At 68.4% G+C, this 457768-nt stretch carries 424 protein-coding genes, 2 tRNA genes, 9 pseudogenes and 2 riboswitches (2 of these 437 only partly in view); of the genes and pseudogenes, 210 read left to right on the forward strand and 225 right to left on the reverse strand.

The window, feature by feature from the left end; translation table 11 throughout:
* On the forward strand, positions 1–733 hold the 3' portion of the coding sequence (locus IU449_RS02810) for an NAD-dependent epimerase/dehydratase family protein (RefSeq protein ID WP_195000385.1). 296 nt of this gene lie to the left of the window's left edge; the window shows 733 of its 1029 coding nt (coding positions 297–1029); the start codon falls outside the window, past its left edge; the stop codon is at positions 731–733.
* Here IU449_RS02810 and rfbC read toward each other — a convergent pair.
* Positions 717–1283: a dTDP-4-dehydrorhamnose 3,5-epimerase gene (gene rfbC / locus IU449_RS02815; RefSeq protein WP_195000386.1), complete on the reverse strand. Its 567-nt coding sequence runs from the start codon at positions 1281–1283 to the stop codon at positions 717–719. The two genes, IU449_RS02810 and rfbC, sit on opposite strands and share 17 nt — an antisense overlap.
* Before the next feature lie 14 nt (positions 1284–1297).
* Between rfbC and IU449_RS02820 the strand changes: the two genes are divergently transcribed.
* The 12 genes from IU449_RS02820 to IU449_RS02875 all read left to right on the forward strand — a co-directional run bounded on the left by IU449_RS02820 (position 1298) and on the right by IU449_RS02875 (position 15807).
* Positions 1298–2404: a class I SAM-dependent methyltransferase gene (locus tag IU449_RS02820; RefSeq protein ID WP_195000387.1), complete on the forward strand. Its 1107-nt coding sequence runs from the start codon at positions 1298–1300 to the stop codon at positions 2402–2404.
* Complete coding sequence (locus IU449_RS02825; RefSeq protein WP_195000388.1) at positions 2401–3240, forward strand: glycosyltransferase family 2 protein; 840 nt, start codon at positions 2401–2403, stop codon at positions 3238–3240. The genes IU449_RS02820 and IU449_RS02825 overlap by 4 nt, the downstream gene beginning before the upstream one ends.
* Positions 3241–3266: 26 nt before the next feature.
* Positions 3267–4316 (forward strand): glycosyltransferase family 4 protein, encoded by a 1050-nt coding sequence (locus IU449_RS02830; RefSeq protein ID WP_195002271.1) that lies wholly within the window; start codon positions 3267–3269, stop codon positions 4314–4316.
* The gene (locus IU449_RS02835) at positions 4313–5671 is read left to right on the forward strand and encodes a glycosyltransferase family 4 protein (protein ID WP_324188061.1); all 1359 of its coding nucleotides are present in this window, start codon (positions 4313–4315) and stop codon (positions 5669–5671) included. The genes IU449_RS02830 and IU449_RS02835 overlap by 4 nt, the downstream gene beginning before the upstream one ends.
* Before the next feature lie 215 nt (positions 5672–5886).
* The gene (locus tag IU449_RS02840; RefSeq protein WP_228804071.1) at positions 5887–7188 is read left to right on the forward strand and encodes a lipopolysaccharide biosynthesis protein; all 1302 of its coding nucleotides are present in this window, start codon (positions 5887–5889) and stop codon (positions 7186–7188) included.
* Positions 7185–8189: a CgeB family protein gene (locus IU449_RS02845; RefSeq protein WP_195000389.1), complete on the forward strand. Its 1005-nt coding sequence runs from the start codon at positions 7185–7187 to the stop codon at positions 8187–8189. The genes IU449_RS02840 and IU449_RS02845 overlap by 4 nt, the downstream gene beginning before the upstream one ends.
* Entirely contained in the window at positions 8176–9579 is a 1404-nt protein-coding gene (locus tag IU449_RS02850; RefSeq protein ID WP_195000390.1) for a hypothetical protein, read from the forward strand. Before IU449_RS02845 ends, IU449_RS02850 begins: the two co-directional genes overlap by 14 nt.
* Positions 9576–11120, forward strand: a complete 1545-nt coding sequence (locus IU449_RS02855) for a protein tyrosine kinase (protein WP_195000391.1) — start codon at positions 9576–9578, stop codon at positions 11118–11120. The genes IU449_RS02850 and IU449_RS02855 overlap by 4 nt, the downstream gene beginning before the upstream one ends.
* The gene (locus IU449_RS02860) at positions 11117–12448 is read left to right on the forward strand and encodes a right-handed parallel beta-helix repeat-containing protein (RefSeq protein ID WP_195000392.1); all 1332 of its coding nucleotides are present in this window, start codon (positions 11117–11119) and stop codon (positions 12446–12448) included. The genes IU449_RS02855 and IU449_RS02860 overlap by 4 nt, the downstream gene beginning before the upstream one ends.
* Positions 12449–12452: 4 nt before the next feature.
* Positions 12453–13046, forward strand: coding sequence for a YdcF family protein (locus IU449_RS02865; RefSeq protein WP_195000393.1), 594 nt, complete (start codon positions 12453–12455; stop codon positions 13044–13046).
* Positions 13047–13070: 24 nt separating this feature from the next.
* On the forward strand, positions 13071–14414 hold the full coding sequence (locus IU449_RS02870; RefSeq protein WP_195002274.1) for a glutamate-1-semialdehyde 2,1-aminomutase: 1344 nt from the start codon (positions 13071–13073) through the stop codon (positions 14412–14414).
* 265 nt (positions 14415–14679) lie between these two features.
* Entirely contained in the window at positions 14680–15807 is a 1128-nt protein-coding gene (locus IU449_RS02875) for a glycosyltransferase (RefSeq protein WP_195000394.1), read from the forward strand.
* A 24-nt stretch (positions 15808–15831) separates the two neighbouring features.
* Here IU449_RS02875 and IU449_RS02880 read toward each other — a convergent pair whose 3' ends face one another.
* Positions 15832–16587 carry an alpha/beta hydrolase gene (locus IU449_RS02880; protein ID WP_195000395.1) on the reverse strand — a complete coding sequence of 252 codons (756 nt, stop codon included), beginning with the start codon at positions 16585–16587 and terminating at the stop codon, positions 15832–15834.
* Positions 16588–16840: 253 nt separating this feature from the next.
* Here IU449_RS02880 and IU449_RS02885 point away from each other — a divergent pair, with 253 nt between their 5' ends.
* From IU449_RS02885 to IU449_RS02905, 5 genes are all read left to right on the forward strand, one after another.
* The gene (locus IU449_RS02885) at positions 16841–17596 is read left to right on the forward strand and encodes a prolipoprotein diacylglyceryl transferase (RefSeq protein WP_195000396.1); all 756 of its coding nucleotides are present in this window, start codon (positions 16841–16843) and stop codon (positions 17594–17596) included.
* Positions 17593–18120: a hypothetical protein gene (locus IU449_RS02890; protein ID WP_195000397.1), complete on the forward strand. Its 528-nt coding sequence runs from the start codon at positions 17593–17595 to the stop codon at positions 18118–18120. The genes IU449_RS02885 and IU449_RS02890 overlap by 4 nt, the downstream gene beginning before the upstream one ends.
* Positions 18117–19682, forward strand: coding sequence for a radical SAM protein (locus IU449_RS02895; RefSeq protein ID WP_195000398.1), 1566 nt, complete (start codon positions 18117–18119; stop codon positions 19680–19682). The genes IU449_RS02890 and IU449_RS02895 overlap by 4 nt, the downstream gene beginning before the upstream one ends.
* Positions 19679–19957 (forward strand): hypothetical protein, encoded by a 279-nt coding sequence (locus IU449_RS02900; protein ID WP_195000399.1) that lies wholly within the window; start codon positions 19679–19681, stop codon positions 19955–19957. The genes IU449_RS02895 and IU449_RS02900 overlap by 4 nt, the downstream gene beginning before the upstream one ends.
* Positions 19958–20519: 562 nt before the next feature.
* Complete coding sequence (locus IU449_RS02905; protein ID WP_324188062.1) at positions 20520–21974, forward strand: three-helix bundle dimerization domain-containing protein; 1455 nt, start codon at positions 20520–20522, stop codon at positions 21972–21974.
* 217 nt (positions 21975–22191) lie between these two features.
* On the opposite strand, the gene IU449_RS02910 is transcribed toward IU449_RS02905, so the two are convergent.
* A complete protein-coding gene (locus IU449_RS02910; protein WP_195000400.1) occupies positions 22192–23145 on the reverse strand; it encodes an endonuclease/exonuclease/phosphatase family protein in 954 nt (317 codons plus the stop codon).
* A 91-nt stretch (positions 23146–23236) separates the two neighbouring features.
* Positions 23237–24148 (reverse strand): 4-hydroxy-tetrahydrodipicolinate synthase, encoded by a 912-nt coding sequence (gene dapA, locus IU449_RS02915; protein ID WP_195000401.1) that lies wholly within the window; start codon positions 24146–24148, stop codon positions 23237–23239.
* Positions 24149–24221: 73 nt separating this feature from the next.
* Between dapA and IU449_RS02920 the strand changes: the two genes are divergently transcribed.
* Positions 24222–25109, forward strand: coding sequence for a LysR family transcriptional regulator (locus tag IU449_RS02920; RefSeq protein WP_195000402.1), 888 nt, complete (start codon positions 24222–24224; stop codon positions 25107–25109).
* A 189-nt stretch (positions 25110–25298) separates the two neighbouring features.
* Here the strand turns inward: IU449_RS02920 and nuoN are convergent, their stop codons facing one another.
* The 13 genes from nuoN to IU449_RS02985 all read right to left on the reverse strand — a co-directional run bounded on the left by nuoN (position 25299) and on the right by IU449_RS02985 (position 41227).
* Complete coding sequence (nuoN, locus tag IU449_RS02925; RefSeq protein WP_195000403.1) at positions 25299–26918, reverse strand: NADH-quinone oxidoreductase subunit NuoN; 1620 nt, start codon at positions 26916–26918, stop codon at positions 25299–25301.
* A complete protein-coding gene (locus IU449_RS02930; protein WP_195000404.1) occupies positions 26915–28555 on the reverse strand; it encodes an NADH-quinone oxidoreductase subunit M in 1641 nt (546 codons plus the stop codon). Before IU449_RS02930 ends, nuoN begins: the two co-directional genes overlap by 4 nt.
* 11 nt (positions 28556–28566) lie before the next feature.
* Positions 28567–30450, reverse strand: a complete 1884-nt coding sequence (gene nuoL / locus IU449_RS02935) for an NADH-quinone oxidoreductase subunit L (RefSeq protein ID WP_195000405.1) — start codon at positions 30448–30450, stop codon at positions 28567–28569.
* A gap of 16 nt (positions 30451–30466) precedes the next feature.
* Positions 30467–30766 carry an NADH-quinone oxidoreductase subunit NuoK gene (nuoK, locus tag IU449_RS02940; RefSeq protein WP_195000406.1) on the reverse strand — a complete coding sequence of 100 codons (300 nt, stop codon included), beginning with the start codon at positions 30764–30766 and terminating at the stop codon, positions 30467–30469.
* Positions 30763–31662: an NADH-quinone oxidoreductase subunit J gene (locus IU449_RS02945; protein WP_195000407.1), complete on the reverse strand. Its 900-nt coding sequence runs from the start codon at positions 31660–31662 to the stop codon at positions 30763–30765. The genes nuoK and IU449_RS02945 overlap by 4 nt, the downstream gene beginning before the upstream one ends.
* Positions 31659–33494: an NADH-quinone oxidoreductase subunit NuoH gene (gene nuoH, locus IU449_RS29770; protein ID WP_195000408.1), complete on the reverse strand. Its 1836-nt coding sequence runs from the start codon at positions 33492–33494 to the stop codon at positions 31659–31661. The genes IU449_RS02945 and nuoH overlap by 4 nt, the downstream gene beginning before the upstream one ends.
* Positions 33487–36015: an NADH-quinone oxidoreductase subunit G gene (locus IU449_RS02955; protein WP_195000409.1), complete on the reverse strand. Its 2529-nt coding sequence runs from the start codon at positions 36013–36015 to the stop codon at positions 33487–33489. The genes nuoH and IU449_RS02955 overlap by 8 nt, the downstream gene beginning before the upstream one ends.
* The gene (gene nuoF / locus IU449_RS02960; protein ID WP_195000410.1) at positions 36012–37337 is read right to left on the reverse strand and encodes an NADH-quinone oxidoreductase subunit NuoF; all 1326 of its coding nucleotides are present in this window, start codon (positions 37335–37337) and stop codon (positions 36012–36014) included. The genes IU449_RS02955 and nuoF overlap by 4 nt, the downstream gene beginning before the upstream one ends.
* Positions 37334–38074: an NADH-quinone oxidoreductase subunit NuoE gene (gene nuoE / locus IU449_RS02965; RefSeq protein WP_195000411.1), complete on the reverse strand. Its 741-nt coding sequence runs from the start codon at positions 38072–38074 to the stop codon at positions 37334–37336. The genes nuoF and nuoE overlap by 4 nt, the downstream gene beginning before the upstream one ends.
* Positions 38071–39345, reverse strand: a complete 1275-nt coding sequence (gene nuoD / locus IU449_RS02970; RefSeq protein WP_195002276.1) for an NADH dehydrogenase (quinone) subunit D — start codon at positions 39343–39345, stop codon at positions 38071–38073. Before nuoD ends, nuoE begins: the two co-directional genes overlap by 4 nt.
* Before the next feature lie 89 nt (positions 39346–39434).
* Positions 39435–40247: an NADH-quinone oxidoreductase subunit C gene (locus IU449_RS02975; protein ID WP_195000412.1), complete on the reverse strand. Its 813-nt coding sequence runs from the start codon at positions 40245–40247 to the stop codon at positions 39435–39437.
* Positions 40244–40798, reverse strand: coding sequence for a NuoB/complex I 20 kDa subunit family protein (locus IU449_RS02980; protein WP_195000413.1), 555 nt, complete (start codon positions 40796–40798; stop codon positions 40244–40246). The genes IU449_RS02975 and IU449_RS02980 overlap by 4 nt, the downstream gene beginning before the upstream one ends.
* Positions 40799–40846: 48 nt before the next feature.
* Positions 40847–41227 carry an NADH-quinone oxidoreductase subunit A gene (locus IU449_RS02985; protein WP_195000414.1) on the reverse strand — a complete coding sequence of 127 codons (381 nt, stop codon included), beginning with the start codon at positions 41225–41227 and terminating at the stop codon, positions 40847–40849.
* Positions 41228–41441: 214 nt separating this feature from the next.
* Here IU449_RS02985 and IU449_RS29420 point away from each other — a divergent pair, with 214 nt between their 5' ends.
* Entirely contained in the window at positions 41442–41576 is a 135-nt protein-coding gene (locus tag IU449_RS29420; RefSeq protein WP_267468258.1) for a hypothetical protein, read from the forward strand.
* On the opposite strand, the gene IU449_RS02990 is transcribed toward IU449_RS29420, so the two are convergent.
* The 3 genes from IU449_RS02990 to IU449_RS03000 form a co-directional block, all read right to left on the reverse strand.
* Positions 41564–41974, reverse strand: a complete 411-nt coding sequence (locus IU449_RS02990; protein WP_195000415.1) for a response regulator transcription factor — start codon at positions 41972–41974, stop codon at positions 41564–41566. The two genes, IU449_RS29420 and IU449_RS02990, sit on opposite strands and share 13 nt — an antisense overlap.
* Positions 41975–42144: 170 nt before the next feature.
* Entirely contained in the window at positions 42145–43401 is a 1257-nt protein-coding gene (gene dinB, locus IU449_RS02995; protein ID WP_195000416.1) for a DNA polymerase IV, read from the reverse strand.
* Positions 43402–43431: 30 nt separating this feature from the next.
* A complete protein-coding gene (locus IU449_RS03000; RefSeq protein ID WP_195000417.1) occupies positions 43432–44073 on the reverse strand; it encodes a TetR/AcrR family transcriptional regulator in 642 nt (213 codons plus the stop codon).
* A gap of 149 nt (positions 44074–44222) precedes the next feature.
* Between IU449_RS03000 and IU449_RS03005 the strand changes: the two genes are divergently transcribed.
* Positions 44223–45335: a winged helix DNA-binding domain-containing protein gene (locus IU449_RS03005; protein WP_324188063.1), complete on the forward strand. Its 1113-nt coding sequence runs from the start codon at positions 44223–44225 to the stop codon at positions 45333–45335.
* Between the two features lie 9 nt (positions 45336–45344).
* The gene (locus IU449_RS03010) at positions 45345–45764 is read left to right on the forward strand and encodes an NUDIX hydrolase (protein WP_195000419.1); all 420 of its coding nucleotides are present in this window, start codon (positions 45345–45347) and stop codon (positions 45762–45764) included.
* Positions 45765–45943: 179 nt separating this feature from the next.
* Here IU449_RS03010 and IU449_RS03015 read toward each other — a convergent pair whose 3' ends face one another.
* From IU449_RS03015 to IU449_RS03030, 4 genes are read right to left on the reverse strand one after another with little or no spacing between them, the layout of a single operon-like run.
* Positions 45944–46552 (reverse strand): GTP-binding protein, encoded by a 609-nt coding sequence (locus tag IU449_RS03015; protein ID WP_195000420.1) that lies wholly within the window; start codon positions 46550–46552, stop codon positions 45944–45946.
* Positions 46533–46907 carry a DUF742 domain-containing protein gene (locus IU449_RS03020; RefSeq protein ID WP_195000421.1) on the reverse strand — a complete coding sequence of 125 codons (375 nt, stop codon included), beginning with the start codon at positions 46905–46907 and terminating at the stop codon, positions 46533–46535. Before IU449_RS03020 ends, IU449_RS03015 begins: the two co-directional genes overlap by 20 nt.
* Positions 46904–47299 (reverse strand): roadblock/LC7 domain-containing protein, encoded by a 396-nt coding sequence (locus IU449_RS03025; RefSeq protein ID WP_195000422.1) that lies wholly within the window; start codon positions 47297–47299, stop codon positions 46904–46906. The genes IU449_RS03020 and IU449_RS03025 overlap by 4 nt, the downstream gene beginning before the upstream one ends.
* Positions 47296–49551, reverse strand: coding sequence for a nitrate- and nitrite sensing domain-containing protein (locus IU449_RS03030; protein ID WP_195000423.1), 2256 nt, complete (start codon positions 49549–49551; stop codon positions 47296–47298). Before IU449_RS03030 ends, IU449_RS03025 begins: the two co-directional genes overlap by 4 nt.
* 202 nt (positions 49552–49753) lie before the next feature.
* Here IU449_RS03030 and IU449_RS03035 point away from each other — a divergent pair, with 202 nt between their 5' ends.
* Positions 49754–51307, forward strand: coding sequence for a succinic semialdehyde dehydrogenase (locus tag IU449_RS03035; protein WP_195000424.1), 1554 nt, complete (start codon positions 49754–49756; stop codon positions 51305–51307).
* 1 nt (position 51308) lies between these two features.
* Here IU449_RS03035 and IU449_RS03040 read toward each other — a convergent pair whose 3' ends face one another.
* Together IU449_RS03040 and IU449_RS03045 are read right to left on the reverse strand one after the other, a co-directional pair.
* Positions 51309–51623, reverse strand: a complete 315-nt coding sequence (locus tag IU449_RS03040) for a hypothetical protein (protein WP_195000425.1) — start codon at positions 51621–51623, stop codon at positions 51309–51311.
* Between the two features lie 110 nt (positions 51624–51733).
* Entirely contained in the window at positions 51734–52897 is a 1164-nt protein-coding gene (locus tag IU449_RS03045) for an alkaline phosphatase family protein (RefSeq protein ID WP_195000426.1), read from the reverse strand.
* 74 nt (positions 52898–52971) lie between these two features.
* Here IU449_RS03045 and IU449_RS03050 point away from each other — a divergent pair, with 74 nt between their 5' ends.
* Positions 52972–53856 (forward strand): LLM class F420-dependent oxidoreductase, encoded by an 885-nt coding sequence (locus IU449_RS03050; protein WP_195000427.1) that lies wholly within the window; start codon positions 52972–52974, stop codon positions 53854–53856.
* 114 nt (positions 53857–53970) lie between these two features.
* The gene (locus tag IU449_RS03055; protein WP_195000428.1) at positions 53971–54627 is read left to right on the forward strand and encodes a hypothetical protein; all 657 of its coding nucleotides are present in this window, start codon (positions 53971–53973) and stop codon (positions 54625–54627) included.
* Here IU449_RS03055 and IU449_RS03060 read toward each other — a convergent pair.
* Positions 54584–55192, reverse strand: a complete 609-nt coding sequence (locus IU449_RS03060) for an HAD family hydrolase (RefSeq protein WP_195000429.1) — start codon at positions 55190–55192, stop codon at positions 54584–54586. The genes IU449_RS03055 and IU449_RS03060 overlap by 44 nt on opposite strands.
* 79 nt (positions 55193–55271) lie before the next feature.
* On the opposite strand from IU449_RS03060, the gene IU449_RS03065 reads away from it, so the two are divergent.
* The 3 genes from IU449_RS03065 (at position 55272) to IU449_RS03075 (ending at position 60687) form a co-directional block, all read left to right on the forward strand.
* Complete coding sequence (locus IU449_RS03065) at positions 55272–58457, forward strand: acetyl-CoA carboxylase family protein (protein ID WP_195000430.1); 3186 nt, start codon at positions 55272–55274, stop codon at positions 58455–58457.
* Between the two features lie 58 nt (positions 58458–58515).
* Positions 58516–59388: an SDR family oxidoreductase gene (locus IU449_RS03070; protein ID WP_195000431.1), complete on the forward strand. Its 873-nt coding sequence runs from the start codon at positions 58516–58518 to the stop codon at positions 59386–59388.
* 207 nt (positions 59389–59595) lie between these two features.
* Positions 59596–60687, forward strand: coding sequence for a PP2C family serine/threonine-protein phosphatase (locus IU449_RS03075; RefSeq protein ID WP_195000432.1), 1092 nt, complete (start codon positions 59596–59598; stop codon positions 60685–60687).
* Positions 60688–60744: 57 nt separating this feature from the next.
* On the opposite strand, the gene IU449_RS03080 is transcribed toward IU449_RS03075, so the two are convergent.
* Positions 60745–61071 carry a hypothetical protein gene (locus tag IU449_RS03080; RefSeq protein WP_195000433.1) on the reverse strand — a complete coding sequence of 109 codons (327 nt, stop codon included), beginning with the start codon at positions 61069–61071 and terminating at the stop codon, positions 60745–60747.
* A 187-nt stretch (positions 61072–61258) separates the two neighbouring features.
* On the opposite strand from IU449_RS03080, the gene IU449_RS03085 reads away from it, so the two are divergent.
* The 7 genes from IU449_RS03085 (at position 61259) to thpD (ending at position 66524) form a co-directional block, all read left to right on the forward strand.
* Positions 61259–61660 (forward strand): STAS domain-containing protein, encoded by a 402-nt coding sequence (locus IU449_RS03085; protein WP_195000434.1) that lies wholly within the window; start codon positions 61259–61261, stop codon positions 61658–61660.
* Between the two features lie 156 nt (positions 61661–61816).
* Positions 61817–62263 (forward strand): ATP-binding protein, encoded by a 447-nt coding sequence (locus IU449_RS03090; protein WP_228803656.1) that lies wholly within the window; start codon positions 61817–61819, stop codon positions 62261–62263.
* A gap of 140 nt (positions 62264–62403) precedes the next feature.
* The gene (locus IU449_RS03095; RefSeq protein ID WP_195000435.1) at positions 62404–63114 is read left to right on the forward strand and encodes a response regulator transcription factor; all 711 of its coding nucleotides are present in this window, start codon (positions 62404–62406) and stop codon (positions 63112–63114) included.
* 299 nt (positions 63115–63413) lie between these two features.
* A complete protein-coding gene (ectA, locus tag IU449_RS03100; protein ID WP_324188064.1) occupies positions 63414–63920 on the forward strand; it encodes a diaminobutyrate acetyltransferase in 507 nt (168 codons plus the stop codon).
* Positions 63917–65215, forward strand: coding sequence for a diaminobutyrate--2-oxoglutarate transaminase (ectB, locus tag IU449_RS03105; RefSeq protein ID WP_195000437.1), 1299 nt, complete (start codon positions 63917–63919; stop codon positions 65213–65215). Before ectA ends, ectB begins: the two co-directional genes overlap by 4 nt.
* Positions 65212–65607 (forward strand): ectoine synthase, encoded by a 396-nt coding sequence (locus tag IU449_RS03110; protein WP_195000438.1) that lies wholly within the window; start codon positions 65212–65214, stop codon positions 65605–65607. Before ectB ends, IU449_RS03110 begins: the two co-directional genes overlap by 4 nt.
* A gap of 50 nt (positions 65608–65657) precedes the next feature.
* Entirely contained in the window at positions 65658–66524 is an 867-nt protein-coding gene (thpD, locus tag IU449_RS03115; protein ID WP_195000439.1) for an ectoine hydroxylase, read from the forward strand.
* Positions 66525–66638: 114 nt separating this feature from the next.
* Here the strand turns inward: thpD and erm are convergent, their stop codons facing one another.
* The 4 genes from erm to IU449_RS03135 all read right to left on the reverse strand — a co-directional run bounded on the left by erm (position 66639) and on the right by IU449_RS03135 (position 70739).
* Positions 66639–67439, reverse strand: a complete 801-nt coding sequence (gene erm, locus IU449_RS03120) for a 23S ribosomal RNA methyltransferase Erm (RefSeq protein WP_195000440.1) — start codon at positions 67437–67439, stop codon at positions 66639–66641.
* A gap of 356 nt (positions 67440–67795) precedes the next feature.
* On the reverse strand, positions 67796–69421 hold the full coding sequence (locus IU449_RS03125) for a hypothetical protein (protein ID WP_195000441.1): 1626 nt from the start codon (positions 69419–69421) through the stop codon (positions 67796–67798).
* Between the two features lie 157 nt (positions 69422–69578).
* Positions 69579–70280, reverse strand: coding sequence for a hypothetical protein (locus IU449_RS03130; protein WP_195000442.1), 702 nt, complete (start codon positions 70278–70280; stop codon positions 69579–69581).
* Positions 70281–70421: 141 nt separating this feature from the next.
* Complete coding sequence (locus IU449_RS03135) at positions 70422–70739, reverse strand: hypothetical protein (RefSeq protein WP_195000443.1); 318 nt, start codon at positions 70737–70739, stop codon at positions 70422–70424.
* 150 nt (positions 70740–70889) lie between these two features.
* Here IU449_RS03135 and IU449_RS03140 point away from each other — a divergent pair, with 150 nt between their 5' ends.
* Positions 70890–72263: an FAD-dependent oxidoreductase gene (locus IU449_RS03140; protein ID WP_195000444.1), complete on the forward strand. Its 1374-nt coding sequence runs from the start codon at positions 70890–70892 to the stop codon at positions 72261–72263.
* A 25-nt stretch (positions 72264–72288) separates the two neighbouring features.
* On the opposite strand, the gene IU449_RS03145 is transcribed toward IU449_RS03140, so the two are convergent.
* Positions 72289–72732 carry a nuclear transport factor 2 family protein gene (locus IU449_RS03145; RefSeq protein WP_195000445.1) on the reverse strand — a complete coding sequence of 148 codons (444 nt, stop codon included), beginning with the start codon at positions 72730–72732 and terminating at the stop codon, positions 72289–72291.
* A gap of 66 nt (positions 72733–72798) precedes the next feature.
* Between IU449_RS03145 and IU449_RS03150 the strand changes: the two genes are divergently transcribed.
* The 4 genes from IU449_RS03150 to IU449_RS03165 all read left to right on the forward strand — a co-directional run bounded on the left by IU449_RS03150 (position 72799) and on the right by IU449_RS03165 (position 78272).
* Complete coding sequence (locus IU449_RS03150) at positions 72799–74055, forward strand: alpha/beta hydrolase family protein (RefSeq protein ID WP_195000446.1); 1257 nt, start codon at positions 72799–72801, stop codon at positions 74053–74055.
* Positions 74056–74363: 308 nt separating this feature from the next.
* Positions 74364–74693: an ArsR/SmtB family transcription factor gene (locus tag IU449_RS03155; protein WP_195000447.1), complete on the forward strand. Its 330-nt coding sequence runs from the start codon at positions 74364–74366 to the stop codon at positions 74691–74693.
* A 94-nt stretch (positions 74694–74787) separates the two neighbouring features.
* A complete protein-coding gene (locus IU449_RS03160) occupies positions 74788–76608 on the forward strand; it encodes a phosphoenolpyruvate carboxykinase (GTP) (RefSeq protein ID WP_195000448.1) in 1821 nt (606 codons plus the stop codon).
* A complete protein-coding gene (locus IU449_RS03165; RefSeq protein WP_195000449.1) occupies positions 76605–78272 on the forward strand; it encodes a SulP family inorganic anion transporter in 1668 nt (555 codons plus the stop codon). The genes IU449_RS03160 and IU449_RS03165 overlap by 4 nt, the downstream gene beginning before the upstream one ends.
* A 75-nt stretch (positions 78273–78347) precedes the next feature.
* Here IU449_RS03165 and IU449_RS03170 read toward each other — a convergent pair whose 3' ends face one another.
* Together IU449_RS03170 and IU449_RS03175 are read right to left on the reverse strand one after the other, a co-directional pair.
* The gene (locus IU449_RS03170) at positions 78348–79319 is read right to left on the reverse strand and encodes an alpha/beta hydrolase (RefSeq protein ID WP_195000450.1); all 972 of its coding nucleotides are present in this window, start codon (positions 79317–79319) and stop codon (positions 78348–78350) included.
* Between the two features lie 35 nt (positions 79320–79354).
* Positions 79355–79750, reverse strand: coding sequence for a hypothetical protein (locus tag IU449_RS03175; RefSeq protein ID WP_195000451.1), 396 nt, complete (start codon positions 79748–79750; stop codon positions 79355–79357).
* Positions 79751–80057: 307 nt separating this feature from the next.
* Here IU449_RS03175 and IU449_RS29425 point away from each other — a divergent pair, with 307 nt between their 5' ends.
* From IU449_RS29425 to IU449_RS03185, 3 genes are all read left to right on the forward strand, one after another.
* A complete protein-coding gene (locus IU449_RS29425; protein ID WP_267468259.1) occupies positions 80058–80192 on the forward strand; it encodes a hypothetical protein in 135 nt (44 codons plus the stop codon).
* Positions 80193–80444: 252 nt separating this feature from the next.
* Entirely contained in the window at positions 80445–80648 is a 204-nt protein-coding gene (locus IU449_RS03180; RefSeq protein WP_040796375.1) for a cold-shock protein, read from the forward strand.
* Between the two features lie 195 nt (positions 80649–80843).
* Entirely contained in the window at positions 80844–81620 is a 777-nt protein-coding gene (locus IU449_RS03185) for a GTP pyrophosphokinase family protein (RefSeq protein ID WP_324188065.1), read from the forward strand.
* A gap of 168 nt (positions 81621–81788) precedes the next feature.
* On the opposite strand, the gene IU449_RS03190 is transcribed toward IU449_RS03185, so the two are convergent.
* Positions 81789–82202 (reverse strand): hypothetical protein, encoded by a 414-nt coding sequence (locus IU449_RS03190; protein ID WP_195000452.1) that lies wholly within the window; start codon positions 82200–82202, stop codon positions 81789–81791.
* Between the two features lie 460 nt (positions 82203–82662).
* Between IU449_RS03190 and IU449_RS03195 the strand changes: the two genes are divergently transcribed.
* From IU449_RS03195 to IU449_RS03205, 3 genes and pseudogenes are all read left to right on the forward strand, one after another.
* Entirely contained in the window at positions 82663–82971 is a 309-nt protein-coding gene (locus IU449_RS03195; RefSeq protein ID WP_195000453.1) for a hypothetical protein, read from the forward strand.
* Between the two features lie 46 nt (positions 82972–83017).
* Positions 83018–83668: pseudogene (locus IU449_RS03200) on the forward strand (formylglycine-generating enzyme family protein).
* A 112-nt stretch (positions 83669–83780) separates the two neighbouring features.
* Positions 83781–85619 (forward strand): AMP-dependent synthetase/ligase, encoded by a 1839-nt coding sequence (locus tag IU449_RS03205; protein WP_195000454.1) that lies wholly within the window; start codon positions 83781–83783, stop codon positions 85617–85619.
* 789 nt (positions 85620–86408) lie between these two features.
* Here the strand turns inward: IU449_RS03205 and IU449_RS03210 are convergent.
* Genes IU449_RS03210 through IU449_RS03220 form a run of 3 tightly spaced genes read right to left on the reverse strand, consistent with a single transcriptional unit; the run spans position 86409 to position 89176 of the window.
* Positions 86409–87425, reverse strand: coding sequence for an ABC transporter substrate-binding protein (locus IU449_RS03210; RefSeq protein WP_195000455.1), 1017 nt, complete (start codon positions 87423–87425; stop codon positions 86409–86411).
* The gene (locus tag IU449_RS03215) at positions 87426–88196 is read right to left on the reverse strand and encodes an ABC transporter ATP-binding protein (protein ID WP_195000456.1); all 771 of its coding nucleotides are present in this window, start codon (positions 88194–88196) and stop codon (positions 87426–87428) included.
* A complete protein-coding gene (locus tag IU449_RS03220) occupies positions 88196–89176 on the reverse strand; it encodes a FecCD family ABC transporter permease (protein ID WP_195002279.1) in 981 nt (326 codons plus the stop codon). The genes IU449_RS03215 and IU449_RS03220 overlap by 1 nt, the downstream gene beginning before the upstream one ends.
* Before the next feature lie 178 nt (positions 89177–89354).
* Positions 89355–89573, reverse strand: a riboswitch (cobalamin riboswitch).
* A gap of 310 nt (positions 89574–89883) precedes the next feature.
* Positions 89884–90113: riboswitch (cobalamin riboswitch) on the forward strand.
* A 132-nt stretch (positions 90114–90245) separates the two neighbouring features.
* Here IU449_RS03220 and metE point away from each other — a divergent pair.
* The 5 genes from metE (at position 90246) to IU449_RS03245 (ending at position 97860) form a co-directional block, all read left to right on the forward strand.
* Positions 90246–92513 (forward strand): 5-methyltetrahydropteroyltriglutamate--homocysteine S-methyltransferase, encoded by a 2268-nt coding sequence (gene metE, locus IU449_RS03225; RefSeq protein ID WP_195000457.1) that lies wholly within the window; start codon positions 90246–90248, stop codon positions 92511–92513.
* Between the two features lie 135 nt (positions 92514–92648).
* Complete coding sequence (locus IU449_RS03230) at positions 92649–94097, forward strand: short-chain fatty acyl-CoA regulator family protein (RefSeq protein ID WP_195000458.1); 1449 nt, start codon at positions 92649–92651, stop codon at positions 94095–94097.
* A gap of 222 nt (positions 94098–94319) precedes the next feature.
* Entirely contained in the window at positions 94320–95825 is a 1506-nt protein-coding gene (gene prpD / locus IU449_RS03235) for a 2-methylcitrate dehydratase PrpD (RefSeq protein ID WP_195000459.1), read from the forward strand.
* Positions 95822–96736: a methylisocitrate lyase gene (gene prpB, locus IU449_RS03240; protein ID WP_195000460.1), complete on the forward strand. Its 915-nt coding sequence runs from the start codon at positions 95822–95824 to the stop codon at positions 96734–96736. Before prpD ends, prpB begins: the two co-directional genes overlap by 4 nt.
* A complete protein-coding gene (locus IU449_RS03245; protein WP_195000461.1) occupies positions 96736–97860 on the forward strand; it encodes a bifunctional 2-methylcitrate synthase/citrate synthase in 1125 nt (374 codons plus the stop codon). Before prpB ends, IU449_RS03245 begins: the two co-directional genes overlap by 1 nt.
* A 342-nt stretch (positions 97861–98202) precedes the next feature.
* Here IU449_RS03245 and IU449_RS03250 read toward each other — a convergent pair.
* The 5 genes from IU449_RS03250 to IU449_RS03270 all read right to left on the reverse strand — a co-directional run bounded on the left by IU449_RS03250 (position 98203) and on the right by IU449_RS03270 (position 102229).
* Positions 98203–98289: transfer RNA gene (locus tag IU449_RS03250), tRNA-Leu, on the reverse strand.
* A gap of 99 nt (positions 98290–98388) precedes the next feature.
* A complete protein-coding gene (locus IU449_RS03255) occupies positions 98389–99384 on the reverse strand; it encodes an Acg family FMN-binding oxidoreductase (protein ID WP_195000462.1) in 996 nt (331 codons plus the stop codon).
* A 119-nt stretch (positions 99385–99503) separates the two neighbouring features.
* Positions 99504–100424, reverse strand: a complete 921-nt coding sequence (locus tag IU449_RS03260) for a universal stress protein (RefSeq protein WP_195000463.1) — start codon at positions 100422–100424, stop codon at positions 99504–99506.
* Positions 100425–100580: 156 nt separating this feature from the next.
* Positions 100581–100952: an ArsR/SmtB family transcription factor gene (locus IU449_RS03265; protein ID WP_228803658.1), complete on the reverse strand. Its 372-nt coding sequence runs from the start codon at positions 100950–100952 to the stop codon at positions 100581–100583.
* 14 nt (positions 100953–100966) lie between these two features.
* Entirely contained in the window at positions 100967–102229 is a 1263-nt protein-coding gene (locus IU449_RS03270; RefSeq protein ID WP_324188066.1) for an MFS transporter, read from the reverse strand.
* Positions 102230–102374: 145 nt separating this feature from the next.
* Between IU449_RS03270 and IU449_RS03275 the strand changes: the two genes are divergently transcribed.
* Positions 102375–103145 (forward strand): SDR family NAD(P)-dependent oxidoreductase, encoded by a 771-nt coding sequence (locus IU449_RS03275; RefSeq protein ID WP_195000466.1) that lies wholly within the window; start codon positions 102375–102377, stop codon positions 103143–103145.
* Positions 103146–103172: 27 nt separating this feature from the next.
* Here IU449_RS03275 and IU449_RS03280 read toward each other — a convergent pair whose 3' ends face one another.
* Complete coding sequence (locus IU449_RS03280) at positions 103173–103799, reverse strand: class I SAM-dependent methyltransferase (protein WP_195000467.1); 627 nt, start codon at positions 103797–103799, stop codon at positions 103173–103175.
* A 139-nt stretch (positions 103800–103938) separates the two neighbouring features.
* Between IU449_RS03280 and IU449_RS03285 the strand changes: the two genes are divergently transcribed.
* A complete protein-coding gene (locus IU449_RS03285; protein ID WP_195000468.1) occupies positions 103939–104526 on the forward strand; it encodes a hypothetical protein in 588 nt (195 codons plus the stop codon).
* Positions 104527–104542: 16 nt separating this feature from the next.
* Here the strand turns inward: IU449_RS03285 and IU449_RS03290 are convergent, their stop codons facing one another.
* Entirely contained in the window at positions 104543–105631 is a 1089-nt protein-coding gene (locus IU449_RS03290) for an epoxide hydrolase family protein (RefSeq protein ID WP_195000469.1), read from the reverse strand.
* 28 nt (positions 105632–105659) lie between these two features.
* Positions 105660–106070 (reverse strand): nuclear transport factor 2 family protein, encoded by a 411-nt coding sequence (locus IU449_RS03295; protein WP_195000470.1) that lies wholly within the window; start codon positions 106068–106070, stop codon positions 105660–105662.
* Positions 106071–106159: 89 nt separating this feature from the next.
* Here IU449_RS03295 and IU449_RS03300 point away from each other — a divergent pair, with 89 nt between their 5' ends.
* Both IU449_RS03300 and IU449_RS03305 read left to right on the forward strand, forming a co-directional pair.
* Positions 106160–106594, forward strand: a complete 435-nt coding sequence (locus tag IU449_RS03300) for a MarR family winged helix-turn-helix transcriptional regulator (RefSeq protein WP_195000471.1) — start codon at positions 106160–106162, stop codon at positions 106592–106594.
* 109 nt (positions 106595–106703) lie between these two features.
* Positions 106704–107207 carry a DUF1772 domain-containing protein gene (locus IU449_RS03305; protein WP_195000472.1) on the forward strand — a complete coding sequence of 168 codons (504 nt, stop codon included), beginning with the start codon at positions 106704–106706 and terminating at the stop codon, positions 107205–107207.
* A gap of 60 nt (positions 107208–107267) precedes the next feature.
* Here IU449_RS03305 and IU449_RS03310 read toward each other — a convergent pair whose 3' ends face one another.
* The gene (locus tag IU449_RS03310; protein ID WP_228803660.1) at positions 107268–108476 is read right to left on the reverse strand and encodes an enoyl-CoA hydratase/isomerase family protein; all 1209 of its coding nucleotides are present in this window, start codon (positions 108474–108476) and stop codon (positions 107268–107270) included.
* A gap of 42 nt (positions 108477–108518) precedes the next feature.
* Between IU449_RS03310 and IU449_RS03315 the strand changes: the two genes are divergently transcribed.
* Positions 108519–109946 (forward strand): CoA transferase, encoded by a 1428-nt coding sequence (locus IU449_RS03315; RefSeq protein WP_195000473.1) that lies wholly within the window; start codon positions 108519–108521, stop codon positions 109944–109946.
* 58 nt (positions 109947–110004) lie between these two features.
* Positions 110005–111486 (forward strand): amidohydrolase family protein, encoded by a 1482-nt coding sequence (locus IU449_RS03320; protein WP_324188067.1) that lies wholly within the window; start codon positions 110005–110007, stop codon positions 111484–111486.
* A 1-nt stretch (position 111487) separates the two neighbouring features.
* Here IU449_RS03320 and IU449_RS03325 read toward each other — a convergent pair whose 3' ends face one another.
* From IU449_RS03325 to IU449_RS03350, 6 genes are all read right to left on the reverse strand, one after another.
* Positions 111488–112885 (reverse strand): glutamate decarboxylase, encoded by a 1398-nt coding sequence (locus IU449_RS03325; RefSeq protein ID WP_195000474.1) that lies wholly within the window; start codon positions 112883–112885, stop codon positions 111488–111490.
* Positions 112886–113097: 212 nt separating this feature from the next.
* On the reverse strand, positions 113098–114810 hold the full coding sequence (locus IU449_RS03330; RefSeq protein WP_195000475.1) for an ABC transporter ATP-binding protein: 1713 nt from the start codon (positions 114808–114810) through the stop codon (positions 113098–113100).
* Positions 114807–116594, reverse strand: a complete 1788-nt coding sequence (locus tag IU449_RS03335) for an ABC transporter ATP-binding protein (RefSeq protein WP_195000476.1) — start codon at positions 116592–116594, stop codon at positions 114807–114809. The genes IU449_RS03330 and IU449_RS03335 overlap by 4 nt, the downstream gene beginning before the upstream one ends.
* Positions 116594–117580 (reverse strand): alpha/beta hydrolase, encoded by a 987-nt coding sequence (locus IU449_RS03340; protein ID WP_228803662.1) that lies wholly within the window; start codon positions 117578–117580, stop codon positions 116594–116596. The genes IU449_RS03335 and IU449_RS03340 overlap by 1 nt, the downstream gene beginning before the upstream one ends.
* 180 nt (positions 117581–117760) lie before the next feature.
* Positions 117761–118423 carry a response regulator gene (locus tag IU449_RS03345; protein WP_195000477.1) on the reverse strand — a complete coding sequence of 221 codons (663 nt, stop codon included), beginning with the start codon at positions 118421–118423 and terminating at the stop codon, positions 117761–117763.
* A 22-nt stretch (positions 118424–118445) separates the two neighbouring features.
* On the reverse strand, positions 118446–119663 hold the full coding sequence (locus IU449_RS03350) for a sensor histidine kinase (RefSeq protein ID WP_195000478.1): 1218 nt from the start codon (positions 119661–119663) through the stop codon (positions 118446–118448).
* Between the two features lie 234 nt (positions 119664–119897).
* Between IU449_RS03350 and fabG the strand changes: the two genes are divergently transcribed.
* The 3 genes from fabG (at position 119898) to IU449_RS03365 (ending at position 121671) form a co-directional block, all read left to right on the forward strand.
* Positions 119898–120659, forward strand: coding sequence for a 3-oxoacyl-ACP reductase FabG (gene fabG / locus IU449_RS03355; RefSeq protein ID WP_195000479.1), 762 nt, complete (start codon positions 119898–119900; stop codon positions 120657–120659).
* A 134-nt stretch (positions 120660–120793) separates the two neighbouring features.
* On the forward strand, positions 120794–121291 hold the full coding sequence (mscL, locus tag IU449_RS03360) for a large conductance mechanosensitive channel protein MscL (RefSeq protein ID WP_267468285.1): 498 nt from the start codon (positions 120794–120796) through the stop codon (positions 121289–121291).
* 146 nt (positions 121292–121437) lie between these two features.
* Positions 121438–121671 (forward strand): hypothetical protein, encoded by a 234-nt coding sequence (locus IU449_RS03365; protein WP_195000481.1) that lies wholly within the window; start codon positions 121438–121440, stop codon positions 121669–121671.
* 441 nt (positions 121672–122112) lie between these two features.
* Here IU449_RS03365 and IU449_RS03370 read toward each other — a convergent pair whose 3' ends face one another.
* Positions 122113–122430 carry a hypothetical protein gene (locus tag IU449_RS03370; RefSeq protein ID WP_195000482.1) on the reverse strand — a complete coding sequence of 106 codons (318 nt, stop codon included), beginning with the start codon at positions 122428–122430 and terminating at the stop codon, positions 122113–122115.
* A 120-nt stretch (positions 122431–122550) separates the two neighbouring features.
* Between IU449_RS03370 and IU449_RS03375 the strand changes: the two genes are divergently transcribed.
* Entirely contained in the window at positions 122551–123204 is a 654-nt protein-coding gene (locus IU449_RS03375; RefSeq protein WP_228803666.1) for a GNAT family N-acetyltransferase, read from the forward strand.
* Positions 123205–123459: 255 nt separating this feature from the next.
* Here the strand turns inward: IU449_RS03375 and IU449_RS03380 are convergent, their stop codons facing one another.
* From IU449_RS03380 to IU449_RS03390, 3 genes are all read right to left on the reverse strand, one after another.
* The gene (locus IU449_RS03380) at positions 123460–124260 is read right to left on the reverse strand and encodes a class I SAM-dependent methyltransferase (protein WP_324188068.1); all 801 of its coding nucleotides are present in this window, start codon (positions 124258–124260) and stop codon (positions 123460–123462) included.
* 188 nt (positions 124261–124448) lie between these two features.
* Positions 124449–124655 (reverse strand): heavy-metal-associated domain-containing protein, encoded by a 207-nt coding sequence (locus tag IU449_RS03385; protein WP_195000484.1) that lies wholly within the window; start codon positions 124653–124655, stop codon positions 124449–124451.
* Positions 124656–124697: 42 nt separating this feature from the next.
* Positions 124698–126104 (reverse strand): MFS transporter, encoded by a 1407-nt coding sequence (locus IU449_RS03390; protein WP_195000485.1) that lies wholly within the window; start codon positions 126102–126104, stop codon positions 124698–124700.
* A gap of 70 nt (positions 126105–126174) precedes the next feature.
* On the opposite strand from IU449_RS03390, the gene IU449_RS03395 reads away from it, so the two are divergent.
* The gene (locus IU449_RS03395; protein ID WP_324188069.1) at positions 126175–126654 is read left to right on the forward strand and encodes a TIGR03086 family metal-binding protein; all 480 of its coding nucleotides are present in this window, start codon (positions 126175–126177) and stop codon (positions 126652–126654) included.
* A gap of 465 nt (positions 126655–127119) precedes the next feature.
* On the opposite strand, the gene IU449_RS03400 is transcribed toward IU449_RS03395, so the two are convergent.
* Together IU449_RS03400 and IU449_RS03405 are read right to left on the reverse strand one after the other, a co-directional pair.
* Positions 127120–127803, reverse strand: coding sequence for an ABC transporter ATP-binding protein (locus IU449_RS03400; protein ID WP_195000486.1), 684 nt, complete (start codon positions 127801–127803; stop codon positions 127120–127122).
* On the reverse strand, positions 127800–128888 hold the full coding sequence (locus tag IU449_RS03405) for an ABC transporter permease (protein WP_195000487.1): 1089 nt from the start codon (positions 128886–128888) through the stop codon (positions 127800–127802). The genes IU449_RS03400 and IU449_RS03405 overlap by 4 nt, the downstream gene beginning before the upstream one ends.
* A 172-nt stretch (positions 128889–129060) precedes the next feature.
* Here IU449_RS03405 and IU449_RS03410 point away from each other — a divergent pair, with 172 nt between their 5' ends.
* The 3 genes from IU449_RS03410 (at position 129061) to IU449_RS03420 (ending at position 131549) form a co-directional block, all read left to right on the forward strand.
* On the forward strand, positions 129061–130272 hold the full coding sequence (locus tag IU449_RS03410) for a sensor histidine kinase (RefSeq protein WP_195000488.1): 1212 nt from the start codon (positions 129061–129063) through the stop codon (positions 130270–130272).
* On the forward strand, positions 130269–130904 hold the full coding sequence (locus IU449_RS03415) for a response regulator (RefSeq protein WP_195000489.1): 636 nt from the start codon (positions 130269–130271) through the stop codon (positions 130902–130904). The genes IU449_RS03410 and IU449_RS03415 overlap by 4 nt, the downstream gene beginning before the upstream one ends.
* Before the next feature lie 156 nt (positions 130905–131060).
* Positions 131061–131549 (forward strand): DUF420 domain-containing protein, encoded by a 489-nt coding sequence (locus tag IU449_RS03420; protein WP_195000490.1) that lies wholly within the window; start codon positions 131061–131063, stop codon positions 131547–131549.
* Positions 131550–131578: 29 nt separating this feature from the next.
* Here IU449_RS03420 and IU449_RS03425 read toward each other — a convergent pair whose 3' ends face one another.
* From IU449_RS03425 to IU449_RS03450, 6 genes are all read right to left on the reverse strand, one after another.
* Entirely contained in the window at positions 131579–132190 is a 612-nt protein-coding gene (locus tag IU449_RS03425; RefSeq protein WP_195000491.1) for a TetR/AcrR family transcriptional regulator, read from the reverse strand.
* A 107-nt stretch (positions 132191–132297) separates the two neighbouring features.
* Positions 132298–133251, reverse strand: a complete 954-nt coding sequence (locus IU449_RS03430; RefSeq protein WP_195000492.1) for a patatin-like phospholipase family protein — start codon at positions 133249–133251, stop codon at positions 132298–132300.
* The gene (locus tag IU449_RS03435) at positions 133248–134795 is read right to left on the reverse strand and encodes a flavin-containing monooxygenase (protein WP_195000493.1); all 1548 of its coding nucleotides are present in this window, start codon (positions 134793–134795) and stop codon (positions 133248–133250) included. Before IU449_RS03435 ends, IU449_RS03430 begins: the two co-directional genes overlap by 4 nt.
* Positions 134796–134820: 25 nt before the next feature.
* A complete protein-coding gene (locus IU449_RS03440; protein WP_195000494.1) occupies positions 134821–136473 on the reverse strand; it encodes an AMP-binding protein in 1653 nt (550 codons plus the stop codon).
* Positions 136463–137455: an SDR family NAD(P)-dependent oxidoreductase gene (locus tag IU449_RS03445; protein WP_195000495.1), complete on the reverse strand. Its 993-nt coding sequence runs from the start codon at positions 137453–137455 to the stop codon at positions 136463–136465. The genes IU449_RS03440 and IU449_RS03445 overlap by 11 nt, the downstream gene beginning before the upstream one ends.
* 6 nt (positions 137456–137461) lie before the next feature.
* Positions 137462–138133, reverse strand: a complete 672-nt coding sequence (locus IU449_RS03450) for a TetR/AcrR family transcriptional regulator (protein ID WP_195000496.1) — start codon at positions 138131–138133, stop codon at positions 137462–137464.
* Positions 138134–138552: 419 nt separating this feature from the next.
* Here IU449_RS03450 and IU449_RS03455 point away from each other — a divergent pair, with 419 nt between their 5' ends.
* Complete coding sequence (locus IU449_RS03455; protein WP_195000497.1) at positions 138553–138807, forward strand: hypothetical protein; 255 nt, start codon at positions 138553–138555, stop codon at positions 138805–138807.
* A 22-nt stretch (positions 138808–138829) separates the two neighbouring features.
* On the opposite strand, the gene IU449_RS03460 is transcribed toward IU449_RS03455, so the two are convergent.
* Positions 138830–139189, reverse strand: coding sequence for a hypothetical protein (locus tag IU449_RS03460; protein WP_195000498.1), 360 nt, complete (start codon positions 139187–139189; stop codon positions 138830–138832).
* Positions 139186–141681: an ATP-binding protein gene (locus tag IU449_RS03465; RefSeq protein ID WP_195000499.1), complete on the reverse strand. Its 2496-nt coding sequence runs from the start codon at positions 141679–141681 to the stop codon at positions 139186–139188. Before IU449_RS03465 ends, IU449_RS03460 begins: the two co-directional genes overlap by 4 nt.
* 200 nt (positions 141682–141881) lie before the next feature.
* Here IU449_RS03465 and IU449_RS03470 point away from each other — a divergent pair, with 200 nt between their 5' ends.
* From IU449_RS03470 to IU449_RS29775, 6 genes are read left to right on the forward strand one after another with little or no spacing between them, the layout of a single operon-like run.
* Positions 141882–143885: an N-6 DNA methylase gene (locus IU449_RS03470; protein WP_195000500.1), complete on the forward strand. Its 2004-nt coding sequence runs from the start codon at positions 141882–141884 to the stop codon at positions 143883–143885.
* Positions 143882–145879: a type I restriction-modification system subunit M gene (locus IU449_RS03475; protein ID WP_195000501.1), complete on the forward strand. Its 1998-nt coding sequence runs from the start codon at positions 143882–143884 to the stop codon at positions 145877–145879. Before IU449_RS03470 ends, IU449_RS03475 begins: the two co-directional genes overlap by 4 nt.
* Entirely contained in the window at positions 145876–147159 is a 1284-nt protein-coding gene (locus IU449_RS03480; protein WP_324188070.1) for a restriction endonuclease subunit S, read from the forward strand. The genes IU449_RS03475 and IU449_RS03480 overlap by 4 nt, the downstream gene beginning before the upstream one ends.
* Positions 147160–147165: 6 nt before the next feature.
* Positions 147166–150330 carry a type I restriction endonuclease subunit R gene (locus tag IU449_RS03485; RefSeq protein ID WP_195000502.1) on the forward strand — a complete coding sequence of 1055 codons (3165 nt, stop codon included), beginning with the start codon at positions 147166–147168 and terminating at the stop codon, positions 150328–150330.
* A 42-nt stretch (positions 150331–150372) separates the two neighbouring features.
* Positions 150373–151956, forward strand: coding sequence for a serine/threonine-protein kinase (locus IU449_RS03490; RefSeq protein ID WP_195000503.1), 1584 nt, complete (start codon positions 150373–150375; stop codon positions 151954–151956).
* Positions 151957–151983: 27 nt separating this feature from the next.
* On the forward strand, positions 151984–152178 hold the full coding sequence (locus IU449_RS29775; RefSeq protein ID WP_195000504.1) for a GIY-YIG nuclease family protein: 195 nt from the start codon (positions 151984–151986) through the stop codon (positions 152176–152178).
* Here IU449_RS29775 and IU449_RS03500 read toward each other — a convergent pair.
* Positions 152151–153035 (reverse strand): IS3 family transposase, encoded by an 885-nt coding sequence (locus tag IU449_RS03500; protein ID WP_195000505.1) that lies wholly within the window; start codon positions 153033–153035, stop codon positions 152151–152153. The genes IU449_RS29775 and IU449_RS03500 overlap by 28 nt on opposite strands.
* A 2-nt stretch (positions 153036–153037) precedes the next feature.
* Complete coding sequence (locus IU449_RS03505; protein WP_195000506.1) at positions 153038–153337, reverse strand: transposase; 300 nt, start codon at positions 153335–153337, stop codon at positions 153038–153040.
* A gap of 456 nt (positions 153338–153793) precedes the next feature.
* Between IU449_RS03505 and IU449_RS03510 the strand changes: the two genes are divergently transcribed.
* Positions 153794–154276: a hypothetical protein gene (locus tag IU449_RS03510; protein ID WP_195000507.1), complete on the forward strand. Its 483-nt coding sequence runs from the start codon at positions 153794–153796 to the stop codon at positions 154274–154276.
* A gap of 98 nt (positions 154277–154374) precedes the next feature.
* On the opposite strand, the gene IU449_RS03515 is transcribed toward IU449_RS03510, so the two are convergent.
* The 3 genes from IU449_RS03515 to IU449_RS03525 all read right to left on the reverse strand — a co-directional run bounded on the left by IU449_RS03515 (position 154375) and on the right by IU449_RS03525 (position 158223).
* A complete protein-coding gene (locus IU449_RS03515; RefSeq protein ID WP_195000508.1) occupies positions 154375–155265 on the reverse strand; it encodes an aminoglycoside phosphotransferase family protein in 891 nt (296 codons plus the stop codon).
* A gap of 9 nt (positions 155266–155274) precedes the next feature.
* Positions 155275–156327, reverse strand: coding sequence for a hypothetical protein (locus IU449_RS03520; protein ID WP_195000509.1), 1053 nt, complete (start codon positions 156325–156327; stop codon positions 155275–155277).
* A 678-nt stretch (positions 156328–157005) separates the two neighbouring features.
* Positions 157006–158223, reverse strand: a complete 1218-nt coding sequence (locus tag IU449_RS03525) for a helix-turn-helix domain-containing protein (protein ID WP_195000510.1) — start codon at positions 158221–158223, stop codon at positions 157006–157008.
* 310 nt (positions 158224–158533) lie between these two features.
* Here IU449_RS03525 and IU449_RS03530 point away from each other — a divergent pair, with 310 nt between their 5' ends.
* The 4 genes from IU449_RS03530 to IU449_RS03545 all read left to right on the forward strand — a co-directional run bounded on the left by IU449_RS03530 (position 158534) and on the right by IU449_RS03545 (position 161771).
* Positions 158534–159676, forward strand: coding sequence for a cytochrome P450 (locus IU449_RS03530; RefSeq protein WP_324188071.1), 1143 nt, complete (start codon positions 158534–158536; stop codon positions 159674–159676).
* Positions 159677–159695: 19 nt separating this feature from the next.
* Entirely contained in the window at positions 159696–160958 is a 1263-nt protein-coding gene (locus IU449_RS03535) for a cytochrome P450 family protein (RefSeq protein ID WP_195000511.1), read from the forward strand.
* 66 nt (positions 160959–161024) lie between these two features.
* Positions 161025–161270 (forward strand): hypothetical protein, encoded by a 246-nt coding sequence (locus tag IU449_RS03540; protein ID WP_195000512.1) that lies wholly within the window; start codon positions 161025–161027, stop codon positions 161268–161270.
* Between the two features lie 45 nt (positions 161271–161315).
* Positions 161316–161771, forward strand: a complete 456-nt coding sequence (locus tag IU449_RS03545) for a hypothetical protein (RefSeq protein WP_195000513.1) — start codon at positions 161316–161318, stop codon at positions 161769–161771.
* A gap of 207 nt (positions 161772–161978) precedes the next feature.
* On the opposite strand, the gene IU449_RS03550 is transcribed toward IU449_RS03545, so the two are convergent.
* Positions 161979–162923: a hypothetical protein gene (locus IU449_RS03550; protein ID WP_195000514.1), complete on the reverse strand. Its 945-nt coding sequence runs from the start codon at positions 162921–162923 to the stop codon at positions 161979–161981.
* Between the two features lie 37 nt (positions 162924–162960).
* On the opposite strand from IU449_RS03550, the gene IU449_RS03555 reads away from it, so the two are divergent.
* Together IU449_RS03555 and IU449_RS03560 are read left to right on the forward strand one after the other, a co-directional pair.
* On the forward strand, positions 162961–163224 hold the full coding sequence (locus IU449_RS03555; RefSeq protein WP_195000515.1) for a hypothetical protein: 264 nt from the start codon (positions 162961–162963) through the stop codon (positions 163222–163224).
* Between the two features lie 302 nt (positions 163225–163526).
* Entirely contained in the window at positions 163527–164297 is a 771-nt protein-coding gene (locus IU449_RS03560; RefSeq protein ID WP_195000516.1) for an ankyrin repeat domain-containing protein, read from the forward strand.
* 26 nt (positions 164298–164323) lie between these two features.
* On the opposite strand, the pseudogene IU449_RS03565 reads toward IU449_RS03560, so the two are convergent.
* A pseudogene (locus IU449_RS03565) lies at positions 164324–164959 on the reverse strand (maleylpyruvate isomerase family mycothiol-dependent enzyme).
* Between the two features lie 231 nt (positions 164960–165190).
* Between IU449_RS03565 and IU449_RS03570 the strand changes: the two are divergent.
* The 5 genes from IU449_RS03570 to IU449_RS03590 all read left to right on the forward strand — a co-directional run bounded on the left by IU449_RS03570 (position 165191) and on the right by IU449_RS03590 (position 168240).
* Entirely contained in the window at positions 165191–165505 is a 315-nt protein-coding gene (locus tag IU449_RS03570; RefSeq protein ID WP_195000517.1) for a WXG100 family type VII secretion target, read from the forward strand.
* 19 nt (positions 165506–165524) lie between these two features.
* Positions 165525–165833: a WXG100 family type VII secretion target gene (locus IU449_RS03575; RefSeq protein WP_195000518.1), complete on the forward strand. Its 309-nt coding sequence runs from the start codon at positions 165525–165527 to the stop codon at positions 165831–165833.
* 118 nt (positions 165834–165951) lie between these two features.
* Positions 165952–167163, forward strand: a complete 1212-nt coding sequence (locus IU449_RS03580) for a polymorphic toxin type 24 domain-containing protein (RefSeq protein ID WP_195000519.1) — start codon at positions 165952–165954, stop codon at positions 167161–167163.
* Entirely contained in the window at positions 167163–167588 is a 426-nt protein-coding gene (locus tag IU449_RS03585; RefSeq protein ID WP_195000520.1) for a HEAT repeat domain-containing protein, read from the forward strand. The genes IU449_RS03580 and IU449_RS03585 overlap by 1 nt, the downstream gene beginning before the upstream one ends.
* 100 nt (positions 167589–167688) lie before the next feature.
* Entirely contained in the window at positions 167689–168240 is a 552-nt protein-coding gene (locus IU449_RS03590; RefSeq protein ID WP_195000521.1) for a hypothetical protein, read from the forward strand.
* Between the two features lie 192 nt (positions 168241–168432).
* Here the strand turns inward: IU449_RS03590 and IU449_RS03595 are convergent, their stop codons facing one another.
* Positions 168433–168963 (reverse strand): DinB family protein, encoded by a 531-nt coding sequence (locus IU449_RS03595; protein ID WP_195000522.1) that lies wholly within the window; start codon positions 168961–168963, stop codon positions 168433–168435.
* A gap of 304 nt (positions 168964–169267) precedes the next feature.
* A complete protein-coding gene (locus IU449_RS03600) occupies positions 169268–169732 on the reverse strand; it encodes a hypothetical protein (protein WP_195000523.1) in 465 nt (154 codons plus the stop codon).
* 1024 nt (positions 169733–170756) lie between these two features.
* Here IU449_RS03600 and IU449_RS03605 point away from each other — a divergent pair.
* From IU449_RS03605 to IU449_RS03615, 3 genes are all read left to right on the forward strand, one after another.
* Positions 170757–171122: a MerR family transcriptional regulator gene (locus tag IU449_RS03605; protein ID WP_195000524.1), complete on the forward strand. Its 366-nt coding sequence runs from the start codon at positions 170757–170759 to the stop codon at positions 171120–171122.
* A 49-nt stretch (positions 171123–171171) separates the two neighbouring features.
* Positions 171172–172209 carry an NADPH:quinone oxidoreductase family protein gene (locus IU449_RS03610; protein WP_195000525.1) on the forward strand — a complete coding sequence of 346 codons (1038 nt, stop codon included), beginning with the start codon at positions 171172–171174 and terminating at the stop codon, positions 172207–172209.
* 261 nt (positions 172210–172470) lie between these two features.
* Entirely contained in the window at positions 172471–173115 is a 645-nt protein-coding gene (locus tag IU449_RS03615; RefSeq protein ID WP_195000526.1) for a YczE/YyaS/YitT family protein, read from the forward strand.
* Positions 173116–173212: 97 nt separating this feature from the next.
* Here the strand turns inward: IU449_RS03615 and IU449_RS03620 are convergent, their stop codons facing one another.
* From IU449_RS03620 to IU449_RS03630, 3 genes are all read right to left on the reverse strand, one after another.
* Positions 173213–173629 carry a Rieske (2Fe-2S) protein gene (locus tag IU449_RS03620; protein ID WP_195000527.1) on the reverse strand — a complete coding sequence of 139 codons (417 nt, stop codon included), beginning with the start codon at positions 173627–173629 and terminating at the stop codon, positions 173213–173215.
* A gap of 219 nt (positions 173630–173848) precedes the next feature.
* Positions 173849–175069 (reverse strand): cytochrome P450, encoded by a 1221-nt coding sequence (locus IU449_RS03625; RefSeq protein WP_195000528.1) that lies wholly within the window; start codon positions 175067–175069, stop codon positions 173849–173851.
* 229 nt (positions 175070–175298) lie between these two features.
* Complete coding sequence (locus IU449_RS03630; RefSeq protein ID WP_228803671.1) at positions 175299–176813, reverse strand: sulfatase-like hydrolase/transferase; 1515 nt, start codon at positions 176811–176813, stop codon at positions 175299–175301.
* Positions 176814–177329: 516 nt separating this feature from the next.
* Between IU449_RS03630 and IU449_RS03640 the strand changes: the two genes are divergently transcribed.
* A complete protein-coding gene (locus IU449_RS03640; protein WP_416382149.1) occupies positions 177330–178211 on the forward strand; it encodes a hypothetical protein in 882 nt (293 codons plus the stop codon).
* A gap of 192 nt (positions 178212–178403) precedes the next feature.
* Here IU449_RS03640 and IU449_RS03645 read toward each other — a convergent pair whose 3' ends face one another.
* Entirely contained in the window at positions 178404–179081 is a 678-nt protein-coding gene (locus IU449_RS03645; RefSeq protein ID WP_195000530.1) for a nuclease-related domain-containing protein, read from the reverse strand.
* Between the two features lie 457 nt (positions 179082–179538).
* Here IU449_RS03645 and IU449_RS03650 point away from each other — a divergent pair, with 457 nt between their 5' ends.
* The 4 genes from IU449_RS03650 to IU449_RS03665 all read left to right on the forward strand — a co-directional run bounded on the left by IU449_RS03650 (position 179539) and on the right by IU449_RS03665 (position 183409).
* Entirely contained in the window at positions 179539–179775 is a 237-nt protein-coding gene (locus IU449_RS03650) for a hypothetical protein (protein WP_195000531.1), read from the forward strand.
* A gap of 79 nt (positions 179776–179854) precedes the next feature.
* Positions 179855–182206 carry a hypothetical protein gene (locus IU449_RS03655; RefSeq protein WP_228803673.1) on the forward strand — a complete coding sequence of 784 codons (2352 nt, stop codon included), beginning with the start codon at positions 179855–179857 and terminating at the stop codon, positions 182204–182206.
* A 16-nt stretch (positions 182207–182222) separates the two neighbouring features.
* Positions 182223–182774, forward strand: coding sequence for a DUF3558 family protein (locus IU449_RS03660; protein WP_195000533.1), 552 nt, complete (start codon positions 182223–182225; stop codon positions 182772–182774).
* An 80-nt stretch (positions 182775–182854) separates the two neighbouring features.
* Complete coding sequence (locus IU449_RS03665; RefSeq protein ID WP_195000534.1) at positions 182855–183409, forward strand: DUF3558 domain-containing protein; 555 nt, start codon at positions 182855–182857, stop codon at positions 183407–183409.
* A 36-nt stretch (positions 183410–183445) separates the two neighbouring features.
* Here the strand turns inward: IU449_RS03665 and IU449_RS03670 are convergent, their stop codons facing one another.
* Entirely contained in the window at positions 183446–183868 is a 423-nt protein-coding gene (locus IU449_RS03670) for a hypothetical protein (RefSeq protein WP_195000535.1), read from the reverse strand.
* A gap of 190 nt (positions 183869–184058) precedes the next feature.
* Here IU449_RS03670 and IU449_RS03675 point away from each other — a divergent pair, with 190 nt between their 5' ends.
* Entirely contained in the window at positions 184059–184490 is a 432-nt protein-coding gene (locus tag IU449_RS03675; RefSeq protein ID WP_195000536.1) for a DUF6069 family protein, read from the forward strand.
* Between the two features lie 18 nt (positions 184491–184508).
* Here the strand turns inward: IU449_RS03675 and IU449_RS03680 are convergent, their stop codons facing one another.
* A complete protein-coding gene (locus tag IU449_RS03680; protein WP_195000537.1) occupies positions 184509–184814 on the reverse strand; it encodes a hypothetical protein in 306 nt (101 codons plus the stop codon).
* Positions 184815–185297: 483 nt separating this feature from the next.
* On the opposite strand from IU449_RS03680, the gene IU449_RS03685 reads away from it, so the two are divergent.
* Complete coding sequence (locus IU449_RS03685; protein ID WP_324188072.1) at positions 185298–186140, forward strand: SDR family NAD(P)-dependent oxidoreductase; 843 nt, start codon at positions 185298–185300, stop codon at positions 186138–186140.
* A 41-nt stretch (positions 186141–186181) separates the two neighbouring features.
* On the opposite strand, the gene IU449_RS03690 is transcribed toward IU449_RS03685, so the two are convergent.
* Together IU449_RS03690 and IU449_RS03695 are read right to left on the reverse strand one after the other, a co-directional pair.
* Positions 186182–187456: an MFS transporter gene (locus IU449_RS03690; RefSeq protein WP_195000538.1), complete on the reverse strand. Its 1275-nt coding sequence runs from the start codon at positions 187454–187456 to the stop codon at positions 186182–186184.
* 340 nt (positions 187457–187796) lie between these two features.
* Entirely contained in the window at positions 187797–189107 is a 1311-nt protein-coding gene (locus tag IU449_RS03695) for an FAD-dependent oxidoreductase (RefSeq protein WP_195000539.1), read from the reverse strand.
* A 103-nt stretch (positions 189108–189210) separates the two neighbouring features.
* Here IU449_RS03695 and IU449_RS03700 point away from each other — a divergent pair, with 103 nt between their 5' ends.
* Complete coding sequence (locus IU449_RS03700) at positions 189211–190398, forward strand: helix-turn-helix transcriptional regulator (protein ID WP_195000540.1); 1188 nt, start codon at positions 189211–189213, stop codon at positions 190396–190398.
* Here the strand turns inward: IU449_RS03700 and IU449_RS03705 are convergent.
* The 8 genes and pseudogenes from IU449_RS03705 to IU449_RS03740 form a co-directional block, all read right to left on the reverse strand.
* On the reverse strand, positions 190368–191129 hold the full coding sequence (locus tag IU449_RS03705) for a potassium channel family protein (RefSeq protein WP_195000541.1): 762 nt from the start codon (positions 191127–191129) through the stop codon (positions 190368–190370). The two genes, IU449_RS03700 and IU449_RS03705, sit on opposite strands and share 31 nt — an antisense overlap.
* 144 nt (positions 191130–191273) lie before the next feature.
* On the reverse strand, positions 191274–191537 hold the full coding sequence (locus IU449_RS03710; RefSeq protein WP_416382150.1) for a zinc ribbon domain-containing protein: 264 nt from the start codon (positions 191535–191537) through the stop codon (positions 191274–191276).
* A gap of 190 nt (positions 191538–191727) precedes the next feature.
* A pseudogene (locus IU449_RS03715) lies at positions 191728–191862 on the reverse strand (DUF664 domain-containing protein); the annotation flags it as partial.
* Between the two features lie 32 nt (positions 191863–191894).
* The gene (locus IU449_RS03720; RefSeq protein WP_195000542.1) at positions 191895–192143 is read right to left on the reverse strand and encodes a hypothetical protein; all 249 of its coding nucleotides are present in this window, start codon (positions 192141–192143) and stop codon (positions 191895–191897) included.
* A 1-nt stretch (position 192144) separates the two neighbouring features.
* Positions 192145–192852: a TNT domain-containing protein gene (locus IU449_RS03725; protein ID WP_195000543.1), complete on the reverse strand. Its 708-nt coding sequence runs from the start codon at positions 192850–192852 to the stop codon at positions 192145–192147.
* 72 nt (positions 192853–192924) lie between these two features.
* Positions 192925–194382, reverse strand: a complete 1458-nt coding sequence (locus IU449_RS03730) for an MFS transporter (protein ID WP_195000544.1) — start codon at positions 194380–194382, stop codon at positions 192925–192927.
* 92 nt (positions 194383–194474) lie between these two features.
* On the reverse strand, positions 194475–195305 hold the full coding sequence (locus IU449_RS03735) for a helix-turn-helix transcriptional regulator (RefSeq protein WP_195000545.1): 831 nt from the start codon (positions 195303–195305) through the stop codon (positions 194475–194477).
* Between the two features lie 27 nt (positions 195306–195332).
* Positions 195333–196658, reverse strand: coding sequence for an MFS transporter (locus IU449_RS03740; protein ID WP_324188073.1), 1326 nt, complete (start codon positions 196656–196658; stop codon positions 195333–195335).
* A gap of 54 nt (positions 196659–196712) precedes the next feature.
* Between IU449_RS03740 and IU449_RS03745 the strand changes: the two genes are divergently transcribed.
* Entirely contained in the window at positions 196713–197711 is a 999-nt protein-coding gene (locus IU449_RS03745) for a GlxA family transcriptional regulator (RefSeq protein ID WP_195000547.1), read from the forward strand.
* Between the two features lie 113 nt (positions 197712–197824).
* The gene (locus tag IU449_RS03750) at positions 197825–198223 is read left to right on the forward strand and encodes a hypothetical protein (RefSeq protein WP_195000548.1); all 399 of its coding nucleotides are present in this window, start codon (positions 197825–197827) and stop codon (positions 198221–198223) included.
* A 159-nt stretch (positions 198224–198382) separates the two neighbouring features.
* Here IU449_RS03750 and IU449_RS03755 read toward each other — a convergent pair whose 3' ends face one another.
* On the reverse strand, positions 198383–198757 hold the full coding sequence (locus tag IU449_RS03755; RefSeq protein WP_195000549.1) for a group I truncated hemoglobin: 375 nt from the start codon (positions 198755–198757) through the stop codon (positions 198383–198385).
* A gap of 169 nt (positions 198758–198926) precedes the next feature.
* Positions 198927–199475, reverse strand: coding sequence for a DUF2231 domain-containing protein (locus tag IU449_RS03760; RefSeq protein WP_195000550.1), 549 nt, complete (start codon positions 199473–199475; stop codon positions 198927–198929).
* A gap of 225 nt (positions 199476–199700) precedes the next feature.
* Here IU449_RS03760 and IU449_RS03765 point away from each other — a divergent pair, with 225 nt between their 5' ends.
* Complete coding sequence (locus IU449_RS03765) at positions 199701–200210, forward strand: DUF1360 domain-containing protein (RefSeq protein WP_324188074.1); 510 nt, start codon at positions 199701–199703, stop codon at positions 200208–200210.
* A gap of 149 nt (positions 200211–200359) precedes the next feature.
* On the opposite strand, the gene IU449_RS03770 is transcribed toward IU449_RS03765, so the two are convergent.
* The 11 genes and pseudogenes from IU449_RS03770 to IU449_RS03815 all read right to left on the reverse strand — a co-directional run bounded on the left by IU449_RS03770 (position 200360) and on the right by IU449_RS03815 (position 211273).
* Positions 200360–200974 carry a class I SAM-dependent DNA methyltransferase gene (locus IU449_RS03770; protein ID WP_195000551.1) on the reverse strand — a complete coding sequence of 205 codons (615 nt, stop codon included), beginning with the start codon at positions 200972–200974 and terminating at the stop codon, positions 200360–200362.
* A gap of 245 nt (positions 200975–201219) precedes the next feature.
* Positions 201220–201402 (reverse strand): annotated as a pseudogene (locus tag IU449_RS28815) (amidohydrolase); the annotation flags it as partial.
* A 62-nt stretch (positions 201403–201464) separates the two neighbouring features.
* Positions 201465–202298 carry an enoyl-CoA hydratase-related protein gene (locus IU449_RS03780; protein WP_195000553.1) on the reverse strand — a complete coding sequence of 278 codons (834 nt, stop codon included), beginning with the start codon at positions 202296–202298 and terminating at the stop codon, positions 201465–201467.
* A gap of 131 nt (positions 202299–202429) precedes the next feature.
* Positions 202430–202753: a putative quinol monooxygenase gene (locus IU449_RS03785; protein ID WP_195000554.1), complete on the reverse strand. Its 324-nt coding sequence runs from the start codon at positions 202751–202753 to the stop codon at positions 202430–202432.
* 147 nt (positions 202754–202900) lie between these two features.
* Entirely contained in the window at positions 202901–205003 is a 2103-nt protein-coding gene (locus IU449_RS03790; protein ID WP_324188075.1) for an MMPL family transporter, read from the reverse strand.
* Complete coding sequence (locus IU449_RS03795) at positions 205000–206187, reverse strand: peptide synthetase (RefSeq protein WP_195000555.1); 1188 nt, start codon at positions 206185–206187, stop codon at positions 205000–205002. Before IU449_RS03795 ends, IU449_RS03790 begins: the two co-directional genes overlap by 4 nt.
* Before the next feature lie 20 nt (positions 206188–206207).
* Positions 206208–207254, reverse strand: coding sequence for an NAD-dependent epimerase/dehydratase family protein (locus tag IU449_RS03800; RefSeq protein WP_324188076.1), 1047 nt, complete (start codon positions 207252–207254; stop codon positions 206208–206210).
* Positions 207251–207586, reverse strand: coding sequence for a hypothetical protein (locus IU449_RS28820; RefSeq protein WP_228803677.1), 336 nt, complete (start codon positions 207584–207586; stop codon positions 207251–207253). Before IU449_RS28820 ends, IU449_RS03800 begins: the two co-directional genes overlap by 4 nt.
* Complete coding sequence (locus tag IU449_RS03805) at positions 207583–209304, reverse strand: fatty acid CoA ligase family protein (protein ID WP_195000557.1); 1722 nt, start codon at positions 209302–209304, stop codon at positions 207583–207585. The genes IU449_RS28820 and IU449_RS03805 overlap by 4 nt, the downstream gene beginning before the upstream one ends.
* On the reverse strand, positions 209301–210215 hold the full coding sequence (locus IU449_RS03810) for a hypothetical protein (RefSeq protein ID WP_195000558.1): 915 nt from the start codon (positions 210213–210215) through the stop codon (positions 209301–209303). Before IU449_RS03810 ends, IU449_RS03805 begins: the two co-directional genes overlap by 4 nt.
* An 8-nt stretch (positions 210216–210223) precedes the next feature.
* The gene (locus IU449_RS03815; protein ID WP_195002291.1) at positions 210224–211273 is read right to left on the reverse strand and encodes a 3-oxoacyl-ACP synthase III family protein; all 1050 of its coding nucleotides are present in this window, start codon (positions 211271–211273) and stop codon (positions 210224–210226) included.
* Between the two features lie 403 nt (positions 211274–211676).
* Here IU449_RS03815 and IU449_RS03820 point away from each other — a divergent pair, with 403 nt between their 5' ends.
* Both IU449_RS03820 and IU449_RS03825 read left to right on the forward strand, forming a co-directional pair.
* Complete coding sequence (locus tag IU449_RS03820) at positions 211677–212492, forward strand: alpha/beta fold hydrolase (protein WP_228803679.1); 816 nt, start codon at positions 211677–211679, stop codon at positions 212490–212492.
* 4 nt (positions 212493–212496) lie between these two features.
* Complete coding sequence (locus tag IU449_RS03825; RefSeq protein WP_195000559.1) at positions 212497–213282, forward strand: MerR family transcriptional regulator; 786 nt, start codon at positions 212497–212499, stop codon at positions 213280–213282.
* 33 nt (positions 213283–213315) lie between these two features.
* On the opposite strand, the gene IU449_RS03830 is transcribed toward IU449_RS03825, so the two are convergent.
* Positions 213316–214833 carry a sulfatase gene (locus tag IU449_RS03830; RefSeq protein ID WP_195000560.1) on the reverse strand — a complete coding sequence of 506 codons (1518 nt, stop codon included), beginning with the start codon at positions 214831–214833 and terminating at the stop codon, positions 213316–213318.
* A 134-nt stretch (positions 214834–214967) separates the two neighbouring features.
* Positions 214968–215423: a tautomerase family protein gene (locus IU449_RS03835; protein WP_195000561.1), complete on the reverse strand. Its 456-nt coding sequence runs from the start codon at positions 215421–215423 to the stop codon at positions 214968–214970.
* Between the two features lie 73 nt (positions 215424–215496).
* On the opposite strand from IU449_RS03835, the gene IU449_RS03840 reads away from it, so the two are divergent.
* On the forward strand, positions 215497–216468 hold the full coding sequence (locus IU449_RS03840; protein WP_195000562.1) for a GlxA family transcriptional regulator: 972 nt from the start codon (positions 215497–215499) through the stop codon (positions 216466–216468).
* Positions 216469–216480: 12 nt separating this feature from the next.
* On the opposite strand, the gene IU449_RS03845 is transcribed toward IU449_RS03840, so the two are convergent.
* Entirely contained in the window at positions 216481–216648 is a 168-nt protein-coding gene (locus IU449_RS03845) for a DUF4236 domain-containing protein (RefSeq protein ID WP_195000563.1), read from the reverse strand.
* Positions 216649–216918: 270 nt separating this feature from the next.
* Here IU449_RS03845 and IU449_RS03850 point away from each other — a divergent pair, with 270 nt between their 5' ends.
* The 4 genes from IU449_RS03850 to IU449_RS03865 all read left to right on the forward strand — a co-directional run bounded on the left by IU449_RS03850 (position 216919) and on the right by IU449_RS03865 (position 220192).
* Positions 216919–217989 carry a YihY/virulence factor BrkB family protein gene (locus IU449_RS03850; protein ID WP_324188077.1) on the forward strand — a complete coding sequence of 357 codons (1071 nt, stop codon included), beginning with the start codon at positions 216919–216921 and terminating at the stop codon, positions 217987–217989.
* 117 nt (positions 217990–218106) lie between these two features.
* Positions 218107–218610 carry a thioesterase family protein gene (locus tag IU449_RS03855; RefSeq protein WP_195000565.1) on the forward strand — a complete coding sequence of 168 codons (504 nt, stop codon included), beginning with the start codon at positions 218107–218109 and terminating at the stop codon, positions 218608–218610.
* Positions 218611–218625: 15 nt separating this feature from the next.
* On the forward strand, positions 218626–219276 hold the full coding sequence (locus IU449_RS03860) for a nitroreductase family protein (RefSeq protein WP_195002293.1): 651 nt from the start codon (positions 218626–218628) through the stop codon (positions 219274–219276).
* A gap of 151 nt (positions 219277–219427) precedes the next feature.
* Positions 219428–220192: a group II truncated hemoglobin gene (locus IU449_RS03865; protein WP_195000566.1), complete on the forward strand. Its 765-nt coding sequence runs from the start codon at positions 219428–219430 to the stop codon at positions 220190–220192.
* Between the two features lie 170 nt (positions 220193–220362).
* Here the strand turns inward: IU449_RS03865 and IU449_RS28825 are convergent, their stop codons facing one another.
* The 7 genes from IU449_RS28825 to IU449_RS03900 all read right to left on the reverse strand — a co-directional run bounded on the left by IU449_RS28825 (position 220363) and on the right by IU449_RS03900 (position 228600).
* Positions 220363–220521: a hypothetical protein gene (locus tag IU449_RS28825; RefSeq protein ID WP_228803683.1), complete on the reverse strand. Its 159-nt coding sequence runs from the start codon at positions 220519–220521 to the stop codon at positions 220363–220365.
* A 42-nt stretch (positions 220522–220563) separates the two neighbouring features.
* Positions 220564–222063 (reverse strand): AAA family ATPase, encoded by a 1500-nt coding sequence (locus tag IU449_RS03875; RefSeq protein ID WP_195000567.1) that lies wholly within the window; start codon positions 222061–222063, stop codon positions 220564–220566.
* A 334-nt stretch (positions 222064–222397) separates the two neighbouring features.
* Positions 222398–223339 carry a sigma-70 family RNA polymerase sigma factor gene (locus IU449_RS03880; protein ID WP_195000568.1) on the reverse strand — a complete coding sequence of 314 codons (942 nt, stop codon included), beginning with the start codon at positions 223337–223339 and terminating at the stop codon, positions 222398–222400.
* 10 nt (positions 223340–223349) lie between these two features.
* Entirely contained in the window at positions 223350–224540 is a 1191-nt protein-coding gene (locus tag IU449_RS03885) for an NAD(P)/FAD-dependent oxidoreductase (protein ID WP_195000569.1), read from the reverse strand.
* A gap of 134 nt (positions 224541–224674) precedes the next feature.
* Entirely contained in the window at positions 224675–225571 is an 897-nt protein-coding gene (locus IU449_RS03890; protein WP_195000570.1) for an NAD(P)-dependent oxidoreductase, read from the reverse strand.
* Positions 225572–225620: 49 nt separating this feature from the next.
* Positions 225621–226982, reverse strand: coding sequence for a cryptochrome/photolyase family protein (locus tag IU449_RS03895; protein WP_195000571.1), 1362 nt, complete (start codon positions 226980–226982; stop codon positions 225621–225623).
* 97 nt (positions 226983–227079) lie between these two features.
* Positions 227080–228600: an SDR family oxidoreductase gene (locus IU449_RS03900; RefSeq protein ID WP_195000572.1), complete on the reverse strand. Its 1521-nt coding sequence runs from the start codon at positions 228598–228600 to the stop codon at positions 227080–227082.
* A gap of 260 nt (positions 228601–228860) precedes the next feature.
* Between IU449_RS03900 and IU449_RS03905 the strand changes: the two genes are divergently transcribed.
* Positions 228861–229496 carry a lipocalin family protein gene (locus IU449_RS03905; RefSeq protein ID WP_416382096.1) on the forward strand — a complete coding sequence of 212 codons (636 nt, stop codon included), beginning with the start codon at positions 228861–228863 and terminating at the stop codon, positions 229494–229496.
* Between the two features lie 14 nt (positions 229497–229510).
* On the opposite strand, the gene IU449_RS03910 is transcribed toward IU449_RS03905, so the two are convergent.
* Complete coding sequence (locus tag IU449_RS03910; protein ID WP_195000574.1) at positions 229511–229900, reverse strand: MerR family transcriptional regulator; 390 nt, start codon at positions 229898–229900, stop codon at positions 229511–229513.
* A 770-nt stretch (positions 229901–230670) separates the two neighbouring features.
* On the opposite strand from IU449_RS03910, the gene IU449_RS03915 reads away from it, so the two are divergent.
* The 4 genes from IU449_RS03915 (at position 230671) to IU449_RS03930 (ending at position 236270) form a co-directional block, all read left to right on the forward strand.
* Positions 230671–231051: a cold shock domain-containing protein gene (locus tag IU449_RS03915; RefSeq protein WP_195000575.1), complete on the forward strand. Its 381-nt coding sequence runs from the start codon at positions 230671–230673 to the stop codon at positions 231049–231051.
* A 221-nt stretch (positions 231052–231272) separates the two neighbouring features.
* Positions 231273–232883 (forward strand): alpha/beta hydrolase, encoded by a 1611-nt coding sequence (locus tag IU449_RS03920; protein ID WP_195002294.1) that lies wholly within the window; start codon positions 231273–231275, stop codon positions 232881–232883.
* 132 nt (positions 232884–233015) lie between these two features.
* Positions 233016–234857 (forward strand): glycoside hydrolase family 15 protein, encoded by a 1842-nt coding sequence (locus IU449_RS29610; RefSeq protein ID WP_195000576.1) that lies wholly within the window; start codon positions 233016–233018, stop codon positions 234855–234857.
* A gap of 9 nt (positions 234858–234866) precedes the next feature.
* Positions 234867–236270, forward strand: a complete 1404-nt coding sequence (locus IU449_RS03930) for an MFS transporter (protein ID WP_195000577.1) — start codon at positions 234867–234869, stop codon at positions 236268–236270.
* Positions 236271–236280: 10 nt separating this feature from the next.
* Here the strand turns inward: IU449_RS03930 and IU449_RS03935 are convergent, their stop codons facing one another.
* From IU449_RS03935 to IU449_RS03945, 3 genes are all read right to left on the reverse strand, one after another.
* The gene (locus IU449_RS03935; protein ID WP_195000578.1) at positions 236281–236685 is read right to left on the reverse strand and encodes a DUF7144 family membrane protein; all 405 of its coding nucleotides are present in this window, start codon (positions 236683–236685) and stop codon (positions 236281–236283) included.
* Positions 236686–236805: 120 nt separating this feature from the next.
* Entirely contained in the window at positions 236806–237231 is a 426-nt protein-coding gene (locus tag IU449_RS03940; RefSeq protein ID WP_228803685.1) for a DUF7144 family membrane protein, read from the reverse strand.
* A gap of 86 nt (positions 237232–237317) precedes the next feature.
* Positions 237318–237743 carry a DUF7144 family membrane protein gene (locus IU449_RS03945; RefSeq protein WP_195000579.1) on the reverse strand — a complete coding sequence of 142 codons (426 nt, stop codon included), beginning with the start codon at positions 237741–237743 and terminating at the stop codon, positions 237318–237320.
* 389 nt (positions 237744–238132) lie between these two features.
* On the opposite strand from IU449_RS03945, the gene IU449_RS03950 reads away from it, so the two are divergent.
* Positions 238133–239437 carry a diacylglycerol/lipid kinase family protein gene (locus IU449_RS03950; RefSeq protein ID WP_195002296.1) on the forward strand — a complete coding sequence of 435 codons (1305 nt, stop codon included), beginning with the start codon at positions 238133–238135 and terminating at the stop codon, positions 239435–239437.
* An 11-nt stretch (positions 239438–239448) separates the two neighbouring features.
* Here the strand turns inward: IU449_RS03950 and IU449_RS29780 are convergent, their stop codons facing one another.
* Together IU449_RS29780 and IU449_RS29785 are read right to left on the reverse strand one after the other, a co-directional pair.
* Positions 239449–239574, reverse strand: a complete 126-nt coding sequence (locus IU449_RS29780) for an SHOCT domain-containing protein (protein WP_195000580.1) — start codon at positions 239572–239574, stop codon at positions 239449–239451.
* Positions 239546–239702: pseudogene (locus IU449_RS29785) on the reverse strand (DUF1269 domain-containing protein); the annotation flags it as partial. The gene IU449_RS29780 and the pseudogene IU449_RS29785, both read right to left, overlap by 29 nt.
* A 232-nt stretch (positions 239703–239934) precedes the next feature.
* On the opposite strand from IU449_RS29785, the gene IU449_RS03960 reads away from it, so the two are divergent.
* Together IU449_RS03960 and IU449_RS03965 are read left to right on the forward strand one after the other, a co-directional pair.
* Complete coding sequence (locus IU449_RS03960) at positions 239935–241329, forward strand: hypothetical protein (protein WP_195000581.1); 1395 nt, start codon at positions 239935–239937, stop codon at positions 241327–241329.
* Positions 241326–242132, forward strand: a complete 807-nt coding sequence (locus IU449_RS03965) for a methyltransferase domain-containing protein (protein WP_195000582.1) — start codon at positions 241326–241328, stop codon at positions 242130–242132. The genes IU449_RS03960 and IU449_RS03965 overlap by 4 nt, the downstream gene beginning before the upstream one ends.
* 13 nt (positions 242133–242145) lie before the next feature.
* Here the strand turns inward: IU449_RS03965 and IU449_RS03970 are convergent, their stop codons facing one another.
* Positions 242146–242946 carry a Mut7-C ubiquitin/RNAse domain-containing protein gene (locus IU449_RS03970; protein WP_228804110.1) on the reverse strand — a complete coding sequence of 267 codons (801 nt, stop codon included), beginning with the start codon at positions 242944–242946 and terminating at the stop codon, positions 242146–242148.
* Between the two features lie 391 nt (positions 242947–243337).
* On the opposite strand from IU449_RS03970, the gene IU449_RS03975 reads away from it, so the two are divergent.
* The 4 genes from IU449_RS03975 to IU449_RS03990 all read left to right on the forward strand — a co-directional run bounded on the left by IU449_RS03975 (position 243338) and on the right by IU449_RS03990 (position 247099).
* Positions 243338–244285 (forward strand): helix-turn-helix transcriptional regulator, encoded by a 948-nt coding sequence (locus IU449_RS03975; RefSeq protein ID WP_195000583.1) that lies wholly within the window; start codon positions 243338–243340, stop codon positions 244283–244285.
* 209 nt (positions 244286–244494) lie between these two features.
* A complete protein-coding gene (locus tag IU449_RS03980; protein ID WP_195000584.1) occupies positions 244495–245289 on the forward strand; it encodes a sigma-70 family RNA polymerase sigma factor in 795 nt (264 codons plus the stop codon).
* 399 nt (positions 245290–245688) lie between these two features.
* Positions 245689–246576, forward strand: a complete 888-nt coding sequence (locus IU449_RS03985; protein WP_195002298.1) for a DUF5995 family protein — start codon at positions 245689–245691, stop codon at positions 246574–246576.
* A gap of 211 nt (positions 246577–246787) precedes the next feature.
* A complete protein-coding gene (locus IU449_RS03990) occupies positions 246788–247099 on the forward strand; it encodes a DUF3303 domain-containing protein (RefSeq protein ID WP_195000585.1) in 312 nt (103 codons plus the stop codon).
* A gap of 117 nt (positions 247100–247216) precedes the next feature.
* Here IU449_RS03990 and IU449_RS03995 read toward each other — a convergent pair whose 3' ends face one another.
* Entirely contained in the window at positions 247217–248101 is an 885-nt protein-coding gene (locus IU449_RS03995; RefSeq protein ID WP_195000586.1) for an alpha/beta fold hydrolase, read from the reverse strand.
* Between the two features lie 122 nt (positions 248102–248223).
* Between IU449_RS03995 and IU449_RS04000 the strand changes: the two genes are divergently transcribed.
* From IU449_RS04000 to IU449_RS04010, 3 genes are all read left to right on the forward strand, one after another.
* The gene (locus IU449_RS04000) at positions 248224–248814 is read left to right on the forward strand and encodes a TetR/AcrR family transcriptional regulator (RefSeq protein WP_324188079.1); all 591 of its coding nucleotides are present in this window, start codon (positions 248224–248226) and stop codon (positions 248812–248814) included.
* 81 nt (positions 248815–248895) lie between these two features.
* Entirely contained in the window at positions 248896–249993 is a 1098-nt protein-coding gene (locus IU449_RS04005) for a WD40/YVTN/BNR-like repeat-containing protein (protein WP_195000588.1), read from the forward strand.
* A gap of 4 nt (positions 249994–249997) precedes the next feature.
* Positions 249998–250270, forward strand: a complete 273-nt coding sequence (locus IU449_RS04010) for a ubiquitin-like small modifier protein 1 (RefSeq protein WP_195000589.1) — start codon at positions 249998–250000, stop codon at positions 250268–250270.
* A gap of 40 nt (positions 250271–250310) precedes the next feature.
* Here IU449_RS04010 and IU449_RS04015 read toward each other — a convergent pair whose 3' ends face one another.
* A complete protein-coding gene (locus IU449_RS04015) occupies positions 250311–251030 on the reverse strand; it encodes a TetR/AcrR family transcriptional regulator (protein WP_195000590.1) in 720 nt (239 codons plus the stop codon).
* 117 nt (positions 251031–251147) lie between these two features.
* Here IU449_RS04015 and IU449_RS04020 point away from each other — a divergent pair, with 117 nt between their 5' ends.
* From IU449_RS04020 to IU449_RS04030, 3 genes are all read left to right on the forward strand, one after another.
* The gene (locus IU449_RS04020) at positions 251148–251996 is read left to right on the forward strand and encodes an SDR family oxidoreductase (RefSeq protein ID WP_195000591.1); all 849 of its coding nucleotides are present in this window, start codon (positions 251148–251150) and stop codon (positions 251994–251996) included.
* On the forward strand, positions 251993–253090 hold the full coding sequence (locus IU449_RS04025; protein WP_195000592.1) for a hypothetical protein: 1098 nt from the start codon (positions 251993–251995) through the stop codon (positions 253088–253090). The genes IU449_RS04020 and IU449_RS04025 overlap by 4 nt, the downstream gene beginning before the upstream one ends.
* 330 nt (positions 253091–253420) lie before the next feature.
* Complete coding sequence (locus IU449_RS04030) at positions 253421–254155, forward strand: alpha/beta hydrolase (protein WP_324188080.1); 735 nt, start codon at positions 253421–253423, stop codon at positions 254153–254155.
* A 37-nt stretch (positions 254156–254192) separates the two neighbouring features.
* Here IU449_RS04030 and IU449_RS04035 read toward each other — a convergent pair whose 3' ends face one another.
* Entirely contained in the window at positions 254193–254837 is a 645-nt protein-coding gene (locus tag IU449_RS04035) for a TetR/AcrR family transcriptional regulator (RefSeq protein WP_195000594.1), read from the reverse strand.
* A gap of 218 nt (positions 254838–255055) precedes the next feature.
* On the opposite strand from IU449_RS04035, the gene IU449_RS04040 reads away from it, so the two are divergent.
* The gene (locus IU449_RS04040) at positions 255056–256186 is read left to right on the forward strand and encodes an ABC transporter permease (RefSeq protein ID WP_195000595.1); all 1131 of its coding nucleotides are present in this window, start codon (positions 255056–255058) and stop codon (positions 256184–256186) included.
* Entirely contained in the window at positions 256183–256866 is a 684-nt protein-coding gene (locus tag IU449_RS04045; RefSeq protein ID WP_195000596.1) for an ABC transporter ATP-binding protein, read from the forward strand. Before IU449_RS04040 ends, IU449_RS04045 begins: the two co-directional genes overlap by 4 nt.
* A gap of 40 nt (positions 256867–256906) precedes the next feature.
* On the opposite strand, the gene IU449_RS04050 is transcribed toward IU449_RS04045, so the two are convergent.
* Positions 256907–257893: a 1-phosphofructokinase family hexose kinase gene (locus tag IU449_RS04050; protein WP_195000597.1), complete on the reverse strand. Its 987-nt coding sequence runs from the start codon at positions 257891–257893 to the stop codon at positions 256907–256909.
* Positions 257894–258113: 220 nt separating this feature from the next.
* Between IU449_RS04050 and IU449_RS04055 the strand changes: the two genes are divergently transcribed.
* Positions 258114–259094: an Acg family FMN-binding oxidoreductase gene (locus IU449_RS04055; protein ID WP_195000598.1), complete on the forward strand. Its 981-nt coding sequence runs from the start codon at positions 258114–258116 to the stop codon at positions 259092–259094.
* 62 nt (positions 259095–259156) lie between these two features.
* Here the strand turns inward: IU449_RS04055 and IU449_RS04060 are convergent, their stop codons facing one another.
* The 7 genes from IU449_RS04060 to IU449_RS04090 all read right to left on the reverse strand — a co-directional run bounded on the left by IU449_RS04060 (position 259157) and on the right by IU449_RS04090 (position 269689).
* A complete protein-coding gene (locus IU449_RS04060; RefSeq protein WP_324188081.1) occupies positions 259157–260818 on the reverse strand; it encodes a GAF domain-containing protein in 1662 nt (553 codons plus the stop codon).
* Between the two features lie 42 nt (positions 260819–260860).
* Positions 260861–261523 carry a response regulator transcription factor gene (locus IU449_RS04065; protein WP_324188082.1) on the reverse strand — a complete coding sequence of 221 codons (663 nt, stop codon included), beginning with the start codon at positions 261521–261523 and terminating at the stop codon, positions 260861–260863.
* 172 nt (positions 261524–261695) lie between these two features.
* A complete protein-coding gene (ppsA, locus tag IU449_RS04070) occupies positions 261696–264005 on the reverse strand; it encodes a phosphoenolpyruvate synthase (RefSeq protein ID WP_195000599.1) in 2310 nt (769 codons plus the stop codon).
* 9 nt (positions 264006–264014) lie between these two features.
* A complete protein-coding gene (locus tag IU449_RS04075) occupies positions 264015–264581 on the reverse strand; it encodes a flavodoxin domain-containing protein (RefSeq protein ID WP_195000600.1) in 567 nt (188 codons plus the stop codon).
* A 94-nt stretch (positions 264582–264675) separates the two neighbouring features.
* The gene (locus tag IU449_RS04080) at positions 264676–265122 is read right to left on the reverse strand and encodes a CBS domain-containing protein (RefSeq protein WP_195000601.1); all 447 of its coding nucleotides are present in this window, start codon (positions 265120–265122) and stop codon (positions 264676–264678) included.
* A 101-nt stretch (positions 265123–265223) separates the two neighbouring features.
* Entirely contained in the window at positions 265224–268475 is a 3252-nt protein-coding gene (locus IU449_RS04085; protein ID WP_324188229.1) for a beta-phosphoglucomutase family hydrolase, read from the reverse strand.
* 182 nt (positions 268476–268657) lie between these two features.
* Positions 268658–269689 (reverse strand): medium chain dehydrogenase/reductase family protein, encoded by a 1032-nt coding sequence (locus tag IU449_RS04090; protein ID WP_195000602.1) that lies wholly within the window; start codon positions 269687–269689, stop codon positions 268658–268660.
* A 109-nt stretch (positions 269690–269798) separates the two neighbouring features.
* On the opposite strand from IU449_RS04090, the gene IU449_RS04095 reads away from it, so the two are divergent.
* A complete protein-coding gene (locus tag IU449_RS04095) occupies positions 269799–270746 on the forward strand; it encodes a hypothetical protein (RefSeq protein WP_228803691.1) in 948 nt (315 codons plus the stop codon).
* Positions 270747–270780: 34 nt separating this feature from the next.
* Here IU449_RS04095 and IU449_RS04100 read toward each other — a convergent pair whose 3' ends face one another.
* Both IU449_RS04100 and IU449_RS04105 read right to left on the reverse strand, forming a co-directional pair.
* Positions 270781–272142, reverse strand: coding sequence for a wax ester/triacylglycerol synthase family O-acyltransferase (locus IU449_RS04100; RefSeq protein ID WP_195000603.1), 1362 nt, complete (start codon positions 272140–272142; stop codon positions 270781–270783).
* On the reverse strand, positions 272139–272858 hold the full coding sequence (locus IU449_RS04105) for a hypothetical protein (protein WP_195000604.1): 720 nt from the start codon (positions 272856–272858) through the stop codon (positions 272139–272141). The genes IU449_RS04100 and IU449_RS04105 overlap by 4 nt, the downstream gene beginning before the upstream one ends.
* A gap of 90 nt (positions 272859–272948) precedes the next feature.
* Here IU449_RS04105 and IU449_RS04110 point away from each other — a divergent pair, with 90 nt between their 5' ends.
* Positions 272949–273494 carry a flavodoxin family protein gene (locus IU449_RS04110; protein ID WP_195000605.1) on the forward strand — a complete coding sequence of 182 codons (546 nt, stop codon included), beginning with the start codon at positions 272949–272951 and terminating at the stop codon, positions 273492–273494.
* A gap of 5 nt (positions 273495–273499) precedes the next feature.
* Here the strand turns inward: IU449_RS04110 and IU449_RS04115 are convergent, their stop codons facing one another.
* Positions 273500–275188 (reverse strand): SulP family inorganic anion transporter, encoded by a 1689-nt coding sequence (locus tag IU449_RS04115; protein ID WP_324188230.1) that lies wholly within the window; start codon positions 275186–275188, stop codon positions 273500–273502.
* A 70-nt stretch (positions 275189–275258) separates the two neighbouring features.
* Positions 275259–275918 (reverse strand): annotated as a pseudogene (locus tag IU449_RS04120) (DUF4389 domain-containing protein); the annotation flags it as partial.
* A gap of 143 nt (positions 275919–276061) precedes the next feature.
* On the opposite strand from IU449_RS04120, the gene IU449_RS04125 reads away from it, so the two are divergent.
* The gene (locus IU449_RS04125) at positions 276062–276469 is read left to right on the forward strand and encodes a hypothetical protein (protein ID WP_195000607.1); all 408 of its coding nucleotides are present in this window, start codon (positions 276062–276064) and stop codon (positions 276467–276469) included.
* On the opposite strand, the gene IU449_RS04130 is transcribed toward IU449_RS04125, so the two are convergent.
* Complete coding sequence (locus IU449_RS04130; RefSeq protein WP_324188083.1) at positions 276441–277415, reverse strand: magnesium transporter; 975 nt, start codon at positions 277413–277415, stop codon at positions 276441–276443. The genes IU449_RS04125 and IU449_RS04130 overlap by 29 nt on opposite strands.
* A gap of 146 nt (positions 277416–277561) precedes the next feature.
* Between IU449_RS04130 and IU449_RS04135 the strand changes: the two genes are divergently transcribed.
* The 5 genes from IU449_RS04135 (at position 277562) to IU449_RS04155 (ending at position 281650) form a co-directional block, all read left to right on the forward strand.
* Complete coding sequence (locus IU449_RS04135; protein WP_195002305.1) at positions 277562–278551, forward strand: zinc-binding alcohol dehydrogenase family protein; 990 nt, start codon at positions 277562–277564, stop codon at positions 278549–278551.
* Positions 278552–278609: 58 nt separating this feature from the next.
* A complete protein-coding gene (locus tag IU449_RS04140; protein ID WP_195000608.1) occupies positions 278610–279011 on the forward strand; it encodes a nuclear transport factor 2 family protein in 402 nt (133 codons plus the stop codon).
* A gap of 61 nt (positions 279012–279072) precedes the next feature.
* Positions 279073–280713, forward strand: coding sequence for a cation:proton antiporter (locus IU449_RS04145; RefSeq protein WP_195000609.1), 1641 nt, complete (start codon positions 279073–279075; stop codon positions 280711–280713).
* A 62-nt stretch (positions 280714–280775) separates the two neighbouring features.
* Positions 280776–281231: a MarR family winged helix-turn-helix transcriptional regulator gene (locus tag IU449_RS04150; RefSeq protein ID WP_195000610.1), complete on the forward strand. Its 456-nt coding sequence runs from the start codon at positions 280776–280778 to the stop codon at positions 281229–281231.
* Positions 281228–281650, forward strand: coding sequence for an organic hydroperoxide resistance protein (locus IU449_RS04155; RefSeq protein ID WP_195000611.1), 423 nt, complete (start codon positions 281228–281230; stop codon positions 281648–281650). The genes IU449_RS04150 and IU449_RS04155 overlap by 4 nt, the downstream gene beginning before the upstream one ends.
* A gap of 26 nt (positions 281651–281676) precedes the next feature.
* On the opposite strand, the gene IU449_RS04160 is transcribed toward IU449_RS04155, so the two are convergent.
* The gene (locus tag IU449_RS04160) at positions 281677–282117 is read right to left on the reverse strand and encodes a MarR family winged helix-turn-helix transcriptional regulator (protein WP_195000612.1); all 441 of its coding nucleotides are present in this window, start codon (positions 282115–282117) and stop codon (positions 281677–281679) included.
* Between the two features lie 199 nt (positions 282118–282316).
* On the opposite strand from IU449_RS04160, the gene IU449_RS04165 reads away from it, so the two are divergent.
* The 14 genes from IU449_RS04165 to IU449_RS04230 all read left to right on the forward strand — a co-directional run bounded on the left by IU449_RS04165 (position 282317) and on the right by IU449_RS04230 (position 295995).
* Positions 282317–282697, forward strand: a complete 381-nt coding sequence (locus IU449_RS04165) for a DUF5313 family protein (RefSeq protein ID WP_195000613.1) — start codon at positions 282317–282319, stop codon at positions 282695–282697.
* A 153-nt stretch (positions 282698–282850) separates the two neighbouring features.
* The gene (locus IU449_RS04170; protein ID WP_195000614.1) at positions 282851–283777 is read left to right on the forward strand and encodes an ATP-binding cassette domain-containing protein; all 927 of its coding nucleotides are present in this window, start codon (positions 282851–282853) and stop codon (positions 283775–283777) included.
* Positions 283774–284583 carry an ABC transporter permease gene (locus tag IU449_RS04175; RefSeq protein WP_195000615.1) on the forward strand — a complete coding sequence of 270 codons (810 nt, stop codon included), beginning with the start codon at positions 283774–283776 and terminating at the stop codon, positions 284581–284583. The genes IU449_RS04170 and IU449_RS04175 overlap by 4 nt, the downstream gene beginning before the upstream one ends.
* A gap of 419 nt (positions 284584–285002) precedes the next feature.
* Entirely contained in the window at positions 285003–285647 is a 645-nt protein-coding gene (locus IU449_RS04180) for a sigma-70 family RNA polymerase sigma factor (RefSeq protein ID WP_195000616.1), read from the forward strand.
* Positions 285648–286267: 620 nt separating this feature from the next.
* Positions 286268–287140, forward strand: a complete 873-nt coding sequence (locus IU449_RS04185) for an ABC transporter permease (protein WP_228804116.1) — start codon at positions 286268–286270, stop codon at positions 287138–287140.
* On the forward strand, positions 287140–288021 hold the full coding sequence (locus tag IU449_RS04190; RefSeq protein ID WP_195000617.1) for an ABC transporter permease: 882 nt from the start codon (positions 287140–287142) through the stop codon (positions 288019–288021). The genes IU449_RS04185 and IU449_RS04190 overlap by 1 nt, the downstream gene beginning before the upstream one ends.
* Positions 288022–288028: 7 nt before the next feature.
* A complete protein-coding gene (locus IU449_RS04195) occupies positions 288029–289054 on the forward strand; it encodes an Mce family protein (RefSeq protein ID WP_195000618.1) in 1026 nt (341 codons plus the stop codon).
* Positions 289051–290070, forward strand: coding sequence for an MlaD family protein (locus IU449_RS04200; protein ID WP_195000619.1), 1020 nt, complete (start codon positions 289051–289053; stop codon positions 290068–290070). Before IU449_RS04195 ends, IU449_RS04200 begins: the two co-directional genes overlap by 4 nt.
* On the forward strand, positions 290067–291095 hold the full coding sequence (locus IU449_RS04205) for an MlaD family protein (protein WP_195000620.1): 1029 nt from the start codon (positions 290067–290069) through the stop codon (positions 291093–291095). Before IU449_RS04200 ends, IU449_RS04205 begins: the two co-directional genes overlap by 4 nt.
* A gap of 4 nt (positions 291096–291099) precedes the next feature.
* Complete coding sequence (locus IU449_RS04210) at positions 291100–292197, forward strand: MlaD family protein (RefSeq protein WP_195000621.1); 1098 nt, start codon at positions 291100–291102, stop codon at positions 292195–292197.
* A complete protein-coding gene (locus IU449_RS04215) occupies positions 292194–293225 on the forward strand; it encodes an MlaD family protein (RefSeq protein WP_195000622.1) in 1032 nt (343 codons plus the stop codon). The genes IU449_RS04210 and IU449_RS04215 overlap by 4 nt, the downstream gene beginning before the upstream one ends.
* The gene (locus tag IU449_RS04220) at positions 293222–294190 is read left to right on the forward strand and encodes an MlaD family protein (protein ID WP_195000623.1); all 969 of its coding nucleotides are present in this window, start codon (positions 293222–293224) and stop codon (positions 294188–294190) included. Before IU449_RS04215 ends, IU449_RS04220 begins: the two co-directional genes overlap by 4 nt.
* Positions 294187–294975: a hypothetical protein gene (locus IU449_RS04225; RefSeq protein ID WP_195000624.1), complete on the forward strand. Its 789-nt coding sequence runs from the start codon at positions 294187–294189 to the stop codon at positions 294973–294975. The genes IU449_RS04220 and IU449_RS04225 overlap by 4 nt, the downstream gene beginning before the upstream one ends.
* Before the next feature lie 21 nt (positions 294976–294996).
* Entirely contained in the window at positions 294997–295995 is a 999-nt protein-coding gene (locus tag IU449_RS04230; RefSeq protein ID WP_195000625.1) for an oxygenase MpaB family protein, read from the forward strand.
* 3 nt (positions 295996–295998) lie between these two features.
* Here the strand turns inward: IU449_RS04230 and IU449_RS04235 are convergent, their stop codons facing one another.
* Positions 295999–296433 (reverse strand): Hsp20/alpha crystallin family protein, encoded by a 435-nt coding sequence (locus IU449_RS04235; RefSeq protein WP_324188085.1) that lies wholly within the window; start codon positions 296431–296433, stop codon positions 295999–296001.
* Between the two features lie 295 nt (positions 296434–296728).
* Here IU449_RS04235 and IU449_RS04240 point away from each other — a divergent pair.
* Positions 296729–297376, forward strand: a pseudogene (locus IU449_RS04240) (dienelactone hydrolase family protein); the annotation flags it as partial.
* A 31-nt stretch (positions 297377–297407) separates the two neighbouring features.
* Here the strand turns inward: IU449_RS04240 and IU449_RS04245 are convergent.
* Positions 297408–298166, reverse strand: a complete 759-nt coding sequence (locus IU449_RS04245) for a TetR/AcrR family transcriptional regulator (protein WP_195000627.1) — start codon at positions 298164–298166, stop codon at positions 297408–297410.
* 161 nt (positions 298167–298327) lie between these two features.
* Between IU449_RS04245 and IU449_RS04250 the strand changes: the two genes are divergently transcribed.
* Positions 298328–299335 carry an oxygenase MpaB family protein gene (locus IU449_RS04250; protein ID WP_195000628.1) on the forward strand — a complete coding sequence of 336 codons (1008 nt, stop codon included), beginning with the start codon at positions 298328–298330 and terminating at the stop codon, positions 299333–299335.
* Positions 299336–299484: 149 nt separating this feature from the next.
* On the opposite strand, the gene IU449_RS04255 is transcribed toward IU449_RS04250, so the two are convergent.
* The 12 genes from IU449_RS04255 to IU449_RS04310 form a co-directional block, all read right to left on the reverse strand.
* Positions 299485–300036 carry a GNAT family N-acetyltransferase gene (locus IU449_RS04255; protein ID WP_195000629.1) on the reverse strand — a complete coding sequence of 184 codons (552 nt, stop codon included), beginning with the start codon at positions 300034–300036 and terminating at the stop codon, positions 299485–299487.
* Complete coding sequence (locus IU449_RS04260; RefSeq protein ID WP_195000630.1) at positions 300033–301025, reverse strand: ABC transporter substrate-binding protein; 993 nt, start codon at positions 301023–301025, stop codon at positions 300033–300035. Before IU449_RS04260 ends, IU449_RS04255 begins: the two co-directional genes overlap by 4 nt.
* A gap of 29 nt (positions 301026–301054) precedes the next feature.
* The gene (locus IU449_RS04265; RefSeq protein ID WP_195000631.1) at positions 301055–302137 is read right to left on the reverse strand and encodes a FecCD family ABC transporter permease; all 1083 of its coding nucleotides are present in this window, start codon (positions 302135–302137) and stop codon (positions 301055–301057) included.
* Positions 302134–302976, reverse strand: a complete 843-nt coding sequence (locus IU449_RS04270) for an ABC transporter ATP-binding protein (RefSeq protein ID WP_195000632.1) — start codon at positions 302974–302976, stop codon at positions 302134–302136. Before IU449_RS04270 ends, IU449_RS04265 begins: the two co-directional genes overlap by 4 nt.
* Entirely contained in the window at positions 302973–303902 is a 930-nt protein-coding gene (locus IU449_RS04275; protein ID WP_195000633.1) for a kinase, read from the reverse strand. The genes IU449_RS04270 and IU449_RS04275 overlap by 4 nt, the downstream gene beginning before the upstream one ends.
* Positions 303899–304762: a class I SAM-dependent methyltransferase gene (locus tag IU449_RS04280; RefSeq protein WP_195000634.1), complete on the reverse strand. Its 864-nt coding sequence runs from the start codon at positions 304760–304762 to the stop codon at positions 303899–303901. The genes IU449_RS04275 and IU449_RS04280 overlap by 4 nt, the downstream gene beginning before the upstream one ends.
* On the reverse strand, positions 304743–306062 hold the full coding sequence (locus IU449_RS04285) for an MFS transporter (RefSeq protein WP_195000635.1): 1320 nt from the start codon (positions 306060–306062) through the stop codon (positions 304743–304745). Before IU449_RS04285 ends, IU449_RS04280 begins: the two co-directional genes overlap by 20 nt.
* Positions 306059–307102, reverse strand: coding sequence for a dipeptide epimerase (locus IU449_RS04290; RefSeq protein ID WP_324188086.1), 1044 nt, complete (start codon positions 307100–307102; stop codon positions 306059–306061). The genes IU449_RS04285 and IU449_RS04290 overlap by 4 nt, the downstream gene beginning before the upstream one ends.
* The gene (locus IU449_RS04295) at positions 307099–308166 is read right to left on the reverse strand and encodes a PLP-dependent cysteine synthase family protein (RefSeq protein ID WP_195000636.1); all 1068 of its coding nucleotides are present in this window, start codon (positions 308164–308166) and stop codon (positions 307099–307101) included. The genes IU449_RS04290 and IU449_RS04295 overlap by 4 nt, the downstream gene beginning before the upstream one ends.
* Complete coding sequence (locus IU449_RS04300) at positions 308163–309023, reverse strand: Rossmann-like domain-containing protein (RefSeq protein WP_228803693.1); 861 nt, start codon at positions 309021–309023, stop codon at positions 308163–308165. The genes IU449_RS04295 and IU449_RS04300 overlap by 4 nt, the downstream gene beginning before the upstream one ends.
* On the reverse strand, positions 309020–310285 hold the full coding sequence (locus IU449_RS04305) for an ATP-grasp domain-containing protein (protein ID WP_195000637.1): 1266 nt from the start codon (positions 310283–310285) through the stop codon (positions 309020–309022). Before IU449_RS04305 ends, IU449_RS04300 begins: the two co-directional genes overlap by 4 nt.
* Positions 310286–310409: 124 nt before the next feature.
* Complete coding sequence (locus tag IU449_RS04310) at positions 310410–311117, reverse strand: hypothetical protein (RefSeq protein WP_195000638.1); 708 nt, start codon at positions 311115–311117, stop codon at positions 310410–310412.
* A gap of 185 nt (positions 311118–311302) precedes the next feature.
* Between IU449_RS04310 and IU449_RS04315 the strand changes: the two genes are divergently transcribed.
* The 3 genes from IU449_RS04315 (at position 311303) to IU449_RS04325 (ending at position 318791) form a co-directional block, all read left to right on the forward strand.
* A complete protein-coding gene (locus tag IU449_RS04315; RefSeq protein WP_195000639.1) occupies positions 311303–312103 on the forward strand; it encodes a class I SAM-dependent methyltransferase in 801 nt (266 codons plus the stop codon).
* A 296-nt stretch (positions 312104–312399) separates the two neighbouring features.
* Complete coding sequence (locus tag IU449_RS04320) at positions 312400–316386, forward strand: HAMP domain-containing protein (protein ID WP_195000640.1); 3987 nt, start codon at positions 312400–312402, stop codon at positions 316384–316386.
* Positions 316383–318791 (forward strand): SpoIIE family protein phosphatase, encoded by a 2409-nt coding sequence (locus tag IU449_RS04325; protein WP_195000641.1) that lies wholly within the window; start codon positions 316383–316385, stop codon positions 318789–318791. Before IU449_RS04320 ends, IU449_RS04325 begins: the two co-directional genes overlap by 4 nt.
* A gap of 22 nt (positions 318792–318813) precedes the next feature.
* Here IU449_RS04325 and IU449_RS04330 read toward each other — a convergent pair whose 3' ends face one another.
* Complete coding sequence (locus IU449_RS04330) at positions 318814–319407, reverse strand: CBS domain-containing protein (RefSeq protein WP_195000642.1); 594 nt, start codon at positions 319405–319407, stop codon at positions 318814–318816.
* A gap of 250 nt (positions 319408–319657) precedes the next feature.
* Here IU449_RS04330 and IU449_RS04335 point away from each other — a divergent pair, with 250 nt between their 5' ends.
* Both IU449_RS04335 and IU449_RS04340 read left to right on the forward strand, forming a co-directional pair.
* Positions 319658–320686: a TerC family protein gene (locus IU449_RS04335; RefSeq protein WP_324188087.1), complete on the forward strand. Its 1029-nt coding sequence runs from the start codon at positions 319658–319660 to the stop codon at positions 320684–320686.
* Positions 320687–320795: 109 nt separating this feature from the next.
* Complete coding sequence (locus IU449_RS04340) at positions 320796–321149, forward strand: helix-turn-helix transcriptional regulator (protein WP_195002310.1); 354 nt, start codon at positions 320796–320798, stop codon at positions 321147–321149.
* A gap of 95 nt (positions 321150–321244) precedes the next feature.
* On the opposite strand, the gene IU449_RS04345 is transcribed toward IU449_RS04340, so the two are convergent.
* The 7 genes from IU449_RS04345 to IU449_RS28835 all read right to left on the reverse strand — a co-directional run bounded on the left by IU449_RS04345 (position 321245) and on the right by IU449_RS28835 (position 327483).
* Complete coding sequence (locus tag IU449_RS04345; protein ID WP_195000643.1) at positions 321245–321913, reverse strand: response regulator transcription factor; 669 nt, start codon at positions 321911–321913, stop codon at positions 321245–321247.
* Positions 321910–323115, reverse strand: coding sequence for a sensor histidine kinase (locus IU449_RS04350; protein WP_195000644.1), 1206 nt, complete (start codon positions 323113–323115; stop codon positions 321910–321912). The genes IU449_RS04345 and IU449_RS04350 overlap by 4 nt, the downstream gene beginning before the upstream one ends.
* On the reverse strand, positions 323112–323984 hold the full coding sequence (locus IU449_RS04355) for a CPBP family intramembrane glutamic endopeptidase (RefSeq protein WP_195000645.1): 873 nt from the start codon (positions 323982–323984) through the stop codon (positions 323112–323114). Before IU449_RS04355 ends, IU449_RS04350 begins: the two co-directional genes overlap by 4 nt.
* Before the next feature lie 135 nt (positions 323985–324119).
* Entirely contained in the window at positions 324120–324935 is an 816-nt protein-coding gene (locus IU449_RS04360; protein ID WP_195000646.1) for a DUF1206 domain-containing protein, read from the reverse strand.
* A 191-nt stretch (positions 324936–325126) separates the two neighbouring features.
* Entirely contained in the window at positions 325127–326449 is a 1323-nt protein-coding gene (locus tag IU449_RS04365; protein ID WP_195000647.1) for a cytochrome P450, read from the reverse strand.
* A 232-nt stretch (positions 326450–326681) separates the two neighbouring features.
* Entirely contained in the window at positions 326682–327092 is a 411-nt protein-coding gene (locus IU449_RS04370; protein WP_195000648.1) for a DUF202 domain-containing protein, read from the reverse strand.
* A gap of 10 nt (positions 327093–327102) precedes the next feature.
* Positions 327103–327483: a YidH family protein gene (locus tag IU449_RS28835; protein ID WP_195000649.1), complete on the reverse strand. Its 381-nt coding sequence runs from the start codon at positions 327481–327483 to the stop codon at positions 327103–327105.
* A gap of 352 nt (positions 327484–327835) precedes the next feature.
* Between IU449_RS28835 and IU449_RS04380 the strand changes: the two genes are divergently transcribed.
* Both IU449_RS04380 and IU449_RS04385 read left to right on the forward strand, forming a co-directional pair.
* Positions 327836–329158: a TrkH family potassium uptake protein gene (locus IU449_RS04380; RefSeq protein WP_267468292.1), complete on the forward strand. Its 1323-nt coding sequence runs from the start codon at positions 327836–327838 to the stop codon at positions 329156–329158.
* On the forward strand, positions 329148–329822 hold the full coding sequence (locus IU449_RS04385; protein ID WP_228803695.1) for a potassium channel family protein: 675 nt from the start codon (positions 329148–329150) through the stop codon (positions 329820–329822). Before IU449_RS04380 ends, IU449_RS04385 begins: the two co-directional genes overlap by 11 nt.
* Before the next feature lie 63 nt (positions 329823–329885).
* Here IU449_RS04385 and IU449_RS04390 read toward each other — a convergent pair whose 3' ends face one another.
* The gene (locus IU449_RS04390; protein ID WP_195000651.1) at positions 329886–330677 is read right to left on the reverse strand and encodes an ABC transporter permease subunit; all 792 of its coding nucleotides are present in this window, start codon (positions 330675–330677) and stop codon (positions 329886–329888) included.
* Positions 330667–331566 carry an ABC transporter ATP-binding protein gene (locus tag IU449_RS04395; protein WP_195000652.1) on the reverse strand — a complete coding sequence of 300 codons (900 nt, stop codon included), beginning with the start codon at positions 331564–331566 and terminating at the stop codon, positions 330667–330669. The genes IU449_RS04390 and IU449_RS04395 overlap by 11 nt, the downstream gene beginning before the upstream one ends.
* 143 nt (positions 331567–331709) lie before the next feature.
* Here IU449_RS04395 and IU449_RS04400 point away from each other — a divergent pair, with 143 nt between their 5' ends.
* Positions 331710–332114 (forward strand): MarR family transcriptional regulator, encoded by a 405-nt coding sequence (locus IU449_RS04400; RefSeq protein WP_228804125.1) that lies wholly within the window; start codon positions 331710–331712, stop codon positions 332112–332114.
* A gap of 49 nt (positions 332115–332163) precedes the next feature.
* On the opposite strand, the gene IU449_RS04405 is transcribed toward IU449_RS04400, so the two are convergent.
* From IU449_RS04405 to IU449_RS04415, 3 genes are all read right to left on the reverse strand, one after another.
* Positions 332164–333786, reverse strand: a complete 1623-nt coding sequence (locus IU449_RS04405; protein ID WP_195000653.1) for a polyketide antibiotic transporter — start codon at positions 333784–333786, stop codon at positions 332164–332166.
* On the reverse strand, positions 333783–334709 hold the full coding sequence (locus tag IU449_RS04410; protein WP_195000654.1) for an ABC transporter ATP-binding protein: 927 nt from the start codon (positions 334707–334709) through the stop codon (positions 333783–333785). Before IU449_RS04410 ends, IU449_RS04405 begins: the two co-directional genes overlap by 4 nt.
* A 128-nt stretch (positions 334710–334837) precedes the next feature.
* Complete coding sequence (locus IU449_RS04415) at positions 334838–335935, reverse strand: MBL fold metallo-hydrolase (RefSeq protein WP_324188088.1); 1098 nt, start codon at positions 335933–335935, stop codon at positions 334838–334840.
* Between the two features lie 154 nt (positions 335936–336089).
* Between IU449_RS04415 and IU449_RS04420 the strand changes: the two genes are divergently transcribed.
* A complete protein-coding gene (locus IU449_RS04420) occupies positions 336090–338135 on the forward strand; it encodes a CocE/NonD family hydrolase (protein ID WP_228803697.1) in 2046 nt (681 codons plus the stop codon).
* A gap of 83 nt (positions 338136–338218) precedes the next feature.
* Positions 338219–338842 carry a TetR/AcrR family transcriptional regulator gene (locus IU449_RS04425; protein WP_195000656.1) on the forward strand — a complete coding sequence of 208 codons (624 nt, stop codon included), beginning with the start codon at positions 338219–338221 and terminating at the stop codon, positions 338840–338842.
* 66 nt (positions 338843–338908) lie between these two features.
* On the opposite strand, the gene IU449_RS04430 is transcribed toward IU449_RS04425, so the two are convergent.
* The 9 genes from IU449_RS04430 to IU449_RS04470 form a co-directional block, all read right to left on the reverse strand.
* Positions 338909–339379 carry a hydrogenase maturation protease gene (locus IU449_RS04430; protein ID WP_195000657.1) on the reverse strand — a complete coding sequence of 157 codons (471 nt, stop codon included), beginning with the start codon at positions 339377–339379 and terminating at the stop codon, positions 338909–338911.
* Positions 339376–340668, reverse strand: coding sequence for a Ni/Fe hydrogenase subunit alpha (locus tag IU449_RS04435; RefSeq protein ID WP_195000658.1), 1293 nt, complete (start codon positions 340666–340668; stop codon positions 339376–339378). Before IU449_RS04435 ends, IU449_RS04430 begins: the two co-directional genes overlap by 4 nt.
* Complete coding sequence (locus IU449_RS04440; protein WP_195000659.1) at positions 340652–341425, reverse strand: oxidoreductase; 774 nt, start codon at positions 341423–341425, stop codon at positions 340652–340654. The genes IU449_RS04435 and IU449_RS04440 overlap by 17 nt, the downstream gene beginning before the upstream one ends.
* Positions 341425–342234 carry an FAD/NAD(P)-binding protein gene (locus IU449_RS04445; protein WP_195002314.1) on the reverse strand — a complete coding sequence of 270 codons (810 nt, stop codon included), beginning with the start codon at positions 342232–342234 and terminating at the stop codon, positions 341425–341427. Before IU449_RS04445 ends, IU449_RS04440 begins: the two co-directional genes overlap by 1 nt.
* A gap of 11 nt (positions 342235–342245) precedes the next feature.
* Positions 342246–342761, reverse strand: a complete 516-nt coding sequence (locus tag IU449_RS04450; protein WP_195000660.1) for a Crp/Fnr family transcriptional regulator — start codon at positions 342759–342761, stop codon at positions 342246–342248.
* Entirely contained in the window at positions 342748–343893 is a 1146-nt protein-coding gene (locus IU449_RS04455; RefSeq protein WP_195000661.1) for a 4Fe-4S dicluster domain-containing protein, read from the reverse strand. Before IU449_RS04455 ends, IU449_RS04450 begins: the two co-directional genes overlap by 14 nt.
* Before the next feature lie 447 nt (positions 343894–344340).
* Positions 344341–345453, reverse strand: coding sequence for a glutamate--cysteine ligase (locus IU449_RS04460; RefSeq protein WP_195000662.1), 1113 nt, complete (start codon positions 345451–345453; stop codon positions 344341–344343).
* Positions 345454–345503: 50 nt separating this feature from the next.
* Positions 345504–345896 (reverse strand): hypothetical protein, encoded by a 393-nt coding sequence (locus IU449_RS04465; protein ID WP_195000663.1) that lies wholly within the window; start codon positions 345894–345896, stop codon positions 345504–345506.
* A gap of 22 nt (positions 345897–345918) precedes the next feature.
* Entirely contained in the window at positions 345919–346134 is a 216-nt protein-coding gene (locus IU449_RS04470) for a heavy-metal-associated domain-containing protein (protein WP_195000664.1), read from the reverse strand.
* Between the two features lie 165 nt (positions 346135–346299).
* Between IU449_RS04470 and IU449_RS04475 the strand changes: the two genes are divergently transcribed.
* Both IU449_RS04475 and IU449_RS04480 read left to right on the forward strand, forming a co-directional pair.
* The gene (locus IU449_RS04475) at positions 346300–346488 is read left to right on the forward strand and encodes a hypothetical protein (RefSeq protein ID WP_228803699.1); all 189 of its coding nucleotides are present in this window, start codon (positions 346300–346302) and stop codon (positions 346486–346488) included.
* A 203-nt stretch (positions 346489–346691) separates the two neighbouring features.
* Positions 346692–347642: a DUF808 domain-containing protein gene (locus tag IU449_RS04480; RefSeq protein WP_195000666.1), complete on the forward strand. Its 951-nt coding sequence runs from the start codon at positions 346692–346694 to the stop codon at positions 347640–347642.
* A gap of 34 nt (positions 347643–347676) precedes the next feature.
* Here IU449_RS04480 and IU449_RS29620 read toward each other — a convergent pair whose 3' ends face one another.
* On the reverse strand, positions 347677–347844 hold the full coding sequence (locus tag IU449_RS29620; RefSeq protein ID WP_195000667.1) for a hypothetical protein: 168 nt from the start codon (positions 347842–347844) through the stop codon (positions 347677–347679).
* 245 nt (positions 347845–348089) lie between these two features.
* Between IU449_RS29620 and IU449_RS04490 the strand changes: the two genes are divergently transcribed.
* From IU449_RS04490 to IU449_RS04500, 3 genes are all read left to right on the forward strand, one after another.
* On the forward strand, positions 348090–348263 hold the full coding sequence (locus IU449_RS04490; protein WP_195000668.1) for a hypothetical protein: 174 nt from the start codon (positions 348090–348092) through the stop codon (positions 348261–348263).
* A 21-nt stretch (positions 348264–348284) separates the two neighbouring features.
* On the forward strand, positions 348285–349262 hold the full coding sequence (locus IU449_RS04495) for a hypothetical protein (RefSeq protein ID WP_195000669.1): 978 nt from the start codon (positions 348285–348287) through the stop codon (positions 349260–349262).
* An 859-nt stretch (positions 349263–350121) separates the two neighbouring features.
* Positions 350122–351705, forward strand: coding sequence for an HD domain-containing phosphohydrolase (locus tag IU449_RS04500; protein ID WP_195000670.1), 1584 nt, complete (start codon positions 350122–350124; stop codon positions 351703–351705).
* Between the two features lie 58 nt (positions 351706–351763).
* Here IU449_RS04500 and IU449_RS04505 read toward each other — a convergent pair whose 3' ends face one another.
* Entirely contained in the window at positions 351764–353542 is a 1779-nt protein-coding gene (locus IU449_RS04505; protein WP_416382097.1) for an ATP-binding cassette domain-containing protein, read from the reverse strand.
* Positions 353543–353685: 143 nt separating this feature from the next.
* On the opposite strand from IU449_RS04505, the gene IU449_RS04510 reads away from it, so the two are divergent.
* Complete coding sequence (locus IU449_RS04510) at positions 353686–353904, forward strand: DUF2945 domain-containing protein (protein WP_195000672.1); 219 nt, start codon at positions 353686–353688, stop codon at positions 353902–353904.
* A gap of 115 nt (positions 353905–354019) precedes the next feature.
* Here IU449_RS04510 and IU449_RS04515 read toward each other — a convergent pair whose 3' ends face one another.
* Positions 354020–354859 (reverse strand): oxygenase MpaB family protein, encoded by an 840-nt coding sequence (locus IU449_RS04515; protein ID WP_324188089.1) that lies wholly within the window; start codon positions 354857–354859, stop codon positions 354020–354022.
* A gap of 235 nt (positions 354860–355094) precedes the next feature.
* Here IU449_RS04515 and IU449_RS04520 point away from each other — a divergent pair, with 235 nt between their 5' ends.
* Both IU449_RS04520 and IU449_RS04525 read left to right on the forward strand, forming a co-directional pair.
* Positions 355095–356306 (forward strand): acyl-CoA dehydrogenase family protein, encoded by a 1212-nt coding sequence (locus tag IU449_RS04520; RefSeq protein WP_195000674.1) that lies wholly within the window; start codon positions 355095–355097, stop codon positions 356304–356306.
* A gap of 58 nt (positions 356307–356364) precedes the next feature.
* Positions 356365–356541: pseudogene (locus IU449_RS04525) on the forward strand (phosphotransferase); the annotation flags it as partial.
* Between the two features lie 122 nt (positions 356542–356663).
* Here IU449_RS04525 and IU449_RS04530 read toward each other — a convergent pair.
* Positions 356664–357458, reverse strand: coding sequence for a carbonic anhydrase (locus IU449_RS04530; protein WP_324188090.1), 795 nt, complete (start codon positions 357456–357458; stop codon positions 356664–356666).
* Positions 357459–358024: 566 nt separating this feature from the next.
* On the opposite strand from IU449_RS04530, the gene IU449_RS04535 reads away from it, so the two are divergent.
* Both IU449_RS04535 and IU449_RS04540 read left to right on the forward strand, forming a co-directional pair.
* Positions 358025–359227, forward strand: a complete 1203-nt coding sequence (locus IU449_RS04535; protein ID WP_195000675.1) for a lipase family protein — start codon at positions 358025–358027, stop codon at positions 359225–359227.
* A gap of 137 nt (positions 359228–359364) precedes the next feature.
* Positions 359365–359916: a dihydrofolate reductase family protein gene (locus IU449_RS04540; RefSeq protein WP_195000676.1), complete on the forward strand. Its 552-nt coding sequence runs from the start codon at positions 359365–359367 to the stop codon at positions 359914–359916.
* A 90-nt stretch (positions 359917–360006) separates the two neighbouring features.
* On the opposite strand, the gene IU449_RS04545 is transcribed toward IU449_RS04540, so the two are convergent.
* Positions 360007–361389: a PAS domain S-box protein gene (locus IU449_RS04545; protein WP_324188091.1), complete on the reverse strand. Its 1383-nt coding sequence runs from the start codon at positions 361387–361389 to the stop codon at positions 360007–360009.
* 308 nt (positions 361390–361697) lie between these two features.
* On the opposite strand from IU449_RS04545, the gene IU449_RS04550 reads away from it, so the two are divergent.
* The 3 genes from IU449_RS04550 to IU449_RS04560 all read left to right on the forward strand — a co-directional run bounded on the left by IU449_RS04550 (position 361698) and on the right by IU449_RS04560 (position 363096).
* On the forward strand, positions 361698–362051 hold the full coding sequence (locus IU449_RS04550; protein ID WP_195000677.1) for a VOC family protein: 354 nt from the start codon (positions 361698–361700) through the stop codon (positions 362049–362051).
* A 245-nt stretch (positions 362052–362296) separates the two neighbouring features.
* A complete protein-coding gene (locus IU449_RS04555) occupies positions 362297–362824 on the forward strand; it encodes a hypothetical protein (protein ID WP_195000678.1) in 528 nt (175 codons plus the stop codon).
* A gap of 23 nt (positions 362825–362847) precedes the next feature.
* Complete coding sequence (locus IU449_RS04560) at positions 362848–363096, forward strand: hypothetical protein (RefSeq protein WP_195000679.1); 249 nt, start codon at positions 362848–362850, stop codon at positions 363094–363096.
* Positions 363097–363151: 55 nt separating this feature from the next.
* Here the strand turns inward: IU449_RS04560 and IU449_RS04565 are convergent, their stop codons facing one another.
* Together IU449_RS04565 and IU449_RS04570 are read right to left on the reverse strand one after the other, a co-directional pair.
* Positions 363152–364486: an alpha/beta hydrolase-fold protein gene (locus tag IU449_RS04565; RefSeq protein WP_195000680.1), complete on the reverse strand. Its 1335-nt coding sequence runs from the start codon at positions 364484–364486 to the stop codon at positions 363152–363154.
* 421 nt (positions 364487–364907) lie between these two features.
* Positions 364908–365918: an NAD(P)-dependent alcohol dehydrogenase gene (locus tag IU449_RS04570; RefSeq protein ID WP_228803701.1), complete on the reverse strand. Its 1011-nt coding sequence runs from the start codon at positions 365916–365918 to the stop codon at positions 364908–364910.
* 78 nt (positions 365919–365996) lie between these two features.
* Between IU449_RS04570 and IU449_RS04575 the strand changes: the two genes are divergently transcribed.
* Positions 365997–366647, forward strand: coding sequence for a TetR/AcrR family transcriptional regulator (locus IU449_RS04575; RefSeq protein ID WP_195000681.1), 651 nt, complete (start codon positions 365997–365999; stop codon positions 366645–366647).
* A 72-nt stretch (positions 366648–366719) separates the two neighbouring features.
* On the forward strand, positions 366720–366953 hold the full coding sequence (locus tag IU449_RS04580) for an alpha/beta fold hydrolase (RefSeq protein WP_195000682.1): 234 nt from the start codon (positions 366720–366722) through the stop codon (positions 366951–366953).
* Positions 366954–366983: 30 nt separating this feature from the next.
* Here IU449_RS04580 and IU449_RS04585 read toward each other — a convergent pair whose 3' ends face one another.
* The 3 genes from IU449_RS04585 to IU449_RS04595 all read right to left on the reverse strand — a co-directional run bounded on the left by IU449_RS04585 (position 366984) and on the right by IU449_RS04595 (position 368612).
* Entirely contained in the window at positions 366984–367121 is a 138-nt protein-coding gene (locus tag IU449_RS04585) for a hypothetical protein (protein WP_195002577.1), read from the reverse strand.
* Between the two features lie 106 nt (positions 367122–367227).
* Positions 367228–367833, reverse strand: coding sequence for a hypothetical protein (locus tag IU449_RS04590; protein WP_195000683.1), 606 nt, complete (start codon positions 367831–367833; stop codon positions 367228–367230).
* Positions 367834–367955: 122 nt separating this feature from the next.
* The gene (locus IU449_RS04595; RefSeq protein ID WP_195000684.1) at positions 367956–368612 is read right to left on the reverse strand and encodes a TetR/AcrR family transcriptional regulator; all 657 of its coding nucleotides are present in this window, start codon (positions 368610–368612) and stop codon (positions 367956–367958) included.
* Between the two features lie 81 nt (positions 368613–368693).
* Between IU449_RS04595 and IU449_RS04600 the strand changes: the two genes are divergently transcribed.
* The 3 genes and pseudogenes from IU449_RS04600 to IU449_RS04610 all read left to right on the forward strand — a co-directional run.
* Complete coding sequence (locus IU449_RS04600) at positions 368694–369437, forward strand: nuclear transport factor 2 family protein (RefSeq protein ID WP_195000685.1); 744 nt, start codon at positions 368694–368696, stop codon at positions 369435–369437.
* Between the two features lie 452 nt (positions 369438–369889).
* Positions 369890–370453, forward strand: coding sequence for a GNAT family N-acetyltransferase (locus IU449_RS04605; protein WP_195000686.1), 564 nt, complete (start codon positions 369890–369892; stop codon positions 370451–370453).
* A gap of 136 nt (positions 370454–370589) precedes the next feature.
* A pseudogene (locus IU449_RS04610) lies at positions 370590–371713 on the forward strand (IS3 family transposase); the annotation flags it as partial.
* Positions 371714–372157: 444 nt separating this feature from the next.
* Here IU449_RS04610 and IU449_RS04615 read toward each other — a convergent pair.
* Positions 372158–372484, reverse strand: coding sequence for an AbrB/MazE/SpoVT family DNA-binding domain-containing protein (locus IU449_RS04615; protein ID WP_195000687.1), 327 nt, complete (start codon positions 372482–372484; stop codon positions 372158–372160).
* A 241-nt stretch (positions 372485–372725) separates the two neighbouring features.
* A tRNA-Leu gene (locus tag IU449_RS04620) sits at positions 372726–372810 on the reverse strand.
* Positions 372811–373231: 421 nt separating this feature from the next.
* Between IU449_RS04620 and IU449_RS04625 the strand changes: the two genes are divergently transcribed.
* The 3 genes from IU449_RS04625 to IU449_RS04635 all read left to right on the forward strand — a co-directional run bounded on the left by IU449_RS04625 (position 373232) and on the right by IU449_RS04635 (position 381300).
* Positions 373232–378679, forward strand: coding sequence for a carboxyl transferase domain-containing protein (locus IU449_RS04625; RefSeq protein ID WP_195000688.1), 5448 nt, complete (start codon positions 373232–373234; stop codon positions 378677–378679).
* 218 nt (positions 378680–378897) lie between these two features.
* Positions 378898–380709, forward strand: coding sequence for a multicopper oxidase family protein (locus IU449_RS04630; protein ID WP_195000689.1), 1812 nt, complete (start codon positions 378898–378900; stop codon positions 380707–380709).
* 189 nt (positions 380710–380898) lie between these two features.
* Positions 380899–381300, forward strand: a complete 402-nt coding sequence (locus IU449_RS04635; RefSeq protein WP_228804132.1) for a pyridoxamine 5'-phosphate oxidase family protein — start codon at positions 380899–380901, stop codon at positions 381298–381300.
* A gap of 20 nt (positions 381301–381320) precedes the next feature.
* Here IU449_RS04635 and IU449_RS04640 read toward each other — a convergent pair whose 3' ends face one another.
* Positions 381321–383057, reverse strand: coding sequence for a GAF domain-containing protein (locus tag IU449_RS04640; RefSeq protein WP_416382098.1), 1737 nt, complete (start codon positions 383055–383057; stop codon positions 381321–381323).
* 66 nt (positions 383058–383123) lie between these two features.
* The gene (locus tag IU449_RS04645) at positions 383124–383771 is read right to left on the reverse strand and encodes a response regulator (protein ID WP_195000691.1); all 648 of its coding nucleotides are present in this window, start codon (positions 383769–383771) and stop codon (positions 383124–383126) included.
* Between the two features lie 180 nt (positions 383772–383951).
* Here IU449_RS04645 and IU449_RS04650 point away from each other — a divergent pair, with 180 nt between their 5' ends.
* Positions 383952–384938, forward strand: coding sequence for an Acg family FMN-binding oxidoreductase (locus IU449_RS04650; RefSeq protein WP_195000692.1), 987 nt, complete (start codon positions 383952–383954; stop codon positions 384936–384938).
* 173 nt (positions 384939–385111) lie between these two features.
* Here the strand turns inward: IU449_RS04650 and IU449_RS04655 are convergent, their stop codons facing one another.
* From IU449_RS04655 to IU449_RS04685, 7 genes are all read right to left on the reverse strand, one after another.
* Positions 385112–386041: a universal stress protein gene (locus IU449_RS04655; protein WP_195000693.1), complete on the reverse strand. Its 930-nt coding sequence runs from the start codon at positions 386039–386041 to the stop codon at positions 385112–385114.
* A 131-nt stretch (positions 386042–386172) separates the two neighbouring features.
* Positions 386173–386601, reverse strand: a complete 429-nt coding sequence (locus IU449_RS04660; RefSeq protein ID WP_195000694.1) for a nitroreductase/quinone reductase family protein — start codon at positions 386599–386601, stop codon at positions 386173–386175.
* A gap of 130 nt (positions 386602–386731) precedes the next feature.
* Positions 386732–387502, reverse strand: a complete 771-nt coding sequence (locus tag IU449_RS04665; protein ID WP_324188093.1) for a hypothetical protein — start codon at positions 387500–387502, stop codon at positions 386732–386734.
* A gap of 17 nt (positions 387503–387519) precedes the next feature.
* Positions 387520–389274 (reverse strand): asparagine synthetase B family protein, encoded by a 1755-nt coding sequence (locus IU449_RS04670; RefSeq protein ID WP_195000695.1) that lies wholly within the window; start codon positions 389272–389274, stop codon positions 387520–387522.
* A 6-nt stretch (positions 389275–389280) separates the two neighbouring features.
* Positions 389281–389802 carry a hypothetical protein gene (locus IU449_RS04675; RefSeq protein ID WP_195000696.1) on the reverse strand — a complete coding sequence of 174 codons (522 nt, stop codon included), beginning with the start codon at positions 389800–389802 and terminating at the stop codon, positions 389281–389283.
* 48 nt (positions 389803–389850) lie between these two features.
* Positions 389851–390810: a hypothetical protein gene (locus tag IU449_RS04680; protein ID WP_195000697.1), complete on the reverse strand. Its 960-nt coding sequence runs from the start codon at positions 390808–390810 to the stop codon at positions 389851–389853.
* Entirely contained in the window at positions 390795–391814 is a 1020-nt protein-coding gene (locus IU449_RS04685; protein WP_195000698.1) for a hypothetical protein, read from the reverse strand. Before IU449_RS04685 ends, IU449_RS04680 begins: the two co-directional genes overlap by 16 nt.
* 202 nt (positions 391815–392016) lie before the next feature.
* Between IU449_RS04685 and IU449_RS04690 the strand changes: the two genes are divergently transcribed.
* A complete protein-coding gene (locus tag IU449_RS04690; RefSeq protein ID WP_195000699.1) occupies positions 392017–392340 on the forward strand; it encodes a hypothetical protein in 324 nt (107 codons plus the stop codon).
* Between the two features lie 32 nt (positions 392341–392372).
* Here the strand turns inward: IU449_RS04690 and rox are convergent, their stop codons facing one another.
* From rox to IU449_RS04715, 4 genes are all read right to left on the reverse strand, one after another.
* Positions 392373–393800 carry a rifampin monooxygenase gene (gene rox, locus IU449_RS04695; RefSeq protein ID WP_195000700.1) on the reverse strand — a complete coding sequence of 476 codons (1428 nt, stop codon included), beginning with the start codon at positions 393798–393800 and terminating at the stop codon, positions 392373–392375.
* A gap of 273 nt (positions 393801–394073) precedes the next feature.
* Positions 394074–395519, reverse strand: coding sequence for an aminotransferase class I/II-fold pyridoxal phosphate-dependent enzyme (locus IU449_RS04700; RefSeq protein WP_195000701.1), 1446 nt, complete (start codon positions 395517–395519; stop codon positions 394074–394076).
* The gene (locus tag IU449_RS28845) at positions 395516–402391 is read right to left on the reverse strand and encodes an SDR family NAD(P)-dependent oxidoreductase (RefSeq protein WP_324188094.1); all 6876 of its coding nucleotides are present in this window, start codon (positions 402389–402391) and stop codon (positions 395516–395518) included. Before IU449_RS28845 ends, IU449_RS04700 begins: the two co-directional genes overlap by 4 nt.
* 17 nt (positions 402392–402408) lie before the next feature.
* Positions 402409–403047 (reverse strand): GNAT family N-acetyltransferase, encoded by a 639-nt coding sequence (locus tag IU449_RS04715; RefSeq protein ID WP_195000702.1) that lies wholly within the window; start codon positions 403045–403047, stop codon positions 402409–402411.
* Between the two features lie 244 nt (positions 403048–403291).
* On the opposite strand from IU449_RS04715, the gene IU449_RS04720 reads away from it, so the two are divergent.
* From IU449_RS04720 to IU449_RS04730, 3 genes are all read left to right on the forward strand, one after another.
* On the forward strand, positions 403292–404821 hold the full coding sequence (locus IU449_RS04720; RefSeq protein ID WP_195000703.1) for a cytochrome P450: 1530 nt from the start codon (positions 403292–403294) through the stop codon (positions 404819–404821).
* Positions 404822–404885: 64 nt separating this feature from the next.
* Entirely contained in the window at positions 404886–406244 is a 1359-nt protein-coding gene (locus IU449_RS04725) for a M20/M25/M40 family metallo-hydrolase (RefSeq protein WP_195000704.1), read from the forward strand.
* A gap of 50 nt (positions 406245–406294) precedes the next feature.
* The gene (locus IU449_RS04730; protein WP_195000705.1) at positions 406295–406816 is read left to right on the forward strand and encodes a YbhB/YbcL family Raf kinase inhibitor-like protein; all 522 of its coding nucleotides are present in this window, start codon (positions 406295–406297) and stop codon (positions 406814–406816) included.
* Positions 406817–406879: 63 nt separating this feature from the next.
* Here IU449_RS04730 and IU449_RS04735 read toward each other — a convergent pair whose 3' ends face one another.
* Entirely contained in the window at positions 406880–408709 is a 1830-nt protein-coding gene (locus tag IU449_RS04735) for an AMP-dependent synthetase/ligase (RefSeq protein ID WP_195000706.1), read from the reverse strand.
* 269 nt (positions 408710–408978) lie between these two features.
* Entirely contained in the window at positions 408979–410511 is a 1533-nt protein-coding gene (locus IU449_RS04740) for a carbohydrate kinase family protein (protein WP_195000707.1), read from the reverse strand.
* 208 nt (positions 410512–410719) lie between these two features.
* Here IU449_RS04740 and IU449_RS04745 point away from each other — a divergent pair, with 208 nt between their 5' ends.
* Positions 410720–411142 (forward strand): hypothetical protein, encoded by a 423-nt coding sequence (locus IU449_RS04745; protein WP_195000708.1) that lies wholly within the window; start codon positions 410720–410722, stop codon positions 411140–411142.
* Between the two features lie 100 nt (positions 411143–411242).
* Here IU449_RS04745 and IU449_RS04750 read toward each other — a convergent pair whose 3' ends face one another.
* Genes IU449_RS04750 through IU449_RS04760 form a run of 3 tightly spaced genes read right to left on the reverse strand, consistent with a single transcriptional unit; the run spans position 411243 to position 413646 of the window.
* Positions 411243–412358 (reverse strand): quinone-dependent dihydroorotate dehydrogenase, encoded by a 1116-nt coding sequence (locus tag IU449_RS04750; RefSeq protein WP_195002321.1) that lies wholly within the window; start codon positions 412356–412358, stop codon positions 411243–411245.
* An 8-nt stretch (positions 412359–412366) separates the two neighbouring features.
* Positions 412367–412618: a DUF5703 family protein gene (locus tag IU449_RS04755; protein ID WP_195000709.1), complete on the reverse strand. Its 252-nt coding sequence runs from the start codon at positions 412616–412618 to the stop codon at positions 412367–412369.
* Positions 412618–413646 (reverse strand): hypothetical protein, encoded by a 1029-nt coding sequence (locus tag IU449_RS04760; protein ID WP_195000710.1) that lies wholly within the window; start codon positions 413644–413646, stop codon positions 412618–412620. Before IU449_RS04760 ends, IU449_RS04755 begins: the two co-directional genes overlap by 1 nt.
* Positions 413647–413792: 146 nt before the next feature.
* Between IU449_RS04760 and IU449_RS04765 the strand changes: the two genes are divergently transcribed.
* The 4 genes from IU449_RS04765 to IU449_RS04780 all read left to right on the forward strand — a co-directional run bounded on the left by IU449_RS04765 (position 413793) and on the right by IU449_RS04780 (position 417415).
* Positions 413793–414152 carry a hypothetical protein gene (locus IU449_RS04765; RefSeq protein ID WP_195000711.1) on the forward strand — a complete coding sequence of 120 codons (360 nt, stop codon included), beginning with the start codon at positions 413793–413795 and terminating at the stop codon, positions 414150–414152.
* 6 nt (positions 414153–414158) lie between these two features.
* Positions 414159–414725 carry a hypothetical protein gene (locus IU449_RS04770; protein WP_195000712.1) on the forward strand — a complete coding sequence of 189 codons (567 nt, stop codon included), beginning with the start codon at positions 414159–414161 and terminating at the stop codon, positions 414723–414725.
* Between the two features lie 72 nt (positions 414726–414797).
* Entirely contained in the window at positions 414798–416837 is a 2040-nt protein-coding gene (locus IU449_RS04775; RefSeq protein WP_324188095.1) for an MMPL family transporter, read from the forward strand.
* Between the two features lie 113 nt (positions 416838–416950).
* The gene (locus IU449_RS04780) at positions 416951–417415 is read left to right on the forward strand and encodes an NUDIX domain-containing protein (protein WP_195000714.1); all 465 of its coding nucleotides are present in this window, start codon (positions 416951–416953) and stop codon (positions 417413–417415) included.
* A 164-nt stretch (positions 417416–417579) separates the two neighbouring features.
* On the opposite strand, the gene IU449_RS04785 is transcribed toward IU449_RS04780, so the two are convergent.
* From IU449_RS04785 to IU449_RS04800, 4 genes are read right to left on the reverse strand one after another with little or no spacing between them, the layout of a single operon-like run.
* Positions 417580–418452, reverse strand: a complete 873-nt coding sequence (locus IU449_RS04785) for a heme ABC transporter ATP-binding protein (protein WP_195000715.1) — start codon at positions 418450–418452, stop codon at positions 417580–417582.
* Positions 418449–419567 carry a FecCD family ABC transporter permease gene (locus tag IU449_RS04790; RefSeq protein WP_195000716.1) on the reverse strand — a complete coding sequence of 373 codons (1119 nt, stop codon included), beginning with the start codon at positions 419565–419567 and terminating at the stop codon, positions 418449–418451. The genes IU449_RS04785 and IU449_RS04790 overlap by 4 nt, the downstream gene beginning before the upstream one ends.
* On the reverse strand, positions 419564–420598 hold the full coding sequence (locus tag IU449_RS04795; protein ID WP_195000717.1) for a heme/hemin ABC transporter substrate-binding protein: 1035 nt from the start codon (positions 420596–420598) through the stop codon (positions 419564–419566). Before IU449_RS04795 ends, IU449_RS04790 begins: the two co-directional genes overlap by 4 nt.
* 47 nt (positions 420599–420645) lie before the next feature.
* The gene (locus IU449_RS04800; protein ID WP_195000718.1) at positions 420646–421608 is read right to left on the reverse strand and encodes an aldo/keto reductase; all 963 of its coding nucleotides are present in this window, start codon (positions 421606–421608) and stop codon (positions 420646–420648) included.
* A 220-nt stretch (positions 421609–421828) separates the two neighbouring features.
* On the opposite strand from IU449_RS04800, the gene IU449_RS04805 reads away from it, so the two are divergent.
* The 6 genes from IU449_RS04805 to IU449_RS04830 all read left to right on the forward strand — a co-directional run bounded on the left by IU449_RS04805 (position 421829) and on the right by IU449_RS04830 (position 427736).
* A complete protein-coding gene (locus tag IU449_RS04805; protein ID WP_195000719.1) occupies positions 421829–422758 on the forward strand; it encodes an undecaprenyl-diphosphate phosphatase in 930 nt (309 codons plus the stop codon).
* A gap of 53 nt (positions 422759–422811) precedes the next feature.
* Positions 422812–423546, forward strand: coding sequence for a histidine phosphatase family protein (locus tag IU449_RS04810; protein WP_195000720.1), 735 nt, complete (start codon positions 422812–422814; stop codon positions 423544–423546).
* A 53-nt stretch (positions 423547–423599) separates the two neighbouring features.
* The gene (locus IU449_RS04815) at positions 423600–424190 is read left to right on the forward strand and encodes a DUF3090 domain-containing protein (protein ID WP_067856709.1); all 591 of its coding nucleotides are present in this window, start codon (positions 423600–423602) and stop codon (positions 424188–424190) included.
* Positions 424191–424193: 3 nt separating this feature from the next.
* A complete protein-coding gene (locus IU449_RS04820) occupies positions 424194–425018 on the forward strand; it encodes an SCO1664 family protein (protein ID WP_195000721.1) in 825 nt (274 codons plus the stop codon).
* Positions 425019–425273: 255 nt separating this feature from the next.
* Complete coding sequence (mshC, locus tag IU449_RS04825) at positions 425274–426512, forward strand: cysteine--1-D-myo-inosityl 2-amino-2-deoxy-alpha-D-glucopyranoside ligase (protein ID WP_195000722.1); 1239 nt, start codon at positions 425274–425276, stop codon at positions 426510–426512.
* A gap of 138 nt (positions 426513–426650) precedes the next feature.
* Positions 426651–427736: an MBL fold metallo-hydrolase gene (locus IU449_RS04830; RefSeq protein ID WP_195000723.1), complete on the forward strand. Its 1086-nt coding sequence runs from the start codon at positions 426651–426653 to the stop codon at positions 427734–427736.
* A 124-nt stretch (positions 427737–427860) separates the two neighbouring features.
* Here the strand turns inward: IU449_RS04830 and IU449_RS04835 are convergent, their stop codons facing one another.
* Positions 427861–428334 (reverse strand): nitroreductase family deazaflavin-dependent oxidoreductase, encoded by a 474-nt coding sequence (locus tag IU449_RS04835; protein ID WP_195000724.1) that lies wholly within the window; start codon positions 428332–428334, stop codon positions 427861–427863.
* Between the two features lie 335 nt (positions 428335–428669).
* Between IU449_RS04835 and IU449_RS04840 the strand changes: the two genes are divergently transcribed.
* From IU449_RS04840 to IU449_RS04885, 10 genes are all read left to right on the forward strand, one after another.
* On the forward strand, positions 428670–429077 hold the full coding sequence (locus IU449_RS04840; RefSeq protein ID WP_195000725.1) for a TOBE domain-containing protein: 408 nt from the start codon (positions 428670–428672) through the stop codon (positions 429075–429077).
* Positions 429078–429103: 26 nt separating this feature from the next.
* Positions 429104–429889 (forward strand): molybdate ABC transporter substrate-binding protein, encoded by a 786-nt coding sequence (modA, locus tag IU449_RS04845; protein WP_195000726.1) that lies wholly within the window; start codon positions 429104–429106, stop codon positions 429887–429889.
* The gene (gene modB / locus IU449_RS04850) at positions 429886–430698 is read left to right on the forward strand and encodes a molybdate ABC transporter permease subunit (RefSeq protein WP_416382099.1); all 813 of its coding nucleotides are present in this window, start codon (positions 429886–429888) and stop codon (positions 430696–430698) included. Before modA ends, modB begins: the two co-directional genes overlap by 4 nt.
* A gap of 28 nt (positions 430699–430726) precedes the next feature.
* Complete coding sequence (locus tag IU449_RS04855; RefSeq protein ID WP_195000727.1) at positions 430727–431776, forward strand: sulfate/molybdate ABC transporter ATP-binding protein; 1050 nt, start codon at positions 430727–430729, stop codon at positions 431774–431776.
* 160 nt (positions 431777–431936) lie between these two features.
* A complete protein-coding gene (locus IU449_RS04860) occupies positions 431937–432659 on the forward strand; it encodes a dienelactone hydrolase family protein (protein ID WP_195000728.1) in 723 nt (240 codons plus the stop codon).
* A 631-nt stretch (positions 432660–433290) separates the two neighbouring features.
* Positions 433291–435471, forward strand: a complete 2181-nt coding sequence (locus tag IU449_RS04865) for an MMPL family transporter (protein ID WP_195000729.1) — start codon at positions 433291–433293, stop codon at positions 435469–435471.
* A gap of 89 nt (positions 435472–435560) precedes the next feature.
* Positions 435561–435830 carry a metal-sensitive transcriptional regulator gene (locus IU449_RS04870; RefSeq protein ID WP_067856685.1) on the forward strand — a complete coding sequence of 90 codons (270 nt, stop codon included), beginning with the start codon at positions 435561–435563 and terminating at the stop codon, positions 435828–435830.
* Between the two features lie 29 nt (positions 435831–435859).
* Positions 435860–436105, forward strand: coding sequence for a DUF2892 domain-containing protein (locus IU449_RS04875; protein ID WP_195000730.1), 246 nt, complete (start codon positions 435860–435862; stop codon positions 436103–436105).
* 40 nt (positions 436106–436145) lie between these two features.
* Positions 436146–436550 (forward strand): DUF302 domain-containing protein, encoded by a 405-nt coding sequence (locus IU449_RS04880; protein ID WP_195000731.1) that lies wholly within the window; start codon positions 436146–436148, stop codon positions 436548–436550.
* An 89-nt stretch (positions 436551–436639) separates the two neighbouring features.
* Positions 436640–437413, forward strand: coding sequence for a sulfite exporter TauE/SafE family protein (locus tag IU449_RS04885; RefSeq protein ID WP_195000732.1), 774 nt, complete (start codon positions 436640–436642; stop codon positions 437411–437413).
* On the opposite strand, the gene IU449_RS04890 is transcribed toward IU449_RS04885, so the two are convergent.
* The 7 genes from IU449_RS04890 to IU449_RS04920 form a co-directional block, all read right to left on the reverse strand.
* The gene (locus IU449_RS04890; RefSeq protein ID WP_195000733.1) at positions 437410–438102 is read right to left on the reverse strand and encodes a universal stress protein; all 693 of its coding nucleotides are present in this window, start codon (positions 438100–438102) and stop codon (positions 437410–437412) included. The two genes, IU449_RS04885 and IU449_RS04890, sit on opposite strands and share 4 nt — an antisense overlap.
* Before the next feature lie 72 nt (positions 438103–438174).
* Positions 438175–439482 (reverse strand): Na+/H+ antiporter NhaA, encoded by a 1308-nt coding sequence (gene nhaA / locus IU449_RS04895; protein ID WP_195000734.1) that lies wholly within the window; start codon positions 439480–439482, stop codon positions 438175–438177.
* Positions 439483–439842: 360 nt separating this feature from the next.
* On the reverse strand, positions 439843–442203 hold the full coding sequence (locus tag IU449_RS04900) for a heavy metal translocating P-type ATPase (protein ID WP_195000735.1): 2361 nt from the start codon (positions 442201–442203) through the stop codon (positions 439843–439845).
* A gap of 332 nt (positions 442204–442535) precedes the next feature.
* Positions 442536–443507, reverse strand: a complete 972-nt coding sequence (ligD, locus tag IU449_RS04905; protein WP_228803705.1) for a non-homologous end-joining DNA ligase — start codon at positions 443505–443507, stop codon at positions 442536–442538.
* Between the two features lie 260 nt (positions 443508–443767).
* Complete coding sequence (locus tag IU449_RS04910; RefSeq protein ID WP_195000736.1) at positions 443768–444550, reverse strand: crotonase/enoyl-CoA hydratase family protein; 783 nt, start codon at positions 444548–444550, stop codon at positions 443768–443770.
* Positions 444551–444657: 107 nt separating this feature from the next.
* Positions 444658–445311 carry an enoyl-CoA hydratase-related protein gene (locus IU449_RS04915; protein WP_195000737.1) on the reverse strand — a complete coding sequence of 218 codons (654 nt, stop codon included), beginning with the start codon at positions 445309–445311 and terminating at the stop codon, positions 444658–444660.
* The gene (locus IU449_RS04920) at positions 445308–445946 is read right to left on the reverse strand and encodes a TetR/AcrR family transcriptional regulator (protein ID WP_195000738.1); all 639 of its coding nucleotides are present in this window, start codon (positions 445944–445946) and stop codon (positions 445308–445310) included. Before IU449_RS04920 ends, IU449_RS04915 begins: the two co-directional genes overlap by 4 nt.
* Before the next feature lie 158 nt (positions 445947–446104).
* Between IU449_RS04920 and IU449_RS04925 the strand changes: the two genes are divergently transcribed.
* Entirely contained in the window at positions 446105–446656 is a 552-nt protein-coding gene (locus tag IU449_RS04925; protein WP_195000739.1) for a TetR/AcrR family transcriptional regulator, read from the forward strand.
* 68 nt (positions 446657–446724) lie between these two features.
* Here IU449_RS04925 and IU449_RS04930 read toward each other — a convergent pair whose 3' ends face one another.
* The 3 genes from IU449_RS04930 to IU449_RS04940 all read right to left on the reverse strand — a co-directional run bounded on the left by IU449_RS04930 (position 446725) and on the right by IU449_RS04940 (position 451154).
* Positions 446725–448941: a molybdopterin-dependent oxidoreductase gene (locus IU449_RS04930; protein WP_195000740.1), complete on the reverse strand. Its 2217-nt coding sequence runs from the start codon at positions 448939–448941 to the stop codon at positions 446725–446727.
* Between the two features lie 92 nt (positions 448942–449033).
* Positions 449034–449735, reverse strand: coding sequence for an SDR family oxidoreductase (locus IU449_RS04935; RefSeq protein WP_195000741.1), 702 nt, complete (start codon positions 449733–449735; stop codon positions 449034–449036).
* 513 nt (positions 449736–450248) lie between these two features.
* Complete coding sequence (locus tag IU449_RS04940; protein WP_195000742.1) at positions 450249–451154, reverse strand: acyl-CoA thioesterase; 906 nt, start codon at positions 451152–451154, stop codon at positions 450249–450251.
* 209 nt (positions 451155–451363) lie between these two features.
* Here IU449_RS04940 and IU449_RS04945 point away from each other — a divergent pair, with 209 nt between their 5' ends.
* Positions 451364–452227: a PaaX family transcriptional regulator C-terminal domain-containing protein gene (locus tag IU449_RS04945; RefSeq protein ID WP_195000743.1), complete on the forward strand. Its 864-nt coding sequence runs from the start codon at positions 451364–451366 to the stop codon at positions 452225–452227.
* A gap of 18 nt (positions 452228–452245) precedes the next feature.
* On the opposite strand, the gene IU449_RS04950 is transcribed toward IU449_RS04945, so the two are convergent.
* The 4 genes from IU449_RS04950 to IU449_RS04965 are packed head-to-tail and all read right to left on the reverse strand — an operon-like array spanning position 452246 to position 457309.
* Positions 452246–453493, reverse strand: a complete 1248-nt coding sequence (locus IU449_RS04950) for a dienelactone hydrolase family protein (RefSeq protein WP_195000744.1) — start codon at positions 453491–453493, stop codon at positions 452246–452248.
* 38 nt (positions 453494–453531) lie between these two features.
* Positions 453532–455250, reverse strand: coding sequence for a flavin reductase (locus tag IU449_RS04955; RefSeq protein ID WP_195000745.1), 1719 nt, complete (start codon positions 455248–455250; stop codon positions 453532–453534).
* The gene (locus tag IU449_RS04960; RefSeq protein ID WP_195000746.1) at positions 455247–456476 is read right to left on the reverse strand and encodes a styrene monooxygenase/indole monooxygenase family protein; all 1230 of its coding nucleotides are present in this window, start codon (positions 456474–456476) and stop codon (positions 455247–455249) included. Before IU449_RS04960 ends, IU449_RS04955 begins: the two co-directional genes overlap by 4 nt.
* Before the next feature lie 26 nt (positions 456477–456502).
* Positions 456503–457309 (reverse strand): SDR family oxidoreductase, encoded by an 807-nt coding sequence (locus tag IU449_RS04965; RefSeq protein WP_195000747.1) that lies wholly within the window; start codon positions 457307–457309, stop codon positions 456503–456505.
* Between the two features lie 320 nt (positions 457310–457629).
* On the opposite strand from IU449_RS04965, the gene IU449_RS04970 reads away from it, so the two are divergent.
* Positions 457630–457768, forward strand: the 5' end (the start) of a protein-coding gene (locus IU449_RS04970) for an AraC family transcriptional regulator (protein WP_228803707.1). Its footprint extends 872 nt past the window's final position; 139 of the gene's 1011 nt are visible here — the first part of the coding sequence; the start codon lies at positions 457630–457632; its stop codon lies off the right edge, out of view.

Raw genomic sequence — 457768 nt, forward strand, 5'->3', positions numbered from 1 at the left:
GCGGCTGGCCAAGGACGCCGGGGTGCGCCGGTTTCTGTATGCCTCGACGTGTTCGGTGTACGGCGCCGCCGGTGACGGGCTGGTCGACGAGTCCGCGCCGTTGCGTCCGCTGACCCCGTACGCGCAGAGCAAGGTGCGTGTCGAGGACGATCTGCTGGCGATGGCCGACGCCGATTTCGCGCCGGTGTTCCTGCGCAACGCGACCGCGTTCGGGTTCTCGCCGCGGCTGCGCGCCGACATCGTGCTCAACAACCTGGTCGGGCACGCGGTGCTCGACGGGGTGGTGAAGGTGCTCTCCGATGGCACGCCGTGGCGTCCGCTGGTGCATGCCGCCGATATCGCCGAGGCGTTCGCGGTGTGTCTGGAAGCGCCGGTGGACAAGATCGCCGGGCGCGCCTACAACATCGGCACCGAGGTCAACAACCGGACTGTCGCCGAGATCGCCGAGGCGGTGGCCGCGGTGGTGCCGGGCTCGAAGGTGGTCATCACCGGTGAGTCCGGCGCCGATCCGCGTTCGTATCGGGTGGATTTCGGGGCGGCTCGGCGGGAGCTGGGGTTCCAGGCGCGCTGGAGCATCGCCGACGGTGCGCGGGAGCTGTTTCGGGAGTACACCGCGCGCGGGTTGACCGCGCAGGATTTCGCGGGCCGGTTCGTGCGGTTGGCGCGGTTGCGGGCGCTGGGGGAATCCGGTGCGGTCGACGCCGAGCTGCGCCGGGTCAGGGCCGGTGCGTGAGGTGTGCGGAGTCGATCAGCTGCTGCCAGCTGCCCGCGGCGCGGTCGCGGGCGGAGATCACGGTGACCGGCAGCGGCCATGTGAGGGCGAGGTCGGGGTCGTCGTGGGCGACGGCGAGGTCCTCGGCGGGGTCGTGTGGGCGGTCGATGCGGTAGCAGACATCGGCGGTGTCGGTCAGCGCCTGGAAGCCGTGCAGGAAGCCCGGGGGGACGTAGAGGTGATGGAAGTCGGTGTCGTCGAGGCGGAACGCCTGGTGGTGGCCGAAGGTGGGGGAGCCGGGGCGGATGTCGACGAGCACGTCGTGCACGGCGCCGTGGGCGCAGCGCACCAGTTTGGCTTCGCCGTGTCCGCGGCGTCCGTGCAGTCCGCGCACCACGCCGCGCCGCGATCGGGATTGGGAGTCCTGCACGAAGCGTGCCGCCGCGCCGGCGCCGTGGGCGGCGTCGAAGATGTCGGCGTCGAAGGTGCGGGTGAACAGTCCGCGCTCGTCGTGGAACGGTTCGGGGATCAGCAGCTCGACATCGGCGAGTTCGGTGGTCTGGATACGCACCCGGTGATGGTGCCATGAGCGGGATCTGCCTGGTGTGCGGCGGCGCGGCGTTGGAGACGGTGCTGGATCTGGGGGCGATGCCCGCCGCGGACTGGTTCCCGCCGGTGGAGCAGCCCTACGACCCGGCCGAGGCGGCGCATCCGCTGGCGATGCTGTTGTGCCGTGGCTGCGGTCTGGCGCAATTGGAGCGTGACGACACGGTCACCGAGGAGCCGCGTGGGGTGGAGCCGCGGGCGTTGCGTGAGCAGGCCGCCGACGCGGTCGCCCGGGTCGCGGCGGCGGGGCTGCTGCGGGGGCGCACGGTGCGTGAGTTCGGCAGCCCGCACGGCGGCAGCTGGCTGGATCTGCTCGCGGCGCGCGGATTCACCGCGGTCGGCGCGGACGGGGTGGCCGATGTGGTGCTGGACTGTTTCGGGTTCATGCACGAACGCGACCAGCGGGCGGCGTTCGCGCAGCGGGCGGCGGCCACCGCGGCCGGTGGGGTGCTGCTGGTGCAGTACCATCCGTTGCACACGATTGTCGGCGGGGATCAATGGAATGCGTTGCGGCACGGGCATTTCGCCTACTACGAGCTGCGGGTTCTGCAACACGTGCTGGCGGAGGCGGGACTGTCGGTGGTGCGTGCGTGGGACTTCGATCTCTACGGCGGCACGGTGCTGATCGCGGCCGTGCCGGGGCAGGCGCGAGCCGGGGCGTCGGTGCGGCGGGTGCTCGAGCGTGAGGCGCCGGTGCGCGACCCGGAGGTGGTGCGCGGACTGCAGCGCGCGGCCGACCGGCAGAGTGCGGCGCTGCGCGCGGCGCTGGAAGCCGAAGCCGCGCGCGGTGCGCGGGTGTTCGCCTACGGGGCGGCCTCGCGCGCGGTGGCGTTGCTGTGCCGGGCCGGGATCGATCGTCGGTTGCTTGCCGGTGTCGCCGACGCCTCGCCTGCCAAACAGCGGCGGCGGATGCCCGGCACCGACATTCCGATCATCTCGCCGGAACAGCTGGTCGCCGCACGCCCGGACCGGGTGCTGTTGACCGTGCCGGATCTGCTCGCCGAAGTCGCCGAGCGCTACCCGCAACTCGACGGCCGCTGGTTCTGCGCCGAAGACGCGCGACCGGTGGCGGGGAGGGCGTTGTGAACACGCTCGTCTCGGTCTGTGTCCCCGCCTACAACGCGGAACGGACCCTGCAGCAGACTTTGCGTTCCATCCTGGATCAGGATCTGGATTTCGAACTGGTGGTCCTCGACAACGCCAGCGACGACGCCACCGGCGAGATCGCGGCCTCGTTCGGCGACCCGCGGCTGCGGGTCGAACGCAACGACACCACCCTGCCGATCGGTGACAACTGGAACCGCGCGATCAGCCATTCCACCGGTGAACTGGTGAAAGTGGTGTGCGCCGACGACATTCTGCTGCCCGGTTCGCTGGCCGCGCAGGTGGAGGTGATGCGCGACGAGGCGTTCGCCATCAGTTCCACACGGTTCCAGGTGATCGACGAACAGGGTGAGCTGGTCGAAACTGATCTCGGGTTGCCCGGCTTGGCCGGGGTGCACAGCCCGCGGGCACTGGCGCGCACCATCGTGCGCCGTGGTCCCGCCGATTTCGGGCCCACCGCCGCGGCGATGTTCCGGCGTGAGCATTTCGACCGGGTCGGCGGGTTGCGGGGTGATCTGGTGTTCCCGATGGATGTCGACCTGTTCGCCCGCGTCGGCCAGTTCGGCCTGTTCTTCGGGTTGCCGCAGGTCGCCGCCGCCTGGCGGGACTCGACGTTCAACTTGTGCAGCCGCACCTCCACGGTCAGCAAGCTGACCGAACTGCTGCGTTTCCACCATCGTCTGGCCCGTGACTGCCCGCGGCTGCTCTCACCGGCGGATGTCGCCGTCGGTGACGTGCGGATCGCGGGCATGGCGCTGGAACGGCTGCGGGTGCGTGCCGGTGCGGTACTGCGCGCAGGGCGTGGGTCGAGCCGATGACCGGGGCCGCCACGACCCGTGTGCACCTGTGCGGGTCGGAGTGGTTCGGCGCCGCCGAGGGCGGGTTGAACCGCTACTTCACCGACCTGCACGCCGCGCTGTACCGGCGCGCCGATCTGTCGGTCACCGCCGCCGCTTTCGGTGACCCGCCCGAGGGGGGATCGTCGTGGGGCCCGGTCGGTGGCTCGACCCGGCAGCGGACCTGGGCCGCGCGCCGGGATGTCCTCGCGCGCATCGGGGAACCACTGATCCTGGATCGGCACTTCGCCCTCTACGGTCCGCCGCGCGGCAGGCATCGGCTGGTCGTGCACTTCCACGGCCCGTGGGCGGCGGAAAGCGCTGCGGCGGGACAGAATTCGACCGCTGTGCGGATGAAGTACCTGATCGAACGGGTGCGGGCGATGCGTGCGGACCGGTTCGTGGTGCTCTCCGAGCACATGCGGGCTGTGCTGGCCGGGGACTACGGGGTGGACCCGCGGATGGTGGAGGTGATCGCGCCCGGGGTGGATCTGGACCGGTTCCGTCCCGCGGCCCCCGCGCGCGAGGACCGGCCGATCGTGTTGTGTGTGCGGCGGCTGGAGCACCGCATGGGTATCGACGTGCTGCTGCGCGCGTGGCCTGCGGTGCGGGCCGCGCATCCGCGGGCCGCGCTCGTCGTGGTCGGCACCGGCACCGCCGAATCCGCCCTGCGCGCCCAGGCCGATCCGCTGGGGGAGGGGGTGCGGTTCACCGGCCGCGTCGGTGACGACGAACTCGCCGAGCTGTATTCGCGTGCCGCGCTGACCGTGGTGCCCTCGGTCGCGTTGGAGGGGTTCGGGCTGATCGCGTTGGAGTCGCTGGCCGTCGGTCGCGCCCCGGTGGTCACCGATTGTGGTGGGCTGCCCGACTCGGTGCGTGGTCTCGATCCGAGCCTGATCGTGGCGGGCGGGGACGTCGACGCGTTGGCCGAGCGCCTGGTGCAGGCCCTGGACGGGAAACTGCCCGACGCCGCTGCCTGCCGCGCGCACGCGGAAACGTTCTCCTGGGCCGTGGCCGCCGAACGTCACGCCGCGTTGTATCGGGAGCTGGCCCGGTGATTCGAGCTGTGTTCCTCACCCACACCGCCGCCCCGTCCGGCGCCGAACTCGCGACGCTGCGGTTGCTCAGCGCTCTCGAGGGGCGGGCGCGGCACATCGGCGCGCGCAGGGTCGCGGCGTCTGGTGGTGCGTTCGACAGCGGTGTCGTCGAGGACCGGGTGCCCGGCGGTGACGCCGTAGTCCACGGCGAAGGTGTCGACAGCGCAGGCCCCGGGGGCGCGGCGCGCGGCGGCGGCGCATCCGAGGACAACGCACCCGGTGGAGAACTCGACGGCGGGGCAGCACACGACGCCGCGGCGGTGCGCGTGTCGATGCTGCTGACCGAGCACGGTCCGCTGGTGGAGTTGCTGCGTGCCCGCGGCATCCCGGTCACGGTGTGCGGCAACGACTTCGACAGTCGCAGCCTCACCATCGCCGGGGCGGGGCCGCTGCGGCTGATCGGCGGGGCGTTCGAACTGATCCGGTTGGGCAGGCGGCTAGGGGAGTATGTGCGTGCCGAGGACGCCGACGTGCTGGTCGCCGGAAGCAGCAAAGCGTTGCTGATGGGTGCGGTGGCGGCCCGGCGCGCGCGGGTGCCGCTGGTGTGGCAGGTGCACGACCGGATCGCCGGCGAGTACTTCGGGACCGTGCTCGCGGTGCTGTTGCGGCTGCTGGGGTGGGTCCTCGCGCGTGGTGTCGTCGCCAACAGTCACGCCACCCTCGCCACGCTCTACACCCGAGGGCGCGTCGCCGCGGTCGCCTATCCCGGTGTGGAGGACACCGCCACGGGTGAACGGGCACCGCAACGCGCGCCCGGCGATGTCCGGATCGTGCTGGTGGGGCGGCTCACCCCGTGGAAGGGCCACGCCGTCCTGCTGCGCGCCCTGCCGCTGCTGCGGCGCCCGCCCGCCGCGGTGACGCTGGTGGGCGGGACGTTCTTCGGGGAGCAGGACCACCGCCGCGAACTCGAGCGCGCCGCCGCGGGACTGGCGGTGCCGGTCGAGTTCACCGGTCACGTCGAGGATCCCGGGGCCTATCTGCGGGCGGGCGATATCGCGGTGCACTGCTCTGTGACGGCCGAGCCGTTCGGGCAGGTCGTGGTGGAGGCCATGCGCGCCGGTTGCGCGGTCGTCGCCGCCGACGCGGGCGGGCCCACCGAGATCGTGCGCCACGACGTCGACGGGCTGCTCGTGACACCCGGTGATCCGGCCGCGCTCGCCGCCGCGCTGGACCGGCTGATCGCCGACCCCGCGCTGCGCACGCGTCTGGCCGAGGCGGGCATGCGGCGGAGCGGAGATTTCTCGATCGAGGAGACCGCCCGCGTGGTCACCGCGCTGCTGCGCACCGTCACCGGGAAGCAGGGGGGTGCGCGGTGAGCTTGGCCGATCAGAACACCATCCCGATCCGCATCGTCGCCCGGCACTACCCGGTGTCGCTGGACGGTCTGCGCACCCCCGACTACGACCTGCCCACCGAGGTCATCCCCGCCTTCGCCGACTGGCCGACCGAGAAACTGCCGGTCCTGACGACCCGCGCTCTGCAGGCAGCCGCCGAGGAAGCCGCGGGCGCGCCGCAGTCGCGGGCACGGGAACTGGCCGGGCTGGTGCGTGACATCGCCTACGTCAGTTTCGGCAAATACGGCCAATACCTGGTGACGGTGGCGACGCTGCCGCTGATCGCGCGGGTGCTCGGCGCCGCCGGGCTCGGGCTGCTCGCCATCGGCATGTCCGCCTACTTCCTCGGCTCACTGCTCATCGACCTGGGCATCACCTCGTACATGGCCGCGCGCGTGCAGGAATCGGGCATGCAGGAATCCGGGGTGGACAAAGGGGTGGTGAACCGCATCCGCGGCACCTACCTGGCGATCCGCGCGGGCATCCTCGCCGTGGTCGCGGTGGCGTTGGCGATCGCGGTGCTCGCGGGTGCGCCCGAGCAGTTCACCATGATCGTGCTCGGTCTGTTCGTCGGTGGCTTCTGGTCGATGTCGGAGGACTGGGTGCTCATCGGGCAGGGCCGCTTCGGCGCCTCCACCCTGTATCAGTCCGTCGCCCGTGTCGGCTATCTCGGGCTGCTGCTGGCATTGCTGCCGAGATTCCCCAGCGCGGTCATGGCCCTGCTGTGCCTGCTGGGGTCGGCGGTGGTCAGCGTCGGTTTGACCTGGTGGGATACCTGGCGCACCTTCGGTGCGCCGACCGCGCCGCGCGGGGTGTGGAAACTGGTGCGTTCGTCGGTGCCGGTGGTCAGCGGACGCCTGCTCACCACCAGCTACGGTCAGGGCGCGGCGACGGTGTACGGCACCGTGCTCGACGCGGTGTCTCTGGGCCTGTTCTCCGCGTCGGACCGGTTGGTGCGCGCGGTGCAGTCCATGCTCGACCCCATCGGTTTCGCGTTGTTGCCGCGGCTGGCCAAGCGTGGCAGCGAGGAACGGTTCTGGCCTGATGCGGTGCGGTCGCTGGCGGTGTGTGTGGCGGTGGCGTGTGTGGCCTCGGCGGCGTTGTGGGTCGGCGCGCCGCTGCTGATCCCGGTGGTGTTCGGCGCGGAATTCGCCGACGCGGTCGCGGTGCTGCGCCTGGAGGCGTTGATCCTGCCCGCGACCACGGTGACCTCGTTCGTCACCACCGCCGTGCTGCCGGTGCGTCAGGACACCACCGGTGTGCTGATCGGCGCGATCGTGGGCACCTGTGTGGCCGGTGTGGCGCTGTTCATGGCGGTGCGCACCCATTCGATGTGGACACTGGCGGGCGGCATCGTCGCCGCCGAATGCGCGGTGGCCCTCTGGTATCTCGCGCGCATGCGCGGACTGTTCGTGCGTGAACGCGCCGCGAGTGCCCTCGGGAGCAGTGGCCTCGGGAGCAGTGGCCTCGCGGACGCGGAAAGAAGAAGGACGCGATGAAGATCCTGTTCCTCGGCGACGACTGGCTCGGCAGCAATGCCCGCTCGCTCGCCGAAGGTTTCCGAGCCCTCGGCCACGAAGTGATCGTGATCGACTCCACCCCGGCGACCCTGCCGCCGCGGCTGTCGCCGTCGTGGCTGTATGCCAAAACCCATGAGCAGCGCGCCCCGTGGACCGTCGAGCGCATCCACACCCGTCTGGAGCGCGCCGCCGCGGAACTGCGCCCGGACATGGTGTTCGGGTTCAAGTCCGTGCACCTGGACCAGCGTCGCCTGCTCGACATCCCGGCCTCGCTGCACGTGCACTACAGTCCCGACGACGTCGCCAACCCGGCCAACACGACCGCGGACTATCTGGCACACGAGTCGGAATGGGATCTGGTGGTCACCACCAAACGTCACAATGTGCCCGAACTGCTGGCACGCGGAGCCGAGGAGGCGTTGTTCGTGCGCAGCGCCTACGACCCGGCCTGGCATCACCCGGCCGCCCGGCGCAGCACCCGCCAGTTCCTCGTCGGCTTCATCGGCGCCTGCCGGCCCGACCGCCGTGACGGCATGGTGTCCCTCGCCCGCACCTACGGTGCGCAGCTGCTGGTGTGCGGGCCGGGCTGGCGGCGGGTGCGGCGGCTGCGCACCACCCGCGCCGCCGTCACCGCCGGGGTGTACGGGGAGGACTTCTCGATGACCGTGGCCTCGGTGACCGCGAACCTGGTGCTGCTCAACTCCGCCAACCGCGACACCCACACCTGCCGCACGTTCGAAGTGCCCGCCGCGGGCGGACTGTTCGTCGGCGAACGCACCGACGAACACGCCGAGCTGCTCGAAGACGGCGCCGAAGCGTTCCTGTTCTCCAGCCGCGACGAACTCGACGAGATCCTCGAACGCTGCGCGCAGTACCCCGACCAGGTGACCAAGATCGCCGAAGCCGGGCACCGGCGCATCGTCGAGGGCGAGCACACCTACACCGACCGGGCGAGGGAGATCCTGCGTGCCCTTCAGTAGTGTGCCGGGCCTCGGTGATGTACTCGGCAACGGCCCGTTGCTGGTCGTGGTCGCCGCGCTCGTGACGATGGTCGTCGCCGGACTGCTGGTCTCCGGTGTGCTGCGGGTGCTGCTGATCGCCCAGGCGGTGTACTGGTCGATGTCGTATGTGGCGCGCCCGGTGCTGCTGCTGGTGGTGCGGCCCGAACCGCACTTCGGCGACAACATCGCCGATCCGCGGCTGTCGGAGATCGGCTACGACATCGGCATCGAAGGCGCGCTCGAGCCGGTCGCGTTCGGACTGTCGGTGTACGCCGCGCTCGTGCTGGCCTACGCGATATGGGCGCGGCCGCGCGAACGCACCCGCCGGGCGGCCCTGGCAGGCGACCCCGACTTCATCGCCACCCTGTGGGCGCTGTACGCGCTGGGCACCCTCGCACGGCTGGCCAGTGTCGCGGGCGGCACCGCCGGGCAGGCCGGTGAAGTGGAAAGCGCCTCACCGCTGTTGAGCCTGCTCACCATGCCCGCCACCCTCGGCGCGGTGGGACTGCTGGTGTTCGCGCGTCCGGCCACCCACCACGCCAACCTGGCTGTCCTCGGATTCCTGGTGCTGGGTGAACTGTGGTGGACCACCGCTATCTCCTCCAAGACCCCGATCCTGGGTGCGGCATTGGCGATCGCGGTGCGTTTCGCCCTCACCGGCTGGACGCGCGCGAAGGTCGGTGGTATCGCGGCGGTGTCAGTGCTGGGCATCGTCGGATTCGACTGGTTGCAGTCGCTCAAGACAACCCCGTATCTGAAAGCCGAAGCCGCCAACATCGATTCCGCCTACCCGGAGACGGTGCGTCCGTTCCTGAGCCTGCTGCGCCGCTTCGACCTGCTCGAAGCCGCCACCGACGCCTACTATCTGGGGCCGAGCTCGTGGCTGAGCGCCGGTGAGGTGATCGGACACCTGGGCAGAGCGATGGTGCCCAGCCAACTGCTCACCACGGAGAAACTGCACGCGGGCACCGCGTGGGCGGCGCAGGTGCGCGGCGCGTCGGTGGACATGAGTCAGGTGTCGGTGTCGCTGGCCGAAGGCAATGTCGCCGAGGGCTACGTCCTGGGCGGGCACACCGGCGTCGTCATCGGCATGGTGTTCACCGCCGTCGTCCTGATCGGCTGGGGGCGGTCGCTGTATGCCGGGCACCTGGTGCCGGTGTTGTTCGGGGTGGCGCTCATCGAGGTGCCGGTGGTGTTCGAGCGCGGGATGCTCGGCAGCGCCGAAACCCTCGGCAAGTATCTGCAAGTCGTCGTGCTGGCCTGGCTGACCCGTCTCGCGGTGGGTTACTGGCGCCGGCATCGGGAACGGATCACCGTGCCGCCGACGCGGCCGGAACCGGCGATCGTTGGGAGTGAAGAAAACCGATGATGGAACTGCCCGACTATCTGCGTATCGCGCGCCGCCGCTGGCCGATACTGCTCGCCGGACCGGCGCTGGGTATCGGCCTGGCCGCCTACCAGGTGCAGGCGACCCCCCAGACCTACACCGCCTCCAGCAGCATGTATGTCTCCATGGCCACCGGCACCTCGGTCGCCGACTCCTACCAGGGTGGGCTGGCCGCCCAGCAGCGCGTGCGGTCCTATCTCGAGTTGGTCACCAGCGACACCGTCGTCGACCGGGTCATCGGCCAGCTGTCCCTCGACACCAGTCGCGGGGAACTGGCCGCGCAGATCGGCGCGGACTCCCCGCCGGCGACGACCCTGCTGCAGGTCTATGTCTCCGACGAGAATCCTGAACGCGCCCGCGTCATCGCCGACGAAGTCGTCTCCCAGATGCGCGCCCTGATCGACGATCTGGAAACCATCGAACGCAGCGCCGCCCCGGCGGCCCGCGTCGCCGTCGTCGACCGCGCCGAACTGCCCACCGAACCTGACGGTGGTGGCGGCACCAGCCTGCTGGCCGCCGGCGCGGTCGGCGGGCTGATGCTCGGCGCGATCGCGGCCTACCTGCTCGAACGGTTCTCCCGCAGGCCACGCGACCTCGACGACCTCGAACCGTTCGGTGTGCCGCTGCTGGGAACCGTCGACCTCGGCGGCGCCGCCGAAACCGCGGGCCTGCGGGCCGTGCGTGCCCGCCTGCCCGAAACCGCAACCCCCCTGCTGGTCACCGGAGCGGGCGCGGGCAGCGCACCGGGGTTCGCCGCCGCGCTGGCCGCGGCGCTGGCCGCCACCGGCCGCCGGGTGTTGCTCATCGACGCCGACACCACCGGCGCGGGCACCACCACACTGCTGCCCGTCACCGCCGGGGATTGGCCGATCCGGGAATCGGCGACCCTGCACCGAACCACCGTCGCCGCCGGACACGACTACCTCGAGAACGCCACCCTGCGCACCACCAAGATCGACCTGCGCACCATCCCCGCCGCCGTGCCCGCCGACGAACCCACCAGCGGCCCCCGCATCCCCGGCGGACTGGACCTGGTGCTGCGCGGAGAAGCCCGCCTCGACGACACCACGACCAGTTGGGCCGCGCGCGGCATCACCGTGCTCACCCTCGGCGCCGCCGACGCCCGCACCCCCGACTTGATCGCCTCGGCGCGCTTCACCGCCCTGCTCGCCGACGCCGCGCAACGCTACGACCACGTGATCGTCGAAACCGCCGCCCCCGGTGCCGCCGCCGAAGCCGCCGCGGTGGCCGCGCGCAGCGCCGGTGTCCTCGCGGTCACCGTGCTCGGCGCCGCCACCACCCCACGGCTCGAACAGGACCTGGCCGTGCTGAAGGCAGCGGGCGCCCAGATCACCGGCCTGGTCGCCGTGCCGTCCCGGCGCACCCTGTGGCAGCGGCTGTCCCGCCGCGACACCGCCACCCCCGTGCCACCCGTCGCCACACCGCAGGCCGTCCCCGCCCCGGCCGTCGCGACAGGCGCACCGGCCATGGTCGAGGCCGCAGGTCCCGGGCAGGTCCGATGACCGGACTCCGACGCCGCCACCTGCTCGCCGCCGGACTCGGCATCGCCGCGGTGCCGATCGCCTCCTGCAACGCCCAGGAGCCCACCGGCCCCATGCCACCGGGAGGAACCGCCGTGCGCAACATCCGTGACTTCGGCGCCGTCGGCGACGGCAAGGCCGATGACACCGCCGCCCTGGCCGAGGCCGCCCGCACCGACGGGCCGCCGCCGGTGATCTACCTGCCCGCCGGCGACTACAAAGTGACCGCCTTCCCCGAACTGCCCGATTACGCCGTCGTCTACGGAGACGGCGCCGACGTGACCACCGTGTTCTGCGAAACCGACACCACCCTGGTCACCCTGCGCAACAAGCAGCGGGTCCGGTTCGCGCGCATGGGTTTCTACCTCACCGGCCCCGAAGCGACCGCCATCCAGCTCAGCGAATGCTTCCGCTGCAGCTTCGACACCGTGCTCGTGCGCGGCAACCACCTCGGCGACAACATGCCCCGCTACCTCCGCCAACGCGGCATCGTGCTGGAAGCCAACACCGGCGGCACCTCCTTCGTCGACTGCGACATCAACAACTTCGGGATCGGGCTGAGCACCTCCTGCATCCAGAATTACGTCACCTCTTCGAAGTTCACCAGCAACCGCATCGGTGTCCTCGGCGTCGGCACCGACGACCACGCCGCCGGCCTGTCGATCACCAACTCCGAGTTCGTCTCCGACACCGACCCGGGCACCACCGACAGGCACCTGCTCATCGACGGCGCCGCCGCCAACTGGTGGCTGACCAACGTGTGGTTCGAAGGCGCCGAAGTCGCCGTGCAGGTGGGGGCGGCCGGACGCGGCGGGCCCGCCCAATTCGGCATGATCAACTGCAAAGTCGCAGGCCGCACCGCCTGCGTCGAGCTGAACCACTGCCGCCAGCCGTATCTGGCCAATATCGCCTTCGACCCCGACCCCGGCCACAGCCCCGCCGAACTGCGCATCGATCCCGCGGGCTGCCCCGAAGGCACCGCCGTCAACCTCATCTCCAGCGCGGGGGAGGATCTCGATTCGCGAGTGTTCCCCGACCACTGGCAGGTCATCGGACGCGGTCGCGTGCACCGGCCCACCTTTACCGGCACCGTCACCGCCCAAGGCGCGGGCGACGCCGAGATCCTGCGCGCCCGCTCCCAGGACGGCACCGCCGTCGCGTCCGTGCTCGCCTCCGGTGCCTACGTCTCCGACCGCGCCGACGCCGGAGTGGTGCTGCGCGACGGCGAAGGCGGCTACTGGCGGCTCGTCGTAGCCCCCAACGGTGCGCTGACCACCGCGCCCCTGGGCAAGGACCGGCCGGCCCGCTGACGCGATGAGCACCACGCCGGGCACCACCCCACCCCGCCGCGGCAGGCTCAGCCTGCCCGGCCCGCTGGGCGTACTGCGCCTTCCGCTGGCCGTCGTGGCCGCGGTCCTCGCCGTCGCCGTCGCCGGGCTACCGGTGTTCGTACACCCCCAGATCGATCCGCTGCGCCCCGCCGACGCCATCGTGGTGCTCGGCGGAACCCCGTACGAACGCTTCGACATCGGCGTCGACCTCGCACGGGCGGGACTGGCTCCGGAACTGCTGATCGCCGCCTCCACCGGTCTGGACGACCCGCTGATGGACCGCTACTGCCGTGGCGGATACCCGTTCCGGGTGCAGTGTTTCGAACCGCGCCCGTGGACCACCCAGGGCGAGGCCCAGGAGATCCGCCGCCGCGCCGAATCAGGCGGGTGGCGTCACATCATCGTCGTCACCTTCACCCCGCACGTCTCCCGCGCCCGCTACATCATCGGCAAATGCTTCGACGGCGAACTCACCATGGTCGCCAGCCCCGCCCCGACCGGCCTGGCCTACCAGGCGTGGATGTATCTGCGCCAGAGCGCCGGCTATCTGCGGGCCTTCACCGAGACCGGCTGCTGAGGCGAAAGAGGAAACCCCGCTGTGATCACCGACTTCACCCGCAGCAACGCCGCCCAAGCCCGCCTGCACGACCTCGTGCCCGGCGGCGCCCACACCTACGCCCGCGGCGCCGACCAATACCCCGAACACATGGCGCCGATCCTCGTGCGCGGCCACGGCTGCCGCGTCACCGACTGCGACGGCAACGAATTCGTCGAATACGGCATGGGATTGCGTTCGGTCACCCTCGGCCACGGCTACCGCCCCGTCGTCGACGCCGTCGCCGCCGCCGTCGCCGACGGCGTCAACTTCTCCCGCCCCACCCTGCTCGAACTCACCGCCGCCGAAACGTTCCTGAACCTCGTCCCCCGCGCGGACATGGTGAAATTCGCCAAGAACGGCTCCGACACCACCACCGCCGCCGTCCGCCTCGCCCGCGCCGTCACCGGCCGCACCACCATCGCCGTCTGCGACCAGCCGTTCTTCTCCGTCGACGACTGGTTCATCGGCACCACCCCCATGTCCGCGGGCATCCCCACCCCACCCACCGTGCGCTTCCCCTACGGCGACCTCACCGCCCTCGATACCCTACTGACCGGCCACGACATCGCCTGCGTCGTCATGGAAGCCGCCACCGCACTGCACGAACCACCGCCGGGCTACCTGGCCGGCGTCCGCGCGCTGTGCGACCGCCACGGCGCGCTGCTGATCTTCGACGAGATGATCACCGGCTACCGCTGGTCGGCGGGCGGCGCCCAACAGGTCTACGACATCACCCCCGACCTGTCGTGCTGGGGCAAAGCCATGGGCAACGGATTCCCGCTCTCCGCCCTCGCGGGCCGCCGCGAATACCTGGAACTCGGTGGCCTGCGCACCGACGCCGACCGCGTCTTCCTGCTGTCGACCACCCACGGCCCCGAAACCGGCTCCCTGGCCGCGTTCCTCGCCGTCGCCCACGCCTACGCCACCACCGATCCCGTCGCCGCCATGGAAGCCGCGGGCAGGCGCCTGCGCGTCGGATTCGAACAGATCACCGGCGAACTCGGCATCGGCGACCATCTTCGCGTCGCGGGCCGCCCCTCCTGCCTGATCTTCCAGACCCTCGACCCGCACGGTCAGCCCTCCCAGCCCTACCGCACCCTGTTCCTGCAGGAACTGTTGCGCCGTGGCGTGCTCGGGCAGTCGTTCGTCACCTCCGCGGCGCACACCGACACCGACATCGACCACACCCTCGACGCCTGCCGTGCCGCCGCCGCCATCTACGCCCGCGCCCTCGAGCGAGGCAATGTCGACGGACTGCTGCACGGTCGCCCTGTCGCGCCCGCCCTTCGCACCCTCGCCGCACCCCGCCGCGTCGAAGACCACACGCCGACAACGGGACACGCATGAGCCTGCGTTCCACCGCCACCGCCACCGCCACCGCCACCGGAACCGGAACCGGAACCGGAACCGGATACGCCGCTGCCGCCGCACCGCCCGGGCTGCCGCACCGCAGCCGACGACAGTCGCCTCCGCTACACCGGCGGTCGCACGCCGACGCGCCGGCCACCGCAGTGTGCGCTGCGCGTCCTCGACACCTGTTGCCCGAGGCATCGCCCGCACCGCACCTCACCCCCGGCACACGACGAGCCCGCAGCGCACAGGAGAACCCGCAATGACCGAGCCGCGCATCGCGATCGTGCACGAACGCTTCACCGAATACGGTGGATCCGAAGCCGTGGTCGGCGAATTCGCGCGCACTTGGCCCCAAGCGCCGGTGTTCGCGCCGCTGGTCGACGCCGACCGCGCGCCCGCCGTCGCGCACCCGTCGTGGGACACCATCACCGGCACCTGGCTCGATCACGTCCACGCCGCCACCGGCCGCCGCTCCCACGCGCCGCTGCTGCCGCTGATGCCCGCGGCGCTGCGCGGGCTGCCGCTGCGCCGCGGCTACGACGCCGTCGTGATCAGCCACCACTCCTTCGCGGTGCAGGCGGCACTGGCCACCGACGCACCCGTGATCGCCTACGTGCACAGCCCCGCCCGCTGGGCGTGGGACCCCGCCTTCCGCGCCCGCGAAGCAGGCGGACTCGCCGGCCGCACCGCGCTGGCGGCCCTGGGGGTCCTCGCCCGGCGCGCCGAACTCGCCGCCGTTCCGCACCTCACCGCCGTCGTCGCCAACTCCCAGGCCGTCGCCGCCCGCGTCCGCGACTGGTGGGGGCTGCCCGCCGATGTGGTCAATCCGCCTGTGCGGCTGGACCGGTTCGCACCCGACCCGACCGTCACCCGCGAGGACTTCCTGCTCTTCGCCGGCCGCCTCGTCCCCTACAAGCGACCCGACCTGGCCGTGCGCGCCGCCCAGCGCAGCGGCCGCCGCCTCGTCGTCGTCGGCGACGGCCGCTACCGTCGCCAACTCGAAACCCTCGCGGGCCCCGAAACCACCTTCCTCGGCGCCGCCCCCGACGACGTCCTGCTCGACATGTACCGCCGCTGCCACGCCCTGCTCATGCCCGGCGTCGAAGACTTCGGCATCGTCCCCGTCGAAGCCATGGCCTGCGGCACACCGGTGATCGCGGTCGGGGAGGGCGGCGCGCTGGACACCGTGCTGCCCGGCCTCAGCGGAGCGCACATCCCGCACGGCACCGACGATGAAGTCGTGGACGGTTTCGCCGCCGTGCTCGCCGACCCCACCAGCACCGACCTCGACCCCGGCAAGATCCGCGCGCACGCCGAATCGTTCGGCCCCGAAGCGTTCCGTTCCAGGATGGCGCGGGTGGTCGACGGCGTGCTGGCCGGGCGCTGACCGCGAGACAGGACAGCTGTCACATCAGTTCACCGCGTCGCTGTCGGACCGCCGGAGATGCCGGGCGAAGAACCGGTTCGCGTCATCGCCCTCGAACTGCGGGACACCGGTGTGCCCGCCCATATTGGCGTGCAGCGTCTTCTCCGCGGAACCGAAGGCGTCGAACAGGTCCAGGGCCATCTGCCGGTCGTTGCCTTCGTCGTCCCACTGCACCAGCACCTGCAGCGGAATGCTGACCTGCCTGGCCTCCTCGAACATGACGCGGGGCACATAACTCCCGGCGAACAGCAGGGCGGCCGCGATGCGCGGCTCCACCACCGCCAACCGGACACCGATGGCGATCACCCCGCCCGAGTACCCGACCGGCCCGCCGATCTCGGGCAGCGAGACAAGAGCGTCGAGGGTGAGCTGCCATTCCGGGATCGCCTTCTCGACCAGCGGGAGGACGAGCCGGGCGACGATCTCGTCGTCCACCGGCCCGCCGGCCTGCACCGCCCGGCGCAGGTCGGTGCGCGCCTGCTCGGCGGCGGCTGAACGGGGCCGGTCGCCGCTGCCGGGGAGCTCGATGGTCGCCGCGGTGAAGCCCGCCGCCACGGCATGCCGGGCCCGGGCCGCCACCCGGGGGTACATCATGTCCAGCCCGCCGGGGTGGCCGACCAAGATCAGCGGCGCCGGCGCGGATTCGGATTCCGGTGTCCACAGGATCCCGGAGATCTCGCCGAGAGCGAATCGGCGTTCGAGGACGCCGTCACCGAGGCGTTGTTCGGAAATGAATTGCACGGTCGTGCCTTTCGGGAGTGCTCTCGCGCGGCGCTCCTGGACGACCTATCGCCCGACCGTGACCCCGCAGGGGAGCACCCATGTCGATACAGCGTTCACGGGTACCACCTCCTCGTTCTCTCGCACGGTCTCTGGGAAAGGTAGCAGCGGCCCTCATCATCCGCCAACAGGTTTCCCGCAGCCCTCTCCGCGCTCGCGCCGCCGGGTAGTTCCACTCATCCCCGCCCGGACACGAGCCCGATAGTCTCCCCCCATGGTGCCGCAGCTGATCTTCGGGCTCCCCACCCACGGCTTCTTCGTGGCGCTCGGGGTGGCGGTCGCTGCCGTCGTCTTCGTCGCCGAATGCCGGCGCCGCGGTGCGCTGGGGGAGGAATCGCTGGTCGCGGTGACCGGCGCGCTGGTCGGTGGGGCGGTCGGGATGCGCCTGTCGAGCCTGGCCGAAACTCTCGACCCCTACGAGAGCTGGCTGTTCGGGGCGCGCAGCGTGCTCGGCGGACTGCTCGGCGCCTACCTCGGTGTGCTTGTGGCCAAACGGCTGATCGGCTACCGCGAACGCACCGGCGACCTGTTCGCCCCCGCCGTCGCTCTCGGCATGACCGTCGGCCGCATCGGCTGCCACCTCACCGAGGCGCCGGGACGCCCGACCGGACTGCCCTGGGGCGTGCACGCACCGGGCTCGGTGCCCGAATGCCCCGGTTGCGCGAGCGGATCGGCGATGCACCCCAGCTTCCTCTACGAAATCGCCTTCCACCTGGCGGCGTTCTGCTGGCTGCGGTGGGCGCGCGAGAAGATCACCGCCCCCGGTGAACTGTTCACCCTCTACGTCGGCGCCTACGCGGTCTTCCGGTTCCTCGTCGAGTTCACCCGCGCCAACGACACCGTGTGGCTGGATCTGACCCGCCCGCAATGGTTCTTGATCCCCGGGCTGATGCTGGTCGCGGTGCGCTGGACCATCGGCTACCGGCGCGGCACCTACGACCGGATACTCGGACGAAAGGTCCCGGCATGACCACCCCACCCGACCCGCCCTTCCAGGGACCGCCACCACCGCAGGGACCGCCGCCCGAAGAACCGCGACACCGAGGTCAGCACTATCGACCCTACGAGGGACCGATGCCGTACCCGGGCACGCCGGACCCCACACCGAAGCAAGGCGGCATCGTCGCCGCTTTCGCGGTCGCCGGAGCCGCCCTGTTCATCGTTGTCAACGCGGTGTTCGGCTTCGTCGTCTTCGTCGCCGTCGCCAACACCGCCAACACCGCCAACAGCGGCAATTCCTATCCGGTGATCCTCGGCGTCGCCGCCGCGGTCAGCGCACTGGCCGCGTTCGGTGGTGGTGCGGCGCTCATCATGCTGCGCAAACCCGTCACCAAAGGACTCGGCCTGGGGTTGATGATCGGCTGGGCGCTGGTCAGCATCTCCACCGCGGGGTTCTGCACCGGCCTCAACCCCCACCTCTACAGCGCACCCCCACCGCACGACGCGGCCACCGGCCACTCCACGGCGGTCACCGAGAACGGAGCACACCCATGAGCACCGGGATGCCGCTGCGCGGGGACCGAATCCAGCGCTACGTCACCGCCTTCTGCCCCACCTGCCACCACGAGAACCCCGACCGGCCGCTGCCCGAGGTCGCACGCCTGTCCGGCTGGCTCGCCGAACGCGACGGCCGGGTATACCTCGAACGTGGCTGCCCCCGCCACGGCATGATCCGCACCCTCTACGACGAGAACCCCGAAATCCTCACCTACCTCGAACGCTGGACCGCCCCCACCAAAGCCCACCTGCCCGACACACCGGGCAACTTCGACCCGGTGCCCTCGGCCTATCTGCGCGGGCTGCCGGAAATGCAGACCCAGCACACCTGCATCCTGCTCGAGGACATCGTCGACACCTGCAACCTGCGCTGCCCCACCTGCTTCGCCGACTCCGCCCCCGACCTCGGCGGTGTCGTCGACATCGGGGATGTTCTCGCCAATGTCGACCAGCGCCTGGCCCGCGAACACGGCACGCTCGACGTCCTCATGCTCTCCGGCGGCGAACCCACCCTGCACCCGCGGCTGCCCGAACTGCTCGCCGAACTCACCGCCCGCCCCATCACCCGAATCCTGATCAACACCAACGGCATCCGCATCGCCCGCGACGACACCCTGCTCGCACTGCTCACCGAACACCGCGAACGCGTCGAGATCTACCTGCAGTTCGACGGCATCAGCGCCACGGCGTCGCGCCACCACCGCGGCGGCGACCTGCGCCCGCTCAAACAACAAGCACTGCGACGACTCTCCGCGCACGCCGTCTTCACCACCCTGGTGATGACCGCCGCCCTCGGCGTCAACGACGACGAGATCGGCGCCGTCGTCCAGACCGCGCTGGACACCCCGTTCGTCGGCGGCGTGTCCATCCAACCCCAGTTCGGCTCCGGCCGATCCGGGGCGATCGACCCCACCGACCGGCTCACCCACACCGGCGTGCTGGCCCGCCTCGGCCCCCAAACCGGCGGCCGGGTAACCTGGCGCGACCTCACCGCCCTGCCCTGCTCCCACCCGCACTGCTGCTCGGTCGGCTACCTGCTGCGCGACGACGCCGGAACCTGGCGCTCCCTGGTCGGGCTCATCGGCCACGACACGCTCGCGCAGCGACTCGGCCTGGTCGCCAACCGCATCGCCGACAGCGACATCCCCGCCGAACTGCGCCTGGCCGTGCGCGAATCACTGCACGGACTGCTCTCCGAGCAATCCTCCCTGTCCCACCCCGACATCGGCACGCTGTGGCAGACCATCTGCCAGACCTGCGATTTGGGCATGTCCACCCTGCTCACCCTGGCCTCCTCGGCGCTGCCCGGCCGCCGAGCCCGGCTGCGGCGACTGCTCGGCGAACGCGTCGTGCGCATCACCGTCAAACCGTTCATGGACATCTCCACCATGATCGAAGAACGCCTCACCCAATGCTGCGTCCACGTCGGCACCCGCGCGGACGCCGCCGACCAATGCGCCCCCTTCTGCGCCGTGCAGGCCTGGCCCGCCCTGTCCCGTCAACGCCTGTCCGCCGCCGCGCCCGCCGGACCCGCACTGCTACCGGTACAGCCGCGATGAGCGACACCGGCGTCTACTACGAGGAAGCGAACGCCCGCCGAGCACCGCACGACCCGCTGAACCTGTGCGTCTACGCCACCGTCGCCCTGCTCACCTGGCTGATCGGTCCGCTCGCGCTGACCGGTTTCGCCGCACTCGGATTCCTCGCCTACCTGCGGGCCAGGCGAGAGGGGTTGCTGCGCAGCAAGTGCTGGTTGCGCGACACCCGACTGGTGCTGGCCTATCTCGCGGCCCTGGTCGTCGTCGGAGTGCTGGCCTCGACACCGTTGCTGTAGGCCCGCGCGGTCGACACGCCTCGGCTCACCGGCCGCCGACGAGGGCGGGAAGCGACCGGACCGACACCGGGTGACAGACACCGGACGAGCAACCGAGCCCCTCGGGGTGTGGCGCCGCCCGCAGGTGGCCGCCGAGAACACCGACCGGCTCGCGCATCCGAGCAACCCGCCCCGGGCGTGGCCCGAGTACCGCGCTGCCCCCGACGGAGATCTCCGGGGGAATATCGGCGGCGAACAGCCGGTGTCGGGCGGCGAATACTCCGATGAACTCTGCCCCGCCCGCTCACACCCGGCGCCGACGGCCCCGCAGCTCCACAGCCGAGCGCGGAATACGCTGCGAGCTGGGCATTCGCCGTCGGCGCGACCCTCCCGGCGACGCACGAAAGGTGTTCTCCGGCAACGCCAGAAACGTCGAAGACCGCACGCCGATGTCTCCTTCCGGGGGTAACGTGGCCCGGCGCGAAGAGGAAGACAGCCCCGGGGCGAAGAGGGAAGTAGCCCGGCGCGAAGAGGGTGGCGGCGTCGTGGACGCCGGTCGAGTACGAAGTCCGAGGAGTTGCTGGTGCCTGTCGAAACAACCCGCGAAGAACAGGCGTTGCGCCGCTTGACCGACAGCCTCATCGAGAGCTACGCCGGACAGCACCCACCGGAGCGAGTACGCGCGGCCATCGACGACGCCCGCGACAAGTTCGACGGCACACCGGTACGCGAGTTCGTGCCCGTACTCATCGAACGCATCGCCCGTCGCCGACTCGACGATCACACCGCACCCGAGCCTGCCACCGAACACCCGGCGACACCGGTCGCGATCCCGCACCACGGTGCGGTGGAAGTGGCTGCGGTGGAGCATGTTTCCCTCGAGGTCGGCAGCCGGGCCGGAAAGCCGGGCACGCGTCGCTTTCTGTCGATCGCCGCGGCGTCGGGGCCGCGTCGCCTGCTGTCGACGGCCGCGGCGCTGGCCATGGTCGCCGTCGTGGTGGTCGCCGTGGTCGCTGTCGCCGACCGTGAGCCCTCCGATGCCGCGGCGGCAGGCGGCAGCGCCGACCTGACCGTTGTGCGTGGCGCGGTCGGCTCGGAAAAAGCGTCCTTCTTCGACGACCCCCGTGTCGCCGAAGAACTGGCCCGCCACGGACTGCGCGTGGAGATCGAATCGGCCGGCTCCCGCCAGATCGCCGACATGGATCTCACCGGCTACAGTTTCGCCTTCCCCTCCAGCGTCCCCGCCGCCGAACGAATCCTGCGCGCCCGCGACATCAACACCCGCTACACCCCGTTCGCCTCCCCGATGGCCATCGCCACCTTCACCCCGATCGCCGACGTGCTCACCGCCGCGGGCGTCATCCGCCCCGGACCAACGCCGACCTTCGACATGGCACGCTATCTGCAACTGGCGCAACGCAATACCGAATGGACCCACCTGGCGGGCAACACCGCCTACCCGGTCCGCAAGAACATCCTCGTCTCCACCACCGACCCCCGCACCTCCAACTCCGCGGCCATGTTCCTCGCCATCGCCGCCTTCGTCGCCAACGACAACGCCGTCGTCCAGGGAGCCGAAGCCCAGCAGCGGGTCCTGCCCCTGCTGTCACGGCTGTTCACCGGTCAGGGCTACGCCGAGAACTCCAGTGCGGGCACCTTCGGCGAGTACCTGACCGCGGGCATGGGACCGGCCCCGCTGGTCCTCATCTACGAAGCCCAATTCGTCGAAGCGAAAACGCAAGGCCGTATCACGCCCGACATGGTGCTGACCTACCCCACGCCCACGGTCCTGTCCACCCACACCGTCGTCCCCCTCGACGACGCGGGCGACCGGCTCGGACGCCTGCTCACCGACGACCCCCAACTGCAGCGGCTGGCCGCCGAACACGGCTTCCGCACCCGCGACACCGCCGCCTTCGCCACGGTCGCCGCCGAACACCGGGTTCCGGTGCCCGCCGAGGTCATCGACGTCGTCGACACACCCACCTACGACACCCTCGAAGCGCTCCTCCAGGCAGTGATCACGGCATACAACTGAGCTCGCGGCGACCGACTCGGGTCGGCTCGGTCACCGCGTGCGTCCTACGCTGTGCGGCTCCTGGCTCCGATGACGGCCTGCCGCGCCGCGAGATCATCGGCGAGCCGGAAACGCCAGATCGTCGGTCTCGGCGAGGCGTTCGGCTCATGGTCGCCGAATGCGCTCTGATGTGCCGTCGGGAACGTGACGACGCGGCGTGCGGCTGTGACACGCGTTCCTATGATCCGAAGCGGATCCGCGCCACCACCGCGCGATGGTCCGCTCCCGGCAGCTCCACCGTCTCCACCGAGAGCGCCCGGCCACCGGCGACGAGAATGTGATCGATGCCGACCAGCGGCGGCCACCGCTTGTCGGTCGGATACGTGACCAGATGCCCCGCACCCGCCTGCTCGGCCGCGTCGCCGAAACGCCCCGAGGCCATCACCCGGAACTGGGCGTGATCATGGGTCGCGTTGAAATCGCCACCGGTGATCACCGGCCGGTCCGACGGTGCCCGGCCCAGAATGTCACGCAGACGCGACAATTCGTCGGCCCACACCTGAGTGCTGTACACCGGCGGCACCGGATGCAACGCGTACACACCGACAGGTCCGACCTCGGGAATCGTCGCCGTCGCCGACAACTGGTTCAACACGAACCCGTCGTATTCCACCGTCTCCGACAGCGGATAGGCACTCCAGATTCCCGTGCCCGCGGCGGTCCGGCCGGGGGAGAGGTACCGGTGCGGCAACAACTCGTCCAGCCCCGCCGCACCCAGCGCCTCGATCGCCGCGCGAGTGAGCTCGTTGACGGTGAGCACATCGACGCGCCGCTCCCGCACCTGTTCGACCAGCGTTCCAGGATCGGCTCCGTCGAACAACAGATTGGCCTGCATCACCGTCACCATCGGACCGTTCTCGGCCCCGGCGCGAGCGAGGTACAGCGGAGCCTGCGTCCACGCCGCGGCGGCCACGACGACGACCGCCACCCCCGCACCGGCCCAGCGCCGCGAGGCGAGGAAAGCCACCACCCCGACGAGCGCGGACCCCATCAGATACGGCGCGCCCGACGCGGCCAACACCACCGGTTGCCACGACAGCCGACTGAAATGCAATGCGACACCGGCCGCCCCCGCGAGCGTCGCCGCATACGCGAGCACGCCTGCACCGACTCGCACCAGCTTCGAATTCATACCCGACAGACAAACACACCGCTGCGCACTGCGCGCCGACCGCCGAACCGACTCAGCCACAGCCACTCTGTCGGCCCTGCCCCGTCGAGCATCACGCCGACGCGGCGAGAACGGTCATCGCCTCCCGCAGCCGCGCACGCTCCTGCATCGAAGCCTCGAGCAGTGGAAGACGCACCGTCGCGTGCTCGAGGACTCCCCGTTCGACCAGCGCGGCCTTGGCCATCACCGCGCCGCCCTGCGAGCTGCCCATCACCGCGTCGATCAGCGGGATCAGGGCGGTGTGGATCGCTCGCGCCGTGACCAGGTCCCCGTCGCCGACCGCGCGCAGCAGTTCGGCGATGCGATCCGCGGCGACATTGCCGACCACACTGACCACGCCGGTCGCCCCGCACGCGAGATAGGCCGGATTGAGTTCGTCGATGCCGCAGTAGTAGGCCAGCGATGTGCGGGCCATGACCGACATCGCCTCGAACAGGTCGCCTTTGGCGTCCTTGACTGCCCGGATCCGAGGATGAGCGGCCAGCTCGATCAACGTCGCGGCCTGCATCGCGATGCCGGTGCGCGCGGGCACGTCGTAGAGCATGACCGGCAGCGCGGTGGCGTCGGCGACCGCGAGACAGTGTGCCACCACCCCGGCCTGCGAGGGTTTGGAATAGTACGGGCACACCAGGAGCAGCGCGTCCGCGCCGGCCGCCTCGGCCTCCCGCGCCCGCCGCACGCTCGCCGCGGTGTCATAGGAGCCGACCCCGGCGATCACCTTCGCCCGGCCCGCCGCCGCGGACATCACGGAGCGGACCAGACCGGCGGCTTCGGCATCGCTCACCGTGGGTGACTCGCCGGTGGTGCCCGCCACGACCAGTCCGTCGCATCCCGTGGCGAGCAGATGCTCGACCACCCGGTCGAGGCCGGGCTCGCTGATCGTCGCGTCCGGCCGCATCGGGGTCACCATCGCCACCAGGTTCGTCCCGAAGAGCTCGGCCGCACGGTGCTGTGTCTCGGTCATGACCTCGATCCTGTCCCGCACAACTCCTGTGGTCCAGCGATGCTTTCTGGACGATATTCATTAGCATGCCTTCATGATCGATGTCGGCGCGCTGCGCGCACTCCGGTCGGTGGCCGCGCTCGGAACCCTGGCCCGCGCGGCCGAGGAACTCGGCTTCACCGCCTCGGCGATCTCCCAGCAGATCAAACGACTCGAACAACAGATCGGGGTGCCCGTCCTGGCCCCGGCCGGTCGCGGCGTCGTGCTCACCGCCGCGGGTACGGCTCTCGTCGACTCCGCGCCGGAGGTGTTCCAGGCGCTCGAACGCTGCACCGAAGCCGCTCGCTCGGTCGCCGACGGCGCACCACGCGGCACCCTGCGCGTCGCCGCGTTCTCCACCGCCGCCCGCGGTCTGCTCGCCCCCATGCTCACCCGCCTGACAGCCGGTTGCCCCGAACTGCGCCTGCACATCACCGAACAGGACCCGGGCCAAGCGCTGCACAGCGTCGCCGCGGGCACCGCCGACCTCGCCCTCGTCCACGACGCCGACGGTCTGCCCGCCCCCCTGCCGCCCACGCTGACCAGTCGCCGCGTCCACACCGACATCGGCGACGTCGTCATGGCCCGCACCCACCCGCTCGCCACGCACGACCGGCCCCTCACCGGCGGCGACCTCGCCGGACACGCCTGGGTCACCAGCCCGCCGGGCACGGTCTGCCACCAATGGTTTCGGCGACTGTTCGCCGACCTCCCCGCCGACCCCGACGTCCGGCATCTCATCGACGATTTCGCCACCCAACTCGCCCTCGTCGCCGCCGACGGAGTGCTCGCCCTCATCCCACGCCTGGCGCGCCCGCCGCTCGGCGACGACCTCGTCGCCCGCCCACTGGCGCGCACCCCCACCCGTGATGTACATGCGGCCTGGCGCCGCAGCGCCGACGCCAGCCCCGCGATCCGCGCCACCCTCGCCGCGCTGCGCTGACCGCGAGCGACACGCATCCGCCTGTGGCCAACCGGTCACCGGTGGCGAGAAGTGGCGAGCGCGGCGCCGGACACGAATCGCGGTGCCCCACCCTCTACGGTGGTGTCACCCTGCCCTGCGGCCCTCGGCTCATCCCCTCGGCGGACGCGGTGAGTGTGTGTCATCGATCGCGACGGTCGCGCACCGGGGTCAACTCACGAAGGCCGCCGCCCACTCGGCCAGATCCAGCAACGGCTGCGGGAACACACCGAACACCAGCGTGACGATCCCCGTCACCAAAATCAGCGTCCAGGTCAGCGCGGGGGAGCGGACGTCAGGAGCATCAGCGGGCGGATCGGCGAAGAACATCATCACGATCACCCGGACATAGAAGAACGCCGCCACCGCGCTGGTCAGCACACCCACCACGACCACCGACGCGCCGTAACCCGACGCGGCCGCATTGAACACCGCGAACTTCGCGATGAAACCGCTGGTCAGCGGCAGACCGGCGAAGGAGAGCAGCAGCAGCGCGAAAACCGTTGCGGTCCAGGGGGAACGGCGGCCCAGACCAGCCCAACGGGCCAGGCCGGTGGCTTCCTCGTCGGTCGCCTCGCGGACCAAGGTGACCACCGCGAACGCGCCCACGGTGCTCACGCCGTACACCGCGAGATAGAACAAGGTCGCGGCGAGCCCGGCCGCGTCGGCCGAGAGCAGACCCGTCAACAGGAAACCGGCATGGGTGACCGAGGAATAGGCCAGCATCCGCTTCACATCCGTCTGCGTCACCGCAAGTACCGCGCCGACCACCATCGTCGCGATCGCGATCGCCGCCACCACCGGCCGCCAATCGTCCACCATGCCCGGCGCCCCGACATAGAGCACCCGCGCCAGCGCGCCCACCGCCGCGATCTTGGTCGCCGCCGCCATGAACGCCGTCACCGGCGTCGGCGCGCCCTGATACACATCGGGCACCCACGCCTGGAACGGCACCGCCCCGATCTTGAACAACAATCCCACCGACAGCATCGCCAACCCGAGCAGGCCCAACAGCGGATCACCCGACTGGGCGGCGATCGCCTCGGCGATGCCGCTCAACCGCACCGTGCCCGTCTGCCCGTACAGCAACGCCACACCGTAGAGGAAGAACGCCGAGGAGAACGCCCCCAACAGGAAGTACTTGAGCGCCGCCTCCTGGGACAGCAGCCGCTTGCGTCTTGCCAGCCCGCACAGCACGTACAACGGCAGCGACAGCACCTCGAGCGCGACGAACATCGTCAGCAGATCATTCGCCGCGGGGAACAACAGCATCCCGCCGACCGCCAGCATGGACAGCGGGAACACCTCCGTCGCCAGCGCGCCCGCCCGCGCCGCGGCCCGCTCGTCGGAGCTGCCGGGCACCGCCGCGGCCTGCGGGGTGAACGCGTCCAGACCGCGCTCCATCGTCGCCGCCGCACGACTCCATGTGCCGGGCCCCGACCGCGCCTGCACAGCCACGGTGCGCCGCTCGGCCATCAACAGCATCGCGATCAACGAGACCACCAGCAGCGTGCCCTGCAGGAACACACTCACCCCGTCGACGGCGACGGCGCCGGCCACCGCCGTCTGCTCGGTGCCCGCCAGCGCGACCACCGCGCCGAAAGCCGCCACCAGCCCCGCGACCGCGAGGACCAGCTGCGTGCGGTAACGCCACGGCCGGGGCGCGAAAGCCTCGACCACGACTCCGGCCACGCCGACGCCGAAGACGATCAACATCGGTGACAGCGCACCGTATTCGATGCTCGGGGCGGGCAGCGCCGCGGCCAGCGTGTGCGTCGCGGAAACGGTCACCGGTGTCCACCTTCTTCCTCGAGCTCCGGCGCACCCGCGACGGGCGCGGGCACCGACGGCGCGGGATCATCGCGCCCGATGGTCGTCAAGGTCTGATCGACCGCGGGGTCCACATAATCGAGCACCGCCCTCGGGTACAGCCCCAGCAACAGCAGCGCGGCGATCAACGGGGCGATCACCAGCAGCTCGCGCGGCACCAGATCGGGCAGCTTCTCGTTGCCCTCCTTCACCGGACCGGTCATCATCCGCTGATACATCCACAGCACATAGATCGCCGCCAGCACCAGCGCGCCGGTCGCGAACACCGCCGCCACCTGGTAGCGGCTGAACGTGCCGACCAGAACGAGGAACTCGCTGACGAAGGGCGCCAGGCCGGGCAGCGACAAGGTCGCCAGGCCCGCGATGAGGAACGAGCCCGCCAGCACCGGCGCCACCTTCTGCACCCCGCCGTAATCGGCGATCATCCGGCTGCCGCGCCGCGACACCAGGAAACCCGCGACCAGGAACAGCGCCGCGGTGGAGATGCCGTGGTTGACCATGTACAGCGTCGCCCCGGACTGGGATTGGCTGGTCATGGCGAAGATACCGAGGATGATGAACCCGAAATGCGAGATCGAGGTGTAGGCGATCAAGCGCATCACGTCGGTCTGCCCGATCGCCAGCAGCGCGCCGTAGAGGATGCCGATCACCGCGAGCGTGATCACCAGCGGCGCATAGGTTCCCGACGCCTCGGGGAACAGCGTGAGACAGAAACGCAGCATGCCGAACGTGCCGACCTTGTCGACCACCGCCATCATCAGCACCGCGCTCGACGGTGTCGCCGCCACCGCCGCGTCCGGCAGCCAGGTGTGCAGCGGCCACAGCGGCGCCTTCACCGCGAAGGCGAACATGAAACCGAGGAACAGCGCGTTGAGCACGGCCGGATCCGCCCCCAGGCCACCGGAATTCGCCGCCTCGACCACCACACGCAGATCGAAGGTCCCGCCGCCGCCGGCGCCGAGCCCGTCGCGGACGGTGAGCACGTACAGTCCGATCACCGCGGCCAGCATGACCAGCCCACCCAGCAGGTTGTAGAGCAGGAACTTCACCGCGGCTCGTGATCGGGCCGCGCGGACGGCGGCATCGGTGGTGCGCGGGCCGAAGCCGCCGATGAGGAAATACATCGGGATCAGCATGGCCTCGAAGAACACGTAGAACAGCAGGATGTCCAAGGCCAGGAAGGACATCAGCACCATCGCCTCGACCAGCAGGGTCAAGGCCACGTAGACGTGCGCGGCGCGGCGCCCGCCGCCTGCCTCCCGGTCGTCGTTCCAACCGGCCAGGATCAGCAGGGGCACCAGCGCGGTGGTCAGCAGGACCAACACCAGCGCGATGCCGTCCAGACCGAGGGTGTAGCCGGCGCCGAACGCCGGAATCCACTCGTGGGATTCGACGAACTGGTACTGCGCCCCACCGGGTTCGAAGGCCACCGCCAGCCCGAGCGCGACCGCCAGCACACCGACCGACACCGCGAGCGCCACCGCGCGGGCCAGTGTCCGCCGCGCCGCCGGGAGCACCAGCACCACCACCGCACCGGCCACCGGCAGCAGCCACAGCACGCTCAACCAGGGGAAACCGCTCGTGACCGCTTCGTTCATGACCGCCTCGCTCACAGGATGCGCACCGCCACCAGGGCGGCGGCCACCAGGGCCGCGCCGGTGAACATGGACAGGGCATAGGACCGCACGAACCCGGTCTGCACGCGCCGCGCCCGCGCCGACAATCCGCCGATGACTGCGGCGATGCCGTTGACCAGCCCGTCGATACCGCGATTGTCGACGAACACCAGCGACCGGGTCAGATGCAGACCCGGCCGCATCAGAAACGCCTCGTTCGCCGCGTCACCGTAGAGGTCCTTGCGCGCGGCCACGGTCGCGAAGCCCGCTTCCGGTGCGGAACGCGGGATCTCGGCGCGACCGTAGCGCCGATAGGCCACACCCGCACCGATCACCACGACGGCCAGCGCCAGCCCGGTCACCACGATCGGCGGCACCGCGTGCTCGGCGTGGGAGGCCCCGACCACCGGTTCGAGCCAGTTCTGCAGCGAATCGCCCAGCACCAGCAGCCCACCCGCGGCCACCGAGCCCAGCGCCAGCAGGATCATCGGGCCGGTCATCGACAGCGGCGCCTCATGCGGGTGGGTGTCCGGCGCCCAGCGTCGCTCACCGAAGAAGGTCATCAGCATGACACGGGTCATGTAGAAGGCGGTCAGGCCCGCACCGAGCAGCGCCACCGCGCCCAAGGCGTATCCGCCCGCGCCGCCGGAGCCGAACGCCACCTCGATGATCTTGTCCTTGGAGAAGAACCCGGCGAACGGCGGCACACCGATGATGGCGAGATAGCCGAGACCGAAGGTGACGTAGGTGACCGGCAGCAGCGTGCGCAGCCCGCCGTAGCGGCGCATGTCGGTCTCGTCGTTCATCGCGTGCATGACCGAGCCCGCGCCGAGGAAGAGTCCGGCCTTGAAGAAGCCGTGGGTGAGCAGGTGCATGATCGCGAAGGCGTAGCCGGCTGGGCCGAGGCCCGCCGCGAGCACCATGTAGCCGATCTGGCTCATGGTCGAGGCGGCCAGCGCCTTCTTGATGTCGTCCTTGGCGCAACCGATGATCGCGCCGAACATCAAGGTCACCGCGCCGACGAGGACCACAGCCAGCTGCGCGCCCGGCGCCAGGTCGAAGATCGTGTTCGAGCGGGCGATCAGGTAGACGCCCGCGGTGACCATGGTCGCGGCGTGGATGAGCGCCGACACCGGGGTCGGGCCCTCCATCGCGTCCCCGAGCCAGGACTGCAACGGCACCTGTGCGGACTTGCCGCACGCGGCCAGCAGCAGCAACAACCCGATCGCGGTCAGCGTCGCCTCGCTCGCCGCGGGTGCGGCGGCGAAGACCCCGTCGAAGTCGATCGAGCCGAAGGTGGCGAACATGACCATCATCGCCAGCGCCAAGCCCATGTCACCAACACGGTTGACCACGAACGCCTTTTTCGCCGCCGTGGCCGCCGAGGGCTTGTGGAACCAGAACCCGATCAGCAGGTAGGAGGCCAGGCCGACGCCCTCCCAGCCGAGATACAGGACCAGATAGTTGTTCGCCAACACCAGGATCAGCATCGCGGCCAGGAACAGGTTGAGGTAGGCGAAGAAGCGCCTGCGGCCGGGGTCGGCGCTCATGTAGCCGATCGAGTACACGTGGATGAGTGTGCCGACGCCGGTGATGAGCAGCGCGAAGCATATAGACAGCTGGTCCAGGCGCAGCGCGAAGTCCACCTGCAGGCTCGCCACCGGAACCCAGGTGAACAGTTCAGCCTGGATCGCGCGGGCGCCTTCGGCACGGCCGAGCATGTCGACGAAGGCGTATCCGGCCACGGCGAACGAGGCCAGCGCGGCGACGGTGCCGAGCAGATGTCCCCAGCGGTCGGCGCGGCGGCCGAGCAGCAGCGCGACGACCGCGCCGGCCAGCGGCAGCGCGGGCAGGAGATACAGAGACGCGGTGGTCATGTCGGAGCTGTCCATGTCAGAACCGCAGCAGACTGGCGTCGTCGACCGAGGTCGAGCGGCGGGCACGGAAGATGGTCATGATGATGGCCAGGCCGATGACCACCTCGGAGGCGGCGACCACCATGGTGAAGAACGCGATCACCTGACCGTCGAGGTTCGTGTGCAACCGGGCGAAGGTGACGAACGCCAGGTTCACCGCGTTGAGCATCAGCTCCACGCACATGAAGACCACGATCGCGTTGCGTCGCAACAGGACTCCCGCCGCGCCGATGGTGAACAACAGCGCGGACAGGAACAGGTAGTTCTCTGGATTCACCGGGTGCCTTCCTCGTCGGCGGAATCGGGACGCCGCGGCGCCGCGCTCGTGGCCTCACCGCTCGCGGCCCCATCACGCGGGGACTCGGTGCGCGCGGAGCCTTCACCCGAGAACACTTCGCCCGAGCCGACCGACAGGACGGCGGCCTCGGTGAGGGCCCTGGTGCGGCGATGACGCAGGATCGTGCTGACCGAGAGTTCCTCGAAGGAGCCGTCGGGCAGGCGGGCCGGGACGTCGACGGCGTTGTGCCGGGCGTAGACGCCCGGCGTCGGCAGTGGGGTGGCGCGGGAGACGCCGTCGCGGAACCGGTCGCGGGCCATCTCCCGCTGGGTGCGGCGGGTACCGAAGTTCTCGCGGTGGGCCAGCAGCATCGCGCCGATAGTCGCGGTGATCAGCAGTGCGCCGGTCAGCTCGAACGCCCACACGTAACGCAGGAAGATCAGTTCGGCCAGCTCGGCGATCACATCGCGGCCGGGGAATCCGCCGCCGGGGAACACCACCCCCGATTCGCGGATGCCGATCCCGATTCCGGCGATCAGCAGCAAGCCGAACCCGACGCCGACGACGGCCGCGGCCAGGCGCTGTCCCCGGATCGTCTCGCGCAGCGACTCCGCGGAGTCCACGCCGACGAGCATCATGACGAACAGGAACAGCATCATCACCGCGCCGGTGTAGACCACGATCTGCACCACGCCGAGGAACAGCGCGTCCTGGGCGATGTACATGATCGCCAGCGCGATCATGGTGGCGGCCAGGCAGATCGCCGAATGCACGGCCTTGGCGGCGAACACCATGCCCAGCGCGCCGAGCACGGTCAGCGGCGCCAGAATCCAGAATTGGACGGCCTCACCGGTGGAGGTCCTGGTGAGGGTTTCGGCGGCCATGAGCGTGGTCATCGCGCGCCTCCTTCCGCGGCCACGACGGCGGGTTGCCCGGTGGTGGCGTTCGTCGAACCGTTCGCGGCGTGACCGTTGTTCGTGGCGCCGGGCACCAGCCCGAGGTAGTAGTCGGCCTCGGTGGTCCCCGGCGCCATGGCGTGCGGCGGGGCCTGCATCTGCGGGGTGAGCGGAGCCAGCAGGCGGTCCTTGTCGTAGATGAGCCCGGCACGGTTGTCGTCGGTCATCTCGTAGTCGTTGGTCATCGTCAGCGCGCGGGTCGGGCACGCCTCGATGCACAGACCGCAGCCGATGCACCGCAGATAGTTGATCTGATACACCCGCCCATAGCGTTCCCCGGGCGAGAAGCGCTCGTCTTCGGTGTTGTCCCCGCCCTCGACGTAGATCGCGTCCGCCGGGCACGCCCACGCGCACAGCTCGCAGCCGATGCATTTCTCCAAACCGTCCGGATGCCGGTTCAGTTGATGCCTGCCGTGATAGCGCGGCGCGGTCGGGACCTTCTGCTCCGGATAGAACTCGGTGTTGGGCTTTTTGAACATGGTCGCCGCCGTGACCGCGAACCCGGCCAGCGGCTCGAGCAGCCCGCCCTTCGGGTCGATCACGTGCGCGTCGGCCGGCATCGGCGGTGTCGGGAAACCGAGGAACACGGCCCCGGACTCCGGCCCCTGTTCCCGCTCGTCCCCGGGCAACGGCGCGGCGCCGGAACGCTTTCCGGCCCACAGGAACCGGCCGATCATCGCCAGTGTGATCACCACACCTCCGACGACCTGCGCGGTGATCGCCCACTCGTAGCCCTCCGCGCGCAGCAGCCGCGCGCCCGCCACGACCATCACCCACAGCAGCGACACCGGGATGAGCAGCTGCCAGCCCAGTCGCATGAACTGGTCGTAGCGCAGCCGGGGCAGGGTGCCGCGCAACCAGACGAACACGAACATGAAGGTCCACAGCTTGACGGTGAACCACAGCAGCCCCCACCAGCCCGCGTCCGCGCCGTCGATCATGTTGAACGGCCACGGCGCGCTCCACCCGCCCAGGAACAGGGTGGTCGCCAGCGCCGACACCGTGCCCATGTTCACGTACTCCGCGAGCATGAACATCGCGAACTTCAGCGAGGAGTACTCGGTGTGGAAGCCGCCGACGAGCTCGCCCTCTGCTTCGGGCAGGTCGAACGGCGCGCGGTTGGTCTCACCGACCATCGACACGCAGTAGATGAGGAACGAGGGCAGCAGCAGGAACACATACCAGGTCGGATGCTGCGCGCCGACGATCCCGGAGGTGGCCATGGTGCCCGCATGCAGGAACACCGCGGCGAAGCACAGCGCCATGGCGATCTCGTAGGAGATCACCTGCGCGGTGGAGCGCAGACCGCCCAGCAGCGGGTAGGTCGAGCCCGACGCCCACCCCGCCAGCACGATGCCGTAGACGCCGATGGAGGTGATGGCCAGGATGTACAGGACGCCGACCGGCATGTCGGTCAGCTGCAGCGCGGTGGTGTTACCCGCGATGGACACCTGCCCGCCGAGCGGGATGACCGCGAACGCCATGAACGCGGTGATCACCGAGATGATCGGTGCCAGAAGATAGATCGGCTTGTCCACGATGGCCGGGACGAGATCTTCCTTGAACGCCATTTTCACGCCGTCGGCGATCGACTGCAGCGCGCCGAACGGACCCACCCGGTTCGGGCCGATCCGCATCTGCATGCGCGCCACGACCTTGCGTTCGGCGAGCACCGCGACCAGCGGGATCAGGATGACGAACACGAACACGAAGACCGATTTGGCCAGTACGAGCCAGAACGGGTCGTGGCCGAACAGTGAGAGCTCAGACATGATCGTCCTCCCGCGCGGTCGTCGCGCCCGGTGCGCGCTCCACCCGGCGTAGCCGGACCACGCTGCCCACCGTGACGGCGAGCTGTTCGTTCAGCGCCGAACCGGGGGAGTTCATCGGCACCCACACCACCCGATCCGGCATGGCGGTGATCTGCAGGGGCAGGATGATCCGGCCGCGCTCGCTCGTCGCCTCCACGAGATCTCCGATGGCCGCGCCGATCTCGTCGGCGGTGGCGGCGGACAGGCGGAGCACCGGGGTGCGTGCCAGGCCCGCGAGGTTCTCCTCGCCGTCCTGCATCCGGCCGTTGTCCAGCAGCATGCGCCAGCTCGCCAGCACCGCCGTGCCCGGGCCGGGGCGGGTGGGCGGGTGCGCGCGATGCGCCGGTGGCGCGAAGGGTTTCCCGTCCCAGACACCGAGGGTGGTCAGTTCGGCCCGCGCGGCAGCCGTATCGGGCAGGCCGAGCGGCGAACCCATGGCGGCGGCCAGCGCGTGCAGTACCCGCAGATCCGACAGTGGTGCGGAGGTGCGGCGGACCGTCGAATCCGCGAGCACGGTGTCGAACGAGCGCGCCCGGCCCTCCCAGTTGCGGAAGGTGCCCGCCTTCTCGGTCGCCGAGGCCACCGGGAACACCACATCGGCGCGATCGGTGACCTCGCCGCGGCGCAGTTCCAGACTCACCACGAACGGCGCCTGTTCGATCGCGGCCAGCGCCGCCGCCGGATCCGGCAGGTCGGCGGGTTCGACACCGCCGACGACGAGTGCGCCGAGCCGCGGCGCCGACGCGAGGATGCCCGCGGTGTCGCGTCCGGGCGCGGCGGGCAGTTCGCCGCAGCGCCAGACCGCGCCGACCTGTTCGCGCGCCCGCGCGTCACAAACCGGACGACCGCCCGGCAGCAGGCCGGGCAAGGCGCCCGCGTCGATCGCGCCGCGTTCACCGGCTCGTCGCGGCACCCACGCCAGGGCGGCTCCGGTCTCCTCGGACAGGCGCACCGCCGCCGACAGTGCGCCGGGTACGGTCGCCAGCCGCTCGCCGACCATGATCACCGCACCGGGCTCGCGCAGCAGCCGTGCGGCGCGGCGCAGCGTCTCGGCGTCGACGCCCTCGACGAGCATGTCGGCCGTGACACCGGTGTCGAGCAGGGCGCCGGTGTCGAGCAGTGCGTCGAGCAGGTGTGGTTCCGTGCCGGGAGCGGTCGCCAGCAACGTGCCCGACATCCGACCCAGGCCGCGCGAGGCGTACGGCGCCAGCGAGAACACCGCGAGCCCGCGGCGGCGCGCGGCTTTGCGCAACCGCAGGTACACGATGGGGGATTCCTCTTCGGGCTCGAAGCCGGCCAGCAGCACGATCGGTGCGCGTTCGAGGCTGTCGTAGTCGACCGTGACGGGCTGCCCGGCGACGCGGGCGGCCAGGAAGTCGGCCTCTTCCGCGGAATGCGGCCTGGCGCGGAAGTCGATGTCGTTGGTGGCCAGGACGGTGCGGGCGAATTTGGTGTAGGCGTAGGCGTCTTCCTCGGTCACCCGCCCGCCCACCAGCACACCCGCGTTGCCGCGTGCGCCGCTCAGGCCGCGCGCGGCGGCGGCGAGCGCTTCCGACCACGACACCGGGTGCAGCTCACCGTCCTCGCCGCGCAGCAGCGGAGCGGTGACGCGGTCGCGCATGGTCGCGTAGGTGAACGCCCAGCGGCCCTTGTCGCAGTTCCATTCCTCGTTGACGGCGGGATCGTCACCGGCCAACCGGCGCAGCACTTTTCCGCGCCGGTGATCGGTGCGCTGCGCACACCCGGAGGCGCAATGCTCGCACACGCTCGGGGAGGAGACCAGGTCGAACGGGCGGGCCCGGAACCGGTAGCTGGTCCCGGTGAGCGCGCCGACCGGGCAGATCTGCACGGTGTTGCCGGAGAAATACGACTCGAACGGCTGCGCCCGGGCGGTGCCGACCTGCTCGAGTGCGCCGCGGTCCATCAACTCGATGAACGGATCACCGGCCACCTGCTGGGAGAACCTGGTGCAGCGGGCGCACAGCACGCAGCGCTCCCGGTCCAGCAGCACCGCGCTCGACAGCGGAATGGGTTTGGGATAGGTGCGTTTCGCGCCTTCGAAGCGCGATTCCGGGCGGCCGGTGGACATCGCCTGGTTCTGCAGCGGGCACTCGCCGCCCTTGTCGCACACCGGACAGTCGAGCGGGTGATTGATCAGCAGCAGCTCCATCACACCCTGCTGCGCGCGTTCGGCGGCCGGGGAACTCAGCTGGGTGTGCACGATCATGCCGTCGGCTACGGTCTGCGTGCAGGAGGCGACCGGCTTGCGCTGGCCCTCCACTTCGACCAGGCATTGGCGGCAGGCGCCGACCGGTTCGAGCAGCGGATGATCACAGAATCGGGGGATCTGGATGCCGATCAGCTCGGCCGCGCGGATCACCAGGGTGCCCGCGGGCACGCCGACCTCGACCCCGTCGATGACGACGGTCACCAGGTCGGCCGGTACCAGTCCGCTGGCATTGCTGCTGACGGTGGCGGTCATCGCACCCCTCCTGTCTCGGCCCACGCCGTGGCGCGCGCGGGATCGAACGGACATCCCGCACCGTGGAGATGCGCGGCGTATTCCTCGCGGAAGTACTTCAGCGAGGACATGATCGGGCTGGCCGCGCCGTCGCCGAGTGCGCAGAACGATTTGCCCAGGACGCTGTCGCTGACGTCGAGCAGCTTGTCCAGGTCGGCCGGAGTTCCCTCGCCGTTCTCGACCCGGCGCATCAGCTGGACCAACCAGTAGGTGCCTTCCCGGCACGGCGTGCATTTGCCGCAGGACTCGTGGGCGTAGAACTCGGTCCAGCGCAGCACCGCGCGCACCACGCAGGTCGTTTCGTCGAAGATCTGCAGCGCTTTGGTGCCCAGCATGGAACCGGCCGCGGCCACCCCCTCGTAGTCCAGCGGCACGTCCAGGTGTTCGTCGGTGAACAGCGGGGTCGACGATCCGCCCGGTGTCCAGAACTTCAGCCGGTGTCCGGCGCGTACGCCGCCCGCGTAGTCGAGCAGCTCACGCAAGGTGATGCCCAGCGGGGCCTCGTACTGGCCGGGGCGGGTGACGTGGCCGGACAGTGAGTAGAGGGTGAAGCCGGGGGACTTCTCGCTGCCCATCGACCGGAACCAGTCGGTGCCGTTGGCGAGGACGGCCGGGACGCTGGCGATGGACTCGACATTGTTGACCACGGTCGGGCAGGCGTAGAGACCGGCCACCGCGGGGAACGGCGGGCGCAGCCGAGGCTGGCCTCGCCTGCCCTCGAGTGAATCCAGCAGCGCGGTTTCCTCGCCGCAGATGTAGGCGCCCGCGCCCGCGTGCACGATGAGTTCCAGATCGAAGCCGGAGCCGAGGATGTCGCGGCCGAGCAGGCCCGCGGCGTAGGCCTGGTCGACCGCGGCGCGCAGGCGGCGCAACACCGGGACGACCTCACCGCGCAGATAGATGAAGGCGGTGTTAGCGCGGATGGCGTAGGCGGCGATGATCACGCCTTCCACCAAGGTGTGCGGGGTGGCGAGCATGAGCGGAATGTCTTTGCAGGTGCCGGGTTCGGACTCGTCGGCGTTGACCACCAGGTAATGCGGTGCGGTGGTGCCATCCGGGCCGGGGCCCTGCGGGATGAATCCCCATTTCAGGCCGGTGGGGAAGCCCGCGCCGCCGCGTCCGCGCAGCCCCGCGTCCTTGATGGTCTGGATGACCTCGTCGGGATCCATCCGCAGGGCTTTGCGGACCGCGCGGTAGCCGTCCCGGCTCAGATAGTTCTCCAAGGTCCACGCGTTCGGGTCGTCCCAGTGCGCGCTCAGCACGGGGGTCAGCGGGGTGCTCATCGCGCTCCTCCCGATTCCGGTCGCGGAGCATCCGGTCGGGGGGCGCTCATCCCACGCTCGCGCGCCACCTCCAGCCCGGCCAGCGTCGCCGTCCCCGCCTCGCCGTCGAGGGCGCCGGGGCGCTCGTCGCGGAAACCGGCCAGGATGCGGGCGGTCTCGCGGAAGGTGCACAGCGGTGCGCCGCGACTGGGCCGGACCTGATCGCCCGAACGCAGCGCGTCGACCAGCGCGCGCGCCGACTCCGGGGTCTGGTTGTCGAAGAACTCCCAGTTGACCATCACCACCGGCGCGTAATCGCAGGCCGCGTTGCATTCGATGTGTTCGACGGTGACGGCGCCGTCGGCGGTGGTCTCTCCGGGCGCGATCTGCAGGTGTTCGGTCAGGGCCGCCAGGATGGCGTCGCCGCCCAGCACCGCGCACAGTGTGTTGGTGCACACGCCGACGTGGTAGTCGCCGGTCGGGGTGCGCCGGAACATCGAGTAGAAGGTGGCCACGGCGGTCACCTCCGCACCGGTCAGATCCAGTTGCCCGGCGCAGAATTCGATGCCGGTGCCGGTGACGTAGCCGTCCTGCGACTGCACCAGGTGCAGCAGCGGCAGCAGCGCGGAGCGCGGATGCGGGTAGCGGGCGATGATCTCCTTGGCGTCGAGTTCGAGGCGTTCGCGTACGTCGGCAGGGTACGGCTCGGGTGGTGTGGTCAGTTGCAGCAGAATCGGTTCGGACTGTCGGTCGCTCATCGGTCGACACCACCCATCACCGGGTCGATGCTCGCGACCGCGGCGATCACGTCGGCGACCATGCCGCCCTCGCACATCGCCGCCACCGCTTGCAGATTCGTGAACGAAGGGTCGCGATAGTGCACCCGGTAGGGCCGGGTGCCGCCGTCGCTGACCATGTGCACCCCGAGCTCGCCGCGCGGGGACTCCACTGCCACGTACACCTGGCCCGGTGGCACCCTGATGCCTTCGGTGACCAGTTTGAAGTGGTGGATCAGGCCCTCCATCGACGTGCCCATGATGCGGCCGATGTGGGCGGGGGAGTTGCCCAGACCGTCGGTGCCGAGGGTGAGGTCGGCCGGCCAGGCGATCTTCTTGTCGTCGACCATCACCGGGCCCGGACGCAGCCGGTCCAGGCACTGCTCGACGATCTTCAGCGATTCCTTCATCTCCTCGACGCGGATCAGGTAGCGGCCGTAGCAGTCGCAGCCGGTGGTGACGGGAATGTCGAATTCGTAGTTCTCGTACCCGCAATACGGCTGGGATCTGCGCAGATCGTGCGGCAGGCCGGTGGAACGCAGCACCGGTCCGGTGATGCCGAGCGCCATGCAGCCGGTGAGGTCGAGGTAGCCGATGTCCTGGGTGCGGGCCTTGAAGATCGGGTTCTCGGTGAGCAGATGTTCCATGTCGCGCAACCGCCCCGGCATGATGTCGAGCAGTTCGCGCACCTTGGTGACGCCGTCGTCGGGCAGATCCTGGGCCAGCCCGCCGGGACGGATGTAGGCGTGGTTCATCCGCAGGCCGGTGATGATCTCGAACACGTCGAGGATCAGCTCGCGTTCGCGGAAACCGAACAGCATCGGCGTCAACGCGCCCAACTCCATGCCGCCAGTGGCCAGGGCCACCATGTGCGAGGAGATGCGGTTGAGTTCCATCAGCAGTACGCGGATGACGCTGGCGCGTTCGGGGATCTGTTCGGTGATGCCGAGCAGGCGTTCCACGCCGAGGCAATAGGCGGTCTCGTTGTAGAACGGCGACAGGTAGTCCATGCGGGTCACGAAGGTGACGCCCTGGGTCCAGTTGCGGAATTCGAGGTTCTTCTCGATGCCGGTGTGCAGGTAGCCGATGCCGCAGCGGGCCTCCACCACCGTTTCGCCCTCGATCTCGAGGATCAGCCGCAGCACCCCGTGCGTGGAGGGATGCTGCGGGCCCATGTTGACGACGATGCGTTCTTCGCGGGCGTCGCCGAGTGTTTCGGCGACGGTGTCCCAGTCCCGACCGGAGACGGTGATGACGGTTTCGCCGCGTTCGGTGTCGGGATCGGTCGGCTGCGCCTGCTCCGATGCGCGGTGGCGCCCGGGCCGGATGTCGGTGTCCTTCACTAGCTGTACGCCCTCCGCTCGTCGGGCGGCGGGATGCGCGCGCCCTTGTATTCGACCGGGATCCCGCCGAGCGGGTAGTCCTTGCGCTGGGGGTGACCACGCCAGTCGTCGGGCATGGCGATACGGGTCAGCGACGGATGACCGTCGAAGACGATGCCGAAGAAGTCGTAGGTCTCGCGCTCGTGCCAATCGGTCGTCGGGTACACCCCGAACAGCGAGGGGATGTGCGGGTCGGCGTCCGGTGCGCAGGTTTCCACGCGCAGGGTGCGGTTGTGGGTGATCGAGCGCAGTTGGTAGACCGCGTGCAGTTCGCGGCCGGTGTCCTCGGGATAGTGCACGCCGTTCACGCCGAGGCACAGTTCGAACCGCAACGCCGGATCGTCGCGCAGGGCGCGGGCGACGGGCTCGAGGTGTTCGCGCCGCACGTGCAGGGTCAGTTCGCCCCGGAAGACCACGATCTTCTCCACCGCCTCGGCGAAGCCGGCTCCGCTCCCGCCGAGCGCGACGGTCAGCGCGTCGACGATCTCGTCGAAGTAGCCGCCGTAGGGCGGCGGGGTGCTGCCCGGCAGCAGAACCGGCCGGACCAGACGCCCGTATCCGGAGGTGTCCCCGCTGTCGCGGATGCCGAACATACCGCGGCGGACGCCGATCACCTCCGCGCCCCGCGCCTCCGATTCCGTTGGCGGGACGGTCGATTCGGGGCCCACTGCGGGATCGGGGATGTTCGTGCCGGTGCCGGTGCCGGAGCCGGTGCCGGTGCCGGAGCTCGCGGTATCGCCGGGGCCGGTGTTGTCGGAAACATCGAAGGTCATCGCAGCAACCCCTCCATGCGGATGGTCGGCGTGGCGGCGAGGGCGGCCTGCTCGGCGGCGCGTACCGCCTCCTCCCGGTTCACCCCGAGCGGGGTGTGCGCGATCTTCTCGTGCAGCGCCAGGATCGCGTTGAGCAGCATCTCCGGGCGCGGCGGGCAACCCGGCAGATAGATGTCGACCGGGACCACGTGATCGACGCCCTGGACCACCGCGTAGTTGTTGAACATGCCGCCGGAGGACGCGCACACGCCCATGGCGAGCACCCATTTCGGCTCGGCCATCTGGTCGTAGACCTGCCGCAGCACCGGCGCCATCTTCTGGCTCACCCGCCCGGCCACGATCATCAGGTCGGCCTGGCGGGGCGAGGCTCGGAACGCCTCCATACCGAACCGCGCGAGGTCGTAACGGCCCGCGCCGGTGGCCATCATCTCGATGGCGCAGCAGGCCAGGCCGAAGGTCGCGGGCCACAGCGAGCCCTTGCGTAGATATCCGGCGAAATCCTCTACCGTGCTCAGCAGGAATCCGCTGGGCAGTTTGTCCTCGAGACCCATATCCGACTGACACTCACTTCCACTGTGCGGGCGAAACTCCGGCGGCGATCAGTCCCAGCTGAGCCCGCCGCGCCGCCATTCGTAGGCGTAGGCGACCGAGACGTTGACGATGAACAAGGCCATGGCGGCGAGACCGAACAGACCCAGTGCGTCGAAATGCACGGCCCACGGGTAGAGGAACACGATCTCGATGTCGAAGATGATGAACAGCATCGCTGTCAGGTAGTACTTCACCGGAAATCGTTGTCCGGCAGCGTTTCCCGGCCCGCCGGCCACCGCGTGCGGGGTCGGCTCGATACCGCATTCGTAGGCTTCCAGCTTGGCCCGGTTGTAGCGCTTGGGACCGAGCAGCGCCGAGAGCACGATCGAGAAGATCGCGAAAGCCGCGGCCAGCGCGCCGAGGACGAGGGTGGGCGTTTCCAGGTTCACGAGCGCTTCCCCTCCTTGTGAGCCGAGGCTCCTCGTCGTCGTCGGGCGACCGGCCGGCGGGCAGTGGCCGACCGGGCGGGTGGGCAGCAGTCATCGCGACGGGGCGATTATTCGGCTACCCGATATTTGTGAGCTATGGCACAGATTACAGCCGTCGTGGGGGCGCTACGACCGAATGCGAGGGACGGTTTGATCGAATTCGCAACTGCGATTCATGACCGAAACGGTGGTAATCGAAGCTGGTGAGGCGCCCCGGCGCGTGGTGCGGGAAGCGGCGCGAGACGCGATCGAGCAGGCCGGCACCGGCGCGGCCCAGTCATCTGCGATTGATATGAATCAGGCGGCGTGACGGTTGCGCAGCAACTCCACCACCGACTCGGTGAGACGCAGCGGATCGATGGGGTGGGCAACCGCGGCCTCGGCGCGCGACCACTTGGCCAGCCAGGCGTCGTCCGGGCGACCGGTGAGCACCAGGATCGGTGGACAGTCGCCCAACTCGTCCTTGAGCTGCTTGGCGATACCGAGCCCGCCCGCGGGAGCCGCCTCGCCGTCGAGAACGGCCAGATCGATGCCCCCGGCATCCAGCTGTTCGATCACCGACGGTGCGGTCGCGACCTCGAGGAATTCGAGTTCGGGTAGGTCGGGATGCGGGCGCGTACCGACGGCGAGCATCACCTGCTGCCGGGTGTCGGCGTCGTTGCTGTAGACCAGAACCCGCAGTGCGGTACCTCGCGTCTCGTCGGTCACGGGGGAATGGTACGTCCGGAAACGGTTCACCCGCCGGAACTTCCATGGGATCTGTTGTGCCGCTGCGATTCGCGACGGCGACGGATCGTGTTCCGAGGGCTTCGGCACGGCGGATCACCAGCAGCTGTCGAGCCACTGCCTGCCGTGCTCACGCGGACGGCACCGGCAGTTCACTCAGGCAGCAGCGGGACCGACAGGCCCTCGCCTCGGTTGATGAGAGCGGCGCGGGTGACGGCCGACGAGCCGAAACGTCGGCGCAGGTCATCGAGGGTCCGGTCGAGGGTGTTGTCGGGACGGGCTTCGAGCGGCAGGGTCAGTTGGCGGGGGTCGGCGTCGGCGAGGTTGGTCAACGCCAGGCCGACGAGGGTGAGACCGCGCTCCTCGATCAGCGGCATGGCTTCGCAGAGCAACCGCCGCGCGGCAGCCAGCAGGACGGCGGTGTCGTCGGTGGGAGCGGGCAGCGTGTGCGAGCGGGTGGCGCGGGAGAAATCGTCGAAACGCAACCGCAGCACCACGGTCCGCGCCACCCGGTCGGCGGCGCGCAATCGCCTGCCCAGCCGGTCGAGGAGGCCGTGCAGAGAGGAGTCGATCTCCTCGGGTGCGCGGTGACGGCGGCCGAGCGCCCGCTGCGCGCCGATCGAGCGCCTGCGTTGTCCGGTCTCGACGCGGCGTGGATCGCGGGCCGTGGCCAGCGCGGAAAGGTGGCGCGCGGCGGCCGGGGCCACTATGCCGCGCAGGCCGTCTTCGCCGAGTTCGGCGAGCTGCCCGATCCTGGTGACGCCGTGTGCGCGCAGGGTCCGCGCGGTCACCTCGCCCACGCCCCAGAGCCGTTCCACCGGCAGCGGATGCAGGAATTCGAGCTCCTGTCCGGGCTCGACCAGGCGCAACCCGTCCGGTTTGGCGACCGCGCTCGCCACCTTGGCGAGAAATTTGGTGCGCGCGATGCCGACGGAGATGGGCAGCCCGACGTCGTGGCGGATTCGGGCACGTAATCGGCGCGCGATGTCGATGGGTTCCCCCGCGATGCGGCGCAGTCCTGCCACATCCAGGAACGCCTCGTCGATGGAGATGCCCTCGACCATCGGGGTGGTGTCGCGGAAGACCTCGAACACCGCCTTGCTCGCGGCCGAGTAGGCGCTCATCCGCGGCGGCACCACGACGGCATGCGGACACAAGCGCAGTGCCCGCGCGCCGTTCATCGGGGTGCGCACACCGAAGGCCTTCGCCTCGTAAGAGGCGGCGAGCACGACCCCGCCACCGACGATCACCGGCAGCCCGCGCAGGCTCGGATCGTCGCGCTGTTCGACGGAGGCGTAGAAGGAGTCCAGGTCGGCGTGCAGGATCGAGGCGTCGCGGCGAACCTCGCGCTCCGAATTCGCCGACCTCGTCGGCGGCTGGAGGCGATTCTCGCGTTCGGACACGAACATATGTTCGCATGCTGGTCCGACGGACGGGGATCATTCCTCGCGTGGCGATGTCGGGCCCGCCGGGCCGAGGATTCGATCGATGGCGTGGTCGAGCAGTTCGGCGGCTCGTTCGGGGGTGTGGAAGTCGCTCAGCACCGTTTGCGAGAGTCCCGGGATCAACACGCTGAGCAGCTCGGCATCGAGTCCGATCGCGGCCTGCGTGTCCGGGGAATCGTCACCGGCGGGGTACCCCCGCGCGCGGCCGATGTGTTCGGCCAAGGTCTCCACCAGCAACCGGGCAGGTGCGAGCGTCTCGCTGGGAAGCGGTTCGGATCCGGTCAGCCGGGCGGCCTGATAGGCGGCGAGGACCTGGGCCTCGTCGCGACGGAGGTCGTCGAGGGGCAGGAGCGCGCGTCCGATCGTCTGCAACGCGAACCGGGGATCGGGGTCGTCGCCGAGGCTCTCGAACTGTTCGATGAAGCGGGACGCCATCGCGTCGATGACGGACTTCAGGGTTCCGAGCAGGAACTCCTTCTTCGTCCCGAAGTAGTACTGCACCAGGCGTACCGAGATGCCTGCCTCGGCGGCGACGGCCTGGAAGGTCGCCGCCTCCAGGCCGCCGCGCACGATGACCCGGCGTGCGGCATCGGTGATCTGGCGTCGCCGTGCGTCGTGGTCGGCCAAGCGTGGCACTGGCGGCCCCTTTCGTCTCCGGGTGAACGGGAGTCATGGTACGTCGATACCAGTTGAACGGATCGCCACGGTGTGCCCATGTTCGCGCACGGATCTGTCGGCAGGCGCGGGTAGCGTGTGGGCGCGGAACGCCGGGGACAGGAGGAGCGGTGCGCGTCACGTGGGATCAGGTTTTCGCATGGCGGCTGCGCAGGCAGTTCGTCGCCAAGCCTGTCGAGGGCGGGGGAGCCGCCGTAGCGGTGGCCGATCGGTTGGCGGGTGTGCAGGCGCAGGTGGCGTCGGCGGCGGAGACGGCGGTAGCGGTGCGCAGCGCCACCGCGGTGGCAGGCGCGGTCGAATCCGCGCTCGCCACCGGCGCTCTGATCAAGACCTGGGCGATGCGCGGCACCCTGCACGCGATGACGCCCGCTGTCGCCGCGGCGGTCCTTCCATTGATCGCCTCGGCCCGGACGTGGGAGAAACCGTCCTGGCAGAAGGCGTTCGGCGCCACACCGGCGACGGTGGCCGCGCTGGGGGAGGCGGTCGGGCATATCCTGGCCGACACCGCGCTCACCCGAGCCGAACTCGTCGACGCCCTGCTCGCCGACTCGGCTTTCCACGAGCTCGGGACGGAACTGCGGTCCGGTTGGGGCGCGTTGCTCAAACCGCTGGCCTGGCAGGGCGTGCTCTGCCACGGACCCGCCGACGGCAACCGGGTGACGTTCACCAGCCCGCACGCACTGATACCCGGCTGGTCCGTCCCGGTCGATCCGGACAGCGCCGCACCCGTCGCGATCCGCGGCTACCTCGGCGCGTACGGTCCCGCCGGGCCGGAGACTTTCGACGCCTGGCTCACCCGTAACAGCCTGCGCAAGAGCGTGGTCCGCTCGTGGTTCGCCGCGCTCGGCGATGCGCTCACCCCGGTCGAGGTCGAAGGACGCGCGGCCTACGTGCTCAGCGAACACGCCGACGACCTCGCCACCACCGAGCCGTCACGCGAGGCCCATCTCCTCGGGCCGTTCGATCAGTACGTCCTCGGCCCAGGCACCGCCGACACCGAACTGCTGCCGAAGTCCCATCGCCGCGAGGTCAGTCGCACCGCGGGCTGGATCGCCCCCCTCGTCGTCGACGCGGGCCGCATCACCGGCACCTGGGAGATCGACGGCGACGACGTGGTGATCTCGATGTTCGACGACGCACCGCTGCCCGAGGGGCTCGACGCCGCGCTCGACCGGCTGGCGAGCGCCACAGGCCGCCCCGACCTGCGGGTCGGCACGCGATAGGCTGCGGCCATGGCGGACAGTCCGGTGGCGGCGACAGTGATCGACACGGTCGCGTGGGTGCATATCGAGCACGGCAAGATTCTGTGCGGCCGTCCGCGAGGCAAGGACGTCTTCTTCATTCCCGGCGGCAAACGCGAAGGGAGCGAATCGGATCTGCAGACACTGCTGCGCGAGATTCGTGAAGAACTGACGATCGCATTGCTGCCCGAAACCGTGGCACCGGCCGGCTGCTACGAAGCGAACGCCCACGGCCCGCACGACGGACCGCTGGTGCGCATGGCCTGCTATACCGCCGAGTATCGCGGCGTCCTCGCCCCCAGCAGCGAGATCGAAGAATTGGCGTGGTTCGGTTACCACGACCGGGAACTCGTGCCGCCGGTCGATCAACTGCTCTTCGACGACCTGCATGCGGCCGGACGACTGCGCTGAGTTCTCGGCCCCGCGTCCGGACCGGTGATGCCTCCGGCGGCTCGGGAACCTGGCGGAGGAAATGATCGATCGCGTTCGTCTCCGATCGCTTCCGGTCGGAGTCGTCGGTGCAGGCCTGGAGGAACGAGAAACGCCGACCGGCATCCGCTCGAGCGAGAAGGCGGATGCCGGGTCGGCGATCAGGTGGTGACCGGAGCGCGTCCCGCCAATTCGATGAGGTGCTGGACGAGGGTCAGCAGCACGCTCTTGGCCGAATCACGGCTGCGGGCGTCGCACAACAGCACCGGGGTGTGCGGGTCGAGATCGAGTGCGTCGCGCACCTCGTCCACGGTGTAGCGGGGCGCGCCGTCGAAGCAGTTCACGCCGATGATGAACGGCAGTCCGCGGCGCTCGAAGAAGTCGACCGCGGCGAAGGAATTGCTGAGCCTGCGGGTATCGGCGAGGACCACAGCGCCGAGCGCCCCACGGGACAACTCATCCCACAGGAACCAGAATCGGTCCTGGCCGGGCGTGCCGAAGAGGTAGAGCACGAGATCGCGGTCGATGGTGATACGACCGAAATCCAGCGCCACCGTGGTGGTTTCCTTGGACTCGACACCGGAGAGGTCGTCGACACCGTTACTGACCTCGGTGATGAGTTCCTCGGTGCGTAGCGGCGTGATCTCGCTGATCGCCGAAACCATTGTGGTCTTGCCGACCCCGAATCCGCCAGCGATGAGGATCTTGACCGAAGCGGCCAAGCGCTGTGATCCGGAATCGACCCGTGGGTCAAAGTTTTCTGATGCCATCCAAAACCGCTCGCAATACGTTGAGATCGTCGGGGCCACTGTCCGATTGCATCGGAGCCCGGAAGATCAGTTGTCCCTCGCCGATCAAGTCGCCGACGAGAATCTTTGTCACCGCAAGAGGAAGTTGCAAGTGTGCAGCTACCTCGGCCACGGACTGGGGCTGCGCGCAGAGCCGGACGATGATGCCGTATTCGGGCTCCGGCCTGCGCAGTGTCGGCGCCTTGGTGGTGGTGACGACCACCGTCAGCATGTCCAGGTCATGAGCGGCGCCCATGGTGCGGCCGCGGATCAACGCATAGGGCCGGACCACCGGTCCGGCCGCGTCGTCGAAGAACGCCCCGCCCTCGCGTGTCATGACAATCTGGCAGGGGTGGACAGAAAGTTGCCGACCCGTTGGACTGTCACGTTCATCTCGTAGGCCACCATGCCGAGATTGGCGTTCTCCGCGGCCTGTAGCGCCAGGCAGGCGTTGTCACCCGCCGCCGTGACGAACAGGACCGCGCGGTCGAGTTCGATCACCGCCTGGCGCACGCCGCCGCCGCCGAACCGGCTGCCCGCACTGCGGGAGAGTCCGTACAGCGTCGAGGACATCGCCGCGAAATGCTCGGCGTCCTCGCGGCTCATCTTGGTCGACCTGCCCAGCAGCAGTCCGTCGGTGGACAACACCACCGCGTAACGCACGCCGGCCAGTCGATCGACCAAGTCGTCGAGCAGCCAGTCGAGGTCGCCGGATTTGGCAGTGCTCACTGTTGGCCTTCCTGTCCTTCGTTGAGCCGCTCACGGCGGCCCTGCCGGGTTCCATTCTCTATGGCCGACATCAGATCACGGGCTTGTTCGGGAGAACGTTCGCGTTCGGCGGACGGCTCCGGGGTGGGCGTGTGGGTCAGTTCGGGTGCCAGGTTCTCCTGCCGCCTGCGTCTGGGCAGCTCCGGCTTGCCGCCGAGAGGGGTGTAGGCCGACGGTACCGGTCGCTCGGGTGCGATACGCGGCGGGATGCTCTCCGGCGGCGCGAGAGTGGCTACCGACGATTCGGGGAACTCGGGGGCCGGACGGTCGGGGACGGGTTCGTAGCGCGGCGGAGATACCGGCAGCGCCCGTTCCTCGATGATCTCCGCGGAGGGCTCCGGCGCCAGCAACGCGGAGGGGATGAGCACGACCGCGCGGACGCCGCCGTAGTTGGATTCCGACAGCCGCACCGACACGCCGTGGCGTACCGCCAGTTGTGCGACCACGAACAGGCCGAGGCGCGAATCCGCCGACAGCCGCGCGACACCGAAGTCCGGTGGGTTGCGCAGCATCTCGTTGACCCGTGCCAGCTCGCCCTCCGGCATGCCCATGCCCTGGTCGGAGATCTCGACGACGACGCCGCGTCCGACGAGATTGCCCGAGACCTCTACCTTCGACTGCGGCGGGGAGTAGGAGATGGCGTTGTCGACCAGTTCGGCGATCAGGTGCCCGAGGTCGGCCACGGCCGAGCCGAGCACGTTCGCATCCGGAATCCGCTGCACCTGCACGCGCGCGTAGTCGAGGGTTTCGCCGACCGCGGCGCGCACCAGGTCGACCAGCGGAATCGGATTACGCCACTGCCTGCCCGGCATACCACCGCCGAGCACGATCAGGTTCTCGGCGTTGCGCCGCTCGCGGGTGGCGAGGTGATCGAGCCGAAACAGTGTCTCCAGCATCGCCGGGTCTTCCTGCTTGGATTCGGCCTCGTCGAGGATCTCGAGCTGGCGGTGCACGACGATCTGGCTGCGGTGGGCGATGTTGAGGAACACCGCCTTCACGCCTTCGCGGGTGCGCGCTTCGTCGACGGCGGCGGTGACGGCGGCGGCGTGCGCGTGCTCGAAGGCTTGTGCCACCTCGCCGATCTCGTCGTCGCCGTAGTCCAGGCGCGGAGTTTCTCCGGCGGCGTCGACGATCTCGCCTTCGCGCAGCTTGCGCATGGTTTCGGGCAGACTGACGTCGGCGAGCGCGAGGGTTTCCCCACGCAACTTCTTGAGCCTGCGGATGATGCGGTTGGCCAACGCCAAGGCGATGAGGAACGCCGAGACGCTGATCGCGAGCACGCCGCCGCCGGTGAGCAGCGAATTGCGCGCGGCCGCACCATAGGTGTCCTCGGCCATGTCCTCGGTCTGCAGGCTGTGGCTGATCCACAGATCCAGTAGCGACCGGTTGAGCTGATTGGCGGCTTCCTGCCAGTCGACCAGGTTTCCGGGGAGATCGTCACCGCGCAGCAAGGCGCTCTCCACCGCGGTGACCTGCTGCCAGGCCGGCGAGGAGAGCAGAGCGGCCGCCTGCTCCTGCTGATCGCTGCGAGTGTCGGCAGCCAACAGGTTGATCTCGGTGTGGTAGTAGCCGATCTGGTAGACCAGCTCGTCCATCGGGATGTCGTCGAGTTCGGACTCGGTGGCCGCCAGAGCCAGCGCCAACGCGTTCGACCGGGACATGCCTTCGGCGGCGTAGAGCAGTCGCACACCCCGGCTGAGCTGGACGCCGATCTCGGTGTCGGGCGCCTGCTCCTGCGCCGTCCGTGTACCCGCGGCGACCCTGTCGAGGATCTGGCTGAAGAAGCCGTAGGCGTCGAGGACGGGAATCTGCCGTACATCGACGCCCTGACGCAGTTGGACGAGGTGATCGATGACCGCGTGGAACGCCTTGGCATCTTCCTCGTTGCCGTTGCCCACTTTCAGTTCGGAAGTCGTCTCCAGAATGTTGCGGACCGCGCCGTCCAAGCGAACCCGGGCGGCGGTGAGCGCGGGGGTGGCCGCCGCGTCGCCGGTCAGGGTCGCGACGGTGTAGTGCCGTTCCTGCTGCAACGCCTCGACGAACTCGCGGGTGGCCGGGGTGGCTATCTGAATCTCCTCGGCCCAATCGCGGGCCGCGCTTCCTTGATCGACCAGATATCCCGCGGTTCCGACGCCGATCACCAGCAGTGTCAGACTCGGGACCAACGCGATTGCAAGGATCCGGCCTCGCACACCGAGTCTCGCCTTGAACATCCGCACAACCTAATGGAGCGGACTACACGGCTGTCATTCCGGTCCCGGTGAGCGAGACTACTATTGACATGTCATGGTCGCTGTGCTGCGTCATCGTCGTGCTGCGTCATCGTCGTGCTGCGTCATCGTCGTGCTGCGTCATCGTCGCGTTGCGTCGTCCCATGCTTGTGTCATCGCCGCTGTGTCACTACGAGGAGGCACCATGCCCGCACCTACCGCCGCGGAGTTCGCCCGACTGGGCGCGCTCGCCGCCGTACACGACTCCGAACAGCACGAACACGCCACGATCACCGAAACCTTCACCGGCGCGGCATTGGGCGAGGTTGCGATCGGGACCGCGGCCGACGTCGAGACAGCCTTCCGCAGGGCCCGCGTCGCCGCGTCGCGGTGGGCCGCCCGCCCGGTCCGCGAACGTGCCGCGGTGATCGAACGCTTCCGCGCGCTGATCGTCGAGCACCGCTGCGCACTGATGGATGTCATCCAGGCCGAATCCGGCAAAGCGCGGTGGGCGGCGCAGGAGGAGATCATGGGTCTGATCTTCGCGGCGCGCTATTTCCGCGGCGTCGCGCCGAAACTCCTCGCACCTCGTTCGGTACCCGGCGCGTTCCCGATTCTCAACCGCACGGCGGTGTACCACCAACCCAAAGGCGTGGTCGGGGTGATCGCGCCGTGGAATTACCCGATGCTGCTGTCCGTCGGCGACGCGCTGCCCGCGCTGCTGGCGGGCAACGCCGTCGTCGTCAAACCCGACAGCACCACCCCGTACTCCGCGCTCGCCGCCGCCGATCTGCTCTACCGCGCGGGCCTGCCGCGCGATCTGCTCGCGGTCGTGCCGGGCCGGGGCACCGTGGTGGGCACCGCCATCGTCGAGTCCTGCGACTACCTGATGTTCACCGGCTCCACCGCCACCGGACGCACGCTGGCCCAGCAGTGCGGGCGCAGGCTCATCGGCTTCTCCGCCGAACTCGGCGGCAAGAACCCGATGATCGTCACCGCGGGCGCGAACCTCGACCGGGTGGCCAAGGCGGCGGTGCGCGCCTGCTTCTCCAACGCGGGCCAGCTGTGTATCTCGATCGAACGGATCTATGTCGAGCAGGCGGTGGCCTCGGAATTCACCGAGAAGTTCGTCCTCGCGGTGGAAGCCGCCCGGTTGGGGGCAGCCTACGACTTCTCCGCCGACATCGGCAGTCTCATCTCACCGGCACAGCTCGAGGCGGTCACCACGCACCTGGCCGACGCCACCGCCAAGGGCGCGCGGGTCCTCACCGGCGGAGGAGCCCGGCCCGATCTGGGACCGCTGTTCTTCGAGCCGACCGTGCTCGCCGGGGTCTCCGACGACATGATCTGCGCGCGCGAGGAGACCTTCGGGCCGCTGGTGGCGATCTACCCGGTCGTCGATGTCGAGGAGGCGATCCGGCGCGCCAACGACACCGAGTACGGGCTCAATGCGAGCGTGTGGGCCGCGAGCCCGGCCGAGGGCGAGGCGATCGCGCGCAGACTGCGGACGGGCACGGTCTGCGTGGACGAAGGCTACGCCCCGGCCTGGGCGAGCACCGCCGCGCCGATGGGCGGCATGGGGCAGTCCGGCGTCGGGCGCAGGCACGGGCCCGATGGCCTGCTGAAGTACACCGAGCCGCAGAATGTCGCGGTCACCCGGTGGATGAATCTCGACCCGCCGCCGCTGGTTCCGCAGGACCTGTGGCAGCAGATGCTCATGACGATCGCGCGCTCGCTGCGGTTCCTGCCCGGCCGCTGATTCACTTGTTCACGATCATGCCCGCCACATCGGCGTTCTTGATCGGTGTATCGGTGTTGCGCTGGCCCGAGCACAACACGTCCACGGCCATCATCGTCAGGTCGACCGCCGTTCCGGACGGTTCGGTGGACAGGTTGTCGCGTTCCTTGACGAATTTGGTGATGGTGATGCGCTTGGTGTCCGCGTCCTGGGTGACGTACTCCCCGCACGGGGTGTCGCCGCCGCGGTTGAGTGCTCTCTCGACGTCGGAGCATCCGCTCATCAAGGTGACGGCGGCGAACGCCGCCAGACCGGTCCTGCCAACGGTGCCGATCATCGGCTCCTCCTGTTCTCCGGTCGAGCGGGACGGCCGCGCGATCCTGTGGCCCCCCACCGTGAGCCTAGAGCCCGCCGTACCGGAACTCACGTCGAGGCGGGGCGTGTGCGTCAGCCGGTGGCGATGCGCAGCGGGATCTCCACTTCCGCGGTGGTCAACGATCCGTGGTGACCGACCATCGCGGCCTCCAGCGGTTCGGCCGCACTGCGGATCACTCCGCCCCGGCCGCGGGCCGCGACCACCAGATCGCCGATGCGCGCCGCGGCGGCCGGGGTGACCAGCGGTCCGAACCAGCCGCGGGCGATGACCTCGTCGCGCCCGAGTACCGCGAAATCATCGCCGAGCGTGGTCCGCCAGGCGGCCGCGACGTCAGCGGTCGCGCCCTGCTCGGTGTAGACGTGGCGGGCGCGCGCCTCGCCACCCAATGTGCGCACCCCCGCGCGCAGTTCGGGGCGGGTGTCGAAGTCGACGGGGGCGGTGATGTCGACCATGCCGTGATCGGCGGTGACCAGCAAGGCCGCGCCCGCGGGAAGGCGCTCGGCGATGGCGGCCGCGAGCCGGTCGACGTGGGACAGTTCGAGCAGCCAAGCATCCGAGGCGGTGCCGCGCACGTGCCCGGTGGTGTCGAGTTCGCCGTGATAGGCATAGACAAGAGAACGTTCGCCCGCGCGTAGTGCGGTGATCACCCCGTCGACCAGATCGCCGAAGGAAAAGCTGGGGCGGAACTCGTTGCCGCGCAAGGCGGCACGGGTGAGGCCGGACGCGGCCTGGTACATCGGCGCGACCTGCCCGACCCGCACCCCGGCGGCGGCCGCGCGCTCGAACGTGGTCGGCCGGGGCTGGAACTGCTCGGGAACCAAGTCCGTCAGCAGGTCGTGGACCCGGTCGCGCTCCGCGCTGTGACCGCCCTGGCCCTGCAATTGCCAGCGCAGGGCGTTCACCAAGCGGTCGTAGCCGGGCACGTTCATCAGGTAACCGACGATGCCGTGCTCGCCGGGCGGTGCGCCGATGCCGAGCGAACTCAGCGAGGTCGCCGTGGTGCTCGGAAAGCCGGTGGTCAGCGGTTTCGCGACCAGGCTCGACAGGAACGGCGCCACCTCGGCGTGCCCGGCCAGCAGTTCGGCGCCGAGTCCGTCGACAAGCAGTACGCACACCCGGGTCGCGGTCAGGTCGAGACCGAGACGGTCCTGTTCGCCGGGTACGCCCAGGCAGGCCAGTACCGAGGGCAGCACATCGGACAGGGAACCCGTTCCGTAACGGGGCGCGTCGAACATGCCGCCAGGATGCCCCGGCGGGCCTGGCGCGGCAAGGGTGGCGGCCGGGACGGCGTGCCGGTAGACAGGACCGGGTGACCACGCCACGCGCATTCCGGTTCGGTGTCAACATGTTCGTCGCGCAATCGCGCACCGAGTGGATCGGCAAGTGCCGCAGAGCCGAAGAACTCGGATTCGACGTCCTCGGCGTCGCCGACCACCTCGGCATGCCCGCGCCGTTCCCCGCCATGACCATCGCCGCCGAGGCCACCGAGCGGCCACGGCTGACCACCTTCGTGCTCAACGCCGCCTTCTACAACCCGGTCCTGCTCGCCCGCGAAGCCGCGGCTGTCGACCGGTTGACCGACGGACGGGTCGAGCTCGGCTTGGGGGCGGGCTATGTGAAGGAGGAATTCGAGGAGGCGGGTATCGCTTTCGAGTCCGGCGGCAAGCGGGTCGACCACGTCGAACACACCGCCCGCACCCTGCGGCGGCTGTTCGCCGACCCCGGGTACCGGCCGCGGCCTGCCCAGCCCTCGGGCCCGCCGCTGCTGATCGCGGGCTGGGGCGACCGCCTGCTGTCCGTGGCCGCCCGGCACGCCGACATCGTCGGCTTCACCGGCGCCGGCGCGGCCACCGACGGCGGACCCATGCTGCTCGCCGGAGCGAAGAAGATGGCCGAGCGTATCGGCTATGTCCGTGACGCACTGGGCGAGCGGGCCGACCAGGTGGAGTTCAACCTGCTGCTGCAGAAAGTGGTCGGTCCGCAGGAGTCCGCGGCTGTGCTGGAGAGTTACCGTCCCGCCTTCACCGAAGAAGCCGCAGGCGACCCCGACGACGTCCCGACCCTGCTGATCGGTTCCCCCGAGGCCGCTGCCGACCGCCTGCGCGAACTACGAGAACGCTTCGGCATCAGCTACTTCACCGTCCTCGAGGACAGCATGGAGGCGTTCGCCCCGACCCTCGCGCTGCTGCGGTGACCTGCTTCACCACGGGTACCCGCAATAGCGTTGCGCACCAGTCGATCTGGGTCTCGACCGAACTCGCGCGCACAAAACCTTGTCTGGGCGTCGAGCGCCGCTAGGATCGCTCGAATGGATTCGGAGAAGGGGAGTTCACGGCGTCCGGACACGGTGTACCGGTCGACCGGCGCGACCCCCGAGGCGCTGGTGTGTTGTGGTGTCGTCGCGATGGTGAGCCTGATCGCGGCGGTGAGTGGAGTCGCGGTGCTCGCGGGTGCGGTGGGCACGGTGTTGTTCGCGCCGATCGCGTGCGAGATGGCGTGGGCGGTATGGCGGCGCAGACCGGAACTGGTGATCGGTGACGAGGCGATCGAGCATCTGTCGTTCGGCCGGATCGCCTGGAGCAGTGTCGATCATGTCCGGGTGAGCAGGGACGGTCGCGAACGGGTGCTCGAGATCGTGCTGCGCGGCGGGTCCGTGCGAGCCTGTCCGCGGGTGCCGGTGCGGGCGTTGCCGGTGCGGGTGCAGGCGGTCGTCGGCGCGATCGGCCATCATCGGCCGGAGGTGCTGGTCGGTGCCGAACGTGTGGAGCGACAGGCGAATGCGCTGGGGCGCACGCTGTCGCGCGGGTCGGTCGTCGCGGCCGAGCCGTCGCAGTCGATGAGTCCGAGCGCCACCTCGGCGCGAGCGATCACCGCGACAGTGCGGGAGGGGCACCGCCGCCGCACCGGGCTGCGCGCGGCGATCAGGCGACGGCCTGCGCGGCCAGCCAGGCCGGGAAATCGGTGAGATCGGCGAGTATCACGTCGGCGCCGGCGGCACGTAGTTCGTCGGCGCCGCACGGGCCGGTGGTGACACCCACGGCCAGCGCGTCGGCGCCCTTCGCGCCACGCATGTCCCCGGCATGATCGCCGACGAACACATCCGCCGCGTGCTCACGCAGCGCCGTGGACTTCGCCCCGGCCCACAGATCGCCGACGACCGCGTCGACCCGCCAGCCGAGATGATCCAGGTGCAGGTGCGCGAACGGCGTGTGCTTGCCCGTCACCACCAGTACCCGACCGCCGCGTTCGGCGACGGCGGCCAGCGCGGCCTCCGCGCCGGGCAGTGCGGGCATCTCGGCCACCACCGACGGATAGAACTCGCGATAGCGGGTGATGAAGGCGGGCACGAGTGCGGCATCCAGGCCTGCCTCGGCGAGCAGCATCGGCATCGGCGGGCCGAGCTTGTCCACCACATCGGCCCCGCGAACAGGCAGGGAGAATTCTCCGGCGACGACATCGACCGCCCTGGCCACCCCGGGCCGGGAGTCGATGAGTGTCATATCGAGGTCGAAACCGACGGTCCAGCTCACGCCTCGACCCTATCCGGCGGGTCAGACCTTCGCCCGACCCCGCCGGGCCGGGCTGCGAGACATCCGCGACACTGACCGCATGCGTGTGGTCGTGGTGAACAGAGGCGAGATCGCGGTCCGGATCGTGCGGACCGCCCGGGCGCGGGGGTATCGCACGCTCGTCGTGCACACCGGGGCCGAACGCGACGCACCGCAGGTCCGCCTCGCCGACGAGGCCGTGGAGTTGCCCGGCGAAGGCGTGCCGGCCTACCTCGACATCCCCGCCGTCGTGGCAGCCGCCGCGACGGCGGGACCGGGTGCGCTGGTGCACCCGGGGTACGGATTCCTCAGCGAGAACGCCGATTTCGCGCGCGCCTGCGCCGCGGCCGGGCTCGTCTTCGTCGGACCCGATCCCGACGTCCTGGCCATGTTCGGCGACAAGGTGGCCGCTCGCGCGGCCGCCGAACGCGCGGGCCTGCCGGTGCTGCCCGGGACGCCGGTCGGCGCGGATCTCGACTCCGTGTCCGCATTGCTGGCGGCCAATCCACACGGCGTGATGATCAAGGCCGCGGCGGGCGGCGGCGGGCGGGGGATGCGTGAGGTGCGCGAAGCGGGCGAACTCGCCGACGCCTTCGCCCACTGCCGTGACGAAGCCCGTGCCGCCTTCGGCGACGATCGCGTCTTCGCCGAAGCCTTGGTCACCGGTGCCCGCCACATCGAAATCCAGGTGATCGGCGACGGGCGGCACGCGCGCGCGGTGGGCGATCGCGACTGCAGCGTGCAACGGCGCAGACAGAAACTGGTGGAGATCGCGCCTGCCCCCGCGCTCGGTGACCAATTGCGCGCCCGGCTGCACCGCGCGGCCACCGACATCGTCGAGGCGGTGCGGTGCCGGGGCGTGGTCACCGTGGAATTCGTGGTGCGCGGCGAGCAGGCGTGGTTCCTGGAGGTGAACCCCCGTCTGCAGGTCGAGCACACCGTGACCGAGGAGACCACCGGGCTGGACCTGGTGGGCGTCCAATTCGACGTGGCCGCCGGCGGTAGCCTGGCTCGACTCGAACTGCCCGACACCACCCCGCGCGGGTACGCGGTGCAGGCGCGGGTGAACGCCGAGGTCGTGGAGGCGGGGGGACAGGTGCTGCCCAGTTCGGGGGTGCTGACCCGTTTCGACACACCGACCGGTGCGGGCGTGCGGGTCGACACCGCCGTCTTCCCCGGGATGCGGCACACCGTGCATTTCGACTCGCTGCTCGCCAAGATCGTCGTGCGCGCGGATCGCCTGGACGGGGCGTTGCGGCGGTGCGCCGACGCGCTCGCCGAGACCGTCGTCGCCGGTGTGGGCACTAACACGCAGGTGCTGCGGGCCGCGGTGGCCGCGCTCGCCGGGGCCGAACCGGTCGACACCGGCTGGTTCGAACGCCATATCGACGAATTCGCGCGCGCTGCCGAGAAATTCGTCTCGGAGGCGACACCGGCGGCCGCGGTGGCCGCGGCCGCCGGGCCGGCCGACCTGCGGCTCGGTCCGGACGAGGTCGCCTTCACCACGCCGATGGGTGCCACGGTGGTGGGTGTGGCCGAACCGGGCGCTCTCGTACCCGCGGGCGCGCAGGTGGCCGTGCTCGAGGCCATGAAGATGCAGCACGTCCTGCGCGCCGAACAGCCGCTGCGGGTGCTGCGCACGCTCGTCGAGCCCGGCAACGTCGTGGATCCGCAGGCCGCGCTGCTGGTGTGGACGCCCGCCGACCACGACATCGCCGCGACCGATGTCGCCGCGGTGGATCTCGACGTCGTCCGGGCCGATCTGCGTGAGGTTGTCGACCGGCAGCGCGGCGTGTCGGACGAGGCCCGCCCCGAGGCCGTCGCGAAACGGCGCCGGTCGGGCAGGCGCACCGCCCGGGAGAACATCGACGACCTGGTCGACGCGGACAGTTTCGTCGAATACGGGGGTCTGGCCGTCGCCGCGCAGCGCCTGCGCCGCAGTCCCGAGGATCTCATCGCCAACACCCCCGCCGACGGCCTGATCACCGGCGTCGCCACCATCAACGCCGACCGGTTCGGTGAGCGCGCCGCCCGCGCGGTGGTGCTGTCCTATGACTACACCGTGCTGGCGGGCACGCAGGGCATCCGCAATCACGCCAAGTCCGACCGCATGCTCGAGATCGCCCATGAGCAGCGGTTGCCGGTGGTGTTCTTCACCGAAGGCGGCGGCGGCCGTCCGGGCGACACCGACTACTCGGGCATCTCGGGTCTGGACGTGACCACCTTCCGGGCGATGGGCGCGCTGTCGGGGCATGTGCCGCTGATCGGCATCGTCTCCGGCCGCTGCTTCGCGGGCAATGCCGCGCTGCTGGGCATGTGCGACGTGGTGATCGCGACCCCGGAGGCCAACATCGGTATGGGTGGCCCGGCCATGATCGAAGGCGGCGGGCTCGGGGTGTTCCGGCCCGAGGACATCGGGCCCGTCGAGGTGCAGCGGCGCAACGGCGTGGTCCATGTGGTCGCCGAGGACGAAGCCGACGCGGTCGCGATCGCCCGCCGCTACCTAGCCTACTTCCAGGGTGACATCGAGCGGTGGGAGGCTCCGGACCCGCGGACGGCGAGGCATGTGGTGCCGGAGAACAGGTTGCACGCCTTCGACATCCGCGCCGCCATCGAATCCGTCGTCGACGTCGGTTCGGTGCTGGAACTGCGCCGCGACTGGGGAGTCGGCATCGTCACCGCGCTCGTGCGGGTGGAGGGCAGGCCGTTCGGGTTGATCGCCAACGATTGCCACCATCTCGGCGGCGCCGTCGACGCCCCCGCCGCCGACAAACTCAGCGCCTTCCTCGCGCTGTGCGACGCGCACGGGCTGCCGATCGTATCGCTGTGCGACACACCGGGATTCATGGTCGGTCCAGAGGCCGAGAAGCATGCGACGGTGACCAAGTTCAGCAGGTTGTTCATCGACGCCGCCAATATGCGGGTTCCGTGGGGGACCGTCGTGCTGCGCAAGGGCTACGGGCTCGGGGCGCAGGCGATGGCCGCCGGCTCGTTCCGCTCACCGCGGTTCATCGTCTCCTGGCCGACCGGCGAGATCGGCGGCATGGGCTTGGAGGGAGCGGTGCGACTGGGATTTGCCAAGGAACTGGCGGCGATCGCCGACCCCGCCGAGCGAGCGAAGGCCTTCGACAGTCTGGTGGCCGCGGCCTACGCCAATGGCAGAGCGCTCACCGCGGCGACGGTGTTCGAGATCGACGACGTGATCGATCCCGCCGACACCCGTCGTTGGATCCGCTTGCTGCGCTGATCGAGCAGAGCGCAGGGGATTTATAGACAATAATGTTCGTGAATACTATGGTCGACGCATGACCAAGTTCGACGGCAAGATCTGCCTGATCACGGGGGCCGCCGGCGGGCTCGGCCGCAGCACCGCCGAGGCGGCCGCGGCCAAGGGCGCGTCGCTGGTTCTCACCGACATCGACGGCGCCGGTCTCGAGCGTACCGCCGAGGAACTGCGCGCGAGCGGAGCCACGGTGCACGTGGCCGAGGCGGTCGATCTCACCGACCACGACGCCGTCGTCGCGTTCGCCGAGCGGGTGCACACCCAACTCGGCAGGGGTGGGGTCGGCAGTGTGGACATCGTGATGAACGTGGCGGGCATCGCCACCTGGGGCACGGTCGAGCGCCTTTCCCACGAGCAGTGGCGGCGCACCATCGACATCGATCTGATGGGGCCCATCCACGTCATCGAGGCGTTCGTGCCGCCCATGATCGCGGCCGGGCGCGGCGGTCATCTGGTCAATGTGTCCTCCGCGGCCGGGCTGTTCGGCCTGCCGTGGCACGCGCCCTACAGTGCGGGCAAATTCGGCCTGCGAGGCGTGTCGGAGGTCCTGCGCTTCGATCTGCGCAGGCATCGCATCGGTGTCAGCCTGGTGTGTCCGGGCGCGATGAGCACGCCGATGGTCGATCGGCTCGAGATCGCCGGTGTGGACCGGGAATCCGCGGCGATGCGACGGGGCATGAAGCTGTTCCTGCGTCATGCCGTCAGCCCGGAGGCGGCCGCGAAATCGGTGGTGCGCGGGGTGGAGCGCGACAGGTATCTCGTCTACACCTCCAGCGACATCCGCATCGGGCACTGGGTGCAGCGGTACTTCCCGCCCGCCTACAACCTCGCCATGCAGGGCCTGAACCAGGCCATGCAGCGCTACGTCGACAAGCCGGGCGTACTGCGCGACTGACGGATGCGGGTGCACTCGGTCGGTTGTCGTACGATCGCGGGAACGACTGCGCCGGTTGGAGACGAAGGGGGACGGGGTGCGGGAGACGCCGGGAGACACGAACTTCGGTATGACGGGCAAACGGGGCGCACCTCGCCCGCGTCTGGAACGCTGTAGGCCCGACCTGCCGGTCGTCCGTGCCGCCGCTACCCGCCCGAGGAACACGCTGTGAACCGCGATCTGCCCCGAGATCCCGCCGAAGCTCCCACCATGCCCATCGAAAGCCCGGCACCACCGGAGCGGTCCTCCACCGCCGAATCGCCGACGGTGGAGATCACCCGCGAGGCGGCCGCGCCCACCGTCGAAATCCGTACCGAGCGCACGGTGCGCGGCACCGGCCCGCGCTGTCCGGACTGCGGCGCCGAGAACCACACCGGCACGGCGATCTGCCCGTCCTGTGGCGCGGATCTGACCGGCAAGCGAGTCGCGCTGCCGCTGGCCGACGCGCCCGCCGACCGGTTCGAGGCCGACCTGGGCGCGGTCTGCCTGGTCACCGATCGGGGTATCTCGCACGCGCGCAACGAGGACGCCGTCGCCGCGGCCGTCATGGAAGGCGAACACGGCCCGCACACCACGGTCATGGTGGTCTGCGACGGGGTGTCCACCTCCTCGGATCCGCAGGCCGCCTCCGGATCCGCGGTGCGCGCAGGTGTCCAGGCATGCTTGCGCGCGCTCGAGCAGGGGCAGCCCGCCACCGAAGCCGCACTCGCCGGGCTGGTCGCGGCTTCCGACGCGGTCCGCGCGATTCCCAACGAGGAGCGCAACGCGCCCTCGTGCACCTACGTCTCGGCGATCGTGCGCGGCGCGGGCGGCGGGGCGGTCGATGTCACGGTGGCCAATGTCGGCGACAGCCGCGCCTACTGGCTGGCCGCCGAACCGATCGGCGAGGACCCGACCTACCTCCCGTCGCAGCGGCTGACCGTCGACGATTCCTGGGCGCAGGCACTCGTCGACGCGGGCGCGATGGACGAACAGGCCGCCATGAACGATCCTCGCGCGCACACCCTGTTGCGCTGGCTCGGCGCGGACACCGACGAACGACCGTGGTCCGACCGTGCGGTGCGCACCTTCCGTGCCCGGACATCGGGCCGTCTGCTGCTGTGCAGCGACGGCCTGTGGAACTACCGGCCCGACGCGGACCAGCTGGCGGCGTTGGCCGCGGCCGACGACCCGATGACCGCGGCACGCGACCTGGCCGACTTCGCCGTACGAAGCGGCGGCAACGACAACATCACCGTCGCCCTCGCGCCGATCTCCTGACGCGGAGGCGGGTGGGGACGACCGGAAGCCCGGAGACCGGCCGGGTACCGGGACCGGTCAGTGACCGCGGTCGTCGAAGCCGGTCTGCTCGGCGGAGATCCTGCGCATCCGGCGGTGCTCGAGAACGATCAGTCCGATCCCGAGGATCATGAGGACAGCGACGGAGATCCCGCCGACCAACGCCCAGCCCTCGAATCCGTAGCCGGCCGCGGTCATGGTGAGCCCGACGGTGACGATCCCGAGGCCGACCAGGAACAGGCCCGGCCAGTTCCTGGTGTCCTCGAAAGCTTCGCCGGCATGCGACCGCATGGTGCGGAAGTGGTCGGGAAAGTTTCCGTGGTCGGGATAGGGCGGCCCTTGTGGCCAGGGAACGTGGGCAGTCATGACGAGCTCCTCTCGGTGCGCCCGTGAACTCGTGCGAGGGGGATTACCCCGGTCTACGCCGGTCGATTGCCGGGGTCAACCCCTCCCGGTGACAGGGTTGCCCCGGCGTGCCAGACTGTAGACAGTTCGCGCGACCCCAGTCAGACCCAGCCGCACCGATCTGGAGCAGATCCAGGGAGGTTCTTCCATGGCAGTCGATGTCACGCTCACCATCCACCCCCGCGACACCGAGGCGAACATGCCCGGTGTTCTGTGTCCCTGCGCCCAGTTCGTCGACCGTGGTCACCGTTGTGTGGTGGTGCGGATCGAAGGTGAGCTGGACGCGCTCGCCCAGCATCGTTTCCGTCAGGCACTCGACAACGCCGTCCACTCCGACTGCAACGCCGTCGTGGTGGACCTGCGTGCCACGTTGTTCCTGAGTTTGCGCGCCGCCGCCGCGCTGGGCGAGGTCCAGGCCCCGGCCGCCCGGCGAGGTGTCGACGTCCGGGTCGTCACCGGACGCCCGGAAGTCGAGCGTTCCCTGGAGCTCACGGGCGTGCGCTGCCGATTCCACCGCTACCCGTCGATGCACGACGCACTCGCCCTCTGACTCTCCAGCCCCTCAGGTAGCCGCCGTGGCACTGTTTGGCGGCCGTGGGCGCCGGGTACGCGCCCTCCGAGCGTGGACCGGTCACCGGTGGTCGAGACATCGTCCGACCCCGCAGGCCGTAGACGGACGGATGGCAGCGATGCGAACGAGGTGGCGATGGATATGGGGGATCGGGCGTGGCGACAGCCGACGACGGCGGCGACAACCATAGGGGTTCGGGTCCCCGCACGCCCTGAGCAGCTCACCATGTTGCGGGCGCTGGCGGAGACGGTAGGACATATCGCCGACTTCGCGATAGACGAGGTCGCCGATATCAGATTGGCCCTCGACGAGGTGGCCACCGCGCTCGTCCTGGACGCTGTGCCGGGATCCGAGCTGGACTGCGAACTCGATTACGGCCAGGATCGGATGACGGTCCGGGTGCGAGGGCTGACGGCGTCGAAGGACCCCGTGGCCCGGAACGGGTTCGGCTGGCACATTGTCCGCACCCTCACCGAGTCCGTCGAGACCGCTCAGGAGCCGTACGACTTCCAGGCCGGCGGCTACCGCACGTCCATCGATTTCGACTGGTCGCGGAGCTACTCGCCGCCGCGCCTGGTGTGATCGAGTAACAGCGACGCGCACCACATCCCAGCAAACAGAGTTTACCGATCGGTCGCTCAGGGTAACCGATAGATCGGCATGTTTGCCGGAAGCGGACGTTTCCGACTCCCGCTTCCGACTGATTGCGAGGGATGAGGGTTTTGAGCGCGAACTTGATGATCGTGGACGACGACGACCGCATCCGCCGAGAACTGCGGACGGCGCTGGAGGACGAAGGCTACGACGTCTCGGAGGCGCACGAAGCGGAAGACGCGCTGACCCGCCTGCGCAACAACGGCGCACCCGACGTGATGATCGTCGAATTGATGCTCGGCGACATGGACGGCTTCGAATGCATCCGTGAGATCCGCCGCGACCACGATGTGCCGATCATCGTCATCAGTTCCCGCGACGACACCCACGATGTCGTCGCCGCACTCGAAGCGGGGGCCGACGATTTCGTCACCAAGCCCTTCGAGATCAAGGAGATCTCCGCCCGGATGCGGGCGCTGCGCAGACGGGCACGGCTCGCGGCCGAACGCGACGCGCCCCGCGAGATCGCCCTCGACACCGATGCGGAAGCGCCTCTGCTGCTCGACCGCGAGGGGGGCCTTGTCCGGCGTGGCGACGAGGAGATCAAGCTGACACTCACCGAGTTCCGCCTGCTGTGCGAGCTCGCCGATGTACCCGGGCGCGTGCTCAGCCGCGCGCAATTGCTGGAAAAGGTCTGGGACGAGAACTTCTTCGGCGACGAACGCATCGTCGACGTCCATATGCGTCGGCTGCGCACCAAGATCGAAATCGATCCCTCGGACCCGCGAATCGTCGTCACGGTGCGCGGTCTCGGCTATCGACTCGATCTGCCGAGATAAACATCATTTTGGGTCCCGAGTGTTGTGTGTGATGTCACGTTTGGCTACGCGGGCCCGGGGCTACGAAACCTATTCGTAATGAAATCGCAAAGAGATCGACCAATTCACCGCAAAATTGGTTGGTGAAGCTGGACAGGTAGACAGACCACTTTGGGAGTTGTATGTCACCGCAAACCTTGTCCACATACGCCACGATTTCGGACACCACCCTTCCGGACGACACGGAGTCCGCACATGCCGCACCGTCCCGCGGTGTCGTCACCGCCGCCCGGCCGCGGCCGGTGACACCACCGTGGGAAGTGTCCGACCGTGTCGGCACCGCACTGCTGCGGACCCCCAGGATCGGGGACGCACCGGATATCTGGCGGATCGCCAAGGAATCCCGGGTACTGGACACCAATTCGAGTTACGCCTACCTGCTGTGGTGTCGCGATTTTCCCGGCACCACCGTGGTCGCCGAGGTCGACGGCAAGATCGTCGGTTTCGTCACCGGTTACCTGCGCCCCGAACGCCCCGACACGGTATTCGTCTGGCAGGTGGCGGTTTCGGCGAGTCAGCGCGGACGCGGCACCGGCACGGCGATGATCGAGAACTTACTCGACCGCGTCGCCCCGCACGGCGTCACCGCGCTGGAAACCACCATTTCGCCCGATAATCCTGCCTCGATCGCGATGTTCGCCGCCGTCGCCAGGCGCCGAGGCGCGGAATTCACCAAGCGCCCCTTGTTCGAAGCCGACGCGTTCCCCGACGAGCACGCAGCCGAAGAACTCTACGAAATTTCGCCTATCACCAAGGAGATTCGATGATCAGCGCGGATACGACCATTTTCGAGTCGCTGGAGTCCAATGTGCGCGGCTACTGCCGCTCCTGGCCGACGGTGTTCACCACCGCCCAGGGCGCGTGGCTGCGCGACGAGGAGGGCAAGGACTTCCTGGACTTCTTCGCTGGTGCGGGCGCGCTGAACTACGGGCACAACAACCCCGTGCTCAAGCAACCGCTGCTGGACTACATCGCAAGCGACGGCATCACCCACGGCCTGGACATGTCCACCGCGGCCAAGCGCACGTTGCTCGAGACGCTGCGCGACACCCTGTTCGCCCCGCGCGGACTGGACTACAAGGTGCAGTTCCCCGGCCCGACCGGCGCCAACGCGGTCGAGGCAGCGCTCAAACTGGCCCGCAAGGTGACCGGCCGGGAGACCATCCTCAGCTTCACCAACGCCTTCCACGGCATGACGCTGGGCGCACTGTCGGTCACCGGAAACGCCGCCAAACGCGCGGGCGCGGGAGTTCCGCTGGTGCACGCCGCGCACATGCCCTACGACGGCTACTTCGACAACACCACCGCCGACTTCCAGTGGATGGAGCGCGTCCTCGACGACACCTCCTCGGGCTTCGACCGCCCGGCCGCGGTGATCGTGGAGACCGTACAGGGCGAGGGCGGTGTCAATGTGGCGCGCGCCGAGTGGCTGCGGCACCTGGCCGAGCTCTGCCAGGAGCGTGAGATCCTGCTGATCGTCGACGACGTGCAGATGGGTTGCGGGCGGACCGGCCCGTTCTTCTCTTTCGAGATCGCGGGCATCACCCCCGACATCGTGACACTGTCGAAGTCGATCGGCGGCTACGGCCTGCCGATGGCGCTGGTGCTGTTCAAGTCCGAGCTCGACCAGTGGTCGCCGGGCGAGCACAACGGCACCTTCCGCGGCAACAATCCGTCGTTCGTCACCGCGCAAGTCGCACTCGAGCACTTCTGGTCCGACGGCGCGCTGGAGGCCTCGACCAAGGCGAAGGGCGAGCGCATCGCCGCTGAACTCGCCGATGTCGCCGGTCACTTCCCAGGCCTGTCCAGTCGCGGCCGCGGTCTGGTGCACGGCGTCGCCTTCGAGGACCCCTCGCAAGCGGGCAAGGTGTGCCAGGTCGCGTTCGAGCGCGGTCTGCTGGTGGAGACCTCCGGGTCCAGCGACGAGGTGGTGAAACTGCTTCCGCCGCTGACCATCACCGACGAGGAGCTGGACGAGGGCCTGACGATCCTCACCGGCGCGATCGACTCGGTGTGCACCGGGTGGGATCGCCCGGCCACCACGACGGGAGTGCGGGGATGATCGTTCGCACCACCGCCGAGATCACCGGCACCGACCGCGATGTCGCCGGCGAGGGCTGGCGGAGCAAACGCATTGTCCTCGGCGGCGACGGCGTCGGGTTCTCCTTCCACGAGACCACCATCGCCGAAGGCACCACCCACGTGTTCCATTACCAGAACCACATCGAGGCGGTGTGGCTGATCGAGGGCGAGGGCACGCTGACCGATCTGGACAACGACCAGGTGTACGCCCTAGGGCCCGGCAGCATGTACCTGCTCGACGGTCACGAGAAGCATCGGCTGGAGGCGCACACGCGGATGCGGATGATGTGCGTGTTCAACCCGCCGGTGACCGGGCAGGAAGTTCACGACGAGAACGGGGTCTATCCGCTGGTCGCGGTGCAGGCCGGCTGAGAGGAGCGACTGGAGTGTTGCAGCAGACCATCGATCGAGATTCTGATTCGATGGAACGCATGGATCGGTATCCCACCCGCACGGCCGAGACCGCGCCGCACATCCCGCGGCGTGACCCGACCGTGTGGGGCGAGGTCCGCGGTGCCGGGCTGGCGACCTATGAACGCGACGGTTTCGCGGTCATGGACGCCCTGCTGAACCCGGGCGAGGTGGCCGAGTTCCGCGCCGAGATCGAGCGGCTCATGGTCGACCCGGCGCTGGCCGATGACGACCGGGTGATCCGGGAGAAGGCATCGAACCGGGTGCGTTCGGTCTTCGAGGTGCACGAGCTCAGCGCCGCGGTGGCCGATCTCGTCCGCGAGACCCGCATCGCCGGGTTGGCGCGGCAGGTTCTCGGTTCCGAGGTCTACCTGCACCAGACCCGGATCAACTACATGCCGGGTTTCCGCGGCAGCGGCTTCTACTGGCACTCGGACTTCGAGACCTGGCACGCCGAGGACGGCATGCCGGCCCCGCGCGCGGTGAGCCTGTCGATCGCCATGACCGACAACTACCCGTTCAACGGCAGCCTCATGGTGATGCCCGGCTCGCACCGCACCTTCGTGCCGTGTATCGGAGCCACTCCCGAGGGGCATTACCGGCAGTCGTTGCGCGAGCAGGAGATCGGAGTGCCGACCACCGAGGACATCACCGTGCTGGCCGAGCGCCACGGCATCCGGCAGTTCACCGGCGCGGCCGGCTCGGCGCTGCTGTTCGACTCGAACATCATGCACGGATCCGCCTCGAACATCACTCCCTTCCCGCGCTCGAACATCTTCCTGGTGTTCAACAGCGTCGAGAACACCCTGGTGCAGCCGTACGCGGCGGCGGCTCCGCGGCCGACCTACATCGGAAGCCGCGACTTCACGCCTGTGTGAGTCGCGACCAGCACCTGGCGGGCCGGGCAGCTCGAAAGGGCTGCCCGGCCCGCCGCGCGTTTCACGCCCGCGCCGCCCGCACGCGCGGAGCTCACCTCGAGCGTGGGGCCCGGCTCACGACAGTGCTCGGTACAGCGCGATCCAGCTGTCCGCTGATACCGAGCCGACCGGCGCGTCCACCGCGACGGCGGCCCGCGCGCACGCCGCGCGCACCCGCCGTGCGGGCAGTTGCGTGGCCAGCGAGGCCGCCAGCGATCCGCCGATGCCGAGGAAACCGATGTCGACGAGCTGCCGATACCGTGCGATATCCCGGCTCGGCAGCAGCGGCCGCGCGCGCCTGTGCAGATGCAGGACCGCGGCATCGACGCGGGGTACCGGCCGGAACCGGTTCCGATCGATACGTGGGCCGATGCTCATCCGCACTGTCGGCCAGTGGGTGACAGTCAGTTTCGTCCACCGCCGGTAGTCGCCGGAGTATTTGCGGGCGAACTCCTGTTGGGTGAGCAGCGTCGCCGAGGTCAGCGCGCGAGCGGCGAGACACCAACGCAGGATGTCGGTGCTCGCCGCGAACGGGATGTTGGCGACCACCGCGAACGGCTCGGCGGGAGCCCGGATATCGCGGAAATCCGCGTGGTGACAACGGATTCGGTCATCACCTGCATAGCGTGCCCGTAAGGCGGCGGCATAGCGGGGATCGATCTCGTAGGCGAGCACGCGGCGCGCCACACCGAGCAGTTGCCCGGTGAGCATGCCGTCTCCCGGCCCGATCTCGAGCACCAGGTCACCGGCGGCGATACCGGATGCGCGCACGATCGTGCGCGCGGCGGCCGCGTCGGCGAGGAAGTTCTGGGAGAAGCGTTTGCGCGCCTCGCCCCTGGAGTGGGCAGCACGCGACGAATGACGGTGGCGGGACATGGGTGTCCTTGTCAGGAGTTGCCGAATCAGGAAGGTGATTCGCCCGGACCCATGCCGGAGCACGACGAGACGCCGCGCGTAGCGGTCGGCTCGATGATGGTCAGCGCCGTGGGGCGCCCGGTCGGTGACCGGTCAGCTGATGATTCCCGTGGCGGTGCGGTGCGCCGGCGCAGGCCGGGCAGTCGCGCGCAACCGGATGAAGAAGGCGCGCACCGCACACGCCGGAGTCGACAAAGTGCCCATGCGCCACACCGTATCGCCGGTCACGCCGCCCGATCCACCGAATTTTCGGCCGACGGGTCAGGAGTGCGATCCCCTGATCGGCTGCCGTTCTCGTCGGGGGAGCGGTCGGCGCCTCAGGAATGGAGGGCCCGGTCCGTTTCGGCCGCCCTGACCCGCCACCGCGCGGCTTCGGTGGAGTCGCCGCGACGGTCGAGGAGTTCGGCCAGCAGGGCCATCGAACGGGATTCGCCGTGCTGGGCCGCGACCCGCCACCACCCCTCGGCGGCGGTGTGCTCACCACGCCGGAACAACAGCACCGCCAGGTCGTGAGCGGCTCCCGCGTGTCCCGCCTCGGCCGCCTGGGCCCACAGACCGCACGCCTGCTCTTCCTCCCCCCGGTCGTACATGCCCGTACCCAGATCGTAGAGCGCATTGCGGTAGGCGGCCCCGGGGTCGTCGGCCTGCGCCGTTCCGTGCGCCGGGGCGGGTTCGGCTGCGGTGTCGGTCGTACTTGACCACGCCTGCTCCGACTCCGGTGCGATCTCGGCAACGGAAGCCGAGGTGCTCGCCCACGCCACCTCATGCGTCCGGACAGGGTCGGCCGCCGGGGCCGGCGCACTTTCCCACGCCGGTTCCGGGGCGGTTTCGGTCGCATCGGTCGTGGAGGAACCCGCGGATTCCCACAGCTCGTCGAACGAGGGAATCGACAGCGAGGAAGTCGGCAGCGAAGGAATCGGCTCGGGCAGCCCGGCAGGCTCCGGGGAGGCGGCCGCATGCCCTCCATGGGCAGGTTCGGGCGGCGCCTCCCATACCGGTTCGGGCCGCGGGTCCGTGAGCCGGGCCGGGGCGGGTTCGGACGCGGGACGTGGCTCGGGCCGGGCGGGCGCCGCACCCCACGGCGGCGGGGTGTACTTCATCGTCATGGTCGCGTTCTCGTCGACGAACGGCGGAGTCGGCTCGGTCGGCGGCGTGGTTTCGCCACGGCGGACCTGCCGCTCCTTGGGCACCCTGCTGTCGGTGAGCCGGTCGTCGGTGTAGGCGCTGTCGGCATACGGGGTGTCCGCGTACGCCGGTTCGGCGGGCGCGGGTTCGGCGTAGGCCTCGGGTGATATCCATTCCGAAGCGTCCGGGCTCTCGCCGGTCGTCTGGTCGGGCCGCTCGCCGGACTCTGCGGGGGAGTCGAGGGATGCGGTGGCCGCGGGCGTCTCGCCCGGATCGGTGGCGGTCCGGCCGGACTCCCGCGTGCCCGGCCGGACCGGAGCGATGCCGACGCCGACGACCAGGTTGGCGAAGTTCGGCGGGCCCTCGCCCAGACTGCACCACAGCGCGACGATGTCGTTGGGAATGTCCTCCACGAGCATCCCGTAATTGCCGGTCCAGCTCCGGTGCGCGCCGGTCTGGTCCACCCAGACCGGGGTCAGCGAGAACACCGCGTTCGCTCCGGTCGGTACGAGTTCCACGGTCACGCCGCGAGCGAGCGCATCGCTCCAGATGTCGACCCCGGTGAGTTTGTGGCCCTCGAGCTCGATGTAGCCGTGCAGTACCGACAGTCCGAGACCGTGCCCGCGCAGTCCCGCGGGCGGAGCCTGCGACAGCAGCGTCATGTACAGCAGGATCGGCTCGGTTCCGATGCGATCGGTGTACATCGGGTAGACCATGCTGCCGTTCCACAGGATCGGCTCCGAACCGGTGTAGCGGGCCGCCAAAGGCTGTTCGCCTGCCGGATTCCGCTGATGCCAGGGGGAATACGGCTCGTTCATGTGCAGGCCTTCCGCTTCGCGCCCGAATCTGCGCACCGCCTCCCGCAAGGGCGCGGCGGCATGAGCGTACTCGGCGCCCGCCGGGGTGGCGCGACGATCCCACGGCGTGCGAATCGGGCAGGCGCGGTGCGTGCCGGGCGCACGACGACGGTCCTGCTCATTTCGGGGTGTGCCGCCAATCCACGCGTTGCAGGGTCGACCAGTCGTCGCCCGCCCACTCCCAGATCAGCCGCGCGACGATCGCCGGATCCGAGACCGTGGTCGCGAAATAGTGGTCGCGCCGGCGGCTGTCGTGGATCTCGAGGGTGTAGTCGACCGCGGAATTGCGGTAGGTCTGGATGAAGGTCTGCTCGTCGTGCGGCTTGCCGACGATGAGGAACGGCGTCGCCGCCAGGGTGTCCAGGTTCGGCACCCAGGTGTGGATCTCCCGCTCGGTCATCGACGAGTAGGTGTGCTCGCCACCGATGTCGACATCCACTTCGCGATGTTCCACGCTCTGTTCGGGCGCCGGGCCGCTGCTGTAGGGGCGCGCGTCATAGAGCTCGTAGTCGAATCCGGTGATCAGATCCTGCAGCAGCTGCCGCACCGGCGCGGCGGCGTTGTCCAGTGCGCCCGGCACCCGGGGCCGGTCGCCCCGGTCCGCGGAGGTCACCCGCACCGCGTACCCGGCCGCCTCGATTCTGACCCCGGCGTGCGGGCGCGAAGCCTGCACCGCCGAGTTCCAGGCCTGCAATCCGGCGACGACGACCAGACGGAGATCGTCGTCGAGGGGTCTACCGGCCTGCGCCCGTAGATAGTCCGGGATTTCCCCGGGCGTGCGGATCGCGCCGACCGGCACGACCACATACTCGAAACTCACATCCACAACGTAACTTCCGGCGGGCCCTCGCGGGAGGGTCCGGACGAGGCAACCTGACTTCCGGGGTATCGAATTCGCGCGCCGCGCCGCCGACGGGCCGCGAATCGTGACCGGAACGGTGCGAAGCCCGCCGACGGGATCTCATGGCGGCGGGACAGCGGGGGTCACGGTGGCCCCCGCGGTGGCGCCGCCCGGTCGCGGATTCGGGGTCGAGGACGCGGGCACGGTGGTCGCCGCGGGCAGCGTCTCCGGGGAACCCGCGGAGCGAACCGGCACCAGCCCGGCGACCGCGACGATCAACCCCGCCGCGGTGAGCCCGAGTCCGGTGTCGATCATCAGCCTGCCTGCCGTGCCGCGCGCCTGCGGCGGCCGTGTCGTATGCCAGGTGCCCGCGAACACGAAGGCGAGTACCGCCGCCACGAGCAGGCACACTCCCGTTCCGGCCAGCACATCACGCACTGCGCTCCCACCCCGCTCTCCTGACCCGAACCGGCCCTGCGCCCGCCACGCGTGGGCGCAGGGGCGGACCGATCCCCGCGAACCGGAGAATCAACGCACCGGACGGGTCGTCGCACAACCTGTACACGACGACACCGTAGCGTGACGGACATGAGCGAACACCTGGTCGTCATCGGGGCGGACGCGACCGGAATGGCCGCCGCGTCCCAGGCCCGCCGCCACCTCGACGCGCGAGCACTGCGCATCACGGTCTTCGAATCCGGCGGCTTCACCTCCTACTCCGCGTGCGGCATCCCGTATTGGGTCGGTGGGCTCGTCGACAGCCGCGACGACCTGATCGCGCGCACGCCGCAGGAGCATCGCGCGCGCGACATCGACCTGCGCCTGCACACCGAGGTGATCGAACTCGATGTGCCGGGCAAGCGGGTGCGCGTCCACGCGCGCGACACCGGCGAGGAATTCTGGACCGGCTACGACAAACTCGTCATCGCCACCGGCGCGCGACCGATCCGGCCCGATCTTCCCGGCATCGACGCCGAGGGCGTGCACGGCGTACAGACCCTCGACGACGGTCAGGCGCTCATCGACACTCTCGGGCGCACCGAGGGCGGTCGCGCGGTCGTCATCGGCGCGGGCTACATCGGTGTGGAGATGGCCGAGGCGCTGATCCAGCGCGGCTACCAGGTGCGGGTGCTCGACCGCGGTTCCGCGCCCATGTCCACCCTCGACCCGGAGATGGGCGCGAAGGTGGCCGAGGCCATGCGCGGCATCGGCATCGAGGTGATCTGCGACGCCGAAGCCGTCGCCGTGCGTACCGACGCCGACGGCCGGGTCCGCGCGGTCGCCACCACCGACGCCGAGTATCCCGCCGATGTCGTCGTGCTCGGCCTCGGCGTGCGCCCGAACACCGAGCTGGCCCGCGCCGCGGGCCTACCGCTGGGTGAGTACGGCGGCCTGCTCACCGATCTGTCGATGCGGGTGCGTGGCCACAGCGACATCTGGGCCGGCGGTGACTGCGTCGAAGTGCGCGACCTGGTCTCCGGGCGCGACCGTCACATTCCCCTGGGCACCCACGCCAACAAGCACGGTCAGGTGATCGGCGCCTGCCTGGCTGGCGGGTACGCGAGCTTCCCCGGGGTCGTGGGCACCGCGGTCAGCAAGATCTGCGCACTCGAGGTGGCACGCACCGGCCTGCGGGAGCGCGACGCCCGTGACGCCGGTCTGCAATTCGTGACGGCGACCATCGAGTCCACCAGCCGAGCGGGGTACTACCCCGGCGCCGCGCCGATGACGGTGAAGATGCTCGCCGAACGCCACAGCGGGCGGCTGCTCGGTGTGCAGATCGTCGGCAGGGAGGGCGCGGCCAAACGCGTGGACATCGCCGCGGTCGCGCTGACCGCGGGCATGACCGTCGAGCAGATGACCGCCCTCGACCTCGGCTACGCGCCGCCGTTCTCCCCGGTCTGGGATCCGGTGCTGGTGGCCGCCCGCAAGGCGGCCAGGGCGGTCCGGGAACACGGCTGATCGACTCGCGGCCGAGGATCACCGACTACTGCCGAGGGACCTGGGCGGCGAGAAACATGTAGCTCTTCTCCTCGGTGCGGGTGCGGATCCGCCACGCGCCCTCGACCCTGGCGAAGGTGTCCAGATACCACAGCCCGCACAGCATCAACTGCTGCGCGCCGTCCGGACCGCCGATCAGCATCGGATTCTGACACATGGTGCGCCCGGTGGCGGTGTCGCCGTCGATGGTGAGTGAGGAGTTCGAGACGAGGTGCTGGAAGGCGGGGAAGTGCGGCAGCGTGGCCGACAGGAACGCCTTGGTCGCCGCGAGGTCGCCGGCGGGACCGCCCATCGCGGTGTAGTCGATATGGGCGTCGGCGGTGAACAAGTCGTCCAGCAGATCCCATCGGCGGGTGTCGATAGCGTGGGCGTAGCGGACCATCAGATCTTCGATCTCCAGGCGGTCGGAGATCTCCTGCAATGACAGCATCGGCGTGATTCTGCACTATCGGCGATGGTGCGGCAGGCAATTCGGCGACGCGGTTATGGTGGGTTGATGAGCACCGACCGTCGCCTCACCGCGCGCCACGGTTGCCGGTCTGCCACCCTCGCGGGCCCGAGCGGGCGCGTGCTGACGAGTGTGTTCGTGGCTGTGCTGCTCGTGCTGTCGGCGGCGTGCGGCTCCGACGGCGGTGAGGGGCGGGCGGCGTCGCGGGGCGAGGTGGTCTCGGTGACTCCGATATCGACCATGACCGCGGCCGAGACCACGGAATTCCTCGCCGATCGCACCATCGAAGCCCCGGTTCGCAACGGCGTCGAAGCCTCCCGCGTCGAGTACCGCACCATCGACGCCGCCGGGCAGCCGACGACGGCAACCGGTCTGCTCGTCCTGCCCGACACCGATACGGGTGAACGCAGCATCGTCAGCTACGCACACGGCACCATCCTGCGCAAGGACGAGGCACCCTCGGTCGGTGGTGCGAACGACCGGGCCCGCACGATCGCGTTCGCCGCGGGCGGCGCCATCGGCGTCGCCCCCGACTATCTCGGTCTCGGCGAAGGCCCCGGTCGCCACCCCTACGTCCATGCCCCGACCGCGGCCAGCGCCTCCCTGGACCTGCTGCGCGCCGCGCGCGCCCTGGCCGAGGATCGCGGCCACACCGTCGCCCCCGAGGTCTACATCGTCGGCTTCTCCCAGGGCGGCCACGCCGCCACCGCACTCGCCCGCGAACTGCACGACCATCCGGACACCGGGTTCGCCGTCGGCGCCCTCTCGGCCATCAGTGGCCCCTACGACATCCGTGAAGCCCAGACGCCCGCCGCGCTCGACGGCGGGGTCAGCCCGCGCGCCGCCGTGGTCTACCTCTCCTACTGGATCACCGCGATGAACCCGATCTACCGCGTGTACGACGATCCTTCCGAGGCGTTCCTACCGCCCTACGACGACCACGTCGAAGAACTCTTCGACGGATACCACGGCGTCTTCGACATCGCGGGCCGTCTACCGGAGACACCCGGGGAACTGCTCACCCCGCGCTTCCTGGAGTGGGCGATGGCACCGACCGGTCCCGCGTTGCAGGCGATGGACGACAGCGACGGCACCTGTGATTGGACCACCGACGCGCCGGTCCGCCTGTACGTGTCCACCGCCGACCGCAGCGTCGCCGCCACCAACACCGAGGAATGCCTCGAGACCCTGCGTGGTGAGCGCGTCGAGCGCGTCGACCTGACCCCGATGGACCACGGCGCGACCGCCCGTGCTGCGATCGCGGAGACCGTGCTCTGGTTCGACCAGCTGGCCGCCGCCGCTTGAGCGTCACCTTTCGCCGCAAATGGAAGGTGCCGCCGGATGGGGGGAGATCCGGCGGCACCTGATTCGGGTCGCGACTCGCAGGGGGACGAATCGCATGCCAGCTCGGGGGGGTAGCTGGCTGATTGCCAGCTTACTCGCGGCTCGCTTTCCCCGCGACGGACTTGATCCGATCGCAATCATCGGGCGAGGTCTGGGATCCATTATGTGTCCAGCGGCACACCGGCAACTGATTGGCTGTTTGCTAAACTATGCAACAAGCGTCCGCGATCCGTGCGGTATCGCCCGTCTATCGAAGGAAGTGGCCGAACATGCCCGGAATGAGCAGGCCGCTCTATCAGATGAAAGCCGACTTCTTCAAGACCCTCGGTCACCCCGTCCGTATCCGCGTTCTGGAGCTGCTCAGCCAGCGCGAGCACGCGGTATCGGAGATGCTGGCGGAGATCGGCGTGGAGGCGGCGAATCTGTCGCAGCAGTTGTCCATCCTGCGCCGCGCCGGCCTGGTGACCGCTCGCCGCGAAGGACTCTCGGTCACTTACGAACTCGCCACCCCCGAGGTCGCTCAACTCCTGGCCGCCGCGCGCGCCATCCTCACCGGGGTGGTCGCGGGGCAGGCCGAAGCGCTCGAGCAGTTGGCCTAGCCTTCCCGCTCGAACCGCGCCGGGGCACCCACGCCCTATGATTGCAGCTTTTCTAAACTAGTTACATTGCATCTTCGTGAAGGAGCGATTCGCCATGACCGATTCCATCGCCACCGTGTCTGCGCCGACCACACACGAGGCGGTGCAGGCATGGGTGGCGGAGATCGCCGACCTCACCGCCCCGGCCGAGATCGTCTACTGCGACGGCTCGCGCGCGGAATGGGACCGGCTCACCGGCCTGCTGGTCGAGAAGGGCACTTTCGTGCCGCTCGACGCCAAGCCGAACTCCTTCTGGTGCGTCTCCGACCCCGAAGACGTGGCCAGGGTGGAGGACCGCACGTTCATCTGCTCGGAAGACGCCTCCGACGCGGGCCCGACCAACAATTGGGTCGACCCGGTCGACATGCGCACGGTGATGACCGAGCACTACCGCGGGGCGATGTCCGGTCGCACCATGTACGTGATCGCGTACTGCATGGGCCCGATCGACGCCGAGGATCCGAAGATCGGCGTGCAGATCACCGACTCGGAATACGTCGCGGTCTCCATGCAGATCATGACCCGCTCCGGCGCGCCGGTGTGGGACCTGCTCGCCGACGGCAGGGACTTCGTCAAGTGCCTGCATTCGGTCGGCGTCCCGCTGGCACAAGGCCAGGCCGATGTGCCGTGGCCATGTGACACCACCAAGTACATCTCGCACTTCCCCGAGCGCAGGGAGATCTGGAGCTACGGCTCCGGCTACGGCGGCAACGCGCTGCTGGGCAAGAAGTGTTTCGCGCTGCGCATCGCCTCGGTCATCGGCCGCGACGAGGGCTGGCTGGCCGAGCACATGCTGATCCTGAAACTGACCTCTCCGCAGGGCAAGACGCACTACATCGCCGCGGCGTTCCCGTCGTCCTGCGGCAAGACCAACCTGGCCATGCTGGAGCCCGCGCTGCCCGGCTGGAAGGCCGAGACGGTCGGCGACGACATCGCCTGGATGCGTTTCGGCGCCGACGGCAGGCTCTACGCGGTCAACCCCGAGGCAGGCTTCTTCGGCGTCGCGCCGGGAACCGGAGCCAAGACCAACCCCAACGCGATCGCCACCATCGAGCGCGGCAACTCGATCTTCACCAATACCGCCCGCACCGACGACGGCGACGTGTGGTGGGAGGGCCTGACCGGCGACAAGCCCGCGCACCTCGTCGACTGGCGGGGCCGGGACTGGACGCCGCAGTCCGCTACGCCCGCCGCGCACCCGAACTCGCGCTACTGCACCCCGATCGAGCAGTGCCCCTCGGTCGCCCCGGAATGGAACGACCCGGCAGGCGTGCCGATCTCGGCGATCTTCTTCGGTGGCCGTCGCGCCACCACCATCCCGCTGATCGCCGAATCCTTCGACTGGAACCACGGCGTGTTCACCGCCTCGGTGCTGTCCTCGGAGACCACCGCCGCGGCCGCCGGCGCGGTCGGCGTGGTGCGGCGTGACCCGATGGCGATGCTGCCGTTCCTGGGGTACCACGTCGGCGACTACTTCGCGCACTGGCTGTCGATGGCGCAGCGCGAGGGCGCGCAGCTGCCGAAGATCTTCCAGGTCAACTGGTTCCGCCGCGGCCCGGAGGGCGAATTCCTGTGGCCCGGCTTCGGTGACAACGTGCGCGTGCTCGAATGGGCGCTGAACCGTCTGGACGGCACGGCCGAGGCCGAGTGGACGCCGATCGGCCATGTGCCCACAGTCGAGTCGCTGGACCTGTCCGGCCTGGACGAGACAGATCGGGACCTGGCCGCCCAGGCGCTGGCCGTCGACATCGAGGAATGGGTGAACGAGACCCGGTCCATCGACGAGTGGTACGCCACCATCGGCGGCAACCGGTTGCCCGAGGAACTGCGCGAACAGCTTGCCGCGCTGAAATTGCGTCTGGCGGCGAGGAGATGAGCCTGCGCGCACTGTTGCCCTCCTGGTCGGAGTGGCGACCCGCGGTCCGCGCGCCCGGCGCGGACCTGATGGCCGGCCTCATGGTGGCGCTGGTCGCCCTGCCGCTGGCGCTCGGTTTCGGCATCAGCTCCGGTCTGGGCGCGGCCGCGGGCCTGGCCACCGCGGTCATCGCCGGTGCGATCGCCGCGGTCTTCGGCGGCTCGCGGTTCCAGGTGAGCGGCCCGACCGGTGCGATGACCGTCGTGCTGGTGCCGATCTTCCATCAGCACGGCGCGAGCGGGGTGCTGACCGTCGGGTTGATGGCAGGCTTCGTGCTGGTGGTGCTGGCCCTCGCCCGCGTCGGCCGGGCGGTGCGCTACATGCCCGCTCCGGTCATCGAGGGCTTCACCGCGGGCATCGCCGTGGTCATCGCACTGCAGCAGTTCCCCGCGGCGCTGGGCATCGAGCACATCGAGGGCGAGAAGGTGTGGCAGGTCGCCTTCGACGCGGTGCGTGAGTTCCTCACCCACCCGCATCTCACCTCCCTGCTGACCGCGCTGGCGGTCGCGGCCGCGGTGCTCATCGGCGGCCGCTATCTGCGGCGGCTGCCCATGGCCCTGCTCGCGGTGGCCGCGGCCACCCTGGCGGCCCAGGTCTTCGACCTGGATTTGCTGGCGATCGGCACCATCCCCGCCGGATTGCCCGCGCCCAGCCTCGGATTCGTCTCCTTCGACCAACTGGGCACGCTGATCGGTCCCGCGCTGGCCGTCGCGGCGCTGGCCGCGCTCGAGTCGCTGCTGTCGGCGACGGCGGCGGACTCGATGGCAGTCGGCACCCGTCACGACCCCGATCGGGAACTGCTCGGACAGGGCCTGGCCAATATCGCCGCACCGCTGTTCGGTGGTGTCCCCGCCACCGGCGCGATCGCCCGGACCGCCGTCAATGTCCGCGCGGGCGCGCGCACCCGGCTGGCCGCGCTCTTCCACGCCGTGGTGCTGGCCGCCATCATCTACCTGGCCGCGCCGTTGGTCGCCCACATCCCGCTCGCCGCACTCGCGGGCGTGCTGCTGGCCACCACCGTGCGGATGGTCGAGACCGCGTCGCTGGCCGCGATCGCCCGCGCCTCCCGTGGTGACGCGGTCATCATGGTGATCACTTTCGGTGTCACCGTCGCCACCGACCTGGTCACCGCCGTCGCGGTCGGCGTCGCGATCGCCATCGCGCTCGCGCTGCGCTCGGTCGCCAAAGAGGCACGGCTGCAGCAGGTGCCCCTCGACCTGCCCGCCGCCGACACCGAGCACCTCGCCGAGGAGCACCGGCTCCTGCACGACCACATCGTGGCCTACCGCATCGACGGACCGTTGTTCTTCGCCGCCGCCCACCGCTTCCTGCTGGAACTGACCGAGGTGGCCGACGTCAAGGTCGTCATCCTGCGGATGTCGCAGATCACCGCTCTCGACACCACCGGCGCTCTCGTCCTCGCCGACGCCATCGGCAAGCTCGAACACCGCCACATCACGGTGCTCATGTCCGGCCTGCGCGAGGATCATCGCCGTCGCCTGGCCGCCATCGGCGCTCTCCCCGCGGGCGGCGACGACCAGATCTTCGACCACACCCCCGACGCGATCGCCTACGCGCGCGATCGCCTGACCCGGACCGGCTCCGTCGGGGAGCCCGTCGGCTGATTGTCCGGATGCCAGGTGCTTCGTCGGTGGACCGTCGCATGAGGCACCGGCTGCCCTGGGTGCTCACGGCGGTGGTCAGAACGGGCGGAGGACCTCCGCGCCCGGCGCTGCGGCCACCTGCCCGGAGGCATCGGGATAGAGCGTGACGGTGCTGGCGCCCGACAGGTAGTCATCGGCCCAGCCGACCGCGAGGGCGTCGAGCGCGGACACGTGGGCCGTCTGCGGTGACCCGCAAACCAAGCTCCCCAGTGTGTCCGAACTGGTGCCCTCGGCGTCGACGTGCGAACCGCCGGGAACTCGCACGCCGAGGAACGGCCGGTGCAGATATGTCTGCACGGCCGTCGTTCCGGTGCCGAGGCTGTTGCACCACGACGGCGCGGCCGAAATGGTCTGGATCGGCAGACCGGTGCCATCGAGGGCGGTCAGCGAAGCGTCGGTGTTGTTGTCCACGAACGACTTGACCGGGTCGAGCAGGATCAGGCCGCGCAGGTCCGCCCATGCGGCGGAGTGCGCGGCGTGGAGCCGGTTCGCGACGTAGGCGACGGCCTCCGCGCCCGCGGAATGGCCGAGGAAGATCATTTGTTCCGGCATCGGCATCGGCGCGCGTCCCGAGCGCTCGAGCGCATCGGACAGGCTGACGCCCAGCGTGCTCGCTGGGTCGGTCGCGGTGGCGAACAGCGCGGCCACGCTGTTCAGGAATTCCCGGTTGCCGGTGAGGTTCTGCAGCGTGCAGCCGCCCAGGTCCATGAACGGCAGCGTGGGGGTGAAGACGAGGTAGCCCGCCTCGGCGAAGTGGGTGGCTAGGCCAGAGACATGGGCGCCGGTCCGGGCGAAACCGTGTTGCAGCCAGATCAAGCCCTTGGGCGCGCCCGCGGGGATGAACCAGTCCGACCGCAGGCGCAGAACAGTGGTGCGACAGGGAATTTCGATCGCCTGGTCGGCGCGGAGGACCGATTCCGCGTGTGCCGCGGCCGGGACGGTGAACACCGCGCCCGCGACCGAGGCGGCGGTGACGGCGGCGATCAGGGACGGTAGTCGAGAACTCATCGGTGCTCCTGCGAAATACTGTGCACTGTTTCGCCTCAGCGAAATGGCGTTTCTGTGCCAGTTAGCGGCCACCGCGTAGCCGCTGTCAATGGGAACCGGGCGACTCGTGAATACGACTCCGGGCCCACCTGCCTCCGCACCTGGATCCACCCGGGATCGAACAGGTTTGCCCGGTGGGCGCGGTCATGGCCCACCAGCGTCAGCCAGTGCTCGAGATAGGTGTCGACGGTGCCGTCGAGCGCCCTGAAGGCTTCCGGATCGGCCTGGCGGACCAGCATCCAGGGCGAAGTGAGAGCCCTGTGACGTGGGACGATTGCCGCAGGCGCAATCCCGTTGATGGTCCATGCCGATTCGAGCAATGGTGTCGGCGAGACGAAGACCTGTCGCATCACGTGGCTGTCCACCACGATCTGCGGCACCACCAGCGACACCGGGAGGTGATCTTGTCGATCGGGCCGCCATATGGCGCTGTCAAGCCGCCCGACCGGTTCCGGAGCGAATTCAGCCGCTCGGCGCGCCGGCGTTGAGCCGTCGTCATGTCTTCGTGTCGTTCACCGATCAGTGGACCAGCCCCTCGTGGTAGACAGGAGAGACCGTCATCTCGATAGACGAGATCCGGGGCACCTCATCCCGGGCGTGCGGGCGGGCTGGTGACGCGGCGGTCGGCCACGAACCGCTCGGCATCGCGTAGGCTCGGTCACACCGGGACCGTTCAGGTCCTCGAAGCGAAGGACGTCCATGTCCGACAAATCCCCCCGCAGCAGTGCCGCGAAGAAGTCCGGAAAATCTCTGAAGGAAAAACGAGCGGACAAGAAGGCCAAGGCGGTCAGGAAATCCGAGGTCGAGTCCGCCGTCGAGCTGAAGCGACGCTGACAGCCGCCGCGCCGCACACCTTCGATCCGGAAGCGACTGTCAGGCAAGCTGATTCGCCGTTCGGCAGCCTGCCGACGGCCGCGCTCCACGAGCCGCGAGTGTCGCGAGCTTTTCGTCGCCCCCCTCCTCGGCGCTTCCGCTCGGTCCGCCGCTCGGTCCCGGTGTGCGAAACCCTCGCGGGTGTGGCATAGTGGTCGCTGAGACCGAGCTAAATCGAGCGCGGCTCATCTACAGAAATGAAATTTTTTTAACATGGCTCAAGGCAGCGTGAAATGGTTCAACGGCGAGAAGGGCTTCGGCTTCATCGCCCAAGACGGAGGCGGCCCTGACGTCTTCGTGCACTACTCCGCCATCGGCGGCTCGGGTTTCAAGTCCCTCGATGAGGGACAGCGCGTGGAGTTCGAGATCGGGCAGGGCCAGAAGGGCCCGCAGGCTCAGGACGTCCGCGTCATCTAGTCAGCGCGAGTTGTAAGGCTCCGCACCCTCGAGGTGCGGAGCCTTTTCTCGTTTCCCGGCCTCGGCGTGGCGTGGTTGTCCCGGCCTGCCGCGCCGGCGGGCCGCCGTCGGCCGAGGGCGTACCGTTGTCGACGTCCGGAAAACACCGGTCGGCGCGCGTAGAGTCCGCGCGACCGGTCGTCCGCAGGTGAGTCGATGGGAGAGGCCGAGGCCGTGGCGGAGGAAATTGCGGGTGGTCACGACCGGCAAGCGGCAGGCGACGACGTGATGATCGGCTACATGACCCGGATGCGGGACGAGATGACCCGCTTCGTGATGGAGTACGAGTTCGCCGTACAGGAGCTGCTCACGAAGGTGACGATCTTGCGGCAGGAGTTCTTGAATCTGCATCACTACAACCCCATCGAGCACGTCACCTCACGGGTGAAGTCGCCTCCGAGCATCGTGCGGAAAGCCCTCAGGAAGGGTGTCCCTCCCGAACTCGCCGCCATTCGCGAACACATCACCGACATCGGGGGCGTACGGGTCACCTGCAGTTTCATCTCCGACACCTATCGGGTGCTGGAGGCGCTCACCTCACAGGACGATGTGCGCGTGATCGCGGTCAAGGACTACATAGCCCATCCGAAGCCCAACGGTTACAAGAGCTTGCACGCCTTGCTCGAGATCCCGGTGTTCCTGTCCAGCGGGCGGGTGGACGTGACCGTCGAACTCCAGGTTCGCACCGTCGCGATGGACTTCTGGGCGACGACCGAACACAAGATCTTCTACAAGTTCGACGGCCATGTCCCGCAGCGGCTGATCGACGATCTGACCACTGCCGCCCGGACAGCGGCAGAACTCGACCGCCGGATGGAACAGTTGCACACCGAGGTGCACGGGGTGGACGCCCGCAACCCGAGCGCCCAGGCCGACATCGACGACGATGTGCTGCGATACTTCTGGGAGCACGCCCGCAGTTCCCGGGACTGACCCTACCGGCGTGGTTCGCGGGGCTGTTCGCCACGACCGGTAGGGATCTCGATCGAACCGATTCGGGAACTTTTCGTTGCTGAGGAATTCGCCGCAATGGCAAATTCGCCGCAATGGCGCACACCCGCGGACTCGGGGCGTGCGGCACAGCGGTTGTATACGGCAGGATCAGGCGGCGGGTTCGGGCTGGGTCAGCTCCTGGACACCGATGATCGATTCGATGATGTTGAGGAGGGCGGAGGTGCCGCCGTCGAAGGCGGAGCTGCCGGTATCGAGCAGCGCGGAGCCGGAGGCCAGGCCGCCGCCCTCGGCGGAACCCGCGGCCAGACCCGCGGAACCCGTGGCCAGCCCGGCGGAGCCCGAGGCCAGACCACCTTCGGCGACACCTGCGGCCAGGCCTGCCGACCCCGTGGCCAGGCCGGTTTCCGCGGACCCCGCGGCCAGGCCGGCGGACCCCGTCGCCAGGGCGGCGGAACCGGTGACGGCAGTGGCGCTTTCGGCGGAGGCGACAGCGGCCGGTCCGAAGAACAGGGCGGCGGCGGTGACGGCGCCGGCGGCGACGAGAGTCTTGCGAGAGATCATGGCGGAGCTTCCTTCCACTGGTGGATATCACGACACCATCACGGCGCGCACCAGCAACGTTAAGGAATCGAAATCAGCAAATCCACTCCGCTTTCTGTGTGATGAATCACCGTTAATACTTGGCAAACTGCATATTGTGTCGAGGTAACACCGCTCGATCTTGAATTCCCGAGTTCACGATCTTGAATACCTCGACAATTCGATCTTGAATACCTCGAAATTTCGATCTCGCGGCCCGGATCGAGTGATCGCTGTGCCGTGCCGGTGAGGTCCGACGTCTCGAACCGGCAACTCTCGCACCAGGATCCCTTCCGGTCGGTGTCCTTGATGACCTCGGAAGATGTTGACCAAGCGGGTATCCGGACAGCCGGTCCGCGGCAGGGCGCGGCCACCGCGCGTCGCGTTTCGACCACACATCGACTCTCGGTGGTTCAGCCGGAGCCAGACCCAGTTCTCTTCGATGCTCGGGACTCGCGGCATCTGGCATCGCGGCTGGTTCGCCGACGCCGTTCACGCGGCATGCCCGTCCGGCTGGGGACGGTTCGACACCGACCGCTGGGGACGGTTCGACACCGACCGCCCCACCGTGTTCTCCGGTGTGGGGGAGGGAGTCTGCGTAGGTCGGGACAGCGGTCAGCCCGTGACCGCGCGTTACCGGTCCCCGTTCCCGTTCACCGGAGGAACCATGCATCAGGTCATCGAGGATGTGAGCGGAAAACCATACCTGGACCTGGAAATGGCAGCGGCAGCGGCGTTCTCGCGCGATTGAGGCGGCATTCGTGACCACCGTGAACAACGCCGAGGTCCACCGCGGCATGGTCCGGATATCCGGTGCCGATTTCGCCATGGGATCGGACGACTTCTTCCCCGAGGAGCGCCCGGTGCATCGAGTACGGGTCGATGCGTTCTGGATCGATGCGCACCCGGTGACCAACGCCGCGTTCCGGCGCTTCGTGAAGCGGACAGGATACCGCACCGTCGCCGAACGAACGCCCCTGGCCGAGGACTATCCGGACGCGGAGCCGGAGAAATCTGATCCCCGGCGCGCTGGTGTTCCGGCCCACCACCCGCCCGGTACCGCTGGACGATTGGCGGCGGTGGTGGCGGTGGTGGCGGTATGTTCCCGGACAGAAACACACGCCGGGCACTACGGCGGTCGGTACGTACGCGCCCAATGGCCACGGCTTGTTCGACATGACCGGCAACGTGTGGGAGTGGACCGCCGACCATTTCCGCTCCAGCCACCCGTCGCCGACCTGTTGCGCCCCGCGCAACCCGATCGTCGACGCACCCGAGCGAACAATGGCGCAGCGGTTTCCGCGCCGTGCCGTCAAGGGCGGCTCATATCTGTGCGCGGCCGATTACTGCCTGCGCTACCGTCCCGCGGCCAGGCAAGGGCAGACCGAGGACACGGCCACCTGTCACCCCTGGGCTTTCGCTGCGTCGTACGCGACTCGGGTTCGTGACGACCACAGCAGAGCCGTCATCGCGCAGTCGATCCCCGGCCGGTCGATATCTTTCCGGTCGATCTTTTCGAGCGCCGCATCGATCGGCCCGAAATTCCCTTAGAATCGAGTAATGACGTTCCTCCGGAATTCCGAGGAGCTTTCCGATCTCAGCAAGATCGAGCACCGGGCACCTTCGGTCGCCCAGATGCTGGTCGACCGCGTCACCGCCACACCGGACGCGGAGGCATTCCGATTCCCTGACGGCGAGGGCTGGGTCGGCGTCTCATGGAAGCAGTTCGGTGCGCGCGTCGACATTCTGGCCGCCGGGTTGATCGCGCTCGGAATCCAGGCCGAGGACCGGGTCGCGCTCGTGTCGTCCACGCGGTACGAATGGGTGCTCGCCGACTTCGCCGTGATGTGCGCCGGCGCGGCCACCACCACGGTGTACCCCACCATGAACGCCCCGGGCGTCGCGTTCATCGTCGCCGACTCGGGCAGCCGTGTCGTCGTCGCCGAGGATCAGGCCCAGGTCGACAAACTGATCGAGCGCCGCGCCGAGTTGCCCGACGTGCAACAGGTGGTGGTCTTCGACGGCGAGGGTGACGGAGACTGGGTGATCGCACTCGATGATCTCGAAGAACGCGGGCGCGGACTGCTCGCCGAATCTCCCGACGCGGTGGCCGATCGTATCCGCGGCATCCGGCCCGAGCACTTGGGCAGCATCATGTACACCTCGGGGACGACCGGCACCCCGAAAGGCGTCAGGTTGCCGCATTCGGCGTGGACGTACAGCGCGGCAGCGATCGACGTCCTGCGTGTTCTCGGCCCCGACGACCTGAACTTCCTGTGGCTTCCGCTGTCGCACGCGTTCGGCAAGGTGATGTTGGCGCTGTCACCGCTGGTCGGCTTTCCCACAGCCATCGACGGTCGGGTGGACAAGATCGTCGACAACCTCGTGATCTTGCGTCCCACCATCGTGGCGGCCGCCCCGCGCATCTTCGAGAAGGCGCATGCCCGTATCGAGGGCATAGTGGCCGACGAAGGCGGGATCAAGAAGAAGCTTTTCGACTGGGCGGTCGGGGTCGGTCTGAAGGTCTCGCACGCGCGACAGGCCGGCCAGGATCCGTCGTTGCCGGTCGCCTTACAGCACAAGGTCGCCGACAAGCTGGTGCTCTCCAGAATCCGTGAACGCTTCGGTGGCCGGCTGCGGTACTTCGTCTCGGCAGCGGCCCCGCTGGACCGCGATGTCGCGCAGTGGTTCGACGCGATCGGTGTCATCGTGCTCGAAGGCTACGGCCTGACCGAGACCGCCGCCGCGTCGTTCATCAACCGCCCGGACGCCTACCGGTTCGGAACCGTCGGCAAGCCGTTCCCCGGCACCGAGGTGAAGATCGCCGAGGACGGCGAGATCCTGATTCGCAGTCCGGGTGTGATGAGTGGCTACCACAACCGCCCCGAGGCCACCGCCGAGGCGATGGACGCGGACGGCTGGTTCCGTACCGGCGACATCGGCGAGATCGACGCGGACGGCTTCCTGCGCATCACCGATCGCAAGAAGGACTTGTTCAAGACCTCGCAGGGCAAATACGTCGCGCCCTCCGCGATCGCCGCCAGGTTCAAGGGGATGTGCCCCTACGCGGCGGAATTGATCGTCTACGGAGAGTCGCGGCCCTATTGCGTCGCCCTGGTCGGTCTCGATGCCGAGAGCATCGCCGAATGGGCAGGAAAGCATGGTCTGGCCGACAAACCGCTCACCGATATCGCGCGGGACGAGAAGATCCACGAGGTGATCGCCGCCTACGTCGACAACCTGAATGCCCAACTCGATCGCTGGGAACAGATCAAGAAATTCGACATCATCGACCACGAACTGTCCGTAGAGGCCGGTGATCTCACACCGAGTATGAAACTGCGCCGCAAGATAGTCGTCGACAAACTCGCCGACAGCATCGACGCGCTCTATCGGTGACGCCGACCGAGGATCGGCGCTTCGCCCTGCGCGGTGCGTCCCCCTCCTCGGTGTCCCGGTGCCGGTCTATTCGCCGGATCGTTTCCGCCGCCGTAACGCGTCGAGATCGACGACATTCCCATCGGACTCGGCACGGCCCGGGGCTCCCTTGGGGGCGGGGTGCCGCCCCGAGCCGGGGTCGATCGGCCACCATCCCGTCTCCCGTTGCAGGTCCGATCGCAGGACGGGCTTGGTCGGCGGTAGGTCGAAGACGGAGCCGCCGTCCGAACGCCATGTTTTGTGGGGACGCCCGCCGGCCTCTTCCGTCACGCGCCGCGGGCGACGCGGTAGCCGGGTGACTTTCGACGTGCCGTCTCCCGCTCCGGGGGTCTCCATAACCTGCATTCTAGCGGCCCGTGTCCAATGAATGAGACCACCCGGTATCGGAGTTCTGTCGGCCCTGGTGAGGTACTGGAGGAAACGAACTCGCTGCCGCACAGCTCGCGTGCGTGGTCGGTGGGGTGGGAGAAGACGTTCCACAACGATCCGTGTATCTGTGCCCGAAGGGGGGGACACATCCGCTGAACACGCGGATCGACCTGCGGAAATGACGAAGAACGGTGATTGAGTCAGGCGTAGTTCTATGGCGAATCGCCTCGGTGAGTTCGGAGAGACTGAAACTACTGGACCCTGGACCCCCGGAGACTTCGGTGAACACGTGTGCTGAATCCGATAGCAGCGCCGGCGCGGTGTCGGTGATGCGGCGGAGATCCCCGTAGGGCGGCGCACACGGCGCCGCCCGAGGATCGGTCAGAAGCCCTTCGAGCGCAGGAACTCCGCGACGGTGACGACCGCCTGGGGATTGCGTGGTCCCTCCACCAGCGCGGCGTAGGGCAGCGCGATGATGTTGTCCTCGCGAACGGCGGCGGTGCCCGCCATCAGCGGGTGCTGTCGCAGCTGCTCGATCTTCGCCGACACCGAGTTCTCCGGCCCGGCGCCGTAATCGACGATCACGATCGCCTGCGGATCGCGTTGTGCCGCGGCCTCCCACGACGTGCTGGTCCACGAGTTGTCGATGTCGTCGAAGATGTTCGCGCCACCGGCTTCGCGGATGATCTGCGAAGGCGCCGCCCTGCGGCCGGAGGTGAACGGCTCCGGTGTCGCGCTGTCGAACAGGAACACCCGCGCGGGCTCCTGGCCTTCGGGCGCGCTCGCGGCGGCTTCGGCGACCTGGGCGCGGTAGCCGGCGACGAGTTCGTCGGCGCGGTCGCGGACGCCGAAGATGTTGCCGAGGTTGGTCAGGTCCGCATACAGCGCATCGAGTGGTTCCATCACTCCGCGCCGGTCGCTGCCGGGCTGCCTGCAGGCCTCGGTCAGCTGGTAGGGGACCGCGCCGATGGAGCGTACCCAATCCGGTGTCAGGCCGGTGGACTCCTTGAACCCGTAGTTCCAGCCGGCGAAGACGAAGTCGGGGGCAGCGGCCTGGACGATTTCGCGGGTGAACGCCAGGCCGAGTTCCGGGGTGGACTCGAATTCGGCGCGCCAGGGCGAGGATTCGACGTCGCGTTCCTTGCCGGGATAGCTGGTGTAACCCACGAGGCGATCGGCAAGGCCGAGGGCGAACATGATCTCGGTGATGCCGGTGTCGTTGGCAACCACCCGCTGGGGCACGCCCTCCACGGTCAGCGGCGTACCACAGTTGACTACCGTGACCGCGGCGGCGTCGCCTGCCGCGGCGGGCTGTTCCACCTCGGCACCGCAGGCGGTCACCGTGGCGAGCAGTGCCACGGCGGCCGCGAATGCCGAACCCGTGCGCGTCAACCGCATCTATTGCTCCTGTTCGTCGAAGATGATCTGGGGCACGCCCAGCCTCGGATGGGTGACGATGTGGCCGCCGATGGCGAACCAGCGGCGCACGATTCCGGGGGTGAGCACGTCTGCGGGCGTGCCCGAGCACACCAGGCGGCCGCGGTTGAGCACGAAGAGCCGGTCGCAGTACTGGGCGGCGAGGTTGAGGTCGTGCAGGGCCGCCACCACGGTGATTCCCAGGGCGCGGGCGGCCGACAGCAGGCTGTACTGATGGTGCACGTCCAGGTGATTGGTCGGCTCGTCGAGCACCAGCACCCTGGGCTGCTGCGCCAGCGCGCGGGCGATCAGGACGCGCTGGCGTTCACCACCGGACAGAGACAGGAAACCGCGGTGCGCCAGATGCCCGGCGTCGGCGGTCGCCATCGCCTCGGCGCAGATCCGCTCGTCCTCCCGCAGCGTCGACCGCAGCGCAGCAGCATGCGGCAACCGCCCGGTCTCGACGACCTCGCGGGCGGTGAAGTCGAACTGCATGTCGGTGTCCTGCGTCAGCGCGGCCACCTGTCGGGCATTGTTCTTCATGCTGATCGCGGCGATGTCGTCGCCGTCGACGAGGACCCGGCCCGACGCCGGGGACAACGCCCGGTACAGGCAGCGCAGCAGGGTCGACTTGCCACTGCCGTTCGGGCCGACGATGCCGACGAAACTGCCTGCCTCGATACCGAGCGTCACCGATTCGACGATGCGCGCGCCGTCGATCTCGACGGACACGTCCTGGTAGTCGACCCGCATCACCGGCCACCCACCATCGCGCCGCGCCTGCGCATCAACAGCAGGAACACCGGCACACCGACCGCCGCGGTGATCGCACCGAGCGGCAACTCCTGCGGTGGGACCAGCGTGCGGGCGAGCAGATCGGCGGTCACCAGGAACACCGCCCCCAGCAGTGGCGCGATGACGATCAGCCTGCGGTGATCGGCGCCGACCAGCAACCTGGCCACGTGCGGCACCACCAGGCCCACGAAACCGATGGCCCCGCACACCGCCACGAAACAGCCGGTCATCGCGGCCGCGACCACGAACAGCAGCAGCCTCAGCCGGGCGGCGTCCATACCCAGCGCGGCGCTGACCTCGTCGCCCATCGACAGCGCGTTCAGTCGTCGCGCACACACCACGATCACCACCGAACCCGCCGCGCAGACCACGGCCACCGAGGGAACCGCGCTCCATGTGACGCCAGCCAGGCTGCCGAGCAGCCAGAACATCACCGACCGGGCCGCGTCCCCACGCGGCGCCAGGAACACCAGCACCGTTGTCGCAGCGGAGAATCCGTATCCGAGAGCCGCGCCGGTCAGCACCAGACGCAACGGCACCAGCCCCGCGGCCGTGCGCGCCATCAGGTACACGAGCACGGTCGCGGCCAGCGCGCCCGCGAACGCCGCCGTCGACAGTGCGTAGACCCCGAGCGCGCCGAAGGCGCCGAACAGCACGACCGCGGCCGCGCCCACCGACGCTCCTGAGGAGATGCCGAGCACGTACGGATCGGCCAGCGCGTTGCGCACCATCGCCTGCACGATAAGCCCGACCCCGCTCAACCCGGCGCCCACCAGCGCCGCGGTGAGCACACGCGGCAGCCGGGAATCCACCACGATCCGGTAGTTGGCGATATCGGCGGCCGCCACGGGGCCACCGGAGAGCTCGGCCCACAGGAACCCGAGGGCATCGCGCCAGGGGATGGGCGCGGTACCGAACATCAACGCGAGAATCGACATCGCGAGCAACGCCACAAGGGTGGCGGCGGCCAAGGTGGCCACGGACAATCGACGCACTACCAGAACCTTCACGGATCGAACCCGGCCGGTCGATCCGAGACAGCACACGAGGACGTGCACGCAGAGCGAGCCCGTGACCTCGCCGACCGCTCCCTCGGGGTCGACAAGCGACCACACCGAACGGCGCGGCCACGCCGGCAGGTCTTCGGACTCGTGGACCCGGGACCGGACGAACCGATCCCACCTACTAGCGGTCGCTTCCCGGGTGGACACCCAGTGCTGTGTGACCGCGGTCGTTCCCACTCACCGCTGCGGGGCAGTTCCGGACTTCCACCGGATTCCCTCTTGCGAACCGCCCGGCCGAAGCCGAGCGGTAGCCGACGCGCCGCCACGGTAACACTCGCGCCGATGGTGCAGCGCCACGGTCACGCGTTCGATATGGCCCACGGAGTTCAGCTGAGGTGGTGATGGCATGCGTGCGGACCTGGTGGCGGCGCGTACTCCGTTGAGCCGGTCGCCCAGCTGACGATCCCGGCAGTTCCGGTGGTCCGCTGCATCGAATGGCATCCCGCCCGCCGTGCGTCGTCGAGGTGCTCGACCGGAGCGTCGGCTCGGTTTCGGTGAGGACCCCGGTAGGCGGGGGAGTGGTGCTGGCCTATCCTGGTTCCGCAGCTGGTTCGTCCCGTGCCGCTGTGGTGTGCGCGGGACGTCGAAGCTCCTCGCTCGGTGACGAGCGGAGGGCGAGAGGGAACCCGGTGAGAATCCGGGACTGTCCCGCAGCGGTGAGCGGGAACGACCGCCGTCACACAGCACTGGGCCACACGGCCTGGGAAGCGACGGCGTGGTAGTACCAGCCCGGGAAGTGCTCGATCCCGGGTCGACCCGTCGTGGTCGATGCCCGCGAGTCCGAAGACCTGCCGGTTGTGCTGGACACGCCGTGTCCAGCGGCCGTCGCCTCGCGGATTGGGCGCTACGCCGACATCTCACGCATTCGGTTTGTCCGGGTGCGTTGTCGTCGTGCGCGTCCGGACAGGTGGCGGCTGACCCTGCCATCGACGGAGCACATGACATGTCGAAACCTCTGAGTCCGTTCAGCGCGACGGTGCTGGGACTGCCGCGAATCGGACCGAACCGGGAACTCAAGCGGGCCGTCGAGGCCTACTGGGCGGGACGCACCGACGCGCCGACGCTGCACCGGAGCGCGAAAAAGCTGCGCGTCGACCAATTACGGGTCGCGCAGGCCGCCGGTCTGGATTCGGTCCCGGTGGGCACCTTCTCCTACTACGACCATGTGCTCGACACCGCGGTGCTGCTCGGTGTCCTGCCCGAACGGGTGTCGGGTATCGAGGACGACCTGGACCGCTACTTCGCGGCCGCGCGCGGCACCGACACCATCGCCCCGCTGGAGATGACCAAGTGGTTCGACACCAACTACCACTATCTCGTTCCCGAGCTCGCCGCCGACACCGCATTCACGCTGGATCCGGGCAAGCTGCTCGGTGAACTGGCCGAGGCGCAGGAGCTGGGCGTGCCCGCCCGGCCGGTGGTCGTCGGCCCGGTGACCTTCCTGAAGCTGGCCAAGACCGTCGACGGCAGTGCAGCGCTGGACCGGATCGCCGATCTCGTGCCGCTCTACCGCAGGTTGCTGTCCCTACTGGCCGAGGCGGGCGCGGTGTGGGTGCAGATCGACGAGCCGATCCTGGTGACCGATCTCGACGAGGCCGAACTCGAACTCGTCACCTCGGTCTACCGGGAGCTGGCCGGGGCCACCGACCGACCCGCGCTGCTGGTGGCGACCTACTTCGGCAAGCCCGGTCCCGCTCTCGCGGCGCTGGCGGCCACCCCGGTGGAGGCCATCGGGGTCGACTTCGTCTCCGGCGCCACGGTCGAGGAGGTCGCGTCGCTTCCGGCGTTGGCGAGCAAGCTGCTGGTCGCCGGCCTGGTCGACGGCTACAACGTCTGGCGCACAGATCCGGACCGGGCGCTCGGGGTGCTGGCGACGCTGCTGGGCAGCGCTGCGGCCGTCGCGGTGTCCTCGTCGTGCTCGCTGCTGCACGTGCCCTACTCGCTGGAACAGGAGCCCGAGGTGGAGCCGCGGCTGCGCTCGTGGCTGGCCTTCGGCGGGGAGAAGGTCGCCGAGATCCGCATGCTGGCCACCGCGCTGCGCCAAGGCGCCGACGCCGTCGCCACCGAACTCGCCGAGGCACGGGCCGCGATCGCCGACCGACGGCAGGACCCCCGCCTGCACAACGGCGCGGTCCGGGCGCGGCTCGAGTCCCTCGGGCCCGATGCCGCGCGGCGCGCGCCCGCCGAGCAGCGTGGGCAGGCCCAGCAGCAACGGCTGAACCTGCCCCCGTTGCCGACCACCACGATCGGTTCGTTCCCACAGACTGGGCAGATCCGTGTCGCCAGGGCCGAACTGCGTGCCGGGAAGATCGATGCCGCCGAGTACGAGCGCCGGATGCGCGCCGAGATCGCCGCGGTCCTCACCTTGCAAGAGGAGATCGGCCTGGACGTGCTCGTGCACGGTGAACCCGAACGCAACGACATGGTCCAGTACTTCGCCGAGCAGCTCGACGGCTTCTTCGCCACCGCCAACGGCTGGGTCCAGTCCTACGGCACCCGCTGCGTGCGCCCGCCGATCCTCTACGGCGATGTCACCCGTCCGCGGCCGATGACCGTCGCGTGGAGCACCTACGCGCAGTCGCTGACCGACAAGTCGGTCAAGGGGATACTCACCGGACCGGTCACCATCCTGGCCTGGTCGTATGTGCGCGACGACCAGCCCCTGGCCGACACCGCACGTCAGATCGCGCTGGCTATCAGGGACGAGACGGTGGACCTGCAGGCCGCGGGCATCAGGATCATCCAGGTCGACGAACCCGCGCTGCGCGAACTGCTGCCGTTGCGCGAGGCCGACAAGCCCGCCTATCTCGACTGGGCAGTGCACGCCTTCCGGCTGGCCACCAGCGGTGTCTCCGACGCCACCCAGGTCCACACCCACCTGTGCTACTCGGAATTCGGCGAGATCATCGGCGCCATCGCCGGACTGGACGCCGACGTGACCTCGATCGAGGCGGCGCGCTCGCATATGGAGGTGCTCGACGATCTGAACGCCGCCGGCTTCGATCTGGGAGTCGGTCCCGGCGTCTACGACATCCATTCGCCTCGCGTGCCGAGCGTCCAGGAGATCATCGAGTCGCTGCAGCGAGCCCTGAAAGCCGTCCCGCCGCAACGGTTGTGGGTCAACCCCGACTGCGGGCTCAAGACCCGCCGCACCGAGGAGGTGGTCGCCTCGCTGCGCAACCTCGTGGCCGCGGCCGCCGCGCTGCGCTGAGAATGCCCGTGACCGGGTGACGCGCTCGTGACCGGGCGGCCGACGGCGGTATTCGCACCGTGTCGGCCGCCCGGTCGTCGAGGAACTCGGTCGTGGTGTGTCGGGCCGGAGATGTTCGTCGGAAAGGTGGTCGCGATGGAGAAGATGTATGCGGGGGGCAGGCTGCGCGCCCTGCGGGAGCAGCGCAAGCTGTCGCAGTCCGGGTTGGCAAAAATGCTCGGGTTGTCGGTGAGCTATGTCAACCAGCTCGAGAACGACCAGCGGCCGCTGACCGTCCCGGTGCTGATGCGGTTGACCACGACCTTCGACCTCGAAGTCGGCTTCTTCGCCCCGGAGACCGACGCGCGCCTGCTCGCGGACCTGCAGGAGGTCTTCGCCGAGAATCCCGAGGCGGGCCCGCTGACCAGCGGTGAACTCGACGACCTGCTGTCCCGGGCGCCCGCCGCCGCGCGGCTGCTGATCCATCAGCATCGTCGGCTGCGCGCCGCCGACGACCAACTCGACCAACTGACCGCGGGTATCGACGGACCGGCGGCGGCTCCTCGGGCGGCGATGCCCTACGAAGACGTCCGCGACTACTTCTACGACCGCCGCAACCACATCCCCGCACTCGACCTCGCCGCCGAGCAGCTCTTCGACCGCAACGGATTCACCCTCGGCGGCCTGGACCTGCAACTGGCACGGCTGTTGCGCGACCAGCACGACGTGGCGGTGCGGATCCGCTCGGAGAATCCGGCCAAGCCGGGCCCGAAACGGATCTACGACCTCGCGACCCGCACTCTCACTCTCGCCCGCCGCCTCACCGCGGGACAGCGGGCATTCCAGCTCGCGACCCAACTGGCCTTCATCACCCAGACCGACGTGATCGAGGAATTGCTCGCCGAGACCGCGAGCCTGCCCGCGGAGTCGCGCCGCCTCTTGCGTATCGGACTCGCCAACTACTTCGCCGGCGCGCTCATTCTCCCCTATGGGAGATTTCTCGAAGCCGCCGAAAAAGCGCGCTACGACATCGATCTGCTCTCCGCTCAATTCGAGGTCGGATTCGAAACGGTATGTCACCGCCTGTCAACTCTGCAGCGGCGGGGCAGGCGCGGCGTGCCGTTCTTCTTCGTTCGCACCGACCGCGCGGGAAATATCTCGAAACGCCAGTCCGCCACCGCCTTCCACTTCTCCCGCGTCGGAGGAAGCTGCCCGCTGTGGGTGGTCCACGACGCCTTCGCGACCCCGGGCCGGATCAGGACACAGATCGCGCAGATGCCCGACGGCCGCACCTACCTGTGGCTGGCACGCACGACCGGAGAACGCAGCCCGGGCTATCGCGCGCCCTCCCGCGACTTCGCCGTCGGTCTCGGCTGTGACCTGACCTTCGCCGACAAACTCGTCTACTCACGGGGCCTGCCGATCCACGACCCCGCCGAAGCGGTGCCGATCGGTGCGGGCTGCCGGGTGTGCGAGCGCGGCGACTGCGCTCAGCGCGCGTTCCCGCAGATCGGCAGGCCGCTGGCCGCCGACGAGAACCGGCCGGCTGCTACCCCTTATGCCCCTGCCTCGCCAGTGGCCGGCTACCGGGCCGATCAGTGGTGATTCACCGGTAGCGGATCCGCGGACCTGCTCGGCACCGGTGCGCGGTGGCGCGAAATCGGCGATTCCCGGCCCGGAACATCCCTGTGAATTCCTTTCGCAGGTTACACAGAAATATCGCGAGGCTTCCACAGAATTCGCTCTCTGCAACGGCTTTTCCGCAGGTAGTCGCCCTCGGTAGCGTTCGGGCCAAGCGAATACGACGACGCCATGGAGGCCTGATCCGTGAAGAATCATCTCGTCCGCACCCACCGCTCGGCAGAGCACTTCCCGCGAGAGGAGCACCTGGCCTGGCGCATCGCCGAGGTCGCGGCCGACCCGGTCGAGGTCACCGCGCAGGTCGAGGAGATGATCGTCAACCGGATCATCGACAACGCGGCTGTCGCGGCGGCGTCGCTGATCCGCCGCCCGGTGTCCAACGCGCGGGCACAGGCGCTGGCGCATCCGTATCAGCCCGGCGCGACCGTGTTCGGCGTCGACGGCCGTTTCTCCCCGGAATGGGCTGCCTGGGCCAACGGCGTCGCGGTGCGGGAACTGGATTTCCACGACACCTTCCTGGCCGCCGAGTACTCCCATCCCGGTGACAACATCCCGCCGATCCTGGCGGTGGCCCAGCACACCGGCCGCACCGGCCACGACCTGATCCGCGGCCTGGCCACCAGCTACGAGATCCAAATCGACCTGGTCCGTTCGATCTGCCTGCACGAGCACAAGATCGACCACGTCGCCCACCTGGGCCCCTCGGCGGCCGCGGGCATCGGCACCCTGCTCGGCCTGGATCCTGAGACCATCTATCAGGCCATCGGCCAGGCGCTGCACACGACCACCGCCACCCGTCAGTCCCGCAAGGGCGAGATCTCCAGCTGGAAGGCCTACGCGCCCGCTTTCGCGGGCAAGATGGCCGTCGAGGCCGTCGACCGGGCGCTGCGCGGCGAGGGCGCGCCGTCACCGATCTGGGAGGGCGAGGACGGTGTGATCGCCTGGCTGCTCGACGGCCCGGACACGGAGTACTCGGTGCCGCTGCCGGGGCCGGGCGAGCCCAAGCTCGGCATCCTCGACACCTACACCAAAGAACACTCCGCCGAATACCAGTCGCAGGCCCCGATCGACCTGGCCCGCCGCATGCGGGACCGGATCGGCGATCTGGATCAGATCGCCTCGATCGTGCTGCACACCAGCCACCACACTCACGTGGTCATCGGCACCGGCTCGGGCGATCCGCAGAAGTTCGACCCGACCGCCTCGCGCGAAACCCTCGACCACTCGGTCATGTACATCTTCGCCGTCGCGCTGCAGGACGGCACCTGGCATCACGAGCGCTCCTACGCGCCCGAGCGCGCGCGGCGTCCGGACACCGTGGAGCTGTGGCGCAAGATCTCCACCGCCGAGGACCCGGAATGGACGCGCCGCTACCACTCCACCGACCCGAACGAGAAGGCCTTCGGCGCCCGCGCGGAGATCACCCTGAAGAGCGGCGAGGTCATCGTCGACGAGTTGGCGGTCGCCGACGCCCACCCGCTGGGCGCTCGTCCGTTCGCCCGCGAGCAGTACATCACCAAGTTCCGCACCCTCGCCGAGGGTGTCATCGATCCGGTCGAGCAGGACCGCTTCCTCGAGGTGGTCCAGCGTGCGGGTGGGCTGTCCGCGAGTGAGTTGTCGGAGCTCACGTTCACCGTCTCCGCGGACGTGCTCGCCCGTGCGCCCCGGTCGCCGAAGGGACTGTTCCGATGACCGGCCTGCTCGCCTCGACCACCTCGGCCGCCGACAAACGTGTCGCCTTCCGCTCGGGCCTGACCTCGGGGAGCATCCAGCGCATCCCGGGCGCGTTCAACCCGCTGGTCGCCGAGCTCATCCAGGAGATCGGCTTCGAGGGCGTCTACGTCTCCGGCGCGGTGCTCTCGGCCGACCTCGGCCTGCCCGACATCGGGCTGACCACCCTGACCGAAGTCGCAGGCCGCGGCCACCAGATCGCGCGGGTCACCGATCTGCCGGTGCTCATCGACGCCGACACCGGATTCGGTGAGCCGATGAGCGCGGCACGGACGGTCAGCGTCCTCGAGGACGCCGGGATCGCGGGCTGCCATCTCGAGGACCAGGTCAACCCGAAGCGCTGCGGCCACCTCGACGGCAAAGCCGTGGTCCCCACCGACGAGATGGTGCGCAGGCTGGCCGCTGCCGTATCCGCGCGCCGCGACCCGAACTTCGTGATCTGCGCCCGCACCGACGCCGCGGGCATCGAGGGCATCGACGCCGCCGTCGACCGCGCGAAAGCCTACGCCGAGGCAGGCGCGGACCTGATCTTCACCGAAGCGCTGCACACCCCGGCGGACTTCGAGAAGTTCCGTGCCGCGGTCGACACGCCGTTGCTGGCCAACATGACCGAGTTCGGCAAGTCGGAACTGTTGTCGGCCTCGACCCTGGAGAAAATCGGCTACAACGCCGTCATCTACCCGGTCACCACCCTGCGCCTGGCCATGTACGCCGCGGAGGCCGGCCTGCGCGAGATCTTCGCCGAGGGCACCCAGTCCGGTCTGCTCGACCGCATGCAGCACCGGAGCCGTCTCTACGAGCTGCTGCAGTACGAGCGCTACAACGAATTCGATTCCGAGGTCTTCAATTTCACGCTGGGAAGGAATCAGTGATGACGGATACCGCGATACCGACCATCTACAAGGGGCTGGCCGGAGTCGTCGTCGACACCACCGCCGTCTCCAAGGTGGTCCCGGAAACGAACTCGCTGACCTACCGCGGCTATCCGGTCCAGGATCTGGCGGCGCACTGCTCCTTCGAACAGGTCGCCTACCTGCTCTGGTACGGCGAACTGCCCACCGATGCCGAACTGGAACGCTTCCAACAGCAGGAACGCGCGTCCCGCCGAGCCGACCGGTCGTTGCTGTCGCTGGTCGCCAAGCTGCCCGACAACTGCCACCCGATGGATGTGGTGCGCACCGCCATCAGCTACCTGGGCGCCGAAGACCCGCTCGAGGACGACAACTCCGCGAAGGCCAACCGCGCCAAGGCATTGCGCATGCTGGCCGTGCTGCCGACCATCGTCGCCGCCGACCACCGGCGCCGCCGCGGCCTCGACCCGATCGCCCCGCATTCCCACCTCGGTTACGCGCAGAACTTCCTGAACATGTGCTTCGGGGAGATCCCCGCACCCGAACTGGTCAAGGCATTCGAAGTCTCGCTGATCCTCTACGCCGAGCACAGCTTCAACGCCTCCACCTTCGCCGCCCGCGTGGTCACCTCGACACTGTCGGACATCTACAGCGCGGTCACCGCCGCCATCGGCGCCCTCAAAGGCCCCCTGCACGGCGGTGCCAACGAAGCGGTCATGCACGACATGCTCGCCATCGGCGACCCGTCCCAGGCCGAAGCGTGGATGCGCGAGAAGCTGGCGAAGAAGGAAAAGGTCATGGGCTTCGGCCACCGGGTCTACAAGAACGGTGACTCCCGGGTGCCCACCATGAAGAAGGCCTTCCTCGACATCGCCGCCGCCACCGACGGCGGCAAGTGGGTGCAGATGTACGAGATCCTCGCGCGCACCATGAACGAGGCCACCGGCCTCGAGCCCAATCTCGACTTCCCGACCGGCCCGGCCTACTACCTGCTCGGTTTCGACATCGAGGTGTTCACCCCGATCTTCGTGATGAGCCGGATCACCGGCTGGACCGCCCACATCATCGAGCAGGGTGAATCCAACGCCCTGATCCGGCCGCTCAGCGAGTACGTCGGCGTCCCGCAACGGCCCGTCGTCGCCTGAGCCCGTCCTTTACATCCAGTCGTCGATGGCCGGCACAACCATTTCGCCACGGACCGCGCTGTTCGATCAGCTCGGTCTTCATGCCCGCGGTTTCGGTGCCCGCCGGATCGCAGAAGTTCCTGCTCCGAAGACACGACGGATCGGCCGCAACAAAGCCTTCCGAGCCGACCGCTGATGGGGTAAAAGCCATCGCCTCAGCGCTGACCACCTTGCCCGCCTCGCTGCGCCTGACTCTGACCTGGGACCGCGGCAAGAGAGCTGGCCGCCACGCCGAGCTCCCCCCTGACAGGGATCGGAGAAGCGGTGTGCGATCGTTGGTGCCGCCCTCTGTGGGGTCAGCGCTGGTGTCCGAAGGGGGACTTGAACCCCCACGCCCTATACGGGCACTAGCACCTCAAGCTAGCGCGTCTGCCATTCCGCCACCCGGACTCGTGCTGTGTTCAGTTGTGTGGCCCACCGGGCCGGTGCATCAAGATCATAGAGGTGGGGCCGGGTGGAATACCAAATCGCGGCCCGGTGGGCGACCCGTCAGGGGCGGGTCATGGTGAGGAATTCGGCCGGAGTCCGGCGCGGGGTCGGTTCGTGGCTTTCCGTGTCGGGGGCGACGCCGACGCGGATCACCACTTGCGGAATACCCTCGCGCCCAGCCAGATTCGCGACGACCTGACGGGTCGTAGGGGCTTCGGTGATGTGGGTGAGCGGACAGGTGGACAGGCCCGCGGCAGCGCATTCGAGCAGGACCGCCGACATGGCCTCGCCTGTGTGCAGCCACCAGTAGGGAGTGTCACCCGCGGTACTCAGGACGAGCAGGGCGGCCTCGTCCTCGAGATCGGCCCGGCGGCTGGACTCGCCTCCCGCGGGGAAGACCCGACCCGCGGGCACGCGCGATGCCTCCTCCTCAGAGGCCAAGGCGTGCGCGGGGACGCCATAGGGCGATTGATCGTGGCCGGTCCACCAGCGGAGTTCGGCTTGGTAGGGCATGTCGTAGTGACGTAAGGCCGTCGAGTGTTGCGCGGCGGAGGCCAGGCGCTCCGGCGCGGTCTCATCGAGGACGGCGAGGCTCACGTCGTGGGGGTCGGCGAGCTTGCGCGCGGTGCGCACCAGGGTCACCAGATCGCTGGGGGAGCGTAAGGGGAGTCGGTCGGTCCGGCGTTGTTCGATCGCCTGGGCGCGGGCCCGCACGCCGGGAGGCGGGTCGGGCCAGGGCCGGAAGGTGAGGGTGGCGAGGTGCCCGGGATGAGCCGAGGGGGGGAAGCGGTCGACGTCGGTATGCCAGCCCGCGGCGGCGAAGGCGGTGCGGGCGTGATGCAGCATCGCTCCGCAACTGATCATCAACTGCCTGCCGTTCGGGTCGGTGGCGGTGAGGCGGCGCTCGTCGTCCCGGAACAGGCGTAGCTCGGCTCCGTCGAATTCCCACCGCCACGGCTGGGTGTTGTGGATCGACGGCGCTCGCGAGGCGCGGGCCATGACGGCGAACACCGTCGGCTGGTCGGGGACCGTGAGCTCAGCGCGTTGGTCGGTCATAGGTCCAGTGTGGTCCCCGCACGCCCTTCTGCACAGGGGTTGAACGGCCATCGCAGGTCGCACGGCGCGCCATGAGAGGCAGGCGATCGGGTGGCCGATGACTCTTGCGGACCTCGCCCTCAGCGGTCGTGTGCCACGAGGACAGGGCAATGCGCGCGCTGGATCATGGCGTTGGCGGTGGAGCCCAGCGGCAAGCCGGGGAATCCGCCTCGACCGCGCGCCCCGACGACCAGCAGTTGCGCCGTCTTCGACCACATCACCAGGTGGTGACGCGCACCGCATCGGTAGACGTGTTGCTCGACGGTGACTTCCGGGTACTTCTCGCGCCACGGCGCCAGCCCGTCGCCCAGCAGCGCCGCCGCGGCGGCCTCGGTCTCGGGCAGGGTTTCGTCCTCGACCGCCTCGTCCAGCTCGCCGAAAGGCAGATCGCTCCATGCGTGCACGGCGACCAGGGCGCAGCCTCGTTCGCTCGCCTCGGCGAATGCCGCCTCGACGGCGCGGTGGCCGGCGAGGCCGCCGCGCTGATCGGCGTCGATGCCGACGACCACCGGGCCGGTGCCGTCGTCCCGGTGGGTGAACTCGGAGTCGCGGACGACGACGACCGAGCCTTCGGCATGACCGGTCACCGCGAGCAGGGTGGAGCCGAGATGGGTCGCGGCGCCGCCGGTGCCCGTCGCGCCGAGCACGAGCAGGTGGGCGGTAGGGGAGTGGCCGATCAGCGCGGGTGCCGCGCCTCCGTCGAGCGACGCGGTGTCGATGACGACGCCGGGCTCCACGCGACGAGCGACCGCGGCGGCGCTCAGCAGCCGTTCGACTCCGCGTTCGCGCACCGTGCGCATGCCGAGACCATCGGGATCGGTCAAGGCGTCGTGCGCGGGATCGATGTCGAGCGCGTGCACGAGCACGAGCTGCCGCCCCCGTCGCGCGGCCATCGTCGCCGCCCAGCGCACCGCGCGCTCGCTGCCCACGGAGCCGTCGACACCCACGACGACAGCGGCCGATCGACTCCGGTGTGGATCGAGGGCGTGCGGAACAGACATCGGGATGCCCTTTCGATGCTGCGGGACCGGGTGACTACCCGCACCGCCATCGCGATCGGGTCTGCGACGATTCTGGTGATCCCGGCACCGCGCGCGAAACGGGCCAGGGTCCCGGGCCGCAAGGGCTTTGGGCCTCGATTGGCGGCAGGGCGGCGATCAGTGGTGCGGAGGCTCGCCGGTGACGATGTGGTCGGCGTGGTTGAGTCCCTCTTCGACCAGGCGGGTGACGTGTCCGCCGCGTAGCCGGTAGATCACCCGGCGGCCTTCCCGGCGGGTGTCGACCAGTCCGGTGAACCGCAGCTTCGCCAGGTGCTGGCTGACCGCCGTGCGGGACGCGCCGCAGGCATCGACGAGCGCGGTGACATCGGCTTCGCCGTGGGTGAGCAGCCAGAGCAGGTGCAGGCGGGTGGGGTCGGCGAGCATCTGGAAGATGCCGGTGGCGGTGTCGAGGCGGCTGGGGTCGGGGGAGACCGGGTGCTGGAGGCTGGCCGCGGGTTCGGATTGTCGGCTCGCCACGTGCTCGGCCATCGCCCTCACCACTCTCATCGCAGCGCCGGCGCCGCTTCCACGTGCCGGTCCGCCGGCGTGGTTCGCGCGGCGGCAATAGCTGCGAGTGTAGCGATCACGGCCGATGCGGCCGCCGCGAAGCCGGGTCCGGCATGCGTACCGAGCCATCCGGTGAGGGGATAGGTGAGCAGGAAACAGGCATGCGACAGCGAGAACTGCGCGGTGAAGACGGCGGGCAGTTCCGGCTCGGCGCATTCCGAACGCAGCAGGCGAGCGGAAGGAGTGTTGACCGCGGAGGTGCCCATGCCCAGCGCCACCCAGCACATGCCGAGCGCCGCCCAGCCGCCCACCGAGCCGGGGCGGCCCGCGAGCGACAGGGCTGTCACGATCAGTGCCGCCGAAATCAGCGCGCAGCCGGCGAGCATCAACATCCGGTCGGTGACGACGGTGAGCAGGCGCGGCACGGCCAGCGCGACGACCATGGATCCCGCGCCGTAGCAGGCCAGCGCGATCGCGACGCCGGTATCGGACCCGCCGAGCGCGTCGCGCACGAAGACGACCGTGCCGACCACCACCAGCGCGGTCCCCGCCGCCACGACCATGTTCATCGCGAGCAGTCCGCGCAGCACCGGCCGGGCGAGCATCACCCGAGCCCCCGCCAGGATCCGGTCGGCCAGCGGGGTGGACCGGTCGGTGGCAGGCCGGACGGGCAGGGCGGTCCGCACCACCAGCAGCCCGGAGCAGACGAAGCCCGCCACGGTGCCCATGAACAGCCAGTGATAGCCGATCAGCGTCAGCAACAGCGCGGCCAGCATCGGGGAGAACAGTGCCTCGAGGTCGTAGGCCAGCCTGGACAGTGACAGCGCCCGCGTGTAGTCCCGCTCGTCGGGCAGCACCGAGGGGATCACCGATTGGAACGCGGGCGTGAACGTCGCCGAGGCGGCTTGCAGGACGAAGATCAGCACGTAGATCTGCCAGACCTGCGATACCGAGGGCAGCAGCAACGCGACGCTCGCCCGCACGGCATCCGCGGTGACGAGCACCGTGCGCCGGGGCAGTCGGTCGGTCACGGCCGCGACCACCGGAGCGAGCCCGACATAGGCCACCATCTTGATCGCCAGTGCCGTGCCGAGCACCACGGCCGCCGCGCTCCCGGCCAGGTCGTAGGCGAGTAGTCCGAGTGCGACGGTCAGCAGTCCGGTTCCCACCAGCGCGACCACCTGCGCCGCGAACAACCGCCTGAACACCGGGTGCGTGAGCACATCCCGCAGGTCTCCGGCACCGCTACCTCGATCCACGTCGTACTTTCTACACGTGCGCACGTGCGCACGCAATGTCTCGATTCGTGACCGGTGCGTTCCCCCGAAATGCCCGCGCGGACCGGGCACGGTAGAACTGGTTCCAGCCGGGCGAGGTCGCCCGCGAGATCGAGAGGTTGCCGACGTGGACAAGGACTCCTTCCGGACACTGTTCGACCTGAGCGGCCGGACGGCGATCGTCACCGGTGGGACCAGGGGAATCGGCCTGGCCATCGCCGAGGGATTGGCCTGCGCGGGCGCGAATGTCGTCGTCGCCAGCCGCAAGCCGGAGGCCTGTGAGCAGGCCGCGGCACGGCTGCGTGAGCTGGGCGGCGAGGCGCTCGGGGTGCCGACTCATCTCGGTGAGATCGCTGCCCTGCGCGGGCTCGTCGATGCCACCGTCGAGCGCTTCGGCGGCATCGACATCGTCGTCAACAATGCCGCCAACGCGTTGGCGCAGCCATTGGCGACAATGCAACCCGAGGCGGTCGAGAAGTCCTTCGCCGTCAATGTCAACGGACCGCTCTTCCTCGTCCAGGCTGCCCTGCCGCACCTGCGGGCCAGCGACCACGCGGCGGTTCTCAATCTCGGCTCGGTCGCCGCGCTGCAATTCGCCGGCGGCCTGTCGATGTATGCGGCGGGCAAGGCCGCGCTGCTGTCGTTCACCCGATCCATGGCGGCCGAATTCGCCGCCGACGGCATCCGCGTCAACGCCATGGCGCCCGGCGCGGTGAACACCGACATGGTGCGGAAGAACCCGCCGGAATTCGTCGAGGCGATGGCGCAGGCCCCGCTGCTGCGCCGGATCGCCGAACCCGACGAGATGGTCGGCACCGCGCTGCTGTTGTGCTCGGACGCGGGCAGTTTCATCACCGGTCAGACCGTCCTCGTCGACGGCGGCACCGTCGCCCGCTGACCTATCCGGCGTGGAACCCGCTCCGAGTCAGTTCGCGTCCGCGCGGGACAGGACTGCCACGAGGAAGTCGGAGTTCTCGGTGAACGGGCGCAGATCCCAGGTCGACAGGAGCAGGTCGACCTTCAGGCCGTTGGTCTCGGCGTCGGTGAGGAAGTCGGTGAACGCGTAGTCACGCCCCGCGCCGAACCCGACGACCGCGCGCCCGTCCGGAGCGAGGTGGCGGGCGAATCCCGCCAGTACCGCGCCGCGTGTCTGCGGGGCGACGAAGGTGACGACATTGCCGGCACAGACGATCGCGTCGAAGTCGCCCGGAATACCCCGGGCGGGCAGATCGAGTCCGGCGAGGTCGCCGACCAGCCAGGTCGGCCCCGGGTGATCGGCTTCGGCGGCCGCGATCAGCACCGGGTCCACATCGACACCGACCACCACGTGGCCCACCTCGTGCAGATGACCGCCGACCCGTCCCGGCCCGCACCCCGCGTCGAGCACCCGCGCGCCACGCGGGAGCATCGCGTCGATCAGCCGTGCTTCGCCGTGGAGATCGTGCCCCTGAGCCGCCAGATCGCGGAACCGCTGGATGTAGCGGTCGGAGTGGGCCGGATCCTCGGCGACGATCTCCTCCCATTTGCTCGGGACTCGCTCACCCTGGCTCATCGTCGCATCCTCTCCCTCGCGTGGTCCGTCCCCTCGATCCTGCCCGATCGGCGTTGCGGTCGCGTCCGCACCGCCCGCGACGACGACGGCGTGCTGCCGGAAGGTGAATCCACGGAGGAACCGGATGTGGCCCGGTAGGGTGGCCCCCACAGTCGACGCGGGCAACGGGGGAGACATCCTGATGGAAGTCCTCATCGCCGAACGCCACATCCACTTCACGGACTACCCGTTTCCGGGCGCCACCGTCCACCCTGCGGGCACCCTCGGACCCGAGGTGATTCGCGACGCCGACAGCACGGCGGTGCCCCCACAGATCCGTACCGTCCTCGGCGAAACCCTGTTCGTCCCGCGTGCACTGGACACCGAGCTCGCACGGTTCTGCCTGCGCCACGACATCCCCGAAGTCCGCAGATCCGACCTCTGGGCGGATCTGCTCGAGCCGTTCCTCGACACCGAGATCGATGCCGAATCCGCGGGCGCGACCTTCGCGCGCCTGTGTGCGGCCGGATTCTCCCGGGAAGAGATCGAGGCCGTCCGCGAGCGCGTCGGCTCGCTGATGTACCACTACAACTTCGTCGCCATGGTCTGGGAGTGGGGCTACCTGGGTCTACACGACCTCTTGCACGCCGCCTCCGGCCCCCTCGTCGCGGCGGACGTGCGAGCCGAACTCGGCGATGGGTCGGCCTTCTACGACTGGGCCATGCGCATCGCCGAACGGCACCCCTGAGCCGCGAAACGGGCGGTCACGCGGCGCGGAGAAGGTCCAGGAAGAAGGTCCTGATGTCCGCCGCGAGCAGGTCCGGCACCTCCATCGCGGCGAAATGACCGCCGCGATCGAACTCCGACCAGTGCCTGATGTCGTACAGCCGCTCGGCCAGCGGCCGGACCGACTGTGTGATGTCGTGGGCGAACACCGCCACCCCGAGAGGCGTGGGGCACGGCTGCACCCTTCTGGGTGCGTCGTGGTGCAGCCGCGCCGAGGACGCCGCGGTGGCGGTCAGCCAGTACAGCGAGACATCGGTGAGCACGCGCTCGTCGTCGACCGGTGTGCGCGGGTCGGTCCAGTGGGCGAAGCGTTCGGCGATCCAGGCCAGCTGGCCGACCGGCGAGTCGGTCAGCGCGTAGCCGATGGTCTGCGGGGTGGTCGCCTGCAGCGCCTGGTACGGCGGACGATTCGCCATCAGCTGCCTGATCTTGTCCAACCTGGCCTCGTCGGTCGCCGACAATGTGACATCGGCGTCCGGGTCCGGCCGGGTCGGCAGGTAGTTGACGTGCACGCCGACGACCTGTTCGGGCGCGACCGCGCCCAGCGCCGTCGAGATGCCCGAGCCGAAGTCGCCGCCCTGCGCGCCGTAACGCTCATAACCGAGACGGCGCATCAGCTCGGCCCAGGCCCGCGCGATCCGGACGATGTCCCAGCCGCGTTCGTGGGTCGGCCCGGAGAAGCCGTACCCCGGGATGGAAGGGATCACCAGGTGGAAGTCCTGTGAGAGCGGCTCGACCACGTCCAGGAACTCGAGGAACGAACCGGGCCAACCGTGCGTGAGGATCAGCGCGAGCGCATCTGGCTCCGGCGACCGGACATGGACGAAATGGATGTTCTGGCCGTCGATTTCGGTGGTGTAGTGGGGGAGCTTGTTCAGCTCGGCCTCGTGCGCGCGCCAGTCGTATCCGGTGCGCCAGTATTCGGCCAGCTCCCGCAACCGGCCCAGCGGGAAGCCGTAGTCCCAGCCGGCGTCGGCGACCTCGTCGGGCCAGCGCGTACGGGCCAAGCGGTCGTTCAGGTCGTCGAGATCGGCTCGGGGGATGTCGATGCGGAACGGTTCGATCATGATTTCACTCCAGGGGTGTTCGGCGCAGTCAGTGCTCGCGCATCCAGAGCAGCGTGGTCCGGGATTCGCGGAGCCGCCAGCCCGCGGGCGTGCGCACCGCTGTGCAGGTCAACCGCAGACCGCTGATCCGGTGGGGCGGGTTGCCGTCCCGATAGAAGTAGACGAGCGAGTTCGCCGACCCGGCCGCGTGATCGCCGTCGAGGTCCACCAGCAAGTCGGTGGTCAGGTGCTGGGTGTGTTCTCCGTCGACATGGGCTCGTCGCAGGAACTCGACCACCGTGTCGAAGCCGCCGAGATCTCCTCGGGGGCCGTGAATCTGCACGTCGTCGGTGAAGACGGTGTCGGCGTCGTCGTAGCGCCTCGTGTCGAGCAGGAGGGCGAAGCGGGTGAACAGGTCGGCGATCTGGATACGGTCGGCCGTGGAAGTGTCTGCGGGCAAGACGTCCTCGCTTTATTGGTGAAGCCAATGTTGGCATGTCCAACTATACCGATATTCGTTGGTTGCGCCAACGATGTAGGGTCGCTGTCATGGAGGAGACGCCCGAACGACTGACCACCAAACCCAGCTGGCTGCTCAACCAGCTGGCAGTGCACGCGCACCGGCTGGCGGCCGAGGGCTTCGCCGAGGTGGGCGCCCGGGGCTACCACTACCGAATCCTCGCCACCCTGGACGAATTCGGTCCCGCCAGTCAGGTGGAGATCGGTCGCCGGGGCAATATCGACCGCAGTGACGTGGTCGCGGCCATCAATGAACTTGCCGAGCAAGGGTTCGTCGAGCGCGCACCCGATCCCGGCGACCGCCGCCGCAACATCGTCACCCTGACCGAGACCGGTGCGCGGCAGTTGCGGCGTCTGGACCGAGCGCTCGACGAGGTGCAGGACGAACTGCTCGCACCGCTGGCCGCCGACGAGCGAAAGACACTGACCCACTTGCTCTGTCGGCTGCTCGATCACCACCGATAGCGGCGAGCGTGGGTTTCGGAGCCGGTACCGTAACCGGTGTCCCGTCTGCCGATCGGCGGGAATGCGCCTCGGTCGAGGCACACGATGACTCGGACCCGAGGGAACTCACATGCTCGATGGAATCCGCACGACCGCGCTCATGGCGGCGACCGTCACCACCGGGCTGATGGCCGGAGTCTTCGGGATCTACGCAGTAGCGATCATGCCCGGCCTGCGCGGCACCGACGACCGCACGTTCATCGGCTCCTTCCAGGCGATCGATCGCGCCATCGTCAATCCGCTGTTCCTGGCCACCTTCATGGGGGCCTTGATCCTGTCGGTGGCGGCCGCCGTGCTGCACCTGGGGCAGGGGCATCGATCGGTCCTGATGTGGGCGGCGGCCGCGGCGGTGCTGTATCTGATCGCGGTGGTCATCACCGTCTCGGTGCACCTGCCGCTCAACGACGCGTTGAAGGCCGCCGGATCGCCCGCGGACATGGCGGACCCGGCGGCGGTGCGCAAAGCGTTCGACGAGGCCCGCTGGATCTCCTGGAACATCGTCCGCGCGGTCACCAGCTCTGTCGCGTTCGGCTGCCTGGCGTGGGCGCTGGTGCAGTGGGGCCGGACCGAATGAGTCCGGTCCGACAGCGAAGTCGGAGCTGATCAGCGCGGGGCGGGATGGTGGGGCGCTCGTTCACGGCCGAGAGGATGCCACCTCGTCGACGAGCCCCCAGTCGAGCGCGCGAGACGCGTCCAATGCGGCGCCGGTGACGAACAGGTGCAGCGCGCGCCAGCGGCCGATGCGGCGGGGAATGCTGACCGTGCCGCCCGCGCCGGGGATCAGGCCCATGCTCACCTCGGGAAGCCGGAACACGGTGTCGGGAGTCGCGACGACGCAGTGGGCGAACGCGGGGATCTCGATGCCCGCGCCGACGCACTGGCCGTGCAGATCGACCCGCATGCGATGCGCCAGCCGCGCCATCGACCGGGCCGCGCCACCCCGTGTGCGGATGAAATGAGCCGTCGCGTGATCCGGAGCGTGCCCGAATTCGTCCAGGTCGCCGCCCGCGCAGAAGCACGGGCCCGCGCCGGAGAGCACCACCTTGGCGACGGTGTCGTCGACCAGCGCGATCCGGAGTGCCTCGACCAGGGCGTCGCGTACGGCGGTTCCATAGGCGTTGCGCCGTTCGGGCCGGTTGAGGGTGATGCGCAGCGTGCGGCCGTCGCGGTCGATCAGCACCGGGTCGGCGGCGGGAGGCGGCGGCAGGGGGCGGCCGAGGCCGCGGCGGGCGTCCAGCCAGCCGCGGAACTCCGCGCCGCCCTGCAGCGTGGAGTAGGCCAGCGATTCGACGTCGATGGCCTGTGGGATCGGCAGCGTCTCCGATATCCGCAGGACCTGGCCCGCGATCAGAGCCGCCTGCGGGTTCCGGGCAGCCGTTTCCACGAACTCGAGCAGCGCGGCGTCGACATCGGTCACGCTGACGATGGCCCTGTCCACCGTCATCTCGGGCGCATACGCGCCCTGTGTCGCCGGCATCGACATCGACGGGACAGCAGAGCCGGCCGGATCGTGAGCCCGGCCGGCTCCGGCATCGTCGGCGCGATCGTGGCCCTTCCCGAGACGCCAGCCGCCACCGGTGTGCGCCGAGGGCGCGTAAGTCAGGTCGAGCGCGGCTACGAGCGGCGCGAGCGAGGGCGGGATCGGCTGAGAACTCCGGCCGATGACGAGCTGATCGAGCATGGCGACACGGGAGGCCGCGACGGCGGCAAGAGTCTCGTCCGCCTGGTCGAGATCCACGATAAGGACCGGGTCGACCACGGTCGCGTAGGCGCCGGCCGAGGCGAGGTGCGCCACGCCGTCGACGAGCTGAGCAGCGGTGATGGTTCGTGCGTGACTGTCCATGACGTAGTCCCGACCTCCTGCGCCAAAGGTAACATCGGCCGGATGTGGACTCCCGGAAACGCCGATCCGGTGCGGGATTGGGCGGAGAGCGGGATCGTGTCGCTCACCGGCCGCGCCACCGGTGCGCCGGTCCTCCCGCCGGGACGAGCGGCTTCCGTGGCACGGGCACACAGCGCGTGGATCGCGGAAGTCACCGGCGGCGCGGTGCGGCTGGACGGCGCCCGACTGCTCTCCGAACGCGCCGCGTACACCGGCTTCCGCCGCGCGGGATCGGTATCGGCCGGGGGAGCGTGCCGGTTGCTGCCCACCGCCGACGGATGGGCAGCTGTCTCCTGTGCCAGGCCGGACGACCCGTCGCTGCTCTCGGCGCTGGCCTGCGCGGACCTCGTCGACGACGATCCGTGGCCCGCGGTGTCGTACTGGCTGGCCGGACATTCCGGAGCCGAGTTGGCCGAGCGGGCCGAGCTGCTCGGCGTCGCCGCGTGGCCGGTCGGCACGTCCTGTGGGCCTCTGACGCCGAGCGGCGCGCGTTGTGTCGATGCCCCGGAGGGGACCGAGGCTCGCGCCTCGGGAGCACCGCACCGCGTCGACAGACACGACCGCGCTGTGGACCGGGCGACGGGAAACCCGCCTTCGATCGGCGGGTCAGGTGCGGATGGCGCTCCGACCTCGCCCGCACCGGATCATCGCGGCGCCCCTGGCGGAGTTGTCGAGCGACCGCCGCGCGAACCGCGGCCCGTCACCGGACTGCTGGTGGTCGATTTCAGCGCCCTGTGGGCCGGACCACTGTGCGCGCACCTGCTCGGACTCGCGGGAGCGCGGGTCGTCAAGGTCGAGACCCCCTCGCGCCCGGACGGTGCTCGTCGCGGCAATGCCGATTTCTATCGGCTGCTGCACGGCGGCCACGAGGCGGTGCGACTCGACCCGGCGGCCCCCCGCGACCGGGCCGCACTGGCCGCCCTGGTCGGGGCGGCCGACATCGTCATCGAATCCTCACGCCCGCGCGCACTGCGCGGATTCGGTCTGGACGCCGAGCGATTCGTCGCCGACGGCGCGACCTGGCTGTCGATCACCGCCGGTGGCCGAGCGTCGAACCGGGTGGGTTTCGGTGACGATGTCGCCGCCGCCGCCGGGCTGGTGGCCTTCGACGCCGACGGCCCGATGTTCGTCGGCGACGCGATCGCCGATCCGCTGACCGGTCTGACCGCCGCCGCGCTGGCGATGTCGGCGCCGCCGGCAGAAGGGGGCATGCTCTGGGACATCTCCATGACCGAGGTCGTCGCCGCCACCCTCGATATGCCGGAAAGTACTGGGCCACAACCTTATCGGGAAGACAACCGCTGGTTGATCGACTCCTCGACGGGTGCGGTCGAGATCGGCGAACCACAGCGCCGCCCAGCGCACGGCCCAGTCGCCGAGCCCGGCAGGGACACCGCCGCATGGCTGTCCGAACTGGGCACAGTCCGATGACCGCGACCGATTGCCGCGATCTCGCCGCGCTGCCGTCCCGGGGGAGGCCGACCGCCCTGTGACGACGTATCTGTTCCGTGAGGTCGAACTACCCGGCCGCGATATCCAATCACCCGACGGCCGTGTCGATGTCGCGGTGACCGGTCACCAGATATCGGCCATCGGCGCCGGGCTGGAGGCCGGAGCCGCCGAGGTGATCGACGGCCACGGCGACCCGCTGCTGCCCGGACTGCACGATCACCATCTGCACCTGCACGCCCTCGCCGCCGACGCCGACTCGGTGCGTTGCGGCCCACCGCGCGTGCACACGAGCGACGACCTGGCAGCCGCGCTCGCCGCCGCGCCGGGGACAGGCTGGATCAGGGGCGTCGGCTACGTCGAAACCGTCGCAGGTCTACTCGATGCGGCGGGCCTGGATCGCGTACACGCACGCCGACCGGTGCGAATGCAGCACCGCAGCGGCGCGCTGTGGATACTGAATTCGACTGCTTGCCAGGCACTTCGACTCGAGACAGCCGATCATCCTGGCGTCGAACGCGACGCATCGGGTCGTCCCACCGGCCGTGTGTGGCGCGCGGATGCCTGGCTGCGTGACCGCCTTCCCGCCGCCCAACCGCCTTCACTGGCGGGAATCGGCGCGGACCTGGCCCGCTTCGGAGTCACCGGTGTCACGGACGCCACGCCGCAACTCCCGCCGGATTCGCTGTCGGCTCTCCTGGACGCCCACCTCTCCGGTGCCCTCCCACAACGCCTGCATCTACTGGGCATTCCCTTGGACAACCCCGCCGAACCGAGCCCATCCCCGAAACCGCTACCGCCGCCACGGTCGCACCCCGTCGACACTGCACTACGCGTCCCGTTCCCGGACACGGTAACCACCGGACCCTACAAAATCGTGATCGCCGACTCCGACCCTCTCGATTTCGAGGCACTCGCCGCCACGGTCCGTCGAGCACACACGCACCACCGGCCGGTGGCGGTCCATTGCGTCAGCCGGGAGGCGCTGCTCGTTCTCCTCGCCGTCTTCGACGAGGTCGGCAGCCTGCGGGGTGACCGGATCGAGCACGGCGCGCTCATCCCGGCCGAGTCGTTCCCGCAGCTGCGCCGATACGGACTCACCATCGTCACCCAACCGGGCTTCCTCGCCCATCGCGGCGACGACTATCTGCGTCGCGTCGCCCCCGAAGACATCCCGGACCTGTACCGCTGCCGCTCACTGCTCGGCGAAGGCATCCCGGTAGCGCTGTCGAGCGACGCCCCGTACGGCCCGCTGAACCCGTGGTCGGTCATCGCCGCGGCCACCACCCGACGAGCGCCGACGGGGGACATCCTCGGTGCGCGGGAACGACTCACCGCTACCGAAGCCCTGGACGCCTACCTCACCGCACTCGACGCACCGGGTGGACGCCCGCGAACGATCCGGGTCGGCGCACCTGCCGATCTGGTGCTGCTCGACCGACCGCTCGCGGAGGCTGTCGAGCCGGAGTCCGAACCGGTGCGCTGCACCATGATGCGCGGAAGAATCCGTTTTCGACGGTGAATTACGTCCCGTGGGCGAAGGTGGCCGATTCGACCCCGTGCTGCGGCCGTTCCTGGGCGCGCAGCCGAGGCATCACCCGCTCGAGCGCCTCGATCAGCAGACCGGCCATGTCGTGGCTGAACCCGTTGCGCACCACGATCCGCAGCGCGGCCAGATCCTCGCGATTCTCGGGGAACGTGTACGCCGGGACCAGCCAACCCTGTTCGCGCAGGGCGGCCGAGACGTCGAACACCGAATAGCCGGTTTCGCCGTCGGCGAGGGTGAAGGCGAAGACGGGCAGTTCGCTGCCGTCGGTCAGCAGGCAGAACGGGCCCATCGCGGCGATGCGTTCGGCGAGGCCGGTGGCGACCTCGCGGCAGTACTGCTGGATGCGGGTGTAACCACTGCGACCCAGGCGCAGGAAGTTGTAGTACTGCGCGACGACCTGGGCGCCGGGGCGGGAGAAGTTCAGGGCGAAGGTGGGCATCTCGCCGCCGAGGTAGTTGACGCGGAAGACGAGGTCGTCGGGCAGCGCGGCGGTGTCGCGCCACACCACCCACCCGACGCCGGGGTAGACGAGGCCGTATTTGTGGCCGGAGGTGTTGATCGAGGCGACGCGGGGAAGACGGAAATCCCACAGGAGGTCCGGATCGCAGAACGGGGCGATCATCGCGCCCGAGGCGCCGTCGACGTGGACGGGGATGTCCCAGCCTTCCTTCCGCTCGAGGCCGTCGAGGGCGGCGCAGATCTCCGCGACCGGTTCGTAGCTGCCGTCGAAGGTGGAGCCGAGCACGGCCACGACACCGATGGTGTTCTCGTCGCAGAGCGGCAGCGCCGCCTGCGCGGTCAGGTGATAGCGATCGCCTTCCATCGGCGCCATGCGCGCTTCGACATCCCAGTAGTCGGCGAATTTCTCCCAGCACACCTGCACATTCGCGCCCATCACCAGATTGGGCCGGTCGGCCGCCAGCCCGGCGGCGCGGCGACGGTGCTGCCAGCGGCGCTTCATGGCCAAGCCCGCGAGCATGCACGCTTCGCTGGAACCGGTGGTCGAACAGCCGGGGGCGTGGTCGGGGTCGGGCGCGTTCCACAGGTCGGCGAGCATACGGACGCAGCGCTGCTCGAGATCGGCGGTGCGCGGGTACTCGTCCTTGTCGATCATGTTCTTGTCGGCGCATTCGGCCATGAGCAGGCGCGCGGTCGGTTCCATCCACGTCGTGACGAAGGTGGCGAGATTCAGGCGGGCATTGCCGTCGAGCATCAGTTCGTCGTGGACCACCTGGTAGGCGATGTCGTTGTCGAGCTCGTCCTCGGGGAGTCGATTACGCGGCACGGAGATCGGCTCGCGACAGAAGATCGGGTTGACCGAGACCTCGCTGCGGCTCTGGTCCTGTGGAAAGGAAGGATGCGACAACGGCATGGCGACTCCTGGTCTCGGCTACCGGCCCGGGGCGACGGGGCGCGTCGACCGTGCCGGGCCGGATCCCGCCCTACGGCTCCCGGCCGGACCGGGAGCCGGGCACGCTCTGCACCACTGACTCGTCGTCGGTGACAGTACCCCGACGGGTCACCGGACAACCGGCGATGACATGGCGTGTTGCCCGCCGCGGAGATGGCGGCGGGCCCCACCGGTCAATGCGGTGTCGGCGTCATCGCGGCATGCCACAGATCGTTGTAGCGGCCACCATGACGTATCAGCTCGTCATGGGTCCCCGCCTCCACGATCCTGCCGCGATCCAGGACGACGATCCGGTCCGCGCGCCGGACGGTACGCAGCCGGTGGGCCACCATCACCACCGTCCTGCCCGCCATCAGCCGCTCGATGCCGTCGTGGACGGCGGCCTCGTTGATCGGGTCCAATGCCGAGGTCACCTCGTCCAGCAGCACGATGGGCGCGTCCGCGAGCAACGCTCGGGCGATCGACACACGTTGGCGTTCACCGCCGGAGAGCAACACTCCACCCTCGCCCACCGTCGTCGCCCAGCCACCGGGCAGTCGCTCGACCACCTCGTCCAGCCGCGCCGCGCTCGCCGCCGCCGCGAACTCGGCGTCGGTGGCGCCGGGTCGGCCCAGTCGCACGTTCTCCGCGATCGTGCCGTCGAATAGGTAGGCGTCTTGGAAGACGATGGCGATGCGGGACATCAACTCCTCGGGATCCATAGCCCGCACATCCACACCGCCCACCCGGACCGCGCCCGAGTCCACGTCGTAGAACCGTGCCAGCACCTGCAACACCGTGCTCTTGCCCGCGCCGGAGGGGCCGACGAGGGCAAGCCGCTGCCCGGCGGGCACGGTGAACGACACGGCGTCGAGCACGATGCGGTCGCCCTGTCCGAAGGTCACGGATTCGAACTGCACGTCGTGGGTCACCGGTCGCAGCGGTTCGGCTGGCCGCGGCAGGGGTTCGGTGCGCAGGACCGCATCGAGCCGGGCCAGTTCCGCGCGTGCCTTGCGCATGCGGCCGGTGAGCTCGGCCAGTGACAGCAGCGGGTCGGCGCAGCGGGCGGCGAGCACCAGGATCGTCAGGACTTCCGCCACCCCGATGCGGCCGCCGAGCGCGAGGTAGGCGCCCAGAGCCAGCAGCAGGGTGAAGATCGCCTGCACGGTGAGCGCAGATCCGATCATCCCCGGTAGCGCCGCCAGGGTGGATCGGCGGGAGGCCCGCTGCAGTTCCCTGAGTGAGTCGTCGAGCAGCTCGAAGCGCTCGCCCGTCCGTCCGCCCGCGCGCAGTGCGGGTTGAGCCTGGAGGTATTCGACGACTCGATCGGCGGCTCGATGCCCCCGTTCGTGTCGCTGGGCGTCGGTGGCCGACATCGAGCGCGCTGTCCAGCTCTGGACCAGGGCCACCAGTGGCGCGGCGAGCAGGGCGGCCACCCCGAGCTGCCAGTTGTAGGCGAGCATGACGATCACGATGGTCGACGGTGTCACCCAGGCGGAGATGAACGGCGCCAGCAGGTGCGCGAGCACGCTCATGACGTCGAGGACCCCGCGACCGGCCATGACCGATACCTCGCCGACGCGCCCACCCTGATACCAGCCGATGGGCAGGCGGGCGAGGTGGTCCCCGAGTCGGTAGTACATGCCACGCAACAGCGCGGTGCCGACGTGGAATCCGGCGCGGTCGCTGACGTAGCGCAGAACGGCGTAGACCGCGACAGCCGCGGCGAACGCGATCAGCCACTGCCCGGCGTCACCGGGGTCGTCGCCGAACAGTGCTCGCAGCACGGGCACGAGCAGGGCGTAGGCGAGTCCCTCGGCCACGGCGGTCACCGTCATCAAGGCCACCGTGCGGCGCACCGGGCGGGCGTACTCGTCACCGAGCACGCGCAACAGCATGGCAATCATCCGAACTCCTCTGCTCGGGTCACCTCGACATCGATCAGCGCCGAGCGATGGGATCGCCACAGCGCGGCGAACTTTCCGTCTCGTGCCAGTAGTTCGGCAGGGCTCGCCTGTTCGACGATCACTCCGTCCTCGAGCACGACGACGTGGTCGGCATCGCTGATCGTCTCCAGGCGATGCGCGATCACCAGCACCGTGCGGTCGCTACGCAGCTTCGCCAATGTCCGGCGCACCGCCAGTTCGGTGTGCGGATCGGCGAAGGCGGTCGCTTCGTCGAGCACCAGCACGGGTGCGTCGGTCAGCAGGGCGCGGGCGATCGAGAGCCGTTGCCTCTCGCCGCCGGAGAGCGTCACCTCCTCGCAAAGGACTGTCTCGTATCCGCGCGGCAATTCCAGAATGCGGTGGTGGATGTTCGCCGCCTCGGCGGCGCGCACGATGTCATCCAGGTCAGCGTGGGGGACCGCGAGCGCGATGTTGTCCGCCACCGACGCGCGCAACAGGCGCACGTCCTGGAAGACGAAGGACACCATCCGGTGGAGCTCGCGACTGCCGATCCGCCGGAGATCGACCCCGCCGAGCGCGATCGAGCCGTGCGTCGGATCGAAGAACCGCGGAAGCAGCTGGACCAGTGTCGATTTCCCGCTTCCCGACGGCCCGACGACGGCGGTGACCGTTCCTGGTTCGAGTACCAGGTCGATGCCGCGCAACACCTCTCGGTCCGCGTCGTAGCCGAAACGGACGGCGCGAAGCTCCACCCGGTGTCCGCTCGGTGCGACGGGATGATCGGGTTCCGCAAGCGCGGGCACTGCCAGGACATCGGCGATGCGCCCGAGGGCGCGCCGGGCCGCCTGCATATCATCGAATCCGTGGCCGAGTGCGGCGACCGGAGCAGTCAAGCCCAAACTCAGCAGCAGGAAAGGCAGCAGATCGGCCGGGGCCATGACGCCGGAGGTGATCAGCGCCATGCCGCCCGTCGACACGACCAGCAGGACGAACGGCGGCGACAGCACCACCTGCATGGCCGCGGCGACACCGGCGAGACCACGAACCATCCGCAGAAAAGTGTCGGCGAAACCATCCGTGGCCGCCCGGAATCTGCGGTGCGCGCGTCCCGCGCCGCCGAACGCCTTCACCACCGCGATGCCCTGCACGAATTCGACGACGGAATCGGCGATCCGGCCCATGCCCTCGTCGAACTGCGCCTGCTCACGTAGCCTGGCCGGCGTCATCATCAACGGGACCAGCAGGACGGCCAGCAGCACCGGGATCAGCGTGATCAGGGTGAGCCGCCAGTCGACGGTGAACAGGTAGATCAACGAGACGACCGGCACCACGAACGCGGAGGTCAGTTCGCTAGGCGTGTGAGCGATGAACGGATGCACGGCGCCGACGTCCTCACCGACCACCTTCGCCAGCTCACCGGTTCGGCGGCCGGAGAACCAGCCGATCGGGGCCCGGCTCAGGTGCTCGGCCAATCGGCGGCGAAACGACAGCTGCACCTGGTCGTCGAGGATGTGGCCGATTCCCGAGGACGCGGCCGTGCACAGCAGCCGCACGAACAAGCCGATCGCCCCCGCGGCGACGACGAGTCGAACAGATTCGGAGTCGATCGGAGCGGGCGCCAGCAGGATTCGGCCCAGCTCCGCCACGGCGAGCAGCGGCGCCAACCCGGCGACGGCGCCGATCACCTGAAGGACGACGACTGTCGTGAAGCCGCGGATGTGCGGGCGCAGCAGTCCCGCGATGCCCGGTGCGGAATCGGACTCGGTGGGAAGCGTGGCGGTCATCAGCTGCCCGCCTTCGGTAGTTCCGACCGCACCGCCACGTGCTCGCGGACGAAGGCGAGGATGTGGGCACGAGCCGGTTTCGCCGCTGCCGCCAACCCGGGCATGCTCAGGAAGGAGTGCGTCGCCCGCGGGTAGCGCGTCGATGTCACCTCGACTTCGGCTCGGCGCAGGCGCGCGGCATACGCCGGGGACTGGTCTTCGAGCGGGTCCAGACCTGCCGAGATGATGAGAGCCGGTGCCAGGCCGCAGAGCTCGTCGATGTGGATGGGGGACACCACGCGTGCGTCGAAGGAATCCGGCAGGGCGAGCCGTTGCACCGCACGGCAATTGGCCGGTGTGGCCGTCGGACTGTCGGCGTTGGCGGTGAAGGAGGGGTACTCGAAGACGCCGGATGTCCAGTCGAGTTGCGGATTGATCAGCACCTGGGCACCCACCGACAGACCGAGGCCTGCGGCGCTGATGGCGGTCAGAGCGGCCAGCGTCGCGCCCGCGCTCGAGCCGAGCAGGACGATTCGGGTGGGATCACCGCCCCAGTCGGCGGCCCGGTCGGCGAGCAGCGGCGCGGCCTCGTACGCATCCTGGACTGCGGCGGGGATCGGGTGTTCGGGCGCCAGCCGGTAGTCGAGCGAGGCGACCACGGCGGGAGAGCGGGCCGCGAGATGACTGAGCAACCAGTCGTCCTGGCGGGCCTCGCCGCCGATGAATCCGCCGCCGTGAAAGGCGATCACCAGGGGTGCGGCGGTGCCCGCGCGCTCCGGTCGATAGACGCGGACGTTCAGCTGTCTACCAGGGAGGTCGAGGGTATGGGTGGTGATGCGTGCGCCGCGGTCGGGTCTGCCGGTGACCAGCTTGCCGACGGGCGAAAGGAGCGTTCGGTGCTGCGCTCGGCGCAACTCGATCAGCTGGGCGGGGGTGATCGAATCCCAGTCGGGCTGGGGAGCGATCGCAGTCAGCAGCCGCATGCGCAGGGGGAGTGTGCCTCTCATGGCATCGATCGTCGCGAACGCGGGATGAGCACGGCATCCGCCAGCGGGCGTCGGCAGGTACGGGATGGCGCGTACGCAACATCTTTCGACTACGTAGTCCGGCGTAGTCGAGAGCGCGGGCGACGTGGGCTTCGTACGCGAACTCCAGCGATCTCCGGGCAGTCCCCGAGTCCGTGTCGGTCAGGAGACCAGCCCGGTTCGATAGGCGATCACGACGAGCTGCGCGCGATCACGAGCGCCGAGTTTGACCATCGCTCTGCTGACATGTGTGCGCGCGGTGGCCGGGCTGAGGTACAAGGCGGCGCCGATCTCCGCGTTGTTCATGCCCTGCCCGACCAAGGCGAGCACTTCGCGTTCTCGATCGGTCAGCACCGCCAGGCGCTCCCGCGCGGATTCGGCGACCTTGCGCGCAATGGTGATCTGCCCGATGAGCCGACGGGTGACCCGGGGCGCGAGGAGGGCGTCCCCGGCGGCGACCACCCGGATGGCGTGCAGCAGCTCGGTGGGGCCCGCGTCCTTGAGCAGGAACCCGCTCGCGCCCGCCTGGAGGGCGTCGAAGACGTTCTCGTCGGTGTCGTAGGTGGTGAGGATGAGGACCTTGACCTGTTCGAGCCCCGTGGTCTCGGCGATGGCCGAGGTGGCGCGGATGCCGTCCATGCGCGGCATGCGGATGTCCATGAGCACCACATCGGGACGGGTGGCCAGAGCTCGCTCCACGACCTCGGCCCCGTCGGTGGCCTCGCCGACCACCGTGATGTCGTCCTCCAGGTCGAGCAGGACCTTGAAGCCGGAGCGCACCAGATGCTCGTCGTCGGCGAGCAGCACCTTGATCGCGGAGTTCACGGAATCCAGGCAATCACAGCGTTCACAGGCTCGATGCGACCGGGCCGAGCGGCAGGCGCGCGAGCACCTCGAACCCGCCGTCCGGCCGGGGATTCGCCTCGAGATCACCGCCCAGCAATCGGCAGCGTTCACGCATGCCGACGATTCCTCGGCCGGACGCCGCCGTTCCCGTGTCACCGGCCGCGCCGCCGCGAGGGGTGTCGCGGCGGCCCTCGTCGATCACCTGGATGCGTAGTTCGTCGGCGCAGGGCTCGAGCGCCACCGTCACTCGGGTCGGGCCGACATGACGGATCACATTCGTGATCGATTCCTGCACGATCCGATACGCCGCGCTGCCCACCGCGCTCGGCAGCGGCCTGATGGGCGGCGTGTGCTCGAAGACGATATCGAGCCCGGCGTCTTGTGCCTTGCCGGTGAGTTCGTGAATCCGGTCGACCCCGGGGTACGGGCCACGATCGTCGCCCTCACGCAGCACACCGAGAATGGCCCGCATCTCCTGCAGGGCTCGTGAACTGGTTTTCTCGATGGTGCGCAAAGCTTCCCGAGCCTGTTCCGGGCGCTTGTCGAGCACATGCGCGGTGACCCCGGACTGCACATTGATGATGGCGATCGCGTGAGCGACGGTGTCGTGGACCTCGCGGGCGATGCGCAATCGCTCGGCATCGACCCGCGCTCTGGCCTCCTCTTCACGCGAGCGTTCGGCCAGCTCCGCGCGCTGCTGAGCCTCGGCGGCGATAACCCGCCGAGAGCGGACGTTCTCCCCCAGAGCTGTGCTGATCACCGACGCGCCGATCCGGAAGAACACCCAGCCGATCGCTGACACCGGCTCGACATCCGCACCCGCGATCAGCCAGCACACGGACAGGACCGAGATGCCCGCGCCCGCGATGATCAGCGATCGACGACCCTCACCGTAAGCGGCGAGGGTGTAGAGGGCGACGAACAACGCGAGGTAGGACATCCGATCGGGAAAGTCGAAGCCGAAGTACATCACGCTGGCGACCCCGGTGATCACGAATACCGCTACGGGCCTGAGGCGCCGGGCGACGACAGCCAGGCCGCTGATGACCAGCAGGGCGTATCCGATCGCCGAGATCGGTGTCGACGGCGGCTCGACCGGCACGGTGACCATGGCGCCGAGAACCTGTATCACCGTGACGAACAACGCGAGCGCGAGATCGTGCAACCACGTGGGCCGCAGCGGGACCCGAACGCGCTGTTCCAGTATCGCCGCTCGCATTCGGTGATAGTAGGACACCGGCCGCAACACATCGCCCGCTCACCGGCGTGATCGACGACGTCGCACGACGTATCGGCGCACCGCGCTCGTGCGCACTTCTGCGTAGTCGGCCCTGACCGTCGGCGCTTACGGCGCTGCCCGCACCGACCGAGCGGGCGAGCACCCTGTGCGCCGTCGTCGGACAGCGTATGGCGATGATGGTTCGCACGACCCTCAGTGAAAGGACCCCATTCTATGAGCGAGAACACCCCCAAGGTCGCCATCGTCACCGGCGCCGCCCGCGGTATCGGCGCCGCCGTCTCCACCCGGCTGGCCTCGGACGGTTTCGCGGTCGCGGTGCTCGATCTCGACGAGCAGGCTTGCACACCGGTCGTCGAGAAGATCGAGGCCGCGGGTGGCAAGGCGGTCGCGATCGGCGCCGACGTCTCCGACGAGAAGTCGGTCGCCGCGGCGGTGGATCGGGTCGTCCAGGAGCTCGGCGCGCCGGTCGCGCTGGTCAACAATGCCGGCATCACCCGCGACAACCTGCTGTTCAAGATGAGCGTGGCGGAGTGGGACGCGGTCATGAACGTGCACCTGCGCGGCTCGTTCCTGATGAGCCGCGCCACCCAGAAGCACATGGCCGACGCCGGCTGGGGCCGGATCGTGAACCTGTCGAGCGTGTCGGCGCTGGGCAACCGCGGTCAGGCCAACTACTCCGCCGCCAAGGCCGGCTTGCAGGGCTTCACCAAGACGCTGGCGATCGAGCTGGGCCGCTTCGGCGTGACCGTCAACGCGATCGCGCCCGGTTTCATCGACACCGAGATGACCGCCGCCACCGCCGCCCGCATCGGCATGGACTTCGACGACCTGAAAGCCGCCGCGGCCAAGGAGATCCCGGTGCAGCGGGTCGGGCAGCCCGAGGACATCGCCGCGGCGGTGTCGTACTTCTTCCGCGAGGAAGCCGGATTCGTCTCCGGCCAGGTTCTCTACGTCGCGGGCGGACCGCGGGCCTGACTCAGCGGGCAGTGCGAACGGTGCTCCGGCGCGGAGATCGAGTTGCCCGTCGCAGCGCGATGAGGGAGCATCCCTCGCGCCGGAGCCCGTTCGGTACTACCTCAGGTTGGGAGAGATCCGAGTTGTTGAAGAGTTTGCAGGGGTTCAAGGAGTTCCTGATGCGCGGGAACGTCATCGACCTCGCGGTGGCGGTCGTCATCGGCACCGCGTTCACCACCGTGGTGACCGCGGTGACGAAAGGCGTCATCACCCCGTTGCTCGCCGTCATCGGCGGGCCTGACGAGCTGGGCCTGGGTTTCCACCTCGTCCCCGGCAAAGCCGCGACCTTCGTCGAAGTCGGCCCGATTATCACCGCCATCCTGAACTTCATGATCGTGGCGGCAGTCTTGTACTTCGTGCTGATCATGCCCATGCGGCACCTGACCAACAGGTTCGGCACCAAGAAGGCCGCCGAGCCCACCCAGGTCGAACTGCTCATCGAGATCCGCGACCTGCTGGCCCAGCGGGACGAGGCGATCGAGGCCGAGCACGCCGCGAACCAGCGTGTCGAGCGCGAGCTCGAGACCAGCAGCCCTGCCACCGGCACGCCCGCCGACGGTCGTGGCGACGACAAGGTGTCCAGCCGGTACTGACGGGAACTGCCCATCGCGGCAGCCTCCGGGGACTTCCGCCGAATCCCGGCTCGGCGGGTCAGCGGATATTCGGTCCGCCGGATCGGGAAACGGTCCTCACGATCTTCTGGTGAAGTGCTATTGTGCACATGCGGACGCCTCCCAGAGTGAGAGAGTCCCATCGGGCGATAGCTTTACCGGCTGCGGCGCGGAGCTTCGTCGACAAGAAATCGATGAGATGCCGGGAGCTTCGTCGTTTCCTGAAGATCTATTCACCAGAGAACTGGAAAATCCCCACCCGAGAGGGAAATGTCATGCTGAGTGCAGTCATCAGCCTCGGTTCCGCAGCCGCAGTGCTGGCCTGGAGCGCGTTGGCGGCGCTGATCGCGATCATCCTCTGATCGTCTGCCGGTTGAATTCGGCAGTCGGTCGTGAGCATCCTCGCCCCGAAGGAATCAGGGCAGCCGCCTGAGGACCGAAATGTCTATTTTTCCCAGGAGTGATAGACCAGTCGTCCGACAATAGTCGCAACGCAATCAATGCTAAATTATTCTGCATCGCTCGAAACGAATGTGCATACGCCCGCGGTGTGTATATGAATTCGTGCCGTATTTCGATTCGTGCGGCCATTGCCTGCAAGGGTTGATCTATCCGGCGCGTGGTCTCGCTCGACGCGGCCGTGAAGAATCTGAGCGTGTCGCTGCGACGGTCTCGAATGCCGGTCGGGGATCGGGGTGGCCCGCCGACCGACAGCGGCACCGGATCGTGCGGGCCCCACTGCGGCCGCGAATCCTTCGCGGCCGCAGTGGACGATCCGCTCCCGACCGAGAACAGAGGGTAACTTAGTAGCCCGAACGGCCGCACGGGTCGATGGCCGAGCCCGAGGTCCACTCGCACACGTCGCCGAACACGATGGCGAAGGGCAGATTGACCAGAAGGGCGAGAAGCCCGATGACGTTGCCTTGCTGCAGGAAGGCCGACCCCGTCTGTGCGCCTGCGGTGCCCGAATCGATCGCCGACGAGCCTGTTCCCTGGGCGATGCTCGCCAGCGGGCCCGGCGCGGGGGCGGAATCGATCGGCGCGGCCGTGGCGCCCGCCGCGGCGGCGACGAGGGATGCCGCCGCGACCGAGGCGGCGGCGAGACGAAGTTCGGTACGCATCATTGCGCTCCTCTGTAGAAGAATTGTCATTCACATACTAGCGATGACGCACGCGGCTGTACCAGTTATCACGGTGGTGGGTGAGCGGCAGAGGGCCGTCCGGCCGCCATGATGGCAGGCATGAGCCTGGTGCCCTATTGGCCTCTGGCCGGACTGCGACTCCGCACGCCACGACTGGAACTCAGGGTGCCCGGTATGGAGGACCTGGGCATCCTCGCGGGGCTGGCCGCGGAGGGGGTACACGATCCGGCGGTGCAGCCGTTCACGGCGGCGTGGACGGATGCGGAGCCGGACGAGCGTGCACGGCGAGTACTCCAGTGGCACTGGCGCTGCTGGGCCGAATGGCAGGTCGAGGCATGGACCCTCAATTTCGTGGTTCTCCGCGACGGGGTCCTGGTCGGGACCCAGTCGATCGGTGCGAAGCACTTCGCGATCTGCTCCGAGGTGAACACCGGCTCCTGGCTCGGTCGAGTGCACCAGGGGCAAGGCACCGGCACGGAGATGCGTGCCGCGGTTCTGGAACTGGCCTTCGCCGGCCTCGGTGCCGCCTCGGCGGTGACGGGCGCCTTCGAGGACAACGTTGCGTCGTTCGAAGTCTCACGCAAACTCGGATACGAGCACGACGGGGTGGAGGTGCACGCGGTGCGAGGAAAGGCGGCGGTACTGAGACGGCTGCGGTTGACCCGCGCTCGATGGGAGGCGTATCGGAGCGTGCCGGTGGAAATGACCGGGCTGGCGGAGTGCCTGCCGCTCTTCGGGGTTCGAGAAGCCTGACGGCGAACCCCTGTGAGCCGTGGCAGGTCGGTGCGCCGAAAACCTCGAACTCGCCCTGGACGAGCAAGCCGTGAGGTGCCCCGTTCGCGCTGTGGCTGCTGGGGCCGCGGCTCCCCGTCCGCTTCGTCGTCAGCGAGTTGCGCCACATCGGCCCGACCCGCCTCGAGCTGGTGCTCGCCGCCGGGGCCGAACAGGCCGGGCGGGACCTCGCCGCGCCGCCGCCGGCCTGCAAGCTCGGGCTGCGGCGTCCTGCGTTCAGGCAGCGGCGCGGAAGACGTATGCGGTCATCGGGGCGGTGACCGGCCCCGGGCCCAGACGGGTCGTCATCTCCTCGATGACGGTGGCCCGCACGGCCGGTCCGTCGCCACGCTTTTCGAGGTCCGCGCGCACCGGTGTCCCGGTGAGGTACCCGATGGCAAGGTCGGCAGTCGACGCGGCCCGGCCCTGAAGCATCAGCTCCTGCTCGTCCTCGACGGCGAACCCGGCGGTCGCCAGATCAGCGGCCACGACAGCGGGATCGGCGTAGCCGTGCGGAACCGTCTGGAAGAACCGTGGCGGGTCGACCGGAAAGGCTTTCTCGAGCCCGGCCTGCAGCGCGACTTCGAAGCCGTGCGTCCCGAGCGGGCCCCAGGTGTTGAACAGGAACCGGCCTCCTGGGGCCAGCACCCGGCGGACCTCGGTGAAGGCCTCGATGCGGTCGGGAAAGAACATCACGCCGAACTGGCAGACCACCAGGTCGAAGCCTCCGTCGGGGAACGGCAGCCGCTGCGCGTCGGCCTGCCGCCACACCGCGCCCGAGGCCCGGGTCGACCCGAAGGCGACCATGGCCTCGTTCAGGTCGGTGGCCGTCACCTCGGCCGAGGGTGCCGCTGCAAGCAGGTTCGCTGTCAAGACGCCAGTCCCGGCAGCGAGTTCGAGGATTCGCCGAGGGTGGAGTGCTGCCGCCCGGGCGGTCAGATCCTCGGCGAAGGGCCGGAAGACCACCGGCACGAGGTACTGCTCATAGGCCGCCGGCATGGATTCGGACCATCGCCGGTCGGCGTTGATTCCGGTCACCCTCATGACGGTAACATCGCGTCAGGAAACCTCCTCTTACCGCGCGCGGCCGCAGCCACGAAACCGCCATGAGGGCTGGGCAGCGCCAGTTGCGTGTGGCGCGACAAGCGTTGTCGCGCAGCGAGAAATGAAGCGACCCGGTGACCTCCGCCGTGCCGGGTGGAGTGCCACCGGGTCGGTGTTCGTGTTCACTCGGCGAGGTGGAAGCCCGCCTCTTGGACTGCGGTGGCGATCGCGTCTCGTCGGATCAGCTCGGTGGCGGTGACGGTGACCTTGCCTTCGTCCACGTCCACGTCGACGGTGCGGACACCGGCGATCTTGCCGACCTTGTCGCGGACCTTGCCGGCGCAGCACCCGCAGGTCATCCCGGTGACGTCGAGCGTTGTGGTGTTCATCTCGCGTGTTCCTTTCTCGTGGAATCCATTTGGCTGAATCGGCTACACCGCTGGTTCGGTGCGGCGCATGGTCGCCGCGGTAACGCCTGCGCCGGCGAAAGCGATGACGGCCGCGCCGATGAATGCTGCCGAGAACCCATTGGTCAGATCCGGCAGGCTGTCGATGCGGTCCGCGCCGAAGGAAGCGGCGACCGCCGTCATCGCCGCCAGCCCCACCGCGGAGCCGACCTGATAGCTCACGTTGACGATGCCCGAGGCCAGCCCGCCCTCCTCGGGGCGAGCCGCTGAGATGGCGGTGCCCAGCGACGGCACGAAGGCCAGCGACATCCCGGCGGCCGCGACCAGCGAGGCAGGCAGAACGTCCACCCAGAAGTTCCCGGTCGGACGCACCAGCGACATGATCGCCAGACCCAGGCCGAGCACGATCAGCCCGGCCACGATCATCGGTTTGGCGCCGAACCGCTGCATCGCACGCGGTGCCAGCACGATCATGCCGAGCATGATGAGGATGGTCATCGGCAGCAAGGCCGCGCCGGCGGGGAAGGCACTGTAGCCGAGAACCTGCTGCAGGTACAGGTTCAGGAAGAACCACATCGGCACCCAGGCCGCGCCGAGCAACAACTGGGCGATATTGGCCGAGGCCAGATTCGGCGCAGTGAAGATGCCCAGCCGCATCAGCGGCTCCCGCCGCCGCGCCTGGATCAGCACGAAAGCGGCGAGCAGTGCGGCGGCCACGCCCAGCACGCCCCAGGTCTGTCCCGACGCCCACCCGACCTCCGGGGCGCGAACGATGCCGTAGACGGCCGCGGCGAGACCGGCGGTGACCGTCACCGAGCCGAGCAGATCGACGGAGCCGGAACGGGCCGGTGCGTCGGGCATGAGCGCGGAGACCGCGATCAAGGCCGCCAGCGCGATCGGGATGTTGATGTAGAACACCCAGGGCCAGCTGATGTACTCGGTGATGACGCCGCCGAGGAAGACGCCTGCGGTGCCGCCCGCGGGGGCCGCCGCGCCGTAGATGGCCAGCGCCTTGGTCAATTCCCCTGGCGCCGAGCCGAACAGCATCATCAGCAAGGTCAGCGCCGAGGGGGCGATCAGGGCCGCGCCGCCACCCTGGATCGCGCGTCCGGCCAGTTCGGTCGCGGCATTGCCCGCCGCGCCCGCGATGACCGAACCCACAAGCAGGACTGCCCATCCGGCGGCGAAGACGCGCCGTGCGCCGAGCAGATCCGACAGCCGTCCGCCGAGGAGCAGCAGTCCGCCGAAGGCGATGACATAGGCGTTGAACACCCAGGTGAGGTTCTCCTGGGAGAACCCGAGATCAGTCTGCATCTTCGGCAGGGCGATCCCGATGATCGAGGTGTCCATGATGACCATGAACTGGGCGGCGGCGATGACCGCCAGCGCCCACCACTTTCGTGTGGTGGTGGTGCGCGTCTGCGTACTCATGACATTTCCCGTCCTTCCACAATGATTCAGACGGATACCATACCCCCCTAGGGTATCGGCGAGTCAACATGTGCGGGCGTTGGTCAACCACTGGGTGCTCTACTCGTCACACGGACTGGAATGCCGAGCGCAGCGCCGGCCGATTCCCGACAAGCTGACCGAGCGGGACTTCACGGATGCGGCGGATTGGGCCGAAGAGTATGTGGCACAACTGGATCGGGCGGTCCGTGCCTGGTCCGAGCCCGCCGTCTGGGAGGGGGAGATCGACCTCGGCTGGGCCACGATGCCCGCCGCAGACGTGGCCGGAATGCTGCTTGCGGAGCTGGCTCTGCACGGGTGGGACGTAGCCGCCGCAACCGGGCAAGAGTTCCGGGTGTCCGAGGGATCGGCAGTTACTCTCGGGGAGATCGTTGCCGCGAGCGCCGAGGAATACCGCGCCTACAGCATGTTCGCCGCGGCGGTCGAGATCGAAGGCGGCGCGGACCCGTTTTCGCGGTACGTGGCTGCGTCCGGGCGGAATCCGCAGTGGGCCGCCGGTATTCGGGCATGACCAGCAACCTCGTGAAATCCGTGACGGACCGGTGGCGAGTGCTGTTGGACCGAAAGCCGAGGTCGGCGTCGAGCACTGCGGCGGCCGGGTGACCACAAGGGATCAACTGCCGGAGCTGGTCGTCGCCGACGTCGGCGCGTGGCGGGAATGGCTCGACCCGTACCACGACACCTCACCCGGCGTGTGGCTGGTACTTCGCCGACTCCCGCGTTCCCGAACGACCACAACCTCGACCTGTTGGAACGGCGGATCGACATCGACGGTGTCGAGTACGCCGGTGGGGTGCAGGTCATCGGTCCGATGATCGAGGACCTGCACCCCGCTGCGGCTCGCCGGCCTGCTCGAGCAACAGCTCGGCGGCTTCCAGGCGCCGAAGCGAAGCGTCCCGGATGAACGCCGGAAGTCCTCGACGGGCGACTGTCTCTCAACCCCCGACATGAAGCCGCCCGCTCACCGCGCTGCTTCTCAGCGGATCAATTCCGCCAGGCGAAGTCGGCCGTCGTGGACTTCGGCGATCTGGTCGACGGTGGCCAGGAGGGTGCGGTCGTGGGTGACCAGGACGGTGGCAGTTGCCTGCTGATGGGTGAGGCGGATGATCAGGTCGATGACGGCGGCGCCGCGTTCGTGGTCGAGAGCGCTGGTGGGCTCGTCCACGAGGAGGACCGTCGGGTCGTTCATCAGGGCGCGGGCGATATTGACGCGCTGACGCTGGCCGCCGGAGAGCTGGTGGGGGCGGCGGTCGGCCTGGTCGGCGAGGCCGACTGCGTCGAGAAGTTCGATTGCCCGCCCCCGGGCGGTGTGCGGGTTTCGACCGCTGATCCGGGCCATGACCTGGAGTTGTTCGGCGGCGGTGAGGGCGGGCAGCAGATTGGGTTGCTGGAAGACGATGCCGATCTTGTCGCGGCGGAGTTCGGCGAGTTCGCTGCGCGACATCCCGGTGGTGGAGATGTCGTCGAGGGTGACGGTCCCGGAGTCCGGGGTGATCAAGGTGGCCGCGACGGCCAGCAGGCTGGATTTGCCGGAACCGGACGGGCCGACCACAGCTGTCAGATTCCCTCGAGGGACATCGAGACTGACATGGTCGAGGGCGGTCAGGCGGGTGTCGCCGTCGGGATAGGTGAGGGTGATGTCGGTCAGGTTCAGGCTCATCGGGCACTCCCCAGGGCAGTCAGCGGGTCGACGGAGGTGATCCTGCGGATGGACAAGGCGGCTCCGAGGGCGCCGAGCAGGATCATCACGGCGGCCGGGAACAGGACGGTGGCGGGTGTGAGCAGGAACGGCACGGCGGAGCCGATCACGAGTGCCCCCGCGGCCGCGGCGATGCCGGTGCCGAGCAGGGCTCCGCCGACGAGCAGGACGAGCGCTTGGCCGAGGGCATCGCCGAGGAGGCTGGCGGTGGAGGCGCCCAGGGCCTTGAGTACGGCGATGTCGCCGCTGCGCTGAATGGTCCAGACGGTGAAGAAGGCCCCGACGACGAGCGCGGAGATGGCGAACAGGAAGCCGCGCATCAGCTGCAGGGCGCCGTTCTCGGAGGCATAGGAACCGATCGCGGACAGCGAGTCCTCGGGCGAGACCGTCTTGGTGCCGACCTGCTGGTCGATGAGGTCGGTGTCGGCGCCGGGCGCGGTGGTCAGGGCGATGACGGTGGCGGTCGGGCCGTCGCCGCTTTCGGTGGGCGGTGCGGTCTGCTGCCAGATGGCCCTGCTGGTCCACACGACGGGCGTGTGGCTGAAGAATGCGTCGCCCTCGACGGCGGCCACCTCCAGGCCCCGGCCTGCCAGGGCAAGGAAGTCACCGACCTCGACGCCGAGGTTCTCGGCAGCCGCGGTGGACAGCACCACCGTGCTGTCGCTGATCTTGTCGCTGTCCGGGGCGAGGTGAGAGCCGGGTTCGACACCGAAGGCCGAGACCCCGATGCTCCTGTTCCCGGCGGTGGCCTTGGTCGTGGTGATCCCCAGCGGTTCGGCGCTCTCGACACCTGGCGCCTGGGACCATTGCCGCCATTGATGCTCGGTGACAGTGGAGTTGGAATACGAGAGGTCCTGCCCGCCGGTGGGAGCCTGGAAGGCTATCTTGTCGACGGGCAATCCGGTGACCGCCGAGATGTTCTGCTGGCTGAGTCCGCCCGTCAGTCCGGACAGCAATCCGACCAGCAGGGTGATCAGCACGATGACGGCCCCCATCAAGGCGAAGCGCCCCTTGGCGAACTTCAGGTCTCTCCAGGCGACAAACACGGCTTCGGCCCGTCCTTTCCGGCGGTTGGCAGTGGTACGACTCCACTGTCGCGGCCGACCCCTGGTGCGCGCGTCTGGCACAGGACTGCACTCGGCAGGCGGAAAGACGGCATACGGGTTCTAACTTTCGATGGACGCCCGAGGACGTCTGCCTCCGTAACCTGGAATCACTGTGAACGCCGATGCCCCCGTCCTGACCCCGACCCCGCGGGCGCTGGCCTGGTGCCTGCATCTGCTGATCATCGGCTTGCTCGCCATCGCCGCAGGCCGAGCTGTGGCCGATGATGGGCCGCACGCCGGGGCGGCCGTCGTCGCCGCGACGGCGTGCGGCCTGGTATACGCGGTCGGTCCGGTGCTGCCGGGTGTCCGCCGCTCGCGGGGCGCCGCCGCGCTGTGGCTGGCCGCCGTCGGAGCTGTGTGGCTGGTTCTGCTCCTGCTGACCCGTGACGCCGTATGGGTGGCCTTCCCGCTGTATTTCCTCCAACTGCACCTGCTGCCCCGCAGGGCTGGACTGGCTGCGGTGGCGGTCACCGCCGCGGCGGCGATCGCCGGTTTCGCCGCCCACCAGCACTTCTTCAGCCCCGCCATGGCCATCGGGCCCGCGCTCGGCGCCGCCGTCGCGGTCGCGGTGGTCTGGGGATACCAGGCCCTCTACCGGGAGAGCGAAGAGCGCCGCAGACTGATCGACGAGGTCACCGCTACACGCGCGGACTTGGCCGCCGCCCAGCACATCGCCGGTGTCCTGGCCGAACGCGACCGTCTGGCCCGCGAGATCCACGACACGCTCGCCCAAGGTCTCTCCAGCATCCAGTTGCTGCTGCGCGCTGCCGAACGAGCACTGCCCGTGGCGCCGGAGAACGCGGCCCGCTATATCGACCAAGCACGGCAGGCCGCCGTGGACAACCTCGCCGAGGCACGTCGCTTCGTCGCCGCTCTGACCCCACCCACCTTGGAAGGCACCACCCTGGCCGGCGCCCTGGAACGCCTGTGCGGCACTACCAGCACCCGGCACCAGATCACCGCACGGTTCCACCTCGTCGGCGATCCCACCCCGCTGACGACAGCCCAGGAGGTCGCGTTGCTGCGCATCGCGCAGTCCGCCCTCGCCAACACCGTCCGCCACGCCGAGGCCACCACGGCCGAGGTCACGCTCAGCTACCTCGACGACCATATCGCTCTCGACGTCATCGACGACGGACTCGGCTTCGACCCCGACCAGCTCCCCGACCCCGACCCCGACGCCGGCGGATTCGGGCTACCGTCCATGCGCGCCCGCGCCCGAGCCCTCGGGGGCACCGTCACCGTCGAATCCACTCCCGGCCACGGCACCGCGGTGGCCGCCCAGCTGCCCATCCCGTCAATCGAGACCGAGGCCCGGCCGTGACCGACACCCCCATCCGCCTGCTTCTGGCCGACGATCACCCCATCGTGCGGGCCGGACTGCGCGCCGTGCTGGAAACCGAGCCCGACCTCGTCGTCATCGCCGAAGCCGCCACTGCCCAGGAGGCGATCATCCGCGCCGCCGAAGGTGACATCGACGTCGTGCTGATGGACCTCCAGTTCGGCAAGGGCATGGGCGGCGCCGAAGCAACCGCCCAGATCACCGCCCGCCAGGGAGCGCCCCGGGTGCTGATAGTCACCACCTACGATTCCGACGCCGACACACTGCCCGCCATCGAAGCAGGCGCGACCGGCTACCTCCTCAAGGACGCCCCACCCGAGGACCTGGCCGCCGCCGTACGCACCGCGGCTGCCGGACGCACCACCTTGGCGCCCACGGTCGCCGACCGGCTGATGAACCGACTACGCGCGCCGAGCACTGCCCTGACCAGGCGCGAGACCGAAGTCCTCACCCTGGTCGCCGACGGACTGTCCAACCACGCCATCGGCGCCCGGCTCCACCTGACCGAGGGCACGGTCAAATCCCATCTGGCGCGCATCTACACCAAGCTCGACGTCGACTCGCGAACCGCCGCCGTCGCCGCCGCGACCTCCCTGGGCTTCATCCGCCGCTGACCTCGGTGCTGGCATCACAGCGATACCGGCCGCCCGGGCCGCACCGAGGGCTCTCCCCGATCACGGCGGCCGGGCAGTGCTAGGGTCGCAATCCGGCGAATCTTCCCGACATCGCGTCGGGAAGATGGTCTCTGTAGAGAGGTGAAGGAACCGATGATGAACGAATTCCCCGGAGTCGACGGATTCCTCGGCACGAGGGCGTCGTGGTCGATGGACACCATGGTGCTGGTGATGGCGGTCGTGGTCGCCGTGCTGGCGTGGAGCGTCTACCAGGCCAAGGCGAAGCGAAAGTTCGTCATGCACAAGAGAATTCAGATCTTGCTGGCGATGGGCCTGTTCGCCGCGGTGGTCCTGTTCGAGATAGATGTGCGCTTCAACGGGTGGCAGGATCGTGCTGCCGGCGTGGTCGACGGCACGGCATCGGCCGCGGTCTGGACAGCGCTCGCCATCCACCTGGCGTTCGCTGTGTTCTCGGTGGCGTTGTGGCCGGTGGTGATCATCCGGGCAGCGCGCAACTTCGGCGCGACCCCGCATCCGGGAGCGCACAGCGCATGGCACCGGCGATGGGCGCCGATCGCCGCGATCGGCATGACCCTCACAGCGGTGACGAGCTGGGTGTTCTACGGGCTGGCCTTCGTCGCCTGACCAGGCTGCATCGCGCCCCAGCGGACGGGTCAGCCTTCGGCCGGCGGCACCGTGCCGCGCGAAGTCCGAAACCGCTGTTCGAGATAGGGCGTGAGAAGTTCTTCGACGCGAGCCCGGACAGTGCTCGGGTCGCTACCGGCATCGACCATGTTGGTCGCGGAGTGCACGATCGCGTTGATCAGCTCCGCGGTGATCTCCGGGTCGGCAGCACCCAATTGACCGAGCGTGGTGACCAGTGGCGTCTTGAGCTGGTCGTGTAGTTCACGTGCGCGATCGGCGAGTTTGTCGCCCGGCAGTGCTGTCGCCAAGGCCCGCACGATGGCGTGTTCACCTTCGCTGACGAGTTCGATGTTGGCGGCGGCGTAGGCGAGGACCCGGTCGGCCGGGTCGCCGACCTCCGCCATGCTTTGCGTGATCCGCGTCGACCAGCGGGGGAGCGCGTCTTCCAAGACCGCGATCAACAGGTCGTCTCGCGAGCGAAAGTACTGGTACACGCTCGGGCGAGCCAATCCGGTGCGTGCGGCGACCTGGGCGAGAGTGGGAATCTGCCCATTGGTCAGCATGCCGCGGGCCGCGTCGAGAAGAGATCGGCGCTGCGCCGCATGATGTTCGGCAACGGTAGCCGCTCGGATCTTCGGCACGACGCCGGATGCCTCCTCGATGCGGTTGTACTGATCGGCTGGCTATGTTACCGACGTCGGTGGGTCACAACGTGGACCCGGCCGACGGCATCGAATTTCCCGGGCTGTCACAAGTCGGGACGTGAGCGTTCCCCTCGAGTCGTGCCCGTGGCCAGGGCGGCCGAGACAGTCGCACGGGCGGTGTGCAGCGCGGCGGCGAACGCGTGGTGACGAGTTCGGCGATTCATGAAGTTCGCCGACAGGTGAGCCAGATCGGTGGCGCGCGGGCATATCGCGATCACCCGGGTACCGCGGGCTGCCACGGTGTCGATCTCGGCGGTGAGGGTGTCGGTCATCGGCCGTCGCAGGCACCGGTCCTCGAGGAAACCGCCGATGCCCGGGATGCGGGCACGGTCCGGTGATGCCATCGGTGCGATGAGATAGATCTCGTCGAAGCCGTGGTCTGCCAACAGATCCAGCGACGCGGTCGAGGCCGCGCCGCCATCGACATACGTGCGACCACCCACGGTGACCGGGGGCATCCATCCCGGCACCGCCCACGACGCCTGCAAGGCGGTCGCCGGCGACACCGCGGGCGCGTCCGGGGCCCCGAAGGCAACCCGCCGGCCCGTCTCGATGTCGACGGCGACCATGCGCGCGGCGGGATGGTCGAGCCAGGGCGAGTTACCGGTGTATGCCTCGGCCAGCCGCGCCAGCCAGCTCGCATCGCCACGCCCGATCGGCGCGATACCGGCCAGGGCGGTCAGACCGCGCTGGGAGCGCAGCAGACCAGGGTTCAGTGGCCGCGGGAACGGCACCGGTGGCAGGGGCGGTGGTGCGGCGTCGTGGTGGGCGCGCAATCGTCGGTCGTGGGCGGTGCCCTGCTGCATGCCGACCAGCTCGGCAACCGAAACCCCGCTGGCGAGCAGGGTGACGATTTCGGCGCCCGCCGAGGTGCCTTGCATCAGGTCCGCTGTGCGCGGATCCCAGCCCAGTTGAGTGGACAAAGCGTCCAGAGCCGCCACGATCCAGGCGGCGCCGATGGTGCCGCCGCAGCCGATCACCAATGCGCGCGAGGTCATCGGCGAGAAGCCTTCCGGCCCAGAGCGGGCGCCGACGCCGGGGCGCTGTGCTCGGGAGCGTGGCCTCCGATGCCGTCGGTGACAACGCGGAGATAGAAGTCGCGGTCATCTGGTTCGGTGAGCATGGCGGTCATCGTGGCGCGGTCGAAGGGCAACAGGTCGATGGTGTTCTGGTCGGTGAAGTACCAGGAGTTGCAGCCGGTGTTCCACACCGTCGGCCCCATTGCCTCGGCGACAGCGTCGTTGAACCGGGTGGTGGCCGCCTCGGTGACTTCCACGGTGTCGAATTCGCCCGCGGCGAACCGGTGCAGCCAGCGCGTGATGTAGCGGGCGGTCAGTTCAGCCGAGTACTGCAGCGAGATCGTGCCGGTCGGCGAGTTCGGGCCGAGCACGGTGAACATGTTCGGGAACCCGGGAATCGCGGTCATCCGGTAGGCGCGCGGGCCGCCGGCCCACGCCTGGTCGATGGTGAGTCCGTCACGGCCGCGCAGGTTCATCGGCCGCATGTAGTTGTGTGGGTGGAAACCGGTCGCGAAGACGATGAGGTCGATGTCGTGTCGGCGACCGTCGGCGGTGCGGATTCCGGTCGGGGTGATCTCGGTGATCTTCTCGGTCACCAGCTCGGCGTTGTCGGCCTGGATCGCCTGGTAGTAGGTGCCGGAGACGACCTGCCGCTTACACAGCGGCTCATGATCCGGCGTCAGCGCCTCCCGCAGCGCCTTGTCGCGCACCTGGACGCGCAGCGACAACTTCGCCAACTGCTGCAGCGTTCGCCGCCGCCAGGTCGGGCGCAACGCGACATCGGCGAGGATGCCCGAGGCCCACAGCGCCACCGCGTACACCCGCTCGTGCAGCGCGGGCGAGGCCGCGAGCACCTTGGTCACCAGCCCGGATTGGGCCACGCCCATCGGCGCCCAGAGCACCCATTGCGGGGTGCGGGTGAACTGGGTCAGCTTCGCCGCGTGCGGCTGCAGCGCCGAAACCACCTGCACGCCGGTCGAACCGGACCCGATCACCGCGATCCGCTTGCCCGCGGTGACTATCGCGTCGTCCCAGCGGGCGGTGTGCACGACAGTCCCCTCGAAGCTGTCGAGCCCGGGCAGGTCCGGGGTGAACGGGTGATGCAGGACCCCGGTCGCGGCGATCACGAAATCGGCGTCGTGGACGCTGCCGTCGGCGACACCGACCCGCCAGCGGAGTCCGTCGAACACCGCATCGGTGACCTCACTGTCGAGCCGCAGGTGCGCGCGCAATCCGAAGCGGTCCACGACCTCGGCGTGATAACGCTGTATCTCCGGTCCGGTGGCCCAGATCCGGCTCCAGTCGGGTTTCGGGGCGAAGCCGAACTGGTAGAGCTGCGAGGGCACATCACATGCCAATCCCGGGTAGCGGTTCCAGAACCACACGCCACCGACATCGGCTCCCTTCTCCAGGATCACGAAATCGTCGAAACCGGCCTCCTTGAAGGTGACCGCTGCCGAGATCCCGGCGACACCGGCACCGATGATGATGATCTTCGGCTTGCGAATCGGTTTCGTTGTCATCAGTTTTCGCCTTTCGAGCAGAGATTCAGGACTCGGATGCCGCGTGCAGTTTCGCCCGCAACACCTTGCCGCCGGCATTGCGCGGGATCTCGTCGAGCACAACGAACCGTTTGGGCACCTTGTAGCGTTCGAGGCCGGCGCGCACATGTGCTTTGAGCGCGTCCTCACTCGGCGACCCGGCCTCGGGTCCGAGCACAACGAAGGCATGGAGGACCTGCCCGAACTCGGCATCGGGCACGCCGATCACGACGGCGTCGGCGATGTCGGGGTGGGCGGCGAGACGATCTTCGACCTCGCCGGGGAAGACATTCTCCCCGCCGGAGACGATCATGTCGTCGGCTCGACCGTCGATGAACAACCTGCGCTCGGCATCGAAATGGCCCATGTCCCCGGTGTTGACGTGCCCGTCGACGACTTCTTTGGTCGAGACCGTCGCCGTGGGGTCGGGGGTGTAGCCGGTGTATTCCAGGCCGCTGCGCACGAAGATCTCACCGATCTCACCCGTGGCGGCTTCGGAGCGGTCGGCGCGCAGGATCCGCACCGACACCCCGAGTGCGGCACGGCCGATCGTGGCGGGTGCGGCGACCAGATCGGCGGGGGTGGCGACGGTGACCATTCCCGCTTCCGTCGAGCCGTACCCGTTGACCACGATCGGACCGAAAGCCTCGATCAGCCGCGAGATGACGGTCGGCGAAATCGGTGCCGCACCGGTGACCATGATCCGCAGATGCCGTCGGGCCGCAACGGCATCAGCCGCCCCGGCGGCGGTGAGCAACCGCTGCAGCATCACCGGCACCGCGAGCACCACGGTGACTTCGTGGCGGGCGATATCGGCCAGCGCGGTCGCGGCATCGAAACGACGCCGACAGATCGCGGTTCCGCCCAGCGCCAGCGGACCCATCAACGACAACAGCCCGAATCCGTGGAACATCGGCGGTGCCACCAGCACCCGGTCGGTGGACCGCAGCCGCACGATCGCCATCGCGGTCGCTGTGAGCGCCACGATCGCGGTAGGTTTCACCGCTCGAGGCACCCCCTTCGCTTGTCCGGTCGTTCCCGAGGTCAGCAGTGTCAACCTGACCGCGTGACGCACCCGCGGCGGCGCCGGATGACTGCGGGCGGCCAGATCGTCCAGCGTCGGCAGGCCGGCGAGATCGGCGTCCGGTTCGCGCCAGGCCAGCACCCTGACCCCTGCGAAATCGGCGTCCGCCACAGTGGCGGCGTATTCGTCGTCGTAGATCAGCAGATCTGGGTTGTGCCGGGCCAGGATCGCTTGCAGCTGTGGGGCGGGGAGTTCGGTGTTGATGAAGATCAGCTCCGCGCCCAGCTGTGCGCCCGCGGCCAGCGCCTCGGCGAACCCGCGGTGGTTGCGGCAGATGATGCCCACCGACCTCGGCGGTGCCGGGCTCGCGGCGAACAGGGCCGCGGCGATCGCTTCGGCCCGCTGCTGCAACTGCCGGTAGGTCAGCTGCCCGGAGTCGTCGATGATCGCCACCTTGTCCGGATGACGAATCGCGCTCGCCGCCAGCAACATCGCCGGCGTCGGACCGTACCGGTAGAAGCTGCGCGCCAACGCCGCGGCCTTGCGCGGGCCGACCGGCGCCAACATTCCCGAGGCGAGGACCGCCGGGATCGCCGAACCCCACCGACGCAGATGGTGACTCAGTTCAGCGGGCATCGGTGCGCACCTGTTTCCGGTCGTCGCCGGTGGCTTCGGGAACCGCCGCCGAGGCCGGTGCGGGCGAGCGCAGCCGCGACAGCGAGGCCTCGGTATCACCGAGATTGCGGAAGATCCGTTCGACGAGCAGTTCGAACGGCCACCGGAACACGGCCGCGTTGATCGCCGAGGGGAACCCGTAGAGCGGGGTCATCGTGCGCGGCTTCTCGACCACCGCCTTGGCCAGCACCTTCGCCGCATCATCGGGAGTCTGACCGGGCAGCACCCGCATCCAACGGCTCGGCGCACTCATCCGCGTGTGCAGCAAACCACCGTAGAACGTGGTCAAGGTGACCCCGTCTGCTCGTGCCTCCATCCCGACAGCACGCATCCACCAGTCGAAGGCCAGCTTCGACGACAGATAGAAACCCCACTTCGGGGCGGTGGGGAACATGATCGCGACCGTGGAGACATTCACGATGTGACCACTGCCGCGCGCCCGCATTCCGGGCAGCAGCGCCAGCGTGAGCCGCATCGGCCCGAGATAATTCGCACCCGTCGTCGCGGTGATGTCCTTGGGCCGGTCATAGGACAGATGAATCGAACGACGCAACGACTTGCCCGCGTTGTGGATCAGCACATCGACCTCACCCAGGTCGAAGCGCACCGCCGCGGCGAACTCGGCGATCGACTGCTCATCGGTCAGATCCAGCCGGTACGGGTAGGCCTCGCCCCCGGCAGCATTGATCTCCTCGGCCACCTCGAGCAGCCGGTCCATCGATCGGGCGGCGATCACCACGCGCGCACCGGCCGCGGCGAACCACCGCGCGGTAGCCTCCCCGACGCCGAACGACGCCCCGGTGATCACCACCACCTTGCCCTCGACCTCGCGGCGCAACGCGGCTCGGCTGCGCAACCCGCGCGGCCCGATGACCCACGCGACCGCCCGCGCCAACGGTGTCTCGACGATCCGCGAAGGACCGGTGGGCAGAACTCCAGACATCAGTGATCACTCCGTCGTATTCGACATGGTGGACAAGGAGCCGAGGAAAGCCAGGGCTCGAGGATCTGCGAGGGCGGCGTCGATGGCCCGCTGGGTCAGCTCGATACTCGGGTCGGTGCGCAACGCGGCCAGGATCGTGCCGAACATGGTGCCGACCACCAGTTCCTTGACCTGGTCACGACCGATCGCGCGGGTGCGCATCCAGTGCAGCACCAGACCCTCGATGAACGACACGAACCCGCTGATCGCCGCACGCAACACTGGTGAGGATTCCGATTCGCTCACCTCGACGACCAAGGCATCGGTTACCCGGTCCCGGTGACGGTCCCGGATCTGGCGCACCTCGGCGTCAGCCACGTCGGCGAACAGCGCCTCGAACGCACGCGGCTGATACTCGGCTTCGTCGAGCAACCGATCGATGCCACGATTCAACCGATCCAGCGCCGGCCCACGCATGGCCAGCAGATACCCCCAGAACTCCTCGGCTGCCTGCTCGAGAACCGCGAGGTAGAAGCCGCGCTTCCCGCCGAAGTGATAGCTGATCGACCCCGCGGCCACCCCCAGCGATCGCGCCAGATCGACGATGGATACCTCTTCGTAGCGATCACGGCTGAACGCGGCCTTGCCCGCCGCCAGCAGTGCCGCGCGCGAGGCCTCGCCGCGCCGGTTGCCGACCATCGCACCTCCAGGATTTGAATCCGATTCAATAACTCGAAGCGTAGGTGTCCCGGCGGAGCGGGTCAAGAAGTTTTTGAACAGGATTCAAAGATGTGTCGCGGTGCGAAGGGCGCGCACGCTCGCGACCTGCAGTCCCGCGCGGCGCTCGGCCACTCGGCCGATGTGCCGCGCGGGGCCGTGGGTGATCGATCTCGTGAAGGACGAGCCCGGCCGGCCCGTCGTGGTAGTCGGTGCTGACAAAATCACCTGTGACGTTGTGGTTTCGACGGTGGCGTGCAGCATCCCACACCGAACTCCTCGGCATCGCGCACCGCTCTGCAGTTTCTCCCTCCAGACGTGGTCGGTCGGGGGCTGGCTATTCGGCCCATGCCAGGGCCGATGTTGCCGGTTGGGGCGCGTTCGATGCCGGCCACCACGACATGGCGAGGCGATACTTCCAGCTGGCTCTGCACTGCGCCGAGCAGGCGGACGACTGGGGAATACGCGCGAATGTGCTGTCGGATATGGCGCGGCAGGCGATCTACGTCGATCACCCCGACGACGGACCGAGCCTCATCGAGCTGGCCCAAGTGCGTCAGGACCGGCAGACTCCGACTGTGCGGGCGATGCTTTCGACTGTCCATGCCAGGACACTGGCGAAAGTCGGCCGTGGTGACGACAGCTACCGGGCTTAGGCAAATGCGCTGGCTGTCTTCATCAGAATCCCGTCGGCGGCTCGGACAACGCGCTCGCCTGCAGGCTGCCGACGATCTCGAGCAAGTGCCGCACTTCCTGGTAGGTGGGGGACAGCTGGTAAGCGTGTTGATGGCAGGCCTCGGACAACCGCGTCCACGCGTACTGAGATCGGGACGGCACGTCATGCTCATCGCGGTAGGCGACCTCGAGGCAAGCCAGGCGGGCCCGGCTGCTGGCTCCGCCTGCCTCGATTCCTTTCGCGCGCAGGAGTTCGTCGACGATCTGCTCGAGTGCAGTCCGGGTGAGCCAGGCCGCGATCCGGTTGCTGTACGGGGATTGCCGGGCGACTTGCGCCGCCGCCATGGTCAGCAGGCTGCTCACTGTCCCGCCTTCTCGATGTCGCCGACCAGGCGCTCGACATCCCTGGCCGCCTGGCGCGGGTCGGTGGTGGGGGAGAGCCCCCCGTGCATTCTGGCTCCCGTGATGTTCAGCGCCGACTTCTGATACTGGGCTCGGGCCCACTGGTCGAGCACATGGTGTTCCTGCTTCTCGCCGAATACTCCGAGCATCACCTTGGCTCGGGTGGTGTCCGCTGCTCCCCACTCGGTCTCGAGCGTTTCGAGCGACCGTCCAGCCCTGATGTTGCGGGTGAAGTAGGAGTGCCGAGCCGCTGTTTCCACGGCAAACCGCAGCATGCCGGGCAGTGTCCGGCGCATGGCCTCAGCGGGAAGCTTGCCCTCCTCGTATTCCCGCACCAACCCGAACGCGTCGTCGAGGTACCGGCGAGCGGGATCGGTGGAGGTCGTGATCGACACGTGAGAGTCCTTGCCGCGGTTCACTTCCACGATCGTTGCCGCGAGATTTCCGCGCCGCACCGCTGCGGGCAGGCGGTCGTCGTGGGAGAGGACCACGACCTGCCGGGTCCGGGCGAGTTCGCCGAGCAAGGTCACGAGGCCGTCCACCTTGGCCGGGTCCATGGCCTGCACCGGGTCATCGAGGATCAGGAATCGGAACGGTGATTCGGCCATAGTGGCGCGCGGCAGGAACAGGGCGAGCGCCAGTGCGTGCAGCTCGCCTTGGCTCAGGACGGTGAGCCCGGCCGCGGGCACCCCGTCGACCATCGAGTCGATGCGCAGCTTGCGCCGGGTCGCGGCCCCTTCCAGGCAGAGATCACCGATCTCCACATTGCTTTCCTGCCGGAGCATCGCCCACGCTTGCTGCACACCGTCACGGATCGGTGCGAGACGTTCGTTGCGCAGGCGGCGATCGTTGTCCTGTAACCACTTCTTCGCCTCGGCGAGCTGATCGACCACGGGCTTGTCCGTGAGCCACGCCTCCCAGGCCGTGCACCAGGCGTGCAGTTCGGCATGCACCGGCCGCCACTGGTCCTCGCGCTCGGCGAGAAGTGCCGCCGCGGCCTTCGCGACCGCATCGACTGCTTCACCGAGTGCGAACGCATAGGTCTCCAGATGGTCGGCCAGTTGCGTCATCGTCGCAGCGGAAGGGCCGCCGGCGATCGCGGCCCACCGCTGCCACGCGCCGCGGGCGGCGGCCACTGTCTCCTCGAGTTGCAGCACAGGGGAGTGGTCGAGGATCGCAGGCGCGGGCGCCAGTGCGCGAAGCGCCTCGGAGCGCGCCGATTCCATCCGTTCTCTGGCGTCGTTCAGCGCGGCCAGGTGCCGACGGTCCGCGCTGACCGCGGCGCGGCTTTCCCGAGCCCAGGTCGCGTCGAGAGTGCCGTCGTGACACACGGGGCATGCCATGTCGCCGTGCTCTTCGTGAACTCGGAGAGCCTGTTCGAGCAACCGTAAGGTGGACAGACTGCGATCGCTGGCCACGCGATCGAGATCGATCGATTCGGCCTCGCTCGCACGCAACCGGTTCGCCACGGCGATGGCGTTCTCCGGGGTGATCGGGGCCGTGAGATTCGCGAGTGCGCGCAGCTCCGGAACCGCTCCGCCGGCACCGGCTTCGGTCTCGTTCAGCAGCGCGCGGATGCGGGGCAGATCGGGCGCCGTCTTCTTCAGCAGCGGCGCCACCGCGGCGGCCCGCTCGTCGTCGAGTTCGGTGACCGCGTCGGCGAGGACTTTGCGCTGCTTCGCGAGCTCGTCACCGGGTGCTTTGCGTTCTTTGTGCCGCGCCGAGATCCGATTGATCACGGCCGTCAACTGTTCGACTCCCAGCGCACGCGAGATCGCGTCGTGCAGATCGCTCGGGGTGCCGTTGAGCATCGCGCCGAGCTCGTCGTAGGAAAGGATCGGGCGAAATCGTTCCAGCGGTCCGTCCCATCCGAGGTCACCGCGACCGATCTGCTGCTTGCCGCCACGCCGCTGTGTGCGAGTGGTGTGCCGGTCCACATCCGTCTCGTCGTCGGGCCAGTCGAGGGTCACCACGACCGGATCGTTGTCCTCCTCCACCAAGCTCACCGCGATGCGGGCGGTGGGATGGTGCAGATTGCGCCACTGTTCACGCCACTGGGTCGACTTCTTCTCGCTCCAGCGGAAGGTGCTGTCGGTGAGCGTGAGTTCCAGGGCTTCCGAGAAGCTGGATTTGCCGGATCCGTTGCGTCCCGCCACGATCGTCAGCCCCGGTTCGGGCCGCAGATTCAAGGTGGCGGCCGGTCCGATCCCCCGAAAGCCCTCGACCTGCACCGAAGTGAGGAACGTGCGGCGGGCGTCCGGTGATGTTCCGGTCGCGGAGAGCTCCACGACGGGCTGGGCAGGCGCGCCTGCTCCCAGGTGGTCATCGAGTGCGTGATCGCCCTCGAATGCCGCCAGGATCAGGAGCCCGACCTCGTCTGCGAGGTCGGAGCGGTCGATCTGTTTGGCGATCCATGGTGCGAGACGTGTGCTGTCCGGAAGCGGATCGGGCATGGCGGTGAACCCTTTTCGTGTAGGTGATTTCGGGTGGAGCCGGAGAGAGTGGGCGCGCCTGGCGCCGCAACGAGATGTACACATCATCGGAATGTATGTGAATGTTGTCAAGAACTTTCAGCGATCTTGACTTTCACAGAGGTATGCGCCACGATCGTGATGTACACGAGAGGGGTGACATGTCGAACCTGGTTCCACCCGTGACAGCCACGGAAATCTCCAAGCTGGTCGGCGTGACCCGTGCGACCGTGAGCAACTGGCGTAAACGTCACGAGGACTTCCCGAAGCCGGTCGGCGGCACCGAGTTCCGTCCCGTGTTCGACTGGAACGCAGTGCAAGCGTGGTTAGCCGATCGCGGCCAGGACGCCGCCGATACCCCGACTCTTTCGTTGCAGACAGAGTTGCGCTCGTCGCTGTCCAGCGAGGACGCGCAGGGGCTGCTCGCCGGGCTGACACCGTCCGAATCCGGCTGGGTGCTGTCGGAGGCCGCGACCACAGCTGACGTATCCGATGTGTTGAAAACATTGGCGCGTGCCGCCGAAGTCGAAGGGCCGCGTGCGGCGCTCCAGGTCCTGGCCGACCACGCGCACGGCGGTGAACAGAACGTCGGCCTCTACCGGACGCCCGAGCCGGTCGCCACCCTGATGGCCGATCTCCTCGAACCGCTGGGGGCCGGACTGGTCCGGGTGCTCGACCCTGCGTGCGGGGGCGGTTCGCTACTCGCCGCCGCTGCCGCGCGCGGCGCCACAGAACTCTATGGTCAGGACATCTCGGAAACCCAGGCTGCCTTGGCGCGTCTGGCGGTGCCGGCCGAAACCGGGGTCGATGCGACCATCGCCCTCGGAGACAGTCTGCACGACGACGCTTTCCCTGACCTGGCAGCCGACGCCGTGTTATGCAGTCCGCTCAGCGGACGGGACTGGGGTTCGGACAGGGCGCATATCGACGATCCACGCTGGGCGTTCGGCTTGCCGGCACGAACGGATTCGGACTTCGCCTGGGTCCAGCACGCACTCGCGCACCTGCGCCCCGGCGGCCTCGCCGTTCTGCTGCTTCCGGCATTTGCCGCCTCGAAGGCATCGGCGAGACGAGTTCGCGGTTCGCTGCTGAGAGCGGGAGTGCTTCGCGCTGTCGTCAACCTGCCACCGCGACTTCCACAGCTCCTGTGGACGCGCCTCAATCTACAGATCTGGATCCTGGCGAAACCGGACCCCGACACAGCGGTGCCTGACAGCGTGCTGCTGGTCGACACAGCCGTGGGCGAGCTCGCGCAGAGCGGCGCCGGCGACGCGGTCGATTGGCCGCCGGTCGCCGATACGGTGCGGCGCGTGTGGGCAGCGTTCATCACGGGGCGATCAGCCGAAGCCGAAGAGCCCAATGTGTCGACCGTCGTCAGGGTCGTCGACCTGCTCGACGAGGAAGTCGACCTATCGCCGGGCCCGCGGGTGAAGTTGGCGATCGACCCGGGCATCGTCGCCGACGAGGCCGACACGGCACTCTCCCGGCTCCGAGCTTCCATCGCGGAGTTGACCCATGCGTCCGAGTCCGTCGGCCGGGTCACGGGGATCTCGGGTGCGACCTGGCGGACCGCGACCATGTCCGATCTGGCGTCGGGCGGAGCCGCGCGCATCGTGCGTGCTCAACCGTCGAGATCGACCGCATCCGATGGTGAAGAATTCCGGCCCGCCATCACCGGCCGCGACATCGTCACGGATAGTCCGGCATCCGGCAAGGTCAAGGTGGATTCCGACAGTCCGACGATCGACATCGAGACCGGCGACATCCTGGTGCCGACCGTGCGCGGATCCCGTGGCCACGTTTTCCGCATCGCGGGCCCCGAAGAAGCGGGACTCGCACTCGGCCCGAACGTGCAGCTCGTCCGCACCGACCCGCAACGCCTGGACCCCTGGTTCGTCGCCGGATTCATCGGAGGTCTCGACGACGTCGCTTCCGGTGGCACGACACTGATCCACTCCGCCCTGCAGCGAACGCGAATACCCTTGCTGCCGTTGGCCCAGCAACAGCGGTACGGCGCGGCATTCCGCGACGTGCACCAACTACGGGCCGCATTGGCGCGAGCCGGTGCGGCCGTGGAGCAGATCGCCGAGGTGGTGACCACCGGTCTCGTCGCCGGTGCGCTCGAACCGGCCGCGGACAGCGCGAGAAACGAAGACATGAGCAATTCTCGAGGAGGCAGTGAGTGAACACCGGCAAGCACAGCGAGCTGGCCAACCACGCGTGGTCGGTCGCGGACCTGTTGCGTGGCGACTACAAGCAATCCGACTACGGCAAGGTGATCCTGCCGTTCACGGTGCTACGACGCCTGGAGTGCGTGCTGGCCCCGACCAGGGACGCGGTCCTCGCCAAGGCCGAGTCGCTGGCCGGCAAAGATCTCGACGTCCACAAGTTCCTGACCATGGCGGCCGGCGCGGTGTTCTACAACACCAGCGATCTCACCTTGAAGAAGATCGCCGCCGATCCGACCTACGCCTCCAAGAACCTGATCACCTATATCGGCGCCTTCTCCGAGAACGCACGCGAGGTGCTGGAGAAGTATGAATTCGCCCAGCAGATCCGCAAACTCGACGCGGCGGGCTTGCTCTATCAGGTGGTCGGCAAGTTCGCCGACCTGGACCTGCGCCCGGAGGTGGTGTCCAACCATCAGATGGGTTACGTGTTCGAGGAACTGATCCGGCGCTTCGCCGAACAGTCCAATGAGACCGCCGGTGAGCACTTCACCCCGCGCGAAGTCATCGAACTGATGGTGAACCTGCTGATCGCGCCCGACGCCGATCTGCTCGGGATGCCCGGCGTGGTCCGCCGCGTCCTCGACCCGGCCTGCGGCACCGGCGGCATGCTCAGCTCCGCGGAAGCCCACATCACCGCGTTGAACCCGCAGGCGACGGTGGACCTGTACGGGCAGGAACTGAACCCCGAATCGTGGGCGATCTGCCGATCCGACCTCATGATCAAGGGGGAGGACTCCGAGAACATCGTGCTCGGCAACTCCCTCGACGACAACGACGGTCACAAGAACACCAAGTTCGACTACATGCTCGCCAACCCGCCGTTCGGCGTGGAGTGGAAGAAGATCAAGGACGACGTCGAATGGGAGGCCGCCAACCTCGGTGACGCCGGCCGCTACGGCGCCGGCCTGCCCCGCATCAACGACGGCTCGCTGCTGTTCCTCCAGCACATGATCTCGAAGATGAAGCCGGTGAACGCGCTCGGCGAGGGCGGCAGCCGGATCGGCATCGTCTTCAACGGCTCCCCGCTGTTCACCGGCGCCGCCGGGTCCGGCGAGTCCGAGATCCGCCGCTGGATCATCGAGAACGACTGGCTGGAAGCCGTTGTCGCACTGCCCGATCAGCTGTTCTACAACACCGGCATCTCCACCTACTTCTGGATTCTCACCAACCGGAAGAAGCTCGATCACCAGGGCAAGGTGGTACTGCTGGACGCGCGGGACTACTGGGTGAAGATGCGCAAGTCGATGGGCGACAAGCGTAAGCAGATCAGCGACGAGCAGATTCGGGAAATTACGCAGCTGTACGGTGAAGCGCTGACGGTCGCGAAGGACCCGACTCACCCGCTGCACGGCAAGGTGAAGGTCTTCGCCAACGAGGATTTCGGCTACCGCCGCATCACCGTGGAACGACCACTGAAACTGCGGTTCGAGCTCACCGGCGAAGGTCTGGACAAGCTGGCCGCCTCGGCGCCGGTCCGCAAGCTGTACGGCGACTCCGACGCGTTCCGTGTCCTTCTCACGCCATTGGTCGGGTCTTCGTGGCAGACGAAGGCCGACGCTGTGTCCGCGATGCGCGATGCCGTCGTCGGCGTTGGTGAAACGTGGCCCAGCGGTGCGCCTTTCGCCAAAGTCTTCCGTGAAGCGGTTGGCACGCGAGATGCGGAGGGTGAGATCCAGTTGGTGAAGGGCGCCCCCGAACCGGATCCTGACCTGCGCGATTTCGAAAATGTTCCGCTGACTGAAGACGTCGATGAATATCTGAACCGCGAGGTCCTGCCTCACGTTCCTGATGCGTGGATCGATCACGCCAAGACCAAAGTGGGCTATGAAATACCATTCACACGGCACTTCTATGTATATACGCCACCTCGACCAATAGCAGAGATCGACTCGGAGTTGAAGGATCTGGAGGCTGAGATCCAGAGCCTTTTGGGCGAGGTGACGCAGTGAGTTCAGTACTGGGTGTCGATCTTCCCATCGGTTGGAAATCGTCACCGATGAAGCGGGCCACAGTGCTGGTGAATCGAGGCACGGCACCTGAATATGTCGAACATGGGCCAGTGCGAATGGTAAGTCAAGCAGCCAATCAGGAATCCGGATTGAAATGGGATCGTTGCCGATTTCACAATTATCTCGGAGATCCGGAGAGCTTGAAGGGGCATTTGGTCAACGGTGACGTTCTGGTCAATTCCACTGGAACCGGCACCCTCGGGCGGATCGGCTACTTCAGTGGATCGCCTGATGAAGTTCCCTGTGTGGCCGACGGGCACGTCACGGTAGTCCGTACTGATCCAACTGAACTGCATCCACGGTTTGCCTATTACTGGATGCGCTCGGAAGTGTTTCGCGACTACATCTTTGCAGCGTTGGTCGTTGGAGCTACAAATCAGATAGAGCTCAACCGTGATCGCCTTCGTGATGCCCCGGTCCCGCTACCTCTGCTGGAGGAGCAGCGCCGCATCGCCGACTTCCTCGACGCCGAAATCTCCCGAATCGACCGGCTAATGAAAGCACGTGAAAAGCAAATACTTCTCTTGAAGGATCGTCGCTGGTCCCACTTTCAGGAACTCATCGATCGGTCAGGCTCGCCAATACTTCCGTTGCGGCGGATCATAGACAGTCTTACTGACGGTCCGTTTGGAAGCGCGTTCTCTAGCTCGGACTACTCGGATGAGGGTGCTGCCGTAGTTCGGCTGGGTAATATCGGATTCGCCGAATATAGGACAGATGACCAGGCGCGAGTACCGATGTCGATTTTTGAACGGTTCCAGCAGTATGCTGTACAGGCCGGTGACGTGCTCATTGCAGGACTCGGCGATGCCAAGAATCATGCGGGCCGCGCGTGTGTGGCTCCCGATCTGGGGTTGTCGATTGTTAAGGGTAAATGCTTTCGAATGCGCCTGAATTCTCAAGGAGATCCAGAATTCATTGCTACGGTCCTCTCTTCTCCGATAGGTGCGTCCGCTGTCGAAGGGAGAGGTTCGACGAGGTCGATGATCAACCTTGATGTTGTAAAGTCTGCTCGGGTTCCAATTCCTTCGCTGCTAGCGCAGCGGCGCATTGTTGAGGATCACGCGGCTGCCTGGTCGCAGATGGCGCGGCTAGTTGATCGAGGCTCGGCCCAGATCGGCCTCCTGGCCGAGCGTCGCCAAGCGCTTATCACCGCCGCCGTGACCGGCAAATTCGACGTCACCACCGCCTCCGGGCGAAACCTCACCCAGGGGGTATAGCGAACCATGTCCGTGCACAGTGAGCAGGCGTTCGGGGAGGCCATCATCTCGGCGATGGTGGAGAACGGCTGGCGGGAGGGGAATCCGCACGAGTACAAGGCGGACCTCGGCCTCGATGTGGGGGAGTTGCTGACCTTCATCGCGCAGACCCAGCAGTCGGAGTGGCACGACCTGGTCGCCACCTACGGGGACAATCCGAATGCGGCGCAGCTCGGGTTCACAAAGCGGCTGGGGCATGAGCTGGCCGCCAAGGGGCTGGTGAGAGTCCTCCGGGAAGGGGTGAAGGACCAAGGGATTCTCATCCGGGTCGCCTACTTCAAGCCGAACCTCGTCGGCTCCGAGGATGTGCTGAACGCCTACAAAGCCAATCAGCTCACGGTCGTTCGTGAACTGCCGTATGCGACGAAGCCCGGCGCTTCCCGGCCGCGCCTGGATCTCGCCCTGTTGCTCAACGGCATTCCAGTGGCCACGGCCGAGTTGAAGAACCCGCTGACCGGGCAGGGCGTCGAGGAAGCGAAGTCCCAGTATCGCGAGGACCGTGACCCCACCGAGCTAATCTTCAAGCATCGGGTGATCGCCAACTTCGCCGTCGACCCGGACCTGGTGTTCGTCACCACCCAGCTGCGGGCGGCGAAGACGGTGTTCCTGCCGTTCAACACCGGTTCGGCGGGGCCGGGCAATGCCGGTGGCAAGGGCAATCCGTCCCCCACCGTGGAAGGCGAGTACGCGACCTCGTATCTGTGGGAGCAGGTGTGGCAGCCGGACAACTGGCTGGACCTGCTGGAACGCTTCGTGCACACCACCGAGAAGAAGGGGCCGGGCGGGAAGGCGACCCGCTCGACGATCTTCCCGCGCTTCCACCAGTGGGATGTGGTCAAGAAGCTCACCGCCCATGCCGCGACCCACGGCGCCGGGCACGACTACCTCGTGATGGCCTCGGCCGGCTCCGGCAAGTCGAACACCATCGGCTGGCTCGCGCACCGGCTCAGCGACCTGCACACCGAGCGTTTGGAGAACCTGGCCCCGGAGGCGCGGACGGCCGGATTGCTGCCAGGTGTGCCGGTTTTCGACAAGGTCATCATCATCACCGACCGCCGCAATCTGGACTCTCAGCTTCGCGACACGGTCGGCGGGTTCGAGCAGGTGTCCGGCCTGGTGGTGAAGATCGACGACAAGTCGGGACCGAAGTCCGAGCAGCTGGCGCGGGCGTTGAACTCGCAGAGCGGCAAGATCATTACCGTCACCCTGCACACCTTCCCGGCGCTGCTGGACTATCTGCGACGCGAGCAGACCCAGTTGGCCGGTGGCCGCTACGCGGTCATCATCGACGAGGCGCATTCCTCGCAGTCCGGTGACGCTGCCGCGGCGGTGCGGAGCGCGCTGCGCGATATGGGGCTCGACGCGGACGATGAGGATCAGGGCGCGGTCGAGGCGAAACTCGATGAACACCTGCGGGGTAAGGCCGCGGCCAGGGCGAAGGCCGCCAATATCTCCTACTTCGCGTTCACCGCGACGCCGAAGGCGAAGACGCTCGAGAACTTCGGTACCGCCGACGGCGCCCAGTACCGGCCGTTCCACACCTATTCGATGCGGCAGGCGATCGAGGAAGGGTTCATCCTCGACCCGCTGCGCAACTACGTCACCTACAAGGCCTACTACCGGCTGGTGAATCAGAATCCCGCCGATGTGGAGGTCCCCGAGGCCAAAGCCTCGAGCTTGCTCGCGCGGTTCGCGTTCATGCACCCCTACGCGGTGGATCAGCATGCGCAGGTGATCGTCGAGCACTTCATCGCGCACACTCGTGGGCGGCTCGGTGGCCGGGCGAAGTCGATGGTGGTGACCGCGTCCCGGCAGAGCGCGGTCGCGGTGGCGCGGGCGATCAAGAAGTATCTGCGGGATCGGGAGTACGACCGCAAGTATCCGGATGTCGGTGTGCTGGTGGCCTTCTCCGGGAGTCTGGAGGTCGACGGTGTGGAAGTCACCGAGTCGTCGGAGAACGGTGGGCTCGCCGAATCGGCACTGCCCAAGGCGTTCCGGTACACGCGGGCCGACGACCGCGCGACCCAGGCGGGCGGCAAGGGACAGCGGGAGTACCGCATCCTGGTGGTCGCGGAGAAGTATCAGACCGGGTTTGATGAGCCGCTGCTCACCACGATGTATGTGAACAAGACGCTCACCGGCATCGCCGCGGTGCAGACGCTGTCGCGACTCAACCGGACCCGCGAAGGCAAGTCGCAGCAGGATCTGGTGGTGCTCGACTTCGTCAACGAGGCCGAGAAGATCCAGGAGTCGTTCGCGCCGTACTACGAGGACGCGTTCACCCTGCCGACCGATCCGAACCTGCTCTACGTCGCCCGCGACCGGGCGATGGCCGCGCCGATCCTGATCACGCAGGAGATGAAGGATTTCGCCGTCGCCTATCTCCTCGCCGAGCGCAAGGCAGCCGGATCTGCGGCGAAGTGGGCCAAGCTGCACGCCGAGCTGTATCGGCATCTGGCGCCGGCGGTCGACCGGTTCGTCGTGTTCCTCGACAGCGAGGAGGAAGACGATGTCGCGCTCGCCGAGTCGTTCCGCGCCGACCTCAACGACTACGTCCGCAAGTACGGATTCCTCGCGCAGATCGTGCCCTATCAGGATCCCGATCTCGAGTTGCTGCACCTGTACGGGCGTCACCTGCTGAACCGGCTGCCGCGACGGGCGGATGGCGGCATCGACATCGGTGAAGTCGACTTGAGCCATCTCCGGCTCGAACAGACCGGGGAACACGACCTCGGACTCGCTCCGGAAGGCGCGCAGGAACTGCGGGGGTTCGGCGACGGCACCGGACCGGCCAAGGAGCCCGAGAAGTCGCTGCTTTCCGCGCTGGTCGATCGGTTCAACGAACGGTACGGCACGGAGTTCTCCGAGGAACACCTCGCGGTGCCGTTCCAGGCCGCCATGGATGAGCCGCAGGTGGAGCAGGCGCGCCTGGCGAACAAGAATGTCGACGACTTCGGCGTCGTGTTCGACAAGGTGTTCGCCGAGAAGATGGTCGAACACTTCGATACCCTCAACGACTTGGGTGAGCGGTACTTCGCCCGGGACAACGAGTTCAAGAAGGACCTGGATCGGCAGGCCCGCACAGCGGCGTTCCGGCTGCTCGGGCGGCGGCACGGACTGCCCGAGGTATAGGCGCCGGCGGTGCGGCCGTCGAGGGAAGGCAGGGGGTAGACGATGCCGGCTCGGCGCGTCGGTATGCGCTATGACCTGATCGAAGAGATCGGGTTCGGCGGGATGGGATCGGTCTGGCGCGGGTACGACACCGTGCTCGACCGGGAGATCGCGGTGAAGACGATTCGATTCACCCAGATCCACTCGGATGCCGATGCCGCCGAGTTCGCCGAACGGTTCCGTCGTGAAGCCCGGATCACCGCGCAGATCCGGCATCACGGCGTGCCGCAGGTATACGACGCGGTCCTCGACGCTGATCTGAGCGAGGTATACCTCGTGATGGAACTCGTCGAGGGCGCGGGCACATTGCGGACCTACCTCACCCCTGGTTGCCCGCTGCCGGTCGAATGGGCGGTCGCGGTGACGGCGCAGATCGCCACCGCGCTCTCCTACGCGCACGCGCTGCCGGTGGTCCACCGTGATCTCAAACCCGACAACATCCTCGTCACGCCGAACGGCACCGTGAAGATCATCGATTTCGGCATCGCCGCGCTGCTCACGGCGGGGACTCCGAAGCTGACCATGACGGGAGCGTTTCTCGGTTCGGCGCCATACATGTCGCCGGAGCAGGCAATCGGGGCCAAGGCCACGCCGCGCACCGACCTGTACGCGCTCGGGTGCATTCTTTACGAAATGCTGTGCGGGCATCCGGTGTTCGGCGGCACGGCGCCGATCGTCCTGCACCACCACGCCGCCACTACGCCCGTTCCGCCCAGGGAACTGCGTGCCGAGATACCGGCCGAGTTGGACCGGCTGGTCTTGGACCTACTCGCCAAGGAACCGGAACAGCGACCGAGCGACGCCGCCGAGGTGTACGAACGTTTGCTGCCACTGCTGCCCCCGCCGGGGTCGGTGGTGGAACCGGGCGATGAACGCCTGGCCGAGGTGCCCGATCCGACCGCTGTTTTCCGGCGCCCCAACGCGCCGCTGCGTGCCGAGCAGGAAGCGCCTGTCACCCGGTTCCAAGGAGCGTTGCCCGCCACCGCTCCGATCAACGGCGAGGTGCTCGAGCAGCGGCTGCGACATCAATTGAACGAGTACCGTGACCTGATCGGAGAGGGCCGAGCGCTACAGGCGGCAGATGTCCTCGGCAGCGTCCTCGAACCGGCGGGCCACGCCTTCGGTGCCGACAGTCCACGGGTACTGGAACTGCGGTTCGACGTCGCACTCGCTCGGTTCATCGGTGGTGATTTCCGTAAGGCGAGAACGGAATTCGATGTGCTCGCCGCGGCGTCGGCCCGGGTGAAGGGCTTCGCCGACGAGCTGACGATCCAATGCCGGAAGTTCGCCGCGGACTGCCGCATCGAGCTCGGCGAACTCACCGAGGCCCTGTCCGGGATGCGCGCGGTGCTCGGCGACGTGCGGGCGACGCAGAGTGATGGCAGCGAAATGGCGCTCGAGCTGAGACTGGCTCTCGGGCGGTTGCTCGCGCTTGCTGGGCATCGTGCGGAAGCACAGAACAGCTTGAGCGAGCTGTACGAGGATCTACTGCTTCTGCGGGGGAGCGACGACCCGCTGACCCGGGAGACCGCCGAAGCGCTGGAGCGGTTCATCGATGACGATCCGGCACTCGCCGGTGAGGAATAGTCTTGTCCGCCGAATTGGGGAAATGACATGACCGGCCGTACAACAGGTTTCGTTTACATACTGACCAATAAGAAGATGCCCGGACTGGTCAAGATCGGCATGACAGGTCGACTGATCGGAGATCGTGTTCGGGAGCTGTACAACACCAGCGTCCCTGTTCCCTTTGAGGTTCCCCCGCATTGTTGGAGGGCGGATTACCAGCTTTCGGCTGGAACTCGGTGATGGTAGCTGGCTTCGAACTCGTCGGGTGATCGCCAGCCGAGCTTCTTCTGAATGCGCTGGGTGTTGTACCAGCCGTCGATGTAGGCGAACAGGGCGTTCTCGGCCTCCTCCCGGGTCCGCCAGGACCGGCGATAGACCAGTTCGGTCTTCAACGTGGAGAAGAAGTTCTCCATCAACGCGTTATCGTAGGAATCCCCGACCGACCCCATCGACTGCGCAATACCGTTGTCGGCCAACGTGTTCGCGAACCGGATAGCGGTGTAGGTCGACCCGCGGTCGGAGTGATGTATCAACTCGCCATCGTGGATGTCGCGGCTCCAGACCGCATACTCGACAGCGCCGAGGACCATCTCGGTGTCGCAGCGGTCGGAGGTCTTCCATCCGACGATCCGGTTGGAGAACGCATCCCGCACCGCGGCCAGCCAAAACGCTCCCTGACCACACGGGATGCGGGTCGCGTCCGCCACCCACAGCCGGTTCGGGCGATCGGCGGTGAAGACGCGTTCGACCAGATCCGGTGCCGGCGCTGCCCGCGGATCGGTCCGCGTGGACCCGATCCGCCACCGTTTCCGCAGGAACGCGCCCTGCAACCCGGCGCCGCGCATCACCCGCTCCACCCGTTTACGGCCGACCGCGATCCCTCGCCGGGCCAGCATCGCATGCACCCGGGGCGAGCCATAGGTGCCGCCGGAACTGGTATGGATATCGACGATCTCGGCCAGCAGCTCTTCATCGGCGATCTGCCGCGCCGACGGCTCCCGCAGGCGTTTACGCCACCAGTAGTAGGTCGACGACGCGATGCCGAGTACCCGCAATACGAGCTCGACCGGGTGCGAGCTGCCTTCGACGAAGCGCACGATCACCTCCGGGTCTGGTCGAGCTCCGAGGCGAAATACGCACTCGCAGAACGCAGGATGTCGTTGACCCGCTCCAACTCGGCGACCTGCTTGCGCAGCCGCTTGTTCTCCTCGGCCAGATCCACAGCCGCCGGTTCCGGACGCCGGCCGGCATCCGCTTGGCGGATCCAGGTGCGCAACGCCTCGTGATGAACGCCCAACTGCTGGGCCAACTTCCGGACCGTCGGTTTCGGGTCCGAGTCCTGATACAGCCGAACCGCTCGGGCCTTCAACTCGTCCGGATACTTCTTCGGTGCTGCCACGTGGGGCTCCTTCCTGGCCCTATCGGACCATGCTCAGAGCCCTCCAAGAAAGCGGGGGAACCTCACAGCCTGGTGACCGGATCGTGTGGCTGGGAGCTGGCCGGCCTGCAGCGGTGTTTCAGTTTGCTGCGCACTGCCAGGTCATCAGCAGGACCCGGCACTTGAAACTCCTGCCGACGAGTATGGGCCCCTATCCACTGTTGCTGAACCATCCTACTTATGACCAGCTGCCCGCAGACTTGCTTCGGTCCGGTCGGGCCGCGCTTGCCAGCATGACCATGCCTGATTGCTGGGCCAGCCGAAGTGCCGAAGACGTCGACGTCCACGGCAGCGCTCCGCAGCCGCCGGAGTATTGGATGCCGGCGCTGGCCGCCCCCGACCGGAAGGGCCGGGGAAGCAGTGCGGGCGGGCGCGCTCGCGCGCGCAGAGGCTCTACCGCGAGTGGGTAGGTGGTGGGTGGTGATGGTCTTCGCTGGGGTCCTGTTCGTCGTCGCCTCGCTCGCCATCGGCGGGTGCGGTCGCGCCGTCGATCGCGCTATCGACCAGGCCATGGTTCCGGACATCGAGGCGTCTACCGATCCGGCGTTGGTGGCGGAGGCCAGCGAGTACGGCGAATGGGTTCTTCCTACGGATGGAAAGATACTCCTGGTCGAGCGGGAGGTCATTCGTGACCGGAGGTATCGGATCGCGGTCGAGGTGTCGCCCGGCGATCTCGTTCCGATGTTGGAGCAATCCCGATTCGCCACGACGCTTGCGAAGGATTACCCACCCTACCTCCAGAAGACGATCGCTGGGCCTCCACTGGAATCGTCACCGAATGTACTTCATGCACAGGAATGGTTCACCTCATCGGCGGGGAAGGTGATGCTGCGCGATGTCACCGTCGATGAGCGCGATGTGAACATTCGAGTCGTTCACATCGATTTCCGTGGTGTGTGATCGCTGCCCGCATCGTCGACTTGTGCGGACGACTCGGAGGCGATGCGTCTTCAGAGGTCGGTGACGATGCCGATACGACATGTCGCTGCTGAATCGGCTCACCGGTAGGGAGTCCATCTGTAAGGGCGGTTGTGGCGCAGGTCGTCGAGTCGGCGGCGGTGTTCGGCGGCGACTGCCGGGCGGCGGGCAAGATCGGCGATGACGCTGGTGACGAGGCTGAGCTCGCGGATGCGGCGCAGGGTGGGCCATGCGGGTTCGGTGGTGACGTCGCGACCGTAGGCGGCGGCGAGCTCGGGGTAGGTGTCGCGGCCGAAGCGTTGGTCGTCCACGGCGGTGACCACGAGATCCCATGCGGTGGGGCCTATTCCGGTGCTGTCGAGATCACACAGGACGGTGCGGTCGTTGTCGCGCAGCAGATTTCCGGTGTGAGCGTCGCCGTGCATGATCCCCATGGGCAGGTCGAGGGTCCGGTAGTCGTGTTCGCTCTCTTCCCACTGCTCGGTGAGCCAGGCCACGTCGTCGGCCGGGAGTACGGGGTCGGCGGCGTGCAGTCGACGGCGGGCGGCGGTGAACGGGTTCCATCGGGGGAGTTCGGTGTCATCGGGGGTGAGTGCGTGGAATTGCCGCAGGGGGTGGGCGAGGTCTTGTGCGGTCCATCGGGTGGCGGCGCCGGGGAGGCGCTGCCAGAGGGTGGCGGCGGCGGTGTCGCCAAGAATGAACGGCTGGTCGATGCCGGGAACGAGTTGGGGGATGGGGGCTCGGCGGTCGGTGAGCCACCGGGCCATGGTGACCACACGTGGGGCGCGGGCGATACCGAGCGGGCCGTAGGCGATGCGTACGACGATGGGTTGCTTCGGCAGGGACCAGACGGCGTTGTTGGTGTAGCGGAGCAGCGTCGCGCCGTCTGGGTCCAGACCTGCTGTGGCACAGACGGTCGTCAGCGTTGCGCGCAGTTGGCGGGCTCGCGTCTCGGTGAGTTCGGTGGCCATCGGGTGGGATCAGGCGCCGGCCAGGACGAGATCGTGGTGGAGATCGGCGACGGTGCCGTGATGGGTGTGCGGTGCGGCAGCGAGGGCGATCTCCTGGAGGCGCTCGGTGGCGCGTCGGCTCGTCGTCGCGGCGGCACCGGAGAGGGCCTGCTTTGTCATCGGGATGGCGCTGTCGAGGTCACCGAGCCGGAACGCGTTCTGGGCAGCCACGATCGCGTCGAAGGTGAGTGACCGCGACGGCCGGTCTCGGGTGGCTTGGGGCAAGGAGACGCGTGTTCTCTCGAGGGCGGTTGTCGCGACGGACTCCGCGGTCCGAGCGTCGGTCGTGTGGCTGGCGAGGGCGGAGTACACCAGCGCTTGGTGACCGGCGAAATCGCCCGGCGCGAAGAAGATCCGCATCCATGGAGCCTCGGGAGCGGAGGAGGCGTGGATATCGTCTTCGGCGCGGGCCAGGCTCTCGGCGACCTGGCGGTGATCGCCCTTCAGAGCGTGCGCCCAAGCGGCGGTGGCGTGCAACTGAGCGGATTCGGCTGTGTTTCCGGTTCGCGCGGTGAGGCCGTGGCCGTGGCGGACGAGCCCGAGCGCGGTGTCGGGGTCCTCGCGATACAGGGCGACACGCGCCAAGTGGAACAGGATGTTCGCGGCTAGGGCGGAGCCGTGGGCGCTGTCGGCGGCCAGCGCCCAGTCCAATGCGCGCATCAGGTGAGCGGCAGCCAGCTCATGGTGTCCGGCGTCATGGGCGGCCCACCCGACGACGTTGGCCATATCCGCGAGCGCCGCCAGGAGTTCCGCTCTCACTTTGGTGTCGGCGCGTTCGAGCAACCGGCTGGAATGCTCGAGAGCGGCCACCGCGGGATCGAGTGCCGCGCCGCCACCGGTCTCGGCATCCAGCGCTCGAAGGTGCCGAGTGACGTGACCGAGCCGGACCACATCGAGATGGCCGACGCGCGCGGGCGGCGGCCCCCATGCCCCCGATTGCGGGTCGGGCCACCACGCTCGAAGGTCGACATCTGCGCCGGCGAGGGCGGCCGCGATCGCTGCCAGAAGCTGTCTGCGTCGCATCGGATCGGTGTCCTTCCGTGGACGGAGTCGGGGAGGGCTCGGAGCTCCGATGGCCTCCAACAATCCACGATACGTGCGCACGGGCGTCGCGGCACCGCTCTCCCAGCGCCGGATCTGGCGCACATCGCAACACACCGGTATCCCCGCGGTTGCACCCGCCGCGTCGAGACGGCGGGCCATGTCCTCCTGCGTCCAGTCCCGGCCGATGCGCCACCGCCGCAATTGCTCACCCCAGGACATCATCCACACCCCCACCCAAAGCAGTTGACCACCAGCGCTTCCGCACATCTTTCCATTGCGCGGTCGTCGCGACATCCGTCTGCTCGAGATGTCCGGTGAGATGTCCGCCGCGTCGTCCTGGCTGGTGAGGGGGTCGGCCGGGCACTGTCGATGCGTCGGAGATTTGGCGTCCGCACACATCGCATCAGCCGACCGGTCTCATCCGCTATTGATTCGATTTCGGGAGCACTCTTGCCTGTAAAGCATTCCGGCATTTCAGGTTCGAGCCGTTGCTGCACGATGCTCGGCTCGCCCTCCGACGCGGATGCGTACCTTCCTCGAGGAGAGTCGATTTCGACAGGGGCGCCGTGTCCGGTGAAGACGAGCGCCGCACGGCTCGGCAACGAGCCCAGCAATTCGGTGGCGAGGAGTGCGTGGCCTGCGAAGGCAACGGCTGGATCAGGCCGCCACGCCGACGCGTCGACACAGGTCGCGTACTTCCCGCGACATCCCGGACGGTGGCTTCTTCTGCAACGAGAGCAGCATGTCGCGCGCATATCCGTTGTAGGAAATCGTTTCGGGTGCGGTGTTCTGGGCTCGGTCGAGTATCGCGACAACGGCTGCCCGCTCGTCGCGTTCGTCGTAGGCCCGCGCGACCTCGATCAAATGCCGGGCTCGTCGCGGGATCGACACGATCTCGTCACCGTCGACGGATCGGGCCGCGCGCAGCGCTTCGCCGGATCGGCGCAGTTCGACGCCGAGCGTCGTCGCGTTCGCCGCCTGCACAGCCTGAGAGAACGAAGTTTGGACATGCCGGTAGGCCGGTCCCAGTCGCTGAGCGATCTCCTCGGCTCGATCCCATGCCGCCCACGCATCTCCGGTGCGACCCCGACGCGCGTGCACGAGCGCGGCTTCCGCGGCGAGGGCGCCCGAGATCGCTCGCCAGTTGTCGGGCGTGCTGTCCCGGTCGAGCCAAGGAGTGAGCATCTCGCGCCCGGAGGCGATCATCTCGAGCGCTTCGTCCCAGCGGCCGGAGTCGCGCAATGCTTGGACCATCGCCCACATGCCGCAGGCGATCGTGTACGGATCGTCGGCCTCCTGCGCCTCGGCGAGGCCGCGGTCGGCGACCAGCCATACCAGCGATGCGTCTGGTTGGTAGGCCACGTAGAAATCGGTCAGGTGGTAGACGCCGGCGAGTAGCCGTCGAGCCTTGCGGCGGTCGGATCCCGATGTTCGCGCGGCGGCCTGCGCATCACGGATGAGGGTGGGCAGGATCGCGCCGAGCGCGGTCCGGTGGTTCGGGCTCGAATGCCGGACCTGCCAGGCATGGCGTAGCCGCTCCTCCAGATGGGTGAGGTCGTGCCGCTCGCCAGGAGTGGCGAGTCGGAAGCTGGTCAATGCCAACTGCACGGCACCGAGGTCACGGTGTCGCGCTCCGGCCCAGACCTTCACGCTCACAGCGTGCCCGTTTCCGGTGAGTTCGGCGAGGTCCGATAGCCCGAGCGCCTCGGCGATCTGCAGCAGCATCGGCAGGCGCGGGGCGCCACGTTTGCCCGTCTCGATGCTCTTGGCCCATTCCTCGGATCGGCCGATCAAGCCACCAAGCACTCTGCGCGACATGCCCATTCGCTCGCGCGCACGCTGAATGCGCCGTCCGATCGTCGTGTGCTCTTCCATGTCCCTACCTCATCGCAACGGGTCGAGATACGTGCTCCCAGAGTACGGGTATGGGGGTCTTTTCGTACCCCTCGAGTACTTCGCGCGCCCCTAGCTCGAACTGGTCAGCGTAGCTGGCGAACCGTCCCGCATCCGCCGTGAAGAGATGCCGATTGTCTACATTCCGTCCCGCTTCGGAGGAGTAACTCCATTGCTTTCAGCGCAATCCAGCTTCGTCCGAGATGCCCATGGACCCGGCTCGCCAATCGATGCGAATCGTGAGTTCCGCGTTCCCCTCTACACCGAGCAGTTCGCGGCGGACCCACACGCCGTGTACGCGCAGATGCGTCAGCGTTTCGGATCTCTGGTGCCGATCTGGCTGGCACCTGATGTTCCGGCGACGTTGGTGATCGGCTACTGGACGGCTCTGAAGATCCTCAACGACCCCGAACATTTCCCCGCCGATCCGCGGACCTGGGAGCGTGACATCCCCTCGGGGTGCCCGGTCCTGCCGATGATGCAGTGGCGTCCGAACGCATTGCGCAGCAGTGGGATAGAGCATGTGCGTTACCGGTCGGCGAACGTGGACGCGCTCGCCCGGGTGGATCTGCGCAGGATCCACGAAGTGGTCGAGCGCATCTCCGTGACGCTGGTGAACGGATTCTGTGGTCGTGGCCGGGCCGAGTTGATCACCGATTTCGCGTCCCCGTTGGTGTTCGAGGTGATCGGCGAGCTGATCGGATGTGACCCCCAGGTCAGTGGGCGGGCCGCGACGGGGATGGCGATGATCTTCGACACCACCGCTGACGCTGCCGAGGGTAACAACCTGATCGTGGCGGCACTGCGCGAACTCGTCGGCCGCAAACGCACCCATCCCGGTAAGGACATCACCTCCTGGTTGCTGGCCCACCACAGCGGTCTGACCGACGAGGAGGTCATACATCAGCTGGTCACTCTTTACGCTGCGGCGAGTGAGCCGCTGACCAATCTCATCGTCAACACCTTGTCGTGGATGATGACCCACCCGGACTTCGCCGGCGAGGTCGTCGGTGGCGGCCTGTCGACCCGTGACGCGCTGACCCATGTGCTGTTCCGTGACCCGCCGATCGCGAATTTCTGCATGTCCTATCCACGCCAGCCCCAGCTCATCGACGGTATGTGGGTGCCGGCGCATCGCCCGGCGGTGATCAGCCTGGCCGCCTGCAACAACGACCCCGCCGTGGTGGGCGGCAACATTCGCGGCAACGAATCGCACCTGGGGCTCGGCGCCGGACCGCACCGCTGCCCCGCCAGGTTGCCTGCCGAATTGATCGCCGGAGAGGCGATCGACCAGATCCTCGATGCCCTGCCCGAGATGCAGCTCGCCAGGCCCTACGAGCAATTGCGTTGGCGGCCTGGGCCGTTCCATCGGGCGCTCGAGGAGCTGCCCGTCGTCTTCACACCCGTTCCGCCGCTCACCGTGCCCATCCGCTGACCGTAAAGGCGAACTTTCGATGACCGATCTTCATCCTGTCCCCGCTCCTATAGCGCTCGATGTCACGGGCGCTGACATTCCGGGTGAGGCCGCCCGGCTCCGCGAACAGGGGCGGCTGGTCCCGGTATTACTGCCCGGTGGGGTGCGCGCCTGGGCGGTGACCGATGCCGAACTGCTGCGGGAGTTGTTCGTCGACTGGCGGGTGTCCAAGGACGCCGCTCAGCATTGGCCGGCGTTCGTCGCCGGTGAGATTCCGCCGGATTGGCCGTTGATCTCGTGGGTGTCGGTGCGCAACATGTTCACCGCTTACGGCAAAGACCATCAGCGGTTGCGCAAGCTCGTCGGGCCCGCGTTCACCGCCCGCCGCGTGGCCGAGTTGCGGCCGCGGATCAGGCGGATCACCAGCGGGCTGCTCGACGGGCTGGCTGCGCGGGCGGACGGGGTGGTGGATGTGCGGGAGGAGTTCGCGGCGCAGGTGCCGTTGCGGGTGATCACCGCGCTGATGGGTGTCCCGGACGATCTGCGGCCGGGGCTGCGGCTGTGTGTCGACGAGATCTTCTCCACCGCTCCGCAGCGTGACCCACAGGCCACGCTCGCCGAGATGGTGAGCATCTTGACCACGCTCGTCGCTCGTCGCCGTGCCAAGCCGGGGCGGGATATGACCAGTCTGCTCATCAGCCGTCGCGACCACGACGACCAGCTCACCGAGCAGGAGCTCGTGCACACGCTGCTACTGGTGATCAGCGCCGGTTACGAGACCACGGTCAACCTGCTCGACCAGGCGATCTATCAGCTGCTGACCCGGCCCGAACTCCTTCCTCGGGTCCGCGTCGGCACGTTCGGCTGGTCGCAGCTGATCGAGGAGACCCTGCGCTACGCGCCGCCGGTGGCGAACCTGCCGCTGCGGTACGCGGTGGTCGACATCGACGTGGCGGGCACGCGGATCAAGGCCGGGGAGGCCATCCTCGCCTGCCTGGCCGCCGCCAACCGCGACCCCGACCTGCACGAACCGAATCCCGGCGAGTTCGATCCGGCCCGACCGATCAAGGAGCATCTGTCCTTCGGTTACGGACCGCACTACTGCCTCGGCGCGCCGCTGGCACGGTTGGAGGCCGAGATCGCCCTGCCCGCGCTGTTCGGGAGGTTTCCACAGATCGCGTTCGCTGTCGCGCCGGAGACGGTGAAACCGTTGGCGAGCTTCATCTCTCATGGTCATCGACGTCTGGCGGTGCTGTTGGACGGGGTGGGCGGCGCGGACCTCACAGCTGAGTCGGAACTGTGACGGCCTCGTGCGCGCAGGAACCGCACGGCTGCGGAGGGGACGGCCGTGCTCGGTGACAACCGGCCGGTGAGCGGGAAACGGCCGTTCGGTGCCGTCATCCCGATCGACCAAGCCCCCAGCGTCCTCGGATTCGCGGCCACCGCCGAGAAACTCCGCCACGACAACCCGCACTGGCCCGTGCGCTCACCGGCGGCGGCCGCTGCCGTGCTGAGCCTCCACGGCGAATGCCCCTGGCACTGCTCGACCCGGGTCGCCGCGCTCATCGTCAGCGCCGACGACTACCGGTACTTCCGCGATCGCGGCATCCACTGACGACACCCAATGACAAGGACCCGCGCCATGAATACGGCACTCGGTGTGCTCAACCTCGGCATCAGCCGATCCCCGGCCGAGGATCGGCACATCCTGACCGAACTCGCCCACGCCCGCGGCTATGACCTGATCGACGTCCTCACCATCGACGACTGCACCTACATGCCGACCGCCTATATCGCCGAACGCGTCCGCACCGCCCGCGCGACCGCGTTGCTGGCGCCGAGCTTCGAACACTTCGGTGTCTCCGCCCGCGTGCTGCCTCTGATCGCCGAGCTGGTGGTGCCTGGCGCGGCTGGGCATGAACATGAACTCGAGCGGCAGTCGAGCATCGCGAATTCTGCCGTGACACAACAGCATAGGGTGCGTCGACGGGGCCTCGCCGCAGCGGCACTGATCGTATTGTTGTTCACTGCCTGGGCGCTGTGGCCGGCGCCGGATTCAGCCTCACCCCCGGCCCCAGCCGTCATCGTGCTACCCGACCAGGCGGAGGGCCGGTGACGCAACGCCCCGAATCGGAGTTCGATTCCTCGCGAGTGAGCAGGTTGCGCGGTGGCGCTACAGCATCGGACGGGTATGGCCGCGCGGGCCGTATCGCACAACCCCAGCGAGCAGGGCACCGACAGCAACCCGGCGGTCACCGCGCCGACGTCGACGCCGCCCATCGGGTGAGCCGGTGGAAGTCGGACCGGCTGTCGACTCTCCGCGTCACCGTAGCGTGGCGACGATGCCCTCGGTGAGCAGGTCGAGTTGCTCGCACGCGTCGAAAGGGGTGGGTGGGGCAGAGGGGGAGATGTCGAGCCCGATGGAGAGAATGTGTGCGGTGGAGGCGCCGGCTGGGGCAGCGGGGCGGAACGTCAGCGCGGCGGTGCAGGTGATCGCTCGGCTCGGAGCGGTGGAGTACCAAGAGCGGATCTCTATACCCCCGAGCCCGGCGCGGGACCGGAAGGCACTGTCCTGGGTGACATACCCGCCATTCAGATCGCCCGGGTACCGGGTCTCTCCCTCGAGCGGGATCTGTTCGTTGTTGCGCTGGAAATGCACCTCGAGGGTGACCTTGTGTTGGTCGCCTTCGCGGCGCAGCGTCATCTTGCAGGTGTAGGGCGTAGGGGTACCCGTGGAGGCGATCCTCCATCCCGGCAGCGCGGCATCGATCGTGGCAGCCGTGGGGCAGGGGTTCTTCTGGATCAGCGACGGGCCCGGTGCATCCTCGCCGAACGGGTGAGCGGGCAGGGCGGTGAGTCCGGGCAGGATCGCCGTGAGGTATTCACGGGTGAACGCGCAGGCCTCCGGCCAGTCGACAGGGGTGTTCTTCGGCGGCTGGGCTCGCTTCACGCTGAGCAGCGCCGCGAACCCGGTCTCGGCGTAAGGTACGGCGAACACGCATCCGGAGCTGCCGCCACTGTAGGGGTTGTGGTAAACGGTTGTGCCGCTGAGTGTCTCAGCGGTGTCGCGTTCCCGATCGTAGTCCAAGTAGTCGTCAGCCAGTTCGAGGTCGAAACGGAAGTAGCCGCCGGGATTGCCGGCATCGGCGATGACCATTCGGCACGCGGTCCAACTGTTGTCGCGGTCGAACTCCTGTAGGCCACCGAGGCGGGCGGCCGCTCCGCTGTCGTGCAGCGCACAGGCGTCGGTAGCACGCACCTTAGACATCGCCTCGAGTGAGCCGGGTGCCACGGCAGCCTGATCGATGGAGTTGGGCACGGGGCGCGGGCGGCTCGTCGTCGGGGTGGCTGAGGCTATCGTGGAGGTCGCGACGGCGGAATCCCCAGGCGCGGAATCGGATCCGCATCCCACCAGTGCGCTCACCAACGCCGCTGAAACCATGATCGCCGCTGTCGTCGAGCGTGTCCTTTTCGCCATGACGATATCTCCCCTCACCATGAATGTGATCATGCCTGCTGTCGACTGGCCGGGCCGTACTCGGGTGACTCATCGCCCACTACACCTGTGAGCGGAAGGTCGAGCTGGACAGCGTCGTCGACAGCGGGGCGAAGGCGTGCTGTGGAGCCTGCCGGGCAGTGACGTGGTCGGCGAGTCGGTCGCGCCGCTGTCCGGGCTGCGGCTGAGGGAGTCAGTACGTAACAGGTCTCGTCCGGCCCGATCCGCCCCGACTGGCCTACTTTCTGACGTATCGCGCTCCGCCGCACCACTTTCGCCCCGCGATGAACCGGTCATGCACGCCGCTCGGATCACCATGTTCCAGAGAAATTCCGATACCGAAAATCCGATTGACGCGGTGGTTCTACTGGGAGGATGGCAGATCTGGTCACAGCAGTAACACTCGGAGACGTACCGGCAGTCCGGAAATTGCTGGCCGCGGGGGCACACCCCGACGTACCGGACGAGGACGGCACCACACCCCTGTACCGGGCGGCTGTCCAGGGCTGCGGCGAACTGACCAGGCTGCTGCTGGCGCATGGGGCAGATCCGAATCTGCCCGGTGGAGCCGAAGACGAAGGACTGCCCCTGTGCGCGGCGGCCTGCTGGAACCACACCGATTCCGTCGCCGCTCTGCTGGCCGCCGGAGCCGACCCCGACCAGCCCGAGCCACCGCATCCCCGAGAACACGGTTCGGGCACGCCGCCGCTGCTGTGGGCGGTGGGCAACGGCCATCGCGAAACCGTGGACCTGCTACTCGAGGCAGGTGCCGATCCGAATATCCCGGGCACTCCGCTGACCATCGCGGCCCGGAGCGGGCGCCTCGGCATCGTGCGATCCCTGCTGACCCGCGGCGCGGACCCAGCGCGCCCGGATACCCAGGACCGCACCGCCGCCGATCTCGCCGCCGCACTAGTCGGCGCAGACCTGGTGGCCCTGCTTGCGGACGAGTGTGCCTGGTCGGAGGTGGAGTCGACGTACACGGTGGAACGCCGTCCCGCTGGTGACGGCACGAATCTGATCACGCTGCGCTACGAACACGAGGGCGGCGGCGAGGGTGAGACCTGTATCCAGGATGGCCATGCCGCGATCGTCGCGCTGTTGCGGGATATCGCCCGGCAGTCGACCGGTGGGGGTGACATCTGAGGTCGTGTCCGCTGCCGGCTCCGACCTCATTTCGCGACACCGGACCGGTTCTCACGTCCCCGTAGTACCGCGGCGCCCGGACCGGCCAGTTCCGCCGGCCTCACGCGTCGGCCGCTGACGGCCGGCAGCAGCGACAGCGCGGTCCCCTTCCGGTCCTGTGCCGATAGCCGCGCCGGTATCCATTGCGACCAACCGAACTTCGGATAGCAACTCCTTCGCGCCACCAAAGGCGACCGGAGTGCGAGCCTGTAGTCGTAACGCCGCGACCACCGCCTCTTCCGGATAGCACCTGGTGATCCCCACTGGCCGCCGGATGTCCTCACCATGGACGATCTCTTCGACGAGCCGGCTCTCGAGCGGTACCGGTGGACCCGATCGCCGATGTGCTACCTGGCGCAGACGCTCCAGTGTCTCCGCCGGTGCGGCCCCGCGCTCACGTTCTACACCGCGCGCGTTCTGCCGATGGAAGTCGAAGCGCGCACGAATCAAACCCGCGACGAACCGAGCCGTGTCGTGCGCGCCGAGTCCACCAGATGGGCGGCCACATCGTGCACCGTCCAGCCGGCCCAGAGCGACGGTGCCTCCCACTGCTCGTTGTCCAAGGTTTTCAAATCCTCGATGAGTGCCACGCGTTCGGCGTGCACCAGCGACCAGATATCGATGCTCCTCGAGTCCGTCACAGACACAGACGAGCCGGGGAGCCGGAAGTCACCGATGGACCGTAGAAGATCACTCCGCTTCTGGCCGTCCCGGTCGAACTGCAGCTGGACATGCGCACCTTTCTGGCTCGTACTCTCCGGTCCGATGTTCGAGCGCTACACCGCGCTATCGGACGCAACCATCGAAAGAGGTGGGGTAAGGTTCTCGGTATCAGGGGCTCTGAGGGGGAGAGTATGACGCAGGGTGATGGGACTTTCGATGTCGTCCCGTCCGAGGTGAGCGATGCTGGGCGATACGTGCAGTTGACCGCCCAAGAGCTGGTCGACGGAGTTCGTACCTTGGACACCGAGATCGGTGTGCTCTTGCAGGGGTGGACCGGTGTCTCGGCGACCGCGTATCGGGCGGGTTGGGAGGAGACCCGTCAAGGCGCGCAGACCGTTCTGGATGCGCTCGCGACGCTGGCCGAACTGATGGGTGTCACCGCGGATACGCATACCCAGCTCGATACAGATCGGGCGACTGACACCAGTTCACTGGATCTGCCGTAGATCTCGGGGGAGACAACTCATGGCTGAACCGTTTCGGGTCGATTTGACCGAACTCGACGACATCACCGCTCGTGTGGCCGGATTCGTCGGCTTCCTCGAGGACAGCCTCACAGGTATCCAGCAGCGGATCGCCGCTGTGCAGGCCGGCTGGAGCGGTCCGTCCGCCGTTGCCGCGAACGATGCCTTCGCCCGTTGGCTCACCGGCGCACAGGATGTCGCCGAGGGGATCGACGAGATGCGCGCCGCCGCGGTCGCCGCGCATCAGCGCTATACCGCGGCCGTGGCCACGAATCTGGAGATGCTCGGCCGTGGTGGATCACCGTCGTGACGGTGCTCGATGTCGCGCCGCAGGTCTATTACGACGCCGCCGTCGCATGCAATAAAGCCACAGCCGATTTCATCAACGCTTTCAGACGAAGATGCAGTCTCTCGATGAAACGCGGGGGATGGCAGGCAGCATCGGCGACGGCAAGACCTGGGCCGAGTCATATGATCAGCAGGCCGGCGACGTGTGGAAGATTTCGCTGGATCTCACCTTGGCGCTCGACGGCTACGCCCAAGTCCTGAATCAGGCCGGCTACAACCACGCCCTCGCCGATCACGACCCCGCCAGCGGCCTGCCCGAACCTCAGCTACCGCCCCTGACAGCGGCATTCGGCTACTCACCTCTGGAACTGATATCAACGCTCCCATCGTCGGCGGGTGGAGACGGGCGCGGCCTGGTCGACGACGGTCTCGAACTGGCCACCAAGGTCGGCATCCCGATCCCGGACGGCGACACCGCCAAGATGTCGCACGCGGCCGATGTGTGGCACACGCTGTCCATCCACGAGTCCGTCACCGCTGTCGCGACCGAACTCGAACGCGCCGCGGTGATGTTCGAACAGGTCACCTCACCGGATGCGAACTTCATCGACGAAGATCTCCGCGAACTGAAAACCGTCGCCACGGACTTGGCCGGCGCCTACGGCGAGATGGCGCAATCGTGCCGAGACCAGAAACAAGCCCACGACGCCCTGCGCGCCGAGCTGGAGCGACTGCTCGGGGACCTCGCCAAGGAGATCGCCGTAGAAGTGGCCGTCAGCCTCGCGCTGTCGGTCCTCGCTTCCTGTGTCAGCTTCGGTGTCGGCGGTGCCGCGGTGGCCGCACGAACCGCTGCTGCGGTCGCCAGGATAATCGACAAATTCGCCGACCTCATCCGCATTGCGGTCAACGCGGCGAAACTCCGCACCGTCGTCGCAGTCGAACGCATCACCTCCAAGACCAAAGAGATCGTCCAGCGCATCAAAGACCTCACTACCAAGCTCATCGAAAAGATCAGGAACAAGTTTCCGAAGAAGTCCTTGACGGATGAGTTGAGCAACGCTCAGGTGTGGAATGGTCGAATACTGCCGACAAAAGGTCCGCCGAACGGGTATCTGGTGAAGAAGGATGCCAATGGTAACATTACACACTACTCATACTTCGACGAAGACGGTATTGCCACGAAGCGTGTCGACCTGACCGGAAAGTCGCATTATGACAAGACGACCGGTCAAGAAATTCCGACACCACATGTCGTCGAAGTGCGAAAGAATACAAATCCGAACACCGGCGAAAAGTTCGGCCAGACACTGCCGGATACCGTCAGACCGGCCTTACCAGAGGAGATTCCATAGTGCACGGCAGCAGCGAACCCGGGTCCGCAGTGGAAGCCGTCGTCGCCAGATCGCGAGATATCGACACCGGGATCAGGGTTGCCGCTGTGCAGGAATTGGCCCAGTGGATCGATCAACCGGCAGCGCTGGATCGTTTGATCGATATGTTGCACGACCAGAATGTCACGGTGATGGTCGATGCGGCGGAAGTATTGGCCCGTAGAGGTGGGGCCGCTGGCATTCGGGGGATACTGGAAGAAATTGGTCGCAGCGAGGATGACGCGGACGTCGATTACATCATGTACAAGCTCGAAGAACTGGAGGCGCTGGGTGAAGCGCCGATCCTGGTTGTGGCCAGATCTTTGGACGCCTCCCGGGAGTCGGTCGACTTTCGAGCCGGATTGAGTGAGGTCGAGAGCTATATGGGTCACCATAATCCGAAATAGACGCGACCTGCCGCGAACTCGTCCAGATCGGCTGATGGAAGGGCGTGCCTCTCGGACTTTCTTCAGTGTATCCATTATCGAGAAAGTCCTGAGGTAGTCGATGCATTCAGAGTATCCGAGAACGCCTACGGATTTCGAGATCTACCAGTTGATGCGCATGCGCTGTCCCAATGACGCAAAGCTGGCCAAGCTCGAGGGGTGTGACGTCACGTTACAGGAGGCCGAGCGCGTTGCCGACGAGGTTTCATGCAATCTTCCCGTAGGGCGGGAGCAGTTCACGAAACTACTGGAGCTCATCGGAATTCATGCTCGAGGTATACCCACAGTGCGATGTGCCAGCACATTTTGGCCACAGTTCGAATTTGTTGCAGCGTCGACCGATATCGGGGCGATCGGCGATGCGCAATTCACGAGAATCTCGGGTAGCCCTCCGTTGCTCGCGGATCCGATCGAACTGCCACGTTGGAGCGCGACGGTCGGCGAGTTCGAAGAGCTTTTCGGGCCCCTCAGGGCGGGGGAGCAGTGGCTGCCAAACGCGGAGTATCTGTTCGAACGCTCCGGGCGAACCTACGTTGCCACGTTCGGTTGGGGATTGGTTTTGGATGTGGTCAGGTATTCGGCGAATACGCCGCCGACGCTGTTCTGGACGTGACAGGCGGGGACGTCGATGACGCTCTTCTGCAGGTGCGAGACACGGTCCCACGGGTCACGGGATCGGTGGCCAGGACTTTCCATCAGTGGGCTGAAGAGAATGTCGACGCCTTCCGTTGAAGGTGACCGGCCGACATCTGAGCAGCGGTGATGCGCTGCCTGTCGCATCCGGCATTCTTCACCGAATATCCATCTACACCTGAGGATCCGGGCGACCGCGCAGTGATAAGGCCGCGGAGGAGCCACCATCGGCCTCGATCTGCTCGCGCAGGATGTCACCGTGACCGGCATGCCGGGCGAATTCGGCGGCCATGAACATAAAGATCCATCGAAGGCTGACGACGCCCATGCGTGGATGCTCTCGGGTCTCGTCCAAGGGAATCCCGGCCGCGATCGACCTGGCTCGAGCGCTGGCGCGTTCGAACTCCGCGATCACCTCGGCGACGGTCTCCTCTTCGCCCACGACGAAACCGCCGTGCGCCCAGAGCGGGCCGTCGCAGTCGGGGTCGGCGAGTTGGCCGAGCGTGCGCTGGAACCACATTCGTTCGGCGAAGGTGGCGTGCTTGATCAGGGCTATCGGGGTGGTCAGCGACGGGACGAGCCGGCGCCTGGCGTCGGTTTCGGATAGTCCGCGCACGGTGTCGACGAGGTCGGCGCGCGCCTGGTCGAGAATGGTCTCGAGCAGTTCCCGCTCGGTGCCGGTGGTGCGGGTTGGTGTGGTCATAGGAGCGTGGTCCTTCCTCCGGCGATCCAGCACGCAGGATCGACCGTTGGCTGATGGAGGTTCGGAATCGGTTCGCCGGAAGTACCCACCGCATCCATGACGGCCGAGGCGGTGCTGGGAATCGGGCGGGGCGATCGCGTATTCGCGATCACAAGTCCCGGAGTTCGGCTGAGGGATGGGCAGCCCACGTAAGAAGTGGGCGCAGCGAGCCGATGACGAATCTACCACTTGCCGTCGACGGCAGGCAGTTGATGAACGGAAATCTGATTCCGCCAATAGGTTTCGCTGCCCTACCCCGAAGATGTCATCCACCGCAGGGGTGAGGCGGCAACTTGCCTTCGGCGATCCATCGGCCGGTGGCAGGCAGAGCGGCGTACACAAGAGTCGTGCCGCACAGCGCCACCGCTGCGAATGTGCCGATGTTCAGGTCCTGCGCGAGGCCGAACAGGGCGAGTGCCACGCCGAGCGTCGAGGCGATGATCACGAGGACTCGGCCGGTGGTTTTGCGCAGGAACAGCAGGAGCGCCCCGAGGAGGTGCAGCAGCGCCAGGATTCCCGCCGCAGCGCCGATCAAGACGAAGAGCCCGGCGACGATCGGGCCGAAAGTGTTCCAATCGCTGCTGTTGCTGGATGGCTCGTCGGTGGCGATATCGGCGACGACCACTATCGAGAAGATCGTGGTGGCTGCGGCCAGAAGACCGGTGATGCCGGCCAGGATCGCCGCGGCGACAGCGGTGACACCGCTGGACCGCGACCGTGGTGAGTCCATCTGTGCGCCATACTCATACGGAAAATTCATGCCCTCCCTTTTCGGTACGTCGGCACCATACCCGAGTGGCCGACCAGCGTCGTCGCCTCGAGGCATACGTACGCAGAGGGGCCACCGGAACCGGTGGCCCCTCTGCGTACGTCGGAGGTGGTCGCGGGACAGGGTGGGGCAACGTACTCGGCGTGGAAGTGGGTTACCGCGGCGTGGCACCGCTCGTCGAGGCCGGGCCGGTCGGCTGGGCTGCCTCCGGTAGGAATAGCAGCGGCTTGAGCCCGGATACCGAGGCGATGACGGCCATCAGCGGCGATCGAGATCAGCCTCGCCGCGGGCCCCATCGCCACCGTCGGATTCGTGGCATGGGAGCTGCACCGCCGCGACGCCTCGCTGCTCGATGTCCGCCTCTTCGGTGCGCGCGGCCTCGAAGCAGGGCGTCGCCTCCGCACTCAACGATGTCACCCGCGAGTTCGGCACAGCACTCGGTGTCGCTCTGCTCGGCGCGCTCGTGGCCACCGGCTACCGCAACTCCATCGACAGCAAGCTCGACGGCATCCCGCAGGAGACGCGGATACCGCACGCGAAGGGATCGCCAACGCCGTCGAAGCCGCCGACGGTGCGGGTCCTCACGCACAACAGCTGGTCCAGGCTGCGCAACAGTCCTTCGTGGACGGCTGGCAGCAGGCCATGTGGGTGGGCGTCGCCGTCATGGGTGCTCTGGTCCTCTACATCCTCGCCGGTGGCCCAAAGACCGTCGACTACCCAGTACCGGATGCCGAAGCGCCCCGACCCATCGCATCGCGCTAGCCACGCAAAACCTTCAGAAGCCTCCCGCCGTCGGCGTGCGGGTGCTGGGCAACGCCAGCCCGGTATCCGCACGCATGCATGTAGTGGCACACGAACCAGCCAGCCCTCGGCCTGGGGGATTGACACGGCGAAGTGTCCCGTAAGCCGACCCGCTGGTTGGAACACCCCGCATCTGGCGATGAGCGCTGGAAGACCGCCGGACTCCCCGACGTTGCCTCCGCGTATGAAGATCGGCGAAGCTTCCAGGGTCAGCGGCGTGAGCGCGAGATCGTTGCGGCACTACGAGGACGAGGGTCTGATCGTCCCCGGCCGCCTCGGCAACGGGTTCCGCGACTACTGCCAGTCCACGATCGACCGCGTGCTCGTCGTTCGTTCGCTGCTCGAGTCAGGGCTGCCCGTGCGGCTGATCAGGGACGTTCTGCCCCGACCGACCGATAGATCCGGTGTCACCGCGGATGCGGTGTGCTCGGAATTCCTGCACGAAGTGCGGAGCTATCGGGATCGGCTGGCGGCGCGTATCGCCGTGCTCAGCGACCAGCAGGCAGCACTCGACGCTTACCTTCGAGAGACAGGCCGCACCGATCCGTAACGGCTGCTGCTTGACCTTGACGCAAGTGTCAGGCTCCTACGGTCCGTGCATGACGATCAACGAGCAGCGACATACCACCGAGCAGACAATGCGAGCACTGGTTCAGCGGACGCACCGGGGACCTGACGATCTGGCTTTCACGACCGACCACCGTCTGCCCGACCCGGGGCCTGGCGAGTACCTGATCCGCGTCGGAGCTGCCGGAGTCAACTTCGCCGACGTCATGCAGACCCGTGGAACGTACGGAGGAGGTCCGCAGGCTCCCTACGTGGCAGGCTTCGAAGCCGCCGGTGAGATCGTGGGAGTCGGCGCGGACGTCGAGAGTCCGCTGCCCCTGGGCACCCACATCGTCGGAGCCGGCCCGGGGGCCTTCGCGCAGTACATGACGATGCCGGCGGCGAGTGCGCTTCCCGTGCCCACGGGCTGGAGTGATGCCGCAGCCCTCGGTCTGGTGTTGAACTGGGCCACCGCCCTGGCGGCACTGAAGCCGCTGGGCGACATCAAGTCCGGGGAGGCGGTGCTCGTTCATGCCGCGGCCGGAGGCGTGGGACAAGCCGCCGTTCGTCTTGCCCGTCACTACGGTGCGCGGGTGATCGCCACGGCGTCACGCGAGAAGCACGACGTGCTCGATGCGCTCGGCGCCGACGAGGTCCTGGACAGCCGCCGCCCCGACCTGGCCGCGCAGATCACCCGCCTGACCGGTGGTGTCGACCTGGCCCTGGAATCGGTGGGACAGGCCACCTTCGAGGTCAGTCTGTCGGTGGTCAAACCCTTCACCGGACGCATCGTGGTGTTCGGCGCCGCGTCCGGCGATGCCACGCTGACCACGCATGACCTGGTCTTCACCCACCCAGTCCAGGTCATGGGGCTGCATATCGGTGCGTTGGCGGTCGCGGCTCCGTCCATCTACCAATCGTTGCTCGACGAGATCGAGGCACTCATCGCCCACGGCGTCTACCCGCCCGGCGACCCGTTCGTCCATCCCTTGGCCGATGGGCCGTCAGTTCTGCGGCAACTCGAAGCGGGCCGCACCCATGGCAAGCACGCCCTCGATCCCTGGCGCCAGGGCCGCACGACCGCGCCCTGACGACTGTCACCACGGTCATCGGCCGGGCGTCTCGATCCGGCCCAGCTCCGAGGAGGTGATCCGGAAGGTGTTGCGCCGCTGGACGGTCGCGCATCCGAGCGGCGGCGCACAGCTCTGTGAGCGGACCACACCGACCCGGTACTCGAGGAGCGCGCTCCGGCACGAGACGGAGCAGGAGGACCGGTAGCACGCGACGCGCAGTGGGCCAGTTGTCAGCGGCTGGCTCTGTTGCGTCAGGCCAGTGGTCGGCATGCTGAGCCGATGCTCCTTCGGCGGTTGGTCGCGCTCTACAGCGGATTGTGGATGTACGGGTTCTCCATGGCGGTGATGGTGCGCGCCGGGCTCGGGCTCGACCCTTGGGACGTCTTCCACCAAGGCGTCGCTGATCACGTGCCCCTCAGCTTCGGCGCGGTGACCGCGGTGACCGGCGCGATCGTTCTGCTCGCCTGGATTCCGCTGCGGCAGCGCCCAGGACTCGGCACGGTCAGCAATATCGTGGTGATCGGGTTGTCGGTGGACGCCGGCCTGTGGCTGCTGCCCACGGGGGAATCACTGCCGGTGCGGATCGCCGCCATGCTCGCGGCCGTCGTGCTCAACGCCGCCGCCACCGTCCTCTACATCGGCGCGGGCATGGGCCCCGGCCCGCGTGATGGCCTGATGACTGGCCTGGTCCGCCGCACCGGCTGGTCCGTCCGATCGATCCGCACCACCATCGAGGTGACGGTCCTGGCCACCGGCTGGCTCCTCGGCGGCAGCGTCGGCGTCGGCACCCTCGTCTACGCCTTCGGCATCGGTCCACTGATCCAGCTCATGATCCCCGCAGTCGACCGCTACCTCCCCGGCTTCCACACCGTCCAGCGTGCTGCGCAGAGCTCGGCAGGCCAACCTGCCGTGGTAGATCGCTGACGCGCATACCGAGAAGTCCTCTGGCGACGGGCAGGGAATGGACGCCTATGGTGTGGAGTCGGCGCGGAGGCCTTCCAGCGAGCAGGTCGGCAACCAGTCAGATACCGACGATCGAATCTCCCTCGACCCGAACGCTTTTCGACGCCAGCGGTCGGCTCGCGGGGCCGTTGACCACCGTTCCGTCGAGGGCGAACTCGCTGCCGTGGCATCGGCAGCGGATGGTGCCCTCGGATATCGAGCTCACCTTGCAGCCCGCGTGGGTGCAGGTGCTGTCCAGGCCGACGAAGGTCCCCGCGCTCGGCTGGGTGACCACCGTGGACCCGACGATCACACCGCCGCCGACCGGGATGTCGGCGGTCTTGGCGATGGCGCCTGCCGAACCCGGCGACTGCTGGCCGTCCGACGCGGGGGCGGATTCGGCTTCACCGGTGGTCGAGCACGCGGTGAGGGCGGCGGCCGCGGCCACTATGCCCGCACCCGCGATGACGGTGCGGCGGTCGATGTCGTCGGTCATGAGAGAGCTCCGTTCAGAAGATGACGCCATCATTCTGGACGAACCGCGGCACCGAGGTCAGCCGGAGGCCGAGGAGTCCGGTGAGGGCGAGTCCGCCCGCGACGGCGAGGGGCCGCCCGGTTCCCGCCCGACAGCGTGCGGTGGGCGCTGATCGCACACGCCGTGGTGCCGCCGGCGAGCTGGATCGCTGAACCACGGGCCGAGCTCAGCGACCCGCGCTCAGGCGATTGGCAGCGGCGGTGCCGGGGGAAACACGACCGGCAACGCCGCCAGCGTGCGATGCAACGGTCCAGGACGCCACCGCAACTCCTCGACGGGAACGGCCAGCCGTATGTCGGGCAGCACGTCGAGCAGCTGATCAATCGCGCATTCGGCGATCAGATAACCGAGCGACCTGGCCGGGCAGGTGTGCGGTCCGGCGCCCCAGGCCAGATGCGCTCGGCTCCCGGCATGATCCTCACCGGCGATCTCCGGATCGTCGTTGCATCCGGCGAGGCTGACGATCACCGGTTGATTCGCGGGCAGCCAGACCCCCTCGAGCAGAGTCGGCTGCTTCGGATACACGATGGAGGGGTTCGGCAGCGGCGGATCGTCGAAGAGCACCCGGTCGATGGCATCCCGGGTCGACATCGCGCCGCCGACGATCTGCTCGCCGAACCCATCGTCGACGAGCAGCAGCCGCAACGCGTTGACGATCAGAGCCTGCACCGGATCGATACCGACGCCGTAGAACAGCAGCACCTGGTGCAGAATCTCCTCGTCGTCGAGCCGGACGGGATGGCGCATCAACGCCGTGGTGATGTCCGCGCCGGGGTGGGCGCGCTTGTAGCCGACCAACTCGGCGAGTGCCCGCTCGAACGCGCGGCTGGCCTCCGCCACCGGCGCACCCTCGAACACCGAGGCCGTCGCCGCAGCCGCCTTCGCGCTGATGTGGACCGGGCACCCCACCAGCTGGTTCACCACCATGTAGACCAGCGGCGCCACATACTGCATCGTGAGATCGGCGGATCCGGTCTCACAGAAGCCGTTGATCAACGGCATCGCGAACTGCTCGACGAGGGCATGCGTCGCATGCATATTCACGCTGTCGACGGCCGCCGTGGTGGCCTCCCGCAGCCGCTCGTGCGCATACCCGGAGTTCCGTGAGGCATTCGGCCGCCACCGGAACACCGGCAGCACCGGGCAGTCGGCGGGAACGGCCGCCTCCCAGGCCCGCGGATCGGACGAGAACCGCTCCTGATCATTGAGAATGTTCAAACCCGTGCGATACCCGATCACCAGCGTGGCGGGCACCCCCGGCGCTACCTCCACAGGGACGATCGAGCCGAACCGCTCCCGCATCTCCCGGTAGACCCGATGCGGATCCTCGGTGTACTCCGCCGAGTACAAGCTGACGCGCTCCCCGTCGACTCGGTGGGGACTGGTCGGCGGTGCGGACATCGTTCTCCAAAACGCAAGGGGGTGGTGGGGGTTCGCGGGCCGCGAGTTCTGGACAGGCCGCCTCGGACCCTAGCCCACCGCGGCGAGATCTTCGAGAATCCGGTGTTCGTCTCGCGAAACCACACGCCCTGTTCGCCCGCAAGAGAGCGCGACCCGAGATCCGGCGCCACGTCGCAGGCGGGCAGCGAACCTCGCGGGCCTCCCACACGGAACCCGCTCGGCGGCGGATTCAGTGACAGCTCGTCCCGGCACAGGCCTTCAGTTCGCTCAGCCGCCGATCGAGTCCGGCCACGACATCGGTGTGCGCGGCCCGGCCCTCGGGGGTGTCGATCAGATTGGTCAACTGGTAAGGGTCGACCTCCAAGTCGTAGAGCTCGTACTTGCGGTCCTCGAGGGGTCGCTCACGTTCGTACCAGCGCACATAGAGGTAGCGCTGGTTGCGGACAGCGACCCAGGACGGAATGTCCATGACGTCGGCCGGTGTGTCGGCCGCGAGGATCAGCTCCTGGGCGACGCCGTCCCGGCCGGTGTAACCCGCGCCGCCGTACTCGGCGAGGAAATCCGTCCGCCACGGCGAAATGTCACCACGCAGCACGGGCGTCAGCGAACGACCGTCCATCCGATCCGTCGCACCGATACCGGCCCAATCGAGAATGGTCGGCGCCAGATCGATCGACAGCGCCATGGCCGCGGTGCATCTGTTCGCGATGCCGGGGCCGGCGATCACCAGCGGCACTCGGATGGATTCCTCATACGGCGCCATTTTCTGGTCCAGGCGGTGTGCGCCGAGGCTGTAACCGTTGTCGGAGGTGAAGATCAGGTAGGTGTTGTCGAGTTCACCGGTGTCGGCGAGAGTCGCCACGATGCCGGCCACCATCTCGTCGAGCGCTTTCAGCGAGCCCAGCCGGGCGGTGTAATCGGCATCGTTGGTCGCCTCGATCGCCGCGGCCCTGGCATCGGCGGTGTGAACGAGCCAGCTGGGTTTGTCGGAGACATCGGCTTCCTGGAAGTTCGGCGAGCGCGGCGCGGTGGTGGGCTGGCTTTCGGCGATATGGCGCGGCGCGGGTGGCAGCGGGAAATGTGGCGCGGTGGATGCCGCATACCAGAAGAACGGTTGCCCGGATGCGGCGGAATCGGTGATGAAGCGCCGGGATTTCTCGGCGACGACATCGGTCAGGTAATCCTCCGGTGCTCCACCGTATTGCACAGAGTCGCCGTTCTCGTTGAGGGTGTAGTTGTAGCCCGTGTAGAGGGAGTTGTCGACACCGGCGTTCCAGTCGTCCCAGCCGGGCGGGATATGGCCGGGGGAGTGTTCGAGGCCGTTGAGGTACACGCCCGCCATTCCGGTCCGGTACCCGCTGTCGTGCAGGGCCTTGACGAAGGTGCGGGTCTCGTTGCCCTTGGCGCGGAATGCCTGCAAGCCGCCCGCGGGTCCGGCATTGGTCAGCACTCCGGTGTTGTGCCCGTATTCGCCGGTCAGGATCGACGAGCGGCCCCCGCAGCAGATCGGCAGCGGCGCGAACCCGTGGGTGAATTCGACGCCCCGATCCCGGATCAACGCGGCGGTGTGCGGCATCGCCTGCCATACCGGCGTGGTCAGCGAATCCAGGTCGTCGGCGAGGATCAGCACCACATTGGGCCGGTGATCCTCCTCCGCCGATGCGGCCGAGACGCACATTGTCGATGCCGCTATGGCGACCAGTGAGGCGGTCAGTGCTCGTCGTGCGATACGCAGAGTGAACAACCCGAACTCCTCTGATCTCGACAAAGTCGGCGTGGGGCGCGGTCGCCGCCGAGCCTAGAGGGCGAATGCGGGAAAATCGGTGGTCGGCGGGGGTGTGTCCGGCGATGCTCCGCGACGCGATGGCGCGGTGCGGGTGGTGGCGTTATCGGCTCGAGCCATCCGCGACTCCGCAGGCGGCACGGGGGCGGAAGACCGCAGGTGCCATCACCTGCCCGAGTCCTGATCGGTGTCGCCGAGCCGCGACGGAACTGCACGACCGGCTGGATAGCCGACGGCTGCTAGATTCCGGCAAATGTATTCCAGGACAAGGCACATCGCCGGATTCGGTCTGGCGGTAGCGGTGGGGGCTTTCGTGTCCGGCTGTGCTGAGCCGAGAACGGCCACTCCAGTATCGACAACTACCGCCGCCGCAGCCACCACTACCGATCCGGCCACGGTCGGAGGGTCCCGCATCGGCCCCGGCCCTTACCGCGTCGAGGCGACCGTGATGGTCGGCGAAAACCCCGCAGTGTCGCGATCGATCCCGAGACACACGAGGCCTACGTCGCCCACTATGCGGACTCGACCGCTGACCAGTCGGTATCGGTCATCGACACCCACACCCGTGCCGTCACCGCCACGATTCCGGTGGGTCAGGTATTTCCGGATTCGCCCCAGTCGATCGCGGTCGACCCGGTGACCCACCTCGTCTACCTGGTGTGCGGTAACTCGGCCGGCGAGTTGCTGGTCATCAGCCCGGACAGCCGCACCGTCACCGCGAGGATCGATGTCGGCGGTGACCCGGCCGCACTCGTGGTCGATCCGGTTCGCAGCACCGTCTACGTCGCCAACCAATTCTCCAGAACCGTCACCGCCGTCGACACCGTCACGCGCGCGGTCGTCGCGACGATTCCTGTCGACGGTCATCCCACTGGACTGACGGTCGATCCGAGCACGCATCATCTCTGGGTCGTCAGCGGAGACGACGTCTCGGTCATCGACCCCGAAACTTACACCGTGAGCACCACGATCCGAATCGACGAGGATCCGAAATTCATCGCCATCGACCCGCAACAGCGCACCGCTTACGTGACCCATTACGAAGGAAACTCGGTCTCGCTCATCGATACCGTAAGCCGCACCCGGACAGGCAGCGTCTCGCTAGGAGAACGCGGGCACGCCTTCGCGGCCGTCGTCGATCCGACCGCGCACACCGTGTATTTCACCGGAGGGGTGTTCCAGATCGTGACGATGATCGACACGTTCACCCGCGAGGTCACCGCCGTACGTCTGTCCGGCATCACGCCGTCCACCGAGTACGGCTCGAAAACCTGGGGAGCCGCCGTGGATCCGGCCACCCACCATCTCTACGTGACGAACGAGAACGCAGGCCAGATCGAGGTGATCACTCCTCGCTGACGTGGCACCGCAGCGCGCTGTTGACTGCTGAGGAAGCGCGTGATGCCACCGGCGCGGCACCTGCCGTTTCTCCTGCCGATCAGGAGAAGGCATGGACGGACGAGATCGGACATCCGGCCAAGGTGGGATGCCGACCTCGCCACGATCTCCAGGCGCCCAGACCGATCCCGACCTTTTCCCTGGGCAGCCCGTTCAGTGGCTGTGTGGCTGAATCGCACCGAGAACGCCGCTACCGAGAGGGGAGCCTGCTGGTTCCCCGAGCGCGGCCGCGATCAGATCCTGGCGACCGTCGTAGAGGTGCGCGACGCCGAGTCGGGTCAGCAAGGTGTGGACCCGCTCGGCGTTCCACTGCACCTTCTGGTTTTCCAGGCGGTGCAGATAGTAGCGGAACACGTCGAAGTCTTCGATGATGATGTCGGTCTTCTCCGGATGGGCGTGGGCGTCCAGCGACGGGACGTGCTGGCCGGGTAGCAGCATCACCACGACCAGGCCGTAGACGAAGCATCTCCGATGAGTCACCCGGGCGGCCCAGTTCTTCATCGCCAGGGAGTTCGTGCGGACTTGGCTGATGGGGTCGTGGTCATAGGTGTTGCCGTAGATATCGGCGATCCGGCCGTCGTCCATCAACCAGGGCCCGTTCGGCGGCACGACCAGCGTGCCATGCTGCTGGCTGCGGAATCCCTTGATCTCCACCGCGATGCACCGTTGCCGGGTCCAGATCAGCGCATCGAGTTGGCGGCTACGTCCACGGTGGGGGACGTGGACGTTGAGCAAGACCACTCCGGGCTGAGCGGGGCTCCACCGAACCCATTCGGCGAACCGCGCTTCGGCGGATGACAACTCCGAATCCCGGTTGACCAACAGCAGCACAGCGACCTCCCCACGATCGACCTGACCGAGCTCCTCAGGTCGGTCTCGCTCACCGACATCTCCATCAGTGTCGCACGCAGTGCTGCCGCTCGAAGTGGTTCGCGCACAGCACGTTACGGCTGGCATCGTCGGCCATCGATCAAGACGATGAACAACAGCACCGTCAGATCTCGGGGCCGGTCGATCCCGGCCCTCTTCGGGTCGGCGGTCACGGGAGCGCGCAACAGCAACGCAGCCCTCTCATCAAGAGGATGAATGGCTCACTGGTGGTGCGCCCACGGCGCAGGGTGGACCATGGGCCGTAGGCCGGTAGGTCGGGCGTCCACCTTGTTTACTAGGGTTTATCGTGAAGACAGAGGGATCCTCAGGGGGCAATGTGCTGGAAGCCGATGTAGCTCGAATTCACAGTCTCGCAACCACGTTGAGAACGGCTGGCGACCGCATCGATGAGATCGACGTGCGTACGAGTGCCGACAGTACGGCGGCCGCGCTGCCGGACGGGCTGGGCGGCGGCGGGTCGGGCATCCCCCCTGCGATAGCGCAGGCGGCGGAGTTCGTCGAGGGGGCGTACCTGCGAGCCGCGGAGCGTTACCGGCAGGTGGCGGCCCTGTGCACGCAGTGCGCGGACAAGCTCGAGACCACCGACGAGCAGTTCGCCGGCACCCTCGCGGCACTGGACGTGCACCGTGCTTAAACGGTCGCAGGTAGATGCTTGGAACTTCGCAGCCGTCCGGGACTGGATCAAACGGACGACCGAATCGCGCGCACAGCTCATGGAGCAGGCCGACGGCACACGCAACCATTTCCAGTCGGTCGATTGGCAGGGTGCCGCCTACTTCGCCGCATACGACCGCGTGGCAGAAGACCACGATCAGGTGCGCAAGCTCGCCGGCGAAATCGAGGAATTGGAGCAGGTCGCGACCGAGCGCATAGACGATGTAGAGGCGCACCTGCGAGTAGTGCAGGGGCGGGTCGCCGACGCGCAGGCCCTGGGAATGGTCGTCGACGATGCCTGGAAGGTGATGGACTACGACAACGTCGACGCGGATACCCGCGCAGCACATCAGGATCTGATCAACACGGCGTTCTGGGCATTCGAGGACTCGGTGTCCAAGGCGGCGCAGCGGATCACCGAGCAAGCGGTCGAAATACGGTCCGCCGGTGATCTCCTCGGCTCCAGCCTCGACGTCGCCGATGCCGACACCCAGGCCGCCCGATTCGGCAGTGATGACGGCAAAGCGCTGGCCGACGCGATCGCCGATGGCGACCAAGCCGAAGTCGACCGCATCCTCGCCCAGATGCCGCAGCCCATCCTCAGCCAATACGAAATGGACGCCTTGGCCAACGGCCAGGAAGTCGACACCTTGCCGGCCAGCACCCAGGACTACTACCGATCGTTCTTCCAGCAGGCAGGCAAAGAGGGCATCCTCGGACTCAACGACCATCTCCTCGCGAAGGAGAAGGCCGGCGACCCGCTCGCCGCAGCACAGCGAACCAACCTCGCCAACAGCCTGCTCGCCATCTCGAACGAGAAGGTATCCAGCCCGAACGGCCCGAAGGGGTCCTACCAGAACCTGCCCGCCGACCTGCGTGGCATGATCTCGGGCCGATCCGAGGACTACATCGGCGCCAACGCGAGTCCACCTGAGCTGGCGGACAACTTCAACGATCTGACCGACTTCGGTGAACTGCTCGACCAATCCCACCCGGGCATCGAGCCGGGCAAGGAACTCGGCGTCGAGCTGGGCCGCCAAGCAGCCGACATGGCGGACTATCTCAACGATGTAGACAAGAACATGAACGGCAACCTCCCGCCCGGCTTCGCCGAGGAGGACCGCGACCGCATCGAGTCGGGCGCCGCGTCTCTGCTCGATGTGGCCACTCGCAACGACGATGTCAGCTATTCCCTCATGACGGGCAACGACCTGCCGGACACCCCCGCAGCAGGTCCCGACTACAAGCCTGCCGCGTTCGATCCGGACGAGTTCCGGGAGACCATCTTCCAGCGCGAGTGGTCCGATGACGGCGCGGCCGCGTCCAATCTCCTCGACTGGATCGCCGAGGATGCCGGCAAACCCGGCGAAGAGGGCCTGCGAGCGAACCAAGTACTGGCCCAGCTACCCGACTACTTCGCTCCCACCGAACTCACCGACTCCGGCCTGCGGATCCCCAAAGCTGATGGCGACACGTCGGTGTTCGAGCAGTACGCGCAGTCGTTCAACGAGAATCCGAAGCTGGCCGACTCCCTCGCTCACGTCATGGGGAGCAACATCCCGTCCTATGAGAGCTCGCTGCACGAGGAAAGCGCCGTTCTGCCTGATCCTGACTCCCCTTCCGGGCAACGCGCCGTCCTCGAGGTCACCGACGCCGACCGACTGCTGTTCCTGGCCAGCCAATCCGAAGGCGGACGCCTGCTACTCGAGACAAGCCGCCAGGAGTACGAGGGCGATCTGATCGCACGCGCTTTGGCTGACGAAAGCGGCGACCCGCGGCGGATTCTGGAAACTCAGGGAAACAACCTCGCCCAGCTGGACGGGCGCATCACGAACGCCGTCACCAATGCCCTGACCTACCAGCAGGAACAGGAACTCGGCGAGCAGAACACCGCACAGCAGGAAGCCTTCGAAAACCGCCAGCAGGCGGCCGATATCGTCAAATCGCTAACACTTGACAACATCGAGATCCCCGGCAAGGGTGGCGTCGGAATGATAGGCAATTCACTGTTCGAGGTGGTCAAAGAGCAAGGTTACGAAGCGGCCGTGAACAAATGGAATCCGGAGCCTGAGAAGGAGACGCTGCCCTACCCGTCGTCAGCGGAAATCGAGAGGCAGGCGAACAATGCGATTCGCCAGCAGGTCATCACGGAAATGTTTCGACAGGGACAACTTCCTGAATACGGGTACGACGGCAACGGCAATCGTGTTCCTTTCATCGGCTCCGATGGTCAACCATTGCCCGTCACGTCTAATTCGGCATCGGAAGATGCCCTGAACAATCTTTTTCTCGACAGTGGATTTCTCGACTTCGTGTCGGATTACAGGCTCAGTCACAAAGACTCCGTACTGAGTGGGCTGTCGCAAGAAGAGGATGATCTGACCCGGTTCCTCAGGGGAAAGGCCGAATGAATTGCGTAGACATGCAATGGTCGCTTCGCTCGGCATCATTCTGACCGTGATATCGGGCGCATGCGCGGATCCAAGTAACCTCGGTCGTGGATCTGGCGTCGAACCATCCTTTCTGCGCGCGCCGTTCAACCTGTGCGACGACGTCACCGCAGACTTCTATGCGAAGTATGGTTTCGATTATCCGCCGAGACCATCGCGCGCGGCATTCGTTGTAGGGCCGAACAAGGGTAGTGGCTGCTCGTTCAACGCTGATAGGCTGTACAGTCTTACTGTCGCGATGACCGATGATCCGGTCGGCCTGGGGGTGGCATCTGAGTACAACAAACTTGTTTACGAGAATTATGTAATCGGTGACATGCCGGCAGAAATTGCCCGTGCGCAGAGCAAGTCGAGTGCACGCGGGAGTTATATCGGAAGCGCATCTTGCGAAATCAACGTCGAGTTACCGGACCGCATGGTCACCTTTTATTTCTCGAACTCAGGATTTCTTCAAGATGCGCCCGAACCGTGCGATAAGTTGACAGAAATAGCCACGGATGTCGTTATGATGATCCAGTCGAAGAGGTGAGCCACCACGCTGTAACAGTGCCGTCGAGACCTTTCGCAGAAGAAGGATGATTTGTCGCGACCGAAGGGGAAGGTGCTGAAGTGCGAATTAAGTCGGCGGCAACGGTTGCGCTGAGCGTTGTTGTTGCGTTATTGCCGAGCGCGTGCAACAGCGCAGCCGACCGTAGGACGGAAACGCCCCGAAACGGTATTCCTGCTTCGTTCGATCCATGTAAAGATGTCACGCCGGAATTCATCGCAAAGTACGGGTTCGATACCCCACTCACCCCCTTCGGACCCGCAGCTGTTATCGGACCCCACGAGGGAAAGGGGTGTCGATTCGATGTGGACAAAGGTTTCAACATGAGTATTGCGGTTGCGGACGCTGAGCTCGGTGACGCCACGAAATACGACAAGTTGGTGTACAGGAATATCGTAGTCGGCGGCAAGTCGGCAGAAGTCGCATACCCGCAGGATCAGTCGGATTCAGGCGACGCCTATGTCAGCAGCGAATCTTGTGAGCTAAACGTCGAGATACCCGACGGCCTACTGACCTTCTTTCTGTCCAGCTTCGACGTGTCCCGTGATGCGCCGGAGCCATGCGATCTACTGGTTGAAATAGCCACCGAAGTGGTCACGATGCTACCGGGCGGGTGATACTCTTCAACCTCTCCATCACCAGCGCCGCCGAAGTCAGTCGGTGAGCCGCGCAGGGTGGGCAAGTCGCCGTTCCGGGCCGTTCAGCAGTAGGTGCGGATTTGACGCACAGACGTGTTCATCGGCATCCTCCTGCTGCAGTCGGAATGATGAGAAGGATAAGAATGCCGAACGACTGGCAACCTGTTCCCGCCAACCGGTGGTGACGGCCTCGATCAGCCAGCGGGCCCGTTTGCCGGTGATCCGCGCCGCCCCCGGCTCGACACCACCCATATCGAGGTCAAGCTTCTGCTGCCCGGCCAGCAGTCTGGCCCGGGCGGTCTCGACCAACGCAGCCAGCTCGGCGTCGGTGTGAGCGGACCCCACGTGCTCGAGGATCTTGTTGCGGCGCCCGTTCTTCTCCGCGATCTGCACCGCTGTCGCCCCGGATGCGGTCCTCACCTTGCGAATGAACGCCACGACCGGCGATCCTACCGGCCGATTAGTGACCCACATGCACGATCGGAAACCCCGCTACCAGCGACGATCACCCACCAATCGCCCGATGGCCGATTCACTTGTGCAACTCAGGTCCGATAGGGGTTGACCTCAATTATTGTTGAGGTTTCATGATGATTCCACGCGAACTTCGCAACCACAGGAGATCATCATGAGCGCCACGACCACTATCACCGCACGCATCCCCGCACTGAGCCGTCCCGTCGCCCTCTTCGGTGCGATCGGTGCCGCGCTGACGACCAACCTCGTCGTCTGGCTGATCGGCGCGGCCGCCGGTGGCACGTTCGAAATGACCGACGCGGGGCAGGTGCAAAGTGTCGCCCCTGGCGGAATCATCATGTTGACCGTGGTTCCGATGCTGGTCGGCCTCGGTGCGGCCGTGCTGCTGTCCTACAAATGGATCGGCGTGCTGCGTGTCGCCGCGGTGATCGGCTCGGTGCTCGCCGTCGTCACCATCGCCATGACCGTGAGTGCCGACTTCGACACCGCATCCACGATCGCGCTGTCGATCACGCACCTGACGCTGGTTCCCGCTCTCGTCGTCGCCACCGAGGGGCTGCGCCGCAAGCTGCTCGAAGGGTGACGCCCACGGCAACTCTGGTCAGTGACTCAGCCACCCGGCAAAGCGCCGGGACAGCAACGGCATGATCACCCAGACCATCGCTGCCACCGCGATGGGCATGATGCAAGCCAGCCGCAGCGGGGTCGGCAGCGGGGCCAGCAGCGGAGCGGTGACCATGACCAGCGCGGTGAGCAGCGGATAGAGCCCGACCATGGTGAGCAACCAGAACTTCCATTTCGCCGGATGGCCAGCGGCGCTTCCCGCGTCGGCGACAACGACGTCGGTATGTGCGGATGGCTCCCCGAGCGCCGCCTCGATCGTCGCAATTTCCCTGGTATCAATCACTTCTGGCTCCTGCGTAGGTCCATTGTCGTAGAGAGGACGAAGCAGACCGTGCGTTTGTGACAATGGCCGATGTCATGCAGCGCCGCACGAAAATTCGGGTGCGCGGCGACAAAGGCGAAGCGCTCGGCGTAGATCGGGCGGGAAACGGCCGGCTCATCACTCGGCACACGCTCGTGGCCGGGCGATGTCCGACAAAGGCACGGCCGTGCGTGGTTCGAGTTGGCTCGTCCATCGGGTGATGTGGCAGCACGCGGCGGGTATACAGCCGAATTCGTCGGCGACCACCGGCCTGGGTCTCCGGTCACCTCGCACGTCGTCGGTCAACTGCCGCACCGCACGGCCATCTCGCTCGGAAGTGGACGCCGGGGCATCTACATCGGCGCGCGCTTCGAACGCACTGTGTCCGATCCGCTCGAGGCACGCGTTCTCGGCCGGGCCCCTGCTGTTCGGACTCCGACATCGAATCAGCAGGAGGAGACGATCGTGGGCTATCACCTCAGCGGCCGAACCGTCGCGCTGACCGGTTCCACCGGTGGACTCGGTTCGGCGCTGGCCCGGGCGCTGCTCGACAGGGGCGCGCGCCTGGCGCTGTTCGATCTCGACGCCGAGTTCGTCACCGCGCAGGCAGGCGACCTCGGCCCGGCCGCCGTTGCCGCCGGGTGGGCCGCCGATGTCGGGGACTTCGACAGCGTGCGGACCGCGATGGACGCCGCCGCAGAGCATTTCGGTCGCATCGATGTGGTGGTGGCGAACGCGGGGATCGGTGCGGTGGCCCCGCTGGCGACGCTGGATCCCGAGGTCGCCACCCGGGTGGTCGACATCAATCTCAACGGTGTGTGGCGCACCTTCCGTGCCGGACTCCCGTACGTCACCGAACGGCGGGGCTATCTGCTGGCGATATCGTCCATGGCCGCTTTCGTGCACTCGCCACTCAACGGCCCCTATACCGCGAGCAAGGCCGGAGTATGGGCACTGTGCGACTCCACCCGGCTGGAAGTGCGCCATCTCGGCGTCGGCGTCGGCAGCGCCCACCCGACATTCTTCGCCACACCCATGATGGACCGCATCCACGCCGATCCGGCCGGTCGCACTCTGTGGGCGGGAAACGAACGCGGGCTGTGGAAGATGGTGCCGCTCGAGCGCGTCGTCCGTGACCTCGTCAGCGGCATCGAACACCGCTCCGAGTTCATCGTGATTCCCAGGCGCAATGCGCTTTTCGCCCGTATCCCCGGCATCGTCCGGCCGGTGATCGACCGGATCGGATTCCCGGGCCGCACCGTCGTCGACGCGATCGAGCGGGCCTCCGCGTCGGGCTGGAACGACTGAATCGCCCCGGCGGCTCGAGCGCCGCATACGGGCCGAGCGCGTCATCCACCTGGACCGACGCCTTCCCCGGCGGCCCGGCCGCGCCGCAGCGCGCGGGGCAGCGTCACGGCCACCGCGACGGTGGCGACGAGCCCGCCGACGCCCGCGATGACGAGGGTGACGGGCGCCGAGGTGGCGTCGAGCAGCAGCCCGCCGCCCACATAGGACAGTCCGGCGGCCACACCGACCGCACCGTACAGGTTGCCGAAGACCCGGCCCAGCATCCGGGCCGGGACAGTGCGTTGGAGCAGCGTGTTGGTCGCCACGTCCATCGCCGCGATCCCGATGCCGCGTACCGCCTGCAGGGCGAAGGCCGCGGCGACCGCCCACGCCAGGCCGGTCAGCAGGTTGCCCAGGCTGCTCACCCCGAACCCGAGGAGCAGCAGGACAACCGTCGAACCGCGCATGCCGTAGCGCGCGAGCAACGCATAGCCGACCACCAGTCCGATTCCGACCGCACTCAACAGCAGCCCGACGGCCGAGTCACCCGCGTTCAAGGTGCCTTTGGCCAGCAGCACCAGCGCCACGTCATCGATCCCGTTGAAAGCCACCACGACGCAAAAGCCCAGCGCAATCACCCGGACCGCCGCGACCGACCGGATGTAGCCCATGCCCTCCTTCGCGTCGGTCAGCAGAGAGGTGGACTCGCGCTCCTCGCGGACCGGGGGCACCGGCCGCAGTCCGAGCAGGATGAGCGCGGAAAACCCGTAGGCCGCCGCCGCCCCGACGAGCACGCCCTGGAGCCCGAGGAACGGCAACAGCGCGGCGGCCAGCAGCGGGCCGACGGCCTCGGCCCCGGTGGCGCCGAACCCGATGCTGGAATTCGCCGACTCCAGGTCACGTCCGCGCACCAGGGCGGGCACCGCCGCACGCGAGGCCGGCATGAACACCTGGCCGCCCGCCGCCCGCGCGGCCACCAAGACCAGCAGCAGCGGGAACTGTGGCATCGACAGGGCGATCATCAGCAGCGTGGCGCACTGAACCAGTTCGCAGACGATCATCACCCGCCTGAGGTCGAAGCGGTCACTGATCGCCCCGGTGATCGGCCCGAGCAGGGCCGGGATGAAGTCCCCGACCAACAGCAGGACCGCGACCGCTATCGCCTGACCGGTGGAGTCGGCGACGAACAGCATCAGCGCGACCAGGCTGACCGCCTCGCCCGCGTAGGACACCGTCCGTGAGAGGAAGAGCGTGCGGAAAGGCGCGTTCGCCGCGAGGAGGCGCAATCCTCCCGTCCGCTTCTCCTTCGACTGCGAACCGGCATCCGGGGTCGCCATGCGCTCTTCTCTCATCGCCTGCGTCCGTGGTGAACGCGTGCGATCGTTTCACGGGCGAATGCCGGTTTGCGACACCTTTTCCGGCGCCCACCCCGCTTCCCGTCGCGGCCATCGCCCACCGCCAGGACTGCTGCGTCGACCCGTATCCGGGTGGTGTCTCAGCTTCGGGTGCCCGCCCTCCTGGAACGGCTCGGACAGGCAGGGCCGCGCAGACGAGGGTCGCGCCGCACAGCGCCACCGCTGCGACGGTGCCGATGTTCAGGTCCTGCGCGAGGACGAACAGGGCGAGCGTCGAGGCGATGATCACGAGGACCCGGCCGGTGGTTCCTCCGGCAACACGTCAGGGAAATGGACGCCCGCGATCTGGCTTGTCCTGATCGGGAACCGACATCGCACGGACAGGAGCTGCGGGTGCGGGTCGAAGCCGCGTGGCCGCGGCCACGAGCGGGCTGAGCGTGGCGGTGGCCACGGCGCCGAGTGTGGTGTTGGTGGCCAGGATCAGCCGGACAGTTTTCATAGCCGCGGACAGGACCTCGCCGCCGCGTCGGCGCATCTGCGCTTCGTAGCGTCCGATCGCGTCGGTAATGGTCGTGGTGCCGTCGGAGAGGGAGTCGAGCTGGGTGAGGAGGTCGGCCGCGTCTTGTATGGCCGCGCCGGCGCCCATGCCCGCGGTGGGTGGTGTGGCGTGCACGGCGTCACCGAGAGCGGTGATGCGGCCTGCGGCCCACGGTGCGAGGTCGGTGGCCCGGGTCGAGGCGGCGTTGAACCGGAACGCGGCCACGCTGGCGGGATCGGCGCGGGCGATGACTTCCAACGTGTGGTCGGCCCAGTTACGGTCACGGAACCGGTCGAGCAGAGCGGTTTGCAGCGCGCCGCCGCGCAGTTCGCGCAGGGAGTCGATGTGGGCGGACTCGGGGAACATCGCCCCCCAGATGTAGGTCGGGCCCGTCGTGATCGACATGCTCAGCTCGGGGGCATCGAGCGCGGCGTTGCCGACCGGGTCGAGGAATCCGACGTAGAGCGCGGCGCCTCGTGGTCCGATGCCCGTCGTCGAGCGGGTCCCGAGCCGCCGCTGCTCGGCGATGCCGAGGTCGGCGCGCCGGGTGCGGCCGGAGAATCCGATGATGCCGGTCGGGTGGTTGGTCGGGCCTGCCGCCAGGTGGCGGCCGACGACCGAGTGGGTTCCGTCGGCGCCGACCACCAGGTCCGCGGTGACCGACGTGCCGTCGATGAACATGACCTGCGGCATCCCACGTTCGTCGGCGCCGACGTCCGACACGGCCCGTCCGAGACGCAGATCACCGCCGACGGCCTCCGCCAGCAGCGTGCGCAGCGTGATGCGGTCGACATCGATGCTCGCGCTGCCGGACAGGTCCGGACCATATCCGAGCACACGGCCGCGGTAGTCCCAGAACATGTCCCGGTCGCGCAGGCGCAGTGCCGATCCCGAGGCCAGCAGTCGACGCATGATTTCCGGTGCCACCAGCCGCCCGAGCGCCGACTGGGCTCGCTCGTCGAGGGTGATGTGGTAACCGCCGGTCGCGGCGACGTCGGTGTCGCGGTCGAACACCGCCACCTCGTAGCCGCCTCGGCGCAATCCCGCACCCAATGCGAGCCCGCCGATCCCTCCTCCCACCACGACAACACGCATGCTCAACCGCCTTTCCACCGTCGAACGATTCAATCGCTGTCGACGTAGACGGTGTCAGCAGTAGTGGACACCGGATGGCCACTACTGCTGACACGATGATGCGATGGCCAGTACGTCACACCGGGCGCTGCGGCTACTGTCCCTGCTCGGCTCACGCGGGACATGGCAGCTGCGGGATCTCGCCGCCCGACTCACGGTCAGCGAACGCACCGTGCGACGCGACCTGGACACCTTGCGCGAACTCGGATACCCAGTCCTGACCGTCCGAGGCCCGGACGGCGGCTACCGGCTCGGCACCGGACACACCCTGCCGCCCCTGCTGCTCGACCACGACCAAGCACTCGCGATCGCCATCGCGCTGCAAACCGCACCCAGCTCCGTCTTCGGCCTGCAGGACGACACCGCCAGGGCACTGGCCACCTTGCAGCAAGCCATACCCGACACGCTTCGAGCCACCATGGAATCCCTACGCCTGACCAGGCTGCACAACTACTGGGAGTTCCCCGCACCCCCGATCGACCCCACCGCGCTCACCGCCGTCGGCACCGCCGTGCGGCTCCGCCATATCCTCATCACCGAAGTTCTCCGCCCCGACGGGACACGCCCGTCCCCCGGCGAGCCGGACTTCGCAGCAGCTCACCGGCTCGAGCCCCACCATCTCGTGGTGTGGGCCGGACGGTGGTACCTCATCGCCTACGACCTCGCAGACCACCACTGGCGAGTACACCGGGTGGACCGGCTGCACCCGCGGCCCACCACCCACGGCTTCGCCCCCCGCGAACTCCCCGGCGGCGACCTCGCGCACTTCGTCATGAGCAGCCACGACCGCGGCGACACCCTCGCAGCCTGGCAATGCATCGGCAGCGCACGCCTGAACCTGTCTGCTCACATCGTTGCCCGCTGGGCACCCGGCGGCTCCGTCGTCGAACACCTCGACACCGACCACTGCCGCCTGACCCTCGGCGCCTGGTCCTGGGCCGGTATCGCCGGAATCCTCGCCACCTTCGACACCGACCTCACCGACCTGCATCCACCCGAACTCCTGCACGCCTGCCAACGCCTCGCGCACCGCTACGCCGGCATTCAGACCGCAGAACTCACCATTGGACAACCGATTGCCGAACGCTCGCCGGCCCACGTCATCGACGCCGACAGGCGCCGTGTCAGCCTCACTCGGCGCAAGACGGCGAGTCCATCCGCGCCATCGCCCACGACGGGAGCGGATTCGTTGGCTGAGACGAACGTTTCGAACGCGTGCCCCTACCCGGAGGTGTACGGAGGCAACGAGTAGGCGCCTGGTTCGACCTCGGCGACCGCGGTGCGTTCGCGCAGCTCGCCGCGCAGCGCGGCGATCTGCGCGGTGAGTTCCGCGACCTGAGCTCGGGTGGCCGATTGACTCGCCTCGTCTTCCTCGGCGACCCGCTGGACGATCCATGACGCCAGGGTCGCCGTCACCACGCCGAGGAGCGCGATCCCGCCGACCATCAACATGGCCGCGATGACACGGCCGGTGCCGGTGACCGGCGAATAATCCCCGTAGCCGACTGTGGTGACCGTGGTCGCGGACCACCACAGCGCGTCGGGGAAGGTCGTGATCGTCGCGTCAGCCGCGTCGCGCTCGGTTTCGAGCATCGCCAACGACGCGACGAAGAGCAGCAGCACAGTCGCCCCTGCCGTATAGACGATGACCCGCCCGCGGAGTGCGACACCGACCGATCGCTGGAGGACATTCAGCATGGTCAGCAGCCGAAGCAGGCGCAATGGTCGCAGCATCGGAAGGACAACGATCGCGAATTCGTGGAGATGTCGGAAGAACCACCGCCAGCGCGACTTCGCCAGATACCACCGGACCGCGTAGTCGACGGCGAAAGCCAGCCACATGGCCCACAGCAGCACCTCGCCGAGGTGTGCCGCCGGGCCGGTGGGTTGGGCGAGAACTATCCAGGTGTAGACCCCCAGGAAGGCGACAGCCGCCGCGGTCAGCGGCCATTCGGTCAGCTGCTTCCAGCGTTCTTCGTTCATGCCATGCTCTTCCTGGTGGACGCCGCCGCTGTCGCGGTGGAGTTCGCACTTTGACGTCCTCCCGGCCCTGAAGGGACCGAGACTTTTCCTGCGGCACGATGTGCCGCTCCGGTGAGTTCCTGTTTCACCGGGACTTGCCTTCCGCTAAGCGGCAGGACTTACGGCCCCTCCGCAGGCGTTTCGACTCTCGGCCCGTCCGGCCGCGAGTATATTCAAGGACGCATTCACGTCCCGATCATGGGTCACGCCGCACACACATGTCCATTCCCGGACGTGCAGCGGCGTCTTGTCCCCGATCACCCCGCAGTGCGAGCACATGCGGGTCGAGGGCGCGCGAGCCAGCGTAGCTGGCCGGCGTGGGGTAAACGCGGTAACTGTACCGAAGCTGCACCCCCCGGACCTTACCATTTGAACGGTCCGATCCTGTTGATCAACAGCATTATTCACGTTTAGCTACAAGGCACGCTCGGGTCTTGGCGGCCCTCCCGCGTGGGCCTTCACCACCGCCCTGAAGGACGGCATATCAGCCCACATTCCGGTAGCCGGAAGATCACGACGGAGGACGACTCCGGCCCCGCCCCGCGAGAAGCGGCATCGATCACGTCGACCTTTTCGGGGCCGCGGAGAGATCGCCATCGGCTTCGATCTGCTCGCGCAGGATGTCACCGTGGCCGGCATGCCGGGCGAATTCGGCGGCCATGAACATATAGATCGTCGTGCGGGTCGGTGTGGTCATCGGAGGGGCCGTACCCATGTGGCCGCGGTTCAGGGTGGGGGATGGCCCATCATCGAGGTGTAGATCCACGCGACCGCGTCGGATTCCGCATCGAACCGTGCGCCGACGTCGTATTTCCCGCGTTCGTGGACACCTACCTCCCAGCCGCCGCCGGACCCCGGCCGCAGGAACCAGAAGTCCTCCGGCAACACGTCAGGGGAATGGACGCCTACGATCTGGAACCAGTGCGGAGGCTTTCCGGCGGCGAGCAGGGCGGTGACGAGTTCTTCACGGTTCATGTCAATTGGGGATTTCCTCGACGAGGTAGCCGTTGTCGATCATCCACTGGACGTTCAGCATTCCTGGCAGCTTGCCGGTGTTCTCGGGGCCGGGAACATAGCTGGAATTCAGAACGTATTGCTCGCCGAGTCCCGGTTGCCCGAACCATGGTGCGGCCGGTCCGGCATCGACTCGGAATGCCTGCTGCACGCAGTAGACGTGATAATCGCTCTGCGGGGTACCTCCATACGAGTTCAGGTTCGATGGCGGTATCGCCCGCTTGCTGTAGGGCACACCCACGGGCGAGAGGTACTTTCCGCTCGTGGCGCCGAATCTGTCGAGGCGCGTGCCGACCGGCAGATCCTTCGGTCGCGCGGTCGGTCGGCCGTCGATGAACAGGAAACCGCTGTCGGGCGGGTAGATGTAATCGCTTCCCGGGTGGAATTTCGCCACGAATCCGGCTTCGGTGTAGTTGCCGAATCGCTTGTACCCGTCCAGCAACGGGCCCACCGGGGGAGCCTGCGGCAACGGCTCGGGTCCCAGGTACGGACGGGCCGGATCGTAGAACGGTGTGGCCGGGGCGTCGGGCGGCACGCCGGGGCGGCACGGCGACGCCGATCCGGTTCCGGAGCCGGACCCGGTGTCCGGCAGTGCCTGCACCGTGACGGGGGCACCGGCCAGCAGGAACCAGGACGCGAGGAATGCGGTGAGCAGAGACCGGTAACGCAACAGTACCTCCAAGGGGAAAGTAGATGCGGCTCGGTGAGCATATGGAGCTCCTGCGTTCTTCGTCCGGATCTGTCATTCGTGGCGGCGTGTTGTCAGCGATATCCGTCCTCCGCGCCTCAGCGTGGAGCGGTTGCGCAGTAGCGCCGGTGTGACGGCGGCGAGCAGGATTGCGGCCGAGGCCCCGAACAGTGCTGTGACGACGGCGCTGCCGGATGTTGCCGACACCGTCGACGAAAGGTAGCGGGATCCGAGGGTGGCGACTCCCAGGACCTGGCCGAGATTCAGGAGCGTGGTCAGTAGCCCGCTCGCGTCGGCCGCATCGGATACCGGAACCCGGGACAGGACGACGGTGAGTAGCGGGCTGTAGCCGAGGCCGAAGGCGACGCCGGTGAAGCCCAGTTCGAGCTCCAGGAGCACGGTGACCTGATCCTCGGCATTCAGCGACAGCGCCATCGCGGCATAACCGATCGCGGCGCAGGTGAATCCGATCGGAACGAGGAAGGGGTGAATGCGCGGGGGGAAACGCCGCCAGGTCAACGCGCCGACTGCGGTGCTCAGGCCCATCGGGACGAAGACGGCGCCTGCCTGTGCGGGCGTGAGGTGCAGCGCGGTCTGTAGGTGCAGTGACATCGCGAAGAGGAAGCCGGCGTAGCTGAGCATGGCGAGCAGGATCGCCAGGCCCGCGGGCAAAAGCCCGGGAGAGCGGAGTATGCGCGGTGAGATCATCGGAGCGCGGCCCGCGCGAGCTGTCCGGTGTTCGAGGATGCCGAACAGTCCCAGCAGGCCGACACCGGCGGCCGACAGAATCCAACCCCAGAGGGGCCAATGGTTTTCGTGGCCGAAGATGAGCGGCACCACGAGCGCGAAGACGGCGGCGGAGACCACGGCTGCGCCGGGGATGTCCAACGGCCGCTCCCGATCGCCGCGTCCGCTCGGAAGCATATGTGATGCGGCGATCAGCAGTACCGCTCCGACGGGCACATTGATCAGGAAGATGGGTCGCCAGCCGGTCCCGAAGAGGTCTGCTCCGACGAGGACGCCGCCGATGATCTGTCCGGCGACTGTCGCGCCCGCGGTCACCGCGGCATAGAGGCCGAGTGCTCTGGCGCGAGCGCCGTCGGTGAAAGTGCGCTGGATGATGCTCATCACCTGGGGGATCATCAGCGCTGCGCTGCCGCCCTGAAGGAGCCGGAAAGCGATCAGCAATGTTGCCGAACCGGCGAGCCCGCAGGCGAGGGAGGCCAGGGTGAACGCCGCCAGTCCGACGCGGAACATCCGACCGTGTCCGAATCGGGCGCCGAGCCGGGCACCGGTGAGCAACAGGACCGCGTAACCGATGGTGTATCCCGCGATGATCGACTGGAGCGCGGCACCGGATGTGTGCAGGTGGTCTCGGATGGTCGGCGCGGCCACGTTCACCACTGTCGCGTCGAGTACGGCCATGAACTGGGCGAGCAGGACGACAAGGAGTACGCCGGAGCGGGTCGATCTTGTGCGTTCGCCCTCGGGGACGCGCAGGGTATCGGTCATGAGCTGAACGTAGGACCGCGCGTCGACGGGCAGCAGTTGCCGCGGATGCTGGTATCCGGACCACCTGTTTCGAATGATCTTGTGGGGGACGCCTATTCGAGCGAGCAGTACTCGGCGATCCTGCGCCTGTCTATCTCGGCGACCGGTAGGTAGACCATCATCTGGCTTTCCGGGACTCCCTCGACCGACAACGCAGTGCAGCGCATGTGGATTTCGCCGACGGGAGGACGCTGGAACGAGGTGACATCCGGAAACGGTTCAGCGACTTGGTGAGCCGACCAGAGCGCGGCGAATCCGGCACTCACTGCGCAGAGTTCCTCGATGAAGCCGGACCAGTCGGGATCTCCCGTGTGCCGGGCGTAGTTGCTGCGCACGATCGCGACCATCCTGGGCAGCATGTGCTGGTTTCCCAGCGGCGTGCCGGACAGTTCGCTCGCGCAGATCTGCCACAGCAGGTTCCGCCGATCCCTCGGCGCTTCCGTCAGCTCGGGGAACACCGAGGCGTAGGTGGAATTGCATGCCAGCAAATCGAATCTGCCGTTGTACACGCAAGCCGGTGTCGGGTCGAGAGCGTCGAGTACGGCCTGGACATCGGCGGAAATGCTCCTGCCCGCTCGGGTAGCGGTGGTCGGGCTCGCCAATGCGAACAGGTGTGAGCGCTCCGCGGGGGTCATGCGGAGCACGTCGGCGACCGCGTCCAGGGTCTTGGCGCTGACGTTGATCGGCCGCCCCTGTTCGAGCCAGGTGTACCAGGTGACACTGACCCCGGCGAGCAACGCGACTTCTTCTCGCCGCAGGCCGGGCGTGCGGCGGCGGACTCCCGGCGCGATCCCCACGTCGGCCGGACCGACCCGGCCGCGACGGTTGCGGAGAAATGCTTTCAGCTCCGCGCGCCGGGCGTCCTCAGCCCTGTCACTGTTCATGGATGACACTCTGCCGGTGCGGCGTTCCTATTTCGACGGCACCTCGGCGAGCGGCTGGACCGGTATCTTCGCCTCGTCTGCGGGCATTCGGATGGCGCCGCACAACAGCGCGGCCACCACGCAGAGCCCGGAGGCGACGAAGAAGGCAGTGTCGTAGGAGCCGTGGGTGTCTCGGACGTATCCCGCGCCGAAAGCGGCGACGGCGGCGCCGATCTGGTGGGAGGCGAACACCCAGCCGAACACCACCGGGGTCGACGCGCCGAACCAGATGCGGCAGATCGCGATGGTCGGGGGAACGGTGGCGACCCAGTCGAGGCCGTAGAAGATGATGAAGACCCAGGTGCTCGGCTCGGCGTGAGGGGAGAGCAGCGCGGGCAGGGCGAGCAGGGAGGCGCCGCGTCCGAGGTAGTAGATCGCCAGCAGGATCCGGGGGTCCACGCGGTCGGTGAGCCAACCGGAGAAGACGGTTCCGGCGACGTCGAAGATGCCGACGGTGGCCAGCAGGCCGGCGGCCACCGTGGTGGGCATGCCGTGGTCGGCGGCTGCCGGGATGAAGTGTGTCCCGATCAGGCCGTTGGTGGTCATGCCGCAGATGGCGAAACTGCCTGCGAGGAGCCAGAAAGCGGGCACTCGGGCGCCGCGGAGGAGGCCGCTCGCCGCTGCGGCAAAGCTGCCGTTGGGTAGTGGCTCCGGATCGGTGTCGGGTGCGCCGCCGTAGGGCGTGGTGCCGACGTCGCTCGGGCGGTCTCTGATGAACAGCAGTACCAACGGAATCACCGCGAGCGCGGCGGCGGTGACGACGATCGAGGCCCAGCGCCACCCGAATCGGTGGGTCACGTCCGCGACCACGGGCAGGAAGATCAATTGTCCGGTCGCGCCCGCCGCGGTGAGCAGGCCGGTGACCATTCCGCGCCGGGCGAGGAACCAGCGGGTCGAGACGGTGGCGACGAAACCCATGGAGATCGAGCCGGTGCCGAGGCCGACCAGCACGCCCCACAGCAGAACCATCTGCCAGCTCGCGGTCATGAACGTGCCGACGCCGGTTCCGGCCGCGATGAGCGCGAGCGCGCCGGTCAGGATCGGGCGGACGCCGAAGCGGTCCATCAGGGCGGCCGCGAAGGGGGCGGTCACGCCGAACAGGACCATGTTGACCGACATGGCCGCGCCGATGGTGGCGTGCGACCAGCCGAACTCGTTGTGCAGGGGCGTCATCATGACGCTGGGCACCGCTCGGAAGCCCGCGGCGCCGAGGATGGCGACGAAGCTGACCGCCGCGACGATCCAGGCGAAGTGCAGGCGGGGTGTCGGCCGGGTGGGCGCGAAGGAGGCGCCGCGGTCTAGCTCTGTGGTCACGGTGAATGAGCATCCGGGAGCACACGACATCACACCAGTGGCAGGATTGCCAACATGACGGAAAATCATGCCATCGAGGTGGCCGGGAACCGAGGCCGTCATGTCGTGGCGGTGCTGATGCTCGAACCGGTGGTCGGTTTCGACGCGACCATCCCCCCGATGGTGTTCGGGGAAGCCGCCGCCGAGGACGGTACACCGCTCTACGAGGTGGTGACTTGCGCGCTCGACCTCGGTCCGGTGCGGGGTACCAGCGGATACTCGCTGGTGGCCGAGCGCGGAGTGGAGGCACTGGCCGTCGCGGACACCGTGATCGTGCCAGGGACGAAATTCCCGCCGGCTCGCAGCGAGGGCCGGCTGACCGACGAGGTCGCCGCGGCGCTGGCCACCGTCCCGGCCGGTGCCCGCATGGTGTCGATCTGCACCGGCGCCTTCGTGCTCGCGGCCGCGGGCGTTTTCGACGACCGTCGCGCGACAACCCATTGGCGCTACGCCGAGGATTTCCGCCGCCTCTTTCCGGCCGTCGACCTCGACGAGACGGTGCTGTTCGTCGACGAGGGCACGGTGCTCAGTTCGGCCGGGCTGGCCGCGGGCATCGACCTGTGCCTGCACATGATCCGCCGGGACCACGGGGCCGCCGTGGCCAACCGCGTCGCCCGGCACTGCGTCGTGCCGCCCTGGCGGGAAGGCGGGCAAGCGCAGTTCATCGAATATCACGTGCCCGATCACGACGACCGCGGCACCGCGGCGGTCAGGGCGTGGGCGCTGGAGCACCTGGCCGAGCCGTTGAGCGTGGCGGTTCTCGCCGCACGCGCCCGGATGAGCCCGCGCACCTTCGCCCGGCGGTTCCAGGCCGAGACCGGCATGTCGCCGGGGGCGTGGATTCGCGACCGGCGGGTGGATCGGGCGAGAGAACTATTGGAATCGGCGGATCTGCCGGTCGATGTGGTCGCGGAGATGTCCGGGCTGGGTTCGCCGGACAATCTGCGCCATCACATGCGGCGCGGATTGGGGATGTCGCCGTCGGCGTATCGGAAGACATTCACCGGGCAGTGAACCGGCAGCTACCGGCGGGGGTGTTCTGCAACGATCGGCGGACGAATCTCGACACGTGCCCGGACCCGGCGTTCACTGGAGAAAAACACACTCTCCAGGTTTTGGAGGCCGACATGATCATTCTTGGGCTCATTCTGCTACTCGCCGCCGTGATCATCGGTGTGGTCGGGGTGGTGGACAACTCCGGGAGTGCCCACTCGCTGACCAACGATTTCTCGGTGTTCGGATACGAGGTCACCGGCTCGACCGGGACATTGTTCCTCTGGGGCATCATCATCGGGGCGGTCGGCATGCTGGGGCTGAGCATGCTGCTCGCCGGTGCCCGGCGCACTTCCCGGCAGGCGCGCCACGCTCGCCGCGAATTGAAGGCAACCCGCCGAGAGACCGTCGCGGGGGCGGACGAGGCGCGGCCCGTCGCGGCGCCGGTCCAGACGGCGCCGGTGCACAACCAGCGAAGCTGGCGGCATCCCTTCGGTGGCCCGTCCGCAGGGCCGACCGTCGCACCCCACTGAATCGCTCACCTGCCCGTGATCGCGTTCCGGCAGACGGGGGCCGATGTGCACGGCTTCGGTGCGAGTGGGCCGTGGATGACGGCGCCGGGGTGTCACCCGGCCCGGCGAGAGGTCGCGAGCGCGGCCGCCCCGGGTCGGTGTCGGCTGGGGTGACGACGGTCAGCCGGAGGTGATGTCCTCGGCCAGTGGGGCGATGGCGGCGATGATCTGCTCGACCAGGCCCGGTGGGACGCCCGCGGCGGCGAGGGAATCGGTGAGATGTCCCGCGACCAGACCGAAATGGGTCATGGTGATGCCGCGTCCTTGGTGGACTTGTTTCATCGGGGCGCCGCGGTAAGGGTCGGGGCCGCCGAGCGCGGCGGCGAAGAATTCCACCTGTTTTCCGCGCAGGCGGTTCATATTGGTGCCGCTGAAGAACCCGGCCAGTTGCTCGTCGGCCAGCACCCGGGTGTAGAAGTCGTCGACGACGGCTTCGAGTGCTTCGTATCCGCCGATGGTGTCGAAGATCGCGGTGGTTGTCTCGGAAGTGGTCATATACCACTTCAGCAAGGGCGTATTGCCTGGTCGTGAGCTGTGCGTCGCGGTCGGATTGCCGTGTGTGCCGGTCCGGTTGCTCTGTACTCACCGCCGCGACCGGTCACTGTGAGTTCGATGAAATGCACCGGCAACATCGTCGCCCTGCCGACAGGCACGGCTGCCGTCGTCAAGGCACCGGCGCGGCCGGGGAGTCGAGTGTCGACGGAGCGTGCTGCCATCGGTGGACACCGGCGCCGAGGGCGTAGGCGAGATGCCCGCCGAACGCGCCCCCGGCGCCCATCGCGGCCAGGCCGGCCGCGCCCAAGGCGGTGGCCGCACGGTCGTCGAGCGAGCGGTAAGCGGCTGAGAACAGCACAGTGGCAACGGCATTCATGGCCGCGTGCACGAGGCCGACACGTCGCTGGGCGGCGTCGAGGTCTTGGAACTCGGCCAGTCCCACGGCGACAGCGGGCGGGGTGGCCAGCAGTCCGATCAGCACGAGTCTTCGGGCTTCCTCGGTGCGCCCCACGGTGCGCAGCACGGCGGCGCTGGACCACGCGCCCACCGGCATGGTGACCAGAATCGGATGGAGTGGGTGGCCCAGTGAGGAGCCGCGTGCCCAGTCGGAGACCCGGCCGTCGCCGAACAGTGTGCGGGCAGCGGTGACGAGCTTCGCGGCAGGACGGTCGAGTCCTTCGGCCGTCTCGGGCGCGCGCAGTATTCGGTTCATGTCCATGCCCCGGCGATACCCGCGTCGCCGCTGATGAACCGGTCTGCGCCCGGTGTTGCGGGCCCGGCCGTCGAGAAGTCCGGTTTGCCGCTCGGTGGCCCGGGTAGGTCGCCCAGCAGCCACCCGCCGGACGACCGAAGTCCGGCGCCCGATGTGCGCACGCGCGAATTGAGGGAGAAGCCGAGCGATGTCACGACACAGGGAGCGACACCACCGCGATCGGGCCGGATCGTGAACGACGACGACCGCCCGCTCGGCGGCTATCTGGCGACACTCGTGCTGTACGGCGTGGTGGTGACCGGCACTGTGCTCGCCGGGATGGCGACCGGCAAGCGACTCCCGGACGGGATGAGCGTCCGTGACGTGATCGGCACGGCGCTGGCCACCCACAAGGTGTCGCGCTTGGTGACGAAGGGCGCGGTCACCGCGCCGGTGCGTGCCGCGTTCACGAGCCCGTCGGATGGGGGCAGTGGTCCCGGCGAGGTGAGTGAGAAGCCGAAGGCCGAAGGCGGGCTGGGCCACAGTCTGGGGGAACTGCTCAGCTGCCCGTTCTGTCTCGACGTCTGGGTGGTCACCGGGTTCGTCATCGGCCAGACGTTCGCGCCGCGCGCTACCCGGGTGGTCACCGACGCGATGGCCGCCCTGGTCGGCGCCGACTTCCTGCACCTGGCCTATGCGACCGCCCAGCAGATCGCCGAGGGCGAGATCCCGCTCCCGGGCACGCGGCCCGCCACCGCGTGATCAGGACCGTTGGACGGTTTCCACGACCGACCTACCCGGCGACGCGCCGGATGCTGGAGCGGTGAGCCGACCGGTGCTGTCGAGCGCTTTCCGCGAATTCGCCGCACCGCGGATCGCCTCGGGAGTGGCGGGGCCCTCGCCGGTGACCGTCAGCGTTCGGCACGACGCGCGAGCCAGACGGTGTGCAGTCCGCACCCGGGGTCCTCCGCGATATGGGCGACGACCTCGAACCCGTTGACGTGCAGCAATTCCCGGTACTCGTCGCTGTCGAGACTCGCGTGATAGAGCGGCTCGCCGTGGTAGGTGCCGATGCGTACATCCGCCGTCGGGCCGCTGGTGAACATCAACGCGGCGCCTGCCGCGGCACGTGTGCCGAAGACCGGGAACATCCGGCGTTGATCGTCCGGGGCGAGGTGGAAGAAGCTGTCCCAGGCGAGGATTCCGTGGAACGTGCGGTCCGGCGCCGAGGTCCGCATGTCACCCACGAGCCATTCGTGGCCGGGGAAACGCCGGGCGCACCGGCCGATCATGGCGGGGGAGGAGTCGACCCCGGTGACCCGGCAGCCCCGCTCGATGAGGTGGCCGGCGATCGGCATCCCGGATCCGCAGCCGAGGTCGAGCACTGTCGCGGCCTCCGGTAGCAGTGCGGTGAAACGGTCGAGCCAGTTCTTCTCGAGTACCAGGCGATCACCCCGCTCACGAGCCCAGTCGTCCGCATGACGCTGGTAGAGATCGATGATTCGCTGTTCGGCATCGGCTGCCATGCCTGCAAACTACCGCGCACCACCGACAGGCGCGCGTTACGGCCCGCCGCGTTCGCGGGGCACGCGCAATCGGTCCCGGATCGACTCCATCGTGCTGATCCGCTGTCGCAGCCCGGCCTGCGTTCGCTGCTGCTCTCCGCGTTTCTCCCGTTCGGCGAGGCAGGCGGCATCCGCGGCGATCTCCGCGTCCAGCAGCCGGGCGGAGTGCTCACGGGTGAGCAGATCCTGATCGACCCAGTCGGCCGCCGCGATCCGAGCTCGGGCACCCAGCCGATGCCGCCCTCGCTGAGGGCGGGCTTCAGACGCGGGTGGCGATGGAAGACGGGGGAAAACAGCAGGTCGGTGGTGGCGCACATGGAGTTGCAGCCGAACAGGGCGATCACCACGGCCATCGAGGTTTCGGGCGCCGTGATCGGCGGCTTGCTTGAGTGAGGTGAGCGGTGCCGGTGTCCGACCTCGCGTCGGACGCCGACACCGCGGACTGCGGGCGCTACGACGAGGCGCGCAGCCACTTCGTGAGATCGGGGATGTCACGGCGGGCGACGCCGGTGAAGACGGGCGGGCGCTTGGCGAGGAACGCGCCGACTCCCTCGGCGATGTCCGCGGAGCGCAGCGCGTGCGGAATGGTCTTGCGGTCGAACTCGAACGCGGCTTCGGGGCTGCCGTCGGCGGTCATGGCGACCAGGCCGCGGCGGATGATCGCGGCCGAGCCGGGAGCGATCTCGGTGGCGAGTTCACGGGCCAGCGCGTAGGCGGCGTCGAGCAGGGTCTCCTGTGAGTGCAGGCTGGTGACCAGGCCCGCGGCCAGCGCCTCGTCGGCCTCGATGAGCCGTCCGGTCAGCATCCACTCCTTGGCCTTGGCCAGGCCGACGAGCTGCGGCAGGTACCACAGCGATCCGGCTTCGGGGGCCAGACCGCGGCGTCCGAAGACGAAACCGAACCGGGCGTCGTCGGCGGCGAGGCGGAAGTCCGCGGCCAGCGTCATGGTGATGCCCACGCCGACGGCCGGACCCTGGAGCACGGCGATGACGGGCTTGTTCAGGTCGGTCATCGGCCGCGCCACCCGGGTGGCCCATTCGACCCAGTCCGGGTGGTCCATGTCCTCTTCGCCGCCGCCCGCGCTCAGGTCCATGCCGACGCAGAAGTACTTTCCGGTGGCGGTGAGCACGACCACCCTGACCTGATCGTCGAGATCCGCCGCGGTCAGCGCCGCACCGAGCTCGTCGGCCATGTCGGCGGTGAAGCCGTTGCGCGCCTCGGGGCGGTTCAGTGTGATCGTCGCGATCGCGTCGCTGACGGCGTAGCTGATCGTGGTGTAGCCCATCGTGGCTGCCTTTCGCGGGGTACTCGGTGTCGTGGTCGGCCTGTCGCCGTCCGCCCGTCCCGATCCTGCTCGACGATAGGACGGCGGGATCGGAGCGGGCCATCGCGGCGACGGACCGGAGGGTGCTGTGCTCAGACCGCGCCGCGGTCGGCATCACCCGCGGGGATGGCCTCCAGCATCTGGATGTCCGGCGCGGCGGCCAGCGCGTCGCGCAGGGCGGCGCCGATCCCGCGCATGACCTCACCCTGCATGTGCGCGCCCAGCGCCTCCTGGGAAGCCCACTTCTCGACCATCACGAAAATGCCCGGCTCCGCTGTCTTCTTGTGCAAGGCGTAGAGCAGGCAACCCGGCTCGGCGTGCACCGCGGGCGCCGCATCGGCGAAAGCCTTCTCGACGTCGTCCTCGTGACCGGGCTTGGCGACTATGGTTGCGACGACGACGATCGGTGCGGCCATGGGGATCTCCTTCGATAACACCGGTTTATAACGGTCGATATATTTCGGGAGCGTACAAGCGGTTTCATGTGACCGCAAGGGGCTGACGCGGAGCGGCTGCCCGTTCACCGACAGCGCCGGGTACCGGAGATGTCCGGTACCCGGACGCTACCCCTCGAGCGCCGCGGCAGTGCGCTCAGAGTCCATCCGGCTCGGGCGGGGAAACGGCGACCACCAGTTCGCCGCGCCGAGCAGGCGCACGGTCGCGGGTACCAGCAACATGCGCACCAGCGTGGCGTCGATGATCAGGGCGATGATCATGCCGAGGCCGAGCATGCGCATCGGGGTCAGCGGAGAGAGGGCGAACGCGCCGGTGACGATCACCAGCAGCGTCGCGGCGGCTGTGACCACGCGGGCGGTGCGCACCGTCCCGATCCGCGCCGCCTCGGTGGTGTCGGCGCCGTTGTCGTGTGCCTCCACCATCCGCGAGAGCAGGAACACCTCGTAGTCGGTGGACAGCCCGAAGACCACCGCGATGACCAGCACCAGCATGCCCGCGGCGATCGGGCCGGTGCTCACCGCGAGCAGGCCGGCGAGGTTGCCGTCGCAGAAGATCCAGGTGAGTACCCCGAATGTGGCGCCGAGGCTGAGAACGGCCATGACAACGGCTTTGAGCGGCAACACGATCGAGCGGAAGGCGGCCGTCAGCAGGATCAGGGTGGCCGCCACCATCACCAGCGTCATCCAGGGCATGTCGCGCAGGATCGAGTCCACGCTGTCGACGGTGGCCGCGGTGTCGCCGCCGACCAGCAGGTCGGTGCCCAGCGGCGGTTCGAGTGCGCGCACCGCGTGGACCGCGTCCGCGGCGAGGTCGCTTCGGTCGGTGGCGTCCAGGAACGCGTGGAAGACCACGAGGTTGTCGGCGCGCCCCACCTGCAACACCGTGCGTATACCCGGCACCGCGGCGATGGCGCGGGAGGCGCTCGCGACGGCCGCCGATTGCGGCGGGCCGTCGTCGCCGCGCAACACCGCGTCGATGCCGCTGCCCGCCGCGGGGAACCGTATGGTGAGTTCCTCGACGGTCGCCCGCGACGGGCTGTCGGCGGGCAGCGCGCGGTGGTCGATGTCGCCGAGCCGCAATCCGGCCAGCGGCGCGGCGAGCGACAGCAGGATCGCGGCGGCGGCGAGCGCGACCGCGCCGGGACGGCGCAGCACCACATCGACCACCCGGCTCCAGAAGCGTTCGGTGCGCGGCTGCGCGGCGGCCGGCGCGAGGCGGTGCCCGACCAGTACCAGCAGCGCGGGCAGGACCGTCAGCGAGAGCAGCGCCGCCAGGGCGACCGCGGCGATCGCGCCGTAGCCCAGCGAGCGCAACACCGCCTGGGGAAAGACGAACGTTCCGGCGAAAGCGCAGATCAACAGGAGCGCGGAGAACGCGACGGTTCGGCCCGCGGTGGCGTAGGTGCGCGACACCGCCGCGGCCACGTCCGCTCCGGCTGCGCGCTCCTCGCGGAACCGGCTCACCAGGAACAGGCCGTAGTCGACGGCCATGCCGAGGCCGAGCAGGGAGGCGATATTGACCGCGAAGACGCTCACCTCGGTGAACTCGGTGAGCAGGCGGATCGCGCCGAGCGCGCCGAGCACGGTCAGCACACCGACTGCCAGCGGCAGGGCAGCCGCGATCAGCCCGCCGAACACCACGACCAGGATCACCAGCACCATCGGCAGCGAAATCGCTTCGGCGCGAACGAGATCCTGGGCCGATCGCTCGTTGATCTCGGTGGCCAGCGCGCTGTAGCCGGACAGCCGGGTGGGCACGTCCCGCACCCGCAGTGTCGCCTCGACATCGGTGAAGGCGCGGATGCGGCGGTTCTCGTCCCCGACGAGGTAGACCAGGGCCAATGCCTGCGTGCCGTCGGCAGAGCGCAGCATGCCGGACTTGCCTGGGCTCGTCCACGGGGTCTCGACGGGGCGTTGCAGCAGCGCGGGATCGATGGCGTCCAATGCGGCGCGCACCTGCGGGGCCACCTCGTCGATCATGCGCCCCTCCGGCGCGGTGTACAGCGCCACGACGTCCGGGGTCTGGGGGCCGAAGTGCTCGCGCACCAGGGTTTCCACCAGAGCGGACTCGCTGCCGGGATCGCCGAATCCGGCCGAACTCACCCGCTCGGCGGTGTCCGCGCCGAACAGCCCGCCCGCCAGCATGATCCCGGCGAACATGGCCAGGACGATCCGGGGCCGGCTCTGCACGAGCCGATCAAGCCAGGTCACGCCGCGGGCGCTTCGGCGAGTTCGGCGGTGAGCCGCGCGGCCAGAATGTCCAGCACCGCCTCGAGCCGAGGTTCGATGCCCGCGCCGTTGCGAGCCGAGACGGTGATCTCCAGCCGCGGTCCGACCGCGAGTATGCCGAACAGCAGCGGCATCGCGCCGCTGTGCTGGGGCAAGACGCGCATGGTGGTGGGCTGCCAGGTGGGTGTGGCGAGCGCGGCCGTGTCGACCGTGCCCATATGGGAGACGGTGGCCGACACCATGTTCCGACCCGCGCGTGCACCCAGCCAGTTGCTCGCCCGCAGCACCGTGCGCACGATCGGCTTCGGGTAGCGGGACAGTCCGCCGTTGTCCATCTCGTTCAGTTCCTGATCCACGCTCAGGCCCTCACGCATCCGCGCGGAGACGGCCTGCCAGCCGGTGCCGGGCGCGATGTCCATGAACAGCGGCAGCGCCAGATTCCCGGTGGAGCGCAGGGCCGGATCGTGCCTGCGCAGGTCGACCGGAATCATGAAGCGGGAGGTGCCGCGGGTCTGCTCGGCGAGGATCGCGCACGTCCGTGCCACCACGGCGCGACCGTTGGCCTCGACCGTCCGATGCCGCAGCAGCCATCGCGGTGCGGCGGGATCCTGTCTGCCGTGGCCGGTGGCCGCGCGGAAGCGGGGGACCACCAGGGTCGGCTTCCCCGGCACGCCGAGGCGATCGACGAGTTCGGCGTCGGCGATCGGATCGGGTGCGCCGAGAAGCGTTTCCCCGCGCAGCGCACGGAAGACGTCGTCCACCCACAGGCGCAGACCCATGCCGTCCATCACGCCGTGGAACGCCCGGAACACCACCGTCACCGGGGCGCCGGTGAGCAGCAGCACCTCGGTGGTGCGGTCCGGGGTGGGGCCGAGTGGTGTGTTCAGTTCGGCATCGTGCTCGAGCGCGGTGTAGTCCAGCGTCCAGCCGGGCACCACCCGCACCCTCGCGCCGACTCCGCTGTCGACCCACCGATCGCCGTCGGCGACCAGCCGTGATCCCGGATTCGCGGCCGAGGCGGCGTCGACGGCCCGTTGCAGAACGGCCGGGTCCAGCGTGCCCTCCCCGGGCACCGCGAGTTGCATGATGAACGGCGGCGTCACCTGCCGGGTGGAGAAGTAGAGCCGTTCGGTGGGGGTGATCGGCCTGCGGAAGTCGGTGCCCATCGTCGTGTCCGTTCGCGGAATCAGCGCAGTGATGCGGTGAGGGCGAGCGCTCCGCCCTCGGCGCGCAGCCAGGTGAGGAATTGGTCGATGCCGGTGTCGCGGTCCATGACCGGCCGGAACCCCAGATCGCGGGCGGCAGCGCCGGTGTCGTAGGTGGCGGTGCGACTGAGCAGCGCGACGACATAGCCCGACAGCGGCGGAGACCACCGGGCAGCCACCGCCGGGATGCGCCACACCGTGTCGAGCACCCGCACCAGCGCGTTCAGCACGACGGGGTTCGGGGTGCGGGTGGGCACCGGGTAACCGAGCCGCCGAGCGACCTCGGCAAGGAATCCCCACACGTCGGTACGTTCGGCATCGGCCACGAAATACGCGCGCCCACCAGGGGCTTCGGGCCGGGCCGCGAGCAGGCACGCCTCCACCACGTTGTCGACATGGCAGAGCGAGGCGTACACGGTGCGGCCGAAGGACAGGTCGGGTAGCGAGCCGGCCTGGGTGCGCGAGAGCAGGCGCACGATCGGGCCGGATCGGTCGCCCGCACCCCAGATCGCCCGCGGCCGCAGCGCGACGGTCCGCATCCCGGGGGAGTCGGCTGCCAGCACGGCGCGCTCGGCGGCGGCCTTGGTCTCGGAGTAGTGGTTCAGATACCGACGGGGGTACGGCACGGATTCGTCGACGTCGACCTGATCGCCGCCGTCGCGGTCCATCAGCGCGCTCGGGCTGGAGACGAAGACGAAACGAGAAGCGCCGTCGCGACGAGCGGCGCTCAGCAGATGCTCGGTGGCGGTGAGGTTTTCGGTGACGAACTGGGCGTGGGTGCCGCGTTCGTCGACCCGGGCCGCGCTGTGGACGACGATGTCGACGCCCGCGGTGGCGCGCGTCAGCGAGGCGGGATCGGTGAGGTCGCCGTAGATCTTGCGCACCATGTCCGCGGCGTCGCCGAGATCGCTCAGGTCGCTGGTGGGGCGCACCAGAACGGCCACCTCGTGCTCACCGTCGCGTACCAGCCGACGCACCACGGCGCCGCCGACGAATCCCGATGCTCCCGTGACCAGTACTGTGCTCACGCCTGTCCCTTTCCGTTGGTGCGCCACCAGGTCAGCCCGAAGATCTGGGTCAGTAGTGCGGTGCGCAGCGCGGAGTGGCCGCTGCCTTGCGCGGCACGCAGGGCGACCGGGATCTGCGCGGCGTGCACCACCACGCTGAGGAAGGCGTCGATCCACCAGGCCGCCCGCAGCAACCGGTGGCGCGGTACGCGCCCACGCCATGCCGCCACGGCTCCGGCCACCAGATACAGCCAGCCGGCGATCGGGATCGCCCGCAGCGCGAGCACTTTCGCCGAGGACTGTGCCTTCGGCGCGTTCTGAACGTCCGGCGCGGTCCGCGCGGGCGCGCTCATCGTGCGCCGTCCAACTGCTCGCCCGCCCACACGGCCAGCTGTTCGCGGCCGATCTTGGCGTTGTGCCGGATATCGACCGGGAAGCCGGGGTGTACCAGGACATCGGTGATCGCCCGGGTGAGCGCGAACTCGGCGGCGCGAGCGCGTACGGCGGCAAGCACCGAGCCTTGATCGGCGCCGTCCGGGTGATCCTCGTCGACTTCGACGCACAGCACCGGACGCTGCACGCCGGGCTCGCCGACACCGACCAGCGCGGTGCGTGCCACGCCTGCCACCGGTGCGAAGATCTGCTCCACCTGCACGGTGAACAATTCGCCGTCCGTGGTGCGCACCCGCTGACTCTTGCGGCCGCAGAACCAGATCCGCCCCTGCCCGTCGAGGCGGGCGAGGTCGCCGGTGCGGTGCCAGATGCGGTCGCCGTCGGCGATCTTGCCCAGCGCGTTGGCCCGTTCCGGCCAGTGGTAGCGGGTGCTCACATTGGGTCCGGCGACGACGAGCTCGCCGATGCCGCCGGTACTGTCCAGCTCACCGGCGCGACGTTCGGCATCGACCCAGGTCGGCAGCGGTTCGTCGGTGATCGCCACGACCCGCGCCTCGATCCGGTGCGCCGGTCGGCCGAGGCAGGTGCCCTCGCCGCGGTGCGCTCGCTCCACCAATCCGTCCAGCAGCTCTCGCGATTCGACGGTAGACATGGGCAGCGCCTCGGTGGAGCCGTAGCCGGCGAAGATGCGGACATCCTCGCGCAGCACCTCGCGCAGACCCGTGATGCACCAGTCCGGCACCGGCGCACCGCCGGAGAACACACTCTCGAGGGTGGGAAGTTCCTGCGGCCGCGCGCGCAGCCTGCGCAGCAGCGGGATCAATACGGCGGGGGAGGCGAACATGGTGCGCACGTCGAACCGGCGGATCGCATCCACCACATGCTCGGGATCGGTGGCGCCCACCTTGCTCGGCACCAGCGGTGGGATGACGCAGCGCGATCCGAGCAGCAGGTCCAGCACGCCGACGAGCGGCAGCGTGATGAGCGAGGCCTCGGGCGCGCGCTCGTCACGGGCGATGTGCACTTGCTCGACCATCGCGCTGAGATTGCCGTGCGTCATCTCGACGGCTTTGGCCGGGCCGGTGCTGCCCGTGGTGAAGGCGATGAGCAGCGTGTCCTCGGCGGCGCCGTGCACACCCGGCACCCGGGGACGCTCCGGTCGGCGGCCCCACGAGTTCAGCGTGGGTCCGCCCCAGAACCAGCGCTTGCCCACCGTCACCGTGGTGCGCACGCTCCGGAAGTTCCAGCGCGCCAACACCCGCAGCGCGTGTGCTTGCGGCATGCCGACGAAGGCTTCGGCTCGTACCGCGCGCAAGCAGCGCAGCATCCGGCGCACCCCCATGCCGGGATCGATGACCACCGGAACGGCGCCGATCTCCAACAGGCCCAACAGGATTGCGTAGAGTTCCGGGCCGGGCAGCACCAGCACGATCGTCCTGGTGCCCGCGCCGACGCCCGCGTCGGCCATGCGCTGGGCGATGGTGGCCGCCCAGGCATCCAGTTCGCCGTACTCGAGCCTGCGGTACTGCGGCAATCCGTCGGGGCCGAAGCCGTCGGGATAGCGCAGCGCCGGGCGGTGCGGGTCCCGGCGCACGACCTCACGGAACCGGTCCAGACCGGCCCAGTAGGTGACCGGGGCGGTGCTGCGCTCGGCGCCGAGCGTGTCGGCAGCGGTCATGCCCGTACTCCCGCCGGAACGGGCAGCCGGTACAGCACGGCGGCGGCCGACGGTCCCGCGCCCGCCGCGACGAACAGGACGCGGCGGTAGCCGGTGAGCGTGTCCTCGACGACCGCCCGGTCGAACGCGGCGGTCAGGGACGCGGTGTGCGGGTCGCCGTCGGTGAGATCGGGGACGCGCACGTGCGTGCGGTCGATGCCGAGCGCATCCGCGACGCGGCCGCCGAAATCCGGTGTCGGCGTCGAGGTGACGAGCGCGAGTTCGCCCGGCTCACCCACGCCGGACTCGGCCAGCACGCTCGCCGCCGCCTCCACTGCGGCGGCGAGCAGTCGCTCTTCGAAGGCGTCTTCGCGGACCACCGTCATCGCGCCGCGCCCGGTCGTCCCCATCGCGGCGGTGTCGACGTAGCCCTCGACGGCGGGCGTGCCCGCGCCGGCGACCGAGCGCACCGTGCCGAACCCTGCCGGTTCGTCGGTGCGGCCGAGCAGCATGGCCGCACCGCAGGTGGCGTAGGGAAAATCGTCGGTCGAGGCATGCCGCGAGAGCGACGGGTGGGTGTCGCCGGAAACGATCAGCACGTACTCCGCGCTGCCGGTCTCGAGGATCGAGGTGGCCACCCGGACGGCCTCCAGCACCCCGGTCGCGCCGTTCATCAGGTCGAAGGCGAACGTCCTCGGATCGTGCGTGGCGTACTCCAGGCCGATGCCGGCTTCCTTCTGGATCAGCGCCGCCACGGCGGGCTCCACGGTGTTGGAGTCGCGGAAGACGCCGGTGTTGATCAGCACGCCGACCTGGTCAGGGCGGACGCCCGCGCGTTCGAGGCACAGCCGGGCGGCCCGGCCACTGTGGGCGACGATGCTCGCGGTGTCGCCGCCGCGGCTGATCGCGGTGGATGTGATGCGCACGCTCATGACTCGACCTAGACCTTCAGCGATGAGATGGTGGTGGACAGGAATCCGGTGACGATGCCGGAGGCGGCGGGGATCATCAGCAGCTTCGACCCCGCCGGAATCGCCTGCTCCTGCAACGCGTCGTGCAGCACCACGAAATGCGAGGTGGTCGAGGTGTTGCCGTACTTCTCGACGACCCGCAGGTCCGGCGGCATCGGACTGCCGAATTCGCGCTCGCAGATGGCGTTCATCCACGGGATCGCCGCCGCGCCGAACTGGTGGTGGATCACGTAGTCGAACTTCTCGTCCGCGAAGGTGCGGCCCTGGGCATCGAGGTAATTGCGGTGGCTGTCGGGGCCGAGCCGGAACCGGTCCTCGTTGTGCATCTGCCGGTTGTCGGTGTAGAGCGCGATGCCCTGACTGCGATCGCTGGGCATGCCCAGGCACAGCTGGGCGTACTCCGCGGCGGTCATCAGGTCGACGTAGTGGATGATGTCGCGGTCGTCGACCGCCTCGTCCAACACGACCGCGCAGCCGGAGTCGCCGACCGACAGCGAAGCGAACTGCAGGTCGTACTTCTCCGAGATCTCCGCGACCGCGGTGTCGGCGATGGGCGTGATCGCCTCACCGCTGACGACCAAGCCGTTGCGAACCGCACCCGAACGGATCATCCGGTCGAGAATGTATGTGCCGGTGAGCATTCCGGCGCAGGCGTTGGAGACATCGAAGGTGATGGCGCGGGCTGCCCCGAGTCGGCGCGCGAGCGCTCCGGCGAACGAGGGCTCCATGTACATCCGGGTGCCGTACCGGCTGCGGGTGATCGAGGCCGAGATGACGACATCGATCTCCCCGGCCTCGTATCGGGAACGCGACAGGCAGTCCTCGGCGGCCTTGGTGGCCAGCGTGAAGGAATCCTCGTACGCCTGCGGGTCTTTCGAATGCACACGGCGTTCCTTGACCCCGGTGATCTTCTCCAGGTCGAACGACGGAGGCGCGGCCAGCCGGGACAGCAACTCCTCGGTGGTGAGGATGTCGGAGGGCAGATACGCGCCGATGGATTCGAAACGAGAATGCGACATGGGGCGCTCCAGCGGTGAGAAGGACGACGGCTCCGAGATCGTCACGATCGACGGCGCGACGGACATTACCGGACAGTAACCAGCGCTGTGCTGCGCAAATCGGTGAGCGTGGCGTTGTTCACACAATGCGCGCGACTCACAGTCGTGAGTTGTCATCAACCGGCGACCACTCCGCTATAGCCAGAACCTATCCGCTTGCGCGGCTGAGTACTTGCGCGTTCTGCCTGGAATGCGGCGTTTACCTCCGAGTGCCCGAGCGGGGCGTCGGCGGGCGGGTGGCTGGGCCGGAGGCCGATCGGTTAACGACCGGCGAGGGTGAATTCCGGGGACGCGGAGGGCCGGCGACGCAGAGGCGCGCGACAACTGTTGACCTTGACCCGAGGTCAATGTTCAAGCTCATCGCATGATCACATCGACATCCGGCAACTCGACCCCGTCCACCTGGTCCGGCATGGTGCCGGTCGACGACACGGCGTTGGCCGTGACCGACACCGGTGGCCCCGGCCGACCCCTCGTCTACTTGAACGGCTCCTACGCCGACCGGTCGCCGTGGCGGCCGCTGATCGGTGAACTCGGCGACGACTACCGGCACATCACCTTCGACGAACGGGCCCGAGGCAAGTCGAAGCGGTCGGCCGACTATTCCTTCGAGGCGTGCCTACGCGACATCGACGCCGTCCTCGCGGCCACCGGTGTGGAGCGTCCCCTGCTCGTCGGCTGGTCCTACGGCGCGCTGCTCGCGGTGCACTGGGCCGATCGAAACCCGGACCGCGTCGCCGGGGTGGTGTCCGTGGACGGCGCCATGCCGTACGGTCTGACAGGTGAGGAAGGCGAGGCACGAATCCGAAAGCTGTTCCACCGCATGAGGTTCCTGCTTCCCCTCGCGCGTCCGATGGGCCTGGCCGCGCGGATGAGCGCCGACCAGCACGCCGAGGTCAATATCGAGGCCAATCGGTTGCACGCCGCCCTTGCACCGGTCCTCCAGCGCGCCGACTACCCCGTGCGCTACGTTCTCGCGACGGGCGCCAACCTCGGTGGCGGCGAAGAAGAGATGGAGGCGGTGCGCGCGTCTCTGGATCCGGTGCTCGCGGTCAACCCGAATCTGCGGGTCAGCGCGAAGGTCGCGAGCAACCACTCGCACATCCTCCGCAAGGACTTCCGGGCCGTGGCCGACGCGGTGCGCGAGCTCGCCGCCCTCGGCGAGCGAAAGGCGATCTGAGGAGATGCGCATCGGCGTCACGATCGGGCAGGCGGCGGCATTCGCCGGCGTCACCGTCAAGACCGTGCGGCACTACCACAAGCACGGATTGCTCGACGAACCCCCGCGCGACAGCAGCGGCTACCGGCGATACCGATCGGCCGACCTGTCCCGGCTGGTGCAGATCCGTACCTTGGCCGCGGCGGGAGTGCCGTTGGCCGAGATCGGGCCGCTGCTCGAGGCCGACGCGACGCTGTTCGCCGCCGCAATCGACGACGTCGAACGCCAACTCACCGAACGGATCGAGGACCTGCTCGCCCGGCGGGCCACCCTGCGGCGGCTGGCGGCCGGCGACCGGGCCCTGCTGCCGGAACGCGTCGTGGCATTGCTGAAGCGAATGCCCGAGCTGGGCCTGACTCCGGACCAGGTGGCGGCCGTGCGGGAAGGGCTGGTACTGGCCAAAGCGCTTGTCCCCGAGGGATTCGAACAGTACCTCGACGATCTCGAACTCGCGCTCGACGACCCGCGCTTCGTCGCTCTGAACAAACGCGCCCTGGAAGCCGCGGCCTGGAAGCCGGACGACCCTCGCCTACCCGAACTCGCCGCTGACATGGCCGGAACCTATCTCGCGAACCCGGCGCTGCTGAAGGTGGTGACCGCCTTTCAGGCCCGCACCGAGACCGGAACCCGCTACCGGTTGATCCGGGATTACGCCGAGGAGCGGGATTCGGCCACGGCCCGGCTCACCGCGCTGGTGGAAGTCGAGCTGCGGGCCGCGGGGATCGTGATTCCGGGGCCGGATTCCGACTGACCTCCCATTAGATCCACGCGGCCTGCGGCGAAATCAGCGGCAGGCCGCGCCCGCGCAGGTGGCCAACTCGTTCAACCGCCGGTCGAGCTGGGCCACCAGGTCCGCGTTGGCGGCGCGGCCTTCGGGGGTCTTGACGAGATTGGTGAGCTGATAGGGATCCACCTCCAGGTCGTAGAGCTCGTATTCGCGCTCGGGGAGCGGACGCTCCCGCTCGTACCAGCGCACGTACAGGTAGCGCTGGTTGCGGATGCCGACCCAGGACGGCATGTCCAGGATGTATTGCAGCGGAGTGTCCGTGCCGGGAATCTGCTCCTGCGCGATGCCGAACCGCCCGCCGTAGCCCGCGCCACCGTACTCGGCGGCGAAATCGGTTCGCCACGAGGCGTTCTCGCCGCGCAGCACGGGGGTGAGCGAGCGGCCGTCCATCCGATCCGTCCCGCCGATCCCGGCCCAGTCCAGGATGGTGGGTGCCAGATCGATCGACAGTGCCATGGCGTCGGAGCGCCCGCGCGCGATACCCGGCCCCGCGATCGCGAACGGCACCCGCATGGATTCCTCGTAGGGCGCCATCTTCTGGGTGAGGCGATGCGCGCCGAGGCTGTAGCCGTTGTCGGAGGTGAAGATCAGGTAGGTGTTGTCGAGCTCGCCGGTCTCGGCGAGGGTCGCCACGATGCTCGCCACCATCTCGTCGAGTGACTTCAGCGCGCCCAGTCGGTTGGTGTAGTCGACGTCGTTGGTGGCCTCGATCGTCGCGGCTCGGGGGAGTGCGGTGTCGATCAGCCAGGTGGGTTTGTCGGAGACGTCGGCCTCCTGGTAGTTCGGCGAGCGAGGTGCGGCGGTGGGCACGGTTTCGGCCATGTGGCGCGGTGCGGGCGGAATCGGGAAATGCGGTGCGGTCGATGCCGCGTACCAGAAGAACGGCTGCCTGGATGCGGCCGATTCGGTGATGAAGCGCCGGGATTTCTCGGCGACGACATCGGTCTGGTAATCCTGTGGCGCCACACCGTATTTCACGAAGCGGCCGTTCTCGTTGAGGGTGTAGTTGTATCCGGCGTACAGGAAGTTGTCGACGCCGGCGTTCCAGTCGTCCCAGCCGGGCGGGATGTGACCGGGGTCGTCCTCGAGACCGTTGAGGTATTTACCCGCCATCCCGGTCCGGTATCCGCTGTCGCGCAGGGCGGTGACGAAGGTGCGCGACTCGTTGCCGTTGGCGCGGAATGTCTCGAATCCGCCGACGGGGCCCGCGTTGGTCAGCACCCCGGTGTTGTGACCGTAGTTGCCGGTCAGGATGGAGGATCGGGCCGCGCAGCAGATCGGCAGCGGCGCGAATCCCTCGGCGAATTCGACACCGCGGTCCCTGATCAGCTCGGCGGTGCGCGGCATGGCTTCCCACACCGGAGTGGTCACCGCGTCGAGGTCGTCGGCGAGGATCATCACCACATTGGGGCGATCGTCCTCCAGTGCCGACGCGGCGGAAACACACATCGTGGAGGCGGAGGCGACTACCAGGGATACGGTCAGCGCCCGTCGCGCTGTTCGCACGGTGAACATCTCGAACTCCTCTGGACTCGACAAGCTTCGGCGCGGTTCTTGATCGTCGTAGCCTAGAGGTCTGCTGCGGCGCGACGCTGTCGACGGGGCCGTGTGCATGGCATCCGGTCCACGGCAGCGGCTCGCCACCGCGTCTATCTCTCGGCGATCTCGCGCAGGTGCTCGAATCCGGCGGCGGCCGCCATCTCCGGCAGCCGGATGATCCGGCCGCCCCGGCCCCAGCGCCCGTCGGGCACTTCGTCGAAGGTGACCGACGTGACCAACCGTCTGCCGCCGAGATCGGTGGCGGTATCGCGAGCGGCGCGTTCGAGGTCTGCGGCGAATCGATCGCGACGAACCGGATCGAGTACCCCCTCGCCGACGGTGAAGTCGACGAGCACCAGCGCCACCAGCTCATCGGCCTTCAGGCCGCCGCAGTAGGTACGGCCGGGTGGGATCTCGTCGTGGAAGGCCACCGCCTTCAGCCTCGCTTGCGGTGTGTCCGGGATGGATTCGGCGCGCCAGCTCGCTTCGGTGAGCCGGGCGACCAGGGTGTCGACAGCGGAGTCGGAAAAGGCGCCGGCCGATGTCCGGATGTGCAGAAAGGGCATGCCGATCACGCTACGAACGCCGCACGTTCCACAGAAGTGGCTATATCGACAATAAATTGTCTATTCTCGCCACATGCTCGCGATCGATCTGCTGGTGTTGCCGGGCTCGGGACCGGTCGGCGTGGCGACCACGGTGGATCTCGCGGAGGCGCTCACCCGGAGCCGCACCGACGGAAGCCGGTCCGTCGACGTGCGGGTGGTGGGTGGTGACGGTGGCGCGGTGGCGCTGCGCGGTGGGATGTCGATACCGGCGATCCCGCTCGCGGAGACCGGATCAGCACGGCCGTGGGTGGTGATCCCCGGCATCGGAGTGTCCGGTGCGACCGAGGTCGAGCGACGATTGACCGATCACGAGGTGCGCGCTGCCGCGAAGTGGGTCGCTTCCGGAGCCCGTGGCGGGTCCCGGATCGCCGCGTCCTGCACCGGCACGTTCCTCGCGGCCGAGGCGGGCGTGCTGAGCGATCGCACCGTCACCACGACCTGGTGGCTGGCCGGAGTGTTCGCCGCACGCTATCCGCGCTGCCGGGTCGACGCCGATCGGATGCTGGTTCGCGACGGTCCGGTGCTGACCGCGGGCGCAGCCCTGGGGCACGTCGATCTGTTGCTGGCGCTCATCGAGGAAGAGTTCGGTTCGACGACAGCCCACGCGGTTTCATCGAGAATCGCTGTGGCGCCGCGCATCTCGCAGACACCGTTTCGGCGCAGCACGGTCTACCGCGAGCTGGACCCGGACCTGGTGACCGTCGAACGATATGTGCTGGACCATCTCGATCAGCCGATCCGTCTCGCCGAACTGGCGGCTGCCGCGCGGCTGTCCTCGCGCACGCTCACCCGACGGGTGCAGGGCGCCACCGGTCTGTCGCCCATCCAGTTCGTTCAGCGCATCCGAGTGGAGACCGCGCTGGACCTGTTGCGTGACCCGCACCGCAGCGTCACCGAGGTCGCCCACGCCGTCGGACTGGCCGACGCATCGACTCTGCATCGACTACTGCGTCGCACGACCGGTCAGCCACCCGGGTGGTTCCGGAACGGCGCCGCGGGTTGACCCCGGCGCGGCTCAGCGCTGGCGCCAGCTGAGCGGACCCGGCAGGTCCACGCTGTTCTTCTTGGTGCGGGAATTCCACGACCAGGGGCCGATCTTGATACCCCAGGAGGACAGGCCCTGCTGGGTGAAGTTGAACTTCAGCGGTCCGAAGGATTTGCGCTGACGGAATCTGATGGGCATGTGCGTCCTCCCTGATCTGTCGCCAGGGTAACCGATTCCGTTCTGTCTCAATCGCTTCACAGCGGAGAAGTAATGAGCGGCACCACGCGCTTCCTGCCGGCAGCAACCGGCCGAGGCCCACGACCAGACAGGGCAGCCGGGGCACCCGGTTTGGGCGCACCCGCTCCGGGCACCACTCGATCAGCGCGGGACGAACCGACCCGCGGTCGACCGAGAGAATGCATGCGAGCGAGGCGAACCGACGTGGCGACAGAACGCAATGAGCCGGGCGTGCCCGGTGACACAGCTGCCGAACCAGCGACAAGACGCGATACTTCCGCCACGACGGGCCTGGCGCGCACCGCTGGAGCCGAACCCGGCGCCGATCCGTCCGCGCCCGAGAGTCCGGCCGATCTGTCGAAGCCCTCGCTGGTCGCGACGGTGAAGCGCTCGGCGAAGCAGTTCCGGAGCGACAATCTCACCGACCTGGCGGCCGCGCTCACCTACTACGCCGTACTGGCGATCGTGCCCGGTCTCATTGTGCTGTTCTCGCTGCTCGGTCTGCTGGGACCGAGCGCCGCCGACGAGCTGGCGAGACAGGCCGAACAGCTCGCGCCGGGTTCGAGCGCCGATTTCGTGCACACGCTCATCACCCAGGCGCAGGAGAATCAGCGCAGCGCCGGGCTCGGTGCGATCCTCGGCCTCGCGGTCGCGCTGTGGTCGGCCTCGGGCTTCGTCGCGGCGTTCATGCGCGCGTCGAACGTCGTCTACGGGATCCCGGAGGGCAGGCCGATCTGGAAGACCGCGCCCATCCGGCTCGGCGTCACTCTCGTTTCGGTGCTCCTGCTGGTCGTCAGCGCGGTCATCGTGGTGGCCAGCGGGCCGGTCGCCCAGCAACTCGGCGACCTTCTCGGCGTCGGGGACACCGCTGTGACCATCTGGAACATCGCCAAGTGGCCGGTGCTGTTCGTCGTCGTGACGGTGCTGCTCGCCATCCTGTTCTGGGCCAGCCCGAACGCCGAGCAGGGCGGCGTGAAATGGATCAGTCCCGGCGGCGTCGTCGCGGTGGTCATCTGGGTGCTCATATCGGCGCTGTTCGCCGTCTACATCGCCAACTTCTCCTCCTACGACGAGACCTACGGCTCGCTCGCCGGGGTCGTGATCTTCCTGGTGTGGTTGTGGCTGACCAATATCGCGCTGCTGCTCGGTGCCGAGATCAATGCCGAACTCGACCACGCCAGAGCCATCGCGGCCGGCCTGCCCGATAATGTCGAGCCCTTCGCCGAACCGCGCGACACCCGCACGTTCGACGAGTCGGAGAAGGAGGCGGTCAGGTCCGCCCAGTCCCTCCGACGTGACTGAATGCCCGCGAATCCGGCCTGCGTCCGCGCGGTGCTCCGTCCGTAGCCGACGGCGGCGCTGAGGCGGCGACGGTGACCTGGTCGCCGGCCGCTCGCGGGAATGCTTCAGGATGGGCGCATGGCGATCCAGGTACCGACTGTCGAACAGATCCGTGAGCTTCCCGCCGTGCTGACCACGGAGGTGACCGATCGCGAGATCGACGCCAACGGTCACATGAATGTGGTCCACTACCTGTCGAACAACATCCACGCCGCCGATATCCTGCTGCGCGCGCTCGGCGTCGACGACAACTATCGCGGCGAGCGCCGGGTCGGCTTGTTCACCACCGAGCACCACATCGCCTACCACAGCGAACTGCGCGAGGGCGACTCGCTGTCGGTGCACGTGCGCATTCTCGACCGCGGTGAGAAGGCCGTGCACATGATGACCTTTCTCGTGGATCGGGGGCGGGAACGCCTGTCCAACACCCTCGAAATCCTGCTGGTCCATGTCGATCTCGACACCCGGCGGGCCGCGCCGATCCCGGACGATCTGGCGATCGGGCTCGACGAGCTGATCGCGGCCTCGGGGAAGTTGAGCTGGGAAGCGCCGACCTGCGGGGTGATGGGCATCCGTCGCTAGGATCACCCCATGCCGATCGAAGTGGATCTGTCCACCGACGAACTCCTGTCGACCACCCGCACCGTGCGCAAACGCCTCGACCTGGACCGCCCGGTTCCGGTCGAGATCGTCCGGGAATGTCTCGAGCTGGCGGTGCAGGCGCCGAGCGGGTCGAACAGTCAGGGCTGGCACTGGGTCGTGGTCACCGATGCCGAGAAGCGCAGGCAACTCGGTGAGTTGTACCGGCGAGGATTCGAGGCGTACGCGGCGGCGCCGGAGTACCTCGGCAAGCGCTCCACCGGCGACCCCGAGGCCGACGCGGTCGGGCAGCGGGTCGCCAGTTCGGCCGAGTACCTGGCCGAGCGGATGGGCCAGGTGCCGGTCCTGCTGATCCCCTGCCTGTCCAACCGCGTCGACAACGCCGCGAGCGCCCACAGCGCCTCGTACTGGGGCTCGCTGTTCCCCGCGGTGTGGAGCTTCTGTCTGGCCGCCCGCTCGCGTGGGCTCGGAACCGCCTGGACCACACTGCATCTGAGCTACGAACGGGAAGCCGCCGACATTCTCGGCATCCCGTACGAGAAGGTGTCGCAGGGCGCGATGCTGCCGGTCGCCTACACCAAGGGCACCGCCTTCAAGCCCGCGCCGCGCAAGAGCTTGGACCCCATCGTGCATGTCGACGGCTGGTGACGACCACCATCGAGTTGCTTCCGCGCTCGGCCGGGGCGACCGAGCCCTGTGCTCGCGAAGTGCTGAAACCTTTGCGACGCAAGGATATCGGCCGATCCGCTTTCACCGAGAGCAGAACGTGTCACTCCGAAAAGCGATTACCGTGTGACAGATGATCATCGAATACATCCGATACCGGATATCGGAGCAGGACGCTGCCGAGTTCGAAGCCGCCTACGGGCGTGCCGCTCGATCGCTGGCGGCGGCGCCGCAATGCGTCGACTACGAGTTGTCGCGATGTGTCGACGAGCCCGAGTGCTACATCTTGCGGATCACCTGGACTTCGGCCGAGGATCACCTGAAGGGATTCCGCGGTGGAGAGCATTTCGCGGCGTTCTTCGCCGAGATCAAGCCGTATGTGCGCCAGATCGAGGAGATGCGGCACTACGAACGCACCGTGGTCCGGGGAACGGGTTCCTCGGTGCCCAGCATGTACGAATGGCTGGGCGGCACCGAGGCGTTGGAGCGGCTGACCGAAGTCTTCTACACGCATGTGCTGGCCGACGACCTGCTCGGGACGCTGTTCGCCGGGATGGACCCCGACCATCCCCGATATGTGGCCATGTGGCTGGCCGAAGTGTTCGGCGGCCCCACGCGCTACACCGATGAGCGCGGCGGCTACAACCACATGCTGGCTCACCATCTCGGCAAAGCCATCACCGAGCCCCAGCGCCGTCGTTGGGTGTCGCTGCTGTTGGACTCCGCCGACGAGGTCGGCCTGCCCGCCGACCCGGAGTTCCGTGCCGCGTTCATCGGCTACATCGAGTGGGGTACTCGGATCGCGTTGGCCAACTCGCAGCCCGACGCCGAGCCGCCGTCGCAGCTCCCGACTCCACGCTGGGGTTGGGGCGTCGCCCCGCCGTACACCCCCTCCTGATCGAACGGGCAGCACGCCGGGTTGCCGGACCGATGAGCAGGGCCTCGCGGGTCGGCTCGCCAGCTTCCGCCACTGCGCGGCCGGGTCGGGCACGAGGCGGCGTGCCGCCAGGTCCAGCAGGCCGCTGACATGGCTGACCGTCGCGGCCACCTCCCCGTCGTCGGCGCGGGTCAGGGCCCCGCCGCGAGCACCTTCTCCACCGAGATACCCACGGCCCGGACGCACGCGAACCGGGAGTGGTCGGCGTACTGGTGATAGGCCGCTCCGGTGACATGGCCTTGCAGGTCCAGATCCGAGACCCGGACCTCGATGTGGTTGGTGAACGCCATGGGGCGATCATGCCGGAAGCCACCGACACCAACAGTTTTCGATCAGGGACGCGCGGGGTGCACCGTGTCGTAGAGGTCCTCTAGCCCGACGAGCAGTACATCAGAGTCTTGTTCGGCGCGCGTTCGGAGAGACTCGCTGAAGCCGGCTCCGCCGAAGCATGCGAGGTGGCAACTCGAAACGTCGACGCCGTTCGCGGACAGCAGGTCTCGCGCCCGAGCCAGCCGCTCCAGATGATTCACGCCCATGGTCACACCCCATTTGGCTTCTCCCAGTAACGCGACCGAGGCTTTCCGGCCTCCGTTGCCCGGTTGTGTCACCGTCACATCGATCTGAATTCGGCTACGTTCTGCTGAATCCGTGATCGCCCCGCAGCCGACATCGCCGAGCGCCGCATCCGGGCCGAGGATGTCGATGCCCTCGCCGAGTATGAACTGCCGGCAGATCACCTCGAAGTGTGGGCCCACGACCTGGGCTGCGAAGCGCTCCCCGGAACGGGCCCACACCTGCTGGGCTTGGCCGCTCTCCAAACGAGGCCAAGACGGGCGCATGATGGCCTCATAGAAGGTGATCAGCGGCTCGGCGATGCGGTAGACCGATCTGCCCGCTCGGAATACATCCGGCTCTCGGACGAGTAGATGACAATCTTCGAGCACCGCGAGTGGATGGGAGATGTCCACCGATTTGCGTCCTATGTACCCCGCTATCCCCCCGCGTGTGTTATTCCCTTGCGCCACGGCGGCCAGGACGGAGTGGTACAGCGCGGTGTCCCGGATCTCGGCTTCCTCGGCCAGCAGATACCGAGCCTCACGGAACAGTGGACTGAGCGGGGACAGGACAGTGCGACAGATCCAGGGATCGAAGTCGGCGGCAGACAGCGGCACGTCGTCAGCCAGGAATTGGCGGCGATAGGCGGGAGTTCCGCCGAGGACGGCATGCAGCCGCACTGCCAGTGCGGGGTCGTGCGCGACTCCCCAGAAATCGGCGGCCTCTCGGTATCCGAAAGGCCGGACCACAAGTTCCAGTTGGGCCCGTCCCCGCAACGGCGCATTGCCGGCGAGCAACCCGCCCATCACCGACATGGCCGACCCGCAGAGGAGCATGCGCACGCCGCTCGGTTCGTGCTGATAGCGGTCGATTTCTCGTTGAATGAGGGAGGGCAGTTCGGGCACCGCCTTGACCAGGTAGGGGAACTCGTCGATCACCATCAGGGTTGGCTTCTCGGCTCGGCTGTCGGCGCCGAGGCCGAAGACATAAGTGATGGCGTGGTCCCAGTTATCGAAGGCGATCGGCGCACCGGCGCCCGTGAACTCCGACAGCGCCGCTCCGAACTGCCGCAGCGACTCCGCCCCAGTTGCGGTGGTGGCACCGAAATAGAACCCACCGAGCCGTTCGACAAGGGCGCGAAGGAGATAGGTCTTCCCCATGCGTCGGCGCCCACTGATGATGCCCAGCTGCCCAATGCGCTCGGGTCGGGTCGCGAAGGCGACGAGGCCGTTCCATTCCGCGACACGGCCGAAGAGATGCTCTGGTTTGGCGACCACGGGACACCTTCCAAGAAGCTAGGATCGTACTTCTAAGGACTATACTCCTAACTGTAGGTATGGCCTGCGGCAGCTGCCCGGCGAACGACGTCTACGCGCTGACGCGCTACGACGTCATCCGTGGTGCGCTGGGGGCAGGCGGCGACGCAGGTCATCGGGCCGATAAATCAGCGCACCGCGGAGAATTTCCCAATCGCCGGGGAGCTCTACCAGTGGCGCTCCACGGTGACCGCCGAGGATCTGACGCCGGGCTCGGTCGGCCGATCTGTGGTGGATGTCGAGGTCAGGACCCGAGGCAGCCGCCCCCTGGCAATGTCGATGACCGCGGCGCCGGTCACCACGAATCGATCAGCGCGGGATCGTGTTCTCGGCGCCGCCACTGCTCGGTGAGGCGTCCGAGTCGCTCCTGGGCGGCGATGCCGCGCACACCTGCGATCTTCCCGCCCCGCATCTCCAGGATCACGACTCCCGCCACCCGGTCGTCGAGCCAGACGAGCACGGCCGGGCAGCCGTTCACCACGGCGGCATGAATCGACGGCGAGCCACCGGCGAGTCTGCGCTTGGCCGGTGTCGGCTTGAATCCGGCCCGCATCGCACGGGCGATGCGCTCCGGGGTAGGGAACCGGATCATCTTTCCGATGCGCCCGAACCCGGCGCCGTCGGAGATGCCGGTCGCGTCGTCGGTCAGCAGCGCGACCAGCCGCTCGGTGCGGCCCGACGATGCGGCCTCGACGAACGCCGCGGCGATGCGCCGCGCGGAGGCACGATCGTCATAGGTGTCGTTGCGAGCAGCGGTGATTCGACGCCGAGCGCGGTGCAGGTGTTGCTGACTTCCCGATTCGGTGATGCCGAGAATCTCCGCTATCTCGCCATGGCTGTAGGCGAAGGCTTCGCGCAACACATATACCGCCCGTTCCATCGGTGACAGTTGCTCCATGAAGGTCAGCACCGCCAGGGTCACCGATTCGCGCTGCTCGACGGTGTCGGCCGGGCCGAGCATAGGGTCACCGTCGAGCAGCGGTTCGGGCATCCAGGCGCCGACCGACCGTTCGTGCCGTGTCTTCGCCGAACGAAGCCGGTCGAGCGACAGGTTGGTGACGATTGTGGTCAGCCACGCCTCGGGCACCTCGACGCGCTCCCGGTCGGCGGCCTGCCACCGCAGGAACGCGTCCTGTACCGCGTCCTCGGCATCGGCGGCCGAACCGAGCAGGCGGTAGGCGAGCGCGGCCAGCCGATGGCGGCTGGCCTCGAAACACGCCACGGCGGCAGTGTCCATGAGCACGACCCTATCCGGCGACCAGTTCGGTCGAGCGCGCCCGGCCGATGGCCGCGCGATACCGGTGGCTCGGCTTGCCGAAGGTCGGGTGGCTGATGGCCCAGCCGCTGGTCGCGATGATGGCCGCCTTGACTCGGGCTGCCGAGCGGCCGCAGAGAGCGCCGGGCTTCGAGCGGGCGTCGCCGTCGACCAGCTGGAAAATCGCGTCTTTGCGGCCGAGGCTGATGTGGTTGCCGAAGTAGCTCAGCGCGTTCGTCTTGATCGTGCGCCCGGTCCGATCCCCGATGATCGCGATTGTCGCTTGCAGACCGGTGAATCCCGCGGACGCGCAGGACATCGGCAACGGCCGGCCGTTGTCGCCGATGACGAAGGCGCTGTCACCGGCCACGTAGACATCCGGATGGGACACCGACCGCATCTGACGGTCGACCTCGATCTGGCCGTTGGCCACCACCTCGAGCCCACCGGCCGCGGCGATCGAGGGAACGGCGAAGCCCGCGGCCCATACGGTCGCATCGGAGGCGAAAGCGGTGCCGTCGGCGGCGACAGCCGACGCCTGTTCCACCCGCTCGATGGCGGTGTGTTCGTGGACGGTGATGCCGAACCGGTCGAAGGCCCGCAGCAGGTGGCGGCGAGCTTTCGGGCCCAGCCAGCCGCCCAGCTCGCCGCTGGTGGCGAGGTCGACCCGAAGTCCTGGACGGGATTCGGCGATCTCGGTGGCGGTCTCGATCGCGGTCAGGTTGCCGCCGACCACCAGCACCTTTCCGCCCTCGTCCAGCTCGTCCAGGCGTGCGCGCAGGCGCAGCGCGGCGGGCCGGGCCGCCACGTGGAAAGCGTGCTCGTCGACGCCGGGAACGCCGTGGCCGGCGGCGGTGCTGCCCAGCGTGTAGAGCAGGGTGTCGTAGGCGAGCTCGTCGGTGCCCTCACCGTCGGCGACGGTGACCGTCCGGCGGTCGGGGTCGACGGCGAGCACCCGCGCCAGTCGCAGCCGGACGCCGGTGCCCGCGAACACCTCCGTCAGCGGCCGTCGCGGGAGATCCTGCCCGGCGGCGAGCTGATGCAGGCGCAGCCGCTCCACGAAATCTGGCTCGGCGTTGACGACGGTGATCTCGAAGTCGTCGGAGTGCAGGTGACGGGCCAGGTATCCGGCGGAGAAGGCTCCGGCGTATCCGGCCCCGAGGACGACGATGCGGTGCTGCATGGTTGGCTCCTGTCTGTTCGCGTGCTCCTTGAACGAGACAGCCACCAGGTTCATGACAGCACCGGCAGTGATGTCGATCACTGCCGCGGCGGGTGGCCCCGGCACCGGTGCGGCCGGTCGGCGGCGTTGCGGAGTCACTGCCGGTCGGATCCGAGCAGCTCGAACAGGCTGGAGAAGCCCTGATCACCGTGGCCGTCGGCAATGCGTTTGTCCATCAGATCGCGCACCTCGCGCATTCGCACCGCCTCCACGCCCAGGGATTCTCGGTGTTCGACGAGGTCGCCCATCAGCGCGGCCTGCACCGACAGCGGCCCGAGATCCGGCGGGTATGTGCGGTCGCGGACGGCTTCCCCGATGGCCGTCAGCAACGGCGGATAGCCGGTGAGGGAATCGGCGAAGCGGGCCGCGAATTCCACCACGTCGACCCCTTCCTCGCGCACCAACCGCAACGTGTGCAGGAAGCCGAGGAGGATTTCGTACCCCATCGCCACCTGGGCCATGAACTCGACGGACGCCAGCCCGGCGTCGGCGCCGTAATAGGTGGGGGTGCCCAACTCCCGCAACGTTGCCTCGTGGGTGTCGAAGACGGTCCGGGATCCGCTGTAGGAGAACATCACATGGCCCGAACCCAGGTCCGGCGGATCCCCCATCACCCCGCCGTCCAGGTACTCGGCACCATGCTCGGTGGCCCACTGCTGGATCGCGCGTGCCCGGCTCGGAGAGCCGCTGGTGACGTTCACCAATGCCTTGCCCGATATGGCGTCACCGACGGTGGCGAGCACGTCCTCGACCGCGTCGTAGTCCAGGACGCAGAGCACGACCAGCGGGCCGGCCGCGACCGCCGCCGCGGCTGTCTCGGTCGCTACGGCGCCGGCCTCGGCCAGCGGTGCGCTCTTGCTCCGCGTGCGGTTCCAGACCGTCGTGGGATGGCCGCGGTCCAGGAAGATCCGGGCGATCGCGGATCCCATGGCACCGAGGCCGAGCACGGTCACGGGAGTCGATGCGGGGTCGGACGTCGTTTCGATGATCATGGGAGTGGACGGTAGAACCTCGAGTGAGCTCGAGGTCAAACGCCGCGGTTCACCGGGATTCCCTGGCCGCGTGGAACTCTCGCGCGGCCTGCTCGTGGTCGACGATGCGGGCCGGATAGCCGTGCGTGGCGTCCGAGTCCAGCCGCCAGGGGGTGTGGATGTCACCACCCTGGACATGCGCGAGTTCGGGGATCCATCGGCGGACGTACGCACCGTCGGGGTCGTAGCGCTCGGCCTGCCGGAGCGGGTTGAGCACCCGGTTGGGTCTGGTGTCGGCTCCGGTGCCCGCCACCCACTGCCAGTTCAGTTGATTGTTGGCGATGTCGCCGTCGACCAGATGGTCGAGGAAGTGCTGCGCGCCCAGGCGCCAGTCCACATACAGGGTCTTGGTCAAGAAGCTCGCGGTGATCAGCCTGGCGCGGTTGTGCATCCACCCCTGGGCGGCGAGCTGGCGCATGCCCGCGTCGACGATCGGGTAGCCGGTGCGTCCCTCCCGCCACGCCGTCAGCAGTGCGTGGTCCTCGCGCCAGCGATCGTGGCGGGAGCGATAGTCGCGGTGGGTGATCCAGGGGCGCACCGCCAACATCTGGTGGTGGAAGTCGCGCCAGGCCAGCTGGCGGACGAATGCGGCACCGCCGGGGGTCGACAGATCGGATCGGTGCACCAATTCGGCGGCGGAGATACAGCCGAAATGCAGATACGGCGAAAGCCGCGAGGTCGCGTCGGCCGCGAGATCGTCGTTGCGGTCGGCGTAGGCGCCGATGCCGTCACCGAACCATTTCTCGGCGGTTCGCCGCCCGGCCGATTCGCCGCCGGTCGCCACCTCGGGTGCGGCGGTGCCGACGGTGAGGTCCGATGCCGCGGGCATCGGTTCGAGCCCGACTCCGCGGGGGAGCCGGAGGTGTTCCGGCGCGGCAAGGGGAGCGCGCGCCCGGATCTGCGACCAGCGGCGGTGGTACGGGGTGAAGACGGCGAAATGGTCCTTGCCGCCGCTGGGTACGACCCGTCCGGGCGCGACGACCGTGACGCTGCCCGAATGCACGCGTAGGCGACAATCCCGGCGCCCGAGTTCATCCCGCAGCCGATCCTCGCGGCGACGGCTGTAGCCGCTGACATCCTCGGCGATATGGACCTCGGCGACCGAATACCGCTCGACCAGGCGGCACACCTCCCGCACGGTGTCGCCGCGCCGCAGGACCAGTCGCCCGCCCGCGCGCCGCAATTCCTCGTCCAGGTCGGCCAGCGTCTCGGCCAGGAACGCCGCCTTGTTCGGCGTCAGGTAGCCGGTCGAGCGGATCGCCTCGTCTATGACGAATACCGGCAGCACCTCGGCCTCCCGCGCGGCGGCCGACAGCGCCGGATTGTCGCGCACCCGCAGGTCACGTGTGAACAGCGCCATCGCCACCGCCATGCGCCACCAGCCTTCCGTCCGTGGTCGTCCCCGAATGTGGGCCCCAGCATCCCCTGTCGTCACGCAGATTGTCCGCAACCGAGCCGATCAGCAGAGCTCAACGGTCACCGGGGTTGCGGGGAGTCGTGGCGAGCCGGTCGCCCGCAGAAGGCAGTTCGACCGGGGTCGCCGCTTCGGCGGCGCCGATGATGTTGCGGACCATGCCGCCGAACACGATGCCGTGGAAGGGTGCGATGACCTTCCAGTAGAGGTGCCCGGCCAGACCGCGCGGCTGGAAGATCGCGCGCTGGTGATAGCGAGCGCCGCCCTCGGGTTCGGGCACGACGCCGAGTTCCAGCCATGCCAGCCCGGGCAAACGCATCTCGGCTCGCAGGCGCAGCAAGCGCGGCCGGTCGAGGTACTCGACGCGCCACCAGTCCAGGGCCTCGCCGACGTGCAGGGTGTGTGGATGCTTGCGGCCCCGGCGCAGGCCGACCCCGCCGGTCAGGCGGTCGATCCAGCCGCGCAGCGACCATGCGAGCGGGAACGAGTACCAGCCGTTCTCGCCGCCGATCGATTCGATGACAGCCCAGAGGGTTTCCGGGCTCGCGGAGGTGCGCTTGTCGCGGATGTCTTCGTAGAGCGACCCGCCGGACCAGTCCGGATCGCTAGGTAGTGGATCCGAGGGCGCGCCGCCGATGCCCGCATCCGACCACCGGGTCGGCACCTGCGCATTGCGGACCCGGGCCAGCGCGAGTTCGACGGCCGTCTCGAAGGTGGTCGGCCCGCCTTCGGGCTCGGGGATGTAGGTGTTGATGTCGCGGTCGCCGCACACCACCTCGTGCACCAGCGATTCGATGAGCGGAATCGCCAGTGCGCGCGGCACCGGAGTCACCACGTTGACCCATTGGGCGGACAACCACGGCGTGAGCACCGGGACGGGCAGCACCATGCGCCGCGGCAGCCCGGCCACGATCGCGAACTTCCGCATCATCGACAGGTAGGTCAGCACGTCGGGCCCGCCGATGTCGAACGCCCGGTTGACATCTGCGGGCAGTTCGGCCGCCCGTACCAGGTAGTAGAGGACGTCGCGCACGGCGATGGGCTGGATCCGGTTGTGCACCCAGCGTGGGGTGATCATGGCGGGCAGCCGCTCGGACAGGTAGCGCAGCATCTCGAAGCTGGCCGAACCCGAGCCGATGATGACCGCCGCGCGCAGTTCGGCCGTCGGCACTCCCGATTCCCGGAAGATCTCACCGACCTCGGCGCGCGAGGCCAGATGCCGCGACAACGGGGTCTGTTCCGGAACGATGCCGCCCAGGTAGACGATGCGCCGGACACCGGCCGCTCGGGCCGCCGCGGCGACGATATGGGCGGCGCGCTGGTCGATGCCGGTGAAGTCGCGTTCGGTCAGCGAGTGGACGAGATAGTAGACGACCTCTTGATCGGCGACAGCCGCGCGCACATCGTCTTCGGAGGTGACGTCGCCGCGCACCACCTCGACCTTGTCCAGCCACGGAACCTCGGCCAGCTTGTCCGGCGTCCGGGCCACCACGCGAACCCGGTGACCGGCCGCCACCAACTCCGGCACCAATCGCCCGCCGATGTAGCCGGTGGCTCCGAAGACTACGCATCGCATATCCGATCCCCGTTCTTGTGTGCTGGGCACTTGCCGAGAGCTGGACCGCACCTGCCTGCGACGGCTCCACACCTCGGATACCCATGCGATCGTGCGTGAACATCATGGATTCGATATGGCGCGTACGTGCCGATCCAGCCTCGATCGGGAGTAGTATCCGTCGGGTTCTCTTTCTGTCCCCGCCGCCCTGCCGGAGGGCGATTTTCGCGGTGCCGATATTTCGCGGCGACAACAAGAATCGATTCGCGAGGGAGCCACAGGTGAGTTCATTGTTCGGTAGAGACGCACGAAAGTTGTGGACGACCGGCCGCAGGATCGCCGCGCTCGCGGTGACCTCGGCCGCGGCGACGGCCATCACCTTCACCGTTCCCGCGGGTGCGCAGGCGCAGCCGCTGGCCCCGATCCCAACCCTTGACGTACAGCGTTACCTGGGGGATTGGAACCAGGTCGCGGCCGTGCCGCAGCCGTACAACCTCGCCTGCGCCCGCGACACGGCCGCCAACTACCAGTTGATCGATGCGAGCAATATCCGTGTCGAGAACAGTTGCACCACCTGGACCGGGGGACAGAATCGCATTGTCGGCAATGCCCGGGTCGTCGATCCGGTCAGCAACGCCCAGTTGCACGTCAGCTTTCCCGGGGTGCCGTTCCAGGATTCCCTCGACGGGCCGCCCAATTACATCGTCGCTCACCTCGCCGAGGACTACTCGTGGGCGCTGGTAGGCGATCCGGTGCGCTTTTCCGGATTCGTGCTGTCGCGTTCGACCGCCGTCGACGCGGCGCGGTGGCAGGAGATCAAGAGGGTGGTCGCGGAGCGGGGCTACAACCCGTGCTTCCTGCTGACCTCGCCGACTCCGGGCGGTGCGACCGATATCCGTCCGCTCTGCATGATGTGAGCGGCGGGGGAGGGTTACCGCCCGCCCCGTGGTTCGGTGACCGGTTCGGGTGGCAGGTCCGGTGAATCGACTTCGTCGAGGCGGGCCTGCAGCCGGTCGCATCGAGCGGTCAGGTCGGCGTTGGCGTCCTCCAACTCGAGGATGCGCGCGATGGCGGTCAGGTTGATGCCCTGCTGGTTGAGTGCGGTGATGCGGTGGAGCCTGGCCAGGTCGGCGCCGCTGTAACAGCGAGTTCCGCCCGCGCTTCGAGCCGGAGTGATGAGCCCCCGCGCCTCGTACAGGCGCAGGGTCTGCACCCCCAGGCCGGTGAGTTCGGCGGCCACCGAGATCGCATACACCGGCCGCCCCGCAGCGGGCGTCGCCACACCCTGGTCGCCGGCGTTGCCGTCCTGGTGAACGGGCATGAGGTACTCCTCGCTCCATCCCTGTGTTCGATGCGGATCCATTGCGATCGATCCTTGCGCGAATGCACCTTTCGGTGGTAAAAAATCTATGTCGGCTGACATAGATTAGCTGACACGAAGTACGAAGAGAATGGAACAAGGAGGGGTGGCGACCATGCCGACGCGTACCGATCCGTTCTGCGACTTCGACCGTTCGGCGCAGCAGGTATCCGACGCCGCGGGGTAGCGACGGATCTCCCGCTCGTCCCGTTCGGCCCCGCCGTCGACGAGCAGGGAGCACTGACAGCCCGGCTGCTGAGGCTCGATCCCGACGTCGAGAAGTTGTTCGCCGAGGTCGAGGAGGCCCTGCGAGAAGTCCGGATGCCGCGACGGTGCCCATGCCTGGTCTCGGCCCCGTTGCCGGATACCGGCGCACCGCGGTTTCTCGCCCCGGGAGCCCCCCTGGGCCGGAAGCTCGAGCCGGGCGCCCCGAAGCAGCGCAGCCCTCCGAAACGCCGGGCCGCGCGGACAGGAAGCGACAACGAGAGCGAGGTGACGGCCGCATCGAACAGATGAACCTCTACGCCGCGGGCGAGCCGGGACCGACCGGACCGCCCCCGGCAGACCACACGTAGTCGACTCTCTCCTCCCTCACGCTGTGGGTCCGGGGCGAATTGCCCGGGCCCACAGCGTCTTTCCTCATGAAGGCTGTCCCGACAGCCGTTTCCCGACAACGTCTTCGCCGACGTCACCGACCGTATCGACCGATAGTGGATCACCGAGTACCGATGATGACGACGACAAGCACCTCACCCACCGAACCGACCGCCCTCGACCCCCACCGCGCGTGCCAGCTGACCTGGCAGCACGGACACGTCGCCTGGTTCAACGCCGAGAAGGGTTTCGGCTTCATCGATCCCGACGACGGCGGTGAATCGGTATTCGTCCGCCATACCGCCATCGCCGCTCCCGGATACAAGACCCTCGTCGCCGGACAACCGGTGGTCTTCGCTGTCGCCGACGAGACCGGCGACAAGCCCGAAGCCGCTCGCGTTCTCGTTTATCCGAGCGCCGCGCCGCCACCGGCCGCCACGCCGCGACCGGAGCGCAGGTCGCCACGACTGCAAGAGTGGCTGAAGCGCCGTCACCGCGAGCGCCCGCGCGCCGCGTGATGTGACCATCGGCGAGGAATTCCGACAGAGAGTGAGCGACGCGCGCATTCTCTGATTGCTATCTGTTTGCCTGGAGCGTTCATGGGGGGCTCGCCGACGGTTACGATGCCCCTGTGCCGACAAAGCCGACTACGGGCGCGGAAGCTCGCGGAGCTGATCGAATCGCCGAGGGCGAGTCGCATCGCCGCTGGCTACCGCGCCCGTACGAGGACGGCGGTCAGGTGGTCGCGCTGCTGTTCGTCTGGCTGTCGTTGACCCCGACTCTGCTACCGCGCGGCCCGTTCTTCCAAGGAGTGCTGACGGGTGTCTCCGCCGCCATGGGCTACGGCGTCGGGGTCCTGCTCGCGAAATGGATTCGCGCCCTCCTCCAGCGGGAGATCTCACCGCGCACGCGAACGATCATGCGCAGAACGGTCTGGGTGATCGGCTCGGCCGGAACTCTGGTGATGCTCGTCTGGTTCCGGAGCTGGCAGTCGCAATTGCGAGAGTTGATGGATGCCGCGCCGTTCCCCGGATGGGGTTACCTGCTCACCGTGGCAGTGGCGGCGGTGTTCTTCGTCGGGCTGGTGGCATTGGTGCGAGTGCTCATCCGCACGACAGCGTGGATCGAGGGCAAAGTCAGCCGGGTGGTGCCGCGCCGGGTCTCCGCCTCGGTGATCAGTGTCGTGGCGGTCGTATTGCTGGTGCTGTTCGTCAACGGCGCTGCGGTGCGGGTGATCATGTCCGGGCTCAACGACAGCTTCGCCGCGGTGAATCAGGAGACCAAGGCCGGAGACGACCCTCCGGCCAGTCCGCTGCGCTCGGGTGGACCGGGCTCGTTGGTCAGCTGGGACTCGCTGGGCAGGCAGGGCCGCGCGTTCGTTTCCCGTGGTCCCACCGTGGCGGAACTGTCCGCGTTCAACGGTGGGCGTCCCGCCGTCGAGCCGATCCGCGCCTACGCGGGGCTGGCCAGTGGCGGCGAGACGATCGAGGAGGACGCGCGGCTGGCCGTGCGGGATCTCCAGCGCGCGGGTGGGTTCGACCGGGCCGTGATCGCGGTCGCCACCACCACCGGAACCGGATGGATCAACGAAAGTCTGTCCTCGTCACTGGAATACATGTACAACGGCGACACCGCCATCGTCGGGCTCCAGTACTCCTACCTGCCCAGCTGGCTGTCCTTCCTGGTGGACCGGGAACGGGCGCGGCAGGCCGGTGAAGCTCAGTTCGACGCGGTGTACGACATCTGGAAGGGCTTACCGCCCGAGACCCGCCCGAAGCTTGTCGTGATGGGGGAGAGCCTGGGGTCGTTCGGCGGCGAGAGCGCCTTCGGCGACATCGAGAACGTCGAAACGCGCAGCGACGGCGTGCTGTTCACCGGGCCGCCGAACGCCAACGAGATATGGACCGATGTCACCACCCATCGGGATCCGGGTTCACCGGAGTGGCTGCCGATCTACGAGCGCGGGCAGACCGTGCGATTCGGAGCTCGGGCCCCCGAGGACCTGCCACGGCCCGACGCGCCGTGGGAGCGTCCCCGGATGGTGTACCTGCAACACGCCTCGGACCCGATCGTCTGGTGGTCGCCGGAACTGATTCTGAGCAAGCCCGACTGGCTGCGCGAAGCTCGCGGTTACGACGTCCTCGACAGCACCCGCTGGTATCCGTTCGTGACCTTTCTTCAGGTCACCGCCGATATGGCGTTCTCCACGAGTGTGCCCGACGGCCACGGCCACACCTATGTCGTCGATATCGCGGACGCGTGGAGCGCGATTCTGCCACCCGAAGGCTGGACACCGGCCGACACGGATCGGCTGCGTGAGGTGCTTGCCGGAATCGGCGGTGACGGCTGACGAGCACCACCCGCCGTGGTTGCCGGATCGAAGCTGTTCCCTTATACCACCTGGGTGGAGCACACTGATTGTGCAGTCTTTCGGAATGTGAAGCGGTAACCGGACAGGTCGTCGATCCCCGAAGGAGTTCCTGTGAACGCATATCCGCAGATCGCGGAGCACGGCATCATCGGCGATCTGCAGACCGCGGCTCTGGTGTCCTCTACGGGAACCATCGACTGGTGGTGCGCACCGCGGTTCGATTCGCCCAGTGTCTTCGCCTCCCTGCTCGACAGCGAACGCGGCGGAAGCTGCCGAGTGAGCGCCGACCCAGTGGGAGAGCGGGTCACGATTCGTCAGCTCTACCTCTCCGATACCGCGATCCTGGTCACCCGGTTCATGGCCGAGGAAGGTGTGGGTGAGGTCATCGACTTCATGCACCCGATCGACAGTCCGCATGCCACCGACAGACACCGGCTGATGCGGATCGTCCGGGTCGTGCGGGGGACTCTGCCGTTCACGCTGTCCTGCCGCCCCCGCTTCGACTACGCCCGCGCGGCGCACGCGCTCACGATGCGCGATCCCACCTGGGCGACCTTCGAAGGTCCCGGTATCGACCTGCATCTGCAGGTGGCCGGCCCGCTGCGGCTGGAGCCTGAGAGCAACGACGTCTCGGCACGGTTCACCCTGTCCGAAGGGCAACTGGCGGTGATCGTGCTGAACACTGTGGATCGCGAAAGCCCCCCGCCCACCCCGCCCGAGCCCGAGGCCGCGGTGGCCGAGTTCGAGGACTGCCGGGAGTTCTGGCTGTCGTGGCTGCGCTCCTCCACCTATCGAGGACGGTGGCAGGACATGGTCAACCGATCGGCGATCACCCTGAAGCTGCTGACCTACGCTCCGACCGGGGCGCCGATCGCGGCGGCGACCATGGGGTTGCCCGAGCAGGTCGGTGGCGAGCGCAACTGGGACTACCGGTACACCTGGATCCGCGACGGCTCGCTGTCCGTGCGTGCCATGATCGACCTGGGCTTCACCGAGGAGGCGCGCGCATTCCGGCGATGGCTGCACGACCGGATCGACGCCGGCGGCACCGTCTCCGGCGAGCCATTGCAGATCATGTACCGCATCGACGGCGAACCGCGCCTCGACGAGGAGATCCTGCCCCATCTGGAGGGCTATCGGCGCTCGGGCCCTGTTCGAGTCGGAAATGCGGCCGCCGATCAGATCCAGCTCGACATCTACGGCGAGGTGGCCGACGCGTTGGCTCAGTCGTCCGATATCGGCACCATTTCCGGATGGCTGGCCTTCGCGAAGATGCTCGACTGGCTCACCGAGAACTGGGATCGTCCGGACGAGGGGATATGGGAGACTCGCGGCGGCCGACAGGACTTCACCTACAGCCGGTTGATGACCTGGGTCGCGTTCGAGCGCGGCATCACCCTCGCCCTCGAACACTCCAGACCGGCCGACATCGCCCGGTGGCGGAAAGCCCGAGACGAGGTGTTCACGCAGATCATCGAGCGGGGCTGGAGCACGAAGCGCCAAGCCTTCGTCCAGCACTTCACGACCGAGGTGCTCGACGCCTCGCTACTGCTGATGCCCCGTATGGGATTCCTGACTCCCACCGACCCGGCATGGTTGAGCACTCTCGACGCCATGGCTGAGGAGCTGGTCAGCGACAGTCTGGTCTACCGATATGATCCGGAAGCGTCCCCGGACGGTCTGCGTGGTTCGGAGGGCACATTCAACCTCTGCAGCTTCCTCTATGTGGAGGCACTGGCCCGAGCGGGACGACTGAACCAGGCCCGTTACGCGTTCGACAAGATGCTCACCTACGCCAACCATGTCGGGTTGTTCGCGGAGGAGATCGGCCCCTCCGGTGAGCAATTGGGCAACTTCCCGCAGGCCTTCACGCACTTGGCGCTGGTGGCCGCGGCGATCGCGCTGGACGAACAACTCGACCGCGCCGAAAAACGAGCGCGCCACCCCCGCTAGGCGACGTGGATGGCGGAGACAACCGAACTCACCCGCCCGCGCGGGGTGCTGCTCCCGCTCGCGTCGGCGCAGTTCATCTGCTCCTTCGCCGGCTCGAGTATGAACGTGATGATCTCCGACATCAGTACCGACCTGGACACCACGGTTCAGGGCGTCCAGGTCGCGATCACGCTGTTCCTGCTGGTGATGGCCGCGCTGATGATTCCCTGCGGCAAACTCACCGATCGATACGGTCGCAAGCGGTGCTTCGTGCTCGGGCTCACTCTCTACGGCATCGGCGCCGTGATCAGCGGACTCGCACCGAACCTGGGCTGGTTGATCCTGGGCAATTCGATTCTCGAGGGCATCGGCACCGCGCTGCTGATACCGCCTGTCTACATCCTCACCACTCTGCTGTTCACCGAGGTGACCTCGCGTGCGAAGGCATTCGGCGCCATCATGGCGATGGGTGGTATCGGCGCCGCCGCCGGGCCGCTGATCGGTGGTCTGATCACCTCCTGGTCGAGCTGGCGTGCGGCATTCGCCTTCCAGGCGTTGGTCATCCTCGCCATCATCGCGCTCAGCCGCCGCATCCTCGACCCGCTGCCGCCCAACGCCGATCGATCCTTCGACCTCACCGGCGCGGTGCTGTCGGCGGTCGGACTGATCATGCTGGTCACCGGAATCCTGGCCGCCGACGACGACTTCGTACTGATGGTCGTGCTGCTCACGCTCGGAGCGTTCGTGCTGACCCTGTTCTTCCTCTCCATCCGCGCGAAGGAACGCGCCGGCCGGGATCCCTTGCTGCCGACCCGCCTGTTCCGCAACCGCACCTCCAATCTCGGTCTGGTCACCCAGAACATCCAATGGCTGATGCTGATGGGAACCTCGTTCGTGGTTGCCGCTTACCTCCAGGTCGTGCGCGGCTACAACGCGATCCAGACCGGGGTGATCTTCACCGCGGCCACGGCGGGGTTGCTCCTCACCTCGTTGGCGGCCGAGCGATTCGCCCGGCGCCGCGCGCCGCGCACGCTCATCATGGCGGGCTTCGTGGTGACCATCGCGGGCGTCGGTCTGTTGCTGGCCATCGCGGGCCGGTCCGCGGTTCCGTGGGCTTCCGCGCCGGGCCTGTTCTTGATCGGCACCGGCCTCGGAATGATGCTGACTCCCTCGGTCACGGTGGTGCAGTCGAGCTTCGGCGAGGAACTGCAGGGCGAGATCTCCGGTTTGTCCCGCAGCGTGTCCAACCTCGGCTCCTCACTGGGAACCGCACTCGCCGGCACCATTCTCGTCGCGAACCTCACCGGACAGGCCTATGCCGCGGCCATGGTGACGATCGCCGCCCTGGGGTTCCTGGGGTTGGGCGCGGCGGCCATGCTGCCCGGCGGCACGATCCCCGCGGCCTCTGCCTCGGCCGCGGGGAAGAGCCATTGAGCGAGCCGGTTCAGACCCGGTCCGGTTGCCAGGTTGTCACCGCCCAGATGACGACCACGTCCAAGGCGATCACCGCGATCGACCACCACGGGTAGTAGGGCAGCCACAGAAAATTCCCCAGCAGTGACAGCGCGGCGAGCATCACCGCCACCACCCGCGCCCACGTGGCGCCGCCCATCAGGGCGAGCGCCGTCACGACGATGAGAATGCCGAGCACGAGGTGGATCCAGCCCCATGTCGTCGTGTTGAACTCGTAGATGTAATTCGGACCGGCGACCAGGATCTCGTCCTCGGCGATGGCGGAGATCCCTTGGAACGCCGACAGAAAGCCGACGGCCATCAACAGCACCGCGGCGCCGATCGACGTTCCGGCCGCGACGGCCTGCTGTACCGAACGGTCATCAGTTGTCGACATGGTCTGAAGCCTCTCTGTCGTTGGTGCGATATTGTCCTGCGCAGCGCCGAGCGGGCAGCGCACCGGCGATGCGACCAGCGGCGGAATCGGGCGAGTTCACCCGAGCCCTGGGTTGCGCCGTCAGCGTTCCGGCTGCCAGGTGGCCACGGCCCAGACGACCACGATGCTGAGTGCGATGACCAACAGCGACCACGCCGGGTAATAGGGCAGCGAGAGGAAATTCGCGACCATCACCAGTGCGGCGATGGCGATGGCGGCGTAGCGGCCCCAGGTGGTGCCGAACAACAGACCTGTGCCGCAGACCAGTCCGATGACACCGAGGGCTACGTGGATCCAGCCCCAGGTGGTCGTGTCGAATGCGTAGATGTAGTCGACTCCGGCGACGTATATCTCGTCGCCGGCGATGGCCACGGTGCCCTCGAGAATCGAGAGCGCGGCGAGGACCATCAGCATGATCGCCGCCACGAGAGAGATCCCGGTGGCGATGCTCTGTTTCTGCATGGGCTCCGCGGTCGGGGGCGCGGAGGTGTGCGATCGATAGGTCATGGCATACCTCTTCGTCTGACATGGACCGAACGGGATCGATGGTGACGGACCGAGGGCTTGGGCGGCATCATCCCTTCCAGGTGAGGTCAGAGCTGCGGATTCCACGTCGCGACAGCCCAGATCACCACGACGCTCAACACGATGGCCACGATCGACCACGCCGGGTAGTGCGGCAGCGCCAGGAAGTTCGCGACGATGACCACCGCCGCGATACCTGTCGCGGCGAACCGGCCCCATGTGGTTCCCAACATCAGGCCGAATGCGCAGATCACCGCGACCGCACCGATCAGGACATGGATCCACCCCCATTCCGCGACATCGAATGCATAGATGTAATCGACATCGGTGGTGTAGATGTCGCCGCCGACGAGCGCCGCGATTCCCTGGAGAACGGTGACCGCGGCCAATGCCAGCAGCATGGTCGCCGCGGCGAGAGAAATTCCGGCCGCGACATTTTCACGTCGGATCAGTTCTCGAACGGGCGCCGGGCCGGAAGACTGCGCACGCACCATGACGAACCTCTCGTCGAAGGGTCATCGTTGTCGAATCTACGCCATCTGTATCGATTCTGTGCACGTGGACGTCGTCTTTCTCGTATCACCCCCGACGGGTGGGGACACGACGGCCTACGGGTGCCGACACTGAACAATCGCGTGGTCGTCGCACGGGCCGATAAGCGGCGAGCGAAAACCAGGCCAGGAAAGACAGACGCCGTGTTCTCGACGAAAGTGCAGCCTCGTCGGCTGATCCCGACCGCTCTCGCGCCGGCGGCCGTCCGCGAGTGGGTAATGCACCGACGAGGAGGCGAGTCGTGGTCACCGACGAGAAGGCAGACGGCTTCGGCGGAGCGGACAACGACGATGAGTCCGGGTTCACCGTCGGGAGGACATGGACCGCCCGTCTGGCGTTCGTGTGCGCCACCGCTGCCGCGCTGACGCCGATACTGGCGGCGGGCTTGCGAGGGGCGGTGGGACTGCTCGTCGTCGGAGCCGGCGCGGTGACACTCGTCGTCGCGGCGCTCTACGGAGCGCTGATCAGACGGGGGGCATTGCGGTGGCTGTCATTGTCCATGGCAGTCATCGTTCCGATGATCGCTGTGGCGGCGTTCGTTCGCGCGCAGTTGTTGTGGGCGGTCGTCCTGACGGTGGTGTTAGTGCTGCTGTCCATCGCCTGCGCGCGGGCGGCACTGCGCCCGGACAACGCGGGGGACAGGATGCCGGAGTATCCCGTCGGCCAGCCCCGGCGGCCTTTCTTGATCATGAATCCACGCTCTGGCGGTGGCAAGGTCACCAAGTTCGACCTGCGGCGCAGAGCCGAAGCGCTGGGCGCCGAGGTGGTACTGCTCGAGGGGCCGGACACCATGGATGTCGAGGCGATCGCGCGGGAGGCTGTCGGGCGGGGAGCGGATCTGCTCGGTGTGGCAGGCGGCGACGGGACGCAGGCGCTGGTGGCGGGAGTCGCGGCAGAATGCGGCCTGCCGTTCCTGGTGATCAGCGCGGGCACCCGCAACCACTTCGCCATGGACCTCGGCCTGGACCGTGCCGATCCCGCCGCGGCGCTGACCGCGCTCACCGACGGTGTGGAGCTGCGGATCGATCTTGCCCGGATCAACGGGCGCCCCTTCGTCAACAACGCCTCCTTCGGCGTCTACGCCGAGATCGTGAAAGATCCCGCCTATCGGGACGACAAGACCGCGACAGTGCTCGCACAGCTGCCGGATCTGCTGTCCGGCCATACCGGGGCACGGCTGACCGCCGAGGTCGGCGGGACGAAGATCGTCGGACCGCAGGCGATCCTGGTGAGCAACAACCCGTACAGCACCGGCGACCTGGCCGGTTCGAGTCGTCGCGACCGACTGGATCGCGGTGTGCTGGGTGTCGTGACCGTGTCGGTGACCAGTACACGGGCCGCCATCGGCTTGTTGCGCCGTACCCGGACCCGCGGCCTCACCCAGTACAGCGCGACCTCGGTGACGATCGAGGCCGACAGCAGCCGTATTCCGGTCGGCGTCGACGGTGAATCACTGCTGCTCGACACCCCCGTGCGATGCGTCATCGAACCCGCAGCCCTTCGTGTTCGCGTGCCGAGGACCAGGCCGCCCGTACACCGTTCGGCACCCGCCGTCGACTGGGTGCGGCTGCGGGAACTGGCGGGTTTCCGTCGCGAACCACACGGCCACGCCGTCCGGGCGCCACACGCCGGATGAGTCGTTCGGGATCAGGATGCGAGAATCCGGGCCTTCTCCGATTCGAATTCCGATTCGGTGAGCACGCCCTGCGCTTTCAGATCCGCCAGTTCTTTCAACGCGGATATGCGATCCGGCTTCACGGCGGTCGGCGGCATCGAGCAAGCCGGAAGCGGCCTCGGCGAACAGGGTGACGTCGATATCGCCCATCCGGCGGACGATCGGCGGGGAATTCGATCACCAGATAGTCGACGGGACCTGATATGTCGACATCGAACTCGGTCACGAGCCACCTTCTTTCGTCACGAAAAGATCTACGCGACAGACGGGGGCTGCACTCCGATCGGCCACACCATGGCCGGAACTCGACGGGATCGCTGAGCATGAGAAAATCAACGACCAGCATGGCCGATGTTAATGTGAACTGAAGTGCACGCCGCCCGGCGCAGTTGCTCGCCATCGCTCACCAACCGCTCGACGATTTCATTCGCACGTTTCAGCCGCGACGAGGATGAGGCATGTCGATGGATTCCGCCAGTTCCGGCAGCGAGAACGCGGCTGCGCTGACCACCGGCGAACGTGCCGAACTCGAACGCCTTCGCGCCGAACTCGCGGAACTGCGGGCGGCCGGGCCCCGCGCGACAGCACCGGATGGACGGCATCGGTGGCGTTGGTTCGCGGTCCTTCTCTTGTCGGTGCTGATCGCTGTTCTCGCGATCACCTCGGTGCTGTCGCGATACGCTCGCTCGGAGATCCTGGATACGGACCGATATCTGGCGACAGTGGCTCCGCTGGCCACAAATCCCGCGCTGCAGAAAGAGATATCGGCGAAGATCAGCGACGCAATCCTGGCCCGGATCGACGTGGAGAGCATCACCGCGGACGCGCTGGCCGCGGTGACCGAATCGGTGCCCGCGGTGCAGAACCGGCCACGAATCGATCGCGCGATCGAAGGTCTGGCACCGGTCATCGCTCGGCAAGCGCAGGACTTCGTCGACGAGACTGTGGGTTCGTTCGTGCACAGCGAGCAGTTCGAAGACCTGTGGTTGCAGGCCAATCGCACCGCCCACACCGCGCTGGTGGCGGTGGCGACCGGTCGAGCCGCGCCCGAATCGGTGAACATCGACGAGAGCGGGACGGTGACGTTGTCGCTGGGACCGATGATCGAGAATGTGAAAGCGCGACTGATCGACCGCGGCTTCACCTTCGCCGAGAAGCTCCCGGTGGTCGACGAACAATTCGTCCTGTTCCGGTCGCCCGAGCTGGTCAGGGCCCAACGCGCGATCGACAATCTCGACAGAGCCGCGACCGTGCTGCCGTGGATCACGATCGCGGCCGCCGTCGCGGCTGTCGCCGTAGCCCCCGCGGGCCGCCGTCGCCGCGCTCTCGCCGTGGTCGGACTCGCGACAGCGGTGGGAATGCTCGTCCTGGCTCTGGTCGTGCTCATCACCCGGGCGATGTACCTGGACCGTGTTCCGGCCGATGTCCTGGCCCCCGATGCGGCACGCGCGATCATCGATACCGTGCTCACACCGCTGCGGACCTCGCTGCGCGCGGTGGCGGCGGCCGGTGGCGTCATCGCGATCGCCGCCTATCTCGCCGGTGATTCGTCCTCGGCGGTGGCGGTACGACGCGGCTTCGGGCGGGGCATGGACGCCATCGCCGCGGGACTTCGGCGCTCCCGGCCGCCGAAGAGGGTGCACATGGCGATCCACCGCCTCCGTAACCCCCTGCGCTGGTCGATCGTCGCCGTCGCCGCCGCGCTGCTCATGTTCTGGTCGTATCCGACCGGGCTGGTGGTCGTGGGGATCGCGCTCGGCGCACTGCTGGCGCTGCTCGCACTCGAGTTGCTGATGCTTCCGGCCCGTACGGAACGACCCCGCACGGAACGACCCCGCACGGAACGACAATGAGTGCCCGCCGAGACGTTCCGTCGTTCCACATCGACCAGGTTCACCAGCCCGACCAGGAACCGGTCGTGCGACTCCTCGATGATCAGGCCGCCCTGCCCGGCGTCGTTCGTATGCGTCGCTGGGTCCGCGACGCGCTGGCCGTACGGCCGGGGGAGACGGCGGTGGATCTCGGTTGCGGCACCGGCAGCGAGGTCGTGGAGCTGGCCCGGCTGGTCGGGGAGGCCGGGCGGGCGATCGGCATCGATCCGAACCCGTCGATGCTCGCCCTGGCGAGGGAGCGCGCGGGCCGGGCGCGCGCCGAATTCGTCGAGGGATCGGCCTATGCGCTGCCGGTGCCCGCGGAATCCGTCGATGTCCTGCGCTGCGAACGGGTGTATCAGCATCTCGACCACCCGGCCCGGGCCACCACCGAGATCGCCCGGGTGATGCGGTCCGGCGGGCGGGTGGCCTTGGTGGACAGCGACTGGTCGACAACGATCTTCCATCCGGGGGATCCGCAGGTTCTCGCGGCGCTGCGGGATCGGATGGACTCGGCCATCCCGAACCCGCGCTCAGGCCGCCGATTGCGCGGTCGACTGGTCGAGGCGGGTTTCGTGATCGACGACATCGGCTCCGAAGCCGTCGTCTGGGATCCGGTGACGGTGCTGCCGATGTGTACGGCCATCGCCGACAGTGGTGTCACGGACGGCGTCGTCACCGTCGAGCAGCGCGATCGCCTGATCGCCGATGTCGAACGCGGGATCGCGGCGGGCGACTACCACTTCTCGGTGACGATGTTCGCCGTGATCGCCCACAAGCCCTGACCCTCGCGCGGAGTCAGTGCCGTCGCGGTGACGCGGGCAGTCGACCCGCCGACGACGTTCCTGGCGTCTCCACCCGATCCGCCTGCGCCAGCGCGGACATGATCCGCTCCACGAGTTCGTCGAGTCGCTGTTGATGGGCGCCCGCCCAGTAGAGCCGGTCGCAGCCGGTGCATCGACGGAAGGTGTCGTGGTAGCGGCGGGTCAGCGGTGGAAGCCGGTCGAGGATGTCGTCCTTCGCCACGTCGCTCAGGGCGTGACCGCAGCGCAGGCAGCGGGTGAACGGTGCGAGATGGTCGGCCAGGTCCAACCTGCCGATCACTTCGACGACCTGCTCGACCGGATGCTCTGCCCGTACGAAGACACCGTGGGTGACGATGCGGCGCGCCAGCAACCGGCGGTCGCGGGTGAGCAGAATGCGGTGGTCGGTGGCGGAAATCTCGGCCAGATGAGCGTCCTCGGCCTCGAATTCGCAGCGGACGTCGAGCCCCATCAGCCGCAGCAGTCGTGCGAGTCCACCGAGATTGACGTCGACGAGCAGTCGGGGTTCACGCAGCGGGCGCGGTCGCACCCGGGTCAGCGTGGCGATATCGAGGCTTTCGAACACCGGGTAGACGGCGAGCCGGTCGCCGGGGCACGGACGGTGCTCGAAGCCGACCGATTCGCCGTTCACCAGCAGCAGGTCGATCTCGGTGTGCGGAATGCCGGCGGCCTCGACGATGTCCTTGACCGTCTGGTGGGGCTGCACCGGCCTCGACAGCACCGAACGGCGTTCCCGCGGCGGCAGGAAATCGTCGAGTTCGGCGTACACGCGCATCTCGACAGTGCCCGCATCGGTCGAGAAAGCGGCGGTGTCAGGGTTCGTCCGCTCACCGACGTCGTCGACGATGTCGGTCCGCATGACCGGCCCTCGACGCGGCGCCCCCCACGGCTGGAAGCCGTTCACGACCTCGGAGTCTACCGGTGACGCCGCGCTGTCGGACAGGTTGCCGACGGTTTGCGCCGACAGGTCGGGGTACCCGCCGGGGACGCCGCCGAAGCGATGATGCTCCGACCGGCGCAGGCGTGGCCGTGAGAGTGTTTCTGCTCACGGCCACGTCGTCCACAAGCGTTTGCCGGTGCGGGGTGACGAGCACCATTCGACAGCTTGACGTTCTCAGCGGGTGGTACCCGATGTGAAATGACGGGGGTCGGACGGACGGCTCGATATGGAGAATTTTGATTTCCACAGTAATGATCTCGGCGCTACCGAGGAGTTCCTCATCAGCGCTTACAGCCCGACGCGTATCGGCAATGACAGCCCATCGCAGTCCAGCGCGCGGATCCGCCGCAATGTCCTCGGCCCGATCAGCGTGGATCGACTCGACCTCGGCTTCGACATGCGCTACAGCACCGAGCCGCTGAACAAGCTGTGTCTGTGCGCCGTGCGAACCGGTGCGATCGAGGACGCGGACGGGGAGTCCGGCGCCGGGGTGTTCGGGCCGGGCGAGATCGGGTTGCTGACACCGCCGGACCTACCCTTCGCCGGGGTCGTCCGATCGGCGAGCTACAGCATCACCATGTTCGATCCGGCGCTGCTCGATCGGGTCGCCTCGACCGCGGACCAGGCGACACCTCCGCGGTTCATCGGGCATCGTCCCGTCGATCCGGCGGCCGGGAGGCGCCTGATACACGTGATCGATCACATCCAGGATCTCGCCGCTGATCCCGCCGCCGCGGGCAGCGAGCTGGCAGCCGCGGCCGCCGCGGACTACCTCGCTGTGACCGTACTCGGGACCATGCCGACCACCGCGCTGCTGGAACCGACCGCCACGGACCGCAACGACGCGCACCCGGACGCCGTGCGGCGTGCGATCGCCTACATCGAGACACACCTGCGCGAGGACATCACCCTCACCGATATCTCCGCCGCCGCGTATGTGACCCCTCGGGCGCTGCAACTCGCCTTCCGGCGTCATCTGGACACCACTCCGCTGGCATATCTGCGCAGTCTGCGTCTGGCGGCGGCCCATGAGCAATTGGTGGCCGCCGATCCCGGCGACGGGACGACGGTCACCGGGATCGCCTGGGAATGGGGCTTCACCCACCCCGGCCGGTTCGCCATCGCCTATCGCGGTCGCTACGGGCGAGCACCACGTTCGACTCTGCGGAGCTGAATCACGTCGTCCGGTGACCGGGTGACGCGGTGTTGCCCGGGCGAAGTCTTCGTTTTCTGTCCTGACCGCGCGCGAATAGGTTCCTGATCGGACTGACCCGCCCGGCTCGCCACTGCAAAGCTGGAAGAAGTGCTCGCGGACCGATGCCCGGCCGGCCCGATGATGCCCACGGACCGGTCCAGGCATTGGAGGCGGTAATGACAGGAGAGATGGCTATCGGAGACAGAGCAGCGAACGACATCCCACGACGGGCCGATCCGTACCTCGGGATCGAGGCCGCACTGGCGGAACTGGCGCAGACGCCGTCGAGCAGCGAAGCGGCTCGGGTGTTGCGTCAACAGCTCATCAGCCGCTGCCTGCCGCTGGCCGAGCACATCGCGCGCCGATACACCGGCCGCGGCGCGACCTATGACGATCTGTTCCAGACAGCGAACTCGGCACTGGCGTCGTCGATAGATCGATTCGATCCGGGCCTCGGCCAGCCCTTCGTGGCGTTCGCGGTGCCGACCGTTCTGGGTGCGGTGCGCCGGCGCTACCGGGAACCCACCTTCGCGCTGGGGCTCGCGCGAAGTGTCCAGGAGTTCCAGGTGCTGATCAGGCCGACGGTGGACGCGATGACGCGTCGGCTGGCACGCGTCCCCACCGCGATGGAGATCGCCGTACAACTGGATGTGGACCTGCTGGAAGTGACCCGCGCACTGCTGGCGGGCTACAGCCGTCGCATCGGCGCCGCGGCGCCGGATATCACCGATGAGGTCGTCGACGATTCGGAATACGAGGTCGACGACTCGGAATACGAGGTCATGGAAAAACTGGTCGCAGCCCGGTTGCTGGCCGAACTGTCCGAGGCCGAACGCTGGGTGGTGTATCTGCGGTTCTTCCGACACCAGCCGCATACGCAGATCGCCGAGCAATTGGGCATCTCACCGATGCAGGTCTCCCGGCTGCTGTCGAGCGCGCTCGCCGGAATCCGGGAGACAGGGCTGCGACCGGAAGCGCTGTGACCGGAGAGCGGAGCCGTCGCGGCCGAAGCCGGGCCGGGCAAGACCGTCGCGGTGGTCGGTGACGGCGTGGTCGGGCTGCTGGTGACCCCGGCCGCGGCGCGGCGCGCCACCAGGGTCCTGCTCACACCCTGACCGGTCCGAGTTCGGCGGGAATCGTTTCCGGCCGCTCCACCCAGGCAGCCGACGAGTACTGCGCGGTTGTGCCGCACGGCATCGTGTCCGGCGGAATTGTGTCCGGTGACATAGACGCCACGGCGATTCGCACACGCGGCGCGCCGAGCGAAACGGCTAGGCTGCCACACGCCCGACGGGTGCATCTTCGATCCCGTTCTCGTTCTCCGCCGAAACGAAAGCGCCGCGATCATGGTCGATGAGCACCCCGTGTCCCTGTCCGTTCGCATGATCGTCACCACCGTGCTGGCCGCCATCGTGACCGCCCCAGCTCTCGTGCTGCCTGTCCCGGCGATCGCTGCCGTCGAAACGACCGCCTGTGGCGCACCGCTCGGCGCGGCGGACGTCGCGGAAATCGTCGAGCTCTCCGACATCTCCGACGTCGCCGACGGGTCGACCGGCCCCACTCTCGATCGCTTGGAGGCCGCGGTCGAACGACATCGCCGTATCACCGAGATCCTGGTCGAGCATCGGGATCGACGTGGACTGCTCGCGCTGGGGCTCGATGCCGTCGAGCGGTCGGCGGTGATGCCGCTGCAACGCGATGCGGCCGCGTTCGACGATCCGGAGTGGGCGCACCGGATCAGCCTCGACTTGCTGCTGCGCTTCCTGCGCAACGTGCACGCCGAGTTCACCGGCGCGCCGACCGATCCCCAGTGGACCCACTACTTCGACCTCACCCGCCGCTGTGAACTCTCCGCGGCCCGGGTGGCGATGGCCGGATACAACGCCCACCTCACCGTCGACCTCGCCGAGGCGGTGGCCGCGACCCGCGCCACCCCGGCGAACGCCGCCGACTATTTCCGGATCGTGGATGCCATCGCCGCCGACGGGTTCCTCATCATCGACCTCACCAAGGCGATCTACGGAGCCGATCTCGGCCCGCTGTGGCGGTTCTATTTCCTCGGCGAAGGTCTCGACGCGGCGCTGGGCGCCGGGGTCGCCACCGGACCACTGCTGCGTCTGGCCGACGCGGGAGCCAATGTGATCATCTTCGGAAACGGCCTGGCCCTGCAGGATCCGGCTCTGCAACCCGCCGTTCGCGCCGAGATCGATCTGCTGTGGCGCTCCGTGGACGGCGCCTTCGATGTCCTCGCGGCGCTCGGCGGTCTGTGAACCTCGCGACCATGCACAGCTCACCCAGCCGTATGGAACCTTCCGGTGGCAACCGCGCAAAAGGCGAAGTTCGGGTAGGTATGCGAAAGGGACTTTCGGCACTCGTCAGGGGTTTGCCCGGCGAGCAGACTTCGCTTGTGGGGACATGTGCCGATCGAAGTGACCGTCCCCGCTGAACCACAAATTTGCGCCATCTATCCAGGAGGATGAGATGAAGTACGTGGTTTCGTGGCAATACCGTTGGAATGGCACCGCAAGCGAAAACGAGGCGAGTATCCAGCGCGCGCTGGAAGCGTTCGCCCACTGGAAGCCCGCTGCCGGCACGACATACCATCAATTCGTGGGCCGGCTGGACGGCACAGGCGGATTCGCAGTGGTCGAGACCGATGATCCGCACGAGTTGGCCGATGCTCCCGGCAAATTCGGCTTCATTGCCGATTACCAGATCTACCCTGTGGTCGACATCATGGAATCGATACAGGCAGCCCAGGAGGGTGTGGAATTCCGTAAGAGCCTGGGCTGATTCGCTTCCCATTTCGACATACCGAGGATTGCACGCCGTCTCGCCTGCAGACCGTGCCGGCCGCCGCGGCGTGCAATCCGGTCAGGGCTTCGCCACGTACGGCCAGGACGGTGCGGGTCACTGCCGGAACCCCGTATGCTTGAGGATGGCAGTGGCCAGTTTCTCGTGCACCTCGGGCGGCAAGGTGTGGCCCATGCCCGCCACGATCATCAGTCGCGCATCCGGGATCTGCTCGGCGATGAGCGCGCCGTGGCCGGGTTTGACCGGCTCGTGGCTGCCCTCGATGACCAGGGTGGGTGCTGTGATCCGGTGCAGCGCACCGACCGGTTCGAAGTCGGGGCAGGCCGCCGCGGCGAGGCGGTGGTTGGCTACCGCGGACAGGTCGCGGGCCCGATCGTGAATCCTTTCCTGCAACAGGCGCGCGGCAGTCTCGTCGAAGGGCAGTCCGGTGCCGTGCAGTACCCGCTGCTCGGCGATCATGCCTTCGATCCGGGCGGACCGGTCTGCCGGTGGCGTGGTGGTGATCAGTTCGCGGAAAAAGGTCACGAATTCCGCTGTCGGCTCGGGCAGGCTGCCCGCGGGCTGCGGTTGTCCCAACAGTGCCCGCATGATCACCTGGCCTTCCCCGCCGCCGAGGGCCGACGATCCTATGACGGTCAGTGAGCGGACCCGTTCCGGCTGTTCCACCGCGATGAACTGGGCGAGCAGCCCGCCTGCGGAGTGCGCCACCAGGTGCGCGCTGTCCAGGCCGTGGGCATCGAGTACGCGATAGACGTCGTTCTTGATGTCGTGCCAGGTGTAGGGATCGGTGGCGAAGTCGAAGGTTTCCGACATACCGGTGTCCCGGTGGTCGTAGCGGATCACCCGGCGCCCACCGGCGACGAGGCGGTCGACGAATTCTTCGGGCCACAGGATGCCCTGCGACATCGACCCCATGATCAACAGGATCGGCGCGTCCGTCTCGGCGCCGAATTCCTCACTCCAGATGGTCGCTTCACGCATGTGTCGTACTTCCTCTTGTCTCGATGGTGCAGGCTCGCGAGCCGCCGCGTCGCATTCACGTCAGATGAAGTACTCTGAGTGAAGTGATTTGAAACTTAGTACTACAGATGGAGTGGTGTCAAGTGGTGCGCACGAATCCCGAACGCCGCCATGCGTTGTTGGACGCATCGATCGAGGTCCTGGCCCGAGAAGGGGCCCGGGGGCTCACGTTTCGCGCGGTGGACAAGGAAGCCGGAGTACCCGCCGGGACCGCCTCGAACTACTTCGCCAACCGCGACGCGCTGCTCGTCCAGGTCGGCCACCGCTACTACGAGCGGCTCATCCCCGACGCGACGGCGATGGCCAAGCTGCACGGACCGCGCTCTCGCGAAACCCTCACCGAACTCATGACCGAGGTCGTCGACCGCGTGACCCGTTTCCGCACCGGCTATCTCGCGATCCTCGAACTCCGGCTGGAGGCCACCCGGCGACCGGAGTTGCAGGCTCTGCTCACCGAACGGGTGCGAGCCGACCTGGACTTCAACATCGGCAACCATCTGGAATTCGGGATGCCCGGCGACGAGAACACCGTCGTCCTGCTGTACCTCGCCCTCAACTGGCTCATTCTCGACCGACTCACCCTGCCCGGCGTGTTCACCGAGGAACAGGCCAGGGAATTGGTGCGGATGGCAGTGGAACGCGCGATCGCGCCGGGGGCCCCCGACGGGGCGTGACGTGTTCTACCGGGTTCTGTCCGGCCCGCGGAGTACGCTCGCACGCGTCGGCGTAGCGGGGATCAGCACTGGAGGTCGACCATGGAGATCTTGCTCGGAATCGGTACGCGCAAGGGCTTGTTCCTGGCGCGCAGTGACAACGATCGATCGACCTGGACAGTGGATGCGCCGCGGTTCCCGGTCGCCGATGTCAAGGCATTGGCGATCGATGCCCGGCGGCACACCCCGCGGCTGCTCGCGTCGGTGCTGGACAGCCATTTCGGACCGACCTTGGTGACCAGCGACGATCTGGGCCGGACATGGAGCGAACCCGACGACGCGCCGCTGGCGTTCCCCGCGGACACCGGAGCCGCGTTGCAGGGAGTGTGGCAGATCGCGCCCGCGACCGAGGCGGAGCCGGACATCGTATACGCGGGGGTCGAACCGTCGGCGCTGTTCCGCTCGGCTGACGGCGGAAAGACCTTCGAGCTGGTCAGAGGCTTGTGGGAGCACCCACACCGCGCGCAGTGGCAACCGGGCGGCGGCGGGCTGGCTCTGCACACGATCCTTCCGCATCCGACGGACAGGCACCGGATCGCGGTCGCGATGTCCACCGGCGGTGTCTATCAGACCGCCGACGGCGGCGCCTCGTGGTGGCCCACGAACAAAGGTGTCACAGCCGATTTCCTGCCCGGCGAGCTGCCGGAATGGGGACAGTGCGTGCACAAGGTCGCCGTGGACGCCGAGACGCCGAGCACCATGTACCTGCAGAACCACGGCGGCGTCTTCCGCACCACCGACGACGGGGCCACCTGGCATTCGATCGACGGCGGGCTCCCCGCGTCCAATTTCGGGTTCCCCATCGTCGCGCACCCCCGACGTCCCGGCGTCGTCTACACCTTCCCGCTGGTCGCCGACATGGAGCGCTTCCGGTTCCCACCCGACGCGCGCTGCGCCGTCTATCGCAGCACCGACGGTGGCGAGACCTGGTCGGCGAGGACCGACGGCCTCCCACAGACGCCGTTCTGGGCGGCGGTCATGCGCGACGCCATGTGCAGCGACGACGCCGACCCGACCGGGATCTACTTCGGCACCCGCAACGGTGAGGTCTACTGCAGCCCGGACGAAGGCGACCACTGGCACCTGGTGGCCGACAGACTGCCCGACGTACTGTGCGTCCGCGCCCGGGTCATCGGCTGACGCCGTGGCCCGCGTGCGCCTGCCCTCGGCTCTGCGGCCCTACGCCGGGGGCGAGAAGGAACTCGATGTCGACGGCGCGACACTGCGTGACGTGCTGGACGCGCTGCGGGAGCGTTCGCCCGCGCTGGAACGCAGGCTGCGCGACGAGCGCGGCGAACTCCGCCGGTATGTGAACTTCTACGTCGACGACGACGAATGCCGGACGCTCGACGGATTGAACACCCCGCTCACCGACGGGACCGAGGTCATGATCATCCCCGCGGTCGCCGGCGGATAGGCGTATCGCCGTCCCCGGTGACCCGGACGGCGTTCACCGATCAGCCCGGTGACACCGCTTCCGGGGCGCCGGAAGATCGTTCACCGGTGTGTCCCGCTGCCGCGGCGGCGGTGTCCCAGCGTTCCCGGGCGGCGGCGAACAGGTCCACGCACACGGCCACGAGATCGGCGGGGTCGTCGCAGCGCCCGTCCATCAACCAGTCGACGAGCAGGTGGTTGACACCGCCGACCAGCGCTGTGGCGGCCAGCCGCTCGCTTCGTGTGAGGGTGCGGTTGCCGTCGGCAGCCCATGTGGCCATGACCGTGTCCACGAAATCGCGCAACACGCGGTGGCGGCGCTGTTCCATGTCCGGTGAGACACCGACGACTTCGATGAGCACCACCCGCGCGCGGCGTGGGTCGTCGGTCAGGTATCGGATGAAGGCCTCGAGCCCGGCCGCGGTGAGTGCGTCGAGATCGAGCTCGGTGCGGGCGAGCGCCTCGGCGGTCACCGTACGCATCGCCTCGGACAGGCTGTCGTACAGCGCGGCGAGGCAGACCTCCCGTTTGGGGAACGACTCGTAGAAGTGCCGCTCGGTGACCCCCGCGCCTCGGCAGATCTGCTTGATCGAGGCTCCCGCGTAGCCGGAAGTGCCGAACTGCTCCAGGGCGGACTCGAGAATCGCGGCACGACGGCGGCGCACGCGTTCCTCGGGCGCGACGCCCGAGTACTTCCGGCCGGAGAGCTTCGGGCCGGAGGGGCGCGGGCCGGGGCGGGTCATGAGCCTTTCCTTTCTGCCGACGCGGTGCAATACTAGCCGCGCCCATTTCGACAATCATGATTGTCAAATATCGCCCTGAGGGCGTCGGCAGAACTCCGACAGGAAAGGCGGTACGCCATGACGGCAACCCCAGCCGGGCGCATCGTGGCCGTCACCGGCGGTGCCCAGGGCATCGGGCGAGAGATCGCGCGCAGGCTCGCCGCGGCAGGCGCCCGGGTCGCGATCGGCGATCGTGATCTCGAGGCCGCTCGCGTGACCGCCGCAGAGCTGCCCGGCCACGTGCGCGCATTTCCCCTCGACGTGACCGACACCCAGTCGTTCCGGGAATTCCTGGCCGAGGTCACCGGCCTGTGGGGATCGCTCGATGTACTGGTCAACAACGCCGGAGTGATGTGGGTCGGCGCCTTCGATGCCGAGCCCGAGGCCGCTACCGAGCGCATGCTCGCGGTGAACCTGCACGGTGTGATCCGCGGCGTCCAGCTCGCCGCACCGTACCTGCGCGAGCGCGGCGGCGGGCACATCGTGACGATCGCCTCGGCTGCCGCCAAGCTCGCCCCGCCCGGCGAATCCACCTACGCCGCAACCAAACACGGCGTCCTGGGCTATCTCACCGGCGTGCGTGAGGAACTGCGCGGCAGCGGCGTGCACGTGTCGGTGATCATGCCCGGCGTGGTCGACACCGAACTCGCGATCGGCACCGCCAGCGGCGCGACCGCCCGGCTGCAGCCCGCCGATGTCGCCGCCGCCGTGGTGAATGTCCTACAACGCCCTCGCTTCGAGGTCACCCTGCCTGCCTCGATCGGTCTGCTGGTCCGCCTCACCAACCTGCTGCCGCAATCCCTGCGCGATCGAGTGCTGCGTCGCACGGTGCCCGATCAGGTCGAAGCCGTAGCGCACTCGGCCACTCGCGACCACTACGAACGCCGTGCCCTGACCGACACCACCGACCCGGGGAGGACCCGATGACCACCACTCGATCCGCCGCCCCGCGTCCGATCCCGGAATTCGACGGCGTGCACGACATCTGGCCGCGCGGAAAGCGGCTCGACGCCATCCGTGAGGCAGCCCGGAACTACCGGGAACGCTTCCTCACCCAGGGCCAGGTGCGGGCGATCAAGAGCTTCGACATCGCCGCCGCACCGTATCCGGCACGCTTCGCCTTTCAGGGGTACTCGATCAACCTCAACCCCTTCATCTCGATCATCAACCGCATGTTCGTCATCCAGTTCGAAGGCTTCGACGGCAAGCTCATGACCCTGGTGTGGGAACCCACCGTGGCCGCAGGATCTGCCGAAGCCCCGTTCTACGGGCAGCTGCAGCGCTTCGCGGGCAAGCTCGGCGTGGAATCGCTGTTCGTCGACTACTACAACGACCCCGATCAGGTGCTGCCACGCCTCGGCTTGACCAACGACGACGTGGACTACATCAGCTTCGACCACCTCCACGTGCAGGACCCGCGCATGATCGTGGGCTCCAGCACGCCGATCGAAGGCGAGCCCACGGCGCGAAAGCCGTTGTTCCCCAACGCGAAACTGGTCGTGCACCGCAAGGAGCTGGGCACCTTCGAGTCGATGCACCCGATGCAGTGGGCCTGGTACGTCGAGGGCGGTATGGACGGCGTACCCGAGGACCGGCTAGAGATCTTCGACGGCGACGTCGAACTCGGCGTCGGAGTCAGCCTGCTGTGGACCCCTGGCCACACCGACGGCAATCACTCCCTGGTGGTCAACACGCCCGACGGAGTCTGGGTGTCCTCGGAGAACGGCATGGCCGCCGACAGTTGGCAGCCCGAACTGTCGAAGATCCCCGGCGTGCGCCGCACCGCCGAGTTCTACGGGCGCGAGGTCGTGCTCAACGCCAACACCCTCGAAGATTCCCTCGACCAGTACGACTCCATGGTCAAGGAGAAGACTCTCGCTTCCCCGTCGCCGCGAAATCCGCGGTGGCGTCAGATCATCCCGTCCTCCGAGTGCGCGAACCGGAAGCGGCAATGGCCGGTCGTGCCGACCTTCACCCATGGCGGACTGGACTACGGCACCATCACCGTCCCCACCCGGTGACCCGGACCGCGGGCGATCCGGCGACAACGGGATTCGAAACGACGAAAGCAGGGGTATGACGGAAATCGGGGTTCGATCGAGATGACTGTCCACACCAGCGCTCATGATCATGCGGTAGCCGTGCGGCGCTCCTTCGCTGTGCGCGTGACCATCTGGGCATCGCGGATCTTCGTCCGGCCGACGCTGTGGCTACTTCCGCTGCATTCGTCGATCGGGGTTCTCGGCTATCGCTTCACGCAGGTCGTGGCGTGTCGGATGTGGTTCGCTCCGATGCTCCCGCACACAAGGGTCGATGTCACCGGGCCACGCGGCAGGACTGTCGGAGAGTGGGTGGGCGGGCAGGCGAAGCCCGGCGGCCGGTTGATCTATTACATCCACGGCAGCGGATACATCAGTTGCAGCCCGGCGACCCACCGTGGCCTGGTGTCGGAACTGTCGCGCCGACTGGATCGCCCCGCCTTCACCGTGCGTTATCGGCGCGCGCCGAAGTACCGTTTCCCTGCCGCCCACGACGACGTTCTCCGCGGTTACCTGTGGCTGCTCGAACAGGGGCACCGAGCGGGCGAGATCGTCGTGATGGGCGACTCGGCCGGTGGTCACCTCGCCTTGGGGCTGTGTGTCCAACTGCGCGAACTCGGTGTCGAGCAGCCCGCCGCGTTGGTCGGATTCTCCAGCCTCGTCGACCCGACTTGGCGACTGGCGGCGGCCCGGCACAAGCTCGTGTGGGACCAGTTCGTCTCCGCTCGGACGGCTCGGCGGATCACGCACACCTACCTGGTGGAAGCCGATTTCAGCGATCCCCGCCTGGATGTGCTCGGCGCGGTCGGCCCCGACCTGCCACCGATGCTGTTGCAGGCGGGTGGAAGCGAGATCCTCGGCTCGGACTCCGAGCACTATGCCGCGGCACTGCGCTCAGCGGGCGGACGATGCGAGCTCGAAATGTGGGCCGGCATGTTCCATGTGTTCCAGATGGGATATCAGCGGCTACCTGAGGCACGAAGCGCTCTCGACAGCGTCGAGCGATTCGTCGAGAGCATCGACACGACCGACGACGCGGCTGCCTGAGGGCAGGCGCTCGACGATCGACCGGAGACAGGCGCGCTCACCCGCAGTCGGCGACGGACGCCTCCGGGTGCGGATCGGGCACCCCCGTGGGGCCCGCGCCGACCGCGCCCATGACGAACGGCACGACCTGCGCGATCACCTCGTCGACGGGGCCGCCCTCGGCGAGCGCCTGCCGGTGCGGATCCAGGCAGCCGAGGATGCAGCGGCTCGCGGAGCGCGCGTCCACCAGCCGGAACACCCCGACCTGCTCTCCCTCGGTGAGGATGCGGAAGACCACGTCCTCGAGTTCGTTGAGCTGAGAGGTGAACTCGAGCGCGGTCTGGTTGGGGATCAAGCTCATCACCGGCGGGGTGACCGGATGCGGTCCGGCGAACTCACGGAGCACGAGTTCTACGACAGCCTCGAGTTTGTGGCGTGGGTCGTCCAGGGCAACGGTCTCCTGATCGATCCGCGCGAGGAAACGCTCGATCTCGAGAGCGGACCATTCCAACAGCATCTGGGATTTGTCCGCGAAGTAGTTGTAGAGCACGGTGCGGGTCAGACCTGCCTGTGTGGCGACGGCCTTGATCGACGCGCCGTCCCAGCCGTCGCGAACCAGGACCTCGGCGAAGGCGGCGAGTATGCGGGTGCGGGTGGCGGTCTTGTGTTCGGCAACGGTGTGCCCTGCGTTGAGGATAGGCACGTGCTGCTCCAGGCTCGGTCGGATACTTCCTGACCGACCGAAGATACACGCCGGGACGGCCGCCGACGGCGCCCGCGGCGCTCCGGAATGATTTTCATGACACCGCGTCATCAAAAATTGGCAGTCCGGGCCCCGATCTGCTGGAATCTGCGCCATGGTCTTCTCCCGCCTCGCAGACGCCCTTCCGGCCTGACCGGATCGTTCTCAGGAGCCGCTTGATGTTTCTCGCTCTGCGCGAACTGCTGTTCGCGCGTACTCGTGTCCTGCTCATGGGGTCGGTCATCGCCTTGATCTCCGTCCTCATGGTCATTCTTTCGGGACTGTCGTCCGGCCTGGTGGAGGACGGTGTCTCCGGCCTGCAGCGCACCCCCGTGCAGGCGTTCGCCTTCTCCGAAGGCACCAAGACCGACTCCGCCTTCTCCCGCTCGGTCGTGACCCAGGACCAGGCCGACAGCTGGGCCGCCCGTCCCGATGTGGACGAGGCCGAGCTGATGGGCAATACGATCGTCAACGCGCACACCGGCGGCGGAACCGCGATCGACCTGACCGTCTTCGGCGTCACCCCCGGCTCCTTCCTCGAGCCCACGGTGGGCGAGGGCGCTGCGTTGAGCGGTCCCCGCGATGTCATCCTGAGCACCAGCGCCCGGGACGAGGGCGTCGTGGTCGGCGACACGGTGGTCGTCGACCGTATCGGCACCGAACTGACCGTCGTCGGATTCACCGGGGACAAACGCACTTTCGGCCATGTGGACATCGCCTATGTGCCGCTGCGCACCTGGCAGGAGATCAACACCGGACTTCCCGCGGGCTCCGCCATCGACCCGCGCGTCTACACCGAGGCCAGCGTCGTCGCGATCCGCGGCGTGAACGACACCCTGCCCGACCTGGCCGCCGGTGACTCCGCGGCGCGCACCTCAAGCAAGACTCTCGAGCAGTCGTTCGACGCATCGCCCGGCTACACCGCGGAGATGATGACCATGTCGATGATCATCGCCTTCCTCTACGCCATCTCGGCACTGGTCGTCGGCGCGTTCTTCAGCATCTGGACCGTCCAGCGGATGCGGGAACTCGCGGTACTGCGCGCCGTGGGCGCGTCCACCGGCTACCTGCTGCGCGACAGCCTCATGCAGGCCGTGGTGATCCTCGTCGGATCGGTGACGGCAGGCGTCGTCGTCGGACTCGGACTCGGCGCGGCGCTCGATGACACCGGGATGCCGTTCTCCCTGGAAGCCGGCCCCATCACCCAGGGCGCGATCCTGCTGATCGTGCTCGGCCTCGTCGGCGCCGGACTCGCGGTCCTGCGCATCACGCGAATCAATCCCCTGAGCGCACTGGGAGAGAACCGATGAGCACCCTCACCACCACCGGGCTGAGTCTGCAAAACGTGACCCTGCAGTTCGGCGACGGCGAGAGCACTGTCACCGCCCTCGACGATGTCACCCTCGATGTCGCGCCGGGAGAACTGGTCGCCATCGTCGGTCCTTCGGGTGCGGGCAAGTCCAGCCTGCTGGCCGTGGCGGGCGGGCTCACCACACCCACCAGCGGCACGGTCCGGCTGCGCGACATCGACCTGACGGCCACGCCCGCCCCGAAGCTCGCCGAAATCCGCCGCGACCACATCGGTTTCGTCTTCCAGGCCGCCAACCTGCTGCCCTCGCTGACCGCGATCGACCAGTTGCGGCTGATGTCGACCATCACCGGCCGTCCCGGACGCGACCCGCACGAACTGCTCGCCTCGGTGGGGATGGAGCACCGTGCGAACAAGCGTCCGGGACAGCTCTCCGGCGGCGAACGTCAGCGGGTGGGCATCGCCCGCGCACTGGTCACCGAGCCCGCCGTGCTGCTCGTCGACGAACCGACCGCCGCGCTGGACCGGGCCTGCAGCCACGAGGTCGTGACTCTGCTGGCCGAAGAAACCCACCGCGCGAAGGTCGCGACGATCATGGTCACCCACGACCACGACGTTCTGGCGCACTGCGATCGCATCCTGGAAATGATCGACGGAAAGCTCACGCCCTACGCGGCGTGAGGTTCCGGCATGCCGATCGAGCGGCTGCCTGGGCGCGTGGTCATCGACGCGCCACGTCCGGCAGCCGCTCGATTCGCCGGACATCGACGCCGGGCGCCAGCCGATCGACGGCGGCCCTGTCGAAGACGTCGGTGCCCGGCAGCATGACCGTGGCCGCCGCGGCCGCGACCCCGTAGGCGCAGGCCTGAGCACACGACTCGCCCTGCACCAACCGTGCGGTCACGGCCGCCACCAGGCTGTCGCCCGCGCACGCGTCGCTGCGCGCAGGTGTGGTCAGCGGCGGCGCGGATATCTCGTAGTGGTGCTCCCGATCGGAGTAGACGGCGCCGAGTTCGCCCGCGGTCGTGATCACGTGATCGGTGGCGCCGGTGTCGAGAACGACATCGTTGGCGGTGCGAGCGTCATCGAATGTCTCGATGGGCCGGCCGATCAGACCGCCGGCCTCCGTACGGTCCAAACGGATGAGAAACGACTTCTCCCGGAGCGCTCCACGCAATTGCGCATCGGCGATGTCGAGCACGGTTCTGATCCCGGCGGCCTGCGCCGCGCGCAGCAGGACCGCCGAGAAGTCCTCTCGCAAACCTGGTGTCCCACTTCCGGTCAAGATCAGATAGGAGTAGCCGGCCGCGGCCGTGGTGAGGGCCTCCACGAAGGCCGCTTCCTCGGCTTCCGACAGTCTCGGCCCCGGTGGCACGACGTGGTAGCTGCGTCCGGACCAGGTGTCGTCGAGGACGATCGCCTCCCGCGTCTCGTTTGCGATGTCGACCGCGACATGCGCGATCCCTTCTTCGCTGAGCAACCGGTTCAGACGGGCGCCGGTCTCGCGCCCCGCGGTGTGCAGGGCCACGGACGGCACACCGAGCCGCGCCAGGCAACGAGTCACGTTGATGCCGCCACCGCCTCCCTGGACCGTGCGCACCAGAGCGCGGTTCTTGCCGCCCGCGGCCAGTTGATGGACTTCCAGCGAGACATCGACAGCCGGATTCAGAGTGACGGTGATGACGCGGGGCGACTCGGCGACCGGCACGGCTGGTCCCTTCGACGAATGCGAGACAGTGGGCCACGCTCGTCTCAGCATGGCGCAGTTCGTCACGGTCTGGGCACGGCCGAAAGTCGTCGATGGACAGGGACCTCCGGCGCAGGCGTTCGTCCGATGTCATCGGGTCCGGGGACATCCGGCACTAACCGGCCGACTCCGCCCGTGCGACGGTGGAAGACAGAGATCCGGTCGACGAACGGACGACATCATGGAGCGCGGACTGCCCGACGATCACACCGTGGAGACGGCATTGGCACTGGCAGGCCGGGCGCCGTCGGTGCACAATATGCAGCCGTGGCGCTGGCGGGTCGGCGACCGCAGTGTGCACCTGTACCTGGATTCCTCGTGTGTCCTGCCTGCGACCGACCCGGACCGGCGCGACATCGTGCTGAGCTGCGGCGCCGCACTGCATCATCTCGCCGTCGCGTTCACGGCCCTGGGGTGGGCAGCGGTCGTCAACCGGCTGCCGAATCCGGATGACCCCGACCACCTGGCCTCGATGACCCTGGTCCCGCACCGGCCGACCGAGCAGGATGTCGCGCTCAGCAGGGCCATTCCCCGCCGTCGCACCGACCGTCGTCACTTCACATCCTGGCCTATTCCGCCGGGTCATCTAAGTCTGTTCAGCGAACGGGCCGGGTCGCTGGGCGCGGTGGTTCGGGTCGTGGACGCGGGGGAGCGGCGGCATATCGTGGCGGCGGCGAAGGAGGCGGCCCGTCTGCATTCCGAGGACGAGTCCTATCGGTTCGAGCTCGCGATGTGGACGGGCAGGCACGCCGGCACCGACGGAGTCCCCGCGCACAGCACGCCCGCGCCGCGGCCGGGCGACGAACTCCCCGCCCGTGTGTTCGCCGGGGCGGAGCTGGCCGATCCCGCCGTCGAGGCAGATCACGCCGAGTTGCTGATGATCGGCACATCAGGCGACGACCGGCTCTCGCGACTGCGCGCGGGCGAGGCGATCAGCGCGATCCTGTTGACCGCCACCAATATCGGTCTGGCCACCTGCCTGGTCACCGAGCCGCTGGAAATCCCGGCCCAGCGCACCGCGCTGCGCGTGGAAGTGCTGCACGACACTGCCTATCCACAGGCCTTCCTGCGGGTCGGATGGGCTCCCACCAGCGCCCATCCGCTGCCCATGACTCCGCGACGACCGGTCGCGGAACTGTTGCTTCCCTCGAATCCGGACTGATCCCGCTCACAGCCGGGCGGTGTCGCTCGCTTCCACCCCGGATCGAGCCGCGGCGCTTCGCGTCACGGATACTCGGGCAGCCGGGCCGACCAGCAGGCCGCCGTGCCGCCCTCTGCCCGGGAAGCGATGGTGAAGGCTCCGTGGTAGCGCTGCGCCCGTGCCGCGAGGTTGGCCAGTCCGGTGCCCGCCGAGTACCCCGGGGAGAGACCGACGCCGTCGTCGCTCACGTCTACGGTCACCGTGTCGTCGTCCACCTTCAGTTCGACCGAAACCCAGGTCGCGTCGGCGTGACGGACCACGTTGCTCACCGCTTCGCGCAGCACCGCCCGGATGTCCTCGGCCAGCGCGGGGGACACGATGGTGAGAATCCCGGAGAACCTGACCGTGGTGCGCAGCTCGCTCTCGACGGTCGTGTCGATGATGATCTCGTGCAGCTGTTTGCGGAACTCGGCCGAATCGGTCGCGTTGACGCTCTGCAGATCGAAGATCGAGTGCCGGATGCCCTGGATGATGTCGTGGACGTCGTCGATGGTGCCGAGCAGCCGGGCCTGCATCTCCGGTGATCGTGCGCGTTGGACACTGCCCTGCAACGAGAGCCCGACGGCGAACAGCCGCTGGATGACGTGATCGTGCAGTCCGCGCGCGATACGGTCCCGGTCGGACAGGACATCGAGCTCGCGCATACGTCGTTGGTTGTCGGCCAGTTGCAGGGCGAGGGCGGCCTGATCACCGATGGCGGCCATCATCGACTGCTCCGAAGCGTCGAGCGGCTCGAGGGCGGGCGGGCGCAGCGTGGTGAGGACGCCGATCACCTGGTTGCGGGCGTGCAGCGGAAGCACGAGGACGGGGCCGAAACGGGTGCGCGAGTGCGCGAAGAGATCGTAGGTGAGTTTCTCGGCGACCACGGATTCGCCGGTGCGGAAGGCGCGTCCGAATTGGGAGCCCTCCACGGGAAGGCGCTGGCCGGTGACCTGCTCCGCGTGCACGCCCGCGGCGGCCACCACGGCGAGTTCGGCCACTTCGTCGTTGGGAATCTCCGGGTCCTCGGGCAGCGCCACGAACGTGCAGGCCGAGTCGGTCAGCGTGAGCGCTCGTCGGGTGAGCAGTTCCAGGACGTCGTTCGATTCGCCCCCGGCCAGCAATTCGGTGCTGATGTCCCTGGTCGCTTCCAACCACTGCTCACGCATGCGCGATTGCTCGTAGAGCCGGGCATTCTCGATCGCGATACCCGCGGCGGCGGCCAGCGCGCCCACGACGACTTCATCGTCCTCGGTGAACTCCTGCCCGTTCGCCTTCTCGGTCAGATAGAGATTGCCGAATACCGCTTCCCGGACCCGGATCGGCACGCCGAGGAACGCCCGCATCGGCGGGTGATGCGGTGGAAAACCGACCGAGGACGGGTGGTCGTGGAGATCGGACAGTCGGATGGTCTCCGGATGGCGGATCAGCAGCCCCAGCACACCGTGGCCGCGTGGCAGGTCGCCGATGAGCACCCGAGTCCGGTCGTCGATGCCTTCGTACACGAATGCGGCGAGCTCGCTGCACGGGTCGTCGGTCTCCCTGACGCCGAGCGCCCCGTATCGAGCGTCGGTCAGTTCCGTCGCGGTGTGCACGATGGTGCGCAGTGTGTTGTCGATGTCCAGGCCCGCGGTGACGACCAGCATCGCCTCCATGAGCCGATCCATCCGGTCACGTACATCGACGATCTCGGAGATGCGCTCCACGGGTCCATTCTTACCGGGACGATCGAAATCCGCCACGCGGCGTTAGTACGCGTCGCTCCACTTGGTGGCGATCACCGCGGCTTGCGCCCGGCGTTCCACTCCGAGTTTGGTCAGCAAACGGGATACATAGTTCTTCACCGTCTTCTCGGCGAGGAACATCCGATCGGCTATCTGCCGGTTGGTCAGCCCCTCACCGAGCAATGCGAGAAGGACGCGTTCCTGGCCGGTCAGATCCGCCAGCGGACCGGTGTCGTCGTTCGCCGCGTTGCGCAGCTTCGCCATCAGGGCCGCGGCGGCACGACTGTCCAACAGCGATTTCCCCGCCCCGACCTCCCGGATCGCCTCGACCAGAGCGAAGCCCTTGACGTCTTTGACCACGTACCCGCTCGCACCGGCCAGGATCGCATCCAGCATGGCCTGCTCGTCGGTCAAAGAGGTGAGCATCAGACACCGCAAGCCGGAAACCGTCTGCAAGAGTTCGCGGCACAATTCGACGCCGTTGCCATCGGGCAGCAACACGTCGAGAACAGCGACATCAGGTCGGAGCGCGGGAATTCGGGACAATGCCTGCGAACAATCGCCGGCCTCGCCCACGACATCGAGATCGGGCTCCGCGTCGATGAGTTCGCGCACCCCGTGACGGACTATTTCGTGATCGTCGACCAGGAAGACTCCGATCCTCGGCGGCCCGCCCACGGCACTCACCCGGACTTGCGCGAGGCGAAATAACTGGTGATGATCACCATCAGTGCGAATATCACGGCGATGATCACCGCTGCTGTCGGCCAATCCATGGTCAGCCTCCTCTGTCGCGACTATCCCGTGTGGTCAGTGTGCCACGAATGGCTGTAGTGAAACCTCGGTGCCGACGGCCGGGTCAGCGCGGGGGATCGGCATTCGCGGACAGCGCGTGTTCGAGCAGCAGCCGGCGTTCCGCCGAGGCGATCGCCCGGCGGGCTGCCGGGACGGCGTCCGGGGTGACGGAGATCGAGGTGATGCCCAGACGGACCAGACGCTCGGCGAAGTCCGGACGGCGGGAGGGCGCCTGCCCACACAGCGACGAGGTGATGCCGTGCGCACGAGCGGCACCGATGATGCGGGCGATGGCGTCCATGACGGCGGGATCGGATTCGTCGAAGAGTTCGGCGCACTCCTCGGAGTCCCGGTCGACGCCGAGCATCAGCTGGGTGAGGTCGTTGCTCCCGATGGACACGCCGTCGATGCCGAGACCGACGTATTCGGGCAGCCAGTGCACCACCGAGGGGACTTCGGCCATCACCCAGCGGTGCATGCCGCGCTGACGGCCGAGCGGACTGGCATCGACCAGTTCCAGGCACGCCTCCAGTTCCCAGCGGGTACGCACGAACGGGATCATCAGGTGCAGATTCGGAGTTCGCTCCCGCACTCGTGCCAGCGCCTGCAATTCCATGGCGAAGACCTCGGGGTCGCGGATGTAGCGGTAACAACCGCGGTACCCGATCATCGGATTGCGTTCGACCGGCTCGAATTCCGCGCCCCCGGCGAGCGCGCGGAACTCGTTGCTGCGCAGATCGGTGGCGCGGTAGACGACCGGCCGCGGGGCGAAGGCGGTGGTGACGCGCAACAGCGATTCGGCCATGCTGTCGACGAATCGGCGCTGCTCTCCGTGCGCGATCAGTTCGTGGGGGTGCTTGCCGTCCAGTGCCTGCGTGAGCAGGACCTCCGCGCGCAGCAAGCCGACGCCGTCGACATCGGTCCGGGCGACGCGCTCGGCGACTTCGGGCAGTGCGAGGTTGACATAGATTCGGGTCGCCGTCGCTTCGTGCGGACTCGCTTCGGCCGCACCGGCGCCCGCGGCGGTCGACGCGACCGTGACCTGCGGTGCCGGAGCCCGGCCGGCGCGCACCTCACCCGCGGTGCCGTCGACGGTGACGACGGCACCGTTGGTCAGCTGCGTGGTCGCCGTCCGGGTGCCGACCACGCACGGCACGCCGAGTTCCCGGGCGACGATCGCGGCATGACAGGTGATCCCCCCGCTGTCGGTGACGACGGCCGCGGCGCGCGACAGGGCCGGGAGCCAGTCGGGATTGGTCATCGCGGCGACCAGGACGTCCCCGTCCTGTAGCTCGGCGACCTGGGCCGGGGAGGACAGGACGCGCACCGGTCCGGAGGCTGTTCCCGGAGCGGCCGCCAGGCCGCGAACCAGAGCTTTGCCGGGCTGTGCGGCGGCCGCCGGTTCGGGAGCGTGCCCGGCGATCTTCGTGGTGATCGGGCGGGCTTGGACCAGCCACAGCGCCTGATCGTCGAATGCCCATTCGACATCTTGCGGAATGCCCGCGTGGTGGCGGCTCACGGCGAGCGCCAGTCGCGCCACCGCGGTGGCCTGCTCGTCGTCGAGCACCGGAGCTGCGACGTCGGCGTCGTCGAGGGCGACCCGCCGATCCCCGTCCGGCCCGGAGACGATGGCGAAATCCTGCGCGCCCCTGTGCGTTTCCAGCAGCGTCGGACCTGCGGCGTCGAACACGTAGGTGTCCGGCTCGACGCTGCCGGAGACGACGACCTCACCCAGACCGCGAGCGGCTTCGACGACGACGCGGTCGGGTCGCCCGGTGGCCGGATCGGCGGTGAACGCCACCCCCGCCGTGACCGAGGCGATCATGCGCTGCACGACCACGGCCATCACCGGGCGGTCGCGCATGCCGCGACGCGCGCGATAGGTCACCACTCGCGGGGTGAACAGCGAGGCCCAGCAGTCGACGACCGCGGCGAGGAGTTCCGGCTCGCCGCTGATGTTGGTCAGGGTGAGATTCATTCCGGCGAACGACGACGACGCGCTGTCCTCGCCGATCGCCGACGAGCGGACGGCGACGCGCGCGTGATCACCGAGTGCCCGGTAGGCGTCGAGAATCTCGGTGCGGGCGTCGTCGCCGAGCACCACCCCATGCACGATCTCGCGCATCCGGGAACACAGGTCGGCTACGCGGGACGTGTCGGTCACGGCCTCCAGCGCCTGCCGATGCAGGCTGTCCAGCTCCGCACCCACAGTGCCCGAGATGAACTGCTCGTAGCAGGAACGCAGCACGACGAACCCCGGCGGGACCGGTAACTGCGCGGCCACCAATTCGCCCAGGTTCGCGCCCTTTCCACCGGCGCGATCGGCATCGCCGAGTCGAAGTGCGTCGAACCCGGCCACATAGCGCTCGCCCATCTCGGCTCCTCAGGGGGTTTGCGTTCCTGGCTCGGTGCCGATCGACACCGAGCGCAGTCCCAACGCGGTCGCGATCTCGGCGGACCAGGCGCGAATCGACGGCCAGTCGCGCAGATCGCCGTACCTGCCTCCGCCCATCAATCGGTACCGCACGCGAGCCGACAGCGGTATGCCCGCTCGCTCGTATACCCCGGCGAAGGCTCGATAGTCGCGCGGCGCCAGCAGATCGCGCTGCCGAGCGATCTCCGGGGGCACGATGGGACCGAGTCGTCGGCCGATCGGCCCGCGCAGAGCGGGGCCGAGACCGACGCCGAACAGCCATAGTTCGGTGGTGCGCAGTTCCTGGTCGTGGGCACGGATATAGCTCTGAGCTTCCGGCAGGAAGTTCATGTCGTGAATCGCGCTTCCGAGTACGACAGCATCGAACAGGCTCAGATCCGGGGCATGGGAGACCTCGCTGACCTCGACCTCGCCACCACGAGATGTCAGGTCCTCGGCGATGAAATCCGCGATGTCGCGGGTCGATCCCTGCTCGGTCGCGTAGAGGACGGCGATGCGCGTGGGTGTCGGTGTCATGATCTCAGCGTCCCCGCTGGGCGAGGTTTCCAGGCAGAGTCGTGGTGCCCTGGCCGGTGGTGACCAATGGCCCGCCCTGGCGGATCGATGTTCGTCAGGCGGACTCGGTGGCGGGAAGGGAGTCCGCGCACACGGCTTCGACGAACTCGCCCACCGTGCTTTCCGGCAGATGACGGGCGAGGTCGGCCTCGGTGATGATGCCGACGAGCACCCCCTGGTCGAGGACCGGCAGGCGCCGGACCTGATGGCGCTCCATGGTGCTCAATATGTCGTCGACCTCGGCGGTGACCTCGATGGTGTGCAGGCTCTCGGCGCCCTGCGCCAGCTCGCCCGCCATGGTCGACTTCGGATTGGCCCCGATCCCTACCACTTTCACGACGATGTCGCGATCGGTGACGATTCCGACGGGATGCTTCTCACCGTCACAGATGGGGAGTGCGCCGACGCCGAGTTGGCGCATACGCTCGGCCGCTGTTTCCATGGAGTCCCGGACGCCGATGTATGCGACGTCGGGTCGCATGATCTCGGATGCAGTCGTCATGTCGTTGTCTGCCTTCCAGTCGGTTCTGCGATGCCCTGGGTTCTGCGATGTCTCGGCCCCCATCTTCGAACCGAACCGGGGGATTTCGGCAGGGCTGAAGGTCATCGTCCGGTCACCGGTAGCGACTCCTCCGTGGCTCGATGTCGATCCTGTGCCGCGGATGTGAACGTCCACGTCTGTCCGGCGCCGAGTTCGCGCTCCACGCCCTCGACGCAGACCCGGATCGGCGCCGCGTTGCTGGGATGCAGCCGCAGCACGATGTCGGTGTGGGTGAGCACGATCGTCACCGGCTGTCCACGGAAGGAGACCGTGAACTCCGCTTCCTGCAGTTCGTTGGGCAGCACCGGGTGCAGGAGCAGCATGTCGTCGCGTGTTTCCAGGCCGCCGTAGCAGCGCAGGATCATGTCGGCCGTTCCGGCCATGCCCCCGAGATGTACCCCTTCCCGCGTGGTGCCGTCCTGCGTGTCGTCGAGGTCGGCGGCGAGAGCCTGGCTGAACAACTGCCAGGACGCGGCACGATCGGTTCGGGCCAGCACCCAGGCATGGGCGAGTCTGCTCAGTGTGGATCCATGACTGGTGCGGGCGAGGTAGTAGGACACCGTTCGCGGAATGAGCTCACCGGGCAAGGCGTAGCCCAGGTGGGCGAACACCTTGCGGAGTTCCTCGGCGGAGAACAGGTAGAACAGCATCAGAACGTCCGCCTGTTTGGACAGCTTGTACCGATTGGTGCTGTCGCCCTCGGCGTTCAGGATGAGGTCGAGCCGTTCCACGTTGCCGTAGTCGGCACGATAGCGGTCCCAGTCGAATTCCTCGAGATCCTCGTATCCGTCGAACTGGGAGATGATGCCGTCGCGGTGGAACGGCACGCGAAGCTTGCGGCTGACATGGTCCCATCGGGCGGGCTCGTCGGCGCCCAGGCGAAGACGCTGCCGCAGGGGCTCGCAGTCGGCACCGTCGATCAACCGCACGACGTCTTGAGCCCGCGTCAACACCCACGACGCCAGGACGTTGGTGTAGGTGTTGTTGCGAACCCCTCGGCCCGGTCGATCCGGGTAGCCGTCGTGGTACTCGTCGGGGCCCATCACGCCGTCGATGTCGAATCGGCCCGTTGCCGGATCGAGAACGGCCATCTCGGCGAACAGGCGCGCGACCTCCACCACGATCTCCGCGCCACAATCGATCATGAACCGCTGGTCGGCGGTGGTCTGGTAGTACTGCCACACGCTGTAGGCCAAGGCGAGCCCGACATGGCGCTGACGAAAAGAGTTGTCCGGCATCCACCGGCCGGTGCGCGGGTTGAACAACTCGGTCGGGGTTTCCTCGCGGCCGTCGCTTCCGCTCTGCCACGGGAACAACGCACCCGACCACCCCGCTGTGCGAGCCGCGACGCGGGCACGCTCGAGTCGTCGGTACCGGTACCACAGCGCCGCTCGGGTGAGTTCGGGTCTGCGCAGCGTCAGCATCGGGTGGACGAAGATCTCGTCCCAGAAGATGTGCCCGCGATAGGCCTCACCGTGCAGTCCGCGCGCGGGAACGCCCGCATCGCGATCCGGGCCGGCATCGACCACGGATTGCAGTACGTGGAACACGTGCAGGTTGAGCGCCAACTGCGAGGTGCTGCCGTCGGAGAGCCGGATACCGAAGCGTGCCCACAGTCGCGCCCAGGCATCGACCTGGGCGGCCAGCAACGCCGGGAAATGCGGGGCGCGACCGATCCGCGCTGCCACATCCAGGGCGGGGGTGGAGATGCCGCGATCCCGGGAGGTCGCTGTCGCCGCGATCTTCTCCACCACGATCGGGGTGCCGGGTTTGAGCTGCACGGTCAGTTCCTGACCGGGACGCAGACGTTCGGGCAGCACTCGGCGCCGCGACACCGGTGCGTCGGTACGGGTGCGCGTCGCCAAGGCGAGCGTGATCCCGGACTGCTCGGTCACGGTCTCGTACAGCACGGTGTGCCGGTCGAGTTCGCGATGCCTGCCCGCCCGGAGATGGTGCGAGCACAAGAGCCGGTCCGCGGTGACATTTCGATTCTGGACCTCGGCGTTGATCGCCGAGGCGATCACCACGTCTCCTGTCCAGTTCTCGGATTCGACGGTGAGCTCGAGCGCCGCCAGGTGCGGGTCGGCCAACGATTGAAAGCGACGTGTCACCACGCGGGTCCGGCGGCCTTCGCTGTCCTGGTAGGTGTCGGCGAAGGTCGTGACACCGGTGCGCAGATCCAGCTCCCTGCGGTGGGAGGTGGATTGCGACGATCCCGGCTCGAGCACCTCTCCGTCGATCGGACGGACGGTGAGGAATGTCCAATCCGGGGTGTTGACCAAGTGCTCGGTCTCCATGATCCGATCACCGAGGTCGGAGACGCACCGGTTGTACACCCCGGCGATGTACGTGCCGGGATAGTGCACCGCGTCGTTCACGCTGCCCGGGACGGATCCCCGGGTCGCCCAGTACCCGTTGCCTGTGGTGCACAACGCTTCCCGCGTCCCCTCCTGCACCGAGACGAAATCGTCGTAGACCAGGCTCCACTCGTCCGGTCCCGCGACGGAGGCACCGCCACCCCAGCGGTAGGCCACCGAGGCGTCGACACCGGGCATCGGCCCGGTCAGCTCGAGCCGGGTCAAATCGGTGACGACGAGGTCGGCACCGGCGGCCGCCAACGCCGCGGCCGCGCCGTGCCGATCCACCCCGATCACGCGTCCGAAACCTCCCTCGGCCGCGGCGCGCACCCCGCTCGTCGCGTCTTCGAGCACGATGATGTCGATCGGCGGAAGCCGGAGCCGTCGGGCCGCCTCGAGGAACATGGCCGGGTCGGGTTTGCCAGGGAGCTGCAAGCGCAGCGCGTCGGTGCCGTCCACCCGAACGGTGAACAGATCTTCCAGTCCGGCGGTGCGCAGAATCGCCACACTGTTGCGGCTGGCCGTCACCAGTGCCGTCGGTATCCGGGCCGCACGCAGCCCGGCGAGCAGTTCCGCCGCGTCGGGAAAGACACGCACACCCACGCGGGCGAGTTCATCTCCGAACAACTCCTGTTTGCGCCGGGACAAACCCGTGACGGTCGGCGCGCCGGGGCCGTCGTCCGGGCCACCCTCCGGGATGGTGATACCGCACGAGGCCAGGAACGCGCGCACGCCGTCCTCACGGCTACGGCCGTCCACATAGACGTGGTAGTCGCTGTCGGCGTCGAAAGTGCGACCAGGTTGGCCCAGTTCGGGCAGAACCTCGTCGAACAGTCTCTTCCACGCCGCGGCGTGCACAGCGGCGGTGTCGGTGACCACACCGTCCATGTCGAAAATCACCGCGCCGTGGTCGTCGGCCGTCCGACCCGACGACGTGGGCAGATTCTCCAGCCGCACTCCGGACACACCCTTTCCTCGCGCATGTTGTTGGCTCTGACTCGGTTGTACCTCCCTTTCCTCCGTTGCGATCGATGATGCCTCGATTCGATCCCGGGGAGGCGGTCGGTGACCGCCTGGCTGTGGTGGCCTTCGGGGAACGCCGCCGACGCCCCATGAGCTTCGGGATATCCTCTGGCCGACTACGAACCCCCGCTCGACTGAGGAACCAACACGATCTTGCCCGCGGAGGCCCTGCTCGCCAGCAGCTCGTGCGCGTGACGTCCGTCGGTCAACGGGACGCGCTCGGCCACTTCGGGATGGATGCGCCCCTCGCGCAGCAGCCGGATCAGTTCCGACAGGTCGGCGTGGAACCAGTCGGGATGACGGTCCCGGAGTTTCGCGATGCGATAGGTCGTCACCCGTCGCGACGGCGAGAGCAGCCCTGCCAGCATGGCGGCCGCCCCGGAGCCGTAGAACTCGGTCAAGCCGCGCCAACTGCGGCGACCCTGCGCGATGGTCGAGTAGTGGCCGAAGAGCACAAGCCTGCCGCCGCGCCGCAGCGCCCGATAGGAGCGAAAGGACAGCGAGCCTCCGATGCCGTCGAACGCTGTGTCGACTCCGCCTCCGCTCGAGGCGCGCACCCGGGTCAGGAAGTCTTCGGTGGTGTAGTCGATCGGTATACCGCCGAGCCGCTCGACCAGCTCGCAGTCCGCGGTCGCGGCGGTCCCATAGACCTGCAAGCCCGCGGGTGCGGCGAGTTCCAGCAGTGCGACGCCCACCCGCCCGGCCGCTCCGTGATACAGCGCCGTCTCCCCGGGCCGGGCTCTCGCCGCGCGGTGGATGAGCTGGTAGGCGGTCATGTACGGGAAGATCACGCTCACCAGCACGGCCGGGTCGATATCGGCGGGCACTTCGATCGCCCATGATTCCCTGACGCAGACCATCTCGGCGTAGCCTCCCCACACGACCAGCGCCGCCACATGATCTCCGGGCTTCAGCGTGGAGCAACCCGTGCCCACCCGTTCGACGACACCCGCGAATTCGTAGCCTGGGGTGAAGGGTGGCTTCGGACCGCCCGGGTAGGTTCCGGCCCGAAGCAACGTGTCTGTGAAGGAAACACCCGCGGCCAGTACGCGAACGCACACCTCACCAGGCCCCGGTGACGGCTCGTCTTCCTCGACGACACTGAGGACTTCAGGACCTCCGTAACGAGAAACGACGATGCGCTTCATATCCGGAAACGATAGCCGCTTCTTTGCCCGGTGTGGCCGAGATGGAGTGGCGAAGGGTTGCACTGCCCTCCGCGTGACTACCGGCAAGCGGGGAGCGATGATTACCGGCATGGTGTCCGACGACGAGCTGATCGACCGCTACGTGCACAGTGTGCTCGCGCACCTGCCGAAGTCACGGCGGGAGACGGCGACCGAAGAACTGCGGGGACGGATCGCCGAGGACTCCGCCGGGCGCACGACGCGCGAAGTACTCGTCGAGCTCGGCCCACCCGAGGATCGAGCACGCCGTTTCCGGGGAGCACCGCGCCAGCTGATCGGCCCCCGCCTGTACGACACCTATCTGCGGGTGCTGTGGCCGGCGGTCCGCGTGGTCGCGATCGTCGTGGGCGGGCTGAGCCTGCTGGGTGCGGTGGTCGACGACGGGTCGCCGACGATCGGCGGAGCGCTCGAGGAGGCGCTGACCTCGGCGTTCACCGGCGCGGTGTACGCGGCCGTCTGGGTGACGGTGGTCTTCGCCGTGATCGAGCGCACGGCCCCGGGGGCGGTCCTGCACGAGTGGCGTCCCGACGACCTCCCGCCGGTACCGCGCGGGCACGAGATCCCGCTCGGCGACGCGATCGCCGACCTGGTGTTCGGCATCTCGGTCTTCGTCGCGGTCTTGTGCTTGTCTCCCGCGTTGGCGCCGTCGTTCCTCGCCGAGACCGCCGAGAGTCTCGATCCCGGCGTCGTCGATCGGCTGCTGCCGCTGGCGGGGGTCGTCGCCGCGCTGTGGGTGATCGTGGCCATCGCGCAGTTGGTGGTGCGCGCCTGGACGCTGTCGGTGACCGCGCTGTCCGTCGTCGCGGATCTGCTCGCCGTCGTCACCGCCGCCGCGATCCTGGTGCACCGGCCGTACTTCACGGACGAGTTCGTCGCCGATCTCCAGGAAGGCCAGGACGGCGACTTGGGCCGTGCGCTCGACATCGCCATCGGCATCGGCGCCATCGCGGTGATACTGGTCTGTGTCGGCGGCGTGGTCACCGCGGTGCGCAAATACCTCGTCCACCGCGGCGCCTGAAGCGGGGCACGGCGTTCGCCGACACAGACGCGGCTCAAGCGCTCGCGCGCTCGAGCAGTCGATGCACCGCGGCCGGGAGCGTCCGCGCGACCAGGTCGATATCGGGTGCGCCGTCGTAATCGCCCGTGATGCCGAAGTTCAGGGTGCCGGCATAGCTCAACATCGCAATGCCGATGCGGATGCGCATCGCGATGGGGGCGAACGGGAACACTTCGAGGATGTCGGCGCCGAACAGGTGCTGTGTCTGCGCGGGCCCCGGCACGTTCGTGGCCAGGGCGGCGACACCCTGCTGCGGGAAACGCAGCGCGGTCTTCACCGCCCATGCCATCGGCGCGAACGGCACGAGCCCGGCCGCGGAGACGAGCGTCCGGCCCGCACTCGATTCGCCGCCGCTCTTGAGGCTGTCCATCTGCCCACGCACCGCGGCGAACTGGTCCAGCGGATCCTCGAGATGAACGGGCAGCGCCGGCAACATCAGCGAGACCCGGTTGTCCCATCGACCGGAGGCTTGTGCCGATCGCGTGGAGACAGGAGTGAGAACACGCGCGGACTCCGGGCCGGGCTGTTCACCGCGGGCCAGCAGGACCGCGCGCAGCGCCGAGGTGACCGCGGTCAGCGCCACATCGTTGATCGTGCCGCCCAGTGCTTTCCGCACCCTGTCGATCTCGTCGAGCCGGACGCGGGCGACCGCATAACGGCGCTGCCTGCCGATCGGGCCGTTCAGCGAGGAACCACGACGCGGAGTGAGCAGGCTCTGCAGCAACGGCACCGCCCCACGCGCGGTACGGACCACCGCGCGAGGCGCCTGCGCTATCAGACCGGGGGCCCGCAACGGCAGCTCCAGTCCACCACGCACCAGGCGCTGCCAGTCCACGGGTGCGGTGCCCGCGCCGGTGCTCTCGGCGGACGCGGTGTCGGCCTCCTCGGTCGGCGGGTCACAGATGCTGCGCAGCAGGGAGATTCCCGAGACACCGTCGACCATGCTGTGATGAGCGGCCAGGATCATCGCCCAGCGGTCGCCCTCGAGTTCCTCGACCACGGTGAAATGCCAGAGCGGGTGATCGCGATCCAGCCGCCGTCCCATCGTGTTCGCCGTGAGCTCCCACAACGCGGCCTCGTCCCGCGGTCGGGGCAGCGCCGCCCAGGTCAGGTGGTGACCGAGATCGAACGCGGGATCGGGCACCCATACCGGCGCGCTGATGTCCCAGCGGCCGCGTCGGATCTTCCGGCGTAGCCGCGGATTGCTGTCGACGCGGCGCGCGAACCGGCGCTCGAATTCCGCACGGTCGCCGGGAGTGCCCGCGATGATCGCGACTGCGCCGATGCGCGCGCTCACGTGCTGGTCGGTGTCCTCGAGTTCCAGGAAACCCGCGTCGAGGGGCCCCAATTCGCTCATCGCTCGCTCTTTCCCACCAGTCCGACCAGGAACCCGCCGGTGACCGCGGCCATCGCGGCGGCCATCAGCATGCCACCCACCACGCCGATCAGCGCCACCACCGCCACCGCCTGTCCGGGCTGCCACAGCGGACTGGTGAACGCGGTGAAGGCAGTCAACCCCGCCAACCATGCCACGACGTTCGCCGGGATCCAGCGCGCCGCACGGTCGGCGTGTTCACGAAGAACCACCCACTGCGCCACCCCGATGGACAGCAGAATCACCAGCCCTCCCGTCGCGAATCCCGCCACTTGCCCCAGCCCGCCCCATCCGGAGAGTCCGTCGGTGACGACGAACAACGCACCCACGGCCCAGGCGACCACCGCCCCCAGAGCAGTAGCCGCGACCCAACGGGCACTCGACAGTCCCGGCAGCGCCGGTCGCAACGCCCGGGCCTGGAACCACCCCAGTGTCACGCCCTCCACACCCCCCGCCACGAGCAGCGCGGCTGCGGCGAGCACGTCGACGCGATCCCCGACCAACGCGCCCACCACCGAAGGCGTCAGGAAACCGAGAAGCTCGCCGAGGGTCACCAGGGCGAACCAGCGGCGCCACAGCCGTTTTCCCGACAAGATCGCGGCGCTGTCGCGGGCGGACATCGCGTCGGACGGTGAGGCGAGCGGCCGCCGGGAATCCTGCGGAATCATCGGAGTGCCGGTATCGGCGCTGTGCGGCATGCTATCGATGATCCGCTACAGCGGCGTTTCGGTACAGGTACGCGGAGGTACAGCCTCCATACCAGATCCCGACGGGGAAGGATCGACCAGATGCAGGTACGGATCGTCTACGAATCGATGTTCGGCAACACCGCCGAGGTGGCCCGAGCCATCGCCCAGGGGTTCGGCGGGCGCGCCGAGGTGCAGGTGCTGGACGTAGTCGCGGCTTCCGAGCTGCCCGACCTGCCGGTGGATCTGCTGATCGTCGGCGGACCCACCCACGCGTTCGGCCTCAGTCGCGCCCGGACCCGGTTGGATGCCGCCGGGCAGACCGACCGACCGGTCGAAACGGAGATCGGCATCCGCGAGTGGTTGCAGGACGCCTCCCACGCTCGTGCGGGAGCACGGGCCGCGGCTTTCGGCACCAAAGTCGGCAAACCGCCATGGCTGCCGGGTTCCGCGGCACGGGGCGTCGGCAAACGGCTGCGGGCACTGGGATACCAGTTGACCGACGAGCCGCAGGACTTCTTCGTCGCGGGAACCCCGGGGCCTCTGGTGGACGGCGAGATCGACCGGGCGCGCGCCTGGGGTGAGCATCTGGCGTCCACCGCGATGCGGGCCGCGGACGCTGCTCGGAGACACGACGTCGAAGGCTAGCGCCGTCACGCCCCGGCGCCGGGACCCGCCCGGTAGGCGTCGACCGCCGTGGGCAGCGTCGGATACAGGTGCTCCGGTCCGATGCGGTCGGTCAGACCCGAGGCGTCCAGCGCGCACCGTAGATCCTGCTTCACCCGCGCCATCGCGAAGGCGATGCCTCGTTCGGTCAACTCGCGGCGCAGTTGTTCCACCGCGTCCAACGCGGTGAGATCCACCTCCACGTTCGCCTCGGCGTTGAGTACGAACCAGCGCACCGGCGCTCCGTCTCGCTCGGCCTGTTGGTCGACGGCCGCGAGCGCGCGGCGCCGGAAGTCCTCGGCATTGGCGAAGCACAACGGCGCGTCGTAGCGATAGACCACCAGCCCGGCGACAGGTTGCGCCATCGGGTAGTCGTCGATGTCGTGCATGCCCGCCAATCCCGGCACGAAGCCGAGGATGGCGTCGTGGGCGCGCGCGACGCGCCGGAGCAGATCCAGAATCGACAGGGCGATCGCGACGAGTACGCCGTAGAGCACGCCGAGCGCCAGCACCGCCGACAACGTGGCCAGGGCAAGTACCAGCTCGCTGCGCCGGAACCTGCCGATCCGCCGCAGCTCGGCCAGGTCGATCAGCCGTAGCGCCGCGTAGATCACCAGCGCGGCCAGCGCCGCGGTCGGGAACACCGCGAGCACTCCTGACGCGCCGACCAGGACGATCAGGACGATGCCGAGCGTGACCAGCGAGTAGAGCTGCGTCTTGGCATGCATCGCATCGGCGATGGTCGTGCGGCTTCCGCTGCAGCTGACCGGGAAGCCTTGCAGCGCCCCGGCGGCCAGGTTGGTCGCGCCGAGGGCAGCCAGTTCGGTATCGGCCTCGATGTGGCGACCGTGACGCGCGGCGAAGGCGCGGCCGGTGAGAGTGTTGTCGGAGAACGCGACCACCGCGATGCCCACGGCGGGCAGCACCAGCCGTGCCAGGTCGGCTACCTCGATCGCCGCGAAACGCGGGGTCGGGATGCCCGCGGGCACCGGTCCCACCGTCTCGATGCCGTAGCGCTGCAAGGAGAACACGGCCACGACAGCACCGGCGAGCAGAACCGCCAGCAGCGGCCCCGGCAGCTTCGGCATCCACCGCGCCGCCGCGAGCAGCGCGACCAGCACGCACAGCGCCAATACGGCGGTCGGCGGATGCCAGTGCTCCAGATTCTCCGCGAACGAGCGCAACTGGTCCGGGATGGTCTCGCCCTCCACCGGCACACCGGTCGCGCCGCTCAGTTGCCCGACGATCATGAGGCCGGCGGTGCCTGCCAGGTAGCCGACGAGCACCGGCTTGGACAACAGATCGGCGAGTACCCCGAGTCCGCCCAGTGCCGCGAGCAGACAGAGCGCGCCGACGACCACGGCGAGCAGCGCGGCCAAGGTCGCGTACCGGGCGGGGTCACCCGCTGCCAGCGGCGCGAGCGCGACCGCGGTCATCAATGCGGTGGTCGACTCCGGACCGACCGACAGTTGCCGTGAAGTACCGAACAGCACGTACACGGCCAGCGGGCCGATCGCGGCCCACAAGCCGACCACCGGCGGCAGCCCTGCCACCGTCGCGTACGCCATCACCTGCGGCACCAGGTACGCCGCGACCGTCACCCCCGCCAGCACATCCGCGCGCAACCAGGTGCGCCGGTATCCCTGGAACTGCCGCAGACCGGGAAAGACACGCACCGACTTCACCGGGGCATTGTGCGTCACCTCCGACGGACTCCGCCTCTTCGGATGGTCGCGGGCCGAGTATTCAGTCGGCTCGCACCGCCGACGTGGGTTCACGCGGCCCCTGATCGAGCCGGAACGGCGGGTATTCGTCGCGCATCAGCGCCGCGTAGGTGAGCACCCGGTAGAACCAGCGATCGATGCCGAGCACGAAGTCGAACACCGGCCGCGGGTAACGACCGGTGAACAGCAGTATCACCGCCGCGATCAGCACCAGGATGCCCAGCAGCGGGATGCTCGTCGCGGTGCCGCCGCCCTCCTCGGAGCTGAAGGTCGGTCCGGTCGAGGTCATCGCCGCCACGACCAGATAGTGCGGGATGGCCAGCAGCCACCATTTCACCAGGACCTTCCACCGCGACAACCGTTCCGGGTAGGCCACCTGGAGGTCGGCGGGGTACTCGACCGACCCGAGCGTGAACGGCGGATAACGATCGGTGCCGAGCGCGGCATAGGTGTAGAACTGGACCCGCCAATTCCAGCGCATGACCCCCACATTGAAATCGAAGATCGCGCGCGGATAGCGACCGGTGAACAGAATGACCACCCCCGCGGCCAGTGTCAGTGCGGCGAAGGCGATCCACAAGAAGAACAGCACGATGAAATGGGGGATCGCGAGCAGCCACTTGACCAGCCACAGCCAGCGAGAGAGCGGCGGATCCAGGTCACCCCTCAGGGACAACGGATAGCCGGACTCGAATTCGGTATCCATGGACAGCACCTCATGTTCGTCGGTCCGATCGTGGGTAAACGAGGATCAACCGAGTATGGCGGAAGAGGAGGGCCGGGGCAGTGAGGACATCTGACGCACAGCGCGGACAGACTCGCCGATTGCGAGCCGCTCTCACCGGAATGTCGAGTTTCGTCGCCTTCTGGGCCTACGCCGGGGCTGTCGGCCTCGCGGGCGGTGGCGCGGATCTGGGCAGCGAGGTCGAAGCCCGGCTGCCTTTCCACAGCAAGATATTCGCGGGGACGGCGCTTGCCGCGATCGTCGGCGTCCCGATGACAGCGACGGCGGTGCTGGCCGGGCGGTCACGATCACCGGCCGGGCCGGTAGGCGTCGGCAGCGGTCTGCTGCTGACGGGGTGGGTTACCGTCCAGCCGTTCATCATCAGGCGGTTCTCCTGGATGCAGCCGGCGTTCGGCGCGCTCGGCCTGGGCACGGCCGCGCTGGCATGGCGGCTGTGGAGCGAGGACATCGCCGAGGAGGTCACCCCACCAGTGCGGTACTCACCGTGAGGTAGACCAGGATCGACAGCAGATCCTGCACGACCGTCGCCAGGGGGCCCGAGCCGAACGCCGGATCCACCCTGAACTTCGACATCGCCCACGGCAGCGTCATGGCGACGACCACCGCGACCGAACACGCGGCGAACAACGACAGCGACACCGCCGCCGACACCTCGCTCTGATGCCACATCAGCAATGTCAACGGATAGGACATGAGGGCGATCAACGCGCCGATCGCCAAACCTGTCATGATTTCGCGCGCCACGATGCGCTCGACACCGATGCCCACGGACAGGCCACGGATGACGACCGCTTCGGTCTGGGTTCCGACGGCGTCGGCCAGATAGACGATGCCGGGAATGAAGAACGCCACCAGCACCTGGCGTTCCAGTTGTGCCTGGAACGCGTCCATCACGCCCGCGGACACCATCGCGCCGATCAATCCCACCATGAGCCAGGGCAGCCGATGCCACAGCCGCCGTCCCACACTCTCGGTACTCGCCGTCCGGGCGCCCGCCGCCGACTTCAGGTAACCGGACAACCGCGCGACATCCTCGTCGTGCTCCTCGAGCAGGACCGCGAGCAGCCGGTGCGGTGGGATGACGCCCTGGAAATCTCCTGCCGCGTCGACCACCACGAGAGCGGACTCGTCGTGGTGCAACGCCTTCCACAGCGCGCGTTCCTGATCCTGCTGCCCTGCCACGACCGGGAAGTCCGCGTCCATCAGCGTGGAGATGCGCGCGGAATCATCGGCTGCCAAGAGGCTTTCGATCGTCACCACACCGGTGGGTCTGCGCCCCGTACAGACCGCGACGATCCCCGCCTCGACGAACCGCCGGCCGCGCATCCGTGCCAATACATCTGCGACGGTGTCGTCCACACCCGCCACGGGCACGTTCCGGCTGGCATGCGCGGCGGCCGTGCCCACCGTCTGTAACAATCGATCCGAACCCACCGGCGCACCCTACCGCGCGAGCAGGTGCCATCGAGTCGCAGCGCTGACGACGTCTCCCGGCGGAACCGCCCACAGCTCGAGCGCGCTCCGCACCGAATCCGGCCACGAAGAACGACGAGGAGTCCCAGATGGCGGCGGAGCAGACCATGCGGGCGTGGCGGGTCGCCGCCCCGGGACCGGTCGACAGCGCGCCGGTGCGCGCGGGCATCGAACCGGTGCCCACCCCGGCCGACGGTGAGCTGCTGGTCCGGGTGCTGGCGTGCGGTGTGTGCCGGACGGACCTGCACGTCGTGGAGGGCGACTTGCCGGTGCACCGTGCCGGGGTGGTCCCCGGGCACGAGGTGGTCGCCGAGGTCGTCACCGGCGCCGGCGGCTTCGTCCCCGGCGACCGGGTCGGCATCCCATGGCTGCGCCACACCTGCGGCGTGTGCCGGTACTGCCGCCGCGGCGCGGAGAACCTGTGCCCGAACTCCCGGTACACCGGCTGGGACGACGACGGCGGATACGCCGAATACGCCACCGCACCGGCCGATTTCGCACTACCGCTGCCCGCGGGATACCGCGACGACGAACTGGCGCCGCTGCTGTGCGCGGGCATCATCGGTTTCCACGCGCTGGTGCGTGCCGAGGTACCCCGGGGCGGGGTGCTGGGGATCTACGGCTTCGGTGGTAGCGCGCACCTCACCGCGCAGGTGGCCGCGGCACGCGGCGCGCGGGTGCACGTGATGACCCGCGGTGCGGCGGCGCGAGAACTCGCCACGGAACTGGGCGCGGCGTCGGTGCAGGGCGCCGCGGACCGCCCGCCGGAACCGCTGGACTCGGCGATCCTGTTCGCCCCGGCCGGAGAGCTCGTGCCGGTGGCGTTGGAGGCGCTCGACGCGGGCGGCACGCTGGCTCTGGCGGGCATCCACCTGACCGACATCCCACCGCTGAACTATCAACGCCATCTGTTCCGGGAACGACAGGTTCGCAGCGTCACCTCCAACACCCGCGCGCAGGCCCGCGAGTTCCTGACCTTCGCCGAAGAGCACCGGCTACAGGTGCGCACCCACCGCTACGACCTGGACTCCGCGGACCGAGCCCTGTCCGATCTCGCCCACGGTCGTTTCGACGGCGCCGCCGTCCTGGTCCCATGAACGCCGCGTTTCGCCCGGTGTTCTCCTCGTACGCGCTGCACTCGTACACACTGAGGACATGAGTGTCTCGACAGCAGACCAACTGGCGATCGCGCAGGTGATCGGCTTGCATGGGCATCTGATCGACGCGGGCGCCTTCGACCGCTTCGGTGAAGTCTTCACCGAAGACGTCACCTACGACCTCACCGCCTTCGACGCGGGCATCGTGCGCGGACATGTGGCACTGGCCGCGCTGGCGCTCGCACTCGGCGACAGCAACCCGGTCGGCCACCACGTCACCAATCTGGTGTTCACCGGCGCGGAAGGCGACGTGGTCACAGCGATGTCGAAAGGGCTGGTGGTGTACGCCGACGGCACGTGCTCCGGTGTCGTCTATCACGACACCCTCGCGAGCACAGCCGCCGGTTGGCGCATCGCCCACCGTCGTGTCACTCCCCGGCGACGACCGCTTCATCCCTGATCAGAGCAGCCCGCGTAGCCTGTCCACTGCATCGGGTCATCGGCAGCACTGGAAGGCAATCGTGGAGTTACACGCTTTTCCGATCATCGCGGCCGTGCTGGCGATCGCTGTTGCCATCGGATCGGTGGCAGTGCGGCTGCGACAGCCGCTGATCGTCTCCTTCATCGGTGTCGGCATCCTGGTCGGGCCGCTGGGAACCGGATGGGTCCAGGCCGACGACACGATCGAACTGCTCTCGCGCATGGGGATCGCGATCCTGCTCTTCCTCGTCGGGCTCCGGCTGGATCTGCATCTGATCCGCAGCACGGGCAGGGTCGCGCTGGTCACCGGCCTCGTCCAGATCGCCTTGACCGCGATGGGCGGATATCTGATCGCCCTGGCATTCGGGATGAGCTCGGTCGCCGCCCTGTATGTGGGAATCGCGCTCGCCTTCTCCTCCACGATCATCGTGGTCAAACTGCTGTCGGACAAACACGAACTGGATCAGCTGCACGGCCGGATCGCGGTCGGCATCCTGATCGTGCAAGACCTCGTCGTGGTCCTGGTGATGATCACGCTCACCGCTTTCGCACAGCCGGCGAACGGTGATTCGCTGCTCGGTGTCGCCGCCATCCTCGGCAAAGGCGTCGGCCTGCTCGCCGGAACCGGACTGCTCATGCGCTTCGTGCTGCCCTGGCTGCTCGAACACGTCGCGCGATCGCAGGAACTGCTCGTCCTCTTCGGTGTCGCGTATGCCGCGTCGGTGGCCGCGGTCAGCGAATGGCTCGGATTCGGCACAGAGGTCGGTGCTTTCCTGGCCGGCGTTTCGCTGGCCTCCACCCCGTACCGCGACGCACTCGGCGCCCGCATGGTGAGCCTGCGCGACTTTCTGCTTCTCTTCTTCTTCGTCGACCTGGGCGCCCGGCTCCAGTTCGACAATGTCGTCGAACAGATCTCCGAAGCCGTCGTGCTCTCGGTGTTCGTGCTGCTGGTCAAACCGCTCATCATTCTCGTGACCATGTCCGCACTCCGGTATCCGGCGAGAGTCGGCCTGCCCACCGGCCTGACGATGGCCCAGATATCGGAATTCTCGTTGATTCTCGCGGCGCTCGGTCTCGGGTTGGGCCACATCGACAGCGCGACGGTCAGTCTGATCACGGTGGTCGGGTTGGTCACCATCACCGGTTCGACGTATCTGATCATGTACTCGGGCTGGATTCGCGACCGGCTCGAGCCGCGCTTCGCGGTCTTGGACCGCACCCACAGCCCGGCAGCGACGGCGCAGGACCCTGATACAGACACCGATGTGATCCTCTACGGCCTCGGCAGATTCGGACGCCATCTGGCAGAGCGGCTGAGCGGGCGCGGAATCCAGGTTCTGGTCGTCGATTTCGACCCGCATCGGATCGCGACCACCGTTCCCGAGGGAGTGGCGGCGGTGTTCGGAAGCGCCGAGGACGTCGATCTGCTCAACGCCCTGCCCTTGGAGCGCACCCGCTGCGTGGTCAGTGCCATTCCGGTGGTGAGCACCAATCTGGCGTTGCTGCACAACTTGCGCCACCACGGCTATGCCGGACCGGTCGTGTTGACCGCGCACACCATCCGCGACGCGGGCCTGCTGCGTGAGGCCGGTGTCACCGTGGTGCTGGAACCGTTCACGACAGCGGCGACCACCACCGCCGACACCCTGCATCAGCTGCTCAGAAGGCTCGACGAGGACTGACGACGAGCCCGGTTGCCAACAACTGAATTGCACACAACCGAATTGCGCGCTACAGTTCTGCCATGGCCGAACTGTCGACCCTCGATCAGCAGCTGTGCTTCCAGCTGTACTCCGCCTCGCGCACCATGACCGCGATCTATCGCCCCAAGCTGGAGGCGATGGGCATCACCTACCCGCAGTACCTGGTGATGCTCCTGCTCTGGGAGCGCGATGGCCGCACGGTACGCGACCTGGGGGAGAAGTTGGCCTTGGACTCGGGCACGCTCTCCCCGCTGCTGAAGCGGCTGGAGGGCGGCGGACTGGTGGAACGGTCACGCTCGGCCACCGACGAACGCCGCGTGGAGATTCGGCTCACCGAGCGCGGGAGCGCCTTGCGTGAGCAGGCGTGCGGCATTCCCGAGGAAATCTTCGACGCCACCGGGCTTCGGCCCGAAGAAGCGATCGCACTGCGCGACACGCTGGCGCGCCTGAGACGGGCGATGGACGCCCGTATCGAATCCGAAAGGAACCGAACATGAACGTTCTCTACACCACCGAAGCGCTCGCCACCGGCGACGGCCGCGACGGTCGGGTCCGCTCCGACGACGGCCGGATCGATCTCGACCTGGCCGTGCCCAAGCAGATGGGCGGCAGCGGCGAGGGGGCCAATCCCGAGCAGCTGTTCGCCGCGGGCTATGCCGCCTGCTTCCACTCCGCACTGCGCATGGTCGCCCGCCAGGCGAAGGTGAACGTCGAGGACTCCTCGGTCGGCGCCGCTGTCGGCATCGGTACCACCGAGGCGGGCGGCTTCGGATTGCAGGTGACTCTGGAGGTGACGTTGCCCCACATCTCCCGCGACCAAGCGCAGAGCCTGGCCGATCGAGCCCATCAGGTGTGCCCGTACTCGAATGCCACCCGCGGCAATATCGACGTCCGGGTGCTGGTCGCCGACGACTGATCGCCGAGTGCCGCCCGCCGGTGCGGCTATCGGCGGGCGGCCCGATTCACTCGCGTCAGCACGCTGTGCAATTCCTCGAGCTCGTCGAGGCCCACGCCCAACCTCTCGACCACCGCGGCCGGGATCTTCTCCGCCTCGACGCGCAGTGCCCGCCCGGTGGGCGTCAGGTCGATGACGAGGTTGCGCTCGTCGCGCGGATCGCGAGTGCGAGTGATGTAGTCCAGCGCTTCGAGACGCTTGAGCAGTGGCGACAGCGTCGGCGAATCCAGTTGCAGCAGTTCGCCGATCTCCTTGACCGACAGCGGGGCGTCACCCCACAGCGTGAGCATCACCAGGTATTGCGGGTGGGTGAGCTTCATCGGTTCCAGAAGAGGCCGATAGATCGACAGCACGGCACGGTTGGCTACCGCCAGCGCGAAGCACACCTGCCGCTCCAGTCGCAGCGGATCATCGATCGCGCTGCCCATATGCACCTCCTCGAGAAATGCCGATCAGACGTTTCGATTGTGGTCGGCACCCGGACCGTCCAGCCCGCCGGGGCACCCGCCGCCTCGATTAGATCGCGCGTTAACTATTATTGCACGATATATTAACGCTCAACCAGAAGAGGCGAGCCATCCTCCGCCCGGCCCGCACGGAACCGGGGGAGATCGAAGGGAGCAGGCGATGCACGCGCGAACGAAACCGACCCTTGTCCAACAGGTCCACTACGTCTTCGGTGGGACTCTGCCGCCCTCGATGGCGGACTGGGTGATCGCCGACCTCACCGGCCCTGGAGCGACGCGCCGCTACCTGCTTCGCTTCCTGCTGCCGGTGATCCCGCCCCTGTGTCTGTTCATGCTGCTGCCCGGACCGCTGTGGATGCAGTTGTCCATGATGTCGCTGCTGTATGTGCCCCACGTCTACTTCACGATCGCGCTGCTGACCGTCTATCGCAGGCATCGCCTGGCCAAGCACGGTCTCGATCCCGACCTGGCGAACCAGGAGGAGATCCGACGCCGCGACGAAGAACGGGTGGCGTACGAGCGCCGGTACGGCAGGGCGTAGCGAATTCCACCGCACCGGCCGGCGCCGGTGCGTCCTTCTCGGGGCCGGTTCGTCTGAGGAAGCGGACTCCCATCCAGCCGGATGTGAGCACAGCTTCTTCCGAGAGGAACCTGCCATGACCGTCCACCTCACCGACCGTGCCGGGGGTGCGCAATGACCGCCCCGGCCGTCGTGGTCGAAGATCTGCACGTCGCCTACGGCAGCACGTGGGCCCTCGACGGTGTCGACCTGGAAGCCGCCGCGGGGACGACACTCGGGGTGCTCGGCCACAACGGCGCGGGCAAGACCACCCTGATCAGAGCTCTCACCACCCTGGTGCGGCCGACCATCGGCCGTGTGGAGATCGGCGGCATCGACGTGGCCGCCGACGCCGGTGCGGTCCGCCGCCGGATCGGGGTGACCGGTCAATACGCCGGGCTCGACGAATTCTTCACCGCCCGTGAGAATCTGGAGCTGATCGGTCGCCTGGCGGGATTGCGCCGCGCGGCCGGTCCTCGTGCCGACGCACTCATCGACCGGCTCGGGCTGCACGAATACGCGGCCCGGCGGGTCGGTGAGCTGTCCGGCGGTTCCCGTCGCCGCGTGGATCTGGCCGCGAGCCTGGTCGGTGACCCGGCGGTGCTCTTTCTCGACGAGCCGACGACCGGTCTGGATCCTCTCGCCCGCGCCGGGCTGTGGGACGTCGTCGGCGAACTCACCTCCGCCGGCACCACCGTCGTGCTCACCACCCAATACCTCGAGGAAGCCGACCGGCTCGCCGACCACATCGTGGTACTGAACCGCGGCCGAGTCGCGGCCCGCGGCACCCCTGAGGAGTTGAAACGAATCGTCGGCGGCAAGATCGTGCACGCCACCGTCCCTGCCCGGCAGGTCATGGACCTGCCGTTCGTCTCCGACACCGAACGAGCCGACGGCGCACGGGTGCGGGTGTCGATCACCGTCGACGACGCCACCACCGCGACCGCGCTGGTGGCCGATCTGCACCGAGGCGGCATCGAGGTCGCCGATCTGGATGTGTCCTCCCCGAGCCTCGACGACGTCTTCACTCATCTCGCCCACACGGCAGGAGCTCACCGATGACTCACACCAGCACTCCGGTCGGCCGTTCCTCGACCGCGGACCAGCTCGCCGCCCTGACCGTCCGAAGCCTGCGCACCAGCGCCCGCGTCCCGCAGCTTCTGATGTTCTCGTTGACCATGCCGATGGCGATGCTCGTCCTGTTCAGCCAGGTGTTCCGCAGCGTCACCGCCGGACCCGGTTTCCCCGCCGGGGTCAGCTACATCGACTTCCTCACTCCCGCCATGCTCGCCGTCTCCACCGTGATGGCGGGCACCAATGCGGGGGTCTCGGCCGCGATCGACCACACCAACGGCCTGCACGACCGGTTCGCGTCCCTGCCGATGCGGGCGACGTTGCCCGGGGTGGCCCGCACCCTGAACGAAGCCGTCTTCACTCTGGCCCGTGCCGCGCTGCTCGGGATCGCCGCCGTACTGCTGGGATTCGGTTTCCACGGCAGCGCCGTCGATGCTGTGGCGGCGGTTGTGGTGCTGGTGGTGCTGGCGGGGGCGATGAGCGCCCTGTTCGGGCTGATCGGGGATCGGTTGCGCCGGCCGGATGTGGTCCAGTTCGCCGGAATGATGGTGATGATGCCACTGATGTTCGTCTCCAGCGCGTTCGCACCCATCGAGACCATGCCCGGCTGGATGCAGGCCGTGGCCACGGCGAATCCGGTCGCACACGCCATCGACGCTCTGCGCGGGCACGTGCTCGGCACCGCCACGGCAGGCGACACCATCATGGCATTGGTCGCGGCGATCGCACTGTGGGCGGCGGTTGCCGCCGTACCGATGATCACCCGCGTGGTTCGACCGGTGCGCGCCCGCTGAACGTCGATACACTCGACCCCCTTCACCTCGAGATGAAGGGGGCCGAGTGCCATTGTGGACCCTCGCGTGGGAACCGTTCGCGAGGTCTTGTCGCACCGTCCGCGGATCGGACCGGTGCGGGATCGACGGTGCTCAGACGTCGGTGTCGAGCAGATGCAGTTCTTCGGCCACGATCAGATCGACCTCTTCGCTGGTCGAATCCGACAACAGGTGTGTGGTCAGCATGATCACACCTCCTCACCGCGCTGGACAGGTCGAAGCGGGAAACTCCGCACATTCCTACAGACGCGACACCGCGGAATCGGACGCAGGATGCGTCCTATCGCGGGCTGCCTCGTCGGTACCTGTGAACGAGAACCAGCAGGTGTCGCCATCGTGTCGTCGGGCGAGCAGACTGGAGACAGAGAGGATCACAGATCATGAGTGAGACAACGGCGGTTACGGCAACCTCACCACCGCGTGGCGACAGTGATCTCGACCATCTCTGGCGCCGCTTTTCCAGCGATCTCCGGGCCTTCATCGCGCGCCGGGTGGCGCGTCCGGAGGATGCCGAGGACATCCTGTCCAAGGTGTTCCTGCGAATGGTCGAGAGTCTGGATGATCTGCGTGACCAGGACCGGCTGTTGGGCTGGATGTATGCCATCACCCGCAACGCGATCACCGACTACTACCGATCCGCGCCCCGTCGCCGCGAACTGGCCGTCGACGCCGTGCCGGACAGTGCGTCCACGCCCGACGGTGAACTCGACACCGACCCGGCCGCGGAGAAGGAGCTCGCTTCGTGCCTGGTTCCGATGCTCTCCGCGCTACCCGCCGAACAGGCTGCCGCGGTGAAGATGGTCGACCTCGAGGCCCGCACGCATGCCGCGGCGGCCGAGGAAGCGGGCATCTCGGTGTCGGGAATGAAATCTCGCGTCCAACGTGGCCGCGCCGCCCTCCGTGCCCAATTGCACGCCTGCTGCCGTATCAGCCGGGATCATCTCGGCCAGGTGCACGAATACCAGCCCCGGAACGGTGCCTGCGCGTGTGGGGCGACGCCGCCACCGGAGCACCCGACCCGCTGACGGAGCCCCCGACCCGCTGACCCGCCCACGAGCGGTCGGCGGGACGAAAGTGCGGTGCGAGCCGTTGAGGCTCGCACCGCACTCGACCGGGGTTACCGGCAGCCACACTCGCCCGTGGCAGCCGTCGAACCGCAGCAGGTCGCCTTTTCGCTGTGATCACAGCACGTGGTCTGCCGTTCGGAGCTGCAACACATCGATGCGGCAGCCTGCGGCGGCGCATCCGTTCGATGCGCCGCCGGTGCCGGTGACACGAATTCGTTCTGGCTGGTCATGGTGGCTCCTCGGAGTCGTAGGGGACAGGCACAAGGACAGACGACGCGGTACCGGAAAGGACGCAGGCCCGTGTGAGGCGGACGCCGATCCTCGTCACGGCATCCACCGACGCGATCGACCATCCACGAGCGCGATGCGACCACAGACCGCCCAGTTCTGCAGGATTTCACACATGAGTCTCATTCATGTCTATATCGATCACTAATCGTCAATTTCATCCGAATTCCTCCGGATATTGATAGATTTATCCGCAAGCACCTATCAATCCGTGTTCTGTCCATCGGCCACCGACAGCCGCTTCCGCGCGGGCGCCGAGACCGGAGGGTGTTCGAGGAGTGGACGTGACGATGGAGCACGTGACGGGCGCGAAAGCGCACCCGGACAGCGCGGCGGACGGCGGCGCGACGGAGAAGCGGCCGGGGCCCGCCACCGCACTCGGAAACGGGATCGTCTCGGCCACAAGCACATTCGGTCGGACCGTGCGCTTGGGAGCGCGCGCGACCACCCTGATGATCACCGATCTGGCCACCGGGCGCTTCCCGTTGCGCGAAGCGCTCGTGCAGGCATGGTTCTTCGCCTCGGTCTCGCTGCTGCCCGCGATCCTCATCTCACTGCCGATGGGCGTGGTGATCGCGGTGCAGATCGGGAGCCTCACCGAGAATGTGGGCGCGGGTTCCATGGCGGGCGCGGTCGGCGGCATGGGCGTGATGCAGCAGATCGCCCCGCTGGCGGCGGCGCTGCTGGTGGGCGGCGCGGGCGCGTCGGCGATCGCCTCCGATCTCGGGGCGCGCACGGTCCGCGAAGAGATCGACGCGCTGCGCACCATGGGCATCGACCCGCACCGCCGCCTCGTCGCGCCCCGTGTGCTGGCCATGACGGTGGTGGCGCCGATGCTGGCGGTGCTGGTCATTCTGATGAGCGTCCTGGCCGGCTTCTTCGTCGCCTCGATCGGCCAAGGGGTCGCGCCGGGCTCGTACTGGCTGTCGTTCGGCAGCTTCGCCGGTGTCACGGATCTGGCGATCTGCCTCGGCAAGTCGGCGCTCTTCGGCTACCTGGTCGCGGTGATCGCCAGTCAGCGCGGGCTGCAGGCGCGAGGCGGCCCCAAGGGCGTGGCCGACTGCGTGAACGCCGCGGTGGTCCTGGGGTTGCTGGCCTGCCTGCTGGTGAACCTGATCATCACTCAGATCGTCGTGCTCTTCGTCCCGATCGGAGTCCTGTGATGGTCGTCGGTCGTGCGTGGACCACCCGCCCTTCCGTCTACCGGCCCGCCGGGTTGCGCTGGACGACTCGACTGCACCGGGTCTGGGATCCATGGGAGGAATTGGGCTTTCAACTGCGGTTCGGCATCGCCGCCTTCCGCGGCACCGGGTGGGCACTACGCCGCTACCGCAAGCAGGTCGTGGCGGTGTTCACCGATCTGGCCTGGGGCAACGGGCGATCGGTGATCGTCGGCGGCGGGGTGGCGCCGGTGCTGGTGGTCATGGGTGTCGTCGCCGGGGCGATGATCGGCCTGGTCGGCATCACCGCGCTGGATACCCTGGGCATGGGGCCACTGGCCGGTGCCATGTCGGCACTGGCCAATCCACGGGAGCTGGCCCCGTTGATCGCCGCGGTGGGCTTCGCCGCACAGGCGGGCTGCCGGATGACCGCCGAGATCGGCGCCATGCGCATCTCCGAGGAGATCGATGCGCTCGAGGCCCAGGCCATCGACCCCATCCCGTATGTGGTGTCCACCCGTGTGCTGGCCGCGGTGCTCACCGTCGTGCCGACCTACCTGATCGCGCTCGCGCTCGGATTCCTGACCACCCGCCTCACCGTCACGGTCGTGCACGGGCAGGCCGTCGGCGCGTTCGACCACTACTTCCAGATGCTCGTCGAGCCGCGCGACCTGATCTATTCGCTGGTCAAGGTGATCGTGTTCGTCCTGCTCGTCACCTGCGTCCACGCCTATCAGGGCTTCTACGCCACCGGCGGGCCCGAGGGCGTGGGCGTGGCCTCCGGACGCGCGATCCGGGCGAGCCTGGTCGCCATCGCGTCGGCCGACATGGTGCTGACGATCGCCATGTGGGGCATCGACACCGACATCGGATTCGCGGGGTGAGGCATTCATGAGCAGAGCGAGGCAATTCTCCGAACGCGGGCCGGGACGGGCCGGGCTGCGGTGGCGCGGGATGGTGCTGCTGGCCGTGCTGGCCCTCGCGCTCGCCGCCGCGTGGCGCTCGGTGGAGCCGGCGAGGACCGGCGAGGTCGAATTCGACATCGTCGCAGCGAGTCTCGGCGACGGGGTAAGCGAGGACACCACGGTCCGGTTGCGTGGGCGCACTGTCGGGGCGGTTGTCGCCGTCGACGCCGTCGGGGTCGACCGGCGGCGCGTGCGGGTGAGCATCGAGGCGCCTCGGCTGGCGGAACTGAGCACGGCGATGCAGACGCGTTTCGTCTCGTCGAACCTGTTCGGCGCGACCGCGCTGGAACTGGTGCCCATGCCGGGCGGCGCGCCGATCGTCGCGGGCGCCGTGCTCGATGTCGGCGATCGGGTCGACAACTTCACCGTCACCGGCATTCTGCGCGAGTCCGGTCGCGCGGTCGCCGACGTACTGACCCCGCGCCTGGCGACCTCGCTGGAGAACGCGGCCGCGCTCACCGAGGCGGGCGCGCCGCTGCTCGGCTCGGCGCTGCTGCTGGCCCGCACCTGGGAGCGCACGCGGACCGTCCCGCTGGCGGAGGCGATCCCGGACATGGCCGATGCGGCCGAGGGCGTCGCCGCGTTCACGCCCTCGGCGCTGAGCATCCTCACCGCGCTCGCCACGGTCGAGGAGCTCGACGAGGACGCGCGGATTCTGCAGGCCTCCGACACCATTTCCGAGGTCTCGAACCTGGTGTTCGCCTTCGCCGGTCAGCTCGTCGGCGCGCTCGGCCCGACCGCCGACCTGGTGGACATGCTGTTGGACACGATCATTCCGCTGAACCAGGCGATGCGCGGAGTCACCCCCGCCCAGGTCGGCGCGCTCACCGCGGGACTCGACGGCGCGCTACGACAGCACGGCGAGGCAGTCGTGCTGGACGTGGAAGTACTGATCGACGCGGTGCCCGCCTTCACGGTGCCGCTGCGGGCGACGGGAGGAGGACCCCGATGAGAACTCCTCGTGCCGCCGCGGTGCGCCTGCTGGTGTTGCTGGGCGTGGTGATCGCGATCGTGATCCTGGTGGTGCAGGCCATCACCCGCCCCGTCGGCGGCGAAACCTTCACCTATCGGGCCGAATTCGGTGATGTGTTCGGGTTGCGGGACAACGCCGACGTCCGGGTGCGCGGTGTGCAGGTCGGCAAGATCACCGGCATCACCCTGGCCGCCGATCATCGGGCCGAGGTGCGCTTCACGCTGCGCACCGAGCACCGCCTGCGCGAGGGCGACCAGCTCGCCATCCGCTTCCAGAACCTCACCGGCCAGCGCTATCTGGCCGTGCTGCCCGCCGAGGCGGGCGGGCCGCCGCACGATCCCCGCGAACCGGTTCGCGACACCGTCGATTCCTTCGACATCACCACCGTCTTCAACGGGCTGCGACCGCTGCTGCGCGAAGCGGACCCGCAGGTGTACAACCGATTCGCCCAGACCCTGGTGGCCGTGATCGAAGGCAACGGCGACGATCTGGCACCGCTGCTGCGCGATCTCGGCGCGCTGGCCTCCTACGCCGAGGATCGCAGCGCCGTCATCACCGTCGTGGTGGCGAATCTGGACAGCCTGTCGCAGAAGCTGCGCGGCCGTTCGGAGAACCTGGAGAACATCCTGCGGGTGTTCCACTCCATCTTCATGCCGGTCGCCGGTCGCATGGCGGAGTTCTTGAACCTCATGCAGAAGGGCTCGGTGGAGATGAGCGAGATCGTCCGGACCACCGAGGCATTGAGCAGACTCATGCTCGGCGCCAGGGACAGCACCGACGCACTGACCGAACGCCTCCGGCAAGCGCTGCCCGACACCACCGAGGCGGTGCGGTCACTGTCGGAGCTGCCCGGCGTGCTGGCCGCGCTCAACGCACTCATTCCGGCGTCGGAACCCGACCGGTACTGCGCGAACGGCACTTTCGCCCCACCGGTGAACGCGGCCGTGCTGTTGCAGGGCAGGCGACTGACCGTGTGCGCAGGAGGCGGACGATGACCTCACCACGGACCGGCATCGATCGCCGATCGCTGTCGCTGGGCGGCGAGGAGGTCGCGACCCGGGTGGAGCTGGTATGGGCGCTGGTGAGCGTCGTCGTGCTCGCCGTGGCGTTCGGCGCGGTCGGGGTGCTCTACGCGCATCCGCCGAACAGTTCGGCCTATCGGCTGCTCCTGCCGGAGACCGGCGGGCTGGAGCCCGGTGACGAGGTCCGCATCGCGGGCGTGCCGGTGGGGCGGGTGTCCGCCGTTGAACTGGGTTCGCAGACCGTGGAAATCACCTTCACCGTGGACTCCGGTCAGCACCTCGGCGACAAGTCCTCCGTCGATGTCCGCATGCTCACCCCCGTGGGCGGGCTGTATCTGGCGGTGCTGCCCGCAGGATCGCGGCCACTGCACGGTCCGATTCCGGCTGAGCGCGCACGGTTGCCGTACGTGGTCTCCGATCTGGTCGAGCAGACGACCGAGATCGCCGGTCGGGTCGACACCGGCGCGCTGCGCGCGACGCTCGAGGCGGCCTCCGCCGCGGTGACCGATGCTCCCGGCACGGTGCGCGAGGCGGTGTCCTCGCTCGGCGTCGTGGTCGAGGCGATGGCGAAGCAACGCGATCAGGTGCAGGGCCTGCTGGAGCTGTCCAACGAATACCTCGCCGCCGCCCGCCGCAACGAAACGCTCACCACCGAGATCGTGCGCGCCTACGCCGTACTCGGTCCGCAGATCGTCGCCGCCCGCGACGAGGTGGAGATCTTCGCCGACAAGATCACCGCCGTGGTCGGCCTGTTGTTCGATTTCTTCGCCGGTCCCTATCAGGAAAGCCTGGAGCCGTTGTTCTTCCCGCTCGAACAGAGCGCCGACACCGGACGCGAACTGCTCGCCGCGGCGGACGCCGTGCTCGCCGAATTCCGCCACACCCTCCGATCGCTGGCGGCACTGGCCGGTCCGGAGGGACAGGCGCTGGTCGACCAGAGCGGACTGACAGTGCGGCGCCCCGACATCTGTCTGCCGGTTCCGGGAAGGGGGTGCTGAGGCGATGACCTGGACAGCAGCTACCCGGACGACAGCGAACCCCGCGGCCGGACGCGCGCGTGTGGTGCCCGCACTGCTGGTCGTCGTCGTGCTCGTGGCGGTCGTGGCGGGCACAGTCGCGGTGACCCACGGGAACCGAGGACCGGTCCGCACACTGTGCGCGGAGTTCGACACCACGTTCGGTCTCTACGGCGACGCGCCGGTCACCATCCGCGGAATCGCCGTCGGGCGGGTGCGCGACATCGTCCCCGACCGCGACCGGGTGCGCGTCGAGATGTCGATCGAGGACCGGCCGCTGTCGGATCGGACCAGGGCGGTGGTGGTCAACGCGTCGCTGCTCACCGACAGGCGTGTGGAACTGGTGGACGCGGATGTGCCCGGCGAGACCGAAGTGCCCGCCGACCGTTGCCTGCCACGCGATCGCACCCGTACCCCGGTCAGCGTCTCCGATGCCCTCGGCTCCTTCTCCCGGATCGCCGACGAACTCACCCGCCCCGCCGCCGACGGCACGACTCCGCTCAGCGCCCTGCTCGACGGCGCAGACCGGGAGCTGGCCGGGCTCGGGCCCGAACTCGACAGACAATTGCGCGCGGTGGCGCGGCTGATCTCCGCGCCGGACGCCTTCGCCGCCGAACTCGGCGCGCTGCTGGACAATTCGGCCGAGTTGAGCACCTTCGCGACCGATCAGTGGACCGACATCAAGACCTCGCTGATCACCTTCGGTCCCGGGCTGGAACTGCTCGAGAGCACGCTGGTGATCGTCAAGACCCTCGTCGGCAAACTCGCCACCGCCCTCGGCCCGCTCGACCGTGCCTTCAACCACCATTTCCCCTACCTGATGGACGCGCTGGAACAGTCCATCCCGGCGATCACCCTCGCGCGAGTCGAAGCCGAGAACTCCCGCGAACTGCTGGCCACCGTTCCCGGCGTGATCACCATGCTGCAGAACATGATCGACGGCGGCGACGGGTTGGCGTTCGACTACCGCCCGCCCGCCCAGTGCGTGGGCCCCGAACCGGATCTGTGCCGAGCGCTCGGCGCGAACACCGCCCGATTGCCGCTACCGGTGGCCGTTCTGGCGAGCGCGGGGGGACGGCGATGACACGACGATGGACACGATGGGCCCTGCTCGCGGCGGTGCCGGCGCTGCTGGCGCCGATGACGGGCTGTGGGTTCGATCCGAGCGACCACACCCTGCCCGGCACCGGGGTGAGAGGGGAGCGCTACCGGATCGTGGTCGAGTTCGATTCCCTGCTGAGCCTGCCCGCCGGCGCGCGGGTGCGCAGCAACGGCGCCGAGGTGGGCGCGGTCGACTCGATCCAGCTCGGCCCGCACGCCGCGCTGGCCGACCTCGATATCCGCGCCGAGGTGCGGCTACCGGTCGGCACTCGCGCCGAGCTGCGCCAGACCACCGTGCTCGGCGACATCTACATCGCCCTGCTGCCGCCCGCCACCGCCACCGGTACTGGTACCGCGACGTTGGCCGACGGCGATCGAATTCCGTTGAGCGATACCGATACCGGTCCGCAGATCGAGCAGATCATGGATCGCGTCGCGGCTTTCGTCAACGGCGGCAGCGCGTTGCGCACCCAGGACGCCCTCGAAGAACTCGTCGCGGTGCTGCCCGAGGACCCCGCGGAGACCAGCGAGCTGGCCGCACGGCTCGGCGCCGACCTCGCCACCACCGTCGAACACCTGCCCGACCTCGATCGCATGCTCGCCGCCACCGATCAGGCGAGCGCACGGCTGGCCGCCATGCGCGAGGAGGTCGGTTTCCTGTTCTCCGAGACCGCCCGGCTGCGCCTGGACCGGGTGCCGCAGTTCATGACCGCGGTGCTCAATGTCGTCATCGACGTCAACACCCTCGTCGACGGACTGGACTGGCTCATCCCACGCCTGCCGCACATCAACGAAGCGCTGGAGAAATCCGCGACGCTGCTGCGCGAGCCCGCACCGGACGCGACCACCTGGATCGGCAACGGGGCCGCGTTGTCGGACCTGATCAACGGCAAGGTGGTCCCGTTCCTCGGCGCCCCCGCCATCGACGTGCGCAGAATCGGGCTGACCGGGAGTCCGAGCGGCGAGGTCGACGCACTGATCCTGCTGCGGCTGATCGGAGTGCTGCCGTGACCCGCATCCCCGCCGGATACTCCGTCCTCGTGCTGGCCCTGGTCACCGCCTTCGGCGCCGGATACCTCACCTTCGGGGTGCTGCAGATCGACCCCGTCGAACGCCGCAATCACGTCACCGTGCGGATGGACCACGCGGCGGGCCTGCGCGCCGGCGCCGATGTCGTGTACCGGGGCGTCGACATCGGCGCGGTGACCGGGGTCGACAGCGTCCCCGGCGGGGTGCGGATCCGACTGTCCTACGACGCCGATCACCGCGTCCCCGCCGATTCGGCCATGGAGGTGGAGAACCTGTCCGCGCTCGGTGAGCCGGTGTTCGCCTTCCTGCCCTCCGCCGAGGTCACCGACCGCTACCTGGCCGACGGCGACGCGATCACCGGCACCGTCATCGCGCCTACCTCGGTCCCGGAACTCCTCGCCGCCTCCTCGACCCTGGTGAGCCAGAGCGACAGCGCCACCCTGGCCGCGCTCGTCGACACTTTCACCCAGGCCGTGGAGCACGCCGCCACGACCGCGCCCGCGCTCGCCCGCGCCGCCGACGTGCTCGCCCTGACCCTGGCCAGGCACCAACCCGCGCTCGAGGTCGTGCTGCGCAACCTGATGCTGCTGCTGCCCGACGTCGGTTGGGTGAAGCCCACGCTGACCTCGGCGCCCCCGCAGCTGGATGCCTTCGGCGCGACCCTGGGCGTGTCCTATGAGTACCTGTTCGAGGGGTCGGCCCTGTTGCGGGGCAGGGAAGTGCTCGGCTCGTGGCGCGAGGAACAGCAGCGCTTCGTCGACTTCCTGAGCAGGCTCAGCCCCGAACTCGGCGCCCTCGGCGTCGCCCTGCGCCCGGTAACCACCGCCGTGGGCCCGGCGCTCGGTGCCGTCGACATGGCCACCCTGCTCGATCAGGCTCTCGCCGCCCTGCCCGGCGACCGGCTCCGGATCGTGCTCCAGCAACCCGCCGACGAAGGACATCGATGAGCAGCACCGACGCCAGCACCCGAACCACGAAAGAACTTGCGTCCGACCCGGAACCGACCGACGCGGAGGCGGGCTTCGCGAGCGAGCTGGATGTGACGACGGCGCTCGGCACAGCGAGCCGACCCGCGGACGCCGACACCCACCCGGCGGATCCACCCGAGGCCGGACAGCCCGCAGCAGACGCGTCATCGGCCGCCATCCGGGATCGATGGGGTTGGCCGGAACGCTCGGCACTGCGCGGCCTGCCGCGAACCACGATCGTCGCGAGCCTCGTCGCGACTGTGTCGCTGTTCGTCGCGGCTGCCGCCGTCTTCGCCTGGCGTGCCGGCGACGCCGCCGACGAACTCGCCGCCCTGCGCGCGGGACTCGACACCGACGCCGCCGCCGAGCGGGTGGCCACCGACTACGCCCTCGGCGTGTCGAAGGTCGACGCCGGCCAGGTCGACGCCTGGCGCGAAGCACTGACATCCGGTGTCACCGAACAGCTCGCGGCGAAGTTGACCGCCGCCGCGGACGTGGTCGGCCCGTGGCTCACGCAGATGGAGTACTCCGCCACCGCGAAGCCGCTGGCCGCGACGGTGCGCAGCCGCGACGGCGAACTGTATGTGGTGCAGGTCTTCGTCGACATGAATTCCCGCAGCAGGCAGACCCCCGAAGGCGTGGTCGCCACGGCCGCCTACACCGTCACGCTCGATCGCGCCGCGGACTGGACCATCACCGATGTCGGCGGCGTCGCCCCCGACCTGCCCGTTCCGACCACCGAAGCGCCTGCCGCGCCTCGCTGACCCATCTACAGGAGAGCAACCATGACCACAGCTGCCGACAAGTCGCTACCCCAGATCGCTCGCGCCGTGCACACCCTCCGCACTGTCGCTCCCGCCCCGCGCATCTGGGTGGGTGAGGACGCCGAGCCCGTCGAACTCGTCGCACCGGACTCGCTGACGGCCGAGATGGTCGGCCACTGGACCTATCTCGTCCTCGAGGGCGCCGCCTTCGCCATGCAGGGCATGCATCCGGTGATCCGCGAGGTCACCGACCGCTACTCGGTCGCGCGCACCGACCCGGGCGGCCGCGCCATCCGCTCGGTGGACTCCGTGCTGCGCTGGACCTACGGCGGACCGGAAGCGGTGCAGGAAGGGCGCAGACTGCGCTCGCTGCACGAGCCACTGACGATGCGCGGCTCGGCGGGCAAGCGCATCGGCGCGCTCAACCCCGAGGCATACCAGTGGGTGATCGCCACCGCCTACATCACCACCGCCAAAGCAGGCCCGCTGCTCATCGGCCGCGAGTTCACCGGGGACGAACTCGACGAACTGCTCGCCGACAACATCCGCATCGCCAAGATCCTGCAGGTTCCGATGAAGGGCTATCCGCAGAACCGCCCGGAGTTCGACGCCTACTACGAGCGCATGGTGAGCGAGGTGCTGCGCGCCGACGACGCCATGCGCGAGGAGTTCGCGATGATGCGCGAGGGCGACAGCGAACAATTGCGGGCATTGCCGTTCACGGCCCGCCGGCTGACCCGCCTTCTGGCGAGGCCAGTACTCCGGTTCACCTACCTGTCCATCATCGGCCTGCTCGACCCGCGGCTGCGTGCCATGATCGGGGTGCGGTGGAGCCCGGAGGAACAGCGCACGCTCGAGCGGATCTATGCGGGGATCCGGCTCGCCTACCGGGTGCTGCCCGAACGGCTGACCTACTTCCCGATCGCCTATCACGCCCGCAAGCACCATCAGAGCATCCAGAAGATGAAGCAGCGGGAACTGCGATCGGCCGCCTACAAGGTGCGGCCGAAGCAGGTGTAGGCGTCAGCCGCCGGAGGAGATGGGGATCTTCTTCCCGGCGGGCTGGTCGGATTCCGCCACCGGAACAGTGATGGTCAGGATGCCCTTGTCGTAGCCGGCGGTGATGTCGTCCTCACGCGCGCCCGCGGGAAGTGCGATGGTGCGCGAGAAGGAACCGTATTCGAACTCCGAGCGTCCGTTGGCCTCGCGCTTCTCGGTCCGCTCGGCGCGGATGGTCAGCAGGCCCTCCCGGACGGTGACCGAGACATCTTCGTCCGGGTCCACACCGGGCATCTCGGCCCGCACGACGACCTGGTCGTCCTTCTCGTCGACCTCCATGCGTATCGGATGTCCCTCGAAGAACGGACGCATGGCATCGACTGCGGGCAGACCGGCGAACCATGAGGTCAGCGCCGGGAATGGGGAGCGGGAATGAAGCTGGGGAGTGCGTGCGTTCACGGATTCCTCCTCGTTCGTACCGGGCTGTCAGGAGCACGCTCGTCATCGAGCCTGCGCGCCCGGAACAGGGCCCCGGGAGAGGCAAGATGCCCATGCCGGACAGACCAACGTCACAGCTCGCCGGGACGCCGTGCGCCGGTGCGGCCGGGGCATCGGCGAGGACCAACGGCTCTATCGCGGGAGTCGGGTGGAACTTCCGCCGCGCCGGGTGCGGGGCCACACTCGGGCGGAGCGAGATTCTCGAGGTTTCTACGCTGTCGGAGTTCGTGCCGGAGTTCCCTCCACGAGTGAGGACGATCCGTCCATGTTCGATCAAGACGTCCGCATACCGGTCGCCGAAGGCTGGGTAGAAGGTCATCTCACTGTTCCCGACGACGCGATCGCCGCCGTGGTGTTCGCCCACGGCAGCGGAAGCAGCCGCCACAGCCCGCGGAACCGATTCGTGGCCGAAGTCCTGCAGCGAGCAGACCTGGCCACCTTGCTCCTCGATCTGCTCACCCCGGGCGAAGAGGCCGTTCGCGCCAATGTGTTCGACATCGACCTGCTCGCGCGGCGACTGGTCGAGGCGACGCGCTGGCTGACCACCAGACCCGAGACAGCCGCGCTCCGCATCGCCTACTTCGGCGCGAGCACGGGAGCAGGCGCCGCCTTACGCGCCGCGACCTCCTCGGAGGTGTCGATCGCCGCGGTCGTCTCACGTGGGGGGCGGCCGGACCTGGCCGGCCCGGCATTGACGGCCGTGCGCTCGCCGACGCTGCTGATCGTCGGCGGCGACGACCACGTGGTGCTCGAACTCAACCGCGAAGCGGCGCGCGCGATGCGGTGCGAGGTCACGGTGACGGTGGTGCCCGGCGCCACCCATCTGTTCAGCGAACCGGGCGCGCTGGAGCAGGTCGCCGAACTGGCCCGCGACTGGCTGATCGCACAGCTGACACCTCGGTGAGTGCGTCTGGCGGCGCGGGAGGCTCGATCGGCTAACCGGCGTTCGTGGCACGCGCACCCGGGTGGGGGAACAGCAGCGGCGCCAGGAAGCGGCGGGCGAACTGTTTCGCCGCCGCGGCGTCGTCCAGCGGCAGCACCCCGCGGGGGTTGGAGATGAACGACATGGTCAGCCTCACGAACAGTTCGGCGACCACCTCGGTCTCAAAATCCCCCAGCTCACCGCAGCGCTGCCAGTGCGAGAGGAACCGGGCCACCACGCCGCGCCCCTGGGCGATGAACTCGTCTCCGGTGACGAAGCTGGTGAGCTGGTCGGCCGCGGAGGACACGCGCAGACTGCGGGTGAGCAGACGGGGGGAGTTCGCCTCGCCGACGAAGGCCGCGAACATCTCCGCCAGCGCGCTCACCGGTCCCGCCGACCGGCGCACCGCCTCGGCCATGACCATGCCCACCCGCTGTGATTCGGCCATGAGGGCGTAGCGCACGAGCGCCGATTTGGTGCCGAAGCGCCGGTAGACCGTCGCCACACCCACCCCGGCGAGTTCGGCGATGCGGACCATGGTGGTCTCCTCGAAACCGACCTCGGCGAAGCAATCGCGGGCGGCGTCGACGATGCGTCGCGAGCGCGAGTCCAGGGCCGCGAGATCGGCCCAGGAGTCGGCCGTCGCAGCCAGGAATTCGGCGACCGTGCCGTCGATGTCGAAGGGGGAAGAGAGCGACCCGGCCGAGGAAGGCGGGCCGCTGCTGGTGTCCGCGGCCGCCACGGCGGCCCGGTCCTCGCGGTGCGCCGTCATCGCCGTGAGCCTACCGGCGAGCCGGCGGGTCATCCGTGTCGACACCGTCCACCGCCCCTCTCCGGCGTGGGTACACGACCCCAGCGAATCTCGCCTCCGACATCCCGGAATGATAGTCTGAATACCATCAATCTATCACTCGCCGCTCAGGGATGTGTGTCATGACAACGAACGCAGCGTTGCCCGTTGTTTCCGAATCCGCCTCCGCGCCGACCGCCTTCGAAGCGGCCGCCGCCTCTCCCCGCGTACGGCCGGAGGTGCTGGTCGCCTTCCGCAAGCACACCGCCAGCGTGCTCGCGGGCGTCTTCGCGGGATCGGCGTTCGACCAGGTCGCACTCGTGCCCGTCGCCGCCGCGGTGGACCGCAGCGGGCGTTTCGCCGCCAACTTCGCCGATCGCGGCGTCCGCAGCGGAGCGTCGGGCATTCTCGCGCTGTGGGCAGACCCGGTCGACCGGGTGGCCGAGGCCGAGTGGCTCAAGGAACGCCACCGCGATGTCCACGGCCACGGCAAGGGCGCCTACGCGGATGTCCGTTACAGCGCGCTCAACCCGAAGGCGTGGGTATGGATCGGCGTCAGCGGAATGTTCGTGCCGCTGAACACCTTCACCTTCTGCACCGGCATCGAGCTGCGCCCGGAGGAGAGGGAAGCCGCCTACCAGATGATGCGCGAGACCTTCGCCCACCTCGAATTGTCCTCCCAGGCAGGCAAACTGCCTCCCGACCTGGCCTCGGCCACCGAATACTACGACCACATGGTCGAGCACGAACTGGCCACCAACCCCTTCCTGGTGGAGAAGTACGCCGCGCTGACCCGGCTGCCGCTGCCCACCCTGGGCATCCCGCGAGCCGCCCGCGCCGTCCTGCTGCCGCTGTGGCTGCTGATCCGCCCACTGGTGGGCCATGTCATCCAGGTGTGCTCGGCCCAGGCGATGCATCCGGGCGTGCGCAGCATGGTCGGCTTCGAACCCACCCGCCGCCACGACCTCGAATTCGCCGTCTACGTGCGGGTTCTGCAGACCGCGTGGAAGATCCTGCCCGATCGGTTGCTGCTGGCGCCGCTGGCCTACAACCGCCTCCAGTACGAGAAGCTGGTCCGCTCGCACCGCAGGGTCGCCCTCGATACCTTCGCCGCCCCGCCGCTGTCCTCTTCGGGTGGTTGTCCGGTGTGATCACACCCAGCTTTGATAGTTCAGCAGCTTGTCACTATCAACAATGTGTGGCCCGGGGACGTGCGCTCCGCACGGTCACCCGGCGGCTGTCCCGTCCAGGACCGGACGAGACAGCCGTGTGATCGGTGCGGTCCGCCGCGCTGCCGTGGTCAGGTCAGCGGAATCGTCAGATGCACGGTCTGGAACCTGGCTCCCGGCCTGCGGGCGTCGTGGATGACGGTGCCGAAGGTCTGCCAGAAGTCCAGCGCGCCGGGGGAATTCGCGTCGGTGTGCAGGTAGAGCCGGTCGAAGGCCGGGTTGTGCTTCACGAACTCGACAGCCTGTTCGACGAGCCGGCTCGCCAACCCTCGGCGCTGGTGTTCGGGCGCCACGTAGACGCGGAACAGTTGGGCGGTGACACCGTCGGGGAATCGCTCGGCCAGCCACGCCGGATGCGGGGGAGTGCGCGGGCCACGCGCTTGGACGGCCGTCGTGGCGACCACCTCGTCGTCGTGGACCGCCACCCACAGACGTTGATTCGGGTTCTGCAGGTAGGTCCGTTCGGGATGGATGACGTCCTCGTGGTGTTCAGGCAGGTAGCCGCAACCGAGCACGTTGTAGAACGTGTCGAGCATGACGCGCCGTGCCCCGGTCATGTCCTCGGCGCGGGCTTCGCGAACGGCGTAGCCGGTGGGGGTGTGGGTAGGGGTGGGGGTGCTCATCGCAGGTCCGCCAGTTCGTTCGCGAGCACTTCCAGGCCCTCGACCGCCACAGGCCCCGGCCCGGTGTAGCCGAAGGGGATGGCGATGATCCGGTCGGCCCGGATGGCTTCGACGTCGGCGAGTTCGGGACGGCTCCGCAATGCCTGACGCGCCGATTCGGGCGTCTGGTCGCCTTGAGTCAACAAGATCACCACCGCGGGGTCGCGCTGGATGAGAGTCTCGGTGTTGGCGCCGAAACTCCGCTTGTCGACATCGCCGAAGATGTTGCTCAGCCCCAGCATCTGCATCTGGGTGTCGACGGTGCTGGTACCGCCGTAGGCGTTGAGGGTGCTCCCGTCGCGCGAGAGGATCAGCGCCGCGGCGGGACGTGGTTCCGCGCTCGTGGCCGCGCTCGTCTTGTCGGTGACGGAGGCGACGCGCGCGCGTAGTGCCTCCACCTCCGCGGCCGCGGCGGGCTCGGTGCCGAACAACTTTCCGTACAGCTCGATGTCGTCGAAGATGTCGTCGAAGGACCCCGCGGCGTTCTGACAGTAGCCGCGGGTCACGACGAGCGGAATCTGCGCGGCGGCCAGATCGTCGGCGGTGACCGCGGCGCCTTCGAAGCTCACCACCACGTCGGGCGTGCGGGCGATGATTTCTTCGCGGGCGAGTTCTGCGGTGGGGGCGACGAACTCGGCGTGTGCGAGCTGATCGGCGTACTTTCCGGGAAACGGCGCCGTCTCGAAGGTCCGGGCGACCACGCGGTCACCCGCGCCCGCTGCCGCGATCATCGGCGCGGCGATCGAGCCGACGGTGACAACCCGTTGCGGCGGCGCGTCGAAGGTGACCTCGCGGCCGCAACTCGAGATGGTCAGCGGGAAGCCGCCGCCGGTAGCGGGCTGCGCACTCTCGGTTGACGTTTCACCGCACGCGGTCATGCCGACTGCCACCACGAGGGTGGCGGGGAGTGCGGCCAGTCGCCGGATGCGCCGGCCGAATAGCGATTTCACTGTGTGGATTTCCTTTTCTCCAGAGGTGTTCACGCGTCGACGCCGCGCATGCGGCGGATCAGCACGAGGAGCAACGGTGCGCCGACCACCGCTGTGACGATGCCCAGCGGCAGCTCGCGCGGCGCGAAAGCCGTGCGGGCGACCACATCGGCGGCGACCAGGAAGATCGCTCCGATGAGCGCGGAGACGGGGATGAGCTTGCGGTGCGTGCTGCCGACGCACAGCCGGGCCACATGCGGGATGATCAGCCCGACGAATCCGATCGCGCCCGAGACCGCGACCACCGCGCCGACGCCCAGGGCGACGATGCCCAACGCGACGATCCGCAGCCGGACGGGGGAGAAGCCGAGCGTCAGGGCGGTGTCGTCGCCGACGCCCAGGGCGTCGAACCGGGTTCCCATCACGAACAATGCGCCGAGGAAGGCCGAGACCACCGCGGTCGTGACCGCGACCGAGGACCATGCCGCCGAACCCAGCGAGCCGAGCAGCCAGAACAGCACCGCGCGGGCGCCCTCGGGGGAGTCCGAGGCGAAGATCAGGAAACTGGTCGCCGCGGAGAAGATGTAGCCGATGGTGACGCCGCCCAGCAGAAGTCGTAGAGAAGTCATCCGGCCGTTGATTCGTGCGACGACGAACAACAGCGCGGTGGCGATCATCGCCCCCAGGAACGCACTCGAGGTGAGCGCGGCGGCGGAGGCAGAGACCGTCGAACCGAACAGCAGGCAGACGGCGGCGCCGGTCGACGCCCCCGAGGTGACACCGAGAATATGCGGATCGGCCAGCGCGTTGCGGATGAGGGTCTGCAGGACCACCCCGCTGACCGCCAAGGCGGCGCCGACGCTCGCGCCGAGCAGCACACGCGGGATGCGCACCTGCCACACGATCGCGTCTTCGGCGCGGGTCCAGTCCGCCACGCCCGGCCACTCCAGCAGGTGATGGCCCACGATCCTGGCGACCGTCAGCGGCGGAACCGACACCGGTCCCGATCCGGTCGCGACGACGATCGTCACCGTCAGCGCGACAGCGAGTCCGGTGATCCAGGCCACGGTGGTCCAGCGCTTCCCGGCGTGATCGAGGTCGTCGATCCGCGGCGATACGAGCGTGGTGGTCATGGTGTGAACGCCCCTTCCGTGTCAGGCGATGCGCAGTCGGCACGCGTCTCGGGGGAACTCGCCCGCCCGTCTTCGGTGGCGCGCGGGCGTGGGCCGAAGAGCAGTTGCAGGGAACCGAAGGCGGTCGAACGCTGCACGGTGACCTGGTAGACGGGTTCGAGCACCTCGGGGGTGAGGACATCGACCACCGGGCCCGCGGCGGCGATACGTCCCTGGTGCAGCAGCACGAGGCGGTCGCAGTAGCGGGCGGCGAGATTCAGATCGTGCAGGACCACCACGGTGGTGACATCGAGTTCCCTGACGAGCCCGAGCAGTTCGTGTTGATAGCGGACGTCGAGATGATTGGTGGGTTCGTCCAACAGGATGTGATCGGCCTGCTGGGCCAGCGCGCGGGCGATCAGGACGCGCTGGCGTTCACCGCCCGACAGCGACGCATAGGTGCGTTCGGCGAGTTCGCGGATGCCGACCCGGCGCATCGCCGCCGCTGCCGCGACCCGGTCGGCGTGGGAGTATCCCCGGAACGAGCCCGCCCATGGTGACCGTCCGAGCAACACCATCTCGGCGACGGTGATCGGCGTGTCGCTCGACGATTCCTGGGTCACGACTGCCAGGCGGGCGGCCATGTCGCGGCCGCGAAGCGCGGCGACCGGTGTGTCGTCGATGGTGATGGTGCCGCCGAGGGGCCGCAGCGCCTGGTAGATCAACCGCAGCAACGTCGACTTGCCCGAGCCGTTCGGCCCGATGAGACCGAGAACGCTGCCCGGTTCGGCAATCAGCCCGATGTCGGACAGCACGATCGTGCCGCCGTAGCCGAATTCGATGTCTTCGACAGTGATCATCGGCTCACCTCGGCGAGGGCGGGGACGGTCGACTCGATCGGCCAGTCGGGTGGGCTCGGCCGCCACGTGCGGTGCGTCGATACCGAGCACGCGAAATCGGCGCAGATGCGCTGCGCGCGAATGAGTTTCGATTGGTAGGCGGGGTCCGCGTCGGACAGCAGGATGCCGGTGGTGGTTCCGCTGTGGGCGATCACCACTCCGAGCGCGCCGATCCGCCGAGCCTGCGCGGCGACCGCTTCCAGATGTGGCCGTTCGCGCAACACCGCGTTCTTCCTGGCGCTGCGTGTGGCGATCGCGCCTATCGTGTGGACATCCGCCCCGGCGATGGCGGCGGCCAGGTCGGCGAGCATGGCGCTGTATTCCCGCCGGTCCCACCATGAGAAGGGCTTGTCGCGCTCGTTGAATGCGACGGTGTCCAGCTGTCCCCCCTCGTCGCCGAGCACGATCGTCATCGGCGGCAGCGGCTGTAGCCGGGACAGCAATCGCACCTCGCGGTGATAGAAAGCGACAGCGCCCGGATACATCACGCCGTCGGAGGGTTCGATGCCGCGCAGGCCGGCCTCGATCTCGCTCGCGCCGATGACACGACCGTGGGCGTCGGCGACAGCGCGGGCGGTCGCGACGAGGTCGGCGGTGGAACTCGCCAACCCCTTGCCCTCGGGTAGCTCGCTGACGAGGGTGAGCCTGCCACCCTGGTCGAGGCCGTCTCGGTCGAGCATCCGCTCCACGAGGCGACGCGCTTTCGTCTTGTGCGCGGGCCACACCTGGACACAGTCGCTGTCGTGATCCGGCTCGAAGACGGCCACCGATCCCTGCTGGATCGGCAGCGTCACCAGGAAGTCCCGATTGTCCGCCGTGACGCCTTGCAGCAGTTCCCCACAGCTGCCGAAAGCGCTGCCCACGCCCAGCTTTCGCTTCTCGCTCACGGGGCATCCGTCGCGGTGTCGGCACGGCGGCGCGCCACGACGTGCAGCCGATCGTCGTCGAACTCTTCGCCGAGCACACCGTCACCCGGCCATGCGGGCTCGGTGAGCGGGCCCGGCCGGTCGAACATCGCCACGACGTCGAACCCGGCCAGGGACAGCAGATGGCGCAACTCCTGCGGGAACAGCAATCGCCACGCCGAGTCCTGCGTCACCGGCTCGACGCAGCCGTCCCACGTCCAGACACGGCGGCGGCGCAGCAGTTGTGCGGGAAGATCGATCGACAGCGAGGTGCGCGAGGTGTAGGCGACGCCTTCCCATTCGACTCGCCGTACCGATTCGTGGTCGAGCAGTTCCCGTCGGCCGCGGTCGGTGAGCAGGAAAGCGGCGTTGCGCATCTCCAGCACGAGCAGCCCGCCCGCGCGCAGACAGGACGCGAAACGGGTGAGGGCGGTGTGGATGTCCTCGCTGTGGTGCAGGTGCAGCAGGGTGCTGCCCAGGCAGGTCACGACATCGACCGGCTCGGGGACCGTCACCTCACGTGCGTCGGCGACCCGGATGTCCAGCGCCGGGTACTTCGCGCGGGCGTAGGCGACCATCCGGGCGGAGAGGTCGATGCCGCTGACCCGGTATCCGCGTTCGGCCAGCCGGGCGGCGTCACGGCCGGTGCCCGCGCCCACATCGAGCAATCGCGCTCCGGGAGTTCCTGGCGCCGTCTGCATCGCGGAGAATCTGGTCACCAGATCATGGACGAAACGTGCGTTGCGGTCACCGCTGCCCGGGAACGTCTGCTCATACAGTGCGGGATTGTCGGTCAGCAGGTTTTCGCTGACGAGCGCGGGTTCAGCGCTGGTCGGTGGCATCGTCGGAATCACCTTTCACGAGAACGGTCGTCGCGGGGGAAGAGCGGTCGGCATCGCTGCCCGCCACGGGCAGAGCTCCGCGCCGGTGCATTGCCGCGACCGCGACGGCCGAGGCGAATCCCGTCCCGGCGCACAGCAGGGCGGGCCCCCAGCCCAGCGGCCCGCCGAGGCGGTCCACCGCGGCGCCCACCAGCGAGGTCAGCGTCACCGTGAAGACGCCGGCGACGAGATAGAAGGCGCCGTAATAGGTTCCGGTCAGGTTCGGCCCGCTGAACCGGGGGATGAGCTCGTTGACGAACGGTGCGACGGCCATGATGCCGATCGCCAGGATCGCCGCCGCGAGGGCGACCGGCGCGACCGCAAGGTAAGCGGGGACGGGCTGGTCGGTGGCCGCGTCGATGACGCGCGCCGCTGCCGGGGGAACAAGGAACGCGGCGCCCATCACCGTCATCCCGACGGCCATGGCCGGACCGCGCGCCCGCGCGCCGAAGGCGCTGGTGATCCGCACCTGGAGGGCGAGGATGGTGACGGTCTCGGTGAGGAACAGCGCCGCCACCGCGATCGCCGAGAACTCCTCGCCCGCGGCGTCCTGGGCTTGCAGAGTCAGGATGAAATAGACTTGGCTCTGCAGGGCGAACATGCCCATGAGCGCGATGGCGAAGGCCCAGAACACCCGGTGGCCGAGCAGCGCGGTGAGGTCGCCGAGAACGTTGTTGCCGTTCGGGGTCGCCGCACGATTCGGCAGCAGCGCCAGCTGGGCGAGGGTCAGCGTCAGGAACACCCCCGCGGCGACGATCGCGGTGAGTTCGAAGCCCAGGGAGATCAGCACGATGCCGACGAGCGGGCCCGCCGCCGAGCCGATATTGCCGAAGATGTTGAACAAGGCGAACGCGTCCGCGGCGCGGTCGTCGCTGTCGCGGGCGATATAGGCACGGACCGCCGGATTGAACAGCGCCCCGGCGAATCCGGTGAGAATCGAGGCGAGCAGGACCACCGCCACCGATCCGCCGACGGCGAACAAGGCGAATCCCGTCGCCCGGATCGCGGCGCCGACGATGATGACCCGTCGGGCGCCGAGCCGGTCGGCGGCCATCCCGCCGATGAGGAACAGCCCCTGCTGACTGAGATTGCGGGCGCCGAGAATCACACCGACCACGGCGGCCGACAGCGCCAAGTCGTCGAGCAGATAGTCGGCGAGAAACGGGATGAGCATGTAGAAGCCGACATTGCCCGCCAGTTGGTTGATCAGCAGCAAGCGGACCGACAGGGGGAAGGTTCGGAACAGCCGGACGACACTCATGCCGCACCACATCGCCTGACTCCGACACCTGCCCCGGCGGGACGGCGCAGGACGCCGTCCGCCCCCGCGAGCCCGCGCCAGGGATCGTCGGCGATGAGCAGATGCCCGTCCAGGTCGACCCAGCGGGCCGCTCCGCTCAGGTGGGCGGCCGGGGCGATACCCAGTGACGTCGATGCCTGGCAGCCGAGCATGACGTCGACGCCGGTGTGGCGCGCCCACCCGATCATCGTGGCGGCCGCGTGCAGGCCACCGCATTCGGCCAGCTTGATGTTGATGCCCGCCACCGCCGCGGGCAAAGAGACCAGGTCCTCGACCGAGGCGGCGTCCTCGTCGGCGATCACCGGCACCGAGACAGCGGTGGCGACTGCCTCGAGCGCGTCGAGATGTCCGGCGGGCACCGGCTGTTCGACCGCGACCACATGGCATCCGGCGAGTTCGGTGATCACCCGTACGGCGGTGTCGGCATCCCACGCGCCGTTGGGATCGAGAATCAGCGCGGCGCCGGGCACCGCGTCGTGCACTGCGCGCACCCTCGCGATGTCCTCGGCGGTGTCGGGGGAGCCCAGTTTGAGTTTCAGTACTGTGAAGCCCGCCGCCGCCAGGTCACGGGCGGCGCTCACCGCGGTGTCGACGGGCAGGATACCCAGTGTGTAGGCGGTGGGCACCCGATCCCATTCGGGCATGCCGAGATAGGAGTACAGCGACTGTCCCGCGCGGACCGCGAGGCAGTCGTGCAGGGCCGCGTCGACGGCCGCGACCACCGGCAGCGCGCTGGGCAGTGCGGCTCGCAGCTCGGGCAGACGACCTCGCAGGCGCTGTGGATCGGCTTCGGTGGCGACCCATTCGGCCGCTCGGCGCAGCGCGCTGTCGACGGAATCGAGGGTGATTCCCAGTCGCGGGCTGGTGACGACCTCACCCCAGCCCTGAGTTCGCCGATGAGTCAGGCTCACCCAGACGGCGTCGCGGGCGGCGATGGTCGCGCGGGAGATGCGCAGCGGTTCGCTGAGCTCGATCCGCGTGCTGTGCCAGTCCAGCCTCACGACCACACCTCCTGGATCGCGGGATCGCGGACGACCGGGCAGCGCCCCCAGCCCTCGACTTCGCGTTCGTCGGGCGCGGTCAGCTCGGTGGGCTCGGTGCGCGGTTCGGCGAGCAGACCGCGTGCGACGCACCAGGCGTCGTCGTAGATGGTCCGCAGATAGCGGTGCGGCCCGTCGGGGAAGACGGTGAGCACGCGCGTTCCCGGCTCGCGCCTCGCGATCCACCCGGCCACGAGCGCCGCGGCCCCGGTACTCCATCCACCCGCCAGGCAGGTTCGCGCGGCGAGCGCCCGGCAGGAGGCGACGGCTTCCACAGGCCCGACCCAATGCACTTCGTCGTAGTCGGAGTAGACGACGTTGCGCGGCAGAATGCTGCTGCCGAGTCCGCGCATGATCCGGGTCCTCGCCGGTTGGCCGAAGATCCGCGAACCGACCGAGTCCACGCCGACCACCCGCAGCCGCGGCCAGTGTTCGCGCAGATACCTGGTCAGGCCCGCGCAGTGCCCGCCCGACCCGACGGTGGTGACGAGCACGTCCATCGGTTCGGCTTGGCCGAGGATCTCGTGCGCCATCGCGGCATAGCCCAGCGCGTTGTCGGGATTGTTGTACTGATCCGGCCAGTAGGCGTTCGGCGTCGCATCGAGTATCTCGGCGAGCCGATCCAGGCGGGCGCGTTGCCATCCGCCCTGGGGATGCGGATGATCGACGATCGCGAGCTCGACGCCGTAGGAATCGAACAGTGCCCGCATCTCCGGTTCGAGTTCGCGGTCGACGACCAGGGTCACCGGATGCCCGAGAGCCTTTCCCGCCAATGCCAAGCCGATACCGAGCGTGCCGCTGGTGGACTCGACGATCGCGGCGCCCGGCAGCAGTTCGCCGCGGTCCGTGGCCGCGATGAGCATCGCCGTCGCGGCACGGGCCTTCATCCCGCCTACGCCCGCCGATTCGATCTTCGCCCAGTACCGCGTGTTCCCCGTCGCGTCCGCGGGCACCTCGGTCAGTGGGGTGCCGCCGATGAGCCGGAGCAGTCCGCCGCGCCCGCCGTGGGGCTCGACCGCGGTCATCGTCGATCCCCGTTCCGGTAGTGGAAAAGCGTGCTCGGGTTGCCGTCGAGGGAGAAGAACGGATACGGCTCGGCGGAGACCGCGCTGACAGCCCCCTCCCCGAGGAACCACGGCAACACCGCGCTGCCGCTCTGGGCGAACATCACCAGGGGGATCCCTCGCCCGCCCGCGTCCTGGAGCAGGGCGTCGAAGCTGCCGTTCACCAGCGTCATCCCGGTGACCAGCATCGCGTCGTACTCCTCGGTGACAGCGGTGGTCGATGTCACGATGGTCTCGCCCCATTCGGTGGTGCCGCCCGCGTTGTCGCAGGCGATGTAGTACAGGCCACGCCGACGCAGCTCGGCCAGCAGAGAATTGACGACACCGACGACCAGGACTCTGGTGATGCCCTGGGCCGGGAGCAGATCGACGACCGCCCGCGCGCGACTCTGCGATTTGGCCAGTGAGGACCCTCCGTCGACGATCACCGGCCTGCCGTGGGCCTCCGCCGCCCGCGGATGCGGATGGACGTGCATGAGATAGGCGTCGAGCGCGGCGATACGGACGGCCGGGACGCGATGATCGAGCAGGTCGCCGATGCTCGCGCCCACGCACTGGTCCAGGACGCCGGACAGATCGTGCGGGTGCGCTCCCTCCAGTCCGCACGAGCCCACCGCGGAACCGACACGGAGACTGAGGATCTCGTTGCGGTAGCCGTGGGAGCGACCGGCGTGCTTGGTGCCGTATGAGGTCGAAAAGGCGGTCGCGACGGTCAGTTCACCAGGCGACGGGCCGAGCGCGCCGGCGCGGACCAGGTCGAGGAGTTCGGCTACGGTGGCCGGTCGTTCGGCGGCGGTGCGCCGCTGCGTCGGCATCATGCGCGTTCGCCGGGGTCGCGATAGGACACATGCAGGTTCTCGATGAGCTTCCGCGCGATCGCCCCCGCGGCATCCGGCTCCGGATCGACCACCATCACGTGACCGAGGTACTCGTTGTTGTTGTCGGCCGCCCGCACGAGCTTGCCGTCCTCGGCCAGTTGATGCTCGACAATGTGACCGGCGCCGGACCACTCCTCGCCGCCGTCGATGCGTTCGAGTTCGCCCGCTCGGTCCGGCACCAGGAAAGCGATGGCGGCACTGCCGACTCCGGTAGCACGCGCGTGCAGCTCGGGCCGGTGGCCGGCCGCGAGATCGGCGTGGACCGCGGGCAGGTCGATGCCGGTGACTCGCCGCACCAGTTCGGTGATCCGGTTGCCCGCGGGCCGGGGGTTGACTTCGATCAGGCGCGGGCCCTCGATGGTCAGTTTGATCTCGATGTGGGCCACCGTGTCGTTCAACCCCAGTGCTTCGATCGCCGATCGCGCGAGATCGCCGATACTCTCGGCCTGAGCGGGCTCGAGTGCCGCCGGGAACATGTGGCCGGCCTCGATGAAGCACCCGGATCCGACCACTCGCTTGTCGGTGATGCCGACGACCGAGGTGTGACCGGCCCATGTCACCGTCTCGACGCTGTATTCCGGACCGTGCACATACTGCTCGATCAGCACCTCCGGCGGACGCAGTTGCCCGCGCGCGTTCACCGGGAAACCGGCGATCGCTGCCACGGCGGCGGCCAGTTCGTCGGCGTTGTCCACCAGGCGGACGAACATTCCGCCGCACAGGTCGACCGGTTTGACGACCAGTGGATATCCGATCCGCTCGGCCTCGGCGGCGATCTCGCTCCACTGGTCCGCGACCGCGAAATCGGGGCCGGGAACGCCTGCGGCGGCACAGATGCGACGGGTCGAGGATTTACTGCACGCGGCGGCGACCGCGTCCCGGCTCGGCCCGGGAAGACCGAGGTCGGCGGCGATGGCCGCGACGGTCGGCAGGTAGTAGTCACATGAGGACAGCACACCGTCGAATCGCAGCGCCTCGTGCAAGCCACGCACGAAAGGCAGCAGCGCGGCTTCGTCGTTGGTTTCGGCGGAGACGATGTTCGTGGCGCCCAGCAATGGATGACCGGCCACGCTCGCGGACTTCAGGTAGTGATCGAGATTCCTGGTCAGGAAGGTGAATTCATGGCCTCGGCGGTGAATTCCGCGTGGCAGCAGCGTGCTCATCGACCCGACCCAGCTCTCCACCATGAGTAGATGCCCCATGCGGCCTCCTCGACATCTCGTAGGCATGCAAATGATAATCGTTCCCGATAGCGCGTGAAAGGCATTCCCCGGGAAGGCTTTTCGATCGCCCGGCGGTCCACGACCGCCGGGCGATCGGATCGGCCTACTTGGCCGGAGCGGGCGGGGGAGAGGTGATGGTGGTGAAGTACTGCGCGGCGGCCATGATCGCGACCGGAGCTGTCACCAGCAGCTGCCCGGCCACCGTGCCCAAGGCGCCGATCGCCAAGATGCCGCCCACGCAACCCACGGCCGCGGCCGGGACAAAAGCGCCGAACAGCCCGACGATGGCCGCCGACGCGACCGTCGCCCCCGCGATCCCGCCGAGCACGCAACCCACCGCCGCACCGCCGAGACCGCCGACCAGCGTGCCCACGGTCGCGCCCATGGAGATGGTGCTGGTCATCCGGCTCCACGCGGCCTGCTCACGGTCGTACTCGTTCTTCCAGGGCGCCTTGTCCTCGAAGGGGAGAGCGACCGGCTGGTACCGCGCGTGCTCGAGATCGAACTGCGGCGTCAGAGTGGCGGTGCGGTCGGCGATATGGGCAGCGATGGGGAACACGAAATCATCGACCCGAAAGGACAATTCGGTCCCCGCGAGGACGGTGCCGTCCTCCGCCGCGATCTCGAAGACGCCGTTCTCTACACGCATCGTGCCGCTGTCGATGGACACGACGGTGGCCGTCTCGGTGGTTTCGGCGCGGTACCCGACGGCGCCGGGTGCAGTCGCCTGCGCCTGGGCGTGGCCGGCGGTCATGGCGGTGAACAGCGTGGCCGCGCCCAAAGCGGTGGCGACGGTCCTGGTGATCGACATAGTTGACATCCCTCATCGAAGTGCGAAGTGGCCGAAGGCCGCACGCATCATAACGATAATGATTTCCATTTGCATAGCGGGGATCTCGCGGCGGGTGGACCGGGCGCGTCCGGTACGACACGAAACACGCCTTTGCGCAGCAAGTTTCATGGACGGAGCTAATTGAAAACGACTATCATGTATCTATGTCCGTGGACGACCGTCAGCTCCGCGCCTTCGATACCGCAGGCAGCGACTTCCACCGCCTCGCCGCCCATCTGTGGGACCCCATCGGCGCGGCGACCGTCGCCGCCACCGCCCCTTCGCCCGGCGACCGCGTTCTCGACGCGTGCTGCGGCACCGGCGCCTCGGCGATACCGGCCGCCCGTCTCATCGGACCCGAAGGGCACCTCGACGCGATCGACCTCTCCGCCCCCTTGCTCGCCGAACTGGCTCGCGACGCCGCGGATCTTCCCCAGCTGCACCCCCACCTCGCCGACGCCACCGCCTGGCCCGAGGACGGTTACGACATCGTCCAAGCGGTGCTGGGTATCTTCTTCTTTCCCGACATGACCGCCGGCACCCGTCACCTCATCAGCCGAGTGCGCCCCGGCGGCCGCGTCGGGCTCACCATCTGGCGCCGCGGCGCCATGGAAGTCCCCGGCCAGGCCCTGCGCGCCGCCGTCGCCGAGGTCACCGGCACGCCCGCACCGCCGCGGCCCGTCCGTCTCATCGACGACGTCAACCGCGTCGATGAATTCCGCAGGTGGTTGACCAGCCAAGGGCTGCGCGAGGTCACCGTCGAGGAACGTCCCCTGCACCTGCCCGTCACTCCCGAACTCGCTTGGCTGGTGGTCACCGGATCCGGCTTCGTGGCCGCACTCGCCGATCTCGACGCTGATCAGATCCGAGCCGTCCGCCGGATCTACCTCGACACACTCGCCTCCTCCTCGACCACCCACTTCGACGCGACCACACTCGTCGCCGTCGGTACTCCTATCGCCTGACAGTCACTCGCCTCCTGCGCGCACCCCACGACCCGTGCCTGTTCAGCAGGCGCACCGGACCCGCCCGGCCCGTCCGCGCCGACACCGGCCCGAGCGGGCGCACGGGGGATCGGCATGCCTCGTTTCAGGCATGTGCATCGCCTTGTCCGACGAGCGGAAGGCGGCGGCACGTAGAGTTGCCGAGGGACCAGCCGCCGAACCAGCTGGTCGGCTGTCGAGCACACGGCAACCGGCCCGGCGTCCCCGCTCGGGTCCGCGCATGTCCGGTCCGAGGCGATCACGATATGAGGACGGTCATGACGGATACAGCGGCGGCAGCCGCGCGCACCGCGTCGGAGCAGGCCGAGGACACGGGCCAAGTCGAGCTGCACAAGCTCCTGGCCGGACTGACGGCGGTTCGCGACGGCGATTTCGGGACCCGGCTGCCGACCGACACCGACGGGTTGCTCGGCGAGATCGCCACGGTGTTCAACGGCATGGTCGATCAGCTGTCGCTGTTCACCTCCGAGGTCACTCGTGTGGCCAGGGAGGTCGGCACGGAGGGGCAGCTCGGCGGGCAGGCCGACGTACCCGGGGTGTCGGGCACCTGGAAGGACCTCACCGACTCGGTGAACGCGATGGCGGGCAATCTGACCAGTCAGGTCCGCGATATCGCCCAGGTCGCCACCGCGGTGGCCAGCGGCGACCTGTCGCAGAAGATCACCGTGGACGCGCGCGGGGAGATCCTGGAGCTGAAGGAGACCATCAACACGATGGTCGATCAGCTGTCCTCCTTCGCCGACGAGGTCACCCGCGTCTCCCGCGAGGTCGGCACCGAGGGCATCCTCGGCAGGCAGGCTGATGTGCAGGGGGTCTCGGGCACCTGGAAGGACCTCACCGAGTCGGTCAACGTCATGGCCGACAACCTGACCGCGCAGGTGCGGTCCATCGCCCAGGTCACCACCGCCGTCGCGCGTGGCGACCTGACCCAGAAGATCCGTGTGGACGCGCGCGGGGAGATCCTGGAGCTGAAGGAGACCATCAACACGATGGTCGATCAGCTGTCCTCCTTCGCCGACGAGGTCACCCGCGTGGCCCGCGAGGTCGGCACCGAGGGCAATCTCGGCGGGCAGGCGACCGTGCGCGGGGTCTCGGGCACGTGGAAGGACCTCACCGACAACGTTAATGTGATGGCCTCCAACCTGACCGGTCAGGTGCGGTCGATCGCTCAGGTCGCCACCGCGGTCGCGCGCGGCGACCTGAGCCAGAAGATCACCGTGGAGGCCAAGGGCGAGGTCGCGGCGCTGGCCGGAGTCATCAACACGATGGTCGACACGCTGTCCGCGTTCGCCGACGAGGTCACCCGTGTCGCCCGCGAGGTCGGTACCGAGGGCATGCTCGGCGGGCAGGCGCGCGTACCCAATGTCGCGGGCACGTGGAAGGACCTCACCGACAACGTCAACTCCATGGCCAACAACCTGACCAATCAGGTGCGCAATATCGCCCAGGTGACCACCGCGGTCGCCCAGGGCGACCTGACCCGCAAGATCGACGTCGACGCGCGCGGGGAGATCCTGGCGCTGAAGACCACGATCAACACGATGGTCGATCAGCTGTCCGCGTTCGCCGCCGAGGTCACCCGCGTGGCCAGGGAGGTGGGTTCCGAAGGCAGGCTGGGCGGCCAGGCCGAGGTCGAGGGCGTCTCGGGCACCTGGAAGCGGCTGACCGAGAACGTCAACGAGCTCGCGGGCAACCTCACCCGCCAGGTCAGGGCGATCGCCGAGGTCACCAGCGCGGTCGCCGAGGGTGACCTGACCCGGTCCATCACCGTGGAGGCCTCCGGCGAGGTCGCCGAACTCAAGGACAACATCAACTCGATGGTGGAGTCGCTGCGCGAGACCACCATGGCCAATCAGGACCAGGACTGGCTGAAGACGAACCTGGCCAGGATCTCCGGTCTCATGCAAGGCCAGCGCGACCTGCACGTGGTCGCCGAGCTGATCATGGACGAACTCGCGCCGCTGGTCTCCGCGCAGTTCGGCGCGTTCTACCTCGCCGACGAGTCCACCGACCGGCCCGAGCTGATCCTGATCAGTTCCTACGGCAGTCCGCAGGTACCGGGCCAGGAGGTGCGGTTCGCCTATGGCCAGTCACTGGTCGGGCAGGCCGCGCGCAGCCGCCGCACCATCGCCGTGGACGAGGTCCCCGGCGACTACCTCGCCATCTCCTCCGGGCTCGGGCGGACCTCGCCGGTCAACCTGCTGCTTCTGCCGATCGTGGTGGAGGACCAGGTGCTCGGTGTGATCGAGCTGGCCTCGGTGCATCACTTCACCCGCATCCATCGCGACTTCCTCGATCAGTTGATGGAGACCGTGGGTGTCAACGTCAACACCATCATCGCCAACGCCCGCACCGACGAACTGCTGGTCGAGTCGCAGCGTCTGACCTCCGAGTTGCAGGCCCGTTCGGAGGAGCTTCAGGTGCAGCAGGACGAGCTGCAGCGCTCCAACGCCGAACTGGAGGAGAAAGCGGCGCTGCTGGCCTCGCAGAACCGCGACATCGAAGCCAAGAACCTCGAGATCGAGCACGCCCGCCAGGAACTCGAGACCCGCGCCCAGGAGCTGGCGCTCGCCTCGAAGTACAAGTCGGAGTTCCTGGCCAATATGAGCCATGAGCTGCGCACCCCGCTGAACAGTCTGCTGATCCTGGCGCAGCTGCTGGCGCAGAACCCGACCCGCAACCTGACCCCCAAGCAGGTCGAGTACGCGGGCATCATCCATTCGGCGGGTTCGGACCTGTTGCAGCTGATCAACGACATTCTGGATCTGTCGAAGGTCGAGGCGGGCAAGATGGACATCAGCCCCGAGCCGGTGCCGCTGCGCAGGCTGCTGGATTACGTGGAGGCCACCTTCCGGCCGATGACCACGCAGAAGAATCTCGGGTTCCGGGTCGTCACCTCCGCCGGTCTGCCCCTGGATCTGCTCACCGACGACTCCCGCTTGCGGCAGGTACTGGGCAATCTGCTGTCCAACGCGGTGAAGTTCACCGAGGCCGGGTCGGTGGAGCTGCGTATCGAGCCGGCCACGGCCGATGAACTGCCCGCCGCCGCCCGCAGGCACGGTCCGGTCGTCGCCTTCCGGGTGATCGACACCGGCATCGGCATCGCCGAACACCAGCTCGAATCGATCTTCGGCGCGTTCCAGCAGGCCGACGGCACCACCAGCCGCAAGTACGGCGGAACCGGCCTCGGCCTGTCGATCAGCCGTGAGATCGCCTATCTGCTCGGCGGGGCCATCACCGCCCAGAGCTCGCCCGGCAAGGGCAGCACCTTCACGCTGTATCTGCCGGTGGCCCGGCCGGACTTCCAGGACGTGGCACCGCAGGAGCGAGGGGAGATCAGCCGAGTCGCCGACACCGTCGAACGCTCACCCGCTCCGGCCGCGCCCCAGCAACTGCGCAGGCTGCTGGTCGTGGAGGAACGCCCGCAGGGGTTGCTGTCGCTGGTCGCACAGAGCGCGGTGGGGGATTTGGCGGACAACCACGACCCCCGCGGTCCGGTGCAGATCGTCACCGCGGTCGGCGTGGAAGAGGCGGCCGCGGCAATGGCGAGCGAGGTGTTCCACTGCGTAGTGCTCGAACTGGACATGCCCGATGACGCCGCGCTGCGGCTGCTCGAGACGATGGACGGAGACGCGGCATCGCGCACCGTGCCGGTGCTCGCGCACAACAACCGTAGACTCGGCGCCGAGCAGGAGCGCCTGCTGCAGGAGCGCACCTCGCGACAGCCCCTGGAGTTGCTGTCGAGCCTGGACGAACTGCGCGAACGCATCGCCCTACATGTCGCCGCGGAGGCGCCCGGCGATGTCCTGCCCCTGGTCCGCGCGGAGGAGGCGCCCGCCGCGGCGACGGTGCACCCGGACGAGAGACTCGCCGGACGCACGGTGCTGATCGTCGACGACGACGCCCGTAACCTTTTCGCGCTCAGCAGCATTCTGGAATTGCAGGGTGTCACCGTGCTGCACGCCGAGAACGGACGCGAGGGCATCGACACCCTGCTCGCGCACCCGGAGACGGACCTGGTGCTGATGGACGTGATGATGCCCGAAATGGACGGCTACACCGCGACCGCCAAGATCCGGGAGATGTCGGAGTACCAGGATCTCCCGATCATCGCCGTGACCGCCAAGGCCATGCTGGGCGACCGGGAGAAGAGCATCGCCTCCGGCGCGAACGACTACGTCACCAAGCCGGTGGACGCCGACGCGCTCATCGCCTGCATCCGGCACTGGCTGGGTGTGTCATGACGGACATCGGTGCGCCCGGCACCCCCGGCCCGGCGCCGGCGGTCGCCCCGGGCGCCCACGAGGCCGACCTGCCCGCCGTTCCCCAGCCCGCCGTGACCCGGCTGGCCGCCACCGTGGAGCGGTTGCGCGCCGAGATCGCCCAGGCCCAGGCGGCCGCGGACGGCCGGGCGTTGATCGAGATGGCCAAGGGCGTGCTGGTCGAGAGGTTGCACTGCGGACCCACCGAGGCGGCGCGTCAGCTGGACGCGCTGGCCGAGCGCGCCGGTGTCACGGCGCTGGAACTGGCCGCGGATCTGGTCAACCAGGCCGCCCAGGACAAGGTGAGCGCGACCGTCGAAGAGTTCCTCGTGCGCACCTCCACACCGGAGGAATCCTCGGCCGCCGTGCGGCTGCGCACGGCCGAGAGCGGGCTGCTGGCGTCCGGCGATCCGCAGCGAGTCGCGCAATCGGTGCTCGAACACGCGCTCGCTCCGCTGGGCGCGACCGCGCTGGCGATCTGGTCGGTGGGCAGCGACGCGTCGTTGACACTGGTCGGATTCGCGGGCATCGACCCGCACGAGGCGGAGCGGTGGCGGTACGTGCCGCCCGGCGTCCTCACCCCGGCGCGCCAGTCGCTGGACGCACGTCAGACGCAGTGGATCGAGCATCTGGGCCGGTCGGGACTGCCCTCGATCGGTGACCGCGACGGTGGCCGGGCGGCGATTCCCGCCAGCGCGGGCGGCAGGCTGATCGGCGTACTGGAAGTGTGCTGGCCGCAGCCGCTGTCGCCGCAACCGCCCCAGGTGCGCAGGCAGCTCGAGGCGCTGGCCGAGCTGTGCGCGCACACACTGGAAGCCGACATGCCGACGGTGGTATTACCGGAACGATCTCACCTCGCCGATCTCGTCCGGCTGTCCGACAGCTTGTTCGACTCCGCGCTGGTATTGCTGCCCCACTTCGGCGGCGACGGCGAACTCGCCGATTTCCGCATCCACCATGTCAACCGGAGCTTCGTCGATCCCGCGGGCCGCCCCCAGGGCATGGTCAACGGCGCACTGCTGCTCGAGGCCTACCCGATGGCCGCGGCCGACGGGCAGTTGTTCGAGCGCATCGAGCACGTCTTCGCCACCGGCGAGACCTACCGCGCCGACCGGATGGTGCTGACCGAGCTCGTCGACCAGGTCCCGCTGACCGTCTCGGCCGCTCTCAGCATCAGCCGCCACGGCGACACCCTGCTCATGGTGTGGCGGGTGGAGGACGAGACCGCCCGGCTCGCGGCGCTGCTGCAGCACGCCCAGCGCCTCGGCCGCGTCGGCGGCTTCGAGGAGAACGCCGCCACCGGTGAGATCACCTGGAGCAGCCAGCTCTACGCCCTCTACGGACTCACCCCGTCCGACGACCCGATCCCCTTGGCGCAATTACCCGCCCACGTCCACGACGACGACGCCGAGGCGGTCCAGCGACTGCTGCGGACATTGCTGCGTTACCGCCGGTCGGCGTCGGCGGCGTTCCGCATCATCCGGCCGAACGGCGACACCCGCCACATCCGCATCATCGCCGAACCGGTCGTCGACACCGCCGGTCACCTGATGGCGCTGCGCGGCGCCTACCAGGACATCTCCGCCCAGCATTGGACCGAGGTCGCGCTCTCGGCCACGCAGGACCGTCTGGTGCACACCGAGGAGCAGGCCGCCGAGCACAGCAGGCTCGCGCGTCAGCTGCAGCAGGCGATCATGCCCGCCGCGCAACCCTCGATCGAGGCGTTCGGACTCCAGATCGCGGTCCGCTACCAGCCCACCGAGCAGGACGCTCTCGTCGGCGGCGACTGGTACGACGCGGTCGTGCTGCCCTCCAAACAGATCCTGGTCTCCGTCGGCGACATCACCGGTCACGGCATCAAAGCCGCCACCGGAATGGTCGTGCTGCGCAACGCCCTTCGCGGCCTGGCCACCACCGGCGCCGGCCCCGGACAGATGCTGACCTGGCTCAACCACGTCACCCACTACCTCACCGACGACATCTACGCCACCGCTGTCTGCGGCCTCTACGATCCGCAGACCCGCGTCCTGCGCTGGGCTCGAGCCGGGCACCTGCCGCCGGTACTGATCCGCGACGGCGAGGCCGCCAACCTGCCCGAGATCCCGGGAATCCTGCTGGGCGCCGTGGCCGAGACGAGTTATCAGGAAGGCGAACTCCACCTCGAGCCCGACGATGTCCTGCTGCTCTACACCGACGGACTCGTCGAACGCCGCGGCCTCGACATCGACGAATGCGTAGCCAGGATGCTCGACCAGTCGGCCCGGTTCCGCGGCAGCCTGGACGATCTCGTGGACCATCTGCTCGACCGCAGCGACGCCGACACCGACGACGACACCTGTCTCGTGGGCATCAAGGTCGGGCAGGGATCCAGCACACCGACCAGCTAGCGACGCCGAGGTCGGGTGGCGATCACCGTTCCGCGGCCGCGAAGGCGGGCGGGGGGCTCGCGCCGCTGACGAGGGTGACCTCACGGACGCCGGGGACGGTGCGCACCAGCGCGGTGGCGATCCGTCGTTCGGAGTCGTCGGCGAATACCCCCGTCACGCGCACGGCACCGTCGCGGGCGGTGGCGTGCCAGCGGCGGGTGCGGGTGTAGTCGTCGAGACGGGCTTGCGCGCCGGCGGCGATCGCCTCGTCGGGGCGCAGCATGATCCGCAGCGCGTCGCCGCGGCTGAACATGCCCTGCACCCGTCCCTCGCCGTCGAGCACCGGCAGCGACCGGACCCCGTTGATCAGCAGCATCCGCACGACCTCGGCGAGATCCTGGTAGGCCGCCGCGGCGAGGGCCGGAGTGGTCATCACCTCTCGCACCGTGACCACGGCATCCGGTTCGCCCGCGCGCAGGACGTCACCGCTGGTGAGCACCCCTACCAACCGCTGGTCGCGATCGAGCACCGGCAATGCGGCGAACCCGTGGTCGGTCAACATCACCGCCGCCACGCGGACCGGGGTGTCTTCGTTCACCGTCACCACCGGACGGCACATCACGTCGTGTACTCGCATCACAATCCTCCTCGCGTTGTCCTGACCGAACCTCGATCCACTCGGCTATAAGCGAACCTTAAATACAGAAACTTATTTCGTCAATCTTGACAGACGAAGTGTTATTCCTGAAACATGGATGGGGAGGCGTTCGGGTCCCGTCGGCGCGCGCATCGCGCACACACGGCCCGCCCGCCACGCCGGGCGAGATCTCCTGGCGTTCACGCCGTTCGGCGCGGTCGATCTGCGCTCAGAGAGAAAGGACCCGATCGTGTCGGTTCCGTTGTGGATGTGGCCGGCGGTGCTGGCGGTCATCTTGGCGATGCTGGCGGTGGATCTGTTCGCCCACCGCAAAGCCCACGTGGTCGGCGTCCGCGAGGCCGCGGTCTGGTCGGCGGTGTGGGTCACCCTGGCCGTCGGCTTCGGTGGGCTGATCTGGTGGAGGTGGGGCGGGGAATTCGCCGCCCAGTACTTCGCCGGGTATGTGATCGAGAAGTCCCTCGCGGTGGACAACGTGTTCGTCTTCGCGGTCATCTTCGGCTACTTCGCCGTGCCACGCGAATACCAGCATCGTGTGCTGTTCTACGGCGTGCTGGGCGCGCTGGTCTTCCGTGGGGTGTTCATCGCCGCCGGATCGATCCTGATCGCGAGTTTCGCCTGGATCCTCTACGTCTTCGGCGCGTTCCTCGTGGCCACGGGCATCAAGATGGCCCGCCACCGCGACGAAACCATCGACCCGGAGAAGTCTCTGGTACTGCGTGGATTCCGGCGCCTGGTGCCGATGACCGACGAATTCCGCGGCCAGAAGTTCTGGGTTCGAGAGCACGGCCGCCGGCTGGCCACGCCGTTGCTGGCGGTGCTGGTGCTCGTCGAGACCACCGACATCGTCTTCGCCGTGGACTCCATCCCCGCCATCTTCGCCGTCACCAGCGAGCCGTTCCTGGTGTTCACCTCCAACGCCTTCGCCATCCTCGGCCTGCGCGCGATGTACTTCATGCTCGCCGACCTGATGCACCGCTTCATCTATCTGAAGCTGGGCTTGGCGTTCGTGCTGGTGTGGGTCGGTGTCAAGATGCTGCTGCTCGACATCTACAAGATTCCCACCACCACCTCCCTGGCCGTGGTCGTCGTCATCCTCGCCGTCGCCGTCGCCGCAAGCTTGACCCGGACCCGCGTGCGTCCCGCCGAGGACGCCGGCACACCCCCTCCCGGGACCGATACCCACGGCCACGACCACGACCACGATGAGGTGATCGATACACCCGTCCCCGCCGCCGGCCCCGGTCGCCGTACCCGATGATCAGAGCACCCTCCCCGGACCGTCAGCTGCGCCAGGCCCCGCGCCGCGCAGCTGACGGCTGCGCCAACCCGATACCGACGACATCCGAAGGTGGATACCGGAAATGACGATGGTCTATCGTGCGGGTATGCCCTCCCGCGACGTCACCGCGACCCCCGCCGACCACCCCACCGGGGACACGCCGTCGGCACCGGCTCGGAGCTGGACGTTCCTCACCAATCACGCCCATGTGCTGCTGTGCCTCTCACGCGACGGCGAGCTGACCATGCGCGAACTCGCCCAAGCCGTCGGCATCACCGAACGCGCCGTGCAGGCCATCATCGCGGACCTCATCGGCGACGGCTATCTCACCCGCGTCAAGAACGGCCGACGCAACACCTACACCGTGCACGACCACGGCCGCCTGCGGCACCCTCTCGAATCCACCCATACCGTCGGCGAACTCATCACCGCCCTCCGCTGAACCGCACCGCCGCGGACACCCGCGGCCTTCGGTATCGATGTCGAGCAAGAATCCGCATGCCGACGAACCGGCGACAACGCGAGAGCCCTCGACCATTACCCCAGCGAGCGAAGGTAGATGAGCGTCGCCTGCACCCGTCGGTCGCCGTCCCGCAGCGGAAGCTTGGCGAAGATGGCCCCCACATGTTTTCGCACTGCCGCTTCCGAGACGGTCAACCGTCGAGCGATACCGGAGTTGGTGTGTCCCTCGGCGATCAGCGCCAAGACCTCGCGCTCGCGCGGAGTGAGCGCGGCGAGCGGAGCGCGGCCCCTGGACACCTTGACCAGGGCACGCACCACATCGGGGTCGACGATCGTCTCGCCTCCCGCGACCCGGTCCACCGTGTCGAGGAACTGGCGGACATGCCCCACCCGTTCTTTGAGCAGATATCCCATGCCGCCGCGCGCGGTCTCGTCGTCGAGCAGTTCGTCGAGGTAGGCCACCGAGACGTATTGCGAGAGCACCACAACGGGCAATTCGGGCGCGCGGCTGCGCAATGCCGCGGCGGCGCGCAGACCGTCGTCGGCGTTGTCGGGCGGCATCCGGACATCGGTGACCACGAGGTCGGGGCGATAGGCCTCCCAGGCGTGCAGCAAGGCAGGCGCGTCGCCCACGCAGGCGCACATCTCGTGTCCGGCCGAGGAGAGCACGTCCGCCACCCCTGCTCGCAACAGCGGGCTGTCCTCGGCGAGCACGATACGCAAGGGCCGGACGACGGAACTCATGTCGGGCATCGCATCCGGATCGTGGTCGGTCCTCCTGGCGGGCTCGTCACCGTGAGGGTGCCGTCCAGCGCGTGCAGCCGCCGGCCCAGCCGGTCGAGACCGCCGCTCGGGCGGATGTGCGCGCCGCCGACGCCGTCGTCGGTGACGCTCATCGTCCACACGCGGTCGACGCGCGCGCCGCGTACGGTCACCTGCCGGGCCTGAGCGTGGCGGACCGTGTTGGTCAGTGTCTCCGACACCACCACGTATGCCATGTGCTCGACCGGAGCGGGTAGTCTCGCGCTCGCGAGGCCGTCGAGCGCGATGGTCACCTCCAGCGGGACATCAGCCACCAGGTCGGCCAGCGCCGGTTCGAGCCCTTTGTCGATCAGGGCCCGCGGCGAGTAACCGAGCAGCACGGCACGCAATTCGGCCAATGCTTCGTCCACCTGCCGGTGCGCGTCGGAGGCGAGTCGCCCGGCGGGCCCGTCTTCGTCCATGGCCTCGACCAGTCCCAGGCGCATCGACAATGCGACCAGCCGGTGCTGCACCCGGTCGTGCAATTCCGACTCCAGCAGCGCGCGTTCCGAGCGCTCGGCGTCGAGCAGACCGCTGCGTGCTGTCTCGAGCCGCGACGCCTCCACGCGCCACGGGTCGGCGTCGAACCCGAGCAGGTGCCGGGCCATCGCCGACTCCAGCACCGCCCAGCCGCCCGCGAACAGCAGCAGTACCGCCGTGCCGACGAGTCCGGTCCCCGCGAGAAGCCAGCCGCCTGCCGCGGTGTCGACGGTCCACGGACCGAGGTCGAAATGGTCGTCGCGGACCAGCACGGGGGCGGCGAAGAGCATCACGATGATGACCACGGCGAACAACGCCGCCGTAGCGGCGACCGCGCCGGAAACCGCCGCGCCCGCCACATAGGCGACATGCCGCACGGTGGGCAGCCGATTCCCCTGCGCAGACGCGCGGACCTCGATGCCTGCCCGGTCTGCCACCGCCGGATCGACCAGGCGTAGACGTGCGCAGTGCGCGCGCAGCATCGGCTCCCACAGCCCCACGCGCAGTCGGCGGGTCACCCCGAGCAGAAGGACGGGGAGCGCGCCGAGCATCGTGAGGGCCGAGAGGAATCCGGCAATGCCCAGACACACCAGCGACAACCACGGCCACCGCGTTACCAGGAATCGAGGACCGCTCCGCATCGCCGCGGTCACGCCGCCGGTCACGACCGCACCGCCGTCGCGCCGCGCCGACCCGGCAGAGTCGACACGAGGATCGCCCCGACGACGGGTAGATAGGCCAGGCACAGGAGAAGCGTAGTGGCACCCGAATGAGCGTCGGGCGCGATGAAACGATCGATGCCCACGGCGACGACGAGATTGCTGCCACCGTGCAGGATCGCCGGTGGCCACACCGACCCGCTGCGGCCCCACAGCCAACCGATCACGAACTCGAGCAGCACCGACAACGGCAGCCACATCAGCATGGCCAGGATCGCCTCGCTCGCCGAGTGGTCGGCGCCGAAATATCCCACCCACGGCAGCGGCCAGTGCCACACGCCCCAGATCACGCCGGTGGCGAATGTCGTCGCGACCGGTCGCCCTGGCAAGAGTCGATCGCGGAGATAGGCGGTCCACCCGAACTCCTCGCCCCAGAACACCGGGGCGACCAGCACGGGTATCAACAGCGCGACCGCCAAGAAGACGCCGTCCTGCCGATCGACCGGCGCCGCAGCGATATCCCACATTCCCGAGAGTGCGGCCATCACCAGTGCGAGCACGAGAACGCCCACCGGCATCAGCGTCGCGATCGCGTACGACGACCACGCTTGCCTGAACCGGAGGGCGAGACCGGCATCGGATAATCCCTCACCGGTGATCCAGCGCCGCGTGACGATCGCCGCGAGCGCGGGCACGAAAGCGGCGGTGAGCAGTTGAATCACCGGGTCGTCGAGTGAGTACCCGGCTGCCCACACGACAGCCCACGGGATCCAGGATCCGGCGAAGGTGAGCAGGAGGAACCAGCGGACCCCGACCGTCCGGCCGGGTGCGTCGAGAACGGGGGAGGACCGGAGGTGGGACGGCGTGGAAGTCATACCTCGACTTCACGGCAATCCGGCGTGCACCGCAGTAGCCGTCGGCACCGTCACCCGGTAGCGCGCACGCTACCCCGGGGACCCCCGGTCAGGCAGGGCAGAGACCGGCGATCACGACGCGAAACGGGGCGCCGCCTACATTTTGGCGTGCTTGGCCTCGACGAAGCTGAACAGGCCGAAGGCGGCGATGCCGAGCGCGGCGATCACCAGCAGCACGACCCCGTAGGGCTGGGCGCCGAGGGTCTTGAGCGCGCCGTCGAGTCCGGCGGCCTTGTCGGGCTCGGAGCTGGTGACCGCGAGAATCACCAGCACGCCGATCGCGCCGATGGCCGCGCCCTTCGCGATGTGGCCCGCGGTGCCCAGACGCCGGATGTTGGCGCTGTTCGTGTCCAGGTCTTCCAGGAATCGGCCGGTGACGCCCTTGTGCACGTAGTAGATGCCGACCCCGATGATCGCCAGTCCGCCGATCACCAGCGCGACGGTGCCCGCGGTGTTCTGCATGAGCCGGGCGGTCGTGCCCTGACTGTCACCGCTGCTGGACTTGCCGCCGCCGCGGGCGAAGGTGAAGGCCATCAGTGTCAGCCCGGCGTAGACCACAGCCACGCCCAAGGCCTTGACCCGACGGAACGCCTCCTTCTTCTTGTCGATCTCGTCGGGCTTGGAGGCGCTGCCGAACACCGCCTCGGCCAGCCGCCACAGTGCCATGAGCAGGAAGGCCACCACGGCGATCCACAGCGCGGGCTTGCCGCCGGGCGCCGCGGCGATCTGTGCCATGGCGCCGGACTGGTCGGCGGTACCGCCGCCGCCGAAAGCGATGCGCAAGGCGATGTAGGCGACGATCAGGTGGACGATGCCGGTCATCACGTAGCCGGCGCGGGCGAATCGCTCGAACGTGGGATGCTGGGCGATCCGGCCCGCTGTGGTCGATGTCGAGGTGTTGCTGTAAGCCATGGTGCCTTCTCATCCGTCGGGTGCCGATCGCTAGCGCAGATACCCGGCGCGTGGGCGTCGAAACGGGTGCCGCTGCGCGCCCGCGACGCCACGACGTCGCGTCATGGACGTTCACGGAGCGTGGACGCTGCCCGGGACCCGGTCGCACAGCGACACGCCCACCCCGACGAGGGACGCCACGACAGGCGAATTCACCGCTTGCGCATGGTGATCCGGGCGTCGTAGGCGGGGCTGAGGCCGGTGTGGTACCGCCGCGGTGGCTCGATCGGGCCGGGGACGGTCTCGATGCGGCGCTGTTCGAACAGGGTGCGGAACAGGATCCTGGCCTCGGCGAGCGCGAACTGCGCGCCCAGACACCGGTGCGCTCCCGCGCCGAAGGTCAGCCAGGTGTAGCCGCCCGGGCGTTCACCGAGGAAGCGTTCGGGCCGGAAGGTCAGCGGGTCGGGGTAGTACCACGGTGCTTCGTGGATGAGCAGGATCGGCACGATGACGATCGCGCCCTTGGGAACGGCGATACCGTTGACCACCGCGTCGCGCAACGCGCGGCGTCCGGTGAACGGCGAGACGGGCCGCAGGCGCATCGTCTCGGCGACCACCGCGTCGAGATAGGCGTCGAGCCGGTCGCGATCGCCCGCGTCGGCCGCGGCGTCGACCTCGGCCATGGCCTCGGGGTGCGCGGCCAACATGGTCGCCACCCAGCCCAGGGTGATCGCGGTGGTCTCGTAGGCGCCGAGCAGGACGCCGCGCATATTGCGGGCGAGCGCGGCGTCGTCGTGCTGGTCGAGGTCGGTGCCCACATATCTGGACAACAGATCGGCGCGATGCGCGCCCGGGGTCGCGCGGCGAGCGGTGATCTCCTCGACGATGACGGCGTCGACCTGGTCCCGGCGGCGGGTCAGCGGGGGATAGGGGAGCGTGTGGCCGCCGAGGAAGGGGGTCAGCAGCGTGACGGTGAGGAATCCGCGGCTCTCGATCTCGTCGAACCAGGCGCGCACGGCTCGGCGCAGCCGCGCCATCCGGCCGGGTTCCACATCACCGAAGACGACGCCGAGCAGGATGTCGAGCGCCATCTCGTAGCCCGCGCGCAGAAACGCGAACGGCTCGTCCACCGGCCAGGTCGGAATCGCGCGCTCGACCACCCCCACCATGAGGTCCTCGTAGGACTGCAGCGCCTTGTGCTGGAAGGGCGGTGAGAACAGTTTGCGTTCGCGGCGGTGTTCCTCGCCGTCGAGGAAGATCAACGTCTCCTCCCCGAACATCACGTCGTGACTGGAGAACCGGCTCAGTACCTGCCCGACCGAGAAGTTCTCGTGATCGGTGAACAGCGCGCGCACGTCGTCGGGCTCGTGGGTGACGAGCATGGTCGGGAAGGCGGGCGGCGAGACGACGAACCGTTCGCCGAGCTCGAGCAACGGCGAGGAATGGGTGCCCGGCCGCAACAGCCCGCCGAGCCGGCCGAGATGACGGGTGCGCAGGCGGGGAAGATCGCGCAAAGCGATGTGGGCAGAACACATCCCGTCATCCTCACCGTTGCCGCCGTACCCCGCAATCGCCGAACAGGTTCTGCGGCAAGAAGTTCGGCGCGTCGGTGCCCACAATTCCTCGGTCTGGCGATCGTTGCCGTCACACGCTAGAGCGCGGCGACGAGCACGGTCCTCATCGCGATATCCATCGCGAGATACGCAGACATCGCGACCGCCAGGCCGCGTCCGCTCGGGCCGCCCTCGGTCCGCGGCCGCGGACCGATCAGTCGACCATCCTGGTCACGTCGAGCGGGTTCCCCGGCCCGCTGAGCAGAATCGCCAGAAAGCACGTGACCCCGAGAGCCGCGACGAGTACCGACAGCAGCAGCGGCCGCTTGCCGTCGGGGGACCGCACGTGGGTCACCCCGTTCTCGCCCACCGCCAGGCGATGACCGGGGCTCGGCGACCGGGGGACACCGCTCACGATCAGCAGCAGCGTGGGCACGGTGAGCGCCATGAGCAGGACTGTCAGAGCGGTCTCGCGCGACTCGGCGGTGATGCGCACCCCCACCAGCTCGAAGATCAGCAGCGAGCACGCGGTGCGATACCACGCCAGCGCGGTGCGCTCCACCTGTAAACCGCCGTCGGACAGCGGCATCGACGGCGGCGTCGCATCGTCCTCGCGCGCGGTCATGGGTGCGGTGTCATGTCAGCATCGACCAGCAGACCAGGCCCGCCGCTACCGCCAGGATCAACGACAGCGGCACCGCGATGTGCGGAGCGGGCAGCGGCGCCGACCGGCGCAGGCTGCGTTCGGTGCGCGCCCATCCCGTCCATGCCAGGATCGGCAACACGACCGCCGATCCTGTCAGCAGGGCCGAGGCCGCCACGCTGGGGAAGGAACGGTCGCCGACTCCGAAGACCTGCAATGCCACACCCGCGGCCATGAGCGCCAGCGACGTGCGTATCCACGCCAGATAGGTCCGTTCGTTGGCCAGACTGAAGCGGGCGTCCGGCTCGGTGCCCGTGCCGTAGACCCGCGCGGGAAAACGGCGTGGGGCCGCCTCGTCGTCGGTATCCGCCACCTCGACACCCTCCTTCGTCCCGAGCCGCGCGCCCGGGCTACAGACTTCGGCTCCACCGTGCCACTCGCCGACCGGGTGGCTCCGGCGGACAGCCACATGGTGGCGCCCACGGCGACATCGTCACTCGACCAGCGGGCGCGGGTACGACAAGAAGTTGACGCGTCCTCGCCGCACGTTGCTTGCGATCGTCGGTATCCGCAGTAGCTTACGACCAGACCGCTCCATGAACATGGGTACGGTATTCGGCGACGTAAGAGGAATGGTCCTGAACACGAGACGTGATACACCAGGTCCTGTGCGCAGATGGCGCCGGATCGGCAGTTGGCTGACCCAATCGCGGCACCCGGCCCGACTGGTGGTCTTCGGGTTCGGGGCGGCCACCCTGGTCGGCACCATCCTGCTGGTTCTGCCGATCGCCACGGAAAGCAGGACGGCGACCGACCCGATCACCGCGTTGTTCACCGCGGTATCGGCGGTGTGCGTGACCGGCTTGATCGTCGTGGACACCGAAAGCCATTGGTCGTTGTTCGGCGAACTGGTGATCCTGGGATTGATCCAGGTCGGCGGGCTCGGGATCATGACGCTGGCGTCGCTGTTCGGTCTGCTCGTGGCGCGGCGGATGGGGCTGCGCATGCAGCTCATCGCCCAGACCGAGACCAAGACCGTGCGATTGGGCGAGAGCCGCAGGGTCGTGGTCGGCGTGATCCGCATGAGTTTGCTGGTGGAGGCGATCGTCGCCGCGGCGCTCACCGCGCGATTCGTGGCGGGCTACGGCGAGCCCGGCGCACGGGGGGTCTACCTGGGCGTCTTCCATGCGATCTCAGCGTTCAACAACGCCGGATTCGCCCTGTATCAGGACAACTTGGTCGGCTTCGCCACCGACCCGTGGATCATCGTGCCGATCTCGCTGGCGTTCGTGGTCGGTGGGCTCGGATTCCCGGTGATCTTCGAGGTCACCCGCTCACTGCGACGACAACAGGCGCGTGAGTTCCGGTGGCGGCAGTGGTCGTTGCACACCAGGATCACCTTGCTCGCCTATGCCCTGCTGGGTTTTGTCGGGGTGTTCGCGGTGACGGCTTTCGAGTGGACCAACCCGAACACGCTGGGGCCGCTGAGCACCGCGCACAAGGTCCTGGTCGGCGGTTTCCACGGGATCAGCCCCCGTACCGCGGGCTTCAATTCGCTGGATGTCGGGTCCATGCATTCGGCGACGCTGCTGGTCAACGATGTGTTGATGTTCATCGGCGGCGGAAGCGCTGGCACCGCCGGCGGGATCAAGGTGACCACGTTCGCCCTGCTCGCATTCGTGATCATCGCCGAGATCCGTGGGGAGCCGACCGTCCACGTGATGGGACGACGGTTGGCCGCACCGGTACAGCGTCAGGCGATCACGGTGGTGTTGCTCGGCGGTGGGGCGGTGGTGGTCGGAACGCTCGTGCTGCTGGCGATCACCGGCATGAAACTGGACGCGGTGCTGTTCGAGGTGGTGTCCGCCTTCGGCACGGTGGGGTTGTCGACGGGCATCACCGCCGACATCCCCGATCCGGGGCTTATCGTGTTGATCGTGCTGATGTTCATGGGCCGATTGGGTCCGATCACCCTGGCGACCGCGTTGGCGTTGCGCGACCGCGGTCGCCGCTACGAACTTCCCGAGGAGCGCCCCATTGTCGGGTAGGACCGTACGCAGACGAGGCACCCGCGTCGTCGTGATCGGCCTCGGCCGCTTCGGCGGCGCGTTGGCTCGTGAACTGGTCACCCACGGGTCGGAGGTGCTCGCCCTCGATTCGAATCCGACGTTGGTGCAGCAGTACTCCGACGAGCTGACCCATGTCGCGGTCGCCGACACCACCGACATGGAAGCTCTCGAACAGTTGGGGGTGCCGGACTATCCCCACGCGGTCGTCGGTATCGGCAGCAATATGGAGGCCAGCATCCTGACCACCTCGCTGCTGGCCGACTTCCGGATTCCGAAGATCTGGGCGAAGGCGACCAGCCGCCGTCACGGTCAGATCCTCGAACGCGTCGGCGCCCATCATGTCGTGCTGCCCGAACACGATATGGGCGAACGCGTCGCGCACCTGGTCACCGGGCGGATGATCGACTACATCGAATTCGACGCCGACTACGCCATGGCGAAGACCGTCGCGCCCCGAGCGAGTATCGGAAGAACGCTCACCGCCAGTGGATTGCGTCAGCACTTCGACATCACAGTGGTGGCGATCAAACATCGCGACGCGCAGTTCACCTACGCGACCCCGGATACCGTTGTCGAAGCGGGGGATGTGCTCATCGTGTCCGGCCGCGTCGCGGAAGTGGAGCGTTTCGCCGACCTCACCTGAGTCATCGCGACGAACGAGCGGGGCCGAGGTTGCCGAAGGCTGCCGCGGCCCCTGGGCTCGGCCTCAGGAGCGCAGATCACGCCGGCTGAAGCGCACGAACCCCGCGGTCGCGAGGACGGCCGACACCGCGACGAGGATCCCGGCATCGGCCCACTGCATCCCGTGACGCAGCGGTTCCCCGCCGATGTAGTAGTGGAACGGCGAGAGATATTCCAGCCAGTCGATGCCGATGACACCGGCGAGATTGCCCACGACATAGGTGAGCACTCCGATGCCGACCGCGATCGCCAGGGCCTGGCCGCGTTTGCCGAGCGCGGCACCCAGACCGATGCCCAGCGCGCCGAAGGTGATGCCCAGTAGCGCCAGGTGCGCGCACTGAGCGGCGAATTGCGCGATGCCGATCGATTCGAGCTCTGCCGTCGAGCGCAGTGCCAGCATGCCGAGCAGGACCAGTGCGGAGATGGCCACCGCGCCGGTGACCAGACCGGCGAATCGCTGCACCGCGAGCCGGACGCGGCCCACCGGGTGCGCGAGCAGCAGGTCCAGGTAGCCGGTTTCCTCATCGCCTGCGACGGCTCGGGCGCCGAAGGTGACTCCGAATGCCATGACGAGCAATGGCAGCAGGAGCCCGAACACCGTCGAACCCAGATACCCCGCCGCCGAGTTCACGTCGTTCATCCGGAGGGCTTCGCGCATCGCTTCGGGATAGTTCCGCACGGCTTCGGCCATGCCGCCGCCGGACACCTGCGGATAGAACGCGGCGTACATCGAACCGACCGCCGTGGTGCCGACCGCCCACGCCATCAGCAGGCGGCGGTTGTCGATCAGCGTCCGGGTGTAGATGTCAGGCAGCATCGGCTTCTCCGGTGTAGTAGCTGTGGAACAGATCGTCCAAGGCGGGTTCGGTGACGAGCAGATCGACGACGTGATGCGCGGTCAGCGCGCGCAGCAAGGCGTCCGGGCTGCCGGTCACCTGGCAGCGCAGGGTCGTGCCCTCGATTCGCACCTCGCCGACGCCCGCCAGACCGGTGAATTCCGCCGCGTCGACGGCTCGGTCGAAACCGACCTCGACCTCCCGCCGAGCGTCGGCGCGCAAGCCCGCGACGGTGTCGAGCGCTACCAGACGGCCTTCACGGATGATGCCCACTCGATCGGCGACCGCTTCGACCTCGCTCATGATGTGACTGGACATGAACACCGTCTGTCCGGCGGCCGCGGCCTCGGCCACCATATCGAGGAAGATCTGCTGGGCCAGCGGATCCAGACCCGAGGTGGGCTCGTCGAGGATCAGCAGCTCGGGTTCGTGCATGAACGCCTGCACCAGCCCGACCTTCTGCCGGTTCCCCTTCGACAGGGCCGAGATCTGCTTGTCCTGATCCAGCTCCAGCCGGTCGCACAGGGCATCGATGCGATCGGCGCCCGCGCCACCACGCAAGGCGGCGAGAAACCGTAGCGCCGATCCCACCCGCTGGCGGGCGGGCGCGACGAAGTCACCCGCGAGGTAGCCGATCCGGGCGTGCAACCGGACGGCGTCGGCACGGGGGTCGAGGCCGAGGACCCGCGCCGTGCCGCTGGTCGGGCGGATGAGGTCCAGCAACAGCCGGATGGTCGTGGATTTCCCGGCCCCGTTGGGGCCGAGATAGCCGAATACCTCCCCGCGTTGGACGGACAGGGACAGGTCGACCAGCCCACGGGCCGAGCCGTAGGTCTTCGTGAGCCCGTGCAGCTCGATTGCGTTCACCATGGGATCGAATCTATCGAACTTTCAGAGATTTGAAAATACTCTGAAAGTTCGGAGGTGCTGATAGTCTTCGCGGTGTGGGAACCAACGAGCGATTGCGTGAATCCGCGGAGAAGCTGGCCCTGACCTTGTCGGCGGGCGGCGGGATGCAGCGTTCGACCGCGCGGGTGCTGACCGCGCTTCTCTATACCGAGCAGGACACCATGACCGCGGCCGACCTGTGCGCGGAGTTGTCGATCAGTTCCGGAGCCGTGTCGACGGCTATCAAACACCTCATGCCGGTGGGCTTGATCGAACGCGTGCCCGCTCCGGGCAGCCGCCGCGATCACTACCGTTTCCGGGCCGGAGCGTGGGCCGCCCTGATGTCGCAGCAGAACACGATGCTGGCCACCATGCGCGACGCGGCGCGGGAAGGCATCGACGCCGCTGACCCGGACACCGTCACCGCTCGCCGCCTGCACGAGATGCAGGACTTCTACGCCTTCATGGTCGACGAGCTGGTGCCGCTGATCGATCGATGGCGCGAGCGATACGCCGCCGAACATCCCTGACCCCGAGGGAGCCGAGGCCGGACAGGCACCGGCTCCCTCGGTACGGCGGTCACCCGTCGAGATCCCGACGCGCACACCCGATCAAGCCGATCGCGATCAGCGCGGCGGCGACGGCGGTGAGCACACCACTCGCGACCCAGTCCGGCGCGGTGTCGGGTACCGCGGCGAGATGGGCGAACGGGGAGATCTTCGACGACCAGGCCGGCGCATGGATGCTCTGCACGATGACATCGAGCAAGAACCCGCCCGCCACGGGCACGGCGCCGATGGCGGCGACAGCGGTCGGGTACCAGCCCAGCGCCGCCACCGCGGCGCCGAGGCCGAGTAGGGCGACGGGGGCGACGTTGAACGCACCCGCCAGCGCCTGCCCGAACCCCAACTGCGCGCCGGTAATCACCGCTCCGAGCCACATCGCGACCGCCGCGACGCCCAACAGGACCGCGATACCCGCTGTCGTCACGGCTGTCTCCGTGCTGACCCACCGGTATCGCGACAGTGGCAAGGAGTGCAGGAGGTTCCAGCGTCGCGCTCTCTCGTCGGCAGCCACGGCCGAGATGCGGACGGTCGCATAGAGCCCGGCGGGGATCGCCAGCAGGGCGAACATCGCGGCCGCGAAGCCGGACACGGTTTCGAGACCGCCGAACCCGGCCGTCGCCGCGAGTTCGGCGAAACGCGGATTCTTGTCGAAGAACTCCAGGATCGAGGCGATCAGCGCGCCCAGGAGCAGGAAGTAGGCGCCGATCCCCGCCGCCCAGCCCATGGTCGGTGCGAGTGCGCGCCGCACCGCGAAGCCGTGCAGCGAGCCGAGCAACCGGGTACGGGGCGGGCGTGTTCCGGGCAGCGTGATCAGGGCGCCCCCGAGGTCCCGGCGCCGAGCGAGCAGCAGTGCGGCGACGGTCGCAGCGGCGGCCGAGCCGACGAGTACGAGGACAGGCTCGATCCGGTTGTCCGCGTAGGGAGCGGTGCGAGCGGAAAGCCCGAAGGGGGTGAGCCAGGCCGTCCAGGCCAGTGCCGCCACACCATCGGCAAGCATCCGAAGCAGCAACGACAACCCCAGAACAGCTCCTGCGAATCCGGTGGCCGCCGCCCGAGACGGGAATGCCTGCGAGGCGAGCAATCCCAGACTCGCGAAAGCCGTGGTCGAGGCGAACACGCACAGCGCGTGCAGCAGCGCCCCGGTCGGATCGGTACCTGCCACGACCAGTCCGGCACCGACCCCCGTCGCGACGAACACGGCGGCCCAGGTCATCATCACCGCGGCGTGCGAGACCAGATCCAGCATCCGTGTTCGCCCGCCGAGTAGCAGATCCCAGTACCCGGCGTCCTCCTGCCCGCGAGTGAGCCGAGTAGCGGTCAGCAGCGCCCACACGCCACAGAGCACCAGCACCGGGGTGCCGGTGCGCCACACGGTGAACCCACCGGGATCGTCGAGAGCGAGCGGAGCGCCGAACAGTATGCGCACCGCCGGATTCTCCGCGAGAGCGCGCAGCGCCCCGGAATCGAGGGTCTCCGCGAAGGTCGCCTGATACTGCGCGGCGACCAGGGTCGAGATACCGGTGGCCGCGACAGTGACCACCGCGGTTCCGCGGCGAATCTGACGGAGGGCGAGCCCGGCCAGTGCCCGCCTGGGCTCAGCAGCGGCGACCGTACCGGTGGCGAGGGCGGCGGTCATCGGGCGGCCTCGCCGTAGTAGTCGAGGAAGATCTCCTCCAGGGTGGGCTCGCGCAGCGACAACGCTGTCACCTGCGCTGCGGCGAGGGCGCGCAGCGCGGGCGCGGGTAGCCCGGACAGCGTGAACCGCAACCGGCCCTCATCGGCCGACTCCACGGCCATCACGCCGTCCACACCGTCCAATGTCGGCGCCGGACCCTCGTAGTAAACCTCCACAACCGTGCGATGCAGTCGACGAAGATCGGCCATCGCCGCGATCTCGACGAGTCTGCCACCGCGCAGGATCGCGACCCGATCACACAGCGCCTCCACCTCGCCGAGCTGATGCGAGCTCAGGAACACCGTCTGCCCGCGTTCCCGCGCCTCGGTGACACAACGACGGAACTGCTGTTCCATCAACGGATCCAGACCACTGGTCGGCTCATCCAATACCAGCAGCGGAGCTCGGGTGGCGAAGGCGGCGATCAACGCGACCTTCTGCCGATTGCCGGTCGAATAGGTGAGGCCCGGCTTGTCCGGATCCAACGCGAACCGCTCCACCAGCTCGGCACGGTAGGCCGTGTCGACACCGGGGCCCACGCGGGCCAGCAACTCGAGGATCTCCGTACCGGTCAACGACGGCCACAGCGCCACATCGGCGGGCACGTAGGCCAAGTGCCGATGCGCGGCACGGACATCCGTTGCTTTCTCCCCGAACACCCTCGCCACACCCGACGTGGGCCGGATCAACCCCATGAGCAACCGGATGGTGGTCGATTTGCCCGCACCGTTCGGGCCGAGAAAGCCGAACACTTCGCCGTGACCAACGCTCAACGTGAGGTCGTCGACAGCGACGGTACGACCGAACCGCTTGCTCAAACCCTCGAGCGAGACCGGCGCGCCGGAATCGATGGCGCGCGCGGACAACGCCGCAGTGACTGACATCGGAAAGCCCTTCCAAGTCGACGAATACGCATTGCCGACCAGACTTCCCGGCGCACCTGGAGAGAAGACTACTCCGGCCGGGCTCCAGGGCCACCGGGTTTCACCCCTCCGAAAGCCGTGTGTGTCGCTCAGAGAGTGAAGGTGAGGGCATCCGGTCGGATGTAGTCACCGGGATCGGAGAGGAAACGTAATGCCGGGCGCTGCTCGGCGGGGATGCGTTCCAATTCACCGTGCAATGTGGCCCGATAGGTGTCACCCCGCGCGGTGAAGCCCGGCAGCCAGTTGTCGTGATGGCTGGGCACGAACACCGCGGGCCTGATCGCCTCGATGTATTGGCGGACGTCGCGCAGACCGTTGAGTGGCTGGTTGAAACCCTGGATGGCTCCGAGGTGCACGTCGCTGGCGGGCAGCGCCCGCAGGACGTCATACACCTGTGGTGCGGCTTCGGTGAGTGGTCCGGCGGAGTCGTTCCACGTGAGGGTGAATCCACCTACCCGGAACTGGTAGAGCAGGCTGCCGCCTTCCTGGTCGGACAGCGCGGACCCGAGTGCGATGAGATCACACAGTTGCGGCGGGTTCGCGATCGAGTCACGAATGTCGGGCACAGGAAAGAACGGCGCCGAGCCGGCGGCGCTGCGGTCTGGGGGTTTCGGTCCCGAATGCACATGCCGGACGGCCGTTACCTCGATCGATCCGACCGAATGGTGATAGGTCTCGCCGAGCGCCGACTGCGCGTCACCGAAGGCCACCGTGCGCAAGGTCGACGCCTCGACCTGGCGCTGCACCTGGGTACAGTGCTCGGCCGTGCCGAACAGCACGGCGCCGGAGGCTTGCGCCAGAGCACCCGCGTCAGCGGCGTGGTCGAAGTGCCCGTGCCCGATGAAGATCGCTTCGGGGCGAAGCTCGCCTACCTGCGCCACGGTGGTCGGGACGTATCCACTGTGGGCGCCCCGGGGAACCCAGGCATCGAGCAGGACGACGGTCCCGCCCAGCGCCGCGGCGAAACTCGTGCATCCGAACCAGGACAAGATCGCCCGATCGCCGCGCACCGCGCCGGTCTGCGGGTCGACGTTGGCCGCGCCGAAGAATCGTGTGCGCGCGGCGATCATGCGCTCGTCCGGATCCGCGACGGACCTACCCGCTGTCGCGACGAGACCGGCGCCGATCGCGGCGCCGAGAAGTGTGCGCCGGGTGAGGGGGCCCGGACGGTGCGAGAGATCTGACACGTAGACATCCTGACAGCTATCGAGGGCGGGCGCGGTCCCTTGGGGCGGTTCGTCGTCGACCCCGACCCCATTCGGATACGAAATAGTATCCGTTGTGTATGGTGGCCGAGGTCGCATTCGCTGACGAATGTGCGATACCCGATCGGGGAGATGAATGAAGAGGACCCTTCGGCGTCGGTCGTCGGCGGCATCGACCGTCTTGCTGGCTGCGACGATGATCGTCGCGCTGGCAGGGATGCCTGCCAGCGCGGCCCCGGACGGCGGCGCCGACGGCGCCCGCTGGCTGTCCGACTACGAAGCACCACCGAAGTACCCCGATGTGCACATCGAGTGGGATGTACCGCTCACCATGAGTGACGGCACGGTGTTGAAGGCGAACGTCTACCGCCCTGCGGATGCGCGCGGGCCGATCGCCGAGAAGACGCCCACGATCGTCAACATCACGCCTTACACCAAGCTGTTTCAGATGCTGATCGACTCCGCGATCGCGACACCGGCCCTCTACGACGCTCTCAACCGGTTGCTGAAGCTGGCCGACTTCTCGGCGGTCGGGATGGGCGGGCTGTCGGATATGGCCCAGAACATCCCCGCAGGTGTCGGGCGGATCTTCGCCGGCGTCGACCGCAAGCTGATCCAGAGCGGCTACTCGGTCGCGGTGGTGGACGCGCGGGGTACAGGGTTCTCACAGGGGGTGTGGGATGTGCTCGGCGAACGTGAGCAACTCGATGCCGCCGAGATCGTCGACTGGGCGGGAAGTCAGCCGTGGTCGACCGGCGATGTCGGCATGACCGGCGCGTCGTACTGTGCGATCAACCAGCTGCACGCCGCCCAGAAAGGCGCGAAGGCGCTGAAGGCGATCTTCCCGGTCGACGCGGGCAATGATCTGTCCCATGACATCATCAACACCGGTGGCGGGTTCGGCGTGGGCTTCCTCGTCCCCTGGATCACCTTCGTCAATACGACGAAGGCGTTGCCCGACATCATATCGATGCTGACGGGATCGTTCGACTGGAAATGGCTCGAGGATCGCGTGAGCAGCCCCTTCACCATGGCGGATGCCCTGCTCGGCTACTTCTTCAGTGCCACATGGGAATTGATGCCTGCGTCCACGCAGAACGTCTGGCAGTCGAGCAGCGACAGACACAAAGCCTGGCTGGGCAGCGGCGTCGACAACGTCGAGGTGCCGACCTTCATGGTGGGCAGCTGGTTCGATCTGTTCGCCTACTCCGAGATCAAGGCGTTCGAGCAGATTCCGCTGTCCTCGGACAAGAAGAAGTTGATGATGGGCAACGGCTACCACATCACTCCGCTCGGGCGTCACGGCGAGCCCGGTACACCACCCCGGCTCGATGTCCTGCAACGCGCGTGGTTCGACAGGTGGCTCAAGGGCATCGACAACGGTATCGACCGATACGACCCCATCACCTTGTTCCAGCAAGGCGGAGGCTGGACCAGTGTCGACACCTTCCCTCGACCTGATGCCGTCCATCGGCGCCTCTACCTTTCCGCAGCGCCGAGCGGTACGACCAGCTTCCCCGTCGCCCACGACGGCAGCTTGACCGCCGAGCCGCCCACGGAGAGCAGACGACTCACCGTCACCCCGGGGCTTGCCACGGTGTGCTCGCGGGACTCGGCGCAGATCACTGCCGGCATCACCTCGGTGTTCGATATCTGTGCCAAAGACAGCAGGGTGGCCGAAACCAGCGCGCTGACTTTCACCAGCCCGCCGGTCGATGCGCCGACGACGATCTCGGGTCCGATCGCGCTGCATCTGAACACGGTTCACGACACGACCGACGGATTCTGGACCGCCACGGTGAACGATGTCGCCCCTGACGGCACGTCGACGGCGATCACCTCAGGTCAGCTCGTCTCCTCGATACGCATGATCGACGAAGGCAAGTCGACCCGATCCGCCAACGGTGATTACACCGACCCGTACCCGACGCTCGCGATCGAAGACCGCCTCCCGGTCGTGCCCGGTCAGCCGACCGTGCTCGACATCAGCATGCGTGCCACCGATGCGATTCTGAAGCCGGGGCATCGGTTGCGCATCGACGTGTTCGCGAGCAACTTCCCCCGTGCTGTTCCGTCCGGGCCGACCCTGGTCGACAGCGAGCTCGCGCCTCAACACCTCCAGCTCGACCCGCAGGCGCCGAGCTACGTCAACATTCCGGTCGGCGGAAATCCACGCTGGTGACACGGGCCCGCAGCGGCCGGTAGCCCGCCGGGGAGCGGGGAACCATGTGATATTCGAAAGTACCGAATACTTAGAGTATTCCCATGGCCGAGATGACCCCACCGATCAGTCGCCGCCGCCGAGAGACCCGTCGGCGACTGATCGAAGCCGCGCTCGAGGTCTTCGCCGAGCGCGGCTTCGGCAGCAGCACGGTGGATCAGGTGTGCGAACGAGCCGGGTTCACCAAGGGGGCCTTCTACTCCAACTTCGCGGCGTTGGACGAACTGTTCCTGGCAGTGTGGGAACAGCGCTCGGCGCAGATGCTCGCCGACGTCGAAGCACTGCTGGCCGGTCGAATGCACTCGCGGGTCGTTTCGATCCGCGACATCGTCGAACAGGTGCTCCAGACGATTCCCGTCGACGACAAGTGGTATCGCCTCACGGCCGAATTCACCGCCCATTCCCTGCGTAACCCGGCGCTCAAGCGGGTGGTCGCCGCCCGCGAAGAGGCCATCCTCGCCACGCTGATGCCCCTGCTCGAGCAGCTTGTCGCTCAATTGGGGCGCGAAGTCATCGACGCCGCGCGGTTCGGTCCCGCATTGGTCGCCGTTCACGACGGCACGACCGTGCAATGCCTCATCGACTCCGATACCGACGCCGCGCGAGCCCGCCGGGCCGACTTGTTCGTCCTGCTCGTCGAGCACCACACCAGAGAGATCCGTTCCTGACCGACACCGCAGCCGATGACCTCGTGGTCGGCGCGGTCCTCGCGGGGGCCGACATCGCCGATTCGCTCATGCCGGTCGGTCGAGGCGACGCAATTCGCTGAGCACCATCCGAACGACCTGCGGGACAGCGGCGGCGACCGGGGCGGACAGCCCGACGCCCAGGTCCAGGGATGCCGCTTCGACGGCGAGGACGACGAGTTCGCGTGGCACACGGTCGAGGGCGCGTCCCAACAGCAGCGCGTCCGGGATGCCCAGTGCGTGCGAGCTCGTGGGATAGGTGCCCCCGGGCAGGGCATCGACGGTGGTGCGCCAGATCCGGCCCGGCGTGGAGGGTTCGCACAGCACCGCGTCGACGACGACGGCGAGGTCGGCGCCGGTCCAGGCGTCCAGCAGACCGGCAGGCTCACCGTCGCACACCGTCACCACGACCTCGGGCAGATCGAGTGCGGCTATGGCGCGAGCCACGTGCGGGCCGACGCCGTCGTCGCTGCGGTACTCGTTGCCCACGGCGACGACAGCGACGCGTCGCGGGCTCATCGACGAACCATCTGCAGGTCGAGGAAGTGCGCCGAGCAGGAGATGCACGGGTCGTAATTGCGGATCGTGCGTTCGCACAGAGCGGTGAGCGCGGCATCGTCGAGGTCGAGACCGGCCGCGACGGTTCGGCGCAGGTCGTCTTCGATCACGGCCTGGTTCTGCGATGTCGGCGGAATGATCGTCGCGGAGCCGACGAGGCCGTCGGGCCCGATCTCGTAACGGTGGTAGAGCAGCCCCCGCGGCGCTTCGCTGACGCCGTGGCCCACCCCGGCGCGCGGCGGCGCCGGCACCGCCGGGCGCGGCGGAACGACGTAGCCCGCGATCAGTCGCAGCGCCTCGTCGAGGGCGTAGACGACTTCGACAGCGCGGACCAGGATGCTGCGGAACGGGTTTCGGCACTCGTCACCGAGACCGATGTCGGCGGCGAGCTGGCGAGCGAGCGGTGAGAGCTGCCGGGAGTTCAGCGTGTAGCGGGCCAACGGGCCGGTGAGGTAGGGCGCCCCGTCGAGCAGCGCGTGCAGCGCGGTGGAATGCGGCACCTGCCGCTCGACCACATGTGCCGGGAACTCCGCTGCCGGGAACCGGAGTCCGGTGCTGGTGCGCACGTCGCCGGATTCGACGGCGTATCGGTGCGGTTCGACGGCGGCGAGCATCGGGTGGTCGAGTTCCACGTCGGGGAAGTCGAAGCCGGCGACTCGGCGTGCGGTGTCGATGGCGTCGTCGAGGGCGCGGCGCAACTGCTCGGCGAGCGAGATCAGCTCGGCGCGCGCCGGAACGGCGTAGAACCCGCCGACCCGCACGTTGATGGGATGGATCGCCCGGCCGCCGAGGAGTTCCATCAGGCTGTTGCCCGCCTTCTTCACCGCCAAGCCCTGCTCGACGAGGTCACGATGCCGCGCGGCGAGCGCGATCGCGTCGGGATATCCGTAGAAGTCGGGGATGTGCAGCAGATGGATGTGTAGCGAATGGCTCGATATCCACTCGCCGCAATACAACAGTCGGCGCAGGTCGGCCAGCGGTGGATCCAGTGCGATCCCGCACGCCTGCTCGATGGCGTTGCAGGCGCTGACCTGGTACGCCACCGGGCAGATACCGCAGATGCGCGAGGTGATGTCCGGTGGCTCGGTGTAGGCGCGACCGCGCAGAAAGGCCTCGAAGAAGCGCGGCGGCTCGTAGATGTTCAGTTCGGCGCGTTCGACCGTCGTGCCGTCGACGGTGATCCGCAGGGCGCCTTCGCCTTCCACTCGCGCGAGCGAGCTGACCTTCAGCTGCCTACTCCGATGGCTCATCGTGGTCCCTTTCCGCGAAGTCCGGCTCGGCAGCGGCGAAAGTGGTGAACACACGGTCGATCTCGCCCTGCGACATGCCGTTGACGCGCAGAATGGGCAGCAGGGCACGCACATTCGGCTTCGCCATCGGCCCGAAACAGCCGAAGCAGCCGCGGTGGTAGGCCGGGCACAGGGCGCCGCATCCGGCCTGGGTGACGGGGCCGAGGCAAGGTACCCCGTCGGCGACCATGATGCAGGTGGTTCCGCGACGTTTGCATTCGGTGCACACGCTGGTGTTCGGGATGTCGGGCTCGCGGCCGGCGAGCAGTGCGGTCAGGGTGTCCAGCAGCTGACGACGGTCGATCGGGCAGCCACGCAGTTCGAAATCCACCGGCACGTGCTCGGAGATGGCGGTGGAGGTCGCGAGCGTGGAGATGTATTGCGGGTCGGCGTAGACCACGGAGGTGAATTCGGCGACGTCGGCGAAGTTGCGCAACGCTTGTATCCCCCCGTGGGTGGCGCACGCCCCGATCGCGACCAGTCGCCGGGACTGCCGGCGAATCTCCATGATTCGTTCCCGCTCCTGAGGTGTGGTGACCGAGCCCTCCACCAACGACACGTCGTAGGGGCCGGGCTCCACCGCGCTGGAGGCCTCCAGGAAATGGGCGATCCGTATCCGACCTGCGAGGGCCAGCAACTCGTCCTCACAGTCGAGGAGCGTGAGCTGGCAGCCGTCGCAGGAGGTGAACTTCCACACCGCCAGTGTCGGGGTGGACATCACAGCTCCCGCACGGCCAGCAGGGGACCGGCCACACCGTAGTCCACGATCGGACCGTCTCGGCAGAGCAGCAGCGGACCGAGCTGGCAGTGCCCGCAACGGCCGATGCCACACTGCATGTTCCGTTCCAGGGAGACCCGGATGTCGGTCACGGACAGTCCACGGCGCAGCAAGGCCTGTGCGCAGAAGCGCATCATCGGCTCGGGACCACACAGGAACGCCGTGCTGTTTCCCGGGGCGAGCCCGAGCTGGTCGATCGGGTCGGAGACGAAGCCCACCGCCCCGGTCCAGCTCGATGTGGGATGGTCCACGGTGCGGTGCAATTCGACCTCGTCGGAGGCTGCCCAGCGGTCCTGGTCGCGGCGGAAGAGGATGTCGGCCGGGGTCCTGGCGCCGGTGAGCACGATGACACGGCGGTATGCGCCGCGGTTTCCGAGCGCCGCGAGCACCACCGAACGCAATGGAGCCAGACCGACCCCGCCACCGATGACGACCAGATCACGTCCCGTCGCCGATTCCACGTCCCACCCGGTCCCGAACGGGCCGCGCACGCCGATCAGTCCGCCGATGGGCGTATCGGCCAGGGCACGGCTCACCGCACCGACCGCGCGGATGGTGTGTTCGAGAATCCCGCCCCCGCCGGTGGGGTCTGCGCTGATCGAGATCGCGACTTCGCCCACGCCGTAGCGGTAGAGCATCATGAACTGGCCGGCTCGGAACGGCGGCGCGGCACGCTCGAGAGGCTCGAGCACCAGGGTGGTGGTGTCGGCTGTCTGCGGTGCGCGGCCGGTGACCCGATACCGGAGCATGGTTTCGGTACTCACGGTCGGCTTTCTTCCCGGCCGGTTCGGTCGGTGCGCTCGGGGGAGGGGGGATCGTCGCCAGGGTTGCGGTAGAGATCGAGCAGTCGAGCGCGGGTGGCCTGCAGCCGATCCAGCAGCGCAGCGAAGAGTGTCGAGATCAGGGCGAATCCGAATCCGGGGTCTGCCTGCGCGGCCTCGAGCAACCGGGCGGCGTCGAATTCGACGGCCTCGACGCGTTCGGCCGCCCGCGCGCCGAAATGCCACTGCTGTGGCGGCACCAGCCAGGACCAGCCGAGCAGATCGCCCTTGCCGAGGGATTGGATCACCACATCGCCCCGGCCGGGCACCCGCGCGTCCAGCAGTATCCGTCCGGAGCGGATCAGCCAGCACCGGTCGGCCGATTGTCCTTCCACGAGAACTCGCTGCCCGGCCCGGAAGGACACCTCGTGCCCGATCGCGGCGAGCACCGCCAGGTTCGCTCGGCTCAGCGGTGCCAGCCGAGGGAAAGCAGCCAGCTCGTCAACGGAGGGCATCGTGGGTGACTTCGCCGGACAGTGCCGCGAGAGCGGCCACTTCCTCGGTCAGATCGATCGCGGCCGGGCACCAGGCGATGCATCTTCCGCACCCCACGCACCCGGAGGTGCCGAACTGGTCGTACCAGGTACTCAGCTTGTGGGTGATCCACTGCCGATATCGGCTTTCGCCCGACTGCCGCACGCTGCCGCCGTGCAGGTAGGAGAAGTCCAGTTCGTAACACGACGCCCACTTCTCCCAGCGTTCGGCGTGTTCGCCGGTCACGTCGGTGACGTCCTCGACCGAGGTGCAGAAGCACGTCGGGCACACCATCGTGCAGTTGCCGCAGGTGAAGCAGCGACTCGCCACATCCTGCCAGTGGGGGGACTCGCGGGAATCGCGCAGCAGGGCGCGCAGGTCGACCTCCGGCATGACGCGGCCCATGCGGTCCGCCGCCGCCGACACCTGTGTGCGTGCCGCGTCGATCTGCGCGGTGGTCGCCGAGGCTCGCGGTGTCACCTCGGAGAGAATGCGGGCGCCGTCGTCGCTGCCCACATCGACGACGAACCGATGCCCGTCCTCGCCCACCTGCTCGGTCAGGGCGAGGTCGTAGCCCGGTGACACCGACGGGCCGGTGCCCATGGACGCACAGAAGCACACGCCGCCGGGCTCGGTGCAGTTCACCGCGACGACGAACAGCCCACGGCGGCGGGCGGGGGGAGCAGCCGGACGGGTCCCCCCGTCGAGTACGCGGCCGAGGACCGAGATCGCGGCGAGATCACACCCGCGCACACCCAGGAACGCATACGGTTTCGGCGCCTCGTCGGGCGGGTCGGCGGCGTGTTCGTCGACCAGGTCCGCGGTGAGGTCGGCGATCTTGCGGCGCGGCGGGTGCAGGAAGGTCTTCCAGGAGCCGGGCCCGGCCGAATGCGCGAAAACCGCTCCATCGTCACGACGACGCACCCGATAGCGGCCGGGTTCGGCCTCCACGCCCCATCCGTCGGGCAGTGCCATCCCCGACGCCAGCTCGTCCAGGACGATCGCGCCGTCACGAAGTTGCGGCCCGATGACCCGATATCCCTGCTCAGCAAGTACTTCCACCAGCCGGTTCAAGCCGGTGCGGTCGATGATCTCGCTGTCGCCAGGAATCATGCTGTCCTCGGTTCGTCGGAGGGAGCTATCGATCCGCTACCAGTCTGGTTCGTCCGTCGAGCGCACCGGCAGGGGCTAAAGTCCTCAGACCGGAGTCCGAGAGCCGCCGTCCTCCATCACCGCAGGTCTGCCCGTCGACGGCCGCTGCCGCCGCCGCTGACGGTGATCGGCTCGACCGACCGCGCCCGGCGCGGGACAGGGGTGATACCGGACGACGAACGGCGGCTGTCGCAACCCTGTAGCGGAGGCAACCGGAAGGCGATTTCTTCTGGCGGCTGATCGTCTGGTACACCCGGCACAATTCCGCGAAGAAGGGCGTGACCTCGAGGCGCTACACCCACCACATCGACACCGCCACCACCGCGACCGGATGCCCAGCCACCCGACCAGCCGGTTGATTCCGTGCCCGTGTTCGGCACGCTCGGCGTGTTCCTGTGACCGGAACGCTCACGGACTTCGCGGGGGAGCGCAGTCGTGGGTGGTGGCCTCCGCCAATTCGGCGAGTACGGCCGCCACATCGTGCTCGGGTCCGAAGGCGCGCCGCTGCCGCGTCGCACCGTTGCCGCGGGCCGCCAACGCATCCGCCGCCTCGGCGACGAATTCCCGGTCGCCGAATTCGCAGAGCGCCGGGCCGATCAGATCGAGCAGTTCGCCGAACAGCTCACGTGCGGGCAGCACCCGCCCGTCCGCCGGCGCCAACGCATCGCCGTCCATCCCGCTGTAGGCCGCCTTCCAGTACGCCGCGCGCAGCAGCTCCGCGGGCACGTTCGGCGCGGCGCGCCCTTCGGCGATGGCGTGACGGGCGGTATGTACGGTCGCGCGCACCAGCGCCGCGAGGAGTGCGGTCTCGTCGGCGGTGGCGGGCACGTCACTGACCCGCACCTCGACGGTCGGAAAGGCGACCGATGGCCGGACATCCCAATAGACCATCTTCTCGTCCAGGATGATGCCGCTGGTGAGCATCATCCGCACCATGGCGTCGTAGGCCTGAGCCGAGCCGAAATACGGCGGCGGTCCCGCGCTCGGCCAGCGCCGCCACAGGATGCTGCGCCAACTGGAGTACCCGGTGTCGGCCTCGCGGTAGATCGCGGAATTCGCGGTGAGGGCCAGGAATGTCGGCAACCAGGGGCGCAGGTGATCGCTCACCCGTACCGCGGTCTCACGATCCGGCACCGAGACATGCACATGGCAGCCACACAGGCCCTGTTCATGTGCGAGCATGCCGAAGTTCTCGGCAATGGCCCGGTAGCGCGGGGTGTCGGTGACCGGGAAGTCCTCGGGCACAGTCGGCGGAATCGCCACGGCCAGCAATCGCGCGTCGTTCACCTGCGCGCATCGCGCCACCAGCCACCGCTGCTCCCGCAACTGCCCGAGCAGGTCGGTGATGCTCGAATGCACGTCGGTGCTGGTCTCCACCTGACAGCGGGTCAGCTCCAACTGCAGGTCCACCCCCTGTTCCCGCATTGTCCGAGCCACCGCCTCGTTGCGCGCGGTAGGGGCGCCGGTGCCCGGGTCGACGAGCAGGAACTCTTCTTCGACTCCGACCGTCGGCATGTCCATGCCCGCTGGTTAACCCGCCGCGCGCCGGTCAATCGCGCCGGTTACGGACCTCAGGGCGCGTCCAGGACGCTCACCGGAACCCCATAGGGCAGGAACCGCACCCGGCGGCGCGCATCGGTGTTGTCGCGGTGCGCGCGCAGGGCCTCGAGCTCGCTGGGAAAGACCTGATCCACCCTGGCCTCGCCGGCGTCGTCGATGCTGTAGATCGCCCAGACCCCGCTGCCGGTCGCACCGGCGGTCTCACCCTCGGGTTCCGGCGGACGTGGCCGCTGCGGCTGGATGAACTGCCCGAGCAGCGCGGCCAGGGAACCGACACCGGCGTTGTCCACCCGATCCAGGTAGCCACCGGCTTTCCCGATCATGTCGCGCAGCTCGGTTCCCGCTTCACGAAGCGCGCGTTCGAAATCCTCCGGGTCGATACCGAAAGGCCCGTTGGCCGTCATCGCATGTGCTCCTGTTCTCGGCTCACACCACGGTGAAGTTGCCCGCGTCGTGTAGCGCGCGCTGGATCTCCTCGGCCCCGGGATCGTGACCGGCGTCGATCTTCACCGTGGACAGACCTTTGATATCGAGGTCCACACTCACGTTACCGACGTCCGGGAGAGCCGAGAGCGCTTTCTCGACCGTCGCGGCACAACCCTGGCAGTGCAGACCATCAACCGAGTACGTGAATTCGGACATGACTCTCCCATCAATGGCGAATCGAACGATTCCGATTCGGGGGGACAGACGATTACCGCGTATCTCCCACAGTACTGCGGTCACCGTGCCGATGCTCCGGACGCATCGACGGGAAAGAGCGCATAATCGAAGACGGAAAGGTTTGTCGTGCGAGCGATACAGGGTTTGATCGATTTCGTGGTGGGAATTGTGACGGCTGTGCTCGGCACGGTGGTCTCAGTGCTCGCGGCCGTGGTGTGGATTCTCGGCGCGGTGCTGTGCGCGACGATTCTCCTGATTCCGCTCGGACTGCCCGTCATCAGGCTCGGCAGCCGTCTGTTCGGCCTCGCCCGACAGCTGATGCACCTCCCCTGACACACACCTCCGCGGCCCTGTGCGGGGCCTCCGGGTAGCGCGGATCCGGTGCGACGGCACACCGTGGGAATCGTCCGGACAGCCTCCTGGTCGCGCTCGACCCGCACGGGCACCGCCGCGGCACGCCGACGATTCGGTACCGTTCGGGGGCCGGTCCCACACGGTGGGGCGGCTTCCGCACATTCGGATTGTTGGAGGTTCTGGTGGCTGGTGGTCTCGTCGCCCTGTTGGACGACGTCGCGGTACTCGCGAAGGCAGCCGCGGCGTCGATCGACGACATCGGCGCGGCAGCGGGCAAAGCCAGCGTCAAGGCAGCGGGTGTCGTGGTCGACGACACCGCCGTCACCCCCCGCTACGTCCACGGATTCACGCCGGATCGGGAACTGCCGATCATCCGCAAGATCGCGGTCGGCTCGATCCGCAACAAGCTGCTGATCATCCTGCCTGTCGCGATGATCCTCAGTCAGTTCCTGCCTCAGGCGTTACCGTATCTGCTCATCGCCGGTGGCCTGTACCTCTGCTACGAGGGCGCCGAGAAGGTCTACGAAGCAGTGACCGGCGGCCACCACGACGAGGAAGTCACCGCCACCGAGGCCGGTCCCGAATTCGAGAAGTCCATGATCTCCGGTGCGATCCGCACCGATCTGATCCTCTCGGCGGAGATCATGGTGATCTCCCTGTCCTCGGTCGAAAACGAACCCTTCCTCACCCGCCTGGGAGTGCTGATCGTCGTCGCCCTCCTGATCACCGCGCTGGTCTACGGCGTCGTCGCCCTGATCGTGAAGATGGACGACGTCGGCCTGTCACTCGCGCTGCGTAAGGCATCGTTCAGCAGGCATCTCGGTCGTGGACTCGTCGCAGCCATGCCCAAGGTGCTGTCGCTGCTCACCACGGTGGGTATCGCCGCGATGCTGTGGGTGGGCGGCCACATCCTCATCGTCAATGTCGGCGAGGCCGGATTCCATTGGCCGGCCGATCGACTGCACGATCTCGAACACTGGTTCGGCGAGCTGGCGCACGGCGGCGTCGGCGGTCTGCTGTCGTGGACATCGGGGACCGTGGCGTCCGCACTGGTCGGTCTCGCCCTCGGCGCGATCGTGGTGGCGATCATGCATCTGATTCCGAGAAACAAGAACAGCACGGCCGCGCATTGAGCGCGGCACCGTCGGCGAAGCGGTGCGGCGGATTTCAGGACTTTCGTGTGTGCGTGGTGTCGAGGGCGCGCAACTGGTCGGGGACGACCGCGCGCAGGACCGCCAGCGAGGCGGTGACGGCGAGATCGCACGCCGCGTCGATGTCCGAGCCGTCGACGATGACCGCCCGGTAGGCGACGTCGAGGCTGATTCCGAGCAGCATGGTGGCAAGGGTGTCGGCGCCGCTGCCGATGGGAGTTCCGCGTTCGGCGTAGTTGGCGCGCAGTTCCTCGGCGATGCGGGGTTCGAGAGCGGCCGACAGCTGTCGCCCGGGATGGGCGTCGTCGTAGCGATTGTCGAGCAGGACGCGGAATCCGCGGGGGTGGCGGCGGGCGTAATCGAACAGTGGTCTGTCGCGAGAGCGTCCAAAACTACTGCACCGATGGCCGCGGCAGGTATTGCGAGACCGTGATCGGCTTCATTATGGCGCCCCTCTACGCCGCGTTGTTGTTCGTGTTCTTCCTCTTTCTCACCCACCGAAAGGTGAAGCGCCGCTATCTGCGGCGGGCCCGGTCCGATCCCCGAGATCTCGTCCCCACGGTCGGCAGCGTCCTGGGCGACGTAGTGGGCCGCAATCAGTAGTGCAAGGTACTGATCGACAACATGAGCCGTCCGGGAAAGCGGCGCCCTCAGATCCTGATCGGTGCGGTCGGAGTGGGTAAGACGGCGGTCTTGGTCAAGGTCGTCGAGATGCTCGCGCAAAGCGGCAAGATCCCGGTGGTGCTTCGCCTGCGCGACCTCCAGACCGATAGCGACTTCCTCAGTGTCGCGCGCCAACGGTTCGGCGAGCAGATCGACAACGACATCCGCTCCGCGGGAGAAGCCGACCGGGTCTGGCGGCGGCTGCGCGCCCAGGACAAGATCGTGGTACTCGGGGACGACGAGCAGGAGTTCGGAACCCCGGACGCCATCGACCGCGCCGAACTGAGGGTCTGGTTGCTCGACGAATGGAAAGATGCCCTCATCGAGGGCTATGAACACCAGGACTATGTGCTGGACCGGCCCTGTCGCAAAGCGACCATCGAGGTCCTCCCAGCATTGGCTTGCATCGGCCTCGAGCAAGACCGACTGGAGGTCCGGTTCGAGGATCTCGTAGGGCAACCGCGCATACAGGACTTCGATACCGGCAGATCAAAGGCGCCGTTCCGCGACGAACCACGGCACCGCGAGGTGGTCGAGAAGCTCCGCGAAAACTTGAAGGAAAATGGTCACCCGGAACTCTATGACGACCTCGGCATGGCGGCCACTATGGGGGCGGAGCTCGGAGTGGTCGAGGCATACGACGATCGGGTCCGGTTCAGGCACAGCCTCATTCAGGCATACCTCGGCTCCGGCTACCTTGACGAGGCATTGCAGGACGATCGCTACAAACAGGAAGCTTTCTACGACCCCGGACGCGAATTCTTGATGGCGCTGGTCTTCCACTCCCGGTCTACCAGTCCGGCGGGATCGAACGGCACCCCGGATGCGAACGAGGTGGTGGAAAAGCTGAAAAACAGGATCCCTGTCGACTTCACCAAAGTTTCGCCAGGGGATCGCAGGAGTATGAGGAGATCTGGGGAGAACTCGACTCCTGGATAGATCGAATCGAGCACCTGGACGACCACGACCATCCACAGATTTCGCTGGAGATCGCACTGGCGCAGGGCTTCAAGCACGCCGCCAACCGGCGCGAACAGTACCCTTCCGCCCGCCATGCGCCGACCTCGTTCATCGTGAAAGCGGAGGAGGCGCTGAAACGCTCCAGCTATCGGTTCAGTCAGCTCACGTTGATCCAAGCGCTGACCCTCTGCTCGCTGCCCAATGATCCCGAGGAACCCCTTGCCGACCGCGGCCACGGCTCGGACCCGGAAACACTTGGACAGCGATGGATCCAACTCGCCGGCAGCGAGTGCAGGCGTAGCCATGCGCTCCGGCCGGGAACAGCGCCCCACCCCTTCGTAAGGGCGGCTGCCGAGCTGTGCGCCCTGGCGCTCACCGCCCGGACCTGCCGCCGTGCATCACCAGCGACCGTAGCGTGCTCGATCCGGAGCGGACTGTGGGGTCCACACTCGGTGCAGAGCCGGGATCGAACTGCCTCGATGAATGTCTTTTCAACCTGTGCCCGTATCCGGCGATGGGCGCGCCACGCTCGAGGGCAGAGCTCAACGAGGGCTTCTGCCTCCAACAGGTCTTGCTGGCCCGGAGCCCGGCGCCGTGGCAAGAGCTTCACCACCGCCAACTGAAGCAGTTCTGGGAGCTGATGGCCCAGCGGGTACGCCCGAAGTCTCCGGACAGCGCCGGTGACTGGCCGAATCGTCTTGCCCACCGAAGATTCAAGTCTTCCAGAAGCCGGCATATCTGAACACGAACGATGCGTGGCAGGGGCCCCAAGGCCGTACTACACCACGGTGTCCTCCCGCGCGCTGAGATGGCCGTTGTTCGGGTGGACAATAGGAAGATGCACCTGCACGAGACGCTGCCCGGGTCGGGAAGAGGTCTGAGCAGAGCCGAACTGCTCGCCGCGATATCGCTGGCGATCGACCTGGGCCTGGGACAGCCGATGGAACACATGCTTCGGTCGTCCTTGATCGCGATGCGGATCGCCGAGCGCATGGGGCTCGACCCGCAACAGCAGACGACCATGTACTACGTCAACCTGGTCGGGTGGATCGGTTGTCATGCCGACTCCCGCGAACTCTCGGTGCTCTTCGGCGACGACATCGCCTTCCGGGCCGACACCTACACGGTGGACAGGGCCGGTCTGCCGTTCCTGCGGCTGATGACGAGTCATGTCGGACGCGGTTTGCCGGTCTGGGAGCGCGGTATCCGTGCCGCTACCTTTCTGATCACGGCTCGCAATCAGGTCGCCACACTGATCCGGTCGCATTGCACTTCCGCCGGGGTTCTCTGCGACCGGATGGGCTTGGACGAGGAGGTCGGAAAAGCGCTGGCCTTCGTTTTCGAACGCTGGGACGGCCGAGGGCTGCCCCACGGTGCTCGCGGAGCGGATATCCCGGTCGAGATCCACATCGCGCAAGTCGCGGACGTGATCGAGGTGCACCTGCGGAGGGGTGGGCTCGAGCACGCGAAGGATGTTCTCCGTTCTCGGCGCGGCAGTCAGTTCGACCCGACCGTAGCGGCGGTGTTCGAACGCGACGCGGCGGCGATCGTGGGCGGTCTGCTCGACATCGATGTCTGGACAGCAGCATTGGCCCGGGCGCCGGATCGTGATCGAACCCTGACGGCCGAGGAGAGCGACGAACTGCTCGAGGCCATGGCTGATTTCGTCGATCTCAAATCGCCTTTCGCTCTGGGGCATTCGCGTGGCGTCGCGAATCTGGTGGCCGGCGCGGCCCGGCACCTGGGCATGTCGCCGTCGGAGATCACCCATCTCTACCGCGCCGGTCTGCTGCACGGCCTCGGCAAAATGGGAGTGCCCAATCGGATCTGGGAGAAGAAAGGGACGCTCACCACGGCTGAATGGGAACGGGTACGGATGTATCCGGATCTGAGCGGCCGGATACTGAGTCGAGTCAACGGCTTGGAGCCGGTGGTCCCTCTGGTGATGAAGCATCGCGAACGGATCGACGGATCCGGTTTCCCCCGCAGGATCGCAGGCGCGGAGTTGACCACGCAGGACCGGTTGCTCGCCACTGCGGACGCCTATCAGCGACTGCGCGAACCGCGACCCTACCGGCAACCACTCGATCCTCGCAGCGCCGCCGACCGGCTGCGAGCAGCGGCGCATGCCGGATGTTTCGACGCCGAGTCGACTGCGGCCGTGCTCGCGGTGGCCGACCCGCGGACCTCGCGACGGAAGCCCTGGCCTGCCGGGCTGACCGACCGCGAGGTCGAGATTCTGCGACTCGTCGCGCAGGGCCGATCGAACAGAGAGATCGCCGCCGAACTGTTCATCGCCGAGAAGACGGCCCGTAACCACGTCGAACGCGTCTACGCCAAGCTCGGCGTCAACAACCGCACGCAGGCCAGTCTGGCCGCGATCGATCGGGGTCTGGTGGGCTCGCCGACTGTGGGGAAGTGAAGCATCCGCTGCACCGGTCATCTGTCGCGCGGTCATCACGAGGAGGCCGTGAGGTGCTTCACCGACGGGATGCGCCGGGCCGGGAGCGCCGGTCCAAGACCCATATCGTGGCCAGCACGAGGCCGACGGCAAACGCGGCGAGCGTGATGAGACCGGCGCCGGCACCTCCGTGGAAGGCGTCGCCATACGGGGACATGGCAGGCAGCGTCGCGGTGTACCGCTCGAGATCCAGGTCGCGACCCAACGCCTCGAATGCGTGGCGGTTGGACAGGCCGAGGCTCATCAGCCGTCCCGGGAAGGCCATGTCGTCGACAGGGACTATGGCCCCACCGAACAGGACCTGGGGGAAGCAGAGCATCGGCAGGGCGAGGGCGGCCTGCGCGGCGTTGGAGACCGCGGCCGAGGCGAGCAATCCGAGGGCCAGTGCCGAGGTCGCCTCGATCACGATCGTCACGAACAGCAGGACGGACACATCCCATCCGACGGCAGGGAGCCGACCGAGCGCCCGCAGCACACCGAGGAGCAGCGCGCTCACTGCGGCCAGCACCGGAAGCAGCGCTGTCACCTTGGCGACTACATAGGCGCCGACACCGAGCCCGGCCAGGCGCTCCCGCCGGAAGACGGCCATCTCCCCGACGATCTGGAGCAGGCCGTAGGTGAGGCCGAAGAAGAATCCGGCGAACGCGATCCAGAACACGATCTGGACCGGCGCGAGGTCGGCTTCGTTACGCGGTTCGAACGCGTCTCGCTGGAACAGCATCGCCATCATCGCCGTGACCAGCACCGGTGAGCCGAGCAGGACCGCCAGTGTCAACCGGCTGCGAAGGAGAACATCGATATTGCGTCGGGTGAGCAGCCACCATTGCCGGATCACGCCTGTGCGCTCGAGGTCGGGACAGGTGGCGGGGATGGGCCGTGGAGGCCGGCCGGGCCGGGTTGTCGGCTGTTCGACGCTGTCCGCGAATCGCTGCGCCCAGATCCGAGGGGTGTCCTCACGTGCCAGCCGCTCGTACACCTCGGGGAGATCCTCGACGCCGAAGTGGCGCCGAGCCTCGGTCGGGCTGCCGATGAAGGCCAGGTGGCCGTCGCGCGCCAGAAATATCACCCGGTCACACCGGTCGATTCCGGTCGGCTCATGCGTGGTGAGTACGACGGTGACACCGCGTCGGCTGAGTCGGCGCAGCAGGCGCATCACCTCGGCCGAGGTCGAGGGATCGAGCCCGGAGGTGGGTTCGTCCAGGAAGAACAGGCGTGGTCGGGTCAGCAACTCGACGGCGATACTCGCCCGCTTGCGCTGGCCGCCGGAGAGCGCACGGACCGGCACGTCTGCTCGATCAGCCAGGTCGAGGTCCTGCATGGTCTCTTCGACCACCCGGTCCGCCTCGGCCGCCGACGTGCCCGCGGGCAGCCACAGCCGCGCGGCGTAGCGCAGTGTGCGGCGCAGGGGCATCTCGACGTGGATGATGTCCTCCTGTGGTACGTAGCCGATACGCGAATCGGCGCCGACCCGGGCTCCGCGCACCACGCCGTCGTGCCGGACATCCCCGGCTGTCGGTGGTTGCAGTCCGGCGAGGATCTCCAGCAGTGTGCTCTTTCCTGCTCCGCTGCCGCCGGCGATGGCGACCAACTCGCCCGGTCCGACCGACAACGACAACTCCTGGAGAATCGTCTGCGTCCCAACCCGCCGGCTCACCTGGTCGGCATCTATTCGCCCGCCGTCCGGCACTCGGGGCGGGTGATCCGAGGTGCACGTAGCGAACTTTTCGACGGGCGCTGGCCCGACTGCCGATTCGGCCATGACCGGTGATCTCTGTGGTTGCTGAACTCGCTTCGTCATGCCCTGATCATCGGTCCGCCGCCGCCACGGTCGCATGAGGCGTTTGCCTCAAATCGCGGCCGCAGCCGCACCGTGCACGTCGCGGTTTCCACGCGGGCACGGCGGGTAAGGGAGCAAAACCACGACGGAACCAGGAGCGAATGATGGGTGAGCAGGAGTTCCGCAAAGGCGATCGCGTCGAATGGAGCAGTCACGGCAGCACCGCCGAGGGTGAGGTGGAAGAAGTCATCACCTCCGACACCGAGGCGGCCGGCCGGACCGTGCGGGCGTCGAAGGACGAACCGCAATATCGGGTGCGCAGCGACAAGAGTGGACGCGACGCCGTCCACAGAGCTTCCGCCCTCCGCAGACGCGACAGTTGACGTCGAGGGCAGTTCAGCCGATTCGGTCGACACCGCCGCCGGGGCGCGACTTCCACCGCGCCATCCGCGAGCTTCGCGATGGGCAGATCGACACGACCACCCGCGACACCATGATTCAGACCAGCGGTTTGCCCAGCGCGCGCCGCCGGCGCATGTCCGCCAGATGTTTGTCCAGCGGGTAGCGCCGCCACCGCTCGGGTCCGGCTCGCAAGACGGTGCCGATAACGCGCATGAGCGCTTCGAAGGCACGCTGCCGACGCGGCCCCCAGTCCAGCCCGAGTTCGTCGCGGAAGCGCTGCGGCAGGAAACCAGTGGTGAAGAAGCGGTTGATCCGCCGGAATGCCAGCTGCTGCGTTCGGCTGTAGGGACCGAGGTCGATCACCTGGTCGAGCAGGTAGGCCTTGACCTCGTTGTCGATCGAGATCTCCGACGTCGCCGACTCCCAGTAGTCGGCGAACGCCGCCCGATCGGCGGGCCACAGCTGGGGCGGCATCTGCAGCGTCGTGCCGAACCTGGCGGACTCCCGGTACAACTCGTCGGCGAGGGCGGAGTCGAGCGGACCATAGAGGTAGGTCAGCGAATCGAGGGTGCCCTGATATATGCAGGCGGCGCCCCACAGTTGCAGCCTCGGATCGAAGGCGTTGTACTTCACCGGGCTGTCGGGACCCGAGCGGACGTGCCGGTGCGAGCGGTTGGTCGCCTCGCGGTAGGCCGCACGCTCGTCGTCGGTTCCCCACATGGCCACCGCCAGGTAGGTCAGCGTGGTGCGGCCGCGTTTGCGCGGGTGCCGGTCGAACCGCCCGCTCTCCACGGTGCTCTCCACCACCCCGCGCCCCACCGCGGCATTGCTCAGCTGCATGATCACGTTCGCCGGCCCGCCCAGCAGGGCGCCCGGGCCGGCCAGGAACTCCTTGTGGGGAGTCGCGCCGATCGGTTCGGCCGTCCGTTGGTGCACCACAGTGCCTCCTGTGAGATAATGAGAGATATCTAGCATACTTCTCTCATCCCGTTTCGGCGAGTGTCACCGGCATCCTCGGGACAACGCACAGTGGCGGACGGTCGGCCGGACTCGGAACGGAGCTCACCGCGCAGGTCGCGGCGACGCGGACCGGCCCCGTACATCCGACAGTCTGATACGAATGTGGACACGAGCGCATTCGTGTCGCACACCACTACCGATGAGGTATGTCATGGACTTCGCATCGTCCGACCAGGCGCAGCACTATCTCGACCTCTTGAACCGCTTCGTCGACGAGCGCGTCGCGCCCGCCGAACCGATCTATCTCGAGCAGCGCCGCACCCTCGCCGAGCAGGGCGATCCGCACGCTGTGCCGCCGGTCGTAGAGGAACTCAAGCAAGCCGCGCGCGAGCGAGGGCTGTGGAATCTGTTCCTGCCCGACTCCACCGCACCCGCCCACGGCCTGTCGGTACTCGACTACGCGCCCCTGGCCGAACGCAGCGGGTGGTATCCGGACCTGCTGCCCGAGGTGCTCAACTGCAGCGCCCCCGACACCGGCAATATGGAGCTGCTGCATCTGTTCGCCACCCCCGACCAGCGCGCGCGCTGGCTGGACCCGCTGCTGGCGGGGGAGATCCGCAGCGCCTTCGCGATGACGGAGCCGGACGTGGCCAGCAGTGACGCCACCAATATCGCCACGTCGATCGTCCGCGACGGCGAGCACTACGTGATCAACGGACGCAAGTGGTGGACCACCGGAGCGCTGGACCCGCGCTGCGAGGTGTTGATCGTGATGGGCGTGACCGATCAGGAGGCGGCGCCGAGCCGCAGGCAGTCGTTCGTGCTGGTCCCCATCGACACGCCCGGCGTGGAAGTGGTGCGCGATCTGAGCGTCTTCGGCTACGCGGAGCGGCAGGGGCACGGTGAGCTCGTCTTCCGGGACGTCCGCGTGCCGGTGAGCAATCTGCTCGGCGAGGAAGGCGCGGGTTTCGCGATGGCGCAGGCCAGACTCGGGCCCGGGCGGATCCACCACTGCATGCGCGCGATCGGGATGGCCGAACGGGCGATCGCGTTGATGCGCACCCGCGCCAAGGAGCGGGTCGCGTTCGGCGGGCCGCTGTCGAGCCGGGGCGTGGTGCAGCAGTGGCTGGCCGAATCCAGGATCTCCGTGGAGCAGGCGCGGCTGCTGGTGTTGAAGACCGCGTGGCTGATCGACAACCACGGATCCCGGGCCGCTCGCACGGAGATCGCCGCGATCAAGGTCGTGGTGCCGCGGGCGGTGTGCGCGATACTCGACACCGCGATCCAATTGCACGGCGGGGCGGGGGTCGGCCCGGACACCCCGCTGCCGATGCTCTGGGCGGGAGCGCGCACCCTGCGTATCGCCGACGGGCCCGACGAGGTCCACCTGCGCACGATCGCGCGCGCGGAGTTGAAGCGATGACCAAAGGTCCGGACGGCTCGCCTCCGGTGGGGCCGGCCGGTGTCGACGAGCGGGCAGCTACCTCGAACGGCAGTTGAAGCGATGGAACCGGCAGCTCACCGCGGGCGGCATCACCACCAGGCCGGTGTGGGAAGTCCACGAACTGCTCTCCCGGCACATTCCCGCCGAACGCTGGACCGGCCTGGTGCACGGCGACTTCCGCCCGGGCAATCCGCTGATCAGCGGCGACGGACAGGTACAGGCCGTCTCGCCGATATCGACGACCTCTCCCGGCGGCCGGCACAGCCGGCCGACATGGCACGCGCGGTCCTCACCGGTAGAGCGGCGCACCGACAGGCCCGCGGGTGCGATGAATGCTCAGCCACCTGTCAAGTCGACCGGGCGTCCGTTCAGTGGCTGGGCGGGGCGGTTGTTGTGCGGGAACAGCGCTCGAAACCGGGCGACTTCGTCCGCGCCGACCGTGACCCGGTTCCGCAGTACCGTCCAGGCGACGCCTTCGGTGCACGGGGGAGTGGTGAGTGAGCCCGTGTATCGGAACTGAGTGAGATCAGCGGGCAGGAAGGTGCGCAGATCCACCGGGCCGAGGGCGCGTGTGTCGCCCGTGTGCGGCAGATCGGTCAGGACCGAGGTGAACGGCGAGTGCTGCCCCACGGCCAGCAGTACGGCGAGAACGGCCAGACCGCCGGTGGCGTCACTGTGGACCAGGTGCAGTTCCATATCCGCGAACGCCCCGTCGACGGTGTGTTCGCTCGGCGCATGGAAATGGAACTGGGACAATGCGAATTCGCGCCCGCCGATGACGATCCGCTGCTTGCTGTCCGCGGGGAGGTTCGCCTGCACGGTGTGTCCGGTATTGACGAGTTCGAGGGCGGAGACGGGACCGTAGACGATGTCGATGTGCTCGGCTGTGTCGACCGGGGTGTGATCGGCGAGGTCGATCGGAGACTGTGTGGTGCCGCGTCCGCACACGGCGTAGCCTCGGTCGATCTCGGCCCAGTGGTCGGGCCCTTCGGCTTCGTAGTCCCAGTGCGGCGGGCTCGCTTCGTCAGCCTGGTTGGGTGGGAGTCCGCAGCCGGTCAAGGCGAGCAGCGCCGCCGCGGCGAGCAGTCGACGGCGGCCGATCACCACGCGAGAGGACGAAGGGGTCGGCACCGGATAACTCCTTGCGGGTGACGCGAACAGCCGCACCGCCGGGAATCTCGCGCACACACGACTGTCACGTCCGCACCGCGCAGGGCGAGCAACAGTGCTGTCCACGAAACGCGTGATGTTCGTGAACAGAGCTATGGCAATGCAGTTGGTTGTCTGACGCCTTCCGACCCTACGCCGCGGGCTCCGGCGTTGTCAGGTGAGGACGGCGGCGATCTGCATCACAGGAATCCGTGGCACCCCAGCTCCCGGCAAGCCGGATCGCTGTCACCCATCCGTGCGAATGTACGCGCGGCAACAATTCGGCACCGAGAAAGCTCCGCACGGTGCCGCACGGTGCCCGGCGGGAATGGCGAGGACACGAGGAGTCCGCACGAGTTCGGCCACATCGGCGCGCCACAGCCGGCGGTTTTGTCGCGTCGGGCAACCCCCACCTTGCGATGTCGACTCGCCTTCCGTTCGTTACGGTCTCGTCTCGCATGTCGTGCTAGCTTTGCTCACCGAAGCGATCTGTTCCAGCTGTGAATCGGCAATTGTGGAGAACTCATCCCCTCCTGGAGGTCGAGATCGTGACTCGTCCCTTTCGTCGTTTTCTGGGTGCGCTCGGCGGTGTGGCATGCGCCCTGCTGGTGACGACACCGGCAACCGCTGAACCGATTTATCCGTTCCCGGATCCCGACCCGTTCTACGCCGCCCCCGCCGATCTGGCGGCGCACCGACCGGGCGATGTGCTCGACGTGCGGGTTTTGCCACCGTCGATCTTCTTCCCCGGCGCAACCGTCCGGCTGGTCAAGTTCCGTTCCACCAATTCACACGGCGCACCGATCGCGGCGACCACCACCATCGCCACTCCCGCGGGCCACCGCCCCGGCGCACCGCTGCTGTCTTATCAGCATTTCATCAATTCACTCGGCACCGGGTGCGCGATAACGCGCCAGCTCTACAGCGCCGACCCCAATCTGTCGATCATCCTGCCTGCCTTGGGCATGATGGTGCAGCAGGGCTGGAGTGTGTCGCTGCCGGATCATCTCGGCCCGCAGTTCGCCCTCGGAGCCGGGCGTTTGGGTGGACAGATCACGCTGGACGGCGTCCGGGCGGCGAAACAACTGCCCGAACTCGCCGTCGCGGACAGCCCGGCGGTGCTGGCCGGCTATTCCGGTGGTGGCCTCCCGACAGCATGGGCGGCCGCACTGCAGCCGTCCTACGCACCCGAGTTGCGGCTCGAGGGCGCGGCCATCGGCGGGGCCCCGTTCAACCTGGTTTCGATGGCGAAGGGCCTGGGCGACAATCCCCACCCGGCGTTCGGGCTGGCGATGGCGACGGTCATCGGCCTCGAGCGCGAATACCCGGACCGGATGCGGGTCAGTTCGAATCTCAATCAGCGTGGTCTGGCGATGCGTAACGCGATGGCCAACAGCTGCACCAACGACATCATCGCCATCGGCGCCGGTGCCAACGCGCACGCGCTCGCCACAGGTCCCGCTGTCTTCGACCAGCCCGATGCCTGGGGTGTGGCGGCGGAGAACAGCGTGGAACTCTACGGCCGCGCTCCGGAAATTCCGATCTTCGAATGGCATTCGCCGACCGATCCGCTGATCCCGCTCAACGCCATCGACAACACCAACCGCCAGTGGTGCGCCGCCGGCGTGCGATTGCAGACGCAGTTGGTCCCCTCGTTCGACCATTTGTCCGCGGCGGTGGCCGGCGCGCCCGCGATGCTGGGGTGGCTCGAGGGCCGGGTGCGCGGCGAGCCCGCGCCCGTCACCTGCTGAGTCACAGGGACGAGAGCTTCGCCGAAGCCGACGACCTCACCGGAATCCGGTGTACCCGGCCGAACATGGGGTCGTCGGCTCGGTGACGTTCCGGTGAGCAGCGATGAGTTCGCGGCGCGCGGGAGGTCTACCCGGTTATGAGGAAACTGATCTACGGGTTCAGCGTGTCCCTCGACGGCTACATCAACGACCGCGACGGCACCATCGACTGGACCGACCCGGACGAGGAACTGCACCAGTTCCACAACGACAGGTACCGCGACATCGAGATCTCGCTGCACGGCCGCCGACTGTACGAGCTGATGGCCGACTACTGGCCGCAGGTGCCCGATGACGCACCGGGCATCGAACGCGAGTTCAGCGCGCTCTGGACGGAGAAGCCCAAGGTCGTCTTCTCCCGGACGCTCACCGAGGTCCAGTGGAACAGCAGACTGGTCAGCGAGAACGCGGTGGAGGAGGTCCGCAGGCTCAAGGCCGGAGGTGACGGCGTCATGGAGGTCGGTGGCGCGAGCCTCGCGGCCTCGCTGATGCCACACGGGCTCATCGACGAGTATCAGGTGTTCGTCTTGCCCGTGATCCTCGGCGGCGGCACACCGATGTTCCCCGCACTGGACAAACGCATCCGGCTCCGATCGGCCGAGACGCGACACTTCGACACCGCCGTGATGATGCGCTACCTCGTCGACTGAGGTCCGTTCAACCGCAGCAGCCCGCGTGCGAACGAGACCGTACCCAGGTGCCGGTGCAATGCGACGACCAATCGGATGTCACGCCGTCTGTCAGTCCGCAACGCACCGGGCGGCGGCCGATGCGATTGCCGTGAGCTGCGCCTCGAGGGCAGGGAAGTCGAAGGTCACCGTACTGGAGCGGAACTCCCGTCCGAGGCTGTAGAGGAGTTCCATCCATTCCCAGCTCCCGGCGATCTCCACATCGATCGGAGCGAGCTTCGCGCCGATCGCCGGTCCGGCCTTGTGCCGCAGGACGCGCAGACGCCATTGGCCGATGAAGCGCCGGAAGCGGTCCAGCGCCGTAACCGCCTGCCCAGTCAGTTGCGCGACCGTCGACAGTTGCGCATTCACCTCGTGCATCTGGTCGGCCATTCCGGACAGCCCGACGGCGGTCGCGTCGCACAGCACAGGCACAGCGTTCAGAGTGTGCGCGGGGGCCGTGCTGTCGACTACCTCGGCCGCGAAGGCCGCCACCATACTGTTGTACAAGGAAGCCAGCGAGATTCGGAACCGGAGCTCGGTCACCGCCGCGCGCAATCGATCCAGTTCGGGCCGCAATGTCTGGAGTGCGGCGACCGCTTCGCGCATGGGTTCGCCCATCACCGCAGCGATATTGCGCAATCCCGGATGCTCGTCGGCGACCTGCGCGGAGGCGTCCCTGGCCGCGGTGACGGATCGATCGATGCGCCGGGTGATGTCGCTGACCTGCGCGGCGGCGGTCATGAGTCGGTCGCACAACTCCTGGTATCCGCCCAATCGCCCGACCATCTGCTCGAGCCTCTCGTCCACCAGCGCGGTGCCCGAGAGCACGGCAGCGATGGGCCCCGTCGCGTAGGGCCGCGCCGACGTGGCCGACATGAGGTTCCCACGGGCGGTGATCTCCGCGGGCAGCGCTTCATGCATGAACTCGTCGTACGATTGGAATCCGTAGTGGTGCAGCGCTTCCTCGAGTCGGAGCACGCCACTCGCGGCCACACCGCGGCGGTCGCTGCCCGCCGCACTCGATGCCCGCTCCGCGATTCGCGCCTGGGTGTAGCTCTCCTCGGCGACATCGAAGTATCGGCTGCACGGTGCGAGGCGAACCGAGACGTAGCCGCCGGGCACGGGGCTCATCGCCGCGAACACCCAATAGGCCGTGCCGGCCCTGGCCTGGTTTCGCACGAACGCCCCGACCGGCTTGCCCACGGCGAGCCGGTCCCACATCAGCCGGAACATTCCGGCAGGCATATCGCGGTGGCGGACGATATTGTGCGGCTGTCCGGTCATCTCCTCGAGCGCATAACCCGATACCCGAGTGAAGACGGAATTTCCCAGGCCGATCACACCGCGTCGGTCGGTGGTGGAGAAGAACAGTTCTGTCGGCCCCAAGGTCAGACCGTCGACATCGATCGGCGAAACCTGGTCATCCGCGACATTCTTTGCATAGGTAAGCACCCGGCAATGGTAGGGCTACGACGATGAGGGTCGCCGATGAGGCAGGCGAAGCATTACCGCAGTGGTGACGAATAATGTTCGGAACAGCAAATATTCGACTGGATCCAGAGCCGTTCGATACCTGTCGCGGGGACCTGGGTCATCCGAATCGGGGACCCGAGTCCTATTCGGCCGGATATCAGCTATCGAGAACATGCCGAGGGAGTCCGGCGTGCGGATCACGTATTCCGGCGGCGAACCGGCGCCGCTACGATCGCCGGGATCGCGACGAAATCCGATCCGTCACCGCTTCGCCCACAGGAGGTTCCATGAGCCAGCACGAAGTCAAGATGATCATCCTGTCGACCGACGATCTCGATGCATCGATCCGGTTCTACAGTGAAACCCTGGGCATGCCGCTGAAGTTCCGCGACGGCGCCCACTTCGCCGCTCTCGACGGCGGCCCGATCACCCTCGCTCTCGCGACCGCGGTCGACCACCCCATCCCCGGCCAGGTCGTCGTCGGTATCAAGACCGCCGATGTCGACGCGGCGGCGAAGGCGATCGAGGCCGCCGGTGGCGGCATCGTGAAGGGACCCTACGACGACGCGCACGAGCGCCGTGCCGTGGTCTTCGACGACAAGGGCAACGGCTTGGTCTTCTACAGTCCGCTGGCCAGGTAGGACTCCGGCACCCACGTCACCTCCGTGGTGACGTGAGCAGCGCGTAAGTCTGCGTAGTCGGCGGATCGCAATTGAGGTAGCCGACTACCGCAGTGCGGCGTCCCGGCCTCGATGAGTATCAGGGATGTCCGGGAGGACCCGGACGAACCAGATTCGAGAGCCTGCCACGTGAGACCGGGGCGCTCAGCGATTCCCGCGATCTCGCCGAATCAGGCGTGCAGCGACATCGCAGAGGATGAACAATCATGAATCCGAATACGACGATCATGTTCTACAACGGGCAGACGGGTGCGGCCGGAACCGGTGTGCTGTCCCGCGGCCACTGGACACACCGCGACACCGTGACCGCGATCCCGGCGGGCTACACCCACGCCGCGGCCAGCCGAGACACCCTCCTGTTCTACAAGAAGGGCACCGGCGAGTGGGAGTCGGGCACCTTCACCGACGGGCTGTACGCGCGTCGCGAGTCGGGCAACGCATTCTCGGCGGACTGGTCACATGTCGAGGCGACCGCCGATACCGTGCTGTTCTACGACGAGAACACCGGGCACGCGGCGTCGGGACACCTCACCGGCGGCGTCTACCGGGAAGTGCGCGGATACGACGACTTCAGCCTCGGCTGGGCCGGCATCGCCGGATCCGCCGACACCATGGCCTTCGCCAAGAACGTCGGCACGGCGATCTGCCCAACTACATCCTGGCCTTCGGCTCGCTCACCGATGGCACCTACTCCCACCGCGGTGAGATCGGCGATGCGGTCGGCACCGACCTGACCGCGACCACGGATTCGCTGCTGTTGCGGGAGACCTCACCGTCCAGCGACAGCTACCAGATCGCGAAGATGATCGGTGGCACCATCGGCCCCGTCCACGACAACGGCACCTCCGGCCACTGGGACCGGATCGGCCGGACGGCCGACAGCCTGTTCTTCTACAAGAACGACGGCACCGCGTGGACATCGACCTTCAGCGGCGGCAGTTACGCCAATGTCGGCCCGCTGCCTCAGGTTTCCTCGGGCTGGTCGATCATCGAAGGTGGCGTATGACGCCGTCGGCACATCGTGACTTTTCGACCGGGCGCCGTCGAGCCGCGGCGCCCCGTCAAGCGGGTGCCGCGGCTCGCAGGCGGGCGATGATTCCCTCGAGGTCTACAGCGAAGAGTTGGGGCCGGAATTCGTGACCACCGGGCACCTCGTGCGCTTCGTGCGGGATGCCGGCGTCGGTGAGGCGTCGACGAAATTCCCGATGGCCGGCCAATACCTGGGTTTCATTCGCACTGTCGAACCAGTAGATCGGGTCCGGGCTGGTGCCGGCGACGAGGAATATCCGTTTGTCGCGGTAGCTGTCGATCTGTTCGATCGGGTTGTCCGCGCTGACCTTGGCCTGATTCCAGAACGGTGCCCCATAGACTGTCGCGCCGCCCAGCTCCAACGCCGCCGAGGTCAGATTCGCCCAATGCACGACCAGGCCGAAGTCCCGACGCAGACTCGCCGGGCCGGAATGGCTGCTGACCGAGGCGAAATAGCCGTGGAACCGGGCTGTGTACTTCAGCGCGCCGAAGCCCCCCATCGAGAATCCGGCGACCGCGCGACCGTCGTACTCGGCATAGGTGCGGAAGTTCGCTTCGATCCAGGGGACGAGTTGGGCGATGTGGAATGTCTGCCAATTTCGCGGACCCACGAAGGAGCCGGTCGGGTTGGAATACCAGCCCGCTCGGCCACCATCGGGCATGACGACGATGATCGGTTTCCCGGCGGTCAGTTCGCGGATGCCCAGAGAGTCGAAGGTGCGGAAATCCTGAACACCGCCGTGGAGCAGATAGAGAACGGGATAGGTGTGTCCGCTGGTGTGGTAATCATCGGGCAGCAGGACGTTGACTCCGGGATTCCAGCCGATCGCGTCCGTCCGGAATCGGTAGTACCACATGCGCGGATCGTTCTCGTTGCGATCCACGATCGACAACCCGAACCCGTCGCTTCGTCCGAGGAATATCGCGAGCATCCCACCCGCGGTTGGTTCGGTGATGCTGTTGGCCGCGGCGATGAGCGGCGCGAGGGAGGCGTCTGCGTAGTAGCGGGCCGCCAACTCCGACAACGTGTCCCCGGCGAGAATCTCGTGCCGGATGAGATCGGGGACGATGAGCTGCTGTCCCGCGGCGACGGCGTCGGGTTCGGCGAGGCCGCTGGCGGCGGCGATGAACACGGCGAAGGAGGCGTCTGCGTAGTAGCGGATCGCCAGCCCCGACAACGTGTCCCCGGCGACGACCTCGTACCGCGTGTAGCCGGGGATGAGGAGCTGCTGTCCCGCGACGACATCGTAGGGTTCGGCGATCCCACTGGCAGTAGCTATGAGCCGGTGCAGTTCACCGTCTCCGTAGTGGCGGATCGCCAGTGCGGACAGCGTTTCTCCGGCCGCAACCGTGTGAGTTCCAACCATGCGAGACACCCCTTTGATAGCAGTTCGCTCTAGTGTCACGGGTGGCGGTGCGCGATGTCCACGAAATTGCTGAATCCGATAGTCGAATCGAAATATCCTGCAGCACAACGCGATGCTCGACCACGAGCGCGACGCGGTCCGACCGGTCGGTGCTGTGAAGTGAAGCGACTCGAGCGCCCTACCGGGGGCGAAATAGTGGCGTGACTCACATGATTACCCGGAGAGTTCGCAAGGAGTAGAGCGATCACGTACCGCTGCGAGAACCTCGGCCATCCGCGGAGCCGATCGAAATACGAGCGGGCATGGGCAATCGGGGTCAGCCGAAGTCGGCAGGCCCGGCCGGGAGGCGGGTCCCCCTGTCACCAGGGCGATCGGTCGGCTGATCCAGCCCCCGGCGAACACAACACGAGTTCACTCAACGTCAGGTGGCTTCCCCGGTCGTGGCGGTGGTGACGGTATCTGTTGTTGTGTTGTGGGACAGGATCACGAGATTGCCGATTTTACGGCCGCTGTCGATCCGTCGATGCGCTTCGGGCAGCGCCTCGAGGCTGCCGACGATCTCGACCAGCGGATCGAACGCCCCATTCGCGACAAGATCGAGAAGCAGTGCGAAGTCTTCCCGGCGTTCGGGCACCGGCCCCGCGATCACGCGCCCGCGAGCGGTCACCGTGTCCGCGAGGCCCGCGACCGCGAGGATTACTACACCCTGAGCGTCGGCGAGCTGGAGTCCGTCGGCACGGCTGAGGTTTCCGACCGCATCGAAGACGACATCGAAGCGCTCGCCGAGCCCGGCAACCGGCGTCTGGCGGTAGTCGATCACCCGTGCCGCGCCGAGACGGCGCAGCAGATCGTGGTTGGGACTGCTGCTCACCGCGGTGACAGTTGCCCCGAAGTGCACCGCCAGTTGCAGCGCCGCTGACCCGACCGACCCTGATGCTCCGTTCACGAGTACCGTCTGCCCGGCACCCAACCGCGCGCGGTCGCGTAGGAAGTACAGGGCGGTGCTGCCACCGAAGAGCGCGCCCGCCGCATCCGAATGGGACACGCCTGCGGGCAGCGGGATGATCGCGGTGACGGGCACCGTCACGTACTCGGCGTGCGCACCGAAGCGGGCGCCGGTCATTCCCGCGACCGCCTCGCCCACCGATAATCCGGTGGCCCCGTGGCCCAGGCGCTCGACCTTGCCCGAGAACACCATGCCGGGAATGCTGCGACGAGGCCCACGCAGGCCGATTCCGAGCCTGGCGAGAAGGCCGAATCCGCGCGGGAACCGGCCCGCCCGAATCCGCGCGTCGCCCGCGGTCACCGCCGCTGCTTCGACTCTGACGAGCACTTCGCCTCGACCGGGGACCGGGATCGGCGCAGTGGCGATCCTGATCCTCTCCGGCGGCCCGTATCGATCGATCATCGCCGCCCGCATCTGTGTTTCCATGACGCTCCTTACACATGTAAGTCTCAGTAACCGGTAAGGTACCCTTACGGCCGTAAGGTGGCAAGGAGGCGGGACAGCATGACGGCTCGGCAGCCGCTCAGCGAGGGGCGCATCATCGCAGCCGCGGTCCGTGTCGCAGACGCGGGCGGGTATGCGGCGATCAGTATGCGCAATGTCGGCAAAGAGCTCGGTGTCGAGGCGATGTCGCTCTACCACCACGTCGCGAACAAGGATGCGTTGCTCGACGCGCTGGCGGACTGGGTGTTCGCGCAGATCGAGCTGCCGGAGGCTGAGATGGGGTGGCGCGAGGGGCTGCGGTCGCGGTCGGCATCGGCCCGGGAGGTGCTGGTAACGCATCCGTGGGCGCTGACTCTCATCGATTCACGGACGAATCCCGGCCCCGCGCTGCTCAGGCACCATGATGCGGTCATCGGATGCATGCGCCGCGGCGGGTTCTCGATCGATCTCGCGGCCCAGGCGTTCTCCGTGATCGACGCCTATGTGTACGGTTTCGCGCTGACCGAGCGCAATCTCCCGTTCGACCCGGGTAGCAGCGATCAGGCCCTCGACCTCGCCGCCGACATGATGCCGGCCCTGACCGACTACCCGCACCTGACCGAGCTCGTGCAGCACCTCACCGGGGCGGGGACGTATTCCTTCTCCGACCAGTTCGATGCAGGGCTGGACATCATCTTGGACGAACTGGAGCGGCGACTCGCCGATTCATAGGACAGGCGTGCCCTTCGATCCCAACTCGTTGATGAGCTCCGGATCTCCGATACCGATCACGACCCACCGGTCGTGATCGTCGCCGGCGGCGGGCTGTGGGGATGCTCCTGGCGAGACGTGATTCCGGCGTTGGCCGCCGCCGAACACACTGCCTATGCCGTCGATCTGCCCAGTCAGGGATTCACCGAACTGCACCGCGGCGACTTCGCCTACGACCTGCCCGCGATGGCGGAGGCGCTCACCACCTTCCTCGACGCCGAAAAGGCACCGGCCACACCACTGTTCACCACACCGGCCCCTGGGTGAGTTGGCGACCGCTCTGACCACCCGCTCCTTCTACGCCGACAATATCCGCACCGTGATCGACTGTGCCGCGCAATGGCCGCTGGTATACGCCTCGTCCAGACTGGACAGCAGTCTGCCGAGGTCACGACCGCGGGCGATGAACCCGCGGAAGCGCAGCGAGTCATCCACCCGCTCACGCTCTTCGGCCTACCGACAGGACCGGCGCACCAGGCCCCATGGTCGACCGCAATTTCTGCGGACTGCTTCCGAGCGAATCGGCCTGCGACGGTTCGACCTACGGGACTGCTGTGAGGGCGGCCGATACCGTATCGGTGACCGCGCGCTCGGCTTCGGCGGCGGTGCCGGGATGCGTGTAGTAGTCAACCCAGAACACGTCGGCTCCCCGACGCACCACTGCCGAACCCGACGCGGTTCCGCCCTCGCCCTCGTCCTGGACCGCCAGACACGCCTCGTCGCCGAGATTCGATGTGTCGCGGAAGAGGCCGCCGATGGCCGAGGCATCGCAGGACCAGGCGTGGGCCTCGGCGGCGCGATCCGCACCCGAGTGCCACCCGATCCGGCCGTAGCGCAATACCCGCACGTGCAGGAATCCGTAGGTGTCGGCGCGGGGCACGGTGCGGTCGTCGGAGCGGAAATCGCATACGGCGTCCGAACCCGAGGAATAGGTCGTGTCGGGCACAGGAAGGGCACGGGGGACCAGCCGCTGGAAAAGGTCGGGTCCGAGCGCCGCGCGCAGATCGGGCGGTACCGTGGCGGCGGGGTCGGCGTCCTCGATGACGTCGAACAGTGCCGGCAGCGCCGCCGAGACGACGACGGCCCCGACGATGAGGGCGATGGCGGGCCGCCACCCCCACGTGCGGCGCGAATTCGACAGCGACATCTCCCACTCCCCGCGAACTCCGGTCCCGGCGCGAGGTACGCATCCCGGACGGCTCTGTGAAATCTGTTCGCGGAGAAACGATATCGCAAGGAAGTAGCAATCCGAACAGAGGCTTGCGCCGCTCACCGGCGAAAAGTGTGCGCCGACAAGGCCAGCACCACGCCCGTGGCAGCCTCGGCGAGCGCGTCGCGTTCCACCGCGAGCCTGCCGTCGGCCCAGTCCAGGTACAGCGCCACCAGCGCCCCGCTCAGCGCGGTCGCGATGATCGCGAGGTCGTCCTCGGCGGCGGGCACGAGGTCGGCGGCGCCTGTGCCGAGTGCGGCGACCGCGCGCAGAAAACCCGGCACCCGTCCGGCGCTGTGCGTGCGCAGTGTGTCGTCGCCGAGCGGTTCGCGCAGCAGGATGCGCGCGCGTCCGGGATCCTCTTCGAAGTAGGCGGCGCAGAGCTCGAGCGCGGAGCGGATCGCCGCGGGCAGGTCCGCGGTGGCGTCGAGTCGGCTCATCCGTGTGATCAGTCCCGCTTCGGCACGGTCGTACACCTCGAGGACGAGGTCTTCCCGGGAGTCGAAGGCCTCGTAGAAGTACCGCGGGCTCAGGTTCGCCGCCCGCACGACCGCCCGCATCGTCACCGCGGCGACACCGCCGTTGCCGAGCAGTGCCGCGCCGGCATCGAGCAGCAGCTCGCGCCGGTCGACGGCGCGGTCCCGCAAGGTCTGTCCGCGCCAGACCCTCGGCGTGCTCGCCGTGCCCGTTTCCCGCCGCGTCTGACGCATTGACATCACCTGATTCTACATGAATCATGTGATTCACATTCGGGTGTTGCCCAACGGAGAGAACCCGAGCGGAGACGAGGAGTCGGCATGTTCGACGAAGAAGAATTCCAGCGGTCCCTGGACCAGCCGCGCCTGTCGCACCCGGTGCCGGAGTTTCTGGAATCCAATCGCGCGGTGCCGATCCGCGCGATCCCGGAGGCCGAGTTGCAGGCGACGACCAAGACATGGTTCGTCGACTTCGCGGCGAAACTGGACTACCTGAGCGAGAAGCACGACACCGACGTGACCTGGCTGATGGGCTGGGCCAAGCGGTACTGGTGGAGCTTTTTGGTGCGCGACATGAGCATCAACGACGAGCTCTACACCCAGGACATCCGCTACACCGACGTCACCACGTTCGGCCGCACCATCGTCGGCATCGACGAGTTCGTCGAGTACAACTTCGCCTTCTTCGACGCCATCCCGGACTGGCGCTACGACCCGTTGCCGGACCAGGCCTACATCGACATCAAGCCCGACGGCACGGTGCGCACCGTCATCCGCTACATGGGCAGCGGCCACTGGTCCGGCCCGCTACGGCTCTACCCCTACGACAAGTCCGCGCCGACCATCTACGGCACCGGCCGATTCATCCAGGCGCCCGCGGTGGACCGCTACCACTTCACCAAGGACGGCCTGATGGAGGAGGGCGAGACCCTCTACGACTTCCTCGACGGCGTGCAGCGGGCGGGCATCCTGCCCCGCGACGACAGCTGGCAGTTCCGCACGCTGATGGCGGCCTCCAAGATCCCGGCGGCCACCAGGAAACTGGGCAAACGACTGGGTCGCTGAGCAGCCGCGGCGCCCTGGGGCTAGCACACACCGCCCGGGGCGCCGCGGCAGGGGAGTCGTCGCCAAACCCCAGGTGTGGGAGTGGCTGGCAACCGCATCAGTGCGACAGGTCCCGCCCAAACACGGGACCGAGGCTGGGCTTCGGTCATTCGACTTCATCCGTCCGGATCCCGCGCCGACCGACTACCTCGATGCCGCTATCGAGCCCGCTCCCTGGCCACGCCGCGACGAGCCACGGCAGAAGCCCGAACCGCGGCCATGGTCAGCCAGTGAACGCCCCTACTCCACGCCCAGTCCACGGCGACGACAGCAGATTCGCGCCCGGTGGCTACGCCGGTGAATTCTGGCGGTGTGATCTCGCCTGCGGTGGAGGGCTTCTCGTGCTTCCCAGAGGTGTCCACGGGGCAGTGACATGATCTGATGGATCAACGTCCAAGCAAGGGGAGGGCCACATGAACCAGTTGCCGATGCTGTCCGCTGTCCAGATCGCCGCGGAGCGGGTCCTGCTGCGCAAGGCGCGCGACGCTGACCGGGAAGGGCTCATCGAGCTACAAACTGACCCGGAAGTCTGGGCCTACATCGGAGCCCCGCGGCTGAGGGAAGACGCCGAGCAGCGCCTCGACGCGATCGGCGGCGCAGCCAACGCGACCGCCACTCCCGGCCACTTCATCATCGCCGATAAGGCCACCGACAACCTGATCGGAACATTCGAGCTCAAACGGCGTGCCGCCGACGAGCCCGGCCACGTCGCCGAAGACGGCGAGGAGCTGGAATTGGGTTACCTGATGCGGCGCGACGCCTGGGGCGCGGGACTGGCGTTCGAGGCCGCCACCGCCGTATTACGCGCAGCCGCAGACGAGCTCCCCGATCAGCCGGTCCTCATCGCGACCCAGACCGCCAACAAACGCTCGCTCAGACTCGCAGCCCGCCTAGGATTCCAGCCGGTCAGCACCTTCGAATGGTTCGACGCTGGACAGACCCTGTGCCTAGCCAGCCTGCACTCGTTCAAAGCCTGAATGGCAGGTGACGCCACCATGGCCCCATCAGTAGCGTCGTAGATCCGCAAGATAGATCCGAACACCCGGGACTGCTGCACGAGTTGGTGACATCTGATCTGTGGTGCCGTGGGGCACTGCTGGAAGGATGGACACCGTGCCCAAGCCCTATCCCAAGGAGTTCCGCGACGACGTCGTGCGGGTCGCTCGCAATCGAGAGCCCGGCCAGAAGCTCAAACAGATCGCGGCCGATTTCGGGATCAGCGAGTCCTGCCTGGCCAACTGGATGAAGACCGCAGATGTCGAGGACGGTATTTCCGCTGGAACGACCGCCGCCGAGAATGCCGAGTTGCGGGAAGCTCGGAAGCGGATCAGGTTGCTCGAGCAGGAGAACGAGGTCCTGCGGCGGGCGGCGGCGTATCTGTCGCAGGCGAACCTGCCGGGAAAATGATCTACCCGCTCGTCCGCGAGCTGGCCGCTGACGGGATTCCCGTCGCGGTGACGTGCCGGGTGCTGAAGATCGCGCGCCAACCGTATTACCGGTGGCTGGCCGATCCGGTCACGGCTGCTGATCTCGAGCAGGCGTATCGGGCGAATGCCTTGTTCGATGCTCACCGCGACGATCCCGAGTTCGGGTATCGGTTCCTGCTCGATGAAGCAGCCACCGCGGGTGAGCCGATGGCGGCGCGGACCGCGTGGCGGATCTGCTCGGTCAACAGGTGGTGGAGCAGTTTCGGCAAGAAACGCGGTGCCAACAACGGCCGCTCGGGCCCTCCCGTGCATGACGATCTGGTCGCCCGGAACTTCACTGCTGATGCGCCGAACATGTTGTGGCTCATGGATATAACGGAACATTTTACCAGTGAAGGGAAGCTCTATCTTTGCGCGGTCAAGGACGTGTTCTCCAACCGCATCGTGGGGTATTCGATCGATTCGCGGATGAAGGCCCGCCTGGCGGTCGATGCCCTGTCCTCTGCTGCGGCCAGGCGCGGCGCGGCTGGTGAGCAGGTCGCCGGCTGCATCGTTCACAGTGACAGGGGGTCGCAGTTTCGGTCCCGGAAGTTCGTTCGTGCCTTGCGCTCTCACGCGATGGTCGGGTCGATGGGGCGGGTCGGTGCCTGCGGTGACAACGCGGCGATGGAATCGTTCTTCGCCCTGCTGCAGAAGAACGTCCTCGACCGCCGGCCTTGGGGCACTCGTGGTGAGCTCCGGATCGCGATCGTGACGTGGATCGAACGGACCTACCACCGCCGCCGACGCCGAGCAGGTGCACGGGCAACCCTCGCCGGTTCGACGGCTGCTGCTTGGGGCGCCGCAGTCGCGTGGTCGGATTGTCGCGAGGATCGAGGACCCGGTTGTCCTCGGCGTGCAGGTACAGCCGCCGCAGGCTGTCGATGACGTGGCGGATGACATCGTTGCCGCCGCGGTCACTGCGGCGGATCACCCGTACCTGTCGGATCTGCTCACACAAGTCACGCAGGTCCGCGGTCGTCGGCTCGGTGAGGGCCTTCTCGGCCCACCCGGCCTGAGCGAGAATCTTGTTCCAGTAGGTCGACAGATGATCACGCGTCTTGCCCGCAGGGATCGAGGCCGCCACCACGGGGATGTACTCGGCGAACGTGGGAACCTGGTGCGGCGGGCCGGTGCGGGTGAGTTCGTCGACGGTGACACCCAGCCGTTCCATCATCATCCGCACCGCGGTCACATCGGCGTCGGTGCGCGCGTTCACCGGCCACCCCCTTCGGCGAAGCGGCGAGCCAGGATATCGTCGAGCACCTGCGCCGGGTAGACCACCAGCAGCCCCAGGTCGAGGTCGGCGGCCAGCAGCACCCGGTCCCCGATCGCGATGCCCGCCGCCTCACGCGCGCGAGCGGGCAGCGACAAATACCCGCTCTTCCACACGCCTTGCTTGCCGAAGTTGCGGCGATTGATCACGACCAGTCCACCCACGACCCGCCACGACAACAGATCGCCAGGCACCCACCCCAACGCCGCGAGTGCCGCCCGGTCACCGATACGGCCGTTGCCGTCGACGATGCGGATGCTGTGCACGGCCGTCCGCCGAGACGATTGCTCAACATTCGCCAGAGGTAGGCCCCGGTCGGCGGTAGCCAGGCCTGGAGCGCCGGCGAACACCTCACCGATGAGTGATGCCTGAACAGGCGGCAGTGTGTCATCGACCACAAGTTTCACCCCCTTGGGAGGTGAAACCGCAGGTCGCGACGATCGGAGAAAAATGAGTGTCAGGACAGTGTCTGGACACCGGATTTGGTGCAGTTCTGCGCAGTTCTTGTGTCCGGAGGGGGACTTGAACCCCCACGCCCTAATACGGGCACTAGCACCTCAAGCTAGCGCGTCTGCCATTCCGCCACCCGGACCGGTGATGCTCAGCAAGGTTATCGGATGCGGCCGTGTGGACCAAATCGCGGGTCGGACGGGCGGCAGCGAACAACGTCTCCCCAGTTCAGCGCCTCAAAAGATCGAGGAATGGGGACCGCGGGCGGGTCGGGGCGAAGTGACCGAGCGCGGGGCCGGTCGATCACTCCATCAACCGGCCCTGTCAACGCCTGGTACCGCCACAGCTCTCCGGACGTCGGCTCTCCGGACGTCGCCTCCGCGGCAAACGTCGATGCTCACTTCGGGGGCTTCACCATCGTTTTCTCGCCCACCGGGGAACAATACGGCGGAGTAGCCGCCGACCGTTGGTGCAAATAGCGGCAGAGTATGCGAAAAGAAGTAGTAGCCGCTTTTCTTGCCCGTCGACCGGGCCAAAACTTTCGGAGAGGAAGGAACGGGCGAGTGTTCGAGCGTATCGCCATTGTGAACCGAGGAGAGGCCGCCATGCGCCTCATCCATGCGGTCCGAGACCTGGCCGCCGAGACGGGGCAGCCGATCCAGACCGTCGCTTTCCACACCGATGTCGACCGTAACGCGACCTTCGTGCGTGAGGCCGACATCACCTACGACCTGGGGCCCGCCGCGGCTCGCCCCTACCTCGATCTGAAGGCGCTCGAACGCGCGCTGGTCTCCACGGAGGCCGACGCCGCGTGGGTCGGCTGGGGCTTCGTGGCCGAAGATCCCGCGTTCGCCGAACTCTGCGACCAGATCGGCGTGACCTTCATCGGTCCCGACGCCGAGGCGATGCGCAAACTGGGCGACAAGATCGGCGCGAAGCTGATCGCCGAAGAGGTCGGTGTCCCGGTCGCGCCCTGGAGCCGAGGCGCGGTCGATACCGTCGAGGCCGCCATCGCCGCCGCCGGCGACATCGGTTACCCGCTCATGCTGAAGGCCACCGCCGGCGGCGGTGGCCGCGGCATCCGGGTCATCACCGAAGAGTCCGAACTGGTCGACGCCTACGAGCGCACCCGTCAGGAAGCCGCCCGCGCTTTCGGCAGCGGTGTGGTGTTCCTGGAACGCCTCGTCACCGGTGCTCGCCATGTCGAGGTCCAGGTGATCGCCGACGGTCAGGGCACCGCGTGGGCGCTGGGTGTGCGTGACTGCTCGGTGCAGCGGCGCAATCAGAAGGTCATCGAGGAGTCGGCGTCGCCGGTGCTGCGCCCCGAACAAGTCGCCGAACTGAAGGCGTCGGCCGAACGTCTCGCGGTGGCGGTCGGCTACCGCGGCGCGGCGACCGTGGAATTCCTGTACCACCCCGGCGAGGAACTGTTCGCCTTCCTCGAGGTCAACACCCGCCTGCAGGTCGAACATCCCATCACCGAGATCACCACCGGATTCGATCTGGTGCGCGCGCAGATCGCGGTGGCCGCCGGGCAGCGGCTCGAGGGCGAGCCGCCCGCCGAACGCGGGCACGCCATCGAGGCACGTCTGAACGCCGAAGATCCCGACCGCGACTTCGCGCCCGCGCCGGGCCGCATCGCGCGCCTGGATCTGCCCGCCGGACCGGGTATCCGGGTCGATACCGGCGTCAGCGAAGGCGACACCATTCCCGCCGACTTCGACTCGATGATCGCCAAGATCATCGCCTACGGCCGGGACCGCTCCGAGGCGCTGGGCCGGTTGCGCCGCGCCGTCGCGCAGACCCGCGTCATCATCGAGGGCGGCGCCACGAACAAGAGCTTCGTCCTCGAACTGCTGGATCAGCCCGAAGTGATCGATGCCTCCGCCGACACCGGCTGGATCGACCGGGTACGCGCTGAGGGCAGGCTGGTCTCGCACCGCAACTCCGCTGTCGCGCTGGCCGCCGCGGCCATCGACGCCTACGAGGACGAAGAGCAGGCCGAGCGGGATCGGCTGCTGTCCACCGCCGCCGGTGGCCGTCCGCTGGTGCAGCATCAGGCGGGACGTCCGCTGGATCTCAAACTGCGCGGTATCGGCTACCGCGTGCGGGTGGCCCGCACCGGCGCGCACCGGTTCCGCATCGGCATCGAAGCGGGTGAGCAGATCCGCACGGCCGATGTCGATCTCGTCCGTTACGACCGTCACTCCGGGCAGATCGTGGTCAACGGCACCCCGTTCCGGGTCACCGCGGGCACGCACGGACCGATCCATGTGGTCGATGTCGACGGTGTCACCCATCGGGTGAGTCGCGACGAGGGCGGTGTGGTTCGTTCGCCCGCCCCCGCGCTGGTGGTCGCCACCCCGGTGCAGGTGGGCGACGAGATCGAGGCCGGCGCGCCGGTGCTGGTGCTGGAGAGCATGAAGATGGAAACGGTGCTGCGCGCACCGTTCAAGGCGCGACTGAAAGAGTGCGCGGTCTCGGTCGGTACCCAGGTGGAGACCGGTGCGCCGCTGCTGCGTCTCGAGCCCGTCGCCGACGACTCGGCTGCGGACGAGGCTCCCGCCGCCGCGGTGGAGCTGGACCTCCCGGTCGCGGACGCGCTGACCCACTCCACCATCACTCGCCGGTGGGAGGATCTGCGTGGATTGCTGCTGGGCTACGACGTCGATCCGCACGACGATCATCGTGTGCTGGCGGACTACCTCGAAGCCCGCCGCATCGCCGTCGCCGACGATCGCCGGCCGCTGGCCGACGAACTCGAACTCATCGAGGTGTTCACCGATCTCGCCGAGTTGAGCCGCAACCGCCCGTCGGGCGAGGGCGGACGCGGCCATGTGCACAGTGCGCGCGAACACTTCCACACCTACTTGCAGAGTCTGGACGTCGAGCGCGCCGGACTGCCGGAGTCGTTCAGACTCGAACTCTCCAGGGCGCTCGGCCATTACGGTGTCTCCGAACTGGACCGCACGCCCGATCTCGAAGCCGCGGTCTTCCGGATCTTCCTCGCCCAGCAGCGCACCGACACGGTCGCGGTCGTCACCGCGCTGCTGCGGGAATGGCTGCGTGAGCCGATGCCCGACCGCGCGCTGCGCGAGCCGGTGGGGCTGGCGCTGGAGCGGCTGGTGGCCGCTGCCCAGGTGCGTTTCCCGGTCGTCGCCGACCTCGCCCGTGGTCTGGTCTACGCCTGGTACGGTCAGCCGCTGCTGCGTCGCAACCGTGCTCACGTGTACACCGACGTCCGGCGCGCGCTGCGCTACCTCGACACCCATCCGGACGCGCCCGACCGCGGCGAGCGGATCGCCGAGATGGTGCGCAGCACCGAGCCGTTGGTGCGACTGCTCGGCCAGCGGCTGGAACGCGGACACGGCGACAACATCGTCATGCTGGAGGTGCTGACGCGCCGCTACTACGGCAACAAGGGCCTCACCGGCGTGCGCACCCACGATGTCGACGGCTGCCGCTACCTGATCGCCGACCGTGAGGGTGGCAGCGTGGTGTCGACAGCGGTGCGTTTCGACGCCTTCGGCGCGGCGGTGGCCGGACTGGGCGAACTCACCGGCGACGCGCTCTCGATCGACGCCGACATCTACATCAGCTGGGAGAATCAGCCCGCCGATTTCGACGCGATGGCCGAGGCGCTGGCCGCGGCACTCGATGCCCAGCCGCTGCCCCCACAGGTCCACCGGGTCACCGCGACGGTGGCGGGCAGCGCCGGCGCGGTCATGCACCACCACTTCACCTTCCGCCAGTCGGCCACCGGCCTGACCGAGGAACGGCTGATCCGGGGCCTGCACCCCTACATCGCGCAGCGGATGCGGTTGGAGCGGTTGCGCAAGTTCGATCTCACCCGTGTGCCCGCCTCCGACGACGAGATCTATCTGTTCCGCTGTGTGGCGAAGGACAACCGGGCCGACGAACGGCTCATCGCCTTCGCCCAGGTCCGCGATCTCACCGCGCTGCGTGAACAGGACGGGCGACTGCTGGCGCTGCCGACCGCCGAGGGCACCATCGCCGCCTGTCTGGACTCGATCCGCCGGGCACGCTCACAGCGCCCCCCGGCCGAGCAGCTCGACACCAATCGCATCGTGATGTATGTCTGGCCGCCGCTGGATGTCACCCGTGCCGAACTCGAGACGATCGGACGTCACGTGCTGCCGGCGACTGTGGGCGCCGGGCTCGAGGAGATCGAGATCATCGCCCGTGAACGCGACGCCGACACCGGTGAGCTGAACAAGGTCGCCATCCGGATCGACTTCGACGCCGCGGGCGGCACCGTGGTGACCTTCGGTGAGCCTTCCGACGAACCGATCGAACCGCTGGACGCCTACCGTCAGAAGGTGCTGCGCGCCGCCCGTCGCAACGCGGTCTATCCGTACGAGCTGACCGGATTGCTCGGCACCTTCGTCGAGCACGATCTCGACGCCGACGGCGCACTGGTCCCGGTGGACCGGCCCAAGGGCCGCAACAGCGCCGCGATCGTCGCGGGCGTCATCAGCACCGTCACCTCGAAGCATCCCGAAGGCATCACTCGCGTCGTGTTGTTGGGTGATCCGACGAAGTCGCTGGGCGCGCTGTCGGAGCCGGAGTGCTCGCGGGTCATCGCGGCACTGGATCTGGCCGAACGTCTCGCGGTGCCGCTGGAGTGGTACGCGCTGTCCTCGGGCGCTCGGATCTCGATGGAGTCCGGCACGGAGAACATGGACTGGGTGGCGGCCGCGCTGAAGCGGATCGTCGAATTCACTCAGGCCGGCGGTGAGATCAACATCGTGGTCGCGGGCATCAACGTCGGCGCTCAGCCGTATTGGAACGCCGAAGCCACCATGCTCATGCACACCAAGGGCATCCTGGTGATGACACCGGATTCGGCGATGGTGCTCACCGGCAAGCAGGCGCTGGACTTCTCCGGTGGCGTGTCCGCCGAGGACAACTTCGGCATCGGCGGCTACGACCGGGTGATGGGCCCGAATGGGCAGGCCCAGTACTGGGCGCCGAATCTGCTCGGCGCGCGCGACATCCTGATGGCGCACTACGACCACACCTATGTGGTTCCCGGCGAGTCGTCCCCGCGCCCATCGCAGACCAGCGACCCGGTCGACCGCGACATCTCCGATTTTCCGCATGCGCTGGCGGGTAGTGATTTCGCCACCGTCGGGGAGATCTTCTCGGCTACCGCGAACCCGGATCGCAAGAAGCCCTTCGACATTCGCACCGTGATGCGGGCGGTCAGCGACCAGGATCACGAGGTGCTCGAACGCTGGGCGGGGATGGCCGACGCCGACACCGCCGTGGTGCAGGATGTTCACCTGGGCGGGATGCCGGTGTGTCTGCTCGGCATCGAGTCCCAGGGGGTGGCGCGGCACGGGTTCCCGCCCACCGACGGGCCCGACACCTACACCGCGGGCACGTTGTTCCCGCGGTCGTCGAAGAAGGCCGCTCGGGCCATCAACGCCGCCAGCGGCAATCGTCCGCTGGTGGTGCTGGCCAATCTGTCCGGCTTCGACGGTTCCCCGGAGTCGATGCGCAAACTGCAGCTGGAGTACGGCGCGGAAATCGGCCGGGCGATCGTCAATTTCGACGGGCCGATCGTGTTCTGCGTGATCTCCCGGTACCACGGAGGCGCGTTCGTGGTGTTCTCGAAGGCGCTGAATCCGAATATGACCGTGCTGGCCCTGGAGGGTTCTTTCGCCTCCGTGCTGGGCGGCGCGCCCGCCGCGGCCGCGGTGTTCGCCGGTGATGTGAACGCCCGCACCGCCGCCGATCCGCGTGTCCGGGATCTGGAAGCCCGGGCAACGGATGCCACGGGGACCGATCGGGCGGCTCTGATCGCGGAATTGGACGAGCTGCGTTCCTCGGTGCGTGCGGAGAAGCTCGGTGAGGTTGCCGCTGAATTCGACGGCATCCACAACATCCAGCGCGCTGTCGAGGTCGGCTCCGTCGACGCGGTGATCCGCGCCGCCGAGCTGAGGCCCCGCATCATCGAGGCCATTCGGGAGCGGTTGCGGGCCTGACCGATTCGAGCGCCGTCGGCCGGTAGCGTCACCGGATTCCTCGTGGATCAAGGGTGCCGCTACCGGCCGCGGCGTGTGTCGCGAGGTGGTGTGTGCATGCCTGCGGTCTGCACGTCGTCGGCAAGCCGGACGCCACTGTGGACGCGCCGTACCGTCACCATACTAAATGGTATGGTCAGCCGTCGGCAGAGTGGCCGGAGGTACGGAGGGCTGACACGATGGACAGGGCGATCGGGCGCCGGGATGTGCTGCGTGGGGCAGGCGTGGTCGCGGCCGCGGGGGCGCTGGGCGGGCTGACGAGATCGGCGGGGGCGGAGCCGATCGAGGTGGAGAATCCGCTGTTGTTCCATTCGCCGGCGGTGGAGAAGTTCGTCGACGAACTGCCGCGGATTCCGGTGGTGCGGGGGTCGCGGCTGGAGATCGACGCCTCGACGACGACGCACAAGTTCCATCGGGACCTGCCGGAGGCGCCGGCGTTCGGCTACAGCGGGCAGTCGTATCTGGGGCCCACGATCGAGCATCATCGGGACGAGCCGTTGCATGTGCGGTTCAGCAACACGATCGAATCGCATCCGTTCGCGGCGGATCTGGACACCAGCATCCACGGGGTACAGGAGAGCTGGCGGACCGCGCCGCCGACGTCGCTGCATCTGCACGGGGGTGTGACGCCGCCCGACAGTGACGGGCATCCGGAGAACACGGTGATGCCGGGGCAGAGCATCGACCACCGGTATCCGCTGCGCCAAGAGGCCGGGATGCTCTGGTATCACGATCATCCGATGGGCATCACCCGCACCAATGTGTACGCGGGCCTGGCGGGGATGATGTTGCTGCGCGACGAGTTCGACACGGGGGAGTCGGACAACACGCTCGGGCTGCCCTCGGGGGAGTTCGAGATGCCGTTGGTGTTGCAGGAGAAGATCTTTCGGCCCGACGGACAGCAGAACATCCGTACGACGTCGATGGTGCCGGAGGGACGGTGGGAGGGCGGCGGCGCGGGCGACGCCGGGGTGGTGAACGGCAAGCTGTGGCCGCGGATGCCGGTCGCGCGGGGGCTCTATCGGTTCCGCACGATCAATGCCGCGCAGTTCAGCACCTGGAATCTGTTCTTCAGCAATCGGATGCGGTTCTGGGTGATCGGCACCGAGCACGGGCTGCTCGACGCGCCGGTGCCGGTGCAGAACTTCCGGCTGGCGGCCGGGGAGCGGATCGATCTGCTGGTCGATTTCTCGGGACTGGCGCCGGGGGAAAGCGTCGAGTTGCGCAACGACGAGGAGCCGGTGTTCCAAGCGCGGCTGCTCGGGCAGGTCGCGATGCCGGTGTTCTGCCGGTTCACCGTCGAGGAGCGGCGCGGGTTCACCGGAGCGGTGCCGGAGCGGCTGCGGGGTGAGCGTGGGCAGTTGGCGGTGTTACCGGGGGTGGAGACGCCGACGGTGGTTCGCGACATCACCCTGAGTCAGCCCTACGAGCTGCGAGTGCCGCCGGCGATCATGACGTTGAACAATCTGCGCTACTCCGATCCCGACATCGAGATGCCACGCCAGGGCACGGTCGAGCAGTGGAATTTCATCAATATCACCCCCGATCCCCATCCGATCCACATTCATCTGGTGACGTTCCGCATCCTGGATCGCACGCCGTTGCGCACCCTGGACTATCAGGCCGCGAACATTCAGCCACCCATCGGCATCCGATGGAATCCGTCGGCGGAGGGGTTTCTGGCGGGGCCGCCGGTGCCCGCGGCGCCGTGGGAGCGGGGATGGAAGGACATCGTGCGGGTCGACGGCGGCACGGTCACCCGCATCCTGGTGCGCATTCCGACCGCCGATGAGCTCGGTTTCGATCCGGACGCGTCGTTCACGCCGCTGAACCCCGCGGCGGGCGGGGGGTACGGATCGGGTGGTGGCGGGCGGCGCGAGGTGCACAACGGGGTGGACCACAGCAAGGATCTGCGCGGCTATGTGTGGCACTGCCACATCCTCGATCACGAGGATCACGACATGATGCTCCGGCTTCGTTTCGTGCCCTGACCACGGTGTCCAGGGGTGCCGGAGGTGATGACCTTCGGCACTGTGCCGGGTGTGGCCACGGGTGGTGCCATGGAGTTCGAAGCCACCAGAGACACCAGAAAGCGGGGCAGATCCGTGAGTCAGCCCGAGTGCGATCCCGAGTTCGGCGATGCGCCGCGCGGCACCGTCGAGCTCAGCCGCGCCGAGGCCATGCGGCGGTTGGCGAGCGTGCCGTTCGGGCGCATCGTCTTCACCCGCGACGCGTTGCCCGCGGTGCGGCCGGTGAACCATCTGGTGGACAGGCGGCTGATCATCGTCCGCACGGGCCTGAACACCGGATTGTCGAATTCGGTGCGGTCGGCGCGGTCGGTGGTGGTCGCCTACGAGGCCGACGAGATCGATCCGGTGCGCAGGCTGGGTTGGTCGGTGGTGATCACCGGCGCGGCGCGGCCGGTCACCGACGCGAGGCTGCTCGAGGAGTACCGGCATCGGCTGCGGCCGTGGGTGAACAGTGCCGCCGACGAGGTGGTGGCTATCGAGCCGACCCTGGTCAGCGGGATCGAACTGGTGGCCGGGCCGGCGCTGCGGCTGACCGCGCGAGGCGCGATGTGATCAAAAAGGGCGCACGGTGATCAGGGAAGAGGCACCGACCAGCGGATGACGGTGCCGCCCTCGGGGGCGCGTTCGGCGCTGAACTTGCCGCCGGCTTTCTCGGCGCGGGCGGCCATATTGGCCAGGCCGCTGTGGCGCTCGAGACGGTCGGGCAGACCGACGCCGTTGTCGGTGACCTCGAGTTCGACGTCGTCGCGGATGGTCAGCCGCACCGACAGCGCGGTGGCCCGGGCGTGGCGGACGACATTGCTGACCGCTTCCCGCAGTATCGCCTCCACGTCGTCGAACATCGACGGCGCGAGCACCGACACCGGCCCGGACATGCGCATGCTGGTGCGCAACTCGGTGTTCTCGGTCATCTCGGCCACGACGGCGTGCAGGCGTTTGCGCAACGCCGGGGTTTCGGTGGCGGTGCTCGAGTGCAGGTCGAAGATGGAGTGACGGATGTCCTGGACGATGGACTGCACGTCGTTGACGGTGTCCATCAGCCGCGACTTGATCTCCGGGGAGCGTGCGCGCGAGACGGTGCTCTGCAATGACAGCCCGACCGCGAAGAGACGTTGGATGACATGATCGTGCAGATCGCGGGCGATGCGGTCGCGTTCGGAGACGACGTCGAGTTCACGCATCCGGCGCTGGGTGGAGGCCATCTGCAGGGCGAGGGCGGCCTGGTCGGCGAAGGCGCTCATCATGGCCTGGCCCGCGGCGTCCACCGGGGACATGCCTTGGGGGCGGATGGTGGTGAGCAACCCGACGACGGAGTTGCCCACCCGCAGCGGGAGGGTGAGCACCGGACCGTATTCGACAGAGGGCGCGGACGCGAGGGTGTCGGCGGGGTCGACGGCCAGCGGGCTGCCGTCGCGGAAGGCGATGCCGGTCTCGGATTCGTCCACGGGCAGCCTGCGACCGGTGAGGGCCTTGGCGTCGGTTCCGGCCGCCGCGACGACGACGAGTTCGTCGACTTCCTCCCCCGGCATGTCGGGGTCTTCGGGCAGAGCCAGGAAGGCGCATGCGGAGCGGGTCAGCGTCAGGGCGCGCTCGGTGATGACGGTGAACACGTCGCTGGGTTCGCCGCCCGCCAGCAATTCGGTGGCGACTTCCTGGGTGGCTTCCAGCCACAACTGACGGATGCGCGATTCCTCGTAGAGGCGGGCGTTGGCGATCGCGATACCGGCCGCGGCGGCCAGCGCTTGGACCACCACCTCGTCGTCCTCGGTGAATTCCTGACCACCGGATTTCTCGGTCAGATACAGGTTGCCGAACACCTCGCCGCCGACCTGGACCGGGACACCCAGAAAGGTGCGCATCGGCGGATGATGGGGAGGGAAACCGACCGAGGAGGGGTGGGTGGACATGTCGGCCAGGCGGAGCGGACGCGGGTCGGCGATGAGCAGACCGAGCACGCCGTGTCCGCGGGGGAGGTCGCCGATGCGCACACGGGTGCGGTCGTCGATGCCTTCGTAGACGAATTCGGCGAGTTCCTTGGCGTCGGGATGGCTCTCGCGCACACCGAGCGCGCCGTATTTGGCGTCGACGAGCTCGATGGCGGTGTGCACGATGGTGCGCAGCGTGTTGTCCAGGTCCAGGCCGGAGGTGACCACGAGCATCGCCTCGATGAGGCGGTCCATCTGGTCGCGGACCCCGACGATCTCGGTGATCCTGTCCTGCACTTCGGTGAGGAGTTCACGCAGCCGGGACTGGGCCAGGGTCTCGATCACCGGTGGTCGATCGCCCGGGTGCGGCGAGGAGCCTTGCATGTCCTGCATCCTCTCACTTCCGCCCTGGGCTACCGATCCGGCGGTGACCGGACGCCGATCGCCGGATCACGGTTTGCGCGTGGGTTGTTCGAGTTTGGCAGCCAGCACCGCGGCCTGGGTGCGCCGCTCCACACCGAGTTTGGTCAGCAGGCGCGAGACGTAGTTCTTGACGGTCTTCTCGGCCAGGAACATTCGTCCCGCGATCTGCCGGTTGGTCAGCCCCTCACCGAGCAGGGACAACAGCGTGCGTTCCTGTTCGGTGAGGGTGGACAGCGGGCCGGTGTCGGCCTCGGCTTCGGCGCGGAGCTTGGCCATCAGGGCGGCCGCGGCGCGGTTGTCGAGCAGGGATTTGCCCGCGCCGATCGCGCGCACGGCGTCGACGAGGTCGGTGGTGCCGATGTCCTTGACGACGTAGCCGCTGGCGCCGGCGAGGATCGCGTCCAGCATGGCCTGTTCGTCGGTGAAGGAGGTCAGGATCAGGCACTTCAGTTTGCCGCCGTGGGAGAGCAGTTCCCGGCACAGCTCGATGCCGTTGCCGTCGGGTAGACGCACGTCCAGCACCGCCACGTCCGGGTCGAGCGCGGGGATGCGCGCGAGCGCCTGCGCCGCGTCGGCGGCCTCACCGATCACTTCCATGTCGGCTTCGGCGTCGATGAGGTCGGCGACGCCACGCCGCACAATGGCGTGATCGTCCACCAGAAACACCTTGACCATCGCCTGAGTCCCTTCTGTCTCTATGTGCTCAGCCTACGCAGGTCGATCCGGCCTCATGAAGCGATATCGGAGGTCCGGGTGATCCGGCAACCGAAGTCCCCGACACCGGGGACATGATGCCCTTACCGGTAGATCACCGCCGATGCGACGGTGGCGGGAACTCTGCACGAAGGACGGATCATGCTGCGCGGACAGCCCGACGACACGACGATCGCCACGGCGCTCGCGTTGGCCGGGCGTGCGCCGTCGGTGCACAACATCCAGCCGTGGCGGTGGCGTACGGACCGGCGCGGGATCCACTTGTTCCTCGACACCGAGCGCTCGTTGCCGCATACCGATCCGGACCTGCGTGATGTGGTGATCAGTTGCGGGGCGGCGCTGCACCACCTCACGGTCGCGTTCGCGGCGATGGGGTGGGCGACGGTGGTGACCCGGATGCCCGATCCGCGCGATCCCGATCATCTGGCCTCGATCCGGCTGGTCACGCATCGGGCGACCACACAGGACGTGGAGATGAGCGCGATGATCCCGCGGCGGCGCACCGACCGGCGGCACTACAAGGCGGTGCCGCTGCCGCCGGGCTACCTGGGATTGCTGACCGAGCGGGCGGGCGCGCTGGGCGCGCTCGTGCGCCTGGTCGACGACCGAGCGCGGGACCGCTTGGTCGCCGCGGCGCGGGCCGCCGCCGAACGTCATGCCGAAGATCCCGACTACCGCTGGGAGCTGGCGCTGTGGTCGGGTCGCTACAGCAGCGACGATGGGGTGCCCGCCCGAAACACGCCCGCGCCGCGCGCCATCGACGACCTGCCCGCGCGCCGGTTCGGCTCCCCGCGGCTGCCCGAGGCCGCCGCGGAGGCCGATCACGCCGATGTGCTGGTGCTGGGCACGCTCTCCGATGACCGATCGGCGCGACTGCAGGCGGGGGAGGCGCTGAGTTCGGTGTTGCTGACCGCCACCAATATCGGGTTGGCGACGTGCCCGCTGACCGAGCCGCTGGAGGTGCACGCGCAGCGTGAGCGCATCCGCCGCGGAGTGCTCAACGGGGCGGCGCATCCGCAGGCATGTCTGCGCATCGGGTGGGCACCGGACACCGATGATCCGTTGCCGCGCACGCCGAGGCGGGCGGTCACCGACATGCTCGCCGGTGAGGCACCTCGATTGTCCTGATCTCACATCGGGTTCGGATCCGGCAAGAGGTGTGGACGATCGCCGCGTATCGCGAAGCCGGTGCGGATCGGCTGTCGATCAGGCCACGCAGCGGCGAGCCGGTCGACGTCGCCGGGTCGTCGGCCGAGACCTGGAGACCGTCTCGACCGACGAGGTGGACGCGCGCACGGCTTTCACTGCGGCGCTCCCGAACCCGGGTGTACGACCATGACCGGGCAGTGTGCTTGCTGGACGAGCGCATTGCTGGTGGAGCCGAGCAGGAGCCGCCGGAACCCGCCGCGGCCGCGGCTGCCCACGACCACCAGTTGCGCCGGTTTGGACCATTCGATGAGGTGGTGGCGCGGGCCGGACAGATACGCTTTGCGAGCGACTCGCACCTGCGGGTATTTCTCGTCCCAGCCGGCCAACTGTTCGGCGAGCAGGTCGCGGGAGGCGGTTTCGATCTTCTGGTCGTCGATGGTGTCGGGCAGACCGGTGAGCTGTTCGAAACGCAGGTCGCTCCAGCAGTGCACGGCGATGAGGGTGGCGCGGCGTTCGGCGGCTTCGGCGAAGGCGGCGCCGATGGCGGCCTGATTGTGTTCGCCGCCACCGTCGATGCCGACGACGACCGGACCGGTGCGCCGGACGTGGAGTTCCCCGCCCGGGGCCCGCACCACGACGACGGCGCCGCGGCCGTACGCGACGACCGCGGACACCGTCGAGCCGAGGTAGCCGAGCACTCCGGCGTTACCGGTGCCGATGACGGTGCACATGGCGGACGCGGAGCGGTCGGTGAGTACTTCGGCGGGCGAGCCTTCGACGAATTCGGTGTCGACGGTGAGTCCGGGGGCGGTTTCGACGGCGAGTTGTCGTGCCGCGGCGAGATATTCGACGCCCTGCGCGCGCAGTTCGGTGGTGACCGAGGGGATCAGCCGCTCGCAGGGGGCGTAGATCGCGCGGGTGGCGGCCGAGTCCAGCGCGTGGACCAGGTGCAGGCGCCTGCGGCGGGCCAGGGCGACTTCGGCCGCCCAGCGCACCGCCAGATCGCTTGCCGCCGAGTCGTCGACGCCGACGACGACGGGGGCGGTGTGCCGGTCCTGCTCACTGTTGCGCTGTCCGACCATGAGAGGCGCTCCCTAACCGACGGCTGTGGTGTTCATCTCAGATTAGGAATCGCGAGGGTGGGCGCACGGCTGCCGGAGGTCCCCGGGAGCTGGGCCGAAAGGCCACCCTTCCCGGGGATCGGCGCCGGGTTTCAGGCGCGGCGCAGGGCGATGACCGGAATGGTGCGGACACCTTCGGTTCTGGTGGCGTAGTCGCCGAATCCCGGCATGCGCCGGACTTGTTCGGCGAAGAGACGGTCGCGCTCGGGTCCGGTGATCTCGGTAACAGTGACCCGGTAGCGTTCGGTGCCGCGTTCGATCTCGGTGCGGCCGGCGGTGACCAGGTTGTGGTACCAGTCGGGGTGGGTGGGGGCGCCCGCCTTGCTGGCGAAGACGTAGATGAGGTCGGGGTCGTGCTCGTCGGGCAGATAGACCAGCGGGGTCAGCCGTTCGCGTCCGGTCTTGCGGCCGCGGTGGTGCACCAGGACCATCGGCGCCCCTTCGAACGGTCCGCCGACCCGGCCCTCGTTGGCACGGAATTCCTCGATGATGCCGGTGTTCCAGTCGTTGGTATCGGTCATGCTGTTCATCTTTGCGGGGGCCGCGGTCGCATGCCAGGCACATGCCGCGGGTTCGGTCTGCTGGCAGCGAACAGGCCCACCGAGACCGTCGACCGAGCCGTGACCAGGGCGTAGGGCACCGGGGGATGGTTCACGCACGCGGTCCCAGGTCGGTGCAGGTCTGGGCTGCGGGAAGGTCAGGGGCGAGGAACACGGTCTGGGCCATCATGCGGTATCCCGACATCTTCTCCCGGAAGACCTCGATGGATTCCTCGGGATGGACCGAGTCGATGACCGCGTTCGGACCGATGGCGTTGAACTGGTGGCTGACTCCGCGCGGGATCTGCATGTCGACGAACGAGCACGGGGGGACGAGAAGGTTGTAGCGGGTGCGGTGGACGCCGGGTGGGGTGTCGGGGAGTTCGTCGGTGAACTGCTCGGGCTGGAAAGGGGTGACGCCGGCGACGTCGGTGACCACGAAGGGGGAGAGGCTGCCGACGCGGATATGGGTGTCGGGGCCGGTCATCATGCGGACGAATCGAAGGCCGGTGTGCAGGTGCATGCGGGAGCAGCTGCCGCGTTCGGCGGTGTCGTGGAAGTCCATCAGGTAGCGGTCGGCGAAGAAGCCGTCGAAGGGCTTTTCGACCATGTAGACGTCACCTTCTTCGAAGACCTGGGAGCGGATCACCCCATCGGGGTCGGGGGTCGTCGCGGCGGGGCTGGTCTTGGCCGCGCGCACGATCCGGGCGAAGGCATCGACGACGGCTGCGGCGATCTCGGGGGCGAAGCGGGCGACGGGGGTGACCGCGTTGCGGCCCGCGTCCTCGAAGCTCGCCAGGTCGTGGATCTCGTTCTCGTCGTCGGCGTGATACTTCAATCGCGTGGCCGGCGAGATGGATTCGGTCGAAGAGGGGTCGGTCACGATGCGGCTCCGTCGGGTCAAGCGGTCAGATCGTACGAACGCAGCCACAGTTCCAGTGACAGCACCAGCCACAGTTTGCCGCCCTGCCTGGGCAGCAACGCGCCCTCGCCGCGAGCCCAGGCGCGCACGGTGTCCTGGCGGAACAGTCCGCGCGCGCGGGCGCCGCGACCGAGCAGCAGCTCGTGGGTGAGTTCGCGCAGCGGGCCGTCGAGCCACTGCTGCACCGGCACGCGCATGCCGCTTTTGGGGCGGTCGACGATGGTGGCGGGCAGCAGGTCGCGCACGGCCTGTTTGAGGATCCATTTCTCCACGTCGCCCGCGAGCTTCAGGGTGGGTGGGACGGCGAAGGCGTGGTCGATGACGGCCCGGTCGAACAGCGGTGCGCGGCCTTCGATTCCGCTGGCGGCGGTGAGGCGTTCGACCTTGGTCAGGATGTGGTGGGCGCCTTTGGTGCGCAGGTTGGTGTGCAGCAGCTGGTTGAGCAGGCTGGTCATGCGTCCTGGACGCAGGTAGGGCGCGACGTGGTCGGCCGGGGACGGCGCATCGGCGAGCGCGTCGAGGGCGGCGGGAGTGAGCAGCACGGGCAGGTCGGCGTAGCACTTGCGGTAGCTGTCGAGGTAGGCCAGGGCACGGGCGTCGGGGGAAGGATCGTCGCGCAACATCTCGAAGATCAGCATCGGCAGGTTCTTGGGGCCACCGAAGACCGGGTCGCCGCCTTCACCGTTGAGGGCGACGGTGAGTCCGTCGGCGGCGACGGCTTCGGCGAGCATCAGGTTGGGCACGGTCAGGGGGTCGCCGACGGGGCTGTCGAGCAGGCCGACCGTATCGGCGAGGCGGGCGGCGATGGTAGCGGCAGGCACGGTGAGCACTCGGTGGCGGGTGCCGCAGTGGGTGGCGACCAGGCCGGAGTAGCCGAGTTCGTTGGGGGCGTCGTCATCGAAGCGGTTCGCGCCGAAGCTGATCGAATAGGTGTGCACGGGGTGGTCGTGCAGTTTCGCGGCCAGGGCGGTGACCAGGCTGGAATCGATACCGCCGGAGAGCAGGACGCCGACGCCGGCACCGGCGGGCAGGCGCCGGGCGACAGCTCGCTCGAGCAGCTCGCGCAGGGCGAGAGTGTGTTCGGTGGTGGTGCGGTCGTCGGTGGTCTCCCGCGGCTCCCAGTAGGTGTGCTCGGTGTGGGTGCCATCGGGGCGCAGGCGCACGCAGCGACCGGGCAGGACTTCGTGGACGTCGCGCAGCAGGGTTTCCCGGCCGGGCAGATAGGCGAAGGTCAGGAAGGAGCGCACTGCGGGCAGGTGCAGACCGGTGCGCAGGGCGGGCCAGTGCCGCAGGGCGCGCAGGGAGGTGGAGGCGGCCCAGCCCGCGGGGGAGGTGGCGTGGAAGAGGGTGCGGGAGCCGACGTGGTCGCGTAGCAGCACCAGGTCGGGGCCGTCGACGATGGCGAGGGCGAACATGCCCTCGGCGGCGGCGACGCCGTCGAGGCCGAAGCGGGCGTAGGTGTGCAGCAGCAGTTCGCCGTCCAGGGAACCCGGCGGGGGCGCGTCGGCGCCGAGGCGGGCGCGCAGACGGTCGGCGTCGAACAGGGTGACTTCGCCGACGGCGGTCAGCTCGCCTGCGGTGAAAGGGCCGCGGGCGACGCCGGGGCCGTCGAGCACGCCGAGCGCGTGCGGGCCGATGACCGCGATCGGGTCACCGCCGACGGCGCGCACGTGGGCGGCCGGGTCGGCGGTGTTCGCCAGGTCGTCGATCAGGAAGGCACACCATCGAGACATCCGCACTCACCCGAAATCGTCGTCGCCGTCACCGTATCCGTCGTCCCAGTCGTCATAGCCGCCGCCGTCACCTGTGCCGCCGCCGTCGGCCGGGTCGCCGCCGGAACTGTCGGAACCGCCTGCCGAATCGCGGGCGGCCTGATTGCGCAGTTCCTCTTCTTCCTCGGGGCTCAATACCGACGGGGGCATGACGAGGGCGCCGAGCAGGGCGCCGCCCGCTATGCCCGCCAGAACGACGCCGATTCTGCCGCCGAAGGACGAACGGTTGACGGTGAGCACGCCGTCGCTCCACAGGGTTCGGCCGTAACCGCATTCGCGGCCGTAGAGGACGCCGGTCCGGTGGGTGCGTTTGACCAGCCGGGGGCCGAGCGGTTCGTCGGTGCCGGTCCGGCCGTCGCTGTCGCGCCAGGACACGTGGTCGGCGGGTCCTCGGGTACGCCACTCTTCACGGCCGTCGGCGTAGCGGCGATGGACCGTGCCGTCGGCGAGCAGTTCATCGACGTATTCGAGCTGCCGGTGCTGGGGCACGGCGGGCTCCTTTCGGGCACGAGAAGCCGGGTACAGGGTGGGTTCGGCTCATGCGGTGGGCCAGGTGAGGAAACCCGCGGTGCGGGCTCGGCGTAGCTCGAGCAGTGGTTCGCGGGTGGTGCGTACGCCGCGCACGAGGCGGTGCACGGTGCGCAGCAGGGCGGCCGGGCGCACGGCGTCGAGTGCGACGGCGCGGCCGGAGTCCAGCCAGCGACGTTCGCTGTCGTCGAGTGCGATCGTCGCCGGGAGCGGAGCCGCACGGATCGACGCCACCCCGGCAATCGGCACGTTCCGGGGAATCGGCGCGACGCGGGTGGTCTCGGACACGACCGGCGCGGTCGGTTCGGCGCCGGAGGCCGAGGTCGCGGTCCCGGAAAGCGGCGTGTGCCCAGTCGGCACGGCATCGGTGTGGAACAGGTGCAGCGATGCGGCCTGTCGTGGCCGCAGTCCGATCGGCACGATCCGCACGTTCTCCGGCAGGTCGGTGCGTGCGCGGATGTGGGCCGGGAAGCCCAGGCCGTCGGCGCTCGCCTCGTGCAGGAGATAGATCGTGCCGCGGACACGTTCGAGCATGGCCGCCATGCCGGGGTGCAGGGGCAGTTCGGCGGCGCTGAGGACCGGGCACGCCGATTCCATCGGCAGGCCGTTGGCGCGCAGCATGTGCGCGATGTCGTGGGATGCGCAGATCAGCAGCCGGGGCAGGCCGTAGTCGAACAGGTCGGGTTCCCCGGTGTAGCGGCCCGGTTCGGCCGGGCGAGCAGCGGTGGGCGCGAGGAGTCCGGGAAGGTGACCCCGCCGGTCGAGGGCGGCGCGGAACGTGCTGTAGCGCAGGGGTACCGGGATGGTGAACGGCAGACGGCGGGGTAGCCGGTGGACCGGTGCGATCAGGCGGCACAGTTCGTAGTAGAGCTGGCCTTCGGTGATGCGCAGGCCGTTCGGTGCCGTCGCGGTGGACAGGGCGCGGGTCAGCGCCCGGTCGAGAATCCGCTGGGTCAACTGGACGGCCACGTCAGGAAACCTACCCGGCGGGCGGTTCGGCGTTCGGGGTCGGCGGCCACCTCGATCCGGTCGATACCACGGCTCACCACGGTCAGCAGGCGGGCGGGCGGCAGCGCGGACAACGGTGTCCACCAGCCGTCGCGGAGCCATTGCCGGTCCGCGTCGGGCCAGGACGACGGCAGGGGCGCGTCGGGGTTCCCGGGCTCGCGCAGCTTGGTCACCGCGTTCGCGTTGCGCACCATGGCCGGTGTCAGTCCGATCGGGACGGCGCGTGGCCCCAGGCTGTGGCGCACCCGGTTCGCGTATTCGACGCCGGGGACGGCGGCGTCGTGCAGGATCAGGACCGGCACGGTGGGCGGCACCTGGTCGACGCGCTCGCACAGCGCCATGTTCCACGTCTCGGCCGCGTTGTTGGCGGCCAGGCAGGCCAGGGTGGCGCGGTCCGGGCACAGCAGCGCGACTCTCGGCCCGTGCACGGCGGGCAGGGCGATGTGTTCGTCGACCATGCCGGGCGGCACCGCGCCGTAGCGCTTGCGCCAGACGAGGATGACGCCGCTGCGGAAATCCGCGTATTCCCTGCTCATCCGCACCTGCGCTCTGCTGATGTACCACGGGCGGACCAGGAACATCAGCGCTGTGAGCGCGACCAGCGCGAGGCACAGTCCCGGCACACCGATGCGTGGCGGTACGAACCCGGAGATCATGGCGATGAACGCGATGACGGCGATGACGACCCCGAAGGCGGTGAACGTCGCACTCCATGCCGCGGTCGTCGACGGCAGATGTTTGCGTCCGGCCGCGTAATACAGTTGCCGCCCGGTGTAGTACAGATCCTGCCCGTCGCGGAGCTTGTCCACCAGCCGGCGCATCCGCTCGTCGTGCATGCCGAAGGGGTCTTCCTTGGGCTCCAGCGCGAAGGCCGTGCGGCAGCGCGAACAGCGCCGGTCGGTGCGTTCCTTGCGCAGCAGACTCGCCTGACAGTTCGGGCAGATCACCTCCTCATGGTCGCCCACGGACCTCGATCGCGCTGTCTTCCCGCCCGGAACGCGGGTGCTTGCCACATCCGGCTCATCTCGCCACAGGAGTATCGGATCGAACCCTGGGCGCTGCTTTGCGGCATCCGGCATGCCATGATGGGAACATGTGTTCGATTGCGGTGGTGTTGCGGGACGCGGGTCCGGTGCGGGGTCGTGGGCCGGGGCCGGGTGATCGACTATGAGCGAGGGCGAGGTTTCCGCTGTCCGCCGGCTGGCCCGGCCGCGGCCGGTGCTGATCGATCCGAAGCGGGTGTGGTTGTTGCCCGCGCGGCCGGGGCCCGGCCGCCCGAGCCTCGGTGTGTCGTCGAACAGCCTGGACCCGCGGTTCCAGGAGCCGTGGGTGCCCGCCACGCAATTCGGTTGGGTGCGACTGCATCTCGGGCACTACGTGGCGTGGTACGCGGAGGTGGCGGTGGATTACCGCACCCGCAACAAGCTGACGGAGACGACGTTGCGACATTGGGTGCCGTGGGATGCGGTGCGTTTGCCGGATAGCCGTTGAGGGTGCGGAGCGGGCGGTCCCGGTGCCGTGGTTCAGTGCGTCGGCACGCCGAACCATCGGGTCAGGTGAGCGTGCATGTCCCGGAGGTCCTCGCCTGCCCACACCACGTGGCCGTCGGGGCGAAGCAGCACCGCCGGTGCGCTCATCTCTTCGCTGATGTCGACGACGTGATCGACCCGGTCGGCCCAGCCGTCGATCGACAGGCGGCCGGTCTGGTCGAGCAGCAACCCGCGACCGGCGTGCATCAGTTCGTAGAGGCGGCCGTTCTTCAGGCGAAGGTCGCGCATCCGGCGGCCGAGGAGTTCGTGGCCTTCGCCGAAGTCGTAGCGCACCGAGATCGCGGTGACCTTCTCGATGAGGTAGCGGTTGACTTCCTCGAATTGCATCAGCTCGGTCAGCACGGCACGGATCGCCTGGGGTCCGGGCTCGGTGGACATCAGCTCGATCTGGGCGCGGGTGTTGGTCAGGACGTCGGCGGCCACCGGGTGGCGTTCGGTTTCGTAGGTGTCGAGCAGGCCGGGCGGCGCCCAGCCCGCGATCTCGGCGGCCAGTTTCCAGCCGAGGTTGAAGGCGTCCTGGATGCCGAGGTTGAGGCCTTGGCCGCCGGTCGGCGGGTGGATGTGGGCGGCGTCGCCCGCGAGCAGGACGCGGCGGTCCCGGTAGCGTTCGGCTTGGCGGGTGGCGTCGCCGAAACGGGAGAGCCAGCGCGGTGAGTGCACGCCGAAGTCGGTGCCCGCGACCGCTCGGAGCTGGGTCCGGAAATCGTCGAGGGTCGGGGGGATCGAGCGGTCTTCGCTGACGTCCGCGGCGGGGACCACCACGCGGTACACCCCGTCCTCGAGGGGCATCAGCCCGAATCGTTTCTGCTTCTGGCGGACCTCGGCGACGACGGCGGTCACGTGTTCCGGCGAGTCGGTGACCGTCATCTCCCCCAGGAGGGTCTCGACCGTGGCGGGTTCGCCGGGGAAGCCGATGCCGAGGAGTTTGCGCACGGTGCTGCGGCCGCCGTCGCAGCCGACGAGGTAGCGGGCGCGCAGCCGGGAGCCGTCGGCCAGTTCCGCGGTCACCCCGTCGGTGTCCTGGGCGAGTCCGGTCAGTGCGCATCCGCGCCGGATCTCGGCGCCGACCGCGAGCGCGTGCTCGGTCATGAGTCGTTCGACGGCGGGTTGGGGGATGGCCAGGACGTAGGCGTGGGTGCTGTCCATCCGTTCCGGCCACGGCCGGTCGATGGCGGCGAAGAAGCCGCCGATGGTGAACTTCTTCCCGAGTTCGAGGAACGGCTCGAGCAGGCCGCGCTGGTCCATCACCTCGATGCTGCGCGCGTGCAGGCCACCGGCGCGCACGATCTTCGTCGGCTCGGTCTCCTTCTCCAGGATCACGGTGTGCAGTCCGTGCAGTCGTAGTTCGGCGGCCAGCATCAAGCCGGTCGGTCCGCCGCCCACGATGATCACGTCGATCATGAAGCCCCATCTGTCACGAGTGTGCCTGGCGAGCCTCATGCGCGAGCCAGGCACGTCCTGGATGCCGCGAATGCGGCATCCGCCCCCGTGGACCAGCCTGTTTCCGCAGGTCCCGGCGTTGGCTCGACGATTCTGCAGCACGACCCGGGTCTTGTGGCAAGCCCCCCTGTGCGCTATACCTTGAAGAGGGCGAGGGGAATTCACACAGTCTCGGGCGTGCCTGCCACATGCCGGTGGCGGCAGCCGCGCGGCGGTACGCCCGGCGTCGCGATGTCACACGCGGCGAGTGCGACGCGGCGGTAGTCCGTCCAGGCCGGTCGGAGTTCCGGGGGCGCCGATACCGACGTCGGGGATGTGGTCGACGATGCGCAGTATGTCGGCGAGTTCATCGGCGGTATCGAGCAATTGGCGCTCGGTGTGCTCGCTGGTGAGGAAGAAGCGCAGACGTTCGGTGCCCGCGGGGACCACGGGGGAGAGGATCGCGCCCGCGTTGTAGCCGCGTTGCAGCAGTGCGGCGGAGGCGTAGCCCGCGCGGATCTCGCCGGGGACGATGACCGGGACGATGGGGGTGGATTCGGAGTCGGCGAGGTCCATGCCGCGCTCGCGCAGGGCGGCGGTGAACAGCAGCGCGTTGGACCACAGCCGGGCCAGCCGGTCGGGCTCGTCGGCGAGGACGTCGAGGGCGGCCAGGACGGCGGCGATATTGGCCGGGGAGGGCCCCGCGGTGTAGAGGGCGAGACCGGGGGCGGCGTATTTGACCGCGCGCACCAAATCGCTGTCTCCGGCGACGAATCCGCCGGTGCTGCCGAGGGCTTTCGACAGGCTGCCCACCCACAGGTCGACGGTTGCGGGCGGGAGGGCGAAGTGTTCGCCGCTGCCGAGTCCGTGCGGGCCGAGCACGCCGAGGGCGTGGGCTTCGTCGACCAGAACGGCGCAGTCGTATTCGTGGGCGATCGCGGCGAGTTCGGCGATGCGGCCGAGATCACCGTCCATGCTGTAGTGGCCTTCGAGGACGACCAGGGCGCGGTCGTAGCGGTGGCGGGTGGAGCGCAGCAACGCGGTCAAGGAGTCGGGGTCGTTGTGGCGGAACGCGACCCGCTTGCAGCCCGCCCACCGGGTGCCTGCCACCAGACTGGCGTGAGCCAAGGCGTCGCACACGGCGAGGTCGTGTTCGCCGAGCAGGAAGCCGATGACGGCGGCGTTGGTGAGGAATCCACTCGAGCAGACCAGGGCGGCGCCGGTGTGGTAGATGTCGGCGATGCGCTGTTCGAGGACACCGTAGAGGGGGATCTCGCCGGTGACGATACGGGTGGCCGAGGCCGATGTGCCGTAGCGGCGCGCGGCGTCGTCGGCGGCCCGGATGACGCGCGGGTGCTGGGCGAGTTCGAGATAGTTGTAGGAGCTGTAGTTGACCAGTTCGCTGCCGCGCGAGTGGATCACCGCGCCGTTGTGGCCGTCGGGGGACAGGAACAGCGGGTGCGGCAGGCCGGTGGTGTCGATCAGTCGCTGGATGGCGGCTTGTTTCTCGAGCGCGGCGACTACGGCGGGATGGTCGGCGAACTGCCTGCCGCGACCGCGCCCGCGGCTGGTGGGCCCGAGCCGGTCGGGGGCCGGGGGTGTCGGCGCCTGCACAGCTCGGGCCGATCGCGGGACCGTGGGTGTGGCGCCGGCGAGCAAACGGCGGGCGATATCGCGTTCGTTCGCACTGTCGGTGGTCATCGTCGCGCTCCTGCCGCGCTGCCCGCGCCGACGACGAGGTCGGCGATGCGCGCGCCCGCCTGGGCGAGGCTGAACGAGCGGCCCAACTGCATGCTGTTCATCTCCACGCCGAGCGTTCTGCCGACCAGCGCACCGAATTCGACGGCCATGAGCGAGTCGAGGCCGAGTTCGGGCAGCGGCACCGACAGGTCGATGGAATCGGCGGCCACGCCCATCACTTCGGCGAGTTGTTCGGCCAGGACGTAGCCGACGACGGTGGCGCGCTGGGCGTCGTCGAGCGCGGTGATCTCCGCGCGCAGGCGGGCGGCGGCCGAATTGTCCTCGGCGGCCTCGGCGATGAGGTGCGCCAGGCGCGCGGTGTGGGCCAGTTGCGGGGCGGCGAGCACGACCTTGCCCCATTCGACGGGGATGACCGCCGCGGTGCGCACGCCCAGGCGCAGCAGTTCGGTGAGGTAGCCGGTGCCGGTGTCCATGTCGATGGCGTCGAAGCCGGCGATGCGCAGGTAGCGTTGCACGGTTTCGTCGGCGTCGACCATGCCGCCGCCGGACATCGCACCCCAGCCCACGCACAGCACGCGAGCGCCGCGCCGGGCCAGCGTCTCCGCCATCGCCTGCAACGCGAGATTGGCCGCGGTGTAGGAGTATTGGCCGATGCCGCCCATGATGGCGCTGCCGGAGGAGTAGAGCACGATCAGATCCGGCCGGATCTCGGCGGCGTCGAGTGCTTCGGCCAGGGCGCGGGCGCCGTCGAGCTTCGGGGCGAAGACCGCGGCCAGGCTGTCCCGGCTCATCGTGGTGATGCGCTGATCGTCGAGCACGCCGGCGGCGTGGAAGACGCCGCGCAGCGGCCGGTCGGGGGTGTGCGTGCGCGCGATGAGGTCGGCCACGGCGGTGGTGTCGGTGATGTCGAGGCGTTCGACGCGCACGTCGACGCCTTCGGCGCGCCACCGGTTCACCTGGTCGCGGGCGGTGTCGGTGCGGGCGCCGCCGCGCCCGACCAGGACCAGGCCGCGAGCGCCCTGCGCGACCAGGCGGCGGGCCGTGGCCAGGCCGAACGCGCCGAGTCCGCCGGTGATGAGGTAGCGACCGTCGGCGTGGATCGCCACATCGGTGGGGGCGGGGCGGACCGGGGGCGCCGGGGTGGACAGGTCCAGGGTGATGCGGCCCAGGCGGGTGGAGCGCAGCGCTTCTTCGAAGGCGGCCCCGACCTGGTCGGCGCCGAAACTGTGGTACGGCAACGGGCGATAGGTGCCCTCGGCGAGGCGGTCGTTGACGGCTTGGACACGGGCGATGACCTCGCCGCGGCGCAGGGCGAACATGCGGTCGAGATCGAAGGAGAAGTAGGCGACGTTCTTGTCGAAATTGCGCAGGTCCAGCACGCCGCCGGAGTAGATGTCGGCTTTGCCGATCTCGACGATGCGCCCGAATTCGGCGACGGCTCTGAAGTTCTGGCGCACGATCTCGCCGGGGGCGGTGCTGAGCACGATGTCGGCACCGCGTCCGCCGGTGCGGCCGAGGACGTCGTCGACGAAGTTCAGTGAACGGGAGTCGAGCACGTCGTCGGCGCCCTGGTCGAGGGCGTAGGCACGGCGTTCGTCGCTCCCCGCGGTGCCGATCACCCTGGCGCCGTGCAGTTTCGCGACCTGGATGGCGCAGGCGCCGACACCGCCCGCTGCGCCGTGCACGAGCACGGTCTCGCCGGGGCGGACCCGGGCCAGCTCGAGCAGGGCGTATTCGGCGGTCACCATCGACACCGTGGAACTGCACAGTTCGGGGCGGATGGTGTCGGCGGCCGGGCCGACCAGCTCGGCGCTGGTGACGTGGTAGCGCTCGATCATGCCCGGCGAGGCCAGGCCGACGCGGTCACCGACACGCAGGCCGGTGACGCCGGGCCCGACGCGCACGATCGTGCCCGCCCCCTCCATGCCCGGCGAGGTGCCGAAATGGGTTCCCGCGAGATCGTTCTCGTCGAGGATGCCCAGGATCTTGAGCGGGTCCTTGAACCCGAGACCGATGGCGGCCATCCGGACTTCGACCTCGCCCGGGCCGGGGGCACGGCGTTCGGCGCGCCGCCAGCCGAGCTGGGACAGCACGCGCGAACGCGGGATGTCGAGGGCGAAGTTGGCTTCCGGGTCCAGCAGTGGGGTGGCGATATCCGCGGCGGCGAGCCGATCGGGCAGGGCGCGTTCGACGATGCTGGTCCAGCGCAGTCCGTCGCGCAGGAAGATCTCGTCGGTGCCGTCAACTCCGAAGGCGCCGGGGACGCGCAGTTCGGCGGCGAGTTCGGCGGCGGTGGTGCCTGTGTCGATGTCGATCAGGCGCCAGCGCAGCGAGGGTTGTTCGTTGAGCAGGACGCGGCGGGCGCCCGCGAGCGCGGCGTGCACGGGGTCCGCAGCGGCGGGGTCGTCGGGGTGGACGAAGGCGCGTTCGGTGACGAGGCTGACGTGCAGGGAGCCGTCGCCGGTGAGCGGCAGGGGTTCGGGGTTGATGTCGTCGGCGAAGCGTTCCACGGTCAGGGCCAGACGGCTGAGCAGCCACAAGGCGTGCACCGGATCGCCGGTCCCCGCGACGACGCAGATGTGGAGGCGTTCGATGCCGTCGCGGGAGTGGGCGGCGCGCACGTGGGTGAGCAGGTGCTCGGCGATCGGCTCGTCCGAGCGGTCGACGTAACCGGGGATGCCTCTGCTCGTGTCGGGAACATGGGCCGGTGCCGCCGACGAGAGGTGGCCGCCGAGCGCGGTATTCGGAGCCGGAAATGCTTCCGGCACGTGACCGTTCCCCCCGGTGATCACGGGACCCGCCGCGAAATCGGTGGACGCCGGACCGGCGGCCGTCGATGCGGCAGGGTGCGCACCGTCGTCGAGACCGGTGTCGTTGCCGAACAGTTCCGAGGCCTCGAGGATGTCGACGGTTCCGCTCGACCGGGCGGCGCGGGTGACGCGATCGGCGGTCGCGCCGGGGAGCAGCACGATCAGGGTGTGCGCTGGACCGTTCCGCTCGATGGGCGCGATCGGGTCCAGCAGGGTCCAGCGTTCCTCGTAGTAGAGCGGTTCGAGCGCGCGCAGTGCGCCGCCGCCGAAGGGGACGGCGCGGAAGCGGGCGCCGAGGATCTGCAGGACAAGATTGTGTTCGGCGTCCAGGACGGTGATGTCGGCGCGCAGGGGAGCGGTCAGGTGCGCGATCACGACGACCTGCGCTGGGAGATCGGCGAACTGACGCACCGCGTCGGCGCCGACGGGGATCACCGCACCGTCGAGTTCGGGCCCGCCCGCGTCGCCGAGCGACACGATCTGCCAGGCGGCGTCCAGGATGCAGGGGTGCGCCTGGTGACCGGTGTACCCGGTGCCGTTGCCCGACTCGGCGTTCGTGTGGAGCTCGCCCCTGGCACCGAGAGCGGCGGTCGTACCGAGGCCGGTGTTCACGTCGAGAGCGGCGTTCGTGCCGGATTCGCTCCTCACGCCGAGGCCGGCATTCGTCTCGGAAGCCGGGTTCGCACCGAGACCTGTGTTCGCACCGAGACCTGTGTTCGTGTCGCGGGCGGTGTTCGTGTCGCGGGCGGTGTCCGTGTCGCGGGCGGTGTCCGTGTCGCGGGCGGTGTTCGTGTCGCGGGCGACAATGTGCGCGACGACGATGTCACCGCCGACCCATGCTCGCCGGACCAGCTGGAAGGCGGGGCCATGCTCCACGCCGGTGGCACGCAGATCGACGTAGAGCTGCGCGGGGTCGGCGGGGGTCATGGCGGTGGTGTCGGGAACGACGATCTCGGCGGGTTCGTAGTCGCCCTCGACCAGGCGGGCGGTGGCGTGTTCGGTCCATACCGCGCCGAGTGCGGGGCGCGAGCGGATGGTGAGGCGGCCGGTGGATTTCTCGACCCGGACATCGAAGATCGGAATATCGCCCGGCTCGATGATCAGGGGGGCGGTGAAACGCACGTCCTCGACGGCGGCGCGGCATCGCGTGGTGCGGGCGCCGGTGGTGGTGCGGGCGGTGGCGGAGCGTTCGACGGCGGCGGCGCTGAGGGCGGCGTCGAGGTAGGCGGCGCCGGGCAGCATGCGGGAGCCGTCGACGATGTGGTCGTCGAGCCAGGGCAGGGTGGCGGCGGCCAACTGGAGCGTCCAGCGGTGGTCGTCGTCGAGGGCGGGGTCGCCGAGCATCGCGGGGATGCCGGGGGTGCCGTGGCGCTGCTGGGTGAACTCGGGCAGGTCCGAGCGCAGGTGGCGGCGTTGCCACGGGTAGCGCGGAAGTGGGTGGTGCGGTGCGGGTCGCTGCCCGAGCAGGGCGGGCAGGTCGAGGGCGCCCGCGGCGTAGAGGCGGGCGATGGTGCGGCGCAGGCTCGCATCGTCGGATTGTTTGCGGTCCAGCGTGGCGACGGTGGCGCCGTTCTCACCGGTCTGCAGCAGGATTTCGCGCAGATTCGCGCCGAGGACGGGGTGGGGGCCGACTTCGAGGAAGACCCGGCCGCCGTCGGCGAGCAGGGCGCGGGCGGCGTCGGCGAAGCGGACCGGTTCGCGGACGTTGGCGCACCAGTAGTCCGCGTCCCAGTCCGCGCTGGTCACCGCGGCCCCGGTGACGGTGGAGTACAGCGGGATACGGGGTGCGCGGGGTCGCAGTCCGGCCAGGTCGGTGCGCAGTTCGTCGAGGATGGGGTCCATGAGCGCGCTGTGATACGGGACTTCGACGTGTAGTCGGCGCGCGAAAACGCCCTGGGCGGTGAGGGTTTCGGCGATGTCGTCGAGACGGTCGGACGCACCGGACAGTGTGGTGGCGGCGGGGCTGTTGACGGCGGCGATGTCCACGCCTTCGCCGGTGAACTCGCCGGCTCGATCGGCGGGCAGGCCGACGGCGAGCATGGCGCCCGTGCCCGCGGTGCGGGCCTGCAGCCGGGCGCGGTGGTAGGCGACGGTGACGGCGTCGGTCAGGGAGAGCATGCCGGTGACGTAGGCAGCCGAGACCTCGCCGACACTGTGGCCGACGACGGCGGCGGGCAGGATGCCGAGTGCGGCCAGGGTTTCGGTGAGCGCCACTTGGACCAGGAAGTTCGCGGGCTGGGCGATTTCGGTGGCGGTGACGCGCGACTGAGCTTCGCAGCGGGTGAGTTCGGTGCGGATCGACCAGCCGGCGACGGCGGTGAAGGCGGTGTCGACGCGTTCGGCGGCACTGGCGAATGTCGTGTTCTCGGTGAGCAGTCGGCGCGCCATGGCCCACCATTGCGGGCCCATGCCGGTGTAGACGAAGACGATGCCGGTCTCGGGTGTGGCGACGGTTCGGGTGAGGGCGCGGCCCTCGCCCGCGGCGAAAGCGCGTAGGTCGCTGATCAGGGTCGCGGCGTCGGTGAAGGGCATCCCGAGCCGGAACGGGTGGTGCGCGCGCCGGGTCCATGCGGCCGCGGCGAGTCGGTCGGGGTCGGCTCCGGATTCCAGTTCGTCGGCGAACGCGGCGGCGAGATGGCGGACGGCCTGTTCGCTGCGCGCCGACAGAGGCAGCACGCCGCCGCCGACCACCCTGGCGATCGCAGTGGGCTCGTCCGAGGGCTGCCCAGGCAGGTGTACGCCGGTCGCCGGGCCGGGCCGATGCTCGCGCAGGATGGCGTGGGCGTTGGTGCCGCCGTAGCCGAATCCGTTGACCGCCACCACCATCGGTGCGTCACCGGCGGGTGCTTCGGCCTGGGTCTGGATCGTGAGATTCAGGGCGTCGAGGTCGAGGTCGGGGTTGAGTTCGTCGTCGAGCCAGCCTTGCGGGGGCAGGGTGCGGTGGGTGAGGGCGAGAGCGGATCTGATGACGCTCGCGATGCCCGCGGCCGCTTCGGTGTGGCCGAGGGTGGCTTTGACCGAGCCGACGCCGAGGGGGCGGGTGCGGCCGGGGACGGCGCCGTAGGCGCGGCCGATGGCGCGCAGTTCGAGGGGGTCGCCGACGGGGGTGCCGGTGCCGTGGGCTTCGACATAGTCGATCTCGTGCGGTGCCCGGCCCGCGCGTGCGCGGACGGCCTCGGCGAGGCGCTGCTGGGCGTCGGGATTGGGGACGGTGATGGCGGTGGTGCGGCCGTCCTGGTTGACGCCGGTCGCCTCGAGTACCGCGTACACGCGGTCGCCGTCGCGTTCGGCGGCGGCCAGCGGTTTGAGCACGACCATGCCCGCGCCCTCGCCGCGGCCGTAGCCGTCGGCGCTCGCCCCGAAGGATTTGCTGCGGCCGTCCTCGGCGAGGAAGCCGCCTTTGCACATGGACACGAAGGTGCCCGGTTGCAGCATGAGGTTGACCCCGCCCGCCAGAGCCATCCCGCAGTCGCCGTCGGCGAGCGCCCGGCAGGCGGCGTGCAGGGCTACCAGCGACGACGAACAGGCGGTGTCGACGGTGAGGCTGGGCCCCGCGAGGTCGAGGGCGTAGGAGATGCGGTTGGACAGCATCGTGTAGGACGCGCCCGCCGAGGAGTGCATGTCGATGTGCGGCAAGGCGGCGCCGGTGAATCCGACGGCGAGTTGGTCGAGGGTGAACGCGCCGAGGTAGACGCCGACCGGCGCGTCCGCGGTGCGCCCGGCCACGCCCGCGTCGTCGAGCGCTTCCCATGCCACTTCGAGGGCCAGGCGCTGCTGCGGGTCCATCGCGGCCGCCTCGCGCGGGGAGATGCCGAAGAAGTCGGGATCGAAGGCCCACGGGTCGGTGGTGAGGAAGGCCGCGCGCCGGGTGTACATGCGGCCGGGTGCGCGGCGGTCGGGGTCGTAGTAGCGGCGGTGGTCCCAGCGGTCGGCGGGGATGTCGGTGACCGCATCGCCGCCGCCGATGACGAAGTCCCAGAACGTTTCCGGTGAATCGATGCCGGCGCCGTAGCGGCAGCCGATGCCGATGATCGCGATATCCGGCGCGGGAATGAAAGACACGGATCGTGCTCCTTCGCTCATTCGCCGCTCGCGCGCAGACTGCGCGGCAGCCACATCATGACGTTGACCTCGGGTCCGCCGCGGCCGAGCCGGACGCGTCCGACCCGCAGCGCGCCGCCGGCCTCGTAATAGGCGACGTTGCCGTCCTTGCAGAGTCCGAACATGGGCGCCTGAGCACGCTCGAGTTCGCCCATGACGTGGGCGAGCAACGCGCGGCCGACCCCGCCGCGTTGCCGGTCCGGTGCCACCGCGAGGCTGACGCCAAAGAAGTGCGGCAGGCCGCTCGCGATGGCGGACATGGTGGCGTCCATGCGCAGGACGCGGGGCCCGGCCGAGCCCATGGCCCAGGCGAATTCGGGGACGGCGGCCAGGTAGCGCAACGGGCCGAAGCGGTGGTCCGGTTTCTGCCACAGGCCCACCCCGGCGACGCGGCCCTCGACGGTGGCCACGAGCGCGCCGTCGTTGGGCAGGTATTGGTGGCGCAGCATCGCGCGGTGCAGCCGGTGCTGGTGGCGGGGCCTGCGCGCGGGGTCGGGGAACATGTACTCGCCGAACGGGTCGTCGCTGCCGAAGGCGCGGTCGAGGATCGAGACCATTTCGGGCACATCGGCTTTCACCGCCGCTCTGACGACGATCTCGGTATCGGTCACGGTCACCGCACACCCCTGCTTCGCATCGGCCACGCCCGGAGCGGCGGCCTGCACACCATTGACAGACAGCAACGTACACCAATAGGCTGCGACACGCACCGGATCGCTACTGACGAGTAACACAGCGAAACATCAACGCGGTGTTGATCTTTCGCGTGCGCCGCGGGCCGCCATCACACGGCGCGCACCCCGTTCACGGCGGGTGTCCGGCCCTCTCGACGACAACCTCTCCACGGAAGGATGGCCCGTCATGGCGTCTCCGTCTTCGCCGTCGGACACCGCACTGCCCGACGGCGACACCACCCTGTACCCACCGCGCTGGCAGCCCGCTCCCATGCGCTGGCATCGCACGCGCGTCGGCTGGCGCGAATCCTGGCGATACGTCGCGCAATTCGTGCCACGCTGGCGTGATCGCAGCCTGATCCACTATCTGGCCGCCGAGCTGCCCGGCGCCGACGACGTGCTGATCACCCGGCTGCCGTTGCTGAAATTCGTGGTGGTGCGCAGTCCCACCCTGGCACGGCACATCCTGGTGACCAATCAGGACACCTACGCCAAGAGCGCCGAATACGACATGATGGCGGTGACATTCGGTCACGGCCTGGTCACCGACCCCGACGATCGCCGCTACCACCGCAATCGCCGACTGGTACAGCCGATCTTCTCGCGCGCGAACATCGACCGTTTCGCCGTACCGATCACCGAGGCCGCCGCCGACGCCGCCGAGCGCATCATGGCGCTCGGCGCCCACGGCCCGGTCGACATCGGTGCGGAGATGAACCGGCTGACCCTCGACATCGTCGCGCGCACGATGTTCGGCACCGACCTGTCGGGGCCGATCTCCCAGATCCGGTTGACGAATCTGCTGAAGTTCTTCGGCATCGGGTTCATGACCAATATCAGCCGCCCGCTGCGCGCCGTCTCGACACTGGTCGTCCGGTTGACCACCCCGCCCGCCCGGCGGGCGGGCTCCCGGATCCCGATTCGTGCGATGCGGTGGGTCACGTGGCTGTCCTCGCCGGCGATGATGCTCGAGCTGCGCCGTATCGAGCGCGCCGTGGATTCGGTGATCGACGATCACCGTCAGGGCCGCATCACGCGCACCGACAATCTGCTGGGGCTGTTGACCGCCGCGCGCGATCCCGAGACCGGGCACGCCTACAGCGACGCCGAGATCCACGACGAGCTGATGACCTTCATAGGCGCGGGCATGGAGACCTCGGCGACCGCGCTGACCTGGACCTGGACGCTGCTGGCGGCGCATCCGCCGGCGCGCGAGCGCATGCACGAGGAGCTGCGCCGGGTGCTGGGCGGGCGCACCCCGACCGCCGACGACGTCGACACGCTCGAATGGACGAAGGCGGTGCTGACCGAGTCGATGCGGTTGTATCCGCCGATCATCGGGTTGACCCGGGTGGCGAAGAAGCCCGACGTGCTCGGCGGTTACCGGATCGCGGTGGGCACGACGATCGTGATCAGCCTGCACGGCGTGCACCACAATCCCTCGGTGTGGCCGGAGCCGGAGCGCTTCGACCCGGCGCGGCATCTGGATCCGGCGACGGCGGTGCAGCGCAGGCACGGGATGCTGGCGTTCAGCGCGGGCAGACGGATCTGTGTGGCACAGAATTTCGCGATGATGGAGATGACGCTGGCGCTGGCGGTGCTGGCCCAGCGGATGGTTCTCGAACCCGCCTACGAGGGCCCGGTGCGGCGCGCGTTGTCGTTCACCGGCGGACCGGACGCGGCGGTGCCGATGCGGCCGCTGCCGCGGGGCCGATAGAGCATCGACTCACCGCGATCACCATCGGGCGCGCCGCTTCCGGCGAAGGTGGTAGGAAAGGAACGTGTCCGCAACTGGTCGAGAATCCGATTCGAAGAACTCACGCGCGGTCGCCGAAGTGGTGGACCTGGTCAGCAGGCTGATCAGGTTCGATACCTCCAATACCGGCGACCTGGCCACCACCAAGGGTGAGCAGGAGTGTGCCGAGTGGGTGGGTGATCGCCTGCGTGAGGTCGGCTACACCACCGAGTACGTGGAGTCGGGCGCTCCCGGCCGCGGCAATCTCTTCGCCCGTCTGCACGGCGCCGATCCCAGCCGAGGCGCGCTGATGATCCACGGTCATCTGGATGTGGTTCCGGCCCAAGCCTCGGACTGGAGTGTGCATCCGTTCTCCGGCGCGGTGCGCGACGGTTATGTGTGGGGTCGCGGAGCGATCGACATGAAGGACATGGTCGGCATGATGCTGGCCGTGGCACGCCAGTTCAAGGCCGAGGGCACGGTCCCGCCGCGCGATCTGGTGTTCGCGTTCCTGGCCGACGAGGAGAACGGGGGCCGGTGGGGTTCGCAGTGGCTGGTCGACAACCGGCCCGATGTGTTCGACGGGGTCACCGAGGCCGTCGGCGAGGTGGGTGGTTTCTCGCTGACGCTGCCGCGCCGTGACGGCACCGAACGCCGGTTCTACCTGGTGGAGACCGCGGAGAAGAGCTTGGGCTGGATGCGTCTTCGAGCCAAGGCGCGCGCCGGGCACGGCTCGTTCCTGCACGAGGACAACGCGGTGACGATCTTGGCTCAGGCGGTGGCGCGGCTGGGCACGCACACCTTCCCGCTGGTGCTGTCGGATTCGGTCGCCGAGTTCCTGTCCGCGGTCGCCGAGGAGACCGGGTTGCCGTTCGATCCGCACGGTCCCGACATCGAAGGTCAGCTGGCCAAGCTGGGCACGATCTCGCGCATCATCGGCGCGACGCTGCGCGACACCGCGAATCCGACCATGCTGGCGGCCGGGTACAAGGCGAACGTGATCCCGCAGACCGCCGAAGCGGTGGTCGACTGCCGGGTGCTGCCGGGGCGGCAGGCCGCGTTCGAGCGCGAGGTCGACGAATTGATCGGCCCCGACGTGCAGCGGGAATGGATCACGAAACTCGACTCCTACGAGACGACCTTCGACGGGCATCTGGTGGACGCGATGAACGACGCGATCCTCGCGCACGATCCCGACGGTCGCACGGTGCCCTACATGCTCTCCGGCGGTACGGACGCGAAGGCCTTCGCCCGCCTGGGGATTCGCTGCTTCGGTTTCGCGCCGCTGCGGCTTCCGCCGGAACTGGATTTCAGCGCGCTGTTCCACGGTGTCGACGAGCGGGTTCCGGTGGAATCGCTCGAGTTCGGCACCAAGGTGCTGGAACATTTCCTGTTGAACAGCTGAACTGTGACCACCCACCCCCGACGTACACACTGTCCGCTCAGGAAGGAACCATGGCTTACAACCCTTACGACGCGCTTCCGAAGGTCCCCTCGTTCACGCTGACCTCCGAGGATGTCACCGACGGTCAGCCGTTGGGCAACGCTCAGGTCAGTGGCGTGATGGGCGCGGGCGGCAAGGACATCTCCCCGCAGTTGTCCTGGTCGGGGTTCCCGCCGGAGACCAAGAGTTTCGCGGTCACCGTGTTCGACCCGGACGCTCCGACGGCGTCGGGTTTCTGGCATTGGGCCGTGGCCGACATCCCGGCTTCGGTGACCTCGCTGCCCTCGGGCGCCGCCGACGGCGGCCTGCCCGAGGGCGCGATCACCCTGCGCCACGACGCCGGTGGCACGGGCTATGTGGGCGCCGCTCCGCCGGCCGGGCACGGCCCGCACCGGTACTTCATCGCGGTGCACGCGGTGGATGTGGAACACCTGGGCGTCGACGAGAACACCACTCCGGCGGTGCTGGGATTCAATCTGTTCTCGCACGCGCTGGCGCGCGCGATCCTGGTGGGTACCCACGAGCAGAAGTGACGCTCGGCGCGACGGCGAAAAGGCCCGGGGCGTTTCGCGCCCCGGGCCTTCTCTGTACACAGGTCAGACGTTGACGACGTGCGCGGGCGGGGTCTCGGCGTAGAGCTCGGCGATGGTGGTGGCGTACTTCTCGGCGATCGGCTTGCGCTTGAGCGACATCTTCGGGGTCAGTTCGTCGCCGCCGGGCTCCCACACCGAGTCGACGACGGTGAAGCGCTTGATCTGCTCGACCCGGGAGAGCTTGGTGTTGCCCGCCTTGACCGCGGCGTGCACCTCGTCGATGATCTCGCGGCGCGCGGTGAGGGTCGCGAAGTCGGCGTCGGTGGCACCGAAGTCCTTGGCGCGCAGTGCGAGCATGTCGGGATCGAGGGCGATCAGCGCGGTGATGTAGGGCTTGGCCTCGCCGATGGCCACGACCTGGCTGACCAAGGAGGACACCGCTTTGACGGCGTTCTCGATATTGCTGGGGGCGATGTTCTTGCCCGCCTCGTTGATGATCAGTTCCTTCTTGCGATCGATGATCGTCAGGTAACCGTCGTCGTCGATGGTGCCGACGTCACCGGTGTGCAGCCAGCCCTCGTCGTCGATCGCCTCGGCGGTCTTGTCGGGCATGCCGCGGTAGCCGCGGGTGACGATGGGGCCGCGGATGAGGACCTCGCCGTCCTCTGCCAGCTTGATCTCCGCACCGTCGACGACGCGGCCGACGGTGCCGGGGCGCGGCTTGTCCAGTTCGGTGTAGGTGCCCACGCCGGTGGTCTCCGACATGCCCCACACTTCGCTGACGGTGAAGCCCAGTCCCAGGTAGAACTCCAGGGTTTCGGCGGGGATGGGGGCGGCGCCGGAGGCGGCGACCTTGAGTTCGTCGAAACCCAGGGCGGCACGCAGCTTGGACAGCACCAGCTTCTCGGCCAGCTTGTGCTGCAGCGACAGCAGTGCGGGGCGGCCCTTGCCCGCGAGGTCGGCGCGGGCGGCGGCGACGCCGGTGTCCACGGCCCACAGGGCGAGCTTCTTCTTGACCGGGCTGGCCTCGGCGGCGAGTTTGGCCTCCACGCCGCCCTTGATCTTCTGCCACACGCGCGGCACGCCGAAGAAGGTGGTGGGCCGGGCATCGGGCAGGGCGGCGGCGATCTCGCGGGGGTCGGGCACGGTGGTGATCTGGATGCCGGTGACCAGGTTGATGGTGTGTCCGGAGATACGGTCGGCGACGTGCGCGGCGGGCAGGTAGGACACCGCCCGGTCGTCGAGACCGACCCGCAGCGGGCCGCTGACCAGCGCGGTGATCTGGGCGAGGGCGTTGGCGTGGGTGATCTCCACCCCCTTGGACGGGCCGGTGGTGCCGGAGGTGTAGATGAGGGTGGCCAGGTCGGTGTTGGTGACCGCGCGCCAGGCGGCGTCGAAATCGAAGTCGGCGGCGGGGTTGGCCGCGAGGTCGGCCAGGGTCAGCGTGCCGGTGGCGGGGCCGTCGACGACGACGATGTACTCGATGTCGACACCGGTGGCCTTGATGACCTCGAGGAAGGCCTGTTCGGTGACGACGACCTTGTTGCCCGCGTTGCCGAATTGGTGGGTGATCTGCTCGGGGGAGCTGGTGTTGTACACCGAGAACGGGGTGGCACCCAGGTGCAGCGCGGCGGTGTCGACGAGGTTGAACTCCGGACGGTTGGTGAGCATGATGCCGACGGTGTCGCCGTGCTTCACGCCGAGTCCGGCCAGCCCGGCCGCCAGGGCCCGCACCCGTTCACCGTATTCGCGCCAGGTGATCTCGGTGGTACCGCCGACCGTGCGCAGCGCGATCTGATCGGGTCGCAGCGTGAGGGTCTCCTGGAAGGCTTCGGGCACGGTGTAGACCGTCTTGCCCGTCTCGTGCGCGAAACCGATTGCTGAAATGCTCATATTTCCCTGTTCCCGATGTCGTTCGTCAACGCGACTTCATCCATTTCGGGTTGTTGCCGAGGCCGCCCGGACCTCGGCAACAACCCGAAATGATGAATCGATCGGCTTCGCACTATCTCACATCGGAGATGTGTTCGAGTGGCGTAGCTCACTCATCGTAGCCATAGGTCCACCGTTGTGGAGTCCGTTACGTCCCGAATCCGGGGAGGCTACGTCCCGAATCCGGGGAGGCCGCACCTTCCGCCCGGCTGCTCCTCCCGTCACCTGCGCTAGCTCCGGAGGTCGGCGATGCGGTCGATGCGCTCGGCCACAGGCATGGCGTCGGGGATGTCACCGAAGGATTGCGCGGCGGCCATCGCCGCGCTCGCCCAGAGGAAATCTTCGGGGGTCGCGACCCAATCGTGACCCGCGAGACGATAGGCGAGCGCCGCGGTGAACGCGGCGGCCGCGCCGGGAGAATCCTCCACCCGCACCGCCAGCGCGGGGGCGATGTCCAGCCGAACACACGCCGAACGCACGTGGCAGTGGAAGTGCTCGATGACGCAGACGCAGCCGACGCCGAGCGCGCGCAACCGGGCAATCACCTGCGCTTCGAAGACGTCGGGATCGTCGTAGCCTTCGCCGGTGAAGTCGACGCCGGGTGCGAGCAGCCGCGCCAGTTCGCGCCTGCTGCCGATGAGATAGTCGATGCGGTCGAAGAATTCGTAGTAGTACTGCGGCGCCGGGACCGGGGGCGCGGCGTGCACGAACAGCCGCGGACGGGGCGCGGCGCGCACGGTGCGCAGGATGTGTTCGAGCACCGAGGTGGGGTGTTCGAGGGTCACGAAGAGTGCGTCGCTGTCGGTGAGCGCTTCGATCACTTCAGCGGTGGAGAGGTCTTCGACGGTCAGGCGGACGCTGTCGGCGTCGTGCTCGATGGTGGCGAAAGAGCCGGTGGCGGTGACGATCACGGCGCCGACGGGAGTGGGTTCGGCGGGGACGGTCTTGAGGTACCTGACCCCGACCCGGTGACGGTGCAGGTAGCCGGTGATGCGGCGGCCGGCCTGATCGTCGCCGACGGTGGCGACCAGTTCGGCGCAGAACCCGAGCCGGGCGGCGGCGACGGCGCGGTTAAGTCCTTTGCCGCCGATCTTCTCGGTGAAACTGCCTCGGGCGGGCGCGCTTTCGCCGGGTAGGTGATCGGTGCGGTAGATGTGGTCGATGACGGCGTCACCGATGACGATGACCGTGCCGCGCGAGGGCGCCACGGTACGGGCGTCGCTGTCGGCGCGGCTGTCCGCATCGTCGGACGCTCCGTTCAGGGACAGCATGTTTCGTCCGTACCCCGGGTCGGAGTCCAGCAGGGCGGCCAGGTCGGTGAAGGCGCGGTGTTCGGGGCTGGTGCGCAGATGACGGGCGGTGAGTTCGGGGGGATCCGGTGTGGCATCGGCTAATTCATGTAGCCGTGTCCACTGCTCGGCGAGGTAGGCGCGACGTTCGCCGAGGTCGGCGGCGTAGAGGCGGTCGAGGTCGATCTCGGCGTGTGCCCGGTCGCGCCACCAGCCGAGGGCCAGGGCGGCGTCGACGATGAATCGCTTGCTGGGATCGAGCTTTTCGGCGAATTCGCGCACAACGGGCGAGACCACCAGGCGGGGATCGACCACGCCGTCGCGGTGCGCGCGGCGCCTGATGACCGGCAGGTCGAGCAGGGGGGAGATGTCGATCTCTGTGGTGCGCAGGCGATCTGCGCTCAGGCCGGAGCGTTTGCAGAGTCTGGTGAGGATGTTGCGGACGACGACGGTCCCCGGTTGTTGCGCCGTCATCGACGATCGCCCCTTCGCTGGTGCCTGGGTAAAGCTGCCCGCGTAAAGCCCTGTGGCCGTTCGGCCACTGTTGTTACGGTGAATTCTGCCAGTGTCACGGCAAATGCCGCATCCGAACCGGCAACTGCCGAAAATGTTATGGCATGGACCGTTGCGACCCGTCACACTGGGACTCAGGTGACGCATCGCCCCCCGAGGGAGGCAGCCCATGAACAGCTTGTTCGCGCATATCCCGGCCACGCGCCTCCGGATCGACGCAACGTCGATGACCAGCGAGGTGAGCCCCGAACGGGCGGCGCGCGAATCGAGAGCGGGGCCCCGCTGCTGGCGATTGAGCTGGCTGCCGGATCGGTGGCTCTCGCGCAGGCAGGCCTTGGCGGGCATGGAACTGGATGTGCTGGTCAGCGAGCCGGACCTGGTCGACGATCGGATCGTGTTCGCGATGATGGAAACGCGCGCGGATCTGCTCGGCATCCCTGTTCAGGACGCGCTGATCCGGATCTGGGAACGGATCGTGCGGCGCCACCACGAGCGATACGGCCCTCCAGGACCCGATGTGCGGGAATGGCTGGAGTTGCCGCCGGATTTCGACACCGGCAGCAACCGGCGGGTGTTCCCCGAACACGCATGATCACGCGCCGGTGAGTCCCGGCCCGGTGGATCGGACTATTCAGGCGCAGCATCTCCGCGGATGCTGCGCCTTCGTCGTCAGCAGAGTACGGACTCCTTCGTCAGGAAAGTCCGGACTCCTTGTGGCCGAGTGCGGCACGATCGCCGGCGCCGACGGCTTCGGCGATGGAGGTGTATCCGTCGCGGCGCAACCGCTCGGCGATGCCGCGATGGATACGGCGGGTCCAGAACGGGCCGCCGTAGATGAACCCGGTGTAGCCCTGCAGCAGGCTGGCGCCAGCGAGGATGCGTTCGTAGGCCTGGTCGGGGGTCTCGATGCCGCCGACGGAGACCAGCGCGAGCCGGTCGCCGACGCGGCGGTGCAGGCGGCGCAGCACTTCCAGGGAGCGGGCGGCGACAGGGGCGCCGGAGAGTCCGCCGACGCCGATCTCGGCCACGGTGGCGGCGTCGGTGCGCAGACCGGTGCGGCCGATGGTGGTGTTGGTGGCCACGATGCCCGCCAATTCCAGCTCGACGGCGAGGTCGGCGACGGCGTCGATGTCCTCGTCGGACAGATCGGGAGCGATCTTGACCAGCACCGGCACCGGGCGGCCGCTCTCGGCGACGGTGTCGAGCACGGTGCGCAGCAGCGGACGCAATGATTCGACCGCCTGCAGGTCGCGCAGGCCGGGGGTGTTGGGAGAGCTGACGTTGACGACCACGAAGTCGGCCAGCGGGCCGAGCAGGGCGGCGCTGGTGGCGTAGTCGGCCGGGGCGTCGGCGGCGTCGACGATTTTCGTCTTGCCGATGTTGGCGCCGAGGGGGACGGTGGCGACGCGGGCGCGCAACTGGCGGGCGGCCGCGGCGGCGCCGTGGTTGTTGAACCCCATCCGGTTGATCAGCGCGCGGTCGGCGGGCAGCCGGAACAACCGTGGTGCGGGGTTGCCGGGCTGGGCCTGGGCGGTGACGGTACCGATCTCGGCGAATCCCCAGCCGAAGGGACCCCACACGTCGACGCCCTCGGCGTTCTTGTCGAAGCCGGCGGCCAGACCCAGCGGCGCCCGGAACCGGACACCGAAGACGGTGTTGTGCAGGATCTCGTCGTCGACGACCGCGACGCGGCTGATCAGGACCCGCAGCGGCGCGAACCGGGCCGCCAGGCGCATCGCCGCGAACGCGAGGTGGTGGGCGCGTTCGGGCGGCAGCAGGAACATCAGTCGTAGCAGCAGCGCATACATCCTGCCCATCACATCCCCGGCTCGGGCGTGGGTAGTAGGGCGCTCTTGCGGCGGCGCAGCAGCACCTTGCGGCTGCCGTCGGTGTAGGCGCGCACCCGCGACAGCTCCCAGCCGCCGAATTCGGCCTGGATGGCCAGGCGCATCGAGGCGGTCACCCTGGTGACCTCCCGGGGCAGCCGCAGCGGCACGTACTCGTAATCGTCGCTTTCCCCGCCGGTCTCCCAACCGGCGGGCAAAGCGCGGGAACTGCTGGATGCCATCACTGCCCTTCCTTCAGCTCGTCCGCCGGGATCCGCTGCAGACCGTCACCGGCGGCGGAGCCGACGAACAGGTCACCGGTGCGTTCGTCGACGGTGACGGCGTCGGGTTGACGCACCGTCGGATGCCGTCCGACCTCCTGCCCGATCCCCGTCGACAGATCGAATCCGACGACCTCGTTGCTCTGCGTGCACGTCACCCACACGGTCTCCGACCGGCGATCGTAGGCGAGCGCGTAAGGCGACGATCTTACCGGGAATCGTTGCCGCAGGACGAGCGGTCCGGTGCTGTAGACCAGCAACTCGGATCCGGCGGTGTCGGCGACCAAAACCCGGCCGAAGTGGTCGGCGATCATGTTCACCGCGCCGTCCCCGGCGCGCAGCGACAACCCGAGATGGTCCTGACCGGGGGTGATCTCGGTCAGCGAGGTCTGGCGACGGTCCAGCACGGCCAGGCGGTCGGCGGCGCGCACGACGACGTCGGCGGTGACCATACCGGTGACGGTGGTCCGCACCTGCCCGTCGGCGGTGACGGTGCGTACCCGCCCTTCGGCGTCGCCGACGACCAGACCGCCGTCCGTATCCGGCAGTGCCGTGCGCAGGTCGCCGTCCACGGCGGTCTCGGTGACGGCGCCGGTGGCGGCGTCCACCCGCAGCACCCGGTCGCGGGCGGGCACCAGGATTTCGCCGTCGACGCCCTGGGACAGCGCGGCGCCGGGCGCGGGCAGGGTCACCGTCCGCACGACCCGCGCGGCAGCGGGGTCGACGATCAGCAGCGAGGTGCCGGGGTCGGTGTCGAGCGCGGCGAGCAGGCCGGTGCCCGATTCGGCGAGCAGGGCGTCGACCGAGCCGGGGCCGGGCAACGCGAACAGGTCACCGGCGGGGGGGACAGTGGTCGCCGGGGCGGGGGCCGCGGTGGCCGGTTCCCTGGTCGGGACCTGGGCGCCGGGATCGTCGGACCCGCAGCCGGTGAGTACCAGCAGCGAGGCCACCACCACCAGGATCGGGGAAACCGGACCGCCTGGGCGCATCCACCGAACTCCTTCACCACCGGAACAATCGACACTCCATCTGACCACGGCACCCCGACACACCGACCGACCGGGGTCCGGCGGGTCGTGGTGTCGGTGATCGGCGTTACGGTGAACACACCAGCGTCCGACCCAGGGAGATCCGTGTGACCGCCGAGCAACGATCGGGGTTCGCCGTCGACGATGTGACTCTCGGCCGGTTCGCGCACGGATTCGGCACCGCCGAGGACGGCAGGCCGTTCGCGTTCCGCACCGTACGTGCCGTGCTGAGCTTGGAGATCTACCGCGCCGACCTCGAGGCGGGCGCCGTTCCCGGACCCGAGGACATCGTCGCGGTCGCGCAGGCACGGGTGACCGATGTCGACCTCGACGACGAACGCAGTGTGGTCGCGCTGGTCCGTGACCTGATCCCGGCGGCCGAGGCGGTGCAGCACGATCCGACCCCGCGCGGGGTGACGGTGCGGGCACTGCTGGGGCGGCTGGGATCTGTCCTAGATGGTAAGTAGGTAGTGATGCACACCACTCGTTCGTTGCAGGCCCGCCCGAGCGCGGCCGCCCGGCTCTTCCTCGGCGCTGCCGCGCTCGCCCTCGCCGTGGGCACGGTGACCGCCTGCGGTTCGGACACCGCCGACGACGCCGCCGTCGACGCGGCCCGCTCCAAGGCGGTCGCCGCGTTGTCGTCCTCGGCGGCGGCGACGTCCAGTTCTGTCGCCGCCCGCACGATCCCGACCGCCGCGGAACTCGACGCCCAGATCAAGCGGGCACTGGACCCGGCGCTGCCCGACAGCGAACGCACCGCCCTCATCGAGGACGGTGACGCCTTCCGCGACGCCATCCCCGACATGTACAAGGCGCTGCAGGACAACCCGCGCGCGATCTACGGCGTCACCGATCCGGTGTTCGACAACCGCGACGGCACGCTGACCGCGACGATGCGCCTGGACAAGGACGGCACCGGCACCGCGGTGCGCACCACCATCGTGCATTTCGTCTACCTCGACGACCGCTGGAAGATCTCCCGCGACGATCTGTGCGGCATCCTGCGTTCGGCCGACTACCGCACCCCGGCCTGCGGATAGCGCCCCGATCCTGCGATGTTGCATTCCGGTTCCCTGCGGTGGGGACGGTTCGTCCACCGCCATCGTTTCCTCGTGCTCGCCGTCGTCGCGTTCGCTGTCCTGGTGTCCGGCTGGTACGGCCGCGACCTGGGTGATCGGTTCACCCAGGAGGGCTGGTTCGACGAGTCCAGCGAATCGGTGGCCGCCGCGAAGCTGGCCGACTCCACCTTCGGCCGTGACACCGACTCCGACCTGATCCTGCTGTTCACCGCCCCCGACGGCGCCACCGTCGACGATCCGCCGGTGCGGGCGGCGGTCACCGGCTACCTCTCCGAGCTCCTGCGCGACTACGACGAGCAGATCCTCAAGATCGACAGTTATTGGGACAGCCCGTTCGCCGGGCAGGCCACCGACGCTTCCCGCACCCACGCCTTCGCCAGCGTCGGTCTGCGCGGCGACGGCGGCACCGAGACCGTCGAGAACTACCTCGAGATCAAACCCGCACTGGATTCCGGCGTCACCGGCGGCGGCCCCGGCGGGACGACGGTGCAGCTGGCCGGACTGCAACCGATCGTCGAGGGCATCAACATCGGCATGCAGAACGACATCAGGCGCGCGGAGCTGATCGCGCTGCCGCTGGTGGCGATCCTGCTGTACTTCGTGTTCGGCGGCGTGGTGGGGGCGCTGCTGCCGGTGCTGATCGGCGGCATGACGGTGCTGGGCACGCAAGGCATCCTGCGCGGCCTGACCGACCACATCGACGTCAATGTGTTCGCCAGTGCGGTGATGACGCTGGTCAGCCTCGGTCTGGCCATCGACTACGGGCTGTTCACGGTGACCCGATTCCGGGAGGAGCTGGCGGCCGGTCGCAGCGTGGAGGAAGCCACCGCGCGCACAGTCGCCACGGCCGGGCGCACGGTGTTGTTCTCGGCGGCGATCATCGCGGTCAGTCTGGCGGCGCTGTTCATCTTCCCCAACGGCGTGCTGCGCTCGGTGCCCTACGGCGGTATCAGTTCGGTGCTGCTGGCGGCGGTGCTGTCGGTGACGGCGTTGCCCGCGGCGTTGGCGATCGCCGGGCACCGGATCGATTTCCTCGGCTGGAAGCGGTTCTCCCGCACCAAGACCGAAGCCGAGATCGATGCCGGGTTCTTCTCGAAGCTGGCCCTGTTCTCGATGCGGCGGCCGTGGGCGGTGTCGCTGTCGATCGTGTTGGCGCTGCTGGCGCTGGCGGTGCCGTTGCGGCACATCGAGTTCGGCGGTATCAGCGAACGCTATCTGGCCTCCGACAACGCGGCGCGGGTGGCGCAGGAGGATTTCGACGAGCTGTTCCCCAGTTTCCGCACCGAACCGTTGAAACTGGTGGTAGTGGGCGCGGATTCGGCCCAGTTGGGCGAGATCCGCCATGCCGCCAACCAGATCCCCGGATTGACGGGGCGTTTCGAACCGGCCGCGCCGACCACCGACGGCATCAATGTCCTCGACGCCGGTCTGCTGGACAAACGCGACGCCGACGCGGTCATGTCGGCGTTGCGGGCGATCCCGGAACCGGAGGGGGTGCAGATCATGGTGGCCGGGGTGCCCGCGCTGGAACGCGACAGCATCAACGGCCTGCTCGACGGGTTGCCGCTGCTGTTGCTGATCCTGGTGTGCGCGGCGCTGGCGATCATGTACGCGGCGTTCCGGTCGGTGGTGCTGGCGGTCAAAGCAGTCGTGATGAGCGCTTTGAGCCTGCTCACCACGCTGGGCATCCTCACCTGGGTGTTCGTGCAGGGGCACGGCGCGGGTATCTTCGATTTCACGCCAGGGCCGTTGATGTTCGCGGTGCTGGCGTTGATCGTCGCGGTGATCTTCGGGTTGTCCACCGACTACGAGGTGTTCCTGCTCTCGCGGGTCAGCGAGGCCCGCGCGGGTGGCGCCGAACCGCAGGAGGCGATCCGGTACGGCATCGCCCACACCGGCAGTGTGATCACGTCGGCGGCGGCGATCCTGATCGTGGTGACCGGCGCGTTCGGGTTCTCGGATCTGGTGCTGATGAAGTACATCGCCTACGGCATGATCGCGGCGCTGCTCATCGACGCCACCGTCATCCGTCTGATGCTGACCCCCGCGGTGCTCAAACTGATCTGGAGATGAGCCGGGCGGCCACCCCGGTGCGGTGTGCATGTTCACAGCACCGGGGTGGCTACCTGCCTGTAAAGGATTTCCGGCCAACGCTTCTGGCGGAATATCCTGCCAGACTCGCAGTCATGAGCGACTACATCGCATGGCTGCGCGGATTCGTCGGCCACGCACCGATCCAACTGCACTACGCCGCCGCGGCCGTCATCGACAACGGCCAGGTGCTGCTGCGGCGCCGCGCCGAGGACAGACGATGGGGGCTGCCGTGCGGCACGGTCGAGTTGGGCGAGACGGTGCGTGACGCGGCGGTGCGTGAGGTGGCCGAGCAGACGGGCCTCGAGGTGAGAGTGAACGCGCTGCACGGGGTGTACAGCGGTTACCGGCACGAGTTCGCCAACGGTGATGTGGCGCAGACGATCACGACGGTGCTGCGCTGCGGGATCGTCGGCACCCGCGCGCAGCCGCCCGCCACGCAGGTGTCGGATCTGCGGTTCTTCGATCTGGACGAGGAACTGCCGGGGCCGCTGGTGGACGACCTGCACGCCGATGTGCTGGCCGACCTGCGCGCGGGCCGGGTCAACGTGCTGCGCTGATCGCGACGGACCGGTCGTCCGCGCGCGGCCGATGCGCTCGCCCCACGGATTCGGGTATGGGCACAGCCCCCCCGGAGCCACTGCTGCGGGCGGACGCGGCAGTTTTCGTGCGCAGCGACTCCACGGTCCTGCCGCACGGGTGACCGCGACTGGGCGGTCCCGTGTCAGCCGCGGGCGGGCAGAACGAGCTGGGCGCCGGTGAGCGGGTGGTCGAAGACGTCGACGGGGTGCTGGTAGACGCGGCTGAGCAGTGCGCTGGTGAGCACCTGTCGCGGTGGACCGTCGGCGGCGATGCGGCCCGCTTCCAGGACCGCCACCCGATCGGCGTAGGCGGCGGCGATGCCGAGATCGTGCAGGACCACCACGACCGCCGCCCCCGCGGCGGCCCTGCCTGCGGCGAGTGCCAGCACCTCTTCCTGGTGGCCGAGGTCCAACGCGGCGGTGGGTTCGTCGAGCAGCAGGGTCGGGGTGTCCTGGGCCAGGACGCGGGCCAAGGCGACGCGGGCGCGTTCACCACCGGAGAGGGTGGGGAAGGAGCGTTCGGCCAGGTGGGTGACATCGGCGGCGGCGAGGGCCTCGGCGACGATCCGATCGTCGTCGAGGTCACGGGGTGTGCGGGCCCACGGGGCGCGGCCCATGGCGACGACTTCGCGGGCGGTGAACGGGAACCCGACGGTGTGGCTCTGCGGCAGGACCGCGCGGCGACGGGCCATGTCCAGAACCGACCAGTGGGTGAGCCGGTGGCCGTCGAGTTCGACGTGCCCCCCACTCGGTGCGAGTTCACCGGCGAGGGCGGCCAGGAGGGTGGATTTGCCCGCGCCGTTGGGGCCGACGAGGGCGACGATCTCACCGGCGGCGACCTGGAAATCGACGGAGTCCAGGACGCGGTGGGCAGGTCCGGCTCCGCCGCGTCGCGACACCGTCAGGCCGGTCGCGCGCAGCGTGACCTGTCCCGGCTCGGGCGCGGTGGGCAGGTCGTGGCCGCGGGTGAGTGCGGTCAGGCGATGGCGCAGGGACAGGGTTTCGGTGGTGGTCATCCCCAGCCTCCGGATCGGGCGCGGGTGCGGCGCAGCAACCAGAAGAAGAACGGTCCGCCGACCAGGGAGGTGAGCATGCCCAGCGGCAGGTCGGCATTGTCGACCAGGGAGCGGGCGCCGACGTCGGCGGCGAGCAGCACGACCGCGCCGACGACAGCGCTGAGCGGGATCAGTACCCGGTGCCCCGGACCGACGACCATGCGCACCAGATGCGGCACGATCAAGCCGACGAACATGATGATGCCGGTGAACGCGACCCCGGCGGCGGCCAGCACCGCGACGATGACGATCACCGTGCGGCGCAGACTCTCCACGTCGACGCCCAGGTGCCGGGCCGCGGCATCGCCGAGGGCGAGCAGATCCAGCCGGGACGCCACGGCCACCGCGGCGAGCACCCCGCACGCGGTCAGCGCGGCCACGACGCCGACCGCTTCCCAGGTGGCGCCGTTGAGGCTGCCCAACTGCCAGAACACGATCTGATCGCGCGCCGCGGGCGAGGCGACGAACAGCAGATACGCGGTGACGCCGCCGGCGAAGGCGTTGATGGCCACACCGGTGAGCACCAGGGTCACCACCTCGGTACGCCCGTTGGCGCGCGCCAGCACATACACCAGCGTGGTCGTGATCAGCCCGGCGACGAACGCGGCCAGCGCCACCGACCACGCGGCGACGAACGCGCCACCGAGCACGATCACCGCGCCCGCGCCGACCGCCGCGCCCGCGGACACCCCGATCACGCCGGGCTCGGCCAGCGGGTTGGCGAACACGCCCTGCAGCAGCGCGCCCGCGGTGGCCAGTGCCGCGCCGACGAGAACGGCCAGCAGCACACGCGGGAAGCGCACCTCCCACAGCGTGACGTCACCGGCGGGGTGGGCGGGCATCGGTCCCCAGTCCAGGCCGATGCGGTGGAAGATGCTGCCCACGACTTCGGCGGGGCTGGTGGGCACCTGCCCGATCGCCGCCGAGGCCGCCGCCAGCACCACCAGCGCGGCGATCGCGACAGCGAAGGCGACGAACGCGCGGGAACGGGTGTGCCGACGCGGCGCCGGTGGGGTTGTCAACTCGGGGCGGGGGCCGGTGGTGTCGACCGCACCGACCTCGCTGCGGCCGCTCATGCCTGCGCGCCGTACACCGCGTCGGCGAGAGCTTGCACCACCCGGCCGGTGTTGGGGCCGAAGCTCAACAGCACCGCGTCGGACATGTCCACGACGCGCCGGTCCGCACCCGCGGGGGTCTGGGCGATGCCGGGAACTTTCAGCAGCCCGTCCACGCCGCCCAGGGAGTTCAGGCCGTCGGTCATCACCAGGATCACGTCGGGGGCGGCGCTGATCATCGCTTCACTGGTGATGGCGGTGAACGGTTCGGTGAGCCCGGCCGCGGTGCCCGCGTCCTCCCCGCCGATCGCGGTGATCAGTGAGTCCGCGCCCGAGCCCGGCCCGGCGAGCATGGTGATGGCGCTGCTGCGCAGATACAGGAACGCGATGCGCGGCCGATCCTGCTGCGCGGGGACCGCGGCGCCGGCGGCGGTGATCTCCTGGCGGGTGCGTTCGGTCAGCGCCTGCCCCTGAGCGGGGACACCGAGGGCGTCGGCGACAGCCTGGATCTGCGTTCCCACCTTGTCCATGCCACGTTCGGGGTCGAAGTAGACGACGGTGATGCCGACCGAACGCAACTGTTCGCGCACGGCGGGGGAGGCACTGGTGGTGTCGGTGAGGAACACCGTGGGCCGCAGCGCCAGAATCGCTTCGACGTTCAACGTCCCGCTGCCGCCGGTCACGTTCGGCACGTCCCGCACGGCCGGGAACGACGCCGCGACGCTGCGCCCGACCAGCCGATCGCCCAAGCCGAGCGCGTACACGGTCTGGGCGAGCGTGCCGAAGCGGTCGGCGGCGACGATCCGGTCGGCGGAGGTGACGGTCACCTCGGCGCCGTCGAAGGAACGCACGGTCACCGGCAGTGTCGGTTGCGGGGCGGGACCGATCGGGACGGGATCCAGATCGGCGAGGATCGCGGTGGTGGGACCGGTGCCGGTGGCTGTGCCGGAACCACCGGACCCGCAGCCGGTCACCGCCGCGAGCACGGCGAGCGCCAGCGCCATCAGCAGCAACCGCACCGAACCGGACCCGACACCGTCGCGCACCTTCATGAAGGCGAGCCTAATATGCGCGCCGCGGTGTGGCCCGCGCGCGGACCTCAGTCGGTGCGCGCGCTCACATCGTCGAGCGCGGCGGCGATGGCGCGCGGCAGCTCCAGCGTTTCGGCGGCGAGCACACCGGTGAGCTGACCGATGTCGCGGGCGCCGACGACCATGCTCGACACCCCCGGCCGGTCCCTGATCCAGGCCAGCGCCACCGCGAGCGGGGAGGTGCCCAACCCGTCGGCGGCGGTGACCACGGCGTCGACCACACGGGTGGCGCGTTCGTCGAGGCGGTGCCGGATCTCGGCGGCGGTGGCCTCGTCCGCGCCCCGCGAGTCCGCGGGTACCCCGTCGCGGTATTTGCCGGTGAGGATGCCCCCGGCCAGCGGCGCCGACGCGATCACCCCGACCCCGTGATGCGTCGCGGCCGGCACGAAATCGGATTCCGCGCCGCGCGCGAGCAGCGAGTACGGCGCGTGCGCGGTGACGATCGGCGCGATCGCGGCCAGGCTCGCCAGCTGCCACGCCGAGTAGCCGCGTACCCCGGCATAGCGGGTCTTGCCCGCCCGGACCGCGTGCTCGAGGGTGTCGGCGATCTCCTCGAGCGGGGTGCGGGCGTCCCAGGCCGAGACATGCCAGAGATCGAGGTGGTCGGTGCCGAGTTCGAGCAGGGTGCGATCGAGTTGCCGCAGCAACCCGCGTCGGGAGGTGTCGACCCAGGTGCGCGGCGCTGCGGGCAGATCGGCCTGGGCCGTGGCGGTGACCGGGTGCACGCCCGCGCAGCCGCTGATCACGAGCTCGTCCCGCGAGACCAGGTCGCCGAGTAGCTCGGCGAGCATGTGCTGGGCCGCGCCGCCGGTGTAGGCGGGGGAGGTGTCCACCAACGTGCCTCCGGCTTCCAGGAACGCCGTCAGCTGTCCGGCCGCGTCGTCGGAGCCGGTGTGCGAGCCCCACGTGTGCGTGGCCAGGCCTATCCGCGACACCCGCAGTCCGCTGCGTCCCACCGTGCGTTGTTCCATCACCTGATCCCCGTCTTCGTCACCCGGCAAGCCTAAGGTGTTCCGGGTCCGGTCGAGCTCACCCGCGCCCGGGCGAACATGTACTGTCGCTGCGGTGATCGCGCCGGTTCTCGCCGGCCCGGTCGCGCCGCGAAACCAATTGCCCAGCGGCGTAACGAGTTTTCGGGCGAGAGCTGTTTCGGGTGAGAGATATGACGTTGGAGGTTGTGTGGTCGAGTCGATGACCTGGGTTCAAGCGCTGGTACTCGGGCTGGTCCAGGGATTGACCGAATTTCTGCCGATCTCCTCCTCGGCGCACCTGCGCATCGTGTCCTCGGTGTTCTTCGGCGCGGACGCGGGCGCGTCGTTCACCGCGGTCACCCAGCTGGGCACCGAGGCCGCGGTGCTGGTGTATTTCGCCAAGGACATCTGGCGCATCGCGGTCACCTGGTGCACCACCGTGTGGGCGAAACTGAAGGCCGCGATCGGTCCGAAGGTGCCCGTGCACGATCAGCCCACCACCCGACTGCCGGTCATGACCGCCGACAACCGGCACCACTTCGCGCTCGAGGCGCAACGCGAACTCGACTATCGCATCGGCTGGTATGTGATCATCGCGACCATCCCGATCGGCGTGCTCGGGCTGCTGTTCAAGGACGAGATCCGCACCGGCGCGCGCAACCTGTGGCTGGTGTCGTTCATGCTGATCGCGTTCGCGCTGGTGATCGCGGCCGCCGAGTACTACGGCGTGCAGAAGCGTCCCCTGGACAAGCTGACCACCCGCGACGGCCTCGTCATGGGTTTCGCCCAGTGCCTGGCACTGATACCCGGTGTGTCCCGTTCGGGCGCGACGTCCTCGGCCGGTCTGTTCCTCGGTCTCGAGCGCGAGGCCGCGGTCCGGTTCTCGTTCCTGCTGGCCATCCCAGCGGTCACCGCCTCGGGTCTGTTCTCCCTGCCGGACGCCTTCGAACCCGCCGGGGAGGGACTCAACGCCTCGGGCGCGCAACTGCTGGTCGCCACGCTGGTGTCCTTCGTCGTCGGCTACATCTCGGTGGCGTGGCTGCTGAAGTTCGTGGCCAAGCACTCGCTGAACTGGTTCGTCGGCTACCGCATCGTGCTCGGCCTGATCATCATGGGCCTGCTCGCCGGCGGGGTGATCTCGGCGACATGACCTCCCGCCGCACACCCCCGACCGGCCGCGCCCGGCCCCGTTAGGCTGATCGCATGACGGTGATCCTGTTGCGCCACGGCGTGTCCACGTCCAACACCGCGCGCACCCTCGCCGGCCGCAGCCACGGCGTGGATCTCACCGAGCACGGCGACGAGCAGGCACGCGCGCTGGCCGACCGGCTGGCCGCACTGCCGATCCGCCACATCGTCGCCTCGCCGCTGCTGCGCTGCCGCCGCACCGTGGCCCCGCTGGCGGAGAAGCTGTCGCTGGACCCACACGAGGACGAACGGATCGTCGAGGTCGACTACGGCGACTGGACCGGCAAGGTCATCGCCGACCTGCTGAAGGAACCGCTGTGGAAAGTCGTGCAACGGCACGCTTCCGGGGCGGTGTTCCCCGGCGGCGAGGGGCTGGCACAGGTGCAGCAACGCGCGGTGACCGCGATCCGCGAACACGACCGCGTCTTCGCGCAACGGCACGGTCACGACGTGCTGTGGGTGGCGTGCACGCACGGTGATGTCATCAAGTCGGTGCTGGCCGACGCACTGGGCATCCACCTGGACGGCTTCCAGCGCATCGTGGTGGAACCGGCCTCGATCAGTGTCATCCGGTACACCCCGCACGCCCCCTACGTGTGGCGGATCAACGACACCGGCACCGATCTGGGCGCGCTGGCCGCGGTACGGGAACCGGCCCCCGACGCCGAGCGGGAGCATCCGTCCGGACCGGTGCCCGGCGGCGAGGTCGGCGGCACGGCGGGGACGGATAATGGGAATGCGCGGCGGTAGCGATCACCCGGCGTGGGTAGTCGATCAGAGACATCGATCTGGAGGAGGTGCTGATGGCACGAGCGATCCATGTATTTCGCACTCCTGATCGGTTCGTCGCCGGGACCGTCGGTGAGCCCGGTGATCGCGCGTTCTACCTCCAAGCCGTCGAACAGCCCCGCGTGGTGAGCGTGCTGCTGGAGAAGCAGCAGGTCAAGGTGCTGGCCGACCGGATGGGTCTGCTGCTGGACGAGGTGGCGCGCCGGTTCGGCGCCGAGGTTCCCCCGCAGGCCGAGGACGTCTCCGACACCGACCCGCTGGTGACCCCGATCGATGCCGAGTTCCGGGTCGGCACGATGGGTTTGGGCTGGGACGCCGACGCGGGCGCGGTGGTCGTGGAATTGCTGGCGATCACCGAGACCGAGGTCGACGAGTCGGTGGTGCTCGACGACACCGAGGAAGGTCCCGACGCGGTGCGGGTGTTCCTGACCCCCGAGCAGGCGCGGGAGTTCGCGTTGCGTTCGGCGAAGGTCATCGCCGCCGGACGCCCGCCGTGCCCGCTGTGCGGGGAACCGCTCTCGGCGCGTGGGCACATGTGCGTACGCACCAACGGCTACAAACGCGGTGAGATCTTCGGCGCCGCCGATGCCGAGGACGAGGAGTGAGCGGTGAGCGAGCCCGACCGGCTGCGCACCGGTGAACTGAGCGTGATCGGCCGGATCAGCACTGCCAGCAACGTCACCCTGGTCTGCGAGATCGCCGCACCCGACCTCGACGACGTGTCCGCGCCGCTGCGGGTGGTGTACAAGCCGGTGCGCGGGGAACGCCCGCTGTGGGATTTCCCCGACGGCACCCTCGCGGGCAGGGAAGTCGCCTCCTATCTGATCTCCGAGGCGATCGGCTGGGGCGTCATCCCCGAAACGATCCTGCGCGAGGGCCCTTACGGGCCGGGCATGGTGCAACGCTGGGTGGAAGCGGCCGACCACCACACCGACGTGAACCCCGGTCACCCCCCGCGGCTGGACCTGGTGGACCTGTGCCCACCGGCCGCGGTGCCCGACGGCTTCCGGGAAGTGCTGCGCGCGCTCGACGACACCGGCGAGGAGGTCTCGCTCATCCACGCCGACGACCCGCGTCTGCACCGCGTCGCCGTGCTCGATGTCATCCTCAACAACGCCGACCGCAAGGGTGGGCACGCGCTCGAGGGTGTCGACGGCCAGGTCTACGGTGTCGATCACGGCATCTGCCTGCACCGGGAACACAAGCTGCGCACGGTGTTGTGGGGGTGGGCGGGCGCCCCGATCGACACCGAACTGGTCGAGGACATCACCGCCTTCGCCCACACGCTGTCCGGGCCGCTGGCCGACGCGCTGGCCGAACACATCACCGACGCCGAGATCGACGCGCTGAGCCGACGCACCAGCGAACTGCTCGACCACCCGGTGATGCCGCGCCCGCGCACCGGACGCCCCATCCCCTGGCCGGCGTTCTGACCCCGCCGCTTCGCCGGCGGGCGGAACCGACGCCGGGCGCCGCGTCCTGAGGTCCGCGAGTGGCGTGGCTGGTCGCTGGGGCGGGTGCGAAGTTCCGGCGGCTGCTCTCTTCGGATCCGCCGGCGCGCAATCGTTGACCGTCGCCGAAGGTTTGCCGGTCACGGCAGGTGGCGGCCCTCACATCAGCGGGGCTGGGGCGTCGGCAGCGACGGGGTGTGCGGCGGTGCCGCTGTCACGACATCTACTCTCGACATCATGCAGTCCTGGTCCGATACCGCCCTACCGACCGTTCCCGGAGCAGGGCCGCCGTTGCGTTTGTACGACACCGCCGACCGTCAGGTGCGTCCGCTGGCGCCCGCGGCGACGGCCACCATGTACGTCTGCGGCATCACGCCCTACGACGCCACCCATCTCGGTCACGCCGCCACCTACCTGACCTTCGACATCATCAACCGGGTGCTGCGCGACAACGGCCACGACGTGCACTACGTGCAGAACATCACCGATGTCGACGACCCGCTGTTCGAACGCGCCGAACGCGATGGCGTGGACTGGCGTGACCTGGGCGACCGCGAGATCGAACTGTTCCGTACCGACATGTCCGCGCTGCGGGTGCTGCCGCCGCGTGATTACGTGGGCGCGATCGAATCCGTCGACGAGGTCGTGGAATTCGTGCAGAAGTTGCTCGCCAACGGCGCCGCCTACACCGTCGAGGACCCCGAGTTCCCCGACATCTACTTCCGCGTCGACGCCACCGAACAGTTCGGCTACGAATCCGGTTACGACCACGAGACCATGCTGCGGTTGTTCGCCGAACGCGGCGGCGACCCCGACCGCGCGGGCAAGCACGACCCGCTGGACGCGCTGCTGTGGCGCGCCGCCCGCCCGGGCGAACCATCCTGGCCCGCCCCGTTCGGTCCCGGCCGCCCCGGCTGGCACATCGAGTGTTCGGCGATCGCGATGAACCGGCTCGGCCCGCAGCTCGACATCCAGGGCGGCGGCAGCGATCTGATCTTCCCGCACCACGAATTCTCCGCCGCGCACGCCGAATCGGTGGTCGCCGGACGCCGTTTCGCCCGCCACTACGTGCACGCCGGACTGATCGGCCTGGACGGCGAGAAGATGTCGAAGTCCAAGGGCAATCTGGTGCTGGTGTCGAAACTGCGCGAAGCCGGGGTGGATCCGGCCGCGATCCGGTTGGGCCTGCTGGCCGGACACTATCGCCAGGACCGCATGTGGACCGACGCGATCCTCGACCAGGCCCTGCTGCGCCTGGCTCGCTGGCGGCATGCCGCCGCTCTGGCCTCCGGTCCGTCCGCCGAGGACACGATCGCCCGGTTGCGTCAGCATCTGGCCGACGACCTGGACACTCCCAAAGCACTCGCGGCGGTCGACAACTGGGTGCACGACGCCACCGAGTACGGCGGCTCGGACACCGCCGCGCCCGCCGCGCTCGCGGCCGCGGTCGACGCGCTGCTCGGCGTGGATCTGTGACCCTGGGATCGGCGTGAATCCGTGTCCTGCGGTGGGCGTTGTCCGCGACCTCCGGCCGGGGGAGATCGCGCCCCCGGTCCGGGTCGAACTGGGCCCGACGGCTTGCTCGCGGGGGATCTCCCGTGATGTGGTGCTGACGTGTGCAGCATCGATCCCCGTCATCTGATCGGACGCGCCGCCGCGCTCGGCGCCGGGCTGATGGCCGCGCCGCCACCGTTGGCGGCCGTGCAAGCGGGCTCGCCGCGCTGTGTGGCCGCACGGACCCGGTTCTTCGGCGCCGATGTCGTCGACCAGGTCACCGGCGCGGTGCGCACCGATCGGGTGGTGCTGTCGTGGGTGGGGTGTACCACCTACGCGGTCGCGATCGGTGGCGCGGTGCTGCTGTTGGACGCGTGGGTGCCGAGCCTGACCAGTTCCGGTCACGTGCCCGCCACCGCGCAGGATCTGGCCGATCTGCGCCCGGAGGCGATCTTCATCGGCCACGGCCATTTCGATCACGCCGCCGACGCGGGCCCGATCGCCGCGGCGACCGGCGCCACGGTCTACGGCACCGCCGAGCACTGCGCGACGGTCCGCGCGCAGGTGCCCGGCGCCTGGTTCCCGACGGTGGGGCTCGGCGATGCCCGCACCCCGATCGGCCGTCGCGAGGACCGCACGGTCGGTCCGGTGCGTCTGACGGCGGTGCGCCATCTGCATTCCGCGCGCACGCCCACCGATCCGGCCACCGCCTCACCGCGCTTCTTCCCCCGCCCGGAGCTGGGCCCGATCCTGCGGCATCCGCCATCACTGTCGGATCTGCGCCGCACTCTGCCGCGCCTGTTCGACCGCGAGGGCGGGGTGCTGCTCTACCAGTTCCGTGTCCCCGGTTTCGCCCTCACCTGGCACGATTCCTCGGGCCCGCTGTGTGAGGCCGCGCCGCAGGTGCTCGATGTGCTGGCCCAACTACCGCCCACCGATGTGCACATCGGCGCCGTGCAGGGCTACAACCAGATCAGCAACGGCCTGCGCGACCCCCGCACCTACATCGAGGCCCTGTCCCCGACGGTGTTCGTGCCCACACACCACGACAACTGGCTGCCCGGCCTGACCGCCTCGGCCGCCACCTACGACCGGCCGCTGACCGCCGAAATCGACCGCCTCAGCGGCCCGCTGCGCCCGCAAGTGCGCTCGCTGCACGACCCTCAGGACTATCTCGCACCGCACCGTCTGACGTTCTCGCTGTAACCGGCGGGTCCGCCGCCGGATTGTTCCGCGCTGCCGGGTCGTTGTGGCTTAGGCGTAAGCCGCGACACCGTGGGCGAACACAGCGCCCACGGTGGCCGGTGGCGGCGGGCGATACTGCGGGCGGTCAGACGGCGGTGAGGCGCACGAGCGGGTAGCGGCGATCGGATCTGCGCTGGTACTTCTCATATCGCGGCTGCTCGCGCACGATGCGGCTCCACGCCCGGTCGTAGTCGGGGCCGTCGAGCCGGTGCGGGCGGACCGGGCGCGGTTGGGAGCCGCTGAATTCGATCGCGGCGTCCTCTGGGTTGGCCATCAGGTTCGCGTACCTGTCGGGATGCCGGTCGCCGCCGCCGGAGGCGATGATCAGCCAGGAGTTCTCGCCGTCGGCGAACCAGGCCAGGGGGGATTCGCGATGGGCGCCGCTGCGGCGGCCGGTGGTGTGCAGGATGAGCACGTCCATGCCCATCATCCGTCCGCCCTTACGCCGCACGCGGGTGACGGTGCGGGCGTTGGTCGTGCGCTGGAACCACAGCGACAGCCGCCGCAGCGGCCCGGCGGCCCGTTCGTCGCCACTTGTCGTGCGCTGTTCTCCGGTCATGTCCGGCCACCTCCGGTCGTGTCGTGAATGCGTCCATCAATCCAGGTCACCGAGCGATGACCAGATACCCGACTTCTCGACGATCACGCTAGAGCCGCCACCCGGCGCACGCTTCTCGATTCCTGACCGGTCCATCGCGTGTCGAGTCGCGGCTCGGGGCGCGCACGCTGTATCTGTTCGATTCCCGAGCCACACGGTCGCGCCGAAGCTCCGGCGGCGGCCCTCGGCGATCGACGCCGCCGGAGCGGCCACCACGATCCCGCCGGAGGGAAGTGCACCCATCTACGCCGAGTACGCCGCACGGATTCCGCGGATACGGGAATATACTGCCGATCATGTCGAATCTGCGGATCAGTGAGGTCGCCGAGCTCGTCGGAGTCAGCGACGATACCGTGCGCCGTTGGATCGACCAGGGACGCCTGGCGGCGATCCAGCTCGATTCCGGCCGCAAAGGTGTCAGCGGCCGCGATCTGGCCGAGTTCCTGCGCGCGCACGCCGAGGCTCCGGCGGTGGGCGCGACGGTGGCGGCGTCGGCGCGCAACCGGATGCGCGGGATCGTGACCAGGGTGGTCAAGGACACGGTGATGGCGCAGGTGGAGATGCAGGCGGGGCCGTTCCGGCTGGTGTCGCTGCTCAGCCGCGAATCGGTGGACGAACTCGGGCTGGAAGTCGGCAGCGTCGCGGTGGCATCGGTGAAGTCCACGCATGTCGTGGTGGAGATTCCGGAAGGGCTACGGGGATGAGACTGTCGGCAGAAGCGGTCAGGGGGATGACGAAGGTACGTGGCGCGCGGCTCGTGACGGCGGTCGTGCTCGCCGGCGCGGTCCTGGTCGGCTGTGGCTCCGAGGCCGGCACCGAGTCCGGTGCCGGATCCGCGGTGTCGGGCGCGGTGACGGTGTTCGCGGCGGCGTCGCTGACGGAGGTGTTCACCGAACTGGGGCAGCGGTTCGAAGCCGCCAACCCCGGCGTGGACGTGGTGTTCAGCTTCGCGGGCAGCTCCGCGCTGGCCCAGCAGATCGCCGCGGGCGCTCCGGCGGATGTGTTCGCGTCGGCGGCCGAGAAGAACATGCGGCAGGTCCGCGACGGCGGGCAGGTCACCGCCGAACCGGTCGTATTCGTGCGCAACCGCCTCGAGATCGCCGTCCCCTCCGGAAATCCGGGCGATGTCACCGGCCTGCCCGATTTCGCCGAGCCGGACAAGAAGATAGCGTTGTGCGCCGAGCAGGTGCCCTGCGGTGTGGCCGCGGCGAAGGTGTTCGAGGCCGCGGGCATCACCCCCTCGCCCGACACCCGCGAGCAGGACGTGAAGGCGGCTCTGACCAAGGTCACCCTCGGTGAGGTCGACGCGGCGCTGGTGTATCGCACCGATGTGCTGTCGGCGGCGGAGAAGGTCGACGGCATCGACTTCCCGGAATCCGCGGCGGCCGTCAACGACTATCCGATCACCCCGCTGGCCGACGCGCCGAATCCGGCCACAGCGGCGGCGTTTGTCGACTTCGTGACCTCCGAGCAGGCCGAACCGGTCTTCACCGCCGCGGGATTCGACCTCCCGTGACCACTGCGGCGCGACGACGGGCAGTGCGTGGGCGGCGCCCGCTGGTGCTGATGCTGCCCGCGGTCTGCGGACTGGCATTCCTGCTGATCCCGCTGCTCGGGCTGCTGTCGCGCGCCCCGTGGACGACGATGCCGGCCCGGCTGTTCAGCGCGGACGTCGGCCAGGCGCTGCGGCTTTCGTTGATCTGCGCGAGTGCGGCCACGGTGATCTGCCTGGTGCTGGGGATTCCGCTGGCATGGTTGCTGGCACGCGCGCAGGTGCCGGGGGGCGGGCTGATCCGCGCTCTGGTCACGGTGCCGCTGGTGTTGCCGCCGGTGGTCGGCGGCGTGGCGCTGCTGCTGGCTCTGGGCAGGCGCGGATTCATCGGCCGCTATCTCGACGAGTGGTTCGGGGTGTCGCTGCCGTTCACCACCGCCGGGGTGATCGTCGCCGAGGCGTTCGTGGCGATGCCGTTCCTGGTGATCTCCGTGGAGGGCGCGCTGCGAGCCGCCGATCCCCGGCTCGAGGAAGCCGCTGCGACGCTGGGGGCGGGCCGCTGGTACGCCTTCCGCCGGGTGACGCTGCCGTCGGTCATGCCGGGGGTGATCGCGGGAGCGGTGTTGTGCTGGGCGCGCGCGCTCGGCGAGTTCGGGGCGACCATCACCTTCGCGGGCAATTTCCCCGGCCGGACCACGACCATGCCACTGGCGGTCTACCTGGCCCTGGAGTCCGATCCCGAGGCCGCGATCGTGCTGAGCTTGGTGCTGCTGCTGGTGTCGGTCGCGGTGCTCGTCGCCCTGCGGGAACGCTGGATCCGGGGCGCGGCATGACCTCGCGGCATACCACGGCGGGTGCGCGATGACCTTGACGGCCCGATTACAGGTCACCAGAGGCGAATTCGCTCTCGACCTGCCGCTGCGGGTCCACGCCGGTGAGGTGGTCGCCCTGCTCGGCCCCAACGGCGCGGGCAAATCCACCGCGTTGCGGGCGCTGGCCGGGCTGCTCGCGCTCACCGACGGCCACCTGCGGCTGGACGAGCACACCTGGGACGCGCCGCCTTCGGTGTTCGTGCCGCCCGAGCAACGGCGGGTCGGGATGGTGTTCCAGGACTATCTGCTCTTCGGACATCTCTCGGCGTCGGACAATGTCGCCTTCGGCCTGCGCGCGCGTGGGCTGCGGCGCGGCCCGGCGCGTGCCCGCGCGGCGGACTGGCTCGCACGCGTCGGGCTGACCGAGGTGGCCGACCGCAGGCCGGGGGCGCTGTCGGGTGGTCAGGCGCAGCGGGTCGCGCTCGCGCGCGCCCTGGTCACCGAGCCGCGGCTGCTGCTGCTGGACGAACCGCTGGCCGCGCTGGACGCCGCCACCCGCTTGCAGGTGCGCACCGATCTGGGACATCACCTGCGCGACTACCCCGGTCACACGGTGCTGGTGACCCACGACCCGCTCGACGCCATGATCCTGGCCGACCGGCTGATCATCGTGGAGGACGGGCGGATCGTGCAGCAGGGCGCCCCGGCCGAGGTCGCCGCCTGCCCGCGGTCGGAGTACGTCGCTCATCTGATGGGGCTGAACCTGTATCGCGGCCGCGCCCGTGGCAGCGTGGTCGATCTCGACGGTGGCGGTCACCTCACCATCGCCGAGCCCGCCGAAGGCCCGGTGTATGTCACCTTCGCGCCGCACGCGGTGGGTTTGCATCAGCTGCGTCCGGCCGGCAGTCCACGCAACAGTTGGCCGGTCACCATCGCCGGGCTCGAACAGCACACCCACACCACCCGCGTCCGGCTCGACGGAACCCCTTCGGTGCTGGCCGACATCACCGCGGCCACCGTCGCCGAGCTGCGCCTGAGTCCTGGGCAGCAGATCTGGGCCGCGGTGAAAGCCACCGAAATCCGCTCCTATCCCGCCTGATCCACCGTCATGCGGGGGTCCTGACCGCACGCGGGTCGAAACGGGATGCGGTGCTACCTGACGGTCGGTCCGGAGACTCCTTAGCCGATGCCGTCGCGGGCGCCCACGGTCCCCTTCGTTCGTCTGCGCGCCGATCCGGTGTCGCCTACATTCGATTGCCATGCAGACCATCGACCTGCCCGCCCCCGACGGCGCGATCGAAGCCGTCGTCGCCCGTCCCGAGGGCGAGGGCCCGTGGCCGGGTGTGGTGATCGTCCACGACGCCATCGAGTTCGGCGCCGACGTGCGCAAGCACGTCACCCTGCTCGCCGAGCACGGGTATCTGGCCATCGCGCCGAACCTGTTCTCCCGCGGCAAGGCTCGCTGCATGCGTTCGGTGATGCGCGCGCTGTGGTTCACCGGCGGGCGCAACGACGCCGAGGCGACTCCGGTGCGCGACATCCTCGCCGCTCGCGACCATCTGCTGGCCGACCCGCAGTGCACCGGCCGCACCGCCGTCATCGGTTTCTGCATGGGCGGCGGTTTCGCGCTGCTCACCGCGCCCCACGGTTTCGACGCCGCCGCCCCCTTCTACCCGGGTCTCTACGGCGATTTCCGTTCCCTGCTCGACGGCGCCTGCCCGATCGTCGCCAGCTACGCCGGGCTGGACCCTTCGCTGATCGGCGCCGCGGCCAAGCTGCGACGGTCCCTGGTCGATCTCGGTGTCCCGCACGACATCAAGACCTACCCGCGCGTCACCCACGGTTTCGCGAACACCTTCGCCGCCGAACCGCTGCTGCGCGTCACCGGTCTGGGCTACAACGAGGCCGCCACGGCCGACGCGTGGCAGCGCATCTTCGCCTTCTTCGACCAGCACCTCACCGAAATGCCCGCCGCCGACTGAGCAAACCGGCGGCGCCGTCCGATTCACGCGTCGGCCCACACATCGGACCTGGTGACGGACGCAGGAAAGTTCGACGGCGCGAAGCATGTGTTCACCGGCCCGGACGTGGGCGTGTGATGGCGGGGCAAAGCGGCTTGTTCTGTCGATCAACTGTCGTCGGCGGGGCTGGGCGGCGGGGCTCACATCGTCGGCAGTGGACAGAGTGCGGGATACCCCCTAGGGTATGTTCGTACCCCCTAGGGTATGCCGGGCGACAGAAACTGCCGGGCGGTCGATCCGCGTCCGCGTGAGCACCGGCACGTCGAACTCGTATACCCCCATGGGTATATTGGGGACCTGAATTCGAACCTGAGGAGAACTCCCGTGTGCTATCCCGTCACCTGCTCCACCTGCAAGAAGACCACCTGGGGTGGTTGCGGGCGGCACGTCGACAGCGTCATGCGTAACGTTCCCGCGTCTCGCCGCTGCCAATGCGGCAAGGACTCGTCGGCCACGGCGGGATCCGGATTCTTCAGCCGCCTCCTCGGCCGCTGACCCTGTAACCGACAGCCGCCCACGGGCGGTCCCGCACGAATTCCCAGGGCGCAGTGCGCCCTTTTACATACCCCCACCCGTATTAGGAGGGCTCGGAATGAGCAGCAAGAACGCCGTCGCCGACGGCCGGCCGCCGGCGACGACAACGCCGGGAGCCGCGCCGCCGACGACGCAGACCGGCGTGCTGGCTCGTATGGGCGCGATGATGGCCTCACACGCGAAGTGGGTCTTCGGCGTGTGGCTGATCGCCCTGGTGGCGCTCGGAGCCGCGGCGCCGACCGTGTTCGATTCGCTGGCAGGCGCCGGCTGGCAGGCCAACGGCTCGGAATCGGTGCGTGTGCGCGAGCTGGCCCAGCAACACTTCGGCGGGAATTCCTCGGCCGCGGTGCAGGTGGTCGTGCACTCCGACACCAAAGAGGTCTCCGATCCCGCGGTGCAGCAGGTGCTCACCGAAGCCACCGCCATCTTCGGAGGCGACGACCGATTCGGCGAGGTGATCGCCCCGCAGCCGGGGATGTCGATCAGCCCCGACGGTCACACCGGGATCATGATCGCCGGCGCGAACGCGAGCACCGACGACATGGTCAAGGCCGTCGACGAGCTCAAAGGCGAGCTGACAGCGCTGTCGACCGACAGCATCGAGGTCTATCCCACCGGCGCGTCCGCGCTGTGGAGCGACTTCAACAAGGCCAATCACGACGCGATGATCAAAGCGGAGATGATGTCGTGGCCGGTGACGCTGGCGATCATGGTGCTCGCGTTCGGCTCGCTGGTCGCCGCGGGTCTGCCGCTGCTGCTGACGCTGGCCGGGCTGGTCGCCTCGGCGGGCGGGTTGGTGCTGCTCAACCAGGTCACCCCGATCTCGGTGTGGGCGATGAACTTCGCGATGATGTTCGCCCTCGCGCTGGGCATCGACTACGCCCTGTTCATCGTCGCGCGATTCCGTGACGCCCTGCGCAAGACCGGAGATCCCCGTGCCGCGGTCGCCGAGACCATGGACACCGCGGGCAAGGCCGTCGTGCTGTCGGGCCTGACCGTGCTGGTGAGCCTGTCGGCCGTCCTGCTCGTGCCCGCTCCCGCGGTGCGCACCATGGCCGTCGGCATCATGCTCGCGGTCGTCTTCGTCCTGGCCGCCACCTTGACCCTGCTTCCGGCGGTGCTGGGCAAGCTCGGATCGAAGGTCAACGCGGGCTCGCTGCCCTACGCCAAGCGGCAAGTGCATCGGTCCCCGCGTTTCGAGGCCTGGGGCAACCTGCTGCACAAGCATCCGTGGCCCTTCGCCATCGGCTCGATGCTGGTGCTGGTGGCGCTGTCGATTCCCGTGCTGGGATTGAAGGTCGCCATGCCCTCCATCCAGGTCGTGCCGACCGACGCCCCGGTTCGCCAGGGCTATGAACTGGTCCAGGCCCAGATGGGGGAGGGCGCGCCGGGCATGCTCCAGATCGTCGCCCCCGCCGCCGAGGCCCAGGCCAGCGCGACGGCAGCCCAGGCGACGCCGGGCATCGCCATGGTGACCCCGCCGATGCCCGCCATGGACGACTCCGGCTATGTCATGTTGCAGGCGATCCCCGAGGTCGATCCGTCCGACGACGCCATGGGCTCGATCCTGGACCGCCTGCGCGCGGACCTGCCCTCGAACGCTCTCGTCGGCGGCGCGCCCGCGGAGAATCTGGACCTGCAGCAGGCTCTCGACGATTACCTGCCGGTGATCATCGGCGTCATCCTGGCGCTCGGTTTCGTGTTGCTGCTGGTGGCGCTGCAGGCGCCGCTGATCGCGATCCTGGGCACGGTGGTGAGCTTGCTGTCGACCGCGGCGGCGTTCGGCGTGGCCAAGCTGATCTTCCAGGACGGGCACGGCGCGAGCCTGCTCGGCTTCACCCCGCAGGGCTTCCTGGACGGCTGGGGTCCGGTGTTCTTCTTCGCGATGATCTTCGCCATCGCGATGGACTACACGGTGTTCCTGCTCTCGACCGCCAAGGAGCACTACGAGGAGTCCGGTGACCCGGATGTGGCGCATGTGATGGGCTTGGCGCACTCAGGCCGGGTGATCGCCGCGGCCGCGGCGGTGATGGTGGCGGTGTTCTTCACCTTCGCGCTGGCCGACCCGCTGCCGCCCAAGGAGATGGGCATCATCCTGGGCGTCGCGGTCCTGCTCGACGCGGTGTTCATCCGGCTGATGCTGCTGCCGGTTCTGCTGCGCCTGACCGGCCATGCCGCCTGGTGGTCGCCTGCCTGGCTGCGCCGGGCGCTGCCGAACATCCGCTTCTCGCACGGCTGATGTGCTGGGGGTATGCATGGCGGATCTCACCCCGCCATGCATACCCCCTGGGGTATAGTGGGGGAAGGTTCAGCCGAAAGGAAATCGTCATGGTCGGAAACGATGAGAGCATCGCTCTGGTGCTCAACAGACTGCGCCGTGCACACGGACAGCTCGCCGGGGTGATCTCGATGATCGAGAACGGCCGCGACTGCAAGGACGTGGTCACCCAATTGGCCGCGGTATCGCGCGCACTGGACAAGGCCGGATTCAAGATCGTAGCCAGCGGCCTGCGCGAATGCCTCACCGGGGAGGTCGAGAACGGTAAGGAACCCCTCAGCGAAGACGAGCTGGAAAAGCTCTTCCTCGCACTCGCCTGACACATCCGCAACCCAAGGGAGAATCTTCAGTGAACAGCCTTCCTCGCCATCACGGCTGGACCGTCGAGCGCGTCGTGCCGCTGATGGCGGGAGTGATGGTACTGCTGAGCGTGGCACTGACCGTGGCCTTCACACCGTGGTGGCTGCTGCTCACCGGGTTCGTGGGCGCCAATCTGGTCTTCTACTCGGCGGCCGGATGGTGCCCCGCGAGCCTGATCATGGAGAAGGTCGGGCTCGAGCGCGTCAGCTGCCGTATCCCGGCCGCCCAGGAATGACCACCCAGAAGGTATCGACCGACCAGACGGAGGCACACCGATGAAGCTGGCACTGTCCACCACCCTGCAGACCTCGTTCGACGACGCCGTCAGCCGAACCCGCGCGGCATTGCAGGAACAAGGATTCGGCGTCCTCACCGAGATCGACATGCAGGCCACCCTCAAAGCCAAGATCGGCGCCGACATGGAGCGCTATCTGATCCTCGGCGCCTGCAATCCGCCGCTCGCGCACCGGGCGGTGGAGGTTAACCGCCAGATCGGCCTGCTGCTGCCCTGCAACGTGATCGTGCGCGAAGCGCCCTCGGGCGAGGGCACCGTCCTCGTGGAGGCGATGAACCCGCAGCTGATGGTGCAGGTCACCGATCAAGCCGAACTCGAGGGCGTCGCCGAGGACGCCGGCCGACGCCTGCAGGCCGCGATCGATGCCCTGGCCGCCGCAGGCTGATTCCCCGGCCATTCCGCTTCCCCGGCCATTCCGCTTCCCCGGCCATTCCGCCGCCGCCGAGCACCACAGCACTCGAACAGGAGCCACCGATGACGATCCTCGTCGCCGTCGTGCTGGGTGCTGTCATCGGAATCCTGCTCGGCCTGCTCGGCGGCGGCGGATCCATCCTGGCCGTGCCCGCCCTCGTCTACGGGCTCGACATCCCGCTCGGACAGGCCGTGCCGATGTCGCTGATCGTGGTCGGTATCGCCGCGCTGTTCGGCGCCATCCCGAAAGTCCGTGCAGGACAGGTCCAATGGCGCGTCGCGGGCGTCTTCGCCGCCGCCGGCCTGCCGGCCGCGTTCGCGGGCAGCGCGGTCAACCGGCTCCTGCCCTCCGCCCTCACCCTCGCGGGCTTCGCCATCGTGATGATCGTGGCCGGAGTCCGCATGCTGTCGAAATCCGAGGCCGTCGGCACCGCATGCCGCGTCGAGGGCTCCACCGTCAACTGGCGCCGATGCACCTCCCGCGCCGTTCCCGCCGGCCTCGGCGTCGGATTCCTGACCGGACTCTTCGGCGTCGGCGGCGGCTTCCTCATCATCCCCGCGCTGGTGCTGCTGCTGGGCATCGAGATGACCGTCGCTGTGGGCACCTCCCTGGTGATCGTCACCGCCAACTCCGGCTCCGGGCTGCTGGCCTACCTGGGCAACCTCGACCTCGACTGGGTCCTCGTCGCGGTGTTCACCGCCACCGCCATCGGCGGATCGGTCATCGCGGGCCACTTCGGCAAGAAAGCCGACACCCGCCGACTGCAGACATGGTTCGCCTACCTGATCTTCGCGGTGGCGGCCTTCGTCCTCGTCGAAGTGATCTTCCTGCGCTAGCGGGCCTCACCCCGCGCAGGCAAGTACTCGTACGCCACCGCCGCCGTCGCATCGTCGGGCCCGGAAGCCGCGCCCGTCGGGTCGACGACCAGGACGGGTACAGCGCAGTGCGCGGTGAGGTATTCGGTGACACTGCCGAGCATGCGCGTCGACATGCCGCGACCGCGTTTTCCGACCACCACCACATCAGCACGTTGGTCCTCGGCGAACCAGCGCAGGCACTGCCCCGGAGGACCCGCCAGAATCGCGTAGCCCACCGGCGCCTCGTCCACCGCCGCGGCCACCGCGGCCAGGCGCTGTTTCGCGGTGTCCAGCACGGCCGAGGCGGGGTCGGTCCGGTCGTCGTGGGACACCACGGCGACGAGTTCGAGCACGGCCCCGCCGGATCCGAACAAGCGCAGTGCGGCTTGCAGCGCATGCTGGGCGTGAACGGACCCGTCGTATCCGATCATCACCCGCAGTTCACTCGCCTCGCCCGCGGCGGCTTCCCATCTACCTACCGGCTTCGCTTCCACAGAGCGAGGACCGCGTTCGGCTCGCTCGTAGGCGATCGGTACGAACAACGGCCCGAGAATCACGGCGATCAGCGTCCAGCGCGCATCGTGTCCCCGCCGAGCCATCCACCATCCGGTCGCCAGCCCGGTCGATACCCATACGACGACAAAGACGGTCAGCGCAGTCCAGTTCACGATCATCTCCTCGACATCGGTGGCATCCTGAGATGCCGGGCGGGAGCGAATGGTCGCGGTGACCGGTGGCCCTCACCGCTGCTGGTAGACATCCGGGATCCCGTCACCGTCGGCGTCGACCTGTTCCAGGGCGGCGATCGTGCGGTAGGCGCGGTTGCGGACGGTGAGCACCACCGAGGCGAGTGCGGCGCTGAGCAGCGAGCCACACAGAACCGCGACCTTGACATGATCCGCGGCGACCGTGCCCGCACCGAAGGCGAGATCGCCGATCAGCAGCGACACCGTGAAACCGATACCGCCGAGCAACGAGACCCCGAGAACATCGACCCAGCTCAGTTCGTCATCGAGATGGGCGCGGGTGAACCGGGCCATCAGGTAGCTGACACCGAAGATGCCGACGACCTTGCCGAGCACCAACCCGGCGATCACACCCGCGGAGATCGGGTCGGTGAGCGCGTCGGTCAGCCCGGTGAGTCCACCCACCGTGACCCCCGCGGCGAAGAACGCGAACACCGGGACCGCGACCCCCGCGGAGATCGGCCGGATCCGGTGTTCGATCTGCTCAGCGACGGCGATCTCCCTCCCGCCGACCATCTGCGACACCGGGACCATGAACCCGAGCAACACACCGGCGATGGTGGCGTGCACCCCGGATTCGTGCACCAGCCACCATGTGAGCGCCGCCGCGGGCAGCGACACCGGCAGCAACAGCCACCACCGCGTACTCGCACCGCGCCGCAGCGTGACACCGAATACCGCCAACGGAACCAGCGCCGCGGCCAGGTAGAGCAGGTTCACGTCATCGGTATAGAACACGGCGATCACCGTTACCGCGAGCAGATCGTCGACCACCGCGAGAGTGAGCAGGAAGGTCCGCAACGCCGAGGGCATACGGCTGCCGATCACCGCGAGGATCGCCACCGCGAAAGCGATATCGGTCGCCGTCGGAATCGCCCACCCGTTCAACGCCTCCGCTCCGCCGCGCAGATTGATCGCCACGAAGATCAGCGCCGGGACAACCATGCCACCGAGCGCGGCGGTGACAGGCATCGCCGCGCGACGCAGATCCCGCAGACTGCCTTCGACGAATTCCCGTTTGAGTTCGACACCGACGACGAAGAAGAACACCGCGAGCAACCCGTCGGCGGCCCACGTGCCCAATGTCAGGTCCAGATGCAGCGCGGCCGGGCCCACGGTGGTGTCACGCAACGCCAGGTAGGAATCGGCCCAGGCGCTGTTGGCCCAGATCAGCGCCGCCAGCGCGCCGATCAGCAGCAGCACACCGCCGACGGTTTCCTTACGGAGGATCTCGGCGACGCGACGAGATTCCTGCCACGAACCTCGGGACAGGAGGGGCGAACCGAAAAACGTACTGGACAACACAGATCCTCGAAGGTCGGCGGGCAGAGACGAGGTTTCCGAAGACCGCCGCGACAGAGCAACGCGCGGCGTCGCGCCGACTACGGCACGTGATCACCGGGAATACGAGACGGGTCCTCCGCCGACGAGTCGATCACCGCGCTGATCGAGGATCGCTACAGGCCGGACAGACGGGGATACAGCGGAAAGGCGCGGACACAGGGAACCTCCGGTTCGACAACAAGATCATTTCTGCCGACCAGACTTCCCGGCGCACCGCCCATGACCCTACCGCATTCGATCTTCCGGCCCCTCGGCGGCTCCACGGAAGGACACCCCTCGCGCATGCCGGAACCGTCGGATCACGCGCCGAACTACCCGCTATCCACTCACCCGATGGCCGGCGATACCACCGCTCTCCGGCGCCAGGGTGAAGTAGTTCTCCTCCTCCTGCACGAAGTGCAGCCTCAGCACCGCATACAGCCCGTACAGGACGGCGAGCAGGTCGTCACATTGGTCGGCCCGCACGCCGCCCGCCGCGTCGGCCTGCGCGAGGTGCGCGCGCAGCCGACGGCTGAGCCGATCGATCTCGGCGTGCATGCGGCTCATCGTCGCGGTCGCCTCCCCGCCACCGAGCGGCGCCGCCAAGGCGGGATAGAGCTCACTGTCCTCGGCGTGTTCGTGCGGCAGCAGCGTGTCGAACAAGAACGCGTCGGCGCGGCGCAACGCCGCATGAGCGGCGACGAGGTCACCGGCGGCGAGCAACTGGGCGACTTCACGCAGGATCGACAGCTCGTCGCGCAACACGTCGTGTTCGGCGGAGAACCTGTGCAGCATCGTCTCGGTGTCTTCGGGCAGGTTCAGCTCGCGGGCCCGGTCACCGCGCAGCGCACGCAACGCGTTGACGATGACCGCGACATCGATGCCCTCCTGCAGCAGTGCGCCCACCGCCGGAGGCAGATACCCGAACGCGGCGAACCCCATCGCGATCAGGGAAAGCCCCATGCCGACGGCGGCGCTCTGCACCGCGATGCGGCGTGAGCGGCGAGCGATCTCCATCGCGTCGGCGAGCGGGTCGAGCCGGTCGGTGGTGAGCACGATGTCCGCGCTCTCCGAACTCGCCGTCGAACCGCGAGCGCCCATGGCGACACCGACGGTCGCGGCGGCGAGCGCGGGCGCATCGTTGACACCGTCACCGACCATCACCGTCACTGCCGACTCCCGCTCGGCGCGCACGCCTGCGACCTTGTCGGCCGGGGACTGCTCGGCGTAAACCCTGTCCAGACCGAGAACGGACCCGATCTCCTCGGCAGGCTCGCGTCGATCACCGGTGAGCATGACCAGCCGGTTCAACCCGGCCGAGCGCAGCCGCCGCAAGGTGCGTGAGGCGTCGCGGCGCACCGGGTCCACGAACAGCAAAGCGCCCGCGAGATCGCCCGCCACCGTGATCCACGCGACCACGGCGCCGTCGAGGGCGGCACGGCTGCGCACCGCCCGAGCCCATCCCGGTGCGTCGGCGGGCAGGGTGAGGGTGCCGACGGTGATCCGACGGCCGTCGACGGTGGCGGCCACGCCGGTACCGGCCTGCTCGACGACGTCGGTGGGCATCGACAGCGCCAGCCCGCGCATCTTCGCCTCCTGCACGATCGCCTCGGCGAGCACGTGCGGGGAGAGCTGATCCGCGGATGCGGCCAGCCGCAGCACTTCGGTGGCGTCGCCGCCGGGAGCGGTCACGATATCGGCGCTGGTGGGACGACCGCTGGTGAGCGTGCCGGTCTTGTCCATCACCAGCGTCCTCGCGTGCCCGAGGTTCTCGAGCGCGCCGCCGCTGCGGATCACCACCCCCAGGCGCGAGGCCCGCGACAGTCCCGAGACGATCGCGACGGGCGCCGCGAGCAGCAAGGGACACGGAGTGGCGACCACGAGAACAGCGACAGCGCGGGTGGCCGAGCCGCTCAACAGCCACGCGAGCCCGGCCATGACCAGCGCGACCGGCAGGAACCAGGCGGCGACCCGGTCGGCGATCCGCACCACCGGAGCGCTCTCGGCGGCGGCCTCGCGAGCCAGGCGCACGATGCCCGCGTAGGTGCTGTCCTCGGCGGTGGCACGCGCCTGCATCTCGAACGCCCCGCCGGCGTCGACGACGCCGCTGCGCACCGCCTCCCCGGTGCGGCGCTGCACATGCATCGGCTCACCGGTCAACACGGATTCGTCGAGTACCGCCAGTTCGGAGGTGAGCCAGCCGTCGACGGGGACCACCTCGCCCGGTCCGACGACCACGGTGTCACCGGCAGCGACCTCGGCCAGCGGCACCACTTCCACCTCGTCGCCGACTCGGCGGCGAGCCGTGCGCGGAGCATGCTCGAGCAGCGAACGCAGATCCTTGGTGGCGCGACGTTCCGCGGCCGCGTCGAGGGCCTGCCCCGAGGCCAGCATGACACCGATCAGCGCCCCGGCGACGTATTCGCCGACCAACAATGTGCCCAGCAGAGAGAGCACCGCGATCAGATCGACCCCGATCCGGCCGCGACGCAGCGCGTCGATCACCCACCACACGGCCGGCGCGACCGCGATCACGGTGCCCGCGATCCAGCAGGCATCGGCGGCCTCACGCGCATCCGCCAGCCACGCGACACCGCCGAGTGTCAGGGCGGTCACGCTGGCGATCAGAAAAACCAGCTCGCCCCGAGCACGGATGCGTGCATGCCACGGAACCTTCGGTGCCGCCGGCGCGTCGGTCATGCGCCGCTCCCTCACTCGGTTTCCGGCGTACTGCTCCCGTCGTCCTCGAGGCTACCGGGATTTCGTCGGACGGTCGCCTCCACCGGTGGAACAGGCCGCATCGTGGACGATCCGCTCGGACGCACGTCCCGTCGGCGGCGCGTTCGCCGCGATGGTCTCGACCGGCTCGACGCTACGGTCGACGTTTCGCACATCGCTCGGTCACCGGGTGCATGATGATCTCGGCTGTTGTCACCATGAGCCCACGATGACAGCGTGAAGCCCTCGAGCCCTCCGGGTTCCGACGCTCCTCGGCCTTCCCACCGGGTCGCCACCCGGTGAGCATCCTCCGCTCAACTGCTCGGCGAGTGGACCTCGTCGGGATTCTTGTCGATGCGCAGTCCCCGCCAGCTGGGGTGACGCAGACCTTCGGAGGTGGCTTCGCGATATTCGATGTCGGCGACGAGTTCGGGACGCACCCAATGCGCTGTGGAAGCGATCGCCCGGGGCACAGGCAGGTCGAACGGAGAATCGTGCCGTGCGAGCTCGTCGAGGCGGGCGCGCAACAGGGTGCGATCGTGCTGTTTCCAGCCGGTGCCGACATTGCCGATGTGCACCAAGCGGCCCTCGTCGTCGTAGGCGCCGAGAATCAGCGAACCGAACGAACCGCGCACAGAACCCTGCCCGGGCAACCATCCGGCGATTACCGCTTCTGTGGTCTTGCGCAGCGGCATCTTGATCCAGGCGCGGCTGCGCGCCCCGGGCCGGTACGACGAGTCCAGCCGCTTGGCGACAATCCCTTCGAGTCCGTGGTCAGCGGCGTCGGCCGCCAGCCGCTCGGGGTCGACATCGGTCCACACGGGGGAGGGTTGCAGCGGCGGGTGGGACAGGTCGAGCCGGTCCAGCAGCGCACGGCGTTCGGCGAAGGGCAGCGCGACAGTGGGCCTGCCGTCGAGGACGAGCAGGTCGAAGATCATGTACAGGACCGGCACCTCACGGATGAGCTGCGCCGAGGGCACCTGTACGTGCATGCGGCGCTGCAATCGGGAGAACGACGGCGCACCGTGTGCACCGCCGGGCGCGACGATCTCCCCGTCGAGCACCGCGCCGTGGTCGGCGACCCACCGCGTCACCGCGTCGGCGATCTCGGGGAAGGAGCCGGTCACCTGCTTGGCGTTGCGGCTGTAGAGCACGCACTCACCGGAGGTGGTGTCGGCGACGGCACGCATGCCGTCCCATTTCATCTCGAAGGCCCACCCGCGCGGGTCGGCGGGCGGCACTCCAGCAGTAGCCAGCATCGGCGACAGCGCGGACACCACGCTCATCAGCATATCTGCAGCAACCGATATCAGAGGTTGTCACCTCGTGACGGGAGCAACCCGTTCGACGATGGTGGTCAGCATCGCGGATTCGAGGTGGAGTGGTGACTCGCTCGCCACGTTCCGACGCCCGGAGTATCGCGCCCGGAGTATCGGCGGCGGCAAGCCCCTGCCACCGCCGACGCGCTCACACCCGCTGACGGCCGAATGTCGTCGTCCGGCGGACGGGGCGGACGGACATCACCGGCCGCGTCCGCCGCACGGCATCACTGGCCGCGCCACTGCGGCGCACGCTTCTCGGCGAACGCGCGCGGCCCTTCGGCGGCGTCCTTGCTCATGAACACCGGGATGGTCTGCTCCAGGTTCATCTGCCAGATCGGCGCGTCCCAGTCCGACCCGAAATCGGCGGCCTTGTGGATGATCCGCTTGGACGCGCGCACCGCCAGCGGGGCGTTCGCCGCGATGGTGTCGGCCAGTTCGACCGCCACGGTCAGCACCTCGTCGGCGGGCACCACTCGATTGACCAGCCCCCACTGCAGCGCGGTCGCGGCGTCGATCGGCGTGCCGGTCAAGGCCATCTCGAGGGCGATCTTCTGCGGGATCTGACGCGGCAGCCGCAGCAGACCGCCGGCGGCGGCGACCAGGCCCCGCTTGACCTCGGGCAGACCGAGTGTCGCCTCGGCGCTCATCACCGCCAGATCGCAGGCGAGCATGATCTCGGTACCGCCGCCGAGGGCGAATCCGTTGACGGCGGCGATGAGCGGTTTGTCGATGAAATGCTGGACCAGTCCGGCGAATCCGTATTCGGGATGCTCGGGATCGCCGATGTCGCGGCCCTGGGCCAGTGCCTTGAGGTCGGCGCCCGCACAGAATGCCCGGCCGGCGCCGGTGACGACGCCGACGCGGAGTTCGGGATCGCCGGCCAACTCTTCCAGCGCGGCACCCACGGCCTTCGACAGCGCCGAGTCCACGGCGTTCATGGCGTCGGGGCGGTTGAGGGTGATGACTGCGACAGCGCCCCGGCGTTCCAGGGTGGCGGCGTCGGACATGTGCGGACCTCCTTGCTGCGACCCGCGACGGTGCGGGCTCACTGTGTGTCGAACCTACCGCCGGGGCCGGGTCCGCACCCCTCGTTGCGGACCCGCGCCTCGCCCGGTCAGCTCTCGGTGAGGGCGGTGACGGCGTCGGCGAACATGGTGTTCTTGATCGCGCCCATGGTGCCGGAATCCTTGCCGAGCAACGGTCGGACCATGTCGAGCGCGGCCTCGGTGACCGCCTCCTCGGCGACAGCCGCGTCGACGAGGTCGATCGCGGCGGCGTCCGCGCCGCCGAAGCGACGCCCGGTGGTCATCGAGGCGATCTGTGCCTTCGGGGTCAGTTTCGCCTGGATCAGCGCCGCCATGCCGGGGGTGAACGGAATCCGGATATCGACCTCGGGGAAACAGAAGAAGCCGCGGTCCGCGCGCATCGACCGGTAGTCGTGGGCGATCGCCAGCATGGCCCCTGCCCCGAACGCGTGACCGTTGACCGCGGCCGCGGTCGGCAGCGGGAAGGTCAGCACCCGCGCCAGCAACGACTGCACCTGGCCGACATACCACTGCATCCGGTCGGCGTTGGCGCCCAGCCATTCCAGGTCCAGGCCGTTGGAGTAGAACTTGCCGGTCGCGGTGGTCACCAACGCGTGCGCCCCCTCGGCGAGCACGGTGTCGAGGTGCGCGTCGACCTCCTCCAGGAAGGTGGGGGAGAAGCGGTTCTCGTCGCCGCCGAGATCGAGTACGGCGATGGAATCGCGAATGTCGAGGGTGGTCACAGGTTTTCCCTTTCCGATGGTGTGATGTCGTCAGAGCTGACAGTGGGTGGCGAAATGGACAGGACCGCGCGGACCGCGGCCCGCAACCGTTCGCGCGCGACCGGGTCGGCCCACCGGTCGCGACGTAACAGCAGAGCGGTCGGCAGATCCACCAGGCAGGTAGTCAGGACTTCCACCGCGCGCCGGTCACGCCGCCCCCACAGGCGCACCGCCAACCCGATCAGCAGATCGACCACTTGCCGCTCGGTCGCGCCGATCTGCTCGGCGAGTTCGGCGGGCAGATCGGCCCCGAGCAGTTCGTCGCGGGACACGGTGAGCACCAGCCGAGCCGATGCGGGGAAGCGTTCGGCGAACACACTCGGCGCTTCCGAGGCCGCGACGATGGCCTCGACCGGGTCCGAACCGGCACCCTCGGCGAGTTCACGCTGCACCTCGAGGAACCGGTGGGCTGCGCGCAACCATGCTCGTCCCAGCAGGCCCGCGCGCGAACCGAACGTGTGATAGAGCGCGCCGTTGGACATTCCGGTCGCCGTGGCCACCGCGCGGACCGTCACCGCCGCGGGACCCGAACGCGCGGCGAGCGCTTCGGCGGCATCGAGCACGACGTCGGGGTCGTGCACGCGGGGTCGTGGCATACGCAGACAATAACAGAGCATCCGCTCTATTATGTATGGGGTCCGAAATGTGCGGTGTTGCGCACGCGCACTACAGGATTCACGACCCGCACCAGCACCGATGCGGTAGCCTCGACCTGCTTCTCCCACCCCCACCCGAACCAACAGAACGGCGCCGCATGTCACGAGTGGTCACCAAGGAGCAGTACTTCCACACCGCTCTCGAGGTACTGGCCGAACTCGGCTTCAAAGGACTCAACATCGGCGTCCTATGCCGCAGGCTCGGCGTCACCAGCGGCTCGTTCTACCACCACTTCGGCAGCTGGCAGGGCTTCGTCGACACCCTGCTCGAACACTGGGAGAACCGCCAGATCCTGCTGCTGCGCGGACGCAACTTCAACCAGGGCAACCCCGACGAAGACGTCACCGCCATGTCCGACCTCGCCCTCGGCCTGCACCACGCCGCCGAAGCCGCCATCCGCGCCTGGGCCGCCAACGACGAATCGGTGAACCTCGCCCTCAAGCGCGTCGACGAATCCCGCCGCCGCACCGTCCACAAAGCCGTCCGCAACGTCATCGGCGACGACCACACCGCCACCGTGGTCACCTCGATGGGCATGGCCATGCTCGTCGGCTACCAGCAGATCGCCGCGGGCGGCGGCGACGGCACTTCACTCGACGACCTGCTCACCCAGTACAAACGCCTGATCTACTCTTACACTCACGACTGACCGGCGCGCTGCCGCCGCGCACTTCTCGACCGCCCGCCGACTCACCTCGAATCGGAATCGACCTCGGCTCACACCGAGGCCGGATTCCCCACATCGACCCGCGCGCCCTGCTCCGCAGTGTCGCCGACACGCACGGGAGTGACCCGCACCCAGGTGTTGTTCACCGCCGAAGCCCCCGAGAACGGATCCACCAACGCCGGATCGGGCAACAGATTCGCATTCGCCCCCGGCAGCGACGCCGCCACCGACCAACCGACACCGGCTTCCCGATGCCCCCACCCGTGCGGCACAGCCACCGCGCCGACGCGGATCTCGTCGCTGATCTCCAGCGCCACCACGATCGACCCCGTCACCGAGGTCACCTCCACCTCGTCGCCCGCGACCAGGCCGCGCGTCCGAGCATCATCGGGATGCATCAACGCCGTGCACCGAACCCGGCCCTTCACCATCGACGGCAGGTTGTGCAGCCAGGAATTGTTGCTGCGCAGATGACGCCGACCGATCAACTTCAGATCGAACCCGTCCGGCGCGACCGTCAACGACCGCCCCGCCGCCGCCTCGGCGACCAACTCCCGTGCCGCGCGCACGAATTCCTCCGGCGCCACATGCACCTTGCGATCCTTCGTCGCGATGATCGACCGCAACCGCGGCCGCAACGGACCGAGATCCACACCACCGGGTGTGCGCCGCAGCTTCGCGATCGTCACACCCCCGCGTCCCCGCCGCAACACCCCGTACGGTCCGGTCGCCATCGCCAACCCCGTCAACCGCATCGGCGAAGCCACTCCGAACAGCGCGTTCACCACCCGGCCGCTGACCCCGCGTACCGGCAACGGCAGCACCTCGGTCACCAAACGCGCCAGGATCTGCCAGTCCTCGAGCCCGTCGGCAGGCGGCTCGAACACCCGCGCGTCGAAGCGCACATTGTTGCGGACACTGAACACCGGGAACAGGATGCTCAGATCCTCACGCTCGAGCTGCGAGATCGGCGGCAGGATGATGTCGGCGTGCCGAGTCGTCTCGGTGATGTACATGTCCACGGCCACATAGAAATCCAACGACTCCAGCGCCGCGGGCAACCGACCGCCCTGCGCCGTCGACAACACCGGATTACCGGCGTAGGTGACCATCGCCCGAACCTGCTGCGGCCCCTCGGTCAGAATCTCCTCGGCCAGCGCCGCCACCGGCAACTCACCGCGGAACGACTTGTAGGCACCCGACCGATCCGTCCACGCCCCGTACCCGACACCGAGGAACCGAGCGAACGCCAGCGCGTCGACCGGGGGAGTGGAGTACATCTGCCCGCCCGGACGATCCAGATTCCCGGTCACGGCGTTGATCGTGTTCACCAGCCAGTGCGTCAACGTCCCGGTCACCTGCTGACACACCCCGACCCGGGCATACAGCACCGCCGACTTCGCCGCGGCATGCTCGCGCGCCAGCCGACGGATCGTCTCCGCGTCCACGCCCGCGGGCCCGGCCATCGCCTCGGGCGTCACCTCGGCCACCAAGGCGCGCAATTCGTCCCACCCCGAACACGATTGCCGCACCGCACGCTCATCGCACAGCTTCTCGGTCACCAGCACGTGCAGCATCGCCAGCAGCAGATACACGTCTCCGCCCGGGGCGACCGCGACGTGCTCGTCGGCCAGTCGCGCGGTCTCGGTGCGGCGGGGGTCGATCACCACCACCGCGCCGCCGCGATCGCGCACCGCGCGGATGCGCTGCTTGGCGCCCGGCATCGTGGTCACCGATCCGTTGGACACCGCCGGATTCGCTCCGAGGATCACCAGCCGATCGGTGCGGTCGACATCGGCTACCGGCATGAGCAGATTCGACCCGTACATCTGCCAGGCGGCGAATTCCTGCGGGAACTGATCCATCGAGGAGGCGGTGAAGAAATTGCGCGTCAACAGGGCGACACGCAGCAGCACGCCGTAGAGCACCGAGGAGCTGTGCGCCGCCGGATTACCCAGATACATCGCGATCGCGTGCGGCCCGTGTTCTTTGCGCACCGCGCGCAGCCGCCGCCCGACCTCGGCGAACGCCTCGTCCCACCCGATCGGCACGAACTCGTCCCCGACCCGCTTCACCGGGGTGCGCAGCCGGTCGGGATCGTGGTGCAGGCCGGCCATCGCGGTGGCCTTGGGGCAGATGTAGCCCTTGGACAGCACATCGTCGGGATTGCCCTCGATCCGGGTGACCTGAGTGTCCTCGACGGTTACCAGAATGCCGCAATGCGCCTCGCACAGCGTGCACTGCCGAGCGATGGTCTCAGTGCTCATGTTTCCTCGCGCCACCTTCCACGGTCCTCCGCTCAGGCTACCGCCGACCCCCTCACCACACGAGATACTTTCGTCAGATTCGTCTCATATTCTCACCTGAGTGTGACGCCGCCGTCGACCGGTATCACCGCACCGGTGATGTACGCGGCGTCGTCGGAGAGCAGGAAAGCCACCGTGCCCGCGACCTCCTCGGGCCTGCCGAGCCTGCCCAACGGGATCGTGGACAGCTCGGCTTCGAGCCTGGCGTCCGGGACCGCGGCGAGCATGTCGGTATCGGTGTATCCGGGCGCGATGACATTGCTGGTGAAATTCCGTGCGGGGCCGCCGATTTCCTTCGCCAGCGAGCGCGCCATCCCGACCAGACCGGCCTTCGCGGCCGCGTAGTGCACCTGCCCGGCCATGCCATCGGTACCCGCCGCGCTCGAGATGAACACCATGCGACCGTATTTGGCCTTGATCATATTGCGGCTGGCGCGCTGCGCGACCCGCCACGCCCCGGTGAGGTTCGTGTCCACCAGGCGACCGAACTCCGCGCTGGTCATCCGCATGATCAACTTGACCTCGGTGATGCCGGCATTGGCGATCACCGCCTCGATCGGACCGTCGGTCTGCTCGATGTGTGTGAAAGCCCGGTCGACCGAGTCGTCGTCGGTGACATCCATCTCGACCGGCAGGACCCCTTCGGGCACGCCCTTACCCCGATGACCGCCCCACACGGTGTGCCCCTCCTCGACCAGCCGCGCCGCGATGGCCGCCCCGATTCCGCGATTGGCCCCGGTCACCAAGACACGCATGAAGAATCCCCTCTCGAATACGAGCCCCTGATCCGATCCGAGGCCACCGATCACCCTATCGACACCCGTTAGGTGATGCACACGGCCAAAAATTGTGCGACCCAACGCTTGTCAGGTGGCCACTGCCCCACTCTCGAAGCGTCACGTGACGATTCAAGATCGGGCGCCGAGCATGACAGGGGAGGGGTATCCGCGCGCGGCCGCCCCGCTGAATCGACCGATCCACATGCCGGATTCGAGACCGGAAAATTTCCGGCGGGCCGAAACATCACCCGGGCGCACACAGCCCGGGCAACGCCGATTTGTCCTCACGCACCCGGAAGCACGTGGTCGACACCGAACGGTCGCGCCGAGCCGCGGCGAGCCAGGGGTCCGAGGCAAGCTGGGTCGGCGCGCACAAGAGGCGACACATCACGCGAACGCCGAAGAAACCGACCCCTCTCGCCGATCCCGTTGTCGCGCCGATAATCTACATTATGTCAACTAGAGGCCCTGTGGTCGGTCCCCTCCGCATCATCCTTTGCGGATCATGCCTTCCTGCAACACTGTCGCCAGGTGGCGGCCGTCGCGGGCGAAGAAGCGGCCGTAGTTGAGGCCGCGGCCGGACTCGACGGCGACGGCGTCCTGGACGTAGAGCAGCCAGTCGTCGAGCGGGCCGGGACGGTGGAACCACATGGCGTGGTCGAGGCTGGCGGTGACCAGGGTGGGATCGGCCCACGGGAGGCCGAGAACGCGCAGAGTCGGCTCGAGGATGGTGTAGTCGCAGACGTAGGCGAGTGCGGCCAGGTCGCGCTGGTCGTCGTGCAGACCCTCGACCGGGCGCAGCGGGTCGAACGGCTTCACCCAGACAGCCTGATGCGGGGCGCGCTCGCCGTCGATCTCCAGGTACACCGGGGTAGGCACGTGCCGCATGTCGAAGCTGCGTCCGGCCGACCAGTAGGCCTTCGATTCCTCGGTCATCGAGCCACCGCTGCGGTCGCGTAGGTAGTCGGCCGAGCTGGGCAGGGTGTCCGGGTCCGGGACGGTCTCGGCGAGCGTCGCCGCGTAGCTGCCGCCGGGCTCCCCCGCGGCGAAATTGGCCAGGCCGACATAGATCGGCTTGCCGTTCTGGTAGGCGCGCACCTGCCGGGTGCTGTAGCCGCGGCCGTCCCGCAACACCTCCACCTCGTAGCGGACCTCGGCGCCGATATCGGCGGGGCGCAGGAAGTAGCTGTGCATGGAGTGCAGGGTCTTGCCGTCGGTAACCGAGCGGATCGCCGCCACCGCCGCCTGAGCCACCAGGTCGCCGCCGTAGGCCTTCGGCCACGGGCAGGGCTGGGTGGTGGCGGTGAAGGCGAGGTCGAAGTGCTCGGGTTGCGCCGGGGTGAGGGTGATCGCGGCGGTGAAAATCCCCGAGGTCGTCGTCGAGGTGTGGGTCATCAGCGCTCCAGCCGGTCGAACGTTCGGACGTCACCGGCGATGCCCGCCGGCTCCCCCGAATATATCGTATCTGTTACGACAGTCAAATCTTGAATATATTCCTTTGGCTCGCTGATCGAGGGAGGCAGCTCGGAGACCCACCGCGACAGTCACGTCCACCGGTCACGGCGAGCTCCGTGACGCGCACCCCCGTGACGTATGGTGCAGGCATGACGGCAGAGATCGAATCGACCGGCGCCGCGGGCGGCCGGGATACTCGCCTCGCCCAGTTCATCATCACGATCTTCGGCTTGTGCGCTCGCGCGGAAGGCAATTGGCTCTCCGTCGCCTCGGTGGTCGCACTGATGGCCGATCTGGGCGCGGAGGGCCAGGCTGTCCGCTCCTCCATCTCGCGGCTCAAGCGCCGCAACGTGCTGGTCAGCGAGCGGCACGCGGGAGCGGCGGGCTACTCGCCGGCACCACAGACATTGGAGGCGCTCGCCGAGGGCGACACCCGCATCTTCCATCGCACTCGCGCCACCGAGGACGACGGCTGGGTCGTCGCGGTGTTCTCGGTACCCGAATCCGAGCGCGAGAAGCGCCATTCGCTGCGAACAACGTTGACCCGCTTGGGTTACGGTACCGCCGCGCCGGGCGTGTGGGTGGCGCCGGGCAATCTGGCCCGCGAGACCGAGCAGATGTTGCAGCGGCGCGAATTGTCCTCCTATGTAGACCTTTTCACCGGCCGGCACCTGGGGTTCGGTGATCTGCGGGAGAAGGTCACCACCTGGTGGGATCTGGACGAACTCACCGCGCTCTACACCGAATTCCTCCAGCGGTATCGGCCGGTGCTGTACCGCGTGACGAGTGAGGACATCACCCCGTGCGAGGCTTTCCAGCTCTACGTGCCGATGCTCACCCAATGGCGGCGCCTGCCCTACCTCGATCCGGGCATCCCGCTGTCGCTGCTGCCGCCCGCCTGGCCCGGTGAGGCTGCGGGCACGCTGTTCGACCAACTGAACGAGGCACTGAGCTCGCCGGCCCACAAGCACGCACTCGCTGTGATCCACGGCAAGCGCTCCCCGGGCGCGTGAGCCGGTCGCCCGCCGCACTCAGCTGATCGGCTTCCCTTCGCTCGCAGCCCAGTTCGGCATCAGCTCGTTGGATGGCAGTGTCTTGTCCACCAGCTTGCGGCCCTGCTCCGACCCGGATACGGGCAGGCCCGCGGGGTCGAGCAGGCCGATCTGCGCCAGGACGCTCGCCTGGTCCCAGTAGATGTGCTCGTTGTAGAGCTTGTCGCCGCGGAATGTCACGATCGCCACCAGGGGCACCTCGACGTAGCGGCCGGTCGGCGCGACACCGGGCAGCATCCAGTCGATCTCGCGGTCGTGGGTGAAGCAGAACAGCTGTTCCTCGACGATGCGGTCGGCGCCGATAGTTCGCGAGATCGGGATCGACCTGGTGTCGGCGGGATTGCTGTGCACGAAGTGGTGTGCGTAGAACCGGGACAGGTCGCGGTAGCCGACGCCGCCGGTGAGTGTGGGAATGTGGTTGACGTAGGGCTCGGCGACCATCGTCGCCATCGTCGCCGGAACGTCGCGCGCCTCGAATTCGTAGTGGATGTGGCCGTCCCACAGGGCGGACAGGTCGTAGCGCGGGCCGATGGCCTGGCGCAACGCCTCGAGCGTGCGGGAGTAGGCCATGCCGGTGCTGAGCGGTTCGTAGGTGTCGCGGCCGAAAGTGGCGAAAGCGTGGTCGACGCCGGGGTAGTCGTAGATCCGGACGCGGTCGTTGCCGTCGAAGGCGCAGCGGATGGACCGGCGTGCGGGTTCAGGGCAATAGTGGTCGAGTTCGGCGAGATGGAACACCATCGGGACACCCGGCTTCGCGGCCTCGTCGAGATGCTCGTGCACGCCGACACCGTAGTAGCTGACCGCCACGTCGATGGGCAGCCGCACCGCCGACAGGTAGGCCAGCAAACCGCCGAGGCAGTAGCCGACCGCGCCGACACCACCGGCCTGGTCGGCCTGGTCCCCCATCGCGCGCAGGGCGTCGACGGTATCGGCGATGTCGGAGAGGGCCGAATCGAGGTCGAGTTCGTCGCGCAGGTGCAGGCCGCGGGCGAATCCTGCCTCGTCATAGCCGAGTTCGACTCGCGGCTGCGAGCGCCAGAACAGGTCGGGCACGAGGACGACGTAGCCTTCCTCGGCGAACTGGTCGGCCATCCGGCGCATGTAGTCGTTGATCCCGAAGATCTCCTGCAACAACACCAGACCGGGGCCGGAGCCGCGCGGCGGCGCAGCCAGATACGCGGCGAAGCGTTCGCCGGAGGGTTTCACGATATCGATGTAGTTGCCCACAGAGCGGTCCTTTCCGCCGGATCACCCCGGCGCGGAAATCAGACGAAGTCGGGGTGTTCGGCGGCGATGCGGTAGGCGCCGGAGTGGAACACCAGCGGCGCGCCGTCGCTGGTGTCGAAGTGCTCGACCTCGCCGATGAAGATGATGTGGTCGCCTGCCTCCACCCGTTGCACGGTGCGGCACTGGAAGCGCGCGATGCTGCGGTCCAGCAGCGGTACGCCGGCGATGCCGTCGCGATAGGCCACGTCGGCGAATTTGTCGGGCGCCGGGGTGGCGAACTGCCGGGACAGCTCGTGTTGGTCGGCGGCGAGTACATTCACGGCGAAATGACTGGCCGCGATGAGATCGGGCAGACTCGGCGCTTTCTTGGCCGGGCACCACGCGATCAGCGGCGGATCCAGCGACACCGAGGTGAACGAATTGGCGGTCACGCCGATCTTGCGGCCATCCGGCGCGCGGGTGGTGACCACGGTGACGCCGGTGGCGTACTGGCCGAAGGCGTTGCGCAGTGCACGCGGATCCGCCGGACGGTCGGCGGCGCGGACGGCCGCGAGCATCCGCTCGGCGTCGGCGCGGTCGAACCACCAGTCGTGCAGGGTGCTCGGATCGTCGAAGCCGGCCGCGAACAGCGCGGCCACCGCGGGCTCCTCGGCCGCTACCGGGATCAGGTCCACGACGTGCGCGGGCAGCCCACCCAGGACGCGGTTGGTCCAGGCGACCGACCATCGGCCCCAGCTGCGCCAGAACGATTCGAACGTCTCGTGCATCCATTCCGCGTCGAAGGGTCGTGTCCCTCGTTGCAGCACCGCGTCGAGGTAGCTGCCCGCCGCGTGCACGGCGTTGTTGGCGCCTTGCGCGGTGAGTGGGTCGTTGAGCACCACGGCGTCGGCGAGGCCGAGCACGGGATGTCCCGAGGCGGTGTAGGCGACGGGCTTGCGCACGATCGGGGTGAGCCGGCCGCGCAACACCGCGTTCTCGTCGGTGAGTTCCACCTCCCGAGCGCGCTCGGCGACCGCGGGGAACACCTCGTCGAGCACTGTCAGGCAGCGGCGCAGGTGTTCGCCGGGGCCGGTCACGTCCTCGAAGCGGTCCATGGGCCCGCCCGGCACGCCCTCGAAGACCAGGATCGAGCACGGGCCGGTCGTGGTCAGCGCGGGCAGGGTGATCAACTCCCCCACCCCGGGCGCGACGGTGACGGTCAGCTCCGCGCCGGTCTCGTCGGGCCGCAGGCCGTGGACGTAGGCGACGGCCAGCACCCGCTGCGGCCGGTCGTAGGGCGAGCGGACGGCGTCGCGGACGAACATTCGGCCCAGGTCGCCGGTGCCGGTCGCCACGATGGTCAGATCATGGTGCCGGGCGATCATGTCCAGCCGGCCTGGGTCGACATCGGCGACCTGGAAGTCACCGCCTGCCGCGACGAAGTCCTCGATCAGCGCGGCGCAGGCCACCCGCTGGTCCACCGATTGTGCGGGTGTCTCGAACGCCGAGACCACCGTGCCGACGCCGTCGACGGTCAGTGCCAGCCGGTCGATGGCCGGGGCGGCGATGTCCGCCCCGTCGATGATTCGGTCCATCACCCGCACCGCCGACCCGAACAGGCACTGGCTCGACAGCACTCCGCCCGTGCGCACCTGGTCGGGATCACGGTCGCCGATCAGCGTGACCGCGCAGCCGTGCCTGCGTAGTCCCAGCGCGACCAGGGCGCCCGCTTGCCCGGCGCCGACGATCGCGATCCGCCGCTGCGCCCGCGCGCTCATGCCACCACAGCGAGGTCGTCGAGATACGCCTTCGCGCTGTCGGGGTCCATGAACCAGTGGAAGAAGTCGCGCGGGTCGTCGAAGCCGTTGGCGAAGCGGCGCGCGATCCGGGGATTCTTCCCGGCCGCGCCGAGCAGTTGCAGGACATGCTCCGGCGGCGGGACCAGCAGCGCGTTGGTCCAGGTGGCGACGTAGCGGGCGTAGTCCCAGTACCGCTCGAAGGTGTCCTGCATGAAAGCGCGGTCGAAGGGGCGCTCTCCGTGTTCGAGGATGCTGGCCAGGTATGACGACGCGCATTTGCTGGCGTTGTTGGAGCCCTGGCCGGTGACCGGGTCGTTGAGTACCACCACGTCGGCCATTCCGAGCACGGTCGCGCCCGAGGGCAGCACGCCGACGGGATGTCGCACGGTAGGCGGGAAGCGTCCGGCGAGCGTGCCGAGGTCGTCGGTGAGTTCCAGGTCGCGGCACCGTTCGGCCTCCCACGGCAGGTAGGTGCGCACGATGCCCAGCGCGATCTCGAGATGCTGCTGCGGGTCGGTGACGCCGTTGAAGCAGTCCATCGGCCCGCCGGGCACGCCTTCCATCACCATGATCTCGCAGGGGCCGGTGGTGGTCAGCGCCGGGAAGACGAAGTACTCGCCGATGCCGGGAATCATGTTGAACGACACGGCCGAGAACGGCTCGCGCGGCGTCATGCCCCGGACGTAGGTGAGCGCGAGGGCGCGCTGCGGGACGGTGAAGGTGGAGCGGGCGGCGTCACGCTCGAACAGTGTCGCGATATCGCCCTTGCCCGCCGCGACGAGGACCAGGTCACTCGAGCGCGCGTACTCCTCCAGGTCGTCGACGGTGGCGTCGTGGATGTCGAGACGGCCGCCGCGCTGGGTGAATTCGGCCATCCAGCGGGCCATTTTCACCCGCTGGTCCACCGATTGGGCGGGGAGGTCGAGCCGGGAATCCCAGGAGATGGCCTTGCCGCCCGCGCCGTCGGGCACGGTGAAGCCGATTCCCTCCACGTCCGGGCATTCGTTCGCCCAGAAGTCGATGCCGAGCACGCGTTCGCGCGCCAGCGCGCCGCCGAACATGCACTGGCTGGAGCTGACCCGGCCGTTGTAGATCTGCTCGGGAGTGCGGTTGGAGACTATGCGGACCTCGTATCCGGCGGCGAGCAGGCCGAATCCGAGCTGCAGGCCGGATTGCCCGGCGCCGACGATGGTGATGGAAGGCATGGGTGTGTTCCTTTCGAACGGGTGGTCTAGGCGGTCGCGTCGTTCGCGGCGAGTCGGGGAATGGCGGGCACCGCCTGTTCCGGGCCGAGCGCGGAGTAGCCGCCGTCGACGGCCCAGTCGGCCCCGGTGACGAAGGAGGCGTCGTCGGAGGCGAGGAAGGTGATCACGCGGCCGACCTCGTGCGGGTCGCCGACGCGGCCGAGCAGGTGGAAGGGGGCGGCGACGGCGTCGGTGTGCGCGCGGTCGCCGCCGGAGAGGTCGTCCATGATCTTCGACCACGTCCAGCCCGGGCTGACCGAGTTCACCCGGATGCCGTCGCCGGCGTAGTCGGTGGCCATGCTGCGGGTGACCTGCACGATCGCGGCCTTGCTGGCCGGGTAGACCCAGCGGCCGGTCTGGGCCACCTTCGACGAGATCGAGCTGAGGTTGATCACCACGCCGCCCGAGCGGGCCAGATGCGGACGCGCGGTCGCGGCGAAGACCACCGCGCCGACGAGGTTCACATCGAGGGTTCTGCGCCAGGTCGCCCGGTCGGTCTCGGCGCCGTCGTCACCGTAGGAGCAGGCCAGGTTGACCAGCACGTCCAGGGTGCCGTGGCGTTCGACGGTGGTTGCCACGCAGCGGGCGATGGAGTCGTCGTCGGTGACATCGGTGTGGACGAAGGTGGCAGTGTCGAACCGCTGTGCGACCTCGGTCCCGGCGGTGTCGTCGATGTCGGCGACCACCACCTGTGCGCCCGCGGCGACGAGTTCCTCGACGACCGCGGCACCGAACAGGGTGGCTCCGCCGGTGACGATCGCGGTCTTGTTCGCTAGTGAGCTGGAATGTGGCATCACGCCCTCCGAGACGCTGGTTGCTGTGAGGGCTGTCACGCTAAGGGGACGGTGGGCGCGCAGCTATCCGCAGAGCGCGGGAGTTGTCCGAAGTCTGTGGGTCGTCGACGACGGTTGGCGGAGCGAACTGGACAGTGTGAGCCCGATCACGGCAGACTGTCACGCGTCGCGACGCCCGGCCCCTCGGCCGAGGCGGACCGGCGGATCGATTTCGCGATTCTTGACACGCCCGACCACGACAGGGAACACAATGGCAACGCGCGTTTGTGACGATGGTCATTGAATCGTCATACGTTGAGACCCTTCCGTGGAGGACGCCGTTGCAGTACGAGGACCGGCCGCTGGCCCGCCACCAGCTCACGACATCCGGCGATCCCGACCTCGTCCGCTCGGCCGTCGGTACCGCGTTCTGCGACCACCGCCTCTCGCCCCTGCGCCGCGACATCGCCCTGGACGCGC

The organism is Nocardia higoensis (assembly GCF_015477835.1).
GTDB lineage: Bacteria > Actinomycetota > Actinomycetes > Mycobacteriales > Mycobacteriaceae > Nocardia > Nocardia higoensis_A.

Coding starts and splice junctions, on each gene's coding strand:
- IU449_RS02820 (WP_195000387.1), top strand. CDS start 1,298: ATGAGCGGGATCTGCCTGGTGTGCGGCGGCGCGGCGTTGGAGACGGTG.
- IU449_RS02845 (WP_195000389.1), top strand. CDS start 7,185: ATGAAGATCCTGTTCCTCGGCGACGACTGGCTCGGCAGCAATGCCCGC.
- IU449_RS02855 (WP_195000391.1), top strand. CDS start 9,576: ATGATGGAACTGCCCGACTATCTGCGTATCGCGCGCCGCCGCTGGCCG.
- IU449_RS02860 (WP_195000392.1), top strand. CDS start 11,117: ATGACCGGACTCCGACGCCGCCACCTGCTCGCCGCCGGACTCGGCATC.
- IU449_RS02865 (WP_195000393.1), top strand. CDS start 12,453: ATGAGCACCACGCCGGGCACCACCCCACCCCGCCGCGGCAGGCTCAGC.
- IU449_RS02875 (WP_195000394.1), top strand. CDS start 14,680: ATGACCGAGCCGCGCATCGCGATCGTGCACGAACGCTTCACCGAATAC.
- IU449_RS02885 (WP_195000396.1), top strand. CDS start 16,841: ATGGTGCCGCAGCTGATCTTCGGGCTCCCCACCCACGGCTTCTTCGTG.
- IU449_RS02890 (WP_195000397.1), top strand. CDS start 17,593: ATGACCACCCCACCCGACCCGCCCTTCCAGGGACCGCCACCACCGCAG.
- IU449_RS02895 (WP_195000398.1), top strand. CDS start 18,117: ATGAGCACCGGGATGCCGCTGCGCGGGGACCGAATCCAGCGCTACGTC.
- IU449_RS02900 (WP_195000399.1), top strand. CDS start 19,679: ATGAGCGACACCGGCGTCTACTACGAGGAAGCGAACGCCCGCCGAGCA.
- IU449_RS02910 (WP_195000400.1), bottom strand. CDS start 23,145: ATGAATTCGAAGCTGGTGCGAGTCGGTGCAGGCGTGCTCGCGTATGCG.
- dapA (WP_195000401.1), bottom strand. CDS start 24,148: ATGACCGAGACACAGCACCGTGCGGCCGAGCTCTTCGGGACGAACCTG.
- IU449_RS02920 (WP_195000402.1), top strand. CDS start 24,222: ATGATCGATGTCGGCGCGCTGCGCGCACTCCGGTCGGTGGCCGCGCTC.
- IU449_RS02930 (WP_195000404.1), bottom strand. CDS start 28,555: ATGAACGAAGCGGTCACGAGCGGTTTCCCCTGGTTGAGCGTGCTGTGG.
- nuoL (WP_195000405.1), bottom strand. CDS start 30,450: ATGACCACCGCGTCTCTGTATCTCCTGCCCGCGCTGCCGCTGGCCGGC.
- IU449_RS02945 (WP_195000407.1), bottom strand. CDS start 31,662: ATGACCACGCTCATGGCCGCCGAAACCCTCACCAGGACCTCCACCGGT.
- nuoH (WP_195000408.1), bottom strand. CDS start 33,494: ATGTCTGAGCTCTCACTGTTCGGCCACGACCCGTTCTGGCTCGTACTG.
- IU449_RS02955 (WP_195000409.1), bottom strand. CDS start 36,015: ATGACCGCCACCGTCAGCAGCAATGCCAGCGGACTGGTACCGGCCGAC.
- nuoF (WP_195000410.1), bottom strand. CDS start 37,337: ATGAGCACCCCGCTGACCCCCGTGCTGAGCGCGCACTGGGACGACCCG.
- nuoE (WP_195000411.1), bottom strand. CDS start 38,074: ATGAGCGACCGACAGTCCGAACCGATTCTGCTGCAACTGACCACACCA.
- IU449_RS02975 (WP_195000412.1), bottom strand. CDS start 40,247: ATGACCTTCGATGTTTCCGACAACACCGGCCCCGGCGATACCGCGAGC.
- IU449_RS02980 (WP_195000413.1), bottom strand. CDS start 40,798: ATGGGTCTCGAGGACAAACTGCCCAGCGGATTCCTGCTGAGCACGGTA.
- IU449_RS29420 (WP_267468258.1), top strand. CDS start 41,442: ATGACCGAAACGGTGGTAATCGAAGCTGGTGAGGCGCCCCGGCGCGTG.
- dinB (WP_195000416.1), bottom strand. CDS start 43,401: ATGTTCGTGTCCGAACGCGAGAATCGCCTCCAGCCGCCGACGAGGTCG.
- IU449_RS03010 (WP_195000419.1), top strand. CDS start 45,345: ATGGCGGACAGTCCGGTGGCGGCGACAGTGATCGACACGGTCGCGTGG.
- IU449_RS03015 (WP_195000420.1), bottom strand. CDS start 46,552: ATGGCATCAGAAAACTTTGACCCACGGGTCGATTCCGGATCACAGCGC.
- IU449_RS03020 (WP_195000421.1), bottom strand. CDS start 46,907: ATGACACGCGAGGGCGGGGCGTTCTTCGACGACGCGGCCGGACCGGTG.
- IU449_RS03030 (WP_195000423.1), bottom strand. CDS start 49,551: ATGTTCAAGGCGAGACTCGGTGTGCGAGGCCGGATCCTTGCAATCGCG.
- IU449_RS03035 (WP_195000424.1), top strand. CDS start 49,754: ATGCCCGCACCTACCGCCGCGGAGTTCGCCCGACTGGGCGCGCTCGCC.
- IU449_RS03040 (WP_195000425.1), bottom strand. CDS start 51,623: ATGATCGGCACCGTTGGCAGGACCGGTCTGGCGGCGTTCGCCGCCGTC.
- IU449_RS03045 (WP_195000426.1), bottom strand. CDS start 52,897: ATGTTCGACGCGCCCCGTTACGGAACGGGTTCCCTGTCCGATGTGCTG.
- IU449_RS03055 (WP_195000428.1), top strand. CDS start 53,971: ATGGATTCGGAGAAGGGGAGTTCACGGCGTCCGGACACGGTGTACCGG.
- IU449_RS03065 (WP_195000430.1), top strand. CDS start 55,272: ATGCGTGTGGTCGTGGTGAACAGAGGCGAGATCGCGGTCCGGATCGTG.
- IU449_RS03070 (WP_195000431.1), top strand. CDS start 58,516: ATGACCAAGTTCGACGGCAAGATCTGCCTGATCACGGGGGCCGCCGGC.
- IU449_RS03080 (WP_195000433.1), bottom strand. CDS start 61,071: ATGACTGCCCACGTTCCCTGGCCACAAGGGCCGCCCTATCCCGACCAC.
- IU449_RS03085 (WP_195000434.1), top strand. CDS start 61,259: ATGGCAGTCGATGTCACGCTCACCATCCACCCCCGCGACACCGAGGCG.
- IU449_RS03090 (WP_228803656.1), top strand. CDS start 61,817: ATGGATATGGGGGATCGGGCGTGGCGACAGCCGACGACGGCGGCGACA.
- ectB (WP_195000437.1), top strand. CDS start 63,917: ATGATCAGCGCGGATACGACCATTTTCGAGTCGCTGGAGTCCAATGTG.
- IU449_RS03110 (WP_195000438.1), top strand. CDS start 65,212: ATGATCGTTCGCACCACCGCCGAGATCACCGGCACCGACCGCGATGTC.
- thpD (WP_195000439.1), top strand. CDS start 65,658: ATGGAACGCATGGATCGGTATCCCACCCGCACGGCCGAGACCGCGCCG.
- erm (WP_195000440.1), bottom strand. CDS start 67,439: ATGTCCCGCCACCGTCATTCGTCGCGTGCTGCCCACTCCAGGGGCGAG.
- IU449_RS03125 (WP_195000441.1), bottom strand. CDS start 69,421: ATGAACGAGCCGTATTCCCCCTGGCATCAGCGGAATCCGGCAGGCGAA.
- IU449_RS03140 (WP_195000444.1), top strand. CDS start 70,890: ATGAGCGAACACCTGGTCGTCATCGGGGCGGACGCGACCGGAATGGCC.
- IU449_RS03145 (WP_195000445.1), bottom strand. CDS start 72,732: ATGCTGTCATTGCAGGAGATCTCCGACCGCCTGGAGATCGAAGATCTG.
- IU449_RS03150 (WP_195000446.1), top strand. CDS start 72,799: ATGAGCACCGACCGTCGCCTCACCGCGCGCCACGGTTGCCGGTCTGCC.
- IU449_RS03155 (WP_195000447.1), top strand. CDS start 74,364: ATGCCCGGAATGAGCAGGCCGCTCTATCAGATGAAAGCCGACTTCTTC.
- IU449_RS03160 (WP_195000448.1), top strand. CDS start 74,788: ATGACCGATTCCATCGCCACCGTGTCTGCGCCGACCACACACGAGGCG.
- IU449_RS03165 (WP_195000449.1), top strand. CDS start 76,605: ATGAGCCTGCGCGCACTGTTGCCCTCCTGGTCGGAGTGGCGACCCGCG.
- IU449_RS03170 (WP_195000450.1), bottom strand. CDS start 79,319: ATGAGTTCTCGACTACCGTCCCTGATCGCCGCCGTCACCGCCGCCTCG.
- IU449_RS29425 (WP_267468259.1), top strand. CDS start 80,058: ATGTCCGACAAATCCCCCCGCAGCAGTGCCGCGAAGAAGTCCGGAAAA.
- IU449_RS03180 (WP_040796375.1), top strand. CDS start 80,445: ATGGCTCAAGGCAGCGTGAAATGGTTCAACGGCGAGAAGGGCTTCGGC.
- IU449_RS03185 (WP_324188065.1), top strand. CDS start 80,844: ATGGGAGAGGCCGAGGCCGTGGCGGAGGAAATTGCGGGTGGTCACGAC.
- IU449_RS03190 (WP_195000452.1), bottom strand. CDS start 82,202: ATGATCTCTCGCAAGACTCTCGTCGCCGCCGGCGCCGTCACCGCCGCC.
- IU449_RS03195 (WP_195000453.1), top strand. CDS start 82,663: ATGCTCGGGACTCGCGGCATCTGGCATCGCGGCTGGTTCGCCGACGCC.
- IU449_RS03205 (WP_195000454.1), top strand. CDS start 83,781: ATGACGTTCCTCCGGAATTCCGAGGAGCTTTCCGATCTCAGCAAGATC.
- IU449_RS03210 (WP_195000455.1), bottom strand. CDS start 87,425: ATGCGGTTGACGCGCACGGGTTCGGCATTCGCGGCCGCCGTGGCACTG.
- IU449_RS03215 (WP_195000456.1), bottom strand. CDS start 88,196: ATGCGGGTCGACTACCAGGACGTGTCCGTCGAGATCGACGGCGCGCGC.
- IU449_RS03220 (WP_195002279.1), bottom strand. CDS start 89,176: ATGTCGATTCTCGCGTTGATGTTCGGTACCGCGCCCATCCCCTGGCGC.
- metE (WP_195000457.1), top strand. CDS start 90,246: ATGTCGAAACCTCTGAGTCCGTTCAGCGCGACGGTGCTGGGACTGCCG.
- IU449_RS03230 (WP_195000458.1), top strand. CDS start 92,649: ATGGAGAAGATGTATGCGGGGGGCAGGCTGCGCGCCCTGCGGGAGCAG.
- prpB (WP_195000460.1), top strand. CDS start 95,822: ATGACCGGCCTGCTCGCCTCGACCACCTCGGCCGCCGACAAACGTGTC.
- IU449_RS03245 (WP_195000461.1), top strand. CDS start 96,736: ATGACGGATACCGCGATACCGACCATCTACAAGGGGCTGGCCGGAGTC.
- IU449_RS03255 (WP_195000462.1), bottom strand. CDS start 99,384: ATGACCGACCAACGCGCTGAGCTCACGGTCCCCGACCAGCCGACGGTG.
- IU449_RS03260 (WP_195000463.1), bottom strand. CDS start 100,424: ATGTCTGTTCCGCACGCCCTCGATCCACACCGGAGTCGATCGGCCGCT.
- IU449_RS03265 (WP_228803658.1), bottom strand. CDS start 100,952: ATGGCCGAGCACGTGGCGAGCCGACAATCCGAACCCGCGGCCAGCCTC.
- IU449_RS03280 (WP_195000467.1), bottom strand. CDS start 103,799: ATGAGCCAGGGTGAGCGAGTCCCGAGCAAATGGGAGGAGATCGTCGCC.
- IU449_RS03290 (WP_195000469.1), bottom strand. CDS start 105,631: ATGATCGAACCGTTCCGCATCGACATCCCCCGAGCCGATCTCGACGAC.
- IU449_RS03300 (WP_195000471.1), top strand. CDS start 106,160: ATGGAGGAGACGCCCGAACGACTGACCACCAAACCCAGCTGGCTGCTC.
- IU449_RS03305 (WP_195000472.1), top strand. CDS start 106,704: ATGCTCGATGGAATCCGCACGACCGCGCTCATGGCGGCGACCGTCACC.
- IU449_RS03310 (WP_228803660.1), bottom strand. CDS start 108,476: ATGGACAGTCACGCACGAACCATCACCGCTGCTCAGCTCGTCGACGGC.
- IU449_RS03315 (WP_195000473.1), top strand. CDS start 108,519: ATGTGGACTCCCGGAAACGCCGATCCGGTGCGGGATTGGGCGGAGAGC.
- IU449_RS03325 (WP_195000474.1), bottom strand. CDS start 112,885: ATGCCGTTGTCGCATCCTTCCTTTCCACAGGACCAGAGCCGCAGCGAG.
- IU449_RS03330 (WP_195000475.1), bottom strand. CDS start 114,810: ATGATTGCCATGCTGTTGCGCGTGCTCGGTGACGAGTACGCCCGCCCG.
- IU449_RS03335 (WP_195000476.1), bottom strand. CDS start 116,594: ATGACCGCCACGCTTCCCACCGAGTCCGATTCCGCACCGGGCATCGCG.
- IU449_RS03340 (WP_228803662.1), bottom strand. CDS start 117,580: ATGAGAGGCACACTCCCCCTGCGCATGCGGCTGCTGACTGCGATCGCT.
- IU449_RS03350 (WP_195000478.1), bottom strand. CDS start 119,663: ATGCGAGCGGCGATACTGGAACAGCGCGTTCGGGTCCCGCTGCGGCCC.
- fabG (WP_195000479.1), top strand. CDS start 119,898: ATGAGCGAGAACACCCCCAAGGTCGCCATCGTCACCGGCGCCGCCCGC.
- IU449_RS03370 (WP_195000482.1), bottom strand. CDS start 122,430: ATGCGTACCGAACTTCGTCTCGCCGCCGCCTCGGTCGCGGCGGCATCC.
- IU449_RS03375 (WP_228803666.1), top strand. CDS start 122,551: ATGAGCCTGGTGCCCTATTGGCCTCTGGCCGGACTGCGACTCCGCACG.
- IU449_RS03385 (WP_195000484.1), bottom strand. CDS start 124,655: ATGAACACCACAACGCTCGACGTCACCGGGATGACCTGCGGGTGCTGC.
- IU449_RS03390 (WP_195000485.1), bottom strand. CDS start 126,104: ATGAGTACGCAGACGCGCACCACCACCACACGAAAGTGGTGGGCGCTG.
- IU449_RS03400 (WP_195000486.1), bottom strand. CDS start 127,803: ATGAGCCTGAACCTGACCGACATCACCCTCACCTATCCCGACGGCGAC.
- IU449_RS03420 (WP_195000490.1), top strand. CDS start 131,061: ATGAACGAATTCCCCGGAGTCGACGGATTCCTCGGCACGAGGGCGTCG.
- IU449_RS03430 (WP_195000492.1), bottom strand. CDS start 133,251: ATGACCTCGCGCGCATTGGTGATCGGCTGCGGCGGCACCATCGGCGCC.
- IU449_RS03435 (WP_195000493.1), bottom strand. CDS start 134,795: ATGACAACGAAACCGATTCGCAAGCCGAAGATCATCATCATCGGTGCC.
- IU449_RS03440 (WP_195000494.1), bottom strand. CDS start 136,473: ATGCCCGCTGAACTGAGTCACCATCTGCGTCGGTGGGGTTCGGCGATC.
- IU449_RS03445 (WP_195000495.1), bottom strand. CDS start 137,455: ATGTCTGGAGTTCTGCCCACCGGTCCTTCGCGGATCGTCGAGACACCG.
- IU449_RS03450 (WP_195000496.1), bottom strand. CDS start 138,133: ATGGTCGGCAACCGGCGCGGCGAGGCCTCGCGCGCGGCACTGCTGGCG.
- IU449_RS03455 (WP_195000497.1), top strand. CDS start 138,553: ATGGCGAGGCGATACTTCCAGCTGGCTCTGCACTGCGCCGAGCAGGCG.
- IU449_RS03465 (WP_195000499.1), bottom strand. CDS start 141,681: ATGCCCGATCCGCTTCCGGACAGCACACGTCTCGCACCATGGATCGCC.
- IU449_RS03485 (WP_195000502.1), top strand. CDS start 147,166: ATGTCCGTGCACAGTGAGCAGGCGTTCGGGGAGGCCATCATCTCGGCG.
- IU449_RS03490 (WP_195000503.1), top strand. CDS start 150,373: ATGCCGGCTCGGCGCGTCGGTATGCGCTATGACCTGATCGAAGAGATC.
- IU449_RS29775 (WP_195000504.1), top strand. CDS start 151,984: ATGACCGGCCGTACAACAGGTTTCGTTTACATACTGACCAATAAGAAG.
- IU449_RS03515 (WP_195000508.1), bottom strand. CDS start 155,265: ATGGCCACCGAACTCACCGAGACGCGAGCCCGCCAACTGCGCGCAACG.
- IU449_RS03520 (WP_195000509.1), bottom strand. CDS start 156,327: ATGCGACGCAGACAGCTTCTGGCAGCGATCGCGGCCGCCCTCGCCGGC.
- IU449_RS03525 (WP_195000510.1), bottom strand. CDS start 158,223: ATGGAAGAGCACACGACGATCGGACGGCGCATTCAGCGTGCGCGCGAG.
- IU449_RS03535 (WP_195000511.1), top strand. CDS start 159,696: ATGACCGATCTTCATCCTGTCCCCGCTCCTATAGCGCTCGATGTCACG.
- IU449_RS03550 (WP_195000514.1), bottom strand. CDS start 162,923: ATGTCTAAGGTGCGTGCTACCGACGCCTGTGCGCTGCACGACAGCGGA.
- IU449_RS03555 (WP_195000515.1), top strand. CDS start 162,961: ATGGAGTTGGGCACGGGGCGCGGGCGGCTCGTCGTCGGGGTGGCTGAG.
- IU449_RS03560 (WP_195000516.1), top strand. CDS start 163,527: ATGGCAGATCTGGTCACAGCAGTAACACTCGGAGACGTACCGGCAGTC.
- IU449_RS03570 (WP_195000517.1), top strand. CDS start 165,191: ATGACGCAGGGTGATGGGACTTTCGATGTCGTCCCGTCCGAGGTGAGC.
- IU449_RS03575 (WP_195000518.1), top strand. CDS start 165,525: ATGGCTGAACCGTTTCGGGTCGATTTGACCGAACTCGACGACATCACC.
- IU449_RS03580 (WP_195000519.1), top strand. CDS start 165,952: ATGGCAGGCAGCATCGGCGACGGCAAGACCTGGGCCGAGTCATATGAT.
- IU449_RS03590 (WP_195000521.1), top strand. CDS start 167,689: ATGCATTCAGAGTATCCGAGAACGCCTACGGATTTCGAGATCTACCAG.
- IU449_RS03595 (WP_195000522.1), bottom strand. CDS start 168,963: ATGACCACACCAACCCGCACCACCGGCACCGAGCGGGAACTGCTCGAG.
- IU449_RS03600 (WP_195000523.1), bottom strand. CDS start 169,732: ATGGACTCACCACGGTCGCGGTCCAGCGGTGTCACCGCTGTCGCCGCG.
- IU449_RS03605 (WP_195000524.1), top strand. CDS start 170,757: ATGAAGATCGGCGAAGCTTCCAGGGTCAGCGGCGTGAGCGCGAGATCG.
- IU449_RS03610 (WP_195000525.1), top strand. CDS start 171,172: ATGACGATCAACGAGCAGCGACATACCACCGAGCAGACAATGCGAGCA.
- IU449_RS03615 (WP_195000526.1), top strand. CDS start 172,471: ATGCTCCTTCGGCGGTTGGTCGCGCTCTACAGCGGATTGTGGATGTAC.
- IU449_RS03620 (WP_195000527.1), bottom strand. CDS start 173,629: ATGACCGACGACATCGACCGCCGCACCGTCATCGCGGGTGCGGGCATA.
- IU449_RS03625 (WP_195000528.1), bottom strand. CDS start 175,069: ATGTCCGCACCGCCGACCAGTCCCCACCGAGTCGACGGGGAGCGCGTC.
- IU449_RS03655 (WP_228803673.1), top strand. CDS start 179,855: ATGGAGCAGGCCGACGGCACACGCAACCATTTCCAGTCGGTCGATTGG.
- IU449_RS03660 (WP_195000533.1), top strand. CDS start 182,223: ATGGTCGCTTCGCTCGGCATCATTCTGACCGTGATATCGGGCGCATGC.
- IU449_RS03675 (WP_195000536.1), top strand. CDS start 184,059: ATGAGCGCCACGACCACTATCACCGCACGCATCCCCGCACTGAGCCGT.
- IU449_RS03690 (WP_195000538.1), bottom strand. CDS start 187,456: ATGGCGACCCCGGATGCCGGTTCGCAGTCGAAGGAGAAGCGGACGGGA.
- IU449_RS03695 (WP_195000539.1), bottom strand. CDS start 189,107: ATGCGTGTTGTCGTGGTGGGAGGAGGGATCGGCGGGCTCGCATTGGGT.
- IU449_RS03700 (WP_195000540.1), top strand. CDS start 189,211: ATGGCCAGTACGTCACACCGGGCGCTGCGGCTACTGTCCCTGCTCGGC.
- IU449_RS03705 (WP_195000541.1), bottom strand. CDS start 191,129: ATGAACGAAGAACGCTGGAAGCAGCTGACCGAATGGCCGCTGACCGCG.
- IU449_RS03710 (WP_416382150.1), bottom strand. CDS start 191,537: ATGGTAAGGTCCGGGGGGTGCAGCTTCGGTACAGTTACCGCGTTTACC.
- IU449_RS03720 (WP_195000542.1), bottom strand. CDS start 192,143: ATGAACCGTGAAGAACTCGTCACCGCCCTGCTCGCCGCCGGAAAGCCT.
- IU449_RS03730 (WP_195000544.1), bottom strand. CDS start 194,382: ATGACCGATACCCTGCGCGTCCCCGAGGGCGAACGCACAAGATCGACC.
- IU449_RS03735 (WP_195000545.1), bottom strand. CDS start 195,305: ATGAACAGTGACAGGGCTGAGGACGCCCGGCGCGCGGAGCTGAAAGCA.
- IU449_RS03745 (WP_195000547.1), top strand. CDS start 196,713: ATGACGGAAAATCATGCCATCGAGGTGGCCGGGAACCGAGGCCGTCAT.
- IU449_RS03750 (WP_195000548.1), top strand. CDS start 197,825: ATGATCATTCTTGGGCTCATTCTGCTACTCGCCGCCGTGATCATCGGT.
- IU449_RS03755 (WP_195000549.1), bottom strand. CDS start 198,757: ATGACCACTTCCGAGACAACCACCGCGATCTTCGACACCATCGGCGGA.
- IU449_RS03760 (WP_195000550.1), bottom strand. CDS start 199,475: ATGGACATGAACCGAATACTGCGCGCGCCCGAGACGGCCGAAGGACTC.
- IU449_RS03770 (WP_195000551.1), bottom strand. CDS start 200,974: ATGGCAGCCGATGCCGAACAGCGAATCATCGATCTCTACCAGCGTCAT.
- IU449_RS03780 (WP_195000553.1), bottom strand. CDS start 202,298: ATGGGCTACACCACGATCAGCTACGCCGTCAGCGACGCGATCGCGACG.
- IU449_RS03785 (WP_195000554.1), bottom strand. CDS start 202,753: ATGGCCGCACCGATCGTCGTCGTCGCAACCATAGTCGCCAAGCCCGGT.
- IU449_RS03795 (WP_195000555.1), bottom strand. CDS start 206,187: ATGGGCACCGACTTCCGCAGGCCGATCACCCCCACCGAACGGCTCTAC.
- IU449_RS28820 (WP_228803677.1), bottom strand. CDS start 207,586: ATGAGCGCGCCCGCGCGGACCGCGCCGGACGTTCAGAACGCGCCGAAG.
- IU449_RS03805 (WP_195000557.1), bottom strand. CDS start 209,304: ATGACCGCTGCCGACACGCTCGGCGCCGAGCGCAGCACCGCCCCGGTC.
- IU449_RS03810 (WP_195000558.1), bottom strand. CDS start 210,215: ATGAGCGTGCGCATCACATCCACCGCGATCAGCCGCGGCGGCGACACC.
- IU449_RS03815 (WP_195002291.1), bottom strand. CDS start 211,273: ATGTCGCATTCTCGTTTCGAATCCATCGGCGCGTATCTGCCCTCCGAC.
- IU449_RS03820 (WP_228803679.1), top strand. CDS start 211,677: ATGATCACATCGACATCCGGCAACTCGACCCCGTCCACCTGGTCCGGC.
- IU449_RS03825 (WP_195000559.1), top strand. CDS start 212,497: ATGCGCATCGGCGTCACGATCGGGCAGGCGGCGGCATTCGCCGGCGTC.
- IU449_RS03830 (WP_195000560.1), bottom strand. CDS start 214,833: ATGTTCACCGTGCGAACAGCGCGACGGGCGCTGACCGTATCCCTGGTA.
- IU449_RS03835 (WP_195000561.1), bottom strand. CDS start 215,423: ATGCCCTTTCTGCACATCCGGACATCGGCCGGCGCCTTTTCCGACTCC.
- IU449_RS03840 (WP_195000562.1), top strand. CDS start 215,497: ATGCTCGCGATCGATCTGCTGGTGTTGCCGGGCTCGGGACCGGTCGGC.
- IU449_RS03845 (WP_195000563.1), bottom strand. CDS start 216,648: ATGCCCATCAGATTCCGTCAGCGCAAATCCTTCGGACCGCTGAAGTTC.
- IU449_RS03855 (WP_195000565.1), top strand. CDS start 218,107: ATGGCGATCCAGGTACCGACTGTCGAACAGATCCGTGAGCTTCCCGCC.
- IU449_RS03865 (WP_195000566.1), top strand. CDS start 219,428: ATGATCATCGAATACATCCGATACCGGATATCGGAGCAGGACGCTGCC.
- IU449_RS28825 (WP_228803683.1), bottom strand. CDS start 220,521: ATGGCGTTCACCAACCACATCGAGGTCCGGGTCTCGGATCTGGACCTG.
- IU449_RS03880 (WP_195000568.1), bottom strand. CDS start 223,339: ATGGACACTGCCGCCGTGGCGTGTTTCGAGGCCAGCCGCCATCGGCTG.
- IU449_RS03885 (WP_195000569.1), bottom strand. CDS start 224,540: ATGCAGCACCGCATCGTCGTCCTCGGGGCCGGATACGCCGGAGCCTTC.
- IU449_RS03890 (WP_195000570.1), bottom strand. CDS start 225,571: ATGATCATCGAAACGACGTCCGACCCCGCATCGACTCCCGTGACCGTG.
- IU449_RS03895 (WP_195000571.1), bottom strand. CDS start 226,982: ATGGCGGTGGCGATGGCGCTGTTCACACGTGACCTGCGGGTGCGCGAC.
- IU449_RS03900 (WP_195000572.1), bottom strand. CDS start 228,600: ATGCGATGCGTAGTCTTCGGAGCCACCGGCTACATCGGCGGGCGATTG.
- IU449_RS03910 (WP_195000574.1), bottom strand. CDS start 229,900: ATGCCCGTTCACCAGGACGGCAACGCCGGCGACCAGGGTGTGGCGACG.
- IU449_RS03915 (WP_195000575.1), top strand. CDS start 230,671: ATGACGACGACAAGCACCTCACCCACCGAACCGACCGCCCTCGACCCC.
- IU449_RS03930 (WP_195000577.1), top strand. CDS start 234,867: ATGGCGGAGACAACCGAACTCACCCGCCCGCGCGGGGTGCTGCTCCCG.
- IU449_RS03935 (WP_195000578.1), bottom strand. CDS start 236,685: ATGTCGACAACTGATGACCGTTCGGTACAGCAGGCCGTCGCGGCCGGA.
- IU449_RS03940 (WP_228803685.1), bottom strand. CDS start 237,231: ATGACCTATCGATCGCACACCTCCGCGCCCCCGACCGCGGAGCCCATG.
- IU449_RS03945 (WP_195000579.1), bottom strand. CDS start 237,743: ATGGTGCGTGCGCAGTCTTCCGGCCCGGCGCCCGTTCGAGAACTGATC.
- IU449_RS29780 (WP_195000580.1), bottom strand. CDS start 239,574: ATGCCGCCGACCGCCGTGAAGCCGGATCGCATATCCGCGTTGAAAGAA.
- IU449_RS03960 (WP_195000581.1), top strand. CDS start 239,935: ATGTCGATGGATTCCGCCAGTTCCGGCAGCGAGAACGCGGCTGCGCTG.
- IU449_RS03965 (WP_195000582.1), top strand. CDS start 241,326: ATGAGTGCCCGCCGAGACGTTCCGTCGTTCCACATCGACCAGGTTCAC.
- IU449_RS03970 (WP_228804110.1), bottom strand. CDS start 242,946: ATGCGCGTGTACGCCGAACTCGACGATTTCCTGCCGCCGCGGGAACGC.
- IU449_RS03975 (WP_195000583.1), top strand. CDS start 243,338: ATGGAGAATTTTGATTTCCACAGTAATGATCTCGGCGCTACCGAGGAG.
- IU449_RS03980 (WP_195000584.1), top strand. CDS start 244,495: ATGGCTATCGGAGACAGAGCAGCGAACGACATCCCACGACGGGCCGAT.
- IU449_RS03985 (WP_195002298.1), top strand. CDS start 245,689: ATGATCGTCACCACCGTGCTGGCCGCCATCGTGACCGCCCCAGCTCTC.
- IU449_RS03990 (WP_195000585.1), top strand. CDS start 246,788: ATGAAGTACGTGGTTTCGTGGCAATACCGTTGGAATGGCACCGCAAGC.
- IU449_RS03995 (WP_195000586.1), bottom strand. CDS start 248,101: ATGCGTGAAGCGACCATCTGGAGTGAGGAATTCGGCGCCGAGACGGAC.
- IU449_RS04005 (WP_195000588.1), top strand. CDS start 248,896: ATGGAGATCTTGCTCGGAATCGGTACGCGCAAGGGCTTGTTCCTGGCG.
- IU449_RS04015 (WP_195000590.1), bottom strand. CDS start 251,030: ATGACCCGCCCCGGCCCGCGCCCCTCCGGCCCGAAGCTCTCCGGCCGG.
- IU449_RS04020 (WP_195000591.1), top strand. CDS start 251,148: ATGACGGCAACCCCAGCCGGGCGCATCGTGGCCGTCACCGGCGGTGCC.
- IU449_RS04025 (WP_195000592.1), top strand. CDS start 251,993: ATGACCACCACTCGATCCGCCGCCCCGCGTCCGATCCCGGAATTCGAC.
- IU449_RS04040 (WP_195000595.1), top strand. CDS start 255,056: ATGTTTCTCGCTCTGCGCGAACTGCTGTTCGCGCGTACTCGTGTCCTG.
- IU449_RS04045 (WP_195000596.1), top strand. CDS start 256,183: ATGAGCACCCTCACCACCACCGGGCTGAGTCTGCAAAACGTGACCCTG.
- IU449_RS04055 (WP_195000598.1), top strand. CDS start 258,114: ATGGAGCGCGGACTGCCCGACGATCACACCGTGGAGACGGCATTGGCA.
- ppsA (WP_195000599.1), bottom strand. CDS start 264,005: ATGGGCGAGCGCTATGTGGCCGGGTTCGACGCACTTCGACTCGGCGAT.
- IU449_RS04075 (WP_195000600.1), bottom strand. CDS start 264,581: ATGACACCGACACCCACGCGCATCGCCGTCCTCTACGCGACCGAGCAG.
- IU449_RS04080 (WP_195000601.1), bottom strand. CDS start 265,122: ATGACGACTGCATCCGAGATCATGCGACCCGACGTCGCATACATCGGC.
- IU449_RS04090 (WP_195000602.1), bottom strand. CDS start 269,689: ATGAAGCGCATCGTCGTTTCTCGTTACGGAGGTCCTGAAGTCCTCAGT.
- IU449_RS04095 (WP_228803691.1), top strand. CDS start 269,799: ATGGTGTCCGACGACGAGCTGATCGACCGCTACGTGCACAGTGTGCTC.
- IU449_RS04100 (WP_195000603.1), bottom strand. CDS start 272,142: ATGAGCGAATTGGGGCCCCTCGACGCGGGTTTCCTGGAACTCGAGGAC.
- IU449_RS04105 (WP_195000604.1), bottom strand. CDS start 272,858: ATGCCGCACAGCGCCGATACCGGCACTCCGATGATTCCGCAGGATTCC.
- IU449_RS04110 (WP_195000605.1), top strand. CDS start 272,949: ATGCAGGTACGGATCGTCTACGAATCGATGTTCGGCAACACCGCCGAG.
- IU449_RS04135 (WP_195002305.1), top strand. CDS start 277,562: ATGCGGGCGTGGCGGGTCGCCGCCCCGGGACCGGTCGACAGCGCGCCG.
- IU449_RS04140 (WP_195000608.1), top strand. CDS start 278,610: ATGAGTGTCTCGACAGCAGACCAACTGGCGATCGCGCAGGTGATCGGC.
- IU449_RS04150 (WP_195000610.1), top strand. CDS start 280,776: ATGGCCGAACTGTCGACCCTCGATCAGCAGCTGTGCTTCCAGCTGTAC.
- IU449_RS04155 (WP_195000611.1), top strand. CDS start 281,228: ATGAACGTTCTCTACACCACCGAAGCGCTCGCCACCGGCGACGGCCGC.
- IU449_RS04160 (WP_195000612.1), bottom strand. CDS start 282,117: ATGGGCAGCGCGATCGATGATCCGCTGCGACTGGAGCGGCAGGTGTGC.
- IU449_RS04165 (WP_195000613.1), top strand. CDS start 282,317: ATGCACGCGCGAACGAAACCGACCCTTGTCCAACAGGTCCACTACGTC.
- IU449_RS04170 (WP_195000614.1), top strand. CDS start 282,851: ATGACCGCCCCGGCCGTCGTGGTCGAAGATCTGCACGTCGCCTACGGC.
- IU449_RS04175 (WP_195000615.1), top strand. CDS start 283,774: ATGACTCACACCAGCACTCCGGTCGGCCGTTCCTCGACCGCGGACCAG.
- IU449_RS04180 (WP_195000616.1), top strand. CDS start 285,003: ATGAGTGAGACAACGGCGGTTACGGCAACCTCACCACCGCGTGGCGAC.
- IU449_RS04185 (WP_228804116.1), top strand. CDS start 286,268: ATGGAGCACGTGACGGGCGCGAAAGCGCACCCGGACAGCGCGGCGGAC.
- IU449_RS04190 (WP_195000617.1), top strand. CDS start 287,140: ATGGTCGTCGGTCGTGCGTGGACCACCCGCCCTTCCGTCTACCGGCCC.
- IU449_RS04195 (WP_195000618.1), top strand. CDS start 288,029: ATGAGCAGAGCGAGGCAATTCTCCGAACGCGGGCCGGGACGGGCCGGG.
- IU449_RS04200 (WP_195000619.1), top strand. CDS start 289,051: ATGAGAACTCCTCGTGCCGCCGCGGTGCGCCTGCTGGTGTTGCTGGGC.
- IU449_RS04205 (WP_195000620.1), top strand. CDS start 290,067: ATGACCTCACCACGGACCGGCATCGATCGCCGATCGCTGTCGCTGGGC.
- IU449_RS04210 (WP_195000621.1), top strand. CDS start 291,100: ATGACCTGGACAGCAGCTACCCGGACGACAGCGAACCCCGCGGCCGGA.
- IU449_RS04215 (WP_195000622.1), top strand. CDS start 292,194: ATGACACGACGATGGACACGATGGGCCCTGCTCGCGGCGGTGCCGGCG.
- IU449_RS04225 (WP_195000624.1), top strand. CDS start 294,187: ATGAGCAGCACCGACGCCAGCACCCGAACCACGAAAGAACTTGCGTCC.
- IU449_RS04230 (WP_195000625.1), top strand. CDS start 294,997: ATGACCACAGCTGCCGACAAGTCGCTACCCCAGATCGCTCGCGCCGTG.
- IU449_RS04245 (WP_195000627.1), bottom strand. CDS start 298,166: ATGACGGCGCACCGCGAGGACCGGGCCGCCGTGGCGGCCGCGGACACC.
- IU449_RS04250 (WP_195000628.1), top strand. CDS start 298,328: ATGACAACGAACGCAGCGTTGCCCGTTGTTTCCGAATCCGCCTCCGCG.
- IU449_RS04255 (WP_195000629.1), bottom strand. CDS start 300,036: ATGAGCACCCCCACCCCTACCCACACCCCCACCGGCTACGCCGTTCGC.
- IU449_RS04265 (WP_195000631.1), bottom strand. CDS start 302,137: ATGACCACCACGCTCGTATCGCCGCGGATCGACGACCTCGATCACGCC.
- IU449_RS04270 (WP_195000632.1), bottom strand. CDS start 302,976: ATGATCACTGTCGAAGACATCGAATTCGGCTACGGCGGCACGATCGTG.
- IU449_RS04280 (WP_195000634.1), bottom strand. CDS start 304,762: ATGCCACCGACCAGCGCTGAACCCGCGCTCGTCAGCGAAAACCTGCTG.
- IU449_RS04285 (WP_195000635.1), bottom strand. CDS start 306,062: ATGAGTGTCGTCCGGCTGTTCCGAACCTTCCCCCTGTCGGTCCGCTTG.
- IU449_RS04295 (WP_195000636.1), bottom strand. CDS start 308,166: ATGACCGCGGTCGAGCCCCACGGCGGGCGCGGCGGACTGCTCCGGCTC.
- IU449_RS04300 (WP_228803693.1), bottom strand. CDS start 309,023: ATGATGCCGACGCAGCGGCGCACCGCCGCCGAACGACCGGCCACCGTA.
- IU449_RS04305 (WP_195000637.1), bottom strand. CDS start 310,285: ATGGGGCATCTACTCATGGTGGAGAGCTGGGTCGGGTCGATGAGCACG.
- IU449_RS04310 (WP_195000638.1), bottom strand. CDS start 311,117: ATGTCGATCACCAGGACCGTCGCCACCGCTTTGGGCGCGGCCACGCTG.
- IU449_RS04315 (WP_195000639.1), top strand. CDS start 311,303: ATGTCCGTGGACGACCGTCAGCTCCGCGCCTTCGATACCGCAGGCAGC.
- IU449_RS04320 (WP_195000640.1), top strand. CDS start 312,400: ATGACGGATACAGCGGCGGCAGCCGCGCGCACCGCGTCGGAGCAGGCC.
- IU449_RS04325 (WP_195000641.1), top strand. CDS start 316,383: ATGACGGACATCGGTGCGCCCGGCACCCCCGGCCCGGCGCCGGCGGTC.
- IU449_RS04330 (WP_195000642.1), bottom strand. CDS start 319,407: ATGCGAGTACACGACGTGATGTGCCGTCCGGTGGTGACGGTGAACGAA.
- IU449_RS04340 (WP_195002310.1), top strand. CDS start 320,796: ATGGTCTATCGTGCGGGTATGCCCTCCCGCGACGTCACCGCGACCCCC.
- IU449_RS04345 (WP_195000643.1), bottom strand. CDS start 321,913: ATGAGTTCCGTCGTCCGGCCCTTGCGTATCGTGCTCGCCGAGGACAGC.
- IU449_RS04355 (WP_195000645.1), bottom strand. CDS start 323,984: ATGACTTCCACGCCGTCCCACCTCCGGTCCTCCCCCGTTCTCGACGCA.
- IU449_RS04360 (WP_195000646.1), bottom strand. CDS start 324,935: ATGGCTTACAGCAACACCTCGACATCGACCACAGCGGGCCGGATCGCC.
- IU449_RS04365 (WP_195000647.1), bottom strand. CDS start 326,449: ATGTGTTCTGCCCACATCGCTTTGCGCGATCTTCCCCGCCTGCGCACC.
- IU449_RS04370 (WP_195000648.1), bottom strand. CDS start 327,092: ATGACCGCGCGCGAGGACGATGCGACGCCGCCGTCGATGCCGCTGTCC.
- IU449_RS04390 (WP_195000651.1), bottom strand. CDS start 330,677: ATGCTGCCTGACATCTACACCCGGACGCTGATCGACAACCGCCGCCTG.
- IU449_RS04395 (WP_195000652.1), bottom strand. CDS start 331,566: ATGGTGAACGCAATCGAGCTGCACGGGCTCACGAAGACCTACGGCTCG.
- IU449_RS04400 (WP_228804125.1), top strand. CDS start 331,710: ATGCAGCGTTCGACCGCGCGGGTGCTGACCGCGCTTCTCTATACCGAG.
- IU449_RS04405 (WP_195000653.1), bottom strand. CDS start 333,786: ATGACCGCCGCCCTCGCCACCGGTACGGTCGCCGCTGCTGAGCCCAGG.
- IU449_RS04410 (WP_195000654.1), bottom strand. CDS start 334,709: ATGTCAGTCACTGCGGCGTTGTCCGCGCGCGCCATCGATTCCGGCGCG.
- IU449_RS04420 (WP_228803697.1), top strand. CDS start 336,090: ATGAAGAGGACCCTTCGGCGTCGGTCGTCGGCGGCATCGACCGTCTTG.
- IU449_RS04425 (WP_195000656.1), top strand. CDS start 338,219: ATGGCCGAGATGACCCCACCGATCAGTCGCCGCCGCCGAGAGACCCGT.
- IU449_RS04430 (WP_195000657.1), bottom strand. CDS start 339,379: ATGAGCCCGCGACGCGTCGCTGTCGTCGCCGTGGGCAACGAGTACCGC.
- IU449_RS04435 (WP_195000658.1), bottom strand. CDS start 340,668: ATGAGCCATCGGAGTAGGCAGCTGAAGGTCAGCTCGCTCGCGCGAGTG.
- IU449_RS04440 (WP_195000659.1), bottom strand. CDS start 341,425: ATGTCCACCCCGACACTGGCGGTGTGGAAGTTCACCTCCTGCGACGGC.
- IU449_RS04445 (WP_195002314.1), bottom strand. CDS start 342,234: ATGCTCCGGTATCGGGTCACCGGCCGCGCACCGCAGACAGCCGACACC.
- IU449_RS04450 (WP_195000660.1), bottom strand. CDS start 342,761: ATGCCCTCCGTTGACGAGCTGGCTGCTTTCCCTCGGCTGGCACCGCTG.
- IU449_RS04455 (WP_195000661.1), bottom strand. CDS start 343,893: ATGATTCCTGGCGACAGCGAGATCATCGACCGCACCGGCTTGAACCGG.
- IU449_RS04460 (WP_195000662.1), bottom strand. CDS start 345,453: ATGGACATGCCGACGGTCGGAGTCGAAGAAGAGTTCCTGCTCGTCGAC.
- IU449_RS04465 (WP_195000663.1), bottom strand. CDS start 345,896: ATGACGGCCAACGGGCCTTTCGGTATCGACCCGGAGGATTTCGAACGC.
- IU449_RS04470 (WP_195000664.1), bottom strand. CDS start 346,134: ATGTCCGAATTCACGTACTCGGTTGATGGTCTGCACTGCCAGGGTTGT.
- IU449_RS29620 (WP_195000667.1), bottom strand. CDS start 347,844: ATGCTGCTCGGAATCAGCCTCGACGTCGCCTACCGGGCGGTCATCGTC.
- IU449_RS04495 (WP_195000669.1), top strand. CDS start 348,285: ATGAGCCGTCCGGGAAAGCGGCGCCCTCAGATCCTGATCGGTGCGGTC.
- IU449_RS04500 (WP_195000670.1), top strand. CDS start 350,122: ATGCACCTGCACGAGACGCTGCCCGGGTCGGGAAGAGGTCTGAGCAGA.
- IU449_RS04505 (WP_416382097.1), bottom strand. CDS start 353,542: ATGACGAAGCGAGTTCAGCAACCACAGAGATCACCGGTCATGGCCGAA.
- IU449_RS04510 (WP_195000672.1), top strand. CDS start 353,686: ATGGGTGAGCAGGAGTTCCGCAAAGGCGATCGCGTCGAATGGAGCAGT.
- IU449_RS04520 (WP_195000674.1), top strand. CDS start 355,095: ATGGACTTCGCATCGTCCGACCAGGCGCAGCACTATCTCGACCTCTTG.
- IU449_RS04540 (WP_195000676.1), top strand. CDS start 359,365: ATGAGGAAACTGATCTACGGGTTCAGCGTGTCCCTCGACGGCTACATC.
- IU449_RS04550 (WP_195000677.1), top strand. CDS start 361,698: ATGAGCCAGCACGAAGTCAAGATGATCATCCTGTCGACCGACGATCTC.
- IU449_RS04555 (WP_195000678.1), top strand. CDS start 362,297: ATGAATCCGAATACGACGATCATGTTCTACAACGGGCAGACGGGTGCG.
- IU449_RS04565 (WP_195000680.1), bottom strand. CDS start 364,486: ATGGTTGGAACTCACACGGTTGCGGCCGGAGAAACGCTGTCCGCACTG.
- IU449_RS04570 (WP_228803701.1), bottom strand. CDS start 365,918: ATGGAAACACAGATGCGGGCGGCGATGATCGATCGATACGGGCCGCCG.
- IU449_RS04575 (WP_195000681.1), top strand. CDS start 365,997: ATGACGGCTCGGCAGCCGCTCAGCGAGGGGCGCATCATCGCAGCCGCG.
- IU449_RS04590 (WP_195000683.1), bottom strand. CDS start 367,833: ATGTCGCTGTCGAATTCGCGCCGCACGTGGGGGTGGCGGCCCGCCATC.
- IU449_RS04595 (WP_195000684.1), bottom strand. CDS start 368,612: ATGTCAATGCGTCAGACGCGGCGGGAAACGGGCACGGCGAGCACGCCG.
- IU449_RS04600 (WP_195000685.1), top strand. CDS start 368,694: ATGTTCGACGAAGAAGAATTCCAGCGGTCCCTGGACCAGCCGCGCCTG.
- IU449_RS04605 (WP_195000686.1), top strand. CDS start 369,890: ATGAACCAGTTGCCGATGCTGTCCGCTGTCCAGATCGCCGCGGAGCGG.
- IU449_RS04630 (WP_195000689.1), top strand. CDS start 378,898: ATGGACAGGGCGATCGGGCGCCGGGATGTGCTGCGTGGGGCAGGCGTG.
- IU449_RS04635 (WP_228804132.1), top strand. CDS start 380,899: ATGCGGCGGTTGGCGAGCGTGCCGTTCGGGCGCATCGTCTTCACCCGC.
- IU449_RS04640 (WP_416382098.1), bottom strand. CDS start 383,057: ATGCAAGGCTCCTCGCCGCACCCGGGCGATCGACCACCGGTGATCGAG.
- IU449_RS04645 (WP_195000691.1), bottom strand. CDS start 383,771: ATGGTCAAGGTGTTTCTGGTGGACGATCACGCCATTGTGCGGCGTGGC.
- IU449_RS04650 (WP_195000692.1), top strand. CDS start 383,952: ATGCTGCGCGGACAGCCCGACGACACGACGATCGCCACGGCGCTCGCG.
- IU449_RS04655 (WP_195000693.1), bottom strand. CDS start 386,041: ATGGTCGGACAGCGCAACAGTGAGCAGGACCGGCACACCGCCCCCGTC.
- IU449_RS04660 (WP_195000694.1), bottom strand. CDS start 386,601: ATGACCGATACCAACGACTGGAACACCGGCATCATCGAGGAATTCCGT.
- IU449_RS04670 (WP_195000695.1), bottom strand. CDS start 389,274: ATGTCTCGATGGTGTGCCTTCCTGATCGACGACCTGGCGAACACCGCC.
- IU449_RS04690 (WP_195000699.1), top strand. CDS start 392,017: ATGAGCGAGGGCGAGGTTTCCGCTGTCCGCCGGCTGGCCCGGCCGCGG.
- rox (WP_195000700.1), bottom strand. CDS start 393,800: ATGATCGACGTGATCATCGTGGGCGGCGGACCGACCGGCTTGATGCTG.
- IU449_RS04700 (WP_195000701.1), bottom strand. CDS start 395,519: ATGACCACCGACAGTGCGAACGAACGCGATATCGCCCGCCGTTTGCTC.
- IU449_RS04720 (WP_195000703.1), top strand. CDS start 403,292: ATGGCGTCTCCGTCTTCGCCGTCGGACACCGCACTGCCCGACGGCGAC.
- IU449_RS04730 (WP_195000705.1), top strand. CDS start 406,295: ATGGCTTACAACCCTTACGACGCGCTTCCGAAGGTCCCCTCGTTCACG.
- IU449_RS04735 (WP_195000706.1), bottom strand. CDS start 408,709: ATGAGCATTTCAGCAATCGGTTTCGCGCACGAGACGGGCAAGACGGTC.
- IU449_RS04740 (WP_195000707.1), bottom strand. CDS start 410,511: ATGACGGCGCAACAACCGGGGACCGTCGTCGTCCGCAACATCCTCACC.
- IU449_RS04745 (WP_195000708.1), top strand. CDS start 410,720: ATGAACAGCTTGTTCGCGCATATCCCGGCCACGCGCCTCCGGATCGAC.
- IU449_RS04750 (WP_195002321.1), bottom strand. CDS start 412,358: ATGTATGCGCTGCTGCTACGACTGATGTTCCTGCTGCCGCCCGAACGC.
- IU449_RS04755 (WP_195000709.1), bottom strand. CDS start 412,618: ATGGCATCCAGCAGTTCCCGCGCTTTGCCCGCCGGTTGGGAGACCGGC.
- IU449_RS04760 (WP_195000710.1), bottom strand. CDS start 413,646: ATGCGCCCAGGCGGTCCGGTTTCCCCGATCCTGGTGGTGGTGGCCTCG.
- IU449_RS04770 (WP_195000712.1), top strand. CDS start 414,159: ATGCACACCACTCGTTCGTTGCAGGCCCGCCCGAGCGCGGCCGCCCGG.
- IU449_RS04780 (WP_195000714.1), top strand. CDS start 416,951: ATGAGCGACTACATCGCATGGCTGCGCGGATTCGTCGGCCACGCACCG.
- IU449_RS04785 (WP_195000715.1), bottom strand. CDS start 418,452: ATGACCACCACCGAAACCCTGTCCCTGCGCCATCGCCTGACCGCACTC.
- IU449_RS04790 (WP_195000716.1), bottom strand. CDS start 419,567: ATGAGCGGCCGCAGCGAGGTCGGTGCGGTCGACACCACCGGCCCCCGC.
- IU449_RS04795 (WP_195000717.1), bottom strand. CDS start 420,598: ATGAAGGTGCGCGACGGTGTCGGGTCCGGTTCGGTGCGGTTGCTGCTG.
- IU449_RS04800 (WP_195000718.1), bottom strand. CDS start 421,608: ATGGAACAACGCACGGTGGGACGCAGCGGACTGCGGGTGTCGCGGATA.
- IU449_RS04805 (WP_195000719.1), top strand. CDS start 421,829: ATGACCTGGGTTCAAGCGCTGGTACTCGGGCTGGTCCAGGGATTGACC.
- IU449_RS04810 (WP_195000720.1), top strand. CDS start 422,812: ATGACGGTGATCCTGTTGCGCCACGGCGTGTCCACGTCCAACACCGCG.
- IU449_RS04815 (WP_067856709.1), top strand. CDS start 423,600: ATGGCACGAGCGATCCATGTATTTCGCACTCCTGATCGGTTCGTCGCC.
- mshC (WP_195000722.1), top strand. CDS start 425,274: ATGCAGTCCTGGTCCGATACCGCCCTACCGACCGTTCCCGGAGCAGGG.
- IU449_RS04835 (WP_195000724.1), bottom strand. CDS start 428,334: ATGACCGGAGAACAGCGCACGACAAGTGGCGACGAACGGGCCGCCGGG.
- IU449_RS04840 (WP_195000725.1), top strand. CDS start 428,670: ATGTCGAATCTGCGGATCAGTGAGGTCGCCGAGCTCGTCGGAGTCAGC.
- modA (WP_195000726.1), top strand. CDS start 429,104: ATGACGAAGGTACGTGGCGCGCGGCTCGTGACGGCGGTCGTGCTCGCC.
- IU449_RS04855 (WP_195000727.1), top strand. CDS start 430,727: ATGACCTTGACGGCCCGATTACAGGTCACCAGAGGCGAATTCGCTCTC.
- IU449_RS04860 (WP_195000728.1), top strand. CDS start 431,937: ATGCAGACCATCGACCTGCCCGCCCCCGACGGCGCGATCGAAGCCGTC.
- IU449_RS04865 (WP_195000729.1), top strand. CDS start 433,291: ATGAGCAGCAAGAACGCCGTCGCCGACGGCCGGCCGCCGGCGACGACA.
- IU449_RS04870 (WP_067856685.1), top strand. CDS start 435,561: ATGGTCGGAAACGATGAGAGCATCGCTCTGGTGCTCAACAGACTGCGC.
- IU449_RS04880 (WP_195000731.1), top strand. CDS start 436,146: ATGAAGCTGGCACTGTCCACCACCCTGCAGACCTCGTTCGACGACGCC.
- IU449_RS04885 (WP_195000732.1), top strand. CDS start 436,640: ATGACGATCCTCGTCGCCGTCGTGCTGGGTGCTGTCATCGGAATCCTG.
- IU449_RS04900 (WP_195000735.1), bottom strand. CDS start 442,203: ATGACCGACGCGCCGGCGGCACCGAAGGTTCCGTGGCATGCACGCATC.
- ligD (WP_228803705.1), bottom strand. CDS start 443,507: ATGAGCGTGGTGTCCGCGCTGTCGCCGATGCTGGCTACTGCTGGAGTG.
- IU449_RS04910 (WP_195000736.1), bottom strand. CDS start 444,550: ATGTCCGACGCCGCCACCCTGGAACGCCGGGGCGCTGTCGCAGTCATC.
- IU449_RS04920 (WP_195000738.1), bottom strand. CDS start 445,946: ATGCCACGACCCCGCGTGCACGACCCCGACGTCGTGCTCGATGCCGCC.
- IU449_RS04925 (WP_195000739.1), top strand. CDS start 446,105: ATGTCACGAGTGGTCACCAAGGAGCAGTACTTCCACACCGCTCTCGAG.
- IU449_RS04930 (WP_195000740.1), bottom strand. CDS start 448,941: ATGAGCACTGAGACCATCGCTCGGCAGTGCACGCTGTGCGAGGCGCAT.
- IU449_RS04935 (WP_195000741.1), bottom strand. CDS start 449,735: ATGCGTGTCTTGGTGACCGGGGCCAATCGCGGAATCGGGGCGGCCATC.
- IU449_RS04940 (WP_195000742.1), bottom strand. CDS start 451,154: ATGACCCACACCTCGACGACGACCTCGGGGATTTTCACCGCCGCGATC.
- IU449_RS04945 (WP_195000743.1), top strand. CDS start 451,364: ATGACGGCAGAGATCGAATCGACCGGCGCCGCGGGCGGCCGGGATACT.
- IU449_RS04955 (WP_195000745.1), bottom strand. CDS start 455,250: ATGAGCGCGCGGGCGCAGCGGCGGATCGCGATCGTCGGCGCCGGGCAA.
- IU449_RS04960 (WP_195000746.1), bottom strand. CDS start 456,476: ATGCCTTCCATCACCATCGTCGGCGCCGGGCAATCCGGCCTGCAGCTC.
- IU449_RS04965 (WP_195000747.1), bottom strand. CDS start 457,309: ATGCCACATTCCAGCTCACTAGCGAACAAGACCGCGATCGTCACCGGC.